The organism is Pseudoalteromonas sp. A22, from assembly GCF_018141345.1.
GTDB lineage: Bacteria > Pseudomonadota > Gammaproteobacteria > Enterobacterales > Alteromonadaceae > Pseudoalteromonas > Pseudoalteromonas maricaloris.
Window position 1 is genome coordinate 689,214 of record NZ_CP047238.1, and the last position, 438,287, is coordinate 1,127,500.

Consider the following 438,287-nt stretch of genomic DNA (forward strand, 5'->3'; position numbering starts at 1 on the left):
TAGGAGTAACCTCCTGCTTTTTTTACTGGATTAGCATAAAAAGCTTGAATAATAATGGCGAAAAGCCTGAACCTAAAGAGTTGTGGCACAGTGCGAGACCTAACTGGGTGATTATAATAATGAGTCAGTCAGCTCAATGGGCTACACCAATAATTATTGGAATCCACTTAGTCTCTGAGCAAGTTGCATATTTTAGCATAGCTCAGCGTATCGCACTTTTAACTTCATTTATTCTAATGGCAGTAAACTTGGTTGTTGCACCAAAATTCTCCATGCTTCATGCTAAGGGCGATAATGTTGGTATTCGTAAAACTGCTTTGTTTTCGGTGCGGTTATTGGTATTAAGTGCATTACCCATAGTGCTATTTATGTTGGTATTCCCGGAGTTTTTAATGGGTTTGTTTGGCGAAGAGTTCAAAAAAGGGGCCGCTATTTTACAAATACTAGTATTGGGGCAAGCCGTTAATGTTGTAACAGGTTCAGTTGGCTTTTTATTGCAAATGACTGGTCATGAGCGCGATATGCGTTTGGTCACACTTATTAGCGGTTTTGGTGTTTTAATTAGCGTGCCTATTTTGACTAAATTATTTGGTTCTATAGGTGCCGCAGGGGCTACGGCATTTTTTATTAGCTTGCAAAACCTATTAGCTGTTTATTTTGTTAAAAAAAGATTGGGTTTCAATACCTTAAAGTGTTGGCAGAAGGTTTGAGTTGTAGGTTAGGAATAAGGATGTTTGCATGGCTTTAGAACAATGGTTGATGGTGGCTATTTTTTTATCAACCATTGTGGGGTTAATTAAATATCAATACTTTCCTGAACGAGTATTTGCAGCTGCGAGCTTAACCTGCTTTGCCACTTCATTAGTATCTACCGAACAATTACTTGCAAATGCCGTCAATCCTGGTTTAGTTACTTTGCTGTTACTTGTGGTGTGTGCATTTGCTTTTGAACGCACTGGTTTTTTGCGTAGGCTTGCCAATGTGCTTTTCAATGGTTCGGTAGTTAAATCCTACGTACGTACTCTACTGGCCACAGTGCTGGCATCTGGTTTTTTAAATAATACTGCGGTGATAGCTACGCTTATTAGCCCAGTTAAAAACAACAAACTAATAGCCCCGAATAAACTATTATTGCCGTTGTCGTATGCCGCTATTTTGGGCGGAACATTAACACTCATTGGCACATCTACTAACTTGATCGTTAACTCAATGCTGATTGAGCGAGGTGTTGATGGGTTTGCTTTTTTTGACTTTCTTCCCATCGGTCTCACCGCTGTTGCTGCCTGCATGGTGGTTATTGGATTTACCGTCAAGCGCTTAAATGGCAAAGTTAACGATTTTGCTGAGGTGGCCGACTATTTTGTAGAAGCACAAGTTAATAAAGGTTCAGCGCTCATTGGTAAAACAATAGAGCAAAATGGTCTAAGAAGCTTAGAGTCATTGTTTTTAGTAGAGATTGTAAGAGAGAGTAAGTTGATATCTCCGGTTACTCCTTCGCATATTATCCGCGAAGGCGATAAGCTTATTTTTTCAGGAGATATCACTAAAATTTTAGTGCTGCAGCAGTTTGAAGGGTTAACACTATTTGCAGAAAAAGACGGGTTGCTTCGTGAAAACCTAACCGAAGTGGTCGTTAAACCTGGTGCTGCGGTAGTGGGAAAAACATTAAAGACGGCTGGTTTTAGGGCCCGATTTGATGCTGCTGTCGTTGCGATTAGACGAGAAGGTGAAAAGCTTTCAGGCAAGTTAGGTGAGGTGTCGATTCAGGCTGGAGACTTTTTAGTTTTGGCCGTGGGTCCTGATTTTGCTAAGCGTACTAATCTTACTAAAAACTTCTTTATACTCAATGGTGTAAAAGCAGAGAATATGCTCTCAGGCATAAAAGAACGGATTGTTACTTGGGGGTTTGTTGTTACTCTTGGGGGAGCATTAGTACTAAACGTAAGTCTATTAAAGTGCTTTATTTTTTATTTAGCGATACTAATAGCGAGCAGATGCTTATCTCTTAATGAAATAAAGCGCCGATTCCCTCTTGAATTGTGGCTAATAGTAATGAGTGCTCTTACCTTAGCAACAGCTTTAGATAACACGGGAATTGCTTTGTTAATAGCTGAGCAGTTTAAGTCTCTTTTATCTGAACAAAGCGCATATGTGGCTTTTATTGGTGTTTTTATTCTCACGCTGTTGTTTACAGAGCTAATTACCAATAATGCAGCTGCTGCATTAACATTTCCTATTGCCTTTGCTATAGCTCAGGGATTGGAAGTCAGCTATTTACCATTTGTATTGGCAGTAGTATTTGCTGCCAGCGGTAGTTTTATGAGCCCTTATGGCTACCAAACAAATTTAATGGTTTACAATGCCGGAAACTATAAATTAAAGGACTTCGTGCTGTTTGGCCTACCTGTCTCTATCACATACAGTGTGGTTGTACTGGCTTTAATTCCTATATTCTTTCCATTCTAGGGGAAGAATATAGGCAATATTAATGAGTCACAGTTGCGAAGTTGTAATTAAATATCATTTCAAAGAAGCTAGAATCTGGAAAAGCGATGACAGAAAATATTGTATGGCACTCTCAGACTGTATCAAAAGCACAAAAACAGGCACATAAAGGACATAAACCTGTATTGCTATGGTATACCGGGCTCAGTGGCTCTGGTAAATCAACAATTGCCAATGCAGTAGAGGCTAGATTATTTGAGTTAGGGTGCCACACTTATCTTCTTGATGGCGATAATGTGCGCTTAGGATTAAACAAAGGGTTGACTTTTAGCGATGACGATAGGGTTGAAAATATTCGCCGGATCAGCGAAGTAGCGAAGCTTTTTGTCGATGCTGGAGTGATTGTCTCTACTGCGTTTATCTCACCATTTAAACAAGACAGAGAGCAGGCGCGTAAGCTTATGGAAGAAGGTGAGTTTATTGAGGTGTTTGTCGATACTCCTTTAGAGGTTTGCGAGAGCCGCGATCCAAAAGGGCTTTATAAAAAAGCGAGAGCAGGCGAAATACCAAACTTTACCGGCATTGATTCGATATTTGATATACCAACAAGGCCTGAACTGCATTTAAAAACAGCAGAGCAAAGTGTTAAACAATGCGCAGAGCAAGTTATAAAGTACTTACAACAACAGCAGATTATTACTTAAACTTTTCAAGCTAAGAGCATATATGTACTACGATATATTTAATGGCGATGCCGACGGCATTATTGCGCTGTTACAGCTCCAACTGGCGAATCCTGTCGACAGTATAAAGATCACGGGAGTAAAGCGTGATATTGAACTAATGAAAAAAATAACGCCAAAGGAAGGTGACAATATTCGTGTGCTAGATGTATCTATGGAGAAAAATAAGCCGGACCTCTACCATGCGTTGTCTGTTGGTGCTCGTGTTATGTATGTAGATCATCATAGGGCTGGTACAGTTCCTGAACATTGTAACCTGTTTGCTCATATCAACCTGGATCCTGATGTATGCACGAGCTTAATTGTAAGCGATATATTAAATAGGCGCTTTCATTTATGGGCTATCACTGCAGCATACGGCGATAATTTAATTAGCAAAGCTAATAGAGAAGCTGATACTTTGGGTTTAACAGAGCAAGAAAAGTCTAACCTAAAAGCGCTTGGCACTTACATTAATTACAATGGTTATGGTAGCGAGATAACAGACTTGCATTTTCATCCTGTAGCATTATTTAACGCTTTACTGCCATATACATCCCCCTTCGAGCTAATTGCAGATAAACAGTCAGTCTATTATCAACTTGAAAGAGCCTATAAGGCTGACATGCTAAGCGCAGAGTCAGCACAAGTACTTCATGAATGCCATTTTACTAAAGTGATTCTATTAGACGACAAAGCTTGGTCTCGACGAGTAAGCGGTGTACTAGGCAATGAACTCGCGAATAAAACACCGAACAAAGCGCATGCTGTTATCACATATAACAATAAAGGTAGTTACACTGTTAGTGTGAGAGCGCCATTAAGTAACAAACAAGGGGCAGCCCATGTATGCAGCCAATTTACAACCGGTGGTGGCCGTGAGGCCGCAGCTGGTATAAATGAGTTGAAAGCGGAGCAATTAGACCTTTTTATAGAAATACTTGTAGGCTATTACAAAACCTAATCATTTACTAACGTATCTTCATCTGTGTTAGTCTAAGCCAACTTACATAGCCAAGCTTTATTTGGCGATAAAATTACAAAAACTCTTATGTGGACTAGGGATATGCTTAAATCGAACTTTATTATGCTAGGCAGCTTATCAATGTGTTGCTTGCCTGCAGTGGCTAGTGAGCGTCTAGATTCTTTTCAGTCTTTTGCTGGGTATACTGGCTTATTCAATACACCAACTGCAGAAGTATTAGAGAAGGGTCACGTAGATCTTGGTTACAATAATCAGCTTTTTGATAACAGTCGTACCTTTGTTGATGGCCATAACTTTATTTTCTCCGCTGGCCTATTTGATGGTCTTGAGGTGAGTGGTTTAATTGCTACTAATACAATGCATGAAAACCTGTTTTCTAAAGGAAGTGGACAGATCAGGGATCTGTCATTTAATTTAAAGTATCAAATTCCCTACATCCCAAAAGGTTGGTTTGATTTAGCTGTTGGTGCAAAAGATTTAGGGGGGGCCGTTAATTTCTATGAAACTTATTACATTGCAGGTTCTAAGAAGTGGCGTAATTTTAGGTTTTCTGCCGGGGTTGCAGCAAGTGATAGATTAAATGGTCAGATGGATGGTGTTTTTGCTGGTATAGAATGGCAGCCACTGGACTGGTTTGCATTGCAGGTTGAGCATGATGCGGATGCAGTGAATGCGGGCTTACGTTTAACTGTACCTAAGGAGTGGATTTACGATGTAGGTACACTCACGTTAACCAGCAAGTTTTACAGTAATACTGATCATGCAGAAAAGGATACCTTTTGGGGAATAAACTTTTCTATGCCGCTTTTTGAGCAGGCAAAGCTGAACGACCCTACGGAAGCTGCACCAGCGCCGATTTTAGATAACCATAAAAAGCGTGAGGCTGCGTTTGAAGCGCACTATCAACAGCAACGAGAATTGGCTCAAAAGCCGCTAGAAGAAGCTAAGCAAGAAGTAACTGAGCGTGATGAATACAGAAAGTCACTTACACTACAAACTCGGGAGCTTAAAAATGCGCTAATCGACGATGGTTTAGAGGCGATTAGTGTGGGCTTTAATCGCGACCCGCATATTGTTGTAAGTTTTGAGAACTATGTCTTTAATCGTAATGATATAGACGCTATTGGTCTTGTGCTAGGTCGTATTGCTGAACATATAGATGAGCCTGAGGCTAAATATACGATTCAGTTATTAAACCGTGGTATTCCAATGCTTTCTGTGCGTGGTGATATCGATAATTACCGTGAGTTTATCAATACTAGCAGTACGCCAGATATGGATATTCGTCGCGGTGAAATGGATCCGATTGGCAGTGTGTCTTGGGTGGGAATGCCTAAGGCCAACAGTCCATACTTTAAGCCTCGTGTAACTATAGGGCCATCACTAGACTCACACTTCGCGACTGAAGTTGGAGTTTATGACTTCTCACTCGCAATTCGAGCCGATGTAGAGTTGCCCATGTGGTATGGTGGCGGTGTAAGTATTAGTGCTGAGACTGAAGTTGCGAAAACCAGTGATTATGAGAATGGTAAAGCATATGGGCGCTTTGCAAAAGACAGTGGCGTTACGCAAGCGACAATCTATCAAACGTTAGATTTACCGTATGGAATTTATAACCAAACTCACATTGGTTTCTTCAAAGAGTTTAACGACTATACCGGTATTAAAAATGAAACGACTTGGCTTAGTGAGAACGGTCGTCACCAGCTTAATGCTGAAATTGGCTATTTAGAATATGATGACTACGACTTAGATAGAGACTATCAAACTTTGTCTTATCGCTATAACTGGGTTGAGCAGGATGTGAGTTTTCATGCAACGGCAGGTCGGTTCTTTTATGAAGATAGTGGTGTAAAACTAGAAACTCGCTTCTGGTTTGGCGATAGCTATATCTCAGTATTTGCCCAAGATACCGATGTACAAGTCGCAGGTATTGCATTTAGCATCCCACTTACTCCACGTAAAGATATGGTACCGATCCGTTATGGCCAGATAAAAGGGAGTGAAGCATGGCGTCATGAGGTAAGTACACGTATTGGTGATACGTTGAATTACTTGGCTATTGGACGAGCTCATTCAGTTAAAACGCCTGTGAATTTGGATAAGACATTCCTTAATCAAGGACGCTTGTCGAGTAGTTATATTTACAGCAATTTGGCAAGATTAAGAGAAGCTTACCTAACTTACAGATAACAGTAGTTGCGGCTTTGTGTCGCGATGCTCCTGTCGCGGGATAAACCCGCTGCTACGGGAGCGGTGTTTCGGTGCTTTTGTCGCGGGGTAAACCCGCTGCTACGGGAGCGGTGTTTCGATGCACTTGCCGTAGGCTTATGGATTTGTAGCAACGACTTTACATCGCGATGCTCCTGTCGCGGGATAAACTCGCTGCTACGGGAGAGATGCTTCGATGCTCCTGTCGCGGGGTTATGTATTTGTAGCAGCGACTTTATGTCGCGATGCTCTGTCGCGGGATAAACCCGCTGCTACGGGAGTGGTGTTTCGGTGCTTTTGTCGCGATTCTCTTGTCGCGGGGTAAACCCGCTGCTACGAGAGTAGTGTTTCGATGTTTTTTGTCGCAAGGTTATGTATTTGTAGCAGCGACTTTATGTCGCGATTCTCTTGTTGCGATGCTCTCGTCGCGGGATAAACCCGCAGCTACTAAAATCTGCGGGAATCATACAGCCATCTCACTCTTACTCTTAAATTCATATACCTTGTTAATAAATAAGCACTATATTGAAACTTTTTGCTATAAATTTGACTTCATTCATTGTCTATTTAGTGTTCTAAAGGTATCCTAATTTCAACTTATTACAGGCGGTTGGAACTACCGCTTTTCTGTGATAAATTAAGGCAGCTAACTCCGACTATATGGTTGTTTTTCCGCTAGATTGGTAGAATAACTGAGTTGGCTTTAGTCAGGGAGCGACTTAGTTCCTGTCTGTCTTATTAAATGATTTAAAACTTAAGCTTATATTGCTCTCTCGCAATATGGCTTTTTTTATGAGTTAACGCGTCAAATCGACGTAAGTTAACAGAAGGAAAACAAGGACTAATCATGATTGCAAATAAAAAATCTCTTCTTGCGCTCTCTGTAGCGTCTGCGCTAACGCTTTCTGGCTGTTTTAGCGATGATGACAACAACGTAACTATCACGCCTCCACCAGAGCCTACTGATCCAGTGATCGTTGCACCTGAGACTCCAGATGCGCTAGCACTAGTTGTAAACGGTAACGTTGTTAATGCAGACTTCGACGCGATCAAAGCGCAAGTAACTCTGCTTGAAAACGGTGAACTAAGTGCAAACACTGTTGACGTAAATGGCACTGCAGTAAACGTGATTGACGCAACTGAAGGTGACTTTACTTTCACACTGAAAGAAGGCGCTGCCGTCGATTCAATTACTGTTAACGTAACAGCTGAAGGTTATGTATCTAAGAGCTTTATTGTTGATTTAACACTTGCGGAAGGCGAGTCAGTAGTTCCTGCTCAACTAGAGCTTGTTTCTAAAAATGCAGAAGGCCTAGCTGATAAAGTGGTAGAAGCTTCTGTAACTGATGCGACGACTGCTGAAGTAATCACAGCAAAAGCTGAATCTGGTAAAGCAGGTGCTGACGTAGCGGTTCCTGCAAATACCCAGCTACTTGATGCAAACAACAACCCAGTGTCAGGTTCTACAATTTCACTAAATGTTACTGCTGCTGATAGCACATCAGCAAGTGCGGGTGCAATTCTTCCTGAAGGTCTTAACGCGGCAGGTGCTGCAGAAGTTAAAACACCAGTTGCTGTAACTAACATCGTAATGACTGACGATGCTGGTAACAAAATCAAGAAGTTCAGCAAGCCTATCGAAGTAACAATGGCAATTCCAGCTACAACTACACTAAGTAGCGGTGAAGCTGTTAAAACAGGTGATGAACTAACGCTAACTTCTCACAACGAAGATACAGGTGTTTGGTCTACTGAGACAAACAAAGTAACTATTGGTGCATTAAATGAAGCAAACGGCACATACGCTGGTTCATTCATGACTGACCACCTTACGTTCTTCTCTGCGGTAGATACATTCGACGCATGTCAATCAGACATCAATGTAACGTTCTCTGGCGATGCAATCCCTGCTAACGGTTTAACTGTTAAGATGGAATCTAGCGACTATAAAGCTTCTGTACAAGCAAAAGCAGGTTCTACATCACAAACTGTTATTTCTGCAAACAAGGCATCACAAAAAGGCATTGCTGCTGATGCAACTGCACGTGTAACTGTTAAAGACAAAAACGGTAACACATGGTTCGATAGCGAAACTGAAGTGTCAGTTTGTGGTAACGTAAACGTTGCGCTAGCTAACCCTGTTACACTTGTTGCTGAGTCATTAGCAGTAACCGCTGTTTGTGAAAACGACAACACAGTAACTACACCTCTAACGGGTGCTGTAGTTAAATACCGTCTAGAAAACAAAGGCTTTGAATCAGCTGCTGGTACTGGTGGTACATACGAGCTAACAGACCTAGTAGAAGCTTCTTCATATGAAGTACGCGTTGTACCACGTGGTGCTAAGTTTGCGGGTCTAGGTGCTCAAAACTTTACTATCACTGCTGATGGTACTGATGAGACAGCTGAAATCACTGTAGCATGTGACGAAGTAACTGGTTCTTAATAACTATCGACTAAGGTTTGCCTTCATTAAGGTAATTTACGTCTTAGTAAGATTAAAAAGCCGCTTAAATGCGGCTTTTTTGTGTTTGTTTCTTATTCAGTGGTTTCTTTTAAAAGGCGTTGTTGTGCGACCTTGTATTTAAAATATGTTAGTAGTCGTTACGATAACTTAAGGCTATGAAGTAAAAGCACTTGTTATCTTGGCAACTCTCGCCAATCACGAACTAACTCGCACACCTCAGTGTAAAAATATTTTAATTACTAGCTGGACAATCTTTGAACTTTCTCTATATTTAAGTTTCGATGTAATAAAACGCGCGTTAGTGCCGCTTGGCACTTTCAAAAAAGGGAACAAGGACCAATCATGATTTCGAACAAAAAATCTTTACTCGCTTTATCTGTAGCTTCAGCTTTAGCACTTTCGGGCTGTTTTAGCGATGACGATAACAATGTGGTAATCACTCCGCCACCTGAGCCGACAGATCCGGTAGTTGTTGCACCAGAAACGCCTGCAGCTTTAGCATTTGCTGTAAGTGGTAACGTAGTTGATGTTGATACTGTTGATATCGTTGCGCCGGCGACAATTACCTTTTTTGAAGATGGAGAACCAACCTCAAATTTGGTTAACGTTAATGGCGACGCAATCACTCAGATCACAACAGAAGATGGTAGCTACACTTTTACTGTAAAAGAAGGTGCGAATGTTGGGGTTGTAACTGCCGTAGTAGCTGCTGATGGCTATTTTTCAAAAAGCTTTGACATCGACTTAAGCAACGAAAACTCTGAAGCAACGCTAGAAGCAGAATTGGCACTTGTGTCAAAAGGCGGTGACGAAGTTGTTGAAGCAAGCGTTTCTGAAAGTGTGACTAACGCAACAACAGCTTCTCCTGTTACAGCTGCGGCTGCAAAAGGTAAAGCAGGTTCTGATGTAACGGTTCCTGCAGGCGTGCAACTAAGAGATGCAAGTGGTAATGCCGTTACAGGTACTTCTGTATCATTAACTGTTGGCTCTGCGGATCCTACGTCTAGCAAGATTTCAGCTGTTTTGCCAGCTGGGTTGAGTGCTGGTAGTACAACTAGCATTAAAAAGCCAGTTGGTGTAAGTAACATCGTTATGCAAGATAACAATGGAACTAAGATCAAACAATTTAGCCAAGAGATCGATGTTTCTGTTTCACTTCCTGTCGCAACCTTAGCACCATCTGGTGATAGAACCATTCAAACGGGAGACCAGTTTGATGTTTCTTCAAATAACGAAGATACTGGTAAATGGCAGTCAGAAACGAATAAAGCAACTGTTGGAGCGTTGAATGCTGAAGGCACGGCTTACAAAGCATCTTTTAAAACCGATCACCTTACGTTTTTTACACTGTCTCGCTCAGTTCCAATCTGTACGCAAGGTATTACTGTTAATGTGACTGGCGATACAGTGCCGAGTTCAGGTCTATATGTGAGTATGACCTCTGCTGATGCGAGCGTATCAAGTTATTTACGTGGCGGTAGTACGTCAAAAACAGTTGTTTCAGCTAGCACTTCAGCGCGTTATGGTATTAGCTCAACAGCAACAGCACGTGTAGTTATCCGTGATGCTGCAGGTAACGTGTGGGGGAATGCTTCATCAACAAATGCTGAAGTTCAGGTATGTAATGGCCCAGTTGCGATCACGCTAGCAAATCCAATTCAAACCACTGTTAATGAAAATGTAACTGTTAGAGCTGTGTGTTCTAACGATACAACGGTAACAGAAGTTATCCCAGGTGCGATTGTTAAGTATAGATCAAGTACGACTAAGCCATTCCGCACAGCAGCGAACAATGGTGACGGTACTTTTGCATTGTCAGCACTAAACGGTGATGTTGCGTCATATGCCGTTAGTGTAGATCCTCGAATTTCAGCACCATTTACAACGTCTATTACGCCAGATGGAACAGATGAAACTATCGATGTTTCAGTAGCTTGTGACACTGTAACGGGTAGTTAAGTACAGAATGATTAGTCCAATCAGTTAAGCCGCGGAGACGCGGCTTTTTTCTTGCCTAAATTTTAAATATTTTTATTCATAAAATCATACTCCCAGAATTAACCTTTTTTTCGTAGCAGCGACTTTAGGTCGCGACTCTTTTTATGTCTTTATGTCGCGACTCTTTTTATGAGTTTATGTCGAGATTCTTTCTGTAGGCTTATGTCATGGCCCTTTTTATTGTGAAGATCCTGTCGCCGTTATTGGTTTTCTATCGCGGGATAAACCCGCTGCTACAAGTTTGGCGTAGCAGCGACTTTATGTCGCGACTGTTTTTATGAGTTTATGTCAGGATTTTTCTATGAGTCTATGTCACGGTCCTTTTTTATTGTGAAGATCCTGTCGCCATTATTGGTTTTCTATCGCGGGATAAACCCGCTGCTACGAGTTTGGCGTAGCAGCGACTTTAGGTCGCGATTCTTTCTATAATTTTATGTAAAGGTGACGCTATGGCGCTCCTGACGACGGACAAGCCTGGGTCTAGGCGGGAAGGTGACTATCAAACTTCCGAAAAAGACTAAAAACCGTTAAACTTAAGATCTTTAGTATACTCAATACGTTGACTACAGTATGAAATCTCATTTAGGCCGCAGAGCATTTTCCACTATGGAGCTTCATACCTTGTTTAACGGTTATATCTACTCAGATGAAAAGCTAAAGCGTGAACAGCCTAAACATTGGCATTTTTGGCTACCTTTACTGAGTTATTACACCGGTGCGTATAGTGATGAAATTGGCTCACTTACACATAATGATGTTTACTACGAAGACCACGTTCATGTATTTCACTTTAACACCCATGGTAAAATTCAACCGCGAGTGGTGCCTATTCATCCCGCATTATGGCAAGCAGGTTTGGAGCAATATCTAGCATTGGTAAAACAACAAGGATATCGACGTCTTATGTTTGATTTACCCGCAAAAACAGGTCGTTATAGCGAGAAAGTTAGAATATGGTTTTCTGGAGAGGGGGAAAGACAAGGGTATCTACAAAAATGTGGTTTACCCAATGTTGATCAGCAAGGAATGAAAACGGCGATCAGCAGTTTACGACTAAACTTCGAGCAACAGATCAGAATATCAGCTATTCAGCTTGGCACTAAAGATAGCTTTCAGTATCTGTTGGGCTTAAAGCACGACGGATATGAAGTTAGACGTCCACCGTTTCATGTGCTTAAACAGGTGATTTCTCCTATCCGAGTCATTAACCCCAATATCACATGGCAACGCTTTTTGGAGCGGCACTAAAACGTAGTACTCAGTTACTACCACTTCTTACGTCAAGCGCATTATTATTTGCAAGATAAGTTAAGCAAGTAACACGCAGCATAGACGCCAAGTTTTTGATCTCACCATGACGTTCAATCACTTCTTGGTAAAGTAAAGAAATAAACTCGGCAAGACCCAGATCTTCCCGTTGAGCTATGGTTTCTAATACTTGCCATATTTCATTTTCTAACGCGAGGCTAGTAACAGCTCCTTGAATACGAATAGAACGTTTGGCTACTTCGTAACGATGAGGCTCAGTTGATGCGTAGAGTTCACACATATAAATTCCGTAGGTAAAGTAATGGCAAAAATGATCCACTCAATGATCAGAGTGAAAGACGCTGATCGCTCAATCAAATTTTATCATGATGTATTTGCGTTGGCAGTGAAACGACGCATCGACTTTAATGATTTTTCTCTTATCTACCTTGGCAACGATGAAACTTCGTTTGAACTGGAACTAACTTGGAATCATGACACCACTGTAGATTATACAATCGGTAATGGCTATGGGCATTTGGCTTTCGCCACGGATAGCTTGCAGGCTGTCTACAACAAGGCTCAAAAGAATAGTTATTGCCCTAAAGAAATCAAAAATTTTTATAATCAAAATGTATTAATAGCAAGATTCTTTTTTATTAAAGATCCTGATGGTTATGATATTGAAGTAATTGAAAAAAGTGATGTGTATCGGTAGTAATGGGTTTATCCCGCGACCAAGGTTGGTAATCGATATAAAATCGTTAAAGATGCCGCGACGTGAAGGCGTGAAACAATCGCGACGTAAAGTCGCTGCTACGAATGTGAATAAATCTGTAGTAACGGGTTTACCCCGCGACTAGGATAGATGTTACGACATAAAATCATTAAAGGTGCCGCGATGTGAAAGTGTGAAACAGTCGCGACGTAAAGTCGCTGCTACGAATGTACGCAAACTTGTATCTGGGGGGATCCCGCGGCCAAAGTTGATTCCAATATACTTTTCAAGTTTGCTCTCTTTCAAATCTGCTCTATTCTTTAAGTATGCAGGGTTATAAGGATATAACATGTACAAAAGTCAAAACTTGAGGAATAAGCGGGTCTCACTCGTAAATCATTTCTATGCAATTACCTTAACGTGCAAAGATAGAAAATCGTACTTTAACTCCTTTCCGATTTGTGCCGAGGCCGCTAAGACGATCATGGCTTGTGAGCTGGGGCAGCTTTTTAAAGTCATAGCTTTCGTATTAATGCCGGATCATCTTCACTTAATCATTCAATTAAATGGTTCTTTAAAGTTACCAGATTCTATTCGAGCGATAAAAGGTCGCATAGCAACCAGTTTACGTTCTTTCGGAGTATTTGGCTTATGGCAAAAAGGTTATTATGAACATTTAATTCGAAGTGAAGACGACTTAAAAGAACAAGTAAGGTATATAATTCAGAATCCAATTAGGGCTAAGCTTGTTACGCGGGTTGGTGAATATCCATATTGGTTTTGTATTTGGGTGTGATTTATTAAGGTGATTACAGTTAAACAATCACGACCCAAAGTAAAAAGGTCGCGACCTAAAGTCGCTGCTACGAATGTACACAAACCTGTAGCATCGGGTTTACCCCGCGACTAGGATTGATGTGCGACATAAAATCGTTAAAGATGCCGCGATGTGAAGGCGTGAAACAGTAGCGACCTAAAGTCGCTGCTACGAATGTACACAAATCTGTAGCAGCGGGTTTACCCCGCGACTAGGATTGATGTGCGACATAAAATCGTTAAAGGTGCCGCAACGTAAAGGCGTAAAAGCAATCGCGACCTAAAGTCGCTGCTACGAATGTACACAAATCTGTAGCAGCGGGTTTACCCCGCGACTAGGATTGATGTGCGACATAAAATCGTTAAAGGTGTCACGACGTCAAGGCGTAAAAGCAATCGCGACTTAAAGTCGCTGCTACGTATGTACAAAAACCTGTAGCAGCGGGTTTATCCCGCGACCAAGGTTGGCAATTTCGACATAAAATCGTTAAAGGATTTGCGACGTCAAGGCGTGAAACAGTAGCGACCTAAAGTCGCTGCTACGAATGTACACAAATCTGTAGCAGCGGGTTTACCCCGCGACTAGGATTGATGTGCGACATAAAATCGTTAAAGGTGCCGCAACGTAAAGGCGTAAAAGCAATCGCGACCTAAAGTCGCTGCTACGAATGTACACAAATCTGTAGCAGCGGGTTTACCCCGCGACTAGGATTGATGTGCGACATAAAATCGTTAAAGGTGTCACGACGTCAAGGCGTAAAAGCAATCGCGACTTAAAGTCGCTGCTACGTATGTACACAAATCTGTAGCAGCGGGTTTACCCCGCGACTAGGATTGATGTGCGACATAAAATCGTTAAAGGTGTCACGACGTCAAGGCGTAAAAGCAATCGCGACTTAAAGTCGCTGCTACGTATGTACAAAAACCTGTAGCAGCGGGTTTATCCCGCGACAAATTAAGAAGCTAGGCTTAATTGATGAAAGCGTTTCAAAAATTGCGAAAACTCTTCACCTAATTGCTCATCACGAATAGCATATTCAACGATGGCTTTAAGGTAACCAAGCTTGTCGCCACAATCGTGCGAACGACCGCTCATATGAAAAGCCTCAACGGTTTCCTGTTCCATCAGCATATCGATAGCATCGGTTAGCTGGATTTCTCCACCAGCACCGATTGGCGTTTTTCTTAGTAGTGGCCAAATATTTTTAGAAAGCACATAGCGACCAACAACTGCTAGATTAGAAGGAGCTTCTTCTATGGCTGGCTTTTCTACCATATGCTTTATTGCACTACTTTCACCTGGACGTAGCGGCACACCGTTGATATCAGCAATACCATACTTGCAGACATCCTGCTGTGGTACAGGCTCTAACATAATTTGGCTAGCTTTCGTTTGGTTGAAACGAGATAGCATTGCAGCTAAATTTTCATTTCCCTGATCGGCTGTGTATTCATCCAAAATGACATCGGGCAGTACAACAACAAAATCATTATCCCCAACAATAGGTTGTGCGCACAAAACTGCATGTCCAAGACCTTTGGCTTCACCCTGACGAACATGCATAATCGTAACATCTTCAGGGCAAATCGAGCGTACTTCTTGTAAAAGTTTACGCTTAACACGTTTTTCGAGCGTTGCTTCCAATTCAAAGCTGGTATCAAAATGGTTTTCAATTGCATTTTTTGATGAATGAGTCACTAATACAATTTCTTTAATACCCGCAGCAACACATTCTTTGACAATATATTGAATCAGTGGCTTATCTACCAAAGGCAACATTTCTTTAGGAATGGCTTTGGTCATTGGGAGCATGCGAGTACCAAGGCCCGCGACAGGAATAACTGCTTTCATAAAAAGTCCATATTTTGACTGGTTTCCAATTTTCACCCTGCATTGTAGCGCTTCATACAAAAGTTGCAAACCAGATTAAGTTGCAATTTCTTCAATAGTATTTAGGACTATACTCTAATACTTCATTTTATGCCGTTGCTTCGCTTTTTCGCTATTTTGGAGCTCTTTGTTCAAGCTATTAGGCGAATAAAAACATCATGCACGACGAGAGCTGAATGAGCACTGATTTTAGAGATTACAGCTTTGATCTTTCTACGCTTTTCCATATTTCAATTGAGAGTTACTGTACATAAGAAGCCAAACTGATTTCATCTTACACATTAGTGGCTCTATCTAGTGAAACACAAAATTAGGCTTAATTTTTTATTAAGTTCGACTTTACGGCAGGAATGTGGGTTGAATGTGAAGGCGTAGCGTAGTGATCTCATTAAAGCGATGTTAGCTTGTATTACAACTGTTTTTTATCGCAATCTGTACTTATAGGGTTAAATATCATATCTATTTTATTCGGTTATTTTAGGCCGTACGTTAAATTTAAATTGGATAGTCGTAATAAAAAAGCCCCTTTCGGGGCTTAAATTAACGTTTAGATATGGAATAATTAAAAGTTAACTGTGATTTCGTTTGAGCAGATTTCACCAGATTGACACACTTTATATGTGTAGCTGGTGGCTTCTAAATCACGTGAGAAGTCTCTGAATTTACCAGTGTTTGCAACCGTTTCAAGTACTTGACCATCACGGTAAATCGTTACTTCATCAGCACTGCTGCCTTGCCATGAAAGCTCTACGCGGATAAAGCCTAAGCGAGACTTATTAGCGCGAACCAGTGATAGCTCAACCTCATCAGTGCTAACCGCAACAGACTGAGTGGTTGTGTGGCTGTTGCCTTCACTATCAGTCACCGATAGAGAAACGCTGTACTCACCAGATGCTGCAAATTCATGAATTGGGTTTGCGTCAGTACTGATGCTGCCATCACCAAAGTCCCATGCCCAGCTAACGATATCATCATTCGGATCGCGGCTTTCATCAGTGAATGTCACGGCAAGACCTGAAGCAACAAAGCTAAAGCCCGCAACAGGAGGTTGAGGTGATGCTTCGCCTAGACCTGTTAGGTTTAGAGTCCAACTGTTCAATGTACCAGTATCGATACCTGCATTATCTGAGACAGACAATGTCCAATCACCTGTTGCAACTTCGCCATTAAATGCCGCAGAGTTAAAGGTTTGGTTAATGTCATCTGCACTGCCACCTTGACGGTTATGCAATGTTGCCACGGTTCCAGCAGGAGAAGTAAGCGTAACAATTAAGTCGCCGATGTAGGTGTGTGTAATATCCACTAAGGTATTGCTATCAAATACGGTAACGGTGTCAGCCACAGTGATCACAGAAGTAATACCTGAAGCATCGTTATCTGGAATGTCTACTGCGGTAGTATTTTCATAACTGAAATCGCTTAACCCTTGAGGTAATACATACAGTCCTACTTGCTCATGATCCGCAAGCTCGCCAGATGTTGCGTTTAGCGTGAAGCTATACTCACCCCACTGAGTTGAGGCTACAGTTGGTACAGAAAGTGTTACTGTATCGCCTGGCATTGCGGTAGTCGCAGACAGCGTTGCACCTGCAATTGGTGAAGTAACAGACAAATCAATAGTACCCTGCCAGTCAGCGACTGAAGCAAAAGTAAATTCGTATGTTGCAGTATCGCCCGCTGTGATTTCTTGATTAGCTGGACGAGCTGATACTCTAAAGCCTGGCTCTGGATCTGCATCAATTACAGCTTGATTCACATTTAAGCGCTTACCAGACACAGTTTTATCTGTAAGATCTGCATTAACATCACCACTTTGCATTAGTAGGTTTTTAAGCTCAATAGCAGTGAGTGTCGGGTTGATAGAAAGTACTAGGGCCGCTGCACCTGCAACGTGAGGCGTCGCCATCGAAGTACCTGAGTAGCTTGAGTAACCACCACCCGGAACGGTAGATAAAATTGCGCTACCTGGCGCACCCATGTCTACAGACGTTAGACCCCATTGTGAAAATGAAGACATCGCGTCAGTGTGGGTTGTACTAGCAATAGAGAATACGCTGTCGTGCTCATAGCTTGAAGGATAGTGAGGGTTTACATCGTTATCTACCGCACTGTTACCGGCTGCTGCCACAAATAAGATGTCCGCATTTTCACTTGCAGTGATCGCATCAGAGAGTGCTTGGCTAAAGCCGCCGCCGCCCCAACTGTTATTAGTAACGCGAACGTTGTGACCGGCATTTTTAAGCGCTACGATATAGTCAATACATTCAATCGCATCTGAAGTTGAGCCTGAGCCTGATGCATCTAGGAATTTACAGCCCACGATTGAGACCTCATGGTTCACACCAGCAACGCCCGTTGCGTCGTTGCCTGAGGCACCGATAGTACCTGAAACGTGTGTACCGTGACCTTGGTCGTCCATCGGGTCGCCGCTACCTGTGATTGCGTTAATACCGTGAACGTCATCAATATAGCCATTATCATCATTATCAATGCCATCTCCAGCGATCTCTCCTGGATTGCGCCATGCATTTGCCGCGAGATCTGGGTGAGTATAATCAATACCCGTATCGATCACACCGACGATAACATCACGTGAACCAATAGTGATATCCCATGCTTCAGGGGCATCAATATCGGCATCAGCGGTACCACCAGTTTGACCTGTGTTATGCATACCCCAAAGCTCATCAAAGCGACTATCGTCAGGAATTCCAAGTGCTTTTACTTGATAGTCAGGTTCGACATATTCAATGGCCGGGTGGTTAGCTAGTTTTTCAATTGCTTGCTTTGCTGTGATGCTATCTAGTTTAAAGTTTGCTAGGCGACCTTTTAAAACATGGCGATATTTGTCGTCTACGCCATCAGCGTTCAAATCCGCCATCTTGGCTTTTACAAGGTTTCTTGCATTGGCACGAAGTGCAGCAGAAGTGTTTTCTTTAAACACAACTAAGATGCTGTCATCTGCGGTTGCTGTTGTAGTTTCGATTTGAACAGCTGCTTGAGAAGTGAAAGCAAGTACAGGAAGCAAAGCCAAAGACAATGCAGAAAGTTTAGATCTCATATTAATAACCTTTTTAATTTCAAGCGTATCCATCAATACACAATTTTTGAGTTGGTAGTTTTTCTGGTAGTGGCTGTGGTCTTTTTGGCAACGTCTTAAAACCTAGACCCAGATATTGAGCAGTGCAATGTAAAAAAAGAGTTAACCAATAAAATCAGTTTTTTTTACTGATTTTTAATTTTTGGAATAGATTATTTGGTTCTTTTTTATGGGGTGGGTGGATATGGGGACGATTGAACTTTAGTCATACTTTTTTTGTACCTCCATATTTTATTCGTAATTTTGTGTGAGTTTATCCTTGTACTTTATTGAAAATAATGAAGTATTTTTTTCATAAAATCTTCTTATTTATCTTCAGTTGTTCCCATCTTAGAGTTAAAGGTGACAAGACGTAATAAAATATATTATTTCAACATATGAATTTGCTGACTTTGATATAGATTATGTTTTTCACTAAAAATGTAACACTCTGGTAACTGGCACAGGTGGGAGCGACTCAGGAGTAATGAGTCATAACAGGACGTTAGTTAAGTGAAAAGTTGCAGTTGGCTGAGTTCGGCAACAACTCAATGCCTGCACCGATCACTTAATTGAAAAATAATATAATAAATCTCTAAGGAGAACAGTGTGAAGTTTTCAAAATCAATCGTAAGTTGCGCTATCGCGCTTGCGCTAACACATTCAGTTACAGCACATGCTGAGGCAAAATCAGATAATAAACCACTTTCAACTTCTGCACTTTCACAAGTGGAGCGTGCAAGTGGAACAAGTAACGAACTCAAACTTTCACAAACGTCAGGTAGCCAAGGTGGCAACGAGCTAGCTTCGGTGCAACTGGGTACTTCTAACCTGACAGATGTGACTACGATTGGCGACAACAATATTACTGAGGCCGATCAGAATGGTACTGGTAACGTCGCTATTATTACGACCACCGGAAATAACAATAACCAAGTATATAGCCAAGATGGTGAATCTAACGGCGCATTAACTGAGGTTACTGGTGATGATAACGCGATTGACATTCAGCAATCAGGTAGCGGGATCCTTGGGATTAACAACGAAGCCATCAATGTGATTAATGGCGATCAAAATACTATTACAGTATCTCAAGGTTCTGGCGGCCAATGGTTCTACAACCTAAATATGCAAGGTAGCCAAAACGAAGTTACAGCGACACAAACAGGGACGTGGAACGAAGCGACACTTGAGTCAGTACAAGGTGACATGAACCAAATCACCTTAGATCAAGATGGTGTGTACAACCAATATAAAGTAGTTAGTCTACAAGGTAATGAAAACGAAATTGAATCGAGCCAAAGCGGCAACTTCAATGTTATCTCTGTAGAGACTGTGATTGGTGATGACAACCAAGTTGAGATCGAGCAATCGGAAGGTGATAGCAATACGGTTAACGTATTTGAAATTACTGGAGATAATAACGAGCTTAATATCGATCAGGAAGGTTCAACTAACACTTTCGCGTCAGATTTATTAGTTGGTAACGACAATGAAGTGATGACTGAACAACGTGGCGACGAGAACAAAGTCCAAGCAGACGTGATTGGTGATAATAACGAATTTACTGCGATGCAAATCGGTAATGGTAACGAGATGTATCTTGGTGTTGCTGGCGAGAACAATGAATTCTCAGCAACTCAAGTAGGTGATGCGAACATCGCACACATTGCGAACTTCAACGGTAGTGATAATGATGTAGATGTTACCCAAACGGGTGATGAAAACGAGGCGGTGGTGCAGTCATCTTATCCAGACGTTAGCCTGGCAAGTAATGATAACGCTGTTGATATTTCTCAAAGTGGTACGGGCAATGGTGTTGTTGTGACAATGAGCAGCGTATTTGATAGTAGCTCAAACCAAGTAGATATTGCGCAGTCTGGCGAGTTCAACGCGATTGATCTGATGCTCGAAGGTAGTCGCAATATGCTAGACATCACACAAAATGGTAGTAACAACTTTGTGATGGGTATGGGTTCTGAGGCATTCATCATCAATGGCGATGATAATGCATTTACAGTAAGCCAAATTGGTGACGGCAACTTAGTCCAAGGTGGAATTACAGGTAGTGGTCAAAACATTACCGTAACTCAGGTTGGTGACAACAACGTTGCGACTATCACTCAGCAATAACTAAGTAATTTAGATAGGGGGCAAAACCAGCCCCCATATTTTGTACTATTCAGCTAACCAAAACATCAATGTGAATCTCGTCAGCAAAGACATTCTACGCCGTGAGTAAACAAATAATGATAAGAATAATAACACTCTTGAGCGCTATGCTCGTTTCTACATTTTCACTGAGTGCACAAGAAGATGTAGAAATTGATGGTTTAGTGATGGATCAGAGTATTAGCCGATTTGGTCACCAGTTTTACTTTCAATTTTCACAGCTGTGGAGAGATGTTCCTAACACCTCTGGAATTAATATCACGGTTAAAGAAACGGTTTTGCCAAGAGCAGGCACTCGGTTAGAAGTATTAATGAACAGTCGCGCAGTGTACGCAACAGCAATGGGAAGAAGGGGCGGCTCCGTTGATGAACGAGTTGAAACTGCTATTTTCACCATTATGGATGCGATGGCGAGAGAACAATATCAACAGAATGGCTCTGAAGATCTAGCTGCGAGCGGGTGGTAAAATGACAACAATAAAAACAACAATCATGTTCGCTGGTTTAATACTACTTGGTAGTGCTCATGTGACAGCGACTGAGCTTGTATATAAGCCAATTAACCCTGCATTTGGTGGTAATCCGTTAAATGCCAATATGTTACTGAGTAAAGCACAATCTCAAAATAAACATAGAGCACCAATCATAGAAAAAACCTATGACGAAAAGTTTCAAGAATCACTCGAGCGTACGTATCTTAACCGTTTGGTAAGAGAAATCACGGATGTTGCGTTTGGTGAAGATATTCAAGACAGTATCTTTAACCAAGACGCGACATTTATGAGTGGTGACTATCAAATTCAAGTGATCACCAGTACACCCGACACCATCACGGTTAGGATCACGAATACAGCATCGGGTGAAGAAACCATTCTAGAGGTCCCCAGATTTGCCTCATCTGCTGGTGGAGGATATTAAATGCTCCGCGTAATTTTATTGGTATTTTTATTACTGCTTGGCGGTTGTTCTAGTATGTCCCGCGTGTTGCCTCCCTCGCAAAGTATAGCAATTGAGTTGACCGACACCGAAACCTTTGCAGAACTAAAAAATTTACCTACACCTAAAGGGCGAATTCCTGTCTCTGTTTATTCATTTCGCGACCAAACAGGGCAATACAAACCACAAGATAATGTCAGTTCATTTTCAACAGCGGTGACTCAAGGCGCTAACTCTATTTTAATGCAGGCATTACACGAAACGGATTGGTTTATTCCGGTAGAACGTGAAGGACTGCAAAACTTGCTGACTGAGCGCAAAATTATTCGTGCAGCAAGTGATGATAATGACACAAACGCTTTGCCACCTTTAATGACTGCAAAGATCATTTTAGAAGGCGGGATCATCAGCTATGACTCTAATATCCGTACAGGTGGTTTGGGGATGGAGTATTTTGGCATAGGTGCATCTGAGCTTTACCGTGAGGATGTTATCTCCATTTATATGCGCGCAGTTGATGTTCGTACCGGGCAAGTGTTGCTCTCCGTCGCGAGTAGCAAAAAGGTGCTATCCATGGAGGTTCGGGCAGGGTTTTTCCGCTATGTAAGTTATAAACGTTTGGCTGAAGCCGAAGCGGGTTTTAGCGATAATGAGCCAATGCACATTTGTGTAACCCAAGCGATAGAAAAAGCGCTGACTTTGATGGTACAACAAGGCATTGAAAAAGGCGTGTGGTCGGCCGCTACCGTATCGTAGGTCGCGCTTTAGCGCGACAAACCTTTACCACAACGCTTCCTTTTATACGGCACGCACCACCAACCGTAGGTCGTGCTTTAGCGCGACACATCTTTAAGCACGACACAACCTTGAGCACGTGCTCATACTAGCCACTTTAAAATAAAGAATAATACTGGTGCATGAGATTCAACAATAAAGTCATCCACCAATAAGCTGAGTATGTTAATCTAATTGGCAATGAAATAATAAAGAACGCTAACATCATGCACGTACATATTTTAGGGATTTGCGGTACCTTTATGGGCGGGATCGCAGCCATCGCTCAATCATTGGGGCACAAAGTCACAGGTTCAGATCTCAATGTTTACCCGCCGATGAGTACACAACTTGAATCACTCGGTATTGAATTAACTCAAGGGTACGATCCTAAGCAACTCATCGATGTTGAGCCTGATGTGGTGATCATCGGCAATGCCATGAGCCGTGGTAATCCGTGCGTTGAATATGTTTTAGAAAAAGGTATGCGTTATACCTCGGGCCCTGAATGGTTAAAAGACCATGTTTTACGCCAGTCATGGGTGTTAGCTGTGGCCGGTACGCATGGCAAAACGACCACTGCAAGTATGTTAGCGTGGTTACTCGAATACGCAGGATTACGCCCAGGTTTTTTGATCGGTGGCATTGTGCAAAACTTTGGTGTGTCGGCGCGCACGTCAGATACGCCATTCTTTGTTATCGAAGCCGACGAATACGATACGGCGTTTTTCGATAAACGCAGTAAGTTTGTCCATTACTTACCTCGCACGTTAATACTCAACAATCTTGAATATGATCACGCTGATATTTTTCCAGATTTAAATGCCATTCAAACCCAGTTTCATCATTTAATTCGCACGCTACCCAGCCAAGGTAAAGCCGTATATCCAGCGGATGATACTGCGCTACAAAACGTCATTGAACGTGGTTTTTGGAGCGAGCAGGAATCCCTTGGTAAAGAATGGTCGTATAACCTGCTCAAGGCTGACGGCTCTCGCTTTACGGTATTATTTGAGGGCGAAGAAAAAGGCGAAGTAAATTGGCAGGCGATTGGTGTGCATAATGTCAAAAATGCCATGATGGCGATTGCAGCGGCAAGGCATGTGGGCATTCCAATCGAGGTAAGTATCGAAGCGCTAGGGCAATTTATTTCTCCCAAACGCCGTATGGAAATTAAAGGGGAGGTCAATGGCGTCACTGTCTATGATGACTTCGCGCATCACCCCACCGCAATAGCAACGACCCTAGCAGGGCTTAGAGCCAAAGTTGGAGATGCACCTATCATTGCTATTTTAGAGCCTCGCTCAAATACGATGAAACTTGGCATTCATCAGGAAACCTTATTGAAATCCCTTGATGTGGCAGATGAAGTGTATCTATTCGAACCAGATGGCCTATCTTGGTCTCTTAAAGCACAAGCCGAAGCCGCGGGTCGTCAGTGTTTTGCAAGCGTAGATGAGATTGTCACACAGGTTGTGACAAATCAAGCACCAAACCAACATGTACTGATCATGAGTAATGGTGGTTTTGGTGGCATCCACGACAAACTTTTAACTGCATTGAAAAAGTAATCACTATGTCAGAACAAACATTTAATGGGCCAATTACGCTGGCCTTTAGTGGTGCGTCGGGCGCCCCCTACGGACTGAGATTACTCGAGGTATTGGTGTCGTTAAACTATCAAGTTTACGTGCTAATCTCGAGCGCAGCCAGAGTGGTGCTGGATACTGAGTCCAATCTAAAACTCTCTGGTAATGAACAAAAAGCAACGGAGCAACTAGAGGCACTTTTCTGTGCTAAAGATAAGCAAATTCAGGTATTTGGTAAAGATAACTGGTTTAGCCCTGTAGCATCTGGCTCGGCGGCACCCAAGCAGATGGTGGTGTGTCCGTGTAGCGCGGGAAGCGTGTCAGCTATTGCACTTGGGGCATCTGATAATTTGCTTGAGCGTGCGGCAGATGTGGTGATCAAAGAGCGTGGTCAATTAATATTAGTGCCGCGCGAGACACCCTTTAGTCCAATTCATCTTGAAAACATGCTCAAGCTGAGCCGCTTGGGGGTGACTATCATGCCGGCAGCGCCTGGTTTTTATCATCAGCCACAAAGTATCGACGATTTGGTCGACTTTATGGTGGCCCGTATTTTAGATCATCTACACATCGAGCATACCTTAGCTAAGCGCTGGGGTTATGGAGAATAATAAAATATGACAATAGCACTGAATATCAAAGGGTTAAAGAAAGTTTATAGTAACGGCGTCGAAGCGGTTAAAGGCATTGATCTCGAAGTTCAAGAAGGGGACTTCTTCGCATTGCTTGGTCCAAACGGAGCGGGTAAATCTACCACGATAGGGGTTATTGCCTCACTCGTAAATAAAACCCAAGGCAGTGTAGAAGTTTTTGGCCATAGTATTGATACTCATTTGGAAGACGCTAAATCGAACTTAGGTTTAGTACCACAGGAGTTCAATTTTAGCCAATTCGAGACGCTAAACCAAATTCTAGTGACTCAGGCGGGCTATTATGGTGTGCCAAGAGACGTTGCCCATCAGCGAGCCGAGAAGTATCTCAAGCAGCTTGGACTATTTGATAAAAAAGACAAGCAAGCTCGCACGTTATCCGGCGGTATGAAACGGCGCTTGATGATTGCAAGAGCATTGATGCATGAGCCTAAGCTTCTTATATTGGATGAACCTACGGCTGGTGTGGACATTGAACTACGCCGTTCTATGTGGGATTTTTTGCGTGAAATTAACAAGCAAGGCGTAACGATTATACTCACAACACATTACTTAGAAGAGGCAGAGCTGTTGTGCCGTAATATTGCGATTATTGATAAAGGTACGATTGTTGAGCACACGACCATCAAGGCATTACTCGCAAAGTTAGACAAAGAAACGTTTGTACTTGATCTTAAGCCACCCATGCAGCCTGTGGCACTCGATGGTTACCAATTTACCACCGTCGATGACCATACTATTGAGGTAGAAGTAGCTAAGTCGCAAGGGCTCAATGGGGTATTCACACAACTCACAGAGCAAGGTAATCAAGTATTAAGTATGCGTAACAAAGCTAACCGTTTGGAAGAGTTGTTTGTTGGCTTACTAGAGCAGGGGAGAGGGGCATAATTGTGTTGAAATATGGCGTCGCGTTAAAAAGTATTTGGATAAAAGAGTGTATTCGGTTTTTACGTATTTGGGTGCAAACCTTAGTACCGCCAGCGATCACCATGACACTTTATTTTGTGATATTTGGCAGTTTAATCGGCTCGCGCATTGGTGATATGGGTGGCTTTAGCTACATGGAGTTTATTGTACCTGGCTTAATCATGATGTCGGTGATCACCAACTCCTACTCTAATGTAGCCTCGAGTTTTTATTCCACCAAGTTTCAAAAGAGTATTGAAGAACTACTCGTTGCACCTGTGCCTAACTATATTATTGTACTTGGCTATATGGGCGGTGGTATGGCGCGAGGCATGCTGGTTGGGCTTATTGTTACTATCGTCAGTCTGTTTTTTGTGGATATTCAAATTCACAACCTAGCGGTTATCGTTATTACGGTTATTTTAACGTCAGCCGTGTTTGCATTAGGTGGTTTGATCAATGCGGTGTTTGCCAACAGTTTCGACGATATTAGTATTATTCCGACTTTTGTGCTGACACCTCTGACTTATCTAGGTGGCGTATTTTACTCAATCACATTACTACCAGAGTTTTGGCAGGGTGTGTCGCAGGTAAATCCAATCATTTATATGGTAAATGCCTTCCGTTTTGGCTTTTTAGGTGTTTCGGACGTTGATATTGGCGTCGCCTTTACGGTATTAGGTGTATTTATATGTGGTCTATTTTGGTTGTCACTGCACTTAATTAAACGCGGTGTTGGACTAAGACACTAATCGCAGGATAAAGAATGAGCGCTGCCATCAATTGCAGCGCTCTTGCGTTATTTCAGGTAAAATCCTTACCATTCCTCCTTAATAATGACTGGTTATGACAGAAGCAAACTCTCGTAGTATTACCACTAATCAACAAGGGCTACACGAAAAGCTCGATGAAATCGTTACTAAGCATCTAACCGCTGAGTTTAAAAAACCCATTGCGGCACATACACAAAGTGCTTTCGATGAGGTTAATGCACGAGTACAGGCCTTTAATGGACCGATTATTTTGGACTCATGTTGTGGTGTTGGTGAAAGTACTGCAAATTTGGCGAAGCGACACCCTGATGCGTTGGTAATTGGCATCGACAAGTCTGCACATCGACTAGATAAACACGATGTTGAATATAAACAAACAGAGCAAGGCCAATATATTTTGGTGCAAGCCGATCTCAATGACTTTTGGCGATTAGCGCTGGAAGCCAATTGGCAGCCAACTCACCATTATTTGCTGTATCCTAATCCGTGGCCGAAAGCTAAACATATTCAAAGACGCTGGCATGGTAGCGCGGTGTTTCCCTTTATCGTCAAGCTAGGCGGTAAGTTGGAGCTGCGCAGTAATTGGGATATCTATGTAAAAGAGTTTGCCAGAGCTTTGACGCTTAGCGGTGTTGATGTTGAAGTGGAAGCCTACGAAAGTGATGAGGCCATTACGCCCTTTGAGCGTAAGTATTGGGCAAGTGGTCAATCTAGTACCCGCTTAGTCGTAACGCTTTGATCTAACCCATTACAGATCTACACTTCAAATTGATAAAAGCGGCTTAAAGATGGCCGCTTGCTTTTCCTATCCAACTCCCTTCTAATCTTGCAACGCCTGCAGCTTCCAATTGTTTTGCCTGTTTGCTGGTCGCAACACAGGGTACAATCAAGTCGATCCGCTTGGCATTGCAATGACTTGCAAGATATTCAATGGAGCTCAGCAGCATCTCATCTTCATCCAAGTTTTCACAAATACTGGCTTCTAAACAAATGGCATCCAGTGGGAGTTTTAAGATCCGGTTGATGGTAAGAAAGCCGCTATTCACACCCGTTACCGCAACATTTGCACCTTTTGCTTTTAACGACTGCATCATTAAGCTCATATCGCTAAAGTTTTTGAGCACATCTGTTTCATTAAACTCAAATGTGATGAGCTGTGGCTGCGGGTAACGGCGCAGGATCTGGCTGATATATTCAAAATATTCCGCATCCGCGATTTCACTATGGCTTAGTTGCATACTCCAAGCATGGTTTGATTTACGAAAACGGGTGACGCATAACTCAAGTAGCTTCATGCTAATTTGAGCGCGGAGTTTTGGTTGCTTCATCACTGGGTAAAAATGTTCGGCGTCGATGATAGCGCCGCGCTCGTTAAGGACGCGTGCTGTGCAATGGTACTGAATGTCAGCATGATCATGACAAGCTTTACGCGGCGTAAAGAAAGGAATGATGCGGTCTGATTCACACGCGCTTTGCAGTAAACGGGTGAGGTGGAGATTTTTTGATTGTTGTTGAGGATTCAGTTGCAGCTGAGAATCAAAATAACACACTTGGGTATTTTGCTGTTGAGCCTGACGTAGCGCGAGAAAGGCATTTTCAAGTAACAGCGCACAATTGCCTTTAGCAACACCCGCACACAAATTAACGTATAAATGCGGCGCGTCGTATATGGGTTTTGCACAAGGGAATGACTCTGTTAAGTTCGCCAAATAATGCTCACCGTTTTCGATACTGGTAACTAGCGCAATTTTAGAGGTAGTAAGGCGATAAACCTCAAATGGATGGGTAAACTCGCTAAAGTAACTCATGACTTTTGCCATAACGTTATCGCCAACTTCCGTGCCATAGAAGCTAATGATATCCTCAAGCTCTTTAACCCACACCACGCTTAAGCATAGGTGTTGCGATTTAGAATATTTAAGTGCTTGCTCAAGAGCTATTCGGTTGCCAAATCCGGTGCGACTATCCGTTGTTAAAGTCTTCTTGTAGTACATAAAGTACAAGCTCACGACAACCAAAAACATCACAAAGAAGAAGCTAGCGTCAATGGCGGCATCCATTACACTTTCTTGTAACCGACTTTCTAAATCGTGAATGGTTAAATCCGCACCTGCAATATAAGTAGTGCCATCGGGTAGCACAAAAGGAATAAACACACTTTTAAAGTGACCCCATTTGTCTTTGGCTATTTCAAATACAGGTTCGGTAGAATGAAAGGCGCTTTTTAGGGTAATTGAGGCCTCGGAATAAACGTCTTGATAACGTGTAAGTCGGTTGAGTTTAAGATCTTCTCGGGTGTAACTGGACGCGGTAAAGTGCACGTAAGGTGGCTTAAGCACCATGGTATAGACGTATTCAACATTTAGAGCACGGGCAAGCTCGGTGAGGGCATGACTTTTTTGCTTAAATTCTGCAGGGGTTATTTGCTCTGGTGACTCGTGATATTTTTTACCTACAATGACGTTGGCGCTGGTGGCAGCATTGATTAACTGGGCGTCGATCCTTGCCATGATATCGCGGCGCGTATCATAATAGTTGGCGATAACATAAATCGATAGGGCAGCTAAAAAGATAAAAGAGGCTAAAACGAGCCAAGCAACTGGGAGTCGGGAAGTGTAACCTGTGAGCCCTAAAAACTGAGTTGCTTTTGCTGTAGGCTGCCTAGATTTAGCTTTGAGTGGTTGAGCGATACTCCGAGTATTCATGATAATCCTTTATCCACAATATCGTTATCTAACAACGATAAAATGCCTAACTGGCGTAAGCGTGGTGGCTGCTTTGTTACATAATATAAACAATACAACATAAATTGACGTCTTGAGAAGAAATAAAGCAAAAAACTTTTTCTCCAATGATCAATAAAATGCATTGTTGCGGGCAAATCGGCAATATACCGTTTTGCTGGGTTTATGTCCCCATTTTATACCTTATTTTTGACGAGAATGTAAAATAGAAACGTCAAGATACTGGTGGATTTTTCACTGAACTTTCGTTGGGTTTTCATAAAATTGTCAATGTTTCATGAATTTTAACTAGACAATAGAAGACAATTCCCTTTCTTTACAGTAAAGTTAGCCATTTCATGTATCACAATCTCTTGTGCAATTTGTATTTACTCAATTTCTAAAATGGGTAGATAGGCTACTGCACCGTTTGATGTTTAGGTAGTATTGATGGGTCCAAAGCGTTGCGCCGTTGCGTCTGAAGAAAGCTTAATGCGTATATTTACCGTGCCTGAGGCGCCTGATTCAACTTTAAGCAGAATCGAGCAAGAAATCTCGAGCAATTTGGCTGGCTTTTTAAATGAGAATATTGCGGCAATCGAAAAGCCACTGCACGAAGTTGAAAAAGACTTTCAGTCGGCAGTGATCCCCGAAGTGCCGATGTTTGTCTCAGACTATGCGCAAGATATCATGGAGCAATTAGTTGCTCACTCGGTACATACCGCAGCCCCAAGCTTTATTGGCCATATGACTTCAGCTTTACCGCATTTCGTGTTGCCTCTGTCGAAGCTGATGGTGGGACTCAATCAAAACCTAGTCAAAATTGAAACGTCAAAAGCCTTTACTCCACTTGAACGTCAAGTGTTGGGAATGATGCATCATTTGGTTTACGGTAGCGATGATGCTTTCTACGATAAGTGGATGCACAGCGCAAAAACGTCTCTTGGTGCTTTTTGTTCTGGTGGCACAATTGCTAATATAACCGCGCTTTGGATAGCAAGAAACCGCTTATTAAAAGCGGATGGTGAATTTAAAGGTATTGGTGCATCAGGTATTGTGGCCGCGATGCTACATTATGGCTACCGAGGCTTAGCGGTATTGGTTTCTGAAAGAGGCCATTATTCGCTAGGTAAGGCCGCTGATGTGTTAGGTATTGGCCGCGATAACTTCATTTCAATCAAAACAGCTGGCAACAATAAGGTTGATGTTGATGCCATGCGAACTAAAGCTCATGAGCTTGAAGCGCAAGGGATTAAAGTACTGGCTTTAGTTGGTGTTGCAGGGACAACCGAAACGGGTAATATTGACCCGTTAGAAGAGATGGCTGACTTAGCCGAAGAGCTGAATTGTCACTTTCATGTCGACGCCGCTTGGGGTGGAGCAACACTACTATCGAATAACAATCGTCACCTTCTTAAAGGGGTGGAGCGAGCAGATTCAATAACCATAGATGCGCACAAACAAATGTATGTGCCTATGGGGGCGGGTATGGTGCTATTTAAAGACCCTGCAGCATCTGATGCAATTGAACATCACGCCGAATACATCTTACGGAAAGGCTCAAAAGATCTGGGTAGTCATACTTTAGAGGGGAGTCGTCCTGGTATGGCGATGTTAGTGCACGCATGCCTGCGTGTCATTGGTCGTCAAGGCTATGAGATGCTCATTGATAAAGGGATCGAAAAGGCGCGGTATTTTGCTGAACTCATTAAACAAACCCCTGATTTTGAGCTGATCTCTGAACCTGAGCTATGTTTGCTGACTTATCGCTATGTGCCTGAGCAAATAAAAGCGGCAATTGCACAAGCGGATGAACAAGAAAAGATAGAGATTTATGCCGCACTCAACCGTTTTACTGCAAGCATGCAAAAGCGTCAGCGTGAAGCGGGCCGCTCTTTTGTTTCTCGAACACGCTTAACGCCAGAGCAATATGACCGCCAACCTACTGTGGTATTCCGAGTGGTTTTAGCCAATCCACTGACATCAGAGTCTTTGCTTAAAGAAATCATGGACGAGCAACGACAATTGGCAATGTCAGATCCGGTATTTAAAAAATACCTCGCAAAATATATTAAATAATCAACGAATAAAGTGGCCTCGTGCCACTTTAATAATCTCAGGCTTATTACCTTTTAGCATTACCTCCTTTACGGATTGCTCTACTTATATTCTTATTTCTTACATAATCGTGTGAAAATATTCCTAAACATAGGTTAATTCTAGTATTTAAGACTATGCTTAAAAATTATGGCGCGTTATGCTAGCAGAAAAGAATAAAATCTTCGTATTATGTTGAAGAACTTTAGCAATGTCACTCAGAGGCTTAGGCGGCTCAGTTCGCAGGAGCTTGATGTATCGGGAACATTTCAAAGCTTCCTGATTGATTTACTAGATGAAGGTAAGCTTACCTTAGACGTCACTCGGGTTTCCGTTTGGTTGTTTGACGATCTTGACAAACCCTCTGAACTTATCAATGTTGCTAATACAGATTGGCAGGATGATGAGTTACCTGTGCAATTGCCTGCTTTAACGTATGAAAACTTTCCCGCTTATTTTTCAGCAATCAACAGTGGTCAATCGATAGATGCGAACGACGCTGCTGCCGATCCCAGAACCTCTGAATTTCAAGAGTGTTATTTAACTCCAAACCACATAGTAACCATGTTAGATACGGTGATCTTTAAAAATGGTATTCCTCACGGAGTGGTGTGCTGTGAGGGGAATAATGGCGTACGTACGTGGCACAAAGATGAAATCGCGTTTGCAGAGATGATTGCAGACTGCTGCAGTCGCCGATTACTGGTTAAAGAGTTATGGCAGTTACAGTTACAACTCACTGATATGGCGTTTAAAGATCCACTCACTGGATTGAGTAATCGACGTTTTTTAATGGATAACGCAAAACGTGAGATCAGTCGTCATGCACGCTTTGATCATCCATTTAGTATGATGATGCTAGACATAGATCACTTTAAAAAAATCAACGATAATCACGGCCATGAAATCGGTGATTTAGTGTTAAAAAGCTTTGCTGAGATCTGTGTAAATACCTTAAGGTTAGAAGACTGTATGTGTCGCTTAGGGGGGGAAGAGTTTATTGTGCTGTTACCTAACACACCGGTAAATTCAGCGATGGTGATCGCCGAGCGCCTGCGACAAGAAATAGAGCAATCGGTTATCTCTACACCATCAGGGGAGATCACCATTACATCAAGCTTTGGGGTCGCATCAGTCAATACCAATTTGCCTTTTGGTCATTCGTTAAAAGCCGTTGATCACGCGGTGTATCAAGCCAAAGCCGCTGGCCGCAACTGCGTGATCCCCGCGCAATAAAGGTGGCCTTGAATACACCAACCACAAGCGCAGCCAATTTGCTATTGCACGCTCAAGTTAGTTGAAGCGTCCGGCTCTGACGCGCCTTACCCTTTGGTTTATCCAATGTCTAAAGCAGTGTGCATAGAGCCATTGCTTGATGCCAGTTAGGTTTTTGTGTTGCTGATAAAGCGCATCAGGACTTGTATAAAGCCCTAAATCGCGTGTGATACTTTGCTTTTGAATATATGCACCATTTAACGAAAAGCGATTATCGGGTTGCTGTAAACAGGGAGTGGAAATACCAAATCCCGTAAAGCCTTTTGCCTTCGAGAACTGTTGCTGAACTTGTTTTAGGTAGCCGTCATCTATTATGTAACCTTCAAGCTCTATCCAGCGCTCCTCTAGATAAACTTCAACCCAACTATGGATAATACTTTTTGGAGCAAACCACGTCAGTAGGGTAGGAATTAACCCTTGTTTAAGATCGTTTGATATCTCAAATCCATGAACTCGTGTTGGAATATCACAAGCCCTCAGTAGTGCAACCAGCAATGTTCCTTTGGTATTACACTGGCCATAGCCTTGCTTAAGCACTTGGCTTGCAGTTAGCGTATCTATCTTACTATAACCAAACTCTATGTCGTCTTTAACGAAGTTATAGATTTGCTCCGCTGCTGTGATTTCATCAAGTTGCCGCCAACCTTTTGCTTCTATTAAGCTTTGGATCTCTGAATGTTGATAATCAACTAAAGGGGTAGTTACTAAAAATTGTTTCATGGTTATGCTCCTATTTTGGTAGTAGTGTGATGCAACTTAGGTAACTAAGCTTGAATAAACTGGCTAAGTTCATGGTTAGTTAATGGGTATACAAATAGATTTTTTTATTTTGTATTTAGGGAAGGAACCTATGAGAAAAACAACAAAGATTGTTGATAAGATATGTACTGAGAAAGCACGGAAGCAGCGACCAAGTGACCACGATGACATGTTTTACGATTGTGGAGGGTCGCTTGCATGATGTGGAAAGTCTTATTTTATTTCTTACTACTGACGTTTATTGCCTCAATCTATGATGCATTTACGCTGCCGGATCATTTAGCAATAGAATCGAGCGTGTTTACTGGGATTGTGTTATTGGTCGCAGATCTCTTAAATGTATTTGGTGCCTTTTGCGTCGCTTATGGCAAGCGTCCTATCACAGATATGTGGTTTTGGAGTGTGTCGTTAGCGCTATTTGTTGCTGCCAATGTTTACATTCAGATCCAGGCATTTATTCAGTTTCGTATTGGCTATACGGTCGATGAGATGATTGTTCATTCGATTATTTTTCTCGTCGTATTAACCATATCGTCGCTACCTATGGTTAAGTTGATTGATGAAGCTTATAAACGAGGTAATAAACAGGCGGCTTAGCCTAGTCCAATTAGCTTAGTCCAAAGTGCTTTGTGTTTTTAATGCCTCTGTCGGTGTAATGCCAAACTGCCGTTTAAACGTACGGCTTAAATGAGCGCTATCTGCAAACCCCGCGAGCATGGCTGCTTGTGTAAGGTTGTTGCCTTGTTGTATGGCGGCAACTGAGCAGATCAGCCTGCGCCACAGCACATAAGGTCGCCACGCTATCCCCACTTGCTCCGTAAACAGATGTAAAAAGCGACTTGGTGAGAGGTAAAGTGACTTGGCAATCGTATTTGCGCTAAAGTGATTGGGTTTAAGGCAAGTTTGTGCGTTGAAGCATGCATCTAATTGCGCCAATACACAGTCAATTCGTGGATCTAAATCCATCGTCGGTAGCTCGGTAAGTCCTACAGTACGTATTAACTCGGCAAGCTTGGCATTGCTCTTTGGTGCAGTATTTATCTTGATTGCTGAGCAGCTATTGCCTTGCAGTTGCTTGCCATACAAGCTTTTCGGCTCGACTAATATCACCCAGCCAGAGGTCATTTTTAAGCTATGTTCTACGCCACTAGCAATTACGCTTGGGCCAAATAGCGTCTTATCACCGATTTGCGCGATACAGTCGCTCAAGGGCAGATTAATTTGAATAAGGTGATGTGAATGGCGCGCGGCATTCAAGTCTTTGACAAATGAGGCGAATATACCCGGAGTGAGATGCAGCATAAAAATAGCCGAGACTTTCGCCTCGGCGAGCAGTATTAACCAGCAAATGCGTCTTGCAATGGTGGTACAACTTGCTTTTTACGGCTCAGTACGCCGTCCAACCATACTTTGCTTGCTTCAGGCTCAACGTCGTATGCTTTTGCGATGATCGCTTCATCATCAGAAGCGATCAGCATTTGTGATCCTTCTTTCATGATATCAGTAAGTAGTAGCATCACGCTGTGGCGATTACCTTCTTCTTTTAATTTTGCGATATCTGCATGTAGCTCATCTTTGATCTTATCAAATACAGCAAGATCAACCACTTCAAGCTGGCCAATACCAACAAGGTTGCCATTCATGTTAAAGTCTTTGAAATCACGCATGACTAGGTCACGAATTGGTGTGCCTTCAACTGCTGATTTCACCTTGAACATTTCCATGCCAAGCTCTTTAGCATCATCAACACCCGCGATTTTTGCAAGTGCTTCAACACATTTGATATCCGCAGTGGTACAAGTTGGTGATTTGAAGATGACTGTGTCGCTTAGGATTGCACACATCATGATGCCAGCAATGTTTGCTGGGATTTCTACGTCGTAGAAGTCGTACATCATTTTAATAATCGTGTTACTACAGCCAACAGGGCGGATCCAACACTCAAGTGGTGTTGAAGTTGTAAGGTCGCCTAGTTTGTGGTGATCAACTACGCCAACTACAGTTGCTTTATCGATGTCGTCTGGTGCTTGCGTTTTTTCAGTGTGGTCAACGATATACACATCTTCGCCAGCATAGCTCATCTTAAGCTCTGGAGCTTCAAAACCAAAACGGTCAAGAATAAACTGAGTCTCCGGTGAGACTTCACCTAAACGCGTAGGGATTGCTTCTTCACCAATTTGGTTTTTTAAATAAGCAAGTGCGATTGCACCGCAGATTGAATCTGAATCAGGGATCTTATGACCCACTACATACATTGCCATTGACGGAACTCCTTAAAATTTTGCCCACATTCTAGCAAAATAACTTGTCATTTAAATAGTGTAAATGCGCAATTTGGCGTAGATAGGGTGCGGTAACGACAGATTGTTGAACTAGGCGAAATAGCCTCGTTGAGCAAGGGCTAATTGAGCATGTATAAATGTAAATTAGTATTATACACTAACCGCTCAAACGCTTAGGAGATGGGTATGATTCAAATGAGCCGTAAGGGCTGGAATAATGTGGTGATCTTTTCCATGTTACTGATGATCTTTTTTCTCAACGGCCTTCACTATAAATTGAATCCCAGTGACGACAAAGCAAAGATACAAGCTGTGCTACCAGAGCAAAGCTTTGTCTTAACCGTGGCATTTCCTGGCTATAAAATTGAACGCATTGGCACGAGCTGGCGTATAGAGTTACCGCAAGGTTCAAACCAGAGCTTTAGTGAAGATGCCTTACGTGCGCTTGTTGCCAAGTGGCAAAGTTTACAGCTATTGGTTGTTGAGGCGCCAAAGCAGTTGGAGCCCGCGCTGAGCGCTGCGCAGTTTTGGCTGGCAACCCAAGAACTTCCGCTTAGCTACCAACTGTATCCTAGCGATAATGGCTTTGTATTATTTGATAAACAACAACAGCGTTGGTTTGAGCTTGATAGTGTGCAAGCCAAAGCATTATTTCTACCGATAGAATTGTAATACCACAAACCACACAGTAATAGAGTGAATTATGCCTGAGTTACCAGAAGTCGAAGTGAGCCGTTTAGGCATTCAACCGTATTTAGAGCAACATATTATCCAAAGCGTAAAAGTACACAATGGTAAGCTAAGATGGCCTGTACCAGAGGAAGTACAATTGCTTGAAGGTGAGAAGGTGCTTGCGGTTAAGCGACGGGCAAAATATTTGCTTATCGAATCCAAGCATGGCACTGCGATTTTGCATTTGGGGATGTCAGGAAACTTGCGTGTTGTTGATAACACTGAGCCGCTAAAAAAGCATGATCATGTGGAGATCATTCTGGCCTCAGGTAAGTCGCTCAGATTGAACGACCCGCGTCGTTTTGGCGCTTTTTTATGGCAAGGTGCGGGCGAAGATCATAGCGTTTTTGAAAAGCTGGGTCCTGAGCCATTGACCGAGCTTTTTACTGCAGAGTACTTATTTGAAAAAAGCAGAGGCAAAAAGCAGCCGATTAAACAATTTGTTATGGATAATCATGTGGTAGTTGGTGTGGGTAATATTTATGCCAATGAATCTTTGTTTAAAGCGGGGATCCATCCCAAAAAAGAAGCAGGTAAAATTTCACTTAAACGCTACCAATTACTGACACCGATCATCAAGGAAACTTTAAGTGCAGCTATCAAACAAGGGGGGACGACACTTAAAGACTTTGCTCAGAGTGATGGTAAACCGGGTTATTTTGCTCAAGAATTGCTGGTGTATGGTCGTAAAGGTGAGCCTTGCGTAAGCTGCGAAACGCCATTAAAAGAGATACGTCTAGGGCAACGCAGCACAGTGTATTGCTCTAAATGTCAGCGCTAGAGCAAGGTGCAGGCTAGGAGCCTGCGGTTTTAAAGTCTATCTTAACTTGGTTTTCTTGCAGCGTTGCTGAACAAGGGGGATAACTGCGGGTTGTTTTATACACGCGGTCAAAGATATGGATTTCAACCCCAGAATGAAGCGCTTTGTTTGCTGCAAGTTTCGTGTTCTCGAGTAGATCGTGTAAGTCGTGATCAAGCTGGCTGAGCTTTTGCTCAAGGTGCTCGGCTTGTTGACAGTAGTGCATCTGTGTCGCGCCAATTTTAGTTTTGAGTTGTTGCTTTTTAGCAGCGTCTTTAACTAACTCTGCTTTTTCAATCGCTTGCTGTAGTTGATCTAGGGCATCATTGGTGGTGGCAACCTCCTTGAAAAGGGTGTCGGTTTCTTGGGTGATTTTAAGACCTTTACGTGCCAGATAAATCATCATCTTAGCACCAGACTCACTGCCAATCTCTCCCGCAACCACCATTTGTGCATCGATAATTGAGCCACCTATCAACTTGCCATTTGGATGATCGCCAGTGCCAACTTGTATTAGCTTTTGCGCTTTAATATCGCAGTGGTTACTTTGCTTATTGATAATAATGTTATCGCCTTCAAGATAAGTATATTGTCCATGGGCAATCTCAACATTGCCTTTGGCGATAAGCTTGCAGGTTAAGCCTTGCTCATTATTTTGATGGTCGACATGGCCAATCACGCCACCTCGCACTTCAATATGACCACCTGCGATAAGTTCTCCAGATTCTACCGTGCCGAGCACTGTGATATCGCCTTGTGCGGTTACGTGCATACCCGGTTCCACATTATGGGTGACCACAACGCTGCCATTAAAGTCGACATGGCCACTTTTTACTGTGACATCGGCAATCGTAAATACGTCATCCACGCGCATACCGTTGGCGATATCTGAGGGGCAACCTGCAATGGTTGCGATAAGCTCTAGTGGGTTGTTGGGGTTGATCTCGGTGCCTTCACCCGCCATAAGCTGGAATGATTCGCCGGGCTTTGCTTCAATACTTTCTCCGCTAACCGTAAAGCCTTCTTTACCTGGTGTTGCGGGTTTTTGAGTGACTAGTAAATCTCCTGGTGCAACGCTTGCAAGCTTGCCAAAATCACGCATGTCAACGGTGCCATCTTCACGCATTCTAGGTTGCTTGAGTCTCTCTTTTAAAGTTTGTACGTGCGGCAGTAATTTTGCTGACTGGCCGTCTTGTGGGGGTCGGCCTTGGGCGATTAACCCAGATGCTTCTTCACCAGGTGGAAGTTCAAATTGTTTGCGCAGGATGTTTTCTAGGTAAGCTTGCTTATAGCCACGACTGACGCCTGCTTTAACAATGGCTTTTTTCGCTTCTTCTAATGATACCGCTTTACCACCACGAGCTGTTTTAAGTTGTCCAAATGCTTGCATTTTATCGTCACTTAAGGTGACTTCAAACTCGGCATCATGTTGTTTAGCAACGACAATTTGGCTCTCGGGGAAGTCGCTTTGGAAAAAGGCATTAATCGAGTCGTGATCAATTTCGCAGTCGGCAAATTGCGACTTTTCGAGGGCTTCAATCACAAACGCTGCACTCGGCGGTGAAGCAGACTTCACATCCATTAAGATATTGCCATTGTGCGCAAGCTTGAACACGATAACTGCCTCGTCGAAATTTTACCCTATAGTTTCAGCTTGCTAAATAAACATCAATTGGTCAAGTGCTTAGGCCAATTTTCTTACGTTAATATGGGTTAAGTTAAAAAACAGAAATAAATCGTGGTTTTCTAATACTTTCAGGTGAATAAAAATCAGCGTGCTTAAAAATGTGCGGGCTTATCATGCGCTTCTTGCAGCAGGATTTTAATCGCTTCAGGAACAACCTTTTTCTGTGTTGAAATAGCATAAAAATACTCATAAATATTAGGCAGTTCCTGATACTGCTGTAGCACCCCTTGGGCTATTTCGTCTTTTACTACTACGGCAGGTAAAACGGCCACCGCGCCACTGTCTCGTGCCAGTAGTCGCATCATCGCCATATCGTCGACCTCTGCCAAAATGTTGGGGAAATACTGATACTGAGCGCACAGCGCATTAAATGCGGTGCGTAAATCTGAGTTGGCAGGTGGCAAGATCCAACGTGTTTTTTCAAAGCCTTGTGGAAATGGCGTGTTTGGCTTGAGCGCTGGCGGACCAATGATCGCCAGCGGTTGCTTGGCAACCAGTTGGCACTGCCAATAGGGGTCTGAAGTATCTAGGTTTATTGTTCGGTTGGTAAGCACTAAATCCAGCTCATAATTGGTTAAGCCGTTGAGTAGCTCAGAAATACTGCCTGACTTTAACTTAAATTGTACATTGCTACGCCGCATCAAAGGACTAATAAAAGCTTCTACAAAGTTACGTGACAGAGTGGTCAACACCCCAATCGTCACGTGGGTGATTGACTGTACGCCTTTGCTTAGCAAGGCTTCGAGCTCTTGCCCCGTGGTAAAAATATCATCGGCATAGCTCAGCACCTTTTTACCCTGATCGGTAAGCATTAGGCTGCGGCCTACGCGCTCAAATAGTGATACCCCGACATTATGTTCCAACTGTTTGATTTGCGCAGAGAGCGCAGATTGCGAAACATGTAATTCTTTAGCGGCTTGAGTCAGGTTTCCGAGCTTGGCAACCTGCCAAAAGTAGTAGAGGTGGTGATAATTAAGTCGGCTCATCTATATATAAGTAAAACAGAACGAATAGTTAAATTATATCTATTTTTATTAAATTAAAAAGGTTGGAATAATGACCTAATTCAAGACTTAGGTGAGATGCATAGAAAGTGATGATTAATATCTTAGTGGTGTTGTTGCTATTACACTTTTTGATTGCTGCGTCTTTTATGAGCAAAGCGTCTCGTAGTAACGCTGGGTTATTTCGTATTGCGAATGGTTTTGCTATCGGTGTGGTAATTTGTATCGCTTTTGGCTGGGGAAGTTGGGCAACGCAAGGTGATATTGCCAGTAGCCTGTTTGAAATAAGCTTTTTACGGCTTAGCGTGGTGTCATTGATTGGCTTTATGAGCTTTATTTTACTGCGTTACTCCATTCACTATTTACATGGTGAAAAACACCGGGTCCGCTATTTTCGCTATCTACTCACCACATTACTGAGCGTAACTATCGTGGTGCTCAGTAATCACTTAGTCCTATTTTGGTTGGCTTGGGTCGGTATTAGTTTGAGCTTGCATCGTCTACTGCTGTTTTATCCTAACCGCCCGAGAGCGGCATTGGCCGCACACAAAAAGTTTATTTTGGCGCGCTTGGCAGAAAGTGCATTGCTTGGAGCTTTTATTTGTATCTACCTCAGCACTGGCATGCTCCAGCTTAATGACATCACAAACTATTACTTAACTCATTCAACGACACTGACTGCGCTAGAGCAATCAGCAGCTGGCTTACTTGCAATTGTGGCGCTGCTAAAGTGCGCGCAACTGCCAGTGCATGGCTGGTTGATGCAAGTGGTTGAATCACCCACACCGGTAAGTGCGCTGCTGCATGCAGGGATCATTAATCTGGGTGGTTTTTTGGTGATGGTGTTTGGCCCTTTGATTTTACGCGTAGAAGCTGCGAAATGGCTGATCTTGATCGTGGCAGGAATAACGACATTATTGGCCGCGCTTATCATGACAACGCGGATCAGTTTAAAAGTGCGCTTGGCTTGGTCAACCTGTGCACAAATGGGACTGATGCTAGTGGAGTGTGCTTTGGGACTATATGAATTAGCGCTGCTGCACTTATTGGCCCATTCAGCCTACAAGGCCCACGCATTTTTAAACTCAAGCCAGTGGATCCATGAAGATTTGACTCGTCGCTTGAGCGACCAGTTTGAGCCGCCCTTGTGGCAATGGCTCATTGCACTTGCCGTGGCAACTGGCCTCACTACAGCAGCTGCAGTTGTCATTGAATATCAAGGTCCTATCAGTATTTGGGGATTAATGGTTGGCGCATTAACTGTGTGGCTAGCGCTGCGTTTTGAGGCGCAAGCCCCTAGCAGCTATTTTAGAATTATCACCGCAGCAGTTGTGTTGTTGGCAGCCTATAGTACGCAAAAATGGCTATTGCACTTGGTAGTCGCGCTACCAAATGATCTTAGAGCGCAAGCACTCGATGGTGCTGATATTTGGTTGCTCAGCTTAGTAGTGTTACTCATCGTAGTAAATTATCTGCTCTATTACCGCGCACATTTGGTAACGGTGCAAAAACTCTCTCGGGTGTTGTATGCCGGCCTGTACTTAGACGAGTGGATGACACGATTAACCATATTACTTTGGCCCGTCCATTTGCCAAGTATTAAAAAGCAGAAACACCTAGCCATTCATCGCTATGCTGCAGGGCACGAGGAGCAGAAGTAATGATAGACACACAAAATAACAAACAGACTCAGCTATCTAAGCCGCAACAGCAACAACTGCTGAGCGCTGAAACACGCATTGCGCCAACTTGGCCGCTCGATCAATTGATCGCAGTGAATCCATTTTGGGGAATGCGCGATCTGCCTTTTGATGCGGTGGTCAATAAAATGAGTGCGTTGGCACAGGTTAGAATGCTGATGCCCGTGGCATTTTATCTTGAACAATGGCAGCAAGAGGCGATTTCAGAGCAAGCATTGCAGCAATCTGCGGCACATTACGCGGTGGAGCGCAGCACCAATGCGCTACTTAATTGGCTCAAAAAAAGTCACTGTGGCGAGTTGCCACACTGGCATACATTAGCGGATTTGCTTGACCGTTATCGCTCTGAGCATAAGATGCCATGGCAAGAGGAGATAAGCCACCAAATTAGCCAATTTTGCGCCGCGCATTATCAGCAGGTGCAGCCTATTCTCAAACAAACCCAAGGTGAGGATAAACTCTGTTTGTATCGTCACTGGCATGAAACCGTATCACGAGATTTGGGAATAAGCATCGTTATGGGGGAGTCGGGTTTAGTGGATTACTTTAAGGCTTTGCCAACGTCTCCTGAGTCTTTAATTGCGCTTGCTGTCGACACCTTAGGGGTTGGTTTTAATGAGCTGAGTGATTATTCGCACATGCTACTGCTAGACATTAATGGCTGGGCATCTTGGGCGGCTTATGAACGCTGGCAAGCAGATCTTGCCCAGCATCCGGCTTCCGATATGCGTGCGCTATTGGCCATTCGAATGGCGTGGGAGCTGGTGATTTGGCGTTACGTGAGTGAGTGCCATCCAACGACCTTTACCCGTATTCAATACCATTGGAACAAGCAAAAGCTGCAACTTGCTGAGATCGTGCTTGAGCATAAAAAAGCATTGTTGCCACGGCTGGTATTTCAGCGGGCACTCGAGCTCAGTTATCAAGCCACTTTAGTAGGGCAGCTAAAAACTCAGCAGGTAAAATCTGAGGGTGCTCGTGAGCAAGCTACACCGACCTTACAAGCGGCTTTTTGTATTGATGTGCGCTCAGAAGTGATCCGCCGTGTGCTAGAAGCTCAAAACGCAGGCATTCAAACCATAGGCTATGCTGGTTTCTTTGGCCTACCGATTGATTATCATGCGACTAACTGCCGTTTTAGTCGGCCACAGTTACCCGGATTACTAAAAGCGCCAATCACCGCAATACAAACGCCCGCACCCCAGAACCTTGCCACAAAACGCCAGCAAGCTGGCCGTTGGCATAGCTGGTCTCACTCTGCTGCGGCTTCATTTTCAATGGTGGAGTCGATGGGGATGAGCTACTTTTATCAGCTATTTAGCAAAGTGTTTTCATTGCAAAAAACTCAGCACCCCGTCGATAGCCATATTGATTCAAGGAAGTGGCAGTTAAAGCAAGGCGAACACGAAGTTACTGTTTTGGAGCAAGCAAAACTCGCAGCTGGCATATTAAAAGGGATGGGACTGACCGAATTTGCTGATACGGTCCTATTGGTTGGCCACGGAGCGCATACCACCAATAATTTACATGAAGCCGGGCTGCAATGTGGTGCATGTGGCGGCCAGTCGGGAGAAGTGAATGTTAAAGTACTCGCGCAACTTCTTAATGACCAAGCGGTACGCGCAGAATTAATCGCGCTAGGCATCGCTATTCCGTCGCAAACCCGTTTTGTTGCAGCGCTACATAATACCACCACTGAAACAATTACCCCCTATGGCGAAATAGATACAGAGATGACCCGCTGGTTAAAGCAGGCAGCGCATCTGGCTCGAGTAGAGCGCGCTCATACGCTTGCGATAACTGGTAAAGCGTTATCCGTGCAGCAGCTGGAGCAGCAATTTATAGCCCGTACTAAAGATTGGTCTCAAGTCAGGCCGGAATGGGGCCTTGCCAACAATGCGGCATTTGTGGTTGCACCGAGACAAGTTACGCAGGGAATTGACCTGCAAGGTCGAGTCTTTTTGCACGAATACAGCGCCGAGCAAGATCAAGACTTTAGCCAGTTAACTGCTATTTTAACCGCCCCTATGCTCGTCACTAACTGGATCAATATGCAATATAACGCTTCGGTAACCGATACCCACAAATACGGCAGTGGTAACAAGGTGTTGCATAATGTCGTGGGGGGCAGAATTGGAGTGTTTGAAGGCAATGGCGGAGATTTGCGAATTGGTCTGCCAATGCAATCCGTTCACAACGGTGACAAATGGATGCATACCCCACAACGTTTGAGCGTAATTGTACAAGCGCCAACCGAAGCACTAGAGCGAATCATGACAGCACACCCAGTTGTAAAACAATTGGTAGAAAACGAGTGGCTTTATCTTCTGTCTACTTCGCCTAATTGTAACGAAGTTAGACGATTTGATAACGGTAACTGGGAACTTCTTTGAATTCAAACGAAACTCGTTGCAACTTAACAAGTTATTGTGCAGAGTATTGCAGAAATTGAAAGGTGTGGCTGGATGCTGCGTAAACTAGACGACCTCCTAGCCACCAACATTGGACTGTTTATACAAGGAGGCTGCTAGTGGCTTTTGATTATGGCTCTATTGATTTAGGGCTTAAAAACCCATTTAAAACGGAAGGTAAAATCACTGCTATTCGTGGTGCAATACAAACTATTGCTGGAATTGCATTACTGGTGATTGCCGCCAGCTCTGTTAAGAGCGATGCGGGTATGGGTTGGATCATCATGCTATTTGGCATGTTGATTTTAGGTCTTGGGATCACGTCTCTTGCAAAAGGAATATATGCAACGCTGCGTTTTTTTGTGGGTCGTAACCATCCCACCTCTTTAGCTTATAACTTCAGTAAATCAGAAACTTCAACCGCCCAGCAAGAAAAGGCTGATGTGGCTTACCGTGCTAAAACGCTAGAAGAAATGTTGATTGGCCGAAAGAACAGCACGTTTGTAGAACCGAAAGGGTTCTTATCGCGTTTACTTCACAGCATTGCACCTAAATTACTCTTTCTCCCTTATCCTATCAGAAATATGAGCCAACGCTTATTTGGTGCATGGGTGAGTACATTAACTGCACTTGTGCTTTATGGTGTGGTGGCGTTTGTATCGCTTTCTGGCTTTGCCGGTGATGCTGGGGAGCTGACTTTCCCAATCTATAGCACCTTACTGATGATATATATTTTGTCATGTTGGTATAGCGCGGCTAAACCGATTTCACGCAAAGCGGAACATGCCATTGAATCTTTGGGGAGTGCGACCCTCACTAAAGTGATTTCGCTCTCTTTTGTGCTACCAATCCTGATTGGTTTAACTTTGTCTTACATCATGGATGAAGGAAAGTTAAGTAAAGCCGATATTGAGCTCTTTTTTGCGCCGTTACCTAGTCTTCATACTTGGGCTTATCTCACGGGCGTTATCGTGCTTGCACTTGGCTGTAGCGCCATTATTGCTGTTATGCTTAAAGCGCGTTTAGACAAAGTAAACCCAGTGGTTGAAGTGTCTGAGTTAAGAGAAAACTGGCAAGAATCAGTACATCCAAATGAGATATTTATTAACTTAGACAACTTGGTGATGGCTAATCGCCGATATAAAGAAGTACCAAACCGAGTTTATCGTGAGCTAGATCCCAGCTTGCAAGAACAAGTTGATGGTAAAGGTGGCTTTAAAGGCGAAATGATCCAAGAAGTACAACCTAAAGTTCTGCCCCTAGATTTAGGTAAATCGTTTGAACGCTTTAGGTTTTTATCCTTGCTTGGTGGTAACTTACTGCAGCTAGTAACTCTTGGATTAAGCGTCTTTTTTGCTTATGCCGTAGTAGATATTTACCACTATATAACGAGCGCCAATATCAGTAATTTTTCTAGTGCTTTCAGCGAAGAAAACATTGTGTCATTCAGCGCTGTTGTGATGGTAGCCGTACATTTACTGCTAAGTGGCTTATTGATTAAATCGTTTGCGTCAATGCTAACCAATGCTGCACACGTATTCTATGCCGAGATGCAGTTTGAATCTCTGCTGGTTTATTTTAAGTGTGAAGGGACATTTACTGAGTCAAAAATATCAACAGGTACTGGTATTCACGATTCCACACGCTCTGAAAATACGCTAGTACGCAGCAGTATTACCCCTTGGGTAGTGGTGTCGAGAATAGTTTCAACGACCTTCGCTGCCACGGGCATGAAAAACCTAGAGCACCCAAGACATATTTTAGAAATGCATAAATACGATGCACAGCTAAGCGACATCCGTAAAGATGTGATTAGCTTCTTAAAAGACCGAGAATCCATCGCCGCGATTACCAGCGAACGTGATTTAGGTAACGCCTCACAAGTATACCAACTCAATCAGCAAACGAGAGCGGTGGACCAAAACCACCAACTGCGTGCAAGTAGTGATGAAGCCGGCGCCTATCTGCGCCGAGAAGAAGCACTCGAAAATAAAGAAGAGTAACAGACAAATGCCACCCTCGGGTGGCGTTTTTGTTGAGGTTAGTGAGCTTTATTCAATATATTTTTTGAATTTGCTCATTGAGTGGCAATCTAAACATTTAAAAATTCAAAAGTTTACCGAAAAGAAACCGTTAAAAAATGCCTGTTTGCTCACCAAACTGCCCACCACTTGTCTATGGCTTTTACTAAATCTTAGTGGTGCTTCTTGGCTATGACTACGGAAAAACAGTGCCGTTTTTATGCTGCTGTCAGGACTTAAAAATAGAAGTTTTGAAGGGCTTTATCGAGTGATTTTTCAACACTTTATTTATCTATGGATACAATAGTATCTACTTTCTGCTTTATTTCGCTATAATAGATATAACTGTATCCATTTGGTCTTTGCGAATGAATTTTACCTTACTTGATGATACCGATGTAAGCCAAGCTTATGCGGCTTATTTGCGTGAGTTACGAAAGCAGGCAAAATTGTCACGATCTGCATTGGCTGAGCGAAGCTGTGTACCTGCTGCCACCATTAAGAAGTTTGAGTTGACCGGGCAAATTTCATTTCGCCAATTGCTGTTGCTATGGCAGACCCTCGATTCATTGGATAGGCTTTATCAGCTCACACAGCCTAGCAAAGAACGCGCTGCTATACCCACGAGTATTGACGAGGTGCTAAAAGATGAGTTTTAAACCCATTCAAAAACTCATGGTAACTCGTAGATTAAGCTCCGGTGAGCAGGTTGCTGTAGGGGTCTTGGCGCAGAATCGGCAAGGCGTTTTTTTCAGTATGCAGACAGCTATTTGCAGCAGTTTGGCAATTTATCACCTTTTACTTTGCAGTCGAGCACACAAGTTCAAGTCGCACCTAAAGCGCCGCATCAAGGTGTACATGGCGTATTTGGAGATTGTTTGCCCGATGGCTGGGGCATGCTGTTGCAAGATCGTATTTTCCGGCAACGGGGCATCCTGCCTAATCAATTAACGGCGATGGACCGGCTGGCTTTTGTAGGTGATAAAGGCATGGGAGCGCTGTCTTTTTCTCCGGTGTCTGAGTTTTCAACCACGACGAACGCTGACATTGATTTAGCTACTTTAGGCTTAGAAGCGCAAACGCTGTTCGTGATCAATCTAAAGATGAATTTGGTAAAACGATGGGGTTTGTTAATTTTGGTGAAGTTGACTATGTATCACATACTGGTAGCCAACCCATGAGTATCACTTGGCAGTTGCGAAATAGCATGCCGGCATTCATGTGGAAACAGGCGGCTAAGTTAGCAATGGCATAGCTTTTGTTATTGGGTGTTAGCTTAATAGAGCGAGCATTTCCTTAATAGGCCAAATACAGTCTTTTTGTCCTTTAACCATGCATGGGCGTTCAGCTAACCAGGCTGCAGTTCTATACGGCGAACAATCCATGATGTTAATTTGGTCGAACCAAAGTTGATGTTCTATATCGCCTTTCATTTGATTCATCGTCCCTTGCACACTACGGTTATTGGCTTTGGCGATTGTTAGCGGGCCGAGTAATGAGGCTGCTTTTTGTAATTGCTGGTTACTTGCACCCACTTTTAGCAAGGTATTCATAAAGCTATCAGCAAATAGATAATCTAACTTTGCAAAATCTGGTTTGGTGAGACCAATAATAAATACTGGAAAGCGGGTTTGATTATGCATCAGGAGCACACAGTTTCTGCGTTGTATTGTGAGCAAATTAGCATGCCAATCTGACAAAGGGTGAGTGTTTGGCGTGCTTAAATCAGTCAGCTTTGCATCGGAACAAGCGGGTATAACTCCTTCATTGACAGGGAGCTTTGCAATGAGTTTTTGTGTACAGAAAAGGTTAATCATGCGGTTGCCTTTTTGTTCTAATAACAGTTGAAGTTTAGCGAAATTATGAAGGTTAATATACTTCATAAAATGAACCCAATAAAAAACCGCCGAGAGGCGGTTTTTCAAAGCTGATAGAATATCGGTGTGTTATTCAATATTCTGGATCTGCTTCTTGAGTGTAAAATAGAAGTCTTTAAATTACAGTTGGTTATCTTTGGTTTTTACTAGCAAAAAAAGGCGTCTGCCACCACTCCTGCCACCATTGTTTTTCGGTTAACCCTGTGTCGAATTACTCTATATTCCGAGGCTAGTTTAGCAGCTTTTGGATCTCTATTGAATATAAGCATATTTGGTTAACCCAATTTTTGATATTTGTACAAAGCTAACGAGGTTTATTTTTCCAACCTATGCCAGTTACGACTCCCATCCCCGCTGCGAGGACATGTGTTAAGATTTTCATCGCAGTGTCGGTGTCGTCTTTTACAAATACTAATGCCACAACTAATCCAATTAGAAAGATAATAACGCCTACTAACAGATAATAGCCTTTATTAAACTTCTCATGATTCTGGTCTAATTCAGTTATATTTTCTTTGTGCTTTAGGTTTGCCTTTTGAGATTCACTTTCGTGTTTTCGTTCAGAGTGCTCCCCGAATTTATCTATAGCCAAGCCTACGGCAGTCAGAACTGTTTCAAAGTTGGCATTTTGTCGGTTTACAATATTCAGAGGCGAAAGCCGTTCTTCTTCTGTCATTTGGCTTTCTAATTTACTTTGTTGCTCAATTTGTTTGCTTATTTCTTCGGTACTCGACACCATAGCGTCCTTCTCATGCTTATTTCTTTAATGAGTCTGTTTACAGAAACTAAAAAATTATATTTTGCGTGCTTAAGGCGTTCGCACACTATGCAAGTTAGTATGTTCTTAGTGTGTTAGTATGAGTGTTTTTGAAGGTACTCATCATAAGAAGAATAGGACTTTGAGCCTTTAGACCTTCTTTTCCGGCCAAGTACAGTACCATCAATTCTTGTTTGAACAAATTTGGCGAGTTCATCGAATTTAGTCAATGGCACCATATCCCATTTAGCCCCAAACTTTCTCTTAATTGAGGTATAGAAAATAGCGTAATTCATATTTCCAGAACCGACCTCAGCTTTCTTAAATTCATGATACCTATCAATCAAGTATTTGACGTAGTTCTTATGCTGCAAGCTTGAAGCTATTGAACCAAGAGGGGCTTCAACTTTGATACTTTTCTTTGAAGTTTTAAACTCAACATTGGTTGCTATCACGCCATTGTTTGTACCACCAGAGAAGTTAATTACATTCTCTGTGTGATGTGAGGTAGTAGGGGAGTAATTTAGATCTAAAGCAAGTTGTTTGACTTCATTTTCAACGGACTTACTTCGGATAATATCATGCAGTTTCTTTACATCGGTCTCATTCTGGAGCAAAAGGGGCAGTTCGCTATCTATTTCTCTAAGTCCTTTACTCACATAATGTCCAATTGCACCGTTGGCTAGACCATTTGCCAAAAAAGTAATTATTTCTTCCATGTTTATCTCTAAACTTTTTGTAGTTATTCAAACTAATGCAGTAGCCTAAAATATCATTGTTAATTTTGTGTTTCAATAACGGCTAACAATGTTTTATCCACTCTTGTATATCATTATAGCGCCACCCGATACGGCTTCCTGTAAGTGGCACTCTAGCGGGGAATTTCCCTGCACGTTCTAGTCGCCAAATGGTTGTACGGGAGAGATCAGTTAGGCGCTGTACTTCTTTTACGCAAATGATCTTATCGGGTGTGCTTAATTGTGGCGGTTCATTACTGGACTGGATTTGTTGCGCTAAGTACTCCAAAAGTTGAAACCCGAAAAATTCCGTAATTTCTTCGTCAACTTGGATATACTCAATTTTATGCTGCTTCTGTAACTTTGTGAGCGCTTCAATAGTGCAATGCAAGAAAAGAGCGGCTTCAGTCTGAGAAAAGCGCTGATAAAGGCATATACCCATGCTATCGGCCATATCACATATTTGTGGAGTAAACGGATGCGCCATATTTAAGCTCTATTCCCTTCTTGCTATACCTGACAAAGTTGAAATTTTAAGGTTCAGGGTTCAAACTGTTTATATATCAGTCAATATAGATAGTAATGTATGGAAGCCAAAGAGCAAGATTCAATTTATCGGCCAAAAGACGATGAGCTGGTTTCACGAATTAACGCCTATCACACGGTAATGAAGGAAAAGCGCAATATTGAACTGAGTCTTGACCTATTCAAAGATAAAGAATGGGCTGAGCGGTTGGGTTCGACACAAGAACTCGAACAGGCGCACAAAGTCATTTCAACTAGCCTAGAAAAGGCCATCATGAGTTTTAGTGATAGCGATTTGAAAAAAGCCAGTGAACAAAAACTCTTAGACGATACACAGCTCCATGAAATGCGAATTAACCAAGCTAAAGCAAAGCTCGGTACACTTCGTCAATCTCAAGATAGTTACGAGAAAAAACACGGTAAATCAATTTAATAGAGTGACCGAGTTAAATCGATTATTTCGAGTAACGCGAAATAACGAAGTAAATTTGATTATTTTAAAATATCAGTAAAATCAGTTTGATAGATTTAATTGATAATACAAGTTTATGAAAGTAACTGTCTATACCACAAAATGAGGGGCGGGGAAGTCTCCAATCTCAACCAATATCGTTCACGACCACGGTTTTGCGTTAGGAACAAACGAGCCATACCATATTTATGACGAAATATTACCTGAAGATCAGTTTATGGCCGTTGATCTCAATGAGCCTTTTCCTGTGATACCTGATCATATAGATATGGTCTTCGATCTTGCTGGGGCACTTTCAAATAGCGCATTAAGTATTAGCACCGCGATTGCGCAATCTGATTGGGTGATCATACCCATCTATGATGAGTACAAGTCCATACTAGCGTGATTAAATACACTAGCTGAAGTTTTACACCTCAATAAAAATGTTCTTGTGGTGGCAACCAAACTGCAAAAAACTTACCGTGACAAAGGTAAAAGCTGGCATGAGTGCGAAAGTTTTAGGCACATTCAATCGCTTGTGCATGAAAAGTTTGGCTGAGATATTCCCGTACTACCACTGAAGTTCTCTAAGGTATTTGATGAGATCTTTAAGTCCAAAAAATCAATCTCACAGCTTCAAGCTGCGTCACCACTTGCCAAGTTTCAATATAGGGAAGTGAGTAAGCAATTCGATGCCATTTATTCTTTAATCCTCCCTAAAAATGAATCAAAAAAATAGCCTGACAGATATCAAGCTTAGTAACAAAAACACACTATCTAATTTGATGCATCAGCCATCACCATTAAAAACCAGTGGCAGAACAGCAAAACCAGCTGCGGAAAAACAATCAGAGCTGGTAGGTTTAAGATTTACACCGTCAGAGCTTGCGGTTATCAAGAAAAAGGCTGGGTTAGTGCCTGTAGCGACTTTTATTAAGAATGAACTGCTTGAGAGAACTAATTTGTTGTAATGCCGTGAAATTTACTTTTGCAAAAGGTTGCTATAACTTGGTTTATATTTACTCACTAGCCCTCCCTAAACTGTGTAATAGAGGTGAAGACTACTTCACATCTTAATGGAAATATATGTTTGATAATAAAGCATTAATTAGAAGTTTTGCTCAGGAAATAGATATACCTTACTTAGTTCACTTTACTAAAGTTTCTAATCTTGAGAGCATTATCTACCATGGGCTGGTTTCTCGTGAAAGCCTAGATCAAGGCTTGTATCAAGGAGTGGTCAATGACAATGAACGGTTGGACAATCGTCGAGATACTGTTTCAGTCTCAATAGCCCACCCTAACGATAAAATGTTCTATAAGTATAGAAATGTTGACTCCGATTGGTGTGTTCTAGGTATAAATGTGAGAGTGCTCTGGGAGCAAGACTGTTTGTTCTTTAAACATAATGCCGCTGACGCTTTAATGAGTAACTTATCTGAACAACACTTGAGAGATGTTGGCGCTTTTCGGTCTATGTACGATGAAGTTTCATGGCTGGGAAGTAGAGTGGAACAGGGACTTTTGAACTATGACCCTACGGATGTTCAAGCAGAAATATTGGTGAAAAACTATATCCCCACAAACTCAATATTTGGAGTTGTTGTCTCTAACAGGCAAGTGAAAAAGAATATTGCTCACTTTACTAATCATTTGAAGGTGGCAATCAACGAACCTAATAAGATACTCTATGCGAGTCGAAATTATCGTAGGAAATGGCAATAATGGCAATTCGTCCAATTTTTGTTCCTTTGAAAAACAATGTTGGAGTGTTAGAAGAGAGTATTGAGTTTAAATGGTTCTCTGGTTTTTCTTTATCGCAGAAACAAAAATCAATAGCTGAGTTACACTCGGTTGCAAATGAAATGGGGCATAACAGAATATTGGAAATTTCGAGCAAATCACCTGATGAGTTAGGTGTTTCTCTTAGTGCTTTTAACCTGCAAGTAGTTACGGTCAAACAAAAAAGAAAGTTTAGTGTCGAATCTGCTTTTCAGGGGAGTAAAGTTTTTGAAAAAGGTGGGCCGTATGTTGATTTATTCCAGCGCACATCATTGGAAGCAAAGCGAGACATCAGACTGAAGGAGTCTGGTAATTTGATAAAGTTTCAATTTTTCAATAGTGACTTTCCAATTATTCCAAGAACTTATTTTTATGATTGGTTATATATCAATGCTTTACTTCAGAATGAAGAGCTTAAAGAACGGCTAGAGGAGTATAGCTGCTTTACAGATATAGAGTTTAATCCACAAAAATCAATAAATTGCCAAGCGCATGCTGTGGCTCTCTATATAAGTATTAAAAATAAAGGACTTGAAAGTCAGCTCAAAGATCCAAGCGACTTTTTAAGTATCGCTTCTGGACATTATGAAAAACAAGAGCGAATGATATCAGTTCAAAATAAGTTGGTTTAAGCGATATATCATATTGTGCAAATAGGTTCTTACCTAAAGCTTACCTGACAAAAGAAGTTACACTTTTCATTTTGTATTACGCAACAACATATTTTGAAATACTGAGGCGTGGAGTATATGCAGGATATACACACTGTCTTTTGATATATCGTATTGATAGTACAGGTTGTAGTCTCGATAAACAAAGCGCCTGATATTCTTTTCTTTGTTGTAGAGCGGGTGGGAACAAGGGAATGTAGCTAAGTTTTCAACTGCTCTTTGCAAGAATTCTTCACAGAAACTTCTGGCTCTGGCTGGATTATCTTCAGCTATAAAACATTCGATCGATTCAAGGTCGGTTTTGGCTTTGCGGGTTAGTAGTACTTTTACCATTGAGATGCTGGTTTAGAAAGTATCTGTGAAATATTGCCAGCATCAAGTTCAACCATATCACCATTAGCTACATCTTGAAGACCTTGTTCAATACCCGAATCAATACGTTTTTTTACGTACTCTGAAACTGCCTCGAAGATAAGATCTTCAGGCGACTGAAACCCTGAGTTGTTAGCTTCAGTTTGTACAAGCTCAGCAACGTTACCGTGGAGAGTAATAGTCATACTGTCTACTCTTAAAAAATAAGCCTACTTCTATTGTATCAGAAATTGGTCAAAGTCAAATCTATAGTGTAAAGAGCTTGCGATAGTTAGAAGAATCTTGTTTACACATTTAGAAATTGAGACTATGGTATTAATCTGTCAGTCCCGCTATCAGCTTATTTATTGAGTTTGTATTTTCAGAGTAAAGTCTGGAGTATTCTCTCTCGAAGTCAGGCCAATTGCTTTCAAAGCTTTTTCTAAGAAATGAATCATCAACACTATCTTCCCCTAGAGTATTATTGAGACTTATCATAAAGTCTAACATGCTTTGGTGAGTTGGACTGGTGTAGTTAAGCCCAAGTAGTGATAGTGGGTGATTATCACTTGAAAGTTTTCTGTAGTCCAAGTTGCCACATAAAATGGCGAAAGTAGGTCTATTTTTTCCAAAGAATAAGCCAGCTTCGAAATTAATCCAGTTTCGGTCTTTACTTTTTTCCGTTAATACTGAGATACAGCAGTGACTTTCTTCAGCTGCTTTTACTACATTTTTTGGGAAGTCAGCACCCTGAGGTAAACAGTTTGGATCCGTAGAACACCAAGTTTTTACTACAGGGATAACTAAACCAATCCAGCTGTGTAAGAATGAAGCTAGATCTGTAGCATTCGCAGAATGACTGATAAAGAGTTGTTTTCTAGGCACTCATCAATTCCTCAAATACTAAAGTAGCATTTCTGGCATCATATTGGTTGGTTTCAAGCAAGTAGAATATCCGTTCATAAGCATTGCTTCTTCTCATACTTTTATTAAATCCTTGTAATATGTATTCAAAAATATATTTAATGAATATAAAGTTGATGCTAAGCAGAAGTTCACGTTCGCTCTTATTCATTGCCTCGTATTGTTCTTTATTGACCGCAGTTACAACAGGAGGATAGTGATAAGCCCATTTAGCTACGTGAGCAAGCATTTTCGATGGCTTCGAATCAGTTATTTCATGCCAAACTTTGTAATGGACTATATCGTTTAAATAACGACCCACCATAGCAAGAATATTTGTATAACTAACCCTTAGATAGCCCTTGATACCTAAGCCTGTGGCTTCCATCTCTTCTACGAACATCGTCGCTAATTTTTCAATAGCTGCAACTCTGCGCTCATACTTTGGGTAAAATTCTGTATGTAAAGAGTCAATGCGTCCCTTTACAGCAGAGTAATCAAAATTAGCCGATAGCCATGAACCATATAAACCAGACATAAAAACTCTTAATGTTTTAGCTTTCTTTAGAAGTGCTCTCAGGTTTAGGTAAAAAACCTGAATCAGCTAAAATACCGTGAAGAGTTTTTTTCACAAAATCTCTAGTCACTTCGTAGTCAACAAATTCCTCAGAGCAATTCTGTTCTTCTAAGGATAGGAACTGTTTCAATGCGTCATCGCTACTGAATGAGTATTCCAATTTATTTTCCATTCTAATCTTATATAAATTAATAAAGTTATAAAACTCGTGAATCATACAGTGTAACTTTGAAAAGTCAATTGCATTTTCAAAAAATTAACATTGATGTCTAAGAATTCTACATACCCACGAGTATTACTTAAAATAGATTGTATTTCAATATAGTACAATTAATCCCAATGATAGAGGATTGAATCATTTTCAAGTGTTTGCTTTTTCGTTTTGTTCTTGTTCAACTTTTTTTCCAGTTTCCGTATACTTGCTTTCACATGCGCAAACTTTTGCTGTGATTCGCTGAGCCTTTTAGCTACATATTTACATTGATCGCGCAGTTTATAGGGCTTTTGTTGGATGGTTCTGACTTGTTCTTTCCACCGTTCGATTTTACCTTCACAGTTAGGTACTAAGCCATCAAAACAACTATATGCTGAGGCAACGCGAGTAGCCATCGCGACACTTGAAATAATTGAACTTAATCCGTCCCAAAAACCACCTTCACCATCACCAATAGCATCAGCGGCACTTTCAGCTCCCTAAACCAATTTCACCACCTGAAAGGCGTTGACTAAGCATGGAGCTACACGCATTACCAGCTAGAAATAGCTCTGCATTACTGGCTCTTTTACCGTTACGTTTACGTTCTTCTTGTAGCGCATATTTACAAGCCTTTGAACCTAGTGGCGCAAGGCATGAGATCTGAGCTTTTTGTAAGGCGTCAGGATCGTCACAAATAGTACGGGGTCGTTGAGGTGTGCTTTGGGCTGCTATCAGTGTGCAACGATTATTTTGATACGCAGGGTTTCTATTAAGTGACCTTAATAAACTCTGTATATCACTGGGGTATTGCTTTTGGTAGTGTGCAATTTTTTGCTCTATTTCAGACTTTTCAGTAATCAATCTCGCATGTTGATTTGGTAGTGGGTTTTTAATGCACCTGTGAATAGGTTTGCCATAAGGGTCATCTTTTGGCATGAGCTTAAAGCACTGCCCTGAGACTGATTTATTTAAGGTGTATTTGTAGCGATTTGAGCCAATATCTCGACCATACCAGCGGCTATTGTCTTCAGACACCAAGGTGGGTAAATCTTCGGAGGCTTGCTGCTTTTGGTAATACAAGGTGATGGAATCATACTGAGAGCTTACCTTGTACGGGGTTGGTGTTGAGCACCCTGTCATTGTCAAAACTACAGTCAGTAAGCAAAGCAGTGTAAGTGTGCGTTTTACTAGCATTCGTTTATCTCCTTTAGAAACCAGTTCAGTACTACTTCAACTTTCTCTGAATTGTCTCCCATGCAATGTTGATTAGCTTGGCGTTTTCTTTCGCCTGTTGTTTTAAAATCCCGTCAAACTTATCTAGTTTGTCGGGATGAAATAAGTTTGATAAATGCCGATAAGCTTTTTTAAACTCGGCTAGGCTGCTGCCAGCATGAACGCCAAGAATTGAGCAAGCGTCCTCGAATTTGCGCGGATCTAACCCCGTAGAATCAAATTGTGATTGGTTTGAGTTGTTGTTCGATTGTTGTTGGCTTTGTTGCCGCTGAAAGGCTTCTTGCTTGCGTCTGAGTTCTTCACTGGCGCGTTTTATTTCTTCCTCGGCTTGAGCTTTTTGTCTGCGGAGTTCTTCAGCTTGGGCTTTTATATCTTGCTCTGATTGCTTTATGTCATCTTGATATTGAGCTTGGCTTTGTTCACTTTTAGCTTTGGCGAGTTGATAGCTGAGTTTTACTTCAGAGAACGCATCGATGAGCCAATAAAAAGGATTGGTGTAAACGTATAAAAAGCCCAGTAAATAAGGGATAAAATACCAGCTTTGATCTTCAGTAACTAACGTTGAACCGACAGGCACTAATGAGACAGCTAACCCAATAAAGATAAAAAATGGATTACCACCTTTGCAGCATTTGCCAAAAATGAAGCCCATAATAGCTACAAACACCGTAAAAAATAAAACCGTGGTCATTGTTGAAACAGTCTCCGATATAAGGGCTTGCCTGTATGTACTAAAAAGCCAGCTACAAAGGGAATAGTGATAAACCAAGTATCAACCGCCATTGCAAATTGCATCATGGGGTAAAAGATAAGTAAGCCTACCAAACACCAAAAAATATTCCCTTTACGGCAAAACCAGCCAAAGACAAATCCACAAACAAAGATCAGCCCAAGGTAAAATAGTAGGTCGCCCGTGAAGTGTACGCCAAACAAGTATAAGTCCATTACAGCCTCACCAGTTTGGAGTTAATGCAGCGGTTGCCATGATTGCTAATTATTGGCGGAAAGCTCGCTGCTTTTTTAAATCGTCTGTTTTGATAATAAGGTGTCACGGTCAATTTAACGGGGTATCGATTTTTACATATCAATAATGCTTCGTTATCGAGCATGGTTCTGACTTCGTCAGAGTTAAGCAAGTTGTACTCTCTGTAGTTGTCGTGAGTATCGGTAAATTCGGCGACTTGTCTTTCTCTTACACGCCCTGATAGCTTTGAAAAATAATCTGCGGTTACGGGATCTGAACTGCTTAAACAAATATTTGTGTTAAACGCGCCTTGGATTGATTCAGCGGTTTTTTGTCCGTAGCGCATCGACAATTGAGAGATAGACTGCAAAATTATTGAAAGCGATACACCATACCCCCTGATAGTGTTAGCAACTGAAACAAAATCACTCACGTAACTATTTCCAAACTCATCATATAGAATATAAACAGGTAATGAATTGCCACCCAAATGATGATTACGCATACACTCATTGAACACGCTACGAAAGAACAACGAGGTCGCGAATGAGTAATATTTTTGGTGCTCTGGCGGCGTACAAAAATAAATGATGGTTTTTTCTTTTCTTAAGCGTGAGAGGTCATAGTCGGACTTGCTAAAAAAGGTGCGCATATCTCGATTAGTCAACGCCCTTAGAGCGGTTAAGCAGATCCCAACAAATGATTGAATTGCTTCTTTGTTACCTGTTAACGCGCCTTTCCACTCGTTCAGTACAGATTCGTCTTCAGGAAAATTTGGATCCCAGCAATTATTAGCTATCCAATCATCCAGCCCCTCACCAAGCGCACCAAAGTTTTGTAACAGGTGGTAGAGGTTAGGTAAGTTGAAATATTTCTTATCACCAAAGCTTAAGCACTTTATCAGCGTACCTAAAATACGTGTTGCACCGTTGTTCCAGTAGGCGTCTCCTTCTTTTGGGTTTCCTGACCAGATTAAGGTTTCGGCTATTAATTCCAGTTCAACAAAATTTTTTGCTTCGGTGAATGGATTGAACAAATTAGACTTGCTGACATCATGTGGGTTAAATACCACAATGTTGTAGCCGTTCGCTTTTAAATATCCTGATGTAGCTTGATGCACTTCGCCTTTGGGGTCGTGAACAACTAACGAAACATTATCGTTAGCCTTGGCTAATACGTTACTGATAATGTACTTTGTGGTTTTTCCTGCGCCCACGCGGGCTGTGAAGCATACATTTTGAAAGCTTTCAGTTACCGATAAATAACGGTTGTTGCCATCAATAAGTAGTCCTTTATTTCTGCGCGATAAAAAGCTGCTAGCCTCGCTACTATTTAGCAGCTTAGAGCCTTGCTTGGTGTTGAGCACTTTACCTTTAATCAGGTACTCAGTGGCTTTATAGGCAAAAGCGCCAATCGCTTTAAACACCATAATAATCTTATCCATCCTCCTTGGTTATAGAATATTGTTTTGACTTTCTAGCTCATAACAACGATTGCCTATGCTGTTGCAATGTTTGTTTGGCTTTATCTGATTTGTGTTTCCACGGTTTGCTTAATTTTGAGCCTTTCACCAACGCCAGTGCTTGGTCACATATACGCTTTACCTTTGCTTTAACAAGGTCAATGGTGGCGCTAATTCAACGGTGCTTTTTCTCATCGCTATCAGCATTTTTATGAGAGTTGCGATGTTGCTTTAGCTGCTCTTTTGCTTTGTCTTGTTTTTTCTCTGGCAAAACATCACGCTTTTGTTTTTCTGAGCTTTTATTGAGTGTAGCTTCTTTTTTGGCAAACTCCTGTTTCTGCTCCTGTATTTGCGGTTGCTGGGTCAGCTCTATTTGCTTACTCATCGCGGTAAATTGACTCTCAAGGCCGAGTGTTTTAAGACGGTACTTTCTGTCAGTTACAGTGTCTTTAAAACCGATGGCCTTACCTCGGGTATAAATTTCTAAATGTTCAGCGGCTAACCTTTCAAAAAATTGCTGCTTATTAACCGATTGAGTAAATATGCGTTCAAGCGCTTTGGTTACTCGTTCTCGTTCGGGCATTTTTCCCGTGCGTTTTTTTAATTCAGCCCCATTGTGAGATGTTTTCTTACCAGCTTGTTTGTTGATCACAAGCCCTTGTTGCAATTCGGGGTAGTGTTTATTTGTCCAAGTTTCTAAATGTTTTTTTGCGCGATCAAATTCATGTTTGCTCAAGCGTAGGTTTTTATTGCTCCCTCGCTCATTAGAGCTAATCATAAGATGAAAGTGGATATTATTTTGCGCATCGTTGTGCATATACCCATAAACAAGGTTCTTGTTTGCTCTTTGAACCACATACTCTTGCACTATATGAAAAAGCGCGTCCTGTTGCTTTTCAACACTGACGCTTTGGGTACGTGTAATCGAAATAATTTCGTGATACAGGTACACGCTGTTTTTTCGTTTTTTAAAGAGCAAGGAGTTATCGATAAACTCCTGAAGTATTTTCTCTCGTTGGTGTGTATAAACATTTCTCGAAAAAACATGCACACCGTCATGTTTTTCCGCTCCTTTTTTCATATAGTCATAAAGCTGATCAAAGTTAGCGACTTTGCGGCTTTTTGACTTAATTATCATGTTACTTTTTTAATCCTTTTAATGTGTATTCGGTGACTAGATCTTCTAGCTTTTTCAGCTCCATCAATAACTCGTTTTCATGCACCATAACTTGTAAGGTGTTTGAGCGGTGCGCGATTTGATTAATATTGTTGGCAACATTACGAATTAAAAAATGTAGCGTATCGAGCTTTTCTTTTAGCTCAGCTGGGATAAAGTAGTGTTGTTGCTGATAAGCCATTGCCATGTTTTTTACTGTCTGACTAACGGTGAGCTTTTCTTGTTGAGCAGCCTTTTTAAAGTTGCGATACTCTGCCAGCGTAAAGTTTAACTCCACACGTTTATGGTGTTTTCTAAACTCTGCCATGTATTGCTTTTGATAATCTTTTTTGTGCTCTGGGCTGTCCATACAGGTCTATTAGCAAAATAAATTATTGGCTCGATACGGAGCTTTTAAGGGGGTTGAGGGGGAAGCCCCCCACAAGATGCAAACAACGGTAGCGAAGCGTATTTCCGGAAGTTTGCAATCTTGCTCTCATACTTCAACCATAGCTGAGAGTTTAAAATTTGTGCAAATTTCAAGTGCGAATTTAGCGCAAAAATTTACAGGAGTACAGGGTACGTAAATGCAGGGGCACAGGGTACGCACACCCATTTTGGCGCGGTTTTTTATACTGATTACAGGAGCTGAAGGTACGTTTCAGCGGATCACACGAGAAAAATACAGGGAGGTAAGGTACGTTTAGCTACGTTTTGAAAAAAGTTACAGGGAGCAGAGGTACGTTTGTGCATTCTTAAGCATAAATTTAAGACTGAAAATGCTAAATACAGGAGTATGGAGTACGTAAATGCAGGAGTTGAAGGTACGTTTCAAAATTTATTGTGGCTTGGTGCTGCATACACGACTGTAATCTATTGCCTCTAACCCTTTCTTTAACCCTTTTAATCTTATTTATAACCAGTAAATAATGAGTTTTATTCAGCGGTTAAATGAAACTCAAAAAATGCCCTGCGGGGCTACTTGCTTAAAAAAGAAAAATTATTGATGGCTAACATGCTCAATCAGCCACTCATTCAAGTCTTTGTGGTTTGGGTAGGCACTCGATAGGTCATTTATTTTTAAATGGTTGAGCGAGTTTTTGAGCTGTTTCAGCGTTTCAAGCCCTGTGGTTTTGTTGTTGAGTTCATCACGATCTCTAAAATAGTCTATCTCTGTAATAGCTGGGTGTTGCGCAACAAATTGAACAAACCTATCAAGCATGGCACTACTATTGAGCACCACAGTTGTAAACGGTGGGGTGTGCAGGCTCTTAGCGGTTAGGTACGAAAGAAAGTCGATAAAGCCCTCAAATAATAAGGTTTTGCTCGTGCCCTTATCAAACACACTAATATCAACTCCAAGCCCCGCAAAGCCTTTAAAATTTTTGTTTCTAAGTGCAAAGGTGCTGCCACTGGCAAAGCCAATAGAATAAAACTGTTTACCTGATGCTATCAGGCGACAAGTAACTTCTTGTACGTACCCTTTGGCTATATTGAGGTTTATTTTTCTATCATTTTGTAAGTATTGCTTGAGTGGGTAACTAAACAATGCCTGTACTTTTAGCACCTCTATTGCCGCTGATTTTTTATTTAAGCCAGTTACGTCGTTTGTAGTAGGGGCAATGCTTGGTGTTGAGGCGTCAAACAATGTTTGATGCACATTATTTGCCACTATACGGGCAGCTTTATTTGAAAATGAGTGTACAGTCGGATAGAGACTATCAAGCACCCCTAATGCGCTCTTAACGTCATTATCAGGCAAGTTATGAACATGGCACACTAATTCAATTAAGCGGCCGCCAGCGCCTATAGGCACATCTGACCAAATATTTTTCTCAATGTTTACACACAAAGAGGGTTTGCTATCTGATCTTGTTGGACTGTGGTACACGTACTCAAGGCCATTAGTTCCTTGCTGAGTACGGGCAAATTTTGCGCCTATACGTTCTAGGTAATCAGTGATTGGAATTTGTCTTGCGTCTTGTGTTCTCATGGTTTGGGTTATTGAAATAATTTTTTCTTGTTGCCAAATAGCATTTTTCACCTCTCTATATTGTAGGCTGTTTTTTCACGATGAAATGTTGCGCTGGAATCATACTCAAACGCCATAGGCTCTACTTTTACAGACTCATCGGCAATAAAGGCTTTTTCAGTACGCTTTGTCAGTTGGTTGTTTTCAATCATAGTGCTGATAAATTGTTTTGAGGGATAAATATTGAGGATCGCATCAATGATTTTTCTGCCTTCGTACTTTTTCTTTATTTCTACTTTGCTGATCTCTGGCATAGCTTCGAGTAGCTTTGTGATCTTTTGCAGTGTAATACGCTTTTCTTTGTGCTCGTTGAAGTTAATCTTTTCAATAAGATAGTTAAGTGATGGATTATAAGTTGCATTTTCACTGGCATAGCGAAACTTAAGGTTAAGCAGTGCCCTTAGCTTTATCAGGTAGTAAGACTTAGAGGCAACAATACTGGCCGAGTCTGAGGCTTTCCAATCGCCGCTTTGAATATAATTGGTGATCATATTTCAAAGCTCTATGACGACTTTTTTATCCTCCATGTAAATGTCTTTGATACGGTTAAAAATATACAAGCTTTCGCCGTTTTCATTACGCACGGCGATATCAGTACGTTTTAGTATCTCTAATGCTTCACGAATGCTTGAAGTGTTGTAAGGGCAATCGTTCGGCTTCAGTGTTTTATTTTCGACTTTATTGATGGCGTTGATTATCTCTTTTTGAATTTGATAGTAGGTTGTCTTGAGATAAAACACTTTATTATTTTCGCCGTCAGATTGAATTTGCATCGCTTGTTTTGAAGCCATTGAAATAATCGCATATTCAATACGTGCTTCTCTTAAATGCGGGAAATGGCTTTGAAATTTTTTACTTTTCTTGTTCTTAAAATTAGCGGGTGAGATCTCAGCAATAAATCCTTTGCCGTCAATCGTAAATGGTCTTTCTACAGATTCGGCCACACCGTCATTGATCCATGTGATCAGCGGATCATTCGGCGACACATCTTTTGGAATAGCTTCGTAAGTTTCAGAAAGGTTGAGTCTCTTGGTTGACTGGAAAAGCTCAAGCTGAATCGCGATGCTTTCTTGTCAAAACTGCACACTTCTAGGTTTTGGTCACATAGCGGTAAGTTAAAAAGTATTGGTTGTAGTTATTTTACTCAAAGGTACAGAAATGCAAGTGAATATCTTTCGCGCTTTTGTTTGTATGATATTGAAATTATTATATAAATTCATCATTGACAGAATTTTACAACTCACGCATGATGGATTTTTATACTGAAGTTGTATCTTTAATAACCTTCACGCTCAGCCAAGGAGAGAAACGTGAAATTAGAGAAGTTAACCATACGTAACTTTAGAGGTATTGGGTTTGCAGAAATTGATATTGAAGGTTTCACAACTTTGGTTGGGCCTAATAATATTGGCAAATCAACAATCTTAAATGCTATTCATCTTGTATTAGATAATAAAAAGCCAAAGTTAGAGGATTGGCCTGCTCAAAAGCCTTCAGATGAGACAATGGAAATTATATGTGAATTTGGCTCGCTTGAAGACTGGGAAAAAAGAAAACCAGCTATTTCTAAGCTTTTATACAATGATTCGTTAAAGGTGAGAGTTGTTGCTGATTGGAATGCTGAACAAACAGATTATAGCTATGAATATTCGGTTTATAACACAGAAAACAAGTTTCCATTTTCTGGCGAAAATTATTCAAATGCTAAGAAAATCCCTGATGCCAAGGCAATTTTTGATGAGCTTGGTATTACAAGTGCAGCAGCGTATAAAGAGCGCTTAGAAGAGATCGAACAGCACACTCTCGTCAATCATCCCGAGTGTGTTGTTCAGTCTGAAGATTGGCATGTGAAGAAGTTTGCAAACTCGTTGCAACAAGCAGTCCCGCATGTAATGTATGTGCCAGCCAGTTTTAAAATAGAAGATGAGCTGAAAGCCTCAAATAACAGTCCGTTTTCATTTTTATTCACAAACAAGCTTTTTCCCAAAGTAAAAGATGATGAAACCTACAAAGATTACATAGTGAAAGCCGACTCGCTTCAGAAAAAGCTTAAAGGGCAAGCTGAAGATGGCGCGGAAATAGATGGTCTAGGGGATGCATTAGAGCAAGTATCGAGTACGTTGAATCAAATATTAGACTTCGACTCTAAGGTTCGTTTAGCGGTTGGCGATATAGATGTTGAACCATTATTTATGAAGGCAGCTACTTTTCTAGTTGATGAAGAAATCGAAACGAGCTTACAGTATCAAGGAAGCGGTGTACAAAGAGCGCTCGCTTTTGCAATGCTAGAAAGTAATGCTTCGGTTGAGTCTGAAGTAACTGGTGAACAAAGAAGTGTAATTGTACTCTATGAAGAGCCTGAGTTATACATACATCCCCATTTAATGAAACGCCTTAAAAATACTCTTCAAACACGCTCTGAATCGCCTAAATGGCAGGTTATTTGCTCAACTCACTCTCCATTTTTGATCAATCTCGCAGATAATCCTAAATCATTAAAACTACTAAAAAGAAATACAGATAATGAAAGGCGGGTGCATCAAATTTCAAGTGATATTTTTGAGCAAAATGGTGAGTACAATGAGCGCACATTGTTAAGAGCCACTTTGGATTTTCATCCAACAGTTTGCGAAAGCTTGTTTGCGAAGCGTGTAGTGCTCGTGGAAGGTGATACTGAAGTTGCTGTATTTAGTATGATATCTGAGTTAGTAAATAAACTAGGCATTGCTGGAAGTAAACACAAAGACACAACAGTTGTTTCAGCTGGTGGTAAATGGACGATTCCTGCAATTGCAAAAGTGCTCAATGCTATGGATATTGATTACAGAATCATTCACGATATGGATAGAAAACAGCTTTCGGACGAGGAGTTAGCGCAGGTAGCTCCGATTCATCCATTTAGGGCAAACGAGAAAATTAGTGCTGTAGCTGGGGATGATAGAATTTTCTTAGTTGAAGATACGTTTGAACACGTACTATGGGATCAGGCTGAAAATGAAACTGCTAAATCCAGTGATAAGCCTTTTAGTTCGTGGGTGCGTATTAAAGATTACATCGATGACACACAAGAGTTGACTGATCAGAGTAAAGCGACTTTGAAAGAAATTATCAAGTTCGCATTTTGTGATTAATATTTTTTAACATGAATATAGATAACTCCTGCAAATTTGCAGATTTTAAAATTTAAGGACAATAGAATGAAACTTTCAGAGTTAGTCACTGCCGCACTTAAACCGAAAACAATCAAAGACATCAACAATAAGTATGATTATAAGGATGAGTACCCACAAGGAGAAGGTGATTCTGATAACGTCGCTTGTGGGCAAGATGGCAGCTACAATGAATTACAGTATATCTACAATACGTATTTAAAGCCTGAAGTGACAAGCGGTAATATTACAGAAAAGGATGCGATAGAGGCACTTGATTCGGCTTGTTCGTCTCTCAATAACCCTCGTAAACGAGAAGATTTCTATAGTCATTTAGAAGATAAACTAGGTATTCAGATCCCTTAATCGTAGGCTGAAAACTTATAAAGCATGGCTATTTTGCTCGCCATGCTTTATGTTTGATTGATAACATATTGTCACTAATAAAGTATTGTTTATTTTAGTCGGAATGGTTTACAACAGCGATAATTGATTGCAATTGCTCTGCTACCATCCCTAATGCTTCTCTTCGCTCATCCAAATAATCATACCTGTCATAGATTCCCTCAACGCCTTTTAGCTTATGATTTAAGCATCGCTCGGCTATATGACCAGCTACACCATTGCTTGCAAGTAGGCTTCGACAGGTGCGGCGTAGGTCGTGAACGGTAAAGTGGGGCACGGGCATTTTGTCTTCACGAAATAGCTTTTGAATGGCGGCGTTGAGTGTGTCGGGGCTGATATGCCCAAAGCGCTTGCTGGCTCTGCGGTTCGGAAAGACATAGTCAGAGCCAAAGGCACGTATTTGCAACTCTTTGAGCCATTCAATGACGATGGGGCTTAATGGCACGGTTATGCCTCGGCCAGTTTTGCTGCGCTCCTGTGGTATATGCCAAAGCGCTTCTTTAAGATCAAATTCAGCCCATTTTGCAGCGATTAGCTCACCCTTTCTCACACCTAAACAAAGTAGCAGCGAAAAGGCTAAATAGTTGTCGCGGGTAAATTGGTCAGAATTTTCCCGTAGGCATTGATACACTTTCTCTAGTTCTTCAAGTGATAGGGCGCGGCTACGGCTTTGCTCTACACCGCCCGCATCCGACACGTTAAATGCTTCAGCTGGGTTTGAGGTGCGTAAATCCAGCTTAATTGCATGTCTGAATAGCTGCTTGCAGTACATAAGCGCATCATTTGCAATGCTCGGGCGGTCACTTTGCGCAATGCGTTGTATCGCGCCGCGAATATCTCTAGGGTTTACTTTTTCGATTGCTAACCCACCAAAATAAGGGGCGAGATCTTTGGTATAAATACGTCTAGGGATATTTGGGTGCTTTAAGCGTTTTTCGCATTCTTGCAGCCAGTCTTCGGCAAGATCATTGACGGTTTTTAAGGTTTCGTTATCGAGGCGCATTTTCTCGGCTTGAGGGTCGATGTTTTCATTTTTCACATCAAGCACAATTTGCGCTGACTTTAATCGTGCCTCAGCTAATGAAACATCGGGGTATTTGCCGAAGGTGATTTCTCTGCGCTTTTTATGAATTGTATATCTAACCACCCAAAAAGCGCTTCGCTCTTTACTGATTCGAATATAGAGGCCATTCCCAATTGAGTGATAGCCTACTTTACCCGTTTTGATTAAAGACTTAATTTGCTGAGCGTTGATTTTGTTTGCCATATCATACCTTTACAATAAAAGTGGTGGCAGATTTTTAAAGTTTGGGGCAAATTTTGAATTTTTTCAAAATCTGCCACCATTTCTGCCATCATTTTTTCATTACAAAGAGCAATTCGGGGCAACAGGTTGAAACACGTAAAACTTATAACTCTAAGATTTTAAAGGCCATTTTAACACTCAGAAACAGTCTGAAACATTACTCGATGTTTTGGATCTGCTCGCGCATTTGCTCAATTAGAACTTTAAGTTCAACGGCGGCGTTGGTGATGTCGCTGTTGATTGACTTTGAGGCTAGGGTGTTAGATTCGCGGTTGAATTCTTGCATCATAAAGTCTAAACGACGGCCACAAGCGCCTCCTTTTTTGAGGATTTTGTGGGTTTCTTTGACGTGTGACTTGAGGCGGTCGAGTTCTTCTGCAACATCTTGCTTTTGCGCAAGGTAAATCAGCTCTTGCTCTAGGCGGCCTTCGTCGATGTCGGTTTTTAGTTCTTCTAATTTTTGTGAAAGTTTTTCACGTTGCCACTTAGTGACTTCAGGCATGTAGCCTTCAACGATGGCAACTTGCTCTAGAATACCGTCAAGACGAGTGGTGAGCATGGTTTCTAGGTTTTCGCCTTCACTTGCTCGTGCAGCTTTAAAGTCTTCTACTAGCTCATCAAAGCCACCTAACAGCTCGCTGTTTACGGTGTCTAAGTCGACTTCTTCGGCTTCCATTACACCTGGCCAGCGCAGAATGTCTACTGGATTGATATCACCGCCGCTTTGTGATTGTAGCCACTTTGCGCTTTCAACAAGTTGCTTTGCAAGCGATTCGTTGACGGTTAGTTGGCCAACGTGCGCAGGATTTGCGGTGAACTTTAGGAATACTTCAACTTTGCCGCGTTGTAGGTGTTTACGCAGGCGTTCACGTATTACTGGCTCTAAGCCTCTAAATTGTTCTGGTGCGCGGATAAAGGTTTCGAGGTAGCGTTGATTAACTGAACGAATTTCCCAAACCCCAGTGCCCCAGTCACCTTTCACTTCTTTGCGGGCGTAGGCGGTCATACTATGGATCATATAAAGTCCCTAAATTAGCTTGGTTTAACCGGAGCATTATAGCCGAATTTCCACACAGCCCTAAAGTGAATTTTATTTTTAGTCGGATCGCGTGGCATAGTCTCTATGATCCCTTTATAATGTACGGCAAATTTTGATGATGGGGGAACGTGGATGCGTCCAAGCGAAAGAACTGCAAATCAGATCAGGCCGGTTACATTTACTCGTAACTATACAATGCACGCTGAAGGCTCAGTAATGGTAGAGTTTGGTAACACCAAAGTGTTATGTACGGCTTCTGTAGAAGCGGGTGTGCCACGCTTTATGAAAGGTCAAGGCAAGGGCTGGATCACCGCAGAATACGGTATGCTTCCGCGCTCTACACATACGCGTAACAACCGTGAAGCGGCGCGTGGTAAACAAGGCGGCCGTACCATGGAAATTCAACGCTTAATCGCACGCGCGCTCCGTGCCGCAGTTGATTTAAAAGCGTTAGGTGAGAACACCATTACTATCGACTGTGATGTTATTCAAGCGGACGGTGGTACACGCACGGCGTCAATTAGTGGTGCTTGTGTGGCATTGGTAGATGCACTAACGCACATGCGTGCCAAAGGCATGATCAATGTAAACCCGTTAAAATTTATGATAGCGGCAATCTCGGTTGGGGTTTATAAAGGTCAGCCAATTACCGATCTTGAGTATCTTGAGGATTCAGAGGCTGAGACAGATATGAACGTGATCATGACTGAAACTGGCAAACTGATTGAAGTACAAGGGACAGCTGAAGGCGAACCGTTCTCGTTCGACGAGCTAGATGAGTTACTTGGTCTTGCGAAACACTCAATTCGTGAAATCATTGATCTACAAAAGCAAGCGTTAGCGTAATCAACATTCAGTAGGAAAGACATGAAACCGTATCAAAAAGAGTTTATTGAATTTGCCTTAGAAAAGCAGGTGCTTAAGTTTGGCGAGTTTACGTTAAAGTCTGGCCGTACTAGCCCTTATTTTTTCAATGCAGGCTTGTTTAACACGGGTCGTGATCTGGCGCGTTTAGGTCGTTTCTATGCTTCGGCATTGGAAGATGCTGGCATTGAGTTTGATGTATTGTTTGGCCCAGCGTACAAAGGTATTCCTATTGCGACAACGACGGCCGTTGCACTTGCCGATCATCATAATAAAGATGTGCCTTACTGCTTTAATCGTAAAGAAAAGAAAGAGCACGGTGAAGGCGGTAACTTAGTAGGTTCGGCGCTTGAAGGTCGTATTATGCTTGTTGATGATGTGATCACCGCGGGTACTGCTATTCGTGAGTCGATGGAAATTATTGCTGCTAATGGTGCCGATCTTGCTGGCGTATTAATCGCATTAGATCGCCAAGAAAAAGGCAAAGCTGAGCTTTCTGCTATTCAGGAAGTTGAGCGCGACTTTAATACTCAAGTAGTGTCTATCGTGAAATTGGCTGATCTGATCACTTACCTTGAGCAACAAGGTGGTATGGATGCACACTTGGATGCAGTTAAAGCATACCGTGATAGCTACGGTGTAGCGTAAGCCCTACGATTTTCTGCAGATGGCTAGTACCATGCTAGCCATCAATTTACTTCTCTTTTATCTCAGTTTTATTGTGTGTTTTTACACAGCTCTTAATTCAAACTCACTATTGGTATATGGCGTAGCGCCCAATTAGCAAGTTCAACTCGGTTGCGCGAATTGGTTTTTTTAAATGCGCTGTAGATATGCGTTTTTACTGTGTGACTACTTATGTTTAGTCTATCAGCGATATCTTCGTTTTTAGCACCAGCAGCAATAAGCTTGATCACAGACTTTTCTCTGCCAGTAAGCATATTTAACTCTTCATTACTTAAGATAATGTCGCTGTTAGGCAATGCTTGTGGCATCGCGGCGATCAGTTCGCTAAATGCCTCTGAGATAGCGCTGCGACAAAACCAAAGCTCGCCTTTGAGCACACTGCTTAATCCTTGAAATAACGTCTCTGGCGGAGCATTGTGATAGAGTATACCTTTCACATTGCCAAGTAGCGCCGTTTTTTCATTCACGCTGTCTTCATTTGCATTAAAGAGCAGTACCTTGTGTTTAGCCGCCAATAGCTTTACTTCAGCACTGATAAGTTCATTGCAATCTCGGTGTTCTGTATCCACCAAAAATAATGCGATTTGTTCACGTAGCGCTGGCTCTGGTAGTCGAGTATCAACTTTGACTGTATGTCCTAGCGTCTCCAGCACTTTGATTAGCACAGTATAATTGGTGGAACTGGTATTGGCTCGAGCATGAGTCAGAATAAAAAATGCTCGATCTTGCCATGCTAGCGAGTTGTTGGAATATTCCTTTGCAAACATAGAAGTATTAAATCCTTTTTTATTCCAGATTAAAATTAATATACATTTGTTTTACAAAAAATTTAAGTTATTTATTAGGCTCAAACTAAAAAGCTGAGCCTAATACCATGCTTGTGTAAGCTAAGGCTGTTTATTTGTACAATGCACGCCATGCACAAGTACGATAGCCGTTCTTCTCAAAGAAGAAGCGATTACAGTTATCGTCATAGTTGGAGTTACCCACATCTATACGATAGCCACTGATGTACCAGTTATGCAGCGAAATATGCCCACCGTTGTACAGTAGCGAAAAGTGAACGTGAGGGCCGGTTGATTGGCCACCTTGGCACAATGCCGTTGCTTTATCGTCCGCATAACGGCCAAGCCAAGCGCCTGCAGAAATGACATCACCAGTGTTATATTGCAAACTTTCCATATGGTAATACTGAGTTGAATAACCGCTTGAGTGAGTCACGCGAATATTACAAGCTGAGTAACGAGTCACTGTGCCGCCATGCGCTGCTTGAACCCAAGGTGTATTACTTCCCCAGCCACCTGAGCCGTTATTAAAATCAAGCGACGAGTAAGGGTAACCAGAGCCTGTATTTGAGTGTGCACCACCGCTATACCAAGCGTAACCGGATGGCCACGGGAAGCTCATGCTAAAGCTAGCAGCTGATACCGCTTGTGTTGAAGCTTGTTCATTAAAAGCAATGCTGTTGTCCGCTTTTAATGCTAATGACTCACCGTTAAATAACGTTTGGTAAGTATTGAATAGGGCATCTGCCGATGTGTGTGTCAGATCTGCAAGTGCAACAGTTGCTTCGTTGACTGCTGGTAATTTTTTAGCTTTGCCTTCATCACGAAGTTTTTGGAATGCGTAGTATCTTGCACTTAGATTAAGCGCTACATCTTTTACTTGCGCATCAAATCCCTGTTCATGAGAGAGTGTACCAAACGGTGCAAAGAGGGATTGTTTATCTGGATTACTTATCACACCTGACTCAAGTTCCATTAGTGCCAGCAACAATTTAGGGTTAATACTGGCATATCCTGCATAGTGCAAGATCACTTCGAGCTTGTCGCTTAAATGCGGTGCCGTGCTGTCAAGCACCTGCTGCCAATCTACTTGCTGTAAAGCATTGCTGAAAAGAAACAGTTCAGGGTTTACTGCTATTACACTAGAAATAGGTAAGGCACTGATGTGTTCTGCAGTAAATTCAGGCATAGCTACAGAGTCATGCTGGCCTGCAGCTGTTGCCTGATGTGAGAGGAGCGCGACTAAACACGCTGATAGATAGTGGCGTTTCATGTTGTATCCTTTCTGTTTGTTTTTTGTTCAATTAAGTTATACCTAAATGTGAGTATTTTGTAAAATAAAAGTTTAAAATGTGATTTTTTTGAGTGATGGACTTAGATTTTTGCCTGCTAGATTGGGGTTTTTTGTAAAAGCGACTATAAAAAAGAAAGTGGTGTGATGTGGAGGTTGCTATGAAAAGGCTAATTACTCTGTCTCAACTAGAAGAGTTGCTAGAGGAAAGGCAGGGGGGAGAGCGTCGAAAACAACGAAGTAATGTTTTGCCTTTCGTCGAAAGGCGCAACCATGTAAGGAGAAAAGCCGACAAGCAATACCTTCAAAATAGAATGGATTAGTACACTCCTCACCCTACTATTTTGCTGTGAGTCCTGCATCCGAGTAAAACGCGTAAGGCAATTGATTCGTCTTCGCGTGATACATAGCTTTATCTGCTTTAGCAACTAACTCTTCTGCTGATGTGGCGTCAGTTGGATAAATCACTGCGCCAATGCTTAAGTCCAGTTTTACTTCGCGAATATTGGCGCTTTCATCTTGGAGACAGTAATTATCACTGAGCAAGTCATACTTATGCTGAGCAAGTTTTCGTAACTGATTTTTTTCGGTTAGATGAGGGGCGATAACCACGAATTCATCACCACCGTAGCGTGCAACAAAATCTGACGCACGTTTATACATTTTAAGTTTTGCCGACAGTATTTTTAGCAATTGATCGCCCGCTTGATGACCAAGCTGATCATTGACTGGTTTAAAATTGTCGAGATCAATAAACAACACACCAAATCCATGACCATACCGCTCTGACTCAGAAATCGCTCTTTCTAATTCGTTATCAAATGCGCCGCGGTTATGTAGCATAGTAAGTCTATCCATCACCACTAGGTTCTCTAGATTTCGCTGCATTTCGTAGCGTTCTTTTGAGAAGGTGATTGTACGTGCCAGTAGTGGGCCGCTCACTTCGTGTTTTGGGATATAATCTTGCGCACCAAGTTGAATTGCCTTTTCGCCAAACAGTGTTTCAGATACCCCAGTTAGCACGATTATAGGGGCGCTGATTGGCAACTGTTTTACTTTAATCAGCGTGGTAAGGCCTTGGCTCTCATCGATATTTAAATCGATAAGGATGGCTTCTGGCTTGACTGTGTTTAAAGCGGTTTCAAGTTGCTCTAAATTTTTGAAGTGTTTAACGTTAAACTTTTGTCTACCATCAGTACTTGCTAGTGTGCGCTTTACTAAGTAAGCATCTTCATCGTTGTCTTCAAGAAGATAAATCAGCCATGTATTCATAGTTACCCTTGCACGACACAGTTATTGTCAAACCAATACTGCTTGATTAATTTGATCAACGACTCTAAATCACTTAAGCGTCCGGGCTTGGTAATATATGACTTAGCACCCAATTGATATGCTTTACGAATGTCACTGTGGTGAGTAGAGGTGGTATAGCATACCGTTATTAATTTATCGGCAACTTGTTCATTTTTTAAAGCTTCCATAACTTCAAAGCCACTCATTTTTGGCATGTTTAAATCCAGCAAAATGACTTGGTCGTAGGTTGCGATAGAATCGAGGTAATGCAGCAGCTCATGACCGTCAGAAAAAATTTTAAGCTCTGGCGCATTGGCAATACTGCTGTATGCTCTTTTAAAAAAGTAGACATCATCTGGATCATCTTCAACTAATAACAGTTCCATTATTACTCCTTAACTTCTTTTGGCAGTATGATTTCAAACAAAGCGCCATCATCACTTTGCAGGCATTTTATTGTGCCGCCATGCAGTTTTACGATTTGTCGGCACAGCGCTAGTCCAATACCACTGCCATACTCTTGTGTGGTGCCAAAACGCCTGAACGGTTCAAAGACTTGCTGACGTCGAGATTTTGGGATCCCAAGCCCATTGTCTTTGTAATGGATCACCGTTTCATGGCCGGTTTGGCTGGCGTAAATTTGGATCACGGGCGCAAGCTCTGGTGACTTAAACTTAATGCTGTTACTGATTAAGTTTTGCAGCACTTGAAGAAAAAGCGAGGGATCAAGTTCGATAGGTAAATCACCATTCTCTAGTTTAATTTCTGCGCCGCTTTCCTCGATACTAAAGCTCATCACTTCACAAATATCTTCTAACAACAAAGTTAGATTGGTTGTTTGTAGCTTCAACTCATGGGAATGCAAGCGTGATAACTTGAGTAGGTCTTGGATCATGATCCGCATTCGTTGACTGGCATCAACCAAGCGCTCTATTTCAAACTTTGCATCGTCGTAGTCTTTGAGTTCTGGCGTAATTCTTTGCGCCAAACTGTCCGAAAAAGCGGTGATCTTTCTGAGAGGCTCTTGTAAATCATGAGAAGCAATATAGGCAAAGTGCTCAAGGTGGGCGTTGGATTCTTGCAGCTGTAATAGCAATTCAGTGTGCTCGGTCATATCGACAAAAGTACCCAGCATCAACTCTGGCTCGCCATTGTAAGCTCGAGTGATCACGGTATCGACGGAATAACACCAAACCCAATGCCCTTCTTTGTGTCTAAAACGATATTTTATCGGGATAAGTTCACCGTCTTGGCTGGCTCTCACTTCATCAATATGCTCGTGAACGAGTGCGCGTTCACTTTCATGAAAACATAGTTCTAAATTTGAACTTTCTAACTCTTGAATTGTATAACCAAGGAGTTGAGTATAACGCTTGTTTATGCGCGTGTTTTTGTGGAGTTTTAAGTCGTAGAGATAAAGGCCACATACCGCTGAATCTATCATTCGCTGTAAAAAGCGTTGGTTGTCTTCAAGCTCTTTTTCTGCGAATTTTCGCGCCGTAATATCGACGGCGATACCAACGATCCGCTCAACTTGGTTTTTACTGTCTTTAAGTGGATAAAGAGTTGTCTGATACCAATGTTCTTTATTTTTGAATGGTATCATTTCTGTGTAATCTACGGGTTTTGCGACCTCAACGCAAAGTTGGTAGTTTTTTTCGATTCTATCTACTAGCTCCGCTTCCAACAGTGTCCCTCTGAGTTCGCTGAGGGTTTTACCCAATATTTCATCAAGTTTGACGCCAGTGCGTTGACAAGCAAACTTATTGTACTCGAGCACTCGAAATGTTTGCTTTTCTTCTACCTTTAATAGCCAAATAGCCTGACTTGCACCTTCGTAGATGGCATTGAGAATTTTGTTTTTTTCCGCCACTTGCAGCTCAAGGGATTTTTTCTGATGGATATTTCTAAGTGCTCCAGACATCACCAATGCTTTACCGTGGTCGTCAAATTGGCTGTTGCCTACGGCGGAAAACCACGCGTATTCTCCTTTGTTGTCTCGCCCTAAGTACTCGACAAAATATTGATCTTTAGTGGCAAAGTGATGGTCTATGGCATCTTGCACTTTGCCCTGATGGTCTGGGTGGATATGTGCAAACCAGTCGTCATAGGTGATTTTTTCGTCGTCGCGTTTACCAATCATGGTTTTTAAACGAGATGAATAGCTGACGCTGTTGTCGACAACGTTCCACTCCCAAATGCCATCTTCGGTTGCCCCGATTGCACGCTTCATTTGCTCGGTGGATTCCGCGAGTGCTTGCTCTGTGCGTTTTAGTGACGAAAGGTTATTAAACACCGCTAAAATGAGATTAGCACCGTCATGGGGCTCTTGTACTAAGCGCATCTCCATCGGGATTTGATTGCCAAATTTGTCTTTCACATGGCACAGTGCTTCTTTACTGTAATCGTTTTGGTTAAGTAGAGATTGGCTAATGGACTCTAAGCTGTCGAACGGATCATCCAAACTGACGATATCGTGTAATCTCAGCCCAATTAATGCATCTGGCGTGTCGTACCCAAGCTCGCGATAAAAATAAGGATTGCACTTACTCACGGTGAGTAGCTGGTCAAGTAGCAAGGTACTGGTGGGTAAGGCATCGAGCATAAACTCGGTAACTCTGTGTTGGTCTAGTTGCGAATGAAGCGCCTGCTTTTCATCGGTAATACGTTTGAGCCTTGCGGTTACGCCATGGAATTGATTGGGGGTTGGGATTGCGACGGCGCTTGGGATAAGTCTAAAAAGATAAACCGCCGTTACCATTGAGATAAACGCTGTGACTGCTTTTGAAATGCCATGAATACCATAAGCGCCATGCCAAACGGTATAAACGCCAATTAAGTGCGTGAGTCCACATAAAGTGATGAAGCTACAAAACAACACAAAGACCCAATTTCTGCCAACATCAGGGCGCTGTTTTGCATAAATCATAATCGCCATGGGAATCGAAAAGTAGGCTGCGGCTATCAAGATATCGGAGATAACATTGGTCCATAGCAGGTGAGGTTGCCACAAATAGCAATGACCATGTGGCATGTACGCGCTATTAAAAAATGACTCAAATGAGTTCAAATCCATGTTATTTCCTTACCTCAACGTGTAGCCAATTCATATAAAAACATCCGCCGTTAAGACGCTAAAAGCACACTCAAGCTACGATAGTAAAATACGCTTTAAAAGTCCTATTGCTCTGCTTTAACTGTAGTATATCTATTTGAAATTTCGACAAGAGGTGTAAGAAACCTGAACTTCGGATAATTAATGCCTTTCTAGCAGCCAGTTTTAGCGCTAACTGTGTTGAATTCACTTCCAATAGCCAGCTATTGGTGCGTAAATTCGCCTTGCCTACAGGACGTAGGTACCAGGGCGGTAGCAGGACGCGAGAGCGGAGTTATCCCCAAAACTCTCTGGCTAGATAAGAAAATAATTTAATGTGATTTTAAAAACAAAGGGTTAGATCATTCCTTATCCTAATCTCTGGTTTGGAAATCTTTATCGTGAGGTAGGGAAGAGGGGAGTTGAGAGATTCACAAGGTGAAGCGCGTGGCTTCACCTTGTTATTCGGTGAGTCGAAGGTACTTTTCGGCTAACTGATCAAGACTTTCTTTGTGGTTTGGATCTGGTTTAATGCAATCAATGGGGCAGACACTTACACAGGTTGGTGTGTCGTAATGGCCGACGCATTCAGTGCATTTGTCAGGGTCAATTTGATAAATTTTATCGCCCATGTAAATGGCTTGATTAGGACACTCAGGGTCGCACATATCACAGTTGATACATTTATCATTAATAAGCAGTGCCATCGTTATGCCTTTTTAAAAGGATTACGAGTGTCCTCACTTTGGCCTAAATTGCGCATTAAAATGGCGTGACTTAAGTCTATGTCCTGCGGTAATGGAATTTTGACGATATGACCCGAGCCCTTGGCGTCATCTATCGCTTCGCCTTTTTTATTTTCCATGTGTTCAAGATTAAAGTGAATATTGCCCTTAGGCGTCATTAATTCCAAGCTGTGACCAGTACAGAACTTGTTTTTAACCTCAATTTCAACGAGACCATTATTAGTGCGACCTAGCACTTCACCAACAAACTGCTGTTGGTCAGACACCGAATGACCGTAGTCGTAATTTTGATAGTCTTGATGTACATGACGTTTCAAGAAGCCCTCGGTATATCCTCGGTGGGCTAGGTTTTCTAGGGTTTTCATTAAGCTTGGGTCAAATGGTTTACCCGCAACAGCATCATCAATGGCTTTACGATAGACTTGTGCGGTGCGAGCAACATAATAGAATGACTTGGTACGGCCTTCGATCTTAAGGCTGTGCACGCCCATACGAGTCAGTTGATCAACATACTGGACAGCGCGTAAATCTTTGGAATTCATGATGTAAGTACCATGCTCATCCTCAAATGCTGGCATGTATTCACCTGGGCGACCTTGCTCTTCGAGCATAAACACTTCGTCGCTTGGTTGGCCTTCCCCTAAGGTTGGAATAATCGCTTTTGGATCGACCTTATGGACAACATCGCCGGTTTCGTTTTCTTGACCAGGTTTGACATCGTAGCTCCAGCGGCAGGCATTGGTACAAGTACCTTGGTTTGGATCGCGCTTGTTGATATAACCCGACAATAAACAGCGACCAGAATAAGCCATACATAAGGCGCCGTGAACGAATACTTCAAGCTCAGTGTCTGGACACAATGTACGAATTTCTTCTATTTCTTGTAGCGACAACTCGCGAGAAAGAATTACGCGCTCAACCCCTTGTTTGGCCCAAAATTGCACCGCCGCATAGTTAACAGCATTTGCTTGTACGGATAGGTGAATTGGCATGTCTGGCCATTTATCGCGTACCAGCATAATTAGCCCGGGATCGGACATGATAAGCGCGTCTGGCTTCATCGCGATAACGGGTTCAATATCACGTAAGTAAGTTTTCACTTTGCCGTTGTGTGGCGCAATATTTGATACGACATAGAGCTTTTTGTTCTGCTGGTGGGCTTCGTTAATACCGATTTCGAGGTTGTTTAGATCAAATTCGTTATTACGTACGCGCAGACTGTATCTTGGTTGTCCGGCGTAAACAGCGTCGGCACCGTACGCAAAAGCGTAACGCATATTCTTTAAACTGCCGGCAGGAGAGAGAAGTTCTGGTACAAACATGGTTTACCTCTGATTACGGGTCAGCTGTTGAGTGATTTCGCGTGCTGATTCTAAAAAGCGGCGCAGTATAGAAGAAAGCTAAGTAAGTAATTTTGATGTAGATCAGGTTTTTTGACATTGTGCAAGGAAGGGTTACTGTTAAGGCTTCTGCTGGCAATTCTGCGTATTTAATCGACAAATAATTCACCAAACTTTCGTTTCTTCGCAAAGAAAGCGGCGTGAGATAGTAGGTTTTTTCTACCAAAACACGTATAATTCGCGCCCGTTAATATTCACAATAATATTTTGGAGCAAAAAAGATGGCTTTAGAGCGCACTTTTTCAATCATCAAGCCTGATGCTGTAGCTAAAAACCACATCGGTGCTATCTACAACCGTTTTGAGTCTGCTGGTCTTAAAATCGTTGCATCAAAAATGGTTCACCTTTCTCAAGAGAAAGCTGAAGGTTTCTACGCAGAGCACAAAGAGCGTCCTTTCTTTGGTGCACTAGTTTCTTTCATGACTTCTGGTCCAGTAATGGTTCAGGTGCTTGAAGGTGAAGACGCAGTTCGTAAAAACCGCGAAATCATGGGTGCTACTAACCCTGCTGAAGCGCTAGCTGGTACACTACGTGCTGACTACGCAGACAGCATCGACGAGAACGCAGTACACGGTTCTGACGCGCCTGAGTCTGCTGCTCGCGAAATCGCTTACTTCTTCGCTGAAGAAGAAATCTGCCCACGTACTCGTTAATTCGAGACTTGGTGCCAAAGAAGGGCTTTCGAGCCCTTTTTTTGTCCCGCAGCTAAGTTGCGGGATAAGCGTGCTTTGTAAAGTAATCACACTACTTCACAAAACACGTTACATTATTTGTGATGTTTGCTGCTTTTTTGTACAATGTGTTGTTGGCAATTTAGCTGTTCTTACCGTCTTTAACCGAGGTTGTTCATGACCACTATTGAGAAAAAAATTAACTTACTTGATTTAAATCGCGAGGGGATGCGCGAGTTGTTTGCATCATATGGCGAAAAGCCGTTTCGCGCGGATCAGGTGATGAAATGGATTTATCATTTTGGTATCGACAACTTTGATGACATGAGCAATTTGAACAAAAAGTTGCGTGCGCGGTTGCAGGCTGAGTGTGAGATTAAAGCACCTGAAATTTCAGTAAAGCAGGTGGCTTCTGACGGTACCATTAAGTACGCCCTATTGCTTGAAGGCGGCCAAGAAGTTGAAACTGTGTGGATCCCAGAAAAAGACCGAGCAACACTGTGTGTATCTTCTCAGGTTGGTTGTGCTTTGGAATGTACTTTCTGCTCAACGGCGCAGCAGGGCTTTAATCGTAACTTAAAAGTGTCTGAGATCATTGGCCAGGTTTGGCGCGTGGCAACCGACATTGGTCTGCATAAAGGCGATAGCACTAAACGCCCAATTACTAACATCGTTATGATGGGGATGGGTGAGCCTCTGTTAAACCTAAATAACGTTGTACCAGCGATGGAACTGATGATGGACGATTGGGCATTTGGTTTATCCAAGCGCCGCGTTACGCTAAGTACATCGGGTGTGGTACCTGCGCTTGATATTTTGAAAGAAAAGATTGATGTGGCACTGGCGATTTCGCTACATGCGCCAAACAACCCACTACGTGATGTGCTTGTACCAATCAACAAAAAGTATCCGATTGAAGAGTTTCTAGCAGCATGCCGTCGCTATATCGACGGTTCTAAAGCAAATAAAGACGTCACCATTGAGTATGTGATGCTACAAGATGTTAATGACAGTACAGATCATGCCCATGAGTTGGTGCAAGTTCTCAAAGGCACGCCGTCAAAAATTAACCTGATCCCATTTAACCCGTTCCCGGGTAATGAATATGGCCGCTCTAGCAACAGCCGCATCGATAGATTTTCTAAGGTGTTACAAGCAGCAGGACTGACCTGTATCGTTCGTCGTACTCGTGGCGATGACATTGACGCTGCATGTGGACAGTTAGTGGGCGATGTCGTAGACAGAACCAAGCGTTTAGCTAAGAAAAAACAGCGTGACGATAATGCCATTGCTGTCAATGTGAGCGCACAATAATATTCATGAGCTGGGTTTACCCAGCTCATTTCATCTTGACCACAGATAAGTTCTGACTATCTGGTAAAAAATAGATGAATCTCTTAGCCTTTTGGGTAATATAGGGCACACATAGAACCCAGTGGCATTCAAAGGTGAGTGATGCAATCGCGAAATTATCGCAAAACAGGATTGGCTGCATCCATTCTCGCAGGCGCGAGTTTAGTTCTGTCAGGTTGTGTGACGGAGAGTAGTTATCGCTCCGACGGGCGTCCTGTGGCCGAACAACAAGTCAATAACACCAATGCCGCAAGAACTCGCATTGCACTGGCACTTCAATATCTCAATTCAGGTAACACTACCTCAGCCAAATTTAATTTAGAGCGGGCATTACAGCTAGCGCCAAAACTGGCCGAAGCCCATTATACATTGGCGTATTATTACGAGCAGGTGGGTGAGCAACAACGCGCTGATAATGCCTATCAGGCGGCTTTGGATATTGAGCCAGATAACCCCGACACGCTAAACAACTATGGCACTTTTCTTTGCCGAGTTGGTCAGTATGACAAGGCGAGCCAATATTTTTTCAAAGCGATAGAGGTACCGAGTTATTTGCGGGTATCGGCAAGCTATGAAAACTTGGCGCTGTGTGCGCTGAAACAAAATGAGTATTCCCTAGCCGAGGAGTATCTGCAAAGCGCGATTAAGCATAACGCTCAGCAGATGTCGTCGCAACTTGCGCTCGCGGGCCTATACTATGCTCGCAGCGATTTCTTAAGAGCAGAAGATGTGCTTGATAATGTTGCCAAGCGTGGATTTATTTCGCCAAGAAGCTTAATGCTTGGGCACCTAGTACATATGCAAATGGGCCACTTACAGAAGGCGCAAGACATCGCCACGACTTTGGTGCAAAGTTATCCAAAATCAGCTCAAGCAGGCCTTATCTTAACGAATAATATCGCTGCAAGTGAATTTGAACGGTTGCGCAATCGCTATCGAGAAGCGCAGTTAAATAAGCTTGCCGAGGCGTCGCCTAATCATATTGTTGCGAATCCAAAAATTAAAATTAAACGTAAGAAAACGCAATCGAATTCAACCCAATCATTCACCGTTGATTCACCCGCTGAGGCCAATAATTTTGCGCCTTCGGCAAAACCTGAAGTGGCAAAAAGCACGTCTTTGGTGAACGTTAGCTCGGACTCTGAAGCTCGGGTTGAGTTTTATCAACCGGATCCATCGGAAGTCACATTTAGTCCTCGCTCACGTGAGCCTCAAGTGTTAGCGAGTACGTCATCAAGTAGTTCAAGTGTACCGTTATTAAATCGTGACGTTGCGCCTCCTCAGGTACCTTTTCATACTGTTATTGCAGGTGAAAACCTATTTAGTATTTCAGTCAAATACGACATTAAAATGGTTGAATTGATGGAATATAATCAAGTGCGGGAATCTGCAAGATTGTACGCAGGTCAAAAGGTGTATCTTAACAATCCCAATGTCGTGCATGAAATTGCGGCGGGAGATACTTTGCTCAGTATTGCCGATCGATATGGTGTGTTGATCGATGAAATTATGCGATGGAATAAACTCACTCCTGATGTGGCGCTGCAAGCAGGCCACGGATTATTAATTGTAGACCCAACAAATTACGCTTTATGAACCAAACAATGAAAGAGCAGGAAGCACCTGAACAAGAGCAGCCTTCACTCGGGCAAACTTTAGCAACGGCAAGACAAAATGCCGGGATCAGCTTTGCTGAAATTGAATCGCGCTTAAAGATGACTCATGCCCAACTTACCAAGCTCGAGCAGGATGACTATCAAGACCTGGGGCCTGAAACCTTTGTGCGTGGCTATATTAAAAATTACGCCGCGTTACTGGGATTGAATCCGACGGAAGTACTGGCTCGATATCAATCTCCGGAGTTGCCGCCACAGAAAAAGCGAATGCAAAGCTTTTCTCGCCGGACTCATAAAGAAGCCCACGATAACCGCCTAATGATGGTGAGCTACATTGTGTTGGCTATCGTGCTGGGGTCGTCGGCATTTTGGTTTTGGCAGACCAGTAGCTCAGAACAAGAAGTGGTGCCTGAAACGCCGGTCACTCAGCTTGAGAGGCCAGTTGAAAATGCCACAACGCCAAAGGTTGATGAGTTAGCATTACCTACTGAGCAAAACAATGACACAACCCCGCAAAGCGAGCCACAGGCGAGTGAAGCGGAGGTTTCAGTGCCAGTTGAAACGAAACCGCAAGCGACAAAACGAGACTCTGCATTGAGCACGGTAGTCATGCATTTCAACGAAGAAAGTTGGGTTGAAATGTTTGACGCAACACAAGAGCGTGTCGCGTTTGGTGTTAAAAAAGCGGGATATACTATGACAGTTGAAGGTAAGGCCCCTTTTTCTGTTATACTCGGCAAGCATCAGGCCGTAGAGGTCACGCTTGACGGTAAACCAGTGTCATTGCCTGCGTTTACTAAAAACCGTCTCGCTAAATTCAATTTACCGTTAACAGAGTAGTCAGCATGTTTTCAGAACCACCTATAAAGCGTAGAAAATCAACAAGGATCTATGTCGGTAATGTGCCTATTGGTGATGGCGCACCGATAGCAGTACAGTCTATGACGAACACCAATACTCTAGATGTTGATGCGACGGTGGCACAAATTAAAGCTATCCAAGACGCCGGAGCGGATATTGTCCGTGTTTCTGTGCCGACAATGGATGCAGCTGAAGCATTCAAAAGCATTAAAGAGCAAGTGGATATTCCACTCGTCACGGATATTCACTTCGATTATCGTATTGCATTACAAGTGGCTAAGTACGGTGCCGATTGTTTGCGGATAAATCCTGGGAATATTGGTAGTGAAGACCGTATTCGTGCAGTGATTGATGCGGCGGGTGAGCACAACATTCCAATTCGTATTGGCGTGAATGGCGGCTCACTAGAGCGCGATTTGCAAGAAAAGTATGGTGAACCAACACCTGAAGCCTTACTTGAGTCTGCGATGCGACATGTCGAAATTCTCCAGCGCCATAACTTTGATCAGTTTAAAGTCTCGGTAAAAGCTTCCGACGTATTCTTAGCCGTTGGCGCTTATCGTTTATTGGCAAAAGAAATCGACCAACCTCTGCACCTTGGGATCACCGAAGCAGGTGGTTTTAGAGCCGGTTCAGTTAAATCGGCAGTTGGTCTAGGGATGTTACTTGCTGAAGGAATTGGTGATACATTACGTGTTTCACTTGCGGCTGATCCAGTGCAAGAAATCAAAGTGGGTTTTGATATTCTAAAGTCACTGCGAATTCGTTCGCGCGGCATTAATTTTATTGCTTGCCCAAGTTGCTCTCGCCAAGAGTTTGATGTAGTGAATACAATGAATCAGCTGGAAGAGCGATTAGAAGATATCGTCACGCCAATTTCGGTGTCTGTGATTGGCTGCGTGGTCAATGGCCCTGGTGAAGCACTTGTCAGTGACTTAGGTCTTGCTGGCGCAAATCGCCGTTCAGGCCTTTATATCAATGGCGAGCGCCAAAAAACACGGATTGATAATGATGATATCGTCGCTCAATTAGAGTCTCAGATCCGAGACTATGTAGAGAAAAAAGAAAGTGAAGAAAAAATCGATGTAAAAATCATCGACTGACACCTGTGTAATCGTTAAGATAAGCGAATTTCGCGCTTTCTCACGGCGTGCTAAACTGCACGACGATAAATGGCATTAAAGAAATAAAACCAATGCGATGAGGCTGTTTGAGCGTATTTAGTTAAAAGTTCAAGCAGCAGTAAATCGATTGGTGACAAATTTAAGTTAGGGTTTTCAGTGACTAAACAACTTCAGGCAATCCGTGGAATGAATGATTGTCTGCCAGGTGACACGCAAGTCTGGCAGAAAGTAGAATCGGTATTAAGAGAGACAGTAGCGGCTTTTGGTTATCAAGAGATCCGCTTTCCAGTCGTTGAGTCGACCGATCTATTTAAGCGCTCTATCGGTGAAGTGACCGATATCGTCGAAAAAGAAATGTATACCTTTGATGACCGTAATGGCGATAGCTTAACGCTACGCCCGGAAGGTACTGCTGTGTGCGTACGAGCGGGTAATCAAAATGGTTTGCTATATAACCAAGAACAGCGCCTTTGGTACATGGGGCCGATGTTCCGCCACGAAAGACCGCAAAAAGGCCGTTACCGTCAATTCCATCAATTTGGTGTTGAAACTTTTGGTATGGCAACACCAGATATTGATGCTGAAGTGATCCTAATGACGGCGCGCTTATGGCAGCAGTTTGGTATTCAAGATCATGTAAAGCTTGAGCTCAATTCTTTGGGGTCAAATGAAGCGCGTGCTGAATATCGCGATGCTCTGATTGCATATCTGGAGCAACACAAAGAAGCGCTTGACGAAGACAGCCTGCGCCGTATGTACAGCAATCCACTGCGCGTGTTAGATAGCAAAAACCCAGAGGTGCAAGCTGTACTGGTTGATGCACCTAAGCTTTCTGAACACTTAGATGAAGAATCACGCGAACATTTTGCTAATTTGTGTGAACGTTTAGACGCAGCTGGCGTCGAATACCAAGTTAATGAAAAACTGGTACGTGGCCTAGATTACTACAACCGCACCGTATTTGAGTGGGTGACAACAAGCTTAGGTTCTCAGGGTACTGTATGTGCTGGCGGCCGTTACGATGGCTTGGTTGAGCAACTTGGCGGCAAAGCAACACCAGCCGTTGGTTTTGCTATGGGTATCGAACGTTTAGTGTTGATGCTACAAACGCTGGAATGTGTGGGTGATATTCGTCGTAATGCTGATGTATATGTCGTTGCGATGGGTGACAAAGCGGCGATTCAAGCTCCAGTAGTTGCACAGCAATTACGAGATGATATTGCTGGCCTTCGCGTGATGGTTCATTGTGGCGGTGGCAACTTTAAGAAACAATTTAAACGTGCAGATAAAAGCGATGCTGTTATTGCGCTCGTGCTAGGCGAAGATGAACTCGCTGAAGGCAAAGTGACAGTGAAGTATCTGCGTGAACAGAAAGAACAAATCACCTTACCACTTGCAGAAGTAAAAACGCTGTTAGCAGAGCTGGTAAGCTAAGAGGTTAGAATGGAAATTTATTCAACAGAAGAACAACAAGCAGAAGCAATAAAACGATTTTTCCGTGAAAATGGTACAACGATTGTAGTCGGTGCCGTGCTTGGTTTAGGTGGTCTGTATGGCTGGAAAGCGTATAACCAAAGTCAGATCGATAGTGCAGAAGCAGCATCAGAAGCATACACTCAGGTTGTTGAAAGCGACGATGTACTAGCAAAAAGCGACGCCTTTGTTGCTGCAAATGCAGATTCTAACTACGCCGTGTTAGCGGCTTTCGTTGCTGCTAAAGAGGCAATCGACAAAGACGATCTTAAGCTAGCTGCACAGAAGCTAACTTGGGCGGCTGATAATGTTGCTAACGCTGAGCTAAAAGCAACGGCTTTATTAAGACTTGCACGTGTACAAGCGTCTCAATCTCAATACGAACAAGCACTTGCAACACTGGCTAAGCCTATGCCTGAAGCGTTTAAGGCGCAGCTTGCTGAGATCCAAGGTGATATTTACCTTGCTCAAGGTGATAAAGATAAAGCACGTAGTGCTTATCAATCGGCATTAGAAGCGGCGAAAGGCAATAGCAACCCTATGCTGCAAATTAAACTGGATGATCTTGCACAAAAGACAACGGTTTAAGGAGTTGCCATGAAGAAGTTAACGATGGCCTCATTGGCTTTATGTGTTGCAGCACTCACCGCTGGTTGTTCTTCTAATGATGATGAAGAAGAGTTAAAACTCCCTGAGATCAACAATCAATTCGACGCCACTGTTGTATGGCAAGAAGGGATTGGTGACGGAGTTGAGCACTACTTTTCGCGTTTATCTCCAATAAGCTACCAGAGCACTGTTTTTGCAGCTGCCCGTGAAGGTATAGTGACAGCGTTTGATACTGAAACAGGTGAAGAAAAGTGGCGAGTTGATGTTCGTGAGAATAAAAACTTTTGGCCATGGGAAGACAATGACAGTGCGAAGCTGTCAGGTGGGATCACACAAGCTTATGGCAAACTATATGTTGGCTCTGAGCACGGACAGGTTTTTGCGCTGGACCGTGAAACCGGCGAAATAGTTTGGCGTAAGTCGGTACCAGGTGAAGCGCTGTCAGCGCCAGCTGCAGGTGATGGTCTTCTTTACGTTAACTTAGGTTCAGGCAAGCTGGTTGCGCTACACCCAGATACAGGTGAAGAGCGTTGGCACTATGAGCAAGAAGTCCCTGCGCTGACATTACGTGGTTTAAGCTCACCGACCAGCGCGAATGGTGGCGTATTGGTTGGCGAAGAAAGTGGTAAGTTAACAGCACTTATCGCTGAAAACGGTTTTACCGCATGGAGCTCAGATGTTGCAATTGCAAAAGGGGCTTCTGAGTTTGAACGTTTGGTGGATGTTGATACTAAACCCGTTGTAAGCGGCGCATATGTGTATTCTATCGCCTATAATGGTAAACTAGTCGCTATTGATGTGCGCAGCGGCAATGTAGTGTGGGATCGTGAGTACAGTAGTTACCGAGACCTCACACTCGATCTTGACGTAATTTATTTGGTTGATAGCGATGGCGTACTGTACGCACTAGACAAAAACTCAGGTATTGAACGTTGGACACAACCAGCTCTGCGCGGTTGGTATCTAACCGCTCCAACGGTTGCTGGCAACTACGTAGTGGTTGGCGATCAGGAAGGTAACTTACACTGGCTGGATAAGAGTTCTGGTGAGTTGGTATCGCGTACCGAGTTTGATAGTTCTGGTTTTTTCGTTGAACCGATAGTGGTTGATGGCAAAGTATTTGTTTACACGCGTGATGGTGAACTTAGCGCAGTTCAAATTCCGCAGTAACTTTCTGAATTTTTAGATATTTTATGGGGCTTCGCTTTTGCGAAGCCTTTTGTTGTTTTTAAAAGAGGTAGTCTATGCTTCCTGTGATCGCTCTGGTTGGGCGACCTAATGTGGGTAAATCCACACTGTTTAATCGTTTAACACGTACTCGTGACGCGTTAGTTGCTGACTTTCCGGGTCTGACTCGCGACCGTAAATACGGCCAAGCAAACTATGAAGGCTACGAGTTTATTGTGGTAGACACGGGTGGTATCGATGGCTCTGAAGAAGGCATTGAAACTGAAATGGCCGAGCAGTCGCTGCTTGCAATTGAAGAAGCGGATATTGTGCTATTTTTGGTGGATGCGCGCGCAGGTATGACGGTTGCTGATCAAGCTATCGCGCAGCACCTTCGTAAACAACAGAAGAATTGCTTTGTTGTCGCCAATAAAACGGATGGCATTGATGCTGACTCCAACTGTGCTGAATTTTACCAGCTAGCACTCGGTGACGTTCAACAGATCGCCGCCGCGCACGGTCGTGGTGTTACTCAATTATTAGAGTTGACGCTACAACCGATTATCGCTGAGCTTACGGCTCAAGATGAAGAGCTTGAGCATGACGATGAAGATATCGCAGAGCTTTACCTTGAAGGTGAGGAAGCCGAAGACGGCAAAACGGGTTTTGAAGACAAGCCTGTTAAACTCGCGATTATCGGTCGTCCAAATGTGGGTAAGTCAACACTAACTAACCGTATTTTAGGTGAAGACCGCGTTATCGTTTACGATATGCCGGGCACAACGCGCGACTCAATTTACATTCCGATGACGCGCAATGATAAAGAGTACGTGTTAATCGACACCGCCGGCGTACGTAAACGTAAGAAAGTCAGCGATGTCGTAGAGAAATTCTCGGTTATCAAAACACTGCAAGCGATTGAAGATGCCAACGTGGTATTGCTCGTTGTAGACGCGCGCGAGGGGATCTCAGATCAAGACTTGAGTCTACTTGGTTTTGCACTAAATGCGGGTCGCTCGTTGGTTATTGCGGTAAACAAATGGGATGGTCTTGATGACTATGTCAAAGAGCGTATTAAAACTGAGCTAGACAGACGACTGGGTTTTGTTGATTTTGCTCGTCTGCACTTTATTAGCGCATTACATGGTACAGGTGTTGGTCACTTGTTTGAGTCGATTGACGAAGCTTATGAATCAGCGACTAAGCGAGTAAGCACGGCAATGTTACGTCGTATTATGGATATGGCTCAGGCGGATCACCAGCCACCACTAGTTCGTGGACGCCGTGTGAAGCTTAAGTACGCACACGCAGGTGGTTATAACCCGCCGCGTATTGTTATCCACGGTAATATGGTGCATGAACTGCCAGATAGCTATAAGCGCTATTTGATGAACTACTATCGTAAAGCGCTTAACGTAATGGGTACGCCGATTAAGATTGAATTCCGTGAAGGGGATAACCCTTACGCTGGTCGTTCAAACAAAATGACGCTATCGCAAAAGCGTAAGCTTCGCGCATTCGCAAAAGAAAACCGCAATAAGTCGTAAGGCTTTTTGCGAGAATTGTAGCTCGACACTATCTGGTTAGTGTGTCGAGCTAAACATAAGTTCCATATCTATCCAACCAATTCCTGTTTCCACACCTGACTATATTTAACCCAGAACTCTTTTACTTTGTTTTACCTTGCCCAACATTTGTGCTTAAGTTATAAATGGTTACATTAGGTTTTATTGATAGTGAGGCTTAGGTGTTTGCCAAAACGGTGATTTATGTAGAAAGTGTTGAGGAAGTGCTGGATTTTTACTATCAAGCATTTGGCTTGAGCACTTTTGATATGACAGATGAAGGGGATTATGGTGAGTTAGACACAGGTGAAGTGAAACTCGCCTTTGCCAGCCACCCGTTAGCTCAATCACAATTTAGGCAAGACTATATTCGTTGCCATCCTAAACAGCCTGCACTTGGATTTGAAATTACTATCAGCTGTGAAAATGTCCCTGAATGCTATGATAAAGCGGTCGCCGCTGGAGCTGAGCCATTAAGCCCACCAAACCAAAAGGGTAGAGTAACACAAGCTTATGTGAGGGCCATTGAAGGGACTTTAGTTGCTTTGGTGTCAAAGCCGGGTGAATAGTGGCACTCACAAGGGATGAGCGCCACTTTGATGCGGTGTGCTTTTATTCTATATCGACAAGTAGTCTCGCAAGACCAACGGGCTCGATTTCAACACAAACGTTGTCATCATTCCAGTTTAGACCAACGAGTGCATCATCTTCTTTTAGGTCGAGTACCCATTCGTCAAGAAAACTTTCAACATCAATACTCATTGGCGAGAATTCACTCCACTCGTCGCGACATTGAGCTTGCGCTTTTTCTTCACTATCCCAAAGCAATAACACATCAGTCTCGTCAAACTGGTTTGAGTCAACCACAACCATACCGCCGTCATCAGAGCTAAGTGCCCAAACGCTTTCAGTATTTTTTACTTGCTCAATAAACTCACTGACTTCTGAGCCAATTTCTTCTTCATTCATCATAGGTGTTCTCAATTTCGTGGATCAGTTTGCTGGGCGATTGCTTGGCTTTGCCAACGGCCATGAAATGCCATCAGGTTAGTGTAATCGCTCAGGTCGACGAGCTCTCTAAATAGAACCCAATCAATAAGGCAGTATAAACTGATTTGGAGATAATCACAGTGTAAAAACTCTTCTGTCACACACTCTTCATTGAGATAGTGCAGGGTATGGCCAATTCGTTCCCGCTGTAGATTAAAAAATAGTTTATCTTGTTCAATATCAAAACCAGAGCGCTTGCTAAGTAACAGTTCCACCAAAGAATCATTACAGGCATTGATAAGGATCAGCCAATTTTCTTGATCCCAATTGGGAAATGGAAGTTGATGCTTTTCACGGAGGTAGCGAACAATCAGGTTGGAATCACAAATAAGTTGTGCATCATCTATTAAAAATGGGATTTTACGGGCAGGATTATGGCGAATAAGTTCGTCATGGCCTGCTTCAGAAAATATATCTATATGCTGGTAGCTCATTGGGAGCTGTTTAGCCGCGGCCCACATTCTAATTCGACGGGCGTATGGACTGGTGTTCGAACCTATGAGTTTCATGCCATCATTCCTTCAACTAAGTAACTTTCGCTCATTCAGTAAATGTAGCGAGTTGGTATTAAGGAATGATGGCGAAGTGATTAACTTTTCGCAAGCGAATTAATCGCTACGACTGGTTACCTCAAGCAAGTGAAAACCAAACTGCGTTTGCACTGGCCCTTGTACTTGATTGATTGGGGCTGAAAAAACCACTTTATCGAATTCAGGCACCATCATGCCTGGTCCGAACTCACCTAGCGCACCACCATCTTGGCCCGACGGGCAATTGGAGTACTGCTTTGCGATTTCTGCGAAATCTTCCCCTGCTGCAATGCGTTCTTTGAGCTCCATGCATTGCGCTTCACTATCTACTAGGATGTGTCTTGCACTAGCGATTGCCATAATTTCTCCGATGATTATTTATTATTCATACTTTATTCTAATCTAGGTACGTTAAAAAATCAGCTTATCTAGGCAAGAGTTTTTCAATTTCGCTAGTGAGCTCGTCAGACATAGGTTTAGTGCGGCTGTTAAAGCGCTTAATTGTTTTCCGATCAGCTGACACTAAGTATTTGTAAAAATTCCAATTTGGAGAGCTTGTTACTTCGTTTAAATGTTGGAAAATGGGGTTAGCATCCGAGCCTCGAACTTCCGATGTCGCAAACATATTGAAGGTTACACCGTAGTTGATAAAGCATACTTTTGCAGTTTCCTTTTCGTCGTCTTCTTCTTGGAAAAAGTCATCTGAGGGAAAACCAAGTACAACAAGGCCTTTATCTTGATATTTTTGATGTAATTGCTCAAGCCCTTCAAACTGACCAGTAAATCCACAGTTACTTGCTGTATTTACGATGAGAAGCGGTTTGTCTTTAAATTCACATAGATTAAGTGAGTCATCAGAGCGCAGTTTTCGCAGCTCAACATTGGTAAAATCATCACAGCTGGATGTCTTTGCATACGCGTTACTCGAGATTAGGAAACCAAGCGCTAAGCTCAGAATCGAAAGACTTTTTATCATCAGTGCTTTCCTTTTATTTTGTTTATCTCTTATGATACGAAAATATTCGTTACCTTGATCAGCTTTCATGAATATTAGACTCGCTAAACCGCATGACCTTTGTGCCATTGTTGCCATTTACAACGAAACGATACCGAGCCGCCAAGTCACAGCGGATACGGAGCTCGTAAGCGTAGCACAAAAGCAAAGTTGGTTCGCCGCACATACGCAAAATCGTCCAATTTATGTAGTAGAACAGGAGGGGGAGGTGATTGCATGGATAAGCTTCAGCAGCTTTTATGGGCGCCCTGCCTACGATGGTACGGCTGAGGTGAGTATTTATCTTGCAAAAGCCGCACAAGGCCAAGGGTTAGGTAGTAAACTCATGGATTTTGCAGAGCAGCAAGCGCCGACCCTGTTTATTACAACGTTACTTGGCTTTATTTTTTCTCATAATCTCCCCAGTATCCGCTTGTTTGAAAAACACGGTTATAAAAAGTGGGGAGAATTACCCAACGTCGCGGTCATGGATGGTAATCACTATAGCTTGACGATTTTGGGCAAGTCTCTCGCATAGCTTTATACGCCGTTGGTCTTTGCTGTTTGAATTTTTTTCGCTGCGTGAATTAGACCACGGCGTCAAACATATCAAAATAGTGCTATTTTTTAGCGTCTTGTGATTCTTCTACTAAACTGGATCTCAGAATTATCGGTAAAGGATCTGGTTATGACGAATCGAGTGCTGATTATTGACAGCAGCAGTGTGCAAGCGATGCGGGTAAAGGTATTATTTGAGTTACTCGGTGGTGAGGTAGAGCATGTGCATTACCGGAGTCTAGAAGCAAATCTCGATTTTGATAAATTTGATGTTGTTGTTATTGCTCATGGGGTGCCAGCCAGTAAGCTCCAAGCGTTATATCAACTGAGGAATCATGATAAGTTAGTGTTGTTGGCACCAAAACCCGATAATGCCGAGCACTTAAAATCTTTCAGTGAAATCAACCGCGCCTTGCCGAATGGCATTGTGATCTACCCCTTCTTTGCCAATAAAGATATTACTGGCTTACTTGAGCGCCTACTGGAAATTGGTTCTACTAATACCTTAGTGCTGCCCAAAGTGTTGCTGGTTGACCATCATACGCCTCGTCTAGAGACTTTAGCTAACGGCCTACGCGGAGCACAGCTTGCGGTGACGACCGCGACGACGCTTGATGAAGCGATGCAAGTTGCCGAGCGACATCCTGTTGATCTCCTTATTTGTGACTTTAATCTAGAAAAAGACACTGGCTTAGATGTGTTTAATAAAGTTCGTCAAGTGCACCACAATTGCCGCTGCTTATTGATGACTTCTCGGGTTAATCAAGTGGATATGTTAGAAGCTGTGCGTCAAGGGGTTGAGGACATTTTGATTAAACCGTTTGATGAGAGTGATTTATTACAAAGCCTGCATAAATTATGGCAAACAGAGCTCTTAAGACGTCATAACCAAGAGTTGGTTGAGCGCCTACAGGATACGGTCGATGCCTTGATTGAACGCGACAGTCTGTTGCGCGTGATTTATAAACATACCCCGGATCCGATTATGCTGTTCAACCGTCAAGGCCATATTATTGAAGCAAATGACGCGTGTTGCGAATTGTTTGAGCTGACGGAAGAAGAATTACAGCCACTCTCTATTTTTGAGCTATTTGATGAAATATCCGTGTCGCAATTACGCGATTTGATGAAGCATGTTGGTATGTTAAAGCACTTTAATTGTGAGCTGAGTCTGCCAAAAGCGGGTGAACGCAGCATTCCTTTAATGGGAACGTTTAACGAAATCGATCATCACGGTGATATGGCATTTGCGGTCATTTTTAAAAATGTCTCAAAGCTTAAAGAGCAACAAGAAGTGCTAGAAGAAACCAAAGAGTTACTAGAGTTTGAAGTGCAAGCTCGAACGGCACAGTTACAAAAAGCCAAAGAAGCGGCGGAAGCGGCCAACCTATCTAAATCTGAATTTCTAGCCAATATGTCCCATGAGCTTCGCACACCAATGCACTCTATATTAAGTTTTGCACGTTTCGGTTTAGATAAGTTAACGGCTCCAGAAGTGCCGGCAGACAAGCTCAAAAAGTATTTATCTCGTATCGAAACCAGTGGTGAGCGTCTACTGGTACTACTTAACAATCTGCTTGATTTATCAAAGTTAGACGCAGGCCGCTTTCCATTTAATCCAAGCTTTCACAACCTCGTTAATGTGATCCAAAGCGGTATTGAAGATGTATCGGGCACTGCGCTTGAGAAAAAGATAAAAATCCGCTTTGAAAAGCCCGCTCAAGGCGTGATGACCTTTTGCGATCCGGAGCAAATGAATCAAGTGATCAGAAACTTATTGGGCAATGCGCTCAAGTTTAGCCCTGAAGGGAGTGAGGTGAGTGTACTGTTAAGCTGTAAAGATCAAGATATTCATATCAAGATTGCTGATCAAGGGGTTGGTATTCCGGATGACGAATTGGAACAGATTTTTGCCAAGTTTGTGCAAAGCAGTAAAACAGACAGTGGTGCTGGCGGCACGGGTTTAGGTCTTGCTATATGTAAGGAATTTATTTTGCTGCATAAAGGGCAGATTTACGCCGAGAATAATCCCGAGGGTGGTGCATGTATCAATGTGAGTCTGCCGTTAACAGAGCATCTTGAGAGTAATGCAGTGTAATGGTTGTAATTGGAAAGGCGTTGAGTAAGCGTCTATAAATAATAATAGAGCTTGTACTAATACAATCTGATTGGGAGCTGTTGAAGCACTGGCCTTAAATTACCATATTTTCCCCACAGTGCCTTTCCCATTGTGAACCGACGAAGGATATTCATTTATGGCTTTACGCAGAATCTTAGCAGTTGACGACGAACCATTTAATCTAGAAATCATTGAAGAGATTTTAGAAGACTTAGACTTTGAGTTAAAAACCGTTGAAAGCGGTCATGAATGTCTAGCTGTAGTTGAAGACTTTGACCCTCAAGTTATTTTACTTGATGTGAGCATGCCAAAAATGAGCGGCTATGAGGTATGTAAGGCGATTAAAGCCAATCCAAACACACAGCATATTATCGTTATGTTTGTGTCGGCAAGGGGCTCTGTTGAAGAGCGCATGGAAGGCTACTCAGTGGGTGCTGAAGATTATATTGTTAAGCCGTTTGGCCAAGGTGAGTTAAAAGCCAAGCTCACGCACTTGAATCAAATGCTACTAGAAAAAGATATTCTGGCTCAGCAAATTGAAGATGCAACCTCCACAGCATTTAGCGCCATGGCTAATAGCAGTGAAATGGGGCAAATCGTTACCTACATCGAGCAAATCGGTGAGATAGAAACAATCCCGCGACTGGCGGAAGCTTTATGTCAGTGTTTAAAGGGACTGGGACTTAATTGTAATGTTGAAGTTCGACTTGAGGGACAAAAACATCACTTTGCAACTACGGGGATTTGCTCACCTATCGTCATTGAATTATTTGAAATCTTACACACCAAAGGGCGCTTACATGAATTTACTAACCGCATATTGGTTAACTATCCATTTTTGAGTATTTTGATCCTCAATATGCCGGGAGACGATCCAGATAAACACGGTAGATTGCGGGATCATATTTGCTTTATTGCCAGCGTAACGGAGCAACAGTTAATTGCCATTTCCACTAAACGCAAGCTGGTACAGCAACACGAGGACCTGGAAGAAGCGATAAAAATGGTGCAAGGTAAGTTTAACAGCATGGTGTCGCTGCTTGATAAAAATCGTCAAGAAAATGAAAAAGTGTTCCGCTCATTACAAGAGTTATTTGAAGAGCGCATTCCGACAATGGGCCTAGACGAAGATCAGGAGATGTTTATCTATCAAAACGTCGATAAAGCGATTCAAAGCTCAGTCGCAAGGGAAGAAAGTGTGCGAGAGGTGAAAACCGCTTTCCATGATATTGAAGAAGACTTAAAACTACTCTCGCGACGCTCAGAATAAACCCTACTTCCAATACCGCCGTAGGTCGCGCTTTAGCGCGACTTCTTTAACTTTTATAGCGCAGCTTTTTTATCGTGATTCTCTCAACTTATTTAACCGTAGGTCGTGCTTTAGCGCGACAAATCCGCTAAGCGTCCCGTGGCAAGCCCTTTTCAATAATGCGGATCAGCCTTGCTTTTTTGCGTTCATGTTGGTCTGACTTTTGTCTTTGTTGCTCCAACGCCCAGTCGATATGCTCGATAACAAGGGGAGTGGCACTTTGACGCTTATCTTCCAGTGCTATAACGATGGCTTCATCGTATTGTGCATTGCCAAGGCCAACGGCTAAGTTTCGTAGCCAACGTTCATGTCCAATCCGGCGAATGGGGCTACCTTCAGTGTTTTTTAAAAATGTTGCTTCATCCCAAGCAAATAAGCTCAATAATTGCTGATCTTTAAGTTGAGTTCGCGGCAAAAAGTCGGCTTCTTCCGTTATTTGACCATAGCGATTCCATGGGCAGACTAACTGGCAATCATCACAACCGTATATCCGATTGCCCATTTTTGCCCTAAACTCCTCTGGAATAGCGCCTTGAAGCTCTATGGTGAGATAAGAAATGCAGCGTCTCGCATCAACGACATAAGGTTCTACGATGGCGCCGGTAGGGCATAAAGTTAGGCAGGCGGTACAACGGCCGCAACCTTCTTCTTGGTTTGGTTTATCAATGGGAAGAGGAATATCAACAAACAGCTCACCCAAGAAAAACCAAGATCCCGCCTGCTTATTAATCACTAGACTGTTTTTTCCACGCCAGCCAAGTCCTGCTTTTTCTGCAATTTGTCGCTCTAGTACCGGGGCTGAGTCGACAAAAGGACGAAACCCTAATGTGCCGACTTCTTGCTCAATCTTTTGTCCGAGCTGCTTTAGCTTATTGCGCATTACCTTATGATAGTCTCGACCTAATGCATAACGAGAGATGTAAGCTGTGGTTTTGTTACCAAGCGCTCTGGCAAAGCTGGCATCGGGTGGCAGATAGTTCATTTTCACCGAAATAATACGCTGAGTGCCAGGAACCAGTTCTGCGGGGCGGGCACGCTTCATTCCATGCGCCGCCATATACGCCATTTCACCATGATAGCCTGCGTCTAACCAGCGCTGAAGTTGCGCTTCATGCTCGCGTAAATCAATGTCGGTTATACCGACTTCTGCAAAGCCAAGTTCTTGGCCCCATTGCTTAATTTGTGCTGCAAGTTCACTATAATTGATATTATCGGTCGTCACGGGAAGAAATAATGGCTAATGAATACACGGACAATTTACCACAATTTGCTTATTCAGCCCAACAAGTGCAGCAATATGAAGCAAAAGCCGCAAAGTTATCAGGCACAGATCTAAGTACTTTAATGAAGCGAGCAGGGACTGCTGCATTTCGCTTTATTGAAAACAGCCAGCCAAAATCCAGTCATATCTTAGTTATCACAGGTAAAGGTAATAACGCGGGAGACGGTTTTGTCGTTGCTAAATTATGTCAGCAGGCCGGATTTTCCGTCACCGTATTTGCGTTATTTGCACCCGAAAGCTTAACGGGCGATGCGCAGCAGGCATTTTCTCAATATCAAGGCGCATTGGTTTTTTCGTTGAACGAGGTAGAGTTAAGTCAGTTTACGGTGGTGGTTGATGGTGTGTTCGGCACCGGTTTTAGAGGTGAGCTGCCTGACCATGTTTGCCTTTGTTTTGACAAAATAAATAAACTGCCGGTTACTAGGTTGGCACTTGATGTACCGAGCGGTATAAATGCCACAACAGGAGAAGTTGCGGCCAGTGCATTTTTAGCTACCAAAACCATCACCTTTATCGCGTTAAAACAGGGCTTACTTAGCGGCTCAGCAAAGCGTTTTGTGGGAACGTTATTGTTAGCCGATTTGGATGTTGGTGAAGCATTCAAAACCCTAGTAACGCCAACATCAAATTACTTAAATCATGAAACCTTCATGGCAGCAAGGCCGCAGCGAGCACTAGATAGCTATAAAAATGCACATGGTCATGTGTTACTTATTGGCGGTAATCGTGGCATGGCTGGGGCAATTCGATTGGCAGCCGAAGCCGCTCTGCGAGCAGGAGCTGGCCTTGTATCGGTCGCTACTCATCCTGATAATATCGCGAGCGTCTTACAGGGGCGCTTTGAATTAATGGTGCACGGTGTTGAGAGTGCGAATGAGTTATCGCCACTGATGAAAAAAGCCAGTGTGATAGTGCTTGGTCCCGGGCTTGGTCAAGACGCTTGGGCAAAATCACTTTTTAATTGTGCGATGGCAACTGAATTGCCGATGGTTATGGATGCTGATGGACTCAATTGTTTAGCGCATGCACCGAGGCAAAAATCAAACTGGGTGTTAACGCCTCACCTAGGTGAAGCAAGGCGGTTATTGAGTCACTTAGAGACACCGCTAAATGAACACGACCGCTTCGCGGTGGCTAAAAAAATTAGCCATGAATATGGCGCTGTTACGGTACTAAAAGGGCCGGGCAGTTTGGTATCTGAAGGTGAGCGGATAAATATTAATCGTTCAGGCTGTGCAGGAATGGCGAGTGCTGGGATGGGCGATGTTTTATCTGGTATTATAGGCGGTTTAATTGCCCAAGGGATGGAAGCATTTGCTGCAACAAACCTAGCCGTGTATATTCATGGTTTAGCTGCCGAGCAGGCCGCCAATGATGGCGAAAAAGGTATGTTGGCCGGGGATTTATTCGAACATATTCGAGGTGTTTTAGGATGACGACAGGTCATATGAAATTCGATTTGGCTGATGAGCCAGCAACAGTTGCCATGGGTAATAAAATTGCCAATGTTATTCGTCAAGGTGCGGTACTATTTTTACACGGTGATTTAGGCGCGGGTAAAACCACGCTCACTCGCGGGATCGTGCAAAGCCTTGGTCATTCAGGTAAGGTAAAAAGTCCAACTTATACCTTAGTTGAACCTTATGAACTGGATGATGTCTCAATATATCATTTTGATTTATATCGATTAGGTTCGCCTGAAGAGCTCGAATACATGGGGATCCGGGATTACTTTGCAAGTAATGCTATCTGTGTTGTTGAGTGGCCTGAAAAAGGTGAAGGCTTTATTCCAAACCCAGATATAGACGTCACAATGCAGTATGCTGGTGATGGCCGTCAAATTACACTTGAGGCCAAGTCTAGCCGCGGCGAGGCACTATTAAAACAATTACAAGATCATGCGTAATCAGCCGACTATTAGTTATATTTTCATTTTTATCGGCATGCTCTTAGCGAGCATGCATAGCTTTGCCCAAAACGCCATTGAAAGTGTGCGTGTTTGGCCCTCCCCAGAAAGCACTCGTATTGTTTTTGATATGAGCGATAAGCCGGATTACAGCTATTTTGTGCTGAAAAATCCACTGCGCTTGGTGATCGACCTTGAAAACACCAAGCAACAAAAAGACTTTCCGAGTGTTCCTGACGAACATCGCGTTGTAAACAAAGTGCGCCACAGCAAACCAAAAAATAGCAATTCTGCACGGATTGTTGTGGAGCTAAGTCGCAGCGCTACGCCAAAAATCTTTGCGTTGGCACCAACCGGCCCGTATAAAAACCGCTTAGTCGTTGATTTGTATGGTAAGCAGATGAGCGCTTATGACGATACAAAAACTGCCACACCACGAAAAACACTGGCGCAAGACAGAGATATTGTCATCGCCATCGATGCTGGTCATGGCGGTGAAGATCCGGGTTCTATTGGACCTTCAGGTACTTATGAAAAGCTCGTAACCATTCAAATTGCGAAGCGTTTAGCACGCTTAGTCGATAGCCAGCCAGGGATGAGCGCAAAGCTTATTCGTACTGGCGATTATTACCTCAAGTTGAATACGAGAACCGCAAGAGCGCGCGAAAGAAAAGTGGATTTTTTTGTGTCTATTCACGCAGATGCCTTCACCAGTCCTCAACCACGCGGTGCGTCGGTCTGGGTGTTATCACTGCGCAGAGCAAATTCTGAAATAGGTAAGTGGCTAGAAGACAAAGAAAAACACTCACAGTTATTGGGAGGGGCTGCCGATTTAATTAAGGATACGGCCAACGAAAAATATTTAGCCAAAGCGTTACTTGATATGTCGATGGAACATTCGATGAAAACCGGGTTTCAGGTCGCAGAAGAAGTCGTCAAAGAGCTGAAAAAAGTGGCAAAAATGCACAAAAGCAGACCGCAAGCTGCAAACTTTGGGGTACTAAAATCACCAGATATACCTTCGATCCTGGTAGAAACCGGGTTTATTTCAAACCCTAAAGAAGAAAAACTATTAATGTCTCCGCATTACCAAGAGCGTTTAGCTCGGGCTATTTTTAGTTCGATAAAGGGCTATTATGAAAAAAATCCACCGGATAATTCGCTCTTTGCGCGTATGCAATCCAATAAGCCGGTGACGCATAAAGTAAAAAGTGGCGAATCATTGAGTGTGCTGGCTAGCCGTTATGGTATTACGGTCAGTGAATTGAAAAAAGCAAATAACCTGAAAAACAATACCTTGTTTATTGGGCAAGTCTTAACTATTCCAAAAGCGTAAATGATGACGATAGAAATACTTCCAGCTCGGTTGGCCAACCAAATCGCTGCCGGTGAGGTGGTGGAGCGGCCAGCGTCCGTTGTGAAAGAGCTGGTGGAAAACAGTATTGATGCTGGTGCGACGCGCATTCAAATAGATATTGAGCGTGGAGGACACAAGCTTATTCGGATCCGTGATAACGGTATCGGTATTGTTAAAGACGAGCTGATGTTGGCGCTGTCTCGCCACGCGACAAGTAAACTGAAAAGCTTGGATGATCTAGAGTGTATTGCTTCGCTGGGCTTTCGAGGTGAGGCGCTGGCATCCATCAGTTCAGTATCGCGACTGACTCTGAGCTCTAAACCTCAAGCGCAAGAAACTGCTTGGCAGGCTTTCGCCGAAGGGCGAGATATGGCTGTGCAGGTTCAACCTACCGCGCACCCAGACGGCACCACGATTGAAGTCAAAGACCTGTTTTTCAACACGCCTGCACGCAGGAAATTTTTACGCACCGAAAAAACCGAGTTTAGCCATATCGATGAGCTGGTTAAGCGCATTGCATTGAGTCGTTTTGATGTTGCCATCACGCTCACTCATAACCAAAAGGTGGTTCGCCAATATCGCCCTCGCACTATTGAAAAAGGTGTTGAGCGAGTTGCGCAAGTTGGTGGTAAAGCATTCTTACAGCAAGCAAGCTTTATCGACTCAGGTCATGAGGGACTAAGATTATTCGGTTGGGTGTTACCTGCGGGGGTGAACAACGGCACACAATATACCTACGTAAATGGTCGTATGATGCGAGATAAGCTCATCTTGCATGCGATTCGCCAAGCATTTGATGAATCAATCGGGCATGAAGAGCTTCCCGGTTTTGTCATATATCTTGAATTAGATCCGAGACAAGTTGACGTTAATGTCCATCCCGCGAAACACGAAGTTCGCTTCCATCAAGCGCGCTTGGTTCACGACTTTATCGTACAAGCAATAAAGCAGGTCGCGACGGAGCAAATTGATTTACCTTGTGCAAGCGAGACCGAGACTCAAGCACCTGATATCGCATCGCCATTATTTACGCCCCAAGAACAGGTAGATGAAACCTATCATCAAAGTTACCGTTCAACCTTACAGCCCGAAACGCAAGCACAGGCCTATTCGGCTCCAAGTACCTTCGGCGAACGCACTGAGGCTTCAAGAGCAGCCTCAGGTGGCGGTCGAAGTAACTATGGCGGTGCAACAGGTGGTGGCAAAAAGCAGGTGAATGTAAACCAGCTCTATCAAGGACTATCACATCAACAGATGCAGCACTTCGATCAAATTGAAGAAGCTGAATTACCGTCAATTGAAGTAAGTAGCGTCCCGATATCCGCCAGTAAATCTAGCTGGATGCTGTTGCCGCAAGGCAAAGTCATGCTTGAGCAAGACAATCAGTTGTTGTTTGGTGATTGTAGGCAAGGGCTGTTGCCATATTGGCAAATGCAAATTGAGCAAGATGGCACATTGCAAGGCAAAGCGCTGCTGTTACCCGTGCGCATCAAGTTAGATAAAGCCGCACTGGAAGCATTGCAGCAGCGTGAAACTTGGTTGGCAATTTTAGGGTTTGCGATTGAAATCTTTGATGGCCATATTTTAGTTAAAAAATTGCCTGTGTCGCTCTATAGCATAGATGTTGGTGAAATTTCTAAGCAAATGATGGAACCAAGCTCAGATGCTGAACTCCAAGATTGGTTACAGTGGCTAGAAGTCTCAACACCCAGTAGCTATTTCGATAGCCAGCATTTTGATTTAGTTAAAGAAAAATTACTTTCAAAAGCCTCATGTTTGGCTCGTATTCATAAAAGTGCGGTTACAATTGATGCCCAGAAGTTGGTCAGTTTTTTAAGTTCGCAGTAATTCGTGCCTAAGTAGGTATTAATTACCATGTACTATCAGCTATAATACGAGATTAGTGCAGTTTATTAGTAGGTTAGATGTGAACAAGTTACCTGTCATTACCCTAATGGGACCGACAGCAGCGGGCAAAACCGCATTGGCCATAGAGTTATGCCAAGCGTTAAATACCGAAATCATCAGTGTAGACTCGGCGTTAGTGTACAAAGGGATGGATATCGGTACGGCAAAGCCGAGCGCACAAGAGCAAGCACAGGCACCACATCACCTAATTGATATTATTGATCCTGCACAAAGCTATTCGGTTGCTGAGTTTCGTGCCGATGCTATTAAACTAATTGATGATTTTCATCAGCGTGGCAAGGTGCCAATTTTAGTCGGCGGCACAATGATGTACTTTAAAGGCTTGATTGAAGGCCTGTCGCCATTACCAGAGGCTGATGCTGAAATCAGAGCGGTATTGGAGCGCGAAGCCGAACAAAAGGGTTGGCCTGCGCTGCATCAACAGTTAAAAGAGATTGACCCAGAAGCCGCGGCTAAAATCAGTGAAAACGATTCGCAACGCATCAACCGCGCTTTGGAAGTTTATCGCATTAGTGGTAAAACGATGACTCAATTGCAGCAAAGCAAACAGGATGCATTGCCATATCAGTTTCATCAATTTGCGATTGCGCCAAATGACCGAAAAGTTTTGCATGAACGTATAGAGAAAAGATTTAAAATAATGTTGGATGAAGGCTTTAAAAATGAAGTTTTGGCCTTATATCAACGTAAAGATTTACACCCTGATTTGCCTTCTATTCGCTGTGTCGGATATCGGCAAATGTGGGAGTATTTAGCTGGCGAGTGCGATTATAACGAAATGGTTTTCAAAGGCGTCGCAGCGACCAGACAACTGGCGAAGCGGCAATTAACTTGGCTGAGGGGGTGGCAAGATGTGACTTGGCTTGACACCGATAGTCAAGAAAACTTGCAACGTGTTCTAACTTCGCTAAGCTAATAGTAGTTGTTAAATCAGCGTGTTCTGATTAAATCAACGACCTGACATAATAACACCTAAAACGAAGGATAAGAAAATGGCAAAAGGCCAATCTTTACAAGACCCATTTTTGAATGTCTTGCGTCGTGAGCGCATTCCTGTCTCAATTTTTTTAGTGAATGGCATTAAATTACAGGGCAAGATCCAGTCATTTGACCAATTTGTGATTTTGCTTGAAAACACAGTAAACCAAATGGTTTACAAACACGCCATCTCCACTGTGGTTCCAGCTCGTGCGGTTAACTTCCAAAATGCAACCGGAAGTGAAGCGGGCGACCAAGGTGAAGAAGGTAATTATTAATTCTTATTAGTAGGAGCTTAATGCTTGTTTGACCGTTATGAAGCCGGCGAACAGGCAGTCTTGGTTCATATAGAATTTCCTCACGAAGGAGATCGCGAAGATCTACGTGAATTGGAAATGCTAGTTTCTTCTGCTGGTGTTAGTAGTGTGGCGGTTGTGCAAGGCAGCCGTCAAGCACCACATGCAAAGTTGTTTGTCGGAACGGGTAAAGCTGAAGAAATTGCCGAGATTGTCAACATCCACAACGCAGATGTCATCATATTTAACCACCAACTCAGTCCCTCACAAGAGCGCAATTTAGAACGCGTTTGTAAGTGCCGAGTGTTAGATAGGACAACGCTGATCTTAGATATTTTCGCGCAAAGAGCCCGTACCCACGAAGGTAAATTGCAGGTTGAGCTTGCTCAGCTAAGGCATATCTCTACGCGCTTAATTCGAGGATGGACGCACTTAGAAAGGCAAAAAGGGGGGATCGGCTTACGTGGTCCTGGTGAAACCCAATTAGAAACCGATAGACGGTTACTAAGAGAGCGAATTAAGAGTATTCGTAAACGATTAGACAAGGTAGCCGTTGTGCGTGAGCAAGGGCGTCGAGCGCGCAGTCGTAACGAGATCCCAACCGTTTCTCTGGTAGGCTACACCAATGCGGGTAAATCGACGCTGTTTAACAAAATTACGGATGCGGATGTATATGCTGCGGACCAATTGTTCGCAACGCTTGATCCTACGCTAAGAAAAATAGAAATCGATGATGTTGGCCCCGTTATCTTAGCAGATACAGTAGGTTTTATTCGTCATTTACCTCATGACTTGGTAGCAGCATTTAAGGCGACTTTAACAGAGACTCGTGAGGCAGATTTACAGCTTCATGTCATCGATGTTGCAGATCCGAGAAGAAAAGAAAACATAGAACAGGTACAATTGGTTCTAGAGGAAATTGAAGCCAATGACATTCCTCAACTTTTAGTCTACAACAAAATTGATCTAATGGACGAAGTTGCGCCTAGAATAGATAGGGACGATGAAGGAAAACCGATCAGAGTGTGGTTAAGTGCCCACTCTGGAGAAGGGATTTCGTTGTTATTCGACGCCGTTAAAGAGTTGTTGGCAAAAACCGTTTTCACAGCTGAGCTTGCTGTCCCTCCTGCGCTTGGGCGTTTACGAGGTGCGCTATTTGAGCTCAATGCCGTGGATGAAAAAGGCTACGACGAGCAAGGCAACTGGCTTGTTTCGGTAAGAATGCCAAAAATCGAATGGGAAAAGCTCAATAAGGAATTCGGGCGAAATCTCAATGATTTGGTCGTTGGTAGTTAAAAATCGTCAATTTCGAGCGTATTTTTATATGAGAGTCGCTCGAATTTTGTTAGATTTAACCTAATTCATTTAAATAACAATGGAGTATAGCTATGGCCTGGAACGAACCGGGTAATAATGGCAATGATAACGATCCGTGGAAAAACCGCGGGGGGCGGGATCAAGGCCCACCTGATCTAGATGAAGTATTCCGTAAATTTGGTAATAAATTCGGCGGTATTTTCGGCGGTAAGCCGGGGAAAGGTGGTAATGGCGGATTAGGCGGTGCTGGTTTCGTCTTTATACTTATTATCGCAGCCATCGTATGGGCACTAAGTGGTATTTACACGGTAAAAGAAGCTGAGCGCGGTATCGTGTTGCAATTTGGTAAATTTGACCGTATTGCTGAGCCGGGTCTGCGCTGGAAAGCCACGTTCATCGAGCGTGTTATTCCTGTAGATATTGAAGCGGTACGTTCATTGTCGGCTTCAGGCTTTATGCTTACGGAAGACGAAAACGTAGTAAGCGTTGAGTTTGAAGTGCAATATCGTGTTGTTGATCCAACACTTTATCGTTTCAGTGTGACCGATGCTGACCACAGCTTACAACAAGCGCTAGACAGTGCTCTGCGTTATGTTGTGGGTCATGCTCGCATGGACCAAGTGTTAACTACGGGTCGTGAAGTGGTTCGCCAACGCACTTGGGAAGAGCTAAACAGTATTATCGAACCATACAACCTTGGTTTGATTGTTACGGACGTTAACTTTAAAGATTCTCGTCCACCAGCAGAAGTAAAAGACGCATTTGATGATGCGATTGCTGCACAAGAAGATGAAGAGCGTTTCATTCGTGAAGCAGAAGCTTATGCGAGGGAAATTGAACCGCGTGCGCGTGGTCAAGTGACTCGTATGACGCAAGAAGCAGAAGCTTATCGCGAACGTATTATCCTTGAATCTCGAGGTGAAGTAGAGCGCTTTGAAAAGTTACTTCCTGAGTACCAAGCAGCAAAAGAAGTAACGCGTAAACGTTTATATATTGATGCAATGGAGCAGATTTTGGGCCGTAGCTCAAAAGTATTGGTTGATGTTGAAGGTGGTAATAACATGCTGTATCTACCACTTGATAAGATTATGCAATCCCATAACAACGCTTCGTCACCAGTACGTTTACCAAATCAGAGTGATATTGAGCAGCTTCGTAGAACGATTGAAGGTACTCAACAGCAAAATAGTTCTGTCAATTCAGGCGGCGATAGATTTAATCGCGACAGATTTGGTAACGGGAGATAATCAATATGAAGAATTTTAGTCTACTTCTATTAGTCACTGCCGTGATCATGTCGTTTTCTGGTATCTTTGTAGTAAACGAAGGTCAAAGAGCAATTGTACTGCTATTTAGTAAGGTACAAAAAGACGCGAATGGCGATGCTTTGGTGTATGAACCTGGTCTTCACCTGAAAGTGCCTTTCTTTAGCCAAGTACGTAAATTAGATGCGCGGATCCAAACCCTAGATGGTCAACCTGATCGCTTTGTAACCAGTGAGAAGAAAGATCTAATCGTGGATTCTTACGTGAAGTGGCGCGTGAATGATTTTAGTGCTTATTACCTACGTGCGCGTGGTGATAAGCAGTATGCGGAAACGCTACTTAAGCAAAAGGTGAACAACGGTCTAAGAACAAACTTCGGTTCGCGTACTATTAAAGAAATAGTATCTGGTGAACGTAGCGAGCTAATGGAAGAAGCGTTAGTTCAAGCGTCGGAAAGCGCGAGTGAGCTTGGGATTGAAGTGCTGGATGTCCGTGTTAAGCAGATTAACTTACCTAACGAAGTAAGCAGCTCAATCTACCAACGTATGCGTGCTGAGCGCCAAGCTGTGGCAAAAGAGCACCGTTCAGAAGGTCAGGAAAAGGCGGAGACCATCCGCGCTGATGTTGATCGTCGAGTGACAGTCATGCTTGCAGATGCCGAGCGTAATGCTCGCGCGGTTCGCGGTCAAGGTGATGCAACGGCGGCAAACATTTACGCTAAAGCATATAATAAAGACCCTGAGTTTTTCGGGTTTGTTCGTTCGCTTGAAGCATATAAAAATACCTTTAAAGATAAGAATGACGTTATGGTGTTATCACCGGATAGCAAGTTCTTTGATTATATGAAGGATGCAAAAGCTCAATAAGATGATGCTTTTGAGATGATTGTAAAACCCCGCCAGCCAGCGGGGTTTTTTATTGGCGCGATATGGCCACAACGTTAGACGATGAAATCCCACGAGTAGCCGCGCTCTTTCATGCCGCAAAAAACACACCGTAGCAGCGACTTTATGTCGCGAATAAACAAATCGTAGCAGCGGACTTTATGTCGCGATAAAACATGTCGTAGCAGCGACTTTATGTCGCGAAAAACACACCATAGCTGCGACTTTTTGTCGCGAAGAAACACTCTATAACAGAGCCTTTATACCGCGAAAAAACACATCGTAGCAGCGACTTTATGTCGCGAAGAAGCCTACCGTTGCTGTGGACTTTATGTCGCGACCAACAATAAAAAAGCGGCCAATAGGCCGCAGTTAGGAAGTGAATTGGTAGTAGTCTATTAAAATAACAAACTCTTAAAACACGTATTTCACTGAAAGTTGCAGTCTGTCTAAATCACCTTCGAGGCCACTTTCTGTTTCCCGAGTACCCATTTTATATTCAGCACCAAAGGTAAGCTTTTTCACGGGTGAATAAAGTAGGTTTGCGCTGTAACTCATACTTGATTTTGTCGGATCGCCAGTCACCGCCAGCAAATCGCTTTCGTTATCAGCATTAAAGAAAGAGTATAAGAATGTTGAACGGAATTGTTCATTCCAGCTATGTTGATAAGCGATAAAGCCCGACGTCGAGTCAATTGCATGTAACGAGTTACCGTCGTATACCGCGCCATTAGCAACGTTTAGGCCTACGTAACGACCAAGCCCTTGACCTTGGGTCAGCATAAATTTCAAGTTATTGTCACCAAAATTAACACGACCAGACGCACTGACCCCAAATGAGCTTTCAGACTCATCAGCTCCACCGACTTTATAGGTAATTTGGCGCGCAAGTGCCGCTACCGCAATATGACCCCAATCAGCATTGTGTGTGTAACGTGCAGTGAAATCAGGCATGCTAGCGTCATCAGTGACGACACGGCCACTATCTGCAGTGGTAACTGTACTTTCTGGGTTTTCAATAGAGAAAGACCAGTTTCCTGTGGTGTATTTAGCCATGGCTTGGCGTACGAAAACGGTACCTTCAGCTGGGCCGACGAAATCTAAAGTCTCTGGTAGCGCACTAACATTTTGGAAGTTTGACCAAGCCTGACCGAACAAGAAACCCTTGTAGCTCACAAAGGCTTGGCGAATACGAGGTGAGTAGGAGTTACTAACACGCTCATTGCCTCCCGATGTAGAAATAAAGTCTAGCTCGATTTTAGTCTTGATACTGCTGCCATCATCAAGCTTAGTATCGGTCCCGAAGCTAAACCGAGATTGACGAGCGTGCATATCAAATACAGCGTCGCTATCTGAGTTTACCCCGACCGGAGTCGTACCAGGAACGTAAAAGTCTCGGCCGATATTTTGCGCACCCAGCGCGCCGTCAGAAAAGTCACTCCAAATGGCATCAAGCTTGATATAACCACCATAGTTAACTTTAGTATCGCCAATCTCAGCCGCAGTGGCAGGGAGAGCGCAGAGACTACTGATAGCAACTGCGAGCAGTTTTTTATTAATGTTATTCGTTGTCATAATCCAGTTCCTCAATAGCTGTGCTTTGCAGTTGGCAGCAGCTGACATTCATTTTAATCATCACTAACTGTTGTTTAAGGTTGGTTTTTACTCAATTACCTATTGGTCTATTAGACTAAGGTGGCATACGGTAAATGAGTGGAGGATAAGGCGATCATAATATTTGTATTAAATTGGGTACAATCGGTAAGCTGTATGAAACTTTTACGTTTGCAGCTGTTCTACAACTAAGGTCTAATACTTAAACACCCAAGGCTGGGTGATCCTTAGGAAAAGCGTGTCTAGCAGACCTAGACCTCTAAATATAATGGAGATGACTATGTCACAGAGCATTTATCCAGTTCCTGAAAAAATCAAGAACGCAGCATTAATCAACGACGAGCAATATCAAGAACTATATCAAAAGTCGGTTGATGACCCCGCAGAGTTTTGGAAAGAGCACGGTCAACGTTTAGATTGGTTCAAACCCTATAGCAAAGTTAAAAATACCTCATTCGACAAAGGCCATATCAATATTAAATGGTACGAAGACGGCGTACTAAATGCCTCTTATAACTGTATTGATAGACACCTGGAAAAGCGCGCCGATAAGGTTGCATTGATTTGGGAAGGTGATAATCCAGAACAAACAGAAAATATTACCTACCAACAGCTACACGATGAAGTCGCAAAGCTTGCCAATGGTCTTAAGAGTTTAGGCGTTACAAAGGGTGACCGCGTTGCTATTTACATGCCGATGACTCCACAAGCAATTTATGCCATGCAGGCCTGTGCAAGAATTGGTGCTATCCATTCCGTTGTGTTTGGGGGCTTTTCACCTTCAGCGATTGCAGACCGTATCAAAGATTCTGGCGCCAAAGTTGTCATCACCTCAGATGAAGGTCGTCGCGGTGGTAATTGTGTGCCGCTTAAGGCAAATGTTGATGAAGCGGTAGCGCAAGCTGGCGTCACCACTATCGAGCATGTGATTGTACATCAATTAACAGGTGGCGATGTTGAATGGAATGCTCACGATGTATGGTGGCATGAATTAGTTGCTGATAAACCTGCCGAATGTGAACCTGAAATGATGAATGCGGAAGATCCGCTCTTTATTCTTTATACCTCGGGCTCTACCGGTCAGCCGAAAGGGGTAGTGCATACTACGGGTGGATACCTAGTGTATGCATCAATGACCCATGAGTATGTATTCGACCTTCAAGAAGATGATATTTACTGGTGTAGCGCGGATGTGGGCTGGATCACGGGTCACAGTTATATTGCTTATGGTCCACTAGTAAATGGTTGTACTCAAGTTGTATTCGAAGGCGTACCGACTTATCCAACGTCTGGTCGCATGGGTGAAATCGTTGATAAACATGGTGTTACTATTCTCTATACTGCACCTACCGCGATCCGTGCGTTGATGGCGAAGGGTGATGAGCCGACAGCAAGTTCTAAGCGTGACAGTTTACGTATTTTGGGTTCGGTCGGTGAGCCAATTAATCCAGAGGCTTGGTCTTGGTATTATGAGCAAATTGGTAATAGTGATTGTCCTATCGTAGATACTTGGTGGCAAACCGAAACGGGCGGCATCATGATCACGCCACTACCTGGCGCTACTGCACTTAAGCCGGGTTCTGCGACCCGTCCATTCTTTGGTATTGCTCCTGCACTATTTGACGCGGAAGGTAATACGCTGACAGGCGCGACCGAAGGTAATCTGGTGATTTTGGATAGCTGGCCTTCACAAGCCCGTACGGTTTATGGCGACCATGAGCGCTTTGAACAAACTTACTTCTCGGCTTATTCGGGCGTTTATTTCACGGGCGATGGTTGTCGCCGTGATGAAGACGGTTACTACTGGATCACCGGTCGCGTGGATGATGTACTTAACGTTTCAGGTCACCGCCTCGGTACTGCTGAAATCGAAAGTGCGTTAGTCGCTCACGAAGCGGTTGCTGAGGCGGCTGTGGTAGGCTATCCACACGATATTAAAGGCCAAGGGATCTATGTCTATATCACGCCAAATGAAGGGGTAACGGTATCTGACGAGTTAACTAAAGAGGTGAGAAATTGGGTGCGTAAAGAGCTAAGCCCAATTGCAACCCCTGACATGATCCAATGGTCTCCAGGTTTACCTAAAACCCGTTCTGGTAAAATCATGCGCCGTATTTTGCGTAAGATTGCAGCCAACGAGTATCAACAGTTAGGGGATACTTCTACACTTGCCGATCCAAGTGTGGTTGATGAATTAATCGAGAATAGATTGAATCGTTAACTGAATAACTTGAATTGCGACCTAATATAAACATACTATAACGGCTGTTATCTTTACGATAACAGCCGATTTTTTAGGAGCATAGCATGTATCAGTTTTTAATCGCGGATGATCATCCTCTATTTCGAGAGGCGCTTAAGGGGGCTCTAAAAGCGCAGTTTGAAGGATTAGAGGTATTCGAATCTGAAAACTTTGACACTACGCTCTCGGTCTTACAACAACAAGAAGAACTAGACCTACTCCTGCTCGATTTACATATGCCGGGCAATGGTGATTTATATGGACTAATTCGGATCCGTGAGGATCACCCAAGTCTTCCAGTTGTTGTGGTTTCGGGAAGCGAAGACCTTTCTATCATTTCTAAAGTGATGGGATACGGCGCGATGGGTTTTATCCCAAAAGCGGCGTCAGTAGAACAAATTACCGAAGCCATAGAGCAAGTGCTTGAAGGTGACACGTGGTTGCCTGAAGGCATGAAAGACAAAGTGGCTGAACTGGAAGGGGAAGACAAAGAGCTTGCCCAACAAGTGGCCTCGCTCACGCCGCAGCAATATAAAGTGCTGCAATATTTACACGAAGGTTTACTGAATAAGCAAATTGCCTACGAGCTAAATATTTCAGAGGCAACGGTGAAAGCGCATATCACCGCTATCTTCAGAAAGTTGGGTGTCTATAACCGTACTCAAGCCGTATTGATCGCTTCAAAACTACAACTAGAACCTATCGAAGCGAATGACTAACTTCGCATTATTGCTTGCAAGGTGCTTACCTTGCAAGCAGCACTGCTTTAGCTTAACTCTTTAAACGCCTGACTTAGTCCCTCTATTGTTAGCGGATACATTCGGTTTTGCATTAATTGATCTATTAGCTCTATCGAATGGTAATAAGACCAATAGCTTTGCGGCTGAGGGTTAAGCCAAGCCACCTTACTAAAGTGATTGGTTAAACGATTCAGCCAAGTAGCTCCTGCTTCTTGATTCCAATGCTCTACGCTACCGCCGGGATAGGTGATTTCATAGGGACCCATTGTCGCGTCACCAACAAATATTAGTCGATAGTCTGAGCCGTATCGGTTAATTAGCTGATAAGTATCAAGCAATTCGCTGTCACGACGGTCATTATCGTGCCAAACATGTTCGTACACACAATTATGAAAGTAAAAAAACTCAAGGTGCTTAAATTCACTGTGTGCGGCACTGAAGAGTTGTTCACAAAGCTGGATATGGTCATCCATAGAGCCGCCAATATCAAACAGCATCAATACCTTCACTGAGTTATGCCGCTCAGGAGCCATTTTCACATCCAGCATGCCGCCTTGTCTTGCGGTAGCGCGAATAGTTTCATTAAGGTCGAGCTGATCGCTTGCTCCGCTGCGCGCAAATTTACGCAATTGCTTGAGTGCAAGCTTAATATTGCGGCTGCTGATGTCGGTATTACTGTCAAGGTTGCGATACTGCCTTTTATCCCAGACCTTTACTGCTCGGCGATGACGGTTTCCATCTTGGCCAATGCGGATCCCTTCAGGATTATAGCCGTAAGCGCCAAAAGGCGAAGTGCCACCTGTACCAACCCATTTATTACCCCCTGCGTGACGTTTTTGTTGCTCAGCCAAGCGTGCTTTTAACGTTTCAAGGAGCTTATCGAGTCCACCCATGGCGTTAAGTTTGGCTTTTTCTTCTTCAGACAGCGACTTCTCAAACTCTTTACGCAACCAATCCTCAGGCAATTGCTGCTGTTGAAGTTGTGAGAAGAGATCAATTGACTCTATTCCCTCAAAGTAATCAGCAAACGCACGGTCGAATTTATCAAACAAGGTTTCATCTTTCACGAAGATGGTTTTTGCCAAAAAGTAAAAGCCGTCCAGATCGGCAAAGCAAATTTCTTTATCCAGCGCCTCTAAACAGTCTAGTAATTCGCGCAGGCTCGCTTTGATACCGTAACGTCTAAGCGTGAGTACAAAATCGATGAGCATGATCAGCGGCGGCTCATAAAGGCGAGTTTCTCAACCAAAGAAACATCTTGCTCGTTTTTAAGTAGCGCACCAAATAACGGCATTAGGCCACCTTGGTTAGATTTGTCATGCAACGCGTCAGGGGAAATATCTTCCGCTAATAATAGTTTTAGCCAGTCGAGTAATTCACTCGTGCTTGGCTTTTTCTTTAGGTTTGGTGTGTCGCGTAATTGGAAAAAGCTTTCGAGTGCTCGTTGTACTAAATTTGCTTTAATATGTGGAAAATGCACGTCTACAATCTGCTGCATCTCTTCTTTGCTCGGAAAGTCGATGTAGTGGAAAAAGCAGCGGCGTAAAAAGGCATCTGGCAGCTCTTTTTCATTGTTTGAAGTAATAATCACGATGGGGCGCACCTTTGCCTTTACTTGCTCGTTAGTTTCGTAGACATGAAACTCCATTTTATCGAGTTCTAACAGTAGATCATTGGGAAACTCAATATCGGCTTTGTCGATTTCATCAATCAGCAGAACGGGGCGCTTTGTCGCGGTAAAGGCCTGCCACAGCTTACCTTTGATGATGTAATTACCAACGTCATTAACGCGAGGATCGCCAAGTTGACTGTCGCGTAAACGCGAGACCGCATCGTATTCGTACAGGCCTTGCTGGGCTTTGGTTGTTGACTTTATATGCCATTGGATTAGTTCGGTATCTAAACTTTTTGCCAGTTCTTCGGCGAGTAAGGTCTTGCCTGTACCAGGCTCACCTTTAATCAGGAGTGGTTTTTCTAAAACGATGGCCGCATTCACGGCCTGTTGTAGTGCAGAGGTAGCAATATATTGATCAGTACCTTTAAACATAATTCAACTTCTTGTGGTCAGATGAGATAGGCTCATCTTGCCACAATCAGCTTTTCGCTGCCAACCCTGCTTCGGTTTCGATTAAGGTGAAGCGAGGCACCGCTTCGCCTTCGACCATAACGTCTTCTAAAAACATTTCAAGTGGTCGAACCCAAAAGCTCATATCTCCATATAAGGTTTGATAAACCACTTGCTTCTCTTGCGTTTCACTGTGCGTTGCCAAGGCGTGCACTCGATATAATTTTCCTTTGTAGTGGCGGTAAATTCCAGGTGTGATATCCACTAATTCAAGCTCCAAAAAATAAAAGCCGTACGTGACGGACTGAAATGTTATAATCCGTGCCATTAAGACTGAAGGTGTTTAAAGATGAATTATATTGCGCTGGACGATTATAAGAAAGCTTGGGTTTTCAAACATAAAGATCTTCCAATCGAAGAATCCGACCTGGCATTGATAAAGCCAATGTCAGCGGCGCGCGCTGCGGTGCTTTGGAGCACTATGGTAAGCAACGAAAAAGATCACCCTGATTTCTTTGATAAAACAGATTGGGTTGGTAAAGCGGACTCATGGCAAGAAACCCTCAATTGGGAGCAGCCGTGGGAAGCCGGAGAAGCATTTCCTGAAACTATCGAGCAATTTCTTGATTGGCAAGCTAATACCACCGTGTATTTTTGTCTCTCTCGAGATGATGTGATCGAGACCCGTTTTGACGTGTTCAAGCGATGTTGGCAGAACTTTATGTTTTTGACTGACGGTAGTTTCTTAATAGGAAAAAAACGCAGTTCGGTAGTACAATTTATGGCTGAGGGGCAAGCAAAATTAGGAACCAAGCCGTAAGCAAGTACAACTGAGCAGTTTGCTTTGATTTGAAACATGGCTAGTGTATAAAGGATGTACACCAGTCTACTAAAGTAGATTGCATTGACGGGAGGCGTTTTGGAGCAACAGCAAAATACAATCTGGTATGACGAAGCATCTCGCCTTGTATTTGCCGAGCTTGTAAATGTATTTTATGCCAGAGAGTTGCCGAAACTTGCTGAACTCTCAGATCATACTCGCCTTCAGCGTTTGTTAAACAGCCTGCCGTATTATGTTGAGCGCGCGGCCACACATATTATTCATGGTGATGTCCCGCTTGAGCTAGATAGTTTCAATGGATGTTGGTTAGCAAAGCAAAAATCACAGCCTAAATGTGATGACGCTGCCAACGCAGCATTTTTTACCACTAAGGTGAAAGTGGGGCTGGTGGTTCCCGTGCTATATGCAGACTCGACGGGGACAACCGTAAGGCTCGACAGTGTCGACCAAGTGAATGAGGCTGACAAATTGCACTGCAACCAATTTGGCTGGTTTAGTGTTAATGGTAATAGCTTACAAGCAAGCGACGAAGCGCGTGTACAATTGCTAAAACCAACGAAAGCGTTAATGACAGCGGCTTGTTGTGGCCATACTTGGTATTTTGGCAAGGCGGTAGTACCACGAAGACTGACGCTAAGAGAAATGTTACTTGCCAGTTCAATTAATTGGCCACAAGTACAAAAAACAAAAATGAGTCAACTATCCTAATCGACTCAAAAAACAGAAGTTTGGATTAAGCAATGCGATTTTTTCAGTTAGCGCTGTTGGTTTTAGCGCTATTTATTCAGTACAGACTTTGGTTCGGCCACAACGGCGTGGAGGACTACACTCGGATAAAATCCGTGGTTAAATCGCACCAAGAAACCAATGCCAATCTCAGTAAACGAAATAAATTATTAAAAGCGGATATCGACGATTTAAAACTCGGCCTTGAAGGGGTTGAGGAGCGTGCTCGTCATGAGCTCGGCATGATTAAGCCTGGCGAAACTTTTATCCGTGTATTACCGAAAGTACCTCATGAAAAGAAACGATAAACTTGCAGTCGTCATCCCCGCAGCTGGGGTTGGCAGTCGTATGCAGGCGCAGATGCCTAAACAATATATTCCACTATTAGGTAAACCAATTTTAGTACACACACTGGAAAAACTAGCCGGGCTTGAGTGCGTCAGTCAATTTATGGTCGCCGTTTCCAAAGAAGATGGATATTTTTCATCGGCGTTACTGCCTGATAGCCGTTTTAGCCACTGCGAAGGTGGACAAGAACGTGCCGACTCTGTTTTATTGGCGCTAAAAGCATTGGCACCAAGTCGCCCTGACTGGGTGTTAGTTCATGATGCAGCTCGACCTTTAGTTGCGCTGGACGATATTCATCAGCTGATTTCACAATGTATAAATCAACAGCAAGGTGGCATACTGGCTGCCAAGGTTAAAGATACCATCAAACGCGGTGCGGAGTTGGTACAGGAGACCGTGCCTAGAGCGTCGTTATGGCAGGCTTTTACGCCTCAAATGTTTAGGTATGAAGAGTTATTGGCGGCATTGGAGCTTGGACTTTCTCAAGGTGCAAATATCACAGATGAAGCATCAGCGATGGAATTACAAAATCAGCCAGTCCAACTCATTGCCGCGCGTACGGATAACATTAAGATCACGACGCCGGAGGATTTACCTCTGGCGGAGTTTATAATTCAACAACAAGGTAAACAGCATGATTAGAATTGGCCACGGATTTGATGTTCATAAATTTGGTGGAGCTGGCCCATTGACGATTTGTGGGGAAAAAATTCCTTACGAACAGGGCTTTATTGCGCACTCCGATGGTGATGTGGCAATTCATGCATTGTGTGATGCCTTGTTGGGGGCACTTGCGCTGGGAGATATTGGTAAGCACTTTCCTGATACCGCGAGTGAATTTGAAAATATCGACAGTCGTATTTTATTACGCCGCGTGATGGAACAAGTGAAAATACTTGGCTATCAAATAGGGAATATCGACGTCACGATTGTCGCACAAGCACCAAAGATGCGACCACATATTGATGCGATGCGCACTAACCTTGCTGCGGATTGTGAAGCGCAGCTAGACCAAGTTAATGTTAAAGCAACTACCACTGAAAAACTGGGTTTTGAGGGGCGTAAAGAAGGGATCTCAAGCCATGCTGTGGTGCTATTGGTAAAAGCATGAAGACACTCAACTATCTTTATGGCAAACCGTTATCTGACGGCGATTATAAGTCACAACCAGAAGACTTTAGAGTCGAAGAAATTTTAGATATTCCTTTTACTGGCGAAGGTGAGCACGTTTGCTTGCAGATCATAAAAAAGGGAGAAAACACCGCCTTTGTCGCTAAAAAGCTTGCAGAATTTGCCCAAATTTCACCGCGAGATGTCAGTTATGCTGGAATTAAAGACAGACACGGTGTTTGTACGCAGTGGTTTAGCGTGCCGGTGCCAATTAAAAAGTTGATAGATTTTAGTGCACTAAATAGTGACTCTATTTTTGTGGTGCAGCAAATACGGCACAATCGAAAGTTAAAAACAGGTTGTCATAAGGGTAATCGCTTTGCCATTACCCTCAGAAACGTGACTGCTCCACTTGATATTCTGTCGCGTATTAATGCCGTACGCCAAGGGGTTCCTAATTATTTTGGAGAGCAACGTTTTGGTCATGATGGCCACAACTTAGCCATGGCAGATAGGTTATTTGACGGCGAAAAGATCCGCGATAAAAAACTCAGAGGGTTGGTACTTTCAGCCGCTCGCTCTCATCTGTTCAACGAAGTCGTTAGTCGCCGCGTGGCAGAGCATGGTTTGGCAACGACTTGGCACCGTGAAATCTTTTTACTGAGCGGTAGTAACGCCTTTTTTGACTCAGAGATTGATTGCGAACTCATCGAGCGGTTACTGAATGGCGATATTTTGCTTTCGGCGCCATTGGTTGGTAAAGGTGAAAAGGGCTTATTGCCGCAAGAGCGTGAATGGTTGGCACCTTTTGCTAAATGGCACGAAGGATTGGCAGAATTTGGGATGAAAAATGAGCGTAGAGCGCTCAGATTAATACCCGAAGCGCTTAAGGTGAGTATGGCTGACGACAGTACGCTAACCCTTGAATTCAGTTTACCAAAAGGAACTTTTGCCACGGCGCTGCTCAGAGAGCTTGTTAATCATAAAGATGCCAGTAAAAAGTTTAATAAACATGAAGAGTCGATACAGCAGTGAGATACTCATTGTCTAACAAGAAAAAGAGGTGAAATATGAAGATCCTATTGAGTAATGACGATGGTGTTCACGCCAAGGGCATTGCTATCTTGTATCAAGCGTTATCACAAATCGCAGACGTAACCGTTATTGGTCCAGATAGAAACTGTAGCGGTGCGAGTAACTCGTTAACCTTATTAAACCCGCTCAGAGCAACTACGCTAGATAATGGTTTTATCTCCGTGAATGGCACGCCAACCGACTGTGTTCACCTTGGAGTGAACAAACTGATGGATGAATTGCCGGATTTAGTCGTTGCAGGGATCAACAATGGCGCTAACCTTGGCGATGATACGCTGTACTCCGGCACTGTTGCGGCGGCCACTGAAGGTCGACATGTGGGCTTACCTGCGATTGCCGTTTCTCTTTGCTCTAAAAATGAAGCCCATTATGAAACTGCAGCACATGTCACGGTAGAGATCATTAAAAAGCTTGCAAACCATCCGCTACCAAAAGACCAAATTATTAATATTAACGTCCCTGATATTCCATTAAGTGACTTAAAAGGGATTAAAGTCACTCGACTAGGCTCACGTCATAAAGCGGATACCATGACCGAACAAATCGACCCATGGGGCCGAAGTGTGTACTGGTATGGCACCTTAGGTCATGAAAGTGACGCTGGTGAGGGCACGGATTTTCACGCTGTAAACAACGGTTATGCCGCTATCACACCGCTCAAGGTGGATATGACGGCTTACGAGAGCTTAGATGCTGTGGCGAGCTGGTTATCTTAAGAGGCGTATGTGCTGAGTAATTATCAGGGCAGCGCTAATGCGCTAGTGGAACTGCTAAAACAGCAAGGCGTAGAGGATGAAGTGGTACTCAGTGCCATCGCTAACACGCCTAGACACTTGTTTGTCGATGAAGTGCTTAAACATAAGTCATATGAAAATACAGCTCTTCCTATCGGACAAGGACAAACAATATCGCAACCTTTTATCGTTGCAAAAATGACCGAAGTGTTAAAACAAGTGGGTGTTAAAGGGCGTATTTTGGAAGTGGGGACGGGCTCAGGTTATCAGACCGCAGTACTCGCGCAAGTGTTTGAACAGGTCTTTAGCATTGAACGGATCAAGTCACTGCAATGGCAAGCGCGCAGAAGGCTGCATTTGCTGGATTTATATAATGTGACGATGAAACATGGAGACGGTTGGAAAGGCTGGGCTTCAAAAGCGCCTTTTGCAGGGATCATTGTTACTGCCGCAGCACAATCAGTACCAGATGAGTTATTGGCGCAACTAGAAGATGGCGGTGCTATGGTCATTCCCATCGGGGTTGAAGCGCAAACACTCACCTTGTTTGTTAAACAAGGGGAGCAGTTTATTCGTCACGCCCTCGCACCTGTACGCTTTGTGCCTTTAGTCGCTGGCGAAGTCGGTTAATTTTGTAGCTTTAAAAAACAACTCCATAAAATATAACTATTTTTTCCAGTAGAATGTGAAAACCAAGCAAAATTAAGTTAGATTGATATGATAGTCGTTGATAGTAGCACTGGAAAATATAAGTAATGTACAAGTCTCAGGTCATCATATCGATTTGTTTAAGCGGCCTGCTTGTTGCCTGCTCATCGAATCATACGCCTGCGCCTGTAACAACTTTATACTCTGGTAAGACCACTTCGTCACATAAAATTAATATTAACGGAAGCAGTTACAAAGTAAAAAAAGGCGATACTTTATTTGCAATTGCATTTAGCGCGAACAAAGATGTAAGAACGCTCGCGCAAATCAATAAAGTTAAGCCTCCGTACACGATCTACCCCAATCAGATCATTCGTCTAGAATATCCCAAAAATAAAAACAAAAAGAACACAAAATACACGAAAGTAAACCACAAGTCTCGGTCTTTAAAACAAAAAAGTAACAAAAGCCCCAAAAAAGAGCTTGATAAGCCAAATCAACGAGAGTATGTTCAAAGACAAGCCACACAAAAATCTAGTAGTACCAAGGCTTTGTATAATAATAAGGTACTATGGAAATGGCCTGCTGAAGGCAAAGTGACTCGTCACTTCTCTGTTAAAGAGAATGGTTATAAGGGATTGGAGATCTCTAATAAACCAGGTACTTCAGTTAAGGCTGCTGCTGGCGGTGTAGTTGTATATGCAGGGAGTGCGTTGCGTGGGTATGGTAATTTAATCATTCTGAAACATACAGATGATTATCTAAGTGCGTATGCCCACAACGCTAAGTTACTCGTCAGAGAACAGCAAAAAGTTAAAGTTGGGGAAAAAATTGCCGAAATGGGTAGTACAGATGCTTCTAAGACGGCGCTTAGGTTTGAGATCCGTTTTAAAGGTCAAGCTGTAAACCCGGCAAAATACTTGCCATAAAGTAATGCGAGTACATCGATTGGTTCGAGTACCCTTACTTTTATTCGCTTGGGGAGAATACTTATGGCTCACACTGCAAAATTACCTACAAAATCTACTCCAGAGTTAGACAAGTTCGAAGATGATAATATTGACGAACCGAAAGACGAATTACTTGAAGACCTCGAAGACGACGAAGAAGTTTTTGCCAAAGAAGAAGTGGTTAAAAACTTAGATGCTACTCAACTCTATTTAGGTGAAATTGGATTTTCCCCACTGCTCAGTGCAGAAGAAGAAGTTTACTTTGCGCGTAAAGCGTTAAAGGGGTGCGAAGCCTCACGTAAACGGATGATAGAGAGTAACTTGAGATTAGTGGTTAAAATCGCTCGTCGTTATAACAACCGTGGTTTGGCATTACTTGACCTCATTGAAGAAGGTAACTTAGGCCTGATCCGGGCGGTGGAAAAGTTTGATCCAGAACGTGGATTTAGATTTTCTACATATGCAACTTGGTGGATCCGTCAAACTATCGAACGTGCAATCATGAACCAAACTCGTACCATTCGTTTGCCTATTCATGTTGTCAAAGAGCTCAATGTTTACCTACGTACAGCACGTGAATTGACGCAAAAGCTGGATCATGAACCTACCGCAGAAGAAATCGCTGAATGTCTCGACAAACCCGTCGAAGAAGTCAGTAAGATGCTGCGTCTAAACGAAAGGATCACTTCGGTTGATACGCCTATCGGTGGTGAAAATGACAAAGCACTGCTCGATATTATCGCGGATGAAAAGGGCGGTGGTCCAGAAACCGAAGTACAGAGCAACGATATTAACAAACACATTGTTGATTGGCTTGGAGAGTTAAACCCAAAACAGCGAGAAGTGCTCGCGAGACGCTTTGGTTTGCTTGGTTATGAGCCATCTACGCTTGAGGATGTTGGCCGCGAAATCGGGCTAACGAGAGAGCGGGTAAGACAAATTCAAGTTGAGGCGTTGAGACGCTTAAAAGACATTTTACAACACGAAGGGTTAAGTACCGATAGCCTATTTGAGCAACAGTAAATTGGTATGATTTACTCATTAAAAAAGCCGCAATATGCGGCTTTTTTAATTCTTGAAATGGTATAAAACCAGCAAAGATAGAAAGCGATTACAAGCTTTCTATCTTGGCTTTTTGTTCAAGTAGCTTAGTTTTTGCATCGCTAAACTCAGCTAATTTTGCTTTCTCTTTAGCAAGTACTGCTTCTGGTGCGTTACTTACAAACTTTTCGTTTGCGAGTTTCTTTTCAACCTGCTCAAGACCTTTTTCTGCTTTTTCAAGCTGCTTAGCAATACGCGCAAGTTCTGCTTCTACATCAATCAGACCTGCCATTGGGATCATGATTTCAAGGTCGCCGATAAACGCAGTCGCACAAGCTGGTGCTTCGTCTTTGCTTGCAAGCAAATCTACCGTTTCCAGTTTTGCCAGAGCGCTTAAGAAAGCTTGGTTTTCTTCTAGACGACGTTTGTCATCTTCGCTTGCACCAGTAAGTAACACGTTTAGCGGCTTGCTTGGGCTGATGTCCATTTCACCACGAATGTTACGGATAGCAATAATAAACTGCTTCACCCACTCAAGATCAGCCATCGCTTGCGCATCAACTTTGCTTTCGTCGAATACTGGGAACGCTTCAAGCATAATTGTCTTCGCTTCGACACCAGCGATTGGTGCTACACGTTGCCAAATTGTCTCTGTGATATAAGGCATTAGTGGGTGCATCGAACGAAGTAAGCCTTCTAATACGGTGATAAGCGTATGGCGTGTACCACGCTGCTGCGCTTCATTGCCTTTAAATAGAATTGGTTTAGTTAGCTCTAGATACCAGTCACAGAATTGGTTCCATGTGAACTCATAAATGGTGTTTGCCGCAAGGTCAAAGCGATAGTTATCCAAGTGCTCAGAGAACACCTTAACCGTATTTTGGAATTGGCCTAAAATCCAACGATCCGCTAGAGAATACACTTTTTCGTTATCGTTGAAGCCACAGTCTTGTTCTTCTGTGTTCATCAATACATAACGGCTAGCATTCCAAAGCTTGTTACAGAAGTTACGGTAACCTTCAAGACGGTTCATATCCCAGTTGATATCACGTCCCGTTGACGCCATTGCTGCAAGAGTGAAACGCAATGCATCAGTACCGTGTGCTTCAATACCATCGACAAATGTTTTGCGCGTATTCTTTTCGATTTTTGCCGCAAGCTGTGGTTGCATCATGTTGCCAGTACGTTTAGTCACTAGGCTCTCAAGATCGATACCGTCAATCATGTCTAGTGGATCTAACACGTTACCTTTTGACTTAGACATCTTATCGCCATTTTCATCGCGAATAAGGCCAGTCACATAAACGGTCTTAAATGGAACTTGAGGTTTACCATCTTCATCTTTGATGAAATGCATGGTCATCATGATCATGCGAGCTACCCAGAAGAAGATAATGTCGAAACCAGTAACCAAGGTATCTGAAGGGTGGAATACCTTTAGATCTTCTGTGTTTTCAGGCCAACCTAACGTTGAGAAAGTCCACAGTGCAGAAGAGAACCAAGTGTCTAGTACGTCTTCATCTTGGGTCAGCGTTACGCTCGCATCCAGGTTATGGTTTTGACGAACTTCAGCTTCGTCACGACCAACATATACATTACCTTCGCTGTCATACCATGCCGGGATCCTGTGGCCCCACCAAAGCTGACGTGAAATACACCAGTCTTGGACATCACGCATCCAAGAGAAGTACATGTTCTCGTATTGCTTAGGTACAAATTGAATATCGCCATCTTCTACCGCTTTTACCGCAGGCTCTGCAAGAGGAGCAACGCGAACATACCACTGATCGGTAAGTAATGGCTCGATAACTACGCCAGAGCGGTCACCGTAAGGAACGGTTAGACTGTGATCGTCGATTTTCTCAAGTAGACCAAGCTGCTCAAACTCGTCAACGATTTGCTTACGCGCATCGAAACGGTCAAGGCCGTGGAAACGCTCTGGAATTGGGGCATCCATCGCTTCAAGTGGCTTACCATCAAAAGTAAAGCACTCACCCGTATTCAGAACTGCTGCGTCTTTGTTGAACACGTTGATCATTGGCAGCTCATGGCGCTTACCAACTTCGTTATCGTTAAAGTCGTGTGCTGGCGTGATTTTTACGCAGCCCGTGCCTTTTTCCATATCTGCATGTTCATCAGCAACGATAGGAATGCGACGATTGACGATAGGAAGTAGAATTTCTTTACCAATTAAGTCTTGGTAACGTTCATCATCCGGGTTTACCGCAACACCAGTGTCACCTAGCATGGTTTCTGGACGAGTGGTTGCTACGATAATGTAGTCTTTACCATCTTTGGTGGTTACGCCATCCGCAAGTGGATAGCGCAAATTCCACATATGGCCCTGCTTGTCTTTATTCTCAACTTCTAAATCAGAAATCGCAGTGTGTAATTTAGGATCCCAGTTAACTAGACGCTTACCACGGTAGATTAAGTCATCTTGATATAGGCGAACGAATACTTCTTTTACCGCTTCAGACAGGCCGTCATCCATCGTAAAACGTTCTCTATCCCAATCTACAGAAGCACCTAAGCGGCGTAACTGTTTAGTAATTGTGCCACCTGATTGGTCTTTCCATTCCCAGATTTTATTGATGAACTCGTCACGGCCTAAATCATGGCGTGATTTACCTTCTTCGGCTGCAAGCTTACGCTCAACCACCATCTGAGTTGCAATACCTGCGTGGTCGGTGCCCACTTGCCATAGCGTGTTCTTACCTTTCATACGCTGGTAGCGGATCAAAGTGTCCATGATAGTGTCTTGGAACGCGTGGCCCATGTGTAGACTACCTGTGACATTCGGCGGTGGGATCATAATCGAGTATGCGTCACCATTGCCTGATGGCTTAAAGTAGCCATTTGACTCCCAGTCTTGATACAAAGACTGTTCAATATCTTGTGGATTGTAGGTTTTATCCATTACACAGAACCCTAAAAATGCTATTTCTCAATGTCTTCAGTGGAAATTGTTGCGCCAAGTGCACGAAGTTGCTTAAAGCGTTCTCGTGCGGCTTGCTTAGCGCTGGCTTCAACAGGCACAAAATCTATCACCTGTTCAAAGCGACGAATAAAGTCAGGGACGACCCGAGCTAGATTAATAAGCACGGGGCGACGAGCAGCAGGAGGCATAGTGCCAATTTCCACCGGTGCGCCGCCTTTGGGGCCTTCGCCTTGTAAGTTGTGGGGCACAAACCTGTCTGCGTCAAAACACCAAAGGTGCTCATCGAATAAATGAGCATCGTCAGTATTATCGACGTTAACAAAGATACGGTGTCCAGCTTGATATAAGCTCGCCGCAGTTTGTGCTGCCAGATCAAAATGAGCCGGAACGCTAATCCCCGGCTCATCGTTTTGTTTTAACACGTAAAAGCGCGCTTTGATAGTCATGATAATAATACCAATTGCGAGGAGTACTGAGGTTTGCCACAGGCTCCACAGCTGCTCAATATCTGTAATCTTGTTTACCGTGATAGCGTAGACGAAGAAAATCAGTATGCGCGGCTTAGTTTAAAACTAATTATAGCGCCACTTAAATGCACACAAATAAGCCTGTATTCTGCCATATAAAGGCAATACCATCAATCAAGAAGCAAGAGAAGAAGAATAAAATATGGCAAGTGGGGGAAGTGCATGTTGAGGTGGTTTAGTGGTTTAGTGGTTTAGTGGTTTAGTGGTTTAGTGGCTTTGTAGTGTTAATTTGGTGCGGGATATAGTCGCGGGGTAAACCCGCTGCTACATGTCGAGGGGTAAACCCGCTGCTACGGTTTGGAGTAACCTTATGTAGCAGCGACTTTATGTCGCGACTTATGCTTGTTAAGTGTCGCGACCAGACTATTAGTCTTGCTGTGCGTCCGTGATATTGGCGCGATTAAGTAAATATTGCATCAGCATAGGCACAGGACGACCTGTAGCGCCTTTGTTCTTGCCGCTGCGCCATGCAGTACCTGCGATGTCTAAATGCGCCCAGTTGTACTTTTTCGTAAATTTAGACAAGAAACACGCGGCTGTAATTGTGCCAGCTGCGCGACCACCTAAGTTCGTAAAGTCAGCAAATGGGCTTTCAAGTTGTTCTTGATAATCATCCCAAAGCGGCAGTTGCCACGCTCTGTCGCCACTTTGTTCTGACGCTTTTAGCAAATCATGGGCAAGCGGGTTATGGTTAGATAATAAACCTGTCGCATGGCTACCAAGTGCAACGATACATGCCCCCGTTAATGTCGCAACATCGACAACGGTTTCTGGCTCGAATGCTTCAACGTAAGTTAGCGCATCGCACAGTACTAAGCGGCCTTCGGCATCCGTATTGAGTACTTCAACGGTTTGACCGGACATAGTGGTTAAAATATCGCCCGGACGGTAAGCATCGCCCCCTGGCATATTTTCGCAGCCAGCTAAAACACCAATTACATTAAGTGGCAGTTGCATTTGTACGACAGCTCGCATTAAGCCAAGTACGCCTGCGGCTCCGCCCATGTCGTATTTCATTTCATCCATCGCTTCGCCAGGCTTGATAGAAATACCACCCGAGTCAAATGTTAAGCCTTTACCCACGAATACGATTGGTGCTTGGCCTTCGTCACCACCGTTATAGTGGATAACCGACATCACTGACTCGTTGCGACTACCACGGCCAACTGCTAGGTATGAGTGCATACCCAGCTCTTCCATTTCTTGTTCACCAACAAGGTTTACGGTAACGTTATCAAAGTCTTCAGCCAACTGTTGTGCTTGCTCGCCCAAATAACGAGGGTTGCAGATATTTGGTGGCATATTCGCAACGTCTTTACACAACTTACTACCAGCTGCGATAGCAAGACCGTGCTCAATAGCGCTTTCACCGATTGTTAATTCACGGCGCGTTGGTACGTTAAAGACGATTTTACGTAGCGGGCGTCTAGCCTCACTCTTTTTGCTTTTTAGTTGATTAAAGGTATACAGGCAATCTTGCGTGGTTTCGACCGCTTGGCGAACTTTCCAGTAAGTATCACGGCCCTTAACATGTTGCTCGGTCAGAAAACATACCGCTTCCATTGAGCCAGTTTCATTTAACGTATTGATGGTCTTAGAGATGATTTGTTTGTATTGTTTATCATCGAGCTCTCTTTCCTTACCACAACCCACCAACAAAACGCGTTCGCTGAGTACATTTGGTACATGATGAAGAAGTAGAACTTGTCCTGGTTTGCCTTCAAGATCACCACGTCTGAGTAAATTTGAGATATAGCCTTCGCTTATTTTATCCAGCTGTTCACCAATTGGTGAGAGACGGCGTGGCTCGTATACACCTACAACAATACATGCGCTACGCTGTTTCTCTGGACTACCACTTTTAACGCTGAATTCCATTGCGACTCCTGAGTCTTTGTCATGTCATTTTGAACTTTTTACGCCAACACACTTTCCTACATTAAAGTCATGAATATGCTTTAACCTTAGGTAGGATATTCCGGCGCATTGACATATAATAAAGTGACTAAAATAATCAGTTTACTCAATTTTTCCCACTATTCCAGTGAAACAAGACGTTTTATAGGGACGAACATTGCTTATTTTCCGCTATTTAACGGGTGAAGTACTAAAATCTCAGGTTGCGGTTTTTCTCACCTTAATGACAATATTTTTGTCACAAAAGTTTGTACTCATTCTGAGCTCAGCGTCTGAAGGGAGTATACCGGGTAAGTTAGTACTTGCTATGCTTGCGTTGAAACTGCCACAGTTGGCCGGATATATTTTACCGCTTAGTCTCTTTCTTGGGATCATCTTAGCCTATAGTCGCATCTACGCCGACAGTGAAATGACGGTGCTACGCGCTTGCGGGGTCAGCGAGTGGTATGTCGTTAGGGTAACTTTAGTCTCCAGTGTCTTTTTTGCATTACTGGCCGCTTGTGTGAGCATGTATATTGCGCCTTGGGCGAGCGAAAAAGAGTACCAATTAAGAGAGCAAGCTGATGCGGAATCGGGGCTTTCTACTCTCAGAGCCGGTAGATTTCAGCAAACGGGCAATGAAAAAGCGGTGGTATTTGTTCACGGTATTAGCGAACAAGGCCGCGAATTAGACAAAGTGTTTGTCGCGCAATTGCCCGAGAAGGACTCAAATCAAGCCGCTCGTTTAGTGTATGCGCAAAAAGGTGAAGTGATTGAGCTTGATAGTGGTGAGCAGCAATTACTCCTTCATGAAGGTAAGCGGTACGAGACCGATGGTTTCAGCCAAGCACTTAATCGCACTGAATTCGGTACTTATCAAGTGCAAATTAAAGAACAAGAAATTGAACACCAGCGCCGTAAATTAGAGGCTATTCCAAGCTTACAGTTACTTGAAATGGATACGCCAGAAGCAAAAGCACAATTTCAGTTGCGATTATCGGTGCCCATTTCCATTTTGCTACTCACTTTACTGGCGGTTCCTTTGAGTGTGGTAAACCCAAGACAAGGCAAGTTCGCTAAGCTCGTGCCAGCAATTACGCTATATTTGGGTTATTTCATTTTACTCAATGCAGGCAAGTTTTTGTTAGCTGAAGAAAAAGTGCCAGCTTCAGTTGGTCTCTGGTGGATCCACCTAAGTGTGCTCTTTATCGGCGTTTATTTAATTGCGAAAGGAAGACCTTTTGGTGTGTGGGTGCGCTCGGTATTTATCAAACGGGAGACGACGGTATGATGAAGACGCTAGATTGGTACTTAGGGCGTAGCATCTTACAAACCACGGGTTTCGCGCTATTAGTTTTTGTTGGGATCAATACGCTTATAAAGTTTATTGAGCAACTGCGCTCGGTTGGTCGTGGCAGCTATGATTTACTCGGTGCCATGCTCTACACCATTTACAGCATGCCAAGCGATATCGTCGTCTTTTTCCCGATGGCTGCGCTGATTGGTGGCCTGATTGGTCTTGGTGCACTTGCCTCAAGCAGTGAACTAATTGTTATGCAAGCGGCTGGGTGGTCGCGTTTTCAAATTATCATGTCGGTGATGAAAACGGCAGTGGTGCTGGCATTACTGATGATGGCGCTTGGAGAGTGGGGCGCACCAAAAGCGGAGCAAACCGCAAAACGGTTAAAAAACGAAGCAATTTATGGCGGTGAAGTCTACAGCGCTCAGCGTGGTGTTTGGGCGAAAGACGGCGGCAATTTTATTAACATTGGTAATGTTGAAAAAAACGGTAAGCTTAAAGATATCGCAATTTATTATTTCGATGACTCACTAACACTAGCAAAAATCGTACGCGCTCAGTCGGCGCAAAGCATATCTAACGGCTGGCAATTGCAAGATGTGGAAGAAGTGCATATCGATCAACAGCAAATTACAACGCATTATTCAAAATCAATGCTCTACGAGTCTGAATTAAGTGAAGACAGGCTAGGTGTTGTATCGATAGAGCCCGATGCTTTGTCTTTTACAGGGTTATGGTCATTTCTCGCTTATCTAAAGCAAAATGAGCAAGATTCAAGTAGCTATGAACTCGCGCTGTGGCGTAAGGTGATGCAGCCGCTGACGATTGGGGTAATGCTGCTGGTGGCTTTGTCATTTATCTTCGGGCCATTGAGGACGGTGAGCATGGGCGCGCGGATTATTATGGGCGTGGTAACAGGCTTAGCTTTCCATCTGAATAATGAAATTTTTGGCCCTATCGTGATGGTATATCAAGTTCCACCGGTAGTTGGTGCGTTAATGCCAAGCTTGTTATTTATTGGATTGGCTATCCATCTGCTGAAGAAACAAAATTAACGTTTTGAATTAAGTAAAAATATAGGCCTCATATTGAGGCCTATATTTTTTATGGACATGGCTAATGGAATAGGCTGCTATTTGAAGCTTAGATTAGTCTAAGCTGTTATACACCTTTTTATTTTCCTCTTTGCTCAGTACCACTACCTCAGTGCCACACAGCATATCCTGGAGCGATCTTTTCTTTTTAAAGTCTAACAATACTATCAGATTACCCAGTCCAAGTAGCGCGCATAGGCTACGAGCGATTGCTTTTGGCCAAGTTAACAGTGCTCCGTCAGGGGTTTGCACTTTTAAGCGCCACGCGCGCATGCCGATAGTTTGGCCGCTCTTAGTCCAAAAATAGGCAAAAAACAGCACCGAAACCAGCACCAATAACATAGCTCTAAGTGTATATAAGATAGGATCCGCTTGGATCAGCGCCGATACGTCTTCATGATTGCCAAGCGCGAGCAGGTTAAATGAAATTAAGGCATTGATGGTTAGTAAAAATAACACGGTAGTCAGCATTGCGAACGCGACGACCACTAAGCTGTCGTATATAAGTGAAGCCAAGCGACGGCTGAAATTCGCTGGAGCAAAATGTGACATAACAACTCTCATAATTACAAGGTTGCGGAGTATTTTACACATAAACCGATAAAACGTTTACTGAATTACGTTAACTAATGGATTAGCAACGCCTTGCCCTTGCCGTTTTAGCAGGAATAAAGTTGACTTTAGGGCAATATTTAACAGCTTGTGCGCAAATAACAAGCAGTTAACGCCTTATTGCAAAAAAATTACTTGCCGTTCTTAATCGCCTTTGTATAATGCAAAGCATAGAGACGAAGGCAAATAAAAAAAGCCTGAGCTCAAAGTGGTTTTTCTTTATTTTCTCTTGTTTTAGAAGATGAAAGAAAAATTATGCCAGTGTGATGGAATTGGTAGACATGACGGATTCAAAATCCGTTGCCTTCGGGCGTGGCGGTTCAAGTCCGCCCACTGGTACCACTTTTTATAACCCTTGCTTTTTAGCAAGGGTTTTTTTATGCCTTGAATTTATGCTTTGAAATTATGGTATCGGACTTGGACGCCACGCGGGTGGCGCTAATACAGGTTAAGAGTCCGCCCACTGGTACCACTTTTTATAACCCTTGCTTTTTAGCAAGGTTTTTTATGCCTGAATTGTAGGTCGAGATTTATCTCGACGAACGAATTAGTCTTATCTCAATGGATTGGTTTCTCTCTACAGACCAGCCTTGTGCAACTGGACTTGGACGCCACGCGGGTGGCGCTAATACAGGTTAAGAGTCCACCCACTGGTACCACTTTTTATAACCCTTGCTTTCTAGCAAGGGTTTTTTTATGCCTCGAATTGTAGGTCGAGATTTATCTCGACGAATTAGATTAATTGGCTCAGTGGATTGGTTTCTCTCTACAGACCAGCCTTGTGCAACTGGACTTGGACGCCACGCGGGTGGCGCTAATACAGGTTAAGAGTCCGCCCACTGGTACCACTTTTTATAACCCTTGCTTTTTAGCAAGGTTTTTTATGCCTGAATTGTAGGTCGAGATTTATCTCGACGAACGAATTAGTCTTATCTCAATGGATTGGTTTCTCTCTACAGACCAGCCTTGTGGAACTGGACTTGGTCGCCACGCGGGTGGCGCTAATACAGGTTAAGAGTCCACCCACTGGTACCACTTTTTATAACCCTTGCTTTTTAGCAAGGTTTTTTATGCCTGAATTGTAGGTCGAGATTTATCTCGACTAATTGGGCTTATCTTGACGAACGAATTGCTCTTATCTCGATGAATTGATTTAAGCAAGCGTCACACCACAGGTGCTATTCGTCGCTACAAATCAAGCCACCTCCACGGTTCAACCCATTATTCTAAACCGGCAGTTACTTCCTCACAAAACTGGCAGTTTTCGGTAAATTGCCTATGCTTTTGTAATTAAATTGGTTTATTGTAGATTTAAGCAGCTAGATTTTATTAGGCAAGAGAGGCGATGAAGGTAACCGTAGAAAAGCAAACCATAGTGCTGTTATCGTTGTTTACCATCGTGTTCTGGAGTTTGACTTTCTACGCGGTAAATCTTATTTCTCACTCTATTGTGGTTCAGGAAGTAAGCGAAAGAACCGAAACGGTAAGGTCTAACATTTCACTTGTCCGCGCTAAAATTGAAAACGCCATATTTATGGACACCTATCTAGCTGAGAGTTTAGCGACTTTTGTTACAATCGATCCTGACTTTGCAATTGAGCATTGGTCTCATGTGGTTGCTAAAGCCGTTGAAAAGTCGACGCTGATTCGCCATGTCGGTCTCGCGCCAAATAATATCATCAGTCATGTCTATCCAGTTGAAGGGAACCGAGCGGCTATCGGTTTCGATTTTCGTACTAACCCTGAACAGTTTCGCACCGTTGAAATTGCAAGAGCCTCTCAAAAGGTATTTATCGCCGGTCCATTGCAGCTAGTACAAGGCGGTGAAGCATTGATAGCGAGGTTTCCTGTGTTTTCAGATTATCCGAGGAATGAAAACTACTGGGGCGCGATTAGTGTAGTTCTAGATTATCAAAAGCTGCTTGAATACAGTGGCATTAACGAGTTGGACAGTGCCACTTTAGCGATTCGAGGTCGAGATGGACTAGGTGAACAGGGGGATGTATTTTATGGCTCTGCTACCTTGTTTGAAACACCAGATTTAGTCATCCCAATCAATTTACCATCTGGTGAATGGCAGCTTGTGGCTGATTATCAAATAGACGAGAACACCTATGCGGAGGAAAGGCAACAAGCTCAGATTTTGGTTACTGCTGTTGCCTCAATATTGTTTCTCTCGTTATTAGTACTCTATCGTTCGTATCACTTAGCACATACCGCCTCGTTGCAAGATGATTTAACTAAGTTGCCCAACCGTCGCTATGCGATTAGGCAACTCAATACGTTACTTGGTCGTTCAGAGCAACCGTCATTTGTGCTGCTTAACCTCGATCTAAATAATTTTAAACAAGTAAATGATAAGTTTGGTCATGAAGTGGGAGATAAGCTGTTACTCCATGTCTCGTCAATTTTGATGAACTCAGTGCGTGTGTACGACTTTATTGCGCGATTGGGGGGGACGAGTTTGTTATTATTTTGCACAGAGTATCAGAAGACGCTTTGGTTAACTCAATTATAAAAAATATTAAGGAGCAGGTTGAAAAGCAACCGCTACAAGTTGATAGACACACTATTCAAACGACGGTGAGCGTTGGTTATGCTTTCCCTACAGCAAATCAAGATAGTGTTTCTGAACTCATGGCTCGCGCCGACCACAGCATGTATTACGATAAAAATCTGTCGCAACGACAGCAAAAAGAAAGTGAGGTTTTGGAAACAAATCAGGAAACCCACTAGAACTATACTAAGCTTACAGAGTATCAATTAAGTGAGAATGTGCCGTGCAGCTAAAGCAGTCAGTTCTATTTTTCAAAATTGCCGCGTTGACTTCTGCGATTGTGATCATTTTCGTCAGTTGGTTCTTGTATTACGAAGTGAGTCGTAGTGCCCGCCTTACTGCACAACTTACTCAGCTGCAAACCGCTCTACAACGAACCATAGATCAAGAAGAGCACATTCTTATTCGAGCACAAAAAGATGATGTTTCTGCCATCCCACAATTAAAGTACAGCTATCAGGATAGCTTTAGTAACTTGCTTAATTCTATGGCCAATGAAGAGGCCTTGCTGCCGTTGCTATTACAGCTCGATGAACTGTCAAAAGCTTACTTTGGTAAACTAGATGAACTTATCCGCTTGCATGAACAGCTCGGCTATGACGAAAATGCAGGTATTTATGGTGAGTTCAGACGTAGCGCTCATGCTTTGCAGGATCGAATTTCTGGTAAAGCTATACCTCAGTTGGAAATTGCCATATTGGAATTAAGGCGTAGAGAAAAAGACTTTTTGTTAAGAGCTGACTTAAGTTATTTGCAGCAGCATGAACAACTCGTCATGCATGCTGAGCAACTAATCAAAGACAGCGCGCTAAGTGAAGAGATAAGCAATTTGCTTAAACGTTATGAAGCGGGTTTTGCAAGCTATGTTGCTATTTTGCGAAAGCTAGGTTTGCACGATGGTGAAGGCGTTCGTGCGGAGCTATTCACCGAGAAGCAAAAATTAAGAAGCCAGTTTGAGCTAGTATCAATCCGTACCCAAGCCGTTACACAAGAACGTAAAGAAAGTATCATATTATATGGTCTTATTTTAATTGTGCTGATGAATATTGCCGTGCTTATCTTACTGAATTATCAAAATAGCAAAGTCACACGGCATATACTGGCTATCAATAAAGTACTCGTAAAAGTAGCTAAGCTTGAGGACTTTAGCTTAAGGGTGAATATTGACGGTAACGATGAGATTGCACAAATAGCTCATCAACTTGATGACCTATTAGCATTTATTGAAACCTTGCTTGCGCGCCTAAGCGCAGCGCAGCAACGCTTAATCGAAGAAGCCAAAATGGCGAGTTTAGGAAATATGGTGAGTGGCTTTGCTCATGAGCTTAATACGCCTCTTGGTGTTGCTATTACCAGCCAATCGCATTTAAAAGAGCAAGTCGCGACACTAAAATCGCAACTTGAACTTGGTAAGTTACAGCGGCAAACCTTGACGACACTAATTACTGAGGCAGAAGCCGCGCTATATTTATTAGAAAATAACCTCCACCGCACAGCCTCGCTGGTAGATGATTTTAAGCTTGTGGCAGTGAATCGAGAGTTTGAAGAAAAGAGCACGTTCAACCTTAAGCATTTAGTTAAAAATGTCTTTGATTGCTACCAATCAGAATTAAACCAAGAAGACTATGCCATTGAACTCGAAATCCCCGAAAACCTAACTTTGATCAGCTACCCGTCGGTGTTTAGCCAAGTTGTTGGGTACAGTATTAACAATTGCATCAAGCACGCCAAGATTGACGGGCAAAAGCTCAATATTGTGGTATCTACCGTATTAATTAATGATTATATCCATTTTTATTTTAAAGATGACGGCGCGGGAATAGATAAAGAGCTATTGCCCGCTATCTTTGAGCCTTTCGTTACTTCGAAGCGTTTTTCGGGAGGGACAGGGCTTGGCTTGAGTATCGTATATAACTTAGTAACACAGAAGTTGAAGGGTGAAATCAAAATGCAAAGTCCTGCGCATGGCGGTGCCTGCTTACATATTATTTTAACCGGAACAGAGTTTAATTTTACAGAAGAGTGAGTAACCTGAGCTTCGGATAATTAACGCCTTTCTAGCAGCCAGTTTTTGTGCTAACTGCGTTGAATTCACTTCCAATAGCTAGCTATTGGAAGTGAATTCGTCTTGCCTACAGGATGTAGGTACCAGGGCGGTAGCAGGACGCGAGAGCGGGGTTATCCCCAAAACTCTCTGGCTAGATAAGGAAATAGTTTAATGTGAGTTTAAAAGCAATTAGTTAGCTCATTCCTTATCCAAACCTCAGGTTAAGTAACTGGAGCGTGGGATAACAACTCGCTTTCTAGCGGCCGTTATTTCTTATGCGGATTTGCTTATCTGAATACAGCTTATGTAAGGTAAATAAAGTAAAAAAGCCAGCATGACTGATCATGCTGGCTTTTATTCGGTTCATTGGCAGTAGGTATTAGCCTTTTTTGCTCGCTACCCACTCATCAACAAATGATTCAAGCACGTTTAGTGGAACTGGGCCATTTTTCAGTACGACGTCGTGGAACTCACGAATATCAAACTTATCGCCTAGTTCTTTCTTAGCGGCTTCACGAAGTTCTAAGATCTTCAACATCCCCACTTTATACGCTGTAGCTTGTGAAGGCATAACAATATGGCGCTCTACCATCTTCACTGCGTCTGACTTAGCATTAGGTGTATTATTTACGTAGTAATCAATACCTTCTTGACGTGTCCACTTCATTGCATGGATCCCCGTGTCTACTACTAAACGGCACGCACGCCATAATTCCATCGATAAGCGACCAAAATCTGAATAAGGGTCTTCGTATAAACCCATTTCTTTTGGTACAAGCTCAGAATATAAGCCCCAACCTTCGATGTATGCAGTGTAGCCACCAAACTTACGGAATTTAGGCATATCTTCTAGCTCTTGAGCAATCGCGATCTGCATGTGGTGACCCGGAATACCTTCGTGATAAGCCAAGGCTTCCATTTGGTAAGTCGGCATCGCTTCCATGTCGTAAAGGTTTGCATAGTAAACACCAGGACGTGATCCGTCAGGCGCAGGTTGCTGGTAGAAAGCTTTACCAGCAGATTTTTCGCGGAATGCCTCTACGCGTTTTACTATCATGTCCGCTTTTGGCTTAACGATAAACAGCTCATCCAAGCGTGACTTCATATTATCGATCATCGCTTTGGCTTCAGCTAAATATTGTGCCTTACCAGCTTCTGTATTTGGAAGGTAAAACTGCTTGTCAGTTTTCATGAACTCCATAAAGGCTTTTAAATCGCCTTTGAAGCCCACTTTCTCCTTGATTGCTCGCATTTCGTCATGAATACGCGCCACTTCAGATAAACCGATTTCGTGAATTTCTTCAGCGCTTAATGCTGTGGTTGTCGTACGTGCTAGGGCGTTATTATAAAATTTTTCGCCGTTAGGAAATTTCCATGCTCCATCACGTTTGTCTGCTTTTTTCTCAAGTTTATGTAGGTAGCCAATCAACTTGTTATAAGCAGGTTTTACTGCTGTTGTTAGCGCGTCAGTTGCTTCTTTTACCAGCACTGACTTCTCGTCTTCACTGATTTCAAGTGTTGCTACTTTGCGTTTGAAGTCAGCCAGTAACGTTGAGTCGTCACCCGCAGCAAATGGCGCACCTTTAATGATATTTTCACTTGATTCAATGACGTGAGGGAAAACGAATTTCGGTGCAATAATACCTTTGTCCGCACGCGCTTTTAAGTCAACGATGAGCTGATCAAATACAGCCGGTACACCGTTTAAACGTGAGATATAGGCTTTGGCATCTTTCACATCGGTAATTTGATGCTGGTTGATTAAAAATGCAGGCACCATTGAGTGTGTACCATACATCTGATTTACCGGATATGAGTGATAACGCCATTTAAAATCAGCAATGGTGTTTTCAAGACCTTGCTTGAATAAGTCGTAGCTCACTTGCGTATTGGCATCTAGCTTACTGCGATCAATTGCATTAAGCGCAGCTAAGTCTTGTTTCGTCAGTTCAAGATCTTCAAGTTGGCGCGCTTCGCTGCCGTCATCCCACTTGTCGTAGTCTTGTTTGATACCCATATAAGTTTGGTAAACTGGGCTACGCATTACGCCACGGGTAAACGACGCTTCAAAAAGTGCGTTCGCCTTTTCTACTTCACTTTTTACGACTTGTTGTTCAGCTTTTGGAGTAGGTGCTGGAGAGTGTGTGGTTTGTTGACAGCCAGCAAAAAGCGCGACGCTTACCGCTGCTGCTAAAATGGTTAATTTACGCATTTTATACCCTTTTATTATATGTTGCCGAATGGCGGTTTTCATGCGGGTTGCAGTGAATATCACCCGCATAATTTCTATATCTTATTAAACAAATAACTCTAGCAGATCGTTGAGGTATCGGTGGCCTTTATTTGTAACTAGCCATGAATCGTTGGTTTCCTCAATCAAACCCTTATCTACGGCCTCAGCAATTTGCGTTGCAATAGCGCTAAGTTCAAGACCAGTGTAGTCAATAAACTGTTGTTTTGATGCGGCAGTTTTTAAACGGAACACATTCATAAAAAACTCAAATGGTCTGTCATCGCTTGCAACATGCCACTGCTCATACAAATAGGGTTTACTCAGATCCATATAGCCGCGAGGGTGCTTTACCTTTACGGTTCTTAAGATCTGTTGCTGCTCAGGCAAAGTGATTTTGCCATGCGCACCACAGCCGATCCCGAGATAATCGCCAAATTGCCAATAATTCAAGTTATGTCGACATTGAAACCCCGCTTTGGCATAGCCTGAGATCTCATATTGCTGGTAGCCGTGCTCTGCAAGTAATGCCTGACCTTGTTCTTGGATGTCCCACAGTGTTTCATCCTCAGGTAAAACCGGGGGCTTAGAGGCAAACTGCGTATTTGGCTCAATGGTTAATTGATACCAAGAAAGGTGTGGCGGTGCCATCGCAATGGCTTTTTCTAAATCACTTAAGGCGTCGCTAACAGATTGATTGGGAAGGCCATGCATCAAATCAAGATTAAAGCTATTTAACCCTGCTTGATGGGCTTCTTGTGCGGCATTGAGCGCTTCTTGCTCGCCATGAATACGACCAAGTTGAGTAAGCTTTTCCTGTTGTAAGCTTTGCACTCCTATCGAAATACGATTGATGCCAGCCGCGACATAATGCTTAAAACGATCTGTCTCAACTGTGCCTGGATTTGCTTCTAAAGTGACTTCAATGTCATCCTCAAAACCAATTAGCGCCTCAATTTCACTGAGTAAATAGCGGTACGCTTCACCGGAAAGCAGGCTAGGGGTGCCACCGCCAATAAAAATACTACTGAGTTTACGGCCTTGAACATAGTGAAGATCGGCTTTGATATCGTGGAGCAAATGTTGAATATATTCCGTTTCAGGAATATCGCCCTTTTTACCATGGCTGTTGAAATCACAGTAAGGGCACTTTTGCACGCACCAAGGTACGTGCACATAAAGACTTAATGGAGGTAGTTTCACGCGAGGCCTTGAAAGTGACTGACGAGTTGTTTAAGTGCCTGTCCTCTATGGCTGATTGCGTTTTTTTCTTCCTTGGTTAGCTCTGCTGATGTGCAGTCTAAACCTTGTACCTTAAAGATTGGGTCGTAACCAAACCCTTCTCGGCCTTGTTGTGTTGTGGTGATTTCACCTTCCCAACTCGCCTGACAAATAATCGGCGTTGGGTCGTCAGCGTGGCGCATATAAACTAAAACACACCAAAAACGGGCGCTGCGCTCAGTTTGTTCACCAAGCGCTGCGAGTAAGTGATCAATATTTTTTTGGTCGTCGGCGTTTGCGCCAGCATAACGCGCTGAATATACTCCAGGTGCGCCGTTTAATGCGTCTACCTCAAGGCCTGAGTCATCGGCAATGGCAGGCAAGCCAGAAATCTTAGCAGCATGACGAGCCTTGATAATGGCGTTTTCCACAAAGGTCGTGCCGGTTTCTGCAACCTCTGGCACCTTGAAATCACTTTGCGGTAATACCTCAATGTCATACTGATTTAGCATCGCGCTAAGTTCTTTGACTTTACCTTGGTTGCCCGTGGCAAGTACCACTTTATTTGACATATGTTTCTCTACTCTACATAAAACTTTTGTGAGAACGTGAGTTTGCGGCTTTGCTTACCTTCACTGATCTCAATGTCGAAGCGAAAAATATCTTCATCGTCGTAATCTAATTGGGCAAGATAGTATATTGCCTCACCTTCCACGACTTCTTTAAACTCTAGCTGCACGGTTTTACCAAGTAAGTTTTTGGCGCTACCTGCAACGCGTGCCTTAACTGCGGGTTTTCCTGGCTTGTCGGCCAAGACCGAGATATTCACAATCGCTTTGTTACCGCTACGAATTAAGCCATACGCTTTTGCAATTGTGGGCTGAACAAAGGTAGACGGGAAGGCGATATAATGCACTTCCCAAGGACCTAAGTCTTTAAATTGGCCGCCTTGTTCATCTTGAGCGAATGCGATTGGTGCAAGCAGCATCATTAACGCAATAATAAATGATTTCATTTGGATGCTCCTATCTCAGTAAATCCATCATTAGGATCTGCAAAAATTGCATGCCGATAATTAGGACTAAAATAGATAAGTCCAGTCCACCTAGCGGTGGGATAACCTTACGAATAGGTCTTAGCATCGGCTCTGTTAATTGCTCGAACACGGCGGCAACTGGATTGTAGCCTTGCGCTACCCAACTTAAGATGGCGCGAATAATAAGGATCCAGAACACCAAACTAAATGCTTCTTTTACTACCGTAATAGCGCCACCAATCAGCGCGCCTAAAGCGTCAAAGTAACCACCGAATAACGCCATCAGCGTCGCCATTTTGGCAAAACCAATAATGAATGCCAGCACCAAAGAGGCAAGATCTAAACCGCCCACACCCGGAATGATTTTTCTCAGTGGGTTCACGGCAAAAGAGGTTGCTTTAACAACCGCTTGGCTTAGCGGGTTATAAAAGTCCGCTTTGACAAGCTGCAACCAGAATCGTAGTAATACGACCATTAAAAATAGATCAAATACGATCCCGACTAAAAATTGCATGGCATTCATTGGTCACCTTTAGATTTCTTTTTCCATTGCTTCAGCGCGCGCGATACATGCATCCATCGCGTCCGCTACGGTTTTTGGTAATTGCTGTGCTTTTAAATGCTCAACGGCTGCGTGGGTTGTGCCACCTTTAGAGGTGACGTTAGCGCGTAGCTGAGCAATGCTAATATCTGGTTGCGATAATGCCATTTCAGCCGCGCCTAGTGCAGTTTGCTGCACAAGCTTTCTGGCTTCCTCAGGACTAAAACCTAGGGCTTTAGCTTTTTCTTCAATGGCTTCCATAAATAAGAAGAAATACGCTGGAGACGAACCCGTTACCGCAATAACGTCGTTGATTTTCGACTCTTCATCAAGCCACAGGGCAATACCTGTGGATGAAAATACTTGCTCAACATAGTCTTTTTCTTCATCGCTGATGTCGACGCCATACAGGCCTGACACACCGCGTCCGAGCAGTGATGGCGTGTTAGGCATACAGCGCACCATTTTTACAGGTTGGCCGAGCATTTCTCTCAGTCGTGCAACGGTAATTCCAGCGGCGACAGAGATAAACAGTTTATTGCTAATATCAATATCTGCATCTTGAAAGGTCTGACACAGCTCGGCCATCATCTGTGGTTTTACAGACAAGACAATGACGTCAGCCGCGGCGACTGCTTCTAGATTATCTTGTGTTGTTCTTACCGATAATTGCTCTGCGACTTTGGCAAGTTTCTCTGCATTGCGGTTGGTGGCAATAATAGACTGCGCGTCAAAGCCACTTTTGATCATACCACCGATAATGGCATAGCTCATATTTCCCGTTCCAATAAATGCAATTGTCTTGTTTGACATTGTGTTATTCACCTCACTGTCGTTTGCCAAAAATATCAGTACCAATGCGAACCATAGTGGAGCCTGCTGCAATCGCAGTGTCTAAATCGCCACTCATTCCCATCGATAAGGTATCTAGCTGTTGATATTGGTCCTTTAGTCTATCAAAGCAAGCGCGCATTTGCTGGAAATATTGTAATTGCTTTTGTTTATCATCGGTTTGCTCTGTAATAGTCATCAAGCCACGAAGCTCCAATTGACGACAGTCATTAATAAACTGCGCCAGCGTATCAATCTCATCGGGATGACAACCTGATTTGTTGTCATCACCGCTAATATTGACCTGCAACAGCACCTTGAGTGGCTTTAAGTTTGTTGGTCTTTGTTCATTTAGCCTGCGTGCGATTTTCTCTCTATCCACGCTTTGTACCCAATGGAAGTTTTCGGCGACTAATCTTGATTTATTGGACTGGATTGGACCAATAAAGTGCCATTCAAGCGCTTTGTTTTGTTTAAAATAGGTAACTTTATCAATCGCTTCTTGTACGTAAGATTCACCGAATTGGGTTTGACCTGCCGCAATCGCAGCCTCAATATCGGCGATAGGTTTGGTTTTAGAAACCGCGAGTAATTGTACTGTTTCGCTGAATTGACAGTTTTGCTTGGCTTTTTCTATCCTGCCGTAGGCGTTATCTAAGCGTTCTGCTATTGTAACCATATAGTACTAGTGCTCATTGTGGAGTTATAAATGGATATTACAGAATTATTGGCTTTTAGTGTTCAACACAAAGCATCTGACCTACACCTTTCTTCGGGTGTTTCCCCTATGATCCGTGTTGACGGGGACGTACGTCGGGTGAATATCCCGCCGTTAGAAGCAAAAGACGTCAGCAGCCTCATCTACGATATTATGAATGATAATCAACGTCGTGACTATGAGCAAAACCTTGAGGTAGATTTCTCGTTCGAAGTGCCAAATCTGGCGCGTTTTCGTGTTAACGCCTTTAATTCAAATCGTGGTCCTGCTGCGGTGTTCCGTACCATTCCAAATCAAGTGCTGAGCTTAGATGATTTGGGGGCACCAGACATTTTTACCAAAATTTCCGACAACCCACGTGGCTTAGTATTGGTAACCGGCCCGACAGGCTCTGGTAAGTCAACCACGCTGGCTGCGATGGTGGATTATATTAATAACAACAAACATCACCATATTCTAACCATCGAAGACCCGATTGAATTTGTTCACGACAACAAGCAAAGCCTTATTAACCAACGTGAAGTACATAGAGATACGCACAGCTTTAACGCGGCGCTGAGAAGTGCACTCCGTGAAGACCCAGACGTTATTTTAGTTGGTGAATTACGTGATCTTGAGACCATTCGTTTAGCGCTAACTGCCGCGGAAACAGGTCACTTAGTATTTGGTACTTTGCATACTACCTCAGCACCTAAAACCATCGACCGTATTGTGGATGTGTTCCCAGGTGAAGAAAAAGACATGGTGCGTTCTATGCTGTCAGAGTCGCTACAAGCGGTGATTTCACAAACACTGGTGAAAAAAGTTGGCGGCGGGCGCATAGCAGCGCATGAAATCATGCTCGGGATCCCTGCTATTCGTAACCTTATTCGTGAAGACAAGATTGCACAGATGTATTCGGCAATTCAAACCGGTGCAATGCACGGTATGCAAACCATGGATCAATGCCTTACAAATTTATTAAACCGTGGTTTGATCACACAGCAAGATGCGCGTGCAAAAGCGCATGACAAAAATCAGTTTAATAGCGGCTATTAAGTAGTGGTGTAGCGATGAATATAGAACCATTTTTGCAAACGATGGCCAATCAGCAAGCATCCGACTTGTTCGTTTCGGCAGGGCTTGCGGTGAGCGCCAAAATCGATGGCGAACTTAGAGCGTTAAGTGAAGAAAGCTTAGATGCCGAGCAGTCACTGAATCTTGTTACCTCGATTATGAGCGACAAGCAAAAGCAAGAATTCTTTAACACTAAAGAGTGTAACTTTGCGATTGCCAATGATATCGGGCGTTTTCGTGTTTCTGCATTTTGGCAACGAGATTGTGCGGGTATGGTTATTCGCCGTATCGTTACCGCGATTCCCGATGTCAATGAGCTAGGTTTGCCGTCGGTATTGACCGATGTGATCATGTCCAAACGTGGCTTGGTGTTATTTGTAGGTGGTACGGGCACGGGTAAGTCAACCTCGCTTGCTGCACTGCTCGGTTATCGCAATCGTAACCAACGTGGCCATATTTTGACCATTGAAGATCCCATCGAATTTGTGCATCAACACCAAAAAAGCATCATTACTCAGCGTGAAGTGGGCATTGATACTGACAGTTTTGAATCTGCCTTAAAAAGTTCATTACGCCAAGCGCCAGATGTTATTTTAATTGGTGAAATTCGCTCGCAAGAAACCATGGAGTATGCACTGAGCTTTGCTGAAACGGGGCATTTATGCGTTGCAACCTTACACGCCAATAATGCTAACCAAGCCATCGACCGTATCATGCACTTAGTCCCCAAAGAAAAGCACGATAAACTGAAGTACGATTTGGCGCTGAACTTGCGCGCTATTGTGGCGCAACAACTAGTGCCTTCTTCAAAAGGCGAAGGTCGAGAGGCGGCCATTGAAGTGTTACTGAACTCCCCACTCGTTGCCGAGCTTATTAAAAAAGGCGATATTGGCTCGATTAAAGAGGCAATGGCAAAATCGAAAGACATGGGCATGCAAACCTTTGATCAAGCGTTGTTTGAGCTTTATAAGCAGCAGCGGATCAACTATGCCGACGCACTACATCATGCTGACTCGCCAAACGATCTGCGCTTGATGATCAAGCTGCAAAATAATGAACAAAAAGGTGCGGGCTTCCTACAAGGGGTTACGGTAGATGGGTTGGATTCGAAGAACTAAACGCAGCTACCTATTCGCTTTTGTGCTGAGCTTTGCTGGAGTACTTAATGCCAGCGAAGCACTTAATGTTTTTATTAGAGATGATGTCCTCGCTGATTATCAACGTTTTGTTGGTGAACGCGACGTCACAAAAATTACCGATTTTAGTGGCCAGTATTTACGCCGTGATGTTGTCGATATGGTGATAGCACAGCAAGCCTTGCAAAAAGGTGGCTTCGACAAAGCATTTATTTTTACGCCAGGCTTTGTCAGTTTTCGTGAATCCAATTTGCTTGAAAAAGGGGAACAACTACTTCACTTTGATAGTTATTGGAAAGCAGACCTTGAAAATAAAGGTCGGCTGCTTTTTATCAGTGAGCCGGTTATTCAAAAAGGTCAGTATTTTGCTGGTATTTATCACGGGATAGATAATCAAAAAGTAAAGCAGCTACAAGCGGAGCAAGGGCTCACCCAGCTAACTTCGGTATCGAACCCTAAGTGGCAGACCGATTGGCAGACCTTGGAGTCACTTCCGCTTAAACAGCTTCATGCTGAACCAGATTGGATGTCACAAGCGCGTATGGTGAGCAAAGGTTGGGTCGACTTCATGTTGATGCCGCTTATGCCGAAGCTAGATAATCGCTTTGTTTTGGAAGATGTTGAGCTCATTGCTAATGAGCATCTAGTCGTGCTGTTAAACGACAGCAGACATTTTGCGGTGTCTCGGCTTCACCCTGAAGGTGAACGAGCGTTTGCTGCATTACAAAAAGGCCTTGCAATACTACGTGAGCAAGGCCGGATCACTAGCGCGTATCAGCAAGCAGGGTTAATACCTGATTTGAATAAGTACCAAGTCGTAAACCCTGCACAGGAGCTTCGCTAGTCATTTATACGCCTACTCGCGGCTAGAGTTGCTTTGCTAGCTGTACAAAAACGGCGATTTCACCATAGTGTTTAGAGGAATAAGAGTTGCCTTACTGCTGGTGATTGAAAGCGTTGAGAGTCCGTTAAATATGATGGACTTTTACAGTTAGCCGTACCTTTAATATCAGTACTGAATTTTTGATATTAAAGGTCGGCGCTAGATTGATATTTTTAGTGTGTTATCGCTACACCGACTACGCCGTGTATAAATATCAATTCACTTGGTGGAAAATAAAGCTCAACAGGCCCAAGAGTTAGTCAGGCTATTCCCACATTGCTTCAAAGTAGCTTTCGAGAATAATACAAGCGGACATGCCGTCTACCTTACCTTTTGCGAGGTTCTTATAGCCACCTTGTTCAAATAAGCGTGCTCTGGCGTCAGCTGTCGTCAAGCGCTCATCTTGTGTTTCTACCGGCAACCGGAAGTGGTTATGCAGGCGGTTGGCAAACTTTTTTGCCCTGAATGTTAAATCTTGATTGGTACCATCCATATTCAGCGGTAGACCGACCACTAATAAATCAGGTTGCCATTCGTTAATAAATACGGCGATGTCATCCCAATTTGGAATACCATCATTTGCCTTTACAGCACCTAAACTTGATGCGGTTGCAGTGATTTCTTGGCCGATAGCCAAGCCGATACTTTTAGTGCCAAAGTCAAACCCGATGACGCTACGTTTACCTTTAGGCACTTTCTCTTTTTTGTTTTCCATGAATACTTCGTTTATTAACCTAAGCTCAAAATGACAGGCTAGTTACGCATGACCCGCTTGCGAGCTTAATTGTGCAACGTCGATACCAAGCATTTGTACTGCTTTTTCCCAACGCTTTTCGGGTGGCGTATTAAATATGATTTCGGGGTCTGCCTCGACGACTAACCAAGTGTTTTCTTTCAGTTCTTTCTCTAGTTGACCACTTACCCATCCAGCATAGCCCAAGGTGATGATAAAACCTTCGGGAGAGTGTGATGACGTTAAAGAGGCTAAAACATCTTTTGATGTGGTGATCATAATTTCGGAGCTAAGCTCTTGGCTTGAGGCGTAACCAAACTTTGGCGTATGTAGTACAAAACCTCTGTCGGTGTGAACAGGCCCACCGGCGTAGATATTTACCTTAGCCGCTTGGCTAGATTTGTCGTTATCGATATCAATTTGATCAAGCAATTCGCCCACGGTGATATCGATAGGGTGGTTTACCACCAACCCCATCGCACCATCTTCGCTGTGTTCACAAAGATAGGTTACCGTATGATTGAAAAAAGGGTCGTCCATGCTGGGCATTGCCACTAAAAAGTGATTAGCGAGTGATTTCATAACCAGACCCCCTTAATGGTTAGTTTTTAGTATGGTCGAGTTTTCGCTCGATCGCATCATAAAACTTATCCATAATTGAAATGTCATATGCCGCTTCAATTTCTTTCACGCAAGTTGGTGCGGTGACATTGATTTCGGTAAGCTTATCGCCAATGATGTCTAAGCCAACGAATATCAGGCCCTTTGCCTTTAACGTTGGGGCAATGGCTTCGGCAATTTTCCGGTCCGATTCGCTAATAGGTCTTGCTTCACCACGGCCACCTGCCGCGAGATTACCACGAGTTTCACCGCCCTGTGGAATGCGAGCCAAGCAGTATGGCATCACTTCACCATCTACCACTAACACGCGCTTATCACCGTCTTTAATGGCTGGGATATAGTTTTGCGCCATCGCATAGCGAGAACCATGTTCGGTAAGCGTTTCGCAGATCACGCCAATATTTGCATCATCTTGTTTCACTCTAAAAATAGACGCGCCGCCCATCCCATCTAAAGGCTTGAGAATGATATCGCCATGTTTAGCTAAAAACTCGCGAATTTGTGATTGATTACGCGTAACTAAAGTATCTGGAGTATGTTCACTAAACCACGCAGTAAAGAGCTTTTCATTGGCGTCGCGGAGGCTTTGTGGTTTATTTACTACAAGCGATCCCGCAAGTTCAGCGCGCTCAAGAATATAAGTGGCGTAAATATATTCAGTGTCAAAAGGCGGATCTTTACGCATTAAAATAACGTCAAGGTCGCCTAAGTCGATTTCTTGTTTCTCAGCTAGTTCATACCAATGGGAAGTATCGTCAAATACCTGCGCTTTTGCTGCGGTCGCTTTGGCAACGCCTTGGTACAAGAAAAGATCATTCATTTCCATGTAATACAATTCATAGCCGCGCTGCTGTGCCGCCAGCATCATGGCAAACCCGGTGTCTTTTTTAATGTTAAAGCCACTGATAGGATCGGAAATGATCCCTAATTTAATTGTCATAGACGCTCCCATTGCGCTTGCTGAGTTTACCCATGATATGGGGGTTGCTCTGTGTATTTAAAGTGCTAAATCGCCAAATTGCAGCTGTAGTGCGCTCAGTACCGTTAGCGCTGCGGTTTCTGTACGTAGTACACGTGGGCCTAAACGGACATCCACAAACCGCTGTTGAGCGGTGGCGTCTAGCTCTTCATCGGTAAAGCCGCCTTCAGGCCCCACTAAAAAGCGGATCCCAGACTGGGTATATGGCAGTGTTTTTATTGAATGTTCGGCGCGAGGATGTAGTGTGATTTTTAACTCGTCGCTTTGCTGTGCAAGCCACTCAGACAACTCCATCGGCGGGTGAATAACAGTGATGGTATTACGTCCAGATTGCTCGGCCGCGGCAATTGCTATCTTTTGCCATTGCTGGTGTTTTTTTGCTAGACGCTCACCACTTAATTTAACGCCGCAGCGTGTGGTAAACAAAGGGGTGATTTCGCTCACGCCCAGCTCTACCGACTTTTGAATTGTGAAGTCCATTTTATCACCGCGAGAAATCCCTTGCCCAAGATGTATGGCTAGTGGAGATTCTACATTTTTGTCTTCAAATGATTCAGGTACAGCAACAACTTTCTTTTTCCCAACTTCACTTAATTGACATAGGTACTCGCCGCCTTGTCCGTTGAACAGGCTGACTTTATCTTTGGTTGTCATTCTAAGCACTCGGCCTATATGTCCTGCGGCGTCATCATCCAAAGTAACTGGCACACCAATGGCCAAAGGCGAGTCTTGATAAATATGTGGAATACGCATAATTCGATTATTCAGTTGCTGTTTTGTGGCAATGGTAAGCGCTCGCGCACGGTTAGTCTACATCATCCTGCCACTTTAGCTTTACCGCAAAGTAACCCTGTGAGCTTGGCAAGCATCAAGTCAGGGTCGGGGAGGCCAGCGGTATCCGGATGACAAGATAAGTGATTGATTAATGCTTGTGAGTGCAGTTTAGTGATCTGAAAACCTTGTGGGGATTGTTCGATTAAAAACCGGTGAGGGTGAAGAGAATCAAAAATAAAGCGCTGCTCTTCGGTGGCTAAATGATAGTCCAGAGAATAGAGCAACACGGCATGAATGTTATGGTGACGATGCAAATAGCTGGCAAGTTCAGAAACGCTAATTTCATTGTCAAAGTCACAATAACAGTAGTCTTTTATTTGCTCTTTAAACATCATCTTGAGCATTTGTTTGGTGTTGTCACCTGCGATAATAATATTACTGGCTTGGCTAGAGCGCACGTTTTGCAAATGCTCGACGAGTTCTTGGCTAAAATCCCAATTGCTATCTACCAGTAAAAATCCATCACTTAAAGCATTCATGCAGTATTGCGTTACACCGAAAACAAGTTAATAAGTAAATAGCCTATGGAACAGAAAACCGCAAACTCCAGACATGCGATGCCAACGTTATCTTGGTGGTCTACTTCTAACCCAATATTGACCTTAGGTAAGGATAAATGCAGTAATACGTAGCTACCAATGTAAAGAAAAAGCCACATTACACCGCAATGCATGACAACCGAAAACAAGTTTTCTACCACTTTTGCTCCATGGTAGGGAGCGCTGTGTAGTCCCGCATACATGGCTAAAGAGAGGCCGATGGATTTGCCCGCATAACGAATACCAATCGAAGTGTTTCTGAGATTAAAATTTTGTTGTAAAGAAGCACCTTGGTTAAACCTGGCAAAGCGACTTTCTCTGATTTTACTATCTAGTGTATAAAGCAGCTGTAATAGCATAAAGCCAAGGGCTACGACTAATAGATCGCTCCAGCCTTTCGGGTGCACCCAATGATATAAACCAAGCACCAAAATGGTGTTACCGAGTAACATGCCGGAGTCCACCATCGCGGCGCAGATATTTTGCTTTAAAATCGCTTCTTCTTCGTCAAACTGATACAAAATCCATTTGCGATGGATCCATTGGCCAAAGTATACAAAGGCAATGATCAACCCAATATGTAAGGCCACTTGCAGAGGGTGTGCCTGCGCTCTCACCACACCTAAATCATTGAATAAGTATGCAACACAAACACACAGCATCGTCACTTGACTGGCATAGCTGATCCCAAGTGCAAAGTTGTCACGTTGTGCGAGCTCGTCATCTAGGAGATTGTTGGCGCTACGCTGGATCATTAAGCGCAGCAAAATAGTTAAACCGCAGACAATGACAAAGCAAATCAAAATCGCTAAAAAGTTGATATTGTTTAAAGACAAATAACTCATACTCGGTGTAAGGTTGTGTTTTAGATAGAGTTACTATAACACTGCTCACAAAGAGAGCCAGCCTACCGTGGAGTTTTTTATGTCGGAATTGTTTGTTCAAGCAGCGCTGAATACGCTTGCTCAAGAGCGTTACCAAATGATTTATGGTGATGCGCCGATGGAGCCCAAACTGGCACGGTTACTGGCGTTGAGTGATTTTGCCGAGCGTACGCTTGCACGATTTCCTGAGTGGGGAGCTTGGTTGCTCGATGATGCGCAGATGCAAATGCGCGACTGTCCTGATGTGTTTGACTTCTCCGCGCCATTGGTTGAAGAGAAACAAGCTTGGCAGCAGCTGCGTCACTATCGCTTAAAGTATTGGCTTAAAGTGATGTGGCTGGATTTGGTTGCAGGCAATGAGATTGATGACAGCATCAGCTATGTTTCGCAGTTGTCCGATACTTTGATTTCAAATGCTTATCAATGGGCGTACTTAAGCGTAGAAGCGCAATCAGGCTCACCAAAAGATGTGGCTGGTAACTCGATACCCATGACGGTATTAGGCATGGGGAAGCTTGGCGGTAAGGAGCTGAATTTTTCCTCTGATATCGATTTGATCTTTGCCTATCCAAGAAGTGTCGACACATCCGGTGGCCGGCGTAGCATTGAGGCGCAAGTATTTTACACTCGAGTGGCACAAAAACTTATTTCAGCGCTTAATCAAGTTACCATTGATGGCCAAGTATTCAGAGTTGATATGCGTTTAAGACCATTTGGGGATAGTGGTCCTTTGGTAATGAGCTATGCCGCGATGGAAGATTATTATCAAGATCAAGGTCGAGAATGGGAGCGCTATGCGATGTTAAAGGCGCGGCCAATTGGTGAACCGTCGCTGTATTGGCAAGAGTTTTACGACTTAATCCGGCCGTTCGTCTATCGCCGTTATATCGACTTTTCTGTGATAGATTCACTGCGAAAGATGAAAAACATGATTGCCCAAGAGGTGAGACGCAAAGGCTTAACGAATAACATAAAGCTGGGCGCTGGTGGCATTCGAGAAGTAGAGTTTATTGTGCAGGCTTTGCAACTGATACGCGGCGGTCGCGAAACGCCATTACAAACCCCTTCATTGTTACAGGCGTTAGAAGAGCTTGAAACGCTTGAGATTGTCCCTATTGAGGTCAAAAACCGTCTGCATGAGAACTATTTAGTGCTGCGTAAAGTTGAGCAATATCTACAAGCATTTGACGACAAACAAACGCAAACTTTACCCGACAACAACTTAGACTGTCTGCGCCTGAGCCACTTATTGCAATGTAACGATTACGCTGAAGTCGAGCAAATGCTAAAGGTTGTGACGCAGCATATCCGGGCTGAGTTTAGTCAAGTCATTGGTGAACCGCCTGAAGATGAGTTAGATGAAGACGACAGCGCGGTTTATGCATGGCAAACGGGAGAAATCGCTCAGCTAGGTCAGTGCCGAGCTGCGCCATGCTTTGAGACTTGGCAAACTGACTTGATGGAGTTTAAACAAGGACTAAGTAAAAAGCAGGCGGGCACTCGTGGTCGCGATATTCTCGATAAGTTAATGCCTGCCTTGCTACGAGAGCTCAGTAAACAAAACATGGAGCCGGCACTTGCTCGCGTGCTCAGTGTGATCAATAAAGTGGCTTCTCGTACAGCATATTTGGAATTACTGTATGAAAATCACGGTGCGTTGACTCAACTTATCAAGCTTTGTTGTCATAGCGCGTGGATTGCTGAGCATATTGCGAAGTATCCGATCCTCCTTGATGAGCTTATCGACCCACAAACTCTCTATAAACCTTTGCCATTAACGGCCTATAAAAATGAGATCCAACAAGCATTTTTGCGTATAGATGAGCAAGATGTTGAGCTACAGATGGAAGCACTGCGACAATTTAAACAAACGCATCAGCTAAAAGTCGCGGCTGCAGACGCCACTGGCGTGTTGGATATTATGAAGGTGAGCGATCATCTAACTGCGCTTGCTGAGGCGATTATCGCAAAAGCCGTCGATATTGCTTGGGGGCACATGGTCGCGCGTTTTGGCGCGCCTGAAGGTGCAACAATAGAAGAAAAAGGCTTTGCTGTAATAGCGTATGGCAAGGCGGGGGATATGAGCTCGGTTACAACTCAGATCTAGACTTAGTGTTTGTGCATAATCGTGACGGCGAAAGCCAAACTCAAGGTGATAAGCCTATCTCTTCAAGACAGTTTTATATGAAGCTGGCACAGCGTTTAATGCATTTGTTCAATACCAAAACGCTCTCTGGCATGCTTTACGAATTAGATACTCGACTTCGCCCTGAAGGAAACTCGGGCTTACTCGCTATCAATCTAGAAAGTTTTTACCAATACCAGTTAGAGCAAGCTTGGACGTGGGAGCATCAGGCGCTAGTGAGAGCTCGTATGGTGTTGGGTGAGCCGAAAATGGCCGCACGATTTGATGAAATACGCCATGCAATACTAATGCAGCAGCGAGACGTGCCTAAATTAGCGGAAGATGTTCGCAATATGCGTGAAAAAATGCGAGCCCACCTTAACCAAGATAGTGACAGTCACTTTGACTTAAAGCAGGGAATTGGCGGCATGACGGATATTGAATTTATCAGTCAGTACATTGTGTTGCGATATAGCAGTCAGTATCCAGCACTTTGTACTTATCCAGATAATATACGTATTTTAGAGCAAGCGGGTGAAGTTGGAGTGATTGATGGGGATGAAATGAAGCACTTAATCTCTGCATATTGTTTGTTTAGAGATCAATACCATTTTAATAGCTTAAACCAATTAGGTAGGGTTGTTGGGCGTGAAGCATTTGATCAACACGCACAACAAGTCACTCAAGTTTGGCAGCGGGTACTTGCTTAACCCGCTAGCTTACGGCAGTTTTCACGTACGTAAACGGGAGGGTTTTCGGTGATAACCGCAGCACGCTCTCGCGGACAGAAAAATGTATAGACTTGAAACTCAAAGTCGTCATTTATCGCCGTTCCAACCTGATAGAGTGCAGAAACAAAGTCGGTATCAAGACGGAAGTTGTATTTAACCACATAATCACGCTCTAGATACCAAAACAGTTCCACACCTTCTTCTTTGGCTTGCTTGGTAAGCACATCTTTTAAGGTATCGCCAGTATCAAAGCGTCTTGGTTGTTTTTCACCTGTCCATTTAGGGTTAGATGGCTTAACAGCAAGCGCTCTTTGCGCGAGTGCGTCATCAAGAGGATAGGTGGGCTTGCCAAGTGTGATAACGTACTTTTCACGATCAGTATCACGATTGCTCATGCTATTTCTAAAGCTTTCGTAAAATTGCGACAGGCCTTGCGCTGCAACATTGGTGGTTTCCCTAAAGTTCATGTCTTTAGAGGCACCAAAAAGAAAATAGTAGGCAGCCCAAATGAGTAACACACCTAGTGATAGGTGTTTAGTCCAAAACCAGATTGACGATAATTTATTTTTTTTCTTCTTAGCCATTTCAAACTACTCCAAGACTCTAGGCCCTAATAAAACGAAGGTGCCTTTTCATCAGGTCGCGTTTTAAAGCGACGATGCACCCACATATATTGATCCGGCGCACAATTGATTGCTTGCTCCATTCTCTCGTTGACGCGAGTAACATCTGCAAGATCATTGCCACTTGGGAATGATTCTAAAATAGGTTGTATGTCTAAATGATACATCCCTTTTGCATCTCTCGTACAGTGTAAGCTTAAAGTCTCAGCCTTTTTGCTAGCAGAAAATAATAAAGTACCAGTTGTTGTTGCAGCATCAGGAACCGCAAAGAAAGGTGCGAACTCACAGCGCTTGCGGCCATAATCTTGATCAGGCAGGTAATAACAAACGCGTTTGCTCGAGAGCGTTTTCAATAACCCTTTAACGTCTCGCTTGGTGACTAAATACTCATTTGAGCGCAGTCTCCCACGGGTCATAAAAAACTCCATAAGTGGATTATTGTGTGGGCGATAAAAGCCAACACCTTGCACTTTAGTGCCTAGTACTCGGCTTGCCATCTCAAGATGCAACATATGGGGAACCAGCATAAGTACCCCTTTTTCTTGCTTTTGCACGGCTTCAATATGCTCTAGCCCTTTAATCGAGCCCACCACCTGATTGATGCGCCACTCTGGCCACCACCATGCCATCCCCGTTTCAAGTGTTGCTATGCCGGTATTTTCCATATTTTTTAGTAGCATAGCCTTATGTTCTGCTTCACTTAGGTGTGGAAAGCAAAGTTTCAAATTGACATCAGCAATATGACGGCGACGTTTCATATATTTATGGACTAGACGTCCAAGGCCTCTACCCAGTGCAAATTGAACACCTTGCGGGAGCCATGAGATTAAATACAGGGCGAAAACACCAAGCCAAGTCAGCCAAAATTTAGGTGCTAAGAATGACCATTTGAAAGGTGAGTGAGTAACCAAAGTAATATACCTAAGACTTAATTGAAGCGGCTAGTTTATCTATATTGCTGTAAAAATACAAAAAGCCAGCATAGCTGGCCTTTTCAGAGGTGATAATCGAAGTACTTAGCCTTCAATTAAACCTTGGTTGATTGCTTCAAGATCGGTACGAGACAGTGTACCTGCTGCTTGTTTTAAGCGCAGCGACGAAAGTACATAGCGATAACGAATATCAGCTAAGTTACGTTTCGCATTATACAGGTTTTGCGTGCTCACGAGTACGTCCACGATGGTACGAGTACCTACATCAAAGCCCGCTTCAGTTGCTTGTAATGCACTTTCTGCTGAAACAACCGCTTGCTCTAGCGCACGGTAAGTTGCAACGTCTGAAACCACTTGGTTATAAGACGTGATCACCGAGCGCGTCATGTTGCGCATTGCCGCTTCCATATCTTCGCTGCTAGCAACAAAGTTTGCGCGAGCTTGATCGGTCGCCGCAACGGTTTGACCACCAGTATAAATTGGTACGTCTAACGTTAAGCCTACCGAAGTTCTGTCGCTACGTGGAGCATGTTGTCTACCTGCACTGTCAGCTAAAGAATCAGAATAAGTAGCGTTTAAGTTTAGTGTTGGGTAGTGTCCAGCTTTAGCTAAATCAATTTGATCTTTTGCGATGTCTACCGCGGATTTAGCGACTTGAAGGTCTAAGTTCTTCGCTTTTGCAATCTCGATAAAATCATTGGTATTTTGCGTAGGCTTAACCGTTGAGAAGGTTTCAGTATTTAGCTTGTCTAGTTTAGCGTGATACTTACCCGTAATTGTACGTAATGTTTCACGTGCTGTTTCAACCGCATTACCTGCTATGATTTCGTCTGCAACTGCACGGTCAAATTGCGCTCTTGCTTCATGCACGTCTGTAATTGCAGTTAAACCTACTTCGTAGCGCTGTTTTGTCTGCTCTAGTTGGCGTTCAATAGCACGCTTCTCGGCTTGTACAAACTCTAGGCTATCTAACGCGCTTAGCACATTAAAGTAACCTTCAGCAATACGGACAATCAAAGTTTGCTTTTGCTGCTCATATTGAGTCGATGCTTGCATTGCACGTTTTTCAGCGATCGATAGCCCCTGCCAAGATGCCATATTAAAAATGGTTTGGTTTAGGGAGATTGAACGCTGAAAGGTGTCAGTGTCAGACTCAAACATGGTATAGCCTGTTGAGTCATTTTGCTGGCTCGATGGACCTTCAGAGTTTACGTCTGTGTAACTCATTTGAAAGCCAAGCTGAGGTAGCAATACGCCTAACGCTTGGTCTTGTGCATATTTTTGCGCATCAGCCTGCGCTTTAGCCTTTAATACGGTAGGATCGTTAGCCGTTGCAATGTCGTATACTTGCAGTAGGTCTTCCGCGTGGGACAGGCTGCTTGAAAGTGCGCACGACAACCCAACAACTAATGATAGTAGAGTTTTTTTCATTTTTCGCTCAGTCCTTAGACAATTTTTATACTGTCAGCATGTTACCCTGTTTTTGCGGCCCAATTAAAGACCAAATGCGTAAAACATCGCCAACAAGTGTAACAGAATATATTAATACCACTTGGGTATTGTAAAGTGGAAAAAGTTAAAGGTAAACGACTTCGTTTACTTATTCAGGTATGACCCTACTATAAGGGCGATTGGTTAGCTTTTAAACCGTTGCTATTAAAAAATACAGGATTATTTTATGAAACCTTTGAGTCAGTTCAACAAAGTCGACGTCAATGTTTCTTCAATAGAAACAATCTTCAATGGTTTTTTCACCATTCACAAGTACCAATTTACTCACGCCTTATTTAATGGCGGCGTATCAGAGCTGATAACTCGCGAGATATTAGAGCGTGGTCATGCGGTTGCAATATTGCCGTATGATCCTATTACAGACAGCGTGCTGCTGATTGAGCAAGTTCGCATAGGGGCGCTGGCTTCAAAAAATTCCCCTTGGCTTTTGGAGTGCATTGCAGGAATGGCAGAAGGGAGCGAAGATTACGAGTTTGTTGCAAGAAAAGAAGCAAAAGAAGAAGCTGGGCTTGAGCTGGATAAGCTCATTTATATGCGCTCTTATTTATCAAGCCCAGGTGGTACAACAGAGCGACTATATTTGTATTTAGCGCTTGCTGATTTATCTGAAGCGGGTGGGGTTTATGGACTGGCTGAAGAAGGTGAAGATATCAAAGTGCATGTGATGCCACTTGATGAAGCCCTTGCACGCCTTGATAATGAGGAAATCGATAACGCTGCCACTGTTATTAGTCTACAATGGTTGGCATTAAATAAAGCGCGGATATAGAAGCAGTTTAGGAGTCGTATTTTTGTCACAAGTGCTGAGCTCAAAGCAGTATATTCAATCTTTGCCCCGTTACATCACGCTGTGCGAACGTAATTATTTACGGGCGCTAAAATTGCTACCTGAAGAAGTGGTCGGTGAGAGTCGAGTGATTGACTTAGCCTCTGCGCGCTACTGTTTGAGCGTAGCTGGAGTCAGTAAATACACAACGGACATTCACATCGAGCAGATGGCGACAGTAAGCGCCCATCTGCCACACTTTTCGTTGTCTGTGCGCCTCTACCATGATGCTAAAGTGGCTGAAGTAATTCACCGTGATTATCATCGTCGAATAAAGCCATCTTATGGTTACCCAAATCCTGATATGCACCAAAAAGATGAAAAGTATCAAATAAATGCGTTTTTATCTGATTGGCTTATGGTGTGTTTAGAAAAAGGCCGCGTACATTTAAACTGGGATGTAAACAATGGCTTGGTTTGATCTTGAGCTGCAATTCGATAAAGCGCAAATTCGTATTGGCCATTTTACGGATTGTCATTTGTTTGCCACGCCTTGTGGGGAATACTTTGCGGTAAATACCGCCGCTAACCTTAAACGCACTCTAGCAGCGATGGCAAAAGAGCATTTTGATTGTGTGGTGTTTGGCGGTGATTTAACACAAGATCACAGTGCGGCTTCTTATCATGAGTTTGCCCGTTTAGTGAGAGAGAGTGAGTTGCAATGTACTGTGCTTTGGGTGCCGGGTAACCACGATGAGCTAGCTTTACTTGAAGAAATAAGTGCTGGGCAAATCGTCTGTCATAAGCGCATCTCAGGTCCATTTGGTCAGGTGCTACTGTTAAACTCAAAAGGTGAAACACCCGCCGGATGGTGCGCTAAGTCACATTTAGAGGCGCTCAAAAACAAGCTTAACGATAATATCAACGACAATACGATTGTTTTTGCTCACCACCATCCTCGGCCGATAGATGGCTATTTAGATAAACACATGCTCGAAAATGGTCCTGCACTGTTAAACTTGCTGGTGGACTCAGAGCAAGTCTTAGGGCTATTTCATGGTCATGTGCACAATGAATATCAACAACAATTTCGCACTTTACCTATCTATGCGACGCCTGCAACATCAATCCAATTTGAAAAGCACACAAAGGACTGGTGTCAGTCTGATTTGGGTCCCGCTTATCGTGTCATCGTATTTAGTAAAAGCGTTATAACAACAGAGGTAAAATGGCTCGGAAAGTAGTTTATATTCACGGCTTTAATAGCTCTGAGCTATCCTATAAAGCAACGGCATTTGGTGAATATATGATGGATAAACAAACGCCATACCTTGTCCCAAGACTACATTATGACCCGAGAGTCGCATTGGCACAGTTGGATAGCGTCATTGATTCTGATACTGTGTTATTAGGTAGCTCGTTAGGCGGCTATTACGCCACCTACTTTTCGCAACACCTTGGCTGTAAAGCAGTGGTGATAAACCCTGCAGTTAGGCCTTTTTCATTATTAAATGACTACCTTGGACCACAATACAATCCTTATCAGGATTGTCATTATGAGCTGCAGCATGAGCATATTGATGCGTTAAAATCCATGTATGTCGAGCAGCTTAGTAATCCAGAAAACTTGCTATTATTGCAACAAACGGGCGACGAGGTGCTGCCTTTTGAAGAGGCGGTGCGTTATTATAGCCATTGTCGTCAAATTATTGAGTTTGGTGGGGATCATAGCTTTGTTGAATTTCCACGCTATTTTGACATCATCACCAAATTTTTAACTATCAAAAATTAGAATTTATGCACAAAGCTCTGCTCAAAACTGTACGTTGTGCATATACTAGCGGATAAAAAGATAACTAGAACTAGCCTATGAGTCAGCAAAACTATAATGCCGAAGCTATTGAGGTACTCAATGGCTTAGAGCCAGTTAAGCGCCGTCCTGGCATGTATACCGATACCACCAGACCTAATCATTTAGGTCAAGAGGTTATCGATAACAGTGTCGATGAAGCCTTAGCCGGACATGCCACCAAGATTGACGTGATCTTGCACGAAGACAACTCCTTTGAAGTCATCGACGACGGTCGAGGAATGCCCGTGGATATTCACCCAGAAGAGGGCGTGCCTGGGGTTGAATTGATCTTGACCAAGCTTCATGCCGGGGGCAAGTTTTCCAATAAAAACTACCAGTTCTCCGGTGGTCTTCATGGGGTGGGTATATCGGTTGTTAATGCGTTGTCTACTCGGGTCGAAATTACCGTTAAACGCGATGCGCAAATCTATGAAATGGCATTTGAAAACGGCGATAAAGTCGAAGACTTAAGAGTGACCGGCAGCGTTGGTAAGCGTAATACCGGCACCTCAGTACACTTTTGGCCCGACGCGAGTTATTTTGACTCAGCTAACTTCTCAATTACTAAGTTAAACCACTTGCTCAAAGCCAAGGCTGTATTGTGTCCTGGGCTTAGAATTCGCTTTGTAAATAAACAGACGAAAGAAACGCAAGAATGGCACTATGAGGCAGGTCTTGAGGATTACCTAAAAGACAGCGCTGAAGGCTATGAAGTGCTGCCGAAATCTCCATTTACAGGCAGTTTCAGTGGCTCAACCGAAGGGGTTGATTGGGCGCTTCATTGGTTGCCTGAGGGCGGCGAATCTATCGCTGAAAGCTACGTAAACCTTATTCCAACGGCGCAAGGTGGGACTCATGTAAATGGGTTACGCCAAGGCTTACTTGAAGCGATGCGAGAGTTTTGTGAATTCAGAAACCTGATCCCGCGTGGCGTTAAACTGACGCCTGATGATGTTTGGGACCGTTGTAGTTATGTCTTGTCGGTTAAAATGCAAGATCCACAATTTGCCGGTCAAACCAAAGAAAAGCTGTCATCACGTTCGTGCGCTACCTTTGTGTCAGGCATTGTCAAAGACGCCTTTAGTTTATGGTTAAACGAACACACTGAAACGGCAGAGTTACTTGCTGAGCTGTGTATCAGCAATGCGCAAAAACGTTTGCGTGCTGCGAAAAAAGTGGTTCGTAAAAAAGTCACTTCGGGTCCTGCTTTACCGGGTAAATTAACCGATTGTTCTGGAAGTGAAACCGAACGCTCAGAAATATTTTTGGTGGAAGGGGACTCAGCAGGTGGCTCGGCAAAACAAGCACGAGACCGTGAGTTTCAAGCAATCATGCCACTGCGCGGTAAAATCCTAAATACTTGGGAAGTGGAATCTGGACAGATCTTAGCCTCGCAAGAAGTACATGATATTTCTGTTGCCTTAGGTATTGACCCAGACTCTGAAGATTTATCAGGTTTGCGCTATGGCAAAGTATGTATCCTCGCGGATGCGGATTCTGACGGGCTTCACATTGCAACTTTATTATGCGCACTCTTTGTGAAGCATTTCCCTGAGCTTGTTCGTAAGGGCCATGTTTTTGTTGCCATGCCGCCGCTATTTCGTATTGATGTTGGTAAAGAAGTTTACTACGCCCTTGATGAAGATGAGAAAAAGGGCATATTAGATCGTATTGAGGCCGAAAAGAAACGCGGTAAAGTCAACGTACAACGCTTTAAAGGATTGGGTGAAATGAACCCGTTGCAATTGCGTGAAACCACCATGGATCCAAATACTAGACGTTTAGTTCAGCTGACATTAGATGAACCTGAACAAACCCTCGAAATGATGGATATGCTGTTAGCTAAAAAACGCTCTGGCGACCGTAAAATTTGGCTTGAGCAGCACGGAGATAAGGCAGAGGTTTAACATGAAAATACATTGCAAATTGACCACGGTAGCGACAACACTGGCAGCAGTGTTATTAAGTTCACCAGCGCTGGCAAATGATATGCTTTCGCGCCTTTCAGTACCTAAAGGGTATGAGCTGAGCTATTTTGCGAAAGATGTTGAAAATGCAAGACAAATGGCGGTGGGCAAAGATGGCACTGTGTATGTTGGCTCTCGCAAAGCGGGTAAAGTTCACGCACTTATTGACAATAACCGTGATGGCGTAGCCGACAAGAAAATCTTGGTTGCAGAAGGGCTGAATATGCCCTCTGGTATTGCCCTAAAAGATGGTGACTTATACGTTGCTGAAGTAGAGCGTATTGTGCGTTTTAAGCAAATTGCAAAAAACCTTAAGGCACCGGTAAAAGAAGTGGTGTTCGATGATTTGCCTGACAAACGTCACCACGGCTGGAAGTACCTAACAGTATCGCCTGAAGGCGAACTGATCATTCCTGTTGGCGTGCCTTGTAATATTTGTGCCGAAGACCCTAAGTTTGGCCGTATATTTTCACTAAATCTTGAGACAAAAAAGCTTTCGACGATTGCCAAAGGTGTGCGTAACTCAGTGGGTTTCGATTATCACCCAGTAACCGGAAAGTTATGGTTTAGCGATAACGGTCGCGACATGATGGGAGATGATATTCCACCATGTGAAATCAACCGCGTTGACGAAATAGGTCAGCATTTTGGCTTCCCGTATGTTCATGGCGGCAGTGTGCTAGACCCTGAATTTGGTGAGGGTAAATCGGTGACTGACTACGCCATGCCAGCACTTGCACTACAAGCGCACGTTGCACCGCTGGGCATTCACTTTTATCGTGGCGAGCAATTTCCAAAGGCAATGAAGCATCAGCTTTTTGTTGCTGAACATGGTTCTTGGAACCGCAGCAAAAAAGTGGGCTATCGAGTAATGCGAGCAAACGTGCAAGATGGCCAAATTCGAGGCTATGAGCCTTTCCTTACCGGCTTTATGGAAAACGAAACAACCTATGGTCGACCAGCCGCAATTGCAGAGCTCGATGACGGTAGCCTGCTCGTTTCCGATGATTACGCCAATGCGATATATCGCATCAGCTACAACAACAAGTAAGGTGTAACATGACAGATCCTCAAGCCTTGTCCTTGCAAGGCATTGAACAACTTCCGATGGGGCGTTTTACTGAAGACGCCTACCTGAACTATTCCATGTATGTGATCATGGATAGGGCGTTGCCACATATTGGTGACGGCCTGAAGCCTGTACAACGTCGTATTGTATATGCGATGAGTGAGCTGGGCTTATCTGCTCAAGCAAAATACAAAAAATCTGCCCGTACCGTTGGTGACGTATTGGGTAAATATCACCCTCATGGCGATAGTGCTTGTTATGAGGCTATGGTACTCATGGCGCAGCCGTTCTCTTATCGCTACCCGCTGGTGGATGGCCAAGGTAACTGGGGTGCTGCGGATGATCCTAAATCATTTGCTGCGATGCGTTATACCGAGGCGCGTTTATCTAAGTTTTCAGAAGTACTGCTGAAAGAGCTTGGTCAAGGTACGGTTGATTGGACCGCTAACTTTGATGGCACCTTAGATGAGCCACAAGTGTTACCCGCGCGTTTACCACATATCTTGTTGAATGGGGTGACAGGTATTGCGGTGGGGATGGCAACCGATATTCCGCCGCATAACGTACGCGAAGTTGCTGAAGCTTGTTGTTTGTTATTGGATAAGCCTAAAACCGAACTAGAAGAAATTCTAGAATTGGTCAAAGCGCCAGACTATCCAACCGATGCGGAAATCATTACGCCGCAAGAAGAGATCAAAAAGCTTTACACCACAGGTCGTGGCTCAATCAAGATGCGTGCTGTATACACCGAAGAGCAAGGCGAAGTGGTGATCACCGCGTTGCCGCACCAATGTTCGGGTGCCAAGGTGTTAGAGCAGATAGCAGCGCAAATGACCGCGAAGAAACTCCCTATGGTAGCGGATTTACGTGACGAATCGGACCATGAAAATCCGACGCGTATCGTCATCGTACCGCGCTCAAATCGAGTTAAGGTCGAGCCATTAATGGCGCACCTATTTGCCACGACGGATCTTGAAAAGAATTACCGTGTTAACATCAATATGATTGGTTTAGACGGCCGTCCACAGGTTAAAGACTTGCGCCAGATTTTATCTGAGTGGTTAGTATTCCGTCGTGAGACGGTGCGTAGACGTTTGCAGTATCGTTTAGACAAAGTGCTTGCCCGTTTGCATATTCTTGAAGGTTTGATGATTGCATTTTTGAATATCGATGAAGTCATCGAAATCATTCGCAACGAAGACAAACCAAAAGAAGAGTTAATAGCGCGTTTTGGTCTTTCAGATAAGCAGGCTGAAGCAATTCTAGACCTGAAATTACGCCACCTTGCAAAGCTTGAAGAAATGAAGATCCGTGGTGAGCAGGATGAGCTTGAAAAAGAGCGTGATGGATTGGAAAAAACCTTAGGCTCTGAGCGTCGTATGTCGACGTTGATGAAAAAAGAAATCCAAGAAGCTGCTGAATTGTATGGCGATGATAGACGCTCACCAGTAGTTGAGCGTGGCGAAGCCAAAGCGCTTAGCGAAAAAGATTTGATCCCATCAGAGTCTGTAACTGTAGTGCTATCTGAAAAAGGCTGGGCGCGTTTTGCAAAGGGTCATGATATCGATGCAGAAGGGCTAAGCTACCGCTCAGGAGACAGTTATAAAGCCTCTGCGAAAGGCAAGAGTAATCAGCCTGCGGTGTTCTTAGATACCTCAGGGCGAGCCTTTGCAACCGATGCGCATAGTTTACCTTCAGCTCGGAGTCAGGGCGAACCGATGACGGGACGCTTTAACTTGGCGTCAGGATGTAACTTTGAACATGTGGTCATGGGCGAAGAAAAGTCGACTTATCTGATGGCGACCGATGGCGGTTACGGTTTTATCAGTGACTTTGCGGATATGGTGAGCAAAAACAAAAATGGTAAAGCGTTCGTCAGCGTGCCAAAAGGTGCCCATTTGATGGCACCAATTCAGGTATTCGATGTTGCCACCGATATGTGTATGGCGATTTCGAGCGAAGGCAGAATGCTGCTATTCCCATTACGTGATTTACCTAAACTTGGTAAAGGTAAGGGGAATAAGATTATCTCTATTCCTAGCGCGAAGGTGCAAAGCCGCGAAGAGTTTGTCAAAGTGTTAGCGGTAGTACCTGAAGGCGTTTCTGTTACCTTACATGCAGGTAAGCGCAAGCTAACCTTAAAGCCGAGTGATCTAGAACACTATTATGGTGAGCGAGGTCGCAGAGGTAATAAGTTACCGCGCGGATTACAGCGTGTAGATAGCTATGATCTAGAGCACAATGGTGTCGAGACACCAGAAGACAATGACGCTCGCGTAGATACCGAAGAATAACCGATACAGGCCGCCCACCGCGGCCTTATTTTTATCTGTTGAAAACCATCGCGAGGTAAACTCGCTGCCACCAAATAAATAACGCTATGCGGTATCTGTTCACCCATTGAACTTTGTGTCTGAGCCGGTTTATCCGGCGACCTTTGAGCTGTTTAGAACATCGCGAGATGAACTCGTTGCCACCAAATTAACCACTCTGTGTGGGTGTCTGTTCACCCATTGAACTTTGTGTCTGAGCCGGTTCACCCGGCGATCTTTGAGCCCTTTAGAACATCGCGAGGTGAACTCGCTCCCACCAGTTAAATAACGCTATGCGGTGTCTGTTCGCCCATTGAACTTTGCATAGGAACCGGTTTATCCGGCGACCTTTGAGCTGTTTAGAACATCGCGAGGTGAACTCGCTCCCACCAAATTAAATAACGCTATGCAGGTGTCTGTTCACCCATTGAACTTTGAGTAGGAGCCGGTTCACCCGGCGATCTTTTAGCAGTTTATAACATCGCGAAGTGAACTCGCTGCCACCAAATTAACCAGTGTAGGTGTCTGTTCACCCATTGAACTTTGTGTAGGAGCCGTTCACCCGGCGATCTTTGAGCCGTTTAGAACATCGCGTCCCAGATCAAGAAATGAAAATAAAAAGACACTATTATTGCAGCATTTTATTGCGCTTTACGTTAAAATATTCGGTTATACCAATCACACAAGTGCCTATGGCTTGCAAACAATTGTAATTGGTATCAATTGGCAGCACTTGCTGCTTGTCACCATCACACGGGCTTCCTAACGGGGTATTTATGTCAGATAAGTGCTATATCACAGCGCAACAATTGCTAGAAGATTCATTTCGCTTAGCCGCTAAAGTTTATGAAGACGGGTTTAGACCTGACTTTATTATCGGTATTTGGCGTGGTGGTGCGCCTATTGGTATCGCAGTTCAAGAATACTACGATTACAAAGGTATAGAGACTGATCATATCGCAGTACGTACTTCTTCTTACTATGGCATTGGTAAGCAATCTAAAGAAATCAAAGTTCACGGTTTGCATTACATTGTTGAAAATGCAAACGCTGACGATTCATTACTAATCGTTGATGACGTGTTTGATTCTGGCCGCAGTATTTTTGCGTTGAAAGAAAAGCTTGCAGAGCTAATGCGCTTGAACCTGCCTCGCGATATTCGTGTTGCTTGCCCATACTACAAGCCAGCAAACAAAAAAGTACCAATGACACCAGATTATTTTATTCATGAGTCTGACGAGTGGTTGGTATTCCCTCACGAGCTGTCTGGTTTAACACCGGAAGAATTAGTGGAAGGAAAGTCTGACTTAGCAAATATTAAACACCTATTTGCAAAATAAGCTGATCAGTACTCAAGGGCGAGAAAGTACTCGCCCTAGTTATTCTAACCGCGAAAAATTAAGCTTGCGCGAAGCTATCAACAAAATCCTCAAGCGCGTCAACATCAACTGGCTTTAAGCCTTCACTACTGCGTACTATCAAGCCCTTTTCTACCAATTCACTGACCACCCGACGATATGCACGCTCAGTGGTCGCAAATCTTTCGGCTTCAGCACTTACCGTTGAGTAAGCACGAAGTAAAGTTGGGTTCGAATTCTCTGCACGCAATAAGCAATCTTTAGCGATGTTGTAGCTAAGCGGCAACAGCAACTTGTCTAAGTTTATCTTTTGGTTTTCTGTAAACTTAGCGGCGATGGTTTGCGCGGTATACAGGCTCAACTCAGGTTGCTCTAGCAGTAATTTTCGCCAATATTTTAGTTCAATGAGGTGATAGGTTACATCGCTCAAGCAAGTCACGGTATAAATACAGGGCTGATGATTCAGCGCTTCGATTTCGCCAATTAGCGTGTTGTTACAGTCCAGTTGTCCGAGTAATAAGCGACGACCGTTACCGACATCATAACTAAAAGACACAGTACCACTGGTCACCAATATGAGTTTACTCAATGGTTCATCTTGGTGGATCAAGACTTCTTTTTTGCTGTGCTGAAAACTATTACCAGCAAATGCGAGTAACTGTTCGACCAAATTGGTTGAAAAATGATATTGAAACATCTAGATGGCTCTTCGGACATATGTCCTATTTATTAAACTATAATGACGTTAGCATGAATTTTTCAGTTTTACGCTAACTCACACCGTTTAAGTAGTATCGGTTTTATCTCAGCGCTGTGGCGAAGAATTTAATAAACGATATTACCATTAAACCCCCACTTCCCGTGTTAGAGCTAATTTATTGGTGCTAATTTCTAGGGGCTTGTGGGTTAGCCTTTTTATTCTGCTCGATACGTAAATTCGAGCATAAACTATATGCTAACGCAACTTAGGGGAGAGGACAAATGAGTTGGGAATATTTAGGCTATTTAGCCTCTGCTTTTTTGGTCGTTTCTTTGATGATGAGCGATGTTGCTAAGTTGCGTTGGTTCAATTTAATGGGTTGTATTTGTTTTACTGCCTATGGCGCACTTATCCAAGCTTGGCCGGTGGCATTAACTAATGGTCTACTGGCACTAGTTAACACCTACCACTTGGTTAAATTGCAAAAAGATCAACGCTGATATTTAAGCTCACCTGCAATCCACGTCTGCTCGACTTTAATATCATCAATTTTATCTTCGCTTACGGTAAAGTAATCTTGGTCGATTAAGATAAAGTCGGCCCATTTTCCTTGTTCTAAACTTCCCAGTTTATATTCTTGAAATGCAGCATAAGCAGCATCAACTGTGAATGCTTGTAGTGCTTGTTCTCTGGTTAGCTTTTCTGTTGGGCGCCAGCCATCTTTGGGTAAATCTTGATGGTCTTGTCTGGTGATAGCGGCATGCAGACCATGGAAAGGGTTTGCAAGCTCCACTGGAAAGTCAGAGCCCGCTGCGACTCTACTTCCTTGCTTTAAGAATGTTTGCCATGCGTAAGCGCCGCTAAGCTGTTTGTCGTCTAGGCGCTTTTCGGCCATATGCATATCAGATGTGGCATGAACAGGCTGCATTGATGGAATAATATCTAACGTCTTAAAGCGGGGGATATCATCCGGATGGACAATTTGTGCGTGCTCAATGCGATTTCTGAGCAGTCTTCCACCTGCTTTTTTAAAAACGTGTTGATATGAGTCTAGCACGATGCGATTCGCTCTATCGCCAATGGCGTGCGTGTGCGCACTGTAGCCGCTGCGTATGGCTTGGGTGATTAATGCTTCAAGCGTCGCTTGGTTTTCGAGCATTAACCCTTTGTGACCTTTGCGGTCATGATAGTCGCGAATAAGTGCCGCACCTCGACTGCCAAGTGCGCCATCAGCATAGATTTTTACACTACGAATAGAGAGTTGATCTCGTGTATCTTTGACCACTCCAGCGTCTAACATCTCTGCGAGTTTGGGGGAGCTTGCACTTAACATAGCGTAGACGCGTAGCGGCATCGTGTGTTCCTTGGCGCGTGCTTGGTAAACCTGCCATGTGGTGTAGTCAATCCCGGCATCATGGGCTGAGGTAATGCCTAAACTCAGCAAGTGTTCTCCGGCTTTATTCAGTGCCTTGTTTACCTGTGCATTTGACTGAGCTGGGACATGAGTGCGAATAAGGTCTTCTGCCTTGTCGATAAAAATCCCGCTCGGCATACCGCTATTCAATGTAATGATTTCACCGCCTTCAGGTGTCTTTGTTGATTTCGAAATGTTGGCAAGCGCCATCGCTTTTGAGTTTACCCAAATAGCGTGACCATCTACTCGAGTGAGCATGACAGGCTTATCTTTTACGTACTTGTCGAGATCGGCTGCGGTTGGGAATTGTCCGCCGGGCCATAAGGTTTGATCCCAGCCTCGACCTATTATCCATTCACTTTCATGGGCTTTGGCGTAGTGGCTAAGCCGTTTTCCTACTTCTGCAATGGTTTTGCTACCGCGCACGTCGAGTGTGAGTAAATTATTGCCAAGGCCAATGATGTGACCGTGTGCATCAATTAAACCGGGCAATAGGGTTTTTCCCTCACCGTCAAACTTGGTTGCACTCGGGTATTGAGTACTGAGATCCTTTGCACTTGTTTTTACGACTTTACCGTCTTTAATGACCAAAGAAGAAAAGCGCTCAATTTGCTGTGATTTAGTGGGCGTATAGCCATTTACATTGTGAATTAAGGTTACTTGAGCTGTTGATGACAGGCTAAAGCTAGCCAAAAGCGCGAGGAATGTTTTTTTCATTATATTGTCCTTCACTGAGAGTGTTTATTCAGAATAATCATCTAACTCAATAAAGCCAAGTCTTTGAGTTGAGAGTATACTTGGGTTTTAAAGGAGTGGAGTGTCAAAGTGAAGTTGTTTGTTGTATACCTAGGTGGCCGTATTCAAGGTTGCCATATTGAAATGCATGATGTGCGCTTTGTCGCGGCAAATACAATTGAAGAAGCTTATCCCAAATTAAAGCAGCAATGGGTTGGTGATAAAAACTCGGTGCATATGGATAGCTACACAATCATTGAACATGCCGATGGTTATGCCATTGAACTTACCGAAGAGCGTGTTGAGCAAGCTGAGCATTTGTATTTTGTGAACTTGGGAGGATATAAGCCAGATAGTTTAGCTGAGGCGCATGACTTTGGGCTGTTCGTTGCAACGAATGCCGATGAAGCAAAAGAGAAGGCAAAAGCGTTTTTGCTTAACGGTTTTAGCCATATTCATAAAGACGATTTACATGATGTAGATGACTGTTTTGCCATCGATTTATTTGATCAAAACTTAAATATCAAGCTCACCCACAGTGGCCAATCAACACCGCTTACCCCTTTGTGGTTTGGTTATCATCCTCTATAACCAATGTGAGGGATACTTTAGCCCTCACCCTCATTGTTTTCATCGTTATCTGCTTTTATGGCTATTTTGATAGCGACAATCACGACGGCAAACATTAAAAACGGCAGTGCAGCTAGAGAGTATTCGACAATGTGGCTGTCTTTGTAGCTAGGTTGCAAAATAAAATGGCCACCCACACACATTAAGATCACTACAAACAGCAAAGGTAGCATCATAATCTCTTTGTTCTTTTTGTGTTTTTTCATTCTGAACTCAGCTAATTATTCTTTCATTGAATGGTGAACACTCTCTCACACGCGGTGCAAAAAAGCCTTGATCGAAATCAGTGCGGCGGATTATACCAATTAACTCTGAGTTAGAAATAAAATTCATGAGTTTATACCAATTGTATTGATTAAATGAGCTATTTGAAGCGGAGAAATAGCTTTAGTAGCTCCGCTCTCGCGTCCTGCTACCGCCAAGGTACCTATATCCGTATAGGCAAGGCAAAAATTTTTCTATTTAGTTGTTCTAAATGAGAAATTTTTAACGACGCTAATATGGTATTTCACCCTTCAAATTGGTTGGAGAGTTAATGCAATTGGTATTATTACTTGGGAGGGGGGAAGGTCCGTGGTATAACGAAGCTCTATCGCTGTAAAAACCAACAAATACTATGACCAAAAACAATAAACAAACCATTGTTATCAAGCTCGGCACAAGTGTCTTAACTGCAGGCAGCCAGACCTTAAACAAGCCCAGACTTGTTGAGCTGGTAAGGCAGTGTGTAACGTTGCGTCAAGCTGGTCATCAGGTCATTGTTGTATCTAGCGGTGCTGTTGCTGCTGGGCGCGGTGTATTGCAGCAACAAATTGGTCATTCGCTCGCTGAAAAACAGATGTTAGCTGCGATTGGGCAAGGTCAATTAATCCATTTATGGCAGTCATTGTTTAGTATTTACGACGTTAATGTGGCACAAATGCTACTGACACGAGCCGATCTTGAGCACCGCGAACGTTATCTAACGGCACGGGATATGCTCACTAAGCTTTTAGAGCATCATGTCGTGCCGATCATCAACGAAAACGATGCGGTGGCAACGTCTGAAATCAAAGTTGGCGATAACGATAACCTCTCGGCTTACGTCGCAATTTTAGCAAATGCCGATAAATTGGTATTACTCACCGATCAGCATGGTCTTTTTACCGCAGATCCCAGAGCCAATCCAGATGCGCAGTTGATAGAGCAAGTAACACATATAAACGACGAACTTAGAGCTCTTGCTGGTGGTAGTGGCACACAACTTGGCACGGGTGGTATGGCGACTAAGTTGCAAGCCGCCGACATCGCACAACGAGCAGGCGTTGATGTCGTGATTGCAAAAGGTAGTGAATACGACATTTTACCGCAAGTACTTACGCAAACCGCACCAAGCACGACGTTTTTGAAGTTTGACGCTCCGGTTGGAGGGCGCAAGCGCTGGTTGCTGTCTGGCCCTAAATCAACTGGTAAAATAATTTGTGATAATGGCGCAATCAATGCGGTATGTAATCAAGGAGCAAGTTTACTAGCAAAAGGTATCGTGTCGATTGAAGGGCAATTTAAACGTGGTGAGCTGGTTCAAGTGTTTTGCCAACAAGGCACGCTACAGGCACAAGGTTTAACTAGCTTAAGTAATCAAGAACTTGGTTTGGTAATTGGCCGTCATAGTAGTGAATTTGCGCAGTGTCTTGGCTTTGAAAGTGCAGAGGAGATCATCCATCGCGATAATTTGGTGCTCTTAAATCAACATAGCCAACAAGAAGTATTAAATTAGCCTATAAATTACTGTAAATTCAGAAGGCTGTTCTACACTTATCAAGAGTCAATTTTATTGAGAGGCCTTGAATGTCGATTAGCTATTCACCCTGTGGTCACGAACTTACTTTAGAGCTCTTGGCGCAAAAGAGTGAACTGGTGCTAATGCAGGCCCTTGAGCGGGTTATCTCTGATGTTTGTGGGGAAAGCTATGCATTTTATTTCAGTAAAAGCTTATCGGAAAAAGAAGTCCCAAAGTCCATATTTGTGAGCCATCGCGACTTTTGTGTTGTGGTGGGACCGGTAAATGCCGTGGTAGATAAATTACAGCAGCGCCAAGATGACAAACACCTCATTCAATACCACGGCGATAGTGTTATCCCGTTTTATCATCAAGCTCAGCTCGTTGGTTTTTTATATATAGAAGGCCAAGTAAATCTCACCACTGCGACTTTAATGAAGCACTTACTCACTGTTTTTGCGCATCAAATGGCAACATTGCACTTTGCTCGTATCGATCCGCTTTCCGAGCTACTCAATCGCCAAACGTTTGATGAAAAAGTCATGGAAATAACCAATGGGGACGGGTTTACGGTATGTCGTGATGACAGTGAAGACCGCAAGTGGTATTTAGCGATGGTAGATATTGATCACTTTAAACAGGTAAATGACAATTTTGGCCATGTGATTGGCGATGAAGTGATCCTGCTGGTGGCACAAAAGATTAAAGCCAACTTTAGAGCGGAAGACTATGTATTTCGTTACGGCGGTGAAGAGTTTGCGGTGCTATTTCAAAGTCACAATGACGATTCTGCTGAAGTGGCACTTGAGCGCTTGAGAAGTACAATAGCCTCTAGCCGATTTCCGCAAGTAGAGCATGTTTCTGTCAGCTTAGGTTTTACCGAAGTGGTCGATACACTACAAGTTTCTGAGCAAGTTCATAAAGCCGATCTTGCGCTGTATCACTCAAAAGAAAATGGCAGAAACCAAGTCACAAACTACCTCACGTTAGGGTTAGCTGAATCACAATACGCATGTGCAGAAATAGAGTTGTTTTAAGCTCCGCTTATATATAGCGCTTAAAGATTATGCTAAACTCCCCAGCCTATTTTTTAGCGAATTTAGCAAAAGGTTTGGGAAACGTTATGCAATTTGTAAGATGGTTTTTAGGACGTCTGATTTTACTTTTTGATTTTATTTTTACCCCGCGCAGTAAAAAACGTGCCGCAGAACAACAGCAAAAGCTAGATGCTATGACAGCAAACTTAAAGTTATACCAATTTAAGGCATGTCCATTTTGCGTTAAAGTGCGCCGCGCTGCCAAGCGTGGAGGGCTTAAGCTTGAAACCCGTGATGCCAAAAATGATGAGCAATATCGCCAAGAGCTGCTAGAGCAGGGCGGTAAGGTGAAGGTGCCATGCTTGCGAATCGAAGAGCAAGGCGAAGTCACTTGGTTATACGAATCCAATGACATTGTTGCTTATCTAGAAAAGCTGGAAAAAGCAGCTTAATTCACGCGCCTTACTATGCGCTAATCAGGCGCTATGCTAGCATAGCGCCATTAATCGACTAATCCATTTTTAAGAGAATTTTGATGACTATCCGTACTCGTGTCGCACCCTCTCCAACCGGTGATCCGCATTTAGGAACGGCTTATATTGCCTTATTCAACTATTGCTTTGCCAAGCAGCAAGGTGGTGAGTTTGTATTACGAATTGAAGATACCGATCAGGTACGTAGTACTGTTGAATCTGAGCAAGCTATCATGGACAGCCTGCGCTGGTTAGGGCTTGACTGGGATCATGGTCCGGATGTGGGTGGCGAGTTTGGTCCATACCGTCAATCAGAGCGTTCTGACTTATATAAAAAATTTGCACAGCAGCTTGTAGATGATGGTAAAGCGTTTTACTGCTTTGCGACGGCTGAAGAGCTAGACCAAATGCGTGAAGAGCAGATGGCAGAAGGCTTACGTCCTAAATACGACGGCCGTGGTTTACGTCTATCTGAAGAACAAGTGAAGGCAAACCTTGAAGCTGGCAAGCCTTACGTTATTCGTATGAAAATCCCAGAAGAAGGCACGTTTAAGTTTAACGATTACCTTCGTGGTGAAATTGAGATCCCATGGGAAAACGTAGACATGCAAGTGTTGTTGAAAGCCGACGGCTTCCCAACTTACTTTCTTGCAAACGTAGTAGATGATCATCACATGGAAATTAGCCATATCTTCCGTGGTGAAGAGTGGATCAACTCTGCGCCTAAACTACTAAAACTGTACGAAGACTTCGGCTGGGAAGCACCTGTGCTTGGTCACTTACCGCTACTTCGTAACCCTGATAAGTCTAAGCTGTCAAAGCGTAAAAACCCAACTTCCATTAACTACTACAAAGAAATGGGTTTCTTACCAGAAGCACTACTTAACTATTTAGGTCGTATGGGTTGGTCAATGCCGGATGAGCGTGAAAAGTTCACTTTGGCTGAGATGATTGAACACTTTGATATGAAGCGCGTATCGCTTGGTGGACCTATCTTTGATATTGACAAGCTTAACTGGTTAAATGGTCTGTGGATCCGCGAAAACCTAACCGATGCAGAACTTATCCAGCGCTTTGTCGACTGGAAGTTTAACGGTGATATGTTGGCTCGCGTACTTCCTGAAGCCAAGGCGCGTATCAACACGCTATCTGATTTGGTGGGGCTAGCCGGTCACTTTGTGGCGGGCTTACCTGAATACGATCCAGCGTTATTAACGGCTGGTAAAGCGGACGACGAAGTGGTTCGTCAGGCACTGCAATTCTTTATTTGGGAATTAGAAAAGCTGCGTACGTGGAACAAATCTGAGATCTTCTCTATTGCAAAGGCTGTGGCGACACACCATGAGTTAAAGATCAAAGAGTTCTTAGAGCCTATCTTCGTTGCTATTACAGGCAAAACCTCATCGACTTCAGTAGTAGATGCGATGGAAGTGTTAGGTTCAGACCTTTCTCGTGCGCGTTTAAGAGTGGCATTAGAGCATATTGGTGTATCTAAAAAGCAAGCTAAAAAGCTTGAAAAAGCATACCGTGAGTACCCGTCTATTGCATAATTGCGAGACCGTATTGCAAAAGCCGCTAATGTAGCGGCTTTTTTATTGTCTGAAATGTATCGTGTTTACCGCTTTCCTTGTGCCATCAACACATCAAGAGACTGCTTTAATAGTTGAATTTGCTCCATACTTAAGCCCGCTTTTGCCATCATTTGTGCTGGGATACAAGCGCATGATTGCTCGAGGGTTTTACCTGCTTGAGTTAAGTGAATGAAGGTTTGTCGTTCATCATCAGGATTTTTGCTACGGGTAACGAGGCCACGCTCTGCTAAGCGCTTAAGGAGCGGTGTTAGGGTGTTGCTATTGAGTTCAGCTCGCTCGCCTATTTCTTTCACCAGCTGTCCGTCTTGCTCCCATAAAATCAATAACACTATGTATTGCGGATACGTGAGCCCAACCTCTTTGAGTAACGGCTGATAAAGTCGCGTAACCTGTCTTGATGCACTATATAGCCGAAAACAGATCTGGTTATCGAGATTGAGCTGCGGGTTAGATTGACTCATTTAGTAACTTTTCAATATCTTTGGCTATTTGTTCAGGCTTGGTGATTGGGGCATAGCGCTTAACGGGTTCACCCTGTTGGTTAAATAAAAACTTAGTAAAGTTCCATTTGATTTTATTACCAAATAGCCCCGGAAGCGCGGACTTTAGATATTGATACAGTGGGTGTGCTTTGTCACCATTAACCTCAATCTTTTCCATCATCTGAAAATCAACACCATAATTGATTAAGCAGCCTTCTTGAATTTGTTTTGCATCGCCGGGTTCTTGCTTACCAAACTGGTTACAGGGAAAGCCGATGATCACAAGTCCCTGATCCGCGTATTTTTGGTGTAGCTCTTGGAGTCCTTCATATTGTGGTGTTAATCCACACTCACTGGCCGTGTTAACAATAAGCACAGCTTTGCCTTGTAAGTCGGTAAAGTGATATGCCTGACCTTGTAATGTGTTTGCTTCAAACTGATAGAGTGTCGTCATTTTTAGTCTTTCATGATTTAATCGTGTGCGATTTAATTTAGACTAAGTATGACCCTTGTGCAACCGCAGTTGAAATTATTTTGCAGGTGTATGTTGATATTTGACGCTTAGCATCGCAAGCCGCCTGGTGATCAATGCGTGATCTTGCTTGGGGAGATATTTTAAGTGTGTGGTTAAATAGGTACTAGTGGAATACAGTGCACGGATCATCTGGTTGGCCTTTTCGATAAATGCTTGCGTTTCTTGGGTATGGCTACAAGCAATATGGCCTTCGAGATGAGGGAGGTTATTCGCTATTGGTAAGGAACCCACTAGGTGTGCCTTGTCCTTTGGAAAGCTCTGCTGAAAAATAGCGGGGTAGGCTAATATAAAGTCGACTTTACCTGCACTAAACTGCTCCATAATGGTTTGTGCTGAGGTTTTATACGGTCTAATGGCAACATTTTTGGGTTCAAGTAGCGCTAATGCGGAGTCAATGGTATTGCCATAAGATTTGCCAACCTCTTTGATGATGGTGGCTTGTGGATAGTAAGCCATTAAACTAGTAAGAGACTTCAGTTTACCGGTGGCATTCACAAGGCTGGCATCCATCGGGGTGTGTTGTTTGAAGTAGTATAATCTATGGCTTGGATATAGGTGGATGGGGATGGTAAACAAAAAGGCTTGCTGGCGGCTTGGGGTTTTTAGGCGAGACACCGCGCACACGGGCTCTTCACTTGCTAGTAATTGATTAAGTTTGGTTGGGGTGACAATGTTAAAATCAAAGTAATCTCGGCCAAACTGGTTTAACAGCAAGTTGTTGGTATCTGACTCTAAACTATGGGCTTGTTTGCTAAAAAGTCTTTGCTCATCGGCAGGTTCATTCGAGATCAGCAATATTTTTGCGTTGCAGCACGCACCAAACAACAGCAGCATTAACAGTAAGTATTTCATTATCGCTCCAACCCCGCAAAGCAAATACCAGTTTACTATAGAACATTGTGCTTAATTAGCATTCAAAATGCGCTGCCAAATCAAGATAAGCGGTTATTTAACCTTAACTCTTTGTGCTGAGTTTTATAACCTGTCATCATTGCAATGATTTTTACCTATGGGGCAAATAAACGATGACCAAAGTGTGGGATGGATTTATCCGCGGGTTTCACTGGCTGCTCGTAGCAGGACTAGTAACCTTATATATTACTGGTGAAGAAGGCATGATGGATCTTCACTTTGTTACTGGCTATTTATTGTTAGCGCTGATGGCAGCGCGATTAATTTGGGGTGTCATTGGTAGCCAAACCGCTAAATTAAGTGCGTTATTTCATTCACCTAAAGCAATTTTATCGGCCATTAAATCAAAACAAAGCCATGTAGGACATAATCCTGCGGGAAGTTTGATGGTGCTGCTATTTTTTGTACTGATCCTTGTTCAGCTCGTTTCTGGCTTGATGACAACAGATGATATTTTGGTGGAAGGCCCACTCGCACAATATGTATCTTACGACTTAGTTGAATTAGCAGGTGATATACATCACACCAATATTGAGCTGTTAATTGCCGCCATTGCACTGCATATATTTGCTATTGTGGTGTATCGCCTTAAAGGTCAAAACCTAGTAAAGACGTTAGTAACTGGCAAGCAAGAAAATGCAGTCAGCACGCCTGTCATGAAATCGAGTGTTGTTGCATACCTTATCTTTATTGCAATTGCTGCTGTGTTACTCTTTACTTGGGGCGCTGAGCCATTACAAGGGTTAATGTAACTCAACTCTGAACGGAGGTTAGCGAGGTTATTGTTTTCAATAACCTCGCTAACCTTTAGCATCAAGTCCGGCCAATGTAATATTTGTTAACAGATTATCGTAACAGATATGACCTCTATTTCAGAAAATTCTGGTAACATGGCGCAGTTTTATCTTAGAGGTTAGAGAAAAGTAGCGATGTTAGAGCCGTATTATCAACAACAAGCAAATGAGATCACCATTACCAGAGAGCAGGGGAGTTTATTTGCAAAAGGAGTCGCGGACGACTACAACCCATTGCACGACATCGATGCAAAGAAGTTTTGTGTACCGGGTGATCTACTTTTCTCCTTAGTGTTAAAGCACTACGGCTTAAGCGAGAATATGGAGTTTAGCTTTGTGGGCATGGTTGATGAAACAACAACGCTCACCTTGCCAGAAGGTGCTGCACAATTTGATATTACCGCTAATGATAAAGTGATGCTGTCCGTGTCGCGCGCTGGCGAAACCAGCACGTGCCCAACGCTTATCAATAGTTTGACAAGAAATTACGTAGAATTTTCAGGCACTACCTTTCCTCATGTGATCATCCCATTGATGGGTGAGCAAGAGGTAATGATAAACCCAGCAAGGCCAATGGTGATATACGAATCTATGTCTATCCATATGGATGATATATCGGTAACGGAAGTAACATTGGAAGCGGCTAAGCCAGAGTTTAGCTATGAAGGCAAACGTGGCAAGATCAACCTGCGTTTTAACTTGCTGTCGAATGGCACTAAAGTCGGTTATGGTGAAAAGCACATGTTAGTTTCTGGGATCCGCGAGTATTGTCAGCAAACCGTTGATGATTTGATTGCCTATTACAACGATAGAAAAGTAGCATTAAAGCCGTAACCTCCCAATACACGCTGACACACCAGTCAGCGTGTTGCCCACACTGTTCCTTTTAAACAATAATTCATCCACTCTTCAGCTGTCCGCTATACTGTTTAGATAAAATGTAATTGAATTAAATGGTATTACTGTGCCGTATGCAGACTTGCTCAAACCAGAAGCCTCACAACAAACATTATTAAAGTGGCAAAAAACAGTCGATTTGATGGCGAAGATTTTTTCGGCGCCTGCTGCGTTTGTGGTGCAAAAGAAAGAAGATGGCTTTGCAGTGATGATTGCAAGCGACCAAGAAGAAAACCCGTATCCTGCTGGTGGTTTTATACCGCAAGAAACCAATATCTTTTGTAAGCATGTTGTCGCTAATAATCGCAATCTATATGAGCAGCACGCCAGTGTAAATTATCAGTGGGACGATAACCCTGAGGTTGCCAATGATGGCTTTGAGTCTTATTTGGGGGTACCTATCCATTGGCCCAATGGAAAGTCGTTTGGCACTTTGTGTGTGATGGACTTTAAACCCACGAATTACGGCGCTCCGTTGGTTGAATTTATAGAGCATTTACGCGATATGCTAGAAGACGATTTGGTGATGATTGAGCGCTATAGCAAAATCAAAGCGATAGCGATGCAAGATCCGTTGACTGAAGTACTAAATCGTCGTGCGACCGAAATACTCGGTGAACATAAGCGTGATATTGCCTTAAAACTGGGTGGTGCGCTTTACTGTGTCTTTCTTGATTTAGATGGTTTTAAACCAATAAATGATAGCTATGGTCATGAAGTTGGTGATCTGGTGTTACAAAGTTTGGCTGAAGCCTTGAAGGCCGCAAGCAGCGAAGATGATATTATCGGGCGCTATGGTGGTGATGAGTTTCTGGCTATTGTGCAGCGAGATAATGAAAAAGCCGTCAACGACTTTATTTTTCAAAGTGAGGCTAATTTCTATCAAGCGTTAAAAGAGAAAAAGCTCCCCAAGTGTGGATTTTCAGCGGGATTTGCCAAGTGTGAAAATAAGTTTGAAAGCATGGCTAGTTTATTTTCTCGGGCAGATAAACACATGTATCAGCAAAAACTGAGCTGAATGCTCGATGTGATCTAAAGCATATAGGCGACGCAGTTCCTGACAAGGCATGCCTTTTGTGAACAATGGCGATTTTACGTAAAAAGCTGGACTAATAAACTAGCCATCACAGCCCACCTTTCATCAACTACCACAATGGCTAAATAACATCTGCTATTTAGCTGCGAAAATTACCGTCATCAAGTTGTTAAAATGGCCAAGATCGGAGAGAATATAGCAATCTTTGTTCGAATTTAGCGTGGCCGAGTTTTGGTTCGGTTGCCAATGCCATAAGTAGAATTTCAATGTCAAATATGAGTATTCCGCAGGAAGTGTCGCGCAGACGTACTTTCGCGATCATTTCACACCCGGATGCGGGTAAAACCACCATCACCGAAAAAGTACTTTTATTCGGAAAGGCGTTACAAAAAGCCGGTACGGTTAAAGGCCGTGGCTCAAACCAACACGCCAAATCTGACTGGATGGAAATGGAAAAAGAACGTGGTATCTCGGTAACCACTTCTGTGATGCAGTTTCCATACAATGATGCCTTGGTAAACCTACTAGATACTCCGGGACACGAAGACTTCTCTGAAGATACTTATCGTACGCTCACCGCTGTTGACTCGTGCTTGATGGTAATCGATGCGGCAAAAGGTGTAGAAGACCGTACCCGCAAACTGATGGAAGTAACGCGTTTACGTGACACGCCAATCGTTACCTTTATGAACAAATTGGACCGTGATATTCGTGACCCAATGGAGCTACTTGATGAGGTAGAAACCGAACTGAACATCATGTGTGCGCCGGTTACTTGGCCAATTGGCTGTGGTAAAGAATTTAAAGGTGTTTATCACATTCATCGTGATGAAACGATTTTGTACCAAACAGGTCAAGGTCATACGATCCAAGACAAACGCGTGATCAAAGGGCTAGATAACAGCGAGCTTGACGCCGCTGTGGGCGAAAGTCTTGCGGAACAACTTCGTGAAGAGCTTGAGTTAGTAATGGGTGCCTCGCACGAGTTTGACCGTGAATTATTTCTAACTGGCGAATTAACCCCTGTATTCTTTGGTACGGCACTTGGTAACTTCGGTGTTGACCACATGCTTGACGGGTTAACTGAGTGGGCACCAACGCCACTGCCGCGTCAAACTGATGAGCGTGAAGTAAAAGCCGACGAAGAAAAGTTCTCTGGTTTCGTGTTTAAAATTCAAGCAAACATGGATCCAAAACACCGCGACCGTATCGCCTTTATGCGTATTGTATCTGGTAAATATAGCCAAGGCATGAAGATGAACCATGTGCGTCTTGGTAAACAAGTCAGTATTGCGGATGCGGTAACCTTTATGGCGGGTGACCGTGAGCGTGCTCAAGAAGCGTTCGCGGGTGATATTATCGGTCTACATAACCACGGTACTATTCAAATAGGTGATACCTTCACACAAGGTGAAACGCTTAAATTTAGTGGTATTCCAAACTTTGCACCTGAGCTATTCCGTCGCATTCGTCTAAGAGATCCACTTAAGCAAAAGCAGCTACTTAAAGGGCTGGTACAGCTTTCTGAAGAAGGTGCGGTACAGGTATTTAGACCACTTATCAATAACGACCTGATTGTAGGTGCGGTTGGGGTGCTGCAGTTTGATGTGGTTGTGGCGCGCTTAAAGTCTGAATACAACGTAGATGCGATTTACGAGAGCGTAACGGTTCAAACCGCGCGCTGGGTAAGCTGTGATGACGAGAAGAAAATGGCTGAATTCCGCCGCAAGTGCGAGCAAAACTTGGCACTAGATGGTGGTGATAACCTAACTTACATCGCACCAAGTCGCGTAAACCTAAATCTATCAATGGAGCGTTATCCTGACGTGAAGTTCCATGAAACTCGTGAACACTAATCGCTGCGCATTAAAGGAAAACAGATGAACATCAAAAGTATTTTAATTGAAAAAGCCAATGCAGCGATGCAAGCGGCTGGTATCCCTGAAGGTACAAACCCAGCGGTAACACAAAGCACGCGCCCTCAGTTTGGTGATTACCAAATTAACGGTGCGATGGGGGCTGCTAAAGCTCTAAAAACTAACCCAAGAGAGCTGGCGCAGAAGATCATCGACAACCTAGACGTTGCTGATCTTGCAGAAAAAACGGAAATCGCAGGCCCAGGTTTTATTAATATTCACCTCAAACCTGAGTTTTTAGCCACAAGCCTAGAGGCGGCAAATACGGATGCCAAGCTAGGTGTTGCTGAACATGCTACGCCTGACAAAGTTGTGGTCGATTTTTCTTCGCCAAACCTTGCTAAAGAGATGCACGTAGGTCACCTGCGCTCAACTATTATTGGTGATGCCGTTGTGCGTGCCCTTGAGTTCCGTGGTGACACTGTTATTCGCCAAAACCACATGGGCGACTGGGGTACCCAGTTTGGTATGTTGATAGCACACCTAGAAGATTTGCTGAATCAAGGTGTTGACCTTGAAAACGTCGCACTTGCGGATCTTGAAAGCTTTTATCGTGATGCCAAAAAGCGTTTTGATGACGAAGCCGGTTTTGCCGATAAAGCCCGTGATTACGTCGTAAAACTACAAGGTGGTGATGCGCATTGTCAGAAGCTATGGCAAATGTTTATCGACACCTCAGTTAAACACTCTGAAGAAGTATACGGCAAGCTAAACGTGACGCTTACGCGTGATGATATCATGGCAGAAAGTGCTTACAACGACCGTCTTGCCGGTGTAATTGAGCTGCTAAAAGAGCAAGGCATTGCGGTTGAAGATCAGGGCGCTCAAGTCGTATTCCTTGACGAGTTGGCAAATAAAGACGGTGAACCTTCCGTATTTATCGTGCAAAAATCAGGTGGTGGTTTCTTATATTCAACGACTGATTTAGCAGCCTGTGATTACCGCTCAAATGAGCTAGATGTTGATCGTATCCTAATTTTTGTTGATGCGCGTCAGGGCTTACACTTCAACCAAGTTGAGATCACAGCACGTAAAGCGGGTCTTTTAAAAGACAAAACCAGCTACGAGCCGAGCCTATTCGGTACTATGATGGGTAACGACGGCAAACCGTTTAAAACTCGTACTGGCGGCACGGTGAAGCTATCAGATTTACTTGACGAAGCGGTGAGTCGTGCGACAGAAAAGCTTGCTGACAGAGCCTCTGATCTATCTGATGAAGCACGCCAAGAAATCGCACGTAAAGTGGGTATTGGTGCAGTGAAGTACGCCGATCTGTCAAAGCACAGAACCAGCGATTATATCTTTAACTGGGATACGATGCTGAGCTTTGAAGGGGTGACGGCGCCATATTTGCAGTACGCCTATACCCGTGTTCGTAGTATTTTCCGCAAGGCAAACATGGATAGCGCCAGCCTAACTGGTCGCATTCAAATTCAAGCACCACAGGAAAAGGCACTTGCGCTTAAACTGCTGCAACTGGAAGAAGTGCTTGATCTGATGATCAGCGAAGCAACGCCACACGTATTATGTAGTTATTTATATGAGCTTGCGAGCTTGTATATGACATTCTATGAAGCGTGCCCAATTTTGAAAGATGATGTAGCTGCAGACGTCCGTGAAAGTCGTCTAGTGCTATGTAATCTGGTTGCTAACTCACTGAAAACAGGCTTAGATTTGCTTGGTATCGAAGTGATGGAGCAAATGTAAGTTAGTTTTAACTTGCATTAAGGTATACTAGAAGCCGCTTTATAGCGGCTTTTTTTGTTAAGGATATTGTGATGAAACTTGAAGACATTCGCAGAGAATATACCAAAGACGGTTTACGTCGTGAAATGCTAAAAGACACACCCGTTGAGCAGTTTGAAACCTGGCTCCAGCAGGCGATTGATGCCAAGTTTACCGACCCAACAGCGATGGTCGTCGCTACGGTTGACGAGCACGGTCAGCCGTCTCAACGCATTGTTTTACTCAAGCATGTAGACGAGCACGGTTTTGTCTTCTTTACCAATACCGGTTCACGCAAAGCGCAAGAATTAAAGCAAAACAACAAGGTATGCTTACACTTCCCGTGGCATGAAATTGAGCGTCAGGTTATCGTGTACGGGGAAGCAGTCTCGTTACCAACCAGTCGCGTTGCCAAGTATTTCTTATCAAGACCAAAAGAAAGTCAGCTTGCAGCGTGGGCGTCTCAGCAATCGCGCCCCGTGTCATCTCGCCAAGCCTTGATGCAAACCTTTAGTAGCATGAAAGACAAATTCGCTAAAGGCGAAATCCCACTACCTGATTTTTGGGGCGGTTATTGCGTAGAGCCCACTAAAGTTGAGTTTTGGCAAGGTGGAGAGCACCGTCTTCACGATCGCTTTATGTATGTGAAGCAAGCCGATGGTAGTTGGGAAATTGAGCGGCTTAACCCATAAATTCGCCTTTATAGATAGTCACTGTCACCTCGATTTTGACGAGTTGGCAGATGACCTAGCTACGCATATCAAAGCAGCCCATTGTTTGGGTGTTGAACGCTTCGTGGTGCCTGGCGTTACCCTTAAGCAGTCTCATGAGCTTGTTGATTTTCAAGCACATCATCCACAATGTGAAATCGCCGCGGGGTTACACCCTTATTTTATTGGCGAACATTGCTACGACGATATGGCTGCTTTGGTCGAGCATGTAATGCACAATCGTACCCAACTGTGTGCGATAGGAGAGTGCGGCATTGATACAACTTGCGATGCGCTTGAGCGGCAAATTGCACTGTTTGAAGCGCATATTTCGCTGAGTAATGAGGTAAAGCTTCCGCTAATCGTCCATCACCGTAAAAGTCATCACCTAATTGCCGCCGTGTTTAAACGTGTTAAACCACAATATGGTGGGGTGATCCACGCCTTTTCAGGTTCAAAACAGCAGGCTGAATATTATATCGCTCAGGGTTTTAAGCTCGGAGTTGGTGGCACAATTACCTATCCAAGAGGCGAAAAAACAGCGCAGGTAATATCACAGTTGCCGCTTGAAAGCCTAGTATTGGAAACCGATGCGCCGTCGATGCCGTTACATGGTTATCAGGGGAAGCCGAACTCTCCTAAGCGAGTCGTCCAAGTATTTGACAGGCTTTGTGAATATCGAAGCGAAACACCAAGCGAGCTTGCCGCAGCGCTCTATCGAAATACCACGCAGTTGTTTGGCTTGGGGTAAATTGATGATGTCGAGATAAATCTCGACCTACGAGTCAATATCACAAATGGGATATAAAACCATACTTACCAACAATAAATAACCCGTGTAGGAACCGGTTCACCCGGCGATCTTTTGGTATTTATTAAAGCGTCTATACATCTCATAGCTTGGAGGAATGATTTATGCGTTAGTTGGTTATTCACCTTTTATTAATGTTTAAGAGCTTAATTTAAAACCTTCAACATTTCTCAAGGAATAGAAAAATGAATGATGAAACGAAAGTAAAAAATGCCATTAATGCATTTTATAAAGGTGCAGGTTTAAATTTATCTTTCAAAGGCAGCGTAAACGAAAATGTGGCACAGGTTTTTGGAGAGATGATCCAAGCAACTAAAAGTTGTACGACAGCTCTAAATTGGGTTCCTGAGCCGACGGGAGGCAAGGTAACTATCAAATGGATAGTAAAGAACTTTGCATAAAGCATTGTAAAGCAACTTAGTTCAGAACAATCTCTTACCTGTGCAAAAGACGTTGTCAGAAATTACAGAACGAAAATGGAATTAGCTGCATTAGGGATTTCGTTATGTTTAGAATAATTTTACTTGCCGCGTTAATGTTCACCTCGAACTTGGTAATTGCGTCACAAACAGTGAACCCTTTTCCAAGCTTATCTTGTAGTAATAAGTTACATATCAGAGTTGTTGATCTCGTTTATTGTGTAGATAGCACGACACTATCAAAAATTAACTTTTTAGGACTAAGTAACCAAACTGTGGTCGTAACTAGCCAAGATCAAAATGAGTTGGCAATTGCGTTAAACCCACCGGAAATCTCACTTGGTGATATGCATAAAAAGTTGAATATGAGCGTAAACGAATTTTTTCATGCCCTGTATCATTCAGATCCTAAAGTAAAAAACATAGCAAAGCTTCGCTCGGCTTTTGACATAGACGAAAACAATCCGATGAGTGTGTACCAAAACGGCGATATTTTTGCTTTTGTCGTTATGGGAGAAAATCAAGACTACGATAGGGTTTACATTAATAGAAAGGGAAGCGATGTTATCTATCAGATAAGTGGTGAGTTTAACCAATCTCAGTTAAATCGTATTCTCTCCTCGCTTATTTTGGATTTGTAGCATAGCTGTTCATCTTATAAAGTAGGAGCCAGTTCACCCGGCGATCTTTACGCAGTTACTGCGATATAAAATCATACTTACCAGCAGTAGAAAAGCAGGTGTAGGAGCCGGTTCACCCGGCGATCTTGATGCTTTTACCACGATATAAAATCATACTTACCAGCGATAAATAACCCATGTAGGAGCCGGTTCACCCGGCGATCTTTATGCTTTTCCGGCATAACACCAAAACTACTTAAGCCAATTGTTGATTAATAATGGAGATCATCTCATCAGCGTATTGGTGAATAAAAAAGTGCCCACCAGAAAATTCGGTAAGCTGGTATGGCTGTGTCGTTAGCTCTTGCCACGCAATAACATGTTCATTCAAGATCTCATCATCAACGCCATGGAAAACATGGATGGGGATGGGTAATGCACACTGTTCTGCTACATAGGTATCTGCTATTTTAAAGTCAGCTCGGAGCAACGGGAGTAATAGCTCCATAAGCTCTTTATTTTCAAGAACTTCTTTTGGCGTACCATTTAAGTCACGAAGCTCAGCAATAAATTCATCGTGTGGTAAGCCATGTAAATGAGACTTAGTTGATATGCAGTGTGGCGCTCGACTTGCTGAAGCAAATATTTTTTGCGGAGTTGGTAAGCCTACGTCCAGTAATTGAAAAGCAAGCTCATATGAAATGCGACTACCTAAACTGTGCCCAAAAAAAGCAAAAGGTTTACTCGTAATGTAGTCACTATGGCACATAAGCTCTGCAATAACATCTGGCATATTATCAATTGCAGGCTCAATAAGTCTTGCACCTCTTCCTGGTAGCTGAACAAAAACAAGTTCAACATATTCACTTGCTTTATCGCTCCATGGTGTAAATATAGCTGGTGAGCCGCCAGCATAAGGGAAGCAAAATAGCCGCACCTTAGCGTTTGGGTTCGGTTTTGGGATTATAAAAAGTTTACTAGTCATGTCCTTTATCATTTATCGTTCTTATATAAACTAACAATTATATTATCAAAATATTTACAATAGAGACAGTGGGAACTTGGTTTCATCTAATGAGTGATATTTTCAGGGGCTGGTAGCATCTTTACTTTCTTGCGAATTTTGCGTTTTACTTCCCAGCGTTTTAATGCTCGACCTATTTGCCATGTGAATACCATCGTAATCACCAGCATCAGTAAAACGACTCGTCCAAGTTCGTGGAAATGAGAGTGGCTTTGTGACATAGCAGCTTCTGTCAAATAGACCATATTGACGAACCCAAGAGGCTGTCCCATCGGCGTATATACTGGTTCAGAAATAATGCTTTTGGTTTTACTCAGTCCCGGTAAGGTTTGAGGTAGCTGCTGATAATCCGTGGGTGAGGAATTACCGTCGTTACCAACAATAAAGCGTCCTTGATAATCATAAATCGCGACTTGAAGCACAAAGTCATCGCTAGCGAGGTGATTTGCCAGTGCGCTGAGCCTTGGCGTATCACTGCGAGAGAGGGGCAATGCTACATTTTTTGCGAGCTGTTTGGTGAGGCTCCTTGCGGTAAGGTCTGCGCCATTATGGAGCAAGCGATGAGATTCAAAACTGGTATTAAACGCAAGCCAAGTCACCATAACTAAGCACGTCGCAGCGATGCACAGGCGAAATAATCTACGCCCTCTGGTCGAGTTTAACACTTCTAATACATGTAAATTTTTCATATTTATCGCATATTGCCCGCTTTTGCTAAGGTCCAGTGCTGACAGCTTAGCGCAATCATGTTAAAAATCGGCTTAACGCTATCAAGGAGCAACTTATGTCGTCAATCATTCAATTCGCTAATCGTGAACTAAACACACCAATTCAGGAACATATGGCGCTGGCTCATTGGTATAGTTGCCAAGGTAACACAAGCCTCACACAAATAAATCAATTACCTGAGACGACAACTCAATCAATATGCTTTTTTGGCCAAAATATACAATTGCAACACCTTCTGGAAGTTGAGAAATTTCTTCGAACATTTGCTATCGAGCAAACTTATTTTACGGCATATCAACCTCATGAACAGCTCCCAGTTGCATTGGGTATCCGTTTTAATGCGTCGCATTTGCCGAGCAAGGCTGAAGTAAGAGGTTTTGCAAAAAGCATTAATGCACAAGGCGCGGTGATAACACAAGCACCTACTTTAGAAGAACCGGGGCTACTTGTGATGGATATGGACTCCACCGCAATTCAAATTGAATGTATTGACGAAATTGCTCGATTGGCCGGCCGATATGATGAAGTGGCTTCTGTCACCGCACAGGCGATGGCGGGGGCACTCTCTTTTTCTGAAAGTCTACACCGCCGCGTCGCGTCACTCTCTGGCGTACCGTTATCACAAATTCAATCATTAAAAGAAAACTTACCGCTAATGCCCGGCATAGAATTGTTGTGTCAGGCGCTCAAACAGCATCACTGGCATCTTGCCATCGCCTCGGGTGGCTTTACATGGTTTGCAGAATCATTGATTGAGCCACTCCAACTAGACGCTGTATTTGCCAATACCCTAGAGGTGGAAAACGCGCAGCTTACCGGCAAAGTGCTAGGTGATATCGTCGATGCCGACAAAAAGGCGGAAGTGCTAGGTCAACTTGCAACCCAGTATGCGATCCCAATGACTCAAACCGTTGCCATTGGTGATGGCGCAAATGACTTAGTGATGATGGCAAACGCCCAGCTAGGTGTGGCAATCCATGGTAAGCCAAAAGTGGTAGAAAGTGCCGACGCGGCTATTTGTGAAGGATCTTTGTTACAACTGTTATATTTGCTAGGTGTGCCGAAATAATATGTGCTATGAGACGTACCATGGAGGGTGATTTCTCCAATCACTCGAGACTATGAATTAAGTCAGCTCGTCTTCCTGACGTATTTCGACGCCCATCCATGGGCTACGACTTACTTTTCTTTGATGCCCAAAGAATCGTTGCGCAAAAGAAAAGGCACTTCTTCTTCACCCGAAAAACATAACTTCTCGGCGGGTGAACCACCTCCCACAAAACTATTTAGACTGTGAGTTAGGAGACTATGCTGATAATTTTTGTAACCCTTGCAAACAGCTTTATTGATGAAGTCGTAGACGATCTCACAAGCAACTTATTCCCCCTCCATCACACCCAAAAGCATAAGTCGATATGCAATGTGCCGACAGGATGTCGGCCAAGTCTTGTCTGGCATAGGGACGTGCCTTACAAGACGGTTGCACTATATCGGCTTAGGGTTTGAGGATTGAGTGTGATGCTGGGGCGACGTTTTCTTGGTTCGTTCTTTTTCGTCGTTTAAAAAGAATGAACGAGGAGCGCATGGATGCGCTTTGATATTAAATATGGAGGTTTATGTTGCTAACGGCTGGTAGCTCTAAATTTACCGTAAAGTCAGCCCGTCCTCCTGACGGATTTCGACGCCCATCCATGGGCTACGACTTACTTTTCTTTGATGCCCAAAGAACAAGTAAGCAAAAGAAAAGGCACTCCCAACATCACACTGACTCCTCAAGTAAATTGCCAATATGAACGTCACCGCGGTGTAAGGGCCATCCTTGGCCCTGTCACCGCTTTTCACGCATCCATGCGTTGAAATGACGCATTGGCAATTTACTTTCGGGTGTGATGAGGGAGACACAAGGCGCTGATAGTTTTGTTTGGTGCTTGCAGGAAAATTAGCTGCTTTTGAGAGAAAAACTAGTGCACACGGCCAATACCACACCAGAAAATATAACTGTTCGGCGAGTGAATCACCTCCCACAAAACTATTTAGACTGTTAATTAGGAGTTCACACCGATCGTTTTTGTGGTGCTTGCAAGCAACTATGTTTCTGATGGCTTTGTGGACAGCTAACAGACAACTTATTTCCCCCTCCATCACACCCGAAAAGCATAAGTCGATATGCAATGTGCCGACAGGATGTCGGCCAAGCCTTGTCTGGCACAGGGATGTGCCTTACAAGGCGGTTGCACTATATCGGCTTAGGGTTTGAGGATTGAGTGTGATGCTGGGGCGACGTTTTCTTGGTTCGTTCTTTTTCGTCGTTTAAAAAGAATGAACGAGGAGCGCATGGATGCGCTTTGATATTAAACATGGAGGTTTATGTTGCTAACGGCTGGTAGCTCTAAATTTACCGTAAAGTCAGCCCGTCCTCCTGACTGGTTTCGACGCCCATCCATGGGCTACGACATACTTTTCTTTGATGCCCAAAGAACAAGTAAGCAAAAGAAAAGGCACTCCCAACATCACACTGACTCCTCAAGTAAATTGCCAATATGAACGTCACCGCGGTGTAAGGGCCATCCTTGGCCCTGTCACCGCTTTTCACGCATCCATGCGTTGAAATGACTCATTGGCAATTTACTTTCGGGTGTGATGAGGGAGATACAAGGCGCTGATAAATTCTTGTGGTGCTTGCAAGCAACTATGTTTCTGATGGCTTTGTGGACAGCTAACAGACAACTTATTTCCCCCTTCATCACACCCGAAAAGCATAAGTCGATATGCAATGTGCCGACAGGATGTCGGCCAAGTCTTGTCTGGCACAGGGACGTGCCTTACAAGGCGGTTGCACTATATCGGCTTAGGATTTGAGGATTAAGTGTGATGTTGGGGCGACGTTTTCTTGGTTCGTTCTTTTTCGTCGTTTAAAAAGAATGAACGAGGAGCGCATGGATGCGCTTTGATATCCGCCAAGGAGGGCAAACTGACACCGTTTTATTTGGCTTGAGATTTAAAAACAGTCCGTTACATCAAAAGATAAGCATTCGAATGCTGAGTAAAAAAAATGAGTTAAAAATGCTTGCCTTTTATGTAACAATAGCGCGCAAATAAAAACCAATCGCAGCACACTAGGAAGTCGTACTGTGTATTGGTGGAACGGCTTTAACCAACAACAGTGGACATAAAAAATGCAAACAAGGATTGTGGTGTATGGTACTAACCATCCTGTACATGTCGTCGATTTTGAACTCACGACCTGTATCAATAGCGGCTTTTTACTCAAAGCGAACCTAGAATCCCAATTTGACCTGGCTGATGAGTTACTCGTCGGCAACATGCTCACGTTTGAAATTGAGTCACCAGATGCAATATCAACGTATTTCACTGGGACTTTGTTTGATATCCAATCTGGTTTTGTGTCTGAGCACACCTGTGGTGCAGAGGTGATTTTAAAGCCTCGCCTTGAGTTACTTAAGCAAACTGAAAAAAGCCAAATCTTTGTACAAGCCAATGTTCAGTCTGTCCTCAATAAGCTGATACAAAAAGCCGGCTATTCACAAGACCGGATAAAATGGCGAGTCACTAAAGATTTACCCACGCTACCGCAGTGCGTACAAGCGCTAGAAAACGACTACACCTTTTTCACCCGACTCTTGGCAAAGTACGGCTTAATCTATTGGTTTGAATGCCATGATTTTATTGAGTCGATAGTGATTGCAGAGGGGAATCTTGCAAGCCCCTATATTGAACGAGGCTTGTTGTCGGTAACGGATAAAGATGGCCTGGTGCACGAACATGAAACCGGCTTTGTTGGGTTTACGCAGTGCCAAAGCCGCCATCGTTTTAAAATGGGTGGCTCACAAGTGCACATGAATGCCCATCCACCAACCTCAGTCAGCCCGGCGCAGCGCAGTTATTTTGAGCCTGCTGCACAAAATCCCGCTGAGCAATTTGAGCGCACTGGCAATCTCGAGCTTGCCTATCAACAAGGTAAAAATGAAGTCACGCTGGTAGGGAACGTAGCCGAAGCCAATGCCGGTTATTCGTTTTCGTTAAATGGTAAATTGGGCACAGCAAAAGGTGGCGATTATACTTGTATCCGCAGTAAACAGGTGTATAAACAAGGCAGCGCTAATGACCCAAACCAAGTTGCGTATCATAGCGAGTCGGTGTGTGTACCACGGGGTGAGCCAATACGTATCGCGCCCCCAGAGCATAGCCCAAAACCGATGGTGTTTACCGCCACAGTGCGCTCGCTGTCGGGGTCAAAAACCAATCCTCACTTAGATACCCAAGGGCAATATGCCACGCAAGTACATTTTGATAGTCAGGTGACTGAATCAGTAAAGCGCCTCACACAATATGCCTGTCGTGGTCAAAAGCAACCGACAGGGTTACACTTTCCACTGCTGCCAGACAGTAATGTGCTCATCGGTTGTATGAACAACGACCCAGACCAAAGTTACTTGTTAGGGTTTGCCCTTAACGACACCCAACCATCCGTTGTTACTAGCGCCAATAACACCCAAAACGTGTTGTGCTCTCGCGGCCAAAACCTGTTGATGTTTGATGACACCCCAAAAACCCCGCATATTGTGTTGCAAACCCTAGCGGGCAACCAGCACTTGGTGTTACATGGGGATAAAAAGCAGCCTTATATTCACTGGCTTGCGCAACTTGGCGCGATGAATATTTTTGCAGCCAAAGACATACAACTTGGCAGTGTTAAAAGCGCAATTCGACTACTCACCAATAAAACCTTTATTGCCAGCGCCAAACAACAACTGGCACTGGAGAGTAAAAAGTCAGTGATTATTGATGCAGCAACCAACCTAGACGTCACCGCCAATCAAATTGACGTCAGCGCCAAACAAGATTTGACCCTTAAGGCGGGTCGCAGCCATCGCAGTGTTATCCAAAGTGATATCAACCTCAAGGCAGACAACAACCTTACCATCACCGCCCCGGCGGGAAGTCAAATCATTCAAAGCCAAGGCAATATCACGATTAAAGGCAGTGGCTCTGGCAACCTCACTCTTGCCAATGGCGGCAGTGAAATCAGTATTGACTCAAGTGGTAACGTCAACATCTTTGCAGACAAGTTACTGACCTTAAAAGGCAAAGCCATGACTGTGTTTGACGGCAGCATGGAGCAAGATATTGGCGGCAAACAAAGCGCCACGATGCCGAGTGTACCGCAAATTCAAGCGCTCTCTGAGAATGCTCGACTCTCACTTGCCGCCGATGGCATTGCCACCATGATGAGCAGTACCATTGAGTTGTCTTATACCTATCAAGATGGCAGCCCAATTATGGGCGCACCTTATACCATTCGATTTGCAAACGGCACAGCGCTGACTGGTAACTTAGATGACAGCGGTAAAGCAAAAATTGAGAATGCACCGCCAGGTCAATATACCGTGCAATATGGTGAGGATAAACGCGATTACCTGCCAGAAGATAATCGCCCTAAAAACCCACTGTATGGACAAATCACTCCAGCGCGAGCCGCTGAAATGGTACGCAGCGGCAATACTGCACCACTGATAGAAGCCAACGGCATTGCAACCCAAGCAGGTGATTGGTTATGGGGCACACTGCAAGGCGACTTTAATCAAAACCCCTCCACGTCACAAATCGTGGTAGGTACCTTGATTTCCATGATACCGATTATCGACCAAGTCATGGATTTACGAGATATCATTGCCAATGTCATGTTACTGACCGACGATGATGAAGCCAACGACACCGACGCTTGGCTTGCCTTTACCTTGACCGGCATTGGTTTAGTGCCAGTAGTGGGCTCAGCAGTCAAAGGCGTGGGCAAGGTTATCTTAAAAAATACTGGAGAATCGCTCTCTGCTGCGCTTGCCGTTTTACGCAAGCTCGGTAAAGGCGACCCAGTTAAATACCTAAGAAACATCAACTGGCAAGACCTAGGAAAACAATCCGCTACGGAAGTTAAAAACATCGTCAAAGGCCTGCGCGATTCACTCGATGACATGTCTACCAGTTGGCACTACGACCTACTACTCCCAGACGCTGCCATCGAAGGCATGCAAGCCACGGTAAAACGCCTAGACGACGTCACCCCCAAAATCGACCAGCATATGCAACAAGCCGCCCAAGAAATCGGACAGCGAGTCAATAAAGCACTGGATGAATATCAAGGCCAATCACCAATTCGAGGCGTTACCGACAAGCCCACCAAAGCCAAAGCCGATGAATTGGAGCCGCCAAAAGGGAATGAGTTACCGGGGGTAAAAAATAGTTTTGAAGGCACAACCACTATAGATCCGCAATCCATGGAAAAGCTGAACGACTTAGAACGTAAAGTTAAAGTATCAGATAGTGGAAAAGCAATAATACAGTTTGGCATAAACGCTGGGAAAGAAAAAACAATTATTCTTTCTAAAAAAGCTGGCCAGATAGAAACCAGGAATGGCATTACTTTAGCGAGAGATAAATATGGATTTCCTATCTTTAACAGCAAATTCGATACACATGTACCCAATAACCTTTTAGGTAATAAAGATGCTGCTTCACACTTTCAATATGCAAATGAAAGGCTGAGGAGTTCACTACAGAAAAACCCAAGTTTAGCTGAAGAGATGGGGCTAACAAATATTCAATTAAAACATTTCTTAAAAGACCCTGCCCCAAAAAGCCACCAGCAGGATTAACTTGGCATCACCATCAAGATACAGGTAGAATGCAGTTAGTCAATCAAATAGAACACGACGCTTTCGTGCCCCATACTGGAGGAATGTCTATTTGGGGTGGAGGCTATAAAAAGTAACAAGGAGCAAAAAGTGAATATAATTTGGGAAGAGTATGTAGATCCTCCTTTGCAAGATATCTCGAGCAATGAGATTTCAACCATAGAGGCCATTATAGGTTTTATACTACCTGCTGATTACAAATCTTTTATAGTTGACAAGCAGGGGTTAGTACCATCTAAAGAGGTAATTGAATCAGGTGACTTAGCACCCGTACCGTTTGGACCGTTATTTCACGTTTTAGAAAATTGTTCCTCTGAACACATGCTATATAGTGCTCTGGAAAAATTTAATAAATGGAAAGATTTATATCCGAATATCTTTCCTATTGCTGATGCCGGAGGTACTGGCAACTTTTTTGCCTATAATTTTAATATTGATCATTCAAATCCACCTATAATCTTCGTGAATGTGGAAGAAGATCCTGATTCACCAGAAGCTTTTATATATGTTTCAAGAGATATAAATGAACTTCTCAATAATTTGAGAGCTTAGTAACCTAATCTGAATCTGGATATATCCTCCATACGTGCTTCTAGGCTTACCCAAGGGTGTTGACTTGTTTTACACCCTTAGCTGTTTTGTGGACATAGGCTAGGTGGCATAGTGCCGAACGATACGATGTGTGCATCGCATGGCAAAACTGCCTGAAAATTCTAGCCAAACTGTGGGTAAACTGAGTTGCTCAACCAGTCTGAGCACCAAAATGTCAATATTCAGAATCGGCTAAATAGAGGTCAATAGACAAAGTCATCTTAAAAAATACCGAGAATCCCTCTCTGCTGCGCTTGCCGTTTTACGCAAGCTCGGTAAAGGCGACCCAGTTAAATACCTAAGAGACATCAACTGGCAAGACCTAGGAAAACAATCCGCCACGGAAGTTAAAAACATCGTCAAAGGCCTGCGCGATTCACTCGATGAAATGTCTAGCAGTTGGCACTACGACCTACTGCTTCCAGACGCCGCCATCGAAGGCATGCAAGCCACGGTAAAGCGCCTAGACGACGTCACCCCCAAAATCGACCAGCATATGCAACAAGCCGCCCAAGAAATCGGACAGCGAGTTAATAAAGCACTGGATGAATATCAAGGCCAATCACCAATTCGAGGCGTTACCGATAAGCCCACCAAAGCCAAAGCTGATGAATTGGAGCCGCCAAAAGGGAATGAGTTGCCGGGGGCTAAAAACAATAGTTCAAATAATACAAAAACTAAGAAAGCTCGTAAGATATCAAACCGCTTGAAATACCTTGGAAAAACACCAAGTAAAACATCTCGCACTGGTAAAGAGGTCATTGCTAGGATGCGTAAAGAAGGTAAGATAAGAGATAAATTCGGTAAAACCCAGTTTAAAGACAGCAAAGGAAATTGGCACCCGCTGTCGCAAGCAGACATGGCACATGACCCGACAGATGCAGTAAGGTGGTGGAATACGAAAGGTAGGCAATATGGCGCAAAGTCGAAAGAAGTTAGGAAGTGGATGCTTGACCCAAATAACTATACATTGGACCATTACAGCCTAAACCGTTCAGCGGGAGCTAAGTTAAAAGAAACCTATTTATCCCCAATTAATAAGTTGAAAAAATGAAAGAATTAGATGAAAGATTAAGTGATGAGATTAATGAAAAATTTAATCGTTCTCTGGAGTTTAGAGACAGAGGAAAAATAGATGAGTCATTTGTTGCAATGCAAGAAGCTATCGAATTAATCCCTTCACCGAAGAGTCAGTGGTCAGAATCATTAATTATTATTACTTCTGCTTGTGAACACTTTATTACGATCGAGAAGCTTGCTGAGGCCGAAGCACTAATTGATGAGTACTTAAATTCAGACTTTTGCATTTCATATGATGATAGCCCAAGCTTCATAAAAGGAATTATATTATTTGAAATGGGTAACTTTAAACAAGCATATGAATGGTTTGCTAAAGCCAATTCTATTTCACGGGGTAGATGCTTTGTAGAACAACCTAAGAAATACAAAACCTTCTTTAATGAGTATAACCAATGAATGTACATGACGAGATAGAAGAGTATTGCGAGCAAGGCAATGACCTTTTTGATGAAGAAGATTTTCAAGGCGCAATGACACTCTGGAAAAAAGCCTTCGATTTACTCGCTGATCCAGATGAAGATTGGGAGCAAGCCGTTTGGCTTAAAGTATCTATTGGGGATAGTTATTATATGCTTGATGAATATCAACAATCCCTAGATTCAATGCTGGATGCATTAAACTACCCTGAAGCACTTGACAACCCATTTATTCACTTTAGAGCTGGCCAGTGTCATTATCAGTTAGGTGATAAAGAGCGCAGTAAAAATGCTTTACTTAAGGCCTATATGTTAGCCGGAAAAGAAATTTTTGAAGACCATGGAGAGGATGGGCTTTTTTATTACGACTTTTTAAAGTCCGAAATCAAGTTATAAACCAGTTCTACGCAAAGGACAGCACATGACAATTAGCATATACATCGTGCAATATCTTGTTCGATATATTTACCACAAAATTCAAGAGCCTTGGCTTAAGCTTCACACAAAATATCATCCTTAAGGCGGGTCGCAGCCATCGCAGTGTTATCCAAAGTGATATAAAGCTCAAGGCAGACAACAACCTTACCATCACCGCGCCGGCGGGAAGTCAACTCATTCAAAGCCAAGGTAATATCACAGTAAAAGGCAGTGGCTCTGGCAACCTCACCCTTACAAGACGGTTGCACTATATCTGCTTAGGATTTGAGGATTGAGTGTGATGCCGGGGCGACGTTTTCTCGGTTCGCTCGATCGCGTCGTTTAAAAAAATAAACGAGGAGCGCATGGGTGCGTTTTGATAATAAACATGGAGGTTTATTTTGCTAACGGCTGATTGCTCGAAATTTATCGTGAAGTCAGCCTGTCCTTCTGACAGGTTTCGAAGCCCATTCATGGGCTACGACTACCCGAAAAGCATAACTTCTCGGCGGGTAAACCGCCTCCCACAACGCTATTTACACTGTGAGGCTGGAGCCGCTTTTGATCTTATAAACTACTCTATTGCTACTGAGAAAGTGGAAATTCCACAAGCAACTTTATTCCCCCTTCATCACACCCGAAAAGCATAAGTCGATATGCAATGTGCCGACAGGATGTCGGCCAAGTCTTGTCTGGTACAGGGACGTGCCTTACAAGACGGTTGCACTATATCGGCTTAGGATTTGAGGATTGAGTGTGATGCTGGGGCGACGTTTTCTTGGTTCGTTCTTTTTCGTCGTTTAAAAAGAATGAACGAGGAGCGCATGGATGCGCTTTGATATTAAACATGGAGGTTTATTTTGCTAACGGCTGATTTCTCGAAATTTATCGTGAATTCAGCCCGTCCTCCTGACAGGTTTCGACGCCTATCCGTGGGCTACGACTACCCGAAAAGCACACTTCTCGGCGGGTGAACCGCCTCCCTACAAAACTATCTGCAATGCTAATTAGGAGGCTATGCTGATAGTTTTTTTGTCATTGTTACAAACAGCTTAATTGCTATACCCTCATAGGAAGAGTTATTGCCATGCGCCACGTTGAATTTGGCGAGGTGTGTTACGCCATCCCTCAAATTGTGATTCGACGTTTTCATTAAAATTACGAAAGAGTAGCTCGATGTTTTGTGCAGGTACAATATTGCACGGATTGCTGCTTTCTTGTCGTAAATACTCGAAAAAAGCGTTGCTGTTGTGCTCGACCATAAATCCGGTAAACAGGTAACTATTGGCATATAAGGTGTTACTTTGCATGGTTTGCCACTGATTTTCGCTATTGAATAGGGTGTTAATATCAAGCTTGGCAAAGCGCGATTTCAAAATCCCTTCTTTCGTCAACCAATCTTCGTCAGAGAGGTAAACTGAAAATTGACCTGTTTCGGTAATTCTTAGGTGCTCAAAATACTCGGCTAAGCCTTCCGTTACCCATCGAGGGGTTACGCCGAAATAGTAAAAAACTAGGGCGTGCACGGACTCATGAATGAGCGTTCTTAGCGTTTCTTCTTCAGTGCGACCGCCATTGATAAAGCCTTGGTTTTGAAACAAGAAGTACATGCCCAAGGTGCCTGCGGGTTCTGCATCTCGAGAGAGGATTAACTCATTGTAGTCAGCGTCATTGGCGGCAATATGCATGTTCAATTGGATGGGGGATAAGGCTTTTTTATGCGCTAACTGGTTAAAAAAGTGCTTAAACATCATATACACCACGTTGAGGGCTTGCTGCGCCTGATACTCAACATAAGGGCTCACGGGTTCACCCGTTAGATTAAGTTTAAAATTTTCAATGTCGTTGAATTGCGTTTGCAAGGAAAATACTTCGTGCTTTAGTGCTCCACAGGTAGGTGTTGAGATACCGCTGAACATATTAACAAGATCACTGTGCCCGTTTAGGTTAGAAAAGGTTTTTTCTGGTTTTTCAGGTAGCTGTTGTTTCGTTACTTCTGGTGGTGCAACCGTTAGGTGAGGAGTGGTGTCTGGCTGACTTAAACGTTTTTCGGTATGGGTGTCTAGCTGTATGCCAAATTCCGTCAATAAAGGTTTGATAGACCTTATCGAGTTTGCTGCTGCACTTGGGTAGATAAAATAAAGCGCAAACAATATCAGCGTGATGATAAGTAGTAGGACAAAGACCCGCCAAACCAAAGTGATATCCTTGTGTAATACATGCCCAGAGACTCTGGTTATACTCGATTATCGGTAAACTTGGCAATGAGTAATTTGATTATCTGCTTACTCCCATGGCATTAAATAACAGCTACTTTAGTGTGTCATAGCGTATCGTTTGCATTATTTGCCATTCTTTTTTCTACAACAATGTACCCATAATCTAATTCGTTGCCTATACTTTTTGAAAAAATAACAGAGCATACAGATGAAAGTAGTTTGGCCGTTGATTTTACTGTGTTGTGTGGGCGGGAGTGCGAGCGCGTTTGATACTCAGGTGAATATTACGACGGGGCAATGGCCGCCGTACTTAGATCAAGCGAAACAAGATCAAGGCTGTGTGGCTGCTGTGATCCGAGATGTCTTTGCGCTCTCCGATATAAAAGTCCGATTTTTATTTATGCCTTGGGAACGCGCCTATCAAGAAGGAATGAAGGCAGCTTACATTGGTAGTGCTTATTGGTATTACAGTGAGCAAAGGAGCAAAGACTATATTTACACTCAACACCCACTTACTGAAGAAACGGCACGCTTTTATCACCATCGAGATTTAGCGTTTACCTATACGAGTTACGCAGATCTCAAGCCATTTAGATTGTTGCTCAATCAAGGGTTAACTTATCCGCCTTCTCTGTTAGAGGCGATAGAGACGCTTGAAATCAAAACTTCATATGCCACGTATACCAGTAAAAATGTGGCACTGATCCTACGAAATCGTGCGGATATTATGATTATGGACGAAAAATCGGCGAAGTCTTATCAGCAGGAACTGCCAGCGGAAGAAGCGGAGTTATTAGCTGCGCAAGCGATCCCTGCTTTTATCCAAAAAGGCTATTTGCTTATCAATAAGCATCATAGTGAATATGTCGAGTTGTATAACGAAGGGCTTAAAAAACTATGGGCGGATGAAGACTATGTTGCTCAGTATCGTGCTCGTTGCTCTCGTGTGTTTACCGATTGATTGCTTTTTGGCTTTGCTAAAACCAAATAATGCCCTGATTCGTTGCGAAATCATTCATAAGTTAGAATCCAAATTTGTTTTTAATGTTTTGCATAGCCTGTTGCCTATTTTGACGGTATATAAAGCATAAAGAGTGTTATTACACGTAAAGCCTAATAGTGTATTCAGTGGGATTTTAGAGCATGCTTTGCAGCCAACAATCGTAAAGACTATCTTGGATCGTCATTGGCTGCTTTAGATTAAGACTTGCCTTATCCAAACCGCCTTTCCGGCAGCTTGATTTAGCGTTAAATGGTATATGCTCATCTGGTCTGACCATTTAAATCGCCTTTTAAATTTTCCCGATTCTTGGTTAAAGTTTATGCACGCCAACTGTTGTTTTTACACTCAGCTAATTATTGAATTGGGCTGAATTTTGACAGTTGTCATGGATTTTGATAACGTATTGTGCAAATTTGGTATGACCAATTTACCTATGAAGTTAATTCTTACCAAATTGATTAAAATAAGTCAGCGGTCTGGCTAGGTCACATCATAAAAAATTGGCGTTATTTCAATGTCTTTAAAGATTAAAGCAGCAAAATTATCCGACGTAATACTAGAACAGCTTGAGAATATGATCCTCGAGGGCTCGTTATTACCCGGTGCAAAGTTGCCGCCTGAGCGTGAACTAGCTAAGCAGTTTGAAGTGTCGCGTCCATCACTTCGTGAGGCTATCCAGAAATTGGAAGCTAAGGGGCTTGTTACCCGTCGGCAAGGTGGTGGCACGTATGTTAAGAATCAGCTAGAAGAAGGGTTGACTGATCCGTTATTCGACTTGATCAGTAAGCATCCAGAATCTCAGTTCGATTTACTTGAGTTCCGTCATGCATTAGAAGGCATCGCCGCCTACTATGCGGCACTCAGGGGCACAGAGAATGACTTTGCAAAGGTACAACAAAGCTTTGACAATATTGCAGAGATAGGTGATGACCTGATGCAAAAGGCAAGGGCAATTAATGCTTTTCACTTTGCCGTTGCAGAAGCGTCACATAACGTCGTCCTGCTTCATCTTGTAAAAGGGATGCAGTCACTGCTTGAGCAAAACGTGTTGCAAAACTTAACGGTCTTGGTGCAGAAATCAGATGTGAGTGAGCAGCTCGGTGAGCACAGAAAGTTGTTATTAGATGCGGTGATCAATGGTAACCCTGAACAAGCAAGACTTGCTAGTAACGCCCACTTAGCCTTTATCGAAGAAGCGTTATTAGAAGCCGGTAAAGAGCGTTCGCGAATAGAACGTTCACTGCGTAGAACAAAACAGCAGTAATCGGGCTTGATTCAGTAAGAATTGGCACAAATAGAATAAATTCGTATTTTAAACATAAGGAACACTCCATATGTCTGAAGTCAATAAAATTGACGTAGACGCGCTAGAGACCCAAGAATGGTTACAGGCGCTTGAGTCGGTAGTAAAAGAAGAAGGCGTAGAGCGCGCTCAGTTCTTGTTAGAGCAAGTATTAGAGCAAGCGCGTCTTGATGGCGTAGATATGCCAACAGGCACTACGACTAACTATGTCAACACAATCCCAGCAGATCAAGAACCTGCGTATCCAGGGGATGTGAACCTTGAGCGTCGTATTCGCTCTATCATCCGTTGGAATGCGATCATGATCGTACTTCGTGCTTCGAAGAAAGATCTTGAGCTGGGCGGGCATATGGCCTCTTACCAGTCATCAGCTGCATTCTATGAAATGTGTTTCAACCACTTCTTCCGTGCACCAAACGAGAAAGACGGTGGTGACTTAGTGTATTACCAAGGTCACATCTCTCCGGGCATTTATGCTCGTGCATTTGTTGAAGGCCGCCTAAGCGCTGAGCAGCTAGATAACTTCCGTCAGGAAGTAGACGGTAACGGTATTTCTTCATACCCACACCCTAAGCTAATGCCTGAATTCTGGCAGTTCCCAACGGTTTCTATGGGTCTAGGTCCAATCGCGTCTATCTACCAAGCGCGTTTCCTTAAATACCTAGATGGCCGTGGTCTAAAAGATACGTCTGAGCAACGCGTTTACGCCTTCCTTGGTGATGGTGAAATGGACGAGCCAGAATCACGTGGTGCGATTTCTTTCGCTGCCCGTGAAAAACTAGACAACCTATGCTACCTAATCAACTGTAACCTACAGCGTCTTGACGGCCCAGTAATGGGTAACGGTAAGATCATCCAAGAACTAGAAGGCCTATTTAAAGGTGCTGGTTGGAACGTGATCAAAGTCGTTTGGGGTTCTGGTTGGGATAAGCTACTTGCCAAAGATACTACGGGTAAATTGCTGCAACTGATGAATGAAACAGTTGACGGTGATTATCAAACTTACAAAGCAAAAGATGGTGCCTTCGTACGTGAGCACTTCTTCGGTCGTTACCCAGAAACAGCAGCACTTGTTGCTGATATGACTGACGACGAAATCTTCGCGTTGAAGCGCGGTGGCCATGAGCCATCGAAGCTATTTGCTGCATTTAAAGCGGCACAAGACACCAAAGGTCGTCCGACTGTGATCTTAGCTAAAACCGTTAAAGGTTACGGCATGGGCGCTGCGGCTGAAGGTAAAAACATTGCTCACCAAGTTAAGAAAATGGACATGACACACGTAGCGCACCTACGTTCACGTCTAGGCCTTGATGACTTGGTATCTGATGAGCAATTACAAGATCTACCTTACTTGACGCTAGAAGAAGGGTCAAAAGAGCATGAATATCTACATGCTCGCCGTAACGCGCTTCACGGTTATACACCTAAGCGTTTACCTAACTTCACAGAAACGCTTACGCTACCTGAACTAGATGCATTTAAACCGCTTCTAGAAGAACAAAAGCGTGATATCTCAACCACAATGGCATACGTTCGTGCGCTTAATATCTTGTTAAAAGACAAGAATGTTGGCAAGAGCATTGTTCCAATTATTGCTGATGAAGCGCGTACTTTTGGTATGGAAGGTTTATTCCGTCAAATCGGTATTTACAACCCGCACGGCCAAAACTACAGTCCAGAAGACCGCGATATCGTTTCTTACTATAAAGAAGCAACCTCTGGTCAGGTGTTACAAGAAGGTATCAATGAGCTAGGTGCGATGTCTTCATGGGTTGCAGCAGCAACGTCATACAGCACGAACGACCTACCAATGATCCCGTTCTATATCTACTACTCAATGTTTGGTTTCCAACGTGTAGGTGATATGGCGTGGATGGCGGGCGACCAACAAGCGCGTGGCTTCCTATTAGGGGCAACTGCTGGTCGTACAACGCTAAATGGTGAAGGTCTACAGCACGAAGACGGTCACTCGCACATTCAAGCAGGTACAGTGCCTAATTGTATTTCTTACGACCCAACGTTTGCATTTGAAGTAGCGGTTATTCTGCAGGATGGTATTCGTCGTATGTACGGTCCAGAGCAAGAGAACGTGTTCTACTACCTAACGCTTATGAACGAAAACTACCATATGCCAGCAATGCCTGAAGGCGCTGAAGAAGGTATTCGTAAGGGTATTTACAAGCTTGAAAGCTACACTGGCGACAAAGCACAGGTTCAGCTAATGGGCTCGGGTACTATCCTGAACGAAGTACGTAAAGCGGCGCAGATCCTAAGCGACGACTACGGTATCGGTTCAGACGTATTCTCTGTAACGTCATTTAACGAGCTTGCTCGTGACGGTCAAGATGCAGAGCGTTTCAACATGCTTAACCCAGAAGCAGAGCAAAAAGTGGCTTACATCACCAGCGTACTTGGTGATGCGCCTGCAATTGCTGCTACGGATTACATGAAAAACTATGCTGATCAAGTACGTGCATTTATGCCGAGCGCATCTTACAAAGTACTTGGCACAGACGGTTACGGTCGTTCAGACAGCCGTGAAAACCTACGTCGTCACTTCGAAGTGAATGCCGGTTACGTGGTAGTTGCAGCACTTGGTGAGCTAGTTAAGCAAGGCAAAGTTGAAAAATCAGTAGTGACTGACGCTATCAAGAAATTTGATATCGACACCACCAAAACTAACCCACTTTACGCATAAGAGGACGAGTGATGGCAATCGAAATTCATGTTCCAGATATTGGTGCCGATGAGGTTGAAGTAACCGAGATCCTAGTAAGCGTAGGTGACACGGTTGCAGAAGAGCAATCGCTTATCACTGTTGAAGGCGACAAAGCATCAATGGAAGTACCAGCCTCAGTGGCGGGTACAGTTAAAGAAATCAAAATAGCGGTAGGCGATAAAGTATCGACTGGCTCTTTGATCATGATCTTTGAAGCGGCAGGTGAAGAAGCACCGGCAGAGCAACCAGCAAAAGAAGCTAAGCCAGAAGCAAGCGCCTCTGACAAGACAGAAGTGAAAGAAGTTCACGTACCAGATATTGGTGGCGATGAAGTTGAAGTAACTGAAATCTTAGTAGCTGCGGGTGATGTTGTTGAAGAAGAGCAATCGCTTATCACGGTTGAAGGCGACAAAGCCTCAATGGAAGTACCTGCACCATTTGCAGGTACTATCAAAGAAGTGAAAATCAACGCGGGTGACAAAGTGTCAACCGGTTCATTGATCTTCATCTTCGAAGTGGCAGGTAGCGGTGATGCACCTGCGACTACCGAAGCTGCAGAAGCGCCAGCTGAAGAGCAAGCACCTGCTGCATCAGCTGAAAAAGAAGTGCATGTACCAGATATCGGTGGCGACGAAGTTGAAGTCACTGAAATCATGGTTGCTGTTGGCGACAGCGTTGAAGAAGAGCAATCTCTTATCACGGTTGAAGGCGACAAAGCCTCAATGGAAGTACCAGCTCCGTTTGCCGGTACGATTAAAGAGATCAAAGTCAATGCTGGCGACAAAGTATCAACGGGTTCTTTAATCTTCGTATTCGAAGTGAAAGGCGCGGCACCTGCACCTCAGGCAGCAGCTAAAACTGAAGCAAAACCAGCTCAATCTGCGGCTCCAGCAGCAAAATCTGAAGCACCAAAAGCCTCTGCACAAAAAGATGACTTTGTGGCCAATGATCAATATGCCCACGCCTCACCTGTGGTACGTCGTTTAGCGCGTGAGTTTGGGGTTAACCTAGCTCGCGTTAAAGGTACAGGTCGTAAGAACCGTGTACTAAAAGAAGACGTACAAAACTACGTGAAAGAGCTGGTTAAGCAAGTTGAGTCTGGTCAAATCGCAAAAGGTGGCAACACTGGCGGCGGTGAGCTTGGTCTTATTCCTTGGCCAAAAGTAGATTTCAGCAAGTTTGGTGAAATAGAAGAGAAGAAACTTTCTCGCATCAATAAGCTATCGGGTGCAAACCTTCATCGTAACTGGGTACAAATCCCACATGTTACGCAGTTTGACGAAGCAGATATCACAGAGCTTGAAGCGTTCCGTAAAGAACAGAACGTGCTAGCTGAGAAGAAGAAAATGGGTGTGAAGATCACACCATTAGTATTCGTGATGAAAGCGGCTGCAAAAGCACTTGAAGAGTTCCCAACGTTTAACTCTTCACTATCTGAAGATGGTGAGAGCTTAATCTTGAAGAAATATGTTCACATCGGTATCGCGGTTGATACACCAAATGGTCTAGTGGTTCCTGTTGTTCGCGACGTGAATAAGAAAGGCATCATTGAGATATCACGCGAGTTGATGGAAATTTCTAAGAAAGCACGTGATGGTAAACTGACGTCTGCTGATATGCAGGGCGGCTGTTTCACTATCTCAAGCCTAGGCGGTATCGGCGGTACGGCGTTTACGCCAATCGTTAATGCTCCTGAAGTTGCGATTCTTGGTGTTTCTAAGTCAGACTTCAAACCGAAATGGAATGGTAAAGAGTTCGAGCCGCGCCTAATGGTGCCGCTAAGCTGTTCATACGACCATCGTGTCATTGACGGCGCGCTAGCAGCTCGCTTTACTGTGACACTTGCAAACTACCTAAGCGATATTCGCCAGCTAGTAATGTAAGAATAGAAACCGCATGACTTAGGTGATGCGGTTTTCTTGTATTTTGTTGTTCCGCTTGATAATTAGGCGGGACAATAGAGAGTGTGAATGATACACTTTCGAGCAATAATAACTCTCTCTGCCCTGTGCCCCGAATCGGGTGTTTGGCAGGCACTTTGGGTCGGCTACTCTCGACGAGTAAACCCGTTCAAATAACAGTTAAGGTAATAACATGAGCAACGAAATCAAAACTCAAGTTGTTGTACTAGGCGGTGGTCCTGGTGGTTACTCTGCAGCATTCCGTGCAGCAGACTTAGGTTTAGACGTTACACTAATCGAATCTCGCGACACGCTAGGTGGTGTGTGCTTGAACGTTGGTTGTATCCCTTCAAAAGCCCTTCTTCACGTTGCAAAGGTAATTGACGATGCAGCAGAAATGGCTTCTCACGGTGTTTCTTTCGGTGCTCCACAAATTGACCTAGACAAAATCCGTTCATGGAAAGAGTCTGTGATCGGTCAACTTACAGGTGGTCTTGGCGGAATGGCTAAGATGCGTAAAGTAACTGTAGTTAACGGCTACGGTAAGTTCACAGGTTCTAACACTATCGCTGTTGAAGGTGCTGACGGTGCAAAAACAGTGACCTTTGATAACGCAATCATTGCAGCGGGTTCTCAGCCTGTAAGCCTACCTTTCATTCCTGAAGACGAGCGTATCATCGACTCTACAGGTGCACTTGAGCTTAAAGACGTGCCTGAAAAGCTACTTGTACTAGGTGGTGGTATCATCGGTCTTGAGATGGGTACTGTTTACCGTTCACTAGGTTCAGCGATCGACGTAGTTGAGTTTGCTGATCAACTAGTACCAGCGGCTGACAAAGACGTTATCAAGATTTACCAAAAGTACGTTAAAGACAAGTTTAACGTAATGCTTTCTACTAAAGTGGTTGCTGTTGAAGCGAAAGAAGACGGTATCTACGTATCTTTCGAAGGCAAGCAAGCACCTGAAGGCCAAGTTCGTTATGACAAAGTACTAGTTGCTGTTGGTCGTACACCAAATGGTAAGCTAATTGACGCTGACAAAGCGGGCGTAAATGTTGATGAGCGTGGCTTTATCAGCACTGATAAGCAAATGAAAACCAACGTTGATCACATCTTCGCTATCGGTGACATCGTAGGTCAGCCTATGCTTGCGCACAAAGCGGTTCATGAAGGTCACGTTGCTGCTGAAGTTATCTCTGGTAAGAAGCATTACTTCGATCCTAAGTGTATTCCTTCAATTGCATACACAGATCCAGAAATCGCTTGGGTTGGTGTGACTGAGAAAGAAGCAAAAGAGCAAGGTCTAAGCATTGAAACTGCGGTATTCCCGTGGGCTGCTTCTGGCCGTGCAATCGCTTCTGCACGTACTGAAGGTTCAACTAAGCTTATCTTTGATAAAGAGTCAGGCCGCGTGATCGGTGGTGCTATGGTTGGTATCAATGCAGGTGAAATGCTTGGTGAAATCGGTCTAGCAGTAGAGATGGGTGCTGACGGTGAAGACCTAGCGCTTACTATCCACGCTCACCCAACGCTGAACGAGTCAATCGGTCTAGCTGCTGAAATCTTTGAAGGTTCAATCACTGACCTTCCAAACAAAAAAGCAGTGAAGAAAAAGTAAGTTTTTCTGAGCATTCAAAAACCCAGCCTTGTGCTGGGTTTTTTGTTTTTGGCTAAGTGGGGAGCTTATTTCTAAGTAACCTGAGGTTTGGATAAGAAATGAACTAACTCATTGTTTTTAAAATAATATTAAATTATTTCCTTGTCTAGCCAGAGAGTTTTAGGGGTAATTAGGCGAATTTACGCACCAATAGCTTGCTATTGGAAGTGAATTCAACGCAGTTAGCGCTAAAACTGGCTGCTAGAAAGGCATTAATTATCCGAAGCTCAGGTTAAGGATTCCAAGCTAAGCCATCAGCCTGAGAAAATTAATAATTACAAGTAGTAAGGCGGAAGTGGCAATAAATAGCCAGCGCATCTGATTGAGTAGTCCGAGTAAATGCTGAATATGCTCAGCTGAGGGTTGCGTTTTTGCACCTACCCGCATCACGTCATAACGTTCACCAAAATAAAAGCGCGGCCCTGCGAGTTGTGTATGTAAATTTGCTGCAAAAAAGCTCAGTGCCCATCCAGTATTCGTTTGGCTAAAGTGACGGCCGTAGTATTTAATGTAGTGCCAAGTTTGCTTTGGTCTAAGTAGCAACGAAAAGCAGGTAATTAATAATCGAATAGGCACAAACTCAACGAGCCAAATCATGCGGGAAAGGCTTGCCATAAAACGGCTTGAGGGGAGCATTACTTGCCGCCAAGCATGGTCACACAGTAGTAACAGTTTATAAAATAGCGCGAGATAGGGGCCTGCTGTTAGATACAGTAAAGCAATGACAAAAAAATGGCGCAGGGTATTTAATGCGGTGCTATCTATGGTGGCTTTACAAATACCAAGCTCTGTTAGCTTCTCTACATCTCTTGCTACCATTCCTTGCAACACGGCTCTTGCAGTCACTTTTTGCTTTGACTTTATCAGCGCGGAAATGCGCTTAGCACGGCTTTCATGGCTAATATCTAAGCATAAAAACAACACCAGCCCACCGAGCCACTTAGGATAAAAAGCAAAGCTTATAATCGCATAAGTTAATACAGTGATAGTTAATATTGGCAGGAGGAAGCCGAGTGTACCGGATAAAAGTTGATAGCTAGAAGCGGCTTTAGGGCGATAAACTTTTTCGGCAATCGCTTTAAAAATAAGGCTAAGAATAAGATTAGGGTGGTAAAGTGTTGATAACCTTACCCCTAGGCTGGCAAAAATCGCCAGTAAGAAAATGATCAGGCCCTCATGGGCCTGAAGCAAGCTGTCGAGCACTAAAGCGTAACCTTATCCAGCTTATTAAGTAGTGCCATCACCATCTTAGAAGAGTTAACAGAAGCGACTTCTAGATACTCTTCGAATGATTGCGGTGATTCTTTGCCGGCGATATCAGATAGCGAACGGATCACAACAAATGGCGTGTTTAAAGAATGGCAAGCCTGCGCAATTGCCGCACCTTCCATTTCTACTGCTAACATCGTAGGGAAGTCTGCACGCGCCTTGTCGATGCGTACTGGGTCGCACATAAATGAGTCACCCGTACAGATCAAACCAACCATAGTTTGAATGCCTTCAAGCTCATGTACGCTTTGCTCTGCTGCTTCAACTAATTTTGTGTGCGAAGTAAACGCAGCAGGCATTTGCGGAACTTGACCAATTTCATAGCCAAATGCAGTAACATCTACGTCATGATGACGTACTTCATTTGAAATCACCACATCGCCGACGTTTAGTGATGGTTCAAAACCACCAGCAGAACCCGTGTTGATCACGCAATCTGGCGCAAAGTTGTCGATAAGCAAAGTTGTCGCAACCGTCGCTGCCACTTTACCAATGCCAGACTGTACAAGCGTTACGTCAAGACCAGCCAGTTTGCCGGTATAAAAAGTAAAGCCACCTTTGGTCAATGTTTGCGGGTTTTCCATGGTGTTACGCAAAATGGTAACTTCTTGCTCCATTGCGCCGATAATGCCTACTTTCATCAAAAGATTCCTAATTTGTGGTGGGGAAAGCCCCAGTGTCAAAATTGCTTTTATTATACGAAAGGGGTTTTGATAGGTAAAACAAAAAACGGGCTGACGCCCGTTTTGCTAGATTTCTGCCAACTGAGTTGACTGTGCTTTTGCCTGTGAAGGGGACAGTACCGCAGGTTTGTAGGTGCGGTTTCTGGTTTTCTTTGGCATCTCCACTTTTTGGCCAAGCTTGAATAAGATTGCCGCACGAACCTCCGCGCTTTGGTAGCCACTTTTGATTTTCATGCGAATGTGTGGAATACCCGCAGATTCCAGAGCGCCACTGACAAACCAATCTTTTTGTGCTTTGTGGCCGTTTTTATTGGCGTTATTGACCAAATCAACAGCGGCAACAATTTTCAGTGTCTCTTTGTCTACCAAAACATAATCCAACTGCTTATTCTTAGCTTTGGTTACTGCGGCACGACGCGCTTTTGGAGAGATCCCCGGCTTGCACTCAATCACATCAATGAGCTTAATACGGCTAACGATTTTATATCTATCGCCAACGGCACGTTCTAATAAGTGTAGAAATGATGCTTCAACGGTGGTAAAAACAGATTCTTTACGATTAAACGGATAAGGATTGCCACCCACATCGGTGTACTTAGAAGCGACAATGGAAGCAACGACCACTAGAGCCAAAATAGCAAGTAACGCAAATTCCATACAAAACTCCAAATCAAAAAAATGACATCTGTGGTTTTATAAGCAATAGGTGTGCCAGAAAGCATAGTGGTTTCTTTACGACGAAATCGTTCAATCAGCGACGATAATGCAGCTTTGATAAGTAATAGATGTTTACAAAAACATGGCTGCAAATTCTTATTGCAGGTTTATCTGAACATATGCTGGTGATATTCTCTCACTCATAATTGTAAACGCATAATAACAATAATATGTCGGTTAACTTGATCCCCACGGTACTATACTCGGCTATGGTGGGCGTGGTTTTGTCTGCGCTGCTCCGTATCTTCACCATAACTAAGCCTAAACAGACCATGTATTTATCTGGATTGTTGGTATTATTGTTCATTCATATTATGGGTGAGCTCTATATTTTTACTGGTGTATTTCAATATGCTCCCGCTATTGCTGGGTTTCAATTACCTGTCAGAATGTTGATGGGACCTGCGCTTTATTTTTATGCGTATAAGGCGATGTTTCCCAATAGCAAAATTTCTTTAAAGGCACACTTGCTCGCTTTATTTGGGCCTGCAGTAGTGTTTTTGTCTATGATCCCTTTTATTTTTAGCATCACCCCAGAGCAGAAACTTGCCTTAGCTAATCCGAGCACTCGTGATCCTGCCCTTTGGAAAATAGCCATCTTTGTCTGCTTGTTTACCGCAGTAACTTTTATTGTGGTTACTTTTGCCTATTTAATCGCGGCATTAAGGCTTCATTCTCAACATCGTAAGCAGCTTATGGATAAATACTCGGCGATTGAGCAGCGTGCAATGGACTGGCTGAAAATCATCTTGCTCCTATGGGGACTAGTATGGCTTTTTTACGCAGCAAATTACGCGGCCTCATTTTTTGGGTTTAATTGGTTTGCGATGCGGTCATTGTTACCCGTATTTGAGTTCACGGTATTAGTTTCATTTCTTAACTTAGCCCTCAAGCAACTCGAATTGAGCGAACCTGAAGAGACAAAAAGGCCTGAGCCACAACCAAGAGAAGCCGTTATTTCCCATGATAAAATGCAGCTGATTGCAGACAAATTAACCACAGCGATGTCTGAGAAAGCACTATTTAAAGATGAAGATCTGTCTTTAAATGGCTTATCGACAGCGATTTCTGTGAGTGAAAACCACATATCAGAAACGCTCTCACAATTTATGAACACCAACTTCTTTCAGTTTGTGAATGGTTATAGAATTGAAGAAGCAAAAAACCTGCTAACAAATAGCGACATGTTGGTTTCCTCTATCGCTTTTGAGGTTGGATTTAAATCAAAATCGACATTTAATAGCGCGTTTAAAAAACGAGTTGGTGCAACGCCAACTGATTATAAAAAGAACAATTGAAGAAAAAGTGATGCTGTTGATGTGCTAATTAGTACGAATATGCCCATTCGGACGACAACAATGACAAGTTCCTAGAAAATTTGATGAAATATTTCGTTGAATAAAGAAGGACGCATTATGAAGGTCACAACAGCGCGTTTTGGGTTATCAAATGAACAACAAAGTAGTGCTTCAGCAACTACACAGACAAGGCTAGAAAATGCCAATAAGTTATTGAAATACTCAGCTATATTTTGGTTCTCGGTGATATTGGCTGGCCAGTGGTTTTTCTTTTATTACATTATTAAGTTTTATGGTATGTCGGTCATTAACGACAATATGGAGATTTGGAATCGCTGGGAACCGATGGGAAACACGCCGCATAAGGCCGGAGATATAGCGGGAAATATGCTCTTTTTCGTTCATGTCATGGGGGCTGGGATCGTTGCGTTTGGCGGTGCGTTACAGTTGCTCCCAAAAGTGAGGGCTGTGTTACCAACTTTCCATAAAATCAATGGCTATACTTTTTTAGTGACAGTATTTTTCTTAGCGATATCTGGATTTTACTTATCTTGGGTAAGAGGTGCGAGTCCAAACCTAATCTCTGAGATAGGCACGAGTATTAATGGATTTCTTATCTTAGGCTTTGCCTATATGACGGTGAAAACGGCGATAAGCAAGGATATTGCCAATCATAGAAAGTGGGCGATTCGACTATTCCTTGTCTCTAACGCGCAGTGGTTTCTTAGAGTCGGTGTATTTAGCTACTTTATTACGAGCACAGCAGCCGGAGTTACCCCAGCGTTTGGAGACCCATTTTTCCCAATGTGGACTTTTGGTTGCTTCTTGCTACCACTAGCTGCTGCACAGCTATATTTTTACGGTTCTCAAAGTAAACGTCCCCATGTCAAAGTCATAACGTCATTCGTACTGGTTGTGCTTACTGTGCTGATGTCATTAGGGATAGTTGGATTTACCCCGTTTTTACTGCAAATCATGAGTGGAGAGCCCATAGCATTTTGATTAGGATTTAAACTGGTTGCACTAAATCAGACGTTATTGATTACAGCGTTTACACTCAATAAAAATACAGGATTATCGATATGAAAAAGGCAGCTTTGTCGTTTTGCTCATTATGTTTACTGGGGCTCTCATTGAGTTGTTATGCAAATGGCTTAGACTCTTCCGTGCGTTATTTTGGGCAAACAGCACCAGGTACTTTGGCAATTCCATTTATGCCTGAGCATGGAAGTTCAAGTGATTGGGAATTAGGTGGGCAGTTTTCTGCAAATTTAAACGAGTTTTACTTAGTTAGAAAGAATTATGTCCCCCATGAGCCCTCAGTCATTGTGTATCGTAAAGACGGGCGAGATTGGCAAAGACATGACTTTCACCGAGCATTGAGTGGTGATCTCGATGTACTTTATTCGAAAAAAAATTACATAGAAAAAACAAGTTCCGGTTGGTCATTGATGAAAAGCCTTGGTCCTCAATTTGATAGAGAAGATTGGGGATAATGCGTCTTTCAGCTTCTGCTAACGGCACATTTGTGTTCGATGATTGGAAAAATAACGATGTTATTAGAATATCTAAAGTCGTTAAAGGGAAACGGGAAGCCCCAAAGCTGCTAGGCACTGAGATTAACTCAGGAACTTGGACAGCTCATCCATTTATAGCGCATGATGAATCCTATATTATTTGGGATAGTGAAAGAGAAGGTGGGTATGGTGCGTCTGATATCTATATTAGCTTTTTACAAGAAGATGGAAGGTATGGCACAGCGATAAACCTTGGCGCTGAAATAAATACTCCGCTTACCGAAAACGGCGCTTTCGTGACGCCCGATGGCAAGTTCTTATTTTTTGGTCGCTCAGAAGAGAAGTTTAGAGCAGATGGTTCCTCGTATTGGGTTGGCGGTAAGCATTGGGTTGATGCTCAAGTGATTGAAAAGCTTAGAAAGAAAAAATAAATTGGTCATGTGTAGCTGAGGCGGCGGCAATGTCTGGTGACATCGCCGCCATGCGAACCGACTAACGATAGCCGCTCGCTTTACTTTTCTTCTTGCTCTTTAAGCACGTAGATCTCACCATCAAAACTACCTTGAATAGTCAATCCTTGCCCTGCCAGCTCCTTGAGATATTCAATATGCTCTTGGGTGATATGCTGGCCCGGCACCAAAAGCGGAATACCCGGAGGATACGGGGTGACTAAACCTGCACAAATTCGGTTGTTGCTCTTGCTAATAGGTACAGATTCACGCTCGCCGTAGAAGGCATCACTAGGAATACAAGCAAGATCAATAGCGGGTAAATTCTCAGGTAAGCGTGAGCGTCGCGTTGACTTCGATAGTTTTACCTTGCCGCCATCAAGTTTCTTTAAGGCATTGTATAAACGAATGATCTTTGAGCGTGTACCACCCAAGGTTAGTAAGACTAAGATAGTACTGTGGGTGTATTTCTCAATCTCCAGCCCAATTTCGTCCAGCAGAAATTTATGAATATCCTTTAATGAGTACGGTAGTTCACTAATATCTATGAGGATTTTAAGCGGATCATGCCCCATATTATCGCCACTAAAATGTGGGAATATGTTCATGAAGTCTTGCTTATCAAGCACTTTGATATGTTTGAGCGAGGCCATCTGCTGTTTGAACTCTGTAACATGGTTCAGCAGCGCATTGAGTAACTTATAGCCTTCCATCTCTAACTGCTTTTGGCACACATCCAAAGACGCAATAAGTTGGTATTTGGGCGAGGTGCTGGCGTAGATACTGTAAATCTCACGGAAGAAATCAGCATCAAAATCGGGGTCATTAATATGGATATAAGACGCCTGCGAAAATGCCGATACGACTTTATGCGCCGAATGGGTGACATAATCGGCACCTGCATGAATGGCGGAGTAATGGCGCAAGCTAGGGTGAAATAGCGAGTAAGCAAACCAAGCTTCATCGATAAAGACTTTGATGCCATGCTGATGGGCAAATTCTACGACTTGTTTCAGGTCGCTCAGCAAACCATCATAGGTACAGCCGGTGAGCACCAGTAGTTTTGCATCGGTATTTTGTTCAATCGCTTGCTTGATGTCAGCCAGTGAAGGCGGTGCGAATATGCCATATTTTGGATTTAAGATACTCGATAAATAGATAGGGAAACTGGCCGATTGTAAAATGCCATAGTGCACAGACTTATGACAGTTGCGGTCGATGATCACCTTATCGCCCTTGCGAAGGAGGGTTTGCAAAATGATTTTATTCGAGGTGGACGAACCGTTGGTCACGAAGTAGGTGCGTTTAACCTCAAACGTTGCCGCTGCGGATTCCTGAGCGCGGCCAATGGTATTGGTGCTGTCTGACAGTGAACCTAAAGAGTCAACCGATACAGACAAGTCTCCGACAAAGACATTACGGCCATAGAATTGATAAAAATCTTTGATATAAGGAGAATTTCTAAAGCTCGAACCGCCGCTGTGACCCGGAGTATGCCAAGAGTCGTTCGCTTCGCCGACATAACTGCGATACGCCGTCCAAAATGGCGTCTCGGCTCTGTCATCAAAGTCATTGATCATATATCCCAAAATGGCTTCAGGATCTGAGATAACTTCATCTTTAAAGAAGAAAGACTCGATTTCCTCGGATTCGTTGACTATCTCAAGCCCTTTAGTGTCATCGCCAATAACGTAAACTGGTAATTCTAGACGAATACTTTTTAATTGCTCGATAAAGCGACTATAGGTTTGTTCGCCACTTTTGTTGTGCACATCCCAACTCAGCACGACAGCTTGAATATCACCATCTTCAGTGACATGCTCCAAGGCTTTTGAAAGTTCGAGGCATTCAATAATATCGATTTGAACATCCTCTCGCTCAAAATTAGGGATCGTTTTTGACAGATTGCTTGAGAGCGCTTGCAATACAGCTGGCTCTTGTTCTATTAACAAGATACGAAGGACAGGTAGCATAATGATATTCGCATTAAAATTTAAAGGCTTTCATTAGCATAAAGAAAGCGCAGTGATTTGTGAAATCAATACTTTGAAAATGTTCCTGAAATTGTAAAACGGATGTAGGCGAGGAAGTTGTTGCGAGTGATAGAAAGTGTGCTATTCAACATAGGAAACAGGAAGGTTTCGAGTATCAGGCGTGTCTGAGTTAAATTTGGGATAGGGTGTTTTTGAAGGCTGTATTACGATTGCTTTTCAATGATAAATACAGTAGCTATAAAAACAACAGGCCCTAGTAATCATTTAGGCTAACAGATCAATAGGAGTCAAAATGAGATTGGTTAATTATGTTGTGTATGTGTTCTTATTTGGGTGTTTAATCAGCTTCCCTTCATGGGCTGATACAAATAACTTGTCAGGAACATTGGTTGTTGTAAATAAAAAGGGGGACTCGGTTGATTTCATCGATCTTAGCAGCCGAAAAATTAAGCTGACGCTCGCAACCGGCAGAGGACCACATGAATTAGCAATGAGTGCCGACGGGCATACAGCTGTTGTCACTAATTATGCACGTGGCAATAGTCTAAGTGTTTTTGACGTTCGGCAAGCAAAAAAAATTAAAACTATTGATTTTTCTCGTTATCCAAGGCCACATGGCGTGTTGTTTTTAAAAGACCAAAAACGCGTTGCAGTATCGTCTGAAGGCTCCGACAGTGTGGTAATCGTTAATATAGAGTCGGGGAAAATTGATAAAGTAATAGCAACAGAGCAAAGAGGCTCTCATATGGTGGCGCTGCCGGCGTCTAGCGAGCGTGTTTACACCACAAATATGCGCGCAGATTCAGTGTCTGAATTAGATGTAAAGTCAGGTGCCTTACTTCGCAAAATTTCAATGCCAAAAGTACCAGAGGCTATCACCATAAATAAAAGTGGCTCAGAGCTCTGGGTTGGTAGCAACGATGATGGCTTAGTTACCGTGTTTGATGTAGCAAATGAGCGTATAATTAAGCAATGGAAAGGTTATAGCTTTCCATACCGTGTGTTACTTACCCGCGATGAGCAGTTTGCTGTGATCCCAGACTATAGGAATCACACCCTTGATGTGATCGATGCAATGCACAAAGAAAAGCTGCGTCAAATAAAGTTTGAGCCGGGAACAGGACCAAAAGGCGTGATCCTCCATCCAGACGATCGCACTTTATTTTTATCCGCTTACCAAAAAAATAAGGTCCTTGTTATAGATATTGTATCTGGCAAAACCTTATTTGAACTCCCTACTGGTAACGGACCAGATGGAATAGGGTATTCAGCAGTGGTATTGCCTTAGGCTAACCATCACGTCGATACGAATGTGGCGTGAAGTAGGAGCTGCTTTACGCAGCGAACTGTGTTTTCATATCGCTTGAACAATTTTACGAAACAACAAATTCACAAATAAAAGTTGTGCTTATGCTAAAACAAAAATTAACTATCAGTCTTCTCTTTAAACTCACATAAGTCTTCAATAATACAGCTGCCACATTTAGGTTTACGCGCGGTGCACACATAGCGGCCATGGAGAATGAGCCAGTGGTGGACATCTACCTTAAATTCTTTTGGTACCACCTTTTCCAGCTTTTGCTCGACTGCCACTACATCTTTACCCATGGCAAACTTGGTGCGGTTGGAGACGCGGAAGATATGGGTGTCTACAGCAATAGTCGGCCAGCCAAAAGCGCAGTTTAGTACCACGTTTGCGGTTTTGCGACCAACGCCTGGTAGTGCCTCTAGTGCTTCACGGTTTTCAGGGACTTCGGAGCCGTGTTTGTCGACGAGGATCTGACACATTTTATAGACGTTATTGGCTTTTGAATTAAATAAACCAATGGTTTTGATATAGTCTCTTAAGCCCTCAAGGCCAAGCTCCAGAATTTTCTCAGGCGTGTTGGCAACAGGGAAGAGTTTGCGCGTTGCTTTGTTCACTCCAACATCAGTGGCTTGTGCTGAGAGGGTAACGGCAACTAAAAGCTCGAATGGTGACGAGTATTCTAGTTCGGTTTCAGGGTGCGGATTTTCGTCCCTGAGTCGCGTGAGTATTTCTATACGTTTTTGTTTATTCATAAGATTTACTTGCTAAATTCAATGACGGTAGCATGCGGTTATTTTCATTAAACAGCGATAGTGACGGTATCGCTGCAAACTGGCTTTATTATTACCACATTAGTTTAAGTTAGTGACCCGTGCTCTTGGGCCTTTTACTTCTTCGGCTGTTGGCGCTGCTTTGGCTTTGAGCTGAGCGTCGATAATGTTTTTAGCGGCAATCAAAAAACCAAGGCCTAAAAAGGCGCCCGGTGGCAGGATTGCAACTAAAAATTGATGATCGAATGAGAAGATCTCAATACGCAATACACTTGCCCAATTGCCAAGGAGTAGCTCGGCACCATCAAATAGTGTTCCTTGACCAATGAGTTCGCGCATTGCACCCAGTACAAATAGCACCAGTGCAAAACCCAGCCCCATCATTAAACCATCCCAAACCGATAACAACGGGCTATTCTTCGAAGCGAATGCCTCGGCACGACCAATAATGGCGCAGTTGGTCACGATCAACGGAATAAATATACCAAGGGATTGATACAGACCAAAGGTATAAGCGTTCATGAGTAGTTGAATAACCGTAACAAAGGCGGCGATTATCATCACAAAAACAGGAATACGAATGTCTTTTGGCACCCAGTTTCTCACCACCGATACGGTAAAGTTAGAACCAACCAGTACCAGTAATGTGGCAATACCAAGCCCTAACGCATTGGTTACCGTTGAAGTCACCGCAAGGAGCGGACATAGGCCCAAAAGCTGTACCAGTGCAGGGTTATTTTGCCATGTACCTTCTTGAAAGAGCGATTTTAACTGACTCATTGCGACACCTCGCAAGCATTAGGCGCGTTAAATAGCGCATCAAAATGAGTTTTGGCAAACCATGCGGCCTGATTTACCGAGGTTACCACAGCGCGTGGGGTAATGGTTGCACCGGTAAATGAATCAAATTGACCGCCGTCTTTTTTCACATTCATTTTAGGGTCTGCTTCACCTTCAACTTGAACACCGTTGAAAGTCGTTACCCAGGCCGATTTTGCCAGCTCTACCTTATCACCAAGGCCTGGGGTTTCTTCATGGCGCGTCACACGTACACCTGAGATCAAACCTTGCCTATCGACAGCGGTTAAGACATCGATATTGCCACTGTAGCCTTTCGGAGTGATGTGTCTCACTAAAAGAGCTGAGGGTTCGCCATTGAGTCTGGCTCTGTAAATTGTGTGCGGGCCGCCTGGGCCGAGTTCTAAGGCGTTGCTGGTGGTGCAATCCAAATACAGAGTATTGTCGTACTTATCTGCTGCAATCACCTGAGAAAGTAGTTGCATCAGGTGTTGCTGCTCTTGGCTGGCAATTTTATCTTTGGTGAGGTCATTAATCAGTGCGACCGCTCCTGTTGTTGCCAGTGCAAATGCCGCGAGGATGAGGCCATTTTTCTGCATCGATTGAATTATCATGATTTTGCTCCATGACCATAAGTACGAGGCTGAGTGTAATGATCGATAAGTGGCACTGCCATATTCATGATCACAACTGCAAATGCAACGGCGTCTGGATAGCCACCAAATTGGCGAATCACATAGACAGTAAAGCCGATTGCCGCGCCGTAAATCAGGCGACCTAAGTTAGTGGTAGAGGCCGACACCGGATCGGTGGCAATAAAAAAGGCACCAAGCATAGCGCCGCCACTTAACAAGTGGAATAGGGAGCCGGGCTCTGACTCAGGGGCAATGATATAGCCAATTGCGCTAGCAAGGCCAAGACTGGCAATAAAGGCCACTGGAATATGCCAGTTGATCACTTTGGCTTTTAGCAGATAAAGACCACCTAGCAAAAAGGCGAGGTTAACATATTGCCAACCAAGTCCCGCAAGCGCTCCAAAACCCTGCTTACTCATCGCCTCATTAACCGTTAAGCCTTGTGAAACTGCGGTTTTTACCGAGTCTAATGGCGTTGCACCAGTCGCACCGTCAATCACCCCTGCACGCCATACGTCAAGTGTAACACCTTGGCTGCTGGACTCGGTAAAGATCATCGCGAGTTGGTCGACAAAGCTTAGCGACTCTAGCGTGAGTGCTTGAATAGGTGACCATGAAGTCATTTGTACAGGGAAGGAGATCAGCAATAATACATAGGCCGCCATGGCTGGGTTGAAAAGATTAAAGCCTAGGCCACCGTATAGCTGTTTTACAATAGCGATGGCAAAAAATGCACCAATGACGGTTATCCACCAAGGGGCTAGCGGCGGAATACTGATGGCCAGCAGCACAGCGGTGAGCCAAGCACTGCCGTCGCTGAGGCTAGGCCATATCGCTCGACCTCTTAGCTTTAGCACTAGCGCTTCAGCAAGGCTTGCGGTAATAAGCGCCAAAGCCAACTGGATCAATACACCAAAACCAAAATAGTAGGTTTGGACTAAGATCCCGGGAATACAGGCTGCCATGACGGTCATCATGATTTTGTTGACCGACTTATGGCTATGATTGTGCGGGGATGAGGCCATGGTTAGTTTCATGACGGTTCATTTCCTTCTTGTTCTTTCGCTTGCTTCTTCGCTTTTGCTCTCGCAATTGCGGCTTTAACGGCGGCTTTTTTACGTGCTTCAGGGCTAAGTGCTTGTTGCTGCTCAGATGTGCCCTCAGCACCTTGCTCTGTACCGCTGGAGTCTGTTTCTGATCCCGCCGTTGGCTCATTTGTTTCTTCGCCTTGCTCACTCACGCTTTCGCCAGCTTCTTGTGCCTCTTTAGCGGCTTTTTTGGCCTTAGCTCTGGCAATTGCGGCGGCAACGGCAGCTTTACGTGGATCTTCCTCGGCGCTTGCCGTTGGAGCGGCTTCTGCTTGTTCGCTCACGCTTGCGCCTGCTTCTTCAGCCTCTTTAGCTGCTTTCTTGGCCTTAGCTCTGGCAATTGCGGCAGCAACGGCGGCTTTACGTGGATCTTCGTCAGCGCTTGCCGTTGGAGCGGCTTCTGCTTGTTCGCTCACGCTTGCGCCTGCTTCTTCAGCCTCTTTAGCTGCTTTCTTGGCCTTAGCTCTGGCAATTGCGGCAGCAACGGCGGCTTTACGTGGATCTTCCTCGGCGCTTTCCGTTGGAGCGGCTTCTGCTTGCTCGCTTGTGCTCTCGCCAGCTTCTTCCGCCTCTTTAGCGGCTTTCTTGGCCTTAGCTCTAGCGATTGCGGCAGCAACGGCAGCTTTGCGTGGATCTTTCTCGGCGCTTTCCGTTGGAGCGGCTTCTGCTTGTTCGCTCACGCTTGCACCAGCTTCTTCCGCCTCTTTGGCAGCTTTCTTAGCCTTAGCTCTGGCAATTGCGGCAGCAACGGCGGCTTTACGTGGATCTTCGTCAGCGTTATCGGTTTGAGCACTGTGTGAAGCTTCAGCTTGCTCGCTTATGCTTTCACCTGCTTCTTCCGCTTCTTTAGCGGCTTTCTTGGCCTTAGCTCTGGCAATTGCGGCGGCAACGGCGGCCTTTTTATCGCTTGGCGCTGCATTGGCTTCAGGTTCAGCTGTGTCTTCTGCGGCTGCTTTTTTGGCTTTGGCCCGGGCGATTGCAGCCGCTACGGCTGCCTTTTTATCGTCTGTTGCTGCTGGCTCAGACTCAGGTGACGCTTGGGCTGCGGCCTTTTTCGCCTTTGCACGGGCAATGGCGGCGGCTACTGCATCTTTTTTATCTGTGCTTTCAGGCTGATCAGTTTTTTCTTCTTTATATTTACGCGCCTGCGCTTTGCGTTTTGCACGCTCTTCAGCAATGGCGCTGTTATCTGGCTCTAATTCGCCGTTCTCACCTCGTTTGGCTTTGGCGCGTGCAATCGCAGCTTGGACCGCGGATTTATCTGACTGCTTATCTTTAACGCGTGAGAGTGCTTCTTGTACTTTTTCTTTATCTGCGGTTTTTGGTGCAGCGCCCGCCGAACGGCGTTTATGTTTATTTTGGCGTTCTTCTTGTTCGCGCTCTAAGCGCTCTTTTCTTGCCTCAAAACGTTCTTTAGCACGCTCAGCTTTGACTTGTTCAAGCTTTTGTTCGCGAATGTCGGCTTTGGCTACACGATAGTATTGCACTAAGGGGATTTCGCTTGGACAAACATAAGAGCACGCACCGCATTCGATACAGTCAAAGAGGTTGTATTCCTCTAACTTTTGGTACTCTTTGCCTTTAGCAAACCATTGTAACTGCTGTGGTAATAAGCTTTGAGGGCAGGCATCTGCACAGGCACTACAGCGAATACATGCCTTTTCATCACCCGGGATCGCAAGTTCTTGGTTGTCTGGCGCGAGTATACAGTTGGTGGTTTTGACCACAGGGATCCTAACCGATGGCAAAGTAAAGCCCATCATTGGACCACCCATGACGACGCGCTGCGCCTCTACTGGCGTAAAGCCTTGTGAGTCTAGCAGGTGCTTTATTTCAGTGCCGAGTAAAGCCCACACGTTGCTTGGCTGAGTAATGGTATTACCGGTTACGGTAACTACGCGCTCAATAAGGGGTTTACCCTCAAAAATAGCTTGCCAAATTGCGAACAGTGTTCCAACGTTCTGCACCAGAACGCCGATATCTGCTGGTATTCCAGCACTTGGTACTTCTTTAGAGGTTAATAGCTTGACCAGTTGCTTTTCACCACCAGAGGGGTATTTGGTTGGCACACTACGGACTAAGATATCCTGATTATGCTGAGCCGCTGCGGTGATCGCCGCAATGGCTTCAGGTTTATTATCTTCAATGCCAAATAACACTTTTTGTGGCTTCAATATACCTTGTAGCACTTCGACGCCTGCGATGATTTCTTTGGCGTGCTCACGCATCAAACGATCATCGGCTGTAATATATGGTTCGCACTCAATGCCATTGACGACTAAAAACTCAATGGGCTTTGGGCTGTCTGCTTTGACATAAGTTGGGAATCCCGCACCGCCCATACCGGCAATACCAGCTTGGTGGATAATATCGATAAGCTGTTTGTTATCAAGCGTGCTAATGTCGCTAATTGGGTTCAGTGGTGTCCACTTATCTTCACCGTCTGGGCGCAAAATAATACTGAGCTCAGGTAGCGCGGATGGATGCGCCGACGGCATCGGCTTTATCGCTTCAATAGTGCCAGATGTGGGAGCGTGGATGGGCAGCGACCAGTTCGTGCCGGGAGCCGTCAATGCTTGCCCTTTAAGCACGTGCTCGCCAGAGTTAACTAACAGGCTACCATTGGCACCAATGTGCTGCTTTAGGGGCAGAATTAGTTTATCAGGCAAAGGTAAACGAGCAATCGGTTGTTGGTTAGATAATGTCTTTTGCTCTGGTGGATGGATGCCACCTGGGAACTGCCACAGTTTTCCGCTTTCTATTTGTTCAAGTAATGTTTCCACTTAAACCTCTTAATCAATCTGTGTCACAGGAATGGCGTCTAGCTGCCACTTCCACGTTTGCTTGGTCTGTGCAACCGGGATCATATCAATACAATCGACCGGGCAGGGCTCGACACACAGATCGCAGCCTGTGCACTCGTCGATGAGCACGGTGTGCATTTGTCTGGTTGCACCAACGATAGCATCCACGGGGCAAGCTTGAATGCATTTGGTACAGCCAATACATTCGTCTTCACGAATGTAAGCCACCTTCTTGACCGGCTCTGCGTCTTCTCCGCCAGCCAGTGGCTTTGCTTCTACGCCCATTAAGTCCGCCAGTTTTTTCACTGTTGCTTCACCGCCGGGAGGGCATTTATTTACGTCATCGCCATTCGCAATCGCTTCAGCGTAGGGTCGACAGCCGGGATAGCCACACTGGCCGCATTGAGTTTGTGGCAGAATGGCGTCTATCTGTTCAACAATTGGGTTGCTTTCAACTCGGTATTTCACTGCGGCATAGCCAAGCACAATACCAAAAATAAGCGCCAGCGCACCCAGCGCAAGTAATGCGTAAAGTAATGTCATATCTAAAACTTAACCAATCCAGAAAAGCCCATAAACGCAAGCGACATAAGTCCTGCGGTGATCATTGCTATCGATGCACCTTTAAACGGTGTCGGCACGTCAGCGACGGCTAAACGCTCACGCAAAGCGGCAAATAGCACCAAAACCATAGAAAAGCCAACCGCAGCGCCAAAACCATAGACTGCAGACTCTAAAAAGGTGTGGTCTTTTTTGATATTAAGTAGTGCGACGCCTAGTACAGCGCAGTTGGTGGTGATCAAAGGTAAGAAAATTCCCAGTAACCGATATAAGGTTGGACTGGTTTTACGCACCACCATTTCCGTAAATTGTACAACTACCGCGATTACCAAAATAAAGCTCATCGTTCTTAAAAAAGTGAGGTCGAGAGGCAATAAAATATACTGATTGACCAAGTAGCTGGTGACTGAGGCTAGCGTAAGAACAAAGGTGGTCGCTAACGACATTCCCACTGCGGTATCCAATTTTCCAGATACCCCCATAAATGGACATAAGCCCAAAAATTGGACTAAAACGAAGTTATTCACCAGCACTGTGCCAATGAGCAACAAAATGTATTCGGTCATTCCTGCCTCTATAACTTATTCACTTTATGCGGGTTTTCCCGTCAAATCGAGGTGATAGTTAACTGTATTAAAGAACTTACTAGGTGCAAGTTTTGACTGGATTTAATTCTGCTAAAAATACTTTTTAGTAGAATTAAACCGATAGCACCGTTCCGCTTTGAATTTTTTAAGTGAAAACATGTGCCTTGCTATCATTTAAGCTAGCCTCTCAAATAGTGTGAGGCTGTAGCTTGTCATGTAATGCTGACAGTTTTCATTCAGTTATTAGCAAGTAATCCTAATTCAGAGTTTGCTTATCAGGCTAAATATATGAGCTTTTAGCAATAAAATCATGGTGATAGAGTGATGTTTATTGCTAGATCTTGGATTACCGCTAGCGCCGAAATAATCTTCAAGCTTATCTTTGTGAACTTCTTAGATCGCACGGATAAATTTGAATGATAATTCCTGCCAATAGTAACACAGATTGTAACTGGTGTGGCAAATGATAGTGTACGAAAGTCAGCGCAATGGCTGCGGGAAAGGGAAGGGCAAACCAGTTGCCCTTGGCACTTTCGTTGAACTTGGATATAGGGAAGGATTATCCAAGCTCAGGTTTCCTAAATTTCTTTTGGTTTTTCGATGTAATAGCCTTGTACACCGTCCAAACAGAGCGTCTCGACTATATGTTTCTCTTCTTGGCTCTCGATACCTTCGGCAAATACATTGACACCGATGCGGTGCGCAAGGTCAACCATTAAACGCATAAAATATTGATTATTCTTGTCTTCTTCAAGACCACGAGTATAGCTTGCATCCATTTTGATATAGTCAGGCTTTAAGTCTCTAAAGAACTTAAACGACGTCAAACCCACGCCAAAACGCTCAACGGTGATACGAGCGCCGGCACGATGAACCATATCAATAAAGCGCTTACTGGCTTTAATATTCTGCTGTAAGCCAAACTCGCTCACTTCAAATACCAGTTTAGAGGCTAAATTGGTTTCTTTTAACAAACGGCGTTCTAACCAGATCACAAATTGATCATTATGAGCACTCGATGCGGTAACGTTGATCCCAAAATACTTTTCATTAAAGTTACGCGTTTTGATAAGTTCTAGCGAGGTGTCGATGATCAGCTGATCAATCTCAATGGCCATTTCTAGCTTTTCCGCCATGGCAAGGAAGGACGCAGTTGGTAGCATTTGTCCTTCTTCGGTTTTGAAGCGGGATTGGATCTCTGCATAGGCCTTAGAGTTTTTACCAATTGGCATGATATTTTGCATCATCAAGCTAACACGCTTGCTGTTGATCACATCGCGGATCACGCGACGCCAGTTTTGATTGCCAAATCCAGCACTGACATTATTCACTAAGTCAGACTCACGTTGAATATGCCAAGCATTGGCTTGTTTGCTTTGCGCCATGCTCATCGCATTATCGACGACCGAGAGTAGTTCTCCAAGTGGTTTACCGTTCTCATAAGGCACGATCCCAGTGTTTGCAACCGATGATAGTTCTTGGTTTTGCTGGAACTGAGTAAAGCGGGCTTGCAGTGTTTCACCAAACTCTTCCGCTTCCTTACTTGGCACATTGGGTAATATCACTGCAAAATCCGAGCTATTTAAACGGAACACCTGGCTGCCAGCATAAGTGCCGGTGACGTGCTTGATGATATCCGATACTGACTTAATGTATTCATCGCCTTTTTGATAGCCGCGGGTTTGGTTAATGACCTGCAATTCAGAGCAACGGATCATCGCCAGTGAGCCAAATGCCTTTTTGGCAGACGACTCGATATATTGCTCGTAGTACTCAACAAACATATTACGATTGCCAAGATCAGTAACCACATCTTTATACGCTTCTTGCTTGATAGAGTGGGCGGCATTTTTGATGTCTTCTTGCTTTGACTTTAAAAAGCTGGCTAAGCGTTTAAAAGAGGGGATTAAATCTTGGCCGAGTTCTGCAACTTTGCCATCGTTAAAGTCAAAATCAATATTGTCGGTAACTTGATTTTGCGTGATATATGAATCTACCGCATTGGCCACTGTCATACTAACGTTGCGATTCAGCTTTTTATACACGCCTTGCATAAAGAAAACAGGAATAAAGGCAACTAACGCTGAAATAATGATAAGTAGCAGTAGGGCTTGTTGTAGTAATTGTGCCTGACTTTGTGCATTGATCAAGAATTCGATTTTGATGTCTTTGCTATCGTTAACAGCAAATTGGGGGCGAATCGCATTGATATTTGATTCTATGAGTTCGGCGATAAAGGGGAGGTTGCTCGGTGTATTGACTTGCAAAACGGTTTGACCGTCAAAGTCTCGTACAATAAAAGTTGAGAAAACATCTCCGCTATTTAAGGCTTGGCGGATATGTTCAGGAGTAACTTCAGTGAGTTTCTTATCCTTTATATACTCTGTCACCATGGTATGGGCACTTTGTTGTGCTTTGTTGATTGCAGAGTCAAAACTTGTTGCGAAAAAAAAGCTACCAATCAAGGAGAATAATAGCCAAGAGGTGACTTGGAGTACGATAAGTTTTTTAAAACCAGCCATAGTACGCTTCTTAAAGAGGGTTATTCCATAGTATCGGGTGCATTGCCAATTTCTTTATCAAATTCATCGGTTTGATTTTTGTCTGGTCGATAAATTACAGAGAAGGTTGTTATTTGAGCAAATGCAGTGAGAATATTGCTTGTAGAGTAGTGTAAATGCAGGAAAAAGTCTAATGCTTTCGTGGAATTGGCTCCCCCTCCCCGACTCGAACGGGGGACCTGCGGATTAACAGTCCGTCGCTCTAACCAACTGAGCTAAGGGGGAACAATTTGGAACTTTGGGAATGCTCTTTTTGAGCAATATCTTATTGATTGGCTCCCCCTCCCCGACTCGAACGGGGGACCTGCGGATTAACAGTCCGTCGCTCTAACCAACTGAGCTAAGGGGGAACTACAATAAGATTTTGACTTTCCGGTAAAGGAGTGGCTCCCCCTCCCCGACTCGAACGGGGGACCTGCGGATTAACAGTCCGTCGCTCTAACCAACTGAGCTAAGGGGGAATAGTCAAGTGTGAGAATTTGGCTCCCCCTCCCCGACTCGAACGGGGGACCTGCGGATTAACAGTCCGTCGCTCTAACCAACTGAGCTAAGGGGGAAGCGTATCTCTCAACGGGGCGAAATATTAATGACGACATTGCAAGGTGTCAACCACTAAAATCACAGAAACGTAAAAAACTCTACTAAGCGATGAATTAATGCGCTATTTGTTGGCTTTTTAGCTAGTTTTGGATTCTTGATATAGGGCCTGTTGACCTTTGCTGTTCTATTTTGGCTACCCTGAGTGGGTTTTGATCGCAGCGCTCGACTTGCCGCCTAGTAATTTAAGCGAAAGTTGAGCAATACGTAATTTATCCATTGTTCATATAATGACTCTTAGTGAGTTTTGATTTCAATATGCCTACATGATGAAAATCTGCAAAACATGAAAGATAGGGCTGTTGTATAAAATTCCTAAATCATCGTATAGGGGATGTCGAATAAAATTAACATATACAGCATTTACTGTTTATCTATACAGTGATATATTTTGTTTAATGTATTTTTTGAACGTTTTGTTTGAATTATATCCCTAACTGCTCATTTTATGATGTTTTCTTGAGATCTTTAAATCATTGCAATTATCACGTGAATGAGATCAATGAGCATAAATAGTGTGGTATTGATAATCTCTATTTAAACGCGGCGTGACAAACAGTAAGTAGTTACTATCATTAAAATGAGAATCAATGATTTAATAAAAAGTTTAATTAAAACAGTTGGATATGTGTTCCTTGTTATTTTTAGTCGTTAGATGCTTTTTACTTCCAGAAGCAAGGTTAGCCTAGAGATCTAAATTGATCCAGTTGTTGTTTTAAGAATGATCACACTAAACACGCCATTGATCAAAATTACTCCAAGCTGAAAACCTTTATTCTATTGGCTTGGAGCGACTTATCCACGGAATCTGTGGATAACATTGTTTATTATTATTTGAGAAGTATTGCAAGACTATGAAATTAGGGCGCTGCAGCCGTTTCAAGTAAAATTCGATAAATATTTAATTTTAATAATATCAATGGTTTATATTTGGTTGGTTATTTTTGTTTATTTGTTGTTCAGTGTGAAGCTTTTATGAACTTTTTACCATTTTGGCTGTGCAAAAAACATGCTACTTTGCAAGCTGGATTGTAACTTTTTTGTCAAAACATACTGAATCGTTATTTTTAACACTAAACCTCAATCCTGTAGCGTAATACAAGCTTTTTATAGGTAACTGTTGCTAATTTAGACTTTATAACGACTCTTAACGTTTACCGCATAGCGTCAACATCTTGAATAGCATACAATGAGCCGCTTAAAGTATCAGAAATAGGTTGTTATGACTCAAGCTAAGTCAAATTCCAATGGCAACGATATCCTTTTTGGTGATATTGGGGCGACTTTAAAGCGAATGACGATCCCCATGATATTCGGGATGATCACGCTGATGATGTTTAATCTCGTTGATACTTTCTTTATTAGTATGCTTGGCACCGAGCCGCTCGCGGCAATCAGCTTCACCTTTCCTGTTACCTTTACTGTAATTAGCTTAGCCATCGGGTTAGGTATTGGAACATCCGCCGTTATCGCGAAAGCTTTAGGTAGCAATTTGCTCGATGAAGCTAAATTTGATGCCGCAGTAGCTATTATTATCTCTGCGATATTCGTTTCATTACTTTCTATTCTCGGTTTCATTTTTGTCGATGAGATCTTTATTCTCCTCGGTGCTGGTGAAGCGGTTATGCCATTTATCCACGACTATATGTCGGTGTGGTTCATTGGTTCGATTTTATTGATAACGCCGATGATTGGTAATTCAGTGCTGCGCGCCAGTGGTGATACCAAAACGCCAAGCTTAGTTATGGGACTCGGGGGATTAGTAAATGCGGTGCTGGACCCGATATTAATCTTCGGATTTGGGCCTATTGATGCAATGGGTGTAAAAGGGGCAGCAGTGGCCAGTGTGTTGTCTTGGAGTCTAGGGGTAACTATCATTTTATATTTACTGATAGTTAAAAAGCGTCTTATCTCACTGTCTGCAAAATACACCAGCTTCACAAACGCGGCGAAAAAAATTCTCACCATTGGCCTGCCTGCAGCTGGCGCAAATATGCTAACGCCGTTAGCAATGGCGGTAATGACCGCACTTATAGCCAGTTATGGACCTGAAGCTGTGGCCGCATTTGGTGTTGGAAGTCGTATTGAGTCAATCGCAAGTCTGGTGGTTTTAGCGCTTTCTATGACCTTGCCTCCCTTTGTAAGTCAAAACTTTGGTGCAAAGCACTATCAGCGTGTGTCTGATGCCTATACTCAAACACTTAAATTTGTGCTCGGTTTTCAATTTGCGGTCTACTTATTACTGGTATTGAGCGCTTACTATATCAGTCATACTTTTGGTAATGAGCCTGCTGTTGTTGAAACCATACAGCTATTTATTTATATCATGCCGCTTGGATACGGTCTTCAAGGCGTGATCATATTAACTAATTCATCATTTAATGCGTTGCATAAACCGATGAATGCGCTCATTCTAAGTGTGATCCGACTGTTCATATTTTATGTACCTATTGCTTATATAGGCTCACAGTTGGCTGGGTTGCCAGGGCTATTTGCAGGCGCTGCTTTGGGGAATTTATTTACCGCAGCCATTGCTTACAATTGGTTTAAGAAAGTGATTAATGAAATTGCAGCAAGCGAGGTTCAAAAGGAGGCGTAATGGAAGATAAGTTTCAGCTAGTTTCTGAGTTTCAGCCAAACGGAGATCAACCAACAGCGATTGCTCAGCTGTGCGATGGTTTAGAATCAGGCCTTGCACATCAAACCTTGCTGGGGGCTACGGGAACGGGTAAAACCTTTACCATGGCTAATATCATTAATAACCTTAACCGCCCGACAATTATTATGGCGCATAACAAAACGCTGGCAGCGCAACTGTATGGCGAAATGAAAGAGTTCTTTCCTCATAATGCAGTTGAGTATTTCGTCTCTTATTACGACTATTATCAACCCGAAGCCTATGTCGTTGCCAGCGACACTTTTATTGAGAAAGACGCGTCTATCAACGACCATATAGAGCAAATGCGTTTATCCGCGACCAAAGCGTTGCTTGAGCGCAGAGACACTATCATCGTCGCCTCTGTTTCAGCGATTTACGGTCTTGGCGATCCCGACTCTTACATGAAAATGATGCTATTACTGAAAGTCGGTGAAACCATTGATCAGCGCGACATGTTAAGGCGCTTGGCTGAACTACAATATACGCGTAATGATATGGATTTTAGTCGTGGTACCTACCGAGTTCGCGGTGAAGTTATTGATATTTTTCCTGCGGAATCGGAAACCATCGCGGTACGGGTTGAGATGTTTGACGATGAAATAGAGCGGATCAGTTTATTTGACCCCTTGACTGGTGCCGTTGAAAAACACCTAGTACGCGCGACTATTTATCCAAAAACTCACTATGTAACGCCAAGAGAAAAGATCCTTGATGCCATTGAGCGCATTAAGGTGGAACTCAAAGAGCGTCGTAATCAATTATTGGATAAAAATCGCTTAGTCGAAGAGCAGCGCATCGCTCAACGTACACAGTACGACATTGAAATGATGACCGAGCTTGGCTATTGCTCTGGTATTGAAAATTACAGTCGATATTTATCGGGACGCGCACCAGGCGAGCCACCACCAACTTTGTTAGATTACTTGCCGGATGATGCGCTTATGATCATCGACGAGTCTCACGTTACCGTTTCGCAGGTTGGTGCAATGTACAAAGGCGATCGCAGTCGTAAAGAAAACTTAGTTGAATATGGTTTCAGATTACCGTCTGCGCTAGATAATAGACCACTAAAGTTTGAAGAGTTCGAAGCGATTTCGCCACAGACCATTTATGTTTCGGCGACACCCGGTGATTATGAATTGAATAAATCAGCGGGTGATGTTGCTGAGCAAGTGATCCGCCCAACAGGGCTGTTAGATCCAGAAGTAGAAGTGCGTCCAGTTGCAACTCAAGTTGACGATTTGCTCTCTGAGATCTACAAACGGGTGGAAGTGAATGAGCGTGTGCTGGTTACTACGCTAACAAAACGCATGTCAGAAGATCTGACCGATTATCTTAACGATCATAACGTTAAGGTGCGTTACTTACACTCTGACATCGATACCGTTGAGCGTATGGAGATCATTCGAGACCTACGCAAAGGCGTTTTTGATGTACTAGTCGGCATCAACTTGTTACGAGAGGGCTTGGATATGCCTGAGGTTTCATTGGTTGCCATACTTGATGCAGATAAAGAAGGCTTCTTACGCTCGACGCGCTCTCTTATTCAGACAATTGGCCGCGCGGCACGTCACTTACATGGTAAAGCTATTTTATATGGTGATAGGGTGACCAACTCGATGCGCCAAGCTATAGATGAAACGCAAAGACGTAGAGAAAAGCAAGAGGCGTATAATGAGGCTAATGGCATTACACCAACGGCGCTCAATAAGAAGATCACGGATGTAATGGATCTCGGTGAGGAAGTGGCTGATGACAAAGTGGTTGATATCGATGCCAAATTTAAACCAGGTATGCCTGCAATGGATGCGAAAGAGATCGCCAAAGAAATAGACCGACTTGAAGCACAAATGATGAAGTTTGCTAAAGAGCTTGAGTTTGAAAAAGCAGCTCAAGCGCGCGATCAAGTTCAGATCTTACAAAAGCGTTTGATTAAAGCCTAGGGCTAAAACGTCGGCTTTAAAGAGTAAAAAGCATGTGTGGTAGAGCACATGCTTTTTTATTGGTTGGGGAGGTCGCTTTAGAAGCGGTAGCTGACACCTAGAGATAGGCTCGATGTATCCAAATCACCCATATCAAGATACTTGTAGCCAAGGTTAACTGCCATACCGTTATCCCAGTCATATTGCCAACCGGCTTCAGCGACAAAGCCGATACCATCGTCGGTAATTAATTTAGTGCGGCCACGAGTGATTTCGTAATCGTAATAGTTTGCACCTAATTTGCCATAAAAGTAGCTGTTGTCGGAAATTTGATAGTAGCCTTTTGCAGCAACGACAAAGTTATCAAATTCTAAGTTATTAGCACCAAGACCAAACAAAGTTTTGTTATTTTGTGTGCAGGTAAACTTGCGATCATTTTCGTCTTCACACTTCCAATCATCTAAGTCTTCACCGCTGTTATAACCTAATTCAAGTGCCAAAATTGGCGTAAAGTGATAGTTATAATAGAGGTAAGCTTGGCCTACACCATCACCATCTTTACTTGAGCTTTTATAAGAAGCGCCACCGCCAGAGATGTCTAAACCAACGCGATGCGTCTCGTTATTTTGTTCTGCAAAAGACGATAAACTTGTTGTGAGTAATGCAAGAGATAAAAGCGCTTTAATTTTCATAATCAATGTCCGTTGTGGTTAACTTGAGGACAGTATAAATAGAGGGGGTGTCAAGGTCTGTTGGGGGGCTGTCATAAAGTGTAAGAAGGCGTCGAATTTGGTTCTTATTATTTTACAAATATAAATAACCTGAGCTGCGGATAATTAATGCCTTTCTAGCAGCCAGTTTTAGCGCTAACTGCGTTGAATTCACTTCCAATAGCCAGCTATTGGTGCGTAAATTCGCCTTGCCTACAGGATGTAGGTACCTTAGCGAGAGCAGGACGCGGAAGCGGTGTTTTCCCTAAAACTCTCTGGCTAGACAAGGAGAAAACTAAGTTGTGCTTTAGCAACAATGAGTTGGAACATTTCTTATCCAAACCTCAGGTTAAATAGTTGCACTTGCTAAGTGCTTTTAGCTGTCTTAGGTTTTGCAATGAACGTTTGGTATTTTAGTATGGTCGTCAATGTCAAAATCGCAGCAATAAGCCCACTCCATATGTGATGCATGATCAAATGACTTGCAATGAACATAGGCACGTCTTGCCAACCATCAATTAACAAAAGTTTACTCACTAGCAGCGAGTAACCGAGCAGGTGCGCGAAGAGAACAAACTTAAAGGATTTAATAAATTTGCTTTTTGCATTGACTGGCAGGGCTGGGAGGTTGAGGCGTAACGCGACGATAAAGGCTACCGAGAGCACAATACTGACTACTCCTAACCCGAGTAATGAGGTTTTTATCAACACCATGGAGTAGATAAAAGCAAGTAACATGAGCCTGCCTAACAATTACGGAAAACGCAGTTTATATACGCTTAGGTTTTGAGTCTATTCGAATTATTCTAAGGATTAGGTAGTGATTTTCTGAGTGATCGCTCTATACTAAAAGCCGATTTTATCAATAGTTTGTAAACCGATGTAACATTGCCCTATATTTTCGCGGCATGTTTCGCTATAAATGCAATGTTATGTCGTAGTAAATTCGAATAAAACAATAATTATTATAGTAATTAAGACCAAGTTGGGAACTAGGGAAATGAAATTCGCTTTTAAGGATTTTTTGTTTGATAGCAAAGAGCTAAAGCTTTATAAAGACGACAGAAAGCTAAATTTAAAACAAAAACCTGCTCAGATATTGGAGCTATTTTTATCCGCTCCTCAAACTATCCACAGTAAAGAAGACATCTTAGAGAAAGTATGGCCAGATCGAAAAGTCACAGATCAGGTCGTATTTCAAAATATTGGCCATTTACGTGCCTTGTTCGGCGATGATGCCATCAAAACCTTTTCACGAAAAGGATATCAATGGCAGATCCCTTGTACGGCTTTTGAAGGGACCGCGGAAGCTCAGGCTTCATCGCAGGCTTCACCTCAAACAGCGACCAATGAGTCGACCAAAGTGGATGTACAACCGGAGGAGGACGAGGCTGTAGTGACTGAATCGCCTTCTGAAGTGCTCGAAAGACCAGAATCTATTGGTCGCAAACTGCCTATGTTTGGGCTTGCGGGTGCACTTGTGTTGCTAGCCTTGGGTATCTACTTTACGTTATCGTGAGTCAAATTTACTTGAGTTGAGGTTGTGTCATGTTGCAAACGTTGTATATCACAGGTGCAGGGGTGAGTGCCGAAAGTGGTATTCCAACTTTTCGGGGAGAGGATGGCTTTTGGACGATAGGTTCGGCTAATTACACTCCTCAAGAAATGGCAACGCGCGCAATGTATAAATCGCAACCGGCAGAATTCTTAAAATGGTATTACCATCGTTTTGTGACTTATCGTAATCACGGCCCCAATCAAGTTCATCAATGGCTTAGTGATAAAAATGTGATCACGCAAAATATTGACGGTTTAGATGGTAAAGCGGGTAATAACCACTTTATTGCGATCCATGGACGTGTTGATCAGGTAACACCCTTTCATACCCAAGGTGAGCCCACGGAGTGCTTTACTGCCCCTTGGGATGAGGTAGATGAAAGTCGATTAGCTGAGTCGTTGTTAGCACTTTTCAAGATTGCTCGACGAGGGCCTGAAAAAAGCGTGTCACTTAAGCCATATGTATTGTTATTCGACGAATACTACACCGATCTGTATCGTATTAGCGAAGCACAGTCACGAATGTATGCCGCGGATCGAATGATTTTTATGGGCACTTCCTTTAGTGTCAATATCACTCAAATGGCCTTGGAAATAGCAAGGCACAAAGCAATTCCGATAGAAGTGGTTGACCCAAATCCTGCGCACTTACTTTACGAGCAAGTCACCTATCACCGCATGACGGCAAGTGAATACATCGCCAGTTTGCCAACCTCTTAATTTAAAACCTGAGGAAAGTTAGCCTGCATTGCTTTGATAGTAAGTGGCTAGCAGAAATTGTTTATATTCACTGAGCCGGTGTTGTTGTAGGAGGTGTGATTCAATCACTTTGGCGTTGTGGTTTTCCACTGCGCTTGTATGTCGCCTTTCGATTTCCATCAAGCCAAGTAAAGCGCTTAATTCTTGAATACTCAGTGGCGCAGTATGGCTATTAAAAGCTAAGTAGCATTCTAGAGGTGTTAACTTTTTTGCGTTTCTTTGACTCAGTGCATTTTGAAGTAGCTCTTTGCTTTCAAAGTGCAATAAGGTTCTAAGATAATTTAGACCGTTATCTTTCGCGGGCATTTGCGATAAAAGAATATGTAGTATGTTATTTCCTTGCGGGTTAAGGTTATTGATTTGCTCAGCTTGGATCAAAGGTGTTGAGAAAAAGGCAAACTTCTCCAAGGAGTTAATCGCAGCTATCATCGCTTCTGGAAAGCATGCTGCTTGTAAGCAAATACTCGCTATATCTTGATAGTGGCCATAGAGTGCAGTGTTACTCTGCGCACTTTGAAAAAGAAACTTGAGAACTTCAATCTGCTCGTCTTTAGGAGCGTGTGCGTACACGGCTTTTATTTTTTCTATATCCGCGCTTTTTAACGCTAGCAAAAACTGAGTTAGACTATTATTCAACATACATAGAACCACAATTTATTATTTAATGCTCACGCAATATGATAGCCTATTCCCCTGCTGTTTTGCTCAATTTATAACGATAATAACGATAATAACGAAGAGACGATAACGTGTTGCACTTTAAGATAATACTGCTTACTTGTTGCCTACTATTAAGCCCGCTAGTTCATGCTAATGAGCGTTTATATGATGCTTTTATAAAAGAAATTCAGCAACAAGAAACACGTGATAGCGCGCTTCAAAAAGTCGACCAAGTATTAGAGTCAGGCTTAACGCCGGAGGAAATTGCTGACGTTCACCATAAGACCACGGTTGCATTAAAAAACGGTTTCCAGCTCGAAGAAGCACATAAATGGGTGGAGCGTTTCAAACAGGTACTACTCTCGCATCATTTACCCGAATATGAAGCTAAATACTCTTTAACATATGGTGATCTGATGCTAAAAGAGGGGAAGTTTAGCGACGCGATTAGTTATTTAAACCTAGCCGTATCTCAGCTATCTGCGCTTGATATGCATCGATTGTTAAGCCACGCTTATCGCTTTCGGGCTGCTGCTTACAAAAGCAATGGCAGTTATAAAGACTCGATAGAGAGTTATGAACTCTCAATTGAAGTGGCAAAGAAGTATGAACTCCCAGATTTGCAAGTGTCTGCGATCACTCAGTTAGCAGATGTTTACTCGGATCTTTCATTACCGGACAAGGCACTTGAATTACTGCAGCAATCGATAGCTGTACTAAAAAGCCAAAATCAGGAAAATACGGTTTTACTTGGACAAGTTTACTATAACCTAGGTGGTGCACATCAAGTGATTGGCGACCATGAAAAGTCGCTTGAAGCCTATCAAACCGCATATGACTATGACATTAAAGCGGGCAATGTCGTTTATTCAGCTTACACGTTGATCCGCATTGGTCGTGAACAAATGAAACTCAGCCAATATGACAATGCACAAGCGTCATTTGAAAAAGCATTTAAGATTTTTGAGGAGAATGAGCACACCAGAAATCAGGGCTGGGCGCTGAGCAATTTGGCTGAAGTTAAATTAAAAGCAAATGAAAAAGCTCAGGCTAAAGAGTATGTTGAACAGGCGTTAGAGTTAATTGATCCGGTACAAAGTAAAGTGCTTTATCAAGAGACGATGACTACCTATGCGCAAATTGTTTTACCTGAACGAGCTGATTTTTTTATTCAAAGTATGGAGCAAATTATTGCTCAAGATGAGGTTTATCTTGGCCTCAAGGAAACCGCATTACGAGTGTTAAAGGACGCCTATAGCGCGAAAGGTGACTTTGAGTCTGCGCTTAATTATCACTTGCAATATGCGGAATCTAAGGTTTCTCAGCTTGAAAAAGAAGCCAGTCAAAAAGCCTTGGCTTATCAGATGGATACCGAGTACCAGAAAAATCAATATGAGCTACAAAGTCTAAAAACACAGCGTGATGTAGAACTGGCCGAACAGCGCGTAGAACAAATAGTAACGGCAGCAGTGGTGGGAGTTTTGGTCGTTCTACTGAGCGCGTTCTTATTACTTGCGAGAAACAAACGTCGCGCGCTGGAACTCGAGAAGCAGCTTCTCAACAAAACTTTGGATTTAAAGCAGCAACTACTTGCAGATATTTCTCATGAATTAAGAACACCGCTTACCGTACTTAAGCTGCATATTGAATCTCTGGAACATAATTTGGTGGAAAATCCAAAGCAGAGCTACAAAGTGCTTAACCGCCGTCTCGATACTCTTAACACATTAATTAAAGATATCTATGAACTCGCGCAGGCAGATACTGGCAGCCTTAACTTGGCGTTAGAGCGTGTCAATGCCAAACAAGCGTTTATTGGTCTTGTTGAAGATATTGATGACTTTGTGACGGATGAAGGGCTTGAGTTTAATGCCAATATAGAATTACCAGATGAACTGGAAATCGATATTGATGTAACTAGATTTGCTCAGGTATTCAATAACTTGGCTCGTAATAGTGTGAATTATACCGACAAGCCGGGAGAAGTCTGTGTGGATATTAGCTATCAAAGCCAGCAGATCCAATGTGTTATTGAAGATTCAAGCCCAGGCGTGGGCGATGAAGCTTTAGGGAGATTGTTTGAACGTTTGTTCCGCTGTGATAAATCACGTAGCCGAGATCTTGGTGGCTCCGGCTTAGGTTTATCTATTTGTCAAAAACTGGTTGAATTGCACGGTGGCAGCATTGCCGTTGCGCATAGCGAATTAGGTGGGTTGAAAGTGAGTGTTATTATACCTTGTGAGTAATAACACAAACCTGCTTTTAGCTGAGGTAATATATTCAGTGCGATTTCACATTGTGATATAGCAAAAGCTCGCCGCGTAAAGCGGCTCTGGCCAGAGTTATATATTGCATGTAGGAGCGATTTTACATCGCGATATGGTAAAAAATCGCCGCGTAAAGTGGCTCTGGCCAGAGTTATATATTGCATGTAGGAGCGATTTTACATCGCGATATGACACAAAAAAGCTCGCCGCGTAAAGCGGCTCCCACCAAAGGTTATATATCGCGTGTAGGAGCGATTTCACATCGCGATATGGCACAAAAGCTCGCCGCATAAAGCGGCTCCTACCAGAGGTTATTTATTGCATGTAGGAGCGATTTTACATCGCGAAAGGTACAACACCGCAACTACAAAAAGTTGCGTTCAAATCGCTTAAGCACTGTGGGCTTTACCTTTGCAGCGGTGAGTATCAGCATAGTAAAAGCGACAATAAACCAGATGGGGCGATTACCATGCTCTGCATACCAGCTTACTCCACTAATGAGTTTTACATCACTTTTCAGTATATTGGCTTCGAATTGTGGAATGGCATGCTGAATTTTGCTAAGTGGATCGTAAACACCAGTGATACCATTATTCGTTACTCGAATTAATGGGCGCTGTAATTCTAAGGCACGCATGCGAGCGATCTGCATATGCTGATGCGGGCCGTGGGAATCTCCAAACCAAGCGTCGTTGCTCACAGTAAAAAGAATATCTGACTCAGAGGTAAAGTTACCTCTGACAAGCTCGCTAAACGCGATTTCGTAGCAAATAGCGGGTAACACATGCAAACCGTTCGCAAGTAGGTTTGGTTGTACCGCATCACCTCGAGTAAATGACGACATTGCTAAGTTAAAAAGAGGGGCTATAGGACGCAATAGGTCTTCGAACGGTACAAACTCACCAATAGGCAACAATTGGTGCTTCTGGTAGCGGTTTTTGTGCAAATAGTGATATTGCCCTTCGCTGTCTTCTTTTTCCTTTTTACCAAGGGTGATCAGCGTGTTGTACGCGGTTCTGGTATCAAACTGATAATCGGGAATACCCGTTATTAGTGCAGTTCCATTAAACGCGGCTGCTTTGTCCAGCCCTTCTAAAAATGGGTAGGCGATATCTTCAAATTCAGGAATAGCCGCTTCCGGCCACACTACTAAATCAACGCCTTGCCAGTTAGGTCTAGTCATATCTCGATATTTAGACATGGTAGGCCAAAATTGCTCAGGCTCCCAGCGCAGACTCTGCTTGATATTACCTTGTACAAGTAAGGTGGTGATTTCATCTCCCGAGTACTTTAGTGGGCCTTGAATGATTGGCACACTGTATAAACCGGCAATGCCAGCAAAGCAGACTATGGTGAGATAAATCGCACGTTGTTTAAGTAGATAGTAAAGGCTTGTTGTCGCTAGAATAACTAGCAATGTTAAGCCAAATTCACCGATCCAAGGGGCTAAACTACTCAGAGGCGAGTCAGTTAACGTATAACCAAAGCTAAGCCAAGGGAAGCCCGTGAGCATATGGCCTCGTAGCCACTCGGTAATGGCAAACCCCGCAACAAGTGCCAAAACCCGTTGCCACGGTGTGCGAGTAAAGTAGCTAGCAAAAGCAAATGCCAATGTTGGGTAGATGGCAAGATAAGCACATAGTAATGCCATCAACAGCACCGAGACAGGTAAGGGTAAACCACCAAATTCAGCGATAGAGACATGCACCCAGCTTATGCCAAGGGCAAACCAGCCAAAGCCAAATAAAAAGCCATATTTAGCCGCGAGCTTTGGACTGGGTTTATCGGTAAGCCAAGTCGCTATAATCAAGCTGACAAACGCGATAGGCCAAAAACCAAAAGGGGAATAAGCAAAAGTAAGCGCACAGCCAGAAATGAGTGCCAGCCATGCAAACTTATCTTTTGCGAGGTTACTCAGGTTAGATACTAGAGTCTTCAACATGTTCAGATTTAGGTACACTTACTTGAATTTGTAAGATCCTCCGGTTATCGGAGTTAGTTACCTTAAACTGAAGGGGATCTATGTCTATAGTTTCACCACGGCTAGGCATATGGCCAAATGCATGAAGAATAATACCGCCAATGGTATCTGCTTCTTGGGTGTCGTAGTTGGTTTTGAAAAATTCGTTGAATTCATCCAATGGCGTGAGTGCTTGCACGGTATAAACATGTTTAGACAGCTGACGAATATCTTGTTGTTCTTCGTCGTCATCATGTTCATCTTCGATTTCACCAACAATGGTTTCGAGAATATCTTCGATAGTAACCAGTCCAGATACACCGCCGTATTCATCAATCACGATAGCCATATGGTAACGTTTTTGACGGAATTCGTTGAGCAGGGTATCGACACGCTTACTTTCAGGCACGACCACAGCGGGACGAAGATATTCGCGGATACTTGGCAAATCGCTCTCTTCGCGCAAAATCAAAGGTAAGAGATCTTTGGCAAGTAAGATGCCTTCTACGTGGTCTTTGTCTTCACAAATCACAGGAAAACGCGAGTGTGAAGATTCTACCATCATAGGGAGTTGAGCACTGAGCGGCTCATCTACATCAAGTGTAATCATTTGCGAACGTGGGATCATGATGTCACGTACTTTCAGCTCTGAAACGCTGAGCACACCTTCCATCATATCTTTGGTTTCTGGGTCAATCAGCTGGCGCTCTTGCGCATCAGCGATGACTTCAGCCAGTTCTTCTTTATTTTGGGGTTCCCCTTGCAGCATCTGTGTGATGCGTCCCAGCCAGGTCTTGCTAGAAGAACCCTGACTACTTTGCGAGTTATCGTCGCTCATTAGTTGTGTCTGCTCCGTTAATTTAACAATCGTCTCTGTAAGGATCTGCGATATTCAAAGAAGCGAGAATTTGCTTCTCTATTGTTTCCATTTCTACCGCGTCTTGTTCATTTATATGGTCAAATCCAAGTAAATGCAAGCAACCATGGATAACCATATGGGCGAAGTGGTCATGAAAGGTCTTTTCTTGCTCTATGGATTCTTGGTATACCACTTGGGGACAAATAATTAAATCACCAATAAGTGGCAACTCAATCCCCGGTGGCGCATCAAATGGGAAAGACAACACGTTGGTTGGCTTGTCTTTGCCCCTGTACTGGCTATTGAGCTCTTGGCTTTCGTGCTCGTCAGCGATGCGAATCGTTAATTCTGCTTCTTCGCGAAATTGCGTTAATGCATGTTCTGCCCATAATTGAAATTGTACTTCGGATGGCAAGTTTTCAAACTCACAAGCCAATTGCAAATCTAGCATTAAGTCCATGGTTTATTCCTCAGAAGGTTGCTGTTTCGCTTGATGCTTTTCAGCTTTAGCGAGACGCTCTTGTTCTTCTTTCTTCTCGTATGCTTCGACGATACGAGCAACCACAGGGTGTCTAACTACATCGTGAGATTTAAAGAAGTTAAATGAAATCTCTTCTACATCATTGAGCACTTCTATCGCATGACGAAGTCCAGAGCGCGCACCACGAGGTAAATCGATTTGCGTGATATCACCGGTGATCACCGCTTTTGAATTAAAGCCAATCCGTGTTAGAAACATCTTCATTTGTTCAGTCGTGGTATTTTGGCTCTCGTCCAAGATAATAAACGCGTCATTGAGTGTTCGACCGCGCATATACGCCAAAGGTGCAACTTCAATGACATTTTTTTCGATTAAGCGCTCAACTTTTTCAAAACCAAGCATCTCGAATAGGGCGTCATAAAGAGGGCGAAGGTAAGGGTCGATTTTCTGTGTTAAATCACCCGGCAAGAAGCCCAGCTTTTCACCAGCTTCAACCGCTGGACGAGTGAGGAGGATGCGACGTATTTCTTGACGTTCTAGCGCATCAACCGCTGCTGCAACAGCAAGATAGGTTTTACCTGTACCCGCAGGACCAACACCGAAGGTAATATCGTGAGTTAAGATATTAGCGACATATTGGCTCTGATTTGGATTACGAGGCTTAACCACACCGCGACGAGTCTTAATATAGACTTCTTTGTCCCACACGGTTGGGGCGTCTTGTTCAAGTACGTTCGCTTCTGTGATGGCTAGATGAACCTGATCCGGTTCGATTTCTGTCATTTTTCCTTTCACAGGCTGAGTATCAACATATAGAGACTTTAGAATATCCACAGCTGCTTTTGCCGTTACCGCTTGTCCGGTCACTTTAAACCAATTGTCACGGTGCGCGATTTCAACTCCAAGGCGACGTTCTATTTGTTTTAGATTTTCGTCGAACGGACCACAAAGTGAAGAAAGGCGGTGGTTATCTGCGGGTTCTAAGTAAATTTCTATATTCTTTATCTGATTACTCAAAATGTCTTCCTATAAAAATGACGCTAGCCGAAGCTAGCGCACAATTTAAAAATGCTAGGGGGTAAAAGTACCAACACCTAATTCATTAATTTCAGGTTCTTGTGGTGCTTTATTTAAGATATCCGACGGTTTTACGTCACGACGTAAATCCATTTCTGCTTCAGTACGGATAAGTTCACCACGTAACGAGTTTGGTAATGCCTCAGTAATACGTACATCGACGAATTGGCCGATCACTGAGTGTGGACCTTCAAAGTTTACAACGCGGTTATTTTCGGTTCTACCACGCAGTTCCATTGGGTTTTTCTTCGATGGGCCCTCAACCAAAATACGCTGCTCGGTATCGTGCATCTTGCGGCTGATATCCTGCGCCATTTGGTTGATACGGTTCTGTAGCAGATACAGGCGTTCTTTCTTTTCTGATTCTGCAACATCATCAGGTAAGTCGGCTGCTGGTGTGCCAGGTCGCGCCGAGTAGATGAAACTAAAGCTCATATCAAAGCCGATATCATTAATCAGGTTCATCGTTGCTTCAAAGTCTGCGTTCGATTCGCCTGGAAAACCAATGATGAAATCTGAAGACATGCTTAGGTTCGGACGGATCTTCCGTAGCTTGCGGATTGTTGACTTGTACTCAAGCGCAGTATGACCGCGTTTCATCAGGTTTAGAATACGGTCTGAACCACTTTGTACCGGTAGGTGTAAATGGTCAACAAGCTCTGGCACATCCGCATAGGCTTCAATGATATCTGGTGTAAATTCAACTGGGTGAGATGTTGTATAACGAATACGGTCAATACCGTCAATTGCTGCAACGTAGCGAATTAAGTCAGAGAAGTAACAAATTTCACCATCGTGCATTTCACCACGGTAAGCATTTACGTTCTGACCGAGTAAGTTCACTTCACGTACACCTTGCTCCGCAAGCTGAGCAACTTCAAGGATCACATCATCTAAAGGACGGCTTACTTCTTCGCCACGTGTGTACGGTACTACACAGAACGTACAGTACTTAGAGCAACCTTCCATAATTGAAACAAATGCACTCGGGCCTTCAGCCTTTGGCTCTGGCAAACGGTCAAATTTTTCAATTTCAGGGAATGAAATATCAACGACAGCACCTTCTTTGCTTTGCACCTGTTTGATCATCTCTGGCAGGCGGTGCAATGTTTGTGGGCCAAACACGATATCAACAAATGGAGCGCGCTGACGAATGGTGTCACCTTCTTGTGACGCTACGCAGCCACCAACACCGATAACAAGATCAGGGTTTGTGTCCTTTAGTAGTTTCCAACGACCAAGTTGGTGGAATACTTTTTCCTGTGCCTTCTCACGAATCGAGCAAGTATTGAGTAGGATCACATCAGCTTGCTCAGCTTCTTCTGTAAGCTGATAGCCATTTGTTGAATCCAAAAGATCCGCCATTTTCTGGGAGTCATACTCGTTCATCTGACAACCCCAGGTTTTAATATGCAGTTTTTTACTCATTTAAATATTGCCTCGTTTACAACTCGGTGTTTAGCACTACGCGTTTCTCGTGCAGGCGATGCTGAATTGATATCATTATGCCTAAAGGACGCGTATTTTATATGACCTATCTTGTCTAGCCAAGTATAGATTTTAACTTTCAAAATGTGGATCAATACAGGGTGTTTTAAGCAAACATCTGTTTTTATATGCGTTACAATGCGCAAAGACTCAATTAAGTGGAATATGGCATGAAAAACAAGGCTCTGATAGTCGGTGGTGGCATGGTTGGTGCGGCGTGTGCCGTTAAGCTAGCGAAGCAAGGTGTTGATGTAACCGTTATTGAACATTCTCCCATCTCACCAGGTGCAATACTCTCAAGTGATAAGGTAGATATTCGCGTTTCTGCTATCAATCGCTTTTCCGAGCAGTTACTAGATGAGCTCGGTGCTATGCCTGTGTTAAGAAACACCAGAGCCGCGGTTTACAAGCAGCTAGAAGCCTATGAGGATAAGCCAGGACAATTGATATTTGATTGTGAAGCGCTAAACGCCTCGCACTTAGGCCACTTAATTGAGAATAACCTCATTCAAGCTGCATTGTGGCAACAGTTTGAGAAATTTGATATCAAAGTGGTTTCACCAGAGGGGACTCCAAAGCGCATTGTTCATAATGAGGATTCCGTGACGATTGAGTATCAAGCAGCATCCTTTACCGCCGATTTGTTAATTGCTGCTGATGGTGGCCGTTCTATCGTCAGACAAATGAGTGGCATAGGCGTGACGGGGTGGCAATATGAGCAACATTGTATGGGGCTGCTGATTAAACTCGACGCGCCGCAACAAGAAAAAACATGGCAGCAATTTAAGCCATCAGGTCCAATTGCCTTTTTACCTATGCAGTATCCGTATGCCAATCTGATTTGGTATGACAACGGCAATAAACTCAATTTACTTAAGCAACTAGATAAGCAGGCGCTAAAACAAGAAGTAAAAGCTGCATTTTTTGAGCTACCCGGTGATTTTGAGATTGAAGAAGTAGCGGTTTTTCCTTTAGCAAGGCAACATGCTAACCAATACGTGAGCGAACGAGTGGTATTAGTAGGAGATGCAGCTCATACCATTAATCCATTAGCAGGGCAGGGAGTAAATCTTGGCTTTAAAGACGTAGCGGCACTTGCCGAAGCGATTGAGTCAAAAGAAGATATTGGTGATAGCAGCGCACTACATCATTACGAGTCAAAGCGTAGACAAGACAACCTTTTGATGATGAGTATGATGGATGCGTGTTATTTTGGCTTTTCGAATCAAGTAACACCGTTAAAGCATTTGAGAAATCTGGCGCTGAATGTGGCGAATAAAGCTGGACCGTTAAAAAAAGAAGTGCTTAAGCACGCCATGGGCGGAGTTGGTTTTTAATCTTTGTTCTCTAAACTGAGCGTGTTACACCAATTTACTTAATTAAGTGATCTTTTTGAAGGAGCAAGTATTAAGATAAATTGGTATTACTGCACGCTTCATTATTTAGTGCCGAGATCATCTCATCAGTGTTAGCTTATCGACGACATACATCAAGGTATTAATATCAAATTTGCCATCTAGCCTTAATAACCAATCACTGTTGGGCTGCAAAATGTAAGCAGTTTGAACTCCTGAAGGTCTGATAGAAGAAAAAATATGTTTTGCTCCGTGAGTAGCGGTAAATACATTTGCTTCGTCTATAACGCCAAGCTCAGCACTGACTTTCTGCATGTCTTCACTCTGTATATCAAACGTACCATTGAAAGCTCGTGTCATAAACTCAAGAGGTGTTAAATCGTACTTGTTAGGTAGATCAGCAAGTGCAGTAGCACCAGTTATCCAGCTTAACGTTAGTTCAGAAGAGTTGCCGCTAAGCACAACTGAGTAGGTATCGTTAGTAAAAGTTTGAAATGAAACTTTATTTGCCTGTTCTGAGGGCTGACAGTAGCTAAAATGCTTAAGTGCTATTTCTATGTGTAATGGAGAGCAAATTGAGCTAGCCCTTGCTTCTACAAAGCTAGGTATACTGAAAATGATTAATGAGAATAAAAGAAATAAAGACTTTAGCACTTTCTTTCCTAACATGAAGAAAGTTTAAAAGTAACATTAGAAAAATGAGCTAGGAATGAATGAAGAGGAAAGAAATTGTTACTAAATGGTGCGGAAAGAGAGACTTGAACTCTCACATCCGAAGATACTGGAACCTAAATCCAGCGCGTCTACCAATTCCGCCACTTCCGCACAGTAGATATTTTATTTGTAGCTAACATCTCAAAAAGAGATGGCTGGAGTACCAGGATTTGAACCTGGGAATGGCGGGATCAAAACCCGCTGCCTTACCGCTTGGCGATACTCCAGCAATAGAGGTAAGTTCAAACCTTATTTAAGCCCAGATTTGAGTTAGGCTACCTTACCGCTTCCACTTCGTGTCGAGACGATACCCAGCAATAGAGGTAAGTTCAAGAGTTTGAGTTCTACTTGAAAGAACATGGTGCGGAAAGAGAGACTTGAACTCTCACATCCGAAGATACTGGAACCTAAATCCAGCGCGTCTACCAATTCCGCCACTTCCGCATTATATTGTCTGGAGTATTTGGAACCTAAATCCAGCGTCTATTTTCAAGACATCTGCTAATTCCTCAACTTCAGAAAGTTGGCTGGAGTACCAGGATTTGAACCTGGGAATGGCGGGATCAAAACCCGCTGCCTTACCGCTTGGCGATACTCCAACGAAATAAAATCTTTTTGAGTTCTGATTTAAAAGAACATGGTGCGGAAAGAGAGACTTGAACTCTCACATCCGAAGATACTGGAACCTAAATCCAGCGCGTCTACCAATTCCGCCACTTCCGCATTTGTAAATGGTGGCTATGCCCTGATTTGAACAGGGGACCCCATCATTATGAGTGATGTGCTCTAACCAGCTGAGCTACATAGCCATTGGCTGGAGTACCAGGATTTGAACCTGGGAATGGCGGGATCAAAACCCGCTGCCTTACCGCTTGGCGATACTCCAACGAAAATTTGATTGTTTTAGTTCAAATCAAGAACATGGTGCGGAAAGAGAGACTTGAACTCTCACATCCGAAGATACTGGAACCTAAATCCAGCGCGTCTACCAATTCCGCCACTTCCGCACAGTGTAGCTAACATCTCAAAAAGAGATGGCTGGAGTACCAGGATTTGAACCTGGGAATGGCGGGATCAAAACCCGCTGCCTTACCGCTTGGCGATACTCCAACGAAAATTTGATTGTTTTAGTTCCAATCGAGAACATGGTGCGGAAAGAGAGACTTGAACTCTCACATCCGAAGATACTGGAACCTAAATCCAGCGCGTCTACCAATTCCGCCACTTCCGCACATCTTTTTGCATTAGTTATTGGAACCTAAATCCAGCGTCTATATTAAGACAACTGCCAATTCCACTACTTCCGCACATCTTTTGGCATTAGTTATTGGAACCTAAATCCAGCGTCTATATTAAGACAACTGCCAATTCCGCCACTTCCGCACATCTTTTGCAACAACAAATCGATGAGTTTTGGTAGTAGTTAAAGCATGGTGGCTATGCCCTGATTTGAACAGGGGACCCCATCATTATGAGTGATGTGCTCTAACCAGCTGAGCTACATAGCCATCTCTTTAACTTCTCATCATTGCTGATGCGGGGCGTATTATGCGTATATGCCCCCAAGCCGTCAACACCTTTTTTGCAAAAAATCTGCTAACACAGTTTGTTTGCAGATAAATTAAGCGAAACGGCCTGTTTTTATATCAAATCATGCGGGGCAATTGCAAATTTTTAACAAAACCTGTGAACTTTTATTCCTTTGGAGTCTATAACTTACTCTGAAGAACAAGGTACTTATTTGATTGAAAAGCAGAGTTGATAAAACTAAAAAGGAGCCGAAGCTCCTTTTATTGAAATAGCGTGTAGTAACTATGGTTACACGTTAAATAAGAAGTTCATCACATCGCCATCTTTTACGATGTATTCTTTACCTTCTTGGCGCATTTTACCTGCGTCTTTCGCACCAGATTCACCACGGAACTCGATATAATCATCAAAGCCGATAGTTTGTGCACGAATAAAACCACGTTCAAAGTCTGTGTGGATTTTACCAGCAGCTTGAGGTGCTGTCGCGCCAACAGGGATAGTCCATGCACGCACTTCTTTTACGCCAGCTGTAAAGTAAGTTTGCAGTTTCAACAACTCATAACCACCACGGATCACGCGGTTTAGGCCTGGCTCTTCTAAGCCTAAGTCATCCATAAACTCTTTCTTATCTTCTTCTTCAAGTTCAGAAAGTTCAGCCTCAATTGCTGCACATACAGGGATCACAACCGCGTCTTCTGCTGCTGCAATTTCACGTACTTTGTCTAGGAATGGGTTGTTTTCAAAGCCATCTTCGTTAACATTGGCGATGTACATAGTTGGCTTGATCGTTAAAAAGTTTAGGTAGCTTATTGCTGCCGCTTCTTCTTTATTTAGCTCAAGTGAGCGAAGCGTTAAGCCTTCGTCCAAGTGCGCTTTTACTTTTTCAAGTACAACGAGTTCAAATTTCGCGTCTTTATCGCCGCCTTTCGCTTTCTTCGCGTTACGTAAAACCGCGCGATCAGCAGTATCCATGTCTGCAAGTACCAGCTCAGTGTTGATAACATCAATGTCTTCAGCAGGATCGATTTGACCAGCAACGTGAACGATATTTTCATTTTCAAAACAGCGAACTACGTGACCGATAGCATCCGTTTCACGGATGTTTGCCAAAAATTGGTTACCTAAACCTTCACCTTTCGATGCACCTTTTACCAAACCGGCAATATCCACAAACTCCATTGAAGTTGGGATAGTACGCTGAGGGTTTACAATTTCAGCTAGCTGGTCAAGACGAGCATCTGGTACTGGTACTACACCGGTATTCGGTTCGATAGTACAGAAAGGAAAGTTTGCGGCCTCAATGCCCGCTTTAGTCAACGCATTAAATAAAGTAGATTTACCTACGTTAGGTAAACCAACAATGCCACATTTAAAACCCATAGTGTTTATTCCTAAATTTCTACCGTATTATCTCAAGCACGCATCATGGCGAACGAGAAGCTTAGGTATTACTCAATCAATCGCAGCAGTGAACTGTTACGGTTTAAATGAATGTAGTCGATTTTGCGCTTTTAACACACCGTCTTTTGCGAGTATTTCCATACATCGGACTGCTTCATCCACAGCGGCATCAATTTTCTCTTGATCAGCTTGTGGTGCTTTGCCTAAAACCCACCCCGTGACTTTGTCTCTGTGTCCTGGGTGACCAATACCAACGCGCAATCGCATAAATTCTTTGTTATTTGCCATTTTAGCGATTATGTCTTTTAAGCCATTGTGACCGCCGTGACCACCACCTTTTTTGAGTTTGGCGATACCGGGTTCTAAATCCATTTCATCGTGAGCAACAAGAATACTCTCGACGGGGATTTTATAAAAATTGGCAAGACTCGCGACCGCTTTACCACTTAAGTTCATATAAGTCGTAGGGATCAGCAATTTAAACTCTTGATTATTGATGAGCACTTTGCCAGTGAGGCCGTGATGTTTAGCGTCTGGTTTTAGGAGGCAGTTGTATCTTCTGGCTAGTTCTTCGATAAACCAAGCGCCAGCGTTATGACGGGTGTTTGCGTATTCGGGGCCTGGATTAGCCAGGCCCACAAGCATTTGAATATTATTCAAGGTGTTAACACCTGAACAATTACTCAGCTGCGTCTTCAGCAGACTCTTCAGCAGGAGCTGCTTTAGGAGCGTTTACTGAAACAACCGCTTGGTCGTGATCTGCACCTTTAGCAAGTTCAACTGAAACAACGCCAGCTGGAAGCTTGATATCAGATAGGTGTAGAGTTGCGCCAACAGCTAGAGTCGCTACGTCAACTTCGATGAACTCAGGAAGTCTTGCCGGAAGACAAGTGATTTCAATTTCAGTTAGTTGGTGAACGATAGTGTTGCCACCTTTAGTTGCTTTCTCTTCGTTGATGAAGTGAACAGGAACTTTAGTGTGAAGCTTTTGAGAAGCATCAACGCGTTGGAAGTCTAAGTGAGTGATCTTAGGCTTGTACGGGTGACGTTGCATATCTTTAAGAATTGCTTCAACAGACTCACCGCCAATGTTTAGCGTTAGGATGTGAGTGTAGAAACCTTCGTCTTCTTGCGCTTTCAATACTTTGTTGTGATCAAAAGTTAGTGAAACTGCATCTTTACCAGCACCGTATAGGATTGCAGGAACTTTGTCAGCGCGACGTAGGCGGCGGCTCGCACCAGTACCTAGGTCAGAACGTACTTCAGCGTCTAATTTGTATACAGACATGGATGTCTCCAAAATAATTTAAGTTAATGTGTCAGAGAGCTCGCGACCAAGCTCCCTGCCTAAAAAAGGCGCGCCAATATACCACTAACGCACTTGCAATGAAACCTATAAAACAAAAAAAGCACCAGAGGTGCTTTTTGGCTAATCAGTTTTGGTGCCGATTAGTGTTGAAACATCGCAGAGATTGACTCTTCGTTGCTGATACGGCGGATAGTTTCGGCCATCATATCTGCAAGTGTTAGTACTTTGATGTTATCAAGCGCTTTCAATTCATCAGAAAGTGGAATTGAGTCAGTCACGATAACTTCATCGATAACTGAGTTGCGTAGGTTTTCCGCAGCATTGCCCGAAAGTACTGGGTGGGTTGCGTAAGCGAATACGCGTTTTGCACCGTGCTCTTTAAGTGCTGCTGCTGCTTTACATAAAGTACCGCCTGTATCTATCATGTCATCGACAATGATACAGTCACGACCAGCAACATCACCAATGATGTGCATAACTTGAGAAACGTTAGCCTGTGGACGACGCTTATCAATGATCGCTAGGTCTTTATCATCTAACAGTTTTGCAATCGCACGAGCACGAACCACACCACCGATATCAGGTGAAACTACTACTACATCTTCGAACTTACGCTCTTTCATGTCTTCGATTAGCACTGGGCTACCGAATACATTGTCAACAGGTACGTCGAAGAAGCCTTGGATTTGTTCTGCGTGTAGGTCAACAGTAAGAACACGGTCAACACCTACGCTTGAAAGGAAGTCTGCAACAACTTTAGCAGTAATTGGAACACGAGCAGAACGCACACGGCGGTCTTGACGTGCGTAACCGAAATAAGGAATAACGGCTGTGATACGACCAGCAGATGCACGACGTAGCGCATCAACCATGACGATTAACTCCATTAAATTATCATTTGTAGGAGCACATGTTGATTGGATGATGAATACATCTGAACCACGAACGTTTTCGTTGATTTGAACGCTAATTTCACCGTCGCTAAAACGGCCAACAACGGCATCACCTAACTCAATAAACAAACGTTTTGCAACTTTTTGAGCTAGCTCAGGTGTTGCGTTACCAGCGAAGAGCTTCATGTCGGGCACGGTAGGGTTCCTCAGGCACTGAATTTTTTGGACTAACATGCAATGACCATGAAATAAAAAAGTCAAAACAAGCTAACTTAAACAATTTACTTCTAGTTTTGCCAAGCGCGCAATTGTCGATGACAAATTGACTCACTTGTATTTTGGGCAATAAAGCCCTGCCAAGATGAAGGTAGAGTTTCGAGCACACGCAGCGCTGCCTCACGATTTTCAAACTCCGCGAAACAACAAGCTCCAGTACCAGTCATTTTGGTTGGTGCATATTTTAGCAACCACGCGAGGGTCTTTTCAACCTCGGGGTAAAGCTTTTTGACAAGAGTTTGACAGTCGTTGCCCGTATCCGAGAGTTTCCAACCGCTTTTTAGCTTAGGCGTATTGCGTGGTAAATCTGGGTGAGTAAAGACTAACGCGGTGCTGACATGAACGGGTGGGGCAACCACCAAATACCATTTTTGCGCGATGTCAATTGGCTCAAGTTGCTCGCCAACGCCGTGGGCTACAGCTGTTTTACCTTCAACAAAAACAGGCACATCGGCGCCTAGCTGGAGACCGAGTTTTGCAAGTTCTGGGATAGTAAGCTGACATTGCCACAGCGTATTGAGTGCCAATAAAGTCGTGGCAGCATCGGATGAACCACCACCAACACCTCCACCCATGGGAAGCTGTTTATTTAAGTGAATGTCGACACCAGCCGCAATTTTTTTATAGGGCTCAAGAATTTTGGCGGCTTTATAAATGAGGTTATCTTCGAGTGGAATACCTGCGGTGTCACCACAAATGACGATTTCTTGCTGGTTACTGGTTAGCGTAAATGCTAATTCATCACCAAAATCTAAGAAAGTAAATAAAGTCTCTAGTTCATGGTAGCCGTCTTCTCGACGGCCATTGATATGCAAAAAAAGATTTAATTTTGCCGGTGCGCTTAGCGTCAATGTCTTCATTTAAACTGCCATGAAGTGATTAATACTTTGACCTCAATATTGGTCGATGAGAGTTTCATGCGACTAGGCAGCCACATTCCGTCTTGCATTTTATATTGTTGATAGGTGATTTGCCACACTCGGCCAGATGGGCTTTGCCACTGTGCATTGCTTATTCTGCCAAGGTCATCAAGTTCGCTGGCTGGTGCTTCAACTAAGCCCGTTAGCCATTGAGGGGCTTGATTGACCGGAAGAGAGAGACCACTTAAACGCTTAACCAGATCGCTACTGTCCATGCCTTTATGGACATTGTCTTCAAAGGTCAGCTCCGAATGTGTGTCTAATTCTTCTAGTTCGAATATGCGGGTGCCAACAAAGCTGGTTAAAATCAGATTTTGTTTATCTTCTTTTAAATACCAATTAAAGTTAGCTGATTGACGATTGTCTGGGGCAATAAATGCAAGTTTACCTCTCGCTTGCCAATTTTTTTGTTGTTTTAGTCTAGATTGCCAGTCTTGTGCTACGTTTTGCTGAGGTAATTGTTGCGCACAACCCGTTAAAATTAATAAAAATATGAGTAAAATCAAATGAAGTTGTCTCAAAGGCCTTTCCTTACTTTCCATATTCGATTGATTTTTGGTAAAATTGCCGGCTTTAAAGCAGGGCTCGAGCAATACTGGCATCTATGACCATCATCGCACTTGGTATCAATCACAAAACCGCGTCTGTAGAATTACGTGAAAAAGTGGCGTTTTCTCCAGAACAGCTTACAGAAGCATTGCACCAACTCCAACATTCTTCGCAGTTTAAAGAATCTGTGATTGTGTCGACCTGCAATCGAACCGAGATCTATTGTAGCCTTGAGTCTGCTGATCCCCAAGCACTACTCGGTTGGTTGTCAGATTTTCATAACATAGAGCAACGAGACTTAACAGAAAATGTCTATGTGCATATGAATCAGGATGCGGTGAACCATTTAATGCGAGTTGCCTGCGGTCTTGATTCATTGGTTTTAGGTGAGCCACAAATTCTTGGGCAAATTAAACAAGCTTTTAGTACGGCCAAACAACACCATGCCATTCAGCCAACATTTGAGCGTTTATTCCAAAAAACTTTTTCGGTGGCGAAGCAAGTGCGCACCGAAACCGATATTGGTGCAAGTGCTGTCTCAGTGGCGTATGCCGCTGTTAATTTAGCAAAGCATATTTATGGTCAATTGGATAAAACTCAGGTCTTGTTAATTGGTGCTGGTGAAACAATAGAGTTAGTTGCTAAACACTTATCGCAGCATAATCCAAAGTCAATCACTGTCGCGAACCGCACAATTGAGCGCGCACAAAACCTAGCAAAAGAAGTTGGCGGTAGTGTTATTTCACTGGCACAGTTGCCAGATGCGCTACCAAGTGCAGACATTGTTATTAGTTCAACTGCGAGCACCTTACCAATTATCGGTAAGGGAGTGGTCGAGCAAGCGCTTAAAAAACGTCGCCATAAACCAATGTTATTTATCGATATCGCGGTGCCTCGCGATATCGAAAGCCAAGTGTCAGAGTTGGATGCTGCTTATCTTTATTCAGTTGATGACCTGCAGGCGATAGTCAATGAAAACTTGGCCAGTCGTGAACAAGCGGCCATTGAAGCGCAGCAGATCATCGATGTACGCACGCAAGAGTTTTCCGAGTGGCAACGTTCGCTGCATTCAGTGGATGTGATTAGGCAGTATCGCCAAAGCGCGCAAGAAATTAAAAATGAGCTCGTGGACAAAGCAATAAATCAGCTACAATCGGGCAAAGAAGCAGATAAAATTATTATTGAATTAGCAAATAAGCTGAGTAATCGACTAACACACGCACCAACACGCGCCATTCAAGAGGCTGCGAAAGAAGGCGATATAGATAAGTTAGCGCAACTCAAGCAAACATTAGGTATTGAGCAGGAATAACGTGTAAATGAAAGAGTCTGTATATCGTAAGTTAGAAACCTTAGTAGAGCGCTATGAAGAAGTTCAAGCGATGCTAAGCTCGCCTGAGGTGATTAGCGATCAGAACCGCTTTCGCGCCTTGTCAAAAGAGTTTTCAGAATTGGAAGACGTAGTTAAAGCGTTTACAGCCTACCAACAGGCTCAGGAAGACGTCGCAACTGCTGAAGAAATGCTAAAAGACTCAGATCCAGACATGCGTGAAATGGCACAGGAAGAGTATAAAGAAGCAAAAGCTGCCATTGCTGCGCTTGAAGATGACCTTCAAGTATTGATGTTACCAAAAGATCCAAAAGACAATAACAACGTATTCTTGGAAGTGCGTGCGGGAACCGGTGGTGATGAAGCCGCGATTTTCGCTGGCGATTTATTCCGTATGTATAGCCGCTATGCAGAAACGCAAAAGTGGCGCGTTGAAATCGTGAGCGCTAACGAAGGCGAGCACGGTGGCTATAAAGAAGTTATCGCTAACATTAGTGGCGACGGTGTTTATGGCAAACTTAAGTTTGAATCTGGTGCTCACCGTGTACAACGTGTGCCTGAAACTGAATCTCAAGGCCGTGTTCACACTTCTGCATGTACGGTTGCTGTGATGGCAGAGATCCCAGAGGCAGAAGCAATCGAAATTAATCCGTCTGATCTAAAAGTGGATACTTTCCGAGCTTCAGGTGCCGGTGGTCAGCACGTAAACAAAACCGATTCTGCTATTCGTATCACTCACTTGCCGACAGGCGTTGTGGTTGAATGTCAGGACGAACGTTCACAACATAAAAACAGAGCGAAAGCGCTGTCTGTACTAAGTGCGCGCTTACAGCAAGCAGAAGATGAAAAACGTGCAGCGGCAGAAGCTTCTGAACGTCGCAATCTAGTAGGTAGCGGTGACCGCTCTGAGCGTATTCGTACTTACAACTTCCCGCAGGGCCGTATTACCGATCACCGTATCAACTTGACGCTATATCGCCTAAATGAAGTGATCTCCGGTGAGCTGGGTGCTGTTATCGATCCGCTGGTTATTGAATATCAGGCTGATCTACTGGCAGCTATGAGCGAAAGCGATTAATGCCAACACTTAACATTGCCCAAGCCGTTGCTTGGGCAACCTCTGAACTGTTACCACACTCCGAGTCAGCAAAGCTCGATAGCGAAGTGCTATTACTCCATGTTATCGATAAAAACCGCACTTATCTCTTTACTTGGCCCGAAGCTGAGCTTTCTACACTAGAGCAGCAGCAATTCGAAGAATGTATCGCACGCCGTGTTACGGGAGAGCCTGTCGCACACATCACAGGTCAAAGAGAATTTTGGAGCCTGCCTTTAAAAGTTAACAACAGCACGCTTATTCCAAGGCCTGATACTGAAACTCTGGTTGAGCATGTTTTAACTCTCAGCATGCCAAATGACGCTCAGGTGCTAGACTTAGGCACAGGTACTGGCGCGATTGCACTGGCGTTGGCGAGTGAATATCCAGCTTGGCAAATCACCGCAGTAGATGCTTCAGCAGACGCCGTGGCGCTTGCAAAGTCTAATCAATCTCAGTTGGGCTTTAGAAACGTGTCGATTTTGCAAAGTGATTGGTTTAGCGCGGTTGCGGAGCAACAGTTTGATTTGATTGTGAGTAATCCACCTTATATTGATGAAGCCGATCATCACTTATCACAAGGAGATGTGAGATTTGAACCGCTCAGCGCGCTGGTCGCGGATGACCATGGCTATGCGGATATTTTTCATATCATCAGGACGGCTAAGCTACATCTGAACTCGGGGGGATATTTGCTACTTGAACATGGCTTTGAGCAAGCAGATAAGATCCAACAGTTTTTTGCAGAAATGGCGTATATTAATATACTTACAATAAAAGATATGGCAGGGTGTGATAGAGTGACGTTGGCAATGTTGCCGTAAAGTCATGAACTCACACGAAAGTTAGGCGCTTCAATAGGATCCGCAATATGGATGATTTTTTGTTTTCAGACGAACCCGCTGACGTAATTGAACCTGAAAAAGTAGGCACTTGGAAGGTTATTATTGTCGATGATGAGCCCGAAGTGCATGCAGTGACAAAGTTAGCACTGAGTGACTTTGAGTTTCAAAAAAAGCGTCTGGAATTTATTAGCGCTTATTCGGGTGAAGAAGCAAAGAAAATCGTCGATGCCAACCCCGATGCTGCGGTGGTATTGCTGGATGTTGTCATGGAAACCGACGATGCTGGTTTGCAGGTCGCAAAATACATTCGTGAAACCGCGAAAAACAACCATATCCGTATCATTTTAAGAACTGGTCAGCCAGGTCAAGCGCCTGAACGCCAAGTTATCGTGAACTACGATATCAACGACTATAAGTCAAAAACAGAACTCACCGCGCAAAAGCTCTTTACTGTGGTCATGTCGAGTTTACGTTCATATCGCGACATTCTCGCCATCGATCAATCAAGACAAGGGCTTGAGAAAATCATTAAAGCCTCCCGTGATATTTTTGCTACTCACTCAATTGAGAGTTTTATTGAGGGCGTGCTACAGCAACTTACTTCGCTGATAGGCACTGTCGACCAAGCTATGTATGCAACTTCACTTGCAGCGGGTAAAGAAGCTGGCCAAACGAACGATCAACTGGTTGTATTTGCAGGGCGTGGAGAATTTGAAAGTAGTGAAGGTAAGCCGATTTCTGAAGTGCTTAGCAGCGATCAAATGGATGCCTGCTTAAAAGCACTACAAGATAAAGATATTGTATATAAAGACAATTATCTATTTGCCTATTGCTCCAGTGACTATAACCACGCCTCAATGCTATTTGTGTCTGGTATTCCTGAATTCTTAACCGAAACTCAGCGTCATTTAATTGATATTTTTGCTCAAAATATGCAATTGGCGTACGAAAATGTACAGCTACAAGCTGAGATTGAAGATACCCAGCAAGAACTGGTGATCCGTTTAAGTGAAGCGCTTGAGCTTCATTCCACCAATACCGGCAATCATGTTAAGCGTGTTGCATATCTTTGTCACACGCTTGCCAAAGAAATGGGTCTTTCTGATAAAGAAGCTGAACTGGTGAAAATGGCGTCACCACTGCACGACGTGGGTAAAGTTGGTATTCCTGACGCGATTTTAAATAAGCCTAGCAAGCTGGATGACGAAGAGTGGAAAGTCATGCAAACCCATACAGACAAAGGCTTTGACTTGTTAAAAGACTCTCGCCGTGAGATTGTCAGTGCGGGCGCACTAATCGCTCGTGACCACCATGAAAAATGGGATGGCAGCGGTTATCCGAAAGGTAAAAAAGGCGATGAAATACACCTTTATGGTCGCATCGTAGCACTAGCTGATGTGTATGATGCGTTACGCCATAAACGTTGCTACAAAGAGGCATGGAGCCAAGAAGAAGCGCAAAAAGAGATTACTGCGCAAAAGGGAAAACACTTTGACCCCAAACTCGTAGATGTATTCAACCGTTGTATTAATGAGTTAGAATTGATCCTACAACGTTTCCCTGATTAGAGAATAATATGGATTACATGGCGTTAAAACATACGCACTTACTATTTGTGGTATTGAGCATAGTGCTATTTTACACTCGCGCGTTTTCGCGTTTGGGTTCAGGTAAATTAGCAACAAACAAAGGCGTGTTTATTACCAGCCACAGCGTAGACACTTTGTTGTTAGTTACAGCGGTCATTTTGGCGGTAACGACGGGGCTCAATCCTGCACAACAACCTTGGCTACTACAAAAAATAGTTTTAGTGTTTGGTTATATCGCATTGGGCTTTGTAATTGCAAAAGCAAGTGTTAAAAAGACCAAATATTTGGCGCTAGGCGCTGCAACATTGGTACTAATGGCCATCGCGCATCTCGCCGTAAGCAAGCAAGGCTTCTTTGCTTAAGCATTTCAATTGGCGCTTGGCTTATCACCGAGCGCTTCTATATCTCCATAATAAGTAAACATTTTTACTATTTCAGCGAACGATAGATTGGTATTACTAAATTTCCCCCCTTGGGAATATGACAAAAAGTGGTAAACTAGTCGTTCTAAATGAAAGCAATTCAAGAGAAACCGAATTCTATGAAGAATGATATCTGGTTAGATGAGAATGACTTATCTCTCGATGACAATTCAGATGCATTTTCCTATCCGCCATTGATCCGTTGTATCAAGGCTGAGCAAAGTTGGGATGCACAAGCTGATACCAATGAAACTTTGTGTCAGTTAGCAGAGCTCGAATTTGCCGTGGATGAAATTCGCCATAAGCATACAAACAATCATAAATGTTTGGATGAAATCTTAGACGCTTTTTATACCTTGTGGCTATTCAGTGGCAGCAGTCAAAAGGTGCCTGAATATAAGCTCAATAGCGTTTGTTACGCACTTTCCATGCGCAGTGGCACCAATACTGCACTGGGTCTTGTCTTAGTGCATCTGCTTGAACGAGCGAAATTAGAGGCCAGTCTTGCCCTAAGCCAAGGGGAGATTGTCGTACACGTCGCTTTTAGCGAAGAAGAAGGTTATGTCATTGAGCCAAGCTCGGGCCACCAGAGCTGGTACATAATTCCAGAAAACGAAAACAATCAAGACAAAGAGCAAGAAAAAGACCAAGAGCCGATGGAGCTTATTTTTAACGAAGAGTCGTTAAAGCTTTATTTGTCTCAGCAAAAATGGGCGTTTATTGCCGCAGAAAAGTTTGGTCACGCGTTAAGTTGCGTCGAGCAATTGATGGATATCTTAGGCGATGATCCTTATGAACGTCGTGATAGAGGCTATCTACTCAACCAATTAAACTGTCCGAAGATGGCAAAAGATGACTTACAATTTTTTGTTGATGAATGTCCGGACGACCCAACCATTGAAGTGATCCAGCATCAGATCAAAGAGTTGGCCGATCATAATAATATTTTGCATTAAAAATAGTTATATAAAAAATAATAACAGCGAGGATTTATGGAGCAAAGCGCTGCGCTCGTTACCAATAACGCGGTAATTATGGGCCTATTGGCCGTTATTCTGGGATTTGTTTTTTACACATCGAGTCAAAAAAGCGGAGTTTGGGCAAAGTTTTACAAGTACGTGCCAGCGCTGTTGATGTGTTATTTCTTACCATCTCTGTTAAATACCTTTGGTATCGTTGATGGCAACAATAACGATGTTTACACGGTAGCAAAGTATTATCTGTTACCCGCTTGTTTGGTGCTATTGACACTAAGTATTGACCTAAAATCGATAGCGGCTTTGGGTAAAAAGGCAATTATCATGTTCCTAACGGGAACGGTGGGTGTGGTGATTGGTGGCCCAATTGCGCTTTTACTTACTGCTACCTTTATGCCTGAGCTACTTGGTGTAACTGGCCCAGAAGCTGTATGGCGTGGTATGGCCGCGCTTGCAGGAAGCTGGATTGGTGGCGGTGCCAATATGGTGGCGATGAAAGAGATTTACGGCGCAGGCGGAGAAATCTTCACCATCATGGTAACGGTTGATATTGTTGTCGCAAACTTGTGGATGGCGTGCTTGCTCTATATGGCGGCGCGCAATAAAGAAATTGATGCGCGAACCGGGGCGGATACTTCTTCAATCAACCGCCTAATTGACAAAGTACAAGCATTTGAAGCAGAGCACGCAAGAAAACCCGAACTCAAAGATTTGATGATCCTAGTTGGTTTTGCTTTTGGTGCAACGGGGCTTGCGCATTTTGCTGCGGACTTACTGGTGCCATTTTTTAGTAGTAACTACCCAGAGCTGAAGAAGTTCTCTCTTCACAGCAAACTTTTTTGGATTATTGTTCTCGTTACGACCATAGGTCTAGCACTTTCGTTTACCAAAGCACGTCAATATGAAGCGGTTGGCGCGTCAAAAATTGGCTCGAGCTTTTTATATATTTTAGTAGCAACCATTGGTCTACACATGGATATCACCAAAATTGTTGAGGCGCCTAAATACGTTGTTATTGGTGTTATTTGGATGGCCGTGCATGTCGGTTTGTTATTTATCGTTGCTAAATTAATTAAAGCACCTGTGTTTTATGTTGCCGTTGGCAGTAAAGCAAACATTGGTGGTGCGGCATCTGCGCCGGTGGTGGCCTCGGCTTTCCACCCAGCGCTTGCTCCGGTCGGTGTGTTACTGGCGGTGCTTGGTTATGCTCTTGGTACTTATATGGCTTGGTTATGCGGACAATTGCTTCGTGTAATAGGCAGCTAAAGGATAAAAAATGAATACAGATATTATTAACGTTGCGGGACGAGAAGTTGCAAACGATAAGCCGTTTGTACTGTTCGGTGGAATGAATGTGCTTGAGTCTCGTGATTTAGCAATGCAAATCGCAGAGCATTACGTTGAGGTCACAAGTAAACTTGGGATCCCATACGTATTTAAAGCGTCATTTGATAAGGCTAATCGCTCGTCAATTAACTCTTACCGTGGCCCTGGCATGGAAGAAGGCTTAAAGATTTTTGAAGAAATCAAAAAGACCTTTAATGTACCGGTTATCACCGATGTGCATGAGCCATTCCAAGCAAAACCCGTTGCGGAAGTTGCTGATGTGATCCAGTTACCTGCGTTTCTTGCCCGTCAAACTGACTTGGTTGTCGCTATGGCAGAAACTGGCGCGGTGATCAACGTGAAAAAACCACAGTTTTTAGCGCCACATGAAATGCGTCATATCATTAAGAAAATCAATGAAGCGGGCAATGACAAAGTTATCCTCTGTGAACGCGGCAGCAGCTTTGGTTATAACAACCTGATCGTGGATATGCTGGGCATGGATGACATGAAGCGTATGGCTCCTGTTATTTTTGATGCGACACATGCGCTACAGCGTCCAGGTGGTCGTAGCGACTCTGCCGATGGCCGCCGTGCTCAGGCTGCTGAGCTTGCTCGTAGCGGTATGGCACTTGGGTTAGCTGGACTTTTTATTGAAGCGCATCCGAATCCAAATGAAGCTAAGTGTGATGGTCCTTGTGCATTGCCATTGGCTAAACTTGAAGGCTACCTACAACAGATGAAAGCGGTAGATGAGCTAGTTAAGAGTTTTGCGCCACTGGACACCAGCGCAGCTGATTTATAATCTATACCCAAGCGACCTCATAATTAGATGTTGTTTGGGGATTTTACTTGCCCGCGGTTAGCGGGTTTTTTATAGGCATGAATGAATGTCACGACGAGTTCCACCATTAAATGCATTAAAAGCCTTTGAGGCGGCGGCACGACACCTGAGCTTTACTAAAGCAGCGGAGGAGTTGTACGTCACTCAAGCTGCGGTTAGTCATCAAATTAAAATCTTAGAAGAACATCTAGGTTTAAAACTGTTTTTGCGAAAAAATCGCTCCTTACTGTTAACTGAGGAAGGGCAGGGCTATTACCTCGATATTAAAGATATTTTTTCACAATTAATCGATGCGACTGAAAAGCTCCTAGCACGAGGCGCAAAAGGGTCACTAACGGTGAGTTTGACGCCGAGCTTTGCAATTCAATGGTTGGTACCAAGGCTGAGCAACTTTAATGAGTTGCACCCTGAAATCGACGTACGGATCAAAGCCCAAGATCACGACGACAACTCGTTAACGGATGACGTTGATGTCGCGATTTACTACGGTCGTGGTAATTGGAATGGGGTGCAAACCCATAAGCTACATACTGAGTATTTAGTGCCGTTATGTAGTCCATTTTTATTAACCGGCCCAAAACCGTTAAATCAGCCAAGCGACCTAGCGCAACATACTTTACTCCATGACACCACGCGTCGCGCTTGGAAGGCATGGATGAAAACCGCTGGGGTCAGAAATGTGGCGGTAAATACCGGGCCTATCTTCAGTCACTCTTCTATGGTGTTACAGGCAGCAATTCACGGCCAAGGTGTGGCGCTGGGAAATAGCGTACTGGCAAGACCGGATATAGATGCAGGGCGACTGGTTATTCCGTTTAGTCACCACCTCGAAAGTAAAAATGCCTATTATTTGGTATTTAGAGAGTCGCAGTCAGAGCTGGGTAAAATAGTTTCATTCAAAGAATGGATGCTCGGTATGGTAGAACACGAACAAGAGTTAAATAGTTTATGAGCGCAGTAAATATTGAATGGCACTATGCTGAAAACCCAGTTGCACAGTTTATTTTTGCCCATGGTGCAGGCGCAGGAAGCGATAGCGATTTTATGCAAGAAATGGCTAAATTGCTTGCTTCTAAGGGCGTTCAAGTTGGACTCTTTGACTTTGAATATATGCAGCAAGCCAAACAAGAAGGGAAAAAGCGCCCACCAGAGCGTGCCCCTAAGCTACTCGCGTATTTTCAGCAAGTATTGGCCGCAGTAGAGCCAAGTTTACCGCTCTTTATTGGTGGTAAGTCAATGGGCGGGCGTATGGCATCTATGCTGGCCTGTGAAACCACCGTAAAAGTGGAAGGGGTACTTGCGTTTGGTTACCCATTCCACCCGCCAGGTAAGCCGGAAAAGCTCAGAGTGGACCATTTTCCTGAGCTGAAATGCCCGCTGCTCATTTTACAAGGCGAACGTGATACCTTTGGCAATCGTACAGAGGTTGATGCCATGTGCTTTCCAGAGCAAGTCATGGTGAAATGGCTCAAAGATGGCGACCATTCACTCAAGCCACGTAAGGTGAGTGGTGTAAGCGAGTCAGAGAGCCGCGCGAATGCTGCCGTGATTGCGGCGAATTTTATTAAGGAGCGCTGTCATGGCTAAGCTCTACTTGATTATTGGCAGCGTGTTTTGTTTATTGTCTGTGGCTCTAGGCGCGTTTGCCGCTCACGGTCTCAAAGGACGTTTGAGCGACTATGCCATTGGTATTTTTAATACGGCGGCGCAATACCAAATGACTCATGGTCTTGCCATTATTGCCACCGCGTTTTTAATCAAATGGGGCCTCAAGGTGCAAGTTGCTGGCGGTTTCTTTATTATGGGTGTATTGCTATTTAGTGGTAGTCTGTACTTACTAGCCTTAACGGGTATGAAATGGCTAGGGCCAATCACCCCAATCGGTGGTACCTGTTTTTTAATTGCTTGGATTTTATTGATAGTTCAAGCTGCTAAATCTTCCTTTTAATCTAGAGAATCTAATGTCGAGTATCGTTATCTATTGTCGCGGTGGTTTTGAAAGTGACGCCGCAGCCGAAATTAATCATTATGCTGCAAAGCATGGAATTGCTGGCTACGTAAAAGCTAAGCCGAATACTGCTTTTGTAACATTTGAGTGCTTTTCGCCAAATGATGCTGAGACCTTAGCGAAGAAAATCGACTTTAAGAAACTGGTGTTTGCAAGGCAGTGGTTTGTTGGCACTTTACATACCCATATGCCGATTGAAGACAGAGTGAGCGTGATAAAAGCGGCTGTGGAAGGTTTTCCTTTGTGTGGTGAGCTGCGCGTTGAAACGCCAGATACTAATGAAGGTAAAGAACTTTCTAAATTCTGTAAAAAGTTTTCAACGCCTTTGTCTAAGGCGCTCGAGAAGCAAAATAAGCTGACTCGTGAGGTAAAACCTACCAAGCCTGTGTTACACGTATTGTTCCTTGCCAATAACACCGCTTATGTTGGTTATTCGTTTAGTGATAACAATTCGCCATTCTTTATGGGGATCCCACGTCTGAGAATGCCATCGGACGCACCAAGCCGCTCGACGCTAAAATTAGACGAGGCATTCCATGTCTTTGTGCCTAAAGATCAGCAAGAGACACGTGTGCGTGCGGGGATGCGAGCCGTTGATTTAGGTGCTTGTCCTGGCGGTTGGACATACCAGCTGGTACGCCGTGGCATGTTCGTCGCCTCAATCGATAATGGCCCGATGAATGATGACCTGATGGAAACGGGACAAGTGAAGCACTATCGTGAAGATGGATTCAAATATCGCCCAGAAAAACGCAATATTGATTGGTTGGTGTGTGATATGGTCGAAAAGCCAACGCGTGTTGCTGATCTGATGGTGGACTGGGTGGTGAATGCGTTCGCTCGAGAGCTGATCTTTAACTTAAAGCTACCGATGAAAAAACGCTTCGACAGCGTGTATGAATGTCTTACGCTTATCCATGAAGAGCTACAAAAGTACAATGTGGATTATGAGATCCAAGCAAAGCACCTATATCATGACCGTGAGGAAGTCACGGTACATATTAATGTGCTTAAAGTACCGCAAAATTTGTATAGCTGATTTTAAACGATAACAAGATCGCCGCGTAAAGCGTCTCCCACACGGGTGTTAGCTTAGTTGTAGGAGCGATTTCACATCGCGAGCTTTTTCATCAATCTCGCCGCGTAAAGCGGCTCCCACACCGATGTTAGCTTATTTGTAGGAGCGATTTCACATCGCGATATTTTTTATCAATCTCGCCGCATACAGCGGCTCCCACACGGGTGTTAGCTCAGTTGTAGGCGCGATTTCACATCGCGAGTTTTTTCATCAATCTCGCCGCGTAAAGCGGCTCCCACACCGATGTTACCTGATTTGTAGGAGCGATTTCACATCGCGAACTTTTTTATCAATCTCGCCGCGTAAAGAGCCTCCCACACGGGTGTTACCTTAGTTGTAGGAGCGATTTCACATCGCGATCTTTTTCATCAAGCTCGCCGCGTAAAGCATCTCCCACACGGGGGTATCTTAGTTGTAGGCACGATTTTACATCGCGATATTTTTTATCAAGCTCGCCGCGTAAAGCGGCTCCCACACCGATGTTACCTTAGTTGTAGGAGCGATTTCACATCGCGATATTTTTATCAAGCTCGCCGCGTAAAGCGCCTCCCACACGGGTGTTACCTTAGTTGTAGGAGCGATTTCAGATCGCGATATTTTTATCAAGCTCGCCGCATAAAGCGGCTCCCACATCGATGTTATCTTATTGGTGGGAGCGATTTTACATCGCGAGTTTTTTCATCAAGCTCGCCGCGTAAAGCGTCTCCCGCACCGATGTTAGCTTATTTGTAGGAGCGATTTTACATCGCGATCTTTTTATCAAGCTCGCCGCATAAAGCGGCTCCCACATAGATGTTAGTTTATTGGTGGGAGCAATTTCACATCGCGATCTTTTTCATCAAGCTCGCTGCATAAAGCGGCTCCCACACGGATGTTACCTTATTTGTGGGGGCGATTTTACATCGCGATCTTTTTGTCTTAATCAATCAGTCTTAATAACTCGTTACGCGGTTGATTTCTGTAAGCGATGTCACCCCTGCGGCGGCTTTTTTCAGGCCAGACTTACGTAAGTTATCAAAACCTAACTGCTCTGCTTTTTCGGCAATCTCAAGAGAGTTTCCCCCTTCCATGATCAGGTGCGAAAGCTCTGGCGTGATTTTTACCACTTCATAAATACCCACACGGCCTTTGTAACCATCGGTGCAGCTTTCACAGCCTTTAGGTGCAAAAAGGGTAATCTCTTTAATTTGCTCGGCAGTAAAGCCTTGCCCTAGCAAGGCTTCTTCCGGCAGTGTTTCGGGTGTTTTACACTTAGGGCAAAGGCGTCTTGCGAGACGCTGGGCAATAATCAGACTCACCGAGCTTGCTACGTTGTACGCCGGCACGCCCATGTTTAATAGACGGGTGAGCGTTTCAGGCGCAGAATTGGTGTGCAGCGTACTCAATACTAAGTGACCGGTTTGGGCGGCTTTTATTGAGATCTCAGCGGTTTCAAGGTCACGGATCTCACCAACCATCACCACATCCGGATCCTGACGTAAGAATGCTCTCAAGGCATTGGCGAAAGTCATATCCGCTTTGGTATTGATTTGTACTTGGTTAATACCCTCAAGGTTTATTTCGACAGGGTCTTCCGCCGTGCTGATATTGCGCTCTGGCTGATTAAGAATATTCAAGCCAGTGTAAAGTGACACGGTTTTACCGGAACCCGTTGGACCGGTTACCAAAATCATGCCCTGAGGCTGTTCTAGTGCGTCGAGGTAAAGCTGTTTTTGCTCAGGCTCATAACCTAGCACGTCAATGCCGAGCATGGCGCTGGACGAATCTAGAATACGCATTACGATTTTCTCGCCCCACATGGTAGGCAGTGTACTTACACGAAAATCGATACTTTTGCGCTCGGAGATCTTTAATTTAATGCGGCCATCTTGCGGTTTGCGTTTTTCTGCTATGTCTAAATGCGCCATCACTTTGATACGGGCGGCGAGACGAGTAGCTAATGTGTTTGGTGGGCTTGCCATCTCATGCAGCAGGCCATCGATACGAAAGCGCACACGATATTTCTTCTCGTAGGGCTCAAAGTGTAGATCCGACGCGCCTTTTTTTATCGCGTCCATTAAGATTTTATTGATATAAACGATGATTGGCGCATCGTCTTTGTCTTCGTTGGTGTTTTGCTGTTTAGGCTCGTCATCAACTTCTAAGTCGGCAAATTCTTTAAATTCTTCTTCAGAGATCGAGAGGCCGCCCGTTGCATCAAACAGCTGATCAATCTTTGCTTCGAGTTTTTTGTAGTCGGCTACCAGTACTTCACACTGTAATCCAGTACTAAACTCAAAGTTTTCAAATGCGCCAAAGTCAGTAGGATCAGAAGCCGCAACGTAGAGTTTTCTACCTTTTTGTACCAGCGGTAAAATATGGTGCTTACGGATCAGTTTTTCTTTGACTAGCGCTGGTGGAATTTCACTAACGTTAAAGTGATCAAGATTAAAAAAGGGCACCTTGAATAAGTCTAGGCATTCTTCAGCTAGCTCTTTGGAGCTCATTCCTGAACTTAGGCAAATTAACTCGGCGGTGGTGTTTGCTTCTGGCTGGCGAGACTTTATTTGCTCAGCAGTGACTCGCCCTAAGGTAATAAATTTACGCAGTAGCGGGGAATGATGTTCCATAGTACCTCTTTGCCTTCACATTGAATGCATATTCAATATTTATCATTAAGTTGGAAAAATGCCAAGTTATCACGTTGAGTGTAGAGTAAATTTTACTAATTATTTAGTCTTACTTTCACTTTTGCTAGATTGATAAACTCATTGTGTAATCTATCTGTCTCTTGCAGGCTTTCAAGTAGCGGTCGGTCGTTGTCTAATATGTAGTCCGCTTTTGCTTGTTTATCTGCGCGCGGTAACTGCGACTCGATAATACGGTTTACTTGCGCTGCATCTACCAAATCTCGGCTGGTTGTTCTTGCGATTTGCGTATCAACAGCAACATCAACAAGTAAAGTGGCATCGCAGTAGCGCTCTAAACCATTTTCGAACAGCAGAGGCGCAGCTAAAACCACGTAATCGCTTTGCGCTGCGTTTAACTGCGTGAGTATTTCATTACGGATAAGCGGGTGAAGTAGCTCATTAAGCCACTGTTTTTTGTCGGCATCAGCAAAAATAATGGCTCTTAACTTAGCTCTATCTAAGTTGCCGTCCAGCTGTAAAATGGCACTGCCAAACTTATCAGTAATTGCTTGTAGCCCTGTGCTGCCTAGCGCGACTACTTCTCGTGCAACGATATCGGCGTCAACAACCACTATCCCTTTTTGCTGCAAGTGGTTAGTGATGGCCGTTTTACCCGCACCAATACCGCCCGTCACCCCTAAAATCCAATTATTCGTTTTTAGCATTGTCTTACTTTACATGATTAAGTTTACGTACCACAGCTGTAGCTGCTCGCCGTACATTAGGGTGATCCAGCCTGCAATGGCTAAGTAAGGGCCAAATGGGATTGGGGTGGCTTTATCTCGGCCTTGAACACTTAATTGGATGCTACCAATGATTGCGCCGACTAGGCTTGAAAGTAGCACTATAGTTAGAATTGCTTGCCAGCCCATCAATGCACCAAAGATGGCTAGCAGTTTAAAGTCGCCATAGCCCATGCCTTCTTTACCTGTGAGTAATTTAAACAGCCAATACACACTCCATAAACTCAAATAACCTATGGCCGCGCCGATAATGGCATCATTGGGCTCAATGCCAACACCAAAACAACTGGCAACCAGTACTAACCATAAAGTTGGTAGCGTTAACTGATCTGGCAGCAACATTTCGTCGATATCGATAACCGTAAGTGCGATTAATACCCAAGTAATCAAAACATATAGAGTGGCTTCTAAAGTGGCACCAAAATGCCAAGCAATCCATGTGGAGAGTAGGGCGGTTGTTAGCTCTACCAAAGGATAGCGTACAGAGATTGACGCGTCGCAGTGGTTGCATTTGCCTTTTAATAATAGCCAGCTGATCAGTGGAATGTTTTGCCACGCCTTAATCGGCGTTTTGCAGCTGGGGCAATGAGAATTTGGTTTAATTAAATTAAACACGGGTGCTTCAGCGGTTTGTGTTGGTAGCTCATCGGCAAGCAACACGCGACATTCTGATTGCCAGTTCTGTTTCATCATTTTAGGTAAGCGAAGAATAACCACATTGAGAAAGCTACCGGTGCAAAGACTAACGAGTCCGACGGTGAGTAACCAATACCATAACTGGGTTTGCATCAAGTTGATAATATCTTGCATAAGTTGGGCGCTTGCTTATATTTTTTGTTTAAATTACCGAGGCATGCTCGGTATAGGTTTTTGGATATAACAGTGTACCATAGGGAACAATCGAGAACTTGAAAGCTTACGAGGTGTTTTCCACTACACCACTGAGCCTAATTGGAATATAGGCAAGTACATAGCAATGATAAGGCCACCGATCAGTACGCCGAGTACCACCATAATTAATGGTTCTAATAGGCTAGATAGGCCATCCACCGCATCATCGACTTCTTGCTCATAAATGTTTGCAACTTTTGCCAGCATACCATCTAGCGAGCCCGATTCTTCACCGATAGACACCATTTGCACCACCATATCAGGGAAGACTTTGGTGTTATGCATTGCCCAGTGCATTTGGTTACCCGAGTTAACCTCTGCTTTTATTTCTTTAATCGCGTTTTTGTAAATAATATTGCCTGATGCACCTGCAGCAGAATCGAGTGCATCGCCAAGGGGAACACCCGCTGCAAAGGTAGTCGAAAGCGTACGAGCATAACGCGCCACCGCCGCTTTTTTCAAAATTTCACCGACAACGGGAAGTTTAAGTATCATTCTGTCGTTAAAGTGTTTTACAGCAGGACTGCGAATCAGCATTTCTTTATAGGTATAACCAAATAGGCCAAGTCCGAGCAAAAACACCCACCAGTACTCTTGTAGAAACTCAGAGAAACCAATAACCATAAGCGTAAATGCAGGTAACTCAGCTCCAAAACCGTTAAATATGTCTTGAAATTGAGGTACGACAAAAATTAATAATATAGAGGTAACAATTAACGCGACAACAATGACAGCTATCGGGTAAAACAATGCTTTCTTAATTTTAGATTTCAGCGCTTCGGTTTTTTCTTTATAGAGCGCTATGCGGTCAAATATGGTATCTAGCGCGCCAGACTGTTCACCTGAATGAACAAGGTCGCAATAAAGTTCATCAAAATATCTGGGGTAAGCACGTAATGCTTTCGCTAAAGGCTGACCTGCCTTCACTTCATCGCCCACATGACCTATGAGTTTAGACAATGATTTATTTTTGCTGCCTCTGGCCAGCATCTCAAGAGTCTGTACTAGAGATACACCAGCAGTCAACATAGTGGCAATTTGTCTTGTGACCGTTGCAATATCTTGAGGAGTGATTTTTTGCGCACCAGACAAACCAAACAGTGGTTTAGGTTTACGCTTGACTTTGGAAGGAGTAATGCCCTGTTTTCTTAGCTGCGCTTTGACTAAAGCGACACTCGAGCCTGTTATTTCGCCTTCGAGGCGTTTACCTCTATTATTTACTCCGACCCACATAAAGGTGTCTAAAGTATTGCTAGATTCTATAGATTTCTTATTCATGGATGAGAGTATTAGTTGAAATTAACGGGGAGGTTAAATCTCCCCGATAATTTATTAGCAGAGGTTTGTGATATTTGCTGTTGTACATGAACCAGTTCTGGTAAACACATAGGTTGACGGAGCTGGATCTGCTGGATCAATTGCTGGGGGAGTTAAAATATACGTATATCCACCGGCTACTGCAGTACCCGTTGCAGTGATAACACCAGTGGTTGCTGTGACAGTAACACTGTCCAAGTTGTTTGTTGAAGCTGGTGCTGCAATACCTAACTCGGCGTAAGTGTCGCATGCTGTAATCACATTGTTGTTAGTCTGCAAACATTCTGTCATTGTCGTTTTTACCGACGCTGCGGCAGTAACTACTTCCGTAAAACGGGCTTTCACTGTGTAGTCCTGATATGCAGGTAGTGCTACTGCTGCCAAAATACCTACGATTGCAACTACAATCATTAGTTCGATTAGGGTAAAACCACCCTGTTGTTTTTGAGTCATGATGTGTCTCCTAAATTTTAAGTGACTTAACCGTACAATGTTTAAGTTAAGCGTTTATTAAAACCTTTGCAATAATTACCAATCCATCGAATCAACAAACTGGTGTGCTCAAATTGACTTAACGGCGACCAAGAAGATGCAAGAAGCTCATCATTCAAAAATCTTAAAAGCTAAACCCGTTAAGTTTGTGACCGTTCCCTAATCAACTAGAAGTGTAGCACCGATTTAGTTTCAGCGATCACAATTAACATTTACTTTAATAGTAAACGCTGAGCTCAGCAATTGAATTTTAATAATAAATTATTGATTCTCTTGCGATAGCGCAAGCTTTCCGAATATCGGTTCAAAAAACGAACGGAATTAATCGTTACTGAACATTAAGATCTTGTTACACTCTAGTTCTTTTGTCGTATTTAACGGGTTTTAAGTAGATTTGTCAACGAAATAGAAAACTTTCTCTATTACGTGGGATTACGGGAAAGCACAGAACACTCCGTTTATGGTAGCGATTTTGTTATTAAATAAGGCTAGGGCCTGTTGACCTTTGCTGTTTGATTTTTGTTCTTCTGAGTGTGTTTTGGTCGCGACGCTCGACTTGCCGCCTAGTAATCTAGGCAAAAGTTGAGCAACAATGAACAAAGCGCACTCAGGTGAACCCAAAGGGCAGCGCTTGATTAGCATTTCTACTGTGTTATCACCTGACTTACATAGAATAACTATGCTACGCAGGCTCTGCCTTGTATAAATACCAGTCAAACTGCTGCAAAAACAAACTTGAAAGATCAACAGGCCCTAGCTACAGAAAGTTGAACCATTACTGGCAGTGTCGCATTGGTAGCTTGAATGCCACATTAAGTAAGACAGAAAAACAAAAGGGCTCAATCAAGGCCCTTTTTGCATGTATAAAAGAGAGGAAGTTGTCAAAGCTTTACATTATTCAAAGCGCATCGACAGGTCGATGCTTTGTACATGCTTGGTCAGTGCGCCACTCGAAATAAAATCAACACCGGCTTGTGCGTAAGTCGTCAAAATTTCAATGGTCATATTACCAGAGACTTCTAGCTTGGCTTTGCCTTGCGTGATTTCAACCGCTTGTTGAATGTCGCTCACACTGAAGTTGTCAAGCATAATAATATCGCTGCCAGCATCTAAGGCTTGTTGTAATTCGCCTAGGTTTTCTACTTCAACTTCTACCGGTTTGTCTGGGTGGTTATTACGCGCAGTCGCAACGGCTTTGGCGATACTGCCACAGGCGGCAATGTGGTTTTCTTTAATAAGATACGCGTCGAAGAGGCCAATTCTATGATTTTTACCACCGCCACATTTAACGGCGTATTTTTGTAGCGCTCTTAATCCAGGGATGGTTTTACGTGTATCTAGCAGTTTAGTTTGCGTACCGCTCAGCACTTCAACATACTTTGCTGTGGTGGTTGCCGTGCCCGATAGCGTTTGTACAAAGTTAAGCGCCGTGCGTTCTGCGGTTAGAATCGCTCTTGCTGAGCCGCTTGCGGTAAACAAGCGAGTGTTGGCGGCGACAAAATCGCCGTCGTTCACAAGTACGTTGACGCTAACACTTGGGTCGACCTGCTGAAAAACTTCTTCGATTAACGCCTTGCCAACGAATACACAATCTTCCCTTGTGATCACATAGGCATTTGCGTGCTGCGTCTCTGGGATAAGGGCTGCGGTAATATCACCTTCGTTTGGTGTTTGATAATTAAGGTCTTCGTCTAGCGCCTGCTTTACCATTTGGCTGATAAGGTTTTGGTCAATCATAGGTTGTCTTTTCATTTTTTCTGCAATGGCCGAATTTTACGCGCGTTTGCCTAGGAGTACAATTGATGGAGAAGAATTCACGAAATTTGGCGAGGTGGCTTTTGTTTCGCGGGGTAAACCCGCTGCTACGTGTATGCGTTGTTTGCTGTGACTTTATGTCGAAAACCAATATGTATTTTTGTAGCAGCGACTTTATGTCGCGACAGAGTATTTGAAATGCAAATCCTTGTTTGTAAAGAAAGAGTTGCCGGCTAAAACGGAGGTCGCGGGGTAAACCCGCTGCTACGTGTATGCGTTGTTTGCTGTGATTTGATGCCGAACGGTTATGTGATTTCGTAGCAGCGACTTTATGTCGCGACAGAGTATTTGAAATGTAAATCCTTGTTTGTAAAGAATGAGTTGATGGCTAAAACGGAGGTCGCGGGGTAAACCCGCTGCTACGTGTATGCGTTGCTTGCTGTGATTTGATGTCGAACGGGTATGTGTTGCTTACTGTGACTTTACGTCGAAGCCAATATGTATTTTCGTAGCAGCGACTTTATGTCGCGACGGTGTGTTTGAAATGCAAAGGCTTGTTTGTAGAGAATGAGTTGATGGCTAAAACGGAGGTCGCGGGGTAAACCCGCTGTTACGGTTATTGTTTGCCAGCTGCAATTTGATATCGAACTATTATGTCTTTTATGTCGCGGTACTATTGTTACATTACACATAAACCCATCCCTACCTTTTGTCTTATTTTGTCTTTATAATCGAATGCAAACCAAGGCTTGGAACTAATACTTTGAATTGGCTACCTTTTGCTAAACACAAGCAATCCCCCCATTACGATGAAAGACCGCAAGCGTGTGAGATAGATTTACTGGTGATCCATAATATCTCGTTGCCCGCAGGGTGCTTTGGCACGCCGTACGTGGAAGACTTATTTATGGGCACGCTGGACTGCGGCGCACATCCAACTTTTTCTGACTTAGAGGGAGTAAGAGTGTCGGCGCACTGCGTTATACGTCGTGACGGTAGCATCACCCAATACGTTCCCTTCATTGAACGGGCTTGGCATGCGGGAGTGTCTGAGTGGCAAGGTCGAACGCGTTGTAATGACTTTGCAATTGGTATTGAAATGGAGGGTACAGACACCACGCCATATACCGAAGCACAATATGCGAGTTTAGTAAAAACAACGCGTTGGCTGCAGCAGCACTATCCAAAGCTGACGAATGATCGTATTGTAGGGCACAATGATATTGCTCCTGGAAGAAAGACAGATCCGGGGGCAGCATTTGATTGGCAGCATTATTTTACCTTGTTAAATAACCAAGAGAGCTAGGCAAGCATGATCTTAATTTCTATCATCATCGCGCTTATTATTGAACGACTTGGCGCGCGGGCGAACTACTGGCAAGTCGACCATTACCTGCAAAGTTACTACGCGAAAACCAAATCTTGGACTCAGCCAAATGCCATGTTGGGTTCGCATTTCGGTGTGATGCTTTGGTTAGTTATTCCTGCATTGGTTGTTGCTTTTATTTACAGCCTAAGTGACTTTGTGTTTTGGCAGTTTGCAATCAATATCTGTGTGCTCTTAGTCTGTTTTGGCTGTGCAAAATATCGCAAGCTTTATAAAGGCTATTTGAATGCGCTGACCAGAGGTGATAACGAAGCGGCTACGCTTTATGCGTTGCAAATGGGGCAAGACAAATTAGAAGATGAGCCGGGCGGCGAGACGTTTGGTCAGACGCTTTCGTGGATCAACTTTCAGCATTACTGCGGAGTTATTTTTTGGTTTGTGGCGTTGGGCGCGCCGGGCGCTGTGCTATATGCGATGGTAAGACAAATTGTGCATTGGCATCACGAGCAAGAAAATCCGCCGCTACAGCATGTGTTTGAGCAGTTTTGTCGGTTATTTTATTGGCTAAATTGGCTTCCTGCACGGATCGCAAGTTTTGGTTTTTTGATCATTGGTAACTTCAGTAAAGGTACATCAAGTTGGTTGAAGTATGTGCTTGATTTTAAAACCACAAATCGTCAAATCGTCACAAGCACTGCACTTGCGGCTGAGCAAATTGAACAACAGTTTTTAGGTTGTACCTTTGAAGCAAGCTGTATGATGCGCCTCGTGAAACGTAATATTTTGTTTTATCTCGTGATTATCGCAGTATTAACCCTATTTGGTTGGGTGGAGTAGCCCTAGCTGCAAACTACACATCTTTATAACAATGCTCCATATACTGTAAGCGCATATGGAGCAGTTGAAATCAGTGTTTAAAATTGGCCTCTAACCAGCGCTTTTTCTGCTCTTCCATTTTAGTAACAAGCGGCGCATCAAAGCCCATGTTTCGAACCACATATTCCGTAACATCTATCAAATCACACACCCCAGTCACTGACCAAAGTGCTTCTTCTAGGTCTTTTGCTTTGTGGATTGCATAGTGGCTTACATAGCGCAGCTCATTTGCAAGATAATCCATATCTGGCCGGCCAGTTTTTGATACATAGAGCTGATAGACAAAGAGTAGGTCATTGCGTAGTGCTTTTTTAGCATACAAATACAGGCTATCAATGGCCTCTTCATGGGCAATAACTTGCGCACCTACCGCTTCGTGTTGACTGCTTTGGTTTGGATCAAACTTAATAAACACCAAGTATTTGAGCGGTTTATCCTGTCGCGATTTTGTTTTTAGAATTTCGGTGAGCTTTTCTTCGACGAAACGGTCGGGGAAAACGGCTTTGGCGTCCAAGGTGTTATCGTCATTATCGCTAAACGAATGCAGTAAGTGGTGAAGCGATGTCGGGTAAAGCCCCTGTCCAATTGCTCCCACCGCATTATGTGAAGTTTCTTTGTGTAAATAAAGTGGAAACTGGCAAACGGATTTAGTCACCATGTTACGCAGCGCAAGTGATAGCCCCGGCACCTTTGGCGCTTCATCACAAGCAACCAGCTTGTCTTTATTACTCTCAATAAGGGCTTTAAAGAACCCCATGGCAGAATGGTCGAGTTGACCTATTTTCTGCACTTTCAAGTTAATGATAGTTTTAGTTTTATTGACCATCATTACTTCATAGCGCAAATTCGTTAAATTGTGCTGTTTCGTCAGTCTCTGCAAATCGACTAAGTCTAAGTGTATTGAGTCACCTTTATTCAGCGGCATTTCTTGACCGCACTCTATTTGTAAACCCATGACAGAAAAATCACGGGTAACACACTTGAATGTTCCTTGACCATCAATATGAACGACGACATTGGTTTTATACAGGTAGCGTCTGTGCGCACGCAAGTTAACGTATTCTAACGCAACCACCTCAAGCGGAGGAGGAGTGGCTGACTTGCCGTGACCGAACTTCTTTAACTGATTAACTAAACTTTGTTCGTAACTCAAGCGTTGGAATCGCTCAGTGATAGATGGGTTTCCAATATCTGTCAGTAACATGAGATATTTCACGTCCTGGATAAAGCCTTGTACCCTCGGGGTGGGGCGTTTATTTAGCTTTTCGACATTTTTGCCTGCACTTGCGGGAAGCGAAAGCGGGATAAACGCATCCTCATGATGGCTTGGCATGAGTTGTACTTTAAACGTGCGCCAGCTGTCTTTTTGGCTGCCAAAGGCAAAGAACAGATCGTTTAGTTGCTGCATTTCTTCCAGCTCAAAGTCAAAGGCTGAGTAAAAGTACATTTTGCCTTGACTAGAGTGAGTAAACACATGGCATACCGCTTCTTTTACCGCGCCAGAAAGCGCGAGCAGTCGCTGCATTCGTTTTTGGTTGAAGACGGAATAAAGGCCTGATTGTTTTCTTTCGTCTTCAAAGTAGTAATTGATATGGGCATTATTTTCGTTGGTAAGCACCATGCTTGGATAAAGCTGTTTTTGTTTCTCACAGATGAAAACAAACAAAGAGCAGACGCGTGGAAAATAATACTGTTCGTAGCCTTTACAAACGACGGCATCCAAAGTGTTGTCGAGATTTATCTTATAGCGGCGTTTGTTACCGTGTATAAAACTATTTAAAAAGTCATCAAACCCTTGGTTTTTCTCGATAAATGTGCGTTTTAAGCGAACTTGGTTGTATTCAATCGTGCCGGGTTCTACGGCGACGACTTCATACTGAATACCTTCTTTCAAGCCAAGTTCAAAGTCTTGCTCGAGACCCACTAAGCGGATCGAAATAATTTGTCCGGGATCTACCTGTTGATTGGTCGGTAATTTTATTTTAGCGCCGCTGAGGGAAATATCGGAGGTAGTAGCGGAAACCTTAGGGCGATTTTTTGCCAGTTCCACTGTGATCTTAATGGAGTAATTCATGCGCTCTTCGGAGCGGCTTTCGTACGACGCGAAACGGACTAGTTTAGTGTAGTTATGATTGACCGCGTCTTTTTCTACTTCTTCTTCGCGTGCTTTGGCCTGCTTTTGCATGACCTTATAATTATTGTCGGTACTCATTACGGATTCGTAAACTGCAAGGGTATAACCCCCATGTTTAGCGACTTCCCGCTCGAATACTTCGATTGCTAAGTCATCCATAAAGTGCTGTTTGCCTTCATATTCATAAGGCTTAACTTGACCTGCGACTTGTCCTCTGAGGTCAATAAATCGTGCCACGGGCTGAGATAGCCGCGACATTTCCATTTTTAATAGAAATTGGTCCGGCTTGGATAGGTCCGCAGTACGTTGCTTAAATATGCGATCAAAAGCCGGATCGCCAAGATCCAGCTTTAAATCTTCAATTAAGCTTTGATATTTTTGTAATCTATCTTCAGGCATAAACAGTTTTACACGCGCTCATTTTATGTGACCAGTTGGGTCACCGCCAATATTATGTCAACATTGGCGCTTTATTAGTTTATTCTTAACCTATTATTGTGTTTAAGCAAGATATATACCTGTAATTTATGGCAAAAAAGAAAACAGCATTTGTATGTAGCGATTGTGGTGCCGAATTCGCGCGTTGGCAAGGCCAATGCTCGGAGTGTAAGGCATGGAATACCGTAACGGAATTTCGCGTTCCATCAGCAAAATCAGTCCCTCAAGGCGGTTCAACGTCAGGTTATGCCGGTCTTGTTGAAGCTAAAGTACAAACCTTAGATGAAGTTAACCTAGAGCAATTACCTAGATTTTCAACAGGCTTTAAAGAGTTTGACCGTGTACTTGGTGGTGGTGTTGTACCGGGAAGTGCAATATTAATTGGTGGTAGCCCCGGCGCTGGTAAAAGTACGGTGTTGCTGCAAACTATGTGTCGCCTTGCCGAAACCATGAACACTTTGTATGTCACTGGTGAAGAGTCGCTGCAACAAGTTGCCATGCGTGCGACACGATTGGGGCTGCCTACAAATAAGCTTAAAACACTCGCAGAAACCAATGTTGAGACGATTTGTCAGCTCGCGCTACGTGAAAAGCCAAGTATTATGGTTATCGACTCAATTCAAGTAATGCATATGAGTGATATCCAATCGGCACCCGGGTCGGTTTCTCAAGTACGTGAAAGCGCTGCTTATTTGACGCGTTTTGCCAAAACCAATCAGGTTGCCATTATTATGGTGGGGCATGTAACTAAAGATGGTACACTGGCCGGTCCTAAGGTGCTGGAGCATTGTATTGACTGCTCCATTTTACTGGAAGGCAGTGCCGACAGTCGCTTTAGAACATTACGTGGCAATAAAAACCGTTTTGGTGCTGTAAACGAGTTGGGTGTGTTTGCTATGACAAGCCAGGGCTTAAAGGAAGTAAACAATCCTTCGGCTATTTTCTTAAATCGTGGTGAAGCGCAAACACCAGGCTCATTAGTCATGGTTATTTGGGAAGGTACGCGACCATTACTCGTGGAAGTCCAAGCACTAGTCGACTATTCACAGCTCGCCAACCCGCGTCGCGTCACTGTTGGTTTGGAACAAAATCGTTTAGCCATGTTACTTGCGGTATTGCATCGTCACGGCGGTTTGCAGGTGTCGGATCAAGATGTGTTTGTAAACGTTGTAGGCGGTGTCAAAGTGACCGAAACCAGCGCTGATTTAGCCTTAATAGCCGCACTGGTTTCAAGCTTTAAAAACCAAACGTTAGACAGGCAGCTGGTGGTATTTGGTGAGGTGGGGTTAGGAGGTGAGATCCGCCCTGTGCCAAGTGGGCAAGAGCGGTTGCGTGAAGCATCTAAGCATGGATTTACAAGAGCAATTGTACCAAAAGCAAATAAACCAAAAGAAAATATTGAAGGGATGGAAATTGTTGCCGTCTCCAGCCTTAGCGAAGCGCTTGAGGCACTTTTTTAAATAATGGAGTGAAATATGAATAAGTCCACATTAGCAGTTGCCGTTGTGGTGTTAGCAGGCGCAGGGTATGTTGGCGCAAACTATTATGTCAATGAGCAAGTGAAACAAGAGATCACCAAGCAAATCTCAAGTTTTGAACAGCAAAGTGGCCTTACGGTGAGTTTTGCAAATAGCTCAGTTGATTTATTTTCTCGCGGTGTAGAAATTACCGATTTAACGATCTCACAGCCTGATGAGAAAATAACATTATTTACCATCGATAAGCTCAATATTGTCGGCTACGAGCAAGACAAAATCAGCCCCTATACTGAACTTGACCTAGTTGGTTTAAAATTAGCAAAAGAAGCAGCAGAGTTTACCCAAGGGATGTCGCCGGAGCTGGTCAATGCAACTTATCATTTAAAAACAAGTCTTGCCTATGACGATGCATCTGGCGCCAGCGAGGTGAAATTCGCAACGTCGGCAGAAGGTATTGTAAAAACCTCTTTTAACGCTGCGTTTGGAAATAGTAAGGCCTTTATGGATGCTTCATTAGCGGCGTCAAAAATTCAAGGCGATACACCAAACCTTGAGCAAGAGCTTCAAGTACAGTCGCAAATGATGACAGCAATGCAATCGCTCGAATTAAAATCGCTGGCTGTGAATATTGACAATGCAGGCACCTTGCCTCAATTCATAGAAGCTGAACTTGCACAGCAAGGAATGACCAAAGATGACTTTGAAGCGGTGACAGCACAGCAGTTAATGTATTCACCGATGCCGCAAGAATTAAAAGATGCAATCACGGGTTTTGTATCTGGAATGGAGTCTTTGTCAATTTCTGTGACCGTACCACAAAGCCAAAATATGATGGCGCTTGGGCAACAGCTATCTTTGGCTATGGCACAAAATCCAGAAACGCTGTCTGAACTTATCAAGATCAACGCAAGCGGTAAGTAAAGCCAATCCAGCTAGTTTAACGGGATTGTGGACTTGCTCTGCAATCCCTCCACCTCTTACACACCCATTCATTCGCTATATCTATTTCACTAAATTGATGAAATCTAAAGCAGCCTTGAGGTTGATCATACAATTCGTTGGAGTTGCAAAGGCTGCGGTGGTAGCATTGGAGTATAAATTGCTTGGGAATGTATTTATGAGCGAATTCAAAGACTACCAGCAAGCTCAATTGCTATTAGAAAAACACGAACTATTTATTGCCCCTGCTGAAGTTCACGGCACCATTTCTGGGCTATTGGCCTGTGGTCTGAATATTGAAGATTCAGAGTATTTAGGGTTATTGAGTGACGTATTTAACGACGGTCAAAAATTTTCAGCGCCAATTAGAGAGTTTTGCATCGATTTATATAAACAAGTTGCCGAGCACTTTAACGACGGCGAGTTCCAGTTTGAACTTTACTTGCCGCCAGAGGACGAATCATTACATGACCAAGCTAACGCACTGATTGCTTGGGTATCAGGCTTTTTACTGGGCTTTGGTTTAAAGCAAAAAGATTACGGTAAGTTATCTGCTGATGTTAAAGAAGTGATTAACGATTTTAGCGAAATAACTAAGCTTGATACTGGTTTTGAAGACAGCAACGATGATAAAGAAGCACTGCTCGAAGTGGTAGAATATGTGCGTGTTTCTACACTGTTATGCTTTGCCGAAATGGGTAAAGAGCCCCAGTCCGTTAGCACATCAAAGACGATACATTAATTATGATAAAAAACAGCGAGTTTGTAGCACGCCGTGCGCGTCTTATTGCGGCACTAGATAACAATGCCGTAGCGATTATTCCTGCGGCCGTAGAGTTAACCCGTAGCCGCGACACCGAATTTCCGTTTCGCCAAGATAGCGACTTTTTTTACCTGACGGGATTTAAAGAGCCGGATGCGGTTTTGGTGCTTACGAAAGACAGAGACGGCAATGCGCAGTCTACGCTGTTTTGTCGTAATAAAGATAAGGTTGCTGAGATTTGGCATGGTCGCCGGATGGGCTATGAGCAAGCTAAATCGCAACTTGAACTTGACCAAACCTTTGCGCTGAGTGACTTAGACGACGAGCTATTAAATCTCGTGAATGGTCGCAAGGTATTATTCTACGGGCAAGGCACATATAACGCCTTTGATGATAAGGTTTGGCAGTTGCTAAGTACATTGCGTGGCGCACCGAAAAAGGGCTATCGTGCCCCTGAGATAATCAAAGATATTCGCCCACTCGTCCATGAAATGCGCTTATTTAAATCGGATGCTGAAATCGCCATCATGCGCGAAGCGGGCAGAATTAGTGCTGAGGCGCACAAACGCGCGATGCAGTTTGCCAAGCCGGGCGCAACGGAATACCAGCTTGAAGCCGAAATTCATCATCATTATGCAATGAACGGTGCGCGTCACCCAGCCTATGGCACCATTGTTGGCAGCGGCATTAATGCGACGATTTTACACTACACCGACAACTGTGATGTGCTACAGGACGGCGACTTAGTACTGATTGATTCGGGTTGTGAACTTGAAGGCTATGCGGCTGATATAACTCGCACTTTCCCTGTAAACGGCCAGTTTACTGATGCGCAGCGTAAGATTTATGAGTTGGTATTGGCGGCGCAAAATGCGGCCTTTGGTGAAGTAAAACCGGGTGGTACATTAGTCAAAGCCAATCAAGTGGCGATGACCGTATTGACTCAAGGGCTAGTAGATTTAGGCATTCTTGCGGGCGACGTTAATGAACTCGTAGAAGCGCAGGCATGCAAAGCATTTTACATGCATGGATTAGGTCATTGGCTAGGTCTTGATGTTCATGATGTCGGTGAATACAAGTTAGATGAAGCGGATCGTCCATTTGAACCTGGCATGGTACTTACCATTGAGCCGGGTCTGTATTTTGACGAAGATGCGCAAGTTCCTGACGAGTATAAAGGAATTGGCATTCGTATCGAAGATGATCTGTTGGTCACCGAGTCAGGTTATGAAAATTTAACCGCACTGGTGCCAAAAACCATCGCAGAAATAGAAGCATTAATGAATAACTAGTGGACACTTTGCGTGCAACAGTTTGATGTCGTCGTGGTTGGTGGTGGTATGGCAGGAGCCAGCGCCGCCATCGCCATAAAAAAAGTCTCTCCGCAGGCAAAGATTGCGGTTATTGAAGCCTTTGCGCCAAAAGGTAAACAGCATCCAAGTTTCGACGACCGTAGTATTGCGCTTGCTGCGCAGTCGGTCGCATTTTTGGGCGAGCTAAATCTATTTAATCCCGAGTGGCAGTACGTTGAGCCAATCACACAAGTGAATGTTTCAGACAGAGGTCACTTTGGTAAAGCGTGGATAAACCCTGAAGACTACAACCAAAAAGCGTTAGGCTATGTAGTTGAAGTCAATCCCTATGGCAGCTTTTTACACGAGCAGTTGAGCAATCTTGATATTGCACTGTTTTGTCCGAACCAAGTGGCGCATATACATCAACAACCAGAGCAGGTTGAACTGACCCTCGATAATGGTGAGCAATTACAAAGCCGATTATTGGTTGTTGCGGATGGTGCGCAATCTCCCACGCGGGCTAAGCTCAATATTGGCTTTGATAGCATAGGCTACGAGCAAGGCGCATTGATTGCCAATGTGCAAATCGACACGGCTCATGGCGGTCAGGCGTTCGAGCGTTTTACCGAACATGGCCCGATGGCACTGTTGCCAATGAGTGATAATCGCTATTCACTGGTGTGGTGTATGCCAAATGAGCAACTCAGCGAGTTTGAAGCGATGGCAGCACACGAGTTTTTAGCTGCATTGCAGCAAGCCTTTGGTTATCGCGCCGGGCGCTTTGTGCAAGTGGGTATGAGAGCAAGCTATCCGCTGGTGCTTGGGCGAGTAGAGCAACTCACACATCATCGCGTGGTGGTGATTGGCAATGCGGCGCATGCCATTCATCCCATTGCAGGACAGGGCTTTAATTTAGGTCTACGAGATATTCAAGTACTAACCTCACAATGTCAGGCGAACGTGCTTGATGAGTGGGGAAGTTTTCAATTTACGCGTGCTTATCAACTGGCGCGAGCGCAAGATATTAATACGGTGATGACATTAACCGATGTGCTCGTTCGACTATTTTCAAACTCATCAAGAACCTTAGCCTTAGGCCGTAGTTTAGGTCTACTCACCATGGCGCTGTCCAAAACAGCAAGAGCGCCGCTGGCCAAGCAATTGATGGGATATAAAGGATAAAGGAGTTGGCATGCAACAAGTTCAAGTTTGTATTGTTGGTGGTGGATGTGTTGGTTTAACGCTGGCGCTAGGGCTTGCGCAGCAAAATATCTCGGTATTAGTGCTAGACAGTGGTGAAAAGCCAACACCATTGGCACAAGAATACAGCGCACGCGTGAGCGCGATAAGCGCTGCAAGTCAGGCTTTATTTGAGCGCTTGGGCGTGTGGCCTGATATTAAAGCGCAGCGCGCCGCGGCATATACTCGTATGGATGTACGCGATAAAGACAGCTTTGGTAAAATCGCCTTTGATAATGTCTCGTTAGACTTACCTGAGCTTGGTCACATCATTGAAAACGACGCCATTCGCTATGCGTTGTTAACAGCACTTGAAGCACAGCAGTCTGCCAAACTGATGTGGAACACAAAATACCAAAGCTTGCACCAAACAGACACCGATGTGTTGCTAACCTTAGCGACTGGTGAACCTGTGATGGCGAAACTAGTGGTGGCGGCTGATGGCGCACGTTCGGCTATTCGCCAGCAGTTTAATATGCCAATCACGTATTGGGATTATGATCACCATGCGCTGGTTGCAACGATAAAAACCGCAGCGCCACATGATGCAACAGCAAGACAAGTGTTCCTCCCTGATGGACCGTTGGCCTTTTTGCCGCTTGATGACCCATATACTCATTCAATTGTATGGTCTACCGCACCGGATAAAGCAAAGCAGCTACAAGCCATGCCGGTCGAGGCTTTTAATAAAGCGTTGAGTGCTGCAATTGATATGCAGTGCAGTGTGTGTGAATTGATTAGCGAAAGACATGTTTTTCCTTTGACTATGCGCTATGCAAAACAATGGGTGCACGGGCGGATCGTTTTAATGGGCGACGCGGCACATACCATTCACCCGCTTGCAGGCCTTGGCATGAATTTAGGACTAAAAGACGCTGCGTATCTGATCACCTTGTTGTCAGCACCGCAAGAGCAATTTGCCAGCACACGGATACTGCGTCAATATGAGCGGAGCAGAAAAGCAGATGCCCAAAAGCATATTGCCATGATGCAAGGGCTTAAAGAACTGTTTGAAGGCAATCACCCGTTGAAAAAGCTAGTACGCGGTGTGGGCCTGAGCTTGGTCGACAACCTCGGCCCAATCAAGCATTTGTTCGCCAAAGAAGCGATAGGCGGTAAATAAAAAGATCGCCGCATAAAGCGGCTCCCACAGAGGTTTTATGTTGTTGGTAGGAGCGATTTTACATCGCGATCTTTTCAACAACCTCGCCGCGTAAAGCGTCTCCCACAGAGGTTTTATGTTGCAGGTTGGAGCTGGTTTACCCCGCGATCTCTTAACCTAACCTCAATGCAATAAACTCAGCGAGTTTATCAACGGCGTGGGCGGATTCTTGGGTGTTTTTTACTAGGCTGATACCGATTTGGCCGAGTTCGGGTAATATTTGGGTTTGGGTCTGATAAGGCAGCTCTGCTGGCACGGTGCTTTTGGCCAGTACGGTGATCCCGAGTCCCTCTTTTAGTGCGGCGGTTAGGCCGGTTAAGTCGGCGTTGCTATATACGATACGGTATTGTAATCCAGCTTGCTGCAACGCCTCGATAGCGCGGCGGCGATAAATACAGCCCTCTGGTGCGGTGACTAAAGTGACAACCGAATGCTGCGCAAGCGATAAATCGCCAACCCAAACTAATTGATCCTGCATAAAGACTGGATATTTAGAGGATGAGAGTTCTTCGTTAAGCGCTAGCACCAAATCAAACTGGTCTTGCCTTACTACAGAAAGTAAGTGTTTACTCAATCTTGATTTAACTTCTAATGCAACATCAGGATATAAAGAAACGAAATCACCAATAATAGAAGGTAAGATCCGTGCTGCAAACTCACTTGGAATGCCTAAACGTACTCGGCCTGTCACACTCTCTGAGGTAAATTGCTGAATAATTGCGTCGTTCTGCTGCAGCATTTGTTTGGCTAGGGGCAAAAGTAGCTCACCATACTGATTCAACACCTGCCTTTGGCCCTGTTTTTTAAACAGCTTGCAACCTAGCATGTCTTCTAAACGTTTGATTTGCAAGCTAACAGCAGGTTGAGATAAGCCAAGCAGTTCACCAGCCTTGGCAAATCCACCAACATCAACCACAGTGACCAGCGTTCTTAATCCATCAATTGATAAGTTTTTCATATAAGGAAATGCAATTTATAAAACCCAAGTACATTAATATTATTTATCAATTGATAAGTAAATACAATTTGTTGTTGAGTTTGCGCATCCTTATACTTTTGCTCATCGAAATTTCACTAAGGTAGTGCCATGAGCGTCACGCCAATTATCTTTGCAAAGCACCGTCAGGGCAGTGTTCCGGCGCAAAACCATTACATGCCAACTGATGCTGTTGTTGTACTTGATTTCAGCGGCTTTGAGACCACGCCTTTCTTAAGCCAAATTCTTGCACTTAACTTGAATAAGTTAATGGCACCGGGCTTAGGTTTTCAAGGCAAACTAGACAGTGGCGAAAATTTTGCCGTGTACTATTTTAGTGAAACGGCTTACCGTTTTGTTGTAAGTGAAAGCGCAGCCGCTGAGCTGGCAACACTGATTGATAGCCATGCCGATGAGTTCGATATTGAACTGGTACGTCGTCACGACTTAGTTGCTGCCACCATAAGCGGTGAGCTTGCGTTTGAGCGTTTAGTTAACGACTTTACATTAACGCCAGGCCTTAGGATCTCAGATAAAAATGCCTGCTATGGCAAGCAAAGCGGTGAAGTATTTATTACGACCTTGCTGGTGGACGAACAGCAACAGTATCAGTTGATTGCGCAAGCTGCTGTATTAGATAAGTGGCAAACGACGCTCACTGACGCTGGTTTTAAACTCGTTTCATAAATTCCGTGCAGTTATCGTAAGCGCGATAACAATAACCCCCTCAGCGCCAACCGATGGTGGCTGAGTAAAAAAGTGAAGGATAAGTATGACTTCTAAAACAGTACTACACGCGAAGCACCTAGAAGCTGGCGCGAAAATGGTAGACTTCCACGGTTGGGAAATGCCAATCAATTATGGCTCACAAATTGAAGAGCACCACGCGGTGCGTCAAGATGCGGGCATGTTTGACGTTTCACACATGACGATTGTTGATATCGAAGGTGTAGACGCAAAGGCATTTTTACAAAAGCTAGTTGCAAACGATGTAGCTAAGCTTACTGTGGCTGGTAAGGCGCTATACACAGGCATGCTAAATGAGCAGGGCGGTGTAATTGATGACCTTATCATTTACTTCTTCACTGAAACGCAATATCGCCTAGTAGTTAACTCTGCAACACGCGAAAAAGACCTTGCACATATCGGTGCGGTAGCAGCTGATTTTGAAGTCACAGTTACTGAGCGTCCTGAGTACGCGATGATTGCGGTACAAGGTCCAAACGCAAAAGCAAAAACAGCAACTATCCTAGACGAACAACAACAAGCGGCTGTTGCAGGCATGAAGCCATTCTTTGGTGTGCAAGCTGGCGACCTATTTATCGCAACAACTGGCTACACTGGTGAAGAGGGTTATGAGATCGTAGTACACAACGATGGTGCGGCGGACTTATGGCAAAAATTATTAGACGCAGGTGTGCGTCCAGCTGGCCTAGGTGCACGTGATACGCTACGTTTAGAAGCGGGCATGAACCTTTACGGCTCAGACATGGACGAAACGGTGTCTCCACTTGCAGCGAACATGGCATGGACAATTGCATGGGAGCCAGAAGAGCGTGACTTTATCGGTCGTGCAGCTATCACTAAACAGCGTGCAGAGCAAAGCACTGATAAGCTGGTAGGTTTAGTCCTAGAAAGCAAAGGCGTAATACGTGGTGGTTCTAAAGTTATCGTAGAAGGTGGCGAAGGTGTTATCACTTCTGGTACATTCTCACCAACTTTAGGCTTCAGTGTAGCGCTTGCGCGTGTACCTCGTTCAATTGGCGAGACTGCACAAGTTGAAATGCGTAAGAAGCTAGTTGATGTTAAAGTAGTTAAGCCAAGCTTCGTTCGTAACGGCAAGTCAATTATCTAGTTTTTATAGATAATAAATAGAATAACATTGATGTCGCTCACGGGGTGACATCGCAACCGACCAAAGGAACAAAAAAATGAGCAACATTCCTAGCGAGTTAAAGTACGCTACTTCACACGAGTGGGTTCGCGCTGAAGGTGACGGCATATATACTGTTGGTATCACTGAGCACGCACAAGAACTTCTAGGCGACATGGTATTCGTTGAATTACCAGACGTAGATGATGAAGTTGACGCGGGTGAAGACTGTGCGGTAGCTGAGTCTGTAAAAGCAGCGTCAGACATCTATGCACCAATCGGCGGCACTATCGTTGAAATCAACGAAGACCTAGAAGATGCGCCTGAAACTGTAAACAACGATGCTTACGGTGACGGTTGGTTGTTCAAAATTAAAGCGTCTGATGAGTCTGAGCTAGACAATCTACTAGACGCTGAAGGCTACGCAAATTCAATCGACGAAGACTAATTTGTTGATAGTAATAAAAGCCCCTTTTTAGGGGCTTTTATTGTTGCTTTTTGGGCAAGGGTGCTTGCTCAAGGTATGACGAGATCATGCCAACGTTTTTAGAATACTGCCGTTACCAAGGTATCTCATTTAGATAAAAACAGTATTCACCTTTTTCATTTGGATCATAGGAACCTGGACTAATGTCAAACGCCAAATCTCTTGAACAGTTAGAGCAAAAGCAAGATTTTATCCGCCGCCATATCGGGCCAAGCCCAGCACAGGTGAGTGAGATGCTAAGCGCTCTTGGAGTATCTAGTGTTGAAGAGCTGATCGGTCAAACTGTACCTGCTTCAATTCGTTTAGAAGAGGGCTTACAGATCGGTGAAAGCCGCACAGAAGTGGAAACCCTAAGCTACCTGAAATCAGTAGCAAGCAAAAACAAGGTTTTCAAATCTTATATCGGTCAAGGCTACCACCCAACGCACGTACCTCACGTTATCCTACGTAACGTACTTGAGAATCCGGGTTGGTACACGGCTTACACCCCTTATCAGCCAGAGATTGCGCAAGGTCGCTTGGAATCACTACTTAACTTCCAAACGCTGACTATGGACATTACCGGCCTAGACTTAGCCAGTGCATCACTACTTGACGAATCCACCGCAGCGGCAGAAGCAATGGCGCTTGCAAAACGTGTATCTAAAGCGAAAAAAGCAAACATCTTCTTTATTGCCGACGACGTACACGTACAAACTATCGATGTAGTATCTACGCGTGCTGAGCAGTTTGGTTTTGAAGTAGTAGTAGGTCCTGCTAGCGACGCTGCTAACCACGAGATTTTTGGTGCGCTATTCCAATATCCAACAACATCAGGTGAAGTGGTTGACGTTACTGACCTAATCGCACAAGTACAAGACAAAAAAGCGATTGCCTGTGTTGCCGCAGACATCATGAGCTTAATGCTACTTAAAGCACCTGGTAAACTAGGCGCAGACGTAGTGCTTGGTTCTGCACAGCGTTTTGGTGTACCTATGGGTTACGGCGGTCCACATGCTGCATTCTTTGCTACGCGTGATGCTTACAAGCGTTCACTACCAGGCCGTATTATTGGTGTGTCTAAAGACCGTTTAGGTAACGACGCACTACGTATGGCGATGCAAACTCGTGAACAGCATATCCGCCGTGAAAAAGCCAACTCAAACATTTGTACTGCACAGGTGTTACTTGCGAACATGGCTGCGTTTTACGCGGTTTACCATGGTCCTCAAGGTCTTAAGATCATCGCTGAGCGTATTAATCGCCTTGCAAGCATTCTTGCAACGGGTCTTAAAGCAAAAGGCGTGGCACTTAAGCACGATACGTGGTTTGACACTATTACTGTTAAAGCGGACGACGCTGACAAGCAAGCGGTTGTGGCGCGTGCAGTAGCAAAAGGCGTAAACTTTGCCCTTAACCACAACGGCGAATACTCAATTGCCGTAAACGAAACTACTACGCGTGCAGACGTAGCTGAGCTATTTGACATCATTTTAGGTGACGACCACGGCCTAAATGTAGATGCGCTAGACGCACAAGTATCAGGCGAGAACATCACAGGTATTCCTGCAAGCCTAGTGCGCGACGACGAAATTTTAACGCACGCAAACTTCAACAGCTATCACAGCGAAACCGAGATGCTGCGTTATATCAAGCGTCTTGAAAACAAAGATTTAGCACTAAACCACTCAATGATCTCATTGGGCTCGTGTACCATGAAGCTAAACGCAACCGCTGAAATGATCCCAGTGACTTGGCCTGAGTTTGCAGAGCTACACCCGTTCTGCCCAATCGACCAAGCACAAGGTTACAAGATCATGATGACTGAGCTGCACGACTGGCTTGTGAACATCACAGGTTACGACGCAGTATCACTACAGCCAAACTCAGGTGCACAAGGTGAATACGCAGGTCTTATCGCGATCCGTAAGTTCCATGAGTCTCGCGGTGAAGGCCACCGTAACATCTGTTTGATCCCAAGTTCAGCGCACGGTACAAACCCAGCGTCTGCACAAATGGCAAGCATGAAAGTGGTTGTGGTTGACTGTGATAAAAACGGTAACATCGATATGGAAGACCTACGCGCGAAAGCCGCAGATGTAGCTGAAAACCTATCGTGCATCATGGTCACTTACCCGTCTACACACGGTGTATACGAAGAATCTATCCGTGAAGTATGCGACATCGTGCACCAGCATGGCGGCCAAGTATACATGGACGGCGCAAATATGAACGCGCAGGTTGGGGTAACTAGCCCAGGTTCAATCGGCTCTGACGTATCACACTTAAACCTACACAAAACATTCTGTATTCCACACGGTGGCGGTGGCCCAGGTGTTGGTCCTATCGGTGTTAAATCGCACCTAGCGCCATTTATGCCTAACCACAGCGTGATCAACGTGGAAGGTACAAACGTAGGCAACGGCGCGGTTTCTGCGGCACCTTACGGCTCAGCGGCTATTCTACCTATCTCGTGGGCATACATTGCGATGATGGGCAGCGAAGGCCTAAAACAAGCAACAGAAATGGCAATCGTGAACGCTAACTACCTAACAGCCAAGTTGAGCGAGCACTTCCCAATTCTATACCGTGGCCGTAACGACCGTGTTGCCCACGAATGTATTGTTGACCTTCGCCCACTGAAAGAAGCCACTGGTATTACCGAAATGGACGTGGCTAAGCGTCTACAAGACTACGGCTTCCACTCACCAACAATGTCGTTCCCAGTTGCGGGCACACTTATGGTTGAGCCAACGGAATCTGAGTCTAAGGTAGAAATCGACCGCTTTATCGAAGCCATGGTTTCTATCAAAGGTGAAATCGACAAGATTGCATCAGGCGAATGGTCTATCGAAGACAACCCATTAGTATTTGCACCACACACGCAAGCAGACGTATTAAGCAACGACTGGAACCGTGCATATGATCGCCTCGCAGCGGCATTCCCAGTACCAAGCGTAGCAAAAGACAAATTCTGGCCAACGGTAACTCGTATCGACGACGTATACGGCGACCGTAACCTAATTTGTTCTTGCCCAGCGGTTGATACTTACCGCGATGCGTAAGAGTTTTGTCGATCTCGAATAAAGAATGCAACTATCGGAATTAAGTTTGCAACTCAAATAAAGTTTGCAACCGATAGTTGAATTTAGAGATCAGTAAAAATTAAAAAGCGAACCAGAAATGGTTCGCTTTTTTGCTTTTGTGCAAAATAAAATTTTTATAGTAACAGCACATCTTCAATGACATTGTCAGGCGGCTATTTAAAACCACCGCTGCAATACCAATTGTTTTGCATCAAAGCCTGATACATAGCGGTTCTCCAACTGTTTCTATGTTGTAGTGATGCTCCAGAGTGCTTTTTTATTAGGGCTTGCTCTACAGCCGTCTGCTGACCAATTTGGAAGTCAATTTCTAACTCACCACGTAAATTTGATAACTCTTCACCTGCTTGAACACAAAAACGTTGTGCCAATTTAAAGTCATTGAAATGGTTGGTAATTCTAGCTTTGTCATCAGCACTCCAAGTGTTTGGAGGGTGAGCATAGTATCTAACTGTAGCTGGACTAGTTTCTATGACTTCTGCAAACAACCATTGATCATTGATAAAGTGCCCTTGATCAAAATAAGGGTGTAAGCTTTGCTCATTCTTCGATGCTGCTATTCCTGCGCTTTTACCTTTATTACAAGGGGTACAACTTGGAACTAGATTGTTTGGATGAATAGATAACAGTGGAAACTTTGCTTTCGGTAAATAGTGATCTAACGTGTCAACTTGCCCAAATCCACAAAATGGACAAATACGCAAAGGAGCTCGCATCATTAAATAATCATAATATTGTCGAGCTGGCTTTGTTGCAGGAACTAAATGAAATGTATATAGACCTTTTAGTTCTGCTTTAGTTACTCGCCCTGAGACAATGTCAGCATCAGCACCAGCAAAAGGAATTATTTGGAATAAGTTGGCAGTGGTAGCTTTAACGTCAAAATCTTGCACAGCGTTATTCATTTGTGGATTGATAGCATTTAATCTTGTAGTTAAAAGTTGGTTACTAATGCTTTCTACACATGTATTTAATACATCAGTGAAATTTAACTGAGGCAGTGGAATAGCTCTCATTGTTAAACTACCTCTTTATGCGCGATTAAAGCTCTGAGGATGGCTTGGCCTTCATAGCCTAACTGGCCATCATAAAGATCTACAATCTCATCAAAGGTTTTTCCTTCTTCGACTGACTCGATTAATAACGCATGAAAACCGGACTTTGTGACTTCTAAGCCAAATACTTCACGAGTCAATACACCGACATTTTCTCCAAAAGTTTCATTTTCTGGTCTAAATGACACCCCTTCATTTCTCGTACGTTCCAACTTCCAAACGCAGCTTTTAGGTATTTCTTGAAGCACTACGGGTGAATGAGTGGCAATGATAGCGACAGCGTTTCTATCTACTAATAGATCAGAGAGGGCTCTTGTAAATGCTGATAATAGCGGTGGATGTAAATGGCTTTCTGGCTCATCAATTAGGACTAATGTTTTCTCTTCTATTGTTTCAATAAGCTTGGTTAATGTGAGTAAAACAATCGTATGGCCTGAGCTCATTCTACTTACTAAGTTGAATGCTGATTTTTTAACTTCGCTGATTCTGTTTAATTGACCTAAGCGTGTGAGATTCATTTCAGCAAAGTTTATATCAGACTCTAACGTCTCAATAGCTCTTATCCATCTTTGTTTCTTGCTATCTAGGCCAAAGCAAACGGCTAAACTATTAACAAAGTCACTCCTTAGTAGTTCTATATCTTTCAACTCATTTGAAACATTATTTCCACTCTTCTTAAGCCCAATGTAGAAGTAACATGTACCTAAAGATCTATCGGATCTATCTGTCGGTGGGATGAACGGATCAAATGCGCTAAATGATACAGATGATATACTGCTAAAATAGTCTTTTGGGAGTTCGGTTTCTTGCCAAAAATTAGTTTGTATGAATATCGAACCAACTTCGGCAGGGTCAGCTTCTTCCTCAATAACACTTCTAACAATATTGTTTAGAAGGGTTGTTTTACCAACCCCATTTCTACCTATCAATACGTGAATATTGCTAGGTGGAAAAGAGCCTGGTGTAACTTTAAAGCTTAAATCTATTTGAGCGCCTTTTTCAGTTTGTTGCTTCTTATATGAAAAGTTGAACTCTGTAAGTGGGGCTTCATTTTTTAATATTCTTGAATACTGTCCATGGATTACAGAAATACTTACGTTCCTTAGCAAGGATGTTTTAAAAACATACTCATTGACCGCAACATCAAAGCTCGATTTTAAATACGCTACGTCTTTGAGTTTATCTAAGAGTTGATTTCCTAACTCTTCGCTCAACAATCTTCGTATATTTTTGTAGTATTCTTCATCTTGTCCGAGCGTAAAAGCTTTTTCAGGTAACTCGCTAAAACTATCCGGTAACTGCTCTGAGACCCACTCCGATTCAAACCCAACAATACCAAGCTTTAGATTACCGATTTTATGCCTAACTCCATTTTCATCGAATACGATGAGTGAAAAACTTGTTTTAAATGAGTAGTCATCCCAATTATCTTCACACAAGAAAGCTGTTAGCCTACCAGTTTGTGGAGGGAAGGCTCCGTGTTTACTTTTTTCAAACGTTAATTCCATTTGCTTATCTCTAAAACTGCCCATATGTACTGTTACCAGCGCCTTGATAATTGGCATAAACATGCTGATAAACAACAAGGTTTAGGTCGGCCAACTCATCGTCAGGGTAAGGGGCTTGTGGTAGCCACTCTAGGCTATCTTTGATCATGGTTTTTACTTGTGAGCTAACTTGCGTACTTTCACGCCAGCGTTCCACTTTGAGCTTTTCTGCCTTAAGTTTTTCAAGTGTTTCCTTGGCAACTTTTTTAACTTCTTTTTCTTCGGCTTTGGTTAGCGAGGGTTTTATCAATAAGTCGTAAATCGCTAACGTTTCTTCATCTAAGCCTTCACGCATAGCTCTTTCTTGTTCGGGGCTTAAATCGTTTTGCATAAAGTCATTTAGATCATCAAATGCTTTTTGCACTGCTTGGATGTCTTTGCCTTCGTTGTATTCGTCAATAATACGTTTGTATTTTTCGTAAAATTCTAGGCGAATTGGATTTTCTCGAACCATCTTTTCAAGTTGTTTTTCAATGGCTTCTTGAAGGTCGAATACAACGGCATTTTTCTGTTCTGATTTAGCAAAAGCTCTTCTTAATTTGTCAAAATCTAAGTTGCCAAGATCAACATAGTCGTCTGCTCTAACTTCACTTTTAATGGTGCTAACGCTCATGCTGACTTCTTGTTGAAGCTTCCGCATGACAGATGAAATGTCGGCAGATTTAGTCTTTTGATTGAGCTGGTTGTAGATTGCTTCGATAGCGTTGTAGCGAGGAATAAATTGTTTAACTATTTCTTCTGGATAAAGCGCTTTATATTTGCGCATAACATCACGAGCCGCCACTTCAAATTGAGTACGTGTAGTTTCATTGAGACACACGGCATTAGCGGCTTTGCCAAGCGAAGCTAGTCTCTCCATGGCCGTTTTAGCATTCACTAAATCTTCAAGGTTAAAATCTACTTCAGATAAGAAGTTGGCTACAGCTAGAATCGCTGCATTTAGCTCTTCTGCCATTTCCTCTAACTTTTCTACAGGGTTGCCTGGCTTTTCTTCACCACCATTGCCTTTACCACCTGGCGAAGTCGGTTTGCCGCCTTCACCATAAACGGAATAGGCTTTTTCTAGCTGGGTATAAACATTGCCGTAATCAACAATTAAGCCATTTTCTTTTTCATCGTCATAAACACGGTTAGCACGGGCAATTGTCTGCATCAGAGTGTGACCTTGAATTGGCTTATCTAGATAAACTGTCGATACGCATGGCGCATCAAAGCCAGTGATCCACATGGCACAAACAATAGCTAAACGAAACGGGTTCTCTTCATCTTTAAATTCCGTTTCAAGATCTCGCTCCACCATCTTTTTACGATGAGTTTCAATGTCTAAACCAAGCTCTTTAAACTTCTTAACTTCGTTTTGCTCACCACTTACCACCACGCAAACTTCGGTTTCTTCAACACGGGCAAGGTGCTTTTTAAGGACCAATTCTTCCTGTTGATCTTCCGCATCGTCAATGCGCTGTTTGAGTTCTTCAATGTACTCAGGCCAATAATTCATTACCAAGTTATACATACGTACAGCGGTTGGTTTATCAAGGGCAACAAACATCGCTTTACCTTGATATCCTCGGTCATTGAAGTGCCACACCAAATCTTTAGCGATTTTATCTAAGCGATCATCAGATGTGAGAATGGGATAGTCTCTAGCAAACTCTCGTTTTAGCTTGGCGATTTGGTCAGTATCGAGATCTTCATTGTTGATGATCTCTGCCATGCGCTCATCTAAATCTGGGTTTTCAATATTGAGCTTTTCACCACGGTTTAAATAACGCAGTGGCAGTGTTGCCCCATCATCCATCGCCTTTTTAAAGTCATAGACTGAAACATAACCACCGAAGATTTTTTTCGTCAGTTCAACTTCATCGGCAATTAAAGGTGTGCCTGTACAACCCAAGAAAGACGCATTAGGTATGGCTTTAAATCGCATGTTCTGAGCGTAAGTACCACCTTGAGTTCGGTGAGCTTCATCGGAGATAACAATAATGTTATCTCGCTCAGTAATGAGCGGATATTCGGTTTCTTTCTTTTTGTCGATGGCGAATTTATGAATAAGAGTAAACACATAACGATGGTTTTCACTTAACAGTTCACGTAAATGAGCACGGCTTTTCGCTCTCACGTTTTCTTCGGTAACTGCGCTACAGCCAGTAAAAGTATCGTATAACTGGTTCTCTAATTCGGTACGGTCAACCACAATTAAGAAGGTATAACTCTTGCCAAATTTACGTAAGATTTTTTGGCAAATAAACACCATAGAATAGGACTTACCCGAGCCTTGGGTATGCCAGAAAACACCAAGCTTACCTTTTAAGTCTTGAATGTTTTTCGCTTGCTCAACCACTTTATTTACACCAATAAATTGGTGGTTTTTCGCCATGATTTTTACAATGTCGTCACCTTCGCCATCAAACAGTACAAAGTTTTCAAACAAATCTAATAAGCGATGCTTCTCACAGGTGCCTCGTAAAATGGTATCTAGGCTAACTTCGCCTTTGTCGTCTTCCTCAATACGTTTCCATTCTAAAAAGAACTTATAAGGGCTGGTTACTGTGCCTACTCGTGAATCCGTACCATTACTTAAAATGATAAAGGAATTGCTGTGTAGCACTTCTGGGATGGTATCTTTGTAATCAGTTAGGTTATCTTCAAAGGCGTTGCGCAAATCGGTGTGATGGGCTTTTAACTCAAAAAACACCAATGGAATACCATTAACAAAACCAACAATATCAGGGCGACGATTATAAAGTCTACCCACTACTTCAAATTGCCTTACCGCTAGGAAGTGGTTGTCTGTTGGCTCGTTAAAGTTAAAGACCTTAAGGCGTTTTTTATGCAGTTTGCCTTTGTCGTCCTGAAAGCTTACTTGTACGCCTTTGGTTAGCAATTCGTGCTTGGCTTTATTAATCGCTCCTAAGCTTTTATCGGCCTCAACTTGGGTGATTTGGTCAATGGCATTTTGATAAGCCGTATCTGGTAAATCAGGGTTCAACTTAACCAGTGCTTGTTTTAAGTAACGAATAAGTATGACTTCTGATTTATTGGCGCGACCAAGCAAACCGTCACTACGGTCATCACTGGTTGATAGCGTTTCATTGTGCCAGGCGGTTGTCACCTGCCATTGCAGGTCGAGCAATACCTCTTCGCTGGCTGCTTCTACCAATCCATCTTCAGAATAGTCATAACTCATTTATTGATACTCCATTCAATACGCTTTTTTGCTTCTTTTTGAAGCCGAGCGCTTGTTATTGTTCTTTCTTAATTATATTTATATGGCTGATGCCATTTTATCTTCTTGTTGTTCAAGGCGTGTCAACATAGCTTCAGGCAATTCCACTTGTTCGATATCAATCATGCCTGTCATTAATCGAGGAAGAAGTATATCTCTGGCTTCTTTCAATAGCTTAATTTGCTCGTGTAATTTGTACTTTGTTGTCAAAATTGGTTCTGCAAATTTATTAAATTTATCAATAACATCATTGCCAGGAAGTGTCTCTTCAAGTGCTCGGATAAACTTCAAACTGTAAAATTTTTGGGCTACACCAGATGACATACTATCTAATTTGTTTACGGTGTGTTCGTTAGCCAAGTAGCTATATAAGAAGTATTCAAATCCCGGTTTTCTCTTGAAGATAACAACATTTTTACAGCTATATTCAAAATCTTGGGTAACGACACCTGTATTACCCAGTGTTCCTATGTTTGAAAATAAAATATCCCATTTTGATAACCCACTTCTTTTCTTGATCTTTTCGTGATCTTCATGGCTTATCAAATAAGCATCATCAAAATTAATGAATCCGTTCTCAATATGCTTACCTGTGATTAAAGGGACACCCTGCTCAACTTGTTTGGGACTATCGTGAGTTCCGTCTGTAATTTTTTCGCAAAAATCACTAATTGGGCGTTTTTCCCAACCTTCAGGTAGGCCTGTTTCTTTATCAAAAACAGTGGTTTCATGGCCGGGGAATTTCATACGAACAAACCACTCTTCGTATGTGATTTGCGCCATTTCTTCTAACAACTTAATGCGTTTTAGGTTGTTTTCAATAAGGTCTTCGTAGCTGGTCAATATGGCAGCGATACTTTTTTGATGCTCTAAATCTTTAGGGAAATAACAAGGAAGGTTACCGATCATTCCTAAACTCAAAAAACTCTGAGCAACACCACTTTTTATTTGATTTATAGCAAGCTGAAAAGTTGGAGACTTAAACCAGTAATATAAATAGTTCGGGTCTATTAGAGACTGATTTGGGCGAACGATTGCGACGCTACTCGATAATCCGAATAAGTCACTTTTCTTAACTAGGTAAGGAGCCCCCAAACTCCCAATAATTCCCAGTAAAACATCATTTTCCAGAGGCTTTGTGATGGCTTTTGAGTCTGCTCTAAAGTGCTTTTCGTAATCTTCTTGAGAAATATAATCTACTTGGCTCAGATTTAATCTCTCAAGGCCAAAGTTTTTAGAAGATAGATAAAGAACACCTTCGTCTAATCGTTGTATGCTCGCATGAGCTCCATCACCTATTCTGGCAACATCTTTAATTTTTAGGTCTTCCCAACCATGAGGTAATGCTGTCACAGTTTCACCTCTTTGATAAGTTGGAGCAATTGCTGAGAAGAGTTATTCAGGTTATCTAATTCAGAATGTATTTGATTCATTCTGCTTACATAATTAAAATTTGGATCTATATCTATCTTGTAACCAACATATCTTCCAGGTGTTAAGCTGTAGTCGTTTTCCTCCACTTCATTACGACTAACTATTTTACATAGGCCTTCTACGTCCTGATATTGGTCGTTAGGGAAGTTTTCTCTTAATGAAGACCAATCTTTAATGCGTTGTTTATAGTCCGCTAATTCTTGTTTGAGTAGGGTTTTATGAGCATTTAGGGCAGCGGTTAATGACTTAAGCAGTTTGCTGTTGGCATCCAATTGCTTTTTAAGCTGTTTGCTTTCTTTGGTAGCTTTGTCTTCTTTACTGAGTGCTTTAAAGTCAGCCAAGGCTTTTTCAGAATCTGCTTGGCATTGCTCGATTAAGGCAAATAGCTTTTCAACAGGTTGGTTAAAGCGTTTATTCCACGTATGGCAAACGTCAAAGTCACTGTTATCTGCAACACTTAATACTTCATCTAACTCTGCGGTAATTGAGCTGAAATCAAGGTTTGGTTTGTCCCCCTTAAAGTCCTCGGCATTGGGAGCTGCTAAGATGGTTTTACACTCTTTACGCAATTGATTGATTTCAAGCGCAATGTCTTTGGCAAGGTTGATTGCTTCTTGGTTGTGGATTGTTTGTGCTGAAGCAATAGCAGTGTCATCACCACGGTAGGATTCCATGATGGCGTTAAAGTTAGTTAACTGACCTGGTGAGTAATCGTTAATGGTATTGGTGACAACTCGGAAGGTATTACGAGCATCGATCATTAAGATCTTGTCTTTGTTCTCTTCTCTTTTACCTTTGTCTAAAAACCAGACATGACAAGGCAGAGAACGGGTATAGAAAAAATTATTACCTACCGCAACGATACAATCGACAGCGCCTGTTTCAACCAGCTTTTGGCGAATGGTTTTCTCGGTGTTACCAGCGTCAGTCGCTGAACTTGCCATAACAAAACCAGCACGACCTTGCTCGTTTAGATAATGATAGAAATATTGAATCCAAAGGTAATTGCCGTTATCGGCTTTTGGAATACCGACATCTTTAAATAGACGAACATCGGTTTTAACGTAATCTTTTTTCTTATCGACTTTTTTTACGTTAAATGGTGGGTTAGCCATTACAAAGTCACACTTGCCAACTAGCGAATGAGGATCTGAGTAGAAGCTGTTGCTCTCGATGATTTTACCTTCAATACCATGAATAGCTAAGTTCATTTTGGCTAAACGGGTGTTGTTCGATTTTAGTTCGGAGCCGTAACAAGTTACTTTGGTATTGACGGATGCATCTTGGTTTTCTTTTTCAGCAAGCTCTTCAATAAAGTGGCCCGTTTGTACGAACATGCCGCCTGAACCACAAGCGGGATCATGGATGACACCGTGATCAGGTTTGATCATGTTTACGATAAGTTGAACCAGTGATGGCGGCGTGAAGAACTCTCCGCCTTCTTGAGCACCAGCTCCGTCCATTGAGAACTTCATTAGGAAGAATTCGTAGATTCGCCCGAAAATATCGCCTTTGATTTTCTTAACTGAGTCTTTGTTAAATACTCGAATAAGCTCTCTTAGAAGGTCTGTATCGAATTCTTGGTAGTTTTTCGGTAATACACCTGCCAAATCTGGATAAGCCTCTTCAATGAGTTTCATGGCGTTATTAATGGCTTCATCAAGCGATTCTGATTCTGGTAAATCTGCCAGATAGTCGAATTGCGACTCTTGCGGCAACATCATTGCGCCAGCGGCTAAGAAGTCATCTTTGGTAGGTGCTCGTTTCCCACGAGGACCTTCTTGAATGCTTGCTTCAATTTGCTCTTTGGCTTGGTCGTAGCGGTTTTGTGCATAACGTAAAAGAATAAGACCAAGCACCGGATCTTTATATTCGGCTGCGGTTAGTTTGGAGTTAGCACGCAGCGAATTGGCGCTGTCCCATAATTCGGTTTCTAATTGTTTGATTTCTTGTTGGTTCATGTGTGTCTAATTCTCAAACTTATATTTCAAAGAAGTCTTCATCTATTTTCTTCAGGTGCAGTACCTGTTCGTCTCGGCTGCCGATGTTATATCGCAGCATGAGTTTGGCTAATTCGGTGCCATTTATAAGTACAATGCGAGTACCTAAGTTTTGTGCGGTATCGATGGCTGACGATGTAAATTCAGATGTTGTAATGAAAATGCCTTTCTGTGCTTTTTTTAGATTTAGTGCGCCGAAGAAATCTCGAATGTCACTAGCACCAACGTTATTGCCTTCTGCATAACGCTTGGCTTGTATGTATATCTGATCTACGCCTAAAGGGTCTTGATCTATAACACCATCTACGCCATTGTCACCCGTTTTACCAAGTGCATGGGCTGCGCCTTCACCTGTACCGCCATATCCCATGGCAACGAGTAGTTCAATCAGCAGGTCTTCAAAAAAGGCTGGGGTGACTTTACGGGTTCTGTCTAGGATATCTTGTGCTAGCGCATCGTTAATCTTTTTGTAAGCAGCTCTTAGTGCTTCATCAGGGGTGATGTCTTTCTCTGACTCTACATCAACGCTAGGCGTATCAGATTCATTTGTCTTTTGCTTAAATGCTACAAATTCATCAAATTGCTTTAGATAGTCATTGTCAATTTTAACACTGGGATCTTGCAAAGCGGATATACCACGAGCGGTGATCACAAAATGTGCTCGCCGTGTAGTCTCAAGCAAGCCTGCTTTGGTTAGGTAAGTCCTAGCCCAACCAACACGGTTATCAAGAATAGATTGTCTGCCGCTTGGCAGTGTCTCTTCACGTTCAGCTTCAGATAGACAGAACTTATCAGCTAACTGATTTATCACATCGCGTAATCTAACTTCTTTGCCATCAGCTTGATGAGCAATTTCGAGAAAGGGGCGCATGAATTCTTGATAACTAGGGATCATATAACATCCTTATTTATTCTTTTGGTTGAGGACTCTTTTGTTCTTCAATCCACTTTTCCAAATCTACGCGCTTAAAGCGCCAACTACCACCCACCTTGAACCCAGGTAATTTGCCTTCACTTGCAAGACGATATGCCGTCTTTTCATTTAGCTTTAGGTAGGTGGCGACCTCTTGAATGGTCAAAATATCATCGGCCATGTTTACTCTCTGTATGTGAACAGATTGATAGTATGAGAAAATTGAGGAATTAGCAATTGATCCTAAGCGATCTCAATCGGCATTATGAGCGGGTGGAAGTAACCCATTCAGACCTTACAGGGTAAAGCCACAAAGAAGGTATCTCTCCTTTTTGATGATCAAGACGTGCATTTGGAGGCGGCTGCTAATATAGTGCCTTCAGGTAAGGTTCCTTACCTCAGTAGTTCAGAAATGGCGGTAAAACAGCCTAAAGCGGAAAAGAAAGTCTGATGAAGTTACTATTCTTTGCCAGCAATGTATTAAATAAATGGCTTAAAACCGATCTGCCGAGATTACCAACGCGTGAAGGTAAACAAGCGGGGGTTAAGACACTGAAATCAGATAGCACAGCTATGTGCTGGCAAGCTCATGTGATTGATAATCGATACAAGTCATATGAAAAGACCATAATTGTTTGTGAAGCCAATAGTCGCTTTGTCTTCTTTATACCAATTACTGCACGACTAACTGTTGATGAGTTAACTAAGTTACTCACTATGGAGTGGCAGGCAATGTTGGCGGAAACATTGGAAAGCTATCAAAGCGCTGATGGAAGAATGCCTAGAAGTGAAATAGCCTTGTTGTTGAGTGAGTTATCAGACATAACATTTAACGTTGAGTGGGTTAAAAATACTGATTTAAGTATAAATGGGCATATTTGCGATGCAGGGATTTGGGTTGAACAAATTTTAAGAGAGCAAGGTGCATCCCAGTTATCAGCCCGGCAAGCGACTGAATTAGCTATTTACCTAAACACGTCCGTAAAACGAATAACAAACAAAGAAACTAAGCGTAAAGAGAAGGTTATTCCGATAAAGGAGTTACTGGCCTATTGCCAAGCTTTGGTTAAAAGTGAGTGCCTTGGGGATGTGAACGAAGTTGCGTCACATAATGCTTGTGACTTATCCAACGTAGTGTATTTAAAGCATTATAGAAAGTAGAGTAGCTTATCAAAAGGTAAAGTTGAAGGTTGGACTCCAAAAACAAGTCGCGACATAAAGTCGCTGCTACAAATTGTTCGTAGTCGCTGGCAAGCATCTAAAGATCGCGGCGTGAAGCCGCTCCTGCACGGTTTAGTTAAAATAGAAGAGCCAAGGGGTTGTAGGTCGCGCTTTAGCGCGACTTAGCAAATTTTGAAAAGCCGTCCTTTGTAAAAAGGGCGGCTTTTTTGTGGGTGTGGATTTGGTGAAGACACATATTTGGCTCTTTTCTTGGTTTGTGGGAGCGGCTTCACGCCGCGATCCCTTATAACGAAGAATAGCTGAGACTTCACACCAAACCTCTATGTAGATCGCCATTTATGGCGACAAATAGTGTACCTCTCTGGTTTTGCCTTACCGGCGAAGCAACATGAGGCAAAGTTGAAGGTTGGATTCAAAAGACAAGTCGCGACATATAGTCGCGACTACGAATTGTTCGTAGCCTTAAATGGCAACCATCAAAAGATCGCGGCGTGAAGCCGCTCCCACCCGATCAACTTCAGCTCGGTATAAAGTTGCGTAGTGCTTTTGCCGCCATTGCTTACAGTCAGGCCTTGAAGTGTGCATTTACCGCCTTAATGGACGGTAATAGGGAGATCGTTTACTACTAACGACTGGCCATTTTGCTGAGCTCGAAGAAAACTGGATACCAAAACGTCGTTGGATAGGGTGCTGATGTCGTTAACGGTTTCGACCATGCAAAACGTAATGGAGTCCCAACCTAAATCTTTAATAAAGGCTTCAAGTTTATTGATGTTATCTTCGTAGTTTTCGTCTGTGGTTAGCAGGCCGATGGAGTGTTTGTTGCCGGGTTTGTACTTCCCTTGCTGAGTGATGGTGCATTTAGCGTAACCGCTCAGTACATAAACTGTATTTGTGCTTTTGTTCATATTGGTGACATGTTTAAGTTTAATTCTGATTTTGATTTCAGATGCATTTTTTAAACCAAGCTTGTAAATATTGCTCCGCTGTTTGCTTATGTATTGAAAGTATTGAGAAAATTTATTGTGTATTTATCTTGGTTGTTGAACCTATAAAAGGCGTCAATTTTTTGTGAGATTGAGTGATAGGGATTTCGCTTGAATTGTGTTTCTATCTAAAGCTACGCTGAAAACAAAGGGAGCTGAAGCATTACTTGTCGCCATAAATGGCGACCTACGTAGGGTACAATGCAAGAGCAAAGCTATAAAACCCAGCTTTTTCCGTGTGCTTATATCTGCCGCTTTGTCGAGATCAAAAGGAGTTGAAGCATTATTTTTCGCCATAAATGGCGACCTACGTGGGATAGCGTAAGATTGCACTGCGAAATGCTGGCTTTGCTTTCCTTATCCTAGCAAGTTGTCTTTAAATCATCTCATTAATCTTGTTGCTGGTACGATGAGTTGTTACTCTCAAGTTCAATAAATAAAATTAAAGGTAACATCATGCAGGAATTTTTAGAAATGTTTGCAATCACCACCAAAGTGAATGTGGTATGGGGAGAAATGGATGCGTTGGGGCATGTGAATAACGTGTCGTATTTTCGTTATTTTGAAACCGCGCGAATCGATTTTTTGACTCAAACGGGCTTACTTTCTGTATTATCTGAACCTACCCATAGTCCGGTTTTACGTGATACTTACGCGCAATATAAACGACCCGTCACTTTTCCAGATACCTTGCATATTGGTTCATATATCACTGATATCAAAGAAGATCGTTTTACCATGCGCTATGAGGCGTTTAGTGAATCACAACAAGCAGTATGCACAACCGGGTATGCGAATGTGGTGATGTTTAATATGAAAACAGGGAAAAAATCGCCAATTCCAGAGAGCATGCTGGCCATCTTGAAGCAATATGAGATGGACGATAATCAATAGAAACTCGAGTTTGGGTGTTGCGTTGCGTCGCTGTTTTAGAGTTGTCGCGGCGTAAAGCCGCTGCTACGACAATGTGAGATGGACGATAGTCAATAGAAGCTTGGAGTTTAGGTGTTGCTTTGTATCGATGTTTGAAAAACTGTCGCGGCATAAAGCCGCTGCTACGGGAATATAAGATGGACGATAGTCAATAGAAGCGCGGAGTTTGGGTATTGCTTTGTATCGATGTTTGAAAAACTGTCGCGGCATAAAGCCGCTGCTACGGGAATATAAGATGGACGATAATCAATAGAAACTCGAGTTTGGGTGTTGCTTTGTATTGATGTTTGAAAAGCGGTCGCGGCGTAAAGCCGCTGCTACGACAATACGAGATGGACGATAGTCAATAGAAGCGCGGAGTTTGGGTGTTTCGTTGCGTTGCTGTTTGAAAGTTGTCGCGGCGTAAAGCCGCTGCTACGGTAGTAGGAGTTTTCGTTATGATCTTGATATCAAAAGGTGAATTAAGTTATCTATGCCAATATTAATTGCGAGGCAGAATATCAAAGCGATAGTGACTGCTATCCAAGCTGAAGAGCAGTCGCTTCGAACGCGTTATCCTATTTTAAATCAGCAAAACGGTATTGCTATGGTGATTTTGCTGTTGTCGTTAAGTGCGCTAATTGGCGTTGCCTTGCTTTACTATTTTGCCGTTATTCCTGCATGGCTGTGTATTATCTTGGCGGCTTTTATTACCTCTATTTCTCATGAACTTGAGCACGATTTGATCCATAAACAGTATTTTAGCAACCGCCCATTTGTATATCATTTTATGATGTCGACGGTGTGGCTTATGCGACCAAATACGGTGAATCCTTGGTATCGCAGGCAAATTCATTTACATCACCATAAAGTGTCTGGTACTGAACAAGACATAGAAGAGCGCTTGGTGGGTAATGGTATCCAATCTCCTTGGTTGCGAGCTGTGGTGGTTACAGATGGATTGCTAGGTTTATTATTGAATGCCAAGCGGTTTAGTCGAGAAATCAAGGGTTTTACGTTTTTGCAGGTCTTTAATGCTGGCTTTCCGCTTGCCACGGCTTATTTTGCGACTTTATATGGTGTGATTACTTATTACGTGCTGCAATTTATACAACCGTTTGAATTACCTAGGTGGGGAGCAGAGTTACTAGCGGTTGCTGAGTTTTTAATGGTGGTGCTGATTGTGCCTAATATGATCCGCTCAGCATCTTTAAACCTTGTCACATCTTCAATGCATTATTATGGCGGCGTGAGTAATGTGTTAGAGCAGACCCATGTGATCACCAGTCGCTGGTTTTTACCGTTTCAGTTATTTTGTTTTGATTTTGGTCGTACGCACACGATCCATCACTTTGTACCGAATCAACCGTTTTATATTCGACAATTGATAAGTAAAAAAGTACGCCCAGTTATGGCTCAGCACGGAGTACGTTTTGATGACTTACAAAGCCTAAAAAATGCAAATCACTACCCGGACAAAGAGCGGGTTAGTCAAAAATAAAAAGATGCTTACAGCAAAAACTTATCCAACTGTTAGGCGGTTATTGATATCACGGCTGGTGAGTATCTGACTAGCATCAAATCCCGTTGAGCGTTTTGCCATACGGTCGTATAACAACACGTTGACTGTCGCGGCTAAGTTCATGCAACCTGTGGTTGGTACATATGCCACGGCATCGGCGGCATCCACGATTTCCTGTGGCAGGCTGCCATCTTCAGGACCAAAAATGTATAACGCATTGTCGGGGTGAACAAACTGAGGCAGTGGGGCTGCGCCCTCTACCAGCTCCACACAGACAAGCGCACGGCCAGCTACTTTTAAACTGATAAAATCATCAACTTGTTTGATGGGAATGTTGTCGGCAACGTTTTTTGTATCCGTATGATACTTTGCAGCCCTTGCATAACGATTGCCACTAAAGTAGATGGCTTGCGCATCATAACAACCTGCGGCCCGTAATACGCCACCCACGTTGGTTGGTGATTTAGGGTTTACCAATCCGATTGCTACAAATGACTCGCTCATACTTTTTAATTCTCACTATACCGGCAGTAACGCCACCAAAAATTCGACGAGCGATTGTATCATGCGCGTGATTTTGTGCCAGTTGGTATTGTTGGGGGAGAGTAGATGTTGTCGAGCTAAAGCTCGACCTACAGAAGTTGGGCTTAGTAGTCTTCTAACTCATCGTCAGATAAATCGTTTGATTTTCTATAGCCTGGCTTTGCTAAAATCTCAACATAAAAGGAAGTGAGGTTTTCAGTTTGCGTTTTATCAATCAACTTGTTTAGTTGTGATAGGTGCACCGGCTCGGCTTCAGCCTCTGTGTTACCAAACTTACAATCAAAATCCCAATAATCAGCGCCCGCTGGCAAAGTTTTGTTGCGCTCGCGCTTTAGGTATTTTTTAAGCTCATGCTTAACCGCGTCAACGCGTCTTTCAAGTTTGATTTTAGGGTGAATTAGTTCAAATGTCTTTTTCATAGTTGCCTTCAAGCAAGAAATACTCAATCGGCAAAACAGTATGCCTGAGTAGATAATGTGTATTGATTTAAGCGTAAAGCTTACGCGCGAATAAATACAGGAATGTAATAGGATATTTTACGTTATATTTTGTGAACTGGCGAGGGACTTTATGAGTGTCCAAGAGAATAAAAGCTGAGTTGGTTGCGCGAGTTCGCAGCCAACCCGTATTGCTAACGTAACCATTGATAATGGTGGATTAATTCGCTTTTGGTTGCGTTTGAGTTGTGGGGGCTGGTGCCAATTTACGCTCCAAACGCTCTAGCTTTTCTGCCAGTGCGGTTTGTGTCATCTCTATTTGGGTAAGGCTTGCGCCGATCTCTATCTGTTTAGAGTCTCTGCTTTGTGCTTGAGACTTTAACTGATCAACATCGCCATTAATGGCTGCAATTTGATTTTTTAGCACACTAGCGGCTTGCTGTTGTTCTTCTAATAGCGATAGTTTTAAAGCAAGCTCCGTTTGACTCTGCGATAGCGTTTCTACTTTGGTAGTCGTACTGGTCTGGTTTTTAGCGTTATTACTTGCTTGCTCTTCGAGCTTTTTGATGTCTGATTGGTTTCTTCGCCACGCTGACGCCCATAGTTTATCCATCTGCGACCAAAGCTCGTCTGTGCGCTCGGTTAGTGTGTTCAATTTTGCTTGCATTGCACCCGCGGACAAGTCCATCTCTTCATCTGTGGTGGTGAGGGTATGCTCAAGCTCGGCAATGCGCTTTGTTGATTCGAGTAATTGTGCCTGGGTTGTTAAGTTTTGTTGGTAGAGCGCAAACGCCGCAGCAGCCAACGCAATAATCGAAATTGCACCCAACCAATTCATCATCCCCATACCTTTGGCGGGCTGGCTTGTTTGTTTGGTACTTTCTTTTGGTGCTGAGGTTTTACGGCTCGCTTGAGTGGTGGAGTTTTTATAGGCTTCAACCTGATCTAAATCTGGCGTAATACTGGGAAGCTCAGGTTCAATTCTCTTATCCAACGTACTTTCCTCTTTTTTGAGATTTATAAGGAGCCTTAGCAGCTTACTTGAAAATAACGCAATATGGAATCGGCTGGGTTAAGTGAGTCGATGGAGAAAGGGGAGAGCTTTGCCTATTTAACCTGAGCTGCGGATAATTAATGCCTTTCTAGCAGCCTGTTTTAGCGCTAACTGCGTTGAATTCACTTCCAATAGCCAGCTATTGGTGCGTAAATTCGCCTTGCCTACAGGATGTAGGTACCTTAGCGAGAGCAGGACGCGGAAGCGGTGTTTTCCCTAAAACTCTCTGGCTAGAAAAGGAAAAAACTAAGTTGTTCTTTAGAAACAATGAGTTGGAACATTCCTTATCCAAACCTCAGGTTATTTAGAAAAGCCAAAGGTGCTTTCTGATCTTGTAGCTAGTTTGAACTTACCGTTACTGTGATGACATCTGAGTAAGTACCTGCGGCATTTAGGCCGTTGGAAAGCGGGGTGATATTCAACGGCGTTGCTTTGGTTTCACCACTACTACCGGTACCTGCAGCTGTTGCATTGGTGTGCTGATATACACCATTTTGCAGATCTATCCCTTCGTTATCACCAATATTTAGGGTGTAAGCCAGTTTGCTGCCTTGACCGTTATCGGAAACTAAAAATCCGCCATTGGCAGAGCTATAAGAAGTGGTTGCGTTTTCGCCGGTATTGCACCAAACCTCTAATACGCCAATCTGCTGGGTTGTTTGGGATGCGTCTAGGTTTAGTCCCGTGGTGTTGTTTTCAGTACTAATTGTTTTGCAAGTGGGGTCTATAGTGCCTTCAAAGGAGAATTTACTTTCAGAAGCCGTTGTATCAATAACTGCAGCATGCACAAACATAGATGCGCTTACTAAAACTGCAAAGAGTAATTTTTGTATGGTGTTCATGGCTTCTTCCCCCTCAAATAAAGTACAGCAGTTATGTCTCAATTTGCAAGTGAAATACCACGGGCTACGGGATATTTTATCTGTAGATTTGGGGAGAGTAGAACATTATCTTAGCGCTATAAATTAATTGCCGGGATGTATAATTACTAGCCCGGCCATTTACTTTATTTGGGGGAGGGCAACGAGTGCTTTTGTCAAACGCTCACTGCCTCATTATTTTGTTAGTTAGGGCTAACCGTTACAGTGATGGTATCAGAGTATGTACCCGCATCGTTTAAGCCATTTGACTGTGGTGTGATCTTTAACGTAGTTGCTTGCGTGTCACCTGCGCTGCCTGTGCCTGCAAGCGTAGTTAGATGCTTATAAGTACCGCTTTGTAAGTCAACACCTGAAGTGCTGCCGATATCTAGCGTGTAAGCAATTTTGCTGTTTTTGCCGTTATCAGCAACTAAGAAGCCGCCGTTAGCAGAGCTATATTCAGTTGTTGCATTTTCACCTGTGTTACACCATACGTCTAGCGTACCAATTTCTTGAGTTTCTTGAGTAGAATCTAGATTTAAGTTAGTTACGCTGTTTGAGCCACTATCAGTTTTACACATGGCTTCAATAGTACCTTCAAAGGTGAAACTTGCTTCATTTCCTGTTGTTTCTACTACAGCAGCTGCCGCAGTCATTGACATGATTGCTGAGGCAACAAATAGTGATTTAAGTAATGTGTTCATGGCGCATCCCCTTGAATAAAGTACTGCTTTATAATTTGTGTTAGGTTGAATACCTAGTTATTTCAAATTAAAAGCAATTGGTGTGCCAATGTTTTTAATGTTTGTTTTCTTTTTGTTGTTTTCTTTTTGTTGTTTTGTTGTTTTGTTTTTTTGTTCTTGTAATTCAAGTTGTTATCTTGGGTAGACAGTGAGTGATAAATTGTCGCGATAGTAGCCTGCGGGCATAAGCTCGGTATTACCTAGCTGAAATTCAAAGCCAAACCACGAATCTCTGACGCCGGGATAGAAATTATAGCTTCGCGTTAAACGTTCTGATGACGATATTTTGACGTTATCGAAACTAATTGCGTAATCAATAAGGGCTCGTTTGTTGGTTTCATGACGCAAGCCGTTATATTCAGAGTCTAGGACGATATCGTATGAGCTATTACTCAATATTTTTATACCCCAGTAAAAGCGCATATTCGTTTTTAGTTCGCCTAAGTCTATGAGGTAGTGACCATCATCGCCCGACACTTTACCTTTGCTTGAGTTATCGAGCGAGATGGCGATTTGTGGCTCGGCGTAATAGGTCATCTCCAGATATTGCTCTGCGATGACCTTATTGCGCCTTACAATAGACACTTTTACCGCACCATAGTAATAACCGGCAGGAAACAAACTGTAGTGCCTTAAGCGCATCCACATTTGTGTAGAGCGGCTAGTTAAGGCTGCTTTGGCGATACCGTTTTTAACGTTAATACGTTTGTATTGAGAGTCCAGCAGTCTACCGTATTTATCTTCAGTCGGGCCCGAGAAGACAAACGAATAATAATACGTATCTTCAACCCAGATTTCATCGGCACAATCTAAAAGCGAATCAGAGACTTGTATTTTTAGCGGTAAATATACAGTTACTCGATTGCCATACTCTTCTTTTATCTCGGCTGAGTTAGAGGTCGCCAAAAAATTGCCATCACATTTGTTGCGCTTCGCCAATGCAATAGGCGAGATCAAATAGCTGAGTGCAAGCAGCAAAAATAGTGCGAACTTCATTTGTTTGGATCTCCCTGTAATTGTGCTTGCTCAAGCGTGATGGTGCCAATTTTGATAAATCGTTTTTCGCCATCATTCACGGTAAATTGTCCGACGATGTCATTAATTTCGATTAGGTAGCTACCTGTACTGATACCTTCTACAACAAATCGACCCACTCGGTTGGTAAAAAAGGTGCGGTTGATCGGAGCGTTATCACTGTCGCCGGCATTAGATTGCCTTATTACTTGTCCTCTTCCCAGTGCAATAGGTGTGCCTTGTTCGTCGACTATTGTACCTATCACGGTATAAGATAGGTCCGAACCTACTTGAATATGGTGCCCTGTATTGGCGCCACCTACTAATTTATAAGTGCCGGGACCCCAATCATAACCCAGAGGGGCGTTGGGTACATCAATATTAAATTGATAGTTGGTGTAGCCAGTGCCCAAGTCAATTAATGCGCCAATGTGTTGCGTTGGTTGGTTTTGTGCACGGCCAGAGCGGTCGACGTTAACTAATACGTCGTTATTTTTTAATGTTTTATGCTTAGTAACTACAGCAAAAGGTGTGGTAGTGGTGGCGCCCATACCAAAGTGACCATCAGCAAAACCTATACTTGACGATAAGTTTACACTGGCGGAGCTGTCACTCGTAAATTGCGAGCGAGTGTAATTACTTGCGGTCATATCAGCTCTAAAAAATGCGTTAGTATGGCTGGCTTTTAGCTGTTCTTGCCTATACCCACTGCCTTTTTCCGCCCGTAATTCATAGCCATAGTCATTGACGTAGTTATTGTTTGTTTTGGCATAGCTTACGCTGGCGACTTTACTACGGTTGTTATATTGAGCTCTCGTGCGGACGTTGTCTTGGCGGTTGTAATGATTCCACGTAAAGTTAAGCACGAATTGATTTTCGGAGACGACACGAGGGTCGTCGCTGGCATTATGGTTATATCCAACTCTTACCCTAGCCCCTTCATAGCGAAAATTAAGCTCAGCAGAGAGGTTCTTGGTGACCAAATCTTCATTATTTACTTGCCGCGTTGCGTTGAGCGTAAAGTCTATGTGGTCGTTGATAATATAGCTGTAGTCAGCAAAAGCCCTTTTGTTATTGCTGAGCGTGACTTCTTCAAGCCAAGGCGAGTTGCTAAAGTCTTCCATGATTTCATAACCCAAACGTAAGTTGGGCGAGCCATAATTACCATGACCAAAAATACTATGCTCTGTTTCTATCGAGAGGGCATTGCCGGAAATATCAGACGTTTTACTTTGCGAGTAACGCAGCGATACATTGCCCAAAGGGCTACTGAATGTGGTGATTGAGCCAAATACTTGCCCTTGTGGATGGGCCGCGCCATTAACTCCAAGTGAGAGTTTATCGGTAACGCCATATTCGTAACTACCAGAAAGCAGCGCGTCGTCGTCATAATGATAACGACCATCATCTACTACCGATAAAAAACCAACTGCTAGCGAGTAGTCACTCACACCTTGAGCCAATAGCCGAGAGTTATAGTGACTAGTAAAATGGAAGTGCTGGGTTTCACCATTGGCATATGTCGCAACAACGTGAATATTATTTATGCCTGAAGTCAGCGGTAAGTCATTGAGGTCATAGCGTCCCGCTTTGAGGCGTACTCTAGAAATCAAAAACTCATTAATAAATATCTCAAGTGTTGCAGGGCGGGGTAACATAAACTGTTGGCTGTTACCTGGGGTGATCTTACGTTGGGGTTGCAGCTTTGAATAGGCGCTTGCGACTTTGAAGCCTGCAAGTGGAGCACCCGATAAATGGCCATTATTACTGCTTTGGGTATCACCTAAAGTGAATCGTCTCGGTTTTTCGGGCTGATCGTAAAATACTGCCGTATCACCACGGTAGACGTGACTTTGCTCGGTGCTGCCGCTTTCCCAAAAAACCGAACTGTGCATATTTATGCCGTTGCTACCGCCAACATTGGCATTTATAAGCCATTCGAATTGTGAGTGGTAGTTTTGATTATTGTCACTACGCTCATGGTTTAGGTTGAGATTATTCAGTAAAGCCCAACGCGCTTCTTGTGTTGGTTGTTCAAAGTATTTCTTTCTGCCATAAGAAAGCGTGTCTGTAGCCATGGCCGCTTCTGCTAGCGACATGTCTATAGTGAGATCTTGTGCCTTGAGATCAAGCGTAATTCCCTTTGCTTGTAACATATCTAGGGTGACCTCGTGCTCCTCAAGACTTGAGAGCCAATCGAGTACGTCTTTACTTAATACGGATTGTAGATTTTCCTTCAGCTGCATGGCTGAAACCGATTTTAAATCGTATCCATCTACAGAGGCAGAAACTTGCCCCACCTCGGCATTATTCAGCCGAACGGGAAAATCCATTGAATAAACCGCCGCCCATGCGGGGGCTGTCCACATCAGATAAAGTGGAGTAAACCAAAATTGTTTTAAACGAGGCAAGCGCAGGCTTGAGCGCATTGTTAACATCTAGCTATTTTTTATTTAGAAGCCAGTAGATTAATAAGCTCTACTGTTTTACTCGGCTTGTCATTGAGCAATGGCTGTAAATTTATCACCATAGTGTGATTTGGCATTATAAAACGGCCCGCAGTAACTGACTGAAACTTCACCCAATCTATGACAGTTGCGCCATCGTGGAAACGGTATTCAAACTGCGATAAGTCCAGAACTCGGTCACCTTGGTTACTTAGGGTGAGTGTACATTCGGTTAGCTCTTCACATTGCAGCGCGCTGTTTATTTGCGATTGAACACCATCCGGACTAACAAACACTAAAGTGGCAAAGTTAAATACCATTTTAACGCCAGATGCTTCATCTTCTCCGGGAAGTGGCAGCTGTTTGAAGACAATGCGATAAGACTGTGTTTGTTTGAGTTCGGGCGAGCCTAGGTATTTTGCTCTGAATACTTGATAACTTTTTGCCGGTACTTCCACTTGCGGAGGCAGCACAATAAAGTCTTCTTCGGCGCTGATCAGCACTTCTTTTTGGTGCTCGTCAAAAGTACGTTTAAGTACCTCTATCTCGATGGGTAAAGGATTGTCACTGGGGTTTTGGAGGCGGTAGGTCACGAGTGACTTTTTACCATGTGACGAGAGGTCGACAATCATTGGTTGTACTTGGTAAGCCAAAGCCGGAGCTGCTAAACAAAACAGCAATAACAACAATATACGCATTCAAACTCCAACACTGAGAAGACCAAAATTTCCGCTATACGATACCCAGACTATTTGGTATTACAAGGGTAACATATACGCTTTTTTTTATAATAACCAAATAGTATGGTTGAAATTAGAAGAGTGACAGTTTTTCACAAACCCGAATAAATCTACATTGCTTCAGTCTTCAGGACCAAGCAAAGTAAAGGTTAAATGTTTACGCATATCCTTTAAAATCACCCCTTTTTTCAGCATGGCGGCGCTTAAACGCTTTTGCCATTTAAGGAGTTCTGGCTTTGCGGCTTCCAGTGCCTGTTCGTTCTCAAATTGGAAAAAGAGTATTAATGAGCCGGGGAACAAGTGATATTCCACATCAAACCAACATTGCACCATGCCGGGAATTTCTGCACGAGCTTGTTCTTCGAGTTTGTCAGCAATGGTCAGTACCAAAGCTTGCTGTTTTTCTTGTACTTTTGAGAGCTTTTTCATAATGCTATGGATGTAAGAGGCCAAAAGCCTAATTATACTCAAGCTTGCGGGCAATCAACAACTCGAACTTACTTTGCCCTCTATTTTTGTAAAAACACATCGTTCTTATTTAACTAATCTAAATGAAGTGGTGTCATTAGAAAGTGATAATAATCAAAGCAACTTGAAATTAACCAATGGAGCAAGTGTTCCCGTCAGTCGTCGGCTTGTCCCGTCGGTTAGGGCGACGCTTAAAGCATCTAATAACTTCAGTTAAACCTTGAATATTGTAATTAGACCACATATCACAAAGGACATTACAGTTTTTGATTTAAGTTTCTCATATGACATTTTCTGTTCACAAATATATCTTTGTGCCTCTAAAGTTGACTGGTTAGATCTAAATCTAATTTTATTTGTATAAATGTAAAAAAATAGTGAATTTGTATCGCGGCTTTAGTAGTGTATTTAGTAAATAAGCGCAGCCTTACTAGCTAAGATGCTAAAGTTTCGTTGTGTAATGAAGAACCAAGGAAAACAAAAACTAAGGAAACGCATGAAATTATCGAGTGTACTTTCACTGGTCAATCAAGTGGAGAAGTCAAAATTTATAAATGCTATAGATAGGATTTGTCTAGAAGCTGTAAAGCACGACAACAAAATAGCAACTCAGTTAAATAAACTTGATGGTCAAATTAAAAATGCAACAAGTAATGATATTACTCAGCTATTTAAAATTGTATTACCTCACTTTGAAAAGTCGGTAAAAGAACAATTAGCGATGTTGGGAGCTCAAGCTACTCTTTTGACAAATATTCTAAGTAGAGATGGAAACTGCATTGCTAGGGTTAATTGGATTGAGTCTTTATATACAAAAGAATGGGAACTCATTGACTCCAAAGCTAACGAATTGCGCTCTGAAATTGCAAGTATCAGTGATGATGACATATTCTCCGAGGGAAAACGGTTAGGAATCTATCATGCTTGCCTAAAAGAAGCATATTCGAATGATGAAAGAAATAATAGAGAAGCGAAAATCACGGATGATGAACGTGGTATTCTTAATGTATTAGCTAAGCACCTTGATGTTACCTCAGATAATCAAGCTGGAATCGAGCATTTGATTGATCAAATCCCCAAGAATGGTGTGCAAGATGCAATTAATGATTTACGAGAAATTGGACTGGTTTTTGTAAGTAGAAAAAGGCAAACCGTATACGTTCCTGATGAAATTGTAAGCTTGTTTCACCGGCTACAAGGAAAGGAACTTGCCGACAAGCATCTGCTAAGAATTCTTAGAACCTTTACTGATGCGGAGCTCTCAAACGTACTTAAAAACCACAGAAAGAAAATTCGTGGTGTTGAGAGAAAAGATAAGATCGTAAATATAATCAAGTTGGGGCTGTCGGTCACTCAAATCCTAAAAGTGGACATGTTTAGCGAGGGTACGCCAGTCAACGATTGTAAAGATCGCTTAAAAACATTGATACAAGATCTAGATCTAGAATTGGATAAATTTGGTTCAACGATAGAAGAACGTATAGATCTAATCTTAAATGCTTTAAATCAAAGCTCGGAGCGAGAGTTTAATGCTTTAAGTGCTACAGGATTTAAAGAGCTATTTTCGACGCTGCAAAATCACTTCCCTTCATTAGCTACAATATTGAAACAAGAATTCGAGCTTGAAGAACAAGAGGAGCTAGATGTCGAGAAATTGCGGGCGCTGAGTATTACACCATATGATATTTTATATATGTTGACCAATGATGAAGTGAAAAGTGTTGTTGAAAGTATGGGGATTAAAAAGCGAGGAAACTTAAGGCTAAATATCCTTAGCAGCTTTGCTGATGCAACAGACAAACTGATTGATAATTATGGTGCTCTAGCGAGACGAGATTTGGCTAAATTGAAAAGTGAAAATATAGAAGTAGCTGAAGCCGAATTAGGAGTTAAATTCGAAGAAGTAACTAAGGCAATATTTGAACAATTAGGTCTTGAAGTAGATGAAGATTTGAGACGTTCGATCAACACCTCGAAAGATAAGGCTGATATTCTCATTTCATTGAGTGAGGATGATGTAATTGTAGGCGAAGCGAAGACATGTAAAAACGGAGATTTTGCAAAGTACTCGACGACCTCAAGACAAGTAAAGTCATATGTAGGAAGATGTGAAGGTGCTGGTAAAAGAGTTGCTCAAGTTTTAATCGTCGCTCCCTCGTTTTCTGATGACTTTGTTGAGAGTGCGGAAATGGATACTGAAGTAAATATCTCTTTGCTGGAGGCTGATGGACTTAAGCGAATTCTGGATGCCTATAGAGCACGGAGAAAACCTAAGTTTTCAGCAAAATTGTTTACTAAAGGTGGCTTGTTGAAAGCCGATTTAATAGCTAAGAACATTTAAGTGTCAAAAGTCAATGAAGTCAGAAAGTAGCTTCTGACCTTTGTGATTTCATTGATCACTCAACATTAGTATCTCACTCAGCAGCTGAGGTATCTGCTCGACCAAAAGGGCTAAATATTTTATTATCATGGCAGTATAAATCTTATGCAAGGAGCATAGTCTGTTATGACCAAGGAAAAATCGTTATCACTCTCTACAAAGCTGAAGTTTTTGTTTGCTGCAATTGGCAAGCATTTGGGTGTTATCTCCGTTGGCATTCCGTTTTGTATTGTTGGTGGATTCACCATTTACATTGGGGTAACTGAGCAATACGGTGCAGGTATTGGGGCTGTTATTTTTGGCGCTATATTTATCTTGATACCTCTTGGAATGTACGCTTTTTCCCTGCCATCAAGTATTCGCTACTACTACGAAAAAGAATTGACGAAAGAGTTTGGTAAGCACCTTTTCGGCACCATTACTAACAAAAGAATTGAATCTAACACTTATGTTCACCGAGACGAGTATGACCGAGAAGTGGAGCATCAGGAGACTTTCTATTTCGTTGAGTACAGCTATCAATTTCAGGGCGGTCGTGAAGGTGAGTTTATTCTGGATAACAAAGATTTTTATGACAAGTTGCAGGTTGGAGATGATTTACCTATCCAAGTATTGACGGTAAAACCAAGCGTAGCAGAGCCCAGACTCATCACTACGGACTTAAACCCGCTGAAAGTTACTAGGTTAAATACACAATTGGTTGAGGCTTACGCTTCAACCAATTGGCGCTGAAAATACCCTTTTAGAAAATCGAGCAGTAGTCGCACTTTTTTAGAGTTGGCATTGCCTTCTGGGAAAACGCCATAAACATGTATGTCTGGAAGTGTGTAATCTTCTAATACGGGAACCAAGGTACCGGCCTGTATTTTTGGTAACGCATCGTAAGTTGGAATTCGTCCAAGACCATGACCTCCCTCCACAAAAGCGGTGCGTGCCGCTGCATTGTTGGTGCTTATATCGCCTTTCATCGTGATGCTATAAGCCCGAGCCCCTTTACTCAATGTGAGTGCGCCCGATGTCAGCTTGTAAATCACCCATTGATGCTGGTAGAGATCGGTGGGGTGCTTGGGGACGCCGTACTTTTGCACATAGTTGGGCGATGCGCACAGGCAGGTTTTTAGCACCGAAAGTTTACTGGCTTGCAAACCTGAGTCGGGAAGTGGTGCGCCTCGAATGGCCAGATCAATCCCTTCTTTGATGATATTGACGACTTCATCTGTGAGCATGATATCGAGCTGAATCTTTGGATACATGGCTCTAAATTCATTGAGTGCAGGCACTATGGTTTGCAAGCCAACATTAACAGGGCAGGTAAGCTTTATTAGACCGATAGGCTCTTTCTTTAAATTCTCAATTTGCTGGTTTGCGGCAAAGGCTTGCTCTGCAATCACACGGCAGCGCTGGTAGTATTCGCGACCTGCCTCTGTAAGTGAAATAGTGCGAGTCGAGCGATTGAGCAATTTTATGCCTAACTGTGACTCCAGTTTTTTGACATGATAACTCACCACTGCACGAGACAAGTTTAAATGCCTGGCGGCGCCGCTTAAGGTGCCTTGCTCAATAACTTGGGCAAAAACGACCATGCTTTTAAGTTGCTCAAACGAAATGTCCACGCATTACTCCACTGGTTGAGATGAATTGATTGTATCAATTGTTTGAACAAAGAGTTAGCTTTTGTCTGCATTGTTTAACTTGTCTTAAGCTCATACTTTTATATTTATCCGCAGGCTAAATAGCCTGAAGTTTTAAGAAAGAATGAGAGGTAACTTTGATGACAGCAAAGAAAATTTTAATGGTGCTAACGTCACATGCAGAACTTGGCAAGACAGGTGAGAAAACAGGATTTTGGATTGAAGAGTTTGCCGCACCTTACTATGCCTTTGTAGATGCAGGGGTAGAAGTAACGCTTGCTTCACCAAAAGGTGGTCAGCCGCCAATTGACCCAAAAAGTGAACAGCCCGATTTCCAAACCGACAGTACTAAACGCTATTTTGATGATCAAAAAACGCAGGATCGGGTGGCAAATACGGTGCCACTGGCTGAGGTGAGCGCGGCAGATTTTGACGCTGTGTTTTATCCTGGCGGTCACGGACCATTATGGGATTTAGCAACAGATGCCAATTCAATCCAATTGATAAGCGCCTTTTTAGCAGCAGATAAACCAGTTGGTACGGTGTGTCACGCTTCGGCGGTGCTAATGGATGTAAAAACCACGTCGGGTGAGTATCTGGTAAAAGGTAAAGTGGTGTCTGGTTTTACGAATAGTGAAGAGGAGGCCGTTGGGCTAACTGATGTCGTGCCATTTTTATTAGAAGATGAGCTGGTTAAACGAGGTGCAGATTTCCAAAAAGTGGATGACTGGAATGTGTTTGCTGTTAGAGATGGCTTACTGTTTACAGGACAAAATCCAGCAAGCTCTGAACTTGTCGCTGAGAAAATGCTGACGTACCTAAACCAGCTGTAACCTGCTTATTAAAAGGAATAAATGATGAGTAACGCAATAAACCAAACTCAAAACGCACAAACGAATCGTCGCATTACCTTAGCGTCACGCCCACATGGTGCACCAACGCAAGAAAATTTCAATTATGAAGAAGCACAGATCCCAACGCCGAAAGAGGGGGAAGTGCTCCTTCGTACCGTCTTTTTGTCGTTAGATCCATACATGCGTGGCCGTATGAGCGATGCAAAATCTTACGCTGAGCCGGTTGCTATCGGTGAAGCGATGGTAGGTGGCACAGTATCCCGAGTTGAAGCGTCAAATAACCCTAAATTCGCCAAAGGTGACTGGGTACTCGCGATGAGCGGCTGGCAAGACTACAGCGTTTCGGATGGCACTGGCTTACTTAAGTTAGACAACAATTTACCCAACCCATCATATAGCTTGGGCGTGTTAGGGATGCCAGGCCTTACCGCCTACATGGGACTGATGGATATCGGTCAGCCAAAAGCTGGAGAAACTGTAGTCGTTGCCGCAGCAACAGGTGCTGTAGGTAGCCTTGTTGGACAAATAGCAAAACTGCAAGGCTGTAGAGTAATAGGCATCGCTGGTGGCGCCGAAAAATGCAGTTACGCTACCGAGACACTTGGTTTTGATGCCTGCCTTGATCATCGCAAGGACGATCTCGCTGAGCAGTTAGCACAGGCATGCCCATCAGGAATTGACGTCTATTTTGAAAATGTGGGTGGCAAGGTGTTCGATGCGGTGATGCCATTGCTTAACTCAAGTGCCCGGGTTCCACTTTGTGGGTTGATCTCTCAATATAATGCCACTGAGTTGCCATCGGGGCCTGATCGTATGTCGATGCTAATGGCGACACTGCTGATTAAGCGAGTGAAAATGCAAGGCTTTATTGTATTCGACGACTATGGACATAGATACAACGAGTTCAGCGAAGCCATGCTGCCATGGTTAAACGCGGGCAAGATTAAGTACAAAGAGCACTTAGTCGAGGGGATGGATAACACAGTCGAGGCATTTATTGGCTTATTGGAAGGTAAAAACTTCGGCAAACTTGTCGTGCGCTTAGGTCCAGACGAACTCGTATAATTATATTTATCAGGAAAAATTAGATGTTAACTGTTCACCACTTAAACGAATCACGCTCGACAAGAGTACTTTGGCTTTTACATGAACTCGACATGCCTTATGACCTTGTTGAGCACCAGCGAAACTCTGAAACGCGCCTTGCGCCTGAAAGCCTAAAACAGGTGCATCCGCTTGGGAAAGCGCCTGTGCTGGTCGATGACAACCTAGTTTTATGTGAGTCAGGAGCCATTATGGAGTATTTGCTCGACAAGGCAGAAGACAGTCGTTTGCGACCAGATGTGGGGACTCCTGAATACTATCAATATCAAGAATGGTTGCACTTTGCTGAGGGGTCATTGGCGCTGCCGGTGATAGCAACTTTGATGATGAAGATGGAGAAACGTACAGGCGATAAACCAATGGATGGTTACATTGCTAAAGAAGTCAATGTCGACTTTTCTTATATAGATGCCACACTCGCCAAGCAAAGCTATTTTGCAGGCAACGACTTTACCGCCGCCGATATTATGATGACGGTGATGCTAGAAATCGCAGATAAAGTTGGTTTACTCGCAGCGCATGGCAATATCAAAGCTTATCTTGAAAAAGTGCAAGCTCGCGGTGCATATCAAGCTGCACGAAGTCACGGTTAGCCTGTTTAAAAGCCAGAGGTTTGCTCTGGCTTTTGCAAAAGTTACTTTCGCACGCCGACTTCCCCTACCTAAGATCGCGCCGTCAACATGTCTGCTTTTACATTTTTTTGCCGTTTAATAAGGTGCCAGTCACCGAATTTCGAATCAATTCATAGCAGTGCCTTTCACTGCGTGTTTGGTTAATCTCCTAAAGCAGAAGTTATATAAAATATTAGCACTCTACCTCTTTTTATCCCTACACTGGCTAAGTCGAATTAAACTCGGTTTTTACAAGAACATTTAATAACAAACTAAGCAGGTTCAACACTTTATTTTTTTCTTGGCTGGACTCAAAATAGAGACTTTACTCAGCTGGAAAAGGAGCCAGAATGAAAGCAAAATTGATATTTGCAAGCGCAGTATTAGCGGTAGGGTTAGTGGGGTGTAATAGCGACAGTAGTGGTCCTGATGATGGTCAATGTGGTGGTGTTGGCAACTCAAGGTTTGATATAACCGGCTTTAACCTCGGTGAATTTAGCGCTGATCAGGTAGATGAGTGGGTTAACACTGAATATGATGGCGTTGAACCTATTTCGTATCAAACACTCGTATTTCAGCTTAAAGCTGATACGCAGTCTGTAGCGCAGTTAAGCGCACCGAGCTTTGAGTTTTCTTTAATTAGCACCGCTTATGCCTGTTCACCTGTTCCTCCCTATACCGATGAAAAAATTACGGATATAAATATTACCTCTAGCGCTGCGTTTAGTGACGAGTTTCCGGCAGGTTCAAGCTTAAATGAGGTGTTTGACATCGTGTATATCGGTTCTGATTACTCAAATCAGGTTGATTATCGTAGGCTGGATAATGGTGAAAATGACTACTTTTCAATATCTGAATTTTTAGATATGGAAGATAAAAAAGCGAGCGAATTTATCCAGTTTGCACTGAATAGTGAGCCCACTTACAAACAGAACCATGTATTTTATATTGAAATTTCACTGGATACCGGCGAGCAATTTTCGCTTGAATCTCAAGAGCTCAGTTTTACCGAGTAATACTAAAAGTATCGCACCACAGCGCTAAGCTGTGGTGCTGTGTTCACTGCTTTGAATGCTTGATTGAGGTAGCTCTAGCTGCGCTTCAATGGCATGGATCAGCAACATCGCTTTATGCCACTGCTGTGAAAGTTGCCACATTTCCGCTAGTGTATTGATATTGCTTACCATCTTATCTATCGCCAGTGACGCGTGAGTACCTGCTAGAATTAAGTCGTCTTTCACATCGTCATGTAAACGTTGTAATGCCTCTTGCGCCAGCAACAGCTCAGTAGGTGTTACGTTTTGCCCGTGTAAGCTGGTTTTCATGAAGTGGCTAAGTTGGGCTTGGTATTCATTCAATTGTGCATGCAAGTCATGATGCTCTGCGAGTTGCTTATATGGAGCGTGTTCCGTTAATTGTTCTACACAGTGACTACAAGTAAACAAATATTGCTCAATACGCATGAGTTTAGCGAGTAGTGAGGTGGTCTGTGATGATAATGCTGATTGCTCTACCGACACAATAAAAAGGCTAATTTGTTGACATAGAGATTGAACTGCATGGAGTGCCTGTTCAACCGCGAGTTTATCGGTCGGGAGTAGGCATTTATCAAATTGGGCCAACACCTTATCTGCAACGAGTTTGGACTCAAGCAATAACGCATTGATTGCAAGCTCTGGCGTTTGGGCGATGGTATTATCTAAAAAGCGTGGCCTCGAAGCCGTCTCCTCGGCACTGCAAAAACGTTTCATTAAAAAGCCAGCAAGCCTGTCATTGAGTGGAAAGATGAGTAGCACGCCCAAAATATTAAACAAAGTATGAAAAAGTGCCAATGACAACGCAGGATCAGCAGTGACGCCGAAAAGCGCGGTAAAATGGTTGATGAGATAAAACAACGCAGGTAACACCGCGAAAGCGACCATCGCGGTGAATACATTAAATATGACCTGAGCCGCCGCGACGCGTTTAGCATTAGCTGTTGCGCCAATGGATGCCAGCATAGATGTTGACGTGGTGCCGACGTTTGCGCCGATGACCATCGCGCCTGCGGCATATAATCCAATCATGCCACTAGCAGCGGCGGTAATGGTCAAGGCGATGGAAGCACTGGAGGATTGAGTGAGGGTTGTCATCACCATACCCACCAGCAAAAAGGTCAACATGCCGTTTATTCCCTCTGCGGTAAATTGGCTTAAATCAAAAGCAGCGACAATATGCTCAAATGCACCTTTGAGAATATCAATACCGATAAAAAATAGCCCAAAACCAACCAAGGCCATGCCTGCCGACGCCAGTCGCGAGCGAGGAAGTAGTAACTTCATCAAGGCACCAATGCCTATCAAGGGGAGTGCAATAGCTTGGATATTAAATTTAAATCCAACCGCGGCTACCAACCAGCCAGTGATGGTGGTGCCAACATTGGCGCCATAGACAATACCAAGCGCCTGATGCATGGTAATAAGACCGGCATTTACAAAGCCCAAAGAGGCCACGGTAACCGCGCTGGATGACTGCACTAAGGCTGTCATGCAAAAGCCAGATGCAATACCGCGCTGAGGGGTTTTGGTCCACACTCCAAGCACTCGGCGCAGTGACGAGCCAGCCGCTAGTTTCAGGCCGTCTGTCATCATACTTATCGCAACTAAAAATATCCCCAAACCGCCGAGTAGCGTTCCTGCAAGTTGAAGTGTTTCCATATCCCTTCCACGTATTACATTTTTACTCTGTTTGCTTGTTGCACAATATCATTTTTGTTGTGCTTTGCTTTGTTTAACGTCAACTTTTACCGTTGAACTCAAACTCTGCAGAAATTGCATAGGCGTTACGCCGTTCCACGACTTAAACGCACGAATAAAACTACGCTCATCTGAAAACTGTAGCGTATGCGCCACCTCATACAAACTACTGCCTTGAGTCAGTCGCAGTTTGGCCTGCTTGTTCTGTACGTTATTTTTGAGTTGCCTAAAACTGGTTTGGTACTCAGCGAGCCTTCGTCTTAATGTTGCCGGACTGATATTGAGCTTGTCAGCCATTTGTTCTTGGCACAGTATTCCCGCGTTAAGCTCACTATAGACTTTGTCGAGCAAGTTAGCATGGTCGTTGATCGACTGCTGGTGATGGAGTGTGTTTGCGAGTGAATGATAAATGGTATTGAGCGCTAGATGCTCTAGCTTCGCCAAATCTAATGATTGATTCGTTTCTTGGTATTGATAGGTGAGTAAGTAGCGATTGCTTAAGGATTTAATGGGAATGTGGGTGATAACCGAGTTTAGCAGCGAGTTTGAGTCACTTTTGGTCTGCACTTGTGAGAGTTGAACTTGGGTGGTTTCGGCGCACACATATTTTACGAGGCCATGGATCAATATCAGCATGCTATCTAACATACAGCGAGAAAATTGCGCGTCAGCGGCCGTGGCATAGTCAAAGGCCGCATCATCAATTATATAACTCACTTGAGTGTGTGATACTTCGCAGAAATTGTAGGTCCCCGCGTGGATAAAGTTATAGCCACGGGCAAGCTCTTGTAATAACTGAGTAATGGTACGGCAATGGCGCAGGCTATTGAATACAAATTCGTTGGTGCCAGGCAGAAGCTTTTTGCGGTTAAGGTTTAGACTTTCGTCATTGAGCTCGACAGCACAGTGTTCCATCACGCGCATAAACTCAATGGCATCTAGGGCGTCAATGGCTTTATTGATAGCCAAATACTGCGCGACCGCAGCAAATTCCAGTTTTGCTGCGGTGAGTGTGTGCTGCATCAATTGCACGTAGCAAGGTGCAATAGCGGTGTTTGACATAAATACGTAAGCTCATCCTGTCACTCTCAACAATTCAGTTAATCAACATCAACTCAAGATAGCAATAGTTTTGCGTTGCAACTTTAGTGCAGTATTTTGTCACCACCCGCCGAGGGGGGCTAGGGAGCACTTAACCAATTTTTGATTTGGTTGATTGCACTGGGTTCCCAGCCAAGCTCTAGGTGGTTGGTAGCCACAACCGCTGAGCCCGCTAAGTTACTTATTCCGGTGCTATCGATGCAGCTACTGATAAATACAACGCCATCAGAAGGGCCGGTATGTTCATTGTGAATAAATGCCATATCGGCCTGATCGCCGCAAAGATTATAAACTTGAACGCTGCTGTCGGTGCCAGCGCTACGAACTTGGTCTACCAGTGAGTTGACCGTAAACGTTGCAATACCTCGGCCTTTGCTCACAAACCCTAAGCCACCGTAGTAAGTGGTGTACCAATCTTGCTCTGTGGTGGGGAGTGCATATTTATCATCTAGTGCTTTTAGCATCTGCGCGGAGCCGGGAAAATAAGGCGAGTCGTAAACCCACTCGGAACTTGAATACCATAGGCCAAAACATAATATTTGATCATGCGCGGTAGGCCCATTTATGCTGCCGCCACATTGCGAATAAGCACCATAGGTATGATTAACGCCGTGACGAAATGACCAATCAATACCGTTGTTGGGGGCGCCGAGCATCACCAGTTTACGTACGTCACTGTTGAATTTAGTGCTCCAAGCATTGGTCAAAGAAGAAATATACATGCGGGCATTAAACGCGCTTTTTGACCAAGTGACTAAATCGACTTGCGTTGCCCCCGTCTTATTTTTAACCTGAACGATGGCATTGGCTATCTGCTCCGCCCAGATAAAGCCATCGCCATTTTTATGCGCCAGATTTAAGGCAAAGACTTTGTAATCATCACTGGCAAGCGCTTGCATTAAGCCTTGCGAAGGGCAGTTTTGTCGACCACAGCCGTAACTACCGGCCTCGTTTGGATTTGCCCAAGCCAAATCAGCATCTTGATTGGCACCGTGGATCAGCAACACCGGTGTTTGGCGGCTGTTACTATCCCAACCCGGTGCATGATAAAGCAGAAATTGCGCAGAGCTTGGTTGGCTAGATGCAAAGAAAGTAGCACGCTGACCTGATTGATCGCCACGGCCGTCAGCAGGAAAGCTTTCATTGCCGATATGCCCTGAGCTATCTCGCCACCTTTCAATCTTTTGCCAGCCATTGTTAATACCTGTGGTATAGGTGGCTTCAAGTGTCGCTGATGCATGCGCTAAACCACTTGCTGCGAGTGAGATAAAAGCGAGCAATCCATAAGTGTGAGTGCGCAAAGTCGTGTTTGTGTTTTTCATATTTTTATCCTAGGTCAAGTCATGCTTTAATTGATTGGCAATATTGCTGCGCGCGAGCTTGCAGACGTCGAGCACGGCAAAGGAGAAAAACGCATGTATGGTATTTTCAAAGCAGGTTAAGGTATTAAGCACACCCGCTTGCTTTAGTTTTTTGGCGAGCAGTATTCCCTCATCGTAAAGTGGGTCGCAGCCGGCAAGCAGCACACTGGTGGCAGGAAGATGCGTCATGTCTTCAATAAATAATGGTGAGACATTGACGTTTGCAGCGCTTTGCTCGGGTGCTAGATACCAGTCGCAGGTGTCTTTAATTGCGTCCCTAGTTAGCAACAAGTTTCCATCGCCATACAGCATGCGTGACGGGTAGGTTTCATGGGGAGAAAAGGAATCAACTACCGGATAAACTAGGTATAAGTTACTTAGGGTGTTTGGCTGTTGTTGATGTAAGTTATGCGCTGCAACAAGCGCTAAGTTACCACCGGCACTGTCGCCCATCAGGGAAATCTTAGTGGGGTCTAGCTCCAACTGCTGGTGGTTTTCTTGTAGCCAATCTACTACGGATATTACTTGCTGCAGGGCGCATGGAAACTTATGCTCAGGCGCGAGGCTGTATTCGACACTGAAAAAAGCGACACCGGATTGCTGGCATAAGTCTTTTACCAGACCGTCATAGCAGTCGACATCTCCTAAAGACCAGCCGCCGCCGTGGACAAACACCACCGCGGGACTGGGGCTTGCCAAAGACTGCGCCGGCCGGTAACAGCGAACGCCCACGTGAATACCATTGTGTTCAATGTGTAGGTCTTGGCTACTTACTTGTGCGTCAATTTCTCCCGCGAGCCCCAAAAACATCGCTCTTGCGCCTTGTCGTGAGGTCTCAATGGAGATTTCGATGTCATGAATGTCGCCAGCTTGAGCCGCGAGGTCGTCTAACAGTGCTTGTGTTTGTTTGTCTAATTTCATAATTAAAACTTATATTTAAGGTTGATACCGTACGTTCTAGGCGCGCCGTAATAACCAAGTTGAACCCCGGGTGCTGCGCTAAGATCGAAGCCGTGTTGACGATAGCGTTTATCGCCTAAGTTTTTGCCGTATAAACTGGCTTCCCAACTGTCGTCCGCGGAGCGGTAGTGTAGTGACATATCAAAGAGGGTGTAGCCAGACTGTGCAATCACCTCAGAGCTGCTCACGGTGAGATAGGTTTTACTGCGATAAGCGGCACTACCACGTAGTGAAAATTCGCCTTGTGTAAAGGCGCTAAAGAAGTATTCAAAGCCCGCACGGCCATTCCATTTGGGTGAATTAACCAGCTCTCTTTCATCGCTGACCTCTTTACCAAAGTCGCCGATAAGCTCATCGTAACCGGCCCCTAAATAGCCCAGATTGAGGTTCAGAGTGAGGTTATCGGAAGCCACGGCTTCGAGCTCCATTTCTGCGCCGTAAATAGTGGCTTTACCTGCATTTTCAAACAGTGATAAAAACGCGCCGGTGTCGGGGTCGATAGAAAAGCGGCTGAGCTGAAAGTTTTTGTAGTCATTGAAAAAAGCCGCGGTATTTAAGCGAATATTCTGCTTATTCAATAAAGACTTAGAGCCAATTTCATAGCTCCACAAGGTTTCTGGTTCAAAAGGTTGTGCAAATGAGGTGATCCGGCCGTTAAAACCGCCGCTTTTAAACCCTTTTCCAGCGCTCAGGTAAACCATGCTGTCGTCAGAGATGGTGTAATCGAACACCACTTTTGGGGTAAACTCTTTCCACTCCTTGGATGCGCTGTAGCCTGTCGGGCTATAGCCAATGCCTGTACCGAATACCGCCTCCATTTCCTCTGCTGTTGTTACACCGGTGCCAAAAAACTCCTCGCCTTTGGATGTGACTTCTTTTTTCTCAATGGTGTAGCGTGCGCCAAGCGTGACGTCGAGCTTTTCAGTCAAAGACCAAGAGAGGTTAGCGTAGAGGGCTGAGCTGGTATTTTCTTGATCGCGTTCTCCTGCGTTAATCACAGGCCAAGGCAGGTAAACGTCTGGTGCCACCATAACGAAAAAGTCCGGAGCAACGGAGCCGCCAAAACTCAGATCGTCCTCATTAAAGTAATAGAGCCCAGATACCAAAGAGAACTGGTCGTCTTTGTATAACCATTGAAATTCTTGGCTTATTTGCTGTTGATCTTCGAAATTAAAAATACCAAATGATGCATCGGGGGTGGCATCTAAGTCTAAGTGCGTGCGGTATTCCATTTCGCGTCGAGCAGTGATGGATTTAAATACCGAGTGGCCCTTGAGATATTCAAGCGTTAAGCTCGCTCCCGAGGTATCCAGTTCTTCTAAATCGTTGTAGTTAACGTCGACGACAAATGGGTCTTCCTCAGGTGCATAATAGCCTTCTTTTATCACCGAATAGATAGGCGTTTCTCGATGTGGAGTGCGTGAGCTTGAGGGGGATGCGTTCGAGCCGTCGACGACTAAATAGGCCGAAAAATTCTCACTTGGTTGATAAAGTAAACTGCCGCGCCATGCTAGGGTATCTTTGTCGTGGTCGTCACTATTGTTATAGCGATTCTCACTAAAACCATCTCGACTACTTTTGGCAATTGCAAAACGCCCAGAGAGCGTGTCTTCAATCAATGCGCCGTTGACGCTAGCTTTTATCGTTCGAGCATTATAATTTCCAAGCGCCACGCTGACATATCCTTCGTTGTCTTGCGAAGGTTTGGCACTACTGAAACGCACCGCGCCACCTATGGTATTGCGACCGTAAAGGGTGCCTTGTGGACCACGTAATACCTCGATTTGCTCAGGGTCGACAACATCTAAAAAGGCACCTTGAACGCGCCCAAGATATACGTCATCGAGATACACACCAACGCCGGGGTCGTTAAACGAGATAGAGTCAATTTGGCCAATTCCGCGAATATAAATGACGGCGTTGGAAGCATCACCTGAGTGCAGGTTAAGGTTCGGAACGTGAGATGCCAAGTCACCGAGGTCTTGTACGTTCATCTTCTCAAGCTCTGAGGCGGAGAGGGCGGTCACCGCAAGCGCGACATCTTGTAGATTTTCGGTTTGCCGCGTTGCGGTAACGCTGATCCGCTCAATTTTTTTGCTTTGCTCATTGCTAAGCGTGGACTCCGCTTCGGCATAGCTATGGCCTGATAATACTGCCGCTATCAGAAGTGATAGTGTATGCCGTGGTATACCTTTGGTTGAACTGACTCTGTGCGATTGAGTTGCTGCAATCATGCTGAGTAACCTTTTCGTCGTTATTATTATGTTCTCCAGTATAGGAATGAAGAAAATTCAATAGCTAGGACAAAAACAGTCAACTTGATGAGCAAATTAGCTCAGGACAGAGCAAAGCCGTACTCGACTAGTATTTAGTCAATAAATGGGTTGATTTTATTGCACCTAAAAAAGATACACCCCGAGTTGCATGAAAAATACAGTAACATTAACAATTACTTTGCTATTCTCGTTGCTACTAATGCTATCAACGCCGACTTTGGCATCTGAGAGTGAAAATAAGCTGCAGATCCATGTCCATTATCAGCAAGCCTTGGATTCATGGTTGATACAGTACAAATTGCCTAAAGCAGTTGAGCGGGTAATTGGGGTAAAGAGATTATCATAGAGCTAATGCGTACTCATTGCCGCAGGATTAGCCTCAGCTATTACGATGACTATATCAAGACCTACCCGATAGAGAACTGCGAAGTATTTGACCATGACATGGAGATACAGTTTGTAGATGGAGTGGATCTGCTTAAAAATGGGGTATTGGCTTATCAAGCTTTCAAAGCAAAATGTCAGCGCGGTGGCGTTGTTAATTTCGCAGATAGAACCAAGCAACCCGTTGCCCAAATCCGCTGTTTGGATCAAGTCGGTGCACTTACGCCTTACATAAAATTGACGACCGAATAGTCAAACCCAAGGATGTATGGAGGCGATATTTTTATTAAAAAAGTTGGACGAGCAGTTATGGTGAGGTGTGATACAAACTTGAGCTTGTATCACATTTCAACATTATTCATTCAGTACCTCGGGTTAAACTTCATTTAAATTAAATTCTGGTTAATCGCCTTTATGACCGCTTGGGTTCTGTCTTTAACTTCAAGTTTTGCGAGTATTTGAGAGACATGGTTGCGAATGGTGCCTTCGGAATTGTGTAAAGTGTTGGCGATGATTTTGTTTGACATGCCGAGAGATAAACAGCGCAACACTGCTTGTTCTTTTTCAGTCAATTTTTCTTGTGGTGCTAATTGCTGATCTAGAAGGTAAGTCGTCAAAGCGCTTTGTAGCACTTTTTTCCCTGCAATCACTTGTTGGATGGCGTCGATTAATGCCTCTAGTTCAATATTTTTAAGTACATAGCCCCGTGCACCAAGATTAATGGCCTTTACCAATACATCGCAATCTTCAAAGGTAGTGATAATCAAAACTGGAGTGGGTATTGCGTTAGTGCGCAATGCATTAAGTACACCTAGTCCATCTAAATTAGGCATGCGCATATCCAGTAAGATGATGTCAAATTGTTGTGAAGCGAGTAACTCAAGTGCCTGTATACCGTCTTCAGCTTGCCCTTTTATACAAATGTTTTCGTCAAGGTTAAGCAAGTTGGCTAGGCCTAACCTCACCAAGGTTTGGTCTTCCACGAGTAGGCAATTGATCATGTAATATTCTCGGATAAAAGGTTAAGTTCGGGTACAGGTATGGTTATCGAGCTGATGAGCTTTTGATTTTCAATTTTTTGTGTGAATGAGCCGTTAAGTAGTGCTAGTCGCTCATGTAGCCCAGATAAGCCATTGCCTTGTTTTGGCAAGCTAGACTCGCTTTGGTTGTGAAAGGCGCTAGCTTTTAGATTATGGTTTGCTGTGTCAATTACGACCTCAAAATTGATATGATTTGCTTTGGTATGTTTGAGCGTATTGCTTACCATTTCTTGACAAAAACGGATCACGCAGAGCGAATGCGCTTGCGAAATTTGTTCTGATCCACGGTCTAGCTTTAAGGTGTAGCGCAAATTGGGTGTAGCCGTGAAAATTGCTTCTAGTGCTTGTTTCAAGAGTGTTTTATTGTGGCGCTGAGTGGATACGATACTTCTTACTTCCTCAAGCAAAGTTTGGCTTAGTTGATGGCAACTCGCTAGGGTTGGCTCCATATCTTCGCTTGCCGTTCTTTTTGCGAAATCAAGATTAATACTCAATGCTGTGAGTTTATGGCCTAGTGAATCATGCAATTCTCGGGAAATATTGAGTCTTTCTTGCGCTGCTGACATGGCTCCCATCATGTGTTGCGCGGCTTTAAGCTCTTTGTAATTTTGCCGAGATTGGTAGTGCATATTGAGGCTCTCAACTATGCGTCTGCTGACAAACCAGTTCATTGCACAAAAAAATAGCCAAACAGCAAAGGTGATCCAAGGTACGTTACCCTCCCACCTTGTATGGTGTGTAAATCCGTATACCAGCATAGCAAGTAACACGGCAGACAGAACTTTAGGGAATGAAAAGTGCGGACTAAAAATTGCAGAAAACATGACCAAATGAATAAAAACTAATGAAGTTGTTGATACCTGCATAAGTAGCGCTATCAATACTAGGTAGGTACAGGCTGCCGCATGGACTCGCTTATTTGGGTTGTGAATGATAAAAAACAGCAATGTCAAAATGGCACCGCTAATGATTAGCTGGCCGACCAATGCGAGCTGAGAGTTACGGTAATACATACATGCAAGTGTGACACCTAACCAAGAAGCAAGTGTTGAAAAACGCCAGTCTGTTGTATGGCGGATAGGAGAGTCCATCATTTCTGCGCAAAGTTTTTATTTTTGATTATTACAGAATCGCTATGGTGAGAACAGTGATAATTGTCATAGTCAAAATATGAGATTTATCACTGGTGACGTGACATCACTTTACTAAGATAGTGATGGATATCGGTAATTCATATGAGGCTTATTTATGACGGATATGGCAACGATTTCTTCAATGGCTACTGTTCAATGTGGCGTCGCTCGTGCTGATGGAAGATTATGGGCGACGGCAGATACACTGCATTTTACTCCTTTCAATACCTTGCTGGGGCTAGGTCCATATCAAATTGATATCGTTGATGTGATTAAGGTTGAACAGTGCCTTGGCAAAGGCGCAGGACTGCTTCCTCTTACAACTCAAGCGATCCAAATTACATTAAAGAGTAATCAAACGTTCAAATTTATTTTATCAGAACCTGAATCATGGGTAAGGTGGTTCAATTCTATTGACTGTTGATTAAATGAAAAGGATTTAAACCCCATAATTTATAGATGGCTTTCTTTAAGTTGTTGTAAATTTTTAATTTTAATTTTTATTTTCCTGGTTGGTTTCATTTGGTAACTAGTTTGAAGAAAGGGATTGTTCAGTTTGATAATTAACCTATAATTAATTTGGCAGGTAGAAATAAAGCTGATAACCTATTGCCCGTCTCAAAATAATCTCACTTAAACACAAGGATTATAGTGTTATGAATGCTCAAAGATTGGAGCGCATATTAAGTGCGTTTTTACCTTCTTTTATTGCCAAGCAACTAGCTAAATCACCAAAACTTTTGCTGTTTGTTGTGCTATTTATCACCTTGCTCGTCATTTTTATTATTAAAGTCGCCTCTTTTGCTATTTACTCTTTGGTCGTGGGAGCTGTGTTATTCGGCTGTTGGATGGCGTGGAGTGGCACTAAACGCATCATGTCGAAGCGCAAGAAACGAGTGTCTTAAAGTTAAATCAAGATACTCTGGGCTTGATAATTATTACGTAATTAATCTGAAATATATTTTTTCGGTTTGTCTGCCGTATTAGATATTACATAAATTGAAAATCTCAATCTATTTAAGGAAAAATAACCATGAGTCTATTAAATAAATTCAAAACACAAGCGCAATCTATTGGCAGTAGTATTGGTGAATCTACCAGTAAACTAAGCGGTGATATTGTGTCTTCAACGAAAGACAATGCAAAGCTTGCAGGTTTGAAATCAGATATCGCGTCAATCGATGGTCAACTTAATATTGCATACCAAGATATTGGCCGCAAATATATTGAAAACCTAATCAAAAACGATGGTGCAAATCTTGAAGCTGTATTGCAAGACACTATCGAGCGTATCGATCCGTTAATTAAGCGTAAAGACGATCTGGAAGCGGAAGTTATCGCTATCGAGAAGCAACTAAAAGATCAGATAGTTATCCAGGAAAAAGCGGTTTTCCAAAAAGAATTTGATGGTGAAAAAGAGAAACTAGAAAAAGCGCTAAAGCTTGATGTTATCTCACAAGACGAGTTTGATACTAAGCTGGCTAAAGCACGTTTGAAACTGGACAATTTCGATGAAATTCGTAAAACCAAAAAGCAGCACGAAATGGGTCTAATCAATAAAGAAGAATTAAAAGAAAAGCTAACGGCATTAGGTGCGTAATCTAACGCTTAATTACTCCCTGATTAGCCAGCGCTAATAATTTAACAATTATATGAGCTGGCTACACTCTGCGTTATTGAAAAATCATATTCAAATCATTGCGTTTACGTTATTCGCTTTAACCTTAAATTGGCAGCGATTGTTTAGTAAAGTGGAATACCCCACATGTAGATGCACATCAATTTAATTGGCTAAATTACTCAATTCGAAGACTCTTTATTGCAAGGCTTGCTTCGCCACCTTCTGTGTCTGTCAAGTCTGGTACAAAGTAAAGTGCGGAAACATGCTTGAGTATGACCCCTTTGTCTTTTGACCAAGCAGGTGTCCAGTTGGGTCTGGCAAAATCATTCAGAGCTACGTTGATTGTTTGCCAAGTATCTGATGCTGGTAATTTAGTTTGGTAGTGAGCATAGCTTTTATCACCTGAGCCGCCATACTCCTGTTGCGATAACTTAACTATCAAAGCGTTATCACTTTTATACGTCAGTGCAATGTTGAATTGAGAGGGGAGCTGTTTAGTGGGCAAGTCGTAAATAAGCTCTACCCAAGAGTTGTTTTGTTTATCGACTCGCGGCACGCGTTTAAACTGAATAGCAACTTGCTCTTCATTAACAAGCGGGCCGTTCAGAATTGCTTGGCTGCCATGCGGATCGGTCGCAAAACGCCACTGTTTTGGCTTTAAGTTTGGCTGAGTATAGCTACAGCCAGAAACCGCTACAAAAAGTAAAAGTGATAAAAAACGCACAGAAAAATCCTTAGAACAACGTCCCTAAAATATAATTTTTTAGTTTATTTACATGGAGGTAATATGACAACGGGGCGCATGTGCATTTTTGGCCAATGTTAGAAAATTTCAAGTCATCATACTTCTATGTGGCTTGCTAAAGTTATGGCGCCGATCATGAGAGATTGATTTATTGGTGTGGTTGATCTCATACTGTTTCTAATGCAGGTGAGCTAGGGCCTAGCAAACAAATAAGGAGTCGTATGGAAACGGAGTTTATCTCTTTTATATTTTATCTTTTTGTATTTATTGGCGCTGTTTTTGCCCTACAAGATAGACAAAGGCTTAAGCAACTCGTTAAAAAAGTACATCAGTTACAAAATACGATAGAGCAGCAAAGTCGCCGGATCTCGACACTTGAAGGTCGTGAATTCTCAGATCAAGCATGCTCAGAGCAAACACATTCAGAGAATAAGCTTTCTGAGTGTGGACAAAAGAATGGCGAAACAGCTGATAGTACATCATTAACAGCACGGACTGCATTGGGCGAATCCACGGCAACAGCCAATCATACACAACCTCAGCAGCCTGAAAGCACGGTCACTATCGCAAGAGCTAAGCCTAGTAAGAGTAAACCAGCTTTTGAATTTGACTTTACTTTAGATGCCTTATTAAAAGGAAATGGACTTTTTTGGATAGGTGCCGTAGTGCTAGCCCTTGGCGGCGTTTTTCTAGCTAAGTACTCTATTGAAGCCGGACTTCTTCCCCCAAGTGTGCGAGTGATACTGGGCGCTCTTTTTGGAGTCAGCTTGGTTACTGCCGCTGAAGTTGTAAATCGCTACAAAGAAAAGCTAAAAATTAATACTCCGTACATTTCTGCAGCGCTTGCCAGTGGTGGCGTGATCACTTGCTTTGCCATGACATTGGTTGCTTTTGATTTCTATCATTTTATACCGGCTAATATGGCCTTTATTTTACTCGCCATTATTTCCTTGGTTGCGACCTCTTTGGCACTGCGATTTGGCCCTGTGCTCGCAGGTATTGGCATCGTTGGTGCGTATGTCGTGCCTGCTTTGGTATCGACAGGTTCTAATAATATCGGTGCGTTACTGCTGTATATCAGCTTTGTTTCACTCTCTGCGATATGGGTTGCGGATTATGTGAAGCAAAAATGGTTGTGGTGGCAAAGCTTTGTTGGTCATTTCTTATGGTTTTGCACCGCGGTTGCGGTTGGTGGAAGCAGCGACTTTTGGGTGCTGCTGATTTTTGCGCTTATCTCAATGTACTTATATGTGTTGGTAGACGTACTGGGCTGGCGCCTGACGAATTCAATGATAAGTCCGTTGCCGGTCAAAGATCTATTAATGCCAAGAAAAGAGCAATTGGGAATTTTACTCCCACTGTTACTTATCGCATGTGCGCTAATAATAAAAACCCATATCGATACGCTTATTTGGGCTAATGTCTTATTTGCTAGCGTGGTTTTGTGCGCGGCTTATAGACATAGTGCATTGGATAGTTGGCCATTTTATTTACTATTGTTTGTACTTCTCTCATTCTACTTGATGCCCAAAGTGGGCACTTTCGACGACGTACTTTTTCCTTTCACCGGTAAGTATTTGTTTATCCAAGTAGCAGTGGTCATCACGATGTTATTTAGCATGATGATGATTAAGCGATACCCATCAAGACTCGCTTATTTGATGCTGTTGAACGTGGCACCACTTGCGCTTTACGGTGTAAGCTACGCTATTTCTCCGAGAGTCGCAGAAGCAATTTTATATCCTGTATGGGCGGTTGAGATGTTGGCCATCGGGCTCTTCGCTTTGTATTGTGCGATGAAAACGGATACCAATATTCAGCAGGTCACTTACCTTATTTTGGCGAACGCCATGCTGAGTTTGTGTTTTACGATGTTACTCTCGGCAAGCTCGTTGACGTTAGCGATTGCGGCACAAGTGGCGTCTATGAGTTATTTGAGCTGGAAGTACAAAGTGCGTATACCTGATTGGTTGTATAAGGTTGCACTTATTGCCGTTGTTACCCGTCTTACTTTTGCGCCTTGGCTTGCAGATTACAAGCACGAAACGATTTTAACTATACATTGGACACTTGTGGTCTATCCGCTGGTGCTGGGCATTATTTGGTTTGCTACCAAATACAACCCTTCAAAGGCCCTGAACACTTGGTTTATGGGCGTCGCAATGCATATTGTGGCGCTTTTGGTCACGACCGAAACAAGTTATCTCTTGATTGGTGACTACCCTGATTTTACTAATCTCGGTTTCCAAGAATCCGTGTTGCTTGCTTTGAATTGGCTGGTGCTTGGCGCTGTATATCTGTGGCGAGGGCAGCTCAGCGACAAGGACAACAGACTTTATCCGCTTGCCGCGAGCTTGCTATTACTTGGAAGCGCGTTGCTCCACACCGATATTTCGTTTGCCAATAATCCGTTTTTTGACAGGCAATATATTGGAGACGGTGTGTTTAATTGGCTACTTTTGCAGTGGTTGGCACCAGCATGTGTATTCGCTGTCATGCTCCAGTTTAAGTTAATACCACCGCAATTTAAGCGTTTGGTATATGGACTGATAGCCGTGCTAGGGGTCTTGTTTATCAATGGTGAAATTCGGGCGTTATTTCATGAGGGTTTCCTTGTGCTGTCGATGCCGATGGAGCAATCCGAGTTATATACCTATTCGATTGTTTGGCTATTGATTTCAACCGTATTGATTTTTGTTGCCAAGCGGATAGAGCATAAGGTGTTGATTAACGCCGGTTTTGTAGGGCTAGCCATTGTTATTTTAAAAGCCTTTGTGGTCGATATGGCAAACCTTGAAGGTTTGCTGCGCGCCTTGTCTTTTATCGGTTTAGGCTTATGTCTGGTGGGAATTGGTTGGCTGTTTCAAAAAATGCAGGATCAGCCCAGAGAGGTAAAACCAACGGCGGACTGATCCTTACATTTTTACAAGCAGTAACCACCGTCAACAGTGATGTGCGCGCCGCGCATTGCTGTTGACCCTTCACCAGTTAAAAAGTCTAAGCTTGCTAGCATTTCTGTTGCTTGTAACATGCGCCCTAATGGAATAGACGCCAACCCTGCATTGAGCTCGGCTATTTGTTGCTCGCTCATTCCTGCTTTATTTTGGATTTCAGTATGGGTCACCCCAGGACGCAGGTGGTTAATACGTACTCCACGGTCACTCCATTCTAAATTGAGCGTTGCTGCTAGCGCCTCAAATGCGGCTTTGCTAGCGGCATAACTTGCCGCTCCTGCAAAAGCACGCTGTACCGCAATACTTGATACATAAACAACACTACATGGATTATTCATTGCAGGTAACAAGTGCTGTAATAGCATTGCTGGGCCTGTGAAGTTAATAAACATGGTCGTATTTAAATCGCTTAGCTCATTGTCTGCAAAAGGTTTTGGATAGAATACACCCGCATTTAAAATCACCGCGTCAAGCTTAATATCTTGTGCTTGTAGCGCCTTAGGTACGCTTTCAAAGTGGGCTGGAACGCTGTTGTCACAGAGCAGCCCTCGCACTTGTGATGGATGGGCTGCGCATGCTCGTAGCTGGTTTTCGACCGTTGCAATTTTGTCTTCGTTTCTTCCCGTAAAAATGACTTTCCAGCCTTGGGTGAGGTAATGCTTGGCAGCTGCAAATCCAATTCCAGCGGTTGCGCCAGTGATCAAGATGGTTGGTAATGACATGGTAAATCCTTATGCGTTATACGATGGTATAAATGACATTGTAGTGATTGCAATTCGTGCTGATAAGATGATAAAAAACGAATTGATAAGTTCTCTTAGAGAAACAATGAAATGGAATTACACAAGCAATTAGAAAATTTGTATTTATTTAGGCTAGTGGCCTCTATAGGTAGTTTTCAGGGCGCTGCCGATAAAGTGCAGTTACCACGCTCGTCGGTCAGTAAGCGCATATCGCAGCTAGAGCAGCAGCTCAATGTGCGTTTATTAGAGCGCAGTACGCGTAAATTGGCACTGACCCAAAGCGGCAGCCAATTACTCAAAAGTACTGAAAAGTTGCAGGAAGTATTAAGTCAGACTGAGCAGTTAAGCGAGCAGCAACGTTCAACGCCAAGCGGTAAGGTAAAGATCAGCTGCTCGACCTTAATGGCTGAACGCTATTTGCTGGCTAAACTACATGATATTTCTAAACAGTTTCCTGATATACGCTTCGAGCTGAACTTGACGGACGATATTGTCGATTTAATCGATAATCAGATAGATATTGCTATCCGAATAGGGCATTTACCTGATTCTTCGTTACTTGCTAAGAAAATCGGTGAAAAATCCTTTGCTTGGTTTGCCAGTCCGGAGTATTTGGCTGTAGCCGGCACGCCTGACTCCCCCGACGCTTTATTGAGTCATCGTTGCTTGGTATTTAAAAATAAAGGCACCACCATGGACAAATGGCCATTTGTCCATCAAAACGGTCAGGTGTTCAACATCAAGCCCCATGCCGTAACGTATTGTGATGATGCCCGTGCAATGGTGCAACTTGCGGTGCTTGGACAGGGGGTTGTGATGGGAGACCCTTACTACGTTCAACAGGAATTAAACCAAGGTCAGTTGGTACCTATTTTAACCGAATACGCACATCCTGACCGCCAACCAATTCATTTAGTGTGTTTAGGTAAACAAGGCCGCAGTAAAGCCGTACAGTGTGTATGGGAAGCATTAAGCCATAGTTTGAATAGGATGTAATTGTGGCGTCAGGTTCAATCACTTCAACATAACTGGTATTCTACGCGGCATACTGAGTAAGTGAGAGTAAAGAGATGATCAACGATAAAGATATCATTGAAACTTTGGACGAGCTGGAAGCTTTTTTGCTGCTAATTGATAACGGTGGCTTAGGGTTGCAAAACGTGGCAGGTGTGGCACTGGCAACGAACAACAGCGATGGCAGACCATTTATTGCGATTTTGGATGATAAACACCAATTGTTGTTGGGTCGTTGGGTATCTCAAGACGTGTATGAAAACGGCAAAGACATGGTTCGTTACGGACCAAAGAAAGCGCATTAATATCCTTTGAGTATCCGCATCGCAGGATTTAGGATTGGAGTGCAGGATAAACCCGCTGCCAATCCGTTTTTGTCGGCGGTTATATGAAACTGCATCTGTGCTTAAGCGTCGTTTTCAATATACACGGAGTCGCTTGCCATAAGCTCTATGGCGACGATTTCAGAGCGATTCATGGTGAGTTTATATCTTTCTAACTGAATTCCCTGAGAAGATTTAAACCGCATTACCAAGTTGATTTGATAGCGACGTTCAACTGACTTTTTCGAGACCTTTTTCCCTTCAAGGCTATAAAGCTTTCCTGCACCTTTTTTTAGATAGCGTACAAACGAACTCATGTTAAAGGTGATACGTTGTTGTACTTCTTCGTAACCGGGTAAAAACTCATCAATATGTACTTGGTTTTTACAGCAAAAATGCAGTAGATGCGCAGCTTGTTTATTTTGCTGTCGACGCTTCTTTAGTAGCTTATCAACGTCTTCTGGTAGGTCTTTTTTACGAATATGTTCCAGCCATATCGTTTGTGTACAAACGATGGCGTCCGTCACTGAGTTTTTAAACTTGTTGCGCCACTTTGGCCGGCCGCGTTGAATATGACGCCATGCCCACTGGGTTAAGTCTTCTTTGAATGTTTCTCTAAGGCCATAAATTACCCCAAGCAAAGCGATAAGGGCGACTGTGACTTCTTGAAAGTTAGAGCGGGCGTTGAGCACAATAAACATCACGAAGGCCATGATAATACCAGTAACCACACCGCGAACTAAACGCTTTAGATTGGTACTTAAGTCGATGGTTTGTTTGTTAAAAACAACGCCATATTCAATGAGCCTTTCAAGCAATTTCATTTTATTGGTAATGCGGTTTGGGTCATCCAACGTGACTTGGGAGTTGTAGCTCTGCTCCTCACGGTATAGGTTCTCTCGTTGACAGAAACTAACAATACAGCTTCGCTCATGACTAAAGTCGCTTGACTTAGGCCCGCTAGCGATGAGTTTCAAAAACGCTTGCTCAGTATGCCAGCTGAGGTAGTTATCTGCGTTTTGATAGTAAGGCTTAAGCTTATTGTCTGGTGGCGTGTAACGCCTGAGCTTCTTCAATAGGCGTTCAGTTTCTTCCACCAATAATTGTGCGGCTGGATAAAACTCATCGGCCTCTTTTAGCTTCAATGTCTGCTTTACATCGGCATCTAGCGCAATGCGGATCTGGTAGCAAAATAGGTTTAGATTAACGCGGTAATCGGTTTTTTGACCTTTGCTTTGGCTGATAAAGCGGCTACGTACCAAGGGGAGATGAAGCTGCTCCGAGTAGTATGCACTGTGGCTTTTTATATTGGCATTAAAGTAGTCTACTTCGTTCAACGTGTTGGTATTAATCCCCATATCGGTTGGGATTGAAAAATACAGGTCGAGTTGGTTTGTCTCTTTGGGAAGGAGTTGATAGTTGATTTTAAAAGATAAGCTTTCGTCTTGACTTAGTTTGGCTCTGCTCACTCGGGTATGGTGCCTCCTTGAATTAACACTTTGTAATTATAACATAGATAAGTGTATGAAAGCTGAAACGGGTTTATAGGTTATTGTTCTCGCTGTTTAATGGGTTCTGCTAAACAATTCTCATCTTTAGAAAATCACGAAAAATAAAACCTTTAATGATTGATGTTTTTATTTTGTTAATTATGTTGATAGTTAGTGTTATCAATACTAGTGTTGGTGGTGAAATTTCATACGTTAAAAGGAGGATTAGATGAAAATTTCACACTTATCAGCTGTATTAGTAGCAGTATCAACAACCTGCTCTAGCCACGCACTAGAACATAAATTGACCCCATCAGGAGTAGTGAGTCAATTTGGTGCAGTCAAATCTATGAAAGACCGAAACTTAATCGAAAAGCCAAGCAAGGGGGTTTCACACATATCATTTAATAGTGCTGAATCAGCTCTAGATATTACTCCTGTTTGCCCAACTTTATCTACGGGAAATCTGTATACGATTAATAACTCGCAATCAGGTGATGCGAATTGTTATCACTTTGAAATTACTGAACGTAGCAAAACAACCGCTTTGTTGGTTGATCAAAATGCACTGACCGATGTCAATTTATCTATTTTGCGTCACAATAGTGATGATACTTACACCACAATTGGCAGCTCTGCTAATGCAGGGAATCAAGATGAAGTAGTTGTTGCGCTTACCGAGCCCGGACATTATTACTGGTATATGGAGGTGGTTGAATCCGATGGGTCGCCTTTCAGTTTTGGCGCAGCAGTAGCGACTAATCTAGACGAATATGAGTTCAATGATACGGTTGCATCGGCAACTGTTTTGCCAGATCAGCAAACAAGCTTGGTCGCTAATATGGATGCTGTCAATGACATCGATTATTTTCAGTATTCTGCAGCACGGGGGCAGGATCTTTTTCTGTCACTACAAAGTACCGCAAGTAATGAATATATTTTTGAGGTATACAACAATGGGTGGGTTTTGTTAGATAATAACCAGTATATTTCTTTAACTGGACTACAGGTAAATCAAGTCGTTAATTTTAGAGTTAGGGCTAACCCAAATGTCGCAACAAATCCAAGCAATACCTATAATTTGAAGGCTGGATCAGTGGCTTCTATCCGAAAGCGTACCGTTTCAGGAGAAGATAACGTGATTCGTATTCCCGGCTCCGCATACGACAATCCATACCTTACTGTACAAGCCTATAATAAAATTACCTGGTCAGCAGAGTTAGAGGATTCGACAGGAGCGCCTGTAGCCGGGGCAACAGTTCGGCTTAGGTTAGTTAAAAATTGGCGTCAAGGAAGGGGATCTGCTGTTAATTATGACATTACGACGGGCCCTGATGGTAAAGCTTCTCGCGTGATTGATCTTGGTAATTGTGACCCTAATGAGTACCCGGTTCGCCATACTGATTATGATCGCGGCTATAGAAACCTTTGGGAATCTGATTTTGAGCGTGGTGAATGGCAAGTAGTCTCGCCATTAGGGGTAAATTCAAGTAATGAGCAAACTACGAATGCACTTTGGGGCGCGATTGGTCATATTTGTTATCAAAGGCTGATTTCTAGTACGCCATCTTAGTACACATATAGGAAGCCTTAATGGACTTGGGGGCTTCCTCTTTAATGCGGTATTGGTGGCGAGCTATCTCTCAATGTTTCTTTTACGTGAGCCGTGATGAACTCACCAAGTTACTTTTTCGCCTTCATTTAAAATATACAGTGGCGTTTGGGCTTTTAGCACTTGTTGCATATGCAGTAAGCGGAAAAGCGCTGAATGTGAAGTTTTATCTCCCATTTTCCAACTAGCATTACCGTAGCCCCACGGCACCATAACCTTGCAGCCCAGCTCTTCTGCGGCAGTCAGTGCATCTTCTGGTGTGGTGTGTACTTTACGATACCAATCAGGATGTTCTTCGCTGTAGTATGAAGCAATTGGAAGTAGGCACACATCAATATCACCGTATTTTTCATGAATGTCTTTGAAGTGCGGTGAATATCCAGTATCTCCAGCAAAAAATAGAGTCTTGCCTTGGTGTTCTAATATCCAGCCACCCCATAGTGCAGCGCCATGATCTTCGTATAAAAATGGCACCCAAATACGGCTGCTAAAGTGATTTGCTGGTACAAAGTGTGCAGTTACTTCACCAAGCTGTTTACTTGAATACCACTCCATTTCAGAAACTTTGTATCCATCTTCAGGAAAGTGCTCTGCAAATCCAAGCGGGGTGAGGTAATTTGGTCCAGTACCAATCGCTTCGATATCGCTCTTGTTAAAATGATCGTAATGAATGTGGGAGTACATTACCGCATTGGTTTGCTGTAACTCTGCTTGACTGAGCTGTGCAGGTTGATTGCGATTAAACCCTTCTGAGAGGCGAAATGCCCAGTTTACAGGCCAGTCAAATTGAGCCGTGACAGGGTCAAACAAAAACTGTTGTCCATCTTTGGTGTTGACTTTAAAACTCGCATGTCCGAGCCATTGGATAGCAAAGCCAGTATTGATTGAGAGAGTGGGGTTGTTGCCAACGTAAGTGCAATCTTGCATTTCGGACTGACATTGAATTTGTTGGGTGACTGGATAGCAGTTTTCTTCGCAAGTCACGGGATAATCTTTAAACTTATTGTAGATGTTGGAATATCTATCTTCATACCCTTCTACAGAGCTATGTTTTACCACGGAAGACTCAGATTTTATTCGCTCTACAACATTACTATTACTGCAGCCTGTTAATGTGATCATGACTGCCAAAGCAAGCCTTTTCATGCCCATTCCTTTTTATAATTATTAGCTTTTTTTGAGTTTACCAATAAAAGGGGGCGGGGTGTAGCGGTGAATTAAGCCTTAGGTGAGGGTTGGATTAGTGCATAACCCAACGCTCATTGTGGGTTAGAGACTAGGAATTACGTTCCTGCGCCTCAAACTTATATCCCGCTCCGTAAATGGAGTGGATAAAGTCGTATTTAGGCGCGATGCTTTGCAGCTTTTTACGAATATTTTTGATATGGCTATCTATGGTTCTGTCGCTAACAATGTGGCTGTCATCGTAGATGTGATCCATCAATAAGTCGCGGCTATAAATTCGGCATGGGTGTCCGTACATTGCCTTTAAGAGCATAAACTCGACATAAGTGAGTGTCGCTCTCGCGTCGAGGAAGGAGACAAACAAGCTCTCTTCGTCCAATTTAAGTTTGCTCTCGGTTTCTGACACTGTGCCGCGCTCATTTAGCGTCACGCGTCTTAAAATCGCCTTCACCCTTGCGACGACTTCTTTTGGACTATAGGGTTTACACACATAATCATCAGCACCCACTTCAAGACCAAGGAGACGATCGATTTCTTCTACTTTGGCGGTGATCATGACAATTGGCACGTTAGAATAAGCTCTGATCCGCTTGCAAATTTCGATACCGTCAAGATTAGGCAGCATGAGGTCGAGTAAGATAAGGGCGGGTTGCTGTTGTTTAAAAGCCTCTTCAGCCAAAGCGCCATCATGAACACAATGGCTGGTATACTCGGCTTGAGCCAAGTACTTACTTAAAATATCGGCAAGTTTTGGTTCATCTTCGACGATTAAAATATGTTTGTTTGGCACGGGGGAAACTCATTATTATTTCAGTTCAATAATAATAGCGAGACCACCCAGTTCGCTCAAGTCCGCAGTGATTTTTCCGTTGTGGGCAGCAACAATACTTTGGCAAATGGCTAAACCAAGGCCAGAGCCACCCGTTTTTCTACTCCGTGCTTCCTCTACTCGATAGAGCCTATCAAATAGTTTGTTTAGCTGTTCCTGTGGTACAGAAGGTGCGCTGTCCTGCCAGTAAATTATCGTTTTATCTTGTCGTTGTATGACTTTTACATCGAGATTTCCGGGTTGTTCAGCTGAGGAGTCTGTGTAACGCAAGGTGTTTTGCAGTAAGTTGTCGAATAGTTGCCCAAGGCGCTGCTCGTCACATTCTAAGGTAATATGCTCATCGCATTGCAGAGAATAAGCAAGATGGTGCTTTTCAATTTGGTGACTACTTTTCGCAAACGTGCGTGAGAGCAGGTCGTAAAGGTTTTCTTTATCCATGTTGTAAGTAAGTGCACCGCGGTCTGACAGCGATAGTTGATGTAAATCGTCCACCAGCCGAGTCAATCGTTGGATCTCTTCGTTAAGCGACATCAGTTGTTCAGGATCGCTTGCGATAATGCCATCAATCATTCCCTCAAGTTCCGCGCGGATCACGGCAATCGGCGTGCGTAGCTCGTGCGAAATATCCGCTATCCATTGCTGCCTAGCTATTTGGTTCTGCGCTAATGTGTCTGCCAAACGGTTCATATCTCTGGCAAGCAAACCGAGTTCATCTTTACTCGCGATATCGACGCGAGCATCGTAATTTCCTTGTGTCAGTGTTTTTGCATTGCGGCGCAACAACACGATTGGGTTGACCATATATTTACTAAAAGGCACGGCAATCACTAAAGTAACCAACAGCGCGACAAGCGCAATGATGATGAACTGCTTACGTTGTTGCTCTGCAAACAGTTGGTCGAAGTCATTGCGTACCAAGCCACTTTGCTCGACACCTAAGTAGGCGATAATCTGTTCGCGTTTAGGCTGCGCCAAATGGTCGCTTTGATAGACTGGGAACCACAGCGAAGTCTGCTTACTTTTCGGTGTGCCCATGATAATATTACCTTGTGCGTCTTTGATCAGCAGGCGCTTTTTATTGTCAAAACGCGGTGGGGGACCATCACGTCTTCTTGGTCCTCCTTCGCCTCTTTCACGATGTCTTGGTGGTGGACGAGAATGTAGCCTGTCTCGCGGGCGCTCGTCCTCAGAAAGACCATAAAAGCTACGTACTATGCTGTCCCAATCCTCAGAGCCTCGATACACCCAGTCCAAAGAACCATGGCGTGCGTAAGTCTCGGCAACTTGCGTTACCACATTTTTGAGTTGTGCCCGAGAGGTATTTTCAAGATAGGCAGTAAAGCTTTTTTCAAACGCTAATTTATTGGCGATATAGATAGCCAGCACCAATGTGGTGTTGGCTATCAAAATTATCAGCAATAGTTTGACGCGAATGGTCATTTTCATGGTTGTTGTTATTCCACCGGTTAACGTTGTGCATGCAAGCGTAAATTATCAGGGTCTGGTGTGCGACGGTTTGGCACCCATCTTCTTACGCACTGTTGGTCTTTTGCACACTTGTCTGTCAAGGCATGTAAAAACGCAACGAGATCCTGCTTTTGTTGTGGCGCTAAATTAGCGGCAACAAAGGGTGACTGGCGCAGTAATGCTAACGCCGCTTCACTATTTTCTCTCGCTTGTAGGTTTAGTGTGTCACACTGAGCGGTTAAGGAAAACTGCTTTAATCCACAAGCACCACCACGTTGAAAAAATTGCTCGACGGTTTGCTCAGGGTTTGAGTAATGATTGACCACTTGTTCTAACGACTCGTAGGCTCCTGCGTGACCATATGGCGCCGTCAGGGCAACATTGATTAAGCTCGGGACTCTAAACGCAAATTGATTGCGAGGCGAGGGGTCAATTGCAGCGCGTCCGATATCGGCCTGATTATCTTGTGTACCAATACCATACTGTGGAAAGGCGAGGTTAAAGAAACCATCGTTAGTGAAACGTTCACCACTGTGGCACCCAACACATCCTGCACCGCCTTCAGCTACTGGAGTAAAAAAGAGTTTAGCACCACGTTTTTGTTGAGCACTAAGTGCGCCACGGTCACCACGGGCATAGCGATGCCAATCGGTATCCACCATCACAAATGACGCTTGATACTGGCCGAGCGCAAAGGCAATACTATCAAAGGTAATTAAGGTTTGCGCGTCAGCTTGCGAGTTGAATGCTTCTCTAAAGGCCTGAAGCCAATCATTGGTGGCCAAGCCTCCGGCTTCATCACCGTAATCGCCAATGCGCTGGGCTAAATGTGAGCGGACTTGTTCATTGGTTTCGGCACTTTCGAATGCCTCTCCACGCATTTCTTCACGAGAGGTGACAGGAAAGCGAGACAGGGTTGCAACTAGTGAATCTGCCACGTTTACATCTGGTTGGTTAAAACCTGAATCAGGTGTACTGATAAAACTGCTTTCATTGCCTTGGTCGTCAGTGATCGTCACACGTTGAACACGGCCGTCCCAAAATAAAGCGTTGTTGGCAAATCCGGTATTAAAAATGGTGGGAGAGTTACGTGGAATATTGATGTCATCGTCGACTGCTTGGCGACCAGGGCCTATCACATCACTTTCTACTGCGTTTGTACCTATTGGCAACGAAAGGCCATCGGCACCACCGAGCCTTGGATCGTGACAGCTCGCACAGGCGACTGATTTTTCTCCCCCAAGGGCTTTGCTAAAAAATAACTGCATGCCGAGCTGAGCAATGGGATCTGAGATCCTCGGCAGTTGTTGCGCACCTGCAACTCTGCCAGTAATACCGCGAGCACGCATAATTTGTGAGAGTTCATCATCCAGCGCCGAGTTTGGTTGTGGCTGGCCTGGAGGCGGAGGTGGTAGAGGCTTATGTTGTGCTGCTATTGGTAAACTTGCCACCGCGGTAACAAGTGCCATTGCACGTAGAAAGTTCGCGTTGTTCATCGTTATTCCAAACCTTATTGTGATTCGAGTTTTAAAATTGGCAGGCAAAAGTGCAGAGAATGTGAAAATGGAAGTTTTTGTTTTGGATGAAGGGTTATCGAACGTAAAATATTTAGGATTGATGTGTATTTTAGTTGTTTTAATTTTAGTTCAAACATTGTGTTAGCATAAGCCACGAACGCTTTATGATGATTAATTTGCTCGTGGCGTAAAGATCTTATCCAATCAGAAAAGAATACACTTTATTATCTGTTTACATAGTTTCCGCGATATAGCCACATTGAATCCATGTTTTCATTGTGATTAACAAGACCAACACCTGTAACAACTGAACTATTACCTGATGCTGGTGGGAAATATGAAACTTCAATACCGCCACTTCCAGGGTCATAGCAAGTTTTTGATTGGTTCGTTGATTTAACTCCCGTACCGTAGAATATCTCAGAGCCTAGATTTCCTTGACTATCAAATTTTCGGTAACTCACCCGCAGCGCTGCAATATCATCTGAACCATTGATGCGCCACTCCATACCTGTAATTGCGATATTGTCGGATGTATTTACGTACTGACATTCAAGCTCGTGACTTGGTTTGCTGCCGTAGTTTTTGCTGTAAATCTGACTAAATTCACCATTGCCTAATATTTGACGATACCACAAGGTGACGGTAGTTACCGTTGTGTTTCCAGCTCGAGCACCAATACCAACTAAAACGTGATCAGGAATTAACATTGGGATTGGGTTTTGCTCAGGAACCATAGTTGCACGTTCACCATACTTATATACATCGACATCAGTAATATAGTAACCCGAGTTATTTGCTTGTACTAACGGTGAGAGTAATAAAGCCGCGACCGGCAAGATATGTTTATTTTTCATAGTATAAGTCCTTTAATTAAAATATGAACAAAGAAGTTTGGTATCATTTCACACTTGTTTACATGTGTAAATGAAATGAATATAATTTGTTTAGTTTGGGTTTGTTCATATTTCCTAATTAAAGCTAAAGAAGTCTCACCACGTATTTAATTGAGTCATTCACTTAATTGATATTTAGCTCGTGTAAGTGGGATTTGTATGCGACGTATTGAGCTTGGGAAGGCTGATAGAAACATAGGCTCAACAGCGCTAATATCAAATGCGTATGCTGGCGCATTGTCATATTCGCCGAATAAGGCGGTAACCTGAGAAAAAGACGTAGGTACAAGCTTGTATGGCGCTAGCGATTGCGGTATATCAAGTTGATATTGATATGCTTTCACCAGTTGTAATGCGTGATCAAAGTGGCAAATATTCCAGCTTTGATTTTCATTGTTTAGCTGCAAAGCCCACACCCCATTTTTATCGGTAGCGACAGAGTATGGGTTTTCACAAGGCGCAGGTAGTGACTGTGTGTTACTGCGCTGCCAAGCACCCTGGTGATTCAAACAGAGATTCTCTTTGCTATTAAGCGTCACGACTCGTGTGCTGAGTCTTGCTTTACAAGCATCTTCCACAGGTAACCAATAGGCGGGTTTGGTGGTGGAAAGTACCATAAATCCAGCAGGTCTTTCTGGGTCGTGCGAGGTCCATCCAATAAAATAGTGGTTGTCTACGCGCCACTGATCGTAGCTTAACCGACCTCGTTGGTATTTAGTAGCTAAAGGCAAAGCGCCTTGTCGGTCCGCAAACTGGCAATGGATGGTGTCACTCTTAAGTTTACAGGCTGACTGAACCCTATCGAAATTGAGAGGTATTGCAGCATCTGGATAGTTTGGTGGAATAAAGCGCGTGTGCGGCAACGATGTTGGTCTTAACTCATTATTGTCTGATTGTTCAAAGCGGCACTCTGGCCGCTCAGTAGAGGGTGCTAAGGCTACTTTATCGCTAGACATAGCGAGCTCGCAGCTTAATAAATCAAAGCTTGCCGAAATGCTAAAGATAGCGAGATAAATTAGCCAAGCGATATTCGTCATTATTTTCCTAATTCAAAATGAAAGTCGGTAACCTGTAACGATTTAACTTGAGGCACGAAATAGCTAGTATCGTAGATATTGCTGTAGTCATGCCAAGCTTCACCTTCGCTATCAAGCTCGTTATCATTAGGAGCAAGCCAAGGTTCTAAAGGTTCAGTTAAGAAGCTGACATGTAGGTGATTCTTATGATTTGATTTAACATCTGTAACGCCTTTCAAATTATCGGCAAAGATAATTTTAGTTGCGCCTAACTGTACCAAAGCGTCAACTATCGTCTGTGTGGCTTGGCGATGGTAGTGTGCGTCACCAACGCTAACCGGGCCTGATGATGTTCCTATCGGACGAATATCTACTGTACCACCAAACTTGTGCGTAAAATGAGGAGGATTTATTCCACCCCAGCGCATGGTTGCTCCCGTTATTGTGAGATAATTTGGCATCCCGACAGGTTTGTTTTGTACGTTTTTCCAAGCTTGTCCTAAATTTTGTAACGCACTTAGCAAGTCTGGGTGTAAGTGGCGGCCAACTAGACCTGCTGTAGTAAGCCCCTCACTTGCGCGGTCTGGAATGTTGACTAAGCCTGTTACTGCGCATTTTACGATTAGCTGAGCCTGCAAGTTACCAGTTGAGGCTGTTAACTTATCAGAGCCTGGCTGTTGTTCATTACCGCAGCTATGGAAGTTATTTACGGTAACTTTCACTTGGCCATTAGCATCGGTCACTAGACTTGAAGCTTCGTAAGGAGCACGTAATCGGAACAGCCCTTGGTCTATTCTTTGAATTACCGTTGCTCTTGAACCACTAGGAAAACGATTTGCCATGGTATTTTTATCTCGCCAACTTGATGTGGTGAGCGTGTTATAAGTTGAATTTATAGTAATGGCTTTACCAACGGCCGGTCTGCCATCAGAATAGGTTAATGTTAATGTCCAAAGCGCGCTGTTGCCATTTTTTGGGTATAAAGTGACTTCACTGGCATTTTCAAGCCACTGCTGACCAAAATAAGCCTTTCCATTCGGTGTTGTAATGAGGCCGTCATAATCAAGGTTAGTGTTGATCGAAAGGGTTGGTTGAGGTGTCTTGGCGGATAAGTGGGCACAAAATCCCAAGGCAACACAGATTAGTGCATTTCTTCTGTTCATCGTTAATCTCCTTTTATTAATCGATATGAACGTGATTACTGCGTTAAATTTGCTTTGTTTTAAGAAAACACCCAGCGAGACAAAAGTAATGATAGTAAAGCTATCGCTTTTGATGAATAAACTAGCACTACACTCCTTGTGGTGAATTCAAGATAGACTAGTATAAATTTTGTTAAATACAAGTGAGTTTTTTGTGTTTTTGATTTGGGTGTACATCTAAGCTTATTGAAATAGTGATCGACTCAGCTATCTTTAATTAAGGTATGGAATTTAGGTAGTGCTCCCATGTCCAAGAGTAGACGTCAATTTCTTGAAGCTTCACTAGCGGCATGTTTGAGTGCTTCATTTCCGGTTAGCCAAGTGCTCGCACTAAATTTACTCTCAGAAGATGAACGAGAACAAGAAATGGCTAAGCGCAGTGCTGCCCTCCATATCTTAAGATTAGCTTCCCCATACCCTGCGGATCAAAGTGACTTTATCCCGCACATGCATCAAGTGCTTAAGGAGAATGTTGAGTCTATGACTCGCGGTAAAATCTATGTTGATGTTCACCATAGTGGTGCGCTTGGAAGTGGCCGCGAGTTAATGGCGGCAGTGACTCGTGGACATGTGGAGGCCGCACTTATCTCTGTGGCAAATCTGTCTCGGGCGTTACCTGTGCTAGATATCCTTAATATCCCATTTTGGGCGAGCTCAAATCGCGCGTTTCTCAATCTAATTTGTTCGCCACAGTGGCAGTCACTTGTTATTAAGCCTATTAGTGAACAAGGAAAACTGAATATCTTAATGCATCATCTCGTTGGAGGTCGCACCCTAACAAGCACAAAACAGTTCAACCGCTTGATTAATTTGCCTGAAAAACTCAAAGGAGTAGTGCTAAGAGTGCCTGCTTCTAAGGTTTTGAGTCATTTTTACAGTATGACGTCGGCAAATGTTATTGATGTGCCTTGGGCACAAGTGGCCAAAATGGCAAGAACAAAACATATAGAGGTTATTGACCCTAGCGTTGTTGGCTTGTTTGCAGGTCCTGATCTGCTAAAAAACGAGATAGGGCAGATAGCTTTACTCGAAAGTGTCCCCGATGCTTGGGTGACCGTCGCAAATCAGCATTGGTTAGATGGTTTGCCGCTGCGCTTAAAAGGGGAAGTCGAGGACGCGGGTAAGCAAACATTTCATACTCATATTGCGCAGATAGAGCAACTGCAAAAGCACTGTGAGCGCGAGCTCATGGCCTTGGGCGCAAAGCTGCACCCTTTAAGTGTGGACGAAAAGCGCGAATGGCAATTAAGGTTTGGCCATCACAATGCACAGTGGAATAAGGTAAAGCGAGAGCTCCTAGGCAGTACTCGCGCATTTCAACAGCTGGTAAATGCAACAGAAAAAGAGTTTATTTAATAACCTAGGTTGAGAGCAACAACAGGCCTTCTTGCTATTGTTATCGTGCGTTATGTTTGATTCTTTTTTTATACTTTTTCTTTATTATGAAATGGCAAAATACCATAGTTAACAACAATTACCTTAGTTCAACGACATCAACCGGAGCGCAGCTGTGAAAATATCCGTAGTAGAAAATCCTGAGCAACAATTTGTCGATTTTTTAAATAATAAAATTAGCGAGTTTAACTGGGCGAATTGGGAGGTCACAGAGCGCCTACCATTGGCGGTTGAAGTAAAGGATGAGTCTGGAGAGGTTGTTGCTGGTGCAGCCGCGCGTACTTTTGGTAACTGGTTGTTGCTCGATACTTTGTGGGTTTCTGAGACACTTAGAGGTCAAAATATCGGCTCACAGATACTAAAAAGTCTTGAAGCGGCGGCCAAACAAAGAGGGTGCGTGAAATGCTTACTCGATACCTTAAATTTTCAGGCAATGCCGTTTTATGAAAAGCATGGCTACGAGACTCAATGGATCCAAGAGCAATACCCTAAAAATGGCTGTAAGTATTTTATGGTAAAGGTGTTATAACAAGTTTAGTGGGTAAGAGTACTTACCCACAATGGCGGATTAATAAGGATTTGGACAGGTTCGAACCTGAAAGTGTGTAAACCAAGGACAGCCTTGATCGAACTTGCTTTCTGGGTATAAAGGTGGATTGCCAGCACCTGCAATATTTGGGGTTTGCGCCATTGGTAAGTTTTGTAAATCTTTTGAAAGGGACTTAATCGCCTTTTTGTTTAATTTAAGTTTCATACTTGTGTCCTTGTGTTAACTTCACTGTTTATCTTATCGAGAAAAGTGGAGAGTGCAAGGGGGATGGGTATTTTATTTATAGGAAGCATATATTGATGAAAAATGTAGAAAACACAGAGCAGTTGGCTGCGGTAAATCAAAAGGTAGTAAGAGAAGGTGAGTGCTTACCATCGGTACAATTAAAAGATGGTAGCAGAGTACAGACTGGCACAGTAGCAACCATGTTGCATAATATCGAGCTTTACAACGCCGGCGAGCGAGGACAGGTAGAGGATGAGCTCAAGCTTGCAATCCCAACACTGTGTAAAATAGGTCTATTTGAGCTGTTTTCTGTGGAAGAGTGGTTGAGTGGGGATAATCCTGGCCGCCGATACGTGGGTGAATGTGCCAAGGCATTTTTAAGTAATGATGTTAGCTAAACTTCAGAGACCTCATAGCGCTCTTAAATCGATACAGTTTTTAATTCAATTGCGATTATAAGACGCTCAGCTATTGAGCGCACGCGTGGGATTACCTACAATACAGCATGCTTAAATAATTGAAGAAAAACGATGACAGATTCAATCGAAAAACCAGCACTACCAGATAGGCTTTCTATCAACCCTCGCAGCCCACATTATGCTAAAGAAGTGCTAGAACATCATATTGGCATCCGTTTTAACGGAAAAGAGCGCACGGATGTTGAAGAGTACTGCATCAGCGAAGGCTGGATTAAGGTAGCATCACCAAAGGCATTAGACCGTCGTGGTCAGCCTTTGCTACTGAAGTCAAAAGGGACTGTTGAAGCTTACTACTGCTAAGCTTAACAAACAAAGATACAAAAATGCCGGACTTTATCCGGCATTTTTTTACATCAATTATATTACCACTCAATTAATGTGCTGAAGTTAACCAGCTCAGAAATTGACGTGCTTCGCCGCCATTGGCGAATTGTGTGATCTTACGGCCCGTGCCGTCAGCAAAGATCACTTTAGATTTGTTCACCGAAATTGAGCGAATTGGTTGCTCAACACGGATCTCTGTTCCGTTATATGTATATGACATAATAAAACTCACTTTTATAATGCACAGCAAATTAGCTGATGCTTTTGATAGTAGATGAGCTTCATTACAGTTTAGCGAACAGAAGACACTGTCCTCGCAACGACCCGATATGGGTATGACAGCTTATACCAATTTTCTTAATTGGCTTGATTTCGCCTGACTATATTAAGCTCTACTTGTATTTTTTATGCGGACTTACTGGATCAAGGCAAGGAGGCATTACTTGAGGTTTGCTTTATTTTGAGAGGAAGTTAAAGCAAGAGAAGGATAATATAGAATTGCATTTTTAAAGCAAGCTTTTTATGTCAGCGGAGTGATAAATATTTTCAACACTTAGCCAAATTAAAGCACCTAAGTTTGCCCCGAGGCGTTAAACCCCGAGACATAGTTACTCTATTAGCACAGCGTTTGTTCGACTGACTGCTTGCCGTTAAATAGCTCAAATGTGAGGTTCTGAGGATGTTGAGTGGCAAGGTAAACTAGCGCGTCTGCAACATTCTCTCGACTTATCACTGCATCTTCTCTATTTGCTGGGCGTGAAGTGGAGAATCCTCCGGTTGCAGGCTCATTTTGTAACGTACCTGGTCGGACGATGGTGTAGTTTACAATACTTTTTTGTAGGTGTTGGTCGGCCATGTGTTTGGCTACCAAGTACGGTTTGATTTCACTTTCAATGTTATCAGGATCGTCAGCACCAATAGAGCTGACCATAATAAAATGTTTAACGTTTGCTTTCACAGCATAATCAATAGCTTTAGTGGCGGCCCATAAATCAATCAGTAGGGTTTTGTCCGCACCTGTTTCCCCACCAGAGCCTGCGCTAAATATTACCTGCTCGACGTTGTCAAAGGCTGAGCTAAAATCGCCTTCAAGGTCTTGCTCAATGATAGTAAGTTGCTCAGACTGAATATCAGCTAGCTTGCTTTTATTGCGCACTAACGCCACGACGTCATGGCCTTGTTCCAGCATTTTCTTTGTCGTCATTTTTCCAATTTGACCACTGGCACCAATGATTAAGGTCTTCATAGATAAACTCCTTTAAAGTGTTTGCTTAACTAAGACCTTGGGGTCATGGTGTAGATTTAAACCCCTGTGGTGGAAATAGGTTATAAATAGGCGAGTAATTGTATAGATAATCTAAAGTCGTGGTGGTCAGGGGAAAATTGACCACCGTAGAGAGGGGAGAGTAACCTGTTACTTTGTTACTTTGCGAGCTCTAAAGTTACGGCCTTTCATTTTTCCTTCTGAGATTGTTTTAAGTGCCACGTTGGCAATACTGCGCTCAACCGCAACGTATGATGACATCGCGGTGACTTTTATTTTGCCGATTTGGTCACCTTTTAACGCTTGATTTGAGGTCAGTGCACCTAAGATATCACCTGGTCTTAATTTTGCTTTCTTACCGCCGTCGATTTGAATGGTTACCATCGGCGCTCGGTTAATTTTGTTATTTAACACTTGGTCGCTTGGCAGGGTATTGGGCTCTATTGTTTTGCCTAAATAGTCTTCGAGGGCATTTACTTTATGCGATTCTTTATAACTCATCAAAGAGCACGCCACCCCTTTATTGCCTGCGCGCCCGGTTCTGCCAACGCGGTGAACATGTACTTCTGGGTCATGGGCGATATGGTAGTTGATCACCATATCTACGTGATCGACGTCGATACCCCGGGCTGCGACATCCGTTGCCAATAAAATGGTCACGCTCTTATTCGCAAAACGAACCAATGTGCGGTCACGGTCTTTTTGCTCTAAGTCACCGTGAAGTGCTGCTGCATCAAAACCTAGGCTATATAGGCTGTCGCATACGTTCTGGCATTCTGCCTTGGTGTTGCAGAAGATAACCGCTGAGTTTGGTTGAAATTGCATTAACAGCTTTTGTACCGCAGGCAATCTCGCATCGTTATTGTCGACTTCGTAAAAATACTGTTCAATTGAGCTATCGTCATGTGTTGCTTCAACCGTGACTTTGGCTGCATCTTTCATGATGTGCTGCGCGAGCTGCTCTATTTTTGGTGGGTAAGTTGCACTAAATAACAGGTTTTGTCGTGCTGTAGGGCAGTGATCTATGATGCACTGTAGTGACTCTTCAAAACCCATCTCCAACATGCGATCCGCTTCATCCAGTACAAAGGTATTCACTTCATCTAGCGACAAACGGCCTTTGCGCAGGTGCTCTTCAATACGCCCTGGTGTACCCACAATGATGTGCGCACCATGTTCAAGAGAGCCAATTTGTGGACCCATAGGTGCACCACCGCACAGCGCTAACACTTTGATGTTATGAACAGCACGGGCAAGCTTGCGAATTTCAACCGCAACCTGATCGGCAAGCTCTCGAGTTGGGCATACCACAAGCGCCTGCACGCGAAAGCGTTTCACGTTTAAATTATGTAATAGTCCTAAAGAGAAAGCGGCGGTTTTACCTGAGCCTGTTTTACCTTGGCCAATGACATCTTTACCCGCCAAGATAAGCGGTAAGGTTTGTGCTTGAATGTCAGTCATGGTGTGATACCCCAATGACGCGAGGTTATCGAGTAAGGCGCTGGAAAGTGAGGTACTTGAAAAAAGTGGCTGAGTCAAAGTCGCTGTCTCTGTAGTTCTAAAACCGCAATTATAACATGGCTCGAACGGATAGCGCGTGTAAGGCCGTGATAAAATTTTTTACCACGGCCAAGTGCGTTAAAAAATAATCTTAAACATTTCCCATGAACAGGGATAAGTGGCATTACAGCCTATGACGGTAGGATGCACATTGGCTCCCGCGCCACCATTACCTGCGGCTTGGATATAGTGACCATTGATTGACTTAAGCGCCACTTTATCGCCATTTTGGATCAAAGCGCCGGGATTATTCGGCAACTCAATCGTGAAGGTTTCCCAAATAGAAGCCACCGTTCGGTTGGCATTTAACTCAGCGCCCCCACCTTGCTCTGCAACAAAGTAATAGCCAGTGGCTGTTTGAATGTGGATGGTGTCGCCATCAAACAGGTTACCGCCGTTGACATCGATAAGATTAAACCGCTCCCAAGGGCCAATCGCAATACGATTGGCGTTTACTGTATTACCGCCATTATTTTCTGCGACGAAGTAATATTGTCCGCCGGTTTCAAACGACACATTAGTAAAAATCGTCGGGCCACATGGGGCTGTAGTGAAGGTTAAGTCTTCCCCTTGAATGGTGGTGCGAGGTGGCTTTGGATCTCCTCGAAAACGGAAATGATATTCGCTGCCGCACTCTAGGTTCGCTATTTGTGCGCTAACCGGGCCATTCACACCAGCCGGTGTTGCGAGTACGCTGTAGCCGTAGTTAGTGGTTGGGCCATAATCAAACGTTTCTCCACTTAAACCAATAGTAGAGGCGGAGTAGCCGTTTAATTGAGCGGAGGTTTCTGTGATATTGCTCGCAGCTTGGGTCACATATTGCGTACCAGCGTGCGCTAAAAATGTACTACCAAACAATGTGAACAGTATCAATTTCAAGATATTCATTGTCTAGCTCCTTTGACGAAAAAAGGCTGTTACGATTAACAGCCTTTTTAGCTTAGGAGAAGGTGTTGCAAATGCTATTACACCTGCTTACACCATTAATTATTAATTGCCAGAAGTGGTCTTCTGGCGTGGTGTACGTTTTTCTCCAGCGTGTTGGCTCTTTGGCTTGTTTGCAGACGATGATGGGCGACGTCTACGGTTGCCATTGTTATTACCAGCAGGTTTACCGTTACCACTTGGCTTATTGTTGCGAGGACCTGAATTTTGCTTAGGTTTGTTTTTCGGCTGAGCGGAAGGTGCTTGCTCAGCGTCTGTCGCCTTTGGTTTTTTCGGTTTCTTTGGCTTTTTCGGCTTGATTGGGCGCGTATCTAATTTTGACTCAGGTACGGCAAGTTGCGGTTCAAACCCAGGCTCCACTTTACGCGGCACCAGCTGTTGAATTAATCGTTCAATGCCAAATAAATCGCTTGCGGTCTCTTGGGTAACAAACGAGATAGCTTCACCTGTCGCACCAGCGCGGCCTGTTCTACCGATACGGTGAACATAATCTTCGTAAACATTTGGCAGGTCAAAGTTCACGACATGAGGCAGCTCTTGAATATCCAAGCCTCTTGCGACAATATCAGTAGCAACAAGTACACGTACTTCACCATTTTTAAAGCCAGCAAGGGCTTTCATGCGAGCGCTTTGGCTTTTATTACCATGGATTGCTGCGGCATTGATCTTGTCTTTTTCTAGATCCTTAACCAAGCGGTTGGCACCGTGTTTTGTACGGGTGAATACCAACACTTGTTGCCAATCATGCGTTTGCACTAAATGCTTGAGTAAGCTCGTACGTTTACTTTTGTCTACCGGGTACACCCATTGAGTCACGCTTTTTGCGGTGCTGTTTGCTGGTGCCACAGAAATCTCTACTGGATCGTGAATTAGCCCTTTTGCCAATGCTCTAATCTCTTCAGAGAAAGTGGCAGAGAACATCAAGTTTTGTCTGCGGCTTGGCAATACTTTGATAATGCGCTTGATATCGTGAATAAAGCCCATGTCTAGCATACGGTCGGCTTCATCCAATACCAATACTTCAAGGTCATCAAATTTGACAGCATTTTGCTGGTAAAGGTCGAGTAATCGCCCAGGTGTTGCCACTAAAACATCAATGCCTTTACGCAGCTTCATCATTTGCGGATTGATCTTCACACCGCCGTAAACAACTTCAGAGCTGATAGGCAGGTGTTTACTGTACAGCGCAACACTTTGCCATACTTGGTCAGCAAGCTCTCTGGTCGGCGTTAGAATTAATGCGCGTACGTTGTTCGCACGTGGCTTAGTACCGGCAATCAGCTTTTGCAACAAAGGTAATGTAAAGCCCGCTGTTTTACCTGTCCCCGTTTGCGCCGCAGCCATCACGTCTCTGCCTTCTAAAATAGCAGGAATGGCTTGCTCTTGAATGGGAGTTGGTTTGTCGTAACCTTGTTCGACAACGGCTTGATTTATTTCTGGGGCTAAACCTAGGTGGCTAAAGCTCATGATTTTGTACTCTGTATTGGGCGGCGGGCAAGAGTACAGTATTTACTCCGCTTAAGCAATTTCGCCGTGTTTTTAAATTGCCCCGAGTTAAATAACGATAGGCGGGTAGATAACAAAGCATAGCGTAAACATCAGGATTACAATCAAAATAAGTGAAAGGAAACGTTCGTACTGCAGGTCTATTGATGGCATTAGTTATTCACGACCAGTTTGCGCTGTATATAAGTCACTAATTCGGCAAACTGGCTTAACTTAGGAGCCGTTTTGTGAAATACACATCTGTATCCTTGTTAGAAAAGGGGTTTTATGTTGCGAGCCTTGCAGTTGCGTTGTTACTTTCACCATTAACACAAGCGCAAACTGAGCAAGTCACCGCCCAGCAATTTGTCGATTTGCAACAAGGGCAAGCCCATTTCCCGGGGTTTCGTAGGGCACACGCAAAAGGGATTTGTGTGTCAGGAGAATTTAAATCGAATGGACGGCTATCTCAGTACTCAAACGCAACCGTTTTTAAAGCCGGCACGCATCCATTTATTGGTCGATTGTCCATTGCTGGAAATAATCCGCACGCTGCTGAGTTGATGGCACCAGTAAGGAGCTTCGCGCTGAGCTTCGTAACAGGTGCTGAGCGTTGGAATATTGCGATGAATACGCCTCCAGTGATGGCGGTAACGAATCCGCATGATTTTTATCAGCAAATTGTTGCTCTGAAGCAGGGCAAAGAGGCAGTAAAAGACTTTTTTGCAGAGCACCCTGAAAGTGCGGATTTTTTGGCATGGAAAGCGAGTTACACGCCAAGCTCGAGTTTTGCCCTTGAGACTTATCATAGTATTAATGCGTTTTATTTGGTTGATGAAAAAGCGCAGCGTCAGGCTATTCGCTGGAAAATGCTGCCATTAAATGAAGAAAGTAAAAATCCTTACACAGGCAAAGACGCGCTACAGCAAGAATTTGCAACTCGATTAGAGAAAGGAGCGGTACGCTTCAATTGGCAGTTTATATTTGCCAAGCAAGAAGATGATGAAAATAATCCAGCCAAACTTTGGCCCAGTAACCGCGCGAAGGTAGATGCAGGAGAGATCTTCATAACGCATTGGCAACCGCAATTATCGGGTAACTGCCATGCACTCAATTTTGACCCCTTGATATTACCTAGCGGTGTTATAGCAACCGAAGATCCAATTCTAAGAGCGCGTTCTGCTGCCTATGCAGAGTCCTATCGCCGTAGGGCTAAGGAGCAATTGATGGGCGCGCTTGAGGAGACAGCGAATGACTGATCAAATAACACGATTTAATCTTGCGATGAGAGTGCTTCACTGGTCTATGGCATTACTTATTTTTGCTATGGTTTTTGCAGGACTTGCGATGGTACGTGCGCTTGAGCCTTGGCAGCTTACCTTACTTGGGCTACATAAATCATTTGGTGTGCTGGCACTTTTGTTACTTTTATTGCGCTTTCTTATTAGAATAAAGTCATCGATACCTAGCTTGCCATCTGGGATGTCGACAATACAAGTCAAACTGGCCAAATTCAGCCACTGGCTGCTTTACGCATTGATGTTAATCATACCGACTAGCGGCCTGTTGATGCAGTATTATGCAGCGCGACCAATAGTGGTGTTCGACTTGTTCACCATTTCAGCCGCGATGGTGCCTCATATAGAGTACTTTGCTGTATTTCGAGAAGGTCATGGTTTAGCGGTATTGTTACTGATTACAGTACTTGCAGTTCATATTGGAGCAGCGCTTTACCATCACTTTATAAGAAAAGATGGCGTGCTAAAAAGCATGTTGTAATCGATAAAGAGTCATTGTAAGTAAAAACAGTTAAATTACCGCGCCCTAACACTCTAGTGTCATATTGGTGTCGAAATAGCCCATGTTGCACTCGGCTTGTTTAATGGCGGGATAGCTTTGCTCCATCGCAGCCCTTAGCAAGTTTTTATAATCGCTTCTTATGATACTGCTAACCAAACGAGTTACGCCAAAGTCTAGAAGCACAAAATAAATAACGAGATGTAAAAACTCTCGAATATCTCGTATGTGCCATTTAAAATTGAGTGTTTTTAATACGTTAGCTAGGTGTGATTTGTTCTTAGCGAGCCAATTGATGGCTTGGATAATTCACTGCTCGCTAGTTGCAGGCGATTTGCATGTTGAAATGACAATGTTTGACTGGTAAGTTACTAAAAATACTAAATAAAATTAGCTTGAATGTTGTTGTTTTTGACTTGTGGATAAGTGAGATATTCAAGAATTCACGCTAATGAGCTGTTAGGTACTCAAAGGAATGCAGAGATGCTCTACAAAATAGAAGAACAAGCCGAAGCTTTTGAAAAGTTAGAGCCTGTAGAGTTCAAAGACTTTTCTAGTTTTGGAAAACTTGAGAAAGATCTAGAAAACTTAATTGCAAATAGCATCTTAGATGTGTTGTTTGAAGATGCTAGATTGATGCCTGTGTTTCAGGAAAGACAATGGCAAGCGGAAGCTGATATATATGCACTTAATGAAAATGGTGAATTAGTTATATTTGAATTAAAGCGTGCATCAGTTGGGAAAGATGCCGTCCATCAAGCACTAAGATATGCGCAAGATGCTGGTCAATGGAGCTACCAAAAGTTAGAACAAAAGTTCAAAGAATATAGCAAAAGCGAAATGTCACTAGTTGAAGCTCACAGAGAGGCTTTTAGTCTTGAGCATGAATTAGATCCAAAAGAAATAAATAATAAACAACACCTATTAGTTATCGGTAGTGCAGCTGATGAATCATTAGTATCTTCCGTCGATTACTGGAAGAAAAATGGTATATCTATTGATTTCCTACCATATCGAGTTTACGAAATCGCTGGAGAAAAGTACTTTGAATTCTTTGCGCTTCCATATGATAAGCACAAGAATCCAAGTGATGTAAAAGGTGTATTATTTGATACAAATCGTAGTTGGGATGAGAATTCTATTTGGTCGATGATGGATAATAGTCGTCTTGAGGCATATGGTGATGCAAAGAGGTTTGTTCACTATGTTCATGTAGGAGATATTGTTTTCTTTTCGCACAAATGGTGCGGCTTAATCGCTGCCGCAAAAGTAAAAGGTGAAGTTAAAGCTCCTGACAGTGAAACTTTGTATCGAGACGTAGAGTTTTTGACTCCTATTCCGAACCGGAAAGATAACAAATTGTTGGCTATGCCTTTTTCAGCAGTTAGCTCAAAAACAGGTAAAAGCTTCTTTTGGGCTAGAACTATAAAGGTCCCTTATCTGACAAAAAATGAAGCACTTGAGTTAGTCGAGGAGCTTAACAATTACTTGTATCGCACATAATAAGTCAAGGCTGACTACGAATAGATTGGGCGAATAGATGACACCCACTTATATTTGCACCCACGCTGGAAAATACAGGTTAAAAAGTATAAAAATACTTCAATTGGGCTTTGTGCGTTACTCACAAATTATGGCTAACTATTTTTGCCGTTAATTTTGGCCTAATTAACAAAAAATAACTGTAGTTCTATGAAATATTTTAGAAAAATGATTGAGCATTATATTCCTGTCAATGATGATGAATGGGATTATGCTTGCGGAATATTTGACATTAAACACGTAAAAAAAGGAACAACGGTACATCATGCAGGTGAGGTGTTTAATGAGATATGGTTTATTAAAAGTGGTTTAGCCAGATCATATTTAAGTGATATAAATGGCAAAGATCATACTTGGCAGCTCTATTTTCGTGGCAAAAGTAAGCATGGTTTAAATCATTTTATGGACGATAGCGTAAGCTTTTATGAAAAAACAGGGTCAATGCTTAATTTTGAAATTCTTGAAGATTCGGTTTTTTATGTAGCGCCTCTGGAAGCACTTGATAAGCTTTTATCGCAAGATAAAAAATGGGAGGTGTTAGCACGGACATGGATACATAACACCTATTATTCCGCAACATACAAACGCGTCCTTTCTCTCATGTCAGAGACAGCTGCACAGAGATATGCTCGTTTACTCGATGAATACCCTTATATATTTAAGCAAGTTAAGTCTTATCATGTGGCCTCTTATTTGGGGGTCGCTCCCCAAACATTGAGTAAATTAAAAAATGAATCTAGGTGAATGAACTTTAGTACTCCGTTGTTTACCATGTTTTTTTCAATGGAGATTAATAATGAATATCGCTCATAAATTTAGAAGCCATCAGGAACAAAACTCGTCGCTTTACATTGATAACTTCAGGAATGTAAGTGGCATCGCCAAACTAAGTGTTATACATGCATGGAGCACATCATGATAGAACTGACACAGATAGGCGCTCGACTCATCTTTATTGGAATGGTTTTTTTTCTTGCCGGTTTAATTCAAGGTGCGTTGATACCAGTGGTTAAAAATTCCCGAATGGCGCTTTCAGCTCACTTAACTGCTGTTCAATGTGGAATGACTCTCGCGATCTTTGGTGTTATCTGGTCGTTGGTCGAACTGCCTTTATCTTTAGAAATCTTTGTGGCTTATGGCTCGGCCTTGGGATTTGTCCTTATTTGGCTGGGAATAACTTTGGCATCTGTAACAGGTGCAAGTATAGCGCTTCCAATTGCTGGGGCTGGATTTTCATCAACAGTCACTGCAGAATTAACCGTTAAGATTATGGTGCGCTCTGGGTCATTATTATCACTAATTGCCTGTACTTTTTTGGCTTTTGGGTTACTGCCAGTACTGCGGTAGTCGAAATTAATGCATAAAGAAGCTATCTAACCACCTCCTCTTTTGTCTCGATTTTTGGGCTTTGTGTAAGCACTCGCTTAGCCTAAAAAGCTACTATGGCGGCAATAGTTAAGTTTCGTATCTGGCACTTCCTTGTCTCTGAAGATAAAACTTAACGTCACTACCATTGTCAAACATCCGTAATTATGTCGCTTTTTCGAGACGGCGCCTTTTATTTTTACAGCTTTTAATATTTCACTCTTTTTTGTTTGGTATGTTATATTGTATCAACTTAATGCAGGCATGACGAAGGAGAAAGCGTGAACGCAAAAGTACAGTCGTTTGGAGACAAGGCAGCAATTGGGTTATCTATGCTGTGCTTAGTTCATTGTTTAATATTACCTTTTTTATTATTTGTACTTCCTCCCTTTGCGGGTTTACTAGCGCTCTCCGATGAAGTTTTTCACGAATGGTTACTCATAGCCGTGCTACCCATTAGCGTATTGGCCCTTGGATTTGGCTATGTGCGGCATAAGTCAGGTCTTGTCGTGGGCTTGGGGTTAATGGGCTGCACACTCTTGGTGCTAGCAACTCTTTTAGGTGAACAACGCGGAGAAACCTTGTTCACAGTGCTTGGCTCTATGCTCATCTCCTACGCTCATCTTCGAAACTATGCGCTGCGTCGCAATTTTCACTAAATAAAACCCTATTTGGAGTTACTATGAATAGCCTTATGCCTATAGAGCCGTTGCTTGACGTGGACTCAGTGCATCATCAGCAGTCAGAACATGCCACCGTGTTAACCAAAATTTATGAGCCCAACACCAATATTGTGATTTGGCAACATGCAGTATCATCTGCTTTGAAAGCAGAGTTTGGTCGCTACTTAGAAACAGCAAAAGAGCTAGAGTTAGCGCTACAAATTGCGACTAGCAATATCACTTGCGAAGTCAGTGAGTCGTTAAAGCGTTTGAATTTTAGTGATGCGATGGTGGCGCATATTATTGAAATAGTAGATATGTTTAGCTGCTTATTTGAACTTCGCGTCGTTGGTTTACGGTTAAAAATGCTCGAGACTGCAATGTGCCCGAAATTTCATGTTGATAAAGTACCAGTACGACTGGTGACTACACTCGCAGGCGCGGGCAGTGAGTGGCTTAGAAACCAGCACGTATCAAGGGATGGCAACAAACTGACTATTTCTCCTGAAGCTGACGCAATACAGCTTGCCTGTGGGGATGTGGCATTATTAAAAGGTGAGCGTTGGGACGGAAATGAAGGCCGTGGCTTAGTGCATCGCTCACCAGCAGTAGTAACAGGGGAAAAGCGATTACTACTGACGTTAGATTTTATCGCCTAGATTGGATTCATTATGACAACAAAATTAACTGCATTTGTATTTAGCACTATTTTTAGCCTCTCGCTATTGGGATGCCAGTCGGAGCCTTCAAATATCGGTTCCTCCGCGGTAAGCGGCCAAGCAAACGTCGCTCCGCTTAAAATCGCGACTTGGAACATGGAGCATTTAGCATATCCATCGAGTGCAGGATGTAGGCCTCGTGATGAGCAGGAGATAAGCGCGCTGCGCGATTATGCAAAAGGGCTTAATGCAGACGTTATTGCGCTACAGGAAGTTGCATCGGTTAAGGCATTAGAGCAGGTCTTTCCAAGTAGTGAATGGCAATTACTGATTTCAAGTCGAGCTAATAGCGCGACGTACGACTGTAGAGGAAGTGGAAATCTATCTACACAGCAGAAAACCGCGTTTGCGATTAGAAATAATCTGGTCCCAAGCAAAGTGGATAACGTGAGCGAACTTAGCGTGGATGTTGAAGGGCTAAGACATGGTCTAGTTGTGACCTTAAATACTCAGTTTGGTGAGCTTTCAGTGCTTAATGTCCATCTTAAAAGCGGCTGTTTTGTTGATAACTATTCAACTTCGGATAAAAAGGCTTGTCGACTGCTGGCAGAGCAGTTACCAGTACTTAAGTCTTGGTTGGAGAAACACGCAAATAGCAACACCATTGTGTTGGGCGACTTCAATCATCGTTTAAGCCATGGCGACAATCAATTTTGGCAGCAGCTAACCAAGCACCAAAATAGCGCCTCTGCACCTTTGGTAAACGCAACTGAAACACTGACAGGTTGTCACCCACGCTATCCTGTGCCGATTGACCATATATTACTAAGCAACAAACTTGCAAACACGGTAAAATTCGACCCCAGCGTACATTTCTTTGCGGATATGTCTGAGGAGAAAATGCTCAGCGATCACTGTGCTATTTCAGTGTTAATTAGCATGCGTTAAGGCGGTTGTTCGTTGCACCAAAAGGGAGCGCATATAGCCAAAAAGTCAACCGGTGATGTGCAAATATTATCAAGGTCTAGTCGCCAAAAGCGGCGTCTTTAACGGTAACTTTAGTGTTGAAATTAGACCTTATTTGCTTTAGTCTGCTGCGCAAATTGAGCTGAGTTACATAGACTTAGCGCTGCGCATTCAAAGGATTTGAACAATGACTAAACGCTTTTGGTTTACCACGCTTTATGGTGTATTGCTGGCAATCATTTTATTGGTTGTGAGCGCGCCTTCTCTGGCTTATTTGAGATTTAAAGATGCGTCGGTAGCGGATCCTCACTTCTCTCAGCTACAAGTTAATCTCGATATTAATAAAACGGGTGCACTGCAAGTTACTCAGCAAGGCATATTGCAAGGGGGAAACTTCGATTGGCAGGGGCTCGCGCAAACAATTGAGCTGGATGTGAGGTATCCAGATGGTACACACTATCTGAGCGATATCAGCATTGACTCAGTAAAAATCGACGAGCAAGAAGTGCGTTATGCACTGAAGTATAACTACGATAGAAGTGCAGTAACGCTCGTAATAAGCAAAGAGCAGCTCCCAAAGCAAGGGCAGGCTCAGCAATTTGAAGTGCGATATCAATCAAAAAACCGTATGCGGTTTTATCCGGCATTGGACGAATTGACTTATTCACTCTTTCCGAATGTAAATCTGAAAATAAACAAGCTTACCGTCTCGATTCTCTATCCTCAAACTGCAACGCTCAAGGAGCACCAATTGTTTGTCGATCATCTAAACAATGATGCGTTTGTGATACATGATGGGATGGTTGATGGACGTAATCAGCTCCTATTCGAGAGTCAATCTGAGATAGCAGATAAAGCACAGGGAGAAATCGCCCTCGCGTTTGAAAAAGGTGTGTTTAAGGATAACTATCTTTACCGCAAAGTATGGTATCCGTTTAGAGTGTTATTTATTGCTTTGCCGTTTTTAATGCTATTTGCATTGGCTGTGTGGCAAACGCGTAAGCGCCTCCATGCATTGCCAAAACTTGCCGATGCGCTTCCTTGTTCAGCTCAACCACCAGACTTACCGATTTGCTTGGTAAGAGAACTGGTTGCTGCAAATATCGAACGCATGCTAACAGCAAAAGACGCGTTAGCTGAGGTGTTAAAGCTTGCAGTGGCGAAACAATTAACGATTAGCGAACGGGGTAAAAACAACGATGAATTTAGTAATGTTGACCCAAAAAAGCTGCATCAAATTCAGTTAAATCCTGAAGCGCCGAGCCAGCCAGAGGCGGTTGGGTTAAGCGGTAAACTGCAACGTTACTTTTATCAACAGCAAGACGTGCAAAACCCGAGTGGAAAACGCAAGCGAAAACGAGTGATAAAAAACCGCTTTGTTATTAACAAAGGAAACGAGGGGAGAACGTCTTTCACAGAAATAATATGTCATTATGTGAATAATGCCGAAGTCGGGAAAGCTCAGCATAATGTAAACTTTCTTGCTTTTATAGCGCCTATTTTACTTTGGTTAAGTGCTTCATTTGTTGTGATTGGAGTTGGTGCTGGCAATGGGTGGCAAGTGTTTGCGGGTAGTTTAATTGTAGTTTTATTGTGCACTTCTATATTATTAATTGCGGTGCTTATTGTAGAGATGTTCATAGAACATCGCAGCGAAGATAAAAAGAGCCGAGAAATGTGGCTTGTACGAGCGTTAATTTATATTCCTACCTATTTATTCTTATTATGGATGTGTGTTGATGGTGATGATGAGCTGGTGAATGGTACCAGTGTGGTTTTTCACTTCTTTTACCTAGGCTTTATTGCGGCTTTCTTTTCATTTATCGGGCCTTCCAAGCAATTTAAAGCTTGGGTATTGCAGTCTCAGCAATTTTATCAATACATTAAACTTAAGAGTCAGCACTGCTTCGCTGAAGGAGTCGAAAAAGCGGAGTACGAAGCATTGTTACCTTATGCATATGCATTTGGTTTGTTGAATGAATGGATAAAAGGGTATGAGGCTTATCTAACTGCAAAGCAGGACGACACTACGCCTTTGATCCCTTGGATCCGGTATAAAAAAATTACCGAGCCGAGAGAATTAAAACAACATTTAAGTTGTCTTGAAGCGGTCATGCCTGCAATATCATGTTCGCTGTATGATAGACTGCCATACACTTAGGGCGATTGATTTTTCAACTTTGTTTTTGTTGAGCGTTGGCATTTTTGCAAGCACTATATGCGCGTTACATAAACAGTTATTTGACAACCGCACCTGATGAATAACTTAAACGAAAGGAGTGTGCTATGCCATCCGCAAACTTACTTGCCTTGCTCGATGATGTCGCTGCGTTAACAAAATTAGCCGCAACGAAAACCGCTCCGGTGTTAGGAGACGATCTTGCCGTCAACGCAGAGCAACTATCGGGCGGGATCAAACCAGATCGGGAACTTGCAGTCGTATGGAAAGTGTTTAAAGGCTCCTTGCTGAACAAGTTTATTTTAGTGCCTGTTGCTTTGGCTTGCAGTTACTTTGCGCCGTTTATGATCCCCATTATGCTAATTTTAGGGGCGCTGTACTTGCTGTTTGAGGGCGGCGAGAAAATTCTCCACGCTATTTTTCACCGTCAGGAGCAACAGCAAGAAACCGATGAGTTTGTCAAAGCGCTTAAGGATGAGCGTGTTGACTTAGTCGAGTTTGAAAAAGACAAAATCAAGGGCGCTATTGTTACCGACTTTGTTCTGTCGGCGGAAATTATCATTATTGCGCTGGGGGCGATTGCTGATCAGCCTTTTGAAAAGCAAGCAATAGTCCTTTCGTTAATTGGACTTGCGCTGACAATCGGGGTTTACGGAATTGTGGCCCTGATTGTTAAGCTTGATGATATTGGTTTAGCCATGATTAAGGACGCAACTAAGACTACACTTGCGGCGATAAAACGTGGGGTGGGTAAGGGGCTGCTTTATTTTGCTAACGGTCTGATGAAGTTTTTGTCAGTCGCTGGTGTGTTGGCAATGCTTTTAGTTGGCGTTGATATTTTGGCTCACCAGTTCCACTTACTCGAAGAAATTGTTCACGCTATTGAAAAGCTGATCCCTGCAATGAGCTGGTTTTTGAGTATTATCGCCAAGCTTGGATTGGGTGCGGTGATTGGTGTCATTATTGCGGCGGTGCTAAGTCAGTTGCTGGCAGTGTTTAAAAAAGTATAAATATCTATATCGCAAGTAGCCCGCATATTTCAGGGCTACTTGCAGAGCTTTTCGATTACCTTCTAATCGGCACTTGCTGGTTGACTTGCTTTTGCGGTGCTTCATTGAGGTTTTGTGGTAATAAACGTTTGGCTTTACGCTGCTCTCGTAGCGTAAATTGTAGCGCTTTTAAAATCCGCGCATCCAATGGCGTTTCGCAAAACGGGCTTAACAGGTTGTTCTCTTCCGTCGGATCTTCACTCAAGTTATAACACTCGTATTCACTGGGAATGAACTGAGTGGTTGTTATTCCGTCTGGGTTGCCGACGCCAACGACATTACTCACAGACGCTTGCGTGGTAGGCTCATCGTTACCACCAAGATCAACTTGGTTCGGGTCTTGCTCATAGAATCTAGCGTTATCAAAATAACGCACAAACTTCCATTTCGTGTCACCGCTGATATCCGGTAGTTGCGTTATTACGGCTTCAATATGGTTCGGTTGGATAATACTATTGTAAGCTTTACCGGTAAGCATATTCGTCATATCACTGCCAACTTCGATGTTGTCATCGGTCATAAAGTAAATGGCTTCTTCTTTGGGCGACGCTTCACCTAAAATGACGTTGGCTAGGTTTCTGCCAACGAGTGGCTGTGCCTCACTGTGATCTTTAGCAAGCTGAGTACGAGTTTGCTCAATATCTATATCTGCTAGACCAAGCAGGGTAGGCAGTAAGTCGATGTGCGATGTGGTGATATCAAGCTGCTTAGGTTGATTGAAAAGCACAGGATTAGAAATAATAAACGGCACGTTTAATACTTCTTGATACGCGGTGTACCATTTTTGATGTAGACCGCCGTGAGCACCCAGTAGCTCACCATGATCTGAGGTAAAAACGACAATAGTATTTTCATAAAAAGATGATTGCTTTAATGCGTTAACTACCTGTTCTATATGCTTATTCACTTCTGCGATTAGGTAGTAATAAAACTGTCGATAGGTTTCATCTGGTGGTTGTGGTAGATACATATGCGGGTACATAAGCTGATAGTCTTTTTGGCATCTAGGCTTGTCCATTAAGCTTTCAGTTTGACTTGGGGCTGGCGCAACACTTGGAAGGTTACCGGCTTCTTTTTCAGCATAAAAGTTGGAAAACCAATCTTTTTGTCCCATTAATACAATGTCATGAGGGTTTACGAATGAAGAAACCAGTAAAAATGGTGTTTGGTCGCCGTTTTGTGCCTTTTCTTCAAGTTGTTTAAGGGTTTCACAAACTTGATTGGCAAATCCCGGATCTCGAGATGTGCCTGAATTGTTCTCTGCTGCGCCATGAGGTTCAGGACCTATCCATTGACTAAAACCAAACTTATCTAGACGCTCTGCGCGCTCATAGAGAGCTTGTTTTGCTGGGTAAGGCTCTCCGGTTGCAGAGTTACTATACAGCGCTTGCTGACTCCCCGGCACGATAATATCCTCATCGGAGAGGTGCCACTTACCACGATAATAGGTTTGATAACCTGCTTCGCGAAACCAAGAGCCCATGGTTGGCACGGTATTGGGAGCCAGCCAGAACATGTTTTGATCAAATGACGACTTGCCAATTCCAGGTGTTTGGCTCACACCGTGTAGTGATGGATATTGTCCCGTGTAAATGGATGTTCTACTTGGTGCGCATGCCGTCGCTGCTGCATTATGATTCATAAATTCCATGCCACAGCGGCGCATTTCTGCCATGCACACACTGTGCTTTAGTCGATACTCTTTTGCTTGTGAATTTTCGTAAGGCGGAGGGAAGCGCTCTTCATCGGTGGTAATGATTAGAAAGTTCGGTTGTTTGCCATTAATCTTCATTACAATCTCCTTTTAACTTGCACAGGGCAAATGCCCACGAAGAGTGTAGTTGAAGATCCTTAGGTATTTGCGCTTTGTGTAATTTAATTGTTTTTTTATTTTAAATAATGTGTAAAAACAACATTCTGTATTTTCTCAACGACGAATAGAAAAAAGGCCTTATCGACCTTTATATAGTTTTGTATTTGGTGAATTACCAGTCGCCTGGGTCGCCGCCATCTGAGTCGCTGATCTCCTCGTAAGTACCGCCAGTGTCAATACTCAGCTGTTTAAGAAACTGAAATGTAGGGGTACTAGATACCGACTGAGATGCAGATGAAACATCTAATACATACATCTTATCTTTATTAGCCAGAATATTTTGCACTGTGCCTGTATAGATTGTGGCATTGAATTGCACTGGTGGTAGCTCAAACAGGTATTTAGAGGTTACGCTCGTTTGCCAATTTGAGCCGCCACAGCTAGAGACTGGGCTGTCATTTTCGCCGCCATCAGTAGATCCATACACTCTTAACAGTGCGCCATTAGCGGCTTCCGTTGAGTAGTTTACTCTCAACTCATCAGCGCCATCACACATAGCTTGTGCAAGAGCCGTTAGCCCTGAGCACCCTTCTGGATCTAGTTGATAGAGTGCCATCATTGCCGCATTGAAACCGACAAACCCGTTAGTTAGGGATTGAATTTGACCGCCACTAGCAAACGTTTTCACATTTAGCTGTTGGCCATTAATTGTGGCATCTAAAAAGAATTTTGATACTTTTTGCACTGCTTGTTGTTTTGAGAATGAACATCGGCTTTGTCCATCTGGGCGCAACGTGTTCATTGAACTACTGCGATCTAAAAAAAGCACGCCATAAGATTCAGGCGCAGCGAGCGAATTGAAACTCGACATTGTGGTTGCCAATACAATGGCAGATACTAAGATTTTCATCATCGTGAACTCCATGTCAAAAGATACCATTTGCATTATCTAATCGGGAAACCTTACGGCTGCGACAAGATATTGTTCAAATGGTGTAAGAAGTATCTGGCTGTACTGCTGATGCAGATACATGATTTGCGCAAGTAAAAAAATGAACTTAATTGGTTGCAAATTTGTTGCGCAGCGTAAGGGTAGGGTAGATTCTAATTTTATCCATTACACCACATTACAGTGATAATTTATTTTTTAAAACATAATCTTGCATTTAGGTTTGACGTAAATTTTAGTATTTTCATGATGTTATGTTTAGCTGCCTGATATAATAGCGATTGCGATTTAGTTTCTAAAAAATATACAGTAGGATGAAGTAAACAGTATTCAAAAGTATGAAATAATAAAAACAATGACAGGAAGTTTTATGAAGCGATATCTCTTTTCTCTCTTAGGTTTCCGTGCCACTTGCGTTGAGTGAATATCATCACTTTAGAAAAAATCAGTTAATGTAAGTGTTGCAATGCTTTGATTTCAGAGAGCAAATGTTTTTGTTCGCTTTCACTTAGCCCTTCAAACTTAAGCATGGCTTGGTAGGTCTTTAATAGTGATGGCTTATCTCCTTTTTGCTGATAAGCCGTGGCCAATTGCTGCAGTGCATTGAGGGATTCTGAGTTGTGCTGGCTCACAAAGCTAAATAGGTTGATGGCCGCAGTGAAGTTACGTTCGAATAGGGCGGCATTCCCGAGCGAAGTCAGCGCGCTGTAGGGGTAAGCCTTAAGTCCATATAGTGACTTAGCGATGGCGACATGATTTTCCAGCTGAGTGGCACCGGCGGCCGCTACCTTCAAGGATGGCTGATAATGGTTAAAGAGGTGCTGCAGACCATGATAATAGCTCGGGTAGACGACACTCATATGGGTTTCGCCACCAAAATGCTGTGCTTTGAAGTCAATTCCATTTGGCTTTCGCCAAGCATCATTAAGACGTTGAAAAGGCTGCGTTATGATTGCGTTTTCGTCTGCCATGCTGATGTAGATACACTTGTTGATTAACGCTTTTGCCAGTAAGTCATTTAATAATCGCTCTTTATCCCACCAAAGGCTTGGACTTGCCAACATCACACCATTAAATAAATCGGGTTTTTCAAGTAGCGCATAGGTTGCAAACAGCCCACCGAATGAGTGTCCTGCTAACGCGCGATAGCCTGATGTTCGATAATGCTTGTCTACGTAAGGGATGAGTTCTTTGTCGATAAATTGCAGTAGCATTTCTGCACCGCCTGGATTTTGCTGCCGTGTTGGACCTGCAAAATGTCCCAGTACCGCAAGGCTGCCTTTGCGATAAGGTGGAGTCAGATCTCGAGTGCGGTGTTCGTTGGTTTCGATGGCAACAATGATAAGTTCAGGTATTTTATGTTGTTGTGCCAAGAAGCGAGCCGCTGAAGCGGTATGTTCAAGATTGCTCTGACCATCAGTCAGATATAACACTGGATAGCTTGTATTGCCTTGTTCATAGCTTGGTGGCAGGACGATATGAACCGTTCTTTTTTGCGAAAAATAAGCGGATGAAAGCTGCAGTGTCGAGTTCGAATTTACTGATTTATTAGCAACAGCGCTACCAATTGACAGTAATGTAAAAATAGCCACGATAACAATGTGAGTAACTAACCTAGTTTGCATAACCGCTCGTTCCTTGCTTAAAAATCATCGCTAATTTAACACGAGTCAAAACGACAAGGAACGAGTTATATAGAAGCGCTTAGGAATTATTTGTTTTGTCTTGAGCCTTCTAAGGTCACTATCACTCCATTCTTATTGGTGTTTGTGCCTTATTAAGTAGTTTAGAAAAGATAGGTTTTAAGCAAAAAAGAGAAAACACTGAAACGATTGCCATCACTAAAATGCCAATTAGAGGAATAACATAACCAAAGGTAAAACTAGCACCGACCACGTGTCCCAATATACATTCTGCGCGGTAGATTGGATAAAATAGACCAGCTATCAAAAGTCCTAGGGCTGTATACATGGTGAGGCTTTGATAACCGAACTCCCAAAGGGCTGATTGCAACAAGCTAAAGAGTAACATCACAAAGAATGCGACCAAAAACTCAGTAGGAATAACCACGGGTGCTGTTTTTTTAATGCCCTCTGTGCCAATTGCTTCATGGAGCCGCAGTGCAGTAAGCCAAGCTAATACGGGAATTATGATAATGCCCCATGCGTTAGATACTGCCGGAAAATCTGCTCTGTGAAGTAAGTGGTGACTGACTATGCCGCCGTTTAAATGTTGCCACATCAGCGTTAATATCACGAGTAAGATTGCCGATGTAATTAGGCCTTTGTTGATTTTGTTCGCTGTGACTGAAAGCATGTTTCTACTCCTAGCTGATTAAACTGTAATTTAACTAAAAAAGACGGCTGAAATGCGTGGCCACCACATCATGACAGCGGCCGCGCAAACGCCAATCGCGGTGATCACAAAACCTAAGCTCATCATCACCGCGATTATCCACACCGGTGCGCTGGCTTTGGTTTGGCGTTTTGCCCAAAAGTAGAGTTCTGCGAGTGCCATTGGTAGCAGATAGCAGGCAAACGAAATAAATATATCGATAGGGCCATCTAAGGTTGCGGTATTGCCATTGAAGCCTTGGTTGACCATGTACCAACCAAACAAATAAAGACGAAACGTCCACACCCCATTAACCAAGAAAAAACTATGTACGGCATAACGTTGATGTGCGGCGATATTTTTTTGTATGGCAGTGCGCCAAGCAAAAAATATCGCAATGGGAATTAACATACCGTTGAGTGTTATTCCAATGGCACCAATATCGCTTAGCCTAAGACCGGTTACCCAAGTGAGATATAAGCCTGTGAGTGCGCCCGAAATACCGAGAATAAAAAATACGCGTCCGTTGTAGCGGTGAAAGCGTGGAAAGCGTTTTCGCACCGCAGGAATAAGCTGTAATAAGCCGCTGGTGGCCAAAATCACAGCGGGTAAAACATGGCTAAAAAACACCTTGGCATCTTTTGTGTGTCCGCTCGCCGGTGAAACCGCTGCACTTTGCTCTGTGAGTTCCACGATAAGCGGGATGGCATATAGGCCTAAGATATAAACAGCAAACATCCATTGCCCGAGCAGTGCGATACATATCCAGCTCTTTACGGCACCATTCAATACGCTAAAGGGACTAAAGAAAAGCCCAGTTGTTTTGGTTAGATTGAGGGAAGACAAAATACTTATCCTTATAAATCAATGAACTTGATATATAAAATGACAAGATTTTGCTATCTCGTCGCTTTGATTTTGAAAATCAAAGCAAAGAAAGTAGGCCGAATTTAAAAAATGGTGGTGTTAAGTTTACTTACAAAGTTAATTTGAATGCTTTTGGTGTGGCTGTTAGAGTTTCTGTGTCTACCAATATTCCTTCAATCACCATGACTATTGAAAATTATTACCTACTTTTGCTTAGCCTATGTTGCACTTTGGTTGTTACTCAGCTTTTTGTAAAAGAGAAAAAAGCAGCACATTTACTCTTTGCTTTAGTGTGCGGCTCGATAGCATTGGCCACGACCAAAAAGCTGACTCAGGACTCCTTAAATGGATATCAGTATTTAATTGGCATGGGTGCTTGTGTGACCTGTAATGGGTTTTGGTTGCTTGCTAGGGCACTATTTAGAGAAAAACAGGCCATTTTAAAAAGGCATGTTGTGTTTGCAATCGCCATTGCTGCCTTGGTCATATGGCGACAAGGCTATTTGTTTATCGATAGTCAATTACACATGAACGCTCGCGGATTTGTTGAGTGGCTTAACATTGCGGCGTATGAGCTTACCTTGTTGTTGTCATCTAGTGTACTCATGCTGGCATTTTGGGAAGGGTGCAGAGGGTTCTCGCAGTCTCAAGGGCAAGAAAAAGCACAAAGGGTGCTATTTTTATCCGCTTATTTTATTTGCGTCGCAGGCACTAAACTAATCGAAAATCGCTTTGCCGATAATCGTGAGGTTCAAGAATGGGCAGTGACAAGCGCTGCCATCCTCATTATATTGACGGCGCAAGTGTTACTGTATTGGCGATTTTCATCTCAACGTACAAGTACATCCGTTAGGTGCGTCGAATCAAATGAACCAACACAAACCGAGGATGATATTGCGCTCCAGCAACAGGTGGAACACTTTCTTATCGAGCAAAAAGGCTTCCTCAAAGAAGGGTTAAAAGTTGCTGACTTAGCTCAGCAATTTAATGAACCTGAATACAAGATAAGTCGAGTGATACGACAAAACCTGCAAGCGCGAAATTTCAGCCAATTGGTCAATGAGTTGCGGGTTGAGCATGCCAAAGTGCTGTTACAAGACCCCGCTAAACAGCATTGGCCAGTACTTGTCGTTGGCCTGGAAAGTGGTTTTGCGTCGGTTGGACCATTTACTAGAGCATTTAAAATCGCTACGGGAACCACACCAAACCAATTTAGAAAGCAAAATAGCCAAACGCAGGTGCTACGTGAAGCACAAGAGTAAGTGGCGATTAATCTAGCTTAGTCAGTTTGTATTGTAGCTGCTGAATAGGTAGCTCTATCGTCTGTGGGTCAAGCTCTGGCGTAATATCACTGACCGGAAAGACGTTATCAATTTCCACCGCATTCGCGATAGCGTTTGTATCGCCATTGGATAAAAAAGTAAGTTGGGTGTAATCACTGGGCTGTAAGTCATACCGAGCCAGCGTTGCCTTTAAGTCTATGCTGTATTCGTATGCAGCTAACAGGCTACCTGTGTTATCGTTGTATCTGCAGATCCGCCATTGATAGCTACTTTCGATAAACTCCAGCGCCCAAATCCCACCTTTATCTCGGATCATTTGTTGTGGTTGTTGGCAGGGCTGTGGTAGGGGCAGTAAACGGCTATGAGACCAAAGTCCTTCGTGGTTTTGGCACAATAAGTCGCCCTTACCAAGGTCGATAAGATGCGAGCTTAGACCATATTGGCAAAACTGGGAGGCGGGAATGAAAAAGGGATCGCTGTGCGTGTTAAGCGCGCCAAACGCAATATAGCCCATTAATACCTCAGTGTTGGTCATCCAGCCAAGGTAAACATATTCATCATCTTGCCAGTTTATTGATGCGATTTTCCCCTGTTTAACGGTGTTAGTCAGCGTGAAGTGGTCGCTTTTACCATTAAATGTACAAGTCAAACTGCCTTGTGTAGCGTCGATGTTGCATGATTGCTGAACTTGCTCCTGTGATAACCGCTTTATTTTAGAATTTGGCGTTTGATGGGTTAGCGCTGAGGTGAACTTAGCCGCAGCAGACAACAGGCCGGTTTGATCTTGTTTAAAACGACATTTAGGCTGTATCTTTGAGGAACTGAGCACGACACTACCATCAAGTACAGCAAGCTCACAGCTATTGGCTATGGTACAAGCCGTGAGCAGCATAACGCCACCAAAGGCAATCCAAGTGTTTTGCAAATCACAATACTCATCAATCATCAGCTACATCCTATAAACATAGCTGATAACACCTTGATTAAGCAATCTTTGGTGGCGAGTGCTTATCAGTCAGGCTATGGCTGAGGTTTGTTAGTCGTTTCGTCCAGCTCCTCGGTTGGCTCACTATTTTGCTCATTGTCGTCGAGTTCATCGTCGTTATCGCGAGGCGCGTCTTCGTCTTCGTCAACGACAAGTAGCTGCTCATGTGCTGTTTTTTCCTCGATACGCGGGTCCATGGTGGCAGCGAGCGGTGAGCTGGTAATATCAGAAGTCGCAGCCACATAGTCGCTAGGCTCTGGCTGCTCGGCTTTTTGTCTCGCGTTGATAAAGTGGAGGAGTAAAAACATAACAACGGTTAGTGCGCTTAACGAAGCGTATAGGGCTTGATGACCAAAATGGGACATGATCTGTGCAATAGCGGCCGAGCCAACACAGGCACCTCCCCCAAACGCCACCAGCAGTGCAGAAGAAACGCCAACACGGTCTTCATCATCAACACGGGAGTTTGCTAGTGCCGAAGAAAGTGGATACATGGTAAATGCAAATAACCCAAAGCCAAAAGTCAGCCAAAGACTGTAGCTTGGGCTCAGTGGCAGTAAAAATATACAAAGAGAAATCAAACCGATAAAAACAGCGTTACTGCGCAGTAAGATACTTCTGCGAACTCGGTCGGAGATAATGCCCATTGGCCACTGTGCAAGCAAACCTGCAAAAATCGTTACCGACATATACATGGCAATTTCTTCGGCATTAAATCCTGACTGGCTTGCAAAAGTCGGGGCAAGGCCATAAAAACTACCATTAATTACACCAGCAAAACAAACCGCCGTAAGAGATTGAGGCACTTTTTTGAAGTAGGTAAACAGACTGACTTGAATAGGCTTAAGTGGCTTGGGGTGGATCCGCCTCGTCGTTGAAATGGGGATAATTCCAAAGGATAAGGCAACAACAATTAAAAACAGCGGCGCATAGCCAAGCTCAGGAAAATTAGACAGTGCAAACTGCCCTGTTACCATACCGAGGTAGGAGGTGAGCATGTAAAACGAAAATACCCTCCCTCGTTGCTCAGGTGCCGCTTGTTCATTCAGCCAGCTTTCGAGCACCATAAAGTTACACATCATGCCCAGACCCACCACAAGTCGTAGTCCAAGCCAAAGATAGATATTGTCACTCACCCCATGTATCGCTACGCAGGCCGTCACTGCAGCTGTGCTTGCCGCAAACGCGCGAATATGCCCAACTGATTTGATCAGGTGGTAGCCTAATTTAGCACCGAGCAACAAACCCAAGTAATAAAACGAGGTAAGCAAGCCGATCCAAAACGTGCTGACGCCGTGCTGGCCTAAATAAAGCGCTAAGTAAGTGGTCAGCAGGCCTGTCCCACCGACTAAGAATAGATTTGTTAAATAAAGCGATGGAAAAGATTTCATATCGACCTTGGGATTCATTATGAATTTGCGTGTAACGCTCTAATAGTAGGGGAGAAATAGTTTATTTCCAAGCAAAAAGCTGTTGACTGTTTATCAGCCTTGTTTGCTTGTGTCGTTGGCTGATTACTACATAGCCTAAGTTATGGGTTATTCAGTGTGGTTCTGGCAAAAATACAGTGATAACACGCGTATAATTGAATTGTTGTTTTAATTGGGTTGAGTGTTTTTTGTTCAGGTGATACAACTTAAGTTCAGGACTAAATTATTACGAGCTAGTTCCTGAATTTATCAATAGAACAAAAAAGGATTACCAATGAAATTAACGGTTAAAAAATTAAAGTCTTTATCTAAAAACAACCAAACACTTGATTATGCTGCGACGCCTAATGTGGCAGGTGGTTATACAACGAGGCCTGGCACGATTGGTTGTGAAACCACGACTAAAGAGTGTGATTTAATCACCACGGCACTTTGTACAAGCGCTAGGTGTGACAACTACACGACTGAAAATTGTTAGCAATCAAGTAAGCAGGAGCTGGGCTGTACCTGCCTTTATTTTTTGTATTTTATTGATTAATCAACCTGAACTCAGCATAACGTCTGACGTACATACCAAGCTCAGGCCAATGTAGTTTTAATTTCCTTGATTCATTTGCGTTAATTTATCGCCAATGGGTTGAGAGAAGTTATAGCCGTCGTATTTATCCCAGTTAATCGACCATGTCATCACGCCACCAAAGTTCGGATAAGTCTTGCTAGGTCGAATAGTGCCACATCCTGTACCTTTGGTTAAACAATCTAAGGCATTGATGATATTGCCAATAGGCGCTTGGCCTGAATTTGCCGACTGTGGACCAGAAGGTAGACCGATGGCTACTTGGTCATCCCTAAGTGGCACAAAGCGGGTGCCATCAGCAAGATCAAATCCCTCAATCAACATTTTTGCATGGGCAACCATCATGTTCACTGAGCCCTCTGGAGCACTTCCCGGTTCATATGGGTTAGGTAGGCCGCCATTGTTGTATAGCTGTACGTGAAGTAAATCTAATGTATCGCGTAGCTCGTTTATAAGTGGAATATAAGCGCCCCAGATACCTGAATAGGCAATCATGCCACCATGCACATAGGGATGTTCAGGGGCCATGGTAAGTACCATATTGCCACCAATATTTTGTTCAATTTGCTTTAATGCTCTTGGCAGTCGAGCTTGGATCTGAGAGCCATGCACAAGGTTCGAGCCGCTCTCTAAATCGATATCTAGCCCGTCAAATCCCCATTGTTGAATAATATCGGTGAGGCTACTGACAAATGCCGCTTCATCGGCATCCGTATTAAGGGTAATTGTGCCTTCTGCACCACCAAGACTTAGCACAAAAACTTTACCTTGCGCTTGTAGTGCCTGCATGTCGGATTTGAATTTTACCGGGTCGATAGGCGGGCAGTTAGAGCGAATGTCTTTTTCAAATGGCGTGAAGTGCACTGTACCATTCGAGTTTCTATCATTTTCAGCAAAGGCAATATCGATGATATCCCAAGCAGTAGACATCTGATCAAGTGGAATTGGGCAACCAGCTGGATTGACAAAGTTATGCCAATAGCCAATCAATTTGTGCTTTTTACCGATGGGTTTATCGATGACTTGAACAGTCACGCCGCTACTGGACACCAGATCATTATTGTCGTTGGTGGCCGTGGCATAAAGTGTTTTTGTGCCGATTGAGGCCGGTGCATAACTATATTCGTAGGGTGGCGTTGTGTCTGTATTGAGTAACACGCCATCAGCATAAAACTGTACTTGAGTGATTTGTCCAACAAAAGAGGATGCTTGTGCAATCAATTGAGTGGAATTACCCAAGGTAATTTGGCTGCCGCTCGTAGGGGCGAGTAAATCAACGGCAATCGGTTTATCTGTCACATTCACTGTAACTGTTTGCTCGCTTTGATTACTTTCGTTATCCACGGCAATGGCTTTTAAACTCACCGGATTGAGGTCTGTCGGTGTCCAGCTGTGACTAAGCGTTCCTTGATTGGCTGTGGCGAGGAGTGTGTTGTCGGCATAGAGTGACAGTGTAGCAATAGTGCCGTCTGTATCTTGAGCACTAACAGAGATAGTGGTGGGTGCATTGACCAAAACAGTACCATTATTGGACGGGCTTTCGAACGTTACGGTTGGCGCGATTGCGCAGATCCCTAAATCGCTCCATGCATCGGTCCAATACTGGCCTGCACCAGGCTCATAAGCCCATTGCGCGTTTGAGCTACACCAACCTGCAATATCACAGCGATATTTATGATTATTATGAGCGACGAGTTCACCAGCCTGGTAATTTTGTCCAGCGCTGTATGCTCTAAGGCCTTGGCAGCCACCTCCCACTTTTGTTAGCACATCGATGGCAAGGTTTGCCTCACTTACCAAGCCTTGATTGTCTATCGCTTTTACATTTAGTTGGTTTACGCCCACTTGCTCCGCTTGGAATTGGAACTCAAAAGGAGAGGTTGTTAGGTTCGCGACAAGCTGATTGTTCACGCTAATTTCCACTCTCGCAATAGTACCGTCGCTATCTTCAGCTGTGATGCTGATCCCTACCATATCGCCTTGATAGAACTGCTGACCGCTGGCTGGCGCTACAATGGATACGTTCGGTGGTAGATTTCCTCCGCCCGGTTTTACTGTGATCTGTGCTGATTGCGAGCTTCCGGTTAGCCCTTGTAAATCGGTGGCAATTGCACTGATATCGTATTTGCCAAGTACTGCGTTCCAAGTGGTTTGAAATGGTGCGGTAGTGTCCGTAGCGATGACTTGCCCATTTACTAAGAATTCGACATAAGCCAGATCACCATCGACATCATTGGCATTAGCGGAAAAAACAGCGCTGTCATTTTCGCCCAGCACAGCGCCATTATTTGGGCTGGTGAGTACGACACTCGGTGCTTGACCAGACCCTGTTGCACAAGCTCCCAGTGACCGCCAGACATCATAAGGACCGGAGTGGCCAGCTGGATTGTCGTTTTGACTGTACCACTTAGCTTCATATGCTTGGTTTTGGGACTGTGTAATATCCCCTTGTCTGTAGACTTGTTGTTCAGACCACAGGGTTAAATTACTACAGTCGTAGGCGTTTGCTTGGCCCGCGAGGATGAGAGCACCGCTCGTCCAAGCCAATCGTAATATAGAAGTTGGTTTCATACTGATCCCTTACATGTTGTTGTGTGTTTTATGAACAAAACCAAATTAGCATATAGGTAAATAATTCGTTAATCAACACTCGAGTTATGAGTAAATCTTATCGCAATTTTAATTCGCATATTTCAAATAATCGGCTAGGTTTAGAGGGAATTTAACGGACTTTATAGGATCCATATAATGGCGACTTCTTCAATTCCTTCCGGTTATCATTCACTCACGCCTTACCTTATTGTGGCTGGTGCAGCAAAAGCTATTGAGTTTTACCGAGCTGCTTTTGGCGCTAGTGTAAAGCTTCAGTTACCTATGCCAGATGGCGGAATAGCACATGCGGAGCTGCTGATTGGAAATTCTTATGTGATGCTTTCAGATATGTGCCCTGATATGCACTTTAAAGATCCCAATGAGCTTGGTGGCACGCCCGTTAGCTTGATGTTGTATGTTGACGATGTGGACACTGTGTTTACGGGGGCAATTGAATTGGGGGCACAGCAAGTCACGCCCGTTTGTGATCAGTTTTATGGTGATAGGGCTGGAACGCTACGAGACCCATTTGGTCATATCTGGACGATTGGCACGCATAAAGAAGATCTCACAGAAACCGAGTTGCTCGCGCGTATGGCTGATTTTATGGATAAACAACAAGATGCCTAGTTGAGGTAAGTTTATCTTATTAGATTGCAGATTTATTAATTTTTTGTTTGTTTTTAATGGTGTGCTTTTTGGAGTTTTTGGTTAAAAGGCATTATTTAACATATGATTAAGGGTTGTCTTAGTGGTGAGGTGAATTTTAAAGTTAATTTTATTGTGAATAATGTTGAATTTTTTATTTTTTCATGGCAGCTTAAGAATTAGTGATAAATTTTTATCACTAAACGACTATTTCAAGGAAATGATAATGAAATTAAAATTAAAAAAATCAGCGTTGAAGCAACTAGATAAAAACCAAAGCCTACCTTTACAGCAAACGCCTCAAGTAGCAGGCGGTGCTGAGCCAAATACTAGAATTCCTTGCCGCTTAACGGAAACGTTGACTGGTACGGATTACGGTCAGTGCCGTTGTTAGTATAGTCGAGCAGTGTTTTAGGTTAGCCTGATGAGATAGAAAATCTACTTGTTGGACTACCAACCTTAAACAACATGATTTACAAATTAAGATTAATCAAGGATAAGAAGATGAAATTGAAATTTAAAAAAACAGCATTAAAACAATTAGATAAAAAGCAAAGCTTGCCTCAAGAGCAAACACCAAACATCGCTGGTGGCGCAACAGGTATTCGTTGTCGTCCTCCGATGTCAGAAACTGGCAACCAGTATTGGCAGTGTGAGTGTTAAAATTAGTGATAAATTAACATGAACAAGCTCACAGTTAAGTGAGCTTTTTTATTTCGAAAAGCAACCTGATTTTAATTTATCTTCATGTAATTCAATGCTTTACGTATTTTGTAACGTCTCAATAAATTAAGCGGTTTACGCTTTAATCCAGCAGCAATTACAGCCTCTGTTGCTGCGAGTATGCGCTCGGCGCTTTTACCATCACGGTAAGGATGCACTTGCTGAATGTATTGCTCAATACGTTCACTTTGTGCGTCGGACAGGTTGAGTGCTTGTTCAACCGCTTCAGATAATTGGCTTGCATCGGTAATATTGAGTAAGGCATCTTGAGGTTGGTGATTATTAAAAGTGATAACCGGTTTACCAATTAATAGCGACTCATCAACGGCGCTAGAGGTATCAGAAATCACCACATCGGCTTGCTGAATGAGGGGAATGAGATTGTCATTTCCGGCGATTTCAAAGTCGCTGATGGTTTCAAGTTCCATGTACATCTGTTGCCACTGCTGTTTCGTCTTAGGATGAAACTTAAGTTGGACTTTGTATTTTCCTGACTCTGCGAGCTGTTTGATGTGTGCATGTAATGCTTCAAGCGATGTAAGGTTCGGTGAAAAAGTGGGAGCATACAGTATGACTGGCTTTTCATTATCTTGCTTGGTGTAATCAAAATAAGGGTCGAGTTTTGGCCAGCCAGTTTCAATCACCGAGAAATAACCATGTTTTTGTGCGAGTTGGTTAAATGGCGCAGTGGTAATTGGGCCGTGAGTACAATACAAATCGAAGAAACCACGGATCCCAAAGTGACCTTTCTTTTTATATTCTAATCCGTGAAATACTTGCACTTTGGCGCCTGGAAAAAAGTCAGGAACAACGTTTCCAGGAACAAATACAGCTCTGGGATTAAACGCCTTGACGTCCTCTACGCTCAGTAACTCCGTTTCGTCTGGTGCAAGTGAACTTGAGTTTACATCTTTACCTTTTAAAAACCATTTCACCACATCACCGTTTGCACGGATAGCATTTTGGAGGGGTCTTAGAATGGCAAAGCTATATGGTTGCTCAATGTAGAAAAGGTAATGTTTAGGCATTGAAAGTCACTTATAAAATCAGAGTTTATGGCCAGCACTTGAATGGCGCAGCTAGGGCCAGAGCGATATTAAGCAAATAATACCGCTTTTACCGCATCAATACCAAACATCCGTTACTCGGCTGTGTTGGCGCCGATACGTGAATGCACCTCAGTGGCTTGAGCCATCATGTTATCCATTAAGGTTTGTACTGATTCGATTTCTCGAATTAAGCCTTGAGATTGACCAATAAACTGCACGCCATGATCTAAATCTCCATGGATTGTGGCGGCTTCAAGTTTTTCGGTGGCGGCACCAAAGAGCGACAGCATCTTAATTTTATCGAATTGAGATAACAGTCCTAGTAGTAGCTTCCATAAGGGCATGTCGACCATTTTGGCGGCCTTGAATGATTTTATGGTGGCTATGAAAAAGTTCATCGGGCGGCGCGTTGCCTTTTCAGCCATGGGGGTTTTCATTACTCGAGCATAAAGACCATCGAAGTTTTTGGAATAAATCGTCTGTTCAACGTCTTTTTCTACTACAGTATCTTTGACATGTTGATGCAAAGGGCTTTCTTTAGATGTTGCAAAACGAGAGCCCATCGCAACGCCCTCTGCGCCAAGCGCTAGCGCGGCGATAAGTCCTCGACCATCAGCAAATCCCCCTGCGGCAATCACAGGTATATCGACAATATCGACTATACTCGGCACTAAACACAGTGAAGTTACTTCACCACCATGGGCTGCGGCCTCATGACCTGTAACTAATAGCGCATCAACGCCAGATTTTTGTGCTGCTAATGCATGCTTTTGCGTCACCACAGTAGCAATGACTTTTCCGCCGTAGGCTTTAGCCGCTTGCACTAGCCAATCGCCTTTTCCTAAAGAAAAATTGATAACAGGCACTTGCTCTTCTAATGCGACTTTGGCATTTTCTTTGGCGCCTGGCATCATTAACGTCACACCAATACCAAAAGGCTTATCGGTGAGTTCACGAATTTTTCGTATTGCTTGACGTGTCTCGTCCTGACTGAGCGGGCCCGTGGCTAAAATACCTAAGCCGCCAGCATTGCTCACTGCCGCAACAAGCTCAGGGACAGAAATCCAGCTCATGCCGGGTAATATAATGGGTTTTTCGATGCCGAATAATTCGGTGATAGCAGTTTTCATCATTGTTATTCTACTGGTCAGATGTGTTTATGAGCATAGCTGGAATTTTGCTTGAAGTGAATACTGGTTGTAAGATACCTGTTTAGAAAGAGGAACTAAGATGAACGTAGTTATATTATTAGTGAGTTTAGTCATCGCGTTGGTCGTCTTGATACCGCTGTTGGAAAAGTATCAGCAGCGTTTAGGACTAGATAAAATGCAAAAGTATGCCAAATATGTACTGCCTTTATTAATGGTGACGCTGATCATTAAACTTATCTACGTTTTAGTGGCCGGGTAACAAGCGCCGAGCTATTTTTTGCGGCGCTTACCATTTTGTAACTTCAACCATCCCGGTTTTTGCGAACGATTTAATTCACTTAAAATAAGGGTTGCCTTTTCTATTGTGATCCTAAAGTCGGCGATATCTTTGTATACCTGAACTGCTATTTTCTTTCTTTTTACCGCCGCGCCGGCATCTAAAAATGACTCGACCAATTTATTCAAAAAGCGTATTAGCGGCGAGCGAGCCCGAGTATTATCTTTACTTTCTAAGCGTTGCGTTTGTTGCTCGAGTTTGCGCTTTATTTGCGTTAATTCGGCTTGGCTAAATTCGCTTTGGGCATTGGGCAACATTTTGAACAAGTCGAGCTTGTCAGCTAAGTATTGGCATTCAATCGCGCTGAGCTCCTCTTGCTGTAAAATTCTACTTAAGCCATTTCTAAACTCAGTTTGTGTCACGCTGCGGCGGCTCAGGCGCTCGCAATGCTGATTAAACAACTGCCACTTTTGCCACATGTAAACATAGCCCAGTCCCGCACCTTTGATATTTTGCATGCCGACGATAATTTGGTGTTCATTTGGCAGTGCTTGTTTGGCAATGATTTGGTTTAAGGGATCAGGCTTGATGTCGCTATCATGCACTAACGTACATTTGAGAGTGGCAAGTTGCTCTGCAAGCGCTGCTGTTTGCGAAAGCTTAGTGTTCAGATCTTCAACTTCAAAAATCGTATAGGCAATTGTCCACGCTTCAAAACGTTTTAGAATTAGCTGATGTGTTTCATCTTCACTGTTAAGGTGTGATTGTAGTGAGTCGATACTTGAAAATGCAGATTCAGGCAGCTTGTCTGCCGTAGTATTTAATGATGCAATAAGCGCATCTCGCGATAATGTGAGCCTAAAACGCGTGAGTAAATCGCACAGTGCGTTGTGGTCGTTATTGCTGAAAATACTGTGTAAGAGGTTCTCCAGTGCAACCATAAAGTACTTAAAGAAGCCATCGATATTGGTGCCGATCACCACAATGGCATCAAAATGCAGATCATTGGCCAGAATGTTCGCAAATACTTGCGAGCGCGCTACGCGGTCGTTGCGATTATTAATCAGAGCAACAATTTGCCCCTGCTTTCCCTGTTCGACGATGTTTAAGCGTTTCCAATTTTCTATCGTTGCTAGGCGTTCGTTGGCAGACATGCTGTTGATAAAGCTTTGACTGATTGCACCAATCTTTGCGGTCGTAAACTGCTGAAGCACGCCAACATCGGGAATAACCCTAGAAGCCGTTTCTTTGAACACATAGTCTTTATTGATGCCAATATATTGCGCCATTTTGCAGACTAGGGCGATGTTATCCGGATGCTCAACATAGGGGTACTTTGCGAGAATGTCAGGCGTTATTTGATACCCATCACCCCAATGAATTTGAATGAGCGAAGTGTTTTTTTGTTCTGCCGCCAAGTTGAGTACGGAGGCCATATTCTGCTCGGCGGTGAACACTTGGGTGTTGTAGCCCAAAAAGGCAGACATTTCTTTTGCTACATCTAAGCCTGTTGGGCCCAAAATATCTTCATGATCCGGGTAAGCATTTGTAATGGTAGCAAAATTGTCTTTCATCCAGCGCACTAGAATTTTTACATATCTCGGAGTCAGGCCCATACATTCCCATAGGAAAACGTCCGCTTTTACCTGCTTTGCAAAATGTAGCACATCAGCTTGCTCCCAAATACTCGCTTTGTCGAAAGGCCGAAATAGCGGGATCTCATATTGCTCACCAGAAATTTTTGAATAGATAAGCATCGCTTCACAGCCCGTGGTCTTGCTCACGACTCTCAGCGCCAAGCTGCTAAATAAAGCTGACTTCAGCCTCTCGGTTCCTGATTTTCCTCGTGTTCCCCAGCCGCCAATGGACACCGGAATGTGTTTGCGATTTTGCTTTATTCTTTTACTGACATAAATATGCCGAGTCCAAAAGTAGCTAATAAATGCAAGCACAAAGAAAACCAGCTGCGAAATACTATTTTGATAAATGGCATCGACGTATTCTTTAAAGCTGCTCCAAATGGTGAGTAGCGCTGAGGTTACACCAGAGCGAGTATAAAGTTGCTGAATGTCTTTCGCGACAGGAAAGGGCGTTTTTGCGATGTCGCCATAGGCACTAAAGCGTAGCGAAAACCCCAGCGTGTTAAGTGCATCCAAATACTTACCTTGCTCAAGTTCGTTGCCTTTTCGTAAGCGGTCTAGCTCTGCAAACTGCCATGTTATGGTCCAGTACGCCTTAAGGCGTCGCCACAAAGTTGATGGCGGAGTAACGGCTAAAATACCATCCGGCGTATAGGTTTTGGCGTCTTCTTTACTGTGGTCATTAGTCAGTACACTTAGCAAAAAGTCGAGTAATGGTAAATGTGGTCGACTCGTTTGTTCGGCGATATTAAAGAGCAACTCCCCCGGCACTTTTGTTTCGCTAATTTCCGCGGTAGTGCAGCTAGGGACGTGGATCGATACGCTGGGCTTTTTCGCTTTGGTATGGGAATAGCTTTGACGTTTATCGGTACTTGGTTGTCTTATTTCGTGTATTACTCGCCACAACCTTCTTGCTTGACGATAGCCTTGTTGGATACGCCAGCCAGCTTTTGTTTTTGAGGCATTAAGACTTTGACCGCGCTGTGCAATATAAGAAAGTGAGCGGCCCAGTTCATCACGAGACCAAGTTGCCAGTGCGTCACTTTGTTCGTTGGCTTCAAGAGAAGCGTTGAGCTGCGCGATGATGGCTTGATGATAGAAGCTACCTAGCTGCTCTCTGGCTCTGGTGATATAACGGCAAACGGCAATGTTTTTTTCGTTCGATAAGCAGTCATTTAAGGTATCAATAAACCGTTTGAAGCAGAGTTCGGCTTGATTTGATTCAAGTTGCATATTCAGCATAATACGCGCGCTTTGCTCAAGCGCTAAGCGCTTGAGTTGCATACTAAAGTCGCCAGTTAGTACGCGTTGCCACAGTAAAAATGCAAAGTCCTGTTGGCAAAAGCGGTCGGCGGATAACTGCTTTATCAAGGTGAAAAGTACGGCATTCTCATTCTCTTGCTCAAACCGCTTGGCGATTAACTCTTGTGCAAAGAATGTGGGATAAAACTCGACAAACTCTAGCGTAACTTGGCGCACTCTGGGTAAGGTGTGCTCGCTGAGTGCACAAAGCATGTTGAGATCTTTTTCTGTAAGCTTTGGCTGGCTGACAATAATTTTAGGAAAGATACTCAAAATATAGAGTACTTCGGCATCAACGTGCTGACTATTTTCAATGTCGTTCGCTTCTTCAAGCAAAGCCCACATGTAGGCACGAATAAAAGTGGGGCGTTGATGTATTAAGATCTCTAAAATATCGACGGTTGCCTGATAGGGCATGTTGTCAGACTCAAGCAACTCAATAAGTTTGGCGATAAGATCTGCGTCTAATTCCGAGTCAACCTCATAGTTGTTCAAGGTTGCGACCATATTGACCAGTGCGCGGATCAAGCCATGACGAATATGTTGATTTTGACTATGGGCGAGTAAATTTAAGCAAAATGGCTGTAAATCCAAGCGTTGCCAAGCATTTTCTAGGGTATCGTGGTGAGCACGTAAATATCGATTCGTTAGCGCCCCAAGTTTGGCGATTAAAAATTTAACCTGTTGCTCAATAGCGGCAACTTGATGTTGATATCGAGCAACTACAGCGCCTTCGTCAAACCATCGTGAAAAAGCTTTTTTATCTTGTTCTAACGCGGCTTTAGTAGTGCCAAGTTCTTGAGCATATGCAATAATATGAAGCTCTTTTTCACTGGCAAATTCAGACTTAGCGATACGCTGTACAAATCCGGTGTGGGATACCTCAAGCAGCAAAATTTGCTCATGTAGAGTCTCAATTTTATGGCGTAAAAAGGCGATAGATTGAAGTACCAGCCAGTCGGTTTCATCCTCGTTTTCAGGGCGATTGTAAATGAGTTCCCATGCACACAATTCGTCGATCAACGCACTGTATTTATGTTGATACAAGTTCAGCCAAAACTTTTCAGTTTCGGCAAAAAATAAGGCTTCTAATTGACTCTTTAAGGCTTCAACGCTCATGTAAATCTTGCTCTAATAAATGACTTAGCTGTAACGATTCAAAAATAATTTCATCGTGAGCATAGGAGGCAAAAGCGGTTTGCTGTAAGTTGCCTAAACGTACTTGTAGCCCAACCTGATGGGTATTGTTAAACCAGTCTTGAGTCCAAGTTACACCTAACCAACCCGCGGTGTTATGACTAAAGTCAAAGCCCGTTTGCCAACCCAATTGAGTTAAGTATTGCCATGTTGGATTAGGACGGTTCTGATCGGCAAATACATAGCTTGATGTTAATCCGGCATGAAAAATATGGCCTTGATAAAATTGATACCAATCAAATGAAAACAGTGCATTGTCGAGCGTTTGCCAATCTTGATTTGACGTCAGGGTAACGCCGGAGCTGAAGTAACTATCAACCCAGGGCTGATAGCGCAGCCCAGCATGCGCTTGCCAGCCGTGCTTGTGATTATTACGGTAAAAGGCGTACATATCAGGACCAATTTGCTCGTCTGCAATAAATTCGTCCTTGCTGATACTGGTGTACGTGTAAAAAGGCTGCCACCACCAAATGCTTCTAAAACCGCTGTTATAACGGTGAATTTGGCCAAACTTTGCCGAAATACTAGAGCTTAAATGGGTTTCACTGATTGCCGTTGCATCCTGCCAGCGATTACGCATTCTTGCTTCTGCAAACCAGTTCGACTGCTGCGAGAGCCAATCATATTGACCATTGATAGAGAAAGTGTCTTGGTGATGATTATCCATCGTGTAGAAAGTATCGATGCGGTACCAGTTATTTTCATCCTTCATTCTCAGTGATAAACCTAAATCGAGTGTAGTACGGCTAGGGCTAGGCTCCGTTGTCTGTACAATGTCGTCGCTATCAATATTCAAAAAGCCTTCGATGCCAGTGCGACTTTCATCAGTTTCAATACGAGCTTGCTGAAATACGGGCTCAGCACTTGTTGGTGTTAACTGTTGCTTGGCTTTTAAGAACATTGGCACTTCAGGTACTAGGTTAACGCGATGCAATGTTGGACTTAACGTCCAGATAGACATGCGTGCTAACGTTTGCTGTTGTTGGCCGGTTAGTGATACTTGTCCTGCCGGGTGAAAATAGGTGGCTTCACTTCTTATACCATCGGCAAAGGTTTCAATTTTAATCAGACTATCTCGAGCTAATTTCGCCGTGATTGGGGTTGTTTCATCAGAGCGATAAAAAATCTGCCTCGTATCCAATGGGATATCATGCCATTGACCTTGGTCGAAGTATTGCGGACGTACACTCACACTTTGCCCCGATAGAGGGTTGAGCCAACGCAATTGCAGCAGTCCTTGTCGTGTCTCGATTTGTTTAATGCCGTAATAGAGTGGTTGCGTTGGCTGCAGCGAGATCACATCACCTTGATTTGGCCCCACCAGCTCTACATTAGCAGGCGGTGCCACGATTTGCTTGGCAGAAGAGTAGGCAAACTTTACTCTTACTTGCACTTGTTGGTACTCAGAAAAATCAATAGTCAGTATCTCATTTGCTCTGAGTGGCAGGCCTGACGGCGGATTTTCTGTGAGGTGTGCGGTGATCTGGTCACCAACGCTTTGCGCCGCAAGCGTATCAACTTTTACCTTTTGTGTGCCAACATAGCTAGTGTATTGTTCCGCAGCAAGCCATTGACCATAGCGCATCAGGCGGGCATATAAATCGGTTAAAACGGCATCATCCGACAAACTCGGGTGCAGACGTTGAAGGACCCTGTTGTAGCCTTCATTAGACAGTGTTTGCTGGCTCAATTGATACAAGGCATTTATCGCAATTTCTCTGGCGCTGAGGTCATTTACCATGCGCGCATCAGCGCGACTAACCAAGTGTGCAGACTTATCTACAAAAGCCGGAGTATCAGCGGTGTCTGGTTGCACCCGGATCTCTACAAACAACTCATTATTACTGAAAAGGGTGAGACTTTCATTTGCCGCTAATTGAATATATTGCTGCGATGCAATAGATAATCGAGTGGTTTGTGGCTGCAATTGCAAGTTTGCTGCAATATCACTAAAGATGGGTAAAATCCGGGTTTTGGCGTTGTGTTCATACAGCAGCCATTGAGTATTTTTGTATTCTTGTCCTTGGTACGCAGCACGTGCACTTAGCTTGACCGTCAAAGGCGTCTTAGCAACCAGTTTGATGGGTTTACCCGAACCTAGCGGGTACAGCTCAGTTTGATCATCCATTGACTCCACGACTTGTAAACCATAGTGATTAAGGCTGTATTGAGGCAGGGTTAGTTCGTCCGTTTGAATTGCCGCGACTTGTTCGGCCTGTTTTGGTGTTAATGCCATTTGCTGGCTTGTCCACAGCGCTTCTTGCTGAAGGCCGGAGTCAAGTAGGTACGTCAACAGGATATCATCGCATTGATATTGCGTGATATCGCTTTCGTGGGCAGCGCATAATAGGCTAGCTTGGATATATTCATTCAGTGCTAAATATCTCGTGAGTAGTTCATTAGCGGCGTATTCTCTTAAAGATTGAGCAGTGCTTTTTAGCAGCGATTTTAGTAACACCTCGGCGTTTCCACTGCGTTCTAGCTGAGTCAAAATAGCGATATTAAGTTGCCAAGCCATTAACGTAACTTGCTCACTATGCCCACTCAAATACGGCTTCAGTTTCGCAAGTGCCATGAGTGGTTTGGTCTTTGCTACCATTTGTAGTTCCGCAAGCACTTTAGTGGCGGTAAACTGGTCGTGGCTGTCTGTCTTAACACTTAGTTCCGGCGCACTCAGCACGCTAAGAGATAAATAGTAAGTGTCAGCTCGATTTTGTTTGCTTCTTGCAAGTAGACCTTGAACGAGTGGCCATTGGCCTAGTGCTTCTTGCGTCATGGTCAAGAAGTCGGGAAATGGTTGTAAGCGGTTTACTGCTACAGCGATATCAAGCGCTTGCTTAGCCCCTTCAATCATCACAACTTTGGATGCTGGATTTATGTGTAGGGTAAGTCTTTGAAAATGACTGCTAGGCGCAACAAGCAGCGTATGTTGGCCATGCTCGCTGGAGATGGTTAAGCGCTCTTGCGTTCTTGCTCGAACATACAAAGTAATTGCATTATCAACTCTCATTATATTCTCAAGATGATACTTCAGTGGTTGAGACGAGGTAATGTAATTGACTCGCTGAGCGCTTGAAGTGAGCAGCACTTGCCCAGCGGCGTTGCGGCTGCCCAGTGTCACTCCACTTAGCGCAACATGATGAGTGAGCGGTTGAGGGGAGCTTGGCGTTAAAAAATACACCGCAGAGGCAATATCGTTAAGCATTTGCTTGCGTTTGACCGCCAACGCCGTGTCAGAAGCGCTAAAAGTGAGTGGAGAAGTATCTCCATTCATGTAAAGGACGCTAAGCTGCTCGTTTAGCTGTTTATTCCAATACGGATTAAATAACGACTCTTGCTGCTTTATTCCTGCATTGTCATCGTAAATACCACGGTGCATTTGTAGTAAGTTAAGGTAGGCAGGCACCGATGTTGTGATAGTGAGATAACTACCTTGCGGGATGGCGATATAATCTTGGTTAGACAAGCCGACTTTAGGCTCAAGGTACTCATCCGCTTGGATATCTGATATTGCAATGGTGCTGATAACCTCACCGTTGACTTTAATTGTGACAATACCGTTTTGCGCAATCGCGTGTAGATCTTTTCGAACCTCTAGTTTGAGCTTTTTGGCGTGTTCAAAGAATACGCTTGTCACTTGTGTAGGTTGTAGATGGTACCAACGCTCTGTATCTTGTGCTAATTGCAGTGTTTGGTCGTCAAGTCCTGGCAGTCTGAGCGCTCTTCGATACGGATCTCTGTGGCTGTGCATGCTGCCTTGCCAAAGCGTGAGAGATTGAGCGTTATCACCGGTGTAAGCAACCTGAATTAAGCGGTTTTGTGCAGTTGCACTCAGTTGGCATCTGGATTGAATACATAACCAATCGGACGTTGGAATGGCACGTCGTAGCTTTGGAGTTTCCCCTGCAAAAAATTCGAATGTATCGAGGGCACTTGGTGTTGTGACTAACCATGCGTGACTTGGCAAAAACAGCCACGCTTTTTGCCGAGGTGCAAAGTGCTTGTTAGCATTGGCTTGGATAAATTGCATACGTGACAGATCAACCCATTGGGCAGCCGTTTGTATCCCTACCTCATTGGCTCGGGATATCGTTGCAAACAGCAGTAGTGTCATTATAAAAGTGATTGCACGCATTTAGTAAACTGATCTAGTTGTTGATTGTTATTAATTAATTGCTTTCTTGTTTGATAGCTTAGCTCAATATGGATAAAGCTATATTCAGGAAGCGCAAGCTGATGCATGATATTTTGCGTCCCGCCAAGTTCTTGCACTTCTTGAGGGTAAATCAGCGCCCGATAACCTTGCTTAACAAGACAAGACTTCAACTTCCATAGTGTGTCGTCATTTGTTTTGCCTTGGCTCAAAATTATTTCGCTTAGTTTACCGCCGTCGGTTTTTCGCTTCTTCTGACTAAATCCATGTATTTGGAACACTTTTGCTGTTGGGTGTAAAGATGTAAAAGCTACGATAGCTGACGCGTGAATATTGTGAGGTTGCTTGGCGTAATCATAGTTTTTACCAATGTCATTGTTATCGTATCTGTGTTTTGTGTTGTTCAGTAACACTTGGCAACTGTGCTGGAAAATGTGCTCACCAATGGTCTGCGTATGTTTATCATGAAAGCGATGTGGAACAGACACCACGCAAGGCCGGTGTTTAGGCGCATACGTGACTTCGCCATGCGCTTCACTTTGAGGCTTTGGCGTCAATGTAAATTGCTCTGCTTGGTGCGTAAATTGCCAGCCATCGAGTGCTACAGGTTGTTTAAACCAGTGCGCCATTTTGCTGCTGTCGGGAATCGCAGCGTTAACATTCAATGACAAGCATAATGCAATGTAAAGTGCGTAGCGACTAAGGCGTTTCATCTTGCCACCAGTTTAATGTTGCATCAGGCTGTTCATGTTCCTCTAATACACTTATCCAAACATCATGTGAAAAGCGAAGCGTCATGGTTTTAGGCGATGTTAAGTCTTGAAACAGCGGCAAAGTAATACTTGGATACTCGTACAGCTCTGTGTGATTAGGGTTAAAAAACATCCTCGTTTGTGCAGGGTTTAGGTGTAGTACAAAGTGTTTAGCTAAAATCGTGTATTCATCGCTTGGGGTGATGACCTTAGTGCTATCTAGGGCGGTTGCTACCGTGATTTCAGCTTGAGGTTCAGCACTAAACACTTTGACGACCAAAGCGTTAGGTTGCAAGTTATCCTCGCTAACAGCAACGGTAAATGGCGTTGTTTTTGCCACTTTGTACAGGCGGATCTTCCGCACGGTTCTTGGGATCCCTTGATTGATGAAAAGTGCTTGGGTGTTCACCAACTCCTCTATTTGTAAGCTGTTTAACGGAACTTCAAATAATGTAGGTTTATGCTGTTGCTTCACAATCACACTGCTTGGGTAGCTTGTTGCTTTACCGAGCTTAAAGAGTGCAGATTTGGCTACCTGACGATATTCAAACTCCATTTGCGGTACTGAGTTATCAAAGTAAGCTTGCTCAATGGGCACCAACGCGATATCCGATACAGCTAAAAGCTGATCTAAGTCTTTGGAGCGGTATTGAGGCAGCAACTCAGGTACTTCAGGTGGCGCTTCAAATAAGCGCACCGATGCTATCTGCTTTTGAGTGTGAAAGAGATAATGGTTGTCGGCCTTTTGGCTAAACCATGCATCAATCCCTTGATAAACTGGACTTTCAGGGTCACACACCGAATCGCAACGATGGCTCAGATAATTAAATGTTGGACTGCGAGCTTGCAGCTTCACCATCGCGTCTTCGGCTTCAATTTTGATTTGATTAACGTTATTTGGTATTGCCAAATAACGCTTCTCTGCGGTTGGTAAGGTTTGTCGCTCCGTGGTTTCAGTTATCAGTCTATCAAACAAAGCTTGCTCCGCCGTTGCGGTAAAAACATAGTCCTTGATCCGCTCATTGTTGCTATAGAGGCTCACAGAGAGAGTGCTGCCAATGGGCGCACGCCACTCTAAAGCGATATCGCTTTTAGGAGAGACTTGATAGTAAGCCGGCGTTTGCGCGTTGAGCATATAATAGTAACTATGCAACGGGACTATAGGGTCGACGCCATTGCTAAATACCCGAATGCTGGTGGGGGCGCTTGCGCTAACGGTAACAAGGCCAGCTGGTAAGTTGCTTAGTTTAGCTTGCGCAGCGGATAGCACCTCAGGCATTAGTGGCTTTGGCGCGTCGAGTTGGCGTAAATCGTGCCAAACAAAAGTAAGATTTGCATTCTCGGAATGGCTTAATAAATATTCCGTGTGTTCATAGACGCGAAAACTCGCGCTTAGCTGCTCAGAAATAAACAAACTATCTAAGTCTAGCTGGGTCGAAAAATCATGATTAAGCACATTGTAGGGCAGTGACTCGTATAACAAGTCAGCACGAAAGTCGATGTTAGGCACGCCCTGTGGCGCTAGCTTTTGCCAATCTAACATGACCGAATTGTATTTTTCTTCGTTGGTTAAGGCGTTTTCACCTATGGTGTGGTAATTCGTCATGCGTTCACGCCATTCGGTTGGCCTTTTCAGCCATGCTTTGGCGGGGTCGGTAATACTGTTACTGGTTTGGGCATGGACGCGTACCACCACACCTTTAAGCTGAGCATTTTCTGGTATTAGCTTTAACGTGATAGTCGTAGCTTGTTGTAACTCTTTACGATTTAAATAAAAGGATTGCCCAGACGCCACGGCCAACGCTTCACGGTTTTCAATGATCTGTTTTACCTGTTGCTGAAAGTCGTTCGAGGCAGCTTTAGCTGCATGATGATAAGTACCGCGATAAATAATCGCTCCTTTTGCATCAAGTAACTGATATTCAATAGCATAGTTGACAGGCTGATCATCCAACGGCTGCGATTCGAATATTCCATTAGACAACACCCGGAGAGACATGGTCCGAGACGCAGAAAAGGAAAACTTCAGTGCCCTGTCGGTTTTTAGCCAATGAACATTGGAGCGGATATTAAACAGGGTCGAGGTATTTGAAGGCTCCGCAGATTTTACCCACACAAATAAAGTGACGGCGAACCAAACAAAAAGCAGCAGCAAAGCTGTAAAAATAGCAAATCGTAATATCTGCTTAATCCAGTACATAACGCCCCTCATGAACCGCTTTTGCATAAGTGGCTAAATCAATAACGCGATTTCTTCTTGGTAAGTATAGCGCGAGCAGTGCGTTATCTCGGGTAAACATTAATCCCAGCTCACCATTTCTATGCGTGCTAAAGGCGCTTATTTTACACTGGCTTTCAAATTGACAAAGTGCTTGGAGCACCGGTAAATGTTGGGTGGTGGCGTAGCGCCCTGTGGCTACTTTAAGTGCGTCAATAAATTGCGCACTGGCCTCATGCCAATCATTTGGAGAGAGGGCAAGCAAATCGATTACTTTGAGCCTAGGTGTGTGTGCAACGGCTAAAAGGCGTTGCAATAAAGCATCGTTGGTAATGGCAAAGTGCGATTTAAAATCCGATGCCAACCACAATGCCGCTAACTCACTTTTTGGCGCGAACAGCTGATATCCCGACTGTGGTGTGGTACCGAGTTCTAAGCCTCTTGTTGCTTGTTGTCCTGAAACGGTTTGAGTATTAACACCAAGATCAGCTAGCACCCTTTGTAGTGTAGCAATGGTGTCATTATGAATAGGGTTAGGCGTTGTAAATTGGTACGCAAGCGCTGAAGGTCTGATGCTTGCAGGCGCGCTATGACTGCGGATCTGTAAATTAAGTAAGGGGTTGTCATAAAAGTAGCGCTGTGCACTTTGATACACCACATTAAATAATGACCGCACGTTGTCGGCTGCCATTACATTTGCATCGATGCTGGTATACGGATGAGCACCAGCGATTGCCAGTAACTTTGCATGGGTGGCCGTAAACAACTGCCCAGAGAACTCCAGCGTGTTACTTTCAAAGAGTGGTCTAGGCACCGCAATGGTGAGGGATGGTTTAGCCAGCAAGGCAATAAAGTACACCCCTTGACCCAAATCATAGGCAGATTTGGTATCTAAAGGAGAAAGCGCAACGAATTGCCCTTGATTATTTTCAACTAAAGTTAATTGGTACTGTAATAGGTTTGCTACGCGATTTATCTGACTCAGCCTTACCTCAAGCGTTTCTGGCGTTGTTACTATCTCAAGGTTTTGGGTGATAGCAAATAACGGCCTTAACACTTCATATTCCCACAATGCAGCACTGGTATCGCTCAGTGCACTAAATGCACCGCTGCCTTTGGCGCTAATGTGACTTGAAAATGCTTCAATAAGTGCCTGTATGCTCTCATCGCTTGTGCTTATTTTATCTATGTCTTTGTCGATGCGTTGCAGGCCATATGCGCTTAGCAACGACGAATAGCTATCCGAGCTTAAATACGCCTCAATCATCTGTCCATGGAATTGGCTGTAAGGTAAAGGCGCATTTGCCGCGAGACCAAAGTGTGCATCGTTGATGTTAAACAAGGTAGCAAGTTCAGATTGTTGCACTGAGCTTGGCACACTGTTAAATATCCACATCTGTGCGTCTTCTTTTAAACTGTGTTGGTGCATCAATTGGCTTACTTGCCGATTAATTTCTCTGAGTTGGACGACCTCTGGAATATCCATCGCCATAAAAAAGTCACTATAGAACTCGCTTTGTTTACCGTTCTTATCGCCACTTTGGTTAGGTCGCGCATTGCCAAACGCCATTGCCTGGCTTTGCCAGTAGGAAAACAATATCCCACCAGCCTCACTGGCAAGCCGCTCTGCAGTGGGGTAGGGGACGCTGATGATATGGGCTTTTTGAGCAGCTAAATTAATGATAAACAGACCGCGCTTGTGATCTTGTTGATTGTCTTTTATTACTAAAAATTGTGTTGTACGTTGCAAAGAAAAGTCGGCTTGACGCAGTAAGGTGGCGGCCTCGACATAGTGTGACTCACTATCTTGCTTAAGCAACCTAATTGCTTGTTTAAAGTGGCTACGTTGCTGCTCGGTCACATATTGGCTGACATTAACGTTAGCCGCATTTTGAGTATACAGCTGGCTCTTGTAATTACTGATCACTTGGCCAAGCGTTAAATCGCTGGCTGTTTCATTTATCGCTAATGTATTACTTTGTACGAATAGGCTTGGAATAACCATAATTGCAAAACCGATACAGATGGCGATAAAGCCACCAACAATTGAAGTTTGAAAAGTTGCACGGATCACAAGGCCTAGCGCATTTTTTTGGTAAATTTTAAGGGCGAGTAAGGTCGATAGCATGTAGCCAAAAGCAAAGGTATCGGTCACTTTTAAGGTTGGGAAGTAACCGACGACAACGTAGTTTAAAATCAGTTTGTAGACAAAGCCGATATTAAAAAACAGTAGCATGAGTCGCGCGCCTTCGATATTGGCGTGTTTTAAACGAGTAAAGTTTAAGACTACATATCCAAAGACTAAAATAATCGCTGTTTCTACGAATGATGTGAGCAGCTTAGTGGGTTGCATCAGTTGCAGAGCTAGCAGCGCTGGCAGCATAATGCCATTGAATTCCCAGCCGTACTTTAAATTAGCCCTTGATGCGATAAAAGCGGTGATCACCAAGATAATATAAGCTTTAGGGGCTGCAATAATGGAGGCCGCAACAGCTTCGTACATGACGGCAAGATTGGCAATGCTAAAGTTGGTGAACGTCATCAATCCAAAACGAATGATGATATAGGTAACAACCAACTGAATAGCGGTGACTTTTATGCCATATTTAAAGCCGCCATTCCACATTACATTGGCGGTCAAGGCGATGATAATCAGCCCGAGGCTATACAGCTGTGCGGCGTAATCAAAAGTGATGTCCCATTGTGTTAAGTACGCGGCGACCAGCGGCCAAAACAGCACATCCATGGTAACTCGAACAATAATGCTTAACAAAACGATGGCAAAAAATCGGTCACGGCCAAACATTTCTGCATAGCCCAGTCTCTCAACAAGTGTTTTGGCAAAAAACCGCATTAAGCCATAAACAACAATGGCCTCAACAATGATCACCCAAGCCGATGTTGGGCTCACGATAAATAAAGGGACTAGGTAACCTGGCACCACTAAACCAGTTAACGGGAAGCCAAACCTAAGATTGAAAAATGCGACAACCGCGATGCCTATCCAAACACACGTGATAACGGACTGCCCAAGTCCGCCCGCACTTGGGAATAGCATCAGCGTCCAGTCCATCTATTCCTCATCCCACTCTTCAGGCAAAAGTTGCTCGTTAACCGCAAGCTGCTCTGACAAGTGTGTTAAAAAGGCTTCTTTATCATCTAGCTGAGATAACTGCTCGCCAAGGTCAATAAATTCAAATAACACCCCGCTGGTTTCAAATGGGGTACTAGCGTTAAGGCTGGTTGATTGTTTGAGTAAGGCGCGAATGCTCAGTAAATAAGTTCGATTGTCTAAATATACGGGTAATACGATTTTGCCACGTTTTAAGGTTAAATAGCGCAGCTTTCCTTTAGCTTGTTCACTATCCATCTCGGTACAGCGACAAAGTAAGTCTAAGGCGGACATGTCGAAAATAGACAGCTTATGCTCTCTCGCAAAGCGTTCAAGAGATTCATTTACCTGCACAATTTGGCCAAATAAGTTATATAAAATACTGGCACTGTGAAGCTGGTTGAAGACATGCTCCAGTGAGGTGAGCTTTTGATCCATCTCATTAATTGCATTTTTGATTTTATGACTTAGTGGCTCTTTCAGAGAAAAGGTCAGCGCCCGAGTCAGTGTGCTTTTGAGGTTTTTTTGCTCAGCAGAAAACACTTTATAGTGGAATAATAATTCACCAATTTGATGTGCAAAGAGATTTACATTTTTAATAAACGCTTGCTCATCAAAACTGTCTTGAGGAGTGACGGTTAGCGCCCAAAAACCCCGAACATCTCCTGCGTACATCAAGGGTGCAATATACTGCTGCTCATCTTCCGCTAGATGTTGGAAGAAAGGGCGGGTAATTTTGATAGCACCAAACGCTTTGATTGCATCGGAATAAGGTACTCGCTCGTAATCTCGTCGCATCTCTAAGATATCACTGAGCTGACAGTGTATTGCGCGTATTTCAGTTACTCGGTGGTCACCCTCTAAGCGAGTGAGAAAGATACTTCTTCTCAGATTAAGCTGCTGATTAACCAGTTGGATGATTGCATCCCAAGGTTCATTATGCTCGAGAAAGTGCCGTGGTAGATATCGACCCATCATACGTTGCTGGATCAGGGCTATGAGAGACTTTAAGTTTTCTTCTTCTGACCATTTCAAAGAGATAAACACCCAAAGTAGCGTCAGCCATATCAAAGATAGCAGCTCACCAAGCGGCAATAACACTGAGTACCAATGATGCGCGCCAAGGCCACTTATGATCAGTAATATGCTGGTGGATATTGCAATGATGACATTGGTCTTGGTCGCATTTCTTTGGTACCACACTAAGAAAAATATTGATGCTAGTACCATGAGTGCGACTATCGTCACTTTATTTAAAGGCTGAATAAAGCTGTCGGATGCAAAGCTATTGGCGATAAATGCCTGTAGGTAAACTGGCGGAAGTTCTTGCGCGCCAAAATAAGCATTACTATTCAAGCGTGAAAACTTTGAATGCTGAGCAACTAAGATGACCTTTTCGCTGAGTTGTGCTGTGAATAGGTCACCATCAAGTACTCTCTGCGCACTGAATTTTGGCAGTGAATAATAAGGCAGTGAGTAGTCTATGATTTTGTTGAGGTATTCACCATGCTGCGGGAATATTTTATCCCACAGTATGTCACATGTGCTTGCTGGCGGTGCAAGGCTGATTGCGCTGCCATACCAATTTTCTGTTTCCAACAGACAAACCGATTGCGTATTGAATGGATAGTAAATCGAGCGGTCGTTTTGTTGTGGCGAAAGTTCGGTATTTGCAAAAAACACAACGGCTTTTGGTTGATAGTCAGAGAGTATTTTTGCCAACTGCTGATGTTGTTGCTGTAAGTTTTCTGCTTCAATCACGACTACTTGCGTTGCTTGTGTGGTGTTGAGCTTAGAAAACCATTGTAATCCAATTAGGTTTACCTGTTTATATAAGCCTGATGCTGAGGCGATCAACAAAATAGCGAATAAGCTCATAAATAGCCAAAACTCACGTTGGCGTTTTATAAAGTTTAATTGACTAAAAACCGACATGCCTTTTCACTCTCTTATTGCTGGCTAAAAGTGAGAGTCAGCTCAGTCGTCTTCGCTACTTTTACTTTAATAAATTCTAGGCCGTGGATTTGTGCACTTTGCCACTGACCGTTTTGAAGCAGCACAGGGCGTTGCCACGAGATCATCGCAATATCATCTAAAAATAAGGCACTTTCACCACTACTTGGTGGCGCCATGGAGAGGCCAAACTGGACGCCACGAGCAGGCAATCCTTCATCGCCAAGCACAACGGAATCGTCAGGTAAGGTAATGTCTTGTCTAAACGTTTGCCACTCATAACTACCCGCAGGCTTTAATTGGGGCGTTGACTCAGAAAAGATAAGGCTATCTTCTGATGTTAAGATACGAATATCAGCCTTAAACTCACCAGCGTTCTCTCCTTTGGCATAACCAAAGAGCGAGAGCTCATGGTAAGCCTGTGCCGTGCTCGGCGCTGGCGTAATAGGCATGGTACGAATTGTGTGTTTGAACGGCACACGCGTTGGTGTTTCGTTAAATTGCGTTCGTTGTAGACAAAGTCCTTGTACGCCACGATATTTGCCGACTAAACATGGCGCGATATCGTCGGCCTCAATTAACCAACGAGAGACTTCCCCTTTTTCGTTATCGCTGTCCCAGTCTTCAAAATCCCCAAAGAACAATAAGTCTCGACCAAGCACAATCTCTGCTTGAGCATCACTAGCCGTGAGTTTGCTAAGGAACTCAGCACTGCTTGAATATTGGCGTAAATCGACAATATGCTCACCGGCTTCTAAGGTAATAACTTGTTGCTCGGTTGCTTTTGCTTGAACCGGTTTATCAAAGGTGACTTCTGCAAATCCCGGGCGCAATGAGATACCAACTTCGGGTGAAGAAAATTCAGCGATACGTTTTAGTAGGGCATTGGCAAGATCGCCACTTACAAACTTAGGAACATAGTCTTCTAGATAAACGGGATAGGCTTTTAGTGCACTGATTTTAGGTGAGCCTGCAGTTTCTAACTCTACCACAGCTATCAGTCCCAAAAAGGTTTCAAGACGATTTTGCTCAAACACAAAGTTGCCTAGTCCAAGTATGCTTGGTACGCCATTGTATAAGCCAAACCCTTGCGCAACGTGAGGATGATGCGCAATCATCAAGTTAGCGCCATTTTTGGAAAGTAAATCAAAGCGGTTTGAAATATACGCCGTTGGTGCGTATGAATACTCATCACCGCCGTGAAGCTGAGCTACAACAAAGTGGCCGTTGTTACTGGCTTGCATCACCGTTTCTTTCATGCCATTGGTATCTGTTAGATCGGCAGCTCCCCCTTTAGCATCCGATGCCACATAAGTGACGGTATGCTGATCGCCTGTAATGGAAGTCGCAGACACAAAGTCTATGGTTGCTTCACCAAGGCTTAGGCTATAGGGCTTAAATGCCTCTGCCGCGCTTGTGCCCGCGCCACTGTGTTTAAGTCCCGCTTGCTCGACGTACTTCAAGGTGTCGTTCAGTCCAGATGCTTGATAGTCATAAACGTGGTTATTGCCAAGTGCGACATAGTCAATACCCAAATCATTGAGGGCAATTAATGACTCAGGCAGACTAAAAAATGCAAACTCTTTACTTGGATGGACCGTGGTTGGGTTTTTTAGGATTGGAGACTCCAAGTTAACCGAAGCAAAATCGACATGTTTAAATAAAGGATGCATAAACTGCACCAGCGCTTGGGCATCAGGTCCTGCGCTTTGGGGCTGGATAAGTCCGTCAGGGGTGCTGGGCAATGAATTCCCCATGGTAATGAGGTCAGGGTTGAAATAACGACGCCCAAACATGGTATCACCCGCGAAAAGTACGGTTTTTAGCGTGCTTGACTTAGCTTTTAGTTCAAGCGTGAGCTGCTGTTCATTGTTACTTTGATTCGCTAAGGTAAAAACCAAGGGTAAATAATCGGGGTGAGATATTTCTGCAACATAAGCGCCGTATGCTAGAGTCGACAGGTCAAATACACCATCGCTATTTGAGGTAAATGACAGACCATTTATCGTGAGGTTGGCATTGGCGATGGGCATCGCTTTTGTGTTTTGCAGCAACACGCTTAAGTTGGGCGTCTCGTTATCCCTATCTTGTTGGCTTTTATCTTCATCCTTATCTATTTGTGAAGGACCTGTTTCATTTGGGTCCTCTACTGAGCAGGCCGTGAGCGCAAATAGTAATACTAAATTTAAGATTTTTTTCATTGTGGCCAGCCTGGTTTCAAAAAAGATACATTATCCAATTCTTTAGTATTATATCTGTAACTCTTTATGCGTTGCAATCCTTTGAAATGGAATGTAAGTTTCCAAATCAAAAACTTAACAAGCGCTGAAAAACGTCTTAAAAAACAACTTTTTTCAGTTCTTCATTAGTATAGGACAAGAATTTGCGAGGATAGCTAAAATTCTGTTCAATATTCTTTACGTTTTTCTAGTCGGCCAGCTATTCTTAGAGTATGATCTCGTCAATTGTGAAAACCCGCTTTGAGGAACAAATGCGTCTAGAGATACATTGCGCTGACCGTATTGGTATTGCCCAAGAAATTCTCAATATCTTGGTGAGTTACCGTGTCGATTTGAAAGGTATAGAAGTCGATTCAGTAAATTGTCGAATGTACGTGAGCTTTCCACCCATCGAATTTGAACAGTTTCAGAAGATCATGCCTGAGATCCGCTTAATCGATGGCGTTGAAGATGTTCGTACTACAGCGTTTTTACCGTCAGAACGTGAACATAATGAGCTGAATACTTTGCTCAGTGCGTTGCCTGATGGTGTAATTTCTATCGACGCTAAAGGCTGGGTACGTCATTGCAATGACGCAGCTTGTCGCGACCTTAACATGGTTGAAAAGGAAGTGATCGGTGCCAACATTAACAACCTTTTGAAAGGGTTTAACTTTACCCGTTGGTTAGAAGGTAAAGAGGTGTTAGGTCAGACAACCCGTGTCGAAGTGGGCGGGGAAGATTTTATTGCTGATATTTTGCCAATTTCGGTGCCCCAAGGGAGCGAAGGCGATGTATTAGCCGGTGCGGTGATTAACATTAAATCGCAGTCGCGATTAGGGCAGCAAGTCAGTGCGTTTCGTCGTTACGGTCAAGAAAGTTTTGCGACGATCCATAACCACAGCACAGCCATGCGTAGAGTCGTGCGTGAAGCCAGAAAAATGGCACAGCTAGAAGCGCCAATTCTGATCACAGGTGAAACTGGTACGGGTAAAGAGCTATTGGCTAGAGCATGTCATTATGCGTCTAACCGTTCGTTAAAGCCGTTTATCGCGCTTTCTTGCGCTTCGCTGCCAGATGATGTTGCCGAATCTGAGCTGTTTGGTTATGCAGGCTATGAAGAAAATGCAGCGCCAAAACGTGGTGTATTAGAACAGGCTGATGGTGGCACGGTATTCCTTGACGAAGTGGGTGAAATGTCAACCCAGTTACAGACTAAGTTACTGCGTTTTTTACAAGACGGTACATTCCGTAAAGTCGGTGACGAGAATGAAGTTAAGGTTAATGTTCGCATCATAGCTGCAACGCAAAAAGATTTACCAGCAATGGTGCAAGAGGGCGTATTTAGAGAAGATCTCTACTATCGCATTAACGTGCTAACGCTTGAAATTTCTCCGCTGAGAGATAGAAAAGCAGATATCGGGCCTTTGGCTGAGCATTTTGTACAAAAATATGCCCAGCAAAATGGTCATCCAGCGCCAACACTTGCTAGAGAATGTATTGAGTTTTTAGAGAATTACCCTTGGCCTGGTAATGTGAGGCAGCTAGAAAACGCCATTTATCGTGCGGTCTCGTTGCTTGATGATAAAGAACTTCGTACTGAGCATCTAAACTTACCGACCTTTACCCATGACTTAGGTTATTTAGAGTCTGATTTTGAAGGGACGTTAGACCAAGCGGTGAAGCGATTTGAAGCAACCTTGTTGCGCAAGCTTTACCCCGCTTATCCGAGCTCAAGGCAACTGGCTAAACGTTTGGGATTAAGCCACACAGCCGTTGCCAACAAGCTGCGTGAGTATGGGATAAATAGAAAAACAGTCAAAGTATGATCTAAAGGCCACGCAATGTGGCCTTTATGATTTAGTTCCCATGTCTTTTGTCACGCCATCTACCTTAATATTCTTAATGCCATCTTCTTCAAAAGAGAGTGTGATACTCACGTTATCTCGCGCAAAGAAGTAATCTATCCCATTTACCGTCAAGACGTAATTACCCTTTACAGAGTCGCTAAACTCTTTTTTCACAAGAGAGATGTGATGATCTGCAATTTGCCACTTAAATTCAGAAATAAAACCTTGATTGAATTCTTGGATCCACACGCGGGTATCGTCTTTACTCAGTGTAATGGCAACTGAGTAAGACTCTGGTAGTTCAGACATGTCATAATGATTTGCACCGATGCGAAACTGTTCAGTCTGTTTGTTCCAAGCAAAACCAAACTCAAACGCTTTCTCTACACCGGTTGGATAGGTTAGCGCGCCTTCTCCTTTAAAGTCGAAGTCTGCATAGCACATACTGGAAAAGACAAATAAGGTGGAACAGGTAACAAGGGATAATTTTTTCATTGACTTCACTTCAGCTATTTTACTTAATTTGAGGTTCGCGTATGTAGTAACCGAACTCATTGTTTTTAAGCTCATTTTATGGTCATTTCTGGTCATGCTAGAAAGGCGTTCATTTTTTGAAGCTCAGATTATTAATCTAGTTTACTGACAGCATTACCGCAACCAAGGGTCAAAGTAATGTATCAGTTATAGACGCAAGCGTAGCAAAATAATCACTTTAGAATATGAATTGCTATGCTAGAATCGGAAAATTATTAACTGGTAAGACCATTGTTATGAACTTATATTTTCGTTTACTGCTGCTGTTTTGGAGAATAAGACAGAATAAACAAACGGCAGATTCCATTTTATCTCCGATAGATATCGAGTACCGCGCCCTGCCAAGCGATTGCGATATCAATATGCACTTGACCAATTCACGATACCTGGCATTTATGGATTTGGCGCGTACTTGGATGACAGAGCGAGTTGGGTTATTTGCAGCTGTGATGAAACGCCGCTGGTTCCCAATTGTTAACGCAACAGCGATTACTTATATCCGCGATATCAAGCCGCTGCAAAAATTTACCATTACCACTAAGGTGGTGGGATGGGATCATAAATACTTTTACATTGAACAGCGCTTTCATTCTAAACGTGGACTGCATGCAATTGCTTATGTGCGTGGGGTATTCAAGCGTAAGGGTGGGGTGGTTGCGGTCGAAGAAATGCTCGAAGTAGCTGGGTTTAACGGTGAAGCACCTATTTTATCTCCTGAGATTATGCATTGGAAAGCCATGTTAGAGGCAAAGAAAAACAGTAATCTATAAACTATAAAGGCCACATCAGTGGCCTTGGGGATTGAGAAAGTAACAGTAAATCTGTGATTTAAACCATTTAGGTATTAGAACTTATATTTCACACCGAACATGGCCACAACAGGGTCTAGCTCAACGTCAGATGTCAGTGCCTTTACACCGTTAGCGTAAACTGTTGCATCGGTATTGATGTCAATTTTAGAGATCATGCCGTGCAGGCCCCATTTTTCATTTAAGTCGTAGTTAAAGCCGATTTGTAATGCAATACCAAAAGAGCTATCTAAATCAACTTCTACGTCGTTAGTCTTTAGTGTTGCTTTTAGTGCAGCACTCGGCTCTTCATCGAAGAATACTGTGTAATTTAGACCCGCGCCGATAAATGGACGGAACTTAGCGCTTGCATCAAAGAAGTGATACTGTGCAAGTAATGTTGGTGGCAAGTGTTTAATGTCTGCGATTTCAGCTCCTGCTAAGCCACCAGCACCGTCAACTGTGTGAGAAAATGGTGTTGCCGCAACCAGTTCAAATACGATGTTATCGCTGTAGTGGTAGTCAAGCGTGATACCTAGCTGAGTATTTGAGTCAGCAACTAGACCAAGAGAGTTATCTTGATCAATTGCAGAAGCCGAATTGTCAGGGTTTACGTTAATAGCACCAACATTAACACTGAAATTTGCGTGTGCGAAGGGAGCAGCAACTAGCAGAGTAGATAAAAGTGCAGCGCTTAAAGTTTTCATTTTCTTCTCCTAACCCTATGTGAGGACATTTTTAAACTGTGAAACAGTGTGTGTTTTCAATGAAGTCATCTTAAAAGGGTTCAAAAAATGAAAAACTGTTCTAGATCAATTTTTAAATTGTAAGATTTCAGAAATTTTTGAAAGTTTGATTTAGATTAAGTTTTCTCGATGTCATTAATTTGCATTAAAACTGCAATGCTGTGGTCAAAGTTTCATCTTTAAATAATTGCTAGATTTCACCTACAAATCATTCTTAGTTATGTCACTAGCAACACAGTATCAAAACCTCAGTACTTCCTACGCCACAGAGATCTTAACGCGTTTGATCCAAGCGCCTTCGGTTACGCCGTGTGATGCAGGCACTATTGCGTTTATGGCAGAGCAACTCGCTGCGCTGGGCTTTACTATTGAGCAGTTTGAGGTGCAGGGAGTAAAAAACTTGATTGCAAGTTATCGTTTCTCTCAAGGACCAACTTTTGCCTTTTCTGGTCATGTGGATGTCGTGCCTGCAAATAATAAAGGCTGGATTGTGCCACCATTTAGTGCGCAGATTATTGATGGTGTGATGTATGGACGCGGTGCTGCAGATATGAAAGGTGGCGTTGCGGCAATGCTTGCTGCAACCAAAACATTACTACAGCATCCTGAAAAATTACGAGGAAGCTTTTACTGGTTGCTCACTTCTGACGAGGAAGGTGAAGCGGAGTTTGGTTCCAAATTGATTGCAGAGCGATTAGCTGAAAATGGCATTGAGCTAGATGCTTGTTTGGTTGGTGAACCGACTTCACACCAAGTGGTGGGAGATACGGTTAAAAATGGTCGTCGTGGGGCGATTTCTGGGCGTATTCAGGTTAAAGGAAGAGCGGGGCATGTGGCTTATCCAGAACAAACGATTAATGCTGCTCACATCGCAGGCCAGTTGGTTAGCCAGCTCGCGCTTTTACCTTGGTGGAAAGACGAAGCAGGATCGCAAACCACGCTGCAAGTCACCGGGATCACAGTACCAAATATCGTGGATAATTTAGTGCCAGCAGAGTGTGAAATCACATTTAATATTCGTTACAGCCATGCCTATAAGAGCCAAGAAGTTGTGCACTATATTCAAGAGTCGCTGGCTAAATCCGGTGCTATGTTAGCGATCAGTTGGGAGCGGCCTTGTGAGTCGTTTTATACCGGCGCGAAGCAAGAAAACTGTTTCTTAACGCTGGTAGAACAAGCAATTCAGGAAACAACGGGGCAATATCCGAGTTTAAGTACTGCAGGTGGCACCTCCGATGGTCGCTTCTTTGCGACCGGAAAAACGCAAGTGATCGAATGCGGGGTAAAGAATGATTCAATTCATCAAGTGAATGAACATCTATCCCTCAACGATCTACATGGCATAGAAAAAATATACTTATCTGTTTTAAATAGGTTTTTTAAAAAAGTTGAAAATTTTTAAAAGAATTTTCTTGAAAATAAATTTGCTGACCATAAATAGCTTTATGAGGACGCCGACAGGGCCTCATAAATTAAATAACTATTTGTTTTAAAAGTGCTTATTGGTTCTTTTTGAAGAGTGAGCACCTATGTATAGCTTTAAGAGGATACAAAATTATGCGTACAGTAGATTTATCACCATTATATCGTTCATTTATCGGTTTTGATCATTTAGCTTCTATGATGGATGCTGCTGCAAGAACAGATAAACAACCTAGCTATCCACCATACAACATCGAAGCGCTAGGTAAAGACAAGTACCAAATTACCATGGCTGTTGCAGGGTTTACCGAGCAAGAACTAACACTGGAATCAGAGAACAATACGTTGACCGTAAAGGGGCAAAAGCAAGCGACTGAAGAAGCCAACGAGCGTAAATTTATTCATCAAGGGATCGCCGAGCGCGGATTCGAGCGCAAATTCCAACTTGGTGATCACGTCAAAGTATTAGGCGCAGACTTAGCGCACGGCTTACTGGTTATTGACCTCGAGCGCGAGATCCCAGAAGCACTGAAGCCAAGAAAAATAGAAATTGGCTCGGGCAACTTGCTTGAAAGCAAGTAATATCAATCTAATTTATTGATTTCCAACTCGCCGCCGTCAGGCGGCTTTTTTTTGCCTAAATACAAAGCATTTGTTATTAGTAAAGTTATGCCTCACTTGTTATCCCCCAGAAAATGAAACTAGGACTAAGACAATACGTAAAAAGACGAAATGGTGTACCACTGGGTCATAGTCAGTCACTAGGAAACATGTTACGGCGCGCTTTCGGCGCTCAGTCTTTCGATGGCTTCTGGGTTTATTGGAATCCTATCTGGAGTTATTACTTGGCGTGCTTCGTATTTCGTCCATGTACAGCGAAAGTGGGGGGAAAACTTGGCTATTGGTTTACTTTTATCGTGAGCGGCGCATTGCATGACGTTATTGTTGGATTAGTAGTAGGAGAAACTATTTTTACATTTACCCCATTCTTTGCTGTACTCGGGGTTTTTGCGCTTGGATTTAAAGTGACGGGGTATCGTTATCCGAGTCAGCACTTTCTCATTGCATCTTTGCTTAATGGCTCGATCATTGTATTTAGTTTTTATCTAAGTAGTGTTTTTAGCGAGTTACTTGTATGGTAGAAGAAAAATATTGCGTTGAGATGAAGAATGGAGCTAAAAGATAAGCTGATATTGTTGTTGAAATCAGGTGGGTTATCGTTACTCATCGCGGGTGGATTTTATACTTTGTTGTTTCACATGTCCGCACAATTTCATCACCAAGTGCAATTTTCGCCCTTTTCGCAAGATACTGGCGTAAACGCGATGCTAATTTATAGCTTGTTGGTTTTTCTATTCAGTATCATTTTTAGCTATTTCTTTTTGAAAATGCATGCTGTCCGTCATGATTTACATGTCGATGGCTTAGTTCTAAGCATCAAATATACACACTTAGTGCTTTGGGGAGGTGTTGTCAGCATTGCGATTTATATCTTATTACACATGAATCAACATATTTTAGTGTTAAAACAAGCCAAAGACAGCCACACTTCAGCTCAGCAACTCGAAGCGTTGGTTTCTTATCTGCCTGAAAGTGGCGATGTGATAGATCTTGCGGTTGCACAAAACCCCGCGACGGCACCAAACACGCTAACTTATTTGAGTCTAAAACGAGACTTTGCTACGCACTTAGCACTTGCGATGAATCCAAGTACTCCCAAAACAGTGCTAGAAGAAATTATTAGCTATTATCACGGAGGACAACAAGATGTCGTCCTCAATGCGGTGATGAAAAACCCTAATGTGGCTAGCGGCAAGGTTCAGCTGCAGGTACGTTAATGGTTTTGTTCTGTGACTGAGCGCATGGGAGACGCAAGAGGAGCCGCGGCCTAATTTTATTTGCTATCACGTTCGCTCAATTCAGTACGTAGTTTACTTTGCATGTCTTTAAGTGCCGTGATTTTGTCTCTTGCCTCTTGTAACTGTTGTTGTGGTAATCCCTCTTTAACCCCACGTGCTAGCAGAGCTTCTATTTGCGCTACTTTACCATCGACGGCCGCAATATACTGTTGTTTTAGCTTGGCGTCTTTTTGATCCAAATACGCTTGGTAAGCTTCGGTATCCGACAAATCGCCCTGAAAATCATCCATTTGCTTTTCAGCTTGGTTTATTGGCGGCAGATATTCTGGCTCCGTGATTGGCTTAACGGCTTTGGGTGAGGTCTCGGCATTTGGTTTGATAGGAGCATAAGTATTGATTGGCGTGATTAACGTTTCAGTTCTTTTCTGCTGCTCAGGCTTTGTCTGTGAAGGGGGATTATATGTGGGGTTTTGCCAACCTATGTTGGCAAAACGCAGTGTGAATCCAGCTATCACAGCCCCAAGGAATATGACAATCAATGCTTGCCAATACTTCATATTACCGCTCCGCTGTTTGCCGTTTTCCAAGCCATATAATCTTGCTCGAATTTGTGCTGAGCAAACTCTTGGGTCAGTGCCCGCAGTGCTTGGTAGCGTACTGTTTCACTTTTCACATCGTAATAATCATATATCGGTGACTGGCTATACAATACCAGCCATTCGCCACTTGGCGTGCGAATACTAGGCGTTATCTTGCCTTGTTGATTACTAAACGCCAGCTGTGTTTCCCATTTCGGCGTGCTTTGGCGGGTCAGCGGAGTGAGTTGAGCCTGCCATATTAATATCGGGGTATATTTAGCGACGGCTTGTTGCCATGAGTGTGCATTTGCATAATCATTAAATTGCTGTGCGGCTTTTTGTTCGGGAAATTTCGCTGCGCTCGCACTGACTTGCTTGATGTATTTAAACCGCTTCTTATGACGCTCATAATACTTCGCGATAGCACTTTCTGGAATCTCACTTCTTAGGGTATCAACATACTGGCTCGTTGCACCATGCATCTCTTCCTTAACACCAAGAAATGCCAACATGCTCGGCCTCAATAGTTCTGCGGTTACCACTTGTCGTAACTGTTCTATTGTCAGGCCTTGCTTAGCAACATAAGGTTTTGCGGCGGTAAATAGCGCCTGTTGATTGAGATGTTGATTGACAATAGCTTGCAGTAACGCGAGTTCTCCCTGGTGAAGTTTAAAGCGGTTTTGCATTGATTGGCTATGTAATACTTGAGCAAGTGTCAGTGGCGCTGATTTTGTTAGTTGCAGCTGTTGCCATTTGAGTAATTGCTCAGCAGGGTATTGCCCATCAGCGGGGTACTGTCCTAGTAAAGACAGCATCTGATCCTTATCAAATACCAAAGGGTAGTGTTTTTTTTCAAGCTGAGAAAGTGCCGGGAACCAATGTAAGAGTGAGCTTGCGAGAAACTTATCGACGTGATATTGGGTGCTGAAACCAACGTTAGATTGGCGCTCCAAAATACTTGGGTTAAGTTGCTTCGCTTGGAATAGTAAGAACTGGTTTTCAAGTAACTGCGCTGTAGTTTGCTTTTTAGATAGTGTTCGGCCTTGCTCAAGGTAGAGTTGGTGAACCAAAGGCGTCAGGGCTTTAGGTATACTTGGTGAGGCAAAGCTTGGTAAGCAAAAACTGCTTACCAAGAAAAGTAAAACAAATCGCATTATCTCACGTCCATCGCGTGATTAAGTAAATGAACCACCATCGCTATCGCATGTGGGATCACTTGTTTTCCTGTATTTACGCGATCGTAATGATCCTCAGAGTTCAATACGATACCACCTTGTGAGTAGGAGAAAGCGCCACCTTGCGTTAGTAGTGGGCGGATGTCTGTTGAGTTAGTATCAACTGCACTAAAACTATTCATTGCTTGCTTGACCAAAGTAAAGTCATTTAATGATTCTTGATCATAATAGTCTTTCACCCAAGACTCCCAGCCAGCATGATTCAGATCTGATGTTGTCCAAGTATGGTGTGGTTGAAGTAAATCCGTGGTGTGAAATACAAAACCGAGTACTTGTGGGTTCCCGCTTTGCACATAACTTTGGTACCAATACTGACCTAAGTTGTCAATCGGTTGAAAAGGCATTTCCTCAAAGTCATCATACATGCTGTACGTTGAGTGACTATCAATACGATAGTGCTTTTCTGTTATCCCATAACTATCGTATTCAGTGTCATCAGCACTAAACCATCCAGTTTCGCCGCCATGACCATCGTCTAAATAATCGCCTTTTAGCCAAGTCGCCGCCATCGTATCAACAGAGCCCCACACGGTTAACTTTTGATAGTTATAACCACCGAAGTCATTGCCGTGAGTATCAGCTCCTTGAGTATGGTTTTGGAAGTGCCAGTAACTGGTGTATTTCACGATGCTTTCAGCAGCACCCCAAAGAGGTGCCTGTACACAGTCACCCGTAATGGCACCACAAAAAAACGTATCTTCAAAATCATCGACGTCATAAGCCGCTTGGCCTAGTAAGTTGGCAAGCGCAGATACAGACATACCGTTAGCTTGTGCGTAGGCTTGTAGCTTTGCATATTGTGTTGTTGTCGGGTTTTGCGCCATGTAATTCACAGCGTCGATTACGATACGCTTATGTGTTTCTTGACTAAATGCGTGGCTTTGACCTGCTACGGCTACTAGCGCCAAAGGGAGTAAATATTTTTTCATGAATTGCCTCTATTGATTTTAATTTATGTGAACGCGAATTTTTCTGCTTAAAGCAAAGTGCGCTATTTAAAATAATTTATGTGAAATATTTATTAAAATAAAGTTAAATTATGTATGGGTTAAAAATTAGAGAAGATGCTTGTTGGTCACAAATGGGTCAGGTATGATCTCGGGGAGAATTTAGGCACACCTGCGCTAAACGAATGGAACTATGAAAAAACTACTTATAATAATCAGTTTATTGTTACCGTTTTATGGAATTTGCGAAGAACAAAGTGACGAACTTGATGACGAGTTTGCTTGGCAGCTGAGTGTTGGTGCATTTTACGTTGATATGACAATGCCAGCTTTGATTGGCACGGACTCGACATTCAAACATGGTACTTTTCTAGTCGATGCAAAAATAGAATATAAAAGTTTTTACTTGAATACCCACTCAGGAGATTTCTTTGGTGGCTCGGATGTTGGTTACCAAATTATCAACAATGGTGAATGGGGAATTGATGCCATTTATGGCAGTTATATGTTGCCTTTTTCTGAACGTGGTTACTACGATACCGACGATGTGGTACCTGAGCTAAGAGGCATTCGTAAACGCGATCAAGATAATTCTTTAGGCTTTTCCTATTATCGCCATGTCGGTGAATTTCTTGCCGTTGCTGAAGTAGTCTACGATGTTTTTGGTGACACAAACGGTTGGGTTTTTCACCTCGAAGCGACACGTAACTTTGAATTGAGGAACTGGGATTTATGGCTTAACTTTGGCGCTAATTATTATTCTAGTAATTTTCATAATTACTTCTATGGTGTTTCAGAGGATGAAGTCAATGACTATTTGACTCCCTATAAACCCGGAGCTTCGGCCTCGGCGTTCGTACAAATGCAACTAAATTATCCAATTGCAGAAGATTGGGTGTTTAGCGCAGGCGCATCATGGTTAGTTGGTTCTCAAGATACGTTAGATAGCCCCTTAGTTCGCTCTCGCCACGCCAGAGTATTCTTTACTGGGGTGAAATATGTATTCTAAATTAATCACATGGACAGTGTTGTTTCTAGGGGTCTTGTGGAGCCACCAGCTCCGCGCCGAAGAAACTAACTCAGTGGGAATACTTCATGCTGTACCGAGCAAGTGTGTTGCCCTGAACCAGGGGAGGACTTGCTATGCTGACGTCAAAGTAACGGTAAATGCACCAACTGAAGGTGACTATTGCATTCGAGAGAGTTTGTCGAAAAAGATCCTCCAGTGTTGGGCCAAAGCGGATACTTTTAAATATGAGTTAGACTTTAGTTCTGATGAGAGTTTGAGCTATGAGCTTATCTCAAAGCAGTCTCGAGATGTGCTAGCAGTGACCACCATTGAGGTGAACTGGGTTCACAAAGTAAAAACCAAAAAAAGGCGTTGGCGCCTCTTTTAATGTTTAGGCTACGTCCGAGCGTAGCCTAAAGTTGCTCAATGTTATCTAAGCACCATTGTGCCCTTATGAGCACTTCCTGCCGTGTTTTCTCATCTTGTTTTTGCCAATTTCGATAGATCATGCCAATCCGGTGGTTGTTGGCAAACTTATCCTCATGGCGGTGCATAAAATGCCAATAGAGGCTGTTTAGTGGGCAGGCATCATCACTAGATTTTTGCTTGACGTCGTAGTGACAATGCTGACAATAATCACTCATTTTTTGCATGTAGTTACCGCTTGCAGCGTAGGGTTTGGTTGCTACTATGCCGTGATCAGCAAATTGTGTCATGCCTCTGGTGTTCGGCATTTCTACCCATTCAATAGCGTCGATGTATATACCTAAATACCATTCATCCACTTGATCTGGGTGAATTCCGGTCAACAGACAAAAGTTTCCCGTGACCATTAATCGTTGAATATGATGAGCGTAGGCGTAATCCAGGCTTTGGTTGATGGCTTCACTGAGGCAGCGCATCTTCGTTTTTCCATGCCAAAAATAGCTTGGTAGATTACGCTGGGCAAGCAAGTAATTTTTATGGCGGTAGTCTGGCATATTGAGCCAGTAAACAGCTCGGATATACTCTCGCCAGCCTAATATTTGCCTTACAAACCCCTCAATCTGTGCAATATCAATTTGTGAGTTGTCTTGGTATGCTGCGATAGCACTGTCGATAACGTGTTTGGGGTGAAGCATTTTTGCGTTGAGGGCAAAAGAGAGTCGTGAGTGATACAGTGTCCATTTATCGTCACTTTTACAGGTCATTGCATCTTGAAATTGACCGAACGAAGGCAATAGGTGTTCACAGAAAAAGGCCAAAAGATCTTGAGCTTGCGCACGGGTAGTCGGCCATAGCAATGATTCTTCGCTGTTGCCAATGGTCTTTACTTTATGCCGCTTAATCCGCTTTAAAATGTCACTAACATCGTTGACAAAACAAAGCGGTTGTGGGATAGCGTCGATGTCTTTTTGCTTGAGCTTGTTACGGTTTTGACTATCGAAATTCCATTGCTTGCCAAGCGGCTCACCGTCATCCATTAATACATTAAAACGGCGTCTGAGCTTGCGATAGAAAAACTCCATCGTAGTGTGTTTTCCTGGCGTTAAGTAGTCATCCAGCTCTTCATTAGGGACTAAAAAATGCTCAGTGTCAAAGCTGCGAACCTGTAACTGGTCGAGTGTTAATTCCATCATTTGCTTCAGTAAGCGATATTCATCCGGTCTTTGATAGTCAAAACTAGACACCTGATATTTATCACATAAATGCGCAATTAAAGCGGGGAGATCCAAATAGTCCTGAGTCTCATCGAGGGTGAGATGTAGCACATGGAATCCAGCTTTATCCAGCGCAACGGCAAAATTCTCCATAGCTTTGAAGAAAGCACACACTTTTTGTATGTGATGTTTGGTGTAGTCGGTCTCTTGTTTGAGTTCTGCTATCAGATAAAGATACTTTGCTTTATCGTCAGCAAACCAACTATGTTTGGCATTGAGTTGGTCGCCAAGAATTAATCTGAGGCCTTTATATTGAGGTTTTTGTTGTGCCATTAGTTATCCTCCAAAGGCCAACCAACATGATCTTGGCTGTCGAGTTGTGGAGTGGCTTCTCCTTGCCATAATTTTATATATTCACCATCTGGGTCAAATAGTGCTTGTTGCTTTGTGATATTGAAATGGCGACCGCCACGAGGATCTGCCCCAACACCCGCGATATACTGCCAATTTCCCCAATTTGCCGCGACGTCGTAATCGATAAGATGTTGCTCAAAAAAAGCGGCACCATAGCGCCAATCTAGCTGCAACTCATTAACACAGTAGCTCGCAGCTATTTGTCTTGCCCTGTTGGAAATCCAACCGGTTTTAGTCAATTCGTGCATAATGGCATTGACCAGTGCGCTGGGCGTTCGGCCTTGGTACCACTTTAAAAAGCGCTCTGGATAGAAACTGGTTTTTGGTGTTTTGGCTTTGACGCCTGAAAAGCAAAATAGCCTGTATTGATGTTTGAGCGCATACCAATGAAAGTACTCACGCCACAACAGTTCAAACCAAATCCAATAGGTTGATTCATTTGCGCCTCTTTGCTGCTCAAATTGAGTAAGTGCTTGCTTGATCTGTCTAGGACTGATAGCGCCATAGGCAAGTATAGGACTAAACCGAGTGGAAAAATACTCACCGAACAAGGCGTTTCGGGTTTCTTTGTATGTGAGAGCCGCATCCGTTTGGAAGTATTGTTGTAGCTGCTGTTGAGCTTGCGCTTCACCGGCGGCTACTTTGATACTGTATGAAGAGTTTGCTTTAAATTCAGCTAACTCTGATATCCGATTCGGTCTTGGTGGAAGCTTCGCGGTTGCAATAGGTGAATTAGGTTCAATTTCCTCTACAGCTTTGCGAAATGGCGTAAAGCTCTGTGGTAGTTCACTGACGCTGATTGGTAGTGAGTTTGGCTCAAAAAGGGTGTTTGAATAAGCACTAATATATTGAATGTGTGGGAAATTATCTTGTAATTTTAACCAAAGCTTTTGTTCATCGAATCCTGGATGAACAGTGCGACCGATATGAGTTACCTGCTGTGTATGAATAATCTCAGTCAGTGCTTTGAGCTGAGCTGTGTCACGCAACAGATACAGCTTCTGTTGTTGTGAAACTAGTGATTGATGTAAGGCATTGAGCGTCTGATTGCGATAACATTCGACAGCAAAAGAAGGTGAGCACTGCGCTTTGCGAGCCGTCCATAAGTTTACAGTGGGTAGATAAATGCAGATGAGTGTGTCGACTTGAGACGCCAGCGTTGTAAGTGCGGGATTATCACTAAGGCGGCAGTCGTTTTCAAATAAATAGAGTCCTACTTTCACGTTTATTCTTAACAGTCATGAACGAATAAGACTCTATACGTAACAATCAGCTAAACTGCTCAGTTAGTTTGGCAAGATTCTATTAGTGTACGCAAGTGAGCACCAACGTCTTGTGTTTTGGTTTGGCCTCGCTCAAGTAAGTTGCTCGCTTGCTGTTTTAGCTCCACCAAATCATACTGCTCGAGCAAAGTTCTTAAATATCTAACTGTATCAGCACCTTGCTGAAGCAAATCAGGAAATTGTTCGATGGAAATTTCCTGTTGGCTTAGGCGAGAAATAGAGTTGAGTAGGTCGCTTAAATTTGCACTGTCTTGCAATGCGCCTTCAACCGCAATAAGGGCGCCCATCGGATCGGCATCTAGATTATTTGCAACGCAAGCTGCAACACTGCCAACTTCTGCTGATGCTTGTACTGACTCAATTCCTTTATCACGGATCTGCTCAACCACTTGTTGTAGCTCTTGATGTTCAGATAAATATTGTGCCTCGATTTGGGCTTTAGAGTCTTCCAGCATATCGCATGCGGTAAGTGAAACGACCATAGTAGACGCAAAGGCAATCGCTCTTAGCATTTTATCACTTCCTATATAAAGATTTTGTGAAAGTCTAAATAGCTAAGGGTCAGAAGTCACGCAGAGTTTGGTTTTGTAAGCTCTGCATGACTTTGATCTTAGAGTAATGTTTAGTGGCTGCCGTTGTCTCTTCGTTTAGCTGCTCAAGTTAGTTTGCTTGTTGCTGCGCTCTTTTGAACTCCTGTAGACCAACGATATTCGTTTTCTTGAATAATTCAAAGCGCAGCATATTTTCGATGAGTAACAGTGCTTTGTTCCAAGCGTTTTTTGCTGCTGTGGTAAAATGCCTGCCAAGATGACTTTTTAGCGTTGCTGTAAAGGTAAACAACAAGACACTGATATCTTTTTCTGACGTTCCCATAAATAACAGCGTACCGCGTTGTTTTTGCAGATAATGTAATAAGTTTGACTGCTGTGGGATACGCATCACACAATTTTGCACAAAATCAAATATTTGATGCTCCCAGATTATGAGTTGTCCCACATTTGTTGGAATTTGCATGCGCAAATCGTAATGTTGAATTTGGTTGTACCAAGAAGTGCAAAAGCCATGGAAATTCGGACGAATACTCGCAAGCGTTTGAGTTAAAAGTTGATATTGATAGGGAGTAATGCTCATAGACGCCTCTTCAAACTGATGAAGAGCGGATCCTTTGCTCAAAAACAAATAGCCTAAGTCTGAGTATAGCTGTTTTTTTAAAATGCGAGACTTTTTAATATTTTTTTGTGAGATTTTTCTTACATTGCAATAATTGATTGAATTTCAATATGGTGAGCCTAGCTATTGTAGGCCGAGATCGAGCAACGGCCCACGTTCATTTAAAAATATTAGTGCTTAATTGGTGAAAGTAACTGTGGATCTGTCACGAGTTTACGAATGCCATGCGCATGGTCCTCTTCAAAATCATTGTCTTTACACCAACGCGCGAGACTATTTATATCAACTTTGGCACAGCTTGGGCGTACACTCCAGCTTACCTGTAAAGGTGAGCACTGTTGGTTGTTATAGCTAGGTCCTGTGGTTGAACCTAAAAACTCAACTGGTGTGCCGGTATTGCTTGGTAGAGCACCTGCTTGATGGTAGCCGTCAACTTGGCCTTGATAATCGAGCTCAGTGAAGTCTTGCGCATTTTCATCATTAACCACTAAAAACACCTGAGTTTCGACGCGTAGATCAGGGTTGGCGCAGCTGTCATTTAAGCAAGCACCGAGTGTCGGGCCTGGTTTTACATCACAAGAGCTATGAACCCAGTGTACTTCAATTGTATCGCCGGGCTTTACGTTGTTACATACTTTATCTTCTACAGGAGCAAGCTCCGCAGGGGTGAGGCTTGCAGTTGCATTACATTGGAATCCACCATACTTCGGGTCATTGGAAACGACAGAGAAGTCTTTGGCTTTATGTTCCGCATTTTTATGAAAGTGGATGTTACATAGGTTGAGTTTTTCTTTTGGTGGAGCCATAGCAAAAACCCGTTTGTTGTGACCCTGCAAACTATCAATATCTCTCGGTGTTTGTGGTCCTGCCGATTCACATTGCGCTGCAAACGCTTCAAAGCTAAATATAGACAGCGCTGTCAATTTGCTTGATTTTATAACCGTTCTCATTTGGTTCTCCTTTCTTTCGTGATTTTGTTGTCCCCAATTATGGATCAAGTATTTCTTTTTTGTTACAAAAAATGGAGGGAGATAAAGCTGGACCGATGAGTTTGGTGTCGCGGTGTTGTATGTGAAAAGTAAAATACCTGATTACATCTCAGCAACGAGCTGAAACGTCAGAAGATAGTTCTAAATCAAGGTTGCTATCTAGGCATACTGTCTTTATAATACGCAGCATATTTAGTCAATCGGACTGAAACTTTCGTTTTTCAGTACAATTGGCTCTAAGCATGGGCAATACATCGCTCATTCAAATGGCATTTTTGAGATGTCTACTTCTTTGAAAAGTAGAAGTAAAACAATTTTATGTTTTGGTGTCGAATTGAGTTGCTCGATAGATGGTCGGGCGCTTGATTTGGTAAAATGCCGAAGGTCGTCGGTTCAAATCCGGTTACCACTTCTTTGAAAAGTAGAAGTAAAACAATTTTATGTGTTGGCGCGGGATGGAGCAGCCTGGTAGCTCGTCGGGCTCATAACCCGAAGGTCGTCGGTTCAAATCCGGCTCCCGCAACCAAGTTAAAGATTGAGTTCTTTGATTTCGCGCATTCCTTGTAATGCGCGTTTTGCGTTTAAGCATCGGCTTTTTTGTTTAAGTTGATGATTAATTTGGCTGAGATAGCTCGCAAACCAAGCACGGCCTTTGGCCACACAGTTTGTTATTCGTGTGACGCCCCGCTTGGTTCGGGGCGTTGTTGTATCTGGCGCAAGGTGTATTCTGAGCCCAAGATCAAGCAGCTATGATTTGGGGCTTTAGGCCCTTTTTTTGTTTGTATGGAGGAGTTCTGTGTCAAAACTCGAGCAAGATTTGACTGAAATGTTGGAGCCTGCAGTTGCTGCGTGTGGCTTTGAATTACTCGGTCTTGAGTTTGTGCAAGCTGGTCGTCATTCTACACTTCGTGTATATATCGATCATGAAAACGGCATTAATGTAGATGACTGTGCGGAAGTGAGTCGTCAAGTTAGTGCAATTTTAGATGTCGAAGACCCGATTACGAACGAATATAGTTTGGAAGTATCTTCTCCTGGTGTTGACAGACCATTATTCAAACAAGCTCACTATGAAGCAGCAGTGGGAGAGGAAGTACGTTTGCGTACTAAACTTCCGCAAGAAGGTCGCCGTAATTTTAAAGGCGACTTAGTAGCAGTTAATGGCGATATGATCACGTTAAAAGTTGACGCTCAGGATTTCATCTTGATGTTGAGCAACATTGAGCGTGCCAATATCATCGCAAAATTCTAACTTTGAGTGCGAAGGACAAGGGCAAGCGAGGCATTACCTATGGCAAAAGAAATATTGTTGGTGGCAGAAGCTGTTTCCAATGAAAAAGCGGTCCCAAGAGAAAAGATTTTTGAAGCATTAGAGTTCGCACTAGCGACGGCAACAAAAAAGAAGCACGGTGGTGAAATCGAAGTACGCGTTACTATCGACCGTAAAACGGGCGAGTACGATACTTTTCGTCGTTGGAAAGCGGTTGAACCACAAGAAGACGGTTCACTAGAGAATCCATATGCGGAAATCACATTTGAAGCGGCGCAAGTTGATGAGCCTGACATTCAATTAGGTGATTACGTTGAAGAGCAGATCGAATCAATTAAATTTGACCGTATCACCACACAGATGGCGAAACAGGTAATCGTACAAAAAGTACGTGAAGCTGAGCGCGCATTAGTTGTTGATGCATATAAAGATCAAAAAGGCGAGCTAGTGACAGGTGTTGTTAAAAAAGCAACGCGTGACGCTATCGTTATCGACCTTGGTAACAATGCTGAAGCGGTAATTTACCGTGAAGACATGCTACCACGCGAAAGCTTCCGTCCGGGTGACCGTGTACGTGGCCTACTTTATGAAGTGAAGCCTGAAGCGCGTGGTGCACAGCTATTTGTTACGCGTTCTAAGCCTGAAATGTTGATGGAACTATTCCGCATTGAGGTTCCGGAAATTGGCGAAGAAATGATTGAGCTTAGAGGCGCTGCACGTGACCCTGGTTCTCGTGCTAAAATCGCTGTAAAATCAAACGACAAGCGTATTGACCCTGTAGGTGCATGTGTTGGTATGCGTGGCGCACGTGTACAAGCAGTGTCTTCAGAGCTTGGCGGCGAGCGTGTTGATATCGTACTTTACGATGATAACCCAGCACAGTTCGTAATCAACGCGATGGCACCGGCTGAAGTAGCTTCAATCGTAATGGATGAAGATACGCGCACGATGGAAATTGCAGTTGAAGCTGACAACCTAGCACAAGCGATTGGTCGTAATGGTCAAAACGTACGTTTAGCTAGCCAACTTACTGGTTGGGAACTAAACGTAATGACAGTGGAAGAGATGGAGCGTAAGAGCTCGGAAGAATCAGATAAATTGGTTAATCTATTCACTGAAAATCTAGACATCGACGATGATTTTGCAACACTACTGATCAACGAAGGCTTCTCTTCACTTGAAGAAGTGGCTTATGTGCCAGTAGCTGAATTTTTAGAAATCGACGGTCTAGACGAAGAAACCGTTGAAGAGTTACGTAACCGTGCAAAAGATGCACTGACTACGAAAGCACTTCGCGATGAAGAAAGTCTAGAAAATGCAGAACCTGCAGAAGACCTACTAGCACTTGAAGGACTTGAGCGTCATACCGCTTTTGTTTTTGCTAGCAAAGGTATCGTTACACTTGAAGACCTTGCAGAGCAAGGTATTGATGACTTAGTTGAAATTTCTGAGTTATCAGAAGAGCAAGCTGGTGAGTTAATCATGGCTGCACGTAACATTTGCTGGTTCAGCGAAGAGTAATTTATTAACGGAGGTAACATCACGTATGGCAGAAGTGAGCATTAACAAACTAGCCGAGAGTATTGGTACAACTGTTGATAAATTACTACAACAGTTAAAAGATGCAGGGATCACCAAAGCCGAGGGCGACCAAGTTACTGAATCCGAAAAGGCGACGTTGCTTGATCACCTAAGCAAGCAACACGGTGGCACTGGTTCAACCGGCCCTGAGCGTATGACTCTACAGCGTAAGAGTAAAAGCACGTTAAGTGTTAACTCATCTGGTAAAGCGAAGTCTGTATCTGTAGAAGTCCGTAAGAAGCGCACTTACGTTAAAAAGAGCGCAATCGAGCAGCAAAAAGAGCAAGAACGCTTAGCTGCAGAGGAAGCTGCGCGCAAAGAAGCAGAGTTAATGGCTCAGCAACAAGCAGAGCAACAGGCCAAAGTTGAAGCTGAGCGCAACGCGCGCGAAGAAGCGGAACGCAAGGCCGATGAGGAAGCCGAGCGCAAAGCTAAAGAAGAGGCGAAGCGACAAGCGGATGCTGAACGTCAAGCCAAAGATAAGCAGAGTAAAGAAGTGGATAGCGCGCAACAAATTAAAGAACGTCAAGAAGCTGAGCGTCTGCGTCAAGAAGCAGAAGCTGCAGCCCTGAAAAAGGCAGAGGAAGAAGCAAAACGTCAAGCGGAAGAAGCTCGTCGTCTAGCTGAAGAAAATGAAGCACGTTGGAAGGCGGAAGAAGAAGAGCGTCTTCGTCGTGAAGAAAGTGCTGATCACCACCTAACAACTTCTACTTACGCTCGTGAAGCGGAAGATGAATCTGATGCACGTGAAGAGAAAAGCGCACGTCGTAAGAAGAAGAGAAAGCCAAGTGCGAAAGAAGAAGCTGCAGAAGCGAATGCGAAGAAGCTGAAAGGCAAAAAAGGTCGCTTAAAAGCGCCAACTTCGTTACAGCATGGTTTCCAAAAGCCAGCGGCAGAAGTGAAACAAGAAGTACGTATCAGTGAAACAATCACTGTTGCAGAACTTGCTTCTCGTATGGCTGTTAAAGGCGCTGAAGTTGTTAAGACAATGATGAAGATGGGTGACATGGTTACGATTAACCAAGTTATCGATCAAGAAACTGCGCAGCTAGTTGCTGAAGAAATGGGTCACAAAGTCATTCTAGTGAAAGAAAACGAGCTAGAAGAAAAAGTACTAAATGACCGCAGCGAAGATGGTTCTCTTGAGCCTCGTGCTCCAGTAGTAACAGTAATGGGTCACGTTGACCACGGTAAAACGTCAACACTTGACTACATTCGTAAAGCGAAAGTTGCAGACGGCGAGGCCGGCGGTATTACTCAGCATATCGGTGCATACCATGTTGAGACTGAAGGTGGCATGATCACTTTCCTCGATACTCCTGGACACGCGGCGTTTACATCAATGCGTGCTCGTGGTGCGAAAGCAACCGATATCGTTGTACTTGTTGTTGCAGCGGACGATGGTGTAATGCCTCAGACGAAAGAAGCGGTACAACACGCGAAAGCGGCAGAAGTACCACTTATCGTTGCTGTGAACAAAATGGATAAAGAGGGCATTGACCCTGACCGCGTTAAGAATGAGCTTGCTCAACTAGACGTAATCCCAGAGGACTGGGGCGGTGAAACGCAGTTTGTTCATATCTCAGCTAAGACTGGTCTTGGTATTGATGAGCTACTAGAAGCAATCCTAATGCAATCTGAGCTATTAGAGCTACGAGCTTCTGAAGAAGGTATGGCATCTGGTGTGGTAATCGAATCTCGTCTTGATAAAGGTCGTGGCCCGATTGCTTCTGTACTTGTTCAATCAGGTACCTTAAACCAAGGTGATATCGTACTTTGTGGTCTTGAATATGGCCGTGTTCGTGCGATGAAAGATGAAAACGGTAAAGACATCAAAACCGCAGGTCCTTCAATTCCAGTAGAGATCTTAGGTCTTTCTGGTGTACCAGCAGCTGGTGACGAAGCGACAGTAGTTCGTGATGAGCGTAAAGCACGTGAAGTGGCACTATACCGTCAAGGTAAGTTCCGCGAAGTGAAGCTTGCTCGTCAGCAGAAAGCGAAGCTTGAGAACATGTTCTCTAACATGACTGAAGGCGACGTATCTGAAGTGAACATCGTTCTGAAAGCAGACGTTCAAGGTTCTATCGAAGCAATCGCTGATTCATTGACTAAACTGTCTACAGATGAAGTGAAAGTGAAGATAGTAGGTTCAGGTGTTGGTGGTATCACTGAAACGGATGCAACGCTTGCAGCGGCTTCTAACGCTATCATCGTTGGCTTTAACGTACGTGCGGATGCTTCTGCTCGTAAAGTCATTGAAGCTGAGAACCTAGACTTACGCTACTACAGCGTTATCTACGACCTAATCGAAGAAGTGAAACAAGCAATGACAGGTATGCTTGCACCAGAATTTAAGCAAGAGATCATTGGTCTTGCTGAAGTTCGTGACGTGTTCAAGTCGCCTAAGATCGGCGCTGTTGCAGGTTGTATGGTAACTGAAGGTGTAGTTAAACGTAGCGCGCCAATCCGTGTACTTCGTGATAACGTGGTTATCTACGAAGGTGAACTTGAGTCACTACGTCGCTTTAAAGATGACGTTGCTGAAGTTCGTAACGGTATGGAATGTGGTATCGGCGTTAAGAACTACAACGACGTTAAAGTCGGTGACCAAATCGAAGTATTTGAAACTGTACAGGTAGAGCGTACGCTTTAATTGTAAGTTATTAAAATACTTGAGATGGGGGCACTAGCCCCCATTTGTGATCTCATAGATTTTGAAATTTTAAGTGGTGAAAATGAGAGAATTTTCTCGTACAGATCGCGTTGCACAGCAAATTCAAAAAGAAATTGCAGTGATCCTTCAGCGCGAAATTAAAGATCCAAGATTGGGTATGGTAACAGTGTCAGCTGTTGAGGTATCACGCGATCTTTCTTATGCAAAAGTATTCATTACTGTGCTGAATACCAGTGATGAAGACAAAACTAAGCAAAGTGCGGCTATTCTGAATGAAGCAACCGGTTATATTCGCTCGCTTCTTGGCAAGCGTATCCGTGCGCGTATCATGCCTGAGCTTAAATTTGTTATTGATAACTCCCTAATGGAAGGTATGCGTATTTCTAACTTGGTTGACTCTGTGATCAGAGAAGACAACGCAAAGCGTGGTCCTGAGTTTGGAGATAAAGACCAAGAGGAAGAGTAATGGCGCGTCGCACCAAAGGCCGTGCGATCGACGGCATTCTGTTATTAAATAAACCGCAAGGCATTTCTTCTAACAAAGCACTGCAGCAAGCAAAGGGCATTTATTTCGCTCAAAAAGCGGGCCACACCGGTGCTTTGGATCCGCTGGCAACAGGTATGTTGCCAATTTGCTTTGGTGAAGCGACTAAGTTTACCCAGTTTTTGCTTGATACCGATAAAACCTACGTGGTGAGAGCACAGCTGGGTGAGCGCACGACGACATCAGATTCTGATGGTGAAATTGTTGAAACGCGACCAGTAAATGTAACACTTGAGCAGCTAGAGCAAGAAATTGCCAGCTTCTTGGGTGAATCTGATCAGTACCCTTCGATGTATTCGGCGCTCAAATATCAGGGCCAACCGCTATACAAATATGCCCGTGAAGGCATCGAAGTACCGCGAAAATGCCGCAAAATTAATGTTTATCGTATTACGTTAGACGAGTATGACGAGCAAACTCAACAAATTCAAATGACGGTGCATGTGTCTAAGGGCACTTATATTCGTACGATAGTCGATGATTTGGGGGAAAAGCTTGGCTGTGGTGCGCATGTCATTATGTTACACCGTAGTGAAGTTGGTCATTACCCTAGCGACAAAATGATTACCTTAGTCGAGCTAGAAGCTTTACTTGAGAAAGCAAAAGCGGAAGAAGTTGCGCCTTCGACTTATCTCGATGAATTATTGTTGCCGATGGATACCGCTTTGGTCGACTTGAGCGTTGTTGATATTAGCGCTGAGCAAGGTGTTGCTTTTGGTCATGGGCAGACCGTTGTTGTAGAAAATTTACCAGACGGTATTGTTAAAGTGGTTGCTGATGGCAAGTTTGTTGGGATTGGCGAGCGTAATCCTCAAGGGTTATTGAAAGCAAAACGCGCGCTATCTTCCGCTCAGCCGGAATCACAATAAAATCTTCCTATGCAAGGGGAGTTTATGCTGGTATAATCCGCCAGCTTCCGCTTTGGCTGAATTAGTGATCGGCTGAAGCATTACTAAACTTATTTTGGAGTTATTATGTCACTAAGCAATCAAGAAAAAGCAGAAATCGTAGCAAAGTTCGCACGCGCAGAAGGTGATACAGGTTCACCAGAAGTACAAGTTGCACTTCTAACTGCAGACATTAACAAGCTACAAGGTCACTTCGCTAACCACAAGCAAGATTTCCACTCACGTCGTGGTCTTCTACGTAAAGTTAGCCAACGTCGTAACCTTCTTGACTACCTAAAAGGCAAGAGCGTTGACCGTTATGCTGCACTAATCAAAGAGCTTGGCCTACGTCGCTAATATTTTTGATTTCTTGTTGGAAATTTATCCAACAGTAAAAAAGGGGCTAATTAGCCCCTTTTTTTGTGGCTGTTCTATCAGTATACTTACAGCCGTTTAAAAATACTTTTAAACAAGCGTCAATCGGATTTCCAATTGTAGTGCTTAAGTAAATTATGGTGAGTTTATTTAAGACTGTGATTGGTCCCCGTTGACGTTGAAAACAATTTAGTAAGGAAAATATTGTGCAAGCAATTATTAAAGAATTTCAACTAGGTCAACACACGGTGACTCTAGAAACAGGTGCTATCGCACGTCAAGCTGACGGCGCAGTACTTGCAAGTATTGGTGATACTTCGGTACTTGTTACTGTTGTAGGAAGAAGAGAAGCGGCTCCTGGCCAAGACTTTTTCCCACTAACGGTTAACTACCAAGAAAAAATGTACGCTGCAGGTCGTATCCCTGGTGGTTTCTTGAAGCGTGAAGGTCGTCCTTCAGACGGTGAAACACTAACCGCTCGTCTAATCGACCGTCCAATTCGTCCTCTATTCCCAGACGGCTTTGTAAACGAAGTTCAGGTTATCGCGACAGTGGTTTCTGTAAACCCTGAGATCCAACCTGATATCGTTGCTTTGATTGGTACTTCAGCAGCACTAGCTATCTCAGGTATTCCATTCAATGGCCCGCTAGGTGCAGCGCGCGTTGGTTTCATCGACGGTCAATACGTACTTAACCCTACGCTAAAAGAGCTAGAGACAAGTAAGCTTGACCTAGTTGTTGCGGGTACTGAAAACGCAGTACTAATGGTTGAATCAGAAGCTGAAGTGTTAACTGAAGAAGAAATGCTTGGCGCTGTTGTATATGGTCACGAGCAATCACAAGCTATCATCAAAGCAATCGAAGAATTCCGTGCTGAAGCTGGTAAAGCTGCATGGGATTGGACAGCACCTGAAAAAGATTTAACACTAGCTGAAAAAGTCGCTGCAATTGCAGAGCAAAAAGTAGGTGATGCTTACCGTATTACTGACAAAGTTGCACGTAAAGAAGCACTTTCTGAAGCAAAAGCAGAAGTCATTGAAAAGCTAGGCGCTGAAGTTGCTGAAGGCGAGTCACTAGACGAGCAAGTGGTAGGTAAAACATTCAGCGCACTTGAGAAGAAAATTGTACGTAGCCGTATCATTGCTGGCGAAAAACGTATCGACGGTCGTGAACCAGATATGGTTCGTGCGCTAGACGTGATGACGGGTGTACTGCCACGTACTCACGGTTCTGCAATCTTTACTCGTGGTGAAACTCAGGCACTTGTAACAGCAACCCTTGGTACTGAGCGTGACGCGCAGATGCTAGACGACCTAACTGGTACTCACAAGCATCACTTTATGCTTCACTATAACTTCCCTCCATTCTGTGTAGGTGAAACGGGTTTTGTAGGGTCTCCTAAGCGTCGTGAAATCGGCCACGGTAACCTAGCTAAGCGTGGTATTGCGGCAGTAATGCCAACACTGGCTGAATTCCCATATTCAGTACGTGTTGTATCTGAAATCACTGAATCAAACGGTTCATCTTCAATGGCATCAGTATGTGGTACTTCACTTGCGCTAATGAACGCTGGTGTTCCAGTTAAAGCGTCAGTTGCTGGTATCGCGATGGGTCTAGTGAAAGAAGGCGAAGATTTCGTTGTACTTTCTGACATCCTTGGTGACGAAGATCACTTAGGTGATATGGACTTCAAAGTAGCGGGTACAGCAAACGGTGTAACTGCACTACAAATGGATATCAAGATTGAAGGTATCACCAAAGAAATCATGCAGATCGCGCTTCGCCAAGCGAAAGCAGCGCGTCTACACATCCTAGGTGTGATGGACCAAGCGATTTCTGCACCTTCTGAAGAGCTATCTGAGTTCGCTCCACGTATCTACACTATGAAGATCCCTGCGAAGAAGATTGCTGAAGTTATCGGTAAAGGTGGTGCAACAATTCGCCAGCTTACTGAAGAAACAGATACAACGATTGAAATTGAAGACGACGGTACTATCAAGATCGCTGCAACGAATGGTAATAGTGCACAAGCTGCTATTTCACGTATCGAAGCGCTTACAGCAGAGCTTGAAGTTGGTACGCTTTACACTGGTAAAGTTATCCGTATCGTAGACTTCGGTGCGTTTGTAAACGTACTTCCTGGTAAAGATGGTCTAGTGCACATCTCACAAATCAGTGAAGAGCGCGTAAATAACGTTTCAGATCACTTAACTGTTGGTCAAGAAGTTAAAGTTAAAGTACTTGAAGTTGACCGCCAAGGCCGTGTTCGCTTAAGTATCAAAGAAGCACAAGAGAAAAAAGCTGAGCAGCCTAAAGAAGAAGGCGCTGAGTAATCTTTGCAATGCTTTGCATAGAATAGAAGTGTAAAGGGGCTGAATAGCCCCTTTTTTTATGCTTTAATGCTGTTTGACTCAAAATGATGAAACAAAACTGAGTTTATCTGGTCAATAGAGAACTAGGCAAAGTTATAGTACATAACCTGAGCTGCGGATAATTAATGCCTTTCTAGCAGAAAGTTTTAGCGCTAACTGCGTTGAATTCACTTCCAATAGCCAGCTATTGGTGCGTAAATTCGCCTTGTTTTCCCTAAAACTCTCTGGCTAGACAAGGAGAAAACTAAGTTGTGCTTTAGCAACAATGAGTTGGAACATTCCTTATCCAAACCTCAGGTTACATAATCAGATTGTTGGTATACCTGTGCAAAGACTCTAAACGGGCAAATGCCATTGAATGAGGAAGGAAATGAAGTTAGCGAAAATAGTTGTGCCATTAGTGCTAATGGGGCTGGTAGGATGTAAAAGCACGCAGCCAGAGGCCACTAAAAACATTGTAAATGTTCCGCTTGCAGTACCACTTCAAGCCAATTTCCGTAATGAGATTGCCATTGCTCGATTTAACGAGTTACTCTTGCAGCCGGATATGGCAAATGAGCAACGCGCGCAGCTGCTATACAATCGCGGTATGTTGTACGATAGCATTGGCTTACAAACTCTTGCTCGTATTGACTTTAATCGTGCCGTACAAATTAAGCCAGATCTCGCCGAAGTATATAATTTCCTTGGTATTCATCAAACGTTAGAACAAAATTATGGCCGCGCATATGAAATGTTTGATGCCGTGCTAGAGCTGGACGAGCAACATGAATATGCCTATTTAAATCGTGGTATCGCATTGTATTACGGTGAAAGAGCTGATTTAGCAGTAAAAGATTTTGAAGCCTTTTTGGCGCGTGCTCCAAAAGATGCGTACCGTGCTATGTGGCTGTATATTGCTCAGCAGCAAGTAGACGGTGCGCTTGCTGAGCAGACATTGGCGGCAAATAGCCAAGCATTAGACCCTGACGAGTGGTCGTCTCAGTTAGTTGCACTGTATTTGGGTACTTTATCTGAAGAAGCATTTCTTGCGCAGATCTCTGAGGGCGTGAGCACCCAAGAAGAGTATGCGCAGCGTCTCTGTGAAGCCTATTTTTATCTGGCTAAGCGATATCAGACCCAAGGGGATTTAGCCTCTGCGATTAGCTATTTTAAGCTCGCGCTGGCAACTAATGTATATGAGTTTGTAGAACATAAATACGCCCGTCTTGAGCTTGATTTACTTGCCCAGTTGAATGACGAACAAGACGCGAGCTAAACACCTTTTTATTTTCGTGCTTATTGGGCTGCTGTTTTCAAGCAGCCCTAATTATGCACATCTCTCCATCGCGCAAAAATCAGCACTTGTCGTCGCCAACCCAAATAGCTATTTTGCCATTGCACCGGTGCTTGAGATGTCACCCTCCCAAGCAAGTACACAACTAGTAAAAGCCATTGCGGATCTAAAGCAACCAAGTTGGGAGTTTGAACGGTTACAGCGTAGTTTGAGTGCTCAAGAGAAAAATAGCACTAAGCTGCTTTTACTTGATACTTGGTCTCGTTTAAATCGTCAGCAGCGCCGGCAAGTGTCCGAGCAGTTAATATCACTTGGCCGATATCACTTACTTTATGCGCTTTCAAAGCGCTACGCGTTAAACTCAGAACTCACTTCGTTGCTCGCGGTGTGGCAAGGAAAGTCTGTCACGACATTTTTGAATAACCCCTACTTAAGACAGTTTCACACTCTCTCAGAGCGTCAGCATTTAAGTGCGTCTTGTCAGTTTAATCTTGCATTAATCGCCAGTGATTTAGATGGTTTGCAGCGTTTACAAGTGCTTAAACATGCTTATGAGCAACAACCAGAGCCGGCCACAGGCGTATATTGTTTATCTAAACCGATATATGTGGCGAATAAGCTCAGTTGTAAGAGGCGAAGGGGATTTGCAATGTGTGACTTACGACACGAGCAGGGCTTATCGGAATACGATCATCTGGTGTTAATGGCAACGGAAGGACTTGCTAATGTCAGTGGCAAGCACATGACTTTAACCGCCACCAGCACCTACAATACGCTGATACATGAGCTTATGCACTTTAGCGGCTTTGAAGATGAATACCCAATACCAGCCCAAAAAGCAAAATGGCTTTGTGCGACTTCAGGGCAAAAGGCACCAAATCTTTACGTTGGTGACCAAGCACCGAGCAATTGGGTACCGAGTCGCACTTGCGAGTTAGGTAAACTTTCCTCATATAAACCCTCGAATAGTCACTCTTTGCTGGAATATCAATCAATTAAGTTAGATGAAAATTACCGTAAAAGGTGGTTAGCAGTACTGAATTCAAGACCCTTAGAAGATAAAATCGCAGTTAATTCGGCTGAATAGTTTTGAACTTATTCTGAATAGTTTGTTAAGGTTGGCTAAAATAGCATCAGCTAGAAAGTGAAACCCTAGACAACTCAAACACTAATCAAGTATAACAGGGTTCATGTACGTGTGGTTAATGTGTATCGATCGCTCCAACTTGGAAGGGGGATTGTCACATTAATCTAAACGAGCCATAACGACGCAAATAAAAGGTTTCATCTATGACTTTATTTTGGATACCCTTGCTATCCTTAATTGGCAGTTTTATCTCTGCATTTACGGGAAAGCTTTCTCGTAATCAGTCGACTGCTATAACCTTAGTAGCGCCAGCAGTGGCAATTTTACTTGCTGTTGATCTCGCCCCTGCCGTTTTCGCAGGAGAGACTATTCGGTACACATTTGAATGGGTCCCGCTTCTAGATATTAACATCGCGTTTAGACTGGATGGTCTTGCGTTGCTGTTCGTTTTCATGATTTTGGGCATTGGTATGCTGGTTATCTTCTATGCCAGATACTACCTGAGCCCCAATGATTCCATGCCTAAACTTTATGCTTACTTAATGCTCTTTATGACCGCTATGCTTGGTATTGTTATGTCTAATAACGTATTACAGCTGTGGTTATTCTGGGAGCTTACCAGCATTAGTTCATTTTTACTTATTAGCTATTGGTGGCATAAGTCAGAGGCCCGTAAAGGGGCGAAAATGGCACTTGCTATCACCGGCGGTGGCGGCTTAGCACTGCTCGCTGGCTTGATGTTGATAGGAGATATTGTAGGCAGTTATAACCTTGATGTGATTTTATCGAGTCGTGAGCTTATTCAATCCCATGCATTATATGAAGTGGCGTTAATCCTTGTGCTACTGGGCGCATTTACCAAGTCCGCGCAATTTCCATTCCATTTCTGGTTACCGCATGCGATGGCTGCACCAACGCCTGTAAGTGCGTACTTACACTCTGCGACTATGGTGAAAGCTGGAATATTCTTACTGGCGCGCTTTTATCCTGCGCTGGCGGGTACAGAGCTGTGGTTTATTCTCGTTGGCCTAACTGGCTTAGCGACGCTGCTCGTTGGCGCTTATATTGCGTTATTTAAGCATGATCTAAAAGGTCTTCTGGCGTTTTCGACGATCAGTCATTTAGGTCTTATTACTTTATTACTTGGTCTGGATACTGAGCTTGCGACTGTCGCGGCGGTTTTCCATATTATTAACCACGCAACGTTTAAGGCTTCTTTATTCATGGCGACAGGGATCATCGACCATGAAACGGGCACTCGTGATATGCGTAAACTTAACGGTATGTGGCGTTTTATGCCCTATACCGCAACGCTTGCGATGGTTGCCGCTTCTGCGATGGCTGGGGTGCCGCTACTTAATGGTTTCTTGTCTAAAGAAATGTTCTTTGCCGAGACGCTACACCAGCAACTTCTGGGCTCTATGTCGTGGCTAATTCCAATTTTGGCGACAATCGCCGGTGCATTCTCTGTTGCGTATTCGGCGCGATTTATTCATGACGTATTCTTCAACGGAGATCCAATTGATTTACCCAAGGAGCCACACGAAGCGCCACGCTATATGCGTTTTCCAATCGAAATCTTGGTCGCTTTATGTTTGATAGTCGGCATGTTCCCTAACTTTATCGTTGATGGCATGTTAAAGACAGCATCAAGTGCGGTATTAGGGGAGGCTGCGCCAACCTTTGAGGTTGCTATTTGGCATGGCCTTAACTTACCACTGCTTATGAGTGGTCTTGCGGTATGTGGTGGTTTATTAATTTATACTCAGCGCAAATATCTATTCCAATTCCAAGCTTCATTACCGCCAATGAACGCTAAGAAAACGTTTGAACGCACTATGTACAACATAGTGTCTTGGAGTCGCGCGCGTGTAAACGCAGTAGAAAATGGTTCGTTACAGCGTTATCTGATGCTGATGTTTATTGTTGTGCTGGTGAGTGCAGGCTGGCCATTGTTTGAAATGTCACAGTTAGTGGGTAATTTAGAGCCGACGCCAATTGACGTACATAACGGTATTGGTGCTGGTTTATTAATGATTGGAGCGATTGGCACGGTTATCTGGCATCGTACTCGTATGGTTGCACTGCTGATGATTTCGGTTGTGGGTCTCATGGTATCGGTTGCCTTCACGCGCTTCTCTGCACCGGATCTTGCGCTTACTCAGTTAACGGTAGAAGTAGTAACCATTATTCTGTTGATGCTTGCGTTATTCTTCTTACCGCAAAGAACGCCGAAGGAGTCTAGTTCTATTCGCGTACTACGTGATATGGGTATTGCTTCAGCAATCGGTGTGATCATCGGAAGTATCAGTTACGCCTTGATCACAAGGCCATTGGATAGTATTTCTGAGTTCTTTATTGCAAACGCCAAAGTTGGCGGTGGCGGGACCAATGTCGTTAACGTTATCTTAGTGGATTTCCGTGGTTTTGATACGCTAGGTGAAATTACCGTACTGGGTATTGCGGCGCTTGGGATTTATAAGTTGCTGATTAACTTACCACTATTTATGCCAGGCAGTGACAGTGAAGGCAGACCTTGGGCGAAAGAGAGATATCCGCTACTGCTGGCAAGTATTTCACAAAGCTTATTGCCTTTGGCATTGCTGGTTTCGGTTTATATTTTCTTGCGCGGTCACAATCTACCGGGTGGTGGATTTATCGCGGGCCTAATCACGGCGATAGCCTTTATTTTACAATATATTGCTCATGGTTCGAATTGGATTGCAGAGCGCTTTGATGTCAACTATCGCAAGATTATCGCAACGGGTATCGCTATTTCTCTAGCAACCGGTGTGGGAAGTTGGTTCTTTGGCAAACCATTCTTAACCTCATGGTTTGATTATTTTGATATCCCATTGGTTGGTAAAACTGAGTTGGCAAGTGCCATCGCATTCGACCTCGGTGTTTATATCACCGTGGTAGGTGCAACGCTGATGATTTTGGCGAGCCTAGGTAAAGTAACGGCAAATGCGCCCAAAGAAGAGGTGAATATTTAATGGAATTGCTTTATGCATCGTGCGTAGGCTTGCTAGTAGCCTGTGGCGTATTTTTGATTCTACGAGCAAGAACATTCCCTGTTGTTCTTGGTTTAACTATGTTGTCTTATGCGGTCAACTTGTTTTTGTTCGCATCGGGTAGATTGACCTTAAACAAAGCAGCAGTGCTTGGTTATAGCAGTGAGTATGCAGATCCACTGCCGCAAGCCTTGGTATTGACGGCAATTGTTATCGGGTTCGCGATGACTGCATTTGTCGTGATCTTAGCTATTCGCGGTCGTTCTGATTTGGGTAATGACCATGTAAATGGCATTGTTCCTGACAAAAAGGGTAAAGCATGATCCAACATTTGACTTCTTTACCTATTTTATTACCTATGTTGGCAGGGGTGATCCTGCTGATGCCACCGTGTGGTAAAAACTTAGCGATTAGGCGTAAAGTATCGGTACTTATGTCGCTGATCACGTTTGCAGTTTGTGCCTCACTTTTACTATATGTTCAGCAGTCTGGCATTCAGGTTTATGCGATTGGTAACTGGCAAGCACCATTTGGTATTGTGTTAGTTGCTGATCAACTTTCTACTCTGTTAGTCAGCTTAACCGCGTTGTTGTGTTTTGTGTGTTCGCTGTATAGCTGTGCCGGAGACGACGAACGAGGAAGTTTCTTCCACCCGTTACTGCACTTTTTGGTGATGGGGGTAAACGGCGCTTTCTTAACTGGTGACGCGTTCAACTTATTTGTATTTTTTGAGATTTTGTTGATAGCGTCTTATGCGTTGTTAATGCATGGTGGTGACAAGCATAATACCCGTGCTTCATTGCAATACGTGATCCTAAATCTTGTGGGTTCGTCGGTATTTTTGATTGCATTAGGTATCTTGTACGGTGTACTTGGTACTCTGAACATGGCGGATATGGCTTATAAGATCACCTTCTTACAAGGAGATGATGTTTATCTTGCTAAAATTGGCGGCTTGTTATTATTGGTTGTATTTGCGCTAAAAGGCGCCTTGCTACCGCTTCATCTATGGCTGCCAAACACCTATGCAACCGCGTTACCTGTTGTTGCGGCTTTATTCGCAATCATGACTAAAGTGGGTGTGTATTCCATGATGCGTGTATACACGCTGATTTTTGGTGACCAAGCTGGTGAATTAAGTCATATGGCACAAGAGTGGCTATGGTGGCTCGCTCTGGCGACTATCGTCATGGGTGGGATCGGCGTACTTGCTAGTCAAGATTTGCGTAAGCTGTCTGCAAATTTAGTGGTGGTGTCAGTTGGTACCCTAGTGGCATTAGTCGCCGTACAAACGGTAAATAGCAGCGCTGCAGCCATTTACTATTTAGTGCACTCGACATTAGTGTCTGCAGCTTTGTTCTTACTCGCTGATTTAGTGGGGAAACAAAGGGGTAAAGTTGCTGATAGGATCACCGCGGGTCGCCCAGTAGTTCAACCTATGTTACTTGGCATCATGTTTGCGATTGCGGCAATCACTGTGATTGGTATGCCGCCGCTATCAGGTTTTATTGGCAAAGTATGGATCTTAAAGTCGACCATCGAGTCGAGTCACACGTATTGGTTTTGGGCGGTGTATTTATTAGTAAGCTTAGCGGTATTAGTCAGTGTCTCAAAAGCAGGTAGCACTGTGTTTTGGCATCATACGGGTAAAGTCGATACACAATCGACAGAAAAAGCGCACCCAGCCCAAATTATCGCAATTCTTACCTTGATAACTTGTGCGCCGTTAATGGTGATTTTTGCCGGCCCATTGACTGATTACGCATTGTCGGCAGCCGACTCTTTACACGACTTTTCTAGCATGACGAATGCTGTGTTAAAAGGAGCGAAATAGATGCGTTTAGAAGCAAGGTTTAAATGGCTACCAACTCCATTTCGCAGCTTACTGCTATTTACTGTGTGGTTATTGCTGAATAATAGTGTGTCAGCTGGGCATATTATTCTCGCGACTATTCTAGCAATTGTGATCCCGCTGATTACCTATCGGTTTAGAACTAAGCAACCACTGATCATTAAGCCATGGCGTGCGTTTACTCATTTGCTGTTGGTGCTTTACGATATCATCACCGCCAACGTTGAGGTCGCGATAAAGATTTTAGGACCAACGAAGAAATTACGCCCCGGTTTCGTGTTGGTGCCGCTCGATATAGATCAAGCTATGCCAATTACTATTTTAGCCAGCACGGTATCTTTAACTCCTGGCACCGTAAGTGCTGAGGTATACCCTTGGCCTGAGTCTGTAAAAAGTGGCGAAAAACCAGAACGTAAATACCTACTGATCCATGTGTTAGATCTTACGGATGAGCAAGCATTGATTGATACGGTTAAATCTCGTTATGAAGCGCCATTGAAGGAGATTTTTGAATGCTAGAAACTGTAATTCTGATTGTCTTTGCGATGATAGGTGTATCGCTTTTGCTAAACCTGTGGCGTTTGGTTGTTGGGCCTTCAATTCCAGATAGAATTTTAGCGCTCGATACCATGTATATAAATACCATTGCGCTTATTATTCTGTACGGAATGAGTATGGGAACGGCATTGTACTTTGAAGCCGCATTATTAATAGCAATGCTTGGTTTTGTAAGTACGGTTGCGGTATGTAAGTATTTGCTACGCGGCGACATTATAGAATAGGAGAGCGATATGTCAGAATGGATAATTTCTATTTTATTACTGTTAGGTGGTGCGTTTGTATTGATAGGCTCTATTGGTCTTGTGAAAATGCCTGACTTTTTTATGCGTCTCCACGGTCCTACAAAAGCCACAACGCTAGGAATGGCGTGCTTATTGACCTCGGCAATGGTGTATTTCAGTACCACGACTGATGGCGTGAGTGTAAAGGAAATCTTGATTTCAATATTTTTGCTGCTCACCGCTCCCATCTCTGGATATATGCTGATTAAGTCAGCAATACATCACCGCTTGCCAAGCAATGAAAAGACGACTGGCAAAGACAAGATAAAAAAATAGTGCTTCGGCGCTATTTTTTTTATCTATCACTTTATAATTTATTCGTCAAAATACTTCGCCTAAGCATCATAAATTTCAGTACGTTATTAAATTTTTTGCTACAGTTAAAAAAGACTTTATAGTCGCCGATAAAAATAGGGGTCACTCGTTTTATCAAGTTGATGATGAACGTGCAGTGCAATTTGTTTGCATACTAAGTCTAAAAACTGGGAATGTTATGAAACAAGCTTCGATTAAAAACAAACTCTTATTCTTTGTAACAGCATTAGTAACGAGTTTGGTTGTTATATTAGTGACAACAATGTGGTTTCACCTTGCAGCGGAAAATACCAAGCAAAGTGAAGGGGTCCAACAAGCGATTTATGATGAAATATCCCAAGGCCTTATCGCTAAAGGCAATCAATATGGGCAACGTGTGGCTGGCTTTATCAATGAAGCCTATCGTGTTCCTTATACTTTGGCGGGTGTACTATCTCATACCGCCACACAGGATCCTCTGAGCCGTGAACAAGTACAAGAAATTGTCAATGGTGCGCTAAAGCAAAATCGCTTTGTGTCTTCTATGTATGCGCAGTTTGAACCGAATGGTTACGATGGCAATGATGCCAGTAATCAAGGTGGTTCGAGTCACTCTGTGCCGGGCGCTGGTACCTTAGAGCTCTACTTTACTCAAGAAGCCAATGGCCCGATGCAACAAAAAGTTGAGTCGGCAGAAGAAAAATATGCCGATGCAATCAATGAATTTGGCCTACGAGAAGCCGAGTGGTATCTGTGCGCAAAAGATAAAATAGCGCCTTGTATCATGGAGCCCTATTTATATGAAATTTCTCCGGGCAACAAAATGCTGATGACCTCATTGACCACACCAGTCGTGGTCAATCGTCAATTTAGAGGCTTAGTGGGCGTAGATGTAAATTTGCCGATTTTTCAAACTATGGTCGACGAGCTCTCAAACTCGCTTTACTCAGGAGCCGCTAAAGTAACCTTGTTAAGTGAGCTGGGTCTTGTTGTGGGTTCTAGTCACTACAAGAATTTAGCCCGCCCACTTGCAGAGTCGACAAAGTCAGATAGGGCGGAGGTGTTAAAATCGCTGCATACAGGTTCTGGGATTAAAGAGCTTGGTGAAGATTTAGTCGTAGCAGTACCTATCAACATTGCGTTGCCAAATACCACTTGGTCTCTTGTAATCGAACTACCTAAGGCAATTGCACTTAGTTCTGCTACAACGCTGCAAAGTCAGCTGGAGGAGTCGACAAACTCCGTTGGTCGCTGGATGCTTATTATCGGTATTGTTATTGCTGTTATTGGCATTGCCATTGCGGTGGTATTAGTGAACACAATTATCGGGCCGCTTACGCATATTCAGGAGCGGGTAGAGAACTTAGCTTCTAGCGAAGGCGATTTAACGCATGAGCTAGAAGTGAGTCATCATGCTGAGTTGATTGCCTTGGCGCATGGCTTTAACCGCTTTACTGATAAACTACGAAAGATGATTGATGACCTCAAAGGTCTTGCTGAATCTTCCTATGAGCAGTCGCATCGAACAACAGAAGCCGCGATAAACATCAAAAACAAAGTTGCTAATCAGCATTTGGAAATAGATAGCGTAGTTACTGCAATTAACGAACTTAGTGCAACTGCTTCAGAGGTGGCTCGGGCGTCGGAAAAAGCGGCTGCAAGTACGAATCAGGCTGCTGATCAAGTTCAGCAAAGCGAACAAAGTATCATTAAAACAACTGAAACGGTGCAATCAATGGCGGATCAAGTTATTGATGCAAAACAAGCGGTCGTGAAGGTATCTGAGCGCAGTGATGATATTTCCAAAATACTAGAGGTGATCAGAGCCATTGCAGAACAAACTAATTTACTGGCCTTAAACGCAGCAATTGAAGCGGCAAGGGCGGGGGAGCAAGGGCGCGGCTTTGCGGTTGTTGCCGACGAAGTTCGAGCTTTGGCGTCAAAAACACAGGCCTCAACGGACGACATTAGTAAACTAATAGATAATTTACAGAGTGAGGTCGCGAACTCAGGCCGGATTATTGAGAGCTCTGTGCAGTTAGGTGAAGATGCAGTGAGTTATTGCCAAGAATCGGCTAGGTTAATGAGTACCCTAGTTGCTGAGTTGACGAGCATTTCTAATGAAGTAACACAAATTGCGACGGCTGCGGAAGAGCAAAGCATGGTTACCGAAGAAATTAATACAAATACAACGGGCATTTCAGATGCCGCTGCTGAGCTTTCGAAGTTCGCAGATGAAGTAGAGCAAGCGGCCAGTTCAATGACGCTGATAGTCGAACAAAAACACAAGCAACTTAATTTATTAAGAACGTAAGTTTGTTGGTTTGCAAAGAGACTGGAGACAGTCTCTTTGCAGCTATGGCGTTTTTCGTCAAAATTCACTATGATAACTGTATCTATATACAGTTAAGCTAATCATGAAACTCTATATCGCTGAAAAACCCTCTTTAGGTCGGGCAATTGCCGATGTCTTACCAAAACCACATAAAAAACAAGATGGTTATATAGAAGTCGCGAATGGTGATGTGGTTTCTTGGTGTATAGGTCACCTGTTGGAACAAGCAGAACCTGAAGACTACGACGCCAAATACAAAAAATGGCAGTTTCATGATCTACCAATCGTGCCTACTCAATGGCAGTTCAAGGCAAAGCCAAAAACAAAAAAGCAGCTTAGCACTTTAAAAAAGTTACTCGCAAAAGCCGATGAAATCTACCATGCTGGAGATCCAGATAGAGAAGGGCAATTGCTCGTGGACGAAGTATTTCAATTCGTAAATTTGCCAGAGCGGAAAAGAGCAACGATCCGACGTTTGTTGATCAGTGATTTAAACCCACAAGCTGTGAAAAAGGCATTGGCTTCGACACGTTCTAATCAAGAATTTGTTCCTTTAAGTGTATCTGCGCTTGCAAGAGCTAGAGCTGATTGGCTATTTGGGATGAATTTAACCAGAGCATTTACGTTGGCCGGGCAAAAAGCGGGAGTGAATACCGTCTTGTCGGTTGGCAGAGTGCAAACTCCGGTACTTGGTTTGGTTGTTAGGAGAGATTTAGAAATAGAGAACTTTGTATCTAAACCATTTTATGAGGTGATTGCACACATCAATAAACCAAATTGGGGTGTTTTTGAAGCTAAGTGGGTACCAAGTGAAGCATGTAAGCCCTATATGGACGAAGATGGGCGTGTTCTGGTTAAAGCCTTAGCCGAAAACGTTGCGGATCGGATCAGTCAAAAGCAAGCAACAATAAATAAGGTTGAAACGAAACCAAAAAAGATAAACCCGCCGTTACCCTATAACCTTTCTTCTTTACAGATTGACGCAAATAAGCGCTACGGTTTATCAGCTCAGCAAGTGTTGGATATTTGTCAGGCACTCTATGAGAAACATAAACTGATCACTTACCCGAGATCAGATAACCGTTATCTACCACAAGAACACTTTGTTGAAAGAGAGCAAGTCATTGCGGCTGCTAATCACAATCAGGGAATAGACAGTAAGTTTATTAAGTTAGCTGATATGAATCTAAAAGGAGCGTGTTGGAATGATAAAAAGGTAGAAGCGCATCACGCCATCATTCCAACCACTAAAAAGCTCCGCAGTGCTCAGCTTGGGCATAGAGAGTTGCAGGTCTATCAACTTATCTCTGTACAGTATCTTGCGCAATTCTTTCATCCCTACCGCTACAATGAAACTAAAGTGGAGTTGGAGATTAGTGGTGGTCAATTCAAAGCACAAGCGAAGCAAATAACAGATCAAGGATTCAAGATACTGTTTAAAGGTCATGAGGTAGAAAAAGAAAGCCTATTGCCGAAGTTACAGGTGGGAGAGCAACTTTTATGCGAGAAAGGTGAAGTTAAAGAAAAGCAAACCCAGCCGCCAAAGCATTACACTGAAGCCACCTTATTAGGTGCAATGACAGGTATTGCACGGTTTGTTTCCGATCAATCTATCAAAAAGGTATTGAAAGACACTGATGGGCTTGGCACTGAGGCGACGCGGGCCGGAATTATTGAGCTTTTGTTTAGACGGCAGTTTCTTAGACGAGAAGGTAAGACGATATATTCTACGGCGCTGGGAAAAGCATTTATTCAAACCCTACCTGAATCACTTTCATTACCAGACAGGACTGCGCTCTGGGAGTCATTGCTCGGAAAGATCGCTAATAAGGAAACGTCGTATAATCAATTTATGCAACCGCTTTGTGATGAGTTAGGTGGATTTATTGACAGCGCTCAGTCTATCAATACGAATGAACTGAAAGGTGTTCCTGTACCTGCATTTAAAAAACGTGGGGCAAGAAAGGGGAAATTTACCCGAAAGAGAAAGCCAAGCTCTGCATAATTGTTTTCTTGGCTTGGTTGTAAATTCAGATAGTGTCACTATATCAACCATATTAATTACTCAGACAGAAAATAGAATATGAGCAATACAATCCAACTAACCCCTGAAAACATTCAGCAAGTAATAACTGATCCAAATCCAGAGAAAGTGTTATTGCTGACCTTTTATAGCAATCAAAATCCTGAATGTGTTCAGCAAGACCAAATATTGGAGAGGATAGCGGCAGCTTATAGTGAGCATATAACCATAGGCGTTATTGATTGTGATGTCCAACAAGCTCTGGCATCTCAACTCGCTCAGCAAATTGGTTTACAAGCTTTGCCAACGATTGTGATTTTAAAAGGTGGTGCGCCAGTAGATATGCTGGCAGGGGCAAAAACAGAAGAAGAAATTAAAGAAGCTTTGTCTGAGCATTTACCATCACCTGAAGTTATTTTACTTGATCAAGCGAAGCAGTTCCTCGCAAGCGGTGACCTAAATAATGCCTTTGGTTATGCGAAGAAGGCATACGACATTGACAGTAGTAACACTCGAGTTAAGTTGGTGTTTGCGGATATCTGTATGCAAATTCAAAAATTTGATGAAGCTCAAGCGTTATTAGATTCTGTAAATGAAGAACAGCGAGACCCGTATTACCACAA

At 43.5% G+C, this 438,287-nt stretch carries 391 protein-coding genes, 17 tRNA genes and 5 pseudogenes (2 of these 413 cut by a window edge); 218 read left to right on the plus strand and 195 right to left on the minus strand.

Annotated elements, in window-relative coordinates; genetic code table 11:
• From GSF04_RS07865 to GSF04_RS07900, 8 genes are all read left to right on the plus strand, one after another.
• On the plus strand, positions 1-710 hold the 3' portion of the coding sequence (locus tag GSF04_RS07865; RefSeq protein ID WP_211859202.1) for an oligosaccharide flippase family protein. The gene continues 589 nt to the left of window position 1, outside the view; 710 of the gene's 1,299 nt are visible here — the last part of the coding sequence; the start codon falls outside the window, past its left edge; the stop codon is at positions 708-710.
• Between the two features lie 28 nt (positions 711-738).
• Positions 739-2,466, plus strand: a complete 1,728-nt coding sequence (locus tag GSF04_RS07870; RefSeq protein ID WP_211859203.1) for an SLC13 family permease — start codon at positions 739-741, stop codon at positions 2,464-2,466.
• Positions 2,467-2,552: 86 nt separating this feature from the next.
• Positions 2,553-3,149, plus strand: coding sequence for an adenylyl-sulfate kinase (gene cysC / locus GSF04_RS07875; protein WP_211859204.1), 597 nt, complete (start codon positions 2,553-2,555; stop codon positions 3,147-3,149).
• A gap of 22 nt (positions 3,150-3,171) precedes the next feature.
• The gene (locus GSF04_RS07880) at positions 3,172-4,131 is read left to right on the plus strand and encodes a DHH family phosphoesterase (protein WP_211859205.1); all 960 of its coding nucleotides are present in this window, start codon (positions 3,172-3,174) and stop codon (positions 4,129-4,131) included.
• A gap of 102 nt (positions 4,132-4,233) precedes the next feature.
• Positions 4,234-6,345: a YjbH domain-containing protein gene (locus GSF04_RS07885; protein ID WP_211859206.1), complete on the plus strand. Its 2,112-nt coding sequence runs from the start codon at positions 4,234-4,236 to the stop codon at positions 6,343-6,345.
• A gap of 865 nt (positions 6,346-7,210) precedes the next feature.
• Positions 7,211-8,809, plus strand: coding sequence for a hypothetical protein (locus tag GSF04_RS07890; protein ID WP_211859207.1), 1,599 nt, complete (start codon positions 7,211-7,213; stop codon positions 8,807-8,809).
• Positions 8,810-9,172: 363 nt separating this feature from the next.
• Positions 9,173-10,789 (plus strand): hypothetical protein, encoded by a 1,617-nt coding sequence (locus GSF04_RS07895; RefSeq protein WP_211859208.1) that lies wholly within the window; start codon positions 9,173-9,175, stop codon positions 10,787-10,789.
• Positions 10,790-11,398: 609 nt separating this feature from the next.
• A complete protein-coding gene (locus GSF04_RS07900) occupies positions 11,399-12,076 on the plus strand; it encodes a hypothetical protein (RefSeq protein ID WP_211859209.1) in 678 nt (225 codons plus the stop codon).
• Positions 12,077-12,086: 10 nt separating this feature from the next.
• On the opposite strand, the gene GSF04_RS07905 is transcribed toward GSF04_RS07900, so the two are convergent.
• The gene (locus GSF04_RS07905) at positions 12,087-12,377 is read right to left on the minus strand and encodes a ribbon-helix-helix domain-containing protein (RefSeq protein WP_017217090.1); all 291 of its coding nucleotides are present in this window, start codon (positions 12,375-12,377) and stop codon (positions 12,087-12,089) included.
• A gap of 21 nt (positions 12,378-12,398) precedes the next feature.
• On the opposite strand from GSF04_RS07905, the gene GSF04_RS07910 reads away from it, so the two are divergent.
• A complete protein-coding gene (locus tag GSF04_RS07910; RefSeq protein WP_211859210.1) occupies positions 12,399-12,794 on the plus strand; it encodes a VOC family protein in 396 nt (131 codons plus the stop codon).
• Between the two features lie 349 nt (positions 12,795-13,143).
• Positions 13,144-13,590: a transposase gene (locus GSF04_RS07915; RefSeq protein WP_211859211.1), complete on the plus strand. Its 447-nt coding sequence runs from the start codon at positions 13,144-13,146 to the stop codon at positions 13,588-13,590.
• A gap of 975 nt (positions 13,591-14,565) precedes the next feature.
• Here the strand turns inward: GSF04_RS07915 and galU are convergent.
• Together galU and GSF04_RS07925 are read right to left on the minus strand one after the other, a co-directional pair.
• Positions 14,566-15,462 (minus strand): UTP--glucose-1-phosphate uridylyltransferase GalU, encoded by an 897-nt coding sequence (gene galU, locus GSF04_RS07920; RefSeq protein WP_211859212.1) that lies wholly within the window; start codon positions 15,460-15,462, stop codon positions 14,566-14,568.
• 601 nt (positions 15,463-16,063) lie between these two features.
• Positions 16,064-18,562 (minus strand): S8 family serine peptidase, encoded by a 2,499-nt coding sequence (locus GSF04_RS07925; RefSeq protein ID WP_349251738.1) that lies wholly within the window; start codon positions 18,560-18,562, stop codon positions 16,064-16,066.
• A gap of 627 nt (positions 18,563-19,189) precedes the next feature.
• Here GSF04_RS07925 and GSF04_RS07930 point away from each other — a divergent pair.
• The 9 genes from GSF04_RS07930 (at position 19,190) to GSF04_RS07970 (ending at position 27,119) form a co-directional block, all read left to right on the plus strand.
• Entirely contained in the window at positions 19,190-20,713 is a 1,524-nt protein-coding gene (locus GSF04_RS07930; RefSeq protein WP_211859214.1) for a curlin, read from the plus strand.
• Positions 20,714-20,829: 116 nt separating this feature from the next.
• Entirely contained in the window at positions 20,830-21,219 is a 390-nt protein-coding gene (locus tag GSF04_RS07935; protein WP_010368511.1) for a CsgE family curli-type amyloid fiber assembly protein, read from the plus strand.
• 1 nt (position 21,220) lies between these two features.
• Positions 21,221-21,670 carry a curli assembly protein CsgF gene (locus GSF04_RS07940; protein ID WP_010368509.1) on the plus strand — a complete coding sequence of 150 codons (450 nt, stop codon included), beginning with the start codon at positions 21,221-21,223 and terminating at the stop codon, positions 21,668-21,670.
• A complete protein-coding gene (locus tag GSF04_RS07945) occupies positions 21,671-22,444 on the plus strand; it encodes a CsgG/HfaB family protein (RefSeq protein ID WP_211859215.1) in 774 nt (257 codons plus the stop codon).
• 245 nt (positions 22,445-22,689) lie between these two features.
• Positions 22,690-24,033: a UDP-N-acetylmuramate:L-alanyl-gamma-D-glutamyl-meso-diaminopimelate ligase gene (gene mpl, locus GSF04_RS07950; protein WP_211859216.1), complete on the plus strand. Its 1,344-nt coding sequence runs from the start codon at positions 22,690-22,692 to the stop codon at positions 24,031-24,033.
• A 5-nt stretch (positions 24,034-24,038) separates the two neighbouring features.
• Positions 24,039-24,662 (plus strand): flavin prenyltransferase UbiX, encoded by a 624-nt coding sequence (locus GSF04_RS07955; RefSeq protein ID WP_039494285.1) that lies wholly within the window; start codon positions 24,039-24,041, stop codon positions 24,660-24,662.
• Between the two features lie 6 nt (positions 24,663-24,668).
• Complete coding sequence (locus GSF04_RS07960) at positions 24,669-25,589, plus strand: ABC transporter ATP-binding protein (RefSeq protein ID WP_010605732.1); 921 nt, start codon at positions 24,669-24,671, stop codon at positions 25,587-25,589.
• Between the two features lie 2 nt (positions 25,590-25,591).
• Entirely contained in the window at positions 25,592-26,359 is a 768-nt protein-coding gene (locus tag GSF04_RS07965; RefSeq protein WP_010605731.1) for an ABC transporter permease, read from the plus strand.
• Between the two features lie 94 nt (positions 26,360-26,453).
• On the plus strand, positions 26,454-27,119 hold the full coding sequence (locus tag GSF04_RS07970) for an SAM-dependent methyltransferase (RefSeq protein WP_211859217.1): 666 nt from the start codon (positions 26,454-26,456) through the stop codon (positions 27,117-27,119).
• Between the two features lie 43 nt (positions 27,120-27,162).
• On the opposite strand, the gene GSF04_RS07975 is transcribed toward GSF04_RS07970, so the two are convergent.
• Complete coding sequence (locus tag GSF04_RS07975) at positions 27,163-29,085, minus strand: EAL domain-containing protein (protein WP_069020869.1); 1,923 nt, start codon at positions 29,083-29,085, stop codon at positions 27,163-27,165.
• A gap of 468 nt (positions 29,086-29,553) precedes the next feature.
• On the opposite strand from GSF04_RS07975, the gene panP reads away from it, so the two are divergent.
• Together panP and GSF04_RS07985 are read left to right on the plus strand one after the other, a co-directional pair.
• Positions 29,554-31,182 carry a pyridoxal-dependent aspartate 1-decarboxylase PanP gene (panP, locus tag GSF04_RS07980; RefSeq protein WP_211859218.1) on the plus strand — a complete coding sequence of 543 codons (1,629 nt, stop codon included), beginning with the start codon at positions 29,554-29,556 and terminating at the stop codon, positions 31,180-31,182.
• A 210-nt stretch (positions 31,183-31,392) separates the two neighbouring features.
• Entirely contained in the window at positions 31,393-32,436 is a 1,044-nt protein-coding gene (locus tag GSF04_RS07985) for a sensor domain-containing diguanylate cyclase (RefSeq protein WP_211859219.1), read from the plus strand.
• 57 nt (positions 32,437-32,493) lie between these two features.
• Here GSF04_RS07985 and GSF04_RS07990 read toward each other — a convergent pair whose 3' ends face one another.
• Positions 32,494-33,195 carry a transglutaminase family protein gene (locus GSF04_RS07990; RefSeq protein ID WP_211859220.1) on the minus strand — a complete coding sequence of 234 codons (702 nt, stop codon included), beginning with the start codon at positions 33,193-33,195 and terminating at the stop codon, positions 32,494-32,496.
• Between the two features lie 237 nt (positions 33,196-33,432).
• Here GSF04_RS07990 and GSF04_RS07995 point away from each other — a divergent pair, with 237 nt between their 5' ends.
• Positions 33,433-33,831, plus strand: coding sequence for a hypothetical protein (locus GSF04_RS07995; RefSeq protein WP_211859221.1), 399 nt, complete (start codon positions 33,433-33,435; stop codon positions 33,829-33,831).
• Between the two features lie 15 nt (positions 33,832-33,846).
• On the opposite strand, the gene GSF04_RS08000 is transcribed toward GSF04_RS07995, so the two are convergent.
• A complete protein-coding gene (locus GSF04_RS08000; protein ID WP_211859222.1) occupies positions 33,847-34,536 on the minus strand; it encodes an AraC family transcriptional regulator in 690 nt (229 codons plus the stop codon).
• A 35-nt stretch (positions 34,537-34,571) separates the two neighbouring features.
• Positions 34,572-35,495, minus strand: a complete 924-nt coding sequence (locus tag GSF04_RS08005) for a manganese-dependent inorganic pyrophosphatase (RefSeq protein WP_010605724.1) — start codon at positions 35,493-35,495, stop codon at positions 34,572-34,574.
• A 207-nt stretch (positions 35,496-35,702) separates the two neighbouring features.
• Here GSF04_RS08005 and GSF04_RS08010 point away from each other — a divergent pair, with 207 nt between their 5' ends.
• Together GSF04_RS08010 and mutM are read left to right on the plus strand one after the other, a co-directional pair.
• On the plus strand, positions 35,703-36,188 hold the full coding sequence (locus GSF04_RS08010) for a hypothetical protein (protein WP_010605723.1): 486 nt from the start codon (positions 35,703-35,705) through the stop codon (positions 36,186-36,188).
• 31 nt (positions 36,189-36,219) lie between these two features.
• Positions 36,220-37,029, plus strand: coding sequence for a bifunctional DNA-formamidopyrimidine glycosylase/DNA-(apurinic or apyrimidinic site) lyase (gene mutM / locus GSF04_RS08015; RefSeq protein ID WP_211859223.1), 810 nt, complete (start codon positions 36,220-36,222; stop codon positions 37,027-37,029).
• A 13-nt stretch (positions 37,030-37,042) separates the two neighbouring features.
• Here the strand turns inward: mutM and GSF04_RS08020 are convergent, their stop codons facing one another.
• Complete coding sequence (locus tag GSF04_RS08020) at positions 37,043-38,662, minus strand: FapA family protein (RefSeq protein WP_211859224.1); 1,620 nt, start codon at positions 38,660-38,662, stop codon at positions 37,043-37,045.
• A 164-nt stretch (positions 38,663-38,826) separates the two neighbouring features.
• Positions 38,827-39,720, minus strand: coding sequence for a LysR family transcriptional regulator (locus tag GSF04_RS08025; protein ID WP_211859225.1), 894 nt, complete (start codon positions 39,718-39,720; stop codon positions 38,827-38,829).
• A 110-nt stretch (positions 39,721-39,830) separates the two neighbouring features.
• Here GSF04_RS08025 and GSF04_RS08030 point away from each other — a divergent pair, with 110 nt between their 5' ends.
• From GSF04_RS08030 to GSF04_RS08050, 5 genes and pseudogenes are all read left to right on the plus strand, one after another.
• Entirely contained in the window at positions 39,831-41,399 is a 1,569-nt protein-coding gene (locus GSF04_RS08030) for an NADH-quinone oxidoreductase subunit L (RefSeq protein ID WP_211859226.1), read from the plus strand.
• On the plus strand, positions 41,399-43,831 hold the full coding sequence (locus GSF04_RS08035; RefSeq protein ID WP_211859227.1) for a DUF2309 domain-containing protein: 2,433 nt from the start codon (positions 41,399-41,401) through the stop codon (positions 43,829-43,831). Before GSF04_RS08030 ends, GSF04_RS08035 begins: the two co-directional genes overlap by 1 nt.
• 137 nt (positions 43,832-43,968) lie before the next feature.
• Complete coding sequence (locus GSF04_RS08040) at positions 43,969-45,852, plus strand: hypothetical protein (protein ID WP_211859228.1); 1,884 nt, start codon at positions 43,969-43,971, stop codon at positions 45,850-45,852.
• A 386-nt stretch (positions 45,853-46,238) separates the two neighbouring features.
• Entirely contained in the window at positions 46,239-46,529 is a 291-nt protein-coding gene (locus GSF04_RS08045; protein WP_010605716.1) for a helix-turn-helix transcriptional regulator, read from the plus strand.
• Positions 46,519-46,958 (plus strand): annotated as a pseudogene (locus GSF04_RS08050) (HipA N-terminal domain-containing protein); the annotation flags it as partial. The gene GSF04_RS08045 and the pseudogene GSF04_RS08050, both read left to right, overlap by 11 nt.
• Positions 46,959-47,141: 183 nt before the next feature.
• On the opposite strand, the gene GSF04_RS08055 reads toward GSF04_RS08050, so the two are convergent.
• The 4 genes from GSF04_RS08055 to GSF04_RS08070 form a co-directional block, all read right to left on the minus strand.
• The gene (locus GSF04_RS08055; protein ID WP_211859229.1) at positions 47,142-47,753 is read right to left on the minus strand and encodes a hypothetical protein; all 612 of its coding nucleotides are present in this window, start codon (positions 47,751-47,753) and stop codon (positions 47,142-47,144) included.
• Positions 47,754-48,051: 298 nt separating this feature from the next.
• A complete protein-coding gene (locus GSF04_RS08060; RefSeq protein ID WP_211859230.1) occupies positions 48,052-48,423 on the minus strand; it encodes a hypothetical protein in 372 nt (123 codons plus the stop codon).
• Positions 48,424-48,599: 176 nt separating this feature from the next.
• Positions 48,600-49,223 (minus strand): hypothetical protein, encoded by a 624-nt coding sequence (locus tag GSF04_RS08065; RefSeq protein ID WP_211859231.1) that lies wholly within the window; start codon positions 49,221-49,223, stop codon positions 48,600-48,602.
• An 82-nt stretch (positions 49,224-49,305) separates the two neighbouring features.
• Positions 49,306-49,728, minus strand: coding sequence for an AlpA family phage regulatory protein (locus GSF04_RS08070; protein WP_249122454.1), 423 nt, complete (start codon positions 49,726-49,728; stop codon positions 49,306-49,308).
• 99 nt (positions 49,729-49,827) lie between these two features.
• On the opposite strand from GSF04_RS08070, the gene GSF04_RS08075 reads away from it, so the two are divergent.
• From GSF04_RS08075 to GSF04_RS08095, 5 genes are all read left to right on the plus strand, one after another.
• Positions 49,828-50,199, plus strand: coding sequence for a hypothetical protein (locus GSF04_RS08075; RefSeq protein ID WP_039494329.1), 372 nt, complete (start codon positions 49,828-49,830; stop codon positions 50,197-50,199).
• Between the two features lie 256 nt (positions 50,200-50,455).
• Positions 50,456-50,626, plus strand: a complete 171-nt coding sequence (locus GSF04_RS08080) for a hypothetical protein (RefSeq protein ID WP_211859232.1) — start codon at positions 50,456-50,458, stop codon at positions 50,624-50,626.
• A 316-nt stretch (positions 50,627-50,942) separates the two neighbouring features.
• Complete coding sequence (locus tag GSF04_RS08085) at positions 50,943-51,191, plus strand: hypothetical protein (protein ID WP_211859233.1); 249 nt, start codon at positions 50,943-50,945, stop codon at positions 51,189-51,191.
• Between the two features lie 115 nt (positions 51,192-51,306).
• Positions 51,307-51,945, plus strand: a complete 639-nt coding sequence (locus GSF04_RS08090) for a DarT ssDNA thymidine ADP-ribosyltransferase family protein (protein WP_211859234.1) — start codon at positions 51,307-51,309, stop codon at positions 51,943-51,945.
• Positions 51,945-52,634, plus strand: coding sequence for a hypothetical protein (locus tag GSF04_RS08095; RefSeq protein WP_211859235.1), 690 nt, complete (start codon positions 51,945-51,947; stop codon positions 52,632-52,634). The genes GSF04_RS08090 and GSF04_RS08095 overlap by 1 nt, the downstream gene beginning before the upstream one ends.
• Before the next feature lie 365 nt (positions 52,635-52,999).
• Here GSF04_RS08095 and GSF04_RS08105 read toward each other — a convergent pair whose 3' ends face one another.
• The 14 genes from GSF04_RS08105 to GSF04_RS08170 all read right to left on the minus strand — a co-directional run bounded on the left by GSF04_RS08105 (position 53,000) and on the right by GSF04_RS08170 (position 62,533).
• Positions 53,000-53,230 (minus strand): hypothetical protein, encoded by a 231-nt coding sequence (locus tag GSF04_RS08105; protein ID WP_010605703.1) that lies wholly within the window; start codon positions 53,228-53,230, stop codon positions 53,000-53,002.
• 130 nt (positions 53,231-53,360) lie between these two features.
• A complete protein-coding gene (locus tag GSF04_RS08110) occupies positions 53,361-53,909 on the minus strand; it encodes a hypothetical protein (RefSeq protein WP_211859237.1) in 549 nt (182 codons plus the stop codon).
• Positions 53,902-54,465, minus strand: coding sequence for a hypothetical protein (locus GSF04_RS08115; RefSeq protein ID WP_211859238.1), 564 nt, complete (start codon positions 54,463-54,465; stop codon positions 53,902-53,904). The genes GSF04_RS08110 and GSF04_RS08115 overlap by 8 nt, the downstream gene beginning before the upstream one ends.
• 16 nt (positions 54,466-54,481) lie before the next feature.
• Entirely contained in the window at positions 54,482-54,676 is a 195-nt protein-coding gene (locus GSF04_RS08120) for a hypothetical protein (RefSeq protein ID WP_211859239.1), read from the minus strand.
• A gap of 158 nt (positions 54,677-54,834) precedes the next feature.
• On the minus strand, positions 54,835-55,113 hold the full coding sequence (locus GSF04_RS08125; protein ID WP_211859240.1) for a hypothetical protein: 279 nt from the start codon (positions 55,111-55,113) through the stop codon (positions 54,835-54,837).
• A gap of 76 nt (positions 55,114-55,189) precedes the next feature.
• Complete coding sequence (locus GSF04_RS08130) at positions 55,190-55,894, minus strand: hypothetical protein (RefSeq protein WP_211859241.1); 705 nt, start codon at positions 55,892-55,894, stop codon at positions 55,190-55,192.
• Positions 55,895-55,925: 31 nt separating this feature from the next.
• Positions 55,926-56,624 (minus strand): DnaJ domain-containing protein, encoded by a 699-nt coding sequence (locus GSF04_RS08135; protein ID WP_211859242.1) that lies wholly within the window; start codon positions 56,622-56,624, stop codon positions 55,926-55,928.
• The gene (locus tag GSF04_RS08140; RefSeq protein ID WP_211859243.1) at positions 56,621-56,878 is read right to left on the minus strand and encodes a hypothetical protein; all 258 of its coding nucleotides are present in this window, start codon (positions 56,876-56,878) and stop codon (positions 56,621-56,623) included. Before GSF04_RS08140 ends, GSF04_RS08135 begins: the two co-directional genes overlap by 4 nt.
• Positions 56,878-58,341 carry a type IV secretory system conjugative DNA transfer family protein gene (locus tag GSF04_RS08145; protein ID WP_211859244.1) on the minus strand — a complete coding sequence of 488 codons (1,464 nt, stop codon included), beginning with the start codon at positions 58,339-58,341 and terminating at the stop codon, positions 56,878-56,880. Before GSF04_RS08145 ends, GSF04_RS08140 begins: the two co-directional genes overlap by 1 nt.
• A 193-nt stretch (positions 58,342-58,534) precedes the next feature.
• Positions 58,535-59,497 (minus strand): hypothetical protein, encoded by a 963-nt coding sequence (locus GSF04_RS08150; protein WP_211859245.1) that lies wholly within the window; start codon positions 59,495-59,497, stop codon positions 58,535-58,537.
• A 1-nt stretch (position 59,498) separates the two neighbouring features.
• Positions 59,499-59,885: a plasmid mobilization relaxosome protein MobC gene (mobC, locus tag GSF04_RS08155; RefSeq protein WP_211859246.1), complete on the minus strand. Its 387-nt coding sequence runs from the start codon at positions 59,883-59,885 to the stop codon at positions 59,499-59,501.
• Positions 59,886-60,515: 630 nt separating this feature from the next.
• Entirely contained in the window at positions 60,516-61,559 is a 1,044-nt protein-coding gene (locus tag GSF04_RS08160; RefSeq protein ID WP_211859247.1) for a toprim domain-containing protein, read from the minus strand.
• Positions 61,556-62,038 (minus strand): hypothetical protein, encoded by a 483-nt coding sequence (locus GSF04_RS08165; RefSeq protein ID WP_211859248.1) that lies wholly within the window; start codon positions 62,036-62,038, stop codon positions 61,556-61,558. Before GSF04_RS08165 ends, GSF04_RS08160 begins: the two co-directional genes overlap by 4 nt.
• 3 nt (positions 62,039-62,041) lie before the next feature.
• Positions 62,042-62,533: a hypothetical protein gene (locus GSF04_RS08170; RefSeq protein ID WP_211859249.1), complete on the minus strand. Its 492-nt coding sequence runs from the start codon at positions 62,531-62,533 to the stop codon at positions 62,042-62,044.
• A 324-nt stretch (positions 62,534-62,857) separates the two neighbouring features.
• Between GSF04_RS08170 and GSF04_RS08175 the strand changes: the two genes are divergently transcribed.
• Together GSF04_RS08175 and GSF04_RS08180 are read left to right on the plus strand one after the other, a co-directional pair.
• Positions 62,858-64,678: an AAA family ATPase gene (locus GSF04_RS08175; RefSeq protein ID WP_211859250.1), complete on the plus strand. Its 1,821-nt coding sequence runs from the start codon at positions 62,858-62,860 to the stop codon at positions 64,676-64,678.
• Positions 64,679-64,744: 66 nt separating this feature from the next.
• Positions 64,745-65,062: a hypothetical protein gene (locus GSF04_RS08180; protein ID WP_211859251.1), complete on the plus strand. Its 318-nt coding sequence runs from the start codon at positions 64,745-64,747 to the stop codon at positions 65,060-65,062.
• 94 nt (positions 65,063-65,156) lie between these two features.
• Here the strand turns inward: GSF04_RS08180 and GSF04_RS08185 are convergent, their stop codons facing one another.
• Entirely contained in the window at positions 65,157-66,368 is a 1,212-nt protein-coding gene (locus GSF04_RS08185) for a site-specific integrase (protein ID WP_211859252.1), read from the minus strand.
• Positions 66,369-66,564: 196 nt separating this feature from the next.
• A complete protein-coding gene (locus GSF04_RS08190) occupies positions 66,565-67,425 on the minus strand; it encodes a YicC/YloC family endoribonuclease (protein WP_045990262.1) in 861 nt (286 codons plus the stop codon).
• 153 nt (positions 67,426-67,578) lie between these two features.
• Between GSF04_RS08190 and rph the strand changes: the two genes are divergently transcribed.
• Both rph and pyrE read left to right on the plus strand, forming a co-directional pair.
• On the plus strand, positions 67,579-68,292 hold the full coding sequence (gene rph, locus GSF04_RS08195; RefSeq protein WP_010377321.1) for a ribonuclease PH: 714 nt from the start codon (positions 67,579-67,581) through the stop codon (positions 68,290-68,292).
• A gap of 21 nt (positions 68,293-68,313) precedes the next feature.
• Entirely contained in the window at positions 68,314-68,958 is a 645-nt protein-coding gene (pyrE, locus tag GSF04_RS08200; RefSeq protein ID WP_017217061.1) for an orotate phosphoribosyltransferase, read from the plus strand.
• Between the two features lie 92 nt (positions 68,959-69,050).
• Here the strand turns inward: pyrE and GSF04_RS08205 are convergent, their stop codons facing one another.
• The 7 genes from GSF04_RS08205 to yegQ all read right to left on the minus strand — a co-directional run bounded on the left by GSF04_RS08205 (position 69,051) and on the right by yegQ (position 77,528).
• A complete protein-coding gene (locus GSF04_RS08205) occupies positions 69,051-69,764 on the minus strand; it encodes a response regulator transcription factor (protein WP_045962055.1) in 714 nt (237 codons plus the stop codon).
• Between the two features lie 130 nt (positions 69,765-69,894).
• The gene (locus tag GSF04_RS08210; RefSeq protein WP_211859253.1) at positions 69,895-71,055 is read right to left on the minus strand and encodes a M23 family metallopeptidase; all 1,161 of its coding nucleotides are present in this window, start codon (positions 71,053-71,055) and stop codon (positions 69,895-69,897) included.
• Between the two features lie 357 nt (positions 71,056-71,412).
• Positions 71,413-72,345, minus strand: coding sequence for a GGDEF domain-containing response regulator (locus GSF04_RS08215; RefSeq protein WP_211859254.1), 933 nt, complete (start codon positions 72,343-72,345; stop codon positions 71,413-71,415).
• A 2-nt stretch (positions 72,346-72,347) separates the two neighbouring features.
• On the minus strand, positions 72,348-72,752 hold the full coding sequence (locus GSF04_RS08220) for a response regulator (RefSeq protein ID WP_010377331.1): 405 nt from the start codon (positions 72,750-72,752) through the stop codon (positions 72,348-72,350).
• Positions 72,753-72,754: 2 nt separating this feature from the next.
• Entirely contained in the window at positions 72,755-75,442 is a 2,688-nt protein-coding gene (locus tag GSF04_RS08225) for a PAS domain-containing sensor histidine kinase (RefSeq protein ID WP_211859255.1), read from the minus strand.
• 479 nt (positions 75,443-75,921) lie between these two features.
• Positions 75,922-76,167 (minus strand): YfhL family 4Fe-4S dicluster ferredoxin, encoded by a 246-nt coding sequence (locus GSF04_RS08230; RefSeq protein WP_010377334.1) that lies wholly within the window; start codon positions 76,165-76,167, stop codon positions 75,922-75,924.
• Between the two features lie 2 nt (positions 76,168-76,169).
• Positions 76,170-77,528 (minus strand): tRNA 5-hydroxyuridine modification protein YegQ, encoded by a 1,359-nt coding sequence (gene yegQ, locus GSF04_RS08235; RefSeq protein WP_211859256.1) that lies wholly within the window; start codon positions 77,526-77,528, stop codon positions 76,170-76,172.
• Between the two features lie 299 nt (positions 77,529-77,827).
• On the opposite strand from yegQ, the gene ndk reads away from it, so the two are divergent.
• From ndk to GSF04_RS08285, 10 genes are all read left to right on the plus strand, one after another.
• Entirely contained in the window at positions 77,828-78,259 is a 432-nt protein-coding gene (gene ndk / locus GSF04_RS08240) for a nucleoside-diphosphate kinase (RefSeq protein ID WP_010377338.1), read from the plus strand.
• Between the two features lie 195 nt (positions 78,260-78,454).
• Positions 78,455-79,591 carry a bifunctional tRNA (adenosine(37)-C2)-methyltransferase TrmG/ribosomal RNA large subunit methyltransferase RlmN gene (locus GSF04_RS08245; RefSeq protein ID WP_039494386.1) on the plus strand — a complete coding sequence of 379 codons (1,137 nt, stop codon included), beginning with the start codon at positions 78,455-78,457 and terminating at the stop codon, positions 79,589-79,591.
• Between the two features lie 141 nt (positions 79,592-79,732).
• The gene (gene pilW, locus GSF04_RS08250; RefSeq protein ID WP_211859257.1) at positions 79,733-81,226 is read left to right on the plus strand and encodes a type IV pilus biogenesis/stability protein PilW; all 1,494 of its coding nucleotides are present in this window, start codon (positions 79,733-79,735) and stop codon (positions 81,224-81,226) included.
• A gap of 8 nt (positions 81,227-81,234) precedes the next feature.
• Positions 81,235-82,086 carry a RodZ domain-containing protein gene (locus GSF04_RS08255; protein ID WP_249122455.1) on the plus strand — a complete coding sequence of 284 codons (852 nt, stop codon included), beginning with the start codon at positions 81,235-81,237 and terminating at the stop codon, positions 82,084-82,086.
• 5 nt (positions 82,087-82,091) lie between these two features.
• Entirely contained in the window at positions 82,092-83,210 is a 1,119-nt protein-coding gene (gene ispG / locus GSF04_RS08260; RefSeq protein ID WP_211859259.1) for a flavodoxin-dependent (E)-4-hydroxy-3-methylbut-2-enyl-diphosphate synthase, read from the plus strand.
• A 177-nt stretch (positions 83,211-83,387) separates the two neighbouring features.
• Positions 83,388-84,665 (plus strand): histidine--tRNA ligase, encoded by a 1,278-nt coding sequence (gene hisS, locus GSF04_RS08265; RefSeq protein ID WP_211859260.1) that lies wholly within the window; start codon positions 83,388-83,390, stop codon positions 84,663-84,665.
• A 9-nt stretch (positions 84,666-84,674) separates the two neighbouring features.
• Entirely contained in the window at positions 84,675-85,292 is a 618-nt protein-coding gene (locus tag GSF04_RS08270; RefSeq protein ID WP_211859261.1) for a tetratricopeptide repeat protein, read from the plus strand.
• Positions 85,293-85,301: 9 nt separating this feature from the next.
• Entirely contained in the window at positions 85,302-86,483 is a 1,182-nt protein-coding gene (gene bamB / locus GSF04_RS08275) for an outer membrane protein assembly factor BamB (RefSeq protein ID WP_211859262.1), read from the plus strand.
• Between the two features lie 74 nt (positions 86,484-86,557).
• Positions 86,558-88,027, plus strand: a complete 1,470-nt coding sequence (gene der, locus GSF04_RS08280) for a ribosome biogenesis GTPase Der (protein ID WP_010605664.1) — start codon at positions 86,558-86,560, stop codon at positions 88,025-88,027.
• Between the two features lie 200 nt (positions 88,028-88,227).
• Entirely contained in the window at positions 88,228-88,614 is a 387-nt protein-coding gene (locus tag GSF04_RS08285) for a VOC family protein (protein ID WP_017217046.1), read from the plus strand.
• 43 nt (positions 88,615-88,657) lie between these two features.
• Here the strand turns inward: GSF04_RS08285 and GSF04_RS08290 are convergent, their stop codons facing one another.
• From GSF04_RS08290 to GSF04_RS08305, 4 genes are all read right to left on the minus strand, one after another.
• Complete coding sequence (locus GSF04_RS08290; RefSeq protein WP_010605663.1) at positions 88,658-89,014, minus strand: DUF2750 domain-containing protein; 357 nt, start codon at positions 89,012-89,014, stop codon at positions 88,658-88,660.
• A gap of 11 nt (positions 89,015-89,025) precedes the next feature.
• Positions 89,026-89,604 carry a glutathione S-transferase family protein gene (locus tag GSF04_RS08295; RefSeq protein WP_211859263.1) on the minus strand — a complete coding sequence of 193 codons (579 nt, stop codon included), beginning with the start codon at positions 89,602-89,604 and terminating at the stop codon, positions 89,026-89,028.
• Positions 89,605-89,703: 99 nt separating this feature from the next.
• Entirely contained in the window at positions 89,704-89,985 is a 282-nt protein-coding gene (locus GSF04_RS08300; protein ID WP_010377362.1) for a peptidylprolyl isomerase, read from the minus strand.
• A gap of 64 nt (positions 89,986-90,049) precedes the next feature.
• Positions 90,050-90,601: a glutathione peroxidase gene (locus tag GSF04_RS08305; RefSeq protein WP_026000907.1), complete on the minus strand. Its 552-nt coding sequence runs from the start codon at positions 90,599-90,601 to the stop codon at positions 90,050-90,052.
• A gap of 67 nt (positions 90,602-90,668) precedes the next feature.
• Between GSF04_RS08305 and GSF04_RS08310 the strand changes: the two genes are divergently transcribed.
• The 3 genes from GSF04_RS08310 (at position 90,669) to GSF04_RS08320 (ending at position 94,566) form a co-directional block, all read left to right on the plus strand.
• Positions 90,669-91,157, plus strand: coding sequence for a GNAT family N-acetyltransferase (locus tag GSF04_RS08310; RefSeq protein WP_211859264.1), 489 nt, complete (start codon positions 90,669-90,671; stop codon positions 91,155-91,157).
• A gap of 150 nt (positions 91,158-91,307) precedes the next feature.
• Complete coding sequence (locus tag GSF04_RS08315) at positions 91,308-93,275, plus strand: hybrid sensor histidine kinase/response regulator (RefSeq protein ID WP_010377369.1); 1,968 nt, start codon at positions 91,308-91,310, stop codon at positions 93,273-93,275.
• 157 nt (positions 93,276-93,432) lie between these two features.
• Complete coding sequence (locus GSF04_RS08320; RefSeq protein WP_045988582.1) at positions 93,433-94,566, plus strand: response regulator; 1,134 nt, start codon at positions 93,433-93,435, stop codon at positions 94,564-94,566.
• Positions 94,567-94,693: 127 nt separating this feature from the next.
• Here the strand turns inward: GSF04_RS08320 and queG are convergent, their stop codons facing one another.
• Positions 94,694-95,827: a tRNA epoxyqueuosine(34) reductase QueG gene (queG, locus tag GSF04_RS08325; RefSeq protein WP_010377373.1), complete on the minus strand. Its 1,134-nt coding sequence runs from the start codon at positions 95,825-95,827 to the stop codon at positions 94,694-94,696.
• Between the two features lie 11 nt (positions 95,828-95,838).
• Here queG and GSF04_RS08330 point away from each other — a divergent pair, with 11 nt between their 5' ends.
• The 9 genes from GSF04_RS08330 to hflC all read left to right on the plus strand — a co-directional run bounded on the left by GSF04_RS08330 (position 95,839) and on the right by hflC (position 105,801).
• Positions 95,839-97,323, plus strand: coding sequence for an NAD(P)H-hydrate dehydratase (locus GSF04_RS08330; protein ID WP_211859265.1), 1,485 nt, complete (start codon positions 95,839-95,841; stop codon positions 97,321-97,323).
• The gene (tsaE, locus tag GSF04_RS08335; RefSeq protein WP_211859266.1) at positions 97,320-97,793 is read left to right on the plus strand and encodes a tRNA (adenosine(37)-N6)-threonylcarbamoyltransferase complex ATPase subunit type 1 TsaE; all 474 of its coding nucleotides are present in this window, start codon (positions 97,320-97,322) and stop codon (positions 97,791-97,793) included. The genes GSF04_RS08330 and tsaE overlap by 4 nt, the downstream gene beginning before the upstream one ends.
• Complete coding sequence (locus GSF04_RS08340; protein WP_211859267.1) at positions 97,786-99,129, plus strand: N-acetylmuramoyl-L-alanine amidase; 1,344 nt, start codon at positions 97,786-97,788, stop codon at positions 99,127-99,129. The genes tsaE and GSF04_RS08340 overlap by 8 nt, the downstream gene beginning before the upstream one ends.
• A 3-nt stretch (positions 99,130-99,132) precedes the next feature.
• The gene (gene mutL / locus GSF04_RS08345; RefSeq protein WP_249122499.1) at positions 99,133-100,998 is read left to right on the plus strand and encodes a DNA mismatch repair endonuclease MutL; all 1,866 of its coding nucleotides are present in this window, start codon (positions 99,133-99,135) and stop codon (positions 100,996-100,998) included.
• Positions 100,999-101,104: 106 nt separating this feature from the next.
• Positions 101,105-101,995: a tRNA (adenosine(37)-N6)-dimethylallyltransferase MiaA gene (gene miaA / locus GSF04_RS08350; protein ID WP_226899384.1), complete on the plus strand. Its 891-nt coding sequence runs from the start codon at positions 101,105-101,107 to the stop codon at positions 101,993-101,995.
• Between the two features lie 76 nt (positions 101,996-102,071).
• On the plus strand, positions 102,072-102,335 hold the full coding sequence (gene hfq / locus GSF04_RS08355) for an RNA chaperone Hfq (protein ID WP_010377383.1): 264 nt from the start codon (positions 102,072-102,074) through the stop codon (positions 102,333-102,335).
• A 24-nt stretch (positions 102,336-102,359) separates the two neighbouring features.
• On the plus strand, positions 102,360-103,649 hold the full coding sequence (gene hflX, locus GSF04_RS08360; RefSeq protein WP_010605651.1) for a ribosome rescue GTPase HflX: 1,290 nt from the start codon (positions 102,360-102,362) through the stop codon (positions 103,647-103,649).
• Between the two features lie 92 nt (positions 103,650-103,741).
• Positions 103,742-104,917 carry an FtsH protease activity modulator HflK gene (hflK, locus tag GSF04_RS08365; protein WP_039494418.1) on the plus strand — a complete coding sequence of 392 codons (1,176 nt, stop codon included), beginning with the start codon at positions 103,742-103,744 and terminating at the stop codon, positions 104,915-104,917.
• A 5-nt stretch (positions 104,918-104,922) separates the two neighbouring features.
• Positions 104,923-105,801: a protease modulator HflC gene (gene hflC / locus GSF04_RS08370; RefSeq protein ID WP_039494419.1), complete on the plus strand. Its 879-nt coding sequence runs from the start codon at positions 104,923-104,925 to the stop codon at positions 105,799-105,801.
• Positions 105,802-106,233: 432 nt separating this feature from the next.
• Here hflC and GSF04_RS08375 read toward each other — a convergent pair whose 3' ends face one another.
• Entirely contained in the window at positions 106,234-107,394 is a 1,161-nt protein-coding gene (locus GSF04_RS08375) for a DcaP family trimeric outer membrane transporter (RefSeq protein ID WP_039494423.1), read from the minus strand.
• A 319-nt stretch (positions 107,395-107,713) separates the two neighbouring features.
• Here GSF04_RS08375 and acs point away from each other — a divergent pair, with 319 nt between their 5' ends.
• Together acs and GSF04_RS08385 are read left to right on the plus strand one after the other, a co-directional pair.
• Positions 107,714-109,654: an acetate--CoA ligase gene (gene acs, locus GSF04_RS08380; RefSeq protein ID WP_211859269.1), complete on the plus strand. Its 1,941-nt coding sequence runs from the start codon at positions 107,714-107,716 to the stop codon at positions 109,652-109,654.
• An 86-nt stretch (positions 109,655-109,740) separates the two neighbouring features.
• Positions 109,741-110,394, plus strand: a complete 654-nt coding sequence (locus GSF04_RS08385) for a response regulator transcription factor (protein WP_010377395.1) — start codon at positions 109,741-109,743, stop codon at positions 110,392-110,394.
• A gap of 47 nt (positions 110,395-110,441) precedes the next feature.
• Here GSF04_RS08385 and GSF04_RS08390 read toward each other — a convergent pair whose 3' ends face one another.
• From GSF04_RS08390 to GSF04_RS08400, 3 genes are read right to left on the minus strand one after another with little or no spacing between them, the layout of a single operon-like run.
• Positions 110,442-111,626 (minus strand): VWA domain-containing protein, encoded by a 1,185-nt coding sequence (locus tag GSF04_RS08390; protein WP_211859270.1) that lies wholly within the window; start codon positions 111,624-111,626, stop codon positions 110,442-110,444.
• Positions 111,627-111,628: 2 nt separating this feature from the next.
• Complete coding sequence (locus GSF04_RS08395; protein WP_026000904.1) at positions 111,629-112,465, minus strand: MoxR family ATPase; 837 nt, start codon at positions 112,463-112,465, stop codon at positions 111,629-111,631.
• 43 nt (positions 112,466-112,508) lie between these two features.
• Positions 112,509-112,745, minus strand: a complete 237-nt coding sequence (locus tag GSF04_RS08400; protein ID WP_010377401.1) for a DUF1653 domain-containing protein — start codon at positions 112,743-112,745, stop codon at positions 112,509-112,511.
• Between the two features lie 84 nt (positions 112,746-112,829).
• On the opposite strand from GSF04_RS08400, the gene GSF04_RS08405 reads away from it, so the two are divergent.
• The 10 genes from GSF04_RS08405 to rpoS all read left to right on the plus strand — a co-directional run bounded on the left by GSF04_RS08405 (position 112,830) and on the right by rpoS (position 119,955).
• Positions 112,830-113,300 carry a DUF2947 domain-containing protein gene (locus GSF04_RS08405; protein ID WP_045962078.1) on the plus strand — a complete coding sequence of 157 codons (471 nt, stop codon included), beginning with the start codon at positions 112,830-112,832 and terminating at the stop codon, positions 113,298-113,300.
• Positions 113,301-113,384: 84 nt separating this feature from the next.
• On the plus strand, positions 113,385-114,029 hold the full coding sequence (locus tag GSF04_RS08410; RefSeq protein WP_205991262.1) for a hypothetical protein: 645 nt from the start codon (positions 113,385-113,387) through the stop codon (positions 114,027-114,029).
• 32 nt (positions 114,030-114,061) lie between these two features.
• The gene (gene ftsB / locus GSF04_RS08415; protein WP_010377404.1) at positions 114,062-114,355 is read left to right on the plus strand and encodes a cell division protein FtsB; all 294 of its coding nucleotides are present in this window, start codon (positions 114,062-114,064) and stop codon (positions 114,353-114,355) included.
• The gene (gene ispD, locus GSF04_RS08420; RefSeq protein ID WP_211859271.1) at positions 114,339-115,037 is read left to right on the plus strand and encodes a 2-C-methyl-D-erythritol 4-phosphate cytidylyltransferase; all 699 of its coding nucleotides are present in this window, start codon (positions 114,339-114,341) and stop codon (positions 115,035-115,037) included. The genes ftsB and ispD overlap by 17 nt, the downstream gene beginning before the upstream one ends.
• Positions 115,030-115,506, plus strand: coding sequence for a 2-C-methyl-D-erythritol 2,4-cyclodiphosphate synthase (gene ispF / locus GSF04_RS08425; protein WP_211859272.1), 477 nt, complete (start codon positions 115,030-115,032; stop codon positions 115,504-115,506). Before ispD ends, ispF begins: the two co-directional genes overlap by 8 nt.
• On the plus strand, positions 115,503-116,540 hold the full coding sequence (locus tag GSF04_RS08430) for a tRNA pseudouridine(13) synthase TruD (RefSeq protein WP_211859273.1): 1,038 nt from the start codon (positions 115,503-115,505) through the stop codon (positions 116,538-116,540). The genes ispF and GSF04_RS08430 overlap by 4 nt, the downstream gene beginning before the upstream one ends.
• A 35-nt stretch (positions 116,541-116,575) precedes the next feature.
• Positions 116,576-117,316, plus strand: a complete 741-nt coding sequence (gene surE / locus GSF04_RS08435) for a 5'/3'-nucleotidase SurE (protein ID WP_010377409.1) — start codon at positions 116,576-116,578, stop codon at positions 117,314-117,316.
• A gap of 9 nt (positions 117,317-117,325) precedes the next feature.
• A complete protein-coding gene (locus GSF04_RS08440; protein ID WP_130126819.1) occupies positions 117,326-117,964 on the plus strand; it encodes a protein-L-isoaspartate(D-aspartate) O-methyltransferase in 639 nt (212 codons plus the stop codon).
• Positions 117,965-118,089: 125 nt separating this feature from the next.
• Positions 118,090-118,911 carry a peptidoglycan DD-metalloendopeptidase family protein gene (locus GSF04_RS08445; protein WP_211859274.1) on the plus strand — a complete coding sequence of 274 codons (822 nt, stop codon included), beginning with the start codon at positions 118,090-118,092 and terminating at the stop codon, positions 118,909-118,911.
• A gap of 63 nt (positions 118,912-118,974) precedes the next feature.
• Positions 118,975-119,955 carry an RNA polymerase sigma factor RpoS gene (gene rpoS / locus GSF04_RS08450; RefSeq protein WP_017217021.1) on the plus strand — a complete coding sequence of 327 codons (981 nt, stop codon included), beginning with the start codon at positions 118,975-118,977 and terminating at the stop codon, positions 119,953-119,955.
• A gap of 88 nt (positions 119,956-120,043) precedes the next feature.
• Here rpoS and GSF04_RS08455 read toward each other — a convergent pair whose 3' ends face one another.
• The 3 genes from GSF04_RS08455 to pepA all read right to left on the minus strand — a co-directional run bounded on the left by GSF04_RS08455 (position 120,044) and on the right by pepA (position 125,319).
• On the minus strand, positions 120,044-122,893 hold the full coding sequence (locus GSF04_RS08455; RefSeq protein WP_211859275.1) for a valine--tRNA ligase: 2,850 nt from the start codon (positions 122,891-122,893) through the stop codon (positions 120,044-120,046).
• 20 nt (positions 122,894-122,913) lie between these two features.
• Complete coding sequence (locus tag GSF04_RS08460) at positions 122,914-123,360, minus strand: DNA polymerase III subunit chi (RefSeq protein ID WP_010377414.1); 447 nt, start codon at positions 123,358-123,360, stop codon at positions 122,914-122,916.
• Between the two features lie 447 nt (positions 123,361-123,807).
• Positions 123,808-125,319, minus strand: a complete 1,512-nt coding sequence (gene pepA / locus GSF04_RS08465; RefSeq protein ID WP_010377415.1) for a leucyl aminopeptidase — start codon at positions 125,317-125,319, stop codon at positions 123,808-123,810.
• A gap of 196 nt (positions 125,320-125,515) precedes the next feature.
• On the opposite strand from pepA, the gene lptF reads away from it, so the two are divergent.
• Positions 125,516-126,628 (plus strand): LPS export ABC transporter permease LptF, encoded by a 1,113-nt coding sequence (gene lptF, locus GSF04_RS08470; RefSeq protein WP_039494438.1) that lies wholly within the window; start codon positions 125,516-125,518, stop codon positions 126,626-126,628.
• Complete coding sequence (lptG, locus tag GSF04_RS08475; protein WP_211859276.1) at positions 126,625-127,692, plus strand: LPS export ABC transporter permease LptG; 1,068 nt, start codon at positions 126,625-126,627, stop codon at positions 127,690-127,692. Before lptF ends, lptG begins: the two co-directional genes overlap by 4 nt.
• A 93-nt stretch (positions 127,693-127,785) precedes the next feature.
• Here lptG and GSF04_RS08480 read toward each other — a convergent pair whose 3' ends face one another.
• Positions 127,786-128,283, minus strand: a complete 498-nt coding sequence (locus tag GSF04_RS08480; protein ID WP_069020908.1) for an RDD family protein — start codon at positions 128,281-128,283, stop codon at positions 127,786-127,788.
• Between the two features lie 317 nt (positions 128,284-128,600).
• On the opposite strand from GSF04_RS08480, the gene GSF04_RS08485 reads away from it, so the two are divergent.
• The 4 genes and pseudogenes from GSF04_RS08485 to GSF04_RS08495 all read left to right on the plus strand — a co-directional run bounded on the left by GSF04_RS08485 (position 128,601) and on the right by GSF04_RS08495 (position 132,926).
• Positions 128,601-128,685: transfer RNA gene (locus GSF04_RS08485), tRNA-Leu, on the plus strand.
• Positions 128,686-129,039: 354 nt separating this feature from the next.
• The gene (locus GSF04_RS23450) at positions 129,040-129,171 is read left to right on the plus strand and encodes a hypothetical protein (protein ID WP_260491979.1); all 132 of its coding nucleotides are present in this window, start codon (positions 129,040-129,042) and stop codon (positions 129,169-129,171) included.
• 706 nt (positions 129,172-129,877) lie between these two features.
• A pseudogene (locus GSF04_RS08490) lies at positions 129,878-131,079 on the plus strand (diguanylate cyclase).
• Between the two features lie 44 nt (positions 131,080-131,123).
• On the plus strand, positions 131,124-132,926 hold the full coding sequence (locus tag GSF04_RS08495; protein WP_211859277.1) for a HAMP domain-containing sensor histidine kinase: 1,803 nt from the start codon (positions 131,124-131,126) through the stop codon (positions 132,924-132,926).
• Positions 132,927-133,326: 400 nt separating this feature from the next.
• Here GSF04_RS08495 and GSF04_RS08500 read toward each other — a convergent pair whose 3' ends face one another.
• The 7 genes from GSF04_RS08500 to GSF04_RS08530 all read right to left on the minus strand — a co-directional run bounded on the left by GSF04_RS08500 (position 133,327) and on the right by GSF04_RS08530 (position 139,485).
• Positions 133,327-135,159 carry a DUF885 domain-containing protein gene (locus tag GSF04_RS08500; protein WP_211859278.1) on the minus strand — a complete coding sequence of 611 codons (1,833 nt, stop codon included), beginning with the start codon at positions 135,157-135,159 and terminating at the stop codon, positions 133,327-133,329.
• An 84-nt stretch (positions 135,160-135,243) separates the two neighbouring features.
• Complete coding sequence (hemW, locus tag GSF04_RS08505) at positions 135,244-136,380, minus strand: radical SAM family heme chaperone HemW (protein WP_039494444.1); 1,137 nt, start codon at positions 136,378-136,380, stop codon at positions 135,244-135,246.
• The gene (locus tag GSF04_RS08510) at positions 136,377-136,970 is read right to left on the minus strand and encodes an XTP/dITP diphosphatase (protein WP_193522438.1); all 594 of its coding nucleotides are present in this window, start codon (positions 136,968-136,970) and stop codon (positions 136,377-136,379) included. Before GSF04_RS08510 ends, hemW begins: the two co-directional genes overlap by 4 nt.
• Before the next feature lie 8 nt (positions 136,971-136,978).
• Entirely contained in the window at positions 136,979-137,413 is a 435-nt protein-coding gene (locus GSF04_RS08515) for a DUF4426 domain-containing protein (RefSeq protein ID WP_069020914.1), read from the minus strand.
• Between the two features lie 10 nt (positions 137,414-137,423).
• Positions 137,424-137,957, minus strand: coding sequence for a YggT family protein (locus tag GSF04_RS08520; protein ID WP_010379021.1), 534 nt, complete (start codon positions 137,955-137,957; stop codon positions 137,424-137,426).
• 9 nt (positions 137,958-137,966) lie between these two features.
• Complete coding sequence (proC, locus tag GSF04_RS08525; RefSeq protein ID WP_211859279.1) at positions 137,967-138,788, minus strand: pyrroline-5-carboxylate reductase; 822 nt, start codon at positions 138,786-138,788, stop codon at positions 137,967-137,969.
• 13 nt (positions 138,789-138,801) lie between these two features.
• Complete coding sequence (locus tag GSF04_RS08530; RefSeq protein ID WP_211859280.1) at positions 138,802-139,485, minus strand: YggS family pyridoxal phosphate-dependent enzyme; 684 nt, start codon at positions 139,483-139,485, stop codon at positions 138,802-138,804.
• 30 nt (positions 139,486-139,515) lie between these two features.
• Between GSF04_RS08530 and GSF04_RS08535 the strand changes: the two genes are divergently transcribed.
• From GSF04_RS08535 to GSF04_RS08545, 3 genes are read left to right on the plus strand one after another with little or no spacing between them, the layout of a single operon-like run.
• Positions 139,516-140,562 carry a type IV pilus twitching motility protein PilT gene (locus GSF04_RS08535; protein ID WP_010379026.1) on the plus strand — a complete coding sequence of 349 codons (1,047 nt, stop codon included), beginning with the start codon at positions 139,516-139,518 and terminating at the stop codon, positions 140,560-140,562.
• 14 nt (positions 140,563-140,576) lie between these two features.
• Complete coding sequence (locus GSF04_RS08540) at positions 140,577-141,698, plus strand: PilT/PilU family type 4a pilus ATPase (RefSeq protein ID WP_010607713.1); 1,122 nt, start codon at positions 140,577-140,579, stop codon at positions 141,696-141,698.
• The gene (locus tag GSF04_RS08545) at positions 141,676-142,560 is read left to right on the plus strand and encodes a hypothetical protein (protein ID WP_069020917.1); all 885 of its coding nucleotides are present in this window, start codon (positions 141,676-141,678) and stop codon (positions 142,558-142,560) included. The genes GSF04_RS08540 and GSF04_RS08545 overlap by 23 nt, the downstream gene beginning before the upstream one ends.
• 304 nt (positions 142,561-142,864) lie before the next feature.
• Here the strand turns inward: GSF04_RS08545 and ruvX are convergent, their stop codons facing one another.
• The 6 genes from ruvX to GSF04_RS08575 form a co-directional block, all read right to left on the minus strand.
• On the minus strand, positions 142,865-143,314 hold the full coding sequence (gene ruvX / locus GSF04_RS08550) for a Holliday junction resolvase RuvX (protein WP_017217006.1): 450 nt from the start codon (positions 143,312-143,314) through the stop codon (positions 142,865-142,867).
• Positions 143,315-143,356: 42 nt separating this feature from the next.
• Entirely contained in the window at positions 143,357-143,914 is a 558-nt protein-coding gene (locus tag GSF04_RS08555) for a YqgE/AlgH family protein (RefSeq protein WP_010379034.1), read from the minus strand.
• A gap of 19 nt (positions 143,915-143,933) precedes the next feature.
• Positions 143,934-144,893 (minus strand): glutathione synthase, encoded by a 960-nt coding sequence (gshB, locus tag GSF04_RS08560; protein ID WP_010379037.1) that lies wholly within the window; start codon positions 144,891-144,893, stop codon positions 143,934-143,936.
• A gap of 57 nt (positions 144,894-144,950) precedes the next feature.
• Positions 144,951-145,685, minus strand: coding sequence for a 16S rRNA (uracil(1498)-N(3))-methyltransferase (gene rsmE, locus GSF04_RS08565; RefSeq protein WP_010379040.1), 735 nt, complete (start codon positions 145,683-145,685; stop codon positions 144,951-144,953).
• A gap of 62 nt (positions 145,686-145,747) precedes the next feature.
• Entirely contained in the window at positions 145,748-146,245 is a 498-nt protein-coding gene (locus GSF04_RS08570; protein WP_039494456.1) for a hypothetical protein, read from the minus strand.
• Between the two features lie 11 nt (positions 146,246-146,256).
• Positions 146,257-147,150, minus strand: coding sequence for a hypothetical protein (locus GSF04_RS08575; RefSeq protein ID WP_039494457.1), 894 nt, complete (start codon positions 147,148-147,150; stop codon positions 146,257-146,259).
• 79 nt (positions 147,151-147,229) lie between these two features.
• Between GSF04_RS08575 and glnE the strand changes: the two are divergent.
• Positions 147,230-150,024 (plus strand): annotated as a pseudogene (glnE, locus tag GSF04_RS08580) (bifunctional [glutamate--ammonia ligase]-adenylyl-L-tyrosine phosphorylase/[glutamate--ammonia-ligase] adenylyltransferase).
• Here the strand turns inward: glnE and GSF04_RS08585 are convergent.
• The 3 genes from GSF04_RS08585 to tolC form a co-directional block, all read right to left on the minus strand.
• Entirely contained in the window at positions 150,021-150,629 is a 609-nt protein-coding gene (locus tag GSF04_RS08585; RefSeq protein WP_069020920.1) for a TcpQ domain-containing protein, read from the minus strand. The pseudogene glnE and the gene GSF04_RS08585 sit on opposite strands and share 4 nt — an antisense overlap.
• Positions 150,630-150,655: 26 nt before the next feature.
• Positions 150,656-151,579, minus strand: coding sequence for an LpxL/LpxP family Kdo(2)-lipid IV(A) lauroyl/palmitoleoyl acyltransferase (gene lpxL, locus GSF04_RS08590; protein WP_211859281.1), 924 nt, complete (start codon positions 151,577-151,579; stop codon positions 150,656-150,658).
• A 105-nt stretch (positions 151,580-151,684) separates the two neighbouring features.
• Positions 151,685-153,031, minus strand: coding sequence for an outer membrane channel protein TolC (gene tolC / locus GSF04_RS08595; RefSeq protein WP_017216998.1), 1,347 nt, complete (start codon positions 153,029-153,031; stop codon positions 151,685-151,687).
• 247 nt (positions 153,032-153,278) lie between these two features.
• Here tolC and GSF04_RS08600 point away from each other — a divergent pair, with 247 nt between their 5' ends.
• The 8 genes from GSF04_RS08600 (at position 153,279) to GSF04_RS08635 (ending at position 162,418) form a co-directional block, all read left to right on the plus strand.
• Positions 153,279-153,881, plus strand: a complete 603-nt coding sequence (locus GSF04_RS08600; RefSeq protein ID WP_211859282.1) for an NUDIX domain-containing protein — start codon at positions 153,279-153,281, stop codon at positions 153,879-153,881.
• Between the two features lie 22 nt (positions 153,882-153,903).
• On the plus strand, positions 153,904-154,359 hold the full coding sequence (locus GSF04_RS08605) for a DUF1249 domain-containing protein (RefSeq protein ID WP_211859283.1): 456 nt from the start codon (positions 153,904-153,906) through the stop codon (positions 154,357-154,359).
• A complete protein-coding gene (locus GSF04_RS08610) occupies positions 154,346-155,122 on the plus strand; it encodes a metallophosphoesterase (RefSeq protein ID WP_211859284.1) in 777 nt (258 codons plus the stop codon). The genes GSF04_RS08605 and GSF04_RS08610 overlap by 14 nt, the downstream gene beginning before the upstream one ends.
• Positions 155,107-155,670, plus strand: a complete 564-nt coding sequence (locus tag GSF04_RS08615; protein ID WP_211859285.1) for a YqiA/YcfP family alpha/beta fold hydrolase — start codon at positions 155,107-155,109, stop codon at positions 155,668-155,670. Before GSF04_RS08610 ends, GSF04_RS08615 begins: the two co-directional genes overlap by 16 nt.
• A 77-nt stretch (positions 155,671-155,747) precedes the next feature.
• Positions 155,748-157,637: a DNA topoisomerase IV subunit B gene (parE, locus tag GSF04_RS08620; RefSeq protein ID WP_017216993.1), complete on the plus strand. Its 1,890-nt coding sequence runs from the start codon at positions 155,748-155,750 to the stop codon at positions 157,635-157,637.
• Position 157,638: 1 nt separating this feature from the next.
• Positions 157,639-158,748 (plus strand): PQQ-dependent sugar dehydrogenase, encoded by a 1,110-nt coding sequence (locus tag GSF04_RS08625; RefSeq protein WP_211859286.1) that lies wholly within the window; start codon positions 157,639-157,641, stop codon positions 158,746-158,748.
• 8 nt (positions 158,749-158,756) lie between these two features.
• Positions 158,757-161,060: a DNA topoisomerase IV subunit A gene (parC, locus tag GSF04_RS08630; RefSeq protein WP_211859287.1), complete on the plus strand. Its 2,304-nt coding sequence runs from the start codon at positions 158,757-158,759 to the stop codon at positions 161,058-161,060.
• Between the two features lie 794 nt (positions 161,061-161,854).
• Entirely contained in the window at positions 161,855-162,418 is a 564-nt protein-coding gene (locus tag GSF04_RS08635) for a phosphoribosyltransferase family protein (RefSeq protein WP_010607696.1), read from the plus strand.
• A gap of 58 nt (positions 162,419-162,476) precedes the next feature.
• Here the strand turns inward: GSF04_RS08635 and GSF04_RS08640 are convergent, their stop codons facing one another.
• Positions 162,477-163,133, minus strand: coding sequence for a Crp/Fnr family transcriptional regulator (locus tag GSF04_RS08640; RefSeq protein WP_010607695.1), 657 nt, complete (start codon positions 163,131-163,133; stop codon positions 162,477-162,479).
• A 284-nt stretch (positions 163,134-163,417) separates the two neighbouring features.
• Between GSF04_RS08640 and GSF04_RS08645 the strand changes: the two genes are divergently transcribed.
• Entirely contained in the window at positions 163,418-163,636 is a 219-nt protein-coding gene (locus GSF04_RS08645; RefSeq protein WP_010379202.1) for a YgjV family protein, read from the plus strand.
• Here the strand turns inward: GSF04_RS08645 and GSF04_RS08650 are convergent.
• Positions 163,627-165,267, minus strand: coding sequence for an amidohydrolase (locus GSF04_RS08650; RefSeq protein WP_211859288.1), 1,641 nt, complete (start codon positions 165,265-165,267; stop codon positions 163,627-163,629). The two genes, GSF04_RS08645 and GSF04_RS08650, sit on opposite strands and share 10 nt — an antisense overlap.
• A gap of 108 nt (positions 165,268-165,375) precedes the next feature.
• On the opposite strand from GSF04_RS08650, the gene GSF04_RS08655 reads away from it, so the two are divergent.
• Complete coding sequence (locus GSF04_RS08655) at positions 165,376-165,876, plus strand: DUF1543 domain-containing protein (RefSeq protein ID WP_010607693.1); 501 nt, start codon at positions 165,376-165,378, stop codon at positions 165,874-165,876.
• A gap of 17 nt (positions 165,877-165,893) precedes the next feature.
• Here the strand turns inward: GSF04_RS08655 and GSF04_RS08660 are convergent, their stop codons facing one another.
• The gene (locus GSF04_RS08660; RefSeq protein ID WP_010379194.1) at positions 165,894-166,121 is read right to left on the minus strand and encodes a hypothetical protein; all 228 of its coding nucleotides are present in this window, start codon (positions 166,119-166,121) and stop codon (positions 165,894-165,896) included.
• 410 nt (positions 166,122-166,531) lie between these two features.
• Here GSF04_RS08660 and proB point away from each other — a divergent pair, with 410 nt between their 5' ends.
• The 4 genes from proB (at position 166,532) to gltX (ending at position 170,734) form a co-directional block, all read left to right on the plus strand.
• Positions 166,532-167,671: a glutamate 5-kinase gene (gene proB, locus GSF04_RS08665; protein ID WP_211859289.1), complete on the plus strand. Its 1,140-nt coding sequence runs from the start codon at positions 166,532-166,534 to the stop codon at positions 167,669-167,671.
• A gap of 71 nt (positions 167,672-167,742) precedes the next feature.
• Positions 167,743-168,711, plus strand: a complete 969-nt coding sequence (locus GSF04_RS08670; protein ID WP_211859290.1) for a GGDEF domain-containing protein — start codon at positions 167,743-167,745, stop codon at positions 168,709-168,711.
• 86 nt (positions 168,712-168,797) lie between these two features.
• Complete coding sequence (locus GSF04_RS08675; RefSeq protein ID WP_211859291.1) at positions 168,798-169,163, plus strand: glutathione S-transferase N-terminal domain-containing protein; 366 nt, start codon at positions 168,798-168,800, stop codon at positions 169,161-169,163.
• Positions 169,164-169,246: 83 nt separating this feature from the next.
• Positions 169,247-170,734 (plus strand): glutamate--tRNA ligase, encoded by a 1,488-nt coding sequence (gene gltX / locus GSF04_RS08680; RefSeq protein WP_211859292.1) that lies wholly within the window; start codon positions 169,247-169,249, stop codon positions 170,732-170,734.
• Positions 170,735-170,799: 65 nt separating this feature from the next.
• On the opposite strand, the gene GSF04_RS08685 is transcribed toward gltX, so the two are convergent.
• From GSF04_RS08685 to GSF04_RS08695, 3 genes are all read right to left on the minus strand, one after another.
• Positions 170,800-171,237 (minus strand): MarR family transcriptional regulator, encoded by a 438-nt coding sequence (locus GSF04_RS08685; protein ID WP_010607687.1) that lies wholly within the window; start codon positions 171,235-171,237, stop codon positions 170,800-170,802.
• Positions 171,224-171,712, minus strand: coding sequence for a glutathione peroxidase (locus GSF04_RS08690; protein WP_010379179.1), 489 nt, complete (start codon positions 171,710-171,712; stop codon positions 171,224-171,226). The genes GSF04_RS08685 and GSF04_RS08690 overlap by 14 nt, the downstream gene beginning before the upstream one ends.
• A gap of 75 nt (positions 171,713-171,787) precedes the next feature.
• On the minus strand, positions 171,788-172,645 hold the full coding sequence (locus GSF04_RS08695) for a transporter substrate-binding domain-containing protein (RefSeq protein WP_211859293.1): 858 nt from the start codon (positions 172,643-172,645) through the stop codon (positions 171,788-171,790).
• Between the two features lie 173 nt (positions 172,646-172,818).
• Between GSF04_RS08695 and GSF04_RS08700 the strand changes: the two genes are divergently transcribed.
• From GSF04_RS08700 to GSF04_RS08740, 9 genes are all read left to right on the plus strand, one after another.
• Entirely contained in the window at positions 172,819-173,457 is a 639-nt protein-coding gene (locus GSF04_RS08700; RefSeq protein ID WP_211859294.1) for a cytochrome b/b6 domain-containing protein, read from the plus strand.
• A gap of 177 nt (positions 173,458-173,634) precedes the next feature.
• Positions 173,635-174,333, plus strand: coding sequence for a DUF3581 family protein (locus tag GSF04_RS08705; protein WP_010607683.1), 699 nt, complete (start codon positions 173,635-173,637; stop codon positions 174,331-174,333).
• Between the two features lie 130 nt (positions 174,334-174,463).
• Positions 174,464-175,414, plus strand: coding sequence for a sensor domain-containing diguanylate cyclase (locus tag GSF04_RS08710; protein ID WP_211859295.1), 951 nt, complete (start codon positions 174,464-174,466; stop codon positions 175,412-175,414).
• A gap of 284 nt (positions 175,415-175,698) precedes the next feature.
• On the plus strand, positions 175,699-177,288 hold the full coding sequence (gene prfC, locus GSF04_RS08715; protein WP_010379169.1) for a peptide chain release factor 3: 1,590 nt from the start codon (positions 175,699-175,701) through the stop codon (positions 177,286-177,288).
• Between the two features lie 24 nt (positions 177,289-177,312).
• Complete coding sequence (argS, locus tag GSF04_RS08720; protein ID WP_211859296.1) at positions 177,313-179,055, plus strand: arginine--tRNA ligase; 1,743 nt, start codon at positions 177,313-177,315, stop codon at positions 179,053-179,055.
• A 68-nt stretch (positions 179,056-179,123) separates the two neighbouring features.
• Entirely contained in the window at positions 179,124-179,765 is a 642-nt protein-coding gene (gene pdxH / locus GSF04_RS08725; RefSeq protein ID WP_211859297.1) for a pyridoxamine 5'-phosphate oxidase, read from the plus strand.
• A complete protein-coding gene (locus GSF04_RS08730) occupies positions 179,731-180,534 on the plus strand; it encodes a TatD family hydrolase (protein ID WP_211859298.1) in 804 nt (267 codons plus the stop codon). Before pdxH ends, GSF04_RS08730 begins: the two co-directional genes overlap by 35 nt.
• Before the next feature lie 245 nt (positions 180,535-180,779).
• On the plus strand, positions 180,780-180,995 hold the full coding sequence (locus GSF04_RS23345; RefSeq protein WP_249122456.1) for a hypothetical protein: 216 nt from the start codon (positions 180,780-180,782) through the stop codon (positions 180,993-180,995).
• A 104-nt stretch (positions 180,996-181,099) separates the two neighbouring features.
• Positions 181,100-181,654 carry a hypothetical protein gene (locus GSF04_RS08740; protein WP_211859299.1) on the plus strand — a complete coding sequence of 185 codons (555 nt, stop codon included), beginning with the start codon at positions 181,100-181,102 and terminating at the stop codon, positions 181,652-181,654.
• Between the two features lie 235 nt (positions 181,655-181,889).
• Here the strand turns inward: GSF04_RS08740 and GSF04_RS08745 are convergent, their stop codons facing one another.
• Entirely contained in the window at positions 181,890-182,618 is a 729-nt protein-coding gene (locus tag GSF04_RS08745) for a thioesterase (RefSeq protein ID WP_211859300.1), read from the minus strand.
• Positions 182,619-182,704: 86 nt separating this feature from the next.
• Positions 182,705-183,346: an AhpA/YtjB family protein gene (locus GSF04_RS08750; protein ID WP_039494499.1), complete on the minus strand. Its 642-nt coding sequence runs from the start codon at positions 183,344-183,346 to the stop codon at positions 182,705-182,707.
• Positions 183,347-183,441: 95 nt separating this feature from the next.
• Between GSF04_RS08750 and serB the strand changes: the two genes are divergently transcribed.
• From serB to GSF04_RS08805, 8 genes and pseudogenes are all read left to right on the plus strand, one after another.
• The gene (serB, locus tag GSF04_RS08755; RefSeq protein ID WP_211859301.1) at positions 183,442-184,455 is read left to right on the plus strand and encodes a phosphoserine phosphatase SerB; all 1,014 of its coding nucleotides are present in this window, start codon (positions 183,442-183,444) and stop codon (positions 184,453-184,455) included.
• Positions 184,456-186,326: 1,871 nt separating this feature from the next.
• A complete protein-coding gene (locus GSF04_RS08760) occupies positions 186,327-186,485 on the plus strand; it encodes a hypothetical protein (RefSeq protein WP_211859302.1) in 159 nt (52 codons plus the stop codon).
• 77 nt (positions 186,486-186,562) lie between these two features.
• Positions 186,563-187,465 (plus strand): annotated as a pseudogene (locus tag GSF04_RS23505) (phage late control D family protein); the annotation flags it as partial.
• 1,911 nt (positions 187,466-189,376) lie between these two features.
• Positions 189,377-189,634, plus strand: a pseudogene (locus GSF04_RS23510) (hypothetical protein); the annotation flags it as partial.
• Positions 189,635-190,186: 552 nt separating this feature from the next.
• On the plus strand, positions 190,187-190,648 hold the full coding sequence (locus GSF04_RS08790; protein ID WP_236596569.1) for an SMI1/KNR4 family protein: 462 nt from the start codon (positions 190,187-190,189) through the stop codon (positions 190,646-190,648).
• Between the two features lie 427 nt (positions 190,649-191,075).
• Positions 191,076-191,741 carry a GH-E family nuclease gene (locus GSF04_RS08795; protein ID WP_211859303.1) on the plus strand — a complete coding sequence of 222 codons (666 nt, stop codon included), beginning with the start codon at positions 191,076-191,078 and terminating at the stop codon, positions 191,739-191,741.
• Positions 191,738-192,163 (plus strand): hypothetical protein, encoded by a 426-nt coding sequence (locus GSF04_RS08800; RefSeq protein WP_039491885.1) that lies wholly within the window; start codon positions 191,738-191,740, stop codon positions 192,161-192,163. Before GSF04_RS08795 ends, GSF04_RS08800 begins: the two co-directional genes overlap by 4 nt.
• Positions 192,160-192,579: a hypothetical protein gene (locus tag GSF04_RS08805; protein WP_211859304.1), complete on the plus strand. Its 420-nt coding sequence runs from the start codon at positions 192,160-192,162 to the stop codon at positions 192,577-192,579. The genes GSF04_RS08800 and GSF04_RS08805 overlap by 4 nt, the downstream gene beginning before the upstream one ends.
• A 95-nt stretch (positions 192,580-192,674) precedes the next feature.
• Here GSF04_RS08805 and GSF04_RS08810 read toward each other — a convergent pair whose 3' ends face one another.
• Positions 192,675-192,869 (minus strand): hypothetical protein, encoded by a 195-nt coding sequence (locus tag GSF04_RS08810; RefSeq protein ID WP_211859305.1) that lies wholly within the window; start codon positions 192,867-192,869, stop codon positions 192,675-192,677.
• 810 nt (positions 192,870-193,679) lie between these two features.
• Positions 193,680-194,798, minus strand: a complete 1,119-nt coding sequence (locus GSF04_RS08815; RefSeq protein ID WP_211859306.1) for a DUF1570 domain-containing protein — start codon at positions 194,796-194,798, stop codon at positions 193,680-193,682.
• Positions 194,799-195,027: 229 nt separating this feature from the next.
• Here GSF04_RS08815 and GSF04_RS08820 point away from each other — a divergent pair, with 229 nt between their 5' ends.
• Positions 195,028-195,780: a transporter substrate-binding domain-containing protein gene (locus GSF04_RS08820; protein WP_211859307.1), complete on the plus strand. Its 753-nt coding sequence runs from the start codon at positions 195,028-195,030 to the stop codon at positions 195,778-195,780.
• Positions 195,781-195,955: 175 nt separating this feature from the next.
• Here the strand turns inward: GSF04_RS08820 and GSF04_RS08825 are convergent, their stop codons facing one another.
• The gene (locus tag GSF04_RS08825; RefSeq protein WP_211859308.1) at positions 195,956-196,099 is read right to left on the minus strand and encodes a hypothetical protein; all 144 of its coding nucleotides are present in this window, start codon (positions 196,097-196,099) and stop codon (positions 195,956-195,958) included.
• Between the two features lie 237 nt (positions 196,100-196,336).
• Between GSF04_RS08825 and pdhR the strand changes: the two genes are divergently transcribed.
• The 4 genes from pdhR to lpdA all read left to right on the plus strand — a co-directional run bounded on the left by pdhR (position 196,337) and on the right by lpdA (position 203,363).
• Positions 196,337-197,086 (plus strand): pyruvate dehydrogenase complex transcriptional repressor PdhR, encoded by a 750-nt coding sequence (pdhR, locus tag GSF04_RS08830; RefSeq protein WP_010370324.1) that lies wholly within the window; start codon positions 196,337-196,339, stop codon positions 197,084-197,086.
• Positions 197,087-197,156: 70 nt separating this feature from the next.
• A complete protein-coding gene (gene aceE, locus GSF04_RS08835; RefSeq protein WP_211859309.1) occupies positions 197,157-199,823 on the plus strand; it encodes a pyruvate dehydrogenase (acetyl-transferring), homodimeric type in 2,667 nt (888 codons plus the stop codon).
• An 11-nt stretch (positions 199,824-199,834) separates the two neighbouring features.
• Entirely contained in the window at positions 199,835-201,727 is a 1,893-nt protein-coding gene (gene aceF / locus GSF04_RS08840; RefSeq protein WP_211859310.1) for a pyruvate dehydrogenase complex dihydrolipoyllysine-residue acetyltransferase, read from the plus strand.
• Between the two features lie 211 nt (positions 201,728-201,938).
• The gene (gene lpdA, locus GSF04_RS08845) at positions 201,939-203,363 is read left to right on the plus strand and encodes a dihydrolipoyl dehydrogenase (protein ID WP_010607389.1); all 1,425 of its coding nucleotides are present in this window, start codon (positions 201,939-201,941) and stop codon (positions 203,361-203,363) included.
• 285 nt (positions 203,364-203,648) lie between these two features.
• Here the strand turns inward: lpdA and GSF04_RS08850 are convergent, their stop codons facing one another.
• The 3 genes from GSF04_RS08850 to GSF04_RS08860 form a co-directional block, all read right to left on the minus strand.
• The gene (locus tag GSF04_RS08850) at positions 203,649-204,605 is read right to left on the minus strand and encodes a cobalamin biosynthesis protein (protein WP_211859311.1); all 957 of its coding nucleotides are present in this window, start codon (positions 204,603-204,605) and stop codon (positions 203,649-203,651) included.
• Positions 204,605-205,312, minus strand: coding sequence for a 5'-methylthioadenosine/S-adenosylhomocysteine nucleosidase (gene mtnN / locus GSF04_RS08855; protein WP_069022899.1), 708 nt, complete (start codon positions 205,310-205,312; stop codon positions 204,605-204,607). The genes GSF04_RS08850 and mtnN overlap by 1 nt, the downstream gene beginning before the upstream one ends.
• Before the next feature lie 108 nt (positions 205,313-205,420).
• Positions 205,421-206,011, minus strand: a complete 591-nt coding sequence (locus tag GSF04_RS08860) for a DUF2726 domain-containing protein (protein WP_010605979.1) — start codon at positions 206,009-206,011, stop codon at positions 205,421-205,423.
• 230 nt (positions 206,012-206,241) lie between these two features.
• On the opposite strand from GSF04_RS08860, the gene GSF04_RS08865 reads away from it, so the two are divergent.
• From GSF04_RS08865 to GSF04_RS08880, 4 genes are all read left to right on the plus strand, one after another.
• Positions 206,242-207,369, plus strand: coding sequence for a helix-turn-helix transcriptional regulator (locus GSF04_RS08865; protein ID WP_211859312.1), 1,128 nt, complete (start codon positions 206,242-206,244; stop codon positions 207,367-207,369).
• Between the two features lie 117 nt (positions 207,370-207,486).
• The gene (locus GSF04_RS08870; RefSeq protein WP_211859313.1) at positions 207,487-208,371 is read left to right on the plus strand and encodes a DUF2306 domain-containing protein; all 885 of its coding nucleotides are present in this window, start codon (positions 207,487-207,489) and stop codon (positions 208,369-208,371) included.
• Positions 208,372-208,451: 80 nt separating this feature from the next.
• Positions 208,452-208,865 carry a hypothetical protein gene (locus GSF04_RS08875; protein ID WP_211859314.1) on the plus strand — a complete coding sequence of 138 codons (414 nt, stop codon included), beginning with the start codon at positions 208,452-208,454 and terminating at the stop codon, positions 208,863-208,865.
• Entirely contained in the window at positions 208,865-209,317 is a 453-nt protein-coding gene (locus GSF04_RS08880; protein ID WP_211859315.1) for a PD40 domain-containing protein, read from the plus strand. Before GSF04_RS08875 ends, GSF04_RS08880 begins: the two co-directional genes overlap by 1 nt.
• Positions 209,318-209,397: 80 nt before the next feature.
• On the opposite strand, the gene GSF04_RS08885 is transcribed toward GSF04_RS08880, so the two are convergent.
• On the minus strand, positions 209,398-211,308 hold the full coding sequence (locus GSF04_RS08885; RefSeq protein ID WP_211859316.1) for an aminotransferase class V-fold PLP-dependent enzyme: 1,911 nt from the start codon (positions 211,306-211,308) through the stop codon (positions 209,398-209,400).
• 313 nt (positions 211,309-211,621) lie between these two features.
• Between GSF04_RS08885 and GSF04_RS08890 the strand changes: the two genes are divergently transcribed.
• Positions 211,622-212,617, plus strand: a complete 996-nt coding sequence (locus GSF04_RS08890) for a YncE family protein (protein WP_211859317.1) — start codon at positions 211,622-211,624, stop codon at positions 212,615-212,617.
• Positions 212,618-212,754: 137 nt separating this feature from the next.
• Here the strand turns inward: GSF04_RS08890 and nth are convergent, their stop codons facing one another.
• The 12 genes from nth to GSF04_RS08950 form a co-directional block, all read right to left on the minus strand.
• A complete protein-coding gene (gene nth, locus GSF04_RS08895; protein ID WP_069022907.1) occupies positions 212,755-213,390 on the minus strand; it encodes an endonuclease III in 636 nt (211 codons plus the stop codon).
• Positions 213,391-213,489: 99 nt separating this feature from the next.
• Entirely contained in the window at positions 213,490-214,188 is a 699-nt protein-coding gene (locus tag GSF04_RS08900; protein WP_010370368.1) for an electron transport complex subunit E, read from the minus strand.
• Positions 214,185-214,820: an electron transport complex subunit RsxG gene (rsxG, locus tag GSF04_RS08905; RefSeq protein WP_211859318.1), complete on the minus strand. Its 636-nt coding sequence runs from the start codon at positions 214,818-214,820 to the stop codon at positions 214,185-214,187. Before rsxG ends, GSF04_RS08900 begins: the two co-directional genes overlap by 4 nt.
• Positions 214,817-215,878, minus strand: coding sequence for an electron transport complex subunit RsxD (gene rsxD, locus GSF04_RS08910; protein WP_211859319.1), 1,062 nt, complete (start codon positions 215,876-215,878; stop codon positions 214,817-214,819). The genes rsxG and rsxD overlap by 4 nt, the downstream gene beginning before the upstream one ends.
• Positions 215,875-218,712 (minus strand): electron transport complex subunit RsxC, encoded by a 2,838-nt coding sequence (gene rsxC / locus GSF04_RS08915; protein WP_211859320.1) that lies wholly within the window; start codon positions 218,710-218,712, stop codon positions 215,875-215,877. Before rsxC ends, rsxD begins: the two co-directional genes overlap by 4 nt.
• Before the next feature lie 9 nt (positions 218,713-218,721).
• Complete coding sequence (gene rsxB / locus GSF04_RS08920) at positions 218,722-219,276, minus strand: electron transport complex subunit RsxB (RefSeq protein ID WP_010370380.1); 555 nt, start codon at positions 219,274-219,276, stop codon at positions 218,722-218,724.
• Between the two features lie 2 nt (positions 219,277-219,278).
• Entirely contained in the window at positions 219,279-219,860 is a 582-nt protein-coding gene (gene rsxA / locus GSF04_RS08925) for an electron transport complex subunit RsxA (protein WP_010370383.1), read from the minus strand.
• 599 nt (positions 219,861-220,459) lie between these two features.
• Positions 220,460-222,403 (minus strand): GGDEF domain-containing protein, encoded by a 1,944-nt coding sequence (locus GSF04_RS08930; protein ID WP_211859321.1) that lies wholly within the window; start codon positions 222,401-222,403, stop codon positions 220,460-220,462.
• A gap of 187 nt (positions 222,404-222,590) precedes the next feature.
• Positions 222,591-222,667, minus strand: a tRNA-Asn gene (locus GSF04_RS08935).
• Between the two features lie 48 nt (positions 222,668-222,715).
• Positions 222,716-222,792, minus strand: a tRNA-Asn gene (locus GSF04_RS08940).
• A 34-nt stretch (positions 222,793-222,826) separates the two neighbouring features.
• Positions 222,827-222,903, minus strand: a tRNA-Asn gene (locus tag GSF04_RS08945).
• Positions 222,904-222,922: 19 nt separating this feature from the next.
• Positions 222,923-222,999: transfer RNA gene (locus tag GSF04_RS08950), tRNA-Asn, on the minus strand.
• Between the two features lie 1,262 nt (positions 223,000-224,261).
• Here GSF04_RS08950 and GSF04_RS08955 point away from each other — a divergent pair.
• Together GSF04_RS08955 and uvrB are read left to right on the plus strand one after the other, a co-directional pair.
• Positions 224,262-225,638 carry an MATE family efflux transporter gene (locus GSF04_RS08955; RefSeq protein WP_039491918.1) on the plus strand — a complete coding sequence of 459 codons (1,377 nt, stop codon included), beginning with the start codon at positions 224,262-224,264 and terminating at the stop codon, positions 225,636-225,638.
• Positions 225,638-227,641, plus strand: coding sequence for an excinuclease ABC subunit UvrB (uvrB, locus tag GSF04_RS08960; RefSeq protein ID WP_039491921.1), 2,004 nt, complete (start codon positions 225,638-225,640; stop codon positions 227,639-227,641). The genes GSF04_RS08955 and uvrB overlap by 1 nt, the downstream gene beginning before the upstream one ends.
• Positions 227,642-227,718: 77 nt before the next feature.
• Here the strand turns inward: uvrB and GSF04_RS08965 are convergent, their stop codons facing one another.
• Together GSF04_RS08965 and GSF04_RS08970 are read right to left on the minus strand one after the other, a co-directional pair.
• On the minus strand, positions 227,719-228,312 hold the full coding sequence (locus tag GSF04_RS08965; RefSeq protein ID WP_010370395.1) for a porin family protein: 594 nt from the start codon (positions 228,310-228,312) through the stop codon (positions 227,719-227,721).
• Between the two features lie 384 nt (positions 228,313-228,696).
• On the minus strand, positions 228,697-229,068 hold the full coding sequence (locus tag GSF04_RS08970) for a hypothetical protein (RefSeq protein WP_039491923.1): 372 nt from the start codon (positions 229,066-229,068) through the stop codon (positions 228,697-228,699).
• 262 nt (positions 229,069-229,330) lie between these two features.
• On the opposite strand from GSF04_RS08970, the gene GSF04_RS08975 reads away from it, so the two are divergent.
• Both GSF04_RS08975 and GSF04_RS08980 read left to right on the plus strand, forming a co-directional pair.
• The gene (locus GSF04_RS08975) at positions 229,331-229,849 is read left to right on the plus strand and encodes a winged helix-turn-helix domain-containing protein (protein WP_130126788.1); all 519 of its coding nucleotides are present in this window, start codon (positions 229,331-229,333) and stop codon (positions 229,847-229,849) included.
• A gap of 29 nt (positions 229,850-229,878) precedes the next feature.
• Complete coding sequence (locus GSF04_RS08980; protein ID WP_211859322.1) at positions 229,879-230,607, plus strand: Sir2 family NAD-dependent protein deacetylase; 729 nt, start codon at positions 229,879-229,881, stop codon at positions 230,605-230,607.
• 18 nt (positions 230,608-230,625) lie between these two features.
• Here the strand turns inward: GSF04_RS08980 and GSF04_RS08985 are convergent, their stop codons facing one another.
• Positions 230,626-231,285 carry a hypothetical protein gene (locus GSF04_RS08985; protein ID WP_211859323.1) on the minus strand — a complete coding sequence of 220 codons (660 nt, stop codon included), beginning with the start codon at positions 231,283-231,285 and terminating at the stop codon, positions 230,626-230,628.
• Between the two features lie 110 nt (positions 231,286-231,395).
• On the opposite strand from GSF04_RS08985, the gene GSF04_RS08990 reads away from it, so the two are divergent.
• Positions 231,396-233,552 carry a tetratricopeptide repeat protein gene (locus GSF04_RS08990; protein ID WP_211859324.1) on the plus strand — a complete coding sequence of 719 codons (2,157 nt, stop codon included), beginning with the start codon at positions 231,396-231,398 and terminating at the stop codon, positions 233,550-233,552.
• Between the two features lie 385 nt (positions 233,553-233,937).
• Here GSF04_RS08990 and lnt read toward each other — a convergent pair whose 3' ends face one another.
• From lnt to miaB, 5 genes are read right to left on the minus strand one after another with little or no spacing between them, the layout of a single operon-like run.
• The gene (gene lnt / locus GSF04_RS08995) at positions 233,938-235,515 is read right to left on the minus strand and encodes an apolipoprotein N-acyltransferase (protein WP_211859325.1); all 1,578 of its coding nucleotides are present in this window, start codon (positions 235,513-235,515) and stop codon (positions 233,938-233,940) included.
• Positions 235,493-236,371 (minus strand): CNNM family magnesium/cobalt transport protein CorC, encoded by an 879-nt coding sequence (gene corC / locus GSF04_RS09000; RefSeq protein ID WP_010370418.1) that lies wholly within the window; start codon positions 236,369-236,371, stop codon positions 235,493-235,495. Before corC ends, lnt begins: the two co-directional genes overlap by 23 nt.
• A 22-nt stretch (positions 236,372-236,393) precedes the next feature.
• Entirely contained in the window at positions 236,394-236,852 is a 459-nt protein-coding gene (gene ybeY / locus GSF04_RS09005) for an rRNA maturation RNase YbeY (RefSeq protein ID WP_211859326.1), read from the minus strand.
• A 3-nt stretch (positions 236,853-236,855) separates the two neighbouring features.
• A complete protein-coding gene (locus GSF04_RS09010) occupies positions 236,856-237,890 on the minus strand; it encodes a PhoH family protein (protein ID WP_010370423.1) in 1,035 nt (344 codons plus the stop codon).
• A gap of 54 nt (positions 237,891-237,944) precedes the next feature.
• Entirely contained in the window at positions 237,945-239,378 is a 1,434-nt protein-coding gene (miaB, locus tag GSF04_RS09015; protein ID WP_010607359.1) for a tRNA (N6-isopentenyl adenosine(37)-C2)-methylthiotransferase MiaB, read from the minus strand.
• Positions 239,379-239,608: 230 nt separating this feature from the next.
• Here miaB and GSF04_RS09020 point away from each other — a divergent pair, with 230 nt between their 5' ends.
• Positions 239,609-240,775: an FAD-dependent oxidoreductase gene (locus GSF04_RS09020; RefSeq protein ID WP_211859327.1), complete on the plus strand. Its 1,167-nt coding sequence runs from the start codon at positions 239,609-239,611 to the stop codon at positions 240,773-240,775.
• 117 nt (positions 240,776-240,892) lie between these two features.
• Here GSF04_RS09020 and GSF04_RS09025 read toward each other — a convergent pair whose 3' ends face one another.
• From GSF04_RS09025 to lolB, 18 genes are all read right to left on the minus strand, one after another.
• Positions 240,893-241,447 carry a hypothetical protein gene (locus GSF04_RS09025; protein ID WP_211859328.1) on the minus strand — a complete coding sequence of 185 codons (555 nt, stop codon included), beginning with the start codon at positions 241,445-241,447 and terminating at the stop codon, positions 240,893-240,895.
• A gap of 86 nt (positions 241,448-241,533) precedes the next feature.
• Positions 241,534-241,618, minus strand: a tRNA-Leu gene (locus GSF04_RS09030).
• Positions 241,619-241,659: 41 nt separating this feature from the next.
• A tRNA-Gln gene (locus GSF04_RS09035) sits at positions 241,660-241,734 on the minus strand.
• Between the two features lie 132 nt (positions 241,735-241,866).
• Positions 241,867-241,951, minus strand: a tRNA-Leu gene (locus GSF04_RS09040).
• Positions 241,952-242,031: 80 nt separating this feature from the next.
• Positions 242,032-242,106: transfer RNA gene (locus tag GSF04_RS09045), tRNA-Gln, on the minus strand.
• Between the two features lie 39 nt (positions 242,107-242,145).
• A tRNA-Leu gene (locus tag GSF04_RS09050) sits at positions 242,146-242,230 on the minus strand.
• A 9-nt stretch (positions 242,231-242,239) separates the two neighbouring features.
• Positions 242,240-242,316: transfer RNA gene (locus GSF04_RS09055), tRNA-Met, on the minus strand.
• 2 nt (positions 242,317-242,318) lie between these two features.
• Positions 242,319-242,393, minus strand: a tRNA-Gln gene (locus GSF04_RS09060).
• A gap of 36 nt (positions 242,394-242,429) precedes the next feature.
• Positions 242,430-242,514: transfer RNA gene (locus GSF04_RS09065), tRNA-Leu, on the minus strand.
• Between the two features lie 28 nt (positions 242,515-242,542).
• Positions 242,543-242,617: transfer RNA gene (locus tag GSF04_RS09070), tRNA-Gln, on the minus strand.
• 36 nt (positions 242,618-242,653) lie between these two features.
• Positions 242,654-242,738 (minus strand) — tRNA-Leu (locus GSF04_RS09075).
• 200 nt (positions 242,739-242,938) lie between these two features.
• Positions 242,939-243,015 (minus strand) — tRNA-Met (locus GSF04_RS09080).
• Positions 243,016-243,325: 310 nt separating this feature from the next.
• Positions 243,326-244,417: a redox-regulated ATPase YchF gene (gene ychF, locus GSF04_RS09085; protein WP_010370435.1), complete on the minus strand. Its 1,092-nt coding sequence runs from the start codon at positions 244,415-244,417 to the stop codon at positions 243,326-243,328.
• A gap of 96 nt (positions 244,418-244,513) precedes the next feature.
• Positions 244,514-245,098, minus strand: coding sequence for an aminoacyl-tRNA hydrolase (pth, locus tag GSF04_RS09090; RefSeq protein ID WP_010607356.1), 585 nt, complete (start codon positions 245,096-245,098; stop codon positions 244,514-244,516).
• 19 nt (positions 245,099-245,117) lie between these two features.
• Positions 245,118-245,726 carry a 50S ribosomal protein L25/general stress protein Ctc gene (locus GSF04_RS09095; protein WP_010370441.1) on the minus strand — a complete coding sequence of 203 codons (609 nt, stop codon included), beginning with the start codon at positions 245,724-245,726 and terminating at the stop codon, positions 245,118-245,120.
• A gap of 161 nt (positions 245,727-245,887) precedes the next feature.
• Positions 245,888-246,835, minus strand: coding sequence for a ribose-phosphate pyrophosphokinase (locus GSF04_RS09100; RefSeq protein WP_010370444.1), 948 nt, complete (start codon positions 246,833-246,835; stop codon positions 245,888-245,890).
• A gap of 92 nt (positions 246,836-246,927) precedes the next feature.
• On the minus strand, positions 246,928-247,776 hold the full coding sequence (gene ispE, locus GSF04_RS09105) for a 4-(cytidine 5'-diphospho)-2-C-methyl-D-erythritol kinase (RefSeq protein ID WP_069022219.1): 849 nt from the start codon (positions 247,774-247,776) through the stop codon (positions 246,928-246,930).
• Positions 247,773-248,357 carry a lipoprotein insertase outer membrane protein LolB gene (gene lolB, locus GSF04_RS09110; RefSeq protein ID WP_157234650.1) on the minus strand — a complete coding sequence of 195 codons (585 nt, stop codon included), beginning with the start codon at positions 248,355-248,357 and terminating at the stop codon, positions 247,773-247,775. The genes ispE and lolB overlap by 4 nt, the downstream gene beginning before the upstream one ends.
• An 83-nt stretch (positions 248,358-248,440) precedes the next feature.
• Here lolB and hemA point away from each other — a divergent pair, with 83 nt between their 5' ends.
• The 12 genes from hemA to rlmM all read left to right on the plus strand — a co-directional run bounded on the left by hemA (position 248,441) and on the right by rlmM (position 259,861).
• The gene (gene hemA, locus GSF04_RS09115) at positions 248,441-249,697 is read left to right on the plus strand and encodes a glutamyl-tRNA reductase (protein ID WP_069022217.1); all 1,257 of its coding nucleotides are present in this window, start codon (positions 248,441-248,443) and stop codon (positions 249,695-249,697) included.
• Positions 249,698-249,704: 7 nt separating this feature from the next.
• Positions 249,705-250,793, plus strand: coding sequence for a peptide chain release factor 1 (prfA, locus tag GSF04_RS09120; RefSeq protein ID WP_010607352.1), 1,089 nt, complete (start codon positions 249,705-249,707; stop codon positions 250,791-250,793).
• Positions 250,793-251,635: a peptide chain release factor N(5)-glutamine methyltransferase gene (gene prmC / locus GSF04_RS09125; RefSeq protein ID WP_211859329.1), complete on the plus strand. Its 843-nt coding sequence runs from the start codon at positions 250,793-250,795 to the stop codon at positions 251,633-251,635. Before prfA ends, prmC begins: the two co-directional genes overlap by 1 nt.
• Before the next feature lie 47 nt (positions 251,636-251,682).
• Positions 251,683-253,224 (plus strand): response regulator, encoded by a 1,542-nt coding sequence (locus GSF04_RS09130; RefSeq protein WP_211859330.1) that lies wholly within the window; start codon positions 251,683-251,685, stop codon positions 253,222-253,224.
• A gap of 8 nt (positions 253,225-253,232) precedes the next feature.
• A complete protein-coding gene (locus GSF04_RS09135; protein ID WP_211859331.1) occupies positions 253,233-253,607 on the plus strand; it encodes a SirB2 family protein in 375 nt (124 codons plus the stop codon).
• A 149-nt stretch (positions 253,608-253,756) separates the two neighbouring features.
• Positions 253,757-254,623, plus strand: coding sequence for a tetratricopeptide repeat protein (locus tag GSF04_RS09140; RefSeq protein WP_017217935.1), 867 nt, complete (start codon positions 253,757-253,759; stop codon positions 254,621-254,623).
• A 36-nt stretch (positions 254,624-254,659) separates the two neighbouring features.
• Entirely contained in the window at positions 254,660-255,910 is a 1,251-nt protein-coding gene (locus tag GSF04_RS09145) for a DUF819 family protein (protein WP_010607347.1), read from the plus strand.
• Between the two features lie 10 nt (positions 255,911-255,920).
• Complete coding sequence (gene kdsA / locus GSF04_RS09150; RefSeq protein WP_010370475.1) at positions 255,921-256,775, plus strand: 3-deoxy-8-phosphooctulonate synthase; 855 nt, start codon at positions 255,921-255,923, stop codon at positions 256,773-256,775.
• Positions 256,776-256,860: 85 nt separating this feature from the next.
• Complete coding sequence (locus tag GSF04_RS09155; RefSeq protein ID WP_088531408.1) at positions 256,861-257,766, plus strand: transcriptional regulator GcvA; 906 nt, start codon at positions 256,861-256,863, stop codon at positions 257,764-257,766.
• Positions 257,763-258,401: an alpha/beta family hydrolase gene (locus GSF04_RS09160; RefSeq protein ID WP_045989837.1), complete on the plus strand. Its 639-nt coding sequence runs from the start codon at positions 257,763-257,765 to the stop codon at positions 258,399-258,401. The genes GSF04_RS09155 and GSF04_RS09160 overlap by 4 nt, the downstream gene beginning before the upstream one ends.
• On the plus strand, positions 258,394-258,762 hold the full coding sequence (locus GSF04_RS09165) for a DUF423 domain-containing protein (RefSeq protein ID WP_095728687.1): 369 nt from the start codon (positions 258,394-258,396) through the stop codon (positions 258,760-258,762). The genes GSF04_RS09160 and GSF04_RS09165 overlap by 8 nt, the downstream gene beginning before the upstream one ends.
• 13 nt (positions 258,763-258,775) lie before the next feature.
• Positions 258,776-259,861 carry a 23S rRNA (cytidine(2498)-2'-O)-methyltransferase RlmM gene (rlmM, locus tag GSF04_RS09170; RefSeq protein ID WP_088531405.1) on the plus strand — a complete coding sequence of 362 codons (1,086 nt, stop codon included), beginning with the start codon at positions 258,776-258,778 and terminating at the stop codon, positions 259,859-259,861.
• A gap of 971 nt (positions 259,862-260,832) precedes the next feature.
• Here the strand turns inward: rlmM and pilB are convergent.
• The 7 genes from pilB to nadC form a co-directional block, all read right to left on the minus strand.
• The gene (gene pilB / locus GSF04_RS09175; RefSeq protein ID WP_130164712.1) at positions 260,833-262,509 is read right to left on the minus strand and encodes a type IV-A pilus assembly ATPase PilB; all 1,677 of its coding nucleotides are present in this window, start codon (positions 262,507-262,509) and stop codon (positions 260,833-260,835) included.
• Positions 262,510-262,604: 95 nt separating this feature from the next.
• Positions 262,605-263,234, minus strand: coding sequence for a dephospho-CoA kinase (coaE, locus tag GSF04_RS09180; protein WP_211859332.1), 630 nt, complete (start codon positions 263,232-263,234; stop codon positions 262,605-262,607).
• A gap of 9 nt (positions 263,235-263,243) precedes the next feature.
• Complete coding sequence (locus GSF04_RS09185) at positions 263,244-264,122, minus strand: A24 family peptidase (RefSeq protein WP_211859333.1); 879 nt, start codon at positions 264,120-264,122, stop codon at positions 263,244-263,246.
• A gap of 123 nt (positions 264,123-264,245) precedes the next feature.
• Positions 264,246-265,481, minus strand: coding sequence for a type II secretion system F family protein (locus GSF04_RS09190; protein ID WP_211859334.1), 1,236 nt, complete (start codon positions 265,479-265,481; stop codon positions 264,246-264,248).
• Positions 265,482-265,535: 54 nt separating this feature from the next.
• On the minus strand, positions 265,536-265,973 hold the full coding sequence (locus GSF04_RS09195; RefSeq protein WP_211859335.1) for a prepilin-type N-terminal cleavage/methylation domain-containing protein: 438 nt from the start codon (positions 265,971-265,973) through the stop codon (positions 265,536-265,538).
• 471 nt (positions 265,974-266,444) lie between these two features.
• On the minus strand, positions 266,445-266,654 hold the full coding sequence (locus tag GSF04_RS23515; RefSeq protein ID WP_349251739.1) for a hypothetical protein: 210 nt from the start codon (positions 266,652-266,654) through the stop codon (positions 266,445-266,447).
• A 252-nt stretch (positions 266,655-266,906) separates the two neighbouring features.
• Positions 266,907-267,749, minus strand: a complete 843-nt coding sequence (gene nadC / locus GSF04_RS09200; protein WP_211859922.1) for a carboxylating nicotinate-nucleotide diphosphorylase — start codon at positions 267,747-267,749, stop codon at positions 266,907-266,909.
• A 781-nt stretch (positions 267,750-268,530) separates the two neighbouring features.
• On the opposite strand from nadC, the gene ampD reads away from it, so the two are divergent.
• Together ampD and ampE are read left to right on the plus strand one after the other, a co-directional pair.
• Positions 268,531-269,073 carry a 1,6-anhydro-N-acetylmuramyl-L-alanine amidase AmpD gene (gene ampD, locus GSF04_RS09205; RefSeq protein WP_211859336.1) on the plus strand — a complete coding sequence of 181 codons (543 nt, stop codon included), beginning with the start codon at positions 268,531-268,533 and terminating at the stop codon, positions 269,071-269,073.
• A gap of 6 nt (positions 269,074-269,079) precedes the next feature.
• A complete protein-coding gene (ampE, locus tag GSF04_RS09210) occupies positions 269,080-269,931 on the plus strand; it encodes a beta-lactamase regulator AmpE (protein ID WP_010370512.1) in 852 nt (283 codons plus the stop codon).
• A gap of 70 nt (positions 269,932-270,001) precedes the next feature.
• Here the strand turns inward: ampE and GSF04_RS09215 are convergent, their stop codons facing one another.
• Complete coding sequence (locus tag GSF04_RS09215) at positions 270,002-272,503, minus strand: PilZ domain-containing protein (RefSeq protein ID WP_211859337.1); 2,502 nt, start codon at positions 272,501-272,503, stop codon at positions 270,002-270,004.
• A gap of 128 nt (positions 272,504-272,631) precedes the next feature.
• On the opposite strand from GSF04_RS09215, the gene radA reads away from it, so the two are divergent.
• The 6 genes from radA (at position 272,632) to GSF04_RS09245 (ending at position 279,379) form a co-directional block, all read left to right on the plus strand.
• Positions 272,632-274,002, plus strand: coding sequence for a DNA repair protein RadA (gene radA, locus GSF04_RS09220; protein WP_010370516.1), 1,371 nt, complete (start codon positions 272,632-272,634; stop codon positions 274,000-274,002).
• 15 nt (positions 274,003-274,017) lie between these two features.
• Positions 274,018-274,941 (plus strand): DUF945 family protein, encoded by a 924-nt coding sequence (locus tag GSF04_RS09225; RefSeq protein WP_039491968.1) that lies wholly within the window; start codon positions 274,018-274,020, stop codon positions 274,939-274,941.
• A gap of 196 nt (positions 274,942-275,137) precedes the next feature.
• Complete coding sequence (locus GSF04_RS09230) at positions 275,138-275,701, plus strand: UPF0149 family protein (RefSeq protein ID WP_026000986.1); 564 nt, start codon at positions 275,138-275,140, stop codon at positions 275,699-275,701.
• A gap of 2 nt (positions 275,702-275,703) precedes the next feature.
• Positions 275,704-277,014 carry a Xaa-Pro aminopeptidase gene (gene pepP, locus GSF04_RS09235; RefSeq protein WP_211859338.1) on the plus strand — a complete coding sequence of 437 codons (1,311 nt, stop codon included), beginning with the start codon at positions 275,704-275,706 and terminating at the stop codon, positions 277,012-277,014.
• Between the two features lie 12 nt (positions 277,015-277,026).
• Positions 277,027-278,199 carry a 2-octaprenyl-6-methoxyphenyl hydroxylase gene (gene ubiH, locus GSF04_RS09240; RefSeq protein ID WP_211859339.1) on the plus strand — a complete coding sequence of 391 codons (1,173 nt, stop codon included), beginning with the start codon at positions 277,027-277,029 and terminating at the stop codon, positions 278,197-278,199.
• A 10-nt stretch (positions 278,200-278,209) separates the two neighbouring features.
• The gene (locus GSF04_RS09245) at positions 278,210-279,379 is read left to right on the plus strand and encodes an FAD-dependent monooxygenase (RefSeq protein WP_211859340.1); all 1,170 of its coding nucleotides are present in this window, start codon (positions 278,210-278,212) and stop codon (positions 279,377-279,379) included.
• A gap of 151 nt (positions 279,380-279,530) precedes the next feature.
• Here GSF04_RS09245 and GSF04_RS09250 read toward each other — a convergent pair whose 3' ends face one another.
• Positions 279,531-280,376 (minus strand): LysR family transcriptional regulator, encoded by an 846-nt coding sequence (locus GSF04_RS09250; RefSeq protein WP_010370532.1) that lies wholly within the window; start codon positions 280,374-280,376, stop codon positions 279,531-279,533.
• A 129-nt stretch (positions 280,377-280,505) separates the two neighbouring features.
• Between GSF04_RS09250 and GSF04_RS09255 the strand changes: the two genes are divergently transcribed.
• The 4 genes from GSF04_RS09255 (at position 280,506) to gcvP (ending at position 285,798) form a co-directional block, all read left to right on the plus strand.
• Positions 280,506-281,081 (plus strand): hypothetical protein, encoded by a 576-nt coding sequence (locus tag GSF04_RS09255; RefSeq protein ID WP_211859341.1) that lies wholly within the window; start codon positions 280,506-280,508, stop codon positions 281,079-281,081.
• Between the two features lie 85 nt (positions 281,082-281,166).
• Positions 281,167-282,249, plus strand: a complete 1,083-nt coding sequence (gene gcvT / locus GSF04_RS09260; RefSeq protein WP_211859342.1) for a glycine cleavage system aminomethyltransferase GcvT — start codon at positions 281,167-281,169, stop codon at positions 282,247-282,249.
• Positions 282,250-282,325: 76 nt separating this feature from the next.
• Entirely contained in the window at positions 282,326-282,715 is a 390-nt protein-coding gene (gene gcvH / locus GSF04_RS09265; protein ID WP_039491974.1) for a glycine cleavage system protein GcvH, read from the plus strand.
• A 182-nt stretch (positions 282,716-282,897) separates the two neighbouring features.
• A complete protein-coding gene (gene gcvP, locus GSF04_RS09270) occupies positions 282,898-285,798 on the plus strand; it encodes an aminomethyl-transferring glycine dehydrogenase (protein ID WP_211859343.1) in 2,901 nt (966 codons plus the stop codon).
• A gap of 194 nt (positions 285,799-285,992) precedes the next feature.
• Here the strand turns inward: gcvP and GSF04_RS09275 are convergent, their stop codons facing one another.
• From GSF04_RS09275 to GSF04_RS09305, 7 genes are all read right to left on the minus strand, one after another.
• Entirely contained in the window at positions 285,993-286,853 is an 861-nt protein-coding gene (locus tag GSF04_RS09275) for a hypothetical protein (protein ID WP_211859344.1), read from the minus strand.
• 2 nt (positions 286,854-286,855) lie between these two features.
• Positions 286,856-288,400 (minus strand): AAA family ATPase, encoded by a 1,545-nt coding sequence (locus GSF04_RS09280; protein ID WP_211859345.1) that lies wholly within the window; start codon positions 288,398-288,400, stop codon positions 286,856-286,858.
• Positions 288,401-288,410: 10 nt separating this feature from the next.
• Positions 288,411-291,626 (minus strand): type I restriction endonuclease subunit R, encoded by a 3,216-nt coding sequence (locus GSF04_RS09285; RefSeq protein WP_211859346.1) that lies wholly within the window; start codon positions 291,624-291,626, stop codon positions 288,411-288,413.
• Positions 291,627-291,704: 78 nt separating this feature from the next.
• Entirely contained in the window at positions 291,705-293,018 is a 1,314-nt protein-coding gene (locus tag GSF04_RS09290) for a restriction endonuclease subunit S (RefSeq protein ID WP_211859347.1), read from the minus strand.
• Positions 293,015-295,060: a class I SAM-dependent DNA methyltransferase gene (locus GSF04_RS09295; RefSeq protein ID WP_211859348.1), complete on the minus strand. Its 2,046-nt coding sequence runs from the start codon at positions 295,058-295,060 to the stop codon at positions 293,015-293,017. The genes GSF04_RS09290 and GSF04_RS09295 overlap by 4 nt, the downstream gene beginning before the upstream one ends.
• Positions 295,061-295,079: 19 nt before the next feature.
• On the minus strand, positions 295,080-295,994 hold the full coding sequence (locus tag GSF04_RS09300) for a restriction endonuclease (protein ID WP_211859349.1): 915 nt from the start codon (positions 295,992-295,994) through the stop codon (positions 295,080-295,082).
• Between the two features lie 13 nt (positions 295,995-296,007).
• A complete protein-coding gene (locus GSF04_RS09305) occupies positions 296,008-296,193 on the minus strand; it encodes a helix-turn-helix domain-containing protein (RefSeq protein WP_062570374.1) in 186 nt (61 codons plus the stop codon).
• 269 nt (positions 296,194-296,462) lie between these two features.
• Here GSF04_RS09305 and GSF04_RS09310 point away from each other — a divergent pair, with 269 nt between their 5' ends.
• Positions 296,463-297,173 carry an amino acid adenylation gene (locus GSF04_RS09310; protein ID WP_211859350.1) on the plus strand — a complete coding sequence of 237 codons (711 nt, stop codon included), beginning with the start codon at positions 296,463-296,465 and terminating at the stop codon, positions 297,171-297,173.
• A 614-nt stretch (positions 297,174-297,787) separates the two neighbouring features.
• Here the strand turns inward: GSF04_RS09310 and GSF04_RS09315 are convergent.
• Positions 297,788-298,102, minus strand: coding sequence for a hypothetical protein (locus tag GSF04_RS09315; RefSeq protein WP_211859351.1), 315 nt, complete (start codon positions 298,100-298,102; stop codon positions 297,788-297,790).
• Positions 298,103-298,636: 534 nt separating this feature from the next.
• On the opposite strand from GSF04_RS09315, the gene GSF04_RS09320 reads away from it, so the two are divergent.
• Positions 298,637-299,074 carry a thioesterase family protein gene (locus tag GSF04_RS09320; RefSeq protein WP_211859352.1) on the plus strand — a complete coding sequence of 146 codons (438 nt, stop codon included), beginning with the start codon at positions 298,637-298,639 and terminating at the stop codon, positions 299,072-299,074.
• Between the two features lie 511 nt (positions 299,075-299,585).
• A complete protein-coding gene (locus tag GSF04_RS09325) occupies positions 299,586-300,593 on the plus strand; it encodes a fatty acid desaturase (protein ID WP_211859353.1) in 1,008 nt (335 codons plus the stop codon).
• Between the two features lie 21 nt (positions 300,594-300,614).
• Here the strand turns inward: GSF04_RS09325 and GSF04_RS09330 are convergent, their stop codons facing one another.
• The 9 genes from GSF04_RS09330 to GSF04_RS09370 all read right to left on the minus strand — a co-directional run bounded on the left by GSF04_RS09330 (position 300,615) and on the right by GSF04_RS09370 (position 308,881).
• Positions 300,615-301,118 carry an RNA methyltransferase gene (locus GSF04_RS09330; protein ID WP_211859354.1) on the minus strand — a complete coding sequence of 168 codons (504 nt, stop codon included), beginning with the start codon at positions 301,116-301,118 and terminating at the stop codon, positions 300,615-300,617.
• A 143-nt stretch (positions 301,119-301,261) separates the two neighbouring features.
• Positions 301,262-301,576 carry a DUF6172 family protein gene (locus GSF04_RS09335; RefSeq protein WP_010370561.1) on the minus strand — a complete coding sequence of 105 codons (315 nt, stop codon included), beginning with the start codon at positions 301,574-301,576 and terminating at the stop codon, positions 301,262-301,264.
• Positions 301,577-301,814: 238 nt separating this feature from the next.
• Positions 301,815-302,588: a hypothetical protein gene (locus GSF04_RS09340; RefSeq protein ID WP_211859355.1), complete on the minus strand. Its 774-nt coding sequence runs from the start codon at positions 302,586-302,588 to the stop codon at positions 301,815-301,817.
• A 398-nt stretch (positions 302,589-302,986) separates the two neighbouring features.
• Complete coding sequence (locus GSF04_RS09345; RefSeq protein ID WP_211859356.1) at positions 302,987-303,490, minus strand: hypothetical protein; 504 nt, start codon at positions 303,488-303,490, stop codon at positions 302,987-302,989.
• A 221-nt stretch (positions 303,491-303,711) separates the two neighbouring features.
• On the minus strand, positions 303,712-304,212 hold the full coding sequence (locus GSF04_RS09350) for a hypothetical protein (RefSeq protein ID WP_211859357.1): 501 nt from the start codon (positions 304,210-304,212) through the stop codon (positions 303,712-303,714).
• Positions 304,213-304,383: 171 nt separating this feature from the next.
• Entirely contained in the window at positions 304,384-305,247 is an 864-nt protein-coding gene (locus GSF04_RS09355; protein WP_211859358.1) for a hypothetical protein, read from the minus strand.
• Positions 305,244-307,703, minus strand: coding sequence for a fimbria/pilus outer membrane usher protein (locus GSF04_RS09360; protein ID WP_211859359.1), 2,460 nt, complete (start codon positions 307,701-307,703; stop codon positions 305,244-305,246). Before GSF04_RS09360 ends, GSF04_RS09355 begins: the two co-directional genes overlap by 4 nt.
• An 11-nt stretch (positions 307,704-307,714) precedes the next feature.
• A complete protein-coding gene (locus GSF04_RS09365) occupies positions 307,715-308,410 on the minus strand; it encodes a fimbria/pilus periplasmic chaperone (RefSeq protein ID WP_130126760.1) in 696 nt (231 codons plus the stop codon).
• Between the two features lie 162 nt (positions 308,411-308,572).
• Positions 308,573-308,881, minus strand: coding sequence for a hypothetical protein (locus GSF04_RS09370; RefSeq protein ID WP_010370578.1), 309 nt, complete (start codon positions 308,879-308,881; stop codon positions 308,573-308,575).
• A gap of 73 nt (positions 308,882-308,954) precedes the next feature.
• Here GSF04_RS09370 and GSF04_RS09375 point away from each other — a divergent pair, with 73 nt between their 5' ends.
• From GSF04_RS09375 to GSF04_RS09385, 3 genes are all read left to right on the plus strand, one after another.
• A complete protein-coding gene (locus GSF04_RS09375; RefSeq protein ID WP_249122458.1) occupies positions 308,955-309,137 on the plus strand; it encodes a LytTR family DNA-binding domain-containing protein in 183 nt (60 codons plus the stop codon).
• A 279-nt stretch (positions 309,138-309,416) separates the two neighbouring features.
• Positions 309,417-311,261 carry a hypothetical protein gene (locus GSF04_RS09380; protein ID WP_211859360.1) on the plus strand — a complete coding sequence of 615 codons (1,845 nt, stop codon included), beginning with the start codon at positions 309,417-309,419 and terminating at the stop codon, positions 311,259-311,261.
• A gap of 165 nt (positions 311,262-311,426) precedes the next feature.
• Positions 311,427-312,032 carry a hypothetical protein gene (locus GSF04_RS09385; protein WP_249122459.1) on the plus strand — a complete coding sequence of 202 codons (606 nt, stop codon included), beginning with the start codon at positions 311,427-311,429 and terminating at the stop codon, positions 312,030-312,032.
• Here the strand turns inward: GSF04_RS09385 and GSF04_RS09390 are convergent.
• Entirely contained in the window at positions 312,008-312,913 is a 906-nt protein-coding gene (locus tag GSF04_RS09390) for a LysR family transcriptional regulator (RefSeq protein WP_211859361.1), read from the minus strand. The two genes, GSF04_RS09385 and GSF04_RS09390, sit on opposite strands and share 25 nt — an antisense overlap.
• Positions 312,914-313,071: 158 nt before the next feature.
• On the opposite strand from GSF04_RS09390, the gene GSF04_RS09395 reads away from it, so the two are divergent.
• The 4 genes from GSF04_RS09395 (at position 313,072) to GSF04_RS09410 (ending at position 316,516) form a co-directional block, all read left to right on the plus strand.
• Positions 313,072-313,764, plus strand: coding sequence for a type 1 glutamine amidotransferase domain-containing protein (locus tag GSF04_RS09395; RefSeq protein WP_211859362.1), 693 nt, complete (start codon positions 313,072-313,074; stop codon positions 313,762-313,764).
• Between the two features lie 24 nt (positions 313,765-313,788).
• Positions 313,789-314,850 (plus strand): NADP-dependent oxidoreductase, encoded by a 1,062-nt coding sequence (locus GSF04_RS09400; RefSeq protein WP_211859924.1) that lies wholly within the window; start codon positions 313,789-313,791, stop codon positions 314,848-314,850.
• 23 nt (positions 314,851-314,873) lie between these two features.
• Positions 314,874-315,482: a glutathione S-transferase family protein gene (locus tag GSF04_RS09405; RefSeq protein WP_211859363.1), complete on the plus strand. Its 609-nt coding sequence runs from the start codon at positions 314,874-314,876 to the stop codon at positions 315,480-315,482.
• A 368-nt stretch (positions 315,483-315,850) separates the two neighbouring features.
• On the plus strand, positions 315,851-316,516 hold the full coding sequence (locus GSF04_RS09410; protein ID WP_211859364.1) for a DUF5034 domain-containing protein: 666 nt from the start codon (positions 315,851-315,853) through the stop codon (positions 316,514-316,516).
• 24 nt (positions 316,517-316,540) lie between these two features.
• On the opposite strand, the gene GSF04_RS09415 is transcribed toward GSF04_RS09410, so the two are convergent.
• The 5 genes from GSF04_RS09415 to GSF04_RS09435 form a co-directional block, all read right to left on the minus strand.
• On the minus strand, positions 316,541-318,196 hold the full coding sequence (locus GSF04_RS09415; protein WP_211859365.1) for a Na/Pi symporter: 1,656 nt from the start codon (positions 318,194-318,196) through the stop codon (positions 316,541-316,543).
• Between the two features lie 48 nt (positions 318,197-318,244).
• Entirely contained in the window at positions 318,245-319,297 is a 1,053-nt protein-coding gene (locus GSF04_RS09420; RefSeq protein WP_211859366.1) for a helix-turn-helix transcriptional regulator, read from the minus strand.
• Between the two features lie 119 nt (positions 319,298-319,416).
• Positions 319,417-320,658, minus strand: a complete 1,242-nt coding sequence (locus GSF04_RS09425) for a lipase (protein WP_211859367.1) — start codon at positions 320,656-320,658, stop codon at positions 319,417-319,419.
• A gap of 9 nt (positions 320,659-320,667) precedes the next feature.
• Positions 320,668-321,618, minus strand: coding sequence for an alpha/beta hydrolase (locus tag GSF04_RS09430; protein ID WP_211859368.1), 951 nt, complete (start codon positions 321,616-321,618; stop codon positions 320,668-320,670).
• A 2-nt stretch (positions 321,619-321,620) separates the two neighbouring features.
• Positions 321,621-323,891 carry a TonB-dependent receptor gene (locus tag GSF04_RS09435; RefSeq protein ID WP_211859369.1) on the minus strand — a complete coding sequence of 757 codons (2,271 nt, stop codon included), beginning with the start codon at positions 323,889-323,891 and terminating at the stop codon, positions 321,621-321,623.
• A gap of 393 nt (positions 323,892-324,284) precedes the next feature.
• Between GSF04_RS09435 and GSF04_RS09440 the strand changes: the two genes are divergently transcribed.
• Positions 324,285-324,569, plus strand: a complete 285-nt coding sequence (locus tag GSF04_RS09440; protein WP_249122460.1) for a hypothetical protein — start codon at positions 324,285-324,287, stop codon at positions 324,567-324,569.
• 134 nt (positions 324,570-324,703) lie between these two features.
• On the opposite strand, the gene GSF04_RS09445 is transcribed toward GSF04_RS09440, so the two are convergent.
• Positions 324,704-325,318: a response regulator transcription factor gene (locus GSF04_RS09445; RefSeq protein ID WP_211859370.1), complete on the minus strand. Its 615-nt coding sequence runs from the start codon at positions 325,316-325,318 to the stop codon at positions 324,704-324,706.
• Entirely contained in the window at positions 325,315-326,451 is a 1,137-nt protein-coding gene (locus tag GSF04_RS09450) for a histidine kinase (protein WP_249122461.1), read from the minus strand. The genes GSF04_RS09445 and GSF04_RS09450 overlap by 4 nt, the downstream gene beginning before the upstream one ends.
• A 154-nt stretch (positions 326,452-326,605) precedes the next feature.
• On the opposite strand from GSF04_RS09450, the gene GSF04_RS09455 reads away from it, so the two are divergent.
• The 3 genes from GSF04_RS09455 (at position 326,606) to GSF04_RS09465 (ending at position 328,090) form a co-directional block, all read left to right on the plus strand.
• On the plus strand, positions 326,606-326,914 hold the full coding sequence (locus tag GSF04_RS09455; protein WP_211859371.1) for a hypothetical protein: 309 nt from the start codon (positions 326,606-326,608) through the stop codon (positions 326,912-326,914).
• Positions 326,915-327,146: 232 nt separating this feature from the next.
• Entirely contained in the window at positions 327,147-327,395 is a 249-nt protein-coding gene (locus GSF04_RS09460; RefSeq protein WP_010370628.1) for a hypothetical protein, read from the plus strand.
• 128 nt (positions 327,396-327,523) lie between these two features.
• The gene (locus GSF04_RS09465) at positions 327,524-328,090 is read left to right on the plus strand and encodes a hypothetical protein (protein WP_017217868.1); all 567 of its coding nucleotides are present in this window, start codon (positions 327,524-327,526) and stop codon (positions 328,088-328,090) included.
• A gap of 196 nt (positions 328,091-328,286) precedes the next feature.
• On the opposite strand, the gene GSF04_RS09470 is transcribed toward GSF04_RS09465, so the two are convergent.
• Positions 328,287-328,835: a carbohydrate binding domain-containing protein gene (locus GSF04_RS09470; protein WP_211859372.1), complete on the minus strand. Its 549-nt coding sequence runs from the start codon at positions 328,833-328,835 to the stop codon at positions 328,287-328,289.
• Positions 328,836-329,077: 242 nt separating this feature from the next.
• Between GSF04_RS09470 and GSF04_RS09475 the strand changes: the two genes are divergently transcribed.
• The gene (locus GSF04_RS09475) at positions 329,078-331,768 is read left to right on the plus strand and encodes a DUF2339 domain-containing protein (protein ID WP_211859373.1); all 2,691 of its coding nucleotides are present in this window, start codon (positions 329,078-329,080) and stop codon (positions 331,766-331,768) included.
• Between the two features lie 11 nt (positions 331,769-331,779).
• Here GSF04_RS09475 and GSF04_RS09480 read toward each other — a convergent pair whose 3' ends face one another.
• Positions 331,780-332,532 (minus strand): SDR family oxidoreductase, encoded by a 753-nt coding sequence (locus GSF04_RS09480; protein ID WP_249122462.1) that lies wholly within the window; start codon positions 332,530-332,532, stop codon positions 331,780-331,782.
• 111 nt (positions 332,533-332,643) lie between these two features.
• Between GSF04_RS09480 and GSF04_RS09485 the strand changes: the two genes are divergently transcribed.
• Both GSF04_RS09485 and GSF04_RS09490 read left to right on the plus strand, forming a co-directional pair.
• A complete protein-coding gene (locus GSF04_RS09485; protein ID WP_211859374.1) occupies positions 332,644-333,549 on the plus strand; it encodes a LysR family transcriptional regulator in 906 nt (301 codons plus the stop codon).
• A gap of 74 nt (positions 333,550-333,623) precedes the next feature.
• Complete coding sequence (locus tag GSF04_RS09490) at positions 333,624-333,872, plus strand: hypothetical protein (protein WP_010370646.1); 249 nt, start codon at positions 333,624-333,626, stop codon at positions 333,870-333,872.
• Positions 333,873-333,973: 101 nt separating this feature from the next.
• Here the strand turns inward: GSF04_RS09490 and GSF04_RS09495 are convergent, their stop codons facing one another.
• Complete coding sequence (locus GSF04_RS09495; RefSeq protein WP_211859375.1) at positions 333,974-335,359, minus strand: hypothetical protein; 1,386 nt, start codon at positions 335,357-335,359, stop codon at positions 333,974-333,976.
• Between the two features lie 250 nt (positions 335,360-335,609).
• Here GSF04_RS09495 and GSF04_RS09500 point away from each other — a divergent pair, with 250 nt between their 5' ends.
• Entirely contained in the window at positions 335,610-336,953 is a 1,344-nt protein-coding gene (locus tag GSF04_RS09500; RefSeq protein WP_211859376.1) for a hypothetical protein, read from the plus strand.
• Positions 336,954-337,055: 102 nt separating this feature from the next.
• On the opposite strand, the gene GSF04_RS09505 is transcribed toward GSF04_RS09500, so the two are convergent.
• From GSF04_RS09505 to GSF04_RS09535, 7 genes are all read right to left on the minus strand, one after another.
• Complete coding sequence (locus GSF04_RS09505; protein ID WP_211859377.1) at positions 337,056-338,138, minus strand: MBL fold metallo-hydrolase; 1,083 nt, start codon at positions 338,136-338,138, stop codon at positions 337,056-337,058.
• A gap of 130 nt (positions 338,139-338,268) precedes the next feature.
• The gene (locus tag GSF04_RS09510; RefSeq protein WP_039492087.1) at positions 338,269-338,967 is read right to left on the minus strand and encodes a response regulator; all 699 of its coding nucleotides are present in this window, start codon (positions 338,965-338,967) and stop codon (positions 338,269-338,271) included.
• Between the two features lie 15 nt (positions 338,968-338,982).
• Positions 338,983-340,452: an ATP-binding protein gene (locus GSF04_RS09515; protein WP_039492090.1), complete on the minus strand. Its 1,470-nt coding sequence runs from the start codon at positions 340,450-340,452 to the stop codon at positions 338,983-338,985.
• A gap of 20 nt (positions 340,453-340,472) precedes the next feature.
• Positions 340,473-341,969, minus strand: coding sequence for a cytochrome c peroxidase (locus tag GSF04_RS09520; RefSeq protein ID WP_211859378.1), 1,497 nt, complete (start codon positions 341,967-341,969; stop codon positions 340,473-340,475).
• Between the two features lie 245 nt (positions 341,970-342,214).
• On the minus strand, positions 342,215-342,847 hold the full coding sequence (locus GSF04_RS09525; protein WP_017217857.1) for a hypothetical protein: 633 nt from the start codon (positions 342,845-342,847) through the stop codon (positions 342,215-342,217).
• A 155-nt stretch (positions 342,848-343,002) separates the two neighbouring features.
• Positions 343,003-343,923, minus strand: a complete 921-nt coding sequence (locus GSF04_RS09530) for a hypothetical protein (RefSeq protein WP_130126737.1) — start codon at positions 343,921-343,923, stop codon at positions 343,003-343,005.
• Entirely contained in the window at positions 343,923-345,065 is a 1,143-nt protein-coding gene (locus GSF04_RS09535) for a hypothetical protein (RefSeq protein ID WP_211859379.1), read from the minus strand. Before GSF04_RS09535 ends, GSF04_RS09530 begins: the two co-directional genes overlap by 1 nt.
• 285 nt (positions 345,066-345,350) lie before the next feature.
• On the opposite strand from GSF04_RS09535, the gene dctP reads away from it, so the two are divergent.
• A complete protein-coding gene (gene dctP / locus GSF04_RS09540) occupies positions 345,351-346,460 on the plus strand; it encodes a TRAP transporter substrate-binding protein DctP (protein WP_211859380.1) in 1,110 nt (369 codons plus the stop codon).
• Between the two features lie 154 nt (positions 346,461-346,614).
• On the plus strand, positions 346,615-347,028 hold the full coding sequence (locus GSF04_RS09545) for a GNAT family N-acetyltransferase (protein WP_211859381.1): 414 nt from the start codon (positions 346,615-346,617) through the stop codon (positions 347,026-347,028).
• A gap of 39 nt (positions 347,029-347,067) precedes the next feature.
• Here the strand turns inward: GSF04_RS09545 and GSF04_RS09550 are convergent, their stop codons facing one another.
• Positions 347,068-347,253 (minus strand): hypothetical protein, encoded by a 186-nt coding sequence (locus GSF04_RS09550; RefSeq protein ID WP_211859382.1) that lies wholly within the window; start codon positions 347,251-347,253, stop codon positions 347,068-347,070.
• 95 nt (positions 347,254-347,348) lie between these two features.
• Between GSF04_RS09550 and GSF04_RS09555 the strand changes: the two genes are divergently transcribed.
• Both GSF04_RS09555 and GSF04_RS09560 read left to right on the plus strand, forming a co-directional pair.
• Positions 347,349-347,672, plus strand: coding sequence for a hypothetical protein (locus tag GSF04_RS09555; RefSeq protein WP_211859383.1), 324 nt, complete (start codon positions 347,349-347,351; stop codon positions 347,670-347,672).
• Positions 347,673-347,804: 132 nt separating this feature from the next.
• Entirely contained in the window at positions 347,805-348,053 is a 249-nt protein-coding gene (locus tag GSF04_RS09560) for a DUF3297 family protein (RefSeq protein ID WP_039492107.1), read from the plus strand.
• Between the two features lie 73 nt (positions 348,054-348,126).
• Here the strand turns inward: GSF04_RS09560 and GSF04_RS09565 are convergent, their stop codons facing one another.
• The 5 genes from GSF04_RS09565 to GSF04_RS09585 form a co-directional block, all read right to left on the minus strand.
• Positions 348,127-348,297: a hypothetical protein gene (locus tag GSF04_RS09565; protein ID WP_010370673.1), complete on the minus strand. Its 171-nt coding sequence runs from the start codon at positions 348,295-348,297 to the stop codon at positions 348,127-348,129.
• Positions 348,298-348,693: 396 nt separating this feature from the next.
• On the minus strand, positions 348,694-349,323 hold the full coding sequence (locus tag GSF04_RS09570; protein WP_211859384.1) for an SDR family oxidoreductase: 630 nt from the start codon (positions 349,321-349,323) through the stop codon (positions 348,694-348,696).
• Between the two features lie 168 nt (positions 349,324-349,491).
• A complete protein-coding gene (dbpA, locus tag GSF04_RS09575) occupies positions 349,492-350,880 on the minus strand; it encodes an ATP-dependent RNA helicase DbpA (protein WP_130126731.1) in 1,389 nt (462 codons plus the stop codon).
• Between the two features lie 99 nt (positions 350,881-350,979).
• A complete protein-coding gene (locus tag GSF04_RS09580) occupies positions 350,980-351,789 on the minus strand; it encodes a peptidase S8 (protein WP_010370681.1) in 810 nt (269 codons plus the stop codon).
• Between the two features lie 102 nt (positions 351,790-351,891).
• Positions 351,892-353,313, minus strand: coding sequence for a DEAD/DEAH box helicase (locus GSF04_RS09585; RefSeq protein ID WP_211859385.1), 1,422 nt, complete (start codon positions 353,311-353,313; stop codon positions 351,892-351,894).
• 266 nt (positions 353,314-353,579) lie between these two features.
• Between GSF04_RS09585 and GSF04_RS09590 the strand changes: the two genes are divergently transcribed.
• The 10 genes from GSF04_RS09590 (at position 353,580) to GSF04_RS09635 (ending at position 363,511) form a co-directional block, all read left to right on the plus strand.
• Positions 353,580-354,590, plus strand: coding sequence for a catalase family peroxidase (locus GSF04_RS09590; protein WP_211859386.1), 1,011 nt, complete (start codon positions 353,580-353,582; stop codon positions 354,588-354,590).
• Positions 354,583-355,110, plus strand: a complete 528-nt coding sequence (locus GSF04_RS09595) for a cytochrome b (RefSeq protein ID WP_211859387.1) — start codon at positions 354,583-354,585, stop codon at positions 355,108-355,110. The genes GSF04_RS09590 and GSF04_RS09595 overlap by 8 nt, the downstream gene beginning before the upstream one ends.
• A gap of 501 nt (positions 355,111-355,611) precedes the next feature.
• Positions 355,612-356,631 (plus strand): hypothetical protein, encoded by a 1,020-nt coding sequence (locus GSF04_RS09600; protein ID WP_211859388.1) that lies wholly within the window; start codon positions 355,612-355,614, stop codon positions 356,629-356,631.
• Positions 356,632-356,820: 189 nt separating this feature from the next.
• Positions 356,821-357,414, plus strand: a complete 594-nt coding sequence (locus GSF04_RS09605; RefSeq protein ID WP_045989583.1) for a Crp/Fnr family transcriptional regulator — start codon at positions 356,821-356,823, stop codon at positions 357,412-357,414.
• Between the two features lie 171 nt (positions 357,415-357,585).
• Positions 357,586-358,017, plus strand: a complete 432-nt coding sequence (locus tag GSF04_RS09610; RefSeq protein WP_211859389.1) for a hydrogenase — start codon at positions 357,586-357,588, stop codon at positions 358,015-358,017.
• 299 nt (positions 358,018-358,316) lie between these two features.
• On the plus strand, positions 358,317-358,694 hold the full coding sequence (locus tag GSF04_RS09615) for a MerC domain-containing protein (RefSeq protein ID WP_211859390.1): 378 nt from the start codon (positions 358,317-358,319) through the stop codon (positions 358,692-358,694).
• A gap of 23 nt (positions 358,695-358,717) precedes the next feature.
• Entirely contained in the window at positions 358,718-359,356 is a 639-nt protein-coding gene (locus tag GSF04_RS09620; protein ID WP_039492124.1) for a DUF1826 domain-containing protein, read from the plus strand.
• 12 nt (positions 359,357-359,368) lie between these two features.
• Positions 359,369-360,304, plus strand: a complete 936-nt coding sequence (locus GSF04_RS09625; protein WP_211859391.1) for an endonuclease/exonuclease/phosphatase family protein — start codon at positions 359,369-359,371, stop codon at positions 360,302-360,304.
• A gap of 205 nt (positions 360,305-360,509) precedes the next feature.
• Positions 360,510-362,483 (plus strand): DUF2207 domain-containing protein, encoded by a 1,974-nt coding sequence (locus GSF04_RS09630; RefSeq protein ID WP_211859392.1) that lies wholly within the window; start codon positions 360,510-360,512, stop codon positions 362,481-362,483.
• 125 nt (positions 362,484-362,608) lie between these two features.
• Positions 362,609-363,511: a DUF808 family protein gene (locus GSF04_RS09635; RefSeq protein WP_211859393.1), complete on the plus strand. Its 903-nt coding sequence runs from the start codon at positions 362,609-362,611 to the stop codon at positions 363,509-363,511.
• A 55-nt stretch (positions 363,512-363,566) separates the two neighbouring features.
• Here GSF04_RS09635 and GSF04_RS09640 read toward each other — a convergent pair whose 3' ends face one another.
• The 5 genes from GSF04_RS09640 to GSF04_RS09660 form a co-directional block, all read right to left on the minus strand.
• A complete protein-coding gene (locus GSF04_RS09640) occupies positions 363,567-365,342 on the minus strand; it encodes a sulfatase-like hydrolase/transferase (RefSeq protein WP_211859394.1) in 1,776 nt (591 codons plus the stop codon).
• A 193-nt stretch (positions 365,343-365,535) separates the two neighbouring features.
• The gene (locus GSF04_RS09645) at positions 365,536-366,276 is read right to left on the minus strand and encodes a VWA domain-containing protein (RefSeq protein WP_211859395.1); all 741 of its coding nucleotides are present in this window, start codon (positions 366,274-366,276) and stop codon (positions 365,536-365,538) included.
• A gap of 485 nt (positions 366,277-366,761) precedes the next feature.
• Positions 366,762-367,937, minus strand: a complete 1,176-nt coding sequence (locus tag GSF04_RS09650) for an alpha/beta hydrolase-fold protein (protein ID WP_211859396.1) — start codon at positions 367,935-367,937, stop codon at positions 366,762-366,764.
• Between the two features lie 121 nt (positions 367,938-368,058).
• A complete protein-coding gene (locus GSF04_RS09655; RefSeq protein ID WP_211859397.1) occupies positions 368,059-368,628 on the minus strand; it encodes a hypothetical protein in 570 nt (189 codons plus the stop codon).
• A 30-nt stretch (positions 368,629-368,658) separates the two neighbouring features.
• Complete coding sequence (locus GSF04_RS09660; protein WP_211859398.1) at positions 368,659-369,492, minus strand: DUF2306 domain-containing protein; 834 nt, start codon at positions 369,490-369,492, stop codon at positions 368,659-368,661.
• A gap of 176 nt (positions 369,493-369,668) precedes the next feature.
• Between GSF04_RS09660 and GSF04_RS09665 the strand changes: the two genes are divergently transcribed.
• A complete protein-coding gene (locus GSF04_RS09665; RefSeq protein ID WP_249122463.1) occupies positions 369,669-370,775 on the plus strand; it encodes an AraC family transcriptional regulator in 1,107 nt (368 codons plus the stop codon).
• 7 nt (positions 370,776-370,782) lie between these two features.
• On the opposite strand, the gene GSF04_RS09670 is transcribed toward GSF04_RS09665, so the two are convergent.
• Together GSF04_RS09670 and GSF04_RS09675 are read right to left on the minus strand one after the other, a co-directional pair.
• Entirely contained in the window at positions 370,783-371,742 is a 960-nt protein-coding gene (locus GSF04_RS09670) for a hypothetical protein (RefSeq protein ID WP_211859400.1), read from the minus strand.
• A gap of 74 nt (positions 371,743-371,816) precedes the next feature.
• Complete coding sequence (locus GSF04_RS09675; RefSeq protein WP_211859401.1) at positions 371,817-373,172, minus strand: MFS transporter; 1,356 nt, start codon at positions 373,170-373,172, stop codon at positions 371,817-371,819.
• Between the two features lie 313 nt (positions 373,173-373,485).
• Here GSF04_RS09675 and GSF04_RS09680 point away from each other — a divergent pair, with 313 nt between their 5' ends.
• Positions 373,486-373,689, plus strand: coding sequence for a hypothetical protein (locus tag GSF04_RS09680; protein WP_211859402.1), 204 nt, complete (start codon positions 373,486-373,488; stop codon positions 373,687-373,689).
• 117 nt (positions 373,690-373,806) lie between these two features.
• Here the strand turns inward: GSF04_RS09680 and GSF04_RS09685 are convergent, their stop codons facing one another.
• A complete protein-coding gene (locus GSF04_RS09685; protein WP_211859403.1) occupies positions 373,807-376,359 on the minus strand; it encodes an Ig-like domain-containing protein in 2,553 nt (850 codons plus the stop codon).
• A 177-nt stretch (positions 376,360-376,536) separates the two neighbouring features.
• Between GSF04_RS09685 and GSF04_RS09690 the strand changes: the two genes are divergently transcribed.
• From GSF04_RS09690 to GSF04_RS09700, 3 genes are all read left to right on the plus strand, one after another.
• Positions 376,537-377,010 (plus strand): VOC family protein, encoded by a 474-nt coding sequence (locus GSF04_RS09690; protein WP_039492154.1) that lies wholly within the window; start codon positions 376,537-376,539, stop codon positions 377,008-377,010.
• Positions 377,011-377,254: 244 nt separating this feature from the next.
• Positions 377,255-377,422 (plus strand): hypothetical protein, encoded by a 168-nt coding sequence (locus tag GSF04_RS09695; RefSeq protein WP_188249503.1) that lies wholly within the window; start codon positions 377,255-377,257, stop codon positions 377,420-377,422.
• A gap of 110 nt (positions 377,423-377,532) precedes the next feature.
• On the plus strand, positions 377,533-377,691 hold the full coding sequence (locus GSF04_RS09700) for a hypothetical protein (protein WP_172439955.1): 159 nt from the start codon (positions 377,533-377,535) through the stop codon (positions 377,689-377,691).
• A gap of 71 nt (positions 377,692-377,762) precedes the next feature.
• Here the strand turns inward: GSF04_RS09700 and GSF04_RS09705 are convergent, their stop codons facing one another.
• Together GSF04_RS09705 and GSF04_RS09710 are read right to left on the minus strand one after the other, a co-directional pair.
• Positions 377,763-378,779, minus strand: coding sequence for a CDP-glycerol glycerophosphotransferase family protein (locus tag GSF04_RS09705; protein ID WP_211859404.1), 1,017 nt, complete (start codon positions 378,777-378,779; stop codon positions 377,763-377,765).
• A 113-nt stretch (positions 378,780-378,892) separates the two neighbouring features.
• Positions 378,893-379,930 carry a nitronate monooxygenase gene (locus GSF04_RS09710; RefSeq protein WP_211859935.1) on the minus strand — a complete coding sequence of 346 codons (1,038 nt, stop codon included), beginning with the start codon at positions 379,928-379,930 and terminating at the stop codon, positions 378,893-378,895.
• A 100-nt stretch (positions 379,931-380,030) separates the two neighbouring features.
• Here GSF04_RS09710 and GSF04_RS09715 point away from each other — a divergent pair, with 100 nt between their 5' ends.
• Positions 380,031-380,210, plus strand: a complete 180-nt coding sequence (locus GSF04_RS09715; protein WP_095727329.1) for a hypothetical protein — start codon at positions 380,031-380,033, stop codon at positions 380,208-380,210.
• A gap of 11 nt (positions 380,211-380,221) precedes the next feature.
• Here the strand turns inward: GSF04_RS09715 and GSF04_RS09720 are convergent, their stop codons facing one another.
• From GSF04_RS09720 to GSF04_RS09750, 7 genes are read right to left on the minus strand one after another with little or no spacing between them, the layout of a single operon-like run.
• Positions 380,222-384,289: a poly-gamma-glutamate synthase PgsB gene (locus GSF04_RS09720; protein ID WP_211859405.1), complete on the minus strand. Its 4,068-nt coding sequence runs from the start codon at positions 384,287-384,289 to the stop codon at positions 380,222-380,224.
• Complete coding sequence (locus GSF04_RS09725) at positions 384,279-388,502, minus strand: hypothetical protein (protein WP_211859406.1); 4,224 nt, start codon at positions 388,500-388,502, stop codon at positions 384,279-384,281. The genes GSF04_RS09720 and GSF04_RS09725 overlap by 11 nt, the downstream gene beginning before the upstream one ends.
• Positions 388,481-389,233 carry a hypothetical protein gene (locus GSF04_RS09730; protein ID WP_211859407.1) on the minus strand — a complete coding sequence of 251 codons (753 nt, stop codon included), beginning with the start codon at positions 389,231-389,233 and terminating at the stop codon, positions 388,481-388,483. The genes GSF04_RS09725 and GSF04_RS09730 overlap by 22 nt, the downstream gene beginning before the upstream one ends.
• Positions 389,220-391,472 carry a hypothetical protein gene (locus GSF04_RS09735; protein ID WP_211859408.1) on the minus strand — a complete coding sequence of 751 codons (2,253 nt, stop codon included), beginning with the start codon at positions 391,470-391,472 and terminating at the stop codon, positions 389,220-389,222. The genes GSF04_RS09730 and GSF04_RS09735 overlap by 14 nt, the downstream gene beginning before the upstream one ends.
• Positions 391,459-394,563 carry a poly-gamma-glutamate biosynthesis protein PgsC/CapC gene (locus GSF04_RS09740; RefSeq protein ID WP_211859409.1) on the minus strand — a complete coding sequence of 1,035 codons (3,105 nt, stop codon included), beginning with the start codon at positions 394,561-394,563 and terminating at the stop codon, positions 391,459-391,461. The genes GSF04_RS09735 and GSF04_RS09740 overlap by 14 nt, the downstream gene beginning before the upstream one ends.
• Positions 394,564-396,537, minus strand: coding sequence for a hypothetical protein (locus GSF04_RS09745; RefSeq protein ID WP_211859410.1), 1,974 nt, complete (start codon positions 396,535-396,537; stop codon positions 394,564-394,566).
• A gap of 14 nt (positions 396,538-396,551) precedes the next feature.
• Positions 396,552-398,756: a CapA family protein gene (locus GSF04_RS09750; protein WP_249122464.1), complete on the minus strand. Its 2,205-nt coding sequence runs from the start codon at positions 398,754-398,756 to the stop codon at positions 396,552-396,554.
• Positions 398,757-399,046: 290 nt separating this feature from the next.
• On the opposite strand from GSF04_RS09750, the gene tyrR reads away from it, so the two are divergent.
• Positions 399,047-400,603, plus strand: a complete 1,557-nt coding sequence (gene tyrR, locus GSF04_RS09755; RefSeq protein ID WP_130126705.1) for a transcriptional regulator TyrR — start codon at positions 399,047-399,049, stop codon at positions 400,601-400,603.
• Positions 400,604-400,627: 24 nt separating this feature from the next.
• Here the strand turns inward: tyrR and GSF04_RS09760 are convergent, their stop codons facing one another.
• Positions 400,628-401,194 (minus strand): hypothetical protein, encoded by a 567-nt coding sequence (locus tag GSF04_RS09760; protein ID WP_039492231.1) that lies wholly within the window; start codon positions 401,192-401,194, stop codon positions 400,628-400,630.
• Positions 401,195-401,394: 200 nt separating this feature from the next.
• Here GSF04_RS09760 and GSF04_RS09765 point away from each other — a divergent pair, with 200 nt between their 5' ends.
• Positions 401,395-401,928, plus strand: a complete 534-nt coding sequence (locus tag GSF04_RS09765; protein ID WP_088532277.1) for an acyl-CoA thioesterase — start codon at positions 401,395-401,397, stop codon at positions 401,926-401,928.
• A gap of 74 nt (positions 401,929-402,002) precedes the next feature.
• On the opposite strand, the gene GSF04_RS09770 is transcribed toward GSF04_RS09765, so the two are convergent.
• A complete protein-coding gene (locus GSF04_RS09770) occupies positions 402,003-402,653 on the minus strand; it encodes an OmpW family outer membrane protein (RefSeq protein ID WP_039492172.1) in 651 nt (216 codons plus the stop codon).
• A 259-nt stretch (positions 402,654-402,912) separates the two neighbouring features.
• Between GSF04_RS09770 and dapE the strand changes: the two genes are divergently transcribed.
• The 4 genes from dapE to GSF04_RS09790 all read left to right on the plus strand — a co-directional run bounded on the left by dapE (position 402,913) and on the right by GSF04_RS09790 (position 405,952).
• The gene (dapE, locus tag GSF04_RS09775) at positions 402,913-404,094 is read left to right on the plus strand and encodes a succinyl-diaminopimelate desuccinylase (RefSeq protein WP_211859411.1); all 1,182 of its coding nucleotides are present in this window, start codon (positions 402,913-402,915) and stop codon (positions 404,092-404,094) included.
• A 155-nt stretch (positions 404,095-404,249) separates the two neighbouring features.
• The gene (locus GSF04_RS09780; RefSeq protein ID WP_010607857.1) at positions 404,250-404,696 is read left to right on the plus strand and encodes an Hsp20 family protein; all 447 of its coding nucleotides are present in this window, start codon (positions 404,250-404,252) and stop codon (positions 404,694-404,696) included.
• A 188-nt stretch (positions 404,697-404,884) separates the two neighbouring features.
• Positions 404,885-405,256 carry an acyltransferase gene (locus GSF04_RS09785; RefSeq protein WP_211859412.1) on the plus strand — a complete coding sequence of 124 codons (372 nt, stop codon included), beginning with the start codon at positions 404,885-404,887 and terminating at the stop codon, positions 405,254-405,256.
• Between the two features lie 27 nt (positions 405,257-405,283).
• On the plus strand, positions 405,284-405,952 hold the full coding sequence (locus tag GSF04_RS09790; RefSeq protein ID WP_130126700.1) for a hypothetical protein: 669 nt from the start codon (positions 405,284-405,286) through the stop codon (positions 405,950-405,952).
• Positions 405,953-406,008: 56 nt separating this feature from the next.
• On the opposite strand, the gene GSF04_RS09795 is transcribed toward GSF04_RS09790, so the two are convergent.
• Genes GSF04_RS09795 through GSF04_RS09805 form a run of 3 tightly spaced genes read right to left on the minus strand, consistent with a single transcriptional unit; the run spans position 406,009 to position 408,715 of the window.
• Positions 406,009-406,530, minus strand: a complete 522-nt coding sequence (locus tag GSF04_RS09795) for a hypothetical protein (RefSeq protein WP_039492181.1) — start codon at positions 406,528-406,530, stop codon at positions 406,009-406,011.
• Positions 406,527-407,705, minus strand: a complete 1,179-nt coding sequence (locus GSF04_RS09800) for a peptidylprolyl isomerase (protein ID WP_211859413.1) — start codon at positions 407,703-407,705, stop codon at positions 406,527-406,529. Before GSF04_RS09800 ends, GSF04_RS09795 begins: the two co-directional genes overlap by 4 nt.
• Positions 407,705-408,715, minus strand: coding sequence for a phospholipase (locus tag GSF04_RS09805; RefSeq protein ID WP_039492185.1), 1,011 nt, complete (start codon positions 408,713-408,715; stop codon positions 407,705-407,707). Before GSF04_RS09805 ends, GSF04_RS09800 begins: the two co-directional genes overlap by 1 nt.
• A 211-nt stretch (positions 408,716-408,926) precedes the next feature.
• Between GSF04_RS09805 and GSF04_RS09810 the strand changes: the two genes are divergently transcribed.
• Complete coding sequence (locus GSF04_RS09810) at positions 408,927-409,742, plus strand: MipA/OmpV family protein (RefSeq protein ID WP_211859414.1); 816 nt, start codon at positions 408,927-408,929, stop codon at positions 409,740-409,742.
• Positions 409,732-410,130, plus strand: a complete 399-nt coding sequence (locus GSF04_RS09815) for a DUF3019 domain-containing protein (RefSeq protein ID WP_039492187.1) — start codon at positions 409,732-409,734, stop codon at positions 410,128-410,130. Before GSF04_RS09810 ends, GSF04_RS09815 begins: the two co-directional genes overlap by 11 nt.
• Before the next feature lie 25 nt (positions 410,131-410,155).
• On the opposite strand, the gene GSF04_RS09820 is transcribed toward GSF04_RS09815, so the two are convergent.
• The 5 genes from GSF04_RS09820 to GSF04_RS09840 form a co-directional block, all read right to left on the minus strand.
• On the minus strand, positions 410,156-411,715 hold the full coding sequence (locus GSF04_RS09820) for a cryptochrome/photolyase family protein (protein ID WP_211859415.1): 1,560 nt from the start codon (positions 411,713-411,715) through the stop codon (positions 410,156-410,158).
• A complete protein-coding gene (locus GSF04_RS09825; protein WP_211859416.1) occupies positions 411,715-413,019 on the minus strand; it encodes a DASH family cryptochrome in 1,305 nt (434 codons plus the stop codon). Before GSF04_RS09825 ends, GSF04_RS09820 begins: the two co-directional genes overlap by 1 nt.
• A 59-nt stretch (positions 413,020-413,078) precedes the next feature.
• On the minus strand, positions 413,079-413,591 hold the full coding sequence (locus GSF04_RS09830; protein WP_211859417.1) for a hypothetical protein: 513 nt from the start codon (positions 413,589-413,591) through the stop codon (positions 413,079-413,081).
• Positions 413,592-413,739: 148 nt separating this feature from the next.
• On the minus strand, positions 413,740-414,210 hold the full coding sequence (locus GSF04_RS09835) for a hypothetical protein (protein WP_017217789.1): 471 nt from the start codon (positions 414,208-414,210) through the stop codon (positions 413,740-413,742).
• Between the two features lie 209 nt (positions 414,211-414,419).
• Positions 414,420-415,199, minus strand: coding sequence for a delta-class carbonic anhydrase (locus tag GSF04_RS09840; protein WP_211859418.1), 780 nt, complete (start codon positions 415,197-415,199; stop codon positions 414,420-414,422).
• Positions 415,200-415,687: 488 nt separating this feature from the next.
• On the opposite strand from GSF04_RS09840, the gene GSF04_RS09845 reads away from it, so the two are divergent.
• From GSF04_RS09845 to GSF04_RS09935, 19 genes are all read left to right on the plus strand, one after another.
• A tRNA-Met gene (locus GSF04_RS09845) sits at positions 415,688-415,764 on the plus strand.
• A 270-nt stretch (positions 415,765-416,034) separates the two neighbouring features.
• Positions 416,035-416,490 (plus strand): ribosome maturation factor RimP, encoded by a 456-nt coding sequence (gene rimP / locus GSF04_RS09850; RefSeq protein WP_010370818.1) that lies wholly within the window; start codon positions 416,035-416,037, stop codon positions 416,488-416,490.
• A 39-nt stretch (positions 416,491-416,529) separates the two neighbouring features.
• On the plus strand, positions 416,530-418,029 hold the full coding sequence (gene nusA / locus GSF04_RS09855) for a transcription termination factor NusA (RefSeq protein WP_010370820.1): 1,500 nt from the start codon (positions 416,530-416,532) through the stop codon (positions 418,027-418,029).
• Between the two features lie 25 nt (positions 418,030-418,054).
• The gene (infB, locus tag GSF04_RS09860) at positions 418,055-420,742 is read left to right on the plus strand and encodes a translation initiation factor IF-2 (protein ID WP_099030892.1); all 2,688 of its coding nucleotides are present in this window, start codon (positions 418,055-418,057) and stop codon (positions 420,740-420,742) included.
• 82 nt (positions 420,743-420,824) lie between these two features.
• Positions 420,825-421,229, plus strand: coding sequence for a 30S ribosome-binding factor RbfA (gene rbfA, locus GSF04_RS09865; RefSeq protein ID WP_039492201.1), 405 nt, complete (start codon positions 420,825-420,827; stop codon positions 421,227-421,229).
• The gene (gene truB / locus GSF04_RS09870; protein ID WP_045961878.1) at positions 421,229-422,176 is read left to right on the plus strand and encodes a tRNA pseudouridine(55) synthase TruB; all 948 of its coding nucleotides are present in this window, start codon (positions 421,229-421,231) and stop codon (positions 422,174-422,176) included. Before rbfA ends, truB begins: the two co-directional genes overlap by 1 nt.
• A 105-nt stretch (positions 422,177-422,281) precedes the next feature.
• On the plus strand, positions 422,282-422,551 hold the full coding sequence (gene rpsO / locus GSF04_RS09875) for a 30S ribosomal protein S15 (protein WP_010370825.1): 270 nt from the start codon (positions 422,282-422,284) through the stop codon (positions 422,549-422,551).
• Positions 422,552-422,775: 224 nt separating this feature from the next.
• Positions 422,776-424,902, plus strand: coding sequence for a polyribonucleotide nucleotidyltransferase (gene pnp / locus GSF04_RS09880; RefSeq protein WP_211859419.1), 2,127 nt, complete (start codon positions 422,776-422,778; stop codon positions 424,900-424,902).
• A gap of 409 nt (positions 424,903-425,311) precedes the next feature.
• Positions 425,312-426,199, plus strand: coding sequence for a lipoprotein NlpI (nlpI, locus tag GSF04_RS09885; protein WP_211859420.1), 888 nt, complete (start codon positions 425,312-425,314; stop codon positions 426,197-426,199).
• Complete coding sequence (locus GSF04_RS09890; protein ID WP_211859421.1) at positions 426,177-427,304, plus strand: hypothetical protein; 1,128 nt, start codon at positions 426,177-426,179, stop codon at positions 427,302-427,304. Before nlpI ends, GSF04_RS09890 begins: the two co-directional genes overlap by 23 nt.
• 203 nt (positions 427,305-427,507) lie before the next feature.
• Positions 427,508-430,300, plus strand: coding sequence for a monovalent cation/H+ antiporter subunit A (locus tag GSF04_RS09895; RefSeq protein ID WP_211859422.1), 2,793 nt, complete (start codon positions 427,508-427,510; stop codon positions 430,298-430,300).
• Complete coding sequence (locus GSF04_RS09900; RefSeq protein WP_010370832.1) at positions 430,300-430,641, plus strand: Na+/H+ antiporter subunit C; 342 nt, start codon at positions 430,300-430,302, stop codon at positions 430,639-430,641. The genes GSF04_RS09895 and GSF04_RS09900 overlap by 1 nt, the downstream gene beginning before the upstream one ends.
• Complete coding sequence (locus GSF04_RS09905; protein WP_211859423.1) at positions 430,638-432,152, plus strand: monovalent cation/H+ antiporter subunit D; 1,515 nt, start codon at positions 430,638-430,640, stop codon at positions 432,150-432,152. The genes GSF04_RS09900 and GSF04_RS09905 overlap by 4 nt, the downstream gene beginning before the upstream one ends.
• Positions 432,153-432,689: a Na+/H+ antiporter subunit E gene (locus GSF04_RS09910; RefSeq protein ID WP_069020959.1), complete on the plus strand. Its 537-nt coding sequence runs from the start codon at positions 432,153-432,155 to the stop codon at positions 432,687-432,689.
• Complete coding sequence (locus GSF04_RS09915) at positions 432,683-432,952, plus strand: K+/H+ antiporter subunit F (protein WP_010370838.1); 270 nt, start codon at positions 432,683-432,685, stop codon at positions 432,950-432,952. The genes GSF04_RS09910 and GSF04_RS09915 overlap by 7 nt, the downstream gene beginning before the upstream one ends.
• A gap of 9 nt (positions 432,953-432,961) precedes the next feature.
• The gene (locus GSF04_RS09920; protein ID WP_010370840.1) at positions 432,962-433,288 is read left to right on the plus strand and encodes a Na+/H+ antiporter subunit G; all 327 of its coding nucleotides are present in this window, start codon (positions 432,962-432,964) and stop codon (positions 433,286-433,288) included.
• 217 nt (positions 433,289-433,505) lie between these two features.
• Positions 433,506-435,620, plus strand: a complete 2,115-nt coding sequence (locus GSF04_RS09925; protein WP_130164623.1) for a methyl-accepting chemotaxis protein — start codon at positions 433,506-433,508, stop codon at positions 435,618-435,620.
• Positions 435,621-435,723: 103 nt separating this feature from the next.
• A complete protein-coding gene (locus GSF04_RS09930) occupies positions 435,724-437,646 on the plus strand; it encodes a DNA topoisomerase III (protein ID WP_211859424.1) in 1,923 nt (640 codons plus the stop codon).
• Between the two features lie 78 nt (positions 437,647-437,724).
• A protein-coding gene (locus GSF04_RS09935) for a tetratricopeptide repeat protein (protein WP_211859425.1) crosses the window boundary here: on the plus strand, positions 437,725-438,287 show its 5' portion. It continues 295 nt past the right edge of the window; 563 of the gene's 858 nt are visible here — the first part of the coding sequence; the start codon lies at positions 437,725-437,727; the stop codon falls past the right edge of the window.

Bases quoted from the DNA above. Each gene is read 5' to 3' on its own strand.
- GSF04_RS08055 (WP_211859229.1), bottom strand. From the start codon at position 47,753: ATGAAGTATATTAACCTTCATAATTTCGCTAAACTTCAACTGTTATTA.
- GSF04_RS23450 (WP_260491979.1), top strand. From the start codon at position 129,040: ATGCCTCGAATTGTAGGTCGAGATTTATCTCGACGAATTAGATTAATT.
- GSF04_RS07900 (WP_211859209.1), top strand. From the start codon at position 11,399: ATGAAATCTCATTTAGGCCGCAGAGCATTTTCCACTATGGAGCTTCAT.
- GSF04_RS08375 (WP_039494423.1), bottom strand. From the start codon at position 107,394: ATGACAACGAATAACATTAATAAAAAACTGCTCGCAGTTGCTATCAGT.
- GSF04_RS09365 (WP_130126760.1), bottom strand. From the start codon at position 308,410: ATGCGTATATTGTTGTTATTGCTGTTTTGTTTAGCAGCTCCGGCTTTG.
- GSF04_RS09790 (WP_130126700.1), top strand. From the start codon at position 405,284: ATGGAGCTAAAAGATAAGCTGATATTGTTGTTGAAATCAGGTGGGTTA.
- GSF04_RS09245 (WP_211859340.1), top strand. From the start codon at position 278,210: ATGCAACAAGTTCAAGTTTGTATTGTTGGTGGTGGATGTGTTGGTTTA.
- GSF04_RS07955 (WP_039494285.1), top strand. From the start codon at position 24,039: ATGTCAGAACAAACATTTAATGGGCCAATTACGCTGGCCTTTAGTGGT.
- GSF04_RS09555 (WP_211859383.1), top strand. From the start codon at position 347,349: ATGAAAAATGTAGAAAACACAGAGCAGTTGGCTGCGGTAAATCAAAAG.
- GSF04_RS08310 (WP_211859264.1), top strand. From the start codon at position 90,669: ATGAATATTAGACTCGCTAAACCGCATGACCTTTGTGCCATTGTTGCC.
- GSF04_RS08025 (WP_211859225.1), bottom strand. From the start codon at position 39,720: ATGAGCCGACTTAATTATCACCACCTCTACTACTTTTGGCAGGTTGCC.
- GSF04_RS09925 (WP_130164623.1), top strand. From the start codon at position 433,506: ATGAAACAAGCTTCGATTAAAAACAAACTCTTATTCTTTGTAACAGCA.
- GSF04_RS08460 (WP_010377414.1), bottom strand. From the start codon at position 123,360: ATGACTATCAAAGCGCGCTTTTACGTGTTAAAACAAAACGATGAGCCG.
- parE (WP_017216993.1), top strand. From the start codon at position 155,748: ATGAGTCAGCAAAACTATAATGCCGAAGCTATTGAGGTACTCAATGGC.
- GSF04_RS08220 (WP_010377331.1), bottom strand. From the start codon at position 72,752: ATGGAACTGTTATTAGTTGAAGATGATCCAGATGATGTCTACTTTTTT.
- ndk (WP_010377338.1), top strand. From the start codon at position 77,828: ATGGCTTTAGAGCGCACTTTTTCAATCATCAAGCCTGATGCTGTAGCT.
- GSF04_RS08760 (WP_211859302.1), top strand. From the start codon at position 186,327: ATGCGCTTTGATATCCGCCAAGGAGGGCAAACTGACACCGTTTTATTT.
- GSF04_RS08480 (WP_069020908.1), bottom strand. From the start codon at position 128,283: ATGTCACATTTTGCTCCAGCGAATTTCAGCCGTCGCTTGGCTTCACTT.
- GSF04_RS09435 (WP_211859369.1), bottom strand. From the start codon at position 323,891: ATGATTGCAGCAACTCAATCGCACAGAGTCAGTTCAACCAAAGGTATA.
- ispD (WP_211859271.1), top strand. From the start codon at position 114,339: ATGAAAAGAAACGATAAACTTGCAGTCGTCATCCCCGCAGCTGGGGTT.
- GSF04_RS23345 (WP_249122456.1), top strand. From the start codon at position 180,780: ATGAATGATGAAACGAAAGTAAAAAATGCCATTAATGCATTTTATAAA.
- GSF04_RS08060 (WP_211859230.1), bottom strand. From the start codon at position 48,423: ATGACAGAAGAAGAACGGCTTTCGCCTCTGAATATTGTAAACCGACAA.
- GSF04_RS09380 (WP_211859360.1), top strand. From the start codon at position 309,417: ATGAAATTATCGAGTGTACTTTCACTGGTCAATCAAGTGGAGAAGTCA.
- GSF04_RS08865 (WP_211859312.1), top strand. From the start codon at position 206,242: ATGTCGGTTAACTTGATCCCCACGGTACTATACTCGGCTATGGTGGGC.
- GSF04_RS08080 (WP_211859232.1), top strand. From the start codon at position 50,456: ATGGCCGTTGATCTCAATGAGCCTTTTCCTGTGATACCTGATCATATA.
- dctP (WP_211859380.1), top strand. From the start codon at position 345,351: ATGTCCAAGAGTAGACGTCAATTTCTTGAAGCTTCACTAGCGGCATGT.
- GSF04_RS09560 (WP_039492107.1), top strand. From the start codon at position 347,805: ATGACAGATTCAATCGAAAAACCAGCACTACCAGATAGGCTTTCTATC.
- GSF04_RS08570 (WP_039494456.1), bottom strand. From the start codon at position 146,245: ATGAATGCTTTAAGTGATGGATTTTTACTGGTAGATAGCAATTGGGAT.
- GSF04_RS09730 (WP_211859407.1), bottom strand. From the start codon at position 389,233: ATGAAACGCCTTAGTCGCTACGCACTTTACATTGCATTATGCTTGTCA.
- GSF04_RS09330 (WP_211859354.1), bottom strand. From the start codon at position 301,118: ATGAGCGAGTCATTTGTAGCAATCGGATTGGTAAACCCTAAATCACCA.
- GSF04_RS09820 (WP_211859415.1), bottom strand. From the start codon at position 411,715: ATGGCACAACAAAAACCTCAATATAAAGGCCTCAGATTAATTCTTGGC.
- aceE (WP_211859309.1), top strand. From the start codon at position 197,157: ATGTCTGAAGTCAATAAAATTGACGTAGACGCGCTAGAGACCCAAGAA.
- GSF04_RS08515 (WP_069020914.1), bottom strand. From the start codon at position 137,413: ATGAAATCATTTATTATTGCGTTAATGATGCTGCTTGCACCAATCGCA.
- GSF04_RS08795 (WP_211859303.1), top strand. From the start codon at position 191,076: ATGTCTAGCAGTTGGCACTACGACCTACTGCTTCCAGACGCCGCCATC.
- GSF04_RS08385 (WP_010377395.1), top strand. From the start codon at position 109,741: ATGTATCAGTTTTTAATCGCGGATGATCATCCTCTATTTCGAGAGGCG.
- GSF04_RS08930 (WP_211859321.1), bottom strand. From the start codon at position 222,403: ATGGCTGGTTTTAAAAAACTTATCGTACTCCAAGTCACCTCTTGGCTA.
- GSF04_RS09795 (WP_039492181.1), bottom strand. From the start codon at position 406,530: ATGAAGTATTGGCAAGCATTGATTGTCATATTCCTTGGGGCTGTGATA.
- GSF04_RS08805 (WP_211859304.1), top strand. From the start codon at position 192,160: ATGAATGTACATGACGAGATAGAAGAGTATTGCGAGCAAGGCAATGAC.
- mutL (WP_249122499.1), top strand. From the start codon at position 99,133: ATGACGATAGAAATACTTCCAGCTCGGTTGGCCAACCAAATCGCTGCC.
- GSF04_RS23515 (WP_349251739.1), bottom strand. From the start codon at position 266,654: ATGCTAATCAAGCGCTGCCCTTTGGGTTCACCTGAGTGCGCTTTGTTC.
- argS (WP_211859296.1), top strand. From the start codon at position 177,313: ATGAACATCAAAAGTATTTTAATTGAAAAAGCCAATGCAGCGATGCAA.
- GSF04_RS08120 (WP_211859239.1), bottom strand. From the start codon at position 54,676: ATGGAAAATAAATTGGAATACTCATTCAGTAGCGATGACGCATTGAAA.
- GSF04_RS09020 (WP_211859327.1), top strand. From the start codon at position 239,609: ATGAAAAACAAGGCTCTGATAGTCGGTGGTGGCATGGTTGGTGCGGCG.
- GSF04_RS09565 (WP_010370673.1), bottom strand. From the start codon at position 348,297: ATGTCATATACATATAACGGAACAGAGATCCGTGTTGAGCAACCAATT.
- GSF04_RS08545 (WP_069020917.1), top strand. From the start codon at position 141,676: ATGGGTTGGATTCGAAGAACTAAACGCAGCTACCTATTCGCTTTTGTG.
- GSF04_RS08860 (WP_010605979.1), bottom strand. From the start codon at position 206,011: ATGGAATTTGCGTTACTTGCTATTTTGGCTCTAGTGGTCGTTGCTTCC.
- GSF04_RS09135 (WP_211859331.1), top strand. From the start codon at position 253,233: ATGGATTACATGGCGTTAAAACATACGCACTTACTATTTGTGGTATTG.
- GSF04_RS08000 (WP_211859222.1), bottom strand. From the start codon at position 34,536: ATGCTGCATCTCACTCCGGGTATATTCGCCTCATTTGTCAAAGACTTG.
- proB (WP_211859289.1), top strand. From the start codon at position 166,532: ATGACCAAAAACAATAAACAAACCATTGTTATCAAGCTCGGCACAAGT.
- GSF04_RS08985 (WP_211859323.1), bottom strand. From the start codon at position 231,285: ATGTTGAATAATAGTCTAACTCAGTTTTTGCTAGCGTTAAAAAGCGCG.
- GSF04_RS09300 (WP_211859349.1), bottom strand. From the start codon at position 295,994: ATGATCCCTAGTTATCAAGAATTCATGCGCCCCTTTCTCGAAATTGCT.
- GSF04_RS09715 (WP_095727329.1), top strand. From the start codon at position 380,031: ATGAACGTAGTTATATTATTAGTGAGTTTAGTCATCGCGTTGGTCGTC.
- pdhR (WP_010370324.1), top strand. From the start codon at position 196,337: ATGTCTTTAAAGATTAAAGCAGCAAAATTATCCGACGTAATACTAGAA.
- GSF04_RS09530 (WP_130126737.1), bottom strand. From the start codon at position 343,923: ATGACGAATATCGCTTGGCTAATTTATCTCGCTATCTTTAGCATTTCG.
- GSF04_RS08295 (WP_211859263.1), bottom strand. From the start codon at position 89,604: ATGAAACTCATAGGTTCGAACACCAGTCCATACGCCCGTCGAATTAGA.
- GSF04_RS09385 (WP_249122459.1), top strand. From the start codon at position 311,427: ATGACCAAGGAAAAATCGTTATCACTCTCTACAAAGCTGAAGTTTTTG.
- lnt (WP_211859325.1), bottom strand. From the start codon at position 235,515: ATGTTGAAGACTCTAGTATCTAACCTGAGTAACCTCGCAAAAGATAAG.
- GSF04_RS09710 (WP_211859935.1), bottom strand. From the start codon at position 379,930: ATGAAAACTGCTATCACCGAATTATTCGGCATCGAAAAACCCATTATA.
- cysC (WP_211859204.1), top strand. From the start codon at position 2,553: ATGACAGAAAATATTGTATGGCACTCTCAGACTGTATCAAAAGCACAA.
- ampE (WP_010370512.1), top strand. From the start codon at position 269,080: ATGATCTTAATTTCTATCATCATCGCGCTTATTATTGAACGACTTGGC.
- truB (WP_045961878.1), top strand. From the start codon at position 421,229: ATGGCGCGTCGCACCAAAGGCCGTGCGATCGACGGCATTCTGTTATTA.
- GSF04_RS07915 (WP_211859211.1), top strand. From the start codon at position 13,144: ATGTACAAAAGTCAAAACTTGAGGAATAAGCGGGTCTCACTCGTAAAT.
- GSF04_RS09480 (WP_249122462.1), bottom strand. From the start codon at position 332,532: ATGTCATTACCAACCATCTTGATCACTGGCGCAACCGCTGGAATTGGA.
- GSF04_RS08245 (WP_039494386.1), top strand. From the start codon at position 78,455: ATGACCACTATTGAGAAAAAAATTAACTTACTTGATTTAAATCGCGAG.
- GSF04_RS08225 (WP_211859255.1), bottom strand. From the start codon at position 75,442: ATGGATTTGAACTCATTTGAGTCATTTTTTAATAGCGCGTACATGCCA.
- GSF04_RS09475 (WP_211859373.1), top strand. From the start codon at position 329,078: ATGGAAACGGAGTTTATCTCTTTTATATTTTATCTTTTTGTATTTATT.
- GSF04_RS07970 (WP_211859217.1), top strand. From the start codon at position 26,454: ATGACAGAAGCAAACTCTCGTAGTATTACCACTAATCAACAAGGGCTA.
- GSF04_RS08500 (WP_211859278.1), bottom strand. From the start codon at position 135,159: ATGCGTAAATTAACCATTTTAGCAGCAGCGGTAAGCGTCGCGCTTTTT.
- GSF04_RS09705 (WP_211859404.1), bottom strand. From the start codon at position 378,779: ATGCCTAAACATTACCTTTTCTACATTGAGCAACCATATAGCTTTGCC.
- GSF04_RS09760 (WP_039492231.1), bottom strand. From the start codon at position 401,194: ATGAGCTTAAAAACAATGAGTTCGGTTACTACATACGCGAACCTCAAA.
- GSF04_RS08185 (WP_211859252.1), bottom strand. From the start codon at position 66,368: ATGGCAAACAAAATCAACGCTCAGCAAATTAAGTCTTTAATCAAAACG.
- GSF04_RS07870 (WP_211859203.1), top strand. From the start codon at position 739: ATGGCTTTAGAACAATGGTTGATGGTGGCTATTTTTTTATCAACCATT.
- GSF04_RS08085 (WP_211859233.1), top strand. From the start codon at position 50,943: ATGAATCAAAAAAATAGCCTGACAGATATCAAGCTTAGTAACAAAAAC.
- rbfA (WP_039492201.1), top strand. From the start codon at position 420,825: ATGAGAGAATTTTCTCGTACAGATCGCGTTGCACAGCAAATTCAAAAA.
- GSF04_RS08820 (WP_211859307.1), top strand. From the start codon at position 195,028: ATGAAAGTAGTTTGGCCGTTGATTTTACTGTGTTGTGTGGGCGGGAGT.
- rpoS (WP_017217021.1), top strand. From the start codon at position 118,975: ATGGCTCACACTGCAAAATTACCTACAAAATCTACTCCAGAGTTAGAC.
- GSF04_RS07925 (WP_349251738.1), bottom strand. From the start codon at position 18,562: ATGAGATCTAAACTTTCTGCATTGTCTTTGGCTTTGCTTCCTGTACTT.
- proC (WP_211859279.1), bottom strand. From the start codon at position 138,788: ATGTCAAACAAGACAATTGCATTTATTGGAACGGGAAATATGAGCTAT.
- GSF04_RS09140 (WP_017217935.1), top strand. From the start codon at position 253,757: ATGAAAGCAATTCAAGAGAAACCGAATTCTATGAAGAATGATATCTGG.
- GSF04_RS09570 (WP_211859384.1), bottom strand. From the start codon at position 349,323: ATGAAGACCTTAATCATTGGTGCCAGTGGTCAAATTGGAAAAATGACG.
- GSF04_RS08190 (WP_045990262.1), bottom strand. From the start codon at position 67,425: ATGATCCATAGTATGACCGCCTACGCCCGCAAAGAAGTGAAAGGTGAC.
- GSF04_RS09255 (WP_211859341.1), top strand. From the start codon at position 280,506: ATGAGCGTCACGCCAATTATCTTTGCAAAGCACCGTCAGGGCAGTGTT.
- nusA (WP_010370820.1), top strand. From the start codon at position 416,530: ATGGCAAAAGAAATATTGTTGGTGGCAGAAGCTGTTTCCAATGAAAAA.
- GSF04_RS08125 (WP_211859240.1), bottom strand. From the start codon at position 55,113: ATGGCTACTCGCGTTGCCTCAGCATATAGTTGTTTTGATGGCTTAGTA.
- GSF04_RS08045 (WP_010605716.1), top strand. From the start codon at position 46,239: ATGAATTTTACCTTACTTGATGATACCGATGTAAGCCAAGCTTATGCG.
- GSF04_RS09355 (WP_211859358.1), bottom strand. From the start codon at position 305,247: ATGAAGTTCGCACTATTTTTGCTGCTTGCACTCAGCTATTTGATCTCG.
- GSF04_RS09785 (WP_211859412.1), top strand. From the start codon at position 404,885: ATGTTACGGCGCGCTTTCGGCGCTCAGTCTTTCGATGGCTTCTGGGTT.
- nth (WP_069022907.1), bottom strand. From the start codon at position 213,390: ATGAATAAACAAAAACGTATAGAAATACTCACGCGACTCAGGGACGAA.
- GSF04_RS09625 (WP_211859391.1), top strand. From the start codon at position 359,369: ATGACAACAAAATTAACTGCATTTGTATTTAGCACTATTTTTAGCCTC.
- parC (WP_211859287.1), top strand. From the start codon at position 158,757: ATGACAGATCCTCAAGCCTTGTCCTTGCAAGGCATTGAACAACTTCCG.
- tolC (WP_017216998.1), bottom strand. From the start codon at position 153,031: ATGAAAAAAACTCTACTATCATTAGTTGTTGGGTTGTCGTGCGCACTT.
- GSF04_RS09230 (WP_026000986.1), top strand. From the start codon at position 275,138: ATGAGCGAATTCAAAGACTACCAGCAAGCTCAATTGCTATTAGAAAAA.
- GSF04_RS09635 (WP_211859393.1), top strand. From the start codon at position 362,609: ATGCCATCCGCAAACTTACTTGCCTTGCTCGATGATGTCGCTGCGTTA.
- GSF04_RS08955 (WP_039491918.1), top strand. From the start codon at position 224,262: ATGACTCAAGCTAAGTCAAATTCCAATGGCAACGATATCCTTTTTGGT.
- GSF04_RS08290 (WP_010605663.1), bottom strand. From the start codon at position 89,014: ATGAATGAAGAAGAAATTGGCTCAGAAGTCAGTGAGTTTATTGAGCAA.
- gcvP (WP_211859343.1), top strand. From the start codon at position 282,898: ATGTCAAACGCCAAATCTCTTGAACAGTTAGAGCAAAAGCAAGATTTT.
- coaE (WP_211859332.1), bottom strand. From the start codon at position 263,234: ATGCTAAAAACGAATAATTGGATTTTAGGGGTGACGGGCGGTATTGGT.
- GSF04_RS09765 (WP_088532277.1), top strand. From the start codon at position 401,395: ATGAACTTATATTTTCGTTTACTGCTGCTGTTTTGGAGAATAAGACAG.
- GSF04_RS08670 (WP_211859290.1), top strand. From the start codon at position 167,743: ATGTCGATTAGCTATTCACCCTGTGGTCACGAACTTACTTTAGAGCTC.
- GSF04_RS08980 (WP_211859322.1), top strand. From the start codon at position 229,879: ATGTTGCAAACGTTGTATATCACAGGTGCAGGGGTGAGTGCCGAAAGT.
- GSF04_RS08575 (WP_039494457.1), bottom strand. From the start codon at position 147,150: ATGAGTTATTTGTCTTTAAACAATATCAACTTTTTAGCGATTTTGATT.
- GSF04_RS09395 (WP_211859362.1), top strand. From the start codon at position 313,072: ATGACAGCAAAGAAAATTTTAATGGTGCTAACGTCACATGCAGAACTT.
- GSF04_RS09415 (WP_211859365.1), bottom strand. From the start codon at position 318,196: ATGGAAACACTTCAACTTGCAGGAACGCTACTCGGCGGTTTGGGGATA.
- GSF04_RS09740 (WP_211859409.1), bottom strand. From the start codon at position 394,563: ATGGACTGGACGCTGATGCTATTCCCAAGTGCGGGCGGACTTGGGCAG.
- GSF04_RS09770 (WP_039492172.1), bottom strand. From the start codon at position 402,653: ATGAAAACTTTAAGCGCTGCACTTTTATCTACTCTGCTAGTTGCTGCT.
- surE (WP_010377409.1), top strand. From the start codon at position 116,576: ATGAAGATCCTATTGAGTAATGACGATGGTGTTCACGCCAAGGGCATT.
- GSF04_RS07985 (WP_211859219.1), top strand. From the start codon at position 31,393: ATGTTGAAGAACTTTAGCAATGTCACTCAGAGGCTTAGGCGGCTCAGT.
- GSF04_RS07995 (WP_211859221.1), top strand. From the start codon at position 33,433: ATGATGTGGAAAGTCTTATTTTATTTCTTACTACTGACGTTTATTGCC.
- GSF04_RS09680 (WP_211859402.1), top strand. From the start codon at position 373,486: ATGAAATTAACGGTTAAAAAATTAAAGTCTTTATCTAAAAACAACCAA.
- GSF04_RS08660 (WP_010379194.1), bottom strand. From the start codon at position 166,121: ATGAAAAAACACAAAAAGAACAAAGAGATTATGATGCTACCTTTGCTG.
- GSF04_RS09690 (WP_039492154.1), top strand. From the start codon at position 376,537: ATGGCGACTTCTTCAATTCCTTCCGGTTATCATTCACTCACGCCTTAC.
- GSF04_RS09620 (WP_039492124.1), top strand. From the start codon at position 358,718: ATGAATAGCCTTATGCCTATAGAGCCGTTGCTTGACGTGGACTCAGTG.
- GSF04_RS08800 (WP_039491885.1), top strand. From the start codon at position 191,738: ATGAAAGAATTAGATGAAAGATTAAGTGATGAGATTAATGAAAAATTT.
- GSF04_RS08625 (WP_211859286.1), top strand. From the start codon at position 157,639: ATGAAAATACATTGCAAATTGACCACGGTAGCGACAACACTGGCAGCA.
- GSF04_RS08745 (WP_211859300.1), bottom strand. From the start codon at position 182,618: ATGACTAGTAAACTTTTTATAATCCCAAAACCGAACCCAAACGCTAAG.
- GSF04_RS08010 (WP_010605723.1), top strand. From the start codon at position 35,703: ATGATTCAAATGAGCCGTAAGGGCTGGAATAATGTGGTGATCTTTTCC.
- GSF04_RS08695 (WP_211859293.1), bottom strand. From the start codon at position 172,645: ATGAAATACTTACTGTTAATGCTGCTGTTGTTTGGTGCGTGCTGCAAC.
- GSF04_RS09490 (WP_010370646.1), top strand. From the start codon at position 333,624: ATGATCAACGATAAAGATATCATTGAAACTTTGGACGAGCTGGAAGCT.
- GSF04_RS09910 (WP_069020959.1), top strand. From the start codon at position 432,153: ATGCGTTTAGAAGCAAGGTTTAAATGGCTACCAACTCCATTTCGCAGC.
- GSF04_RS09815 (WP_039492187.1), top strand. From the start codon at position 409,732: ATGTATTCTAAATTAATCACATGGACAGTGTTGTTTCTAGGGGTCTTG.
- GSF04_RS08270 (WP_211859261.1), top strand. From the start codon at position 84,675: ATGGAAATTTATTCAACAGAAGAACAACAAGCAGAAGCAATAAAACGA.
- GSF04_RS08210 (WP_211859253.1), bottom strand. From the start codon at position 71,055: ATGAAACGCCACTATCTATCAGCGTGTTTAGTCGCGCTCCTCTCACAT.
- GSF04_RS09640 (WP_211859394.1), bottom strand. From the start codon at position 365,342: ATGAAGATTAATGGCAAACAACCGAACTTTCTAATCATTACCACCGAT.
- GSF04_RS09360 (WP_211859359.1), bottom strand. From the start codon at position 307,703: ATGTTAACAATGCGCTCAAGCCTGCGCTTGCCTCGTTTAAAACAATTT.
- GSF04_RS09725 (WP_211859406.1), bottom strand. From the start codon at position 388,502: ATGCGTGCAATCACTTTTATAATGACACTACTGCTGTTTGCAACGATA.
- GSF04_RS08070 (WP_249122454.1), bottom strand. From the start codon at position 49,728: ATGGCGCATCCGTTTACTCCACAAATATGTGATATGGCCGATAGCATG.
- rsmE (WP_010379040.1), bottom strand. From the start codon at position 145,685: ATGCGTATTCCACATATTTATCAAGACTCGCCTTTGGCCATTGGTGTG.
- GSF04_RS09930 (WP_211859424.1), top strand. From the start codon at position 435,724: ATGAAACTCTATATCGCTGAAAAACCCTCTTTAGGTCGGGCAATTGCC.
- lpdA (WP_010607389.1), top strand. From the start codon at position 201,939: ATGAGCAACGAAATCAAAACTCAAGTTGTTGTACTAGGCGGTGGTCCT.
- GSF04_RS08135 (WP_211859242.1), bottom strand. From the start codon at position 56,624: ATGACCACGGTTTTATTTTTTACGGTGTTTGTAGCTATTATGGGCTTC.
- GSF04_RS07905 (WP_017217090.1), bottom strand. From the start codon at position 12,377: ATGTGTGAACTCTACGCATCAACTGAGCCTCATCGTTACGAAGTAGCC.
- yegQ (WP_211859256.1), bottom strand. From the start codon at position 77,528: ATGTTTGTACCAGAACTTCTCTCTCCTGCCGGCAGTTTAAAGAATATG.
- rsxD (WP_211859319.1), bottom strand. From the start codon at position 215,878: ATGAAACTAACCATGGCCTCATCCCCGCACAATCATAGCCATAAGTCG.
- GSF04_RS08645 (WP_010379202.1), top strand. From the start codon at position 163,418: ATGAGTTGGGAATATTTAGGCTATTTAGCCTCTGCTTTTTTGGTCGTT.
- GSF04_RS07940 (WP_010368509.1), top strand. From the start codon at position 21,221: ATGACAACAATAAAAACAACAATCATGTTCGCTGGTTTAATACTACTT.
- ispG (WP_211859259.1), top strand. From the start codon at position 82,092: ATGTTTTCAGAACCACCTATAAAGCGTAGAAAATCAACAAGGATCTAT.
- GSF04_RS09370 (WP_010370578.1), bottom strand. From the start codon at position 308,881: ATGAAAAAGCTCTCAAAAGTACAAGAAAAACAGCAAGCTTTGGTACTG.
- GSF04_RS09610 (WP_211859389.1), top strand. From the start codon at position 357,586: ATGATAGAACTGACACAGATAGGCGCTCGACTCATCTTTATTGGAATG.
- GSF04_RS08535 (WP_010379026.1), top strand. From the start codon at position 139,516: ATGGATATTACAGAATTATTGGCTTTTAGTGTTCAACACAAAGCATCT.
- mtnN (WP_069022899.1), bottom strand. From the start codon at position 205,312: ATGAAAGTAGGCATTATCGGCGCAATGGAGCAAGAAGTTACCATTTTG.
- GSF04_RS09915 (WP_010370838.1), top strand. From the start codon at position 432,683: ATGCTAGAAACTGTAATTCTGATTGTCTTTGCGATGATAGGTGTATCG.
- GSF04_RS09410 (WP_211859364.1), top strand. From the start codon at position 315,851: ATGAAAGCAAAATTGATATTTGCAAGCGCAGTATTAGCGGTAGGGTTA.
- GSF04_RS09920 (WP_010370840.1), top strand. From the start codon at position 432,962: ATGTCAGAATGGATAATTTCTATTTTATTACTGTTAGGTGGTGCGTTT.
- GSF04_RS07975 (WP_069020869.1), bottom strand. From the start codon at position 29,085: ATGAATACTCGGAGTATCGCTCAACCACTCAAAGCTAAATCTAGGCAG.
- dapE (WP_211859411.1), top strand. From the start codon at position 402,913: ATGTCACTAGCAACACAGTATCAAAACCTCAGTACTTCCTACGCCACA.
- GSF04_RS08230 (WP_010377334.1), bottom strand. From the start codon at position 76,167: ATGGCACTGCTTATTAATGATAAATGTATCAACTGTGATATGTGCGAC.
- hflK (WP_039494418.1), top strand. From the start codon at position 103,742: ATGGCCTGGAACGAACCGGGTAATAATGGCAATGATAACGATCCGTGG.
- GSF04_RS08255 (WP_249122455.1), top strand. From the start codon at position 81,235: ATGAAAGAGCAGGAAGCACCTGAACAAGAGCAGCCTTCACTCGGGCAA.
- GSF04_RS08585 (WP_069020920.1), bottom strand. From the start codon at position 150,629: ATGGCTAAGAAGAAAAAAAATAAATTATCGTCAATCTGGTTTTGGACT.
- nadC (WP_211859922.1), bottom strand. From the start codon at position 267,749: ATGATTGACCAAAACCTTATCAGCCAAATGGTAAAGCAGGCGCTAGAC.
- infB (WP_099030892.1), top strand. From the start codon at position 418,055: ATGGCAGAAGTGAGCATTAACAAACTAGCCGAGAGTATTGGTACAACT.
- lptG (WP_211859276.1), top strand. From the start codon at position 126,625: ATGATGAAGACGCTAGATTGGTACTTAGGGCGTAGCATCTTACAAACC.
- GSF04_RS08555 (WP_010379034.1), bottom strand. From the start codon at position 143,914: ATGAAATCACTCGCTAATCACTTTTTAGTGGCAATGCCCAGCATGGAC.
- rlmM (WP_088531405.1), top strand. From the start codon at position 258,776: ATGTCGAGTATCGTTATCTATTGTCGCGGTGGTTTTGAAAGTGACGCC.
- GSF04_RS09280 (WP_211859345.1), bottom strand. From the start codon at position 288,400: ATGGAATTAACGTTTGAAAAAAGTAAACACGGAGCCTTCCCTCCACAA.
- GSF04_RS08530 (WP_211859280.1), bottom strand. From the start codon at position 139,485: ATGGTTACAATAGCAGAACGCTTAGATAACGCCTACGGCAGGATAGAA.
- GSF04_RS08035 (WP_211859227.1), top strand. From the start codon at position 41,399: ATGATAGACACACAAAATAACAAACAGACTCAGCTATCTAAGCCGCAA.
- GSF04_RS09320 (WP_211859352.1), top strand. From the start codon at position 298,637: ATGCAGGAATTTTTAGAAATGTTTGCAATCACCACCAAAGTGAATGTG.
- GSF04_RS09505 (WP_211859377.1), bottom strand. From the start codon at position 338,138: ATGAAAAGGCTTGCTTTGGCAGTCATGATCACATTAACAGGCTGCAGT.
- GSF04_RS09835 (WP_017217789.1), bottom strand. From the start codon at position 414,210: ATGAGCATTACTCCCTATCAATATCAACTTTTAACTCAAACGCTTGCG.
- GSF04_RS08090 (WP_211859234.1), top strand. From the start codon at position 51,307: ATGTTTGATAATAAAGCATTAATTAGAAGTTTTGCTCAGGAAATAGAT.
- GSF04_RS09655 (WP_211859397.1), bottom strand. From the start codon at position 368,628: ATGCTTTCAGTCACAGCGAACAAAATCAACAAAGGCCTAATTACATCG.
- GSF04_RS09450 (WP_249122461.1), bottom strand. From the start codon at position 326,451: ATGATGGACTCTCCTATCCGCCATACAACAGACTGGCGTTTTTCAACA.
- GSF04_RS08390 (WP_211859270.1), bottom strand. From the start codon at position 111,626: ATGCTCATCGATTTTGTACTCACGCTTAGACGTTACGGTATCAAAGCG.
- GSF04_RS08705 (WP_010607683.1), top strand. From the start codon at position 173,635: ATGTTAGAGCCGTATTATCAACAACAAGCAAATGAGATCACCATTACC.
- GSF04_RS08105 (WP_010605703.1), bottom strand. From the start codon at position 53,230: ATGACTATTACTCTCCACGGTAACGTTGCTGAGCTTGTACAAACTGAA.
- kdsA (WP_010370475.1), top strand. From the start codon at position 255,921: ATGAATACAGATATTATTAACGTTGCGGGACGAGAAGTTGCAAACGAT.
- gcvH (WP_039491974.1), top strand. From the start codon at position 282,326: ATGAGCAACATTCCTAGCGAGTTAAAGTACGCTACTTCACACGAGTGG.
- GSF04_RS08205 (WP_045962055.1), bottom strand. From the start codon at position 69,764: ATGTTTGCAAAGGAATATTCCAACAACTCGCTAGCATGGCAAGATCGA.
- GSF04_RS09685 (WP_211859403.1), bottom strand. From the start codon at position 376,359: ATGAAACCAACTTCTATATTACGATTGGCTTGGACGAGCGGTGCTCTC.
- GSF04_RS09735 (WP_211859408.1), bottom strand. From the start codon at position 391,472: ATGTACTGGATTAAGCAGATATTACGATTTGCTATTTTTACAGCTTTG.
- gshB (WP_010379037.1), bottom strand. From the start codon at position 144,893: ATGACAATTAAATTAGGGATCATTTCCGATCCTATCAGTGGCTTTAAC.
- GSF04_RS09195 (WP_211859335.1), bottom strand. From the start codon at position 265,973: ATGACTCAAAAACAACAGGGTGGTTTTACCCTAATCGAACTAATGATT.
- GSF04_RS08405 (WP_045962078.1), top strand. From the start codon at position 112,830: ATGAATTATATTGCGCTGGACGATTATAAGAAAGCTTGGGTTTTCAAA.
- rpsO (WP_010370825.1), top strand. From the start codon at position 422,282: ATGTCACTAAGCAATCAAGAAAAAGCAGAAATCGTAGCAAAGTTCGCA.
- GSF04_RS09225 (WP_039491968.1), top strand. From the start codon at position 274,018: ATGAATAAGTCCACATTAGCAGTTGCCGTTGTGGTGTTAGCAGGCGCA.
- mpl (WP_211859216.1), top strand. From the start codon at position 22,690: ATGCACGTACATATTTTAGGGATTTGCGGTACCTTTATGGGCGGGATC.
- panP (WP_211859218.1), top strand. From the start codon at position 29,554: ATGGGTCCAAAGCGTTGCGCCGTTGCGTCTGAAGAAAGCTTAATGCGT.
- GSF04_RS08140 (WP_211859243.1), bottom strand. From the start codon at position 56,878: ATGGACTTATACTTGTTTGGCGTACACTTCACGGGCGACCTACTATTT.
- GSF04_RS07895 (WP_211859208.1), top strand. From the start codon at position 9,173: ATGATTTCGAACAAAAAATCTTTACTCGCTTTATCTGTAGCTTCAGCT.
- GSF04_RS09485 (WP_211859374.1), top strand. From the start codon at position 332,644: ATGGAATTACACAAGCAATTAGAAAATTTGTATTTATTTAGGCTAGTG.
- GSF04_RS09895 (WP_211859422.1), top strand. From the start codon at position 427,508: ATGACTTTATTTTGGATACCCTTGCTATCCTTAATTGGCAGTTTTATC.
- GSF04_RS08180 (WP_211859251.1), top strand. From the start codon at position 64,745: ATGAAACTTTCAGAGTTAGTCACTGCCGCACTTAAACCGAAAACAATC.
- GSF04_RS09315 (WP_211859351.1), bottom strand. From the start codon at position 298,102: ATGAACAAAAGCACAAATACAGTTTATGTACTGAGCGGTTACGCTAAA.
- GSF04_RS09420 (WP_211859366.1), bottom strand. From the start codon at position 319,297: ATGTCAAACACCGCTATTGCACCTTGCTACGTGCAATTGATGCAGCAC.
- GSF04_RS09695 (WP_188249503.1), top strand. From the start codon at position 377,255: ATGAAATTAAAATTAAAAAAATCAGCGTTGAAGCAACTAGATAAAAAC.
- GSF04_RS08900 (WP_010370368.1), bottom strand. From the start codon at position 214,188: ATGAGTCAGTTAAAATCGCTCTTTCAAGAAGGTACATGGCAAAATAAC.
- GSF04_RS09750 (WP_249122464.1), bottom strand. From the start codon at position 398,756: ATGAAAAAAATCTTAAATTTAGTATTACTATTTGCGCTCACGGCCTGC.
- pepP (WP_211859338.1), top strand. From the start codon at position 275,704: ATGATAAAAAACAGCGAGTTTGTAGCACGCCGTGCGCGTCTTATTGCG.
- GSF04_RS08685 (WP_010607687.1), bottom strand. From the start codon at position 171,237: ATGAGTCAATCTAACCCGCAGCTCAATCTCGATAACCAGATCTGTTTT.
- GSF04_RS09645 (WP_211859395.1), bottom strand. From the start codon at position 366,276: ATGATGAAAATCTTAGTATCTGCCATTGTATTGGCAACCACAATGTCG.
- hemA (WP_069022217.1), top strand. From the start codon at position 248,441: ATGACCATCATCGCACTTGGTATCAATCACAAAACCGCGTCTGTAGAA.
- gltX (WP_211859292.1), top strand. From the start codon at position 169,247: ATGACTATCCGTACTCGTGTCGCACCCTCTCCAACCGGTGATCCGCAT.
- GSF04_RS07960 (WP_010605732.1), top strand. From the start codon at position 24,669: ATGACAATAGCACTGAATATCAAAGGGTTAAAGAAAGTTTATAGTAAC.
- GSF04_RS08740 (WP_211859299.1), top strand. From the start codon at position 181,100: ATGTTTAGAATAATTTTACTTGCCGCGTTAATGTTCACCTCGAACTTG.
- ruvX (WP_017217006.1), bottom strand. From the start codon at position 143,314: ATGGAAAACAAAAAAGAGAAAGTGCCTAAAGGTAAACGTAGCGTCATC.
- GSF04_RS08650 (WP_211859288.1), bottom strand. From the start codon at position 165,267: ATGAAAAAAACATTCCTCGCGCTTTTGGCTAGCTTTAGCCTGTCATCA.
- ispE (WP_069022219.1), bottom strand. From the start codon at position 247,776: ATGAAGACATTGACGCTAAGCGCACCGGCAAAATTAAATCTTTTTTTG.
- GSF04_RS08305 (WP_026000907.1), bottom strand. From the start codon at position 90,601: ATGATAAAAAGTCTTTCGATTCTGAGCTTAGCGCTTGGTTTCCTAATC.
- ychF (WP_010370435.1), bottom strand. From the start codon at position 244,417: ATGGGTTTTAAATGTGGCATTGTTGGTTTACCTAACGTAGGTAAATCT.
- ybeY (WP_211859326.1), bottom strand. From the start codon at position 236,852: ATGGACTTAATGCTAGATTTGCAATTGGCTTGTGAGTTTGAAAACTTG.
- GSF04_RS08165 (WP_211859248.1), bottom strand. From the start codon at position 62,038: ATGATCACCAATTATATTCAAAGCGGCGATTGGAAAGCCTCAGACTCG.
- GSF04_RS08095 (WP_211859235.1), top strand. From the start codon at position 51,945: ATGGCAATTCGTCCAATTTTTGTTCCTTTGAAAAACAATGTTGGAGTG.
- GSF04_RS08890 (WP_211859317.1), top strand. From the start codon at position 211,622: ATGAGATTGGTTAATTATGTTGTGTATGTGTTCTTATTTGGGTGTTTA.
- hfq (WP_010377383.1), top strand. From the start codon at position 102,072: ATGGCAAAAGGCCAATCTTTACAAGACCCATTTTTGAATGTCTTGCGT.
- GSF04_RS09520 (WP_211859378.1), bottom strand. From the start codon at position 341,969: ATGAACAACGCGAACTTTCTACGTGCAATGGCACTTGTTACCGCGGTG.
- GSF04_RS09745 (WP_211859410.1), bottom strand. From the start codon at position 396,537: ATGTCGGTTTTTAGTCAATTAAACTTTATAAAACGCCAACGTGAGTTT.
- GSF04_RS09145 (WP_010607347.1), top strand. From the start codon at position 254,660: ATGGAGCAAAGCGCTGCGCTCGTTACCAATAACGCGGTAATTATGGGC.
- GSF04_RS08610 (WP_211859284.1), top strand. From the start codon at position 154,346: ATGGCTTGGTTTGATCTTGAGCTGCAATTCGATAAAGCGCAAATTCGT.
- GSF04_RS08875 (WP_211859314.1), top strand. From the start codon at position 208,452: ATGAAAAAGGCAGCTTTGTCGTTTTGCTCATTATGTTTACTGGGGCTC.
- GSF04_RS09190 (WP_211859334.1), bottom strand. From the start codon at position 265,481: ATGAATAAGAAATCTATAGAATCTAGCAATACTTTAGACACCTTTATG.
- ispF (WP_211859272.1), top strand. From the start codon at position 115,030: ATGATTAGAATTGGCCACGGATTTGATGTTCATAAATTTGGTGGAGCT.
- GSF04_RS08315 (WP_010377369.1), top strand. From the start codon at position 91,308: ATGACGAATCGAGTGCTGATTATTGACAGCAGCAGTGTGCAAGCGATG.
- radA (WP_010370516.1), top strand. From the start codon at position 272,632: ATGGCAAAAAAGAAAACAGCATTTGTATGTAGCGATTGTGGTGCCGAA.
- GSF04_RS09445 (WP_211859370.1), bottom strand. From the start codon at position 325,318: ATGATCAATTGCCTACTCGTGGAAGACCAAACCTTGGTGAGGTTAGGC.
- hflC (WP_039494419.1), top strand. From the start codon at position 104,923: ATGAAGAATTTTAGTCTACTTCTATTAGTCACTGCCGTGATCATGTCG.
- GSF04_RS08635 (WP_010607696.1), top strand. From the start codon at position 161,855: ATGTCAGATAAGTGCTATATCACAGCGCAACAATTGCTAGAAGATTCA.
- GSF04_RS09650 (WP_211859396.1), bottom strand. From the start codon at position 367,937: ATGCAAACTAGGTTAGTTACTCACATTGTTATCGTGGCTATTTTTACA.
- tyrR (WP_130126705.1), top strand. From the start codon at position 399,047: ATGCGTCTAGAGATACATTGCGCTGACCGTATTGGTATTGCCCAAGAA.
- GSF04_RS09600 (WP_211859388.1), top strand. From the start codon at position 355,612: ATGCTCTACAAAATAGAAGAACAAGCCGAAGCTTTTGAAAAGTTAGAG.
- der (WP_010605664.1), top strand. From the start codon at position 86,558: ATGCTTCCTGTGATCGCTCTGGTTGGGCGACCTAATGTGGGTAAATCC.
- GSF04_RS08520 (WP_010379021.1), bottom strand. From the start codon at position 137,957: ATGAATGCCATGCAATTTTTAGTCGGGATCGTATTTGATCTATTTTTA.
- GSF04_RS08880 (WP_211859315.1), top strand. From the start codon at position 208,865: ATGCGTCTTTCAGCTTCTGCTAACGGCACATTTGTGTTCGATGATTGG.
- prfC (WP_010379169.1), top strand. From the start codon at position 175,699: ATGTCAAATATGAGTATTCCGCAGGAAGTGTCGCGCAGACGTACTTTC.
- GSF04_RS09310 (WP_211859350.1), top strand. From the start codon at position 296,463: ATGAAGTTACTATTCTTTGCCAGCAATGTATTAAATAAATGGCTTAAA.
- GSF04_RS09700 (WP_172439955.1), top strand. From the start codon at position 377,533: ATGAAATTGAAATTTAAAAAAACAGCATTAAAACAATTAGATAAAAAG.
- GSF04_RS09500 (WP_211859376.1), top strand. From the start codon at position 335,610: ATGAAAATTTCACACTTATCAGCTGTATTAGTAGCAGTATCAACAACC.
- GSF04_RS09905 (WP_211859423.1), top strand. From the start codon at position 430,638: ATGATCCAACATTTGACTTCTTTACCTATTTTATTACCTATGTTGGCA.
- GSF04_RS08675 (WP_211859291.1), top strand. From the start codon at position 168,798: ATGCAATTTGTAAGATGGTTTTTAGGACGTCTGATTTTACTTTTTGAT.
- GSF04_RS09250 (WP_010370532.1), bottom strand. From the start codon at position 280,376: ATGAAAAACTTATCAATTGATGGATTAAGAACGCTGGTCACTGTGGTT.
- GSF04_RS09840 (WP_211859418.1), bottom strand. From the start codon at position 415,199: ATGAGAACGGTTATAAAATCAAGCAAATTGACAGCGCTGTCTATATTT.
- GSF04_RS09305 (WP_062570374.1), bottom strand. From the start codon at position 296,193: ATGGCCGATGATATTTTGACCATTCAAGAGGTCGCCACCTACCTAAAG.
- prfA (WP_010607352.1), top strand. From the start codon at position 249,705: ATGAAAGAGTCTGTATATCGTAAGTTAGAAACCTTAGTAGAGCGCTAT.
- GSF04_RS07885 (WP_211859206.1), top strand. From the start codon at position 4,234: ATGCTTAAATCGAACTTTATTATGCTAGGCAGCTTATCAATGTGTTGC.
- GSF04_RS09525 (WP_017217857.1), bottom strand. From the start codon at position 342,847: ATGAAAAATAAACATATCTTGCCGGTCGCGGCTTTATTACTCTCACCG.
- GSF04_RS08130 (WP_211859241.1), bottom strand. From the start codon at position 55,894: ATGCTAGTAAAACGCACACTTACACTGCTTTGCTTACTGACTGTAGTT.
- GSF04_RS09810 (WP_211859414.1), top strand. From the start codon at position 408,927: ATGAAAAAACTACTTATAATAATCAGTTTATTGTTACCGTTTTATGGA.
- GSF04_RS08700 (WP_211859294.1), top strand. From the start codon at position 172,819: ATGACCAAAGTGTGGGATGGATTTATCCGCGGGTTTCACTGGCTGCTC.
- GSF04_RS08750 (WP_039494499.1), bottom strand. From the start codon at position 183,346: ATGAAAAATTTACATGTATTAGAAGTGTTAAACTCGACCAGAGGGCGT.
- gcvT (WP_211859342.1), top strand. From the start codon at position 281,167: ATGACTTCTAAAACAGTACTACACGCGAAGCACCTAGAAGCTGGCGCG.
- rsxB (WP_010370380.1), bottom strand. From the start codon at position 219,276: ATGACATTACTTTACGCATTACTTGCGCTGGGTGCGCTGGCGCTTATT.
- GSF04_RS09185 (WP_211859333.1), bottom strand. From the start codon at position 264,122: ATGCAAGATATTATCAACTTGATGCAAACCCAGTTATGGTATTGGTTA.
- GSF04_RS08445 (WP_211859274.1), top strand. From the start codon at position 118,090: ATGTACAAGTCTCAGGTCATCATATCGATTTGTTTAAGCGGCCTGCTT.
- GSF04_RS09550 (WP_211859382.1), bottom strand. From the start codon at position 347,253: ATGAAACTTAAATTAAACAAAAAGGCGATTAAGTCCCTTTCAAAAGAT.
- pyrE (WP_017217061.1), top strand. From the start codon at position 68,314: ATGAAACCGTATCAAAAAGAGTTTATTGAATTTGCCTTAGAAAAGCAG.
- rph (WP_010377321.1), top strand. From the start codon at position 67,579: ATGCGTCCAAGCGAAAGAACTGCAAATCAGATCAGGCCGGTTACATTT.
- GSF04_RS08005 (WP_010605724.1), bottom strand. From the start codon at position 35,495: ATGGCAATGTATGTAGTGGGTCATAAGATCCCTGATTCAGATTCAATC.
- GSF04_RS09335 (WP_010370561.1), bottom strand. From the start codon at position 301,576: ATGAAAAAGACATTTGAACTAATTCACCCTAAAATCAAACTTGAAAGA.
- GSF04_RS07910 (WP_211859210.1), top strand. From the start codon at position 12,399: ATGGCAAAAATGATCCACTCAATGATCAGAGTGAAAGACGCTGATCGC.
- GSF04_RS09425 (WP_211859367.1), bottom strand. From the start codon at position 320,658: ATGAAAAACACAAACACGACTTTGCGCACTCACACTTATGGATTGCTC.
- nlpI (WP_211859420.1), top strand. From the start codon at position 425,312: ATGAAGTTAGCGAAAATAGTTGTGCCATTAGTGCTAATGGGGCTGGTA.
- pilB (WP_130164712.1), bottom strand. From the start codon at position 262,509: ATGGAACATCATTCCCCGCTACTGCGTAAATTTATTACCTTAGGGCGA.
- GSF04_RS07880 (WP_211859205.1), top strand. From the start codon at position 3,172: ATGTACTACGATATATTTAATGGCGATGCCGACGGCATTATTGCGCTG.
- GSF04_RS09515 (WP_039492090.1), bottom strand. From the start codon at position 340,452: ATGAAAATGACCATTCGCGTCAAACTATTGCTGATAATTTTGATAGCC.
- GSF04_RS08870 (WP_211859313.1), top strand. From the start codon at position 207,487: ATGAAGGTCACAACAGCGCGTTTTGGGTTATCAAATGAACAACAAAGT.
- GSF04_RS09295 (WP_211859348.1), bottom strand. From the start codon at position 295,060: ATGAACCAACAAGAAATCAAACAATTAGAAACCGAATTATGGGACAGC.
- GSF04_RS08145 (WP_211859244.1), bottom strand. From the start codon at position 58,341: ATGGATAAGATTATTATGGTGTTTAAAGCGATTGGCGCTTTTGCCTAT.
- GSF04_RS09805 (WP_039492185.1), bottom strand. From the start codon at position 408,715: ATGAAAAAATATTTACTCCCTTTGGCGCTAGTAGCCGTAGCAGGTCAA.
- GSF04_RS09215 (WP_211859337.1), bottom strand. From the start codon at position 272,503: ATGCCTGAAGATAGATTACAAAAATATCAAAGCTTAATTGAAGATTTA.
- GSF04_RS08030 (WP_211859226.1), top strand. From the start codon at position 39,831: ATGATTAATATCTTAGTGGTGTTGTTGCTATTACACTTTTTGATTGCT.
- GSF04_RS08075 (WP_039494329.1), top strand. From the start codon at position 49,828: ATGGAAGCCAAAGAGCAAGATTCAATTTATCGGCCAAAAGACGATGAG.
- GSF04_RS09155 (WP_088531408.1), top strand. From the start codon at position 256,861: ATGTCACGACGAGTTCCACCATTAAATGCATTAAAAGCCTTTGAGGCG.
- GSF04_RS08455 (WP_211859275.1), bottom strand. From the start codon at position 122,893: ATGGATAAAACCTACAATCCACAAGATATTGAACAGTCTTTGTATCAA.
- pilW (WP_211859257.1), top strand. From the start codon at position 79,733: ATGCAATCGCGAAATTATCGCAAAACAGGATTGGCTGCATCCATTCTC.
- prmC (WP_211859329.1), top strand. From the start codon at position 250,793: ATGCCAACACTTAACATTGCCCAAGCCGTTGCTTGGGCAACCTCTGAA.
- ftsB (WP_010377404.1), top strand. From the start codon at position 114,062: ATGCGATTTTTTCAGTTAGCGCTGTTGGTTTTAGCGCTATTTATTCAG.
- GSF04_RS08825 (WP_211859308.1), bottom strand. From the start codon at position 196,099: ATGGTCAGACCAGATGAGCATATACCATTTAACGCTAAATCAAGCTGC.
- GSF04_RS08150 (WP_211859245.1), bottom strand. From the start codon at position 59,497: ATGATAATTAAGTCAAAAAGCCGCAAAGTCGCTAACTTTGATCAGCTT.
- tsaE (WP_211859266.1), top strand. From the start codon at position 97,320: ATGACGACAGGTCATATGAAATTCGATTTGGCTGATGAGCCAGCAACA.
- GSF04_RS07990 (WP_211859220.1), bottom strand. From the start codon at position 33,195: ATGAAACAATTTTTAGTAACTACCCCTTTAGTTGATTATCAACATTCA.
- GSF04_RS08540 (WP_010607713.1), top strand. From the start codon at position 140,577: ATGAATATAGAACCATTTTTGCAAACGATGGCCAATCAGCAAGCATCC.
- GSF04_RS08510 (WP_193522438.1), bottom strand. From the start codon at position 136,970: ATGTCAAATAAAGTGGTACTTGCCACGGGCAACCAAGGTAAAGTCAAA.
- GSF04_RS08215 (WP_211859254.1), bottom strand. From the start codon at position 72,345: ATGAATACATGGCTGATTTATCTTCTTGAAGACAACGATGAAGATGCT.
- GSF04_RS09675 (WP_211859401.1), bottom strand. From the start codon at position 373,172: ATGAAATCTTTTCCATCGCTTTATTTAACAAATCTATTCTTAGTCGGT.
- GSF04_RS08690 (WP_010379179.1), bottom strand. From the start codon at position 171,712: ATGACGACACTCTATCAGTTTGAAGCAAACACATTACAAGGTCAGGCA.
- GSF04_RS08975 (WP_130126788.1), top strand. From the start codon at position 229,331: ATGAAATTCGCTTTTAAGGATTTTTTGTTTGATAGCAAAGAGCTAAAG.
- miaA (WP_226899384.1), top strand. From the start codon at position 101,105: ATGGGACCGACAGCAGCGGGCAAAACCGCATTGGCCATAGAGTTATGC.
- acs (WP_211859269.1), top strand. From the start codon at position 107,714: ATGTCACAGAGCATTTATCCAGTTCCTGAAAAAATCAAGAACGCAGCA.
- GSF04_RS08600 (WP_211859282.1), top strand. From the start codon at position 153,279: ATGAAACCTTTGAGTCAGTTCAACAAAGTCGACGTCAATGTTTCTTCA.
- GSF04_RS09900 (WP_010370832.1), top strand. From the start codon at position 430,300: ATGGAATTGCTTTATGCATCGTGCGTAGGCTTGCTAGTAGCCTGTGGC.
- GSF04_RS09465 (WP_017217868.1), top strand. From the start codon at position 327,524: ATGAGTCTATTAAATAAATTCAAAACACAAGCGCAATCTATTGGCAGT.
- rsxA (WP_010370383.1), bottom strand. From the start codon at position 219,860: ATGACCGAATACATTTTGTTGCTCATTGGCACAGTGCTGGTGAATAAC.
- GSF04_RS08615 (WP_211859285.1), top strand. From the start codon at position 155,107: ATGGCTCGGAAAGTAGTTTATATTCACGGCTTTAATAGCTCTGAGCTA.
- GSF04_RS09595 (WP_211859387.1), top strand. From the start codon at position 354,583: ATGACTGATCAAATAACACGATTTAATCTTGCGATGAGAGTGCTTCAC.
- GSF04_RS09460 (WP_010370628.1), top strand. From the start codon at position 327,147: ATGAATGCTCAAAGATTGGAGCGCATATTAAGTGCGTTTTTACCTTCT.
- GSF04_RS09535 (WP_211859379.1), bottom strand. From the start codon at position 345,065: ATGAACAGAAGAAATGCACTAATCTGTGTTGCCTTGGGATTTTGTGCC.
- GSF04_RS08330 (WP_211859265.1), top strand. From the start codon at position 95,839: ATGGCTAATGAATACACGGACAATTTACCACAATTTGCTTATTCAGCC.
- GSF04_RS08300 (WP_010377362.1), bottom strand. From the start codon at position 89,985: ATGGCAATCGCTAGTGCAAGACACATCCTAGTAGATAGTGAAGCGCAA.
- GSF04_RS09345 (WP_211859356.1), bottom strand. From the start codon at position 303,490: ATGAACACCATACAAAAATTACTCTTTGCAGTTTTAGTAAGCGCATCT.
- GSF04_RS08320 (WP_045988582.1), top strand. From the start codon at position 93,433: ATGGCTTTACGCAGAATCTTAGCAGTTGACGACGAACCATTTAATCTA.
- bamB (WP_211859262.1), top strand. From the start codon at position 85,302: ATGAAGAAGTTAACGATGGCCTCATTGGCTTTATGTGTTGCAGCACTC.
- GSF04_RS09890 (WP_211859421.1), top strand. From the start codon at position 426,177: ATGACGAACAAGACGCGAGCTAAACACCTTTTTATTTTCGTGCTTATT.
- GSF04_RS09580 (WP_010370681.1), bottom strand. From the start codon at position 351,789: ATGAATATCTTGAAATTGATACTGTTCACATTGTTTGGTAGTACATTT.
- GSF04_RS09130 (WP_211859330.1), top strand. From the start codon at position 251,683: ATGGATGATTTTTTGTTTTCAGACGAACCCGCTGACGTAATTGAACCT.
- GSF04_RS07945 (WP_211859215.1), top strand. From the start codon at position 21,671: ATGCTCCGCGTAATTTTATTGGTATTTTTATTACTGCTTGGCGGTTGT.
- GSF04_RS08970 (WP_039491923.1), bottom strand. From the start codon at position 229,068: ATGTTACTTGCTTTTATCTACTCCATGGTGTTGATAAAAACCTCATTA.
- GSF04_RS09630 (WP_211859392.1), top strand. From the start codon at position 360,510: ATGACTAAACGCTTTTGGTTTACCACGCTTTATGGTGTATTGCTGGCA.
- GSF04_RS08340 (WP_211859267.1), top strand. From the start codon at position 97,786: ATGCGTAATCAGCCGACTATTAGTTATATTTTCATTTTTATCGGCATG.
- GSF04_RS09160 (WP_045989837.1), top strand. From the start codon at position 257,763: ATGAGCGCAGTAAATATTGAATGGCACTATGCTGAAAACCCAGTTGCA.
- GSF04_RS09400 (WP_211859924.1), top strand. From the start codon at position 313,789: ATGAGTAACGCAATAAACCAAACTCAAAACGCACAAACGAATCGTCGC.
- GSF04_RS08965 (WP_010370395.1), bottom strand. From the start codon at position 228,312: ATGAAAATTAAAGCGCTTTTATCTCTTGCATTACTCACAACAAGTTTA.
- miaB (WP_010607359.1), bottom strand. From the start codon at position 239,378: ATGAGTAAAAAACTGCATATTAAAACCTGGGGTTGTCAGATGAACGAG.
- rsxG (WP_211859318.1), bottom strand. From the start codon at position 214,820: ATGATAATTCAATCGATGCAGAAAAATGGCCTCATCCTCGCGGCATTT.
- GSF04_RS09720 (WP_211859405.1), bottom strand. From the start codon at position 384,289: ATGAGCGTTGAAGCCTTAAAGAGTCAATTAGAAGCCTTATTTTTTGCC.
- GSF04_RS09430 (WP_211859368.1), bottom strand. From the start codon at position 321,618: ATGAAATTAGACAAACAAACACAAGCACTGTTAGACGACCTCGCGGCT.
- serB (WP_211859301.1), top strand. From the start codon at position 183,442: ATGTCGTCAATCATTCAATTCGCTAATCGTGAACTAAACACACCAATT.
- GSF04_RS09095 (WP_010370441.1), bottom strand. From the start codon at position 245,726: ATGTCTGTATACAAATTAGACGCTGAAGTACGTTCTGACCTAGGTACT.
- corC (WP_010370418.1), bottom strand. From the start codon at position 236,371: ATGAGCGACGATAACTCGCAAAGTAGTCAGGGTTCTTCTAGCAAGACC.
- GSF04_RS08730 (WP_211859298.1), top strand. From the start codon at position 179,731: ATGGTAGTTGGGAAATTGAGCGGCTTAACCCATAAATTCGCCTTTATA.
- mutM (WP_211859223.1), top strand. From the start codon at position 36,220: ATGCCTGAGTTACCAGAAGTCGAAGTGAGCCGTTTAGGCATTCAACCG.
- GSF04_RS09350 (WP_211859357.1), bottom strand. From the start codon at position 304,212: ATGAACACATTACTTAAATCACTATTTGTTGCCTCAGCAATCATGTCA.
- pepA (WP_010377415.1), bottom strand. From the start codon at position 125,319: ATGGAATTCAGCGTTAAAAGTGGTAGTCCAGAGAAACAGCGTAGCGCA.
- GSF04_RS09275 (WP_211859344.1), bottom strand. From the start codon at position 286,853: ATGAGAGCTATTCCACTGCCTCAGTTAAATTTCACTGATGTATTAAAT.
- GSF04_RS09405 (WP_211859363.1), top strand. From the start codon at position 314,874: ATGTTAACTGTTCACCACTTAAACGAATCACGCTCGACAAGAGTACTT.
- GSF04_RS09285 (WP_211859346.1), bottom strand. From the start codon at position 291,626: ATGAGTTATGACTATTCTGAAGATGGATTGGTAGAAGCAGCCAGCGAA.
- GSF04_RS09585 (WP_211859385.1), bottom strand. From the start codon at position 353,313: ATGAGCTTTAGCCACCTAGGTTTAGCCCCAGAAATAAATCAAGCCGTT.
- GSF04_RS09325 (WP_211859353.1), top strand. From the start codon at position 299,586: ATGCCAATATTAATTGCGAGGCAGAATATCAAAGCGATAGTGACTGCT.
- GSF04_RS09440 (WP_249122460.1), top strand. From the start codon at position 324,285: ATGCGTACTCATTGCCGCAGGATTAGCCTCAGCTATTACGATGACTAT.
- GSF04_RS09670 (WP_211859400.1), bottom strand. From the start codon at position 371,742: ATGATTGATGAGTATTGTGATTTGCAAAACACTTGGATTGCCTTTGGT.
- GSF04_RS08430 (WP_211859273.1), top strand. From the start codon at position 115,503: ATGAAGACACTCAACTATCTTTATGGCAAACCGTTATCTGACGGCGAT.
- GSF04_RS09165 (WP_095728687.1), top strand. From the start codon at position 258,394: ATGGCTAAGCTCTACTTGATTATTGGCAGCGTGTTTTGTTTATTGTCT.
- GSF04_RS07890 (WP_211859207.1), top strand. From the start codon at position 7,211: ATGATTGCAAATAAAAAATCTCTTCTTGCGCTCTCTGTAGCGTCTGCG.
- GSF04_RS09800 (WP_211859413.1), bottom strand. From the start codon at position 407,705: ATGCGATTTGTTTTACTTTTCTTGGTAAGCAGTTTTTGCTTACCAAGC.
- GSF04_RS07935 (WP_010368511.1), top strand. From the start codon at position 20,830: ATGATAAGAATAATAACACTCTTGAGCGCTATGCTCGTTTCTACATTT.
- mobC (WP_211859246.1), bottom strand. From the start codon at position 59,885: ATGGACAGCCCAGAGCACAAAAAAGATTATCAAAAGCAATACATGGCA.
- GSF04_RS08885 (WP_211859316.1), bottom strand. From the start codon at position 211,308: ATGCTACCTGTCCTTCGTATCTTGTTAATAGAACAAGAGCCAGCTGTA.
- GSF04_RS09780 (WP_010607857.1), top strand. From the start codon at position 404,250: ATGCGTACAGTAGATTTATCACCATTATATCGTTCATTTATCGGTTTT.
- GSF04_RS09830 (WP_211859417.1), bottom strand. From the start codon at position 413,591: ATGCTAAGAGCGATTGCCTTTGCGTCTACTATGGTCGTTTCACTTACC.
- GSF04_RS09455 (WP_211859371.1), top strand. From the start codon at position 326,606: ATGACGGATATGGCAACGATTTCTTCAATGGCTACTGTTCAATGTGGC.
- GSF04_RS09605 (WP_045989583.1), top strand. From the start codon at position 356,821: ATGAAATATTTTAGAAAAATGATTGAGCATTATATTCCTGTCAATGAT.
- GSF04_RS08115 (WP_211859238.1), bottom strand. From the start codon at position 54,465: ATGTCTGGTTTATATGGTTCATGGCTATCGGCTAATTTTGATTACTCT.
- GSF04_RS08640 (WP_010607695.1), bottom strand. From the start codon at position 163,133: ATGTTTCAATATCATTTTTCAACCAATTTGGTCGAACAGTTACTCGCA.
- GSF04_RS08065 (WP_211859231.1), bottom strand. From the start codon at position 49,223: ATGGAAGAAATAATTACTTTTTTGGCAAATGGTCTAGCCAACGGTGCA.
- uvrB (WP_039491921.1), top strand. From the start codon at position 225,638: ATGGAAGATAAGTTTCAGCTAGTTTCTGAGTTTCAGCCAAACGGAGAT.
- galU (WP_211859212.1), bottom strand. From the start codon at position 15,462: ATGAAAGCAGTTATTCCTGTCGCGGGCCTTGGTACTCGCATGCTCCCA.
- aceF (WP_211859310.1), top strand. From the start codon at position 199,835: ATGGCAATCGAAATTCATGTTCCAGATATTGGTGCCGATGAGGTTGAA.